The 333835-nt window shown below is 26.3% G+C and carries 327 protein-coding genes, 1 pseudogene, 4 riboswitches and 3 other annotated features (1 of these 335 cut by a window edge); of the genes and pseudogenes, 254 read left to right on the top strand and 74 right to left on the bottom strand.

All coding sequences use genetic code 11. The features are described 5' to 3' along the window. Positions 1 to 21: 21 nt before the first annotated feature. The 9 genes from BLP75_RS03205 to BLP75_RS03165 all read left to right on the top strand — a co-directional run bounded on the left by BLP75_RS03205 (position 22) and on the right by BLP75_RS03165 (position 7230). Positions 22 to 702, top strand: a complete 681-nt coding sequence (locus tag BLP75_RS03205) for an ABC transporter ATP-binding protein (protein WP_092722803.1) — start codon at positions 22 to 24, stop codon at positions 700 to 702. Continuing rightward, a complete protein-coding gene (locus BLP75_RS03200) occupies positions 702 to 3224 on the top strand; it encodes an ABC transporter permease (protein WP_092722801.1) in 2523 nt (840 codons plus the stop codon). The genes BLP75_RS03205 and BLP75_RS03200 overlap by 1 nt, the downstream gene beginning before the upstream one ends. A 345-nt stretch (positions 3225 to 3569) precedes the next feature. Then, positions 3570 to 4127, top strand: coding sequence for a GNAT family N-acetyltransferase (locus BLP75_RS03195; RefSeq protein ID WP_092722799.1), 558 nt, complete (start codon positions 3570 to 3572; stop codon positions 4125 to 4127). 256 nt (positions 4128 to 4383) lie between these two features. Continuing rightward, positions 4384 to 4728, top strand: a complete 345-nt coding sequence (locus BLP75_RS03190) for a hypothetical protein (protein ID WP_092722797.1) — start codon at positions 4384 to 4386, stop codon at positions 4726 to 4728. A gap of 33 nt (positions 4729 to 4761) precedes the next feature. Continuing rightward, positions 4762 to 4980 (top strand): hypothetical protein, encoded by a 219-nt coding sequence (locus BLP75_RS03185; protein ID WP_092722795.1) that lies wholly within the window; start codon positions 4762 to 4764, stop codon positions 4978 to 4980. Between the two features lie 47 nt (positions 4981 to 5027). Then, the gene (locus tag BLP75_RS03180; protein ID WP_092722793.1) at positions 5028 to 5318 is read left to right on the top strand and encodes a hypothetical protein; all 291 of its coding nucleotides are present in this window, start codon (positions 5028 to 5030) and stop codon (positions 5316 to 5318) included. A 123-nt stretch (positions 5319 to 5441) separates the two neighbouring features. After that, positions 5442 to 5747: a hypothetical protein gene (locus tag BLP75_RS03175; protein ID WP_092722791.1), complete on the top strand. Its 306-nt coding sequence runs from the start codon at positions 5442 to 5444 to the stop codon at positions 5745 to 5747. A gap of 69 nt (positions 5748 to 5816) precedes the next feature. Beyond that, the gene (locus tag BLP75_RS03170; RefSeq protein WP_092722789.1) at positions 5817 to 6812 is read left to right on the top strand and encodes a CPBP family intramembrane glutamic endopeptidase; all 996 of its coding nucleotides are present in this window, start codon (positions 5817 to 5819) and stop codon (positions 6810 to 6812) included. A gap of 121 nt (positions 6813 to 6933) precedes the next feature. Further along, a complete protein-coding gene (locus BLP75_RS03165) occupies positions 6934 to 7230 on the top strand; it encodes a hypothetical protein (RefSeq protein ID WP_092722787.1) in 297 nt (98 codons plus the stop codon). A 76-nt stretch (positions 7231 to 7306) separates the two neighbouring features. Here the strand turns inward: BLP75_RS03165 and BLP75_RS03160 are convergent, their stop codons facing one another. Next, positions 7307 to 8206, bottom strand: coding sequence for an AraC family transcriptional regulator (locus tag BLP75_RS03160; protein ID WP_242872369.1), 900 nt, complete (start codon positions 8204 to 8206; stop codon positions 7307 to 7309). A gap of 138 nt (positions 8207 to 8344) precedes the next feature. On the opposite strand from BLP75_RS03160, the gene BLP75_RS03155 reads away from it, so the two are divergent. The 5 genes from BLP75_RS03155 (at position 8345) to BLP75_RS03135 (ending at position 12358) form a co-directional block, all read left to right on the top strand. After that, positions 8345 to 9529: an MFS transporter gene (locus BLP75_RS03155; RefSeq protein WP_092722783.1), complete on the top strand. Its 1185-nt coding sequence runs from the start codon at positions 8345 to 8347 to the stop codon at positions 9527 to 9529. A gap of 154 nt (positions 9530 to 9683) precedes the next feature. Further along, positions 9684 to 10682, top strand: a complete 999-nt coding sequence (locus tag BLP75_RS03150; protein WP_092722781.1) for a CPBP family intramembrane glutamic endopeptidase — start codon at positions 9684 to 9686, stop codon at positions 10680 to 10682. 43 nt (positions 10683 to 10725) lie between these two features. Next, complete coding sequence (locus tag BLP75_RS03145) at positions 10726 to 10989, top strand: hypothetical protein (RefSeq protein ID WP_092722779.1); 264 nt, start codon at positions 10726 to 10728, stop codon at positions 10987 to 10989. A gap of 92 nt (positions 10990 to 11081) precedes the next feature. Then, positions 11082 to 11909: a hypothetical protein gene (locus BLP75_RS03140; RefSeq protein ID WP_092722777.1), complete on the top strand. Its 828-nt coding sequence runs from the start codon at positions 11082 to 11084 to the stop codon at positions 11907 to 11909. A 263-nt stretch (positions 11910 to 12172) separates the two neighbouring features. After that, complete coding sequence (locus BLP75_RS03135) at positions 12173 to 12358, top strand: hypothetical protein (RefSeq protein WP_092722775.1); 186 nt, start codon at positions 12173 to 12175, stop codon at positions 12356 to 12358. Positions 12359 to 12460: 102 nt separating this feature from the next. Here the strand turns inward: BLP75_RS03135 and BLP75_RS03130 are convergent, their stop codons facing one another. Then, positions 12461 to 13444 carry an SH3 domain-containing protein gene (locus tag BLP75_RS03130; RefSeq protein ID WP_092722773.1) on the bottom strand — a complete coding sequence of 328 codons (984 nt, stop codon included), beginning with the start codon at positions 13442 to 13444 and terminating at the stop codon, positions 12461 to 12463. Between the two features lie 225 nt (positions 13445 to 13669). Continuing rightward, positions 13670 to 15367, bottom strand: a complete 1698-nt coding sequence (locus tag BLP75_RS03125; RefSeq protein ID WP_170827924.1) for an ABC transporter ATP-binding protein — start codon at positions 15365 to 15367, stop codon at positions 13670 to 13672. Positions 15368 to 15647: 280 nt separating this feature from the next. Here BLP75_RS03125 and BLP75_RS03120 point away from each other — a divergent pair, with 280 nt between their 5' ends. Together BLP75_RS03120 and BLP75_RS03115 are read left to right on the top strand one after the other, a co-directional pair. Continuing rightward, a complete protein-coding gene (locus BLP75_RS03120) occupies positions 15648 to 15848 on the top strand; it encodes a hypothetical protein (protein WP_092722771.1) in 201 nt (66 codons plus the stop codon). A 113-nt stretch (positions 15849 to 15961) separates the two neighbouring features. Further along, positions 15962 to 16915, top strand: a complete 954-nt coding sequence (locus BLP75_RS03115) for a phosphoenolpyruvate carboxykinase (ATP) (RefSeq protein ID WP_092722769.1) — start codon at positions 15962 to 15964, stop codon at positions 16913 to 16915. Between the two features lie 39 nt (positions 16916 to 16954). Here BLP75_RS03115 and BLP75_RS03110 read toward each other — a convergent pair whose 3' ends face one another. Both BLP75_RS03110 and BLP75_RS03105 read right to left on the bottom strand, forming a co-directional pair. Continuing rightward, entirely contained in the window at positions 16955 to 17569 is a 615-nt protein-coding gene (locus tag BLP75_RS03110) for a DUF4397 domain-containing protein (RefSeq protein WP_092722767.1), read from the bottom strand. A gap of 155 nt (positions 17570 to 17724) precedes the next feature. Further along, entirely contained in the window at positions 17725 to 18258 is a 534-nt protein-coding gene (locus tag BLP75_RS03105; protein WP_092722765.1) for a hypothetical protein, read from the bottom strand. Positions 18259 to 18859: 601 nt separating this feature from the next. Between BLP75_RS03105 and BLP75_RS03100 the strand changes: the two genes are divergently transcribed. The 7 genes from BLP75_RS03100 to BLP75_RS03070 all read left to right on the top strand — a co-directional run bounded on the left by BLP75_RS03100 (position 18860) and on the right by BLP75_RS03070 (position 26385). Beyond that, positions 18860 to 19642, top strand: a complete 783-nt coding sequence (locus BLP75_RS03100) for a tyrosine-protein phosphatase (protein ID WP_092722763.1) — start codon at positions 18860 to 18862, stop codon at positions 19640 to 19642. 365 nt (positions 19643 to 20007) lie between these two features. Beyond that, the gene (locus BLP75_RS03095) at positions 20008 to 21279 is read left to right on the top strand and encodes a MerR family transcriptional regulator (RefSeq protein ID WP_092722762.1); all 1272 of its coding nucleotides are present in this window, start codon (positions 20008 to 20010) and stop codon (positions 21277 to 21279) included. A gap of 286 nt (positions 21280 to 21565) precedes the next feature. Then, positions 21566 to 22165 (top strand): hypothetical protein, encoded by a 600-nt coding sequence (locus BLP75_RS03090; protein WP_092722760.1) that lies wholly within the window; start codon positions 21566 to 21568, stop codon positions 22163 to 22165. Between the two features lie 344 nt (positions 22166 to 22509). Further along, a complete protein-coding gene (locus tag BLP75_RS03085) occupies positions 22510 to 23112 on the top strand; it encodes a response regulator transcription factor (protein ID WP_092722758.1) in 603 nt (200 codons plus the stop codon). A 153-nt stretch (positions 23113 to 23265) separates the two neighbouring features. Continuing rightward, a complete protein-coding gene (locus tag BLP75_RS03080) occupies positions 23266 to 23886 on the top strand; it encodes a response regulator transcription factor (RefSeq protein ID WP_092722756.1) in 621 nt (206 codons plus the stop codon). A 412-nt stretch (positions 23887 to 24298) separates the two neighbouring features. Continuing rightward, a riboswitch (cyclic di-GMP riboswitch) is annotated at positions 24299 to 24383 on the top strand. Positions 24384 to 24405: 22 nt separating this feature from the next. Next, the gene (locus BLP75_RS03075; RefSeq protein WP_092722754.1) at positions 24406 to 25011 is read left to right on the top strand and encodes a response regulator transcription factor; all 606 of its coding nucleotides are present in this window, start codon (positions 24406 to 24408) and stop codon (positions 25009 to 25011) included. Between the two features lie 660 nt (positions 25012 to 25671). After that, positions 25672 to 25756, top strand: a riboswitch (cyclic di-GMP riboswitch). A gap of 23 nt (positions 25757 to 25779) precedes the next feature. Further along, complete coding sequence (locus BLP75_RS03070) at positions 25780 to 26385, top strand: response regulator transcription factor (protein ID WP_092722752.1); 606 nt, start codon at positions 25780 to 25782, stop codon at positions 26383 to 26385. Positions 26386 to 26533: 148 nt separating this feature from the next. On the opposite strand, the gene BLP75_RS03065 is transcribed toward BLP75_RS03070, so the two are convergent. Continuing rightward, positions 26534 to 27247 carry a LytR/AlgR family response regulator transcription factor gene (locus BLP75_RS03065; RefSeq protein ID WP_170139072.1) on the bottom strand — a complete coding sequence of 238 codons (714 nt, stop codon included), beginning with the start codon at positions 27245 to 27247 and terminating at the stop codon, positions 26534 to 26536. Positions 27248 to 27501: 254 nt separating this feature from the next. Continuing rightward, a complete protein-coding gene (locus BLP75_RS03060; protein WP_092722748.1) occupies positions 27502 to 28830 on the bottom strand; it encodes a sensor histidine kinase in 1329 nt (442 codons plus the stop codon). A gap of 235 nt (positions 28831 to 29065) precedes the next feature. Between BLP75_RS03060 and BLP75_RS03055 the strand changes: the two genes are divergently transcribed. The 5 genes from BLP75_RS03055 to BLP75_RS03035 all read left to right on the top strand — a co-directional run bounded on the left by BLP75_RS03055 (position 29066) and on the right by BLP75_RS03035 (position 36836). Next, positions 29066 to 30919, top strand: coding sequence for a BglG family transcription antiterminator (locus BLP75_RS03055; protein WP_242872368.1), 1854 nt, complete (start codon positions 29066 to 29068; stop codon positions 30917 to 30919). A gap of 257 nt (positions 30920 to 31176) precedes the next feature. Continuing rightward, positions 31177 to 32097 carry a 1-phosphofructokinase gene (pfkB, locus tag BLP75_RS03050; protein WP_092722746.1) on the top strand — a complete coding sequence of 307 codons (921 nt, stop codon included), beginning with the start codon at positions 31177 to 31179 and terminating at the stop codon, positions 32095 to 32097. Positions 32098 to 32156: 59 nt separating this feature from the next. Further along, positions 32157 to 34058: a PTS fructose transporter subunit IIABC gene (locus BLP75_RS03045; protein ID WP_092722744.1), complete on the top strand. Its 1902-nt coding sequence runs from the start codon at positions 32157 to 32159 to the stop codon at positions 34056 to 34058. 672 nt (positions 34059 to 34730) lie between these two features. Further along, entirely contained in the window at positions 34731 to 36125 is a 1395-nt protein-coding gene (locus BLP75_RS03040; RefSeq protein WP_242872367.1) for a glycosyltransferase family 2 protein, read from the top strand. A gap of 204 nt (positions 36126 to 36329) precedes the next feature. Further along, positions 36330 to 36836 carry a DUF4829 domain-containing protein gene (locus BLP75_RS03035; RefSeq protein ID WP_092722740.1) on the top strand — a complete coding sequence of 169 codons (507 nt, stop codon included), beginning with the start codon at positions 36330 to 36332 and terminating at the stop codon, positions 36834 to 36836. Between the two features lie 127 nt (positions 36837 to 36963). Here the strand turns inward: BLP75_RS03035 and BLP75_RS03030 are convergent, their stop codons facing one another. After that, positions 36964 to 37485, bottom strand: coding sequence for a VanZ family protein (locus BLP75_RS03030; RefSeq protein ID WP_092722738.1), 522 nt, complete (start codon positions 37483 to 37485; stop codon positions 36964 to 36966). A gap of 263 nt (positions 37486 to 37748) precedes the next feature. Here BLP75_RS03030 and BLP75_RS03025 point away from each other — a divergent pair, with 263 nt between their 5' ends. The 9 genes from BLP75_RS03025 (at position 37749) to BLP75_RS02985 (ending at position 42886) form a co-directional block, all read left to right on the top strand. After that, positions 37749 to 38144, top strand: coding sequence for a hypothetical protein (locus tag BLP75_RS03025; protein WP_139149821.1), 396 nt, complete (start codon positions 37749 to 37751; stop codon positions 38142 to 38144). A 215-nt stretch (positions 38145 to 38359) separates the two neighbouring features. After that, positions 38360 to 38680 carry a hypothetical protein gene (locus tag BLP75_RS03020; RefSeq protein WP_092722735.1) on the top strand — a complete coding sequence of 107 codons (321 nt, stop codon included), beginning with the start codon at positions 38360 to 38362 and terminating at the stop codon, positions 38678 to 38680. Between the two features lie 213 nt (positions 38681 to 38893). After that, positions 38894 to 39115 (top strand): hypothetical protein, encoded by a 222-nt coding sequence (locus BLP75_RS03015; protein ID WP_092722733.1) that lies wholly within the window; start codon positions 38894 to 38896, stop codon positions 39113 to 39115. 62 nt (positions 39116 to 39177) lie between these two features. Next, entirely contained in the window at positions 39178 to 39477 is a 300-nt protein-coding gene (locus BLP75_RS03010) for a hypothetical protein (RefSeq protein ID WP_092722731.1), read from the top strand. A gap of 386 nt (positions 39478 to 39863) precedes the next feature. Next, positions 39864 to 40634 carry a helix-turn-helix domain-containing protein gene (locus tag BLP75_RS03005; RefSeq protein ID WP_092722729.1) on the top strand — a complete coding sequence of 257 codons (771 nt, stop codon included), beginning with the start codon at positions 39864 to 39866 and terminating at the stop codon, positions 40632 to 40634. Positions 40635 to 40872: 238 nt separating this feature from the next. After that, complete coding sequence (locus tag BLP75_RS03000) at positions 40873 to 41316, top strand: LytTR family DNA-binding domain-containing protein (protein WP_170139073.1); 444 nt, start codon at positions 40873 to 40875, stop codon at positions 41314 to 41316. Next, complete coding sequence (locus BLP75_RS02995) at positions 41310 to 41723, top strand: hypothetical protein (RefSeq protein ID WP_092722725.1); 414 nt, start codon at positions 41310 to 41312, stop codon at positions 41721 to 41723. Before BLP75_RS03000 ends, BLP75_RS02995 begins: the two co-directional genes overlap by 7 nt. Before the next feature lie 168 nt (positions 41724 to 41891). Beyond that, positions 41892 to 42452 (top strand): hypothetical protein, encoded by a 561-nt coding sequence (locus tag BLP75_RS02990; RefSeq protein ID WP_092722723.1) that lies wholly within the window; start codon positions 41892 to 41894, stop codon positions 42450 to 42452. 20 nt (positions 42453 to 42472) lie between these two features. Then, positions 42473 to 42886, top strand: coding sequence for a MarR family winged helix-turn-helix transcriptional regulator (locus tag BLP75_RS02985; RefSeq protein WP_092722721.1), 414 nt, complete (start codon positions 42473 to 42475; stop codon positions 42884 to 42886). A gap of 350 nt (positions 42887 to 43236) precedes the next feature. Here BLP75_RS02985 and BLP75_RS02980 read toward each other — a convergent pair whose 3' ends face one another. Then, entirely contained in the window at positions 43237 to 43944 is a 708-nt protein-coding gene (locus BLP75_RS02980) for an N-acetylmuramoyl-L-alanine amidase (RefSeq protein WP_092722719.1), read from the bottom strand. 182 nt (positions 43945 to 44126) lie between these two features. Here BLP75_RS02980 and BLP75_RS02975 point away from each other — a divergent pair, with 182 nt between their 5' ends. Then, positions 44127 to 44951 (top strand): GH25 family lysozyme, encoded by an 825-nt coding sequence (locus BLP75_RS02975; RefSeq protein ID WP_092722717.1) that lies wholly within the window; start codon positions 44127 to 44129, stop codon positions 44949 to 44951. A gap of 55 nt (positions 44952 to 45006) precedes the next feature. On the opposite strand, the gene BLP75_RS02970 is transcribed toward BLP75_RS02975, so the two are convergent. After that, positions 45007 to 45648 (bottom strand): DUF975 family protein, encoded by a 642-nt coding sequence (locus BLP75_RS02970; RefSeq protein WP_092722715.1) that lies wholly within the window; start codon positions 45646 to 45648, stop codon positions 45007 to 45009. Between the two features lie 479 nt (positions 45649 to 46127). Here BLP75_RS02970 and BLP75_RS02965 point away from each other — a divergent pair, with 479 nt between their 5' ends. Then, the gene (locus BLP75_RS02965) at positions 46128 to 48752 is read left to right on the top strand and encodes a cation-translocating P-type ATPase (RefSeq protein ID WP_092722713.1); all 2625 of its coding nucleotides are present in this window, start codon (positions 46128 to 46130) and stop codon (positions 48750 to 48752) included. A gap of 143 nt (positions 48753 to 48895) precedes the next feature. Here the strand turns inward: BLP75_RS02965 and BLP75_RS02960 are convergent, their stop codons facing one another. From BLP75_RS02960 to BLP75_RS02945, 4 genes are all read right to left on the bottom strand, one after another. Next, positions 48896 to 49699 (bottom strand): hypothetical protein, encoded by an 804-nt coding sequence (locus tag BLP75_RS02960; RefSeq protein WP_092722711.1) that lies wholly within the window; start codon positions 49697 to 49699, stop codon positions 48896 to 48898. Between the two features lie 246 nt (positions 49700 to 49945). Beyond that, complete coding sequence (locus tag BLP75_RS02955) at positions 49946 to 50545, bottom strand: hypothetical protein (protein WP_092722709.1); 600 nt, start codon at positions 50543 to 50545, stop codon at positions 49946 to 49948. A 358-nt stretch (positions 50546 to 50903) separates the two neighbouring features. Further along, entirely contained in the window at positions 50904 to 51245 is a 342-nt protein-coding gene (locus tag BLP75_RS02950) for a DUF3955 domain-containing protein (protein ID WP_092722707.1), read from the bottom strand. 281 nt (positions 51246 to 51526) lie between these two features. Next, on the bottom strand, positions 51527 to 52096 hold the full coding sequence (locus tag BLP75_RS02945; protein WP_092722705.1) for a manganese efflux pump MntP: 570 nt from the start codon (positions 52094 to 52096) through the stop codon (positions 51527 to 51529). 203 nt (positions 52097 to 52299) lie between these two features. Here BLP75_RS02945 and BLP75_RS02940 point away from each other — a divergent pair, with 203 nt between their 5' ends. The 12 genes from BLP75_RS02940 to BLP75_RS02880 all read left to right on the top strand — a co-directional run bounded on the left by BLP75_RS02940 (position 52300) and on the right by BLP75_RS02880 (position 64812). After that, a complete protein-coding gene (locus BLP75_RS02940; protein WP_092722703.1) occupies positions 52300 to 52938 on the top strand; it encodes a helix-turn-helix domain-containing protein in 639 nt (212 codons plus the stop codon). A 367-nt stretch (positions 52939 to 53305) separates the two neighbouring features. After that, positions 53306 to 53773: a HugZ family pyridoxamine 5'-phosphate oxidase gene (locus BLP75_RS02930; RefSeq protein ID WP_092722701.1), complete on the top strand. Its 468-nt coding sequence runs from the start codon at positions 53306 to 53308 to the stop codon at positions 53771 to 53773. A 214-nt stretch (positions 53774 to 53987) separates the two neighbouring features. Continuing rightward, on the top strand, positions 53988 to 54215 hold the full coding sequence (locus BLP75_RS02925) for a FeoA family protein (protein ID WP_092722699.1): 228 nt from the start codon (positions 53988 to 53990) through the stop codon (positions 54213 to 54215). Positions 54216 to 54226: 11 nt separating this feature from the next. Then, positions 54227 to 56128, top strand: a complete 1902-nt coding sequence (feoB, locus tag BLP75_RS02920; RefSeq protein ID WP_092722697.1) for a ferrous iron transport protein B — start codon at positions 54227 to 54229, stop codon at positions 56126 to 56128. A 37-nt stretch (positions 56129 to 56165) separates the two neighbouring features. Next, positions 56166 to 56492 (top strand): DUF2325 domain-containing protein, encoded by a 327-nt coding sequence (locus tag BLP75_RS02915; protein ID WP_092722695.1) that lies wholly within the window; start codon positions 56166 to 56168, stop codon positions 56490 to 56492. A gap of 279 nt (positions 56493 to 56771) precedes the next feature. Continuing rightward, positions 56772 to 57725 (top strand): ABC transporter permease, encoded by a 954-nt coding sequence (locus BLP75_RS02910; protein WP_092722693.1) that lies wholly within the window; start codon positions 56772 to 56774, stop codon positions 57723 to 57725. Then, positions 57715 to 58725, top strand: a complete 1011-nt coding sequence (locus BLP75_RS02905) for an iron chelate uptake ABC transporter family permease subunit (protein WP_092722691.1) — start codon at positions 57715 to 57717, stop codon at positions 58723 to 58725. Before BLP75_RS02910 ends, BLP75_RS02905 begins: the two co-directional genes overlap by 11 nt. After that, positions 58725 to 59480 (top strand): iron ABC transporter ATP-binding protein, encoded by a 756-nt coding sequence (locus tag BLP75_RS02900; protein ID WP_092722689.1) that lies wholly within the window; start codon positions 58725 to 58727, stop codon positions 59478 to 59480. Before BLP75_RS02905 ends, BLP75_RS02900 begins: the two co-directional genes overlap by 1 nt. A 91-nt stretch (positions 59481 to 59571) precedes the next feature. Next, complete coding sequence (locus tag BLP75_RS02895; protein WP_092722687.1) at positions 59572 to 60531, top strand: siderophore ABC transporter substrate-binding protein; 960 nt, start codon at positions 59572 to 59574, stop codon at positions 60529 to 60531. 345 nt (positions 60532 to 60876) lie between these two features. After that, positions 60877 to 62577, top strand: coding sequence for an ABC transporter ATP-binding protein (locus tag BLP75_RS02890; protein WP_092722685.1), 1701 nt, complete (start codon positions 60877 to 60879; stop codon positions 62575 to 62577). A 181-nt stretch (positions 62578 to 62758) separates the two neighbouring features. After that, entirely contained in the window at positions 62759 to 63187 is a 429-nt protein-coding gene (locus tag BLP75_RS02885) for an EamA family transporter (protein ID WP_092722683.1), read from the top strand. Positions 63188 to 63309: 122 nt separating this feature from the next. Further along, positions 63310 to 64812, top strand: a complete 1503-nt coding sequence (locus BLP75_RS02880) for an outer membrane protein assembly factor BamB family protein (RefSeq protein WP_092722681.1) — start codon at positions 63310 to 63312, stop codon at positions 64810 to 64812. Between the two features lie 55 nt (positions 64813 to 64867). Here BLP75_RS02880 and BLP75_RS02875 read toward each other — a convergent pair whose 3' ends face one another. After that, the gene (locus BLP75_RS02875) at positions 64868 to 65359 is read right to left on the bottom strand and encodes a YybS family protein (RefSeq protein WP_092722679.1); all 492 of its coding nucleotides are present in this window, start codon (positions 65357 to 65359) and stop codon (positions 64868 to 64870) included. A 219-nt stretch (positions 65360 to 65578) separates the two neighbouring features. Between BLP75_RS02875 and BLP75_RS02870 the strand changes: the two genes are divergently transcribed. Together BLP75_RS02870 and BLP75_RS02865 are read left to right on the top strand one after the other, a co-directional pair. Beyond that, positions 65579 to 66013: a DUF4829 domain-containing protein gene (locus BLP75_RS02870; protein WP_092722677.1), complete on the top strand. Its 435-nt coding sequence runs from the start codon at positions 65579 to 65581 to the stop codon at positions 66011 to 66013. 158 nt (positions 66014 to 66171) lie between these two features. Next, positions 66172 to 67134, top strand: coding sequence for an alpha/beta hydrolase (locus BLP75_RS02865; protein WP_092722675.1), 963 nt, complete (start codon positions 66172 to 66174; stop codon positions 67132 to 67134). A 73-nt stretch (positions 67135 to 67207) separates the two neighbouring features. On the opposite strand, the gene BLP75_RS02860 is transcribed toward BLP75_RS02865, so the two are convergent. Continuing rightward, positions 67208 to 68182, bottom strand: coding sequence for a tocopherol cyclase family protein (locus BLP75_RS02860; RefSeq protein ID WP_092722673.1), 975 nt, complete (start codon positions 68180 to 68182; stop codon positions 67208 to 67210). 268 nt (positions 68183 to 68450) lie between these two features. On the opposite strand from BLP75_RS02860, the gene BLP75_RS02855 reads away from it, so the two are divergent. After that, positions 68451 to 69974 carry an FAD-dependent oxidoreductase gene (locus BLP75_RS02855; RefSeq protein WP_092722671.1) on the top strand — a complete coding sequence of 508 codons (1524 nt, stop codon included), beginning with the start codon at positions 68451 to 68453 and terminating at the stop codon, positions 69972 to 69974. A 51-nt stretch (positions 69975 to 70025) separates the two neighbouring features. After that, positions 70026 to 70613 carry a DUF2238 domain-containing protein gene (locus BLP75_RS02850; RefSeq protein ID WP_092722669.1) on the top strand — a complete coding sequence of 196 codons (588 nt, stop codon included), beginning with the start codon at positions 70026 to 70028 and terminating at the stop codon, positions 70611 to 70613. A 102-nt stretch (positions 70614 to 70715) separates the two neighbouring features. Here BLP75_RS02850 and BLP75_RS02845 read toward each other — a convergent pair whose 3' ends face one another. After that, positions 70716 to 71963, bottom strand: coding sequence for an NAD(P)-dependent oxidoreductase (locus BLP75_RS02845; protein WP_092722667.1), 1248 nt, complete (start codon positions 71961 to 71963; stop codon positions 70716 to 70718). A gap of 468 nt (positions 71964 to 72431) precedes the next feature. On the opposite strand from BLP75_RS02845, the gene BLP75_RS02840 reads away from it, so the two are divergent. Continuing rightward, entirely contained in the window at positions 72432 to 73619 is a 1188-nt protein-coding gene (locus tag BLP75_RS02840; RefSeq protein WP_092722665.1) for a hypothetical protein, read from the top strand. 107 nt (positions 73620 to 73726) lie between these two features. Then, entirely contained in the window at positions 73727 to 74863 is a 1137-nt protein-coding gene (locus tag BLP75_RS02835; protein ID WP_092722663.1) for a peptidylprolyl isomerase, read from the top strand. A gap of 67 nt (positions 74864 to 74930) precedes the next feature. On the opposite strand, the gene BLP75_RS02830 is transcribed toward BLP75_RS02835, so the two are convergent. Next, positions 74931 to 76478 (bottom strand): nitrite/sulfite reductase, encoded by a 1548-nt coding sequence (locus tag BLP75_RS02830; protein WP_092722661.1) that lies wholly within the window; start codon positions 76476 to 76478, stop codon positions 74931 to 74933. Between the two features lie 557 nt (positions 76479 to 77035). Here BLP75_RS02830 and BLP75_RS02825 point away from each other — a divergent pair. From BLP75_RS02825 to eam, 3 genes are all read left to right on the top strand, one after another. Next, complete coding sequence (locus BLP75_RS02825; RefSeq protein WP_092722659.1) at positions 77036 to 78634, top strand: hypothetical protein; 1599 nt, start codon at positions 77036 to 77038, stop codon at positions 78632 to 78634. 61 nt (positions 78635 to 78695) lie between these two features. After that, a complete protein-coding gene (locus BLP75_RS02820; RefSeq protein ID WP_092722657.1) occupies positions 78696 to 78902 on the top strand; it encodes a hypothetical protein in 207 nt (68 codons plus the stop codon). A 429-nt stretch (positions 78903 to 79331) separates the two neighbouring features. Continuing rightward, positions 79332 to 80597: a glutamate 2,3-aminomutase gene (eam, locus tag BLP75_RS02815; RefSeq protein WP_092722656.1), complete on the top strand. Its 1266-nt coding sequence runs from the start codon at positions 79332 to 79334 to the stop codon at positions 80595 to 80597. Between the two features lie 53 nt (positions 80598 to 80650). Here the strand turns inward: eam and BLP75_RS02810 are convergent, their stop codons facing one another. From BLP75_RS02810 to BLP75_RS02800, 3 genes are all read right to left on the bottom strand, one after another. Further along, on the bottom strand, positions 80651 to 80830 hold the full coding sequence (locus tag BLP75_RS02810) for a hypothetical protein (protein WP_092722654.1): 180 nt from the start codon (positions 80828 to 80830) through the stop codon (positions 80651 to 80653). Positions 80831 to 80971: 141 nt separating this feature from the next. After that, positions 80972 to 81343: a hypothetical protein gene (locus tag BLP75_RS02805; RefSeq protein ID WP_092722652.1), complete on the bottom strand. Its 372-nt coding sequence runs from the start codon at positions 81341 to 81343 to the stop codon at positions 80972 to 80974. A gap of 218 nt (positions 81344 to 81561) precedes the next feature. Then, complete coding sequence (locus BLP75_RS02800; protein ID WP_092722650.1) at positions 81562 to 82662, bottom strand: AI-2E family transporter; 1101 nt, start codon at positions 82660 to 82662, stop codon at positions 81562 to 81564. Positions 82663 to 82900: 238 nt separating this feature from the next. Between BLP75_RS02800 and cspBA (BLP75_RS02795) the strand changes: the two genes are divergently transcribed. The 5 genes from cspBA (BLP75_RS02795) to BLP75_RS02775 all read left to right on the top strand — a co-directional run bounded on the left by cspBA (BLP75_RS02795) (position 82901) and on the right by BLP75_RS02775 (position 93340). Next, positions 82901 to 86233 carry a bifunctional germination protease/germinant receptor pseudoprotease CspBA gene (gene cspBA / locus BLP75_RS02795; RefSeq protein ID WP_092722648.1) on the top strand — a complete coding sequence of 1111 codons (3333 nt, stop codon included), beginning with the start codon at positions 82901 to 82903 and terminating at the stop codon, positions 86231 to 86233. 16 nt (positions 86234 to 86249) lie between these two features. After that, entirely contained in the window at positions 86250 to 87938 is a 1689-nt protein-coding gene (gene cspC / locus BLP75_RS02790) for a bile acid germinant receptor pseudoprotease CspC (RefSeq protein WP_092722647.1), read from the top strand. A gap of 6 nt (positions 87939 to 87944) precedes the next feature. Then, on the top strand, positions 87945 to 91382 hold the full coding sequence (gene cspBA / locus BLP75_RS18475; RefSeq protein ID WP_278335039.1) for a bifunctional germination protease/germinant receptor pseudoprotease CspBA: 3438 nt from the start codon (positions 87945 to 87947) through the stop codon (positions 91380 to 91382). Positions 91383 to 91398: 16 nt separating this feature from the next. After that, positions 91399 to 93084 (top strand): bile acid germinant receptor pseudoprotease CspC, encoded by a 1686-nt coding sequence (cspC, locus tag BLP75_RS02780; protein ID WP_092722643.1) that lies wholly within the window; start codon positions 91399 to 91401, stop codon positions 93082 to 93084. 61 nt (positions 93085 to 93145) lie between these two features. Continuing rightward, positions 93146 to 93340 (top strand): CDIF630_02480 family spore surface protein, encoded by a 195-nt coding sequence (locus BLP75_RS02775; protein ID WP_092722641.1) that lies wholly within the window; start codon positions 93146 to 93148, stop codon positions 93338 to 93340. A 68-nt stretch (positions 93341 to 93408) separates the two neighbouring features. Here BLP75_RS02775 and BLP75_RS02770 read toward each other — a convergent pair whose 3' ends face one another. After that, entirely contained in the window at positions 93409 to 94044 is a 636-nt protein-coding gene (locus BLP75_RS02770) for a DUF4397 domain-containing protein (protein ID WP_170139074.1), read from the bottom strand. 69 nt (positions 94045 to 94113) lie between these two features. Beyond that, the gene (locus BLP75_RS02765; RefSeq protein WP_092722638.1) at positions 94114 to 94509 is read right to left on the bottom strand and encodes a hypothetical protein; all 396 of its coding nucleotides are present in this window, start codon (positions 94507 to 94509) and stop codon (positions 94114 to 94116) included. 251 nt (positions 94510 to 94760) lie between these two features. On the opposite strand from BLP75_RS02765, the gene BLP75_RS02760 reads away from it, so the two are divergent. From BLP75_RS02760 to rbsD, 7 genes are all read left to right on the top strand, one after another. Next, complete coding sequence (locus tag BLP75_RS02760) at positions 94761 to 94940, top strand: hypothetical protein (protein WP_092722636.1); 180 nt, start codon at positions 94761 to 94763, stop codon at positions 94938 to 94940. Positions 94941 to 94990: 50 nt separating this feature from the next. Further along, positions 94991 to 95233, top strand: coding sequence for a DUF3885 domain-containing protein (locus tag BLP75_RS18595; protein ID WP_092722634.1), 243 nt, complete (start codon positions 94991 to 94993; stop codon positions 95231 to 95233). Between the two features lie 214 nt (positions 95234 to 95447). Continuing rightward, positions 95448 to 95688 (top strand) — a binding site (T-box leader). Positions 95689 to 95833: 145 nt separating this feature from the next. Then, positions 95834 to 97234: an asparagine--tRNA ligase gene (gene asnS, locus BLP75_RS02750; RefSeq protein ID WP_092722632.1), complete on the top strand. Its 1401-nt coding sequence runs from the start codon at positions 95834 to 95836 to the stop codon at positions 97232 to 97234. Between the two features lie 205 nt (positions 97235 to 97439). Then, positions 97440 to 98135 (top strand): response regulator transcription factor, encoded by a 696-nt coding sequence (locus BLP75_RS02745; RefSeq protein WP_092722630.1) that lies wholly within the window; start codon positions 97440 to 97442, stop codon positions 98133 to 98135. A 12-nt stretch (positions 98136 to 98147) separates the two neighbouring features. Continuing rightward, positions 98148 to 100151, top strand: a complete 2004-nt coding sequence (locus BLP75_RS02740) for a sensor histidine kinase (RefSeq protein WP_092722628.1) — start codon at positions 98148 to 98150, stop codon at positions 100149 to 100151. Positions 100152 to 100344: 193 nt separating this feature from the next. Then, positions 100345 to 101394, top strand: coding sequence for a LacI family DNA-binding transcriptional regulator (locus BLP75_RS02735; RefSeq protein WP_330385771.1), 1050 nt, complete (start codon positions 100345 to 100347; stop codon positions 101392 to 101394). Between the two features lie 290 nt (positions 101395 to 101684). Continuing rightward, positions 101685 to 102080 (top strand): D-ribose pyranase, encoded by a 396-nt coding sequence (gene rbsD / locus BLP75_RS02730; protein ID WP_092722624.1) that lies wholly within the window; start codon positions 101685 to 101687, stop codon positions 102078 to 102080. A 99-nt stretch (positions 102081 to 102179) separates the two neighbouring features. Here rbsD and BLP75_RS02725 read toward each other — a convergent pair whose 3' ends face one another. Continuing rightward, positions 102180 to 102845: a Bax inhibitor-1 family protein gene (locus BLP75_RS02725; protein WP_092722622.1), complete on the bottom strand. Its 666-nt coding sequence runs from the start codon at positions 102843 to 102845 to the stop codon at positions 102180 to 102182. A 181-nt stretch (positions 102846 to 103026) separates the two neighbouring features. Here BLP75_RS02725 and BLP75_RS02720 point away from each other — a divergent pair, with 181 nt between their 5' ends. The 5 genes from BLP75_RS02720 to BLP75_RS02700 all read left to right on the top strand — a co-directional run bounded on the left by BLP75_RS02720 (position 103027) and on the right by BLP75_RS02700 (position 109341). Beyond that, the gene (locus BLP75_RS02720; protein ID WP_092722620.1) at positions 103027 to 103941 is read left to right on the top strand and encodes a LysR family transcriptional regulator; all 915 of its coding nucleotides are present in this window, start codon (positions 103027 to 103029) and stop codon (positions 103939 to 103941) included. A gap of 117 nt (positions 103942 to 104058) precedes the next feature. Then, entirely contained in the window at positions 104059 to 105453 is a 1395-nt protein-coding gene (locus tag BLP75_RS02715) for an MATE family efflux transporter (RefSeq protein WP_092722618.1), read from the top strand. Between the two features lie 158 nt (positions 105454 to 105611). Continuing rightward, positions 105612 to 105822, top strand: a binding site (T-box leader). A gap of 156 nt (positions 105823 to 105978) precedes the next feature. Further along, a complete protein-coding gene (gene argH / locus BLP75_RS02710) occupies positions 105979 to 107295 on the top strand; it encodes an argininosuccinate lyase (RefSeq protein WP_092722616.1) in 1317 nt (438 codons plus the stop codon). Between the two features lie 187 nt (positions 107296 to 107482). Next, complete coding sequence (locus BLP75_RS02705) at positions 107483 to 108310, top strand: CPBP family intramembrane glutamic endopeptidase (RefSeq protein WP_092722614.1); 828 nt, start codon at positions 107483 to 107485, stop codon at positions 108308 to 108310. Between the two features lie 137 nt (positions 108311 to 108447). Continuing rightward, positions 108448 to 109341, top strand: a complete 894-nt coding sequence (locus BLP75_RS02700; protein ID WP_092722612.1) for an SPL family radical SAM protein — start codon at positions 108448 to 108450, stop codon at positions 109339 to 109341. 70 nt (positions 109342 to 109411) lie between these two features. Here BLP75_RS02700 and BLP75_RS02695 read toward each other — a convergent pair whose 3' ends face one another. Further along, the gene (locus BLP75_RS02695) at positions 109412 to 109864 is read right to left on the bottom strand and encodes a metal-dependent transcriptional regulator (protein ID WP_092722610.1); all 453 of its coding nucleotides are present in this window, start codon (positions 109862 to 109864) and stop codon (positions 109412 to 109414) included. A 184-nt stretch (positions 109865 to 110048) separates the two neighbouring features. Between BLP75_RS02695 and BLP75_RS02690 the strand changes: the two genes are divergently transcribed. Both BLP75_RS02690 and feoB (BLP75_RS02685) read left to right on the top strand, forming a co-directional pair. Further along, positions 110049 to 110276 carry a FeoA family protein gene (locus BLP75_RS02690; RefSeq protein ID WP_092722608.1) on the top strand — a complete coding sequence of 76 codons (228 nt, stop codon included), beginning with the start codon at positions 110049 to 110051 and terminating at the stop codon, positions 110274 to 110276. Positions 110277 to 110300: 24 nt separating this feature from the next. Further along, complete coding sequence (gene feoB, locus BLP75_RS02685) at positions 110301 to 112427, top strand: ferrous iron transport protein B (protein ID WP_092722606.1); 2127 nt, start codon at positions 110301 to 110303, stop codon at positions 112425 to 112427. A gap of 129 nt (positions 112428 to 112556) precedes the next feature. On the opposite strand, the gene BLP75_RS02680 is transcribed toward feoB (BLP75_RS02685), so the two are convergent. Further along, on the bottom strand, positions 112557 to 112976 hold the full coding sequence (locus BLP75_RS02680) for a hypothetical protein (RefSeq protein ID WP_092722604.1): 420 nt from the start codon (positions 112974 to 112976) through the stop codon (positions 112557 to 112559). Positions 112977 to 113275: 299 nt separating this feature from the next. Here BLP75_RS02680 and BLP75_RS02675 point away from each other — a divergent pair, with 299 nt between their 5' ends. Continuing rightward, positions 113276 to 115255 carry a sensor histidine kinase gene (locus BLP75_RS02675; protein WP_092722602.1) on the top strand — a complete coding sequence of 660 codons (1980 nt, stop codon included), beginning with the start codon at positions 113276 to 113278 and terminating at the stop codon, positions 115253 to 115255. Positions 115256 to 115316: 61 nt separating this feature from the next. On the opposite strand, the gene BLP75_RS02670 is transcribed toward BLP75_RS02675, so the two are convergent. Beyond that, positions 115317 to 116195, bottom strand: a complete 879-nt coding sequence (locus tag BLP75_RS02670) for a C39 family peptidase (RefSeq protein ID WP_242872366.1) — start codon at positions 116193 to 116195, stop codon at positions 115317 to 115319. Positions 116196 to 116370: 175 nt separating this feature from the next. Between BLP75_RS02670 and BLP75_RS02665 the strand changes: the two genes are divergently transcribed. The 3 genes from BLP75_RS02665 (at position 116371) to BLP75_RS02655 (ending at position 119138) form a co-directional block, all read left to right on the top strand. Continuing rightward, positions 116371 to 117798 carry a sensor histidine kinase gene (locus tag BLP75_RS02665; protein ID WP_092722600.1) on the top strand — a complete coding sequence of 476 codons (1428 nt, stop codon included), beginning with the start codon at positions 116371 to 116373 and terminating at the stop codon, positions 117796 to 117798. Then, positions 117788 to 118426: a hypothetical protein gene (locus tag BLP75_RS02660; protein ID WP_092722598.1), complete on the top strand. Its 639-nt coding sequence runs from the start codon at positions 117788 to 117790 to the stop codon at positions 118424 to 118426. The genes BLP75_RS02665 and BLP75_RS02660 overlap by 11 nt, the downstream gene beginning before the upstream one ends. 61 nt (positions 118427 to 118487) lie before the next feature. Further along, entirely contained in the window at positions 118488 to 119138 is a 651-nt protein-coding gene (locus BLP75_RS02655) for a response regulator transcription factor (protein ID WP_092722596.1), read from the top strand. 102 nt (positions 119139 to 119240) lie between these two features. Here the strand turns inward: BLP75_RS02655 and BLP75_RS02650 are convergent, their stop codons facing one another. Both BLP75_RS02650 and BLP75_RS02645 read right to left on the bottom strand, forming a co-directional pair. Next, complete coding sequence (locus BLP75_RS02650; protein WP_092722594.1) at positions 119241 to 119582, bottom strand: PqqD family protein; 342 nt, start codon at positions 119580 to 119582, stop codon at positions 119241 to 119243. Further along, positions 119575 to 121515 (bottom strand): OPT family oligopeptide transporter, encoded by a 1941-nt coding sequence (locus BLP75_RS02645; RefSeq protein ID WP_092722593.1) that lies wholly within the window; start codon positions 121513 to 121515, stop codon positions 119575 to 119577. The genes BLP75_RS02650 and BLP75_RS02645 overlap by 8 nt, the downstream gene beginning before the upstream one ends. A 310-nt stretch (positions 121516 to 121825) precedes the next feature. Between BLP75_RS02645 and BLP75_RS02640 the strand changes: the two genes are divergently transcribed. The 4 genes from BLP75_RS02640 to BLP75_RS02625 all read left to right on the top strand — a co-directional run bounded on the left by BLP75_RS02640 (position 121826) and on the right by BLP75_RS02625 (position 128013). Next, complete coding sequence (locus BLP75_RS02640) at positions 121826 to 122749, top strand: chemotaxis protein (RefSeq protein WP_092722591.1); 924 nt, start codon at positions 121826 to 121828, stop codon at positions 122747 to 122749. 276 nt (positions 122750 to 123025) lie between these two features. After that, entirely contained in the window at positions 123026 to 125089 is a 2064-nt protein-coding gene (locus BLP75_RS02635) for a methyl-accepting chemotaxis protein (RefSeq protein WP_092722589.1), read from the top strand. Between the two features lie 196 nt (positions 125090 to 125285). Continuing rightward, positions 125286 to 127178, top strand: coding sequence for a M20/M25/M40 family metallo-hydrolase (locus tag BLP75_RS02630; RefSeq protein WP_092722587.1), 1893 nt, complete (start codon positions 125286 to 125288; stop codon positions 127176 to 127178). Between the two features lie 214 nt (positions 127179 to 127392). Continuing rightward, a complete protein-coding gene (locus BLP75_RS02625) occupies positions 127393 to 128013 on the top strand; it encodes a hypothetical protein (RefSeq protein WP_092722585.1) in 621 nt (206 codons plus the stop codon). Positions 128014 to 128164: 151 nt separating this feature from the next. Here the strand turns inward: BLP75_RS02625 and BLP75_RS02620 are convergent, their stop codons facing one another. After that, positions 128165 to 130075 carry an ABC transporter permease gene (locus BLP75_RS02620; protein ID WP_092722583.1) on the bottom strand — a complete coding sequence of 637 codons (1911 nt, stop codon included), beginning with the start codon at positions 130073 to 130075 and terminating at the stop codon, positions 128165 to 128167. Beyond that, positions 130075 to 130821 (bottom strand): ABC transporter ATP-binding protein, encoded by a 747-nt coding sequence (locus BLP75_RS02615; protein WP_092722581.1) that lies wholly within the window; start codon positions 130819 to 130821, stop codon positions 130075 to 130077. Before BLP75_RS02615 ends, BLP75_RS02620 begins: the two co-directional genes overlap by 1 nt. 397 nt (positions 130822 to 131218) lie before the next feature. Here BLP75_RS02615 and BLP75_RS02610 point away from each other — a divergent pair, with 397 nt between their 5' ends. From BLP75_RS02610 to BLP75_RS02600, 3 genes are all read left to right on the top strand, one after another. After that, entirely contained in the window at positions 131219 to 132955 is a 1737-nt protein-coding gene (locus BLP75_RS02610; RefSeq protein ID WP_092722579.1) for a methyl-accepting chemotaxis protein, read from the top strand. A gap of 181 nt (positions 132956 to 133136) precedes the next feature. Continuing rightward, positions 133137 to 134003 (top strand): hypothetical protein, encoded by an 867-nt coding sequence (locus BLP75_RS02605; protein WP_092722578.1) that lies wholly within the window; start codon positions 133137 to 133139, stop codon positions 134001 to 134003. Positions 134004 to 134040: 37 nt separating this feature from the next. Continuing rightward, entirely contained in the window at positions 134041 to 134286 is a 246-nt protein-coding gene (locus BLP75_RS02600; RefSeq protein WP_092722576.1) for a hypothetical protein, read from the top strand. Between the two features lie 167 nt (positions 134287 to 134453). Here BLP75_RS02600 and BLP75_RS02595 read toward each other — a convergent pair whose 3' ends face one another. Together BLP75_RS02595 and BLP75_RS02590 are read right to left on the bottom strand one after the other, a co-directional pair. Further along, on the bottom strand, positions 134454 to 134945 hold the full coding sequence (locus BLP75_RS02595) for a DUF4179 domain-containing protein (protein ID WP_170139075.1): 492 nt from the start codon (positions 134943 to 134945) through the stop codon (positions 134454 to 134456). After that, positions 134938 to 135513 (bottom strand): sigma-70 family RNA polymerase sigma factor, encoded by a 576-nt coding sequence (locus BLP75_RS02590; protein WP_092722572.1) that lies wholly within the window; start codon positions 135511 to 135513, stop codon positions 134938 to 134940. Before BLP75_RS02590 ends, BLP75_RS02595 begins: the two co-directional genes overlap by 8 nt. A gap of 416 nt (positions 135514 to 135929) precedes the next feature. Here BLP75_RS02590 and BLP75_RS02585 point away from each other — a divergent pair, with 416 nt between their 5' ends. The 11 genes from BLP75_RS02585 (at position 135930) to BLP75_RS02535 (ending at position 146034) form a co-directional block, all read left to right on the top strand. Continuing rightward, positions 135930 to 136739, top strand: a complete 810-nt coding sequence (locus BLP75_RS02585) for a CZB domain-containing protein (protein WP_170139076.1) — start codon at positions 135930 to 135932, stop codon at positions 136737 to 136739. 71 nt (positions 136740 to 136810) lie between these two features. After that, positions 136811 to 137320: a DNA topology modulation protein gene (locus BLP75_RS02580; RefSeq protein WP_092722568.1), complete on the top strand. Its 510-nt coding sequence runs from the start codon at positions 136811 to 136813 to the stop codon at positions 137318 to 137320. Positions 137321 to 137507: 187 nt separating this feature from the next. Further along, positions 137508 to 137831 carry a hypothetical protein gene (locus BLP75_RS02575; RefSeq protein ID WP_092722566.1) on the top strand — a complete coding sequence of 108 codons (324 nt, stop codon included), beginning with the start codon at positions 137508 to 137510 and terminating at the stop codon, positions 137829 to 137831. A 190-nt stretch (positions 137832 to 138021) separates the two neighbouring features. Beyond that, positions 138022 to 138891: a pentapeptide repeat-containing protein gene (locus tag BLP75_RS02570; RefSeq protein ID WP_092722564.1), complete on the top strand. Its 870-nt coding sequence runs from the start codon at positions 138022 to 138024 to the stop codon at positions 138889 to 138891. A 478-nt stretch (positions 138892 to 139369) separates the two neighbouring features. Continuing rightward, entirely contained in the window at positions 139370 to 140299 is a 930-nt protein-coding gene (locus tag BLP75_RS02565; RefSeq protein ID WP_092722562.1) for a 2-dehydropantoate 2-reductase, read from the top strand. A 437-nt stretch (positions 140300 to 140736) separates the two neighbouring features. Further along, on the top strand, positions 140737 to 141507 hold the full coding sequence (locus BLP75_RS02560) for a DeoR/GlpR family DNA-binding transcription regulator (RefSeq protein WP_092722560.1): 771 nt from the start codon (positions 140737 to 140739) through the stop codon (positions 141505 to 141507). Positions 141508 to 141600: 93 nt separating this feature from the next. After that, positions 141601 to 142311 (top strand): hypothetical protein, encoded by a 711-nt coding sequence (locus tag BLP75_RS02555; RefSeq protein WP_092722558.1) that lies wholly within the window; start codon positions 141601 to 141603, stop codon positions 142309 to 142311. Positions 142312 to 142613: 302 nt separating this feature from the next. Beyond that, entirely contained in the window at positions 142614 to 143309 is a 696-nt protein-coding gene (locus BLP75_RS02550; protein ID WP_092722556.1) for a response regulator transcription factor, read from the top strand. A gap of 102 nt (positions 143310 to 143411) precedes the next feature. Then, on the top strand, positions 143412 to 144332 hold the full coding sequence (locus tag BLP75_RS02545; protein ID WP_092722554.1) for an ATP-binding cassette domain-containing protein: 921 nt from the start codon (positions 143412 to 143414) through the stop codon (positions 144330 to 144332). Beyond that, complete coding sequence (locus BLP75_RS02540; RefSeq protein WP_092722552.1) at positions 144325 to 145104, top strand: ABC transporter permease; 780 nt, start codon at positions 144325 to 144327, stop codon at positions 145102 to 145104. Before BLP75_RS02545 ends, BLP75_RS02540 begins: the two co-directional genes overlap by 8 nt. Positions 145105 to 145125: 21 nt before the next feature. Next, complete coding sequence (locus BLP75_RS02535) at positions 145126 to 146034, top strand: sensor histidine kinase (RefSeq protein ID WP_092722550.1); 909 nt, start codon at positions 145126 to 145128, stop codon at positions 146032 to 146034. 306 nt (positions 146035 to 146340) lie between these two features. Here BLP75_RS02535 and BLP75_RS02530 read toward each other — a convergent pair whose 3' ends face one another. Continuing rightward, positions 146341 to 147222: a LysR family transcriptional regulator gene (locus BLP75_RS02530; protein WP_092722548.1), complete on the bottom strand. Its 882-nt coding sequence runs from the start codon at positions 147220 to 147222 to the stop codon at positions 146341 to 146343. Positions 147223 to 147466: 244 nt separating this feature from the next. Between BLP75_RS02530 and cooS the strand changes: the two genes are divergently transcribed. The 7 genes from cooS to BLP75_RS02495 all read left to right on the top strand — a co-directional run bounded on the left by cooS (position 147467) and on the right by BLP75_RS02495 (position 155822). Then, on the top strand, positions 147467 to 149380 hold the full coding sequence (gene cooS / locus BLP75_RS02525; RefSeq protein ID WP_092722546.1) for an anaerobic carbon-monoxide dehydrogenase catalytic subunit: 1914 nt from the start codon (positions 147467 to 147469) through the stop codon (positions 149378 to 149380). A 306-nt stretch (positions 149381 to 149686) separates the two neighbouring features. After that, positions 149687 to 150184 carry a CarD family transcriptional regulator gene (locus BLP75_RS02520; RefSeq protein WP_092722544.1) on the top strand — a complete coding sequence of 166 codons (498 nt, stop codon included), beginning with the start codon at positions 149687 to 149689 and terminating at the stop codon, positions 150182 to 150184. Between the two features lie 334 nt (positions 150185 to 150518). Continuing rightward, on the top strand, positions 150519 to 151457 hold the full coding sequence (locus BLP75_RS02515) for an iron-hydroxamate ABC transporter substrate-binding protein (protein ID WP_092722542.1): 939 nt from the start codon (positions 150519 to 150521) through the stop codon (positions 151455 to 151457). A 141-nt stretch (positions 151458 to 151598) separates the two neighbouring features. Continuing rightward, positions 151599 to 152612, top strand: coding sequence for a FecCD family ABC transporter permease (locus BLP75_RS02510; protein WP_092722540.1), 1014 nt, complete (start codon positions 151599 to 151601; stop codon positions 152610 to 152612). 3 nt (positions 152613 to 152615) lie between these two features. Continuing rightward, complete coding sequence (locus BLP75_RS02505) at positions 152616 to 153629, top strand: FecCD family ABC transporter permease (RefSeq protein WP_170139077.1); 1014 nt, start codon at positions 152616 to 152618, stop codon at positions 153627 to 153629. Positions 153630 to 153668: 39 nt separating this feature from the next. Next, complete coding sequence (locus tag BLP75_RS02500; protein WP_092722537.1) at positions 153669 to 154454, top strand: ABC transporter ATP-binding protein; 786 nt, start codon at positions 153669 to 153671, stop codon at positions 154452 to 154454. Between the two features lie 9 nt (positions 154455 to 154463). Next, entirely contained in the window at positions 154464 to 155822 is a 1359-nt protein-coding gene (locus tag BLP75_RS02495; RefSeq protein WP_092722535.1) for an MATE family efflux transporter, read from the top strand. Between the two features lie 88 nt (positions 155823 to 155910). Here BLP75_RS02495 and BLP75_RS02490 read toward each other — a convergent pair whose 3' ends face one another. Beyond that, the gene (locus BLP75_RS02490; RefSeq protein WP_092722533.1) at positions 155911 to 156831 is read right to left on the bottom strand and encodes a helix-turn-helix transcriptional regulator; all 921 of its coding nucleotides are present in this window, start codon (positions 156829 to 156831) and stop codon (positions 155911 to 155913) included. Between the two features lie 276 nt (positions 156832 to 157107). Between BLP75_RS02490 and modA the strand changes: the two genes are divergently transcribed. From modA to BLP75_RS02460, 6 genes are all read left to right on the top strand, one after another. Next, the gene (gene modA, locus BLP75_RS02485; protein ID WP_092722531.1) at positions 157108 to 157902 is read left to right on the top strand and encodes a molybdate ABC transporter substrate-binding protein; all 795 of its coding nucleotides are present in this window, start codon (positions 157108 to 157110) and stop codon (positions 157900 to 157902) included. Between the two features lie 130 nt (positions 157903 to 158032). Next, on the top strand, positions 158033 to 158716 hold the full coding sequence (modB, locus tag BLP75_RS02480; protein WP_092722529.1) for a molybdate ABC transporter permease subunit: 684 nt from the start codon (positions 158033 to 158035) through the stop codon (positions 158714 to 158716). Beyond that, positions 158717 to 159772, top strand: coding sequence for a sulfate/molybdate ABC transporter ATP-binding protein (locus BLP75_RS02475; protein WP_092722528.1), 1056 nt, complete (start codon positions 158717 to 158719; stop codon positions 159770 to 159772). Positions 159773 to 159984: 212 nt separating this feature from the next. Further along, a complete protein-coding gene (locus tag BLP75_RS02470) occupies positions 159985 to 160773 on the top strand; it encodes a threonine/serine exporter family protein (RefSeq protein WP_092722526.1) in 789 nt (262 codons plus the stop codon). Next, the gene (locus BLP75_RS02465; protein WP_092722524.1) at positions 160773 to 161240 is read left to right on the top strand and encodes a threonine/serine exporter family protein; all 468 of its coding nucleotides are present in this window, start codon (positions 160773 to 160775) and stop codon (positions 161238 to 161240) included. Before BLP75_RS02470 ends, BLP75_RS02465 begins: the two co-directional genes overlap by 1 nt. 122 nt (positions 161241 to 161362) lie before the next feature. Further along, a complete protein-coding gene (locus BLP75_RS02460) occupies positions 161363 to 161875 on the top strand; it encodes a superoxide dismutase family protein (protein ID WP_092722522.1) in 513 nt (170 codons plus the stop codon). Positions 161876 to 161950: 75 nt separating this feature from the next. Here the strand turns inward: BLP75_RS02460 and BLP75_RS02455 are convergent, their stop codons facing one another. Further along, positions 161951 to 162472, bottom strand: a complete 522-nt coding sequence (locus BLP75_RS02455; RefSeq protein ID WP_092722520.1) for a hypothetical protein — start codon at positions 162470 to 162472, stop codon at positions 161951 to 161953. A 241-nt stretch (positions 162473 to 162713) separates the two neighbouring features. Here BLP75_RS02455 and nrdE point away from each other — a divergent pair, with 241 nt between their 5' ends. Continuing rightward, a complete protein-coding gene (gene nrdE, locus BLP75_RS02450) occupies positions 162714 to 164813 on the top strand; it encodes a class 1b ribonucleoside-diphosphate reductase subunit alpha (protein ID WP_092722518.1) in 2100 nt (699 codons plus the stop codon). A 12-nt stretch (positions 164814 to 164825) separates the two neighbouring features. Further along, the gene (gene nrdF / locus BLP75_RS02445; RefSeq protein ID WP_092722516.1) at positions 164826 to 165797 is read left to right on the top strand and encodes a class 1b ribonucleoside-diphosphate reductase subunit beta; all 972 of its coding nucleotides are present in this window, start codon (positions 164826 to 164828) and stop codon (positions 165795 to 165797) included. 59 nt (positions 165798 to 165856) lie between these two features. Here the strand turns inward: nrdF and BLP75_RS02440 are convergent, their stop codons facing one another. Continuing rightward, positions 165857 to 166327, bottom strand: a complete 471-nt coding sequence (locus BLP75_RS02440) for a DMT family transporter (RefSeq protein ID WP_092722514.1) — start codon at positions 166325 to 166327, stop codon at positions 165857 to 165859. Between the two features lie 16 nt (positions 166328 to 166343). After that, positions 166344 to 166775 carry a DMT family transporter gene (locus BLP75_RS02435; protein ID WP_242872365.1) on the bottom strand — a complete coding sequence of 144 codons (432 nt, stop codon included), beginning with the start codon at positions 166773 to 166775 and terminating at the stop codon, positions 166344 to 166346. 123 nt (positions 166776 to 166898) lie between these two features. Here BLP75_RS02435 and BLP75_RS02430 point away from each other — a divergent pair, with 123 nt between their 5' ends. The 6 genes from BLP75_RS02430 to BLP75_RS02405 all read left to right on the top strand — a co-directional run bounded on the left by BLP75_RS02430 (position 166899) and on the right by BLP75_RS02405 (position 174583). Next, on the top strand, positions 166899 to 167612 hold the full coding sequence (locus BLP75_RS02430; protein ID WP_092722512.1) for a cyclic nucleotide-binding domain-containing protein: 714 nt from the start codon (positions 166899 to 166901) through the stop codon (positions 167610 to 167612). Between the two features lie 61 nt (positions 167613 to 167673). Further along, positions 167674 to 170457, top strand: a complete 2784-nt coding sequence (locus BLP75_RS02425; RefSeq protein ID WP_092722510.1) for a DEAD/DEAH box helicase — start codon at positions 167674 to 167676, stop codon at positions 170455 to 170457. Between the two features lie 147 nt (positions 170458 to 170604). Then, positions 170605 to 170714: riboswitch (SAM riboswitch) on the top strand. 89 nt (positions 170715 to 170803) lie between these two features. Then, a complete protein-coding gene (locus BLP75_RS02420) occupies positions 170804 to 171871 on the top strand; it encodes a methionine ABC transporter ATP-binding protein (RefSeq protein WP_092722509.1) in 1068 nt (355 codons plus the stop codon). After that, positions 171831 to 172511 (top strand): methionine ABC transporter permease, encoded by a 681-nt coding sequence (locus BLP75_RS02415; RefSeq protein ID WP_092722507.1) that lies wholly within the window; start codon positions 171831 to 171833, stop codon positions 172509 to 172511. The genes BLP75_RS02420 and BLP75_RS02415 overlap by 41 nt, the downstream gene beginning before the upstream one ends. A 21-nt stretch (positions 172512 to 172532) precedes the next feature. Further along, positions 172533 to 173345: a MetQ/NlpA family ABC transporter substrate-binding protein gene (locus tag BLP75_RS02410; RefSeq protein ID WP_092722505.1), complete on the top strand. Its 813-nt coding sequence runs from the start codon at positions 172533 to 172535 to the stop codon at positions 173343 to 173345. A gap of 32 nt (positions 173346 to 173377) precedes the next feature. Continuing rightward, positions 173378 to 174583 carry a M20 family metallopeptidase gene (locus tag BLP75_RS02405; RefSeq protein WP_092722503.1) on the top strand — a complete coding sequence of 402 codons (1206 nt, stop codon included), beginning with the start codon at positions 173378 to 173380 and terminating at the stop codon, positions 174581 to 174583. Between the two features lie 99 nt (positions 174584 to 174682). On the opposite strand, the gene BLP75_RS02400 is transcribed toward BLP75_RS02405, so the two are convergent. The 4 genes from BLP75_RS02400 to BLP75_RS18065 form a co-directional block, all read right to left on the bottom strand. Next, positions 174683 to 175069, bottom strand: coding sequence for a DUF1284 domain-containing protein (locus BLP75_RS02400; RefSeq protein ID WP_092722501.1), 387 nt, complete (start codon positions 175067 to 175069; stop codon positions 174683 to 174685). Then, on the bottom strand, positions 175069 to 175602 hold the full coding sequence (locus BLP75_RS02395; RefSeq protein WP_092722499.1) for a biotin transporter BioY: 534 nt from the start codon (positions 175600 to 175602) through the stop codon (positions 175069 to 175071). Before BLP75_RS02395 ends, BLP75_RS02400 begins: the two co-directional genes overlap by 1 nt. 212 nt (positions 175603 to 175814) lie before the next feature. After that, positions 175815 to 176306: a hypothetical protein gene (locus tag BLP75_RS02390; protein ID WP_092722497.1), complete on the bottom strand. Its 492-nt coding sequence runs from the start codon at positions 176304 to 176306 to the stop codon at positions 175815 to 175817. 306 nt (positions 176307 to 176612) lie between these two features. Further along, positions 176613 to 176762, bottom strand: coding sequence for a hypothetical protein (locus BLP75_RS18065; protein ID WP_170139078.1), 150 nt, complete (start codon positions 176760 to 176762; stop codon positions 176613 to 176615). A 527-nt stretch (positions 176763 to 177289) separates the two neighbouring features. On the opposite strand from BLP75_RS18065, the gene BLP75_RS02385 reads away from it, so the two are divergent. The 4 genes from BLP75_RS02385 to BLP75_RS02370 all read left to right on the top strand — a co-directional run bounded on the left by BLP75_RS02385 (position 177290) and on the right by BLP75_RS02370 (position 181301). Then, positions 177290 to 178015 (top strand): biosynthetic peptidoglycan transglycosylase, encoded by a 726-nt coding sequence (locus BLP75_RS02385; RefSeq protein ID WP_092722495.1) that lies wholly within the window; start codon positions 177290 to 177292, stop codon positions 178013 to 178015. Between the two features lie 144 nt (positions 178016 to 178159). After that, a complete protein-coding gene (locus BLP75_RS02380; RefSeq protein WP_092722493.1) occupies positions 178160 to 178606 on the top strand; it encodes a MarR family winged helix-turn-helix transcriptional regulator in 447 nt (148 codons plus the stop codon). Positions 178607 to 178608: 2 nt separating this feature from the next. Continuing rightward, positions 178609 to 179682: an FUSC family protein gene (locus BLP75_RS02375; RefSeq protein ID WP_092722491.1), complete on the top strand. Its 1074-nt coding sequence runs from the start codon at positions 178609 to 178611 to the stop codon at positions 179680 to 179682. A gap of 152 nt (positions 179683 to 179834) precedes the next feature. After that, a complete protein-coding gene (locus tag BLP75_RS02370) occupies positions 179835 to 181301 on the top strand; it encodes a protein adenylyltransferase SelO (RefSeq protein WP_092722489.1) in 1467 nt (488 codons plus the stop codon). 38 nt (positions 181302 to 181339) lie between these two features. Here the strand turns inward: BLP75_RS02370 and BLP75_RS02365 are convergent, their stop codons facing one another. The 3 genes from BLP75_RS02365 to BLP75_RS18335 all read right to left on the bottom strand — a co-directional run bounded on the left by BLP75_RS02365 (position 181340) and on the right by BLP75_RS18335 (position 184583). Then, a complete protein-coding gene (locus tag BLP75_RS02365; protein ID WP_092722487.1) occupies positions 181340 to 182191 on the bottom strand; it encodes a patatin-like phospholipase family protein in 852 nt (283 codons plus the stop codon). 84 nt (positions 182192 to 182275) lie between these two features. Continuing rightward, entirely contained in the window at positions 182276 to 183700 is a 1425-nt protein-coding gene (locus BLP75_RS02360; RefSeq protein ID WP_242872364.1) for an MDR family MFS transporter, read from the bottom strand. Continuing rightward, on the bottom strand, positions 183690 to 184583 hold the full coding sequence (locus tag BLP75_RS18335; RefSeq protein ID WP_092722485.1) for a TetR/AcrR family transcriptional regulator: 894 nt from the start codon (positions 184581 to 184583) through the stop codon (positions 183690 to 183692). The genes BLP75_RS02360 and BLP75_RS18335 overlap by 11 nt, the downstream gene beginning before the upstream one ends. A gap of 189 nt (positions 184584 to 184772) precedes the next feature. Between BLP75_RS18335 and BLP75_RS02350 the strand changes: the two genes are divergently transcribed. Beyond that, entirely contained in the window at positions 184773 to 186011 is a 1239-nt protein-coding gene (locus tag BLP75_RS02350; protein WP_092722483.1) for an MFS transporter, read from the top strand. 62 nt (positions 186012 to 186073) lie between these two features. Here BLP75_RS02350 and BLP75_RS02345 read toward each other — a convergent pair whose 3' ends face one another. From BLP75_RS02345 to BLP75_RS02335, 3 genes are all read right to left on the bottom strand, one after another. Further along, positions 186074 to 186349: a hypothetical protein gene (locus BLP75_RS02345; protein ID WP_092722481.1), complete on the bottom strand. Its 276-nt coding sequence runs from the start codon at positions 186347 to 186349 to the stop codon at positions 186074 to 186076. Positions 186350 to 186755: 406 nt separating this feature from the next. Then, entirely contained in the window at positions 186756 to 187169 is a 414-nt protein-coding gene (locus BLP75_RS02340; protein ID WP_092722479.1) for a hypothetical protein, read from the bottom strand. Between the two features lie 318 nt (positions 187170 to 187487). Continuing rightward, the gene (locus BLP75_RS02335; RefSeq protein WP_092722477.1) at positions 187488 to 188021 is read right to left on the bottom strand and encodes a DUF6143 family protein; all 534 of its coding nucleotides are present in this window, start codon (positions 188019 to 188021) and stop codon (positions 187488 to 187490) included. A 156-nt stretch (positions 188022 to 188177) separates the two neighbouring features. On the opposite strand from BLP75_RS02335, the gene BLP75_RS02330 reads away from it, so the two are divergent. The 3 genes from BLP75_RS02330 to BLP75_RS02320 all read left to right on the top strand — a co-directional run bounded on the left by BLP75_RS02330 (position 188178) and on the right by BLP75_RS02320 (position 191113). Then, a complete protein-coding gene (locus BLP75_RS02330) occupies positions 188178 to 188768 on the top strand; it encodes an ATP-dependent Clp protease proteolytic subunit (RefSeq protein WP_092722475.1) in 591 nt (196 codons plus the stop codon). Positions 188769 to 188918: 150 nt separating this feature from the next. Beyond that, complete coding sequence (locus BLP75_RS02325; protein ID WP_092722473.1) at positions 188919 to 189722, top strand: MerR family transcriptional regulator; 804 nt, start codon at positions 188919 to 188921, stop codon at positions 189720 to 189722. Positions 189723 to 189799: 77 nt separating this feature from the next. Continuing rightward, complete coding sequence (locus BLP75_RS02320) at positions 189800 to 191113, top strand: MATE family efflux transporter (protein WP_092722472.1); 1314 nt, start codon at positions 189800 to 189802, stop codon at positions 191111 to 191113. A gap of 119 nt (positions 191114 to 191232) precedes the next feature. Here the strand turns inward: BLP75_RS02320 and BLP75_RS02315 are convergent, their stop codons facing one another. Further along, positions 191233 to 191460 carry a hypothetical protein gene (locus tag BLP75_RS02315; protein WP_092722841.1) on the bottom strand — a complete coding sequence of 76 codons (228 nt, stop codon included), beginning with the start codon at positions 191458 to 191460 and terminating at the stop codon, positions 191233 to 191235. Positions 191461 to 191651: 191 nt separating this feature from the next. On the opposite strand from BLP75_RS02315, the gene BLP75_RS02310 reads away from it, so the two are divergent. From BLP75_RS02310 to BLP75_RS02225, 18 genes are all read left to right on the top strand, one after another. Then, positions 191652 to 192398: an ABC transporter ATP-binding protein gene (locus BLP75_RS02310; protein ID WP_092722470.1), complete on the top strand. Its 747-nt coding sequence runs from the start codon at positions 191652 to 191654 to the stop codon at positions 192396 to 192398. Between the two features lie 17 nt (positions 192399 to 192415). Beyond that, positions 192416 to 193264, top strand: coding sequence for a hypothetical protein (locus BLP75_RS02305; protein WP_092722469.1), 849 nt, complete (start codon positions 192416 to 192418; stop codon positions 193262 to 193264). 11 nt (positions 193265 to 193275) lie between these two features. Next, entirely contained in the window at positions 193276 to 194043 is a 768-nt protein-coding gene (locus BLP75_RS02300) for an ABC transporter permease (protein WP_092722467.1), read from the top strand. 15 nt (positions 194044 to 194058) lie between these two features. After that, positions 194059 to 194754, top strand: coding sequence for a response regulator transcription factor (locus BLP75_RS02295; protein WP_092722464.1), 696 nt, complete (start codon positions 194059 to 194061; stop codon positions 194752 to 194754). After that, a complete protein-coding gene (locus BLP75_RS02290; RefSeq protein ID WP_092722462.1) occupies positions 194724 to 196181 on the top strand; it encodes a sensor histidine kinase in 1458 nt (485 codons plus the stop codon). The genes BLP75_RS02295 and BLP75_RS02290 overlap by 31 nt, the downstream gene beginning before the upstream one ends. 93 nt (positions 196182 to 196274) lie before the next feature. Continuing rightward, positions 196275 to 196850 (top strand): GNAT family N-acetyltransferase, encoded by a 576-nt coding sequence (locus tag BLP75_RS02285; protein WP_092722460.1) that lies wholly within the window; start codon positions 196275 to 196277, stop codon positions 196848 to 196850. A gap of 339 nt (positions 196851 to 197189) precedes the next feature. Next, complete coding sequence (locus tag BLP75_RS02280; protein ID WP_092722458.1) at positions 197190 to 198455, top strand: hypothetical protein; 1266 nt, start codon at positions 197190 to 197192, stop codon at positions 198453 to 198455. Positions 198456 to 198601: 146 nt separating this feature from the next. Continuing rightward, a complete protein-coding gene (locus tag BLP75_RS02275) occupies positions 198602 to 200662 on the top strand; it encodes a methyl-accepting chemotaxis protein (protein WP_092722456.1) in 2061 nt (686 codons plus the stop codon). 312 nt (positions 200663 to 200974) lie between these two features. Next, the gene (locus BLP75_RS02270) at positions 200975 to 202045 is read left to right on the top strand and encodes a TlpA disulfide reductase family protein (protein WP_092722454.1); all 1071 of its coding nucleotides are present in this window, start codon (positions 200975 to 200977) and stop codon (positions 202043 to 202045) included. Between the two features lies 1 nt (position 202046). Continuing rightward, positions 202047 to 202184, top strand: coding sequence for a CD1871A family CXXC motif-containing protein (locus BLP75_RS18060; RefSeq protein ID WP_092722452.1), 138 nt, complete (start codon positions 202047 to 202049; stop codon positions 202182 to 202184). Continuing rightward, positions 202177 to 203010: a 4Fe-4S binding protein gene (locus BLP75_RS02260; RefSeq protein ID WP_092722450.1), complete on the top strand. Its 834-nt coding sequence runs from the start codon at positions 202177 to 202179 to the stop codon at positions 203008 to 203010. The genes BLP75_RS18060 and BLP75_RS02260 overlap by 8 nt, the downstream gene beginning before the upstream one ends. A gap of 148 nt (positions 203011 to 203158) precedes the next feature. Beyond that, positions 203159 to 203695 carry a ribosome hibernation-promoting factor, HPF/YfiA family gene (hpf, locus tag BLP75_RS02255; protein WP_092722448.1) on the top strand — a complete coding sequence of 179 codons (537 nt, stop codon included), beginning with the start codon at positions 203159 to 203161 and terminating at the stop codon, positions 203693 to 203695. 107 nt (positions 203696 to 203802) lie between these two features. Then, positions 203803 to 205563 carry a hypothetical protein gene (locus BLP75_RS02250; protein WP_242872363.1) on the top strand — a complete coding sequence of 587 codons (1761 nt, stop codon included), beginning with the start codon at positions 203803 to 203805 and terminating at the stop codon, positions 205561 to 205563. 362 nt (positions 205564 to 205925) lie between these two features. After that, positions 205926 to 207254, top strand: a complete 1329-nt coding sequence (locus BLP75_RS02245; protein ID WP_092722446.1) for a hemolysin family protein — start codon at positions 205926 to 205928, stop codon at positions 207252 to 207254. 30 nt (positions 207255 to 207284) lie between these two features. Beyond that, positions 207285 to 208418: an AI-2E family transporter gene (locus BLP75_RS02240; protein ID WP_092722444.1), complete on the top strand. Its 1134-nt coding sequence runs from the start codon at positions 207285 to 207287 to the stop codon at positions 208416 to 208418. A 203-nt stretch (positions 208419 to 208621) separates the two neighbouring features. Beyond that, a complete protein-coding gene (locus BLP75_RS02235; protein ID WP_092722442.1) occupies positions 208622 to 209110 on the top strand; it encodes an RNA polymerase sigma factor in 489 nt (162 codons plus the stop codon). Continuing rightward, positions 209097 to 209867, top strand: a complete 771-nt coding sequence (locus tag BLP75_RS02230; protein ID WP_092722440.1) for a hypothetical protein — start codon at positions 209097 to 209099, stop codon at positions 209865 to 209867. The genes BLP75_RS02235 and BLP75_RS02230 overlap by 14 nt, the downstream gene beginning before the upstream one ends. A gap of 215 nt (positions 209868 to 210082) precedes the next feature. Then, entirely contained in the window at positions 210083 to 210667 is a 585-nt protein-coding gene (locus BLP75_RS02225) for a hypothetical protein (RefSeq protein ID WP_092722438.1), read from the top strand. Positions 210668 to 210688: 21 nt separating this feature from the next. Here the strand turns inward: BLP75_RS02225 and BLP75_RS02220 are convergent, their stop codons facing one another. Both BLP75_RS02220 and BLP75_RS02215 read right to left on the bottom strand, forming a co-directional pair. Beyond that, positions 210689 to 212593: a sensor histidine kinase gene (locus tag BLP75_RS02220; protein WP_092722436.1), complete on the bottom strand. Its 1905-nt coding sequence runs from the start codon at positions 212591 to 212593 to the stop codon at positions 210689 to 210691. A 226-nt stretch (positions 212594 to 212819) separates the two neighbouring features. After that, the gene (locus tag BLP75_RS02215) at positions 212820 to 214652 is read right to left on the bottom strand and encodes a sensor histidine kinase (protein ID WP_092722434.1); all 1833 of its coding nucleotides are present in this window, start codon (positions 214650 to 214652) and stop codon (positions 212820 to 212822) included. 593 nt (positions 214653 to 215245) lie between these two features. Between BLP75_RS02215 and BLP75_RS02210 the strand changes: the two genes are divergently transcribed. The 24 genes from BLP75_RS02210 (at position 215246) to BLP75_RS02095 (ending at position 237206) form a co-directional block, all read left to right on the top strand. Next, positions 215246 to 215578, top strand: a complete 333-nt coding sequence (locus BLP75_RS02210; RefSeq protein ID WP_092722432.1) for a PadR family transcriptional regulator — start codon at positions 215246 to 215248, stop codon at positions 215576 to 215578. A gap of 2 nt (positions 215579 to 215580) precedes the next feature. Then, on the top strand, positions 215581 to 216228 hold the full coding sequence (locus tag BLP75_RS02205; protein ID WP_092722430.1) for a DUF2812 domain-containing protein: 648 nt from the start codon (positions 215581 to 215583) through the stop codon (positions 216226 to 216228). 146 nt (positions 216229 to 216374) lie between these two features. Then, positions 216375 to 216620 (top strand): hypothetical protein, encoded by a 246-nt coding sequence (locus BLP75_RS02200; RefSeq protein ID WP_092722428.1) that lies wholly within the window; start codon positions 216375 to 216377, stop codon positions 216618 to 216620. A gap of 337 nt (positions 216621 to 216957) precedes the next feature. After that, positions 216958 to 218871 (top strand): GGDEF domain-containing protein, encoded by a 1914-nt coding sequence (locus BLP75_RS02195; protein ID WP_092722427.1) that lies wholly within the window; start codon positions 216958 to 216960, stop codon positions 218869 to 218871. 223 nt (positions 218872 to 219094) lie between these two features. Beyond that, complete coding sequence (locus BLP75_RS02190; protein ID WP_092722425.1) at positions 219095 to 219280, top strand: hypothetical protein; 186 nt, start codon at positions 219095 to 219097, stop codon at positions 219278 to 219280. A gap of 71 nt (positions 219281 to 219351) precedes the next feature. Then, positions 219352 to 219651: a rhodanese-like domain-containing protein gene (locus BLP75_RS02185; protein WP_092722423.1), complete on the top strand. Its 300-nt coding sequence runs from the start codon at positions 219352 to 219354 to the stop codon at positions 219649 to 219651. A gap of 83 nt (positions 219652 to 219734) precedes the next feature. Further along, positions 219735 to 221099 carry a zinc ribbon domain-containing protein gene (locus BLP75_RS02180; RefSeq protein ID WP_092722421.1) on the top strand — a complete coding sequence of 455 codons (1365 nt, stop codon included), beginning with the start codon at positions 219735 to 219737 and terminating at the stop codon, positions 221097 to 221099. 31 nt (positions 221100 to 221130) lie between these two features. Next, entirely contained in the window at positions 221131 to 221616 is a 486-nt protein-coding gene (locus BLP75_RS02175) for a zinc ribbon domain-containing protein (RefSeq protein WP_092722419.1), read from the top strand. A gap of 309 nt (positions 221617 to 221925) precedes the next feature. After that, the gene (locus BLP75_RS02170) at positions 221926 to 222615 is read left to right on the top strand and encodes a Crp/Fnr family transcriptional regulator (RefSeq protein ID WP_092722417.1); all 690 of its coding nucleotides are present in this window, start codon (positions 221926 to 221928) and stop codon (positions 222613 to 222615) included. Between the two features lie 36 nt (positions 222616 to 222651). Then, positions 222652 to 223098: a GNAT family N-acetyltransferase gene (locus tag BLP75_RS02165; RefSeq protein WP_092722415.1), complete on the top strand. Its 447-nt coding sequence runs from the start codon at positions 222652 to 222654 to the stop codon at positions 223096 to 223098. Between the two features lie 225 nt (positions 223099 to 223323). Then, positions 223324 to 224334, top strand: coding sequence for an anaerobic sulfite reductase subunit AsrA (gene asrA, locus BLP75_RS02160; protein ID WP_092722413.1), 1011 nt, complete (start codon positions 223324 to 223326; stop codon positions 224332 to 224334). Beyond that, positions 224334 to 225125 carry an anaerobic sulfite reductase subunit AsrB gene (gene asrB / locus BLP75_RS02155; protein WP_092722411.1) on the top strand — a complete coding sequence of 264 codons (792 nt, stop codon included), beginning with the start codon at positions 224334 to 224336 and terminating at the stop codon, positions 225123 to 225125. Before asrA ends, asrB begins: the two co-directional genes overlap by 1 nt. Positions 225126 to 225137: 12 nt before the next feature. Then, positions 225138 to 226100: a sulfite reductase subunit C gene (asrC, locus tag BLP75_RS02150; RefSeq protein WP_092722409.1), complete on the top strand. Its 963-nt coding sequence runs from the start codon at positions 225138 to 225140 to the stop codon at positions 226098 to 226100. Between the two features lie 116 nt (positions 226101 to 226216). Further along, positions 226217 to 226990 (top strand): formate/nitrite transporter family protein, encoded by a 774-nt coding sequence (locus BLP75_RS02145; RefSeq protein ID WP_092722407.1) that lies wholly within the window; start codon positions 226217 to 226219, stop codon positions 226988 to 226990. Positions 226991 to 227175: 185 nt separating this feature from the next. Next, entirely contained in the window at positions 227176 to 228159 is a 984-nt protein-coding gene (lplA, locus tag BLP75_RS02140) for a lipoate--protein ligase (RefSeq protein ID WP_092722405.1), read from the top strand. A gap of 163 nt (positions 228160 to 228322) precedes the next feature. Beyond that, a complete protein-coding gene (locus BLP75_RS02135) occupies positions 228323 to 229177 on the top strand; it encodes a 4Fe-4S binding protein (protein ID WP_092722403.1) in 855 nt (284 codons plus the stop codon). A gap of 22 nt (positions 229178 to 229199) precedes the next feature. Then, positions 229200 to 229811: an FMN-binding protein gene (locus BLP75_RS02130; protein WP_092722401.1), complete on the top strand. Its 612-nt coding sequence runs from the start codon at positions 229200 to 229202 to the stop codon at positions 229809 to 229811. Positions 229812 to 229832: 21 nt separating this feature from the next. Continuing rightward, positions 229833 to 230792, top strand: a complete 960-nt coding sequence (locus BLP75_RS02125) for an FAD:protein FMN transferase (RefSeq protein ID WP_092722399.1) — start codon at positions 229833 to 229835, stop codon at positions 230790 to 230792. 163 nt (positions 230793 to 230955) lie between these two features. Then, entirely contained in the window at positions 230956 to 231645 is a 690-nt protein-coding gene (locus BLP75_RS02120) for a response regulator transcription factor (RefSeq protein WP_092722397.1), read from the top strand. Between the two features lie 3 nt (positions 231646 to 231648). Then, positions 231649 to 233106: a HAMP domain-containing sensor histidine kinase gene (locus BLP75_RS02115; RefSeq protein WP_092722395.1), complete on the top strand. Its 1458-nt coding sequence runs from the start codon at positions 231649 to 231651 to the stop codon at positions 233104 to 233106. Positions 233107 to 233308: 202 nt separating this feature from the next. Next, positions 233309 to 233998 carry a polyphosphate polymerase domain-containing protein gene (locus BLP75_RS02110; RefSeq protein WP_092722393.1) on the top strand — a complete coding sequence of 230 codons (690 nt, stop codon included), beginning with the start codon at positions 233309 to 233311 and terminating at the stop codon, positions 233996 to 233998. Between the two features lie 63 nt (positions 233999 to 234061). Then, entirely contained in the window at positions 234062 to 234736 is a 675-nt protein-coding gene (locus BLP75_RS02105) for a DUF4956 domain-containing protein (protein ID WP_092722391.1), read from the top strand. A gap of 16 nt (positions 234737 to 234752) precedes the next feature. After that, the gene (locus tag BLP75_RS02100; RefSeq protein ID WP_092722389.1) at positions 234753 to 236612 is read left to right on the top strand and encodes a CotH kinase family protein; all 1860 of its coding nucleotides are present in this window, start codon (positions 234753 to 234755) and stop codon (positions 236610 to 236612) included. A gap of 33 nt (positions 236613 to 236645) precedes the next feature. Next, complete coding sequence (locus BLP75_RS02095; RefSeq protein ID WP_092722387.1) at positions 236646 to 237206, top strand: nucleotidyltransferase family protein; 561 nt, start codon at positions 236646 to 236648, stop codon at positions 237204 to 237206. A 59-nt stretch (positions 237207 to 237265) separates the two neighbouring features. Here BLP75_RS02095 and BLP75_RS02090 read toward each other — a convergent pair whose 3' ends face one another. Beyond that, positions 237266 to 239053: a NosD domain-containing protein gene (locus BLP75_RS02090; RefSeq protein WP_092722385.1), complete on the bottom strand. Its 1788-nt coding sequence runs from the start codon at positions 239051 to 239053 to the stop codon at positions 237266 to 237268. A 183-nt stretch (positions 239054 to 239236) separates the two neighbouring features. Between BLP75_RS02090 and BLP75_RS02085 the strand changes: the two genes are divergently transcribed. From BLP75_RS02085 to BLP75_RS02060, 6 genes are all read left to right on the top strand, one after another. After that, positions 239237 to 239428, top strand: a complete 192-nt coding sequence (locus BLP75_RS02085) for a hypothetical protein (RefSeq protein WP_092722383.1) — start codon at positions 239237 to 239239, stop codon at positions 239426 to 239428. A 309-nt stretch (positions 239429 to 239737) separates the two neighbouring features. Beyond that, a complete protein-coding gene (gene codB / locus BLP75_RS02080) occupies positions 239738 to 241012 on the top strand; it encodes a cytosine permease (RefSeq protein ID WP_092722381.1) in 1275 nt (424 codons plus the stop codon). Between the two features lie 20 nt (positions 241013 to 241032). Then, positions 241033 to 242295 (top strand): cytosine deaminase, encoded by a 1263-nt coding sequence (locus tag BLP75_RS02075; RefSeq protein ID WP_092722379.1) that lies wholly within the window; start codon positions 241033 to 241035, stop codon positions 242293 to 242295. 198 nt (positions 242296 to 242493) lie between these two features. Then, on the top strand, positions 242494 to 243240 hold the full coding sequence (locus tag BLP75_RS02070; RefSeq protein WP_092722377.1) for a nitroreductase family protein: 747 nt from the start codon (positions 242494 to 242496) through the stop codon (positions 243238 to 243240). Positions 243241 to 243597: 357 nt separating this feature from the next. Continuing rightward, positions 243598 to 245487, top strand: coding sequence for an FUSC family protein (locus BLP75_RS02065; protein WP_092722375.1), 1890 nt, complete (start codon positions 243598 to 243600; stop codon positions 245485 to 245487). A gap of 89 nt (positions 245488 to 245576) precedes the next feature. Next, positions 245577 to 246428, top strand: a complete 852-nt coding sequence (locus BLP75_RS02060) for an alpha/beta hydrolase (protein ID WP_170139080.1) — start codon at positions 245577 to 245579, stop codon at positions 246426 to 246428. Positions 246429 to 246481: 53 nt separating this feature from the next. On the opposite strand, the gene BLP75_RS02055 is transcribed toward BLP75_RS02060, so the two are convergent. Further along, the gene (locus BLP75_RS02055) at positions 246482 to 248065 is read right to left on the bottom strand and encodes an oligosaccharide flippase family protein (protein ID WP_092722373.1); all 1584 of its coding nucleotides are present in this window, start codon (positions 248063 to 248065) and stop codon (positions 246482 to 246484) included. A 158-nt stretch (positions 248066 to 248223) separates the two neighbouring features. On the opposite strand from BLP75_RS02055, the gene uvsE reads away from it, so the two are divergent. Together uvsE and BLP75_RS02045 are read left to right on the top strand one after the other, a co-directional pair. Further along, positions 248224 to 249180: a UV DNA damage repair endonuclease UvsE gene (gene uvsE, locus BLP75_RS02050; protein ID WP_092722371.1), complete on the top strand. Its 957-nt coding sequence runs from the start codon at positions 248224 to 248226 to the stop codon at positions 249178 to 249180. Positions 249181 to 249188: 8 nt separating this feature from the next. Next, on the top strand, positions 249189 to 250928 hold the full coding sequence (locus BLP75_RS02045; RefSeq protein WP_170827923.1) for an FUSC family protein: 1740 nt from the start codon (positions 249189 to 249191) through the stop codon (positions 250926 to 250928). A gap of 34 nt (positions 250929 to 250962) precedes the next feature. On the opposite strand, the gene BLP75_RS02040 is transcribed toward BLP75_RS02045, so the two are convergent. Further along, on the bottom strand, positions 250963 to 251511 hold the full coding sequence (locus BLP75_RS02040) for a TetR/AcrR family transcriptional regulator (RefSeq protein WP_092722367.1): 549 nt from the start codon (positions 251509 to 251511) through the stop codon (positions 250963 to 250965). Between the two features lie 333 nt (positions 251512 to 251844). After that, positions 251845 to 252054: a binding site (T-box leader), on the top strand. A gap of 207 nt (positions 252055 to 252261) precedes the next feature. Between BLP75_RS02040 and BLP75_RS02035 the strand changes: the two genes are divergently transcribed. The 7 genes from BLP75_RS02035 to BLP75_RS02005 all read left to right on the top strand — a co-directional run bounded on the left by BLP75_RS02035 (position 252262) and on the right by BLP75_RS02005 (position 257996). After that, entirely contained in the window at positions 252262 to 253071 is an 810-nt protein-coding gene (locus BLP75_RS02035) for a transporter substrate-binding domain-containing protein (protein ID WP_170139082.1), read from the top strand. 20 nt (positions 253072 to 253091) lie between these two features. Next, complete coding sequence (locus tag BLP75_RS02030; RefSeq protein ID WP_092722363.1) at positions 253092 to 253814, top strand: amino acid ABC transporter permease; 723 nt, start codon at positions 253092 to 253094, stop codon at positions 253812 to 253814. Positions 253815 to 253823: 9 nt separating this feature from the next. Next, entirely contained in the window at positions 253824 to 254546 is a 723-nt protein-coding gene (locus BLP75_RS02025) for an amino acid ABC transporter ATP-binding protein (RefSeq protein WP_092722361.1), read from the top strand. A 274-nt stretch (positions 254547 to 254820) separates the two neighbouring features. Then, positions 254821 to 255657, top strand: a complete 837-nt coding sequence (locus BLP75_RS02020; RefSeq protein ID WP_092722359.1) for a DegV family protein — start codon at positions 254821 to 254823, stop codon at positions 255655 to 255657. A gap of 205 nt (positions 255658 to 255862) precedes the next feature. Further along, a complete protein-coding gene (locus tag BLP75_RS02015; RefSeq protein ID WP_092722357.1) occupies positions 255863 to 256132 on the top strand; it encodes a hypothetical protein in 270 nt (89 codons plus the stop codon). A 39-nt stretch (positions 256133 to 256171) separates the two neighbouring features. Beyond that, positions 256172 to 256459, top strand: a complete 288-nt coding sequence (locus BLP75_RS02010; protein ID WP_092722355.1) for a hypothetical protein — start codon at positions 256172 to 256174, stop codon at positions 256457 to 256459. Positions 256460 to 256649: 190 nt separating this feature from the next. Further along, positions 256650 to 257996, top strand: a complete 1347-nt coding sequence (locus BLP75_RS02005) for an APC family permease (RefSeq protein ID WP_092722353.1) — start codon at positions 256650 to 256652, stop codon at positions 257994 to 257996. Between the two features lie 91 nt (positions 257997 to 258087). Here the strand turns inward: BLP75_RS02005 and BLP75_RS02000 are convergent, their stop codons facing one another. Next, positions 258088 to 258981: a LysR family transcriptional regulator gene (locus BLP75_RS02000; RefSeq protein ID WP_092722351.1), complete on the bottom strand. Its 894-nt coding sequence runs from the start codon at positions 258979 to 258981 to the stop codon at positions 258088 to 258090. A 214-nt stretch (positions 258982 to 259195) separates the two neighbouring features. Between BLP75_RS02000 and BLP75_RS01995 the strand changes: the two genes are divergently transcribed. Together BLP75_RS01995 and BLP75_RS01990 are read left to right on the top strand one after the other, a co-directional pair. Then, the gene (locus tag BLP75_RS01995; RefSeq protein WP_092722349.1) at positions 259196 to 260890 is read left to right on the top strand and encodes an FAD-dependent oxidoreductase; all 1695 of its coding nucleotides are present in this window, start codon (positions 259196 to 259198) and stop codon (positions 260888 to 260890) included. A 152-nt stretch (positions 260891 to 261042) separates the two neighbouring features. After that, positions 261043 to 262305: a YeeE/YedE family protein gene (locus BLP75_RS01990; protein WP_092722347.1), complete on the top strand. Its 1263-nt coding sequence runs from the start codon at positions 261043 to 261045 to the stop codon at positions 262303 to 262305. 94 nt (positions 262306 to 262399) lie between these two features. Here the strand turns inward: BLP75_RS01990 and BLP75_RS01985 are convergent, their stop codons facing one another. Further along, positions 262400 to 262930 carry a GNAT family N-acetyltransferase gene (locus tag BLP75_RS01985; protein ID WP_092722345.1) on the bottom strand — a complete coding sequence of 177 codons (531 nt, stop codon included), beginning with the start codon at positions 262928 to 262930 and terminating at the stop codon, positions 262400 to 262402. Between the two features lie 223 nt (positions 262931 to 263153). Here BLP75_RS01985 and BLP75_RS01980 point away from each other — a divergent pair, with 223 nt between their 5' ends. Further along, positions 263154 to 263342, top strand: a complete 189-nt coding sequence (locus tag BLP75_RS01980) for a hypothetical protein (protein WP_092722343.1) — start codon at positions 263154 to 263156, stop codon at positions 263340 to 263342. A 57-nt stretch (positions 263343 to 263399) separates the two neighbouring features. On the opposite strand, the gene BLP75_RS01975 is transcribed toward BLP75_RS01980, so the two are convergent. Next, the gene (locus BLP75_RS01975; RefSeq protein WP_170139083.1) at positions 263400 to 264200 is read right to left on the bottom strand and encodes a class I SAM-dependent methyltransferase; all 801 of its coding nucleotides are present in this window, start codon (positions 264198 to 264200) and stop codon (positions 263400 to 263402) included. A gap of 206 nt (positions 264201 to 264406) precedes the next feature. Here BLP75_RS01975 and BLP75_RS01970 point away from each other — a divergent pair, with 206 nt between their 5' ends. The 5 genes from BLP75_RS01970 (at position 264407) to BLP75_RS01950 (ending at position 269417) form a co-directional block, all read left to right on the top strand. Continuing rightward, a complete protein-coding gene (locus tag BLP75_RS01970) occupies positions 264407 to 265426 on the top strand; it encodes a hypothetical protein (protein WP_092722339.1) in 1020 nt (339 codons plus the stop codon). A gap of 85 nt (positions 265427 to 265511) precedes the next feature. Further along, positions 265512 to 266399, top strand: a complete 888-nt coding sequence (locus BLP75_RS01965; protein ID WP_092722337.1) for an ABC transporter ATP-binding protein — start codon at positions 265512 to 265514, stop codon at positions 266397 to 266399. A 2-nt stretch (positions 266400 to 266401) separates the two neighbouring features. Continuing rightward, a complete protein-coding gene (locus tag BLP75_RS01960) occupies positions 266402 to 267163 on the top strand; it encodes a hypothetical protein (protein WP_092722335.1) in 762 nt (253 codons plus the stop codon). A 110-nt stretch (positions 267164 to 267273) separates the two neighbouring features. Further along, the gene (locus BLP75_RS01955; RefSeq protein WP_092722333.1) at positions 267274 to 267999 is read left to right on the top strand and encodes a response regulator transcription factor; all 726 of its coding nucleotides are present in this window, start codon (positions 267274 to 267276) and stop codon (positions 267997 to 267999) included. 2 nt (positions 268000 to 268001) lie between these two features. Further along, complete coding sequence (locus BLP75_RS01950; RefSeq protein WP_207645416.1) at positions 268002 to 269417, top strand: HAMP domain-containing sensor histidine kinase; 1416 nt, start codon at positions 268002 to 268004, stop codon at positions 269415 to 269417. A 152-nt stretch (positions 269418 to 269569) separates the two neighbouring features. Here the strand turns inward: BLP75_RS01950 and BLP75_RS01945 are convergent, their stop codons facing one another. Then, positions 269570 to 269857, bottom strand: coding sequence for a hypothetical protein (locus tag BLP75_RS01945; RefSeq protein WP_092722331.1), 288 nt, complete (start codon positions 269855 to 269857; stop codon positions 269570 to 269572). Positions 269858 to 270091: 234 nt separating this feature from the next. Between BLP75_RS01945 and BLP75_RS01940 the strand changes: the two genes are divergently transcribed. Then, on the top strand, positions 270092 to 270577 hold the full coding sequence (locus BLP75_RS01940; RefSeq protein WP_207645415.1) for a hypothetical protein: 486 nt from the start codon (positions 270092 to 270094) through the stop codon (positions 270575 to 270577). 121 nt (positions 270578 to 270698) lie between these two features. Here the strand turns inward: BLP75_RS01940 and BLP75_RS01935 are convergent, their stop codons facing one another. Next, the gene (locus BLP75_RS01935) at positions 270699 to 271508 is read right to left on the bottom strand and encodes a TraX family protein (RefSeq protein WP_092722329.1); all 810 of its coding nucleotides are present in this window, start codon (positions 271506 to 271508) and stop codon (positions 270699 to 270701) included. Positions 271509 to 271745: 237 nt separating this feature from the next. Here BLP75_RS01935 and BLP75_RS01930 point away from each other — a divergent pair, with 237 nt between their 5' ends. From BLP75_RS01930 to BLP75_RS01825, 22 genes are all read left to right on the top strand, one after another. Next, on the top strand, positions 271746 to 272048 hold the full coding sequence (locus tag BLP75_RS01930) for a DUF898 family protein (protein WP_092722327.1): 303 nt from the start codon (positions 271746 to 271748) through the stop codon (positions 272046 to 272048). 336 nt (positions 272049 to 272384) lie between these two features. Further along, a complete protein-coding gene (locus tag BLP75_RS01925; protein WP_092722325.1) occupies positions 272385 to 274052 on the top strand; it encodes a potassium/proton antiporter in 1668 nt (555 codons plus the stop codon). A gap of 206 nt (positions 274053 to 274258) precedes the next feature. Next, entirely contained in the window at positions 274259 to 276244 is a 1986-nt protein-coding gene (locus BLP75_RS01920) for a tetratricopeptide repeat-containing diguanylate cyclase (RefSeq protein ID WP_170139084.1), read from the top strand. 367 nt (positions 276245 to 276611) lie between these two features. Further along, a complete protein-coding gene (locus tag BLP75_RS01915; RefSeq protein WP_092722322.1) occupies positions 276612 to 277940 on the top strand; it encodes a tyrosine-protein kinase domain-containing protein in 1329 nt (442 codons plus the stop codon). A gap of 22 nt (positions 277941 to 277962) precedes the next feature. Continuing rightward, entirely contained in the window at positions 277963 to 279444 is a 1482-nt protein-coding gene (locus tag BLP75_RS01910) for a polysaccharide biosynthesis protein (protein WP_242872362.1), read from the top strand. Then, positions 279422 to 280009: a sugar transferase gene (locus BLP75_RS01905; RefSeq protein ID WP_092722318.1), complete on the top strand. Its 588-nt coding sequence runs from the start codon at positions 279422 to 279424 to the stop codon at positions 280007 to 280009. The genes BLP75_RS01910 and BLP75_RS01905 overlap by 23 nt, the downstream gene beginning before the upstream one ends. A 9-nt stretch (positions 280010 to 280018) precedes the next feature. Further along, positions 280019 to 280654: an acetyltransferase gene (locus BLP75_RS01900; protein WP_092722316.1), complete on the top strand. Its 636-nt coding sequence runs from the start codon at positions 280019 to 280021 to the stop codon at positions 280652 to 280654. Between the two features lie 25 nt (positions 280655 to 280679). Further along, the gene (locus BLP75_RS01895) at positions 280680 to 281813 is read left to right on the top strand and encodes a DegT/DnrJ/EryC1/StrS family aminotransferase (RefSeq protein WP_092722314.1); all 1134 of its coding nucleotides are present in this window, start codon (positions 280680 to 280682) and stop codon (positions 281811 to 281813) included. 12 nt (positions 281814 to 281825) lie between these two features. Further along, complete coding sequence (locus tag BLP75_RS01890; RefSeq protein ID WP_092722312.1) at positions 281826 to 283031, top strand: glycosyltransferase family 4 protein; 1206 nt, start codon at positions 281826 to 281828, stop codon at positions 283029 to 283031. Between the two features lies 1 nt (position 283032). Continuing rightward, a complete protein-coding gene (locus BLP75_RS01885) occupies positions 283033 to 284337 on the top strand; it encodes a nucleotide sugar dehydrogenase (protein WP_092722310.1) in 1305 nt (434 codons plus the stop codon). Between the two features lie 2 nt (positions 284338 to 284339). Further along, a complete protein-coding gene (locus tag BLP75_RS01880; protein WP_092722308.1) occupies positions 284340 to 285545 on the top strand; it encodes an O-antigen ligase family protein in 1206 nt (401 codons plus the stop codon). Beyond that, a complete protein-coding gene (gene murJ / locus BLP75_RS01875) occupies positions 285538 to 287079 on the top strand; it encodes a murein biosynthesis integral membrane protein MurJ (RefSeq protein ID WP_092722833.1) in 1542 nt (513 codons plus the stop codon). Before BLP75_RS01880 ends, murJ begins: the two co-directional genes overlap by 8 nt. Positions 287080 to 287095: 16 nt before the next feature. Then, positions 287096 to 287650, top strand: a complete 555-nt coding sequence (locus BLP75_RS01870) for a hypothetical protein (RefSeq protein WP_092722306.1) — start codon at positions 287096 to 287098, stop codon at positions 287648 to 287650. 192 nt (positions 287651 to 287842) lie between these two features. Then, positions 287843 to 288577: a response regulator transcription factor gene (locus BLP75_RS01865; protein ID WP_330385769.1), complete on the top strand. Its 735-nt coding sequence runs from the start codon at positions 287843 to 287845 to the stop codon at positions 288575 to 288577. Then, positions 288555 to 289796 carry a sensor histidine kinase gene (locus BLP75_RS01860; RefSeq protein ID WP_242872361.1) on the top strand — a complete coding sequence of 414 codons (1242 nt, stop codon included), beginning with the start codon at positions 288555 to 288557 and terminating at the stop codon, positions 289794 to 289796. The genes BLP75_RS01865 and BLP75_RS01860 overlap by 23 nt, the downstream gene beginning before the upstream one ends. A gap of 132 nt (positions 289797 to 289928) precedes the next feature. After that, on the top strand, positions 289929 to 290606 hold the full coding sequence (locus BLP75_RS01855; RefSeq protein ID WP_092722304.1) for an ABC transporter ATP-binding protein: 678 nt from the start codon (positions 289929 to 289931) through the stop codon (positions 290604 to 290606). Next, positions 290607 to 293216 (top strand): ABC transporter permease, encoded by a 2610-nt coding sequence (locus BLP75_RS01850; RefSeq protein ID WP_092722302.1) that lies wholly within the window; start codon positions 290607 to 290609, stop codon positions 293214 to 293216. 246 nt (positions 293217 to 293462) lie between these two features. Beyond that, entirely contained in the window at positions 293463 to 294128 is a 666-nt protein-coding gene (locus BLP75_RS01845) for a response regulator transcription factor (protein WP_092722300.1), read from the top strand. Positions 294129 to 294135: 7 nt separating this feature from the next. Further along, positions 294136 to 295338, top strand: coding sequence for a sensor histidine kinase (locus BLP75_RS01840; protein WP_092722298.1), 1203 nt, complete (start codon positions 294136 to 294138; stop codon positions 295336 to 295338). A 116-nt stretch (positions 295339 to 295454) separates the two neighbouring features. After that, the gene (locus tag BLP75_RS01835) at positions 295455 to 296135 is read left to right on the top strand and encodes an ABC transporter ATP-binding protein (RefSeq protein ID WP_092722296.1); all 681 of its coding nucleotides are present in this window, start codon (positions 295455 to 295457) and stop codon (positions 296133 to 296135) included. Beyond that, positions 296135 to 298768, top strand: a complete 2634-nt coding sequence (locus BLP75_RS01830; RefSeq protein ID WP_092722294.1) for an ABC transporter permease — start codon at positions 296135 to 296137, stop codon at positions 298766 to 298768. Before BLP75_RS01835 ends, BLP75_RS01830 begins: the two co-directional genes overlap by 1 nt. Positions 298769 to 299018: 250 nt before the next feature. Beyond that, the gene (locus tag BLP75_RS01825) at positions 299019 to 299711 is read left to right on the top strand and encodes a CPBP family glutamic-type intramembrane protease (protein ID WP_092722292.1); all 693 of its coding nucleotides are present in this window, start codon (positions 299019 to 299021) and stop codon (positions 299709 to 299711) included. 205 nt (positions 299712 to 299916) lie between these two features. Here the strand turns inward: BLP75_RS01825 and BLP75_RS01820 are convergent, their stop codons facing one another. From BLP75_RS01820 to BLP75_RS01805, 5 genes and pseudogenes are all read right to left on the bottom strand, one after another. Continuing rightward, complete coding sequence (locus tag BLP75_RS01820; RefSeq protein WP_170139085.1) at positions 299917 to 300348, bottom strand: GNAT family N-acetyltransferase; 432 nt, start codon at positions 300346 to 300348, stop codon at positions 299917 to 299919. A 144-nt stretch (positions 300349 to 300492) separates the two neighbouring features. After that, a pseudogene (locus BLP75_RS17970) lies at positions 300493 to 300649 on the bottom strand (IS1595 family transposase); the annotation flags it as partial. Positions 300650 to 300880: 231 nt separating this feature from the next. Next, on the bottom strand, positions 300881 to 301360 hold the full coding sequence (locus tag BLP75_RS01815) for a hypothetical protein (protein ID WP_092722288.1): 480 nt from the start codon (positions 301358 to 301360) through the stop codon (positions 300881 to 300883). Positions 301361 to 301536: 176 nt separating this feature from the next. Next, positions 301537 to 302307: a class I SAM-dependent methyltransferase gene (locus BLP75_RS01810; protein ID WP_170827922.1), complete on the bottom strand. Its 771-nt coding sequence runs from the start codon at positions 302305 to 302307 to the stop codon at positions 301537 to 301539. A 4-nt stretch (positions 302308 to 302311) separates the two neighbouring features. Next, complete coding sequence (locus BLP75_RS01805; protein ID WP_092722284.1) at positions 302312 to 302884, bottom strand: TetR/AcrR family transcriptional regulator; 573 nt, start codon at positions 302882 to 302884, stop codon at positions 302312 to 302314. 208 nt (positions 302885 to 303092) lie between these two features. On the opposite strand from BLP75_RS01805, the gene BLP75_RS01800 reads away from it, so the two are divergent. The 8 genes from BLP75_RS01800 (at position 303093) to BLP75_RS01765 (ending at position 308015) form a co-directional block, all read left to right on the top strand. Beyond that, positions 303093 to 303518 (top strand): hypothetical protein, encoded by a 426-nt coding sequence (locus BLP75_RS01800; protein ID WP_092722282.1) that lies wholly within the window; start codon positions 303093 to 303095, stop codon positions 303516 to 303518. 64 nt (positions 303519 to 303582) lie between these two features. Then, a complete protein-coding gene (gene catA, locus BLP75_RS01795) occupies positions 303583 to 304206 on the top strand; it encodes a type A chloramphenicol O-acetyltransferase (protein ID WP_092722280.1) in 624 nt (207 codons plus the stop codon). A gap of 173 nt (positions 304207 to 304379) precedes the next feature. After that, positions 304380 to 305147, top strand: coding sequence for a CPBP family intramembrane glutamic endopeptidase (locus tag BLP75_RS01790; protein ID WP_092722278.1), 768 nt, complete (start codon positions 304380 to 304382; stop codon positions 305145 to 305147). 300 nt (positions 305148 to 305447) lie between these two features. Next, complete coding sequence (locus tag BLP75_RS01785; protein ID WP_092722276.1) at positions 305448 to 305771, top strand: PadR family transcriptional regulator; 324 nt, start codon at positions 305448 to 305450, stop codon at positions 305769 to 305771. Continuing rightward, on the top strand, positions 305771 to 306118 hold the full coding sequence (locus BLP75_RS01780) for a DUF1048 domain-containing protein (RefSeq protein WP_092722274.1): 348 nt from the start codon (positions 305771 to 305773) through the stop codon (positions 306116 to 306118). The genes BLP75_RS01785 and BLP75_RS01780 overlap by 1 nt, the downstream gene beginning before the upstream one ends. Positions 306119 to 306127: 9 nt before the next feature. After that, on the top strand, positions 306128 to 306481 hold the full coding sequence (locus tag BLP75_RS01775) for a DUF1048 domain-containing protein (RefSeq protein ID WP_092722272.1): 354 nt from the start codon (positions 306128 to 306130) through the stop codon (positions 306479 to 306481). A gap of 254 nt (positions 306482 to 306735) precedes the next feature. After that, a complete protein-coding gene (locus tag BLP75_RS01770) occupies positions 306736 to 307467 on the top strand; it encodes a CPBP family glutamic-type intramembrane protease (RefSeq protein ID WP_092722270.1) in 732 nt (243 codons plus the stop codon). Between the two features lie 125 nt (positions 307468 to 307592). Then, a complete protein-coding gene (locus BLP75_RS01765; RefSeq protein WP_092722268.1) occupies positions 307593 to 308015 on the top strand; it encodes a VOC family protein in 423 nt (140 codons plus the stop codon). Between the two features lie 33 nt (positions 308016 to 308048). Here BLP75_RS01765 and BLP75_RS01760 read toward each other — a convergent pair whose 3' ends face one another. Then, positions 308049 to 308540, bottom strand: coding sequence for a hypothetical protein (locus BLP75_RS01760; RefSeq protein WP_092722266.1), 492 nt, complete (start codon positions 308538 to 308540; stop codon positions 308049 to 308051). 24 nt (positions 308541 to 308564) lie between these two features. Further along, the gene (locus tag BLP75_RS01755) at positions 308565 to 308900 is read right to left on the bottom strand and encodes a helix-turn-helix domain-containing protein (RefSeq protein WP_092722264.1); all 336 of its coding nucleotides are present in this window, start codon (positions 308898 to 308900) and stop codon (positions 308565 to 308567) included. 250 nt (positions 308901 to 309150) lie between these two features. On the opposite strand from BLP75_RS01755, the gene BLP75_RS01750 reads away from it, so the two are divergent. Genes BLP75_RS01750 through BLP75_RS01735 form a run of 4 tightly spaced genes read left to right on the top strand, consistent with a single transcriptional unit; the run spans position 309151 to position 312195 of the window. Beyond that, complete coding sequence (locus BLP75_RS01750; protein WP_092722262.1) at positions 309151 to 309342, top strand: helix-turn-helix transcriptional regulator; 192 nt, start codon at positions 309151 to 309153, stop codon at positions 309340 to 309342. Positions 309343 to 309358: 16 nt separating this feature from the next. After that, positions 309359 to 310549 carry a YqaJ viral recombinase family nuclease gene (locus BLP75_RS01745; protein WP_242872360.1) on the top strand — a complete coding sequence of 397 codons (1191 nt, stop codon included), beginning with the start codon at positions 309359 to 309361 and terminating at the stop codon, positions 310547 to 310549. 37 nt (positions 310550 to 310586) lie between these two features. Then, positions 310587 to 311513 carry a DnaD domain protein gene (locus BLP75_RS01740; RefSeq protein ID WP_092722260.1) on the top strand — a complete coding sequence of 309 codons (927 nt, stop codon included), beginning with the start codon at positions 310587 to 310589 and terminating at the stop codon, positions 311511 to 311513. Beyond that, positions 311494 to 312195 (top strand): ATP-binding protein, encoded by a 702-nt coding sequence (locus BLP75_RS01735; protein ID WP_242872359.1) that lies wholly within the window; start codon positions 311494 to 311496, stop codon positions 312193 to 312195. The genes BLP75_RS01740 and BLP75_RS01735 overlap by 20 nt, the downstream gene beginning before the upstream one ends. Positions 312196 to 312291: 96 nt before the next feature. Here BLP75_RS01735 and BLP75_RS01730 read toward each other — a convergent pair whose 3' ends face one another. Further along, positions 312292 to 313281, bottom strand: a complete 990-nt coding sequence (locus BLP75_RS01730) for a serine hydrolase domain-containing protein (protein WP_092722256.1) — start codon at positions 313279 to 313281, stop codon at positions 312292 to 312294. Positions 313282 to 313538: 257 nt separating this feature from the next. On the opposite strand from BLP75_RS01730, the gene BLP75_RS01725 reads away from it, so the two are divergent. The 6 genes from BLP75_RS01725 (at position 313539) to BLP75_RS01700 (ending at position 317356) form a co-directional block, all read left to right on the top strand. Further along, positions 313539 to 314165 carry a GyrI-like domain-containing protein gene (locus BLP75_RS01725; RefSeq protein ID WP_092722254.1) on the top strand — a complete coding sequence of 209 codons (627 nt, stop codon included), beginning with the start codon at positions 313539 to 313541 and terminating at the stop codon, positions 314163 to 314165. Positions 314166 to 314288: 123 nt separating this feature from the next. Then, positions 314289 to 315179 (top strand): AraC family transcriptional regulator, encoded by an 891-nt coding sequence (locus BLP75_RS01720; protein ID WP_092722252.1) that lies wholly within the window; start codon positions 314289 to 314291, stop codon positions 315177 to 315179. A 275-nt stretch (positions 315180 to 315454) separates the two neighbouring features. Beyond that, a complete protein-coding gene (locus tag BLP75_RS01715; RefSeq protein ID WP_092722250.1) occupies positions 315455 to 315727 on the top strand; it encodes a CD3324 family protein in 273 nt (90 codons plus the stop codon). Between the two features lie 108 nt (positions 315728 to 315835). Beyond that, entirely contained in the window at positions 315836 to 316282 is a 447-nt protein-coding gene (locus BLP75_RS01710; protein ID WP_092722248.1) for a GNAT family N-acetyltransferase, read from the top strand. A gap of 126 nt (positions 316283 to 316408) precedes the next feature. After that, the gene (locus BLP75_RS01705; protein ID WP_139149817.1) at positions 316409 to 316822 is read left to right on the top strand and encodes a hypothetical protein; all 414 of its coding nucleotides are present in this window, start codon (positions 316409 to 316411) and stop codon (positions 316820 to 316822) included. A gap of 240 nt (positions 316823 to 317062) precedes the next feature. Beyond that, complete coding sequence (locus BLP75_RS01700; protein WP_092722244.1) at positions 317063 to 317356, top strand: nucleotidyltransferase domain-containing protein; 294 nt, start codon at positions 317063 to 317065, stop codon at positions 317354 to 317356. Between the two features lie 92 nt (positions 317357 to 317448). Here the strand turns inward: BLP75_RS01700 and BLP75_RS01695 are convergent, their stop codons facing one another. The 3 genes from BLP75_RS01695 to BLP75_RS01685 all read right to left on the bottom strand — a co-directional run bounded on the left by BLP75_RS01695 (position 317449) and on the right by BLP75_RS01685 (position 318157). Beyond that, the gene (locus BLP75_RS01695; RefSeq protein WP_092722242.1) at positions 317449 to 317595 is read right to left on the bottom strand and encodes a YvrJ family protein; all 147 of its coding nucleotides are present in this window, start codon (positions 317593 to 317595) and stop codon (positions 317449 to 317451) included. A gap of 14 nt (positions 317596 to 317609) precedes the next feature. Further along, a complete protein-coding gene (locus tag BLP75_RS01690) occupies positions 317610 to 317837 on the bottom strand; it encodes a DUF2922 domain-containing protein (protein ID WP_092722241.1) in 228 nt (75 codons plus the stop codon). A gap of 98 nt (positions 317838 to 317935) precedes the next feature. After that, positions 317936 to 318157 (bottom strand): DUF1659 domain-containing protein, encoded by a 222-nt coding sequence (locus tag BLP75_RS01685; RefSeq protein ID WP_092722239.1) that lies wholly within the window; start codon positions 318155 to 318157, stop codon positions 317936 to 317938. Positions 318158 to 318366: 209 nt separating this feature from the next. Between BLP75_RS01685 and BLP75_RS18055 the strand changes: the two genes are divergently transcribed. The 3 genes from BLP75_RS18055 (at position 318367) to BLP75_RS01675 (ending at position 319901) form a co-directional block, all read left to right on the top strand. Next, a complete protein-coding gene (locus BLP75_RS18055; protein WP_170827921.1) occupies positions 318367 to 318507 on the top strand; it encodes a glycine zipper domain-containing protein in 141 nt (46 codons plus the stop codon). A gap of 134 nt (positions 318508 to 318641) precedes the next feature. Then, positions 318642 to 319316 (top strand): flavodoxin family protein, encoded by a 675-nt coding sequence (locus BLP75_RS01680; RefSeq protein WP_092722237.1) that lies wholly within the window; start codon positions 318642 to 318644, stop codon positions 319314 to 319316. A 90-nt stretch (positions 319317 to 319406) separates the two neighbouring features. Next, a complete protein-coding gene (locus BLP75_RS01675) occupies positions 319407 to 319901 on the top strand; it encodes a GNAT family N-acetyltransferase (protein ID WP_092722235.1) in 495 nt (164 codons plus the stop codon). Between the two features lie 80 nt (positions 319902 to 319981). On the opposite strand, the gene BLP75_RS01670 is transcribed toward BLP75_RS01675, so the two are convergent. Continuing rightward, a complete protein-coding gene (locus BLP75_RS01670) occupies positions 319982 to 320314 on the bottom strand; it encodes a hypothetical protein (RefSeq protein WP_092722234.1) in 333 nt (110 codons plus the stop codon). A gap of 389 nt (positions 320315 to 320703) precedes the next feature. Between BLP75_RS01670 and BLP75_RS01665 the strand changes: the two genes are divergently transcribed. From BLP75_RS01665 to BLP75_RS01625, 9 genes are all read left to right on the top strand, one after another. Beyond that, entirely contained in the window at positions 320704 to 321342 is a 639-nt protein-coding gene (locus BLP75_RS01665; RefSeq protein ID WP_092722232.1) for a hypothetical protein, read from the top strand. A gap of 225 nt (positions 321343 to 321567) precedes the next feature. Continuing rightward, positions 321568 to 321948, top strand: a complete 381-nt coding sequence (locus BLP75_RS01660; RefSeq protein ID WP_092722230.1) for a hypothetical protein — start codon at positions 321568 to 321570, stop codon at positions 321946 to 321948. 125 nt (positions 321949 to 322073) lie between these two features. Next, on the top strand, positions 322074 to 322520 hold the full coding sequence (locus BLP75_RS01655) for a hypothetical protein (RefSeq protein ID WP_092722228.1): 447 nt from the start codon (positions 322074 to 322076) through the stop codon (positions 322518 to 322520). A gap of 293 nt (positions 322521 to 322813) precedes the next feature. Continuing rightward, positions 322814 to 323527, top strand: a complete 714-nt coding sequence (locus tag BLP75_RS01650) for an alpha/beta hydrolase (RefSeq protein WP_092722226.1) — start codon at positions 322814 to 322816, stop codon at positions 323525 to 323527. A gap of 187 nt (positions 323528 to 323714) precedes the next feature. Next, a complete protein-coding gene (locus tag BLP75_RS01645; protein WP_092722224.1) occupies positions 323715 to 323975 on the top strand; it encodes an autorepressor SdpR family transcription factor in 261 nt (86 codons plus the stop codon). A 9-nt stretch (positions 323976 to 323984) separates the two neighbouring features. Next, the gene (locus tag BLP75_RS01640) at positions 323985 to 324494 is read left to right on the top strand and encodes a hypothetical protein (protein ID WP_092722222.1); all 510 of its coding nucleotides are present in this window, start codon (positions 323985 to 323987) and stop codon (positions 324492 to 324494) included. Between the two features lie 133 nt (positions 324495 to 324627). Next, entirely contained in the window at positions 324628 to 325032 is a 405-nt protein-coding gene (locus BLP75_RS01635) for a DUF3997 domain-containing protein (RefSeq protein ID WP_092722221.1), read from the top strand. Positions 325033 to 325337: 305 nt separating this feature from the next. Beyond that, positions 325338 to 325841: a gluzincin family metallopeptidase gene (locus BLP75_RS01630; RefSeq protein ID WP_092722219.1), complete on the top strand. Its 504-nt coding sequence runs from the start codon at positions 325338 to 325340 to the stop codon at positions 325839 to 325841. Between the two features lie 164 nt (positions 325842 to 326005). Beyond that, complete coding sequence (locus BLP75_RS01625; protein ID WP_092722217.1) at positions 326006 to 326581, top strand: hypothetical protein; 576 nt, start codon at positions 326006 to 326008, stop codon at positions 326579 to 326581. Between the two features lie 122 nt (positions 326582 to 326703). Here the strand turns inward: BLP75_RS01625 and lexA are convergent, their stop codons facing one another. After that, positions 326704 to 327288, bottom strand: a complete 585-nt coding sequence (gene lexA / locus BLP75_RS01620; RefSeq protein WP_092722215.1) for a transcriptional repressor LexA — start codon at positions 327286 to 327288, stop codon at positions 326704 to 326706. A 503-nt stretch (positions 327289 to 327791) separates the two neighbouring features. Between lexA and BLP75_RS01615 the strand changes: the two genes are divergently transcribed. The 3 genes from BLP75_RS01615 to BLP75_RS01605 all read left to right on the top strand — a co-directional run bounded on the left by BLP75_RS01615 (position 327792) and on the right by BLP75_RS01605 (position 329179). Further along, positions 327792 to 328052 carry a Mor transcription activator family protein gene (locus tag BLP75_RS01615; protein ID WP_092722213.1) on the top strand — a complete coding sequence of 87 codons (261 nt, stop codon included), beginning with the start codon at positions 327792 to 327794 and terminating at the stop codon, positions 328050 to 328052. 99 nt (positions 328053 to 328151) lie between these two features. Next, on the top strand, positions 328152 to 328403 hold the full coding sequence (locus BLP75_RS01610; RefSeq protein WP_092722211.1) for a hypothetical protein: 252 nt from the start codon (positions 328152 to 328154) through the stop codon (positions 328401 to 328403). Positions 328404 to 328600: 197 nt separating this feature from the next. Beyond that, complete coding sequence (locus tag BLP75_RS01605) at positions 328601 to 329179, top strand: hypothetical protein (protein WP_092722209.1); 579 nt, start codon at positions 328601 to 328603, stop codon at positions 329177 to 329179. 88 nt (positions 329180 to 329267) lie between these two features. Here the strand turns inward: BLP75_RS01605 and BLP75_RS01600 are convergent, their stop codons facing one another. Beyond that, a complete protein-coding gene (locus BLP75_RS01600; RefSeq protein WP_092722207.1) occupies positions 329268 to 330161 on the bottom strand; it encodes a DUF975 family protein in 894 nt (297 codons plus the stop codon). Positions 330162 to 330401: 240 nt separating this feature from the next. Further along, the gene (locus BLP75_RS01595) at positions 330402 to 331622 is read right to left on the bottom strand and encodes a cation:proton antiporter domain-containing protein (RefSeq protein ID WP_092722205.1); all 1221 of its coding nucleotides are present in this window, start codon (positions 331620 to 331622) and stop codon (positions 330402 to 330404) included. 50 nt (positions 331623 to 331672) lie between these two features. Next, positions 331673 to 331733: riboswitch (Fluoride riboswitch) on the bottom strand. Positions 331734 to 331955: 222 nt separating this feature from the next. On the opposite strand from BLP75_RS01595, the gene BLP75_RS01590 reads away from it, so the two are divergent. From BLP75_RS01590 to BLP75_RS01580, 3 genes are all read left to right on the top strand, one after another. Next, a complete protein-coding gene (locus tag BLP75_RS01590) occupies positions 331956 to 332411 on the top strand; it encodes a LytTR family DNA-binding domain-containing protein (protein ID WP_092722203.1) in 456 nt (151 codons plus the stop codon). Between the two features lies 1 nt (position 332412). Next, positions 332413 to 333123, top strand: a complete 711-nt coding sequence (locus BLP75_RS01585) for a LiaF transmembrane domain-containing protein (RefSeq protein ID WP_092722201.1) — start codon at positions 332413 to 332415, stop codon at positions 333121 to 333123. A gap of 262 nt (positions 333124 to 333385) precedes the next feature. Next, positions 333386 to 333835, top strand: partial view of a DUF975 family protein gene (locus BLP75_RS01580; RefSeq protein ID WP_242872358.1) — the 5' portion only. Its footprint extends 177 nt past the window's final position; only the first 450 of its 627 coding nucleotides appear in the window; it begins with the start codon at positions 333386 to 333388; its stop codon lies beyond the right edge, outside the window.

The following is a 333835-nucleotide window of genomic DNA, read 5'->3' as shown; positions in this document are numbered from 1 at the left end:
GATAATTTTTAGGAGGGGAATATGAGTATAGTAAAAGTTAATGATTTAAAAAAATACTATGGGAAAGATGAAAGTTTAGTTAAGGCTTTAGATGGAGTAACATTTGAAGTAAATAAAGGAGAATTTGTTTGTATTGTAGGAACATCAGGAAGTGGAAAAAGTACTTTACTTCATATGATAGGTGGTCTTGATAGACCAACAAAAGGAAATGTAGCTATAAATAATAGTGATATATTTAAATTAAATGATGAGGAGCTTACAATATTTAGAAGAAGAGAAATAGGATTTGTATTTCAACAATTTAATTTAATTCCTATTTTAAATGTTTATGAAAATATAGTATTACCAATAGAACTTGATGGTAACAAAATAGATGAAGAGTATGTAAATACTGTTATAACATCATTAGGGTTAGAAAGCAAGGTCAATAATTTGACTAATAACTTATCAGGAGGACAACAACAAAGAGTAGCAATAGCAAGAGCTTTAGCTACTAAACCATCAATAATACTAGCTGATGAACCTACTGGTAACTTAGATAGCAAGACTAGTCAAGACGTTATGGGTCTGTTAAAAACTATGAGTCAAAAATTCAATCAAACTATTATAATGATAACTCACAATCAAGAGATTTCACAAATGGCAGATAGAGTTATAAGGATAGAAGACGGGAAGATTTTATCTAAGGTGGTGAGTGAATAATGATTCGAACTAATAATAAGGAAGTTATTAATAGGTTATCAAAAAATAGCTTTAAATACAATAAAGGAAGAAACAAGTTTGCAATAGTATCTATAATACTTACAACATTACTTTTTACAGCATTTTTTACTATACAAATGAGTATGATAAAATCAACACAATATGAAACTATGCGTATGGTAGGAGGTACATTTCATGGTGGTTTTAAGGATTTAAATACAAAAGAGTATGAAAAAATTAAAGATAACAAACTGATTAAGGAAAAATATGTATCTATATTTGTAAATTTAGCACAAAATAAAGAGCTTGCAAAAAGGCAAACAGAAATAAAGTATGCTGATAAAAACTATATAGAGAATGGTTTTGCAAAGCCATTTAAAGGTAATATTCCTAAAAGTAAAAATGAAATATTAGTAGATACATTAACATTAGATGCTTTAGGGATTCCTAAAGACATAAATCAAAAGATAAATCTGAAATATTTTATAAATGATAAAGAATATAATACAGAATTTAAAGTAAGTGGCATATATGAAGGCGATAAAGTTTCAATGGCGAGTGTATTATATGTATCAAAGGACTTTGTAGAAGAAGAGCTTAAAGGAATAGACCAAGAAAAAATTAAAAAAAGTGGTGAAGGAACAGGGCTTATAGATTTAGAAGTTAAATTTTCCAATTCTTTATTTATAGAAAAAAAATTACAAAAAGTTTTAATTGAAAGCGGATTAAATACAAAACAAATAAATACTGGTGTAAACTGGGCATATACAAGTGTAAGGATGGAAGAAGATACGGGTTCACTTTGGGGAGCTATAGGATTTTTAGCTATTATAATGTTTGCTGGTTATTTAATTATATATAATGTTTTTTATATATCTATAGTAAAAGATATAAAGTTTTATGGACTGTTAAAAACTATTGGAACTACTAAAAAACAAATAAACAAAATCATCATAAAACAAGCTTTAAAAATGTGTATGATAGGTATACCTGTAGGAATAGCTTTAGGTTACTTTATAGGTGTAATATTAACGCCACTTTTAGTAAGACAAACAACTATAGTAAATACTGAAATTTCTGCAAGTCCAATTATATTTATAGGATCTATATTATTTTCATTAATAACCGTATTAGTTAGTATATATAAACCATCTAAAATAGCATCTAAAGTATCACCAATAGAAGCATTAAGATATAGTGGAGTACGTGAAAAAACTAGAAGAAAAGTTAAAAAAACAAATAGTGGAGCAAAAATTAGAAATATGGCTTTATCTAATGTATTTAAGAATAAAAGCAAGTCATTTATAGTTATAGCATCATTATCATTAAGTATCATACTTTTAAATTGCGTATACACTGTAATATATGGGCTTGATATTGATAAGTATTTAGTTAATTTAATAGGTACAGACTTTACAGTAGGAGATACAAGCTTTTATAGATGGGAGTATGGGCTAGGTAATTATTCTGATGCATTCACTGAGGATATTTGTAAAGAAATTGAAAATTTAGAAGGCGTTCATAGTGTTGATAAAATATATCATAAAGGTATTCAGTTACCATTAATTGATGAAATGAAAAAAAATATTGAACGTAAAAAATCTTCTGTAGAGCAAGATTATCAAAAATATATTAATGAAGCATTAAAAAATAAAAAAATTCCAACAGAGTGCTATGGAATAGATGAAGGTATATTACCATTTATAGAAAAATATTTAACTAAAGGAAAAATAGATATAGAAAAGTTCAAAACTGGTAATTATATCATATTGGATGAAAATTGGTATATGGGTAGATTATTAGATGTTGGAAGTAAAGTTACTATACCTTTTGAAAATGGACAAAGCAAAGAATATGAGGTTATGGCAACTGTTCAAGTTATTCCTTTATATTTACGAACAGGATATGTAGGTATAGAAGGTAGTGATATGTATTTACCAATAAGTGAATTTAAAAATATCGTAAATAACAAATCTGTAATGACTGCTATGTTTAATGTTGACCAAAGTCAAATAAATAATGTGAAAAATTATTTAGATAATAAAATAAAAACAAATCCAACATTAGATTATAAAATGAAATTAACATATATAAATGAGTTTGAAGACATGGCAAATACATATAAAATAGTAGGATATGGGCTTAGTTTTGTATTAGGGTTGATAGGGATTTTAAACTTTAATAATGTAATGATGACAAATATTATAAGCAGAAAAAGAGAGTTTGCAATACTAAAAAGTATTGGTATGAGTGAAAATCAACTTAAGAAATTAATAAAATTAGAAGGATTGTATTATGCTTTATTAACAATTTTTATAGTTGTTGTAATTGGGTTACCTCTTACTAAAAAATTAGTGACTTTAGTAGCTGGAGGTATGATGATGTTTAGTTATAAATTTACAATGTTACCTATAATAGTATCATCTCCTATATTAATTATTATATCTATAATTGTACCTACAATTTGTATTAAATATACAGAGAAAGATAGCATAGTAGAAGCATTAAGGGAAAATGAATAAACAAAAATGAAGATATCAAACTAAAAACTAGGACGATAATACTTTTACATAAAATAACCAAAAGAGAAGAAGTAGATAGATTTGAGTAAGAATAAATCTATCTACTTTTTTTATGCAATGTATGAAGTCGTTAGCGCCAGGAGCAAAGCGACTTTTAAGCAACGGACGTAATCGTTGGCGCCAGAAGCGAAGCGACTTTTAAGCAATGGACGAAGTCGTTGGCGATAGAAAGTGTAGCGCCCACGCAGTGGCTTAAGCGAAGCAACTTTTTTATTTTTTTAAAGGATAAATAGATGGTTTGTCAAATTATAAGGAAAGATAATTAATATAAAAAGGTGGGATAACATGAACCATAAGGGAACAGCGGTACTAGAAACGCAAAATTTAATTTTAAGAAAATTTGTACCAGCAGATGCAAAGGCTATGTATGAAAATTGGGCAAATGATTCAGATGTTACGGAATTTTTAACTTGGAAACCACATGAAAGTGTAGAAGTTACTAAAGATATTTTAAATAACTGGATAGATGAATATAAAAATGATGATTTTTATCAATGGGCTATTACACTAAAATCAAATGGGGATGAGCCTATTGGAAGTATAAGTATAGTACATAAAGATGAAGCTATAAATTTGGTTCATGTTGGATATTGTATAGGTAAAAAATGGTGGAAACGAGGGGTTACGTCAGAAGCATTAGGTGCTTTGATTAAATTTTTTATGGAGGAAGTTGGAGTAAATCGTATTGAAGCAAGACACGATCCACTTAATCCTAATTCAGGTAAAGTAATGCTAAAATGTGGAATGAAATATGAAGGAACTATGAGACAAGCGGATAGAAATAACAAAGGTATTTGTGATTATTCTATGTATAGTATACTTGCATCAGATTATAAAAATTAAAGATATAAGATAGTTTATAACTTAGGAGCTTAGGCTCCTTTTTTTAAGCAACGGACAGAGTCGTTGGCGCCATGAAGCGAAGCGAAATTTTAAGCAACGGACAAAGAGTCGTTGGCGATATGAGTGAAGCGAAATTTTGATTGAATAGTTATTGGGGGGCTTAAAGTGACCATTCATGCACAAATTATTGAAAATTAATTTATGAAAACCTATATTAGTGTATATAGAAGTCTAAAATTCAAATGGAGGAAATGACATGTTTTTAGATATTTTAAATTTAGGTCTTATAATTTGTGGTGGAGTCACTATTTATTTTACTTATGAAATGAGTAAAACAAAAAAAATTCCGAAGAAAATAAATGAAAGCAGAATAAAAGACAAAGAGTCTTTTATAAAAAAACAAGTAAGACTAAGTTATATAGTAGCAATAACCCTTATATTACAAGGGGGAGTATTTTTAGTAAATAAATATTATGGGTTACCTGATGTGCTAAATAGCATGGCGTCAATTGTAGTATTGATATCATTAATGACTTGTTCTATAAAATCATTATTTAATAGTATTCCTAAATATAGTGATACAAATGAGAATGATTTATAAGAGAATTTAAAAATATTAATTGGAGGCGATTTCGTGAAAGATTCTAAATCTATAAATTTAATAACATTTATTTTAACTTATATATTAGCTCGATTTATAGGTAAAGTAACTGGTTTTAATTATAATTTATCAAGTGGTATAAATATTAATTTATTGTATGATCTGTTGATATGGGGTGCATTGTATTTTTCATTTGATTGGATTTTAAATAAATACTTTGCTAAAAAAAATAATAGCTCTAACAATGGCTAGGAATTTAAATATACTATGGCTAAATAGTGTAGAAGGGATGAATTAATATGAGTATTAATATTAAAAGATGCTTGTTTTCAATAGCATTAATTTGTGCAAGTATGGTTAGTTTTTTAACTAAATCTAAAATAGGATTTCAACTTTCAATTGCTATAATTGGAGTTCCTCTAACGTTTTTGTTTTTAGTTAGATTAGTGTTGCCTGAGATTAAATTATTAGATGAAAAGTCTAATGAGTATAACGCATTGTCAGAAATAGAGAAGTTTGGCTCAGTAGTGAACTTAGTGTTAATAGGCATTTGGGTAATTACTGAAGTTTATTGTTTAATGTTAATTTAAACATAATAGTATTGAACAAAATGCAACATAAGATTTGTATTTTATTTATATTGAAGATTGAAATAGAGCGTAAAGACATTAAGAGAGGACGATTAATAATGAATATATCAAGGAGTAGAAGGCATGCTAACAATTAGTAGGGACAATGTATATAGAGACAAATTAAGAAGTTATAAAATTATGATAGATGGAAATTGCTATGATGAGATTAAGTGTGGAGAGATAAAAAATATAAACCTTGATCCAGGGAATCATACAATATATCTAAAAATAGATTGGTGCAGGAGCAATAAAATAGACTTTACTATTTCAGAGAATGAAACGGTAGAATTTGAGTGTGGTAACTCGATGAATGAATGTAGGTTTATAGTTCCGATTATTTATATAACATTTCTTAAAAATAAGTATTTATGGATAAGAAAAAAATAAACTAAGATTGTTGATATAAGTGCATATTTTATTGAGTATGTAACTAAGTGATTTATAGGGGGGAGTTTTATGTCTACCGATATTAAAACTATAAAACAAGAGATAAGATATTTCTTATTAATAAATTTTGGACTTATTGCTTTTATATCTATTTTTCTATTTATATCAGCAACAAAGCCAAATAGTAGTAAGCTTATACATAATTTTAGTGTAATGTTTATGTATATTCCAGCATTTTCGGTAATTGTTGTATTAAAAAAAATTTCAAAATGTGAGTTTACTCCAAATGTAGAGCAATTTTTAAGTGTCTTTTATACATTTACATTAGTGAGAATAGTCACATCAATAGTATACACATTTGTACTTAAGAGTACTTTTATATCATCTTTAATCGATACATTTATATCTTTGTATCTAGTGCTACTAGTTTTATCTAAGGGGTCAGAATTTGAAGTACTTAATTTAAGTCTAGCTAAGAATTTTAAAAAGATTATATTTGTAGTACTAATATTTTTTTTATTAAATATTGGTAGAAGTTATGTTGGATCTATATTAGAAGGATCAAGTACTGCAGATATGAATATTGATTTTTTAGAATCAATATGGGCTTTTATTATACAGTTTTGTTTTGGATTTAATTTATTTTTTGGAGAAGAATTTGGATGGAGATATTTTCTTCAGCCAAAACTTCAAAAGCTTTATGGAAAAAGGTGTGGAGTATTAATCTTAGGATTTATATGGGGAATTTGGCATTTACCACTTTGCTTTACTTTGTATAATCCCCAAACACCAGTTTATGGTGTAATTCATCAAGTTGCATTTTGTATGCTATTGGGTATATTTTTTGGATATGCTTATATGAAGACTGAAAATGTTTGGGCTCCAATATTAATACATTTGGCAAATAACGGGATTATAATGCTTGGTGAGAGCTTTGAGTCTGCAATCACAATAGATGGAATTTTAATTGGTTTCGCAGTTAATGCCATATTCTTCTTGCCATTTTTATTTACTAAAGAATATAAATCTAACAATGTTGAGGAAAGTCCAACAGATGTAGGGTGAATAACACCAAAACACCCAAGTTTATAAATTTTATATTCAAGTTATTAAAATACTATTTTTAAAATACTAGAGCTTATAGTTGAGACATTTAATTAAATTAAATCATTTAGGAGGACTATTTATGAAAAATTGTACTGAATGTAATTATGAATTTACGTTTTCAGATAGATTAAGGGAAGCGATTAGTTTTAAACCAAGATTAAAGTGTAAAAAATGCAATTCTGTTTATAAGCAACAATATACTATATATAAGGTAATATATAGTAGTGTAATTATTTTTATAAGCCTTATGATTTTTGATAATATATTTTTAAATAATCATATTTTAAATTATACTTTGTATATTTTAATTACAGTTCCAATATTAATAATATTTGATTTACTACCTCACAAATTTCAAAAATATGAAAAATTATAGTATAGAGCTAAAAAGTATGTATATTTTTATTACTTTTTAGCTTTTTATTATAAAAAATCTATGTACATATAATTTATCAATTCTTTTTCCTATACTCAGATGGAGTACAACCTATATTTTTACTAAATATCTCAGTAAAATAACTAGAGCTATTAAAGCCACATTTAAGTGCAATTTCAGTAATTGAATAACTAGGATTATTAAGTAACTCAATACTTTTCTCTAGACGATACTGGGTTAGATAAGAAATTGGAGACTTATTCAAAAGTGATTGGAAAATTTTGCAGCAATTACTTCTACATATATTTCCAGCTAATGCAATATCACTAAGAGTAATTTTACTTTGATAATTTTGCTGAATATATCCAGTCATATTGTGCATAGTCTCAAGATTTTTATCAATATTATCTTTTTTATACACTTGGTCATTTATTACATTATGATATAGAACATGACATATAGAATATAAAATACTCATAACTTGTAACTCAAATCCGTCCCTTTCCTCATTACAAAGGTCATATATATCAACTAACATATCTATAAAATTTTTTTGCCAGATAACAGATGAATCAAATATAAAAATCGGATGAGATGTATCAGTATATACTGGCATGAGATATGATTTTCTTATTAGATCGATACCTGAAAAAAGAGACAGTGGTAATAAAATACAAATAAAAGTACAGTCAGACCTATCTGAAGAATAACCATAATGCATGTGTTTAGAATTTATAAATATAGCTTGATTTTCTTTTACTTCATAACTGTTTCCATTTACTGAAAAATTCATTTTACCTTTTTTTACTATGATAAACTCAAAATCTTCGTGCCAATGGTTCACAGCAGCCATATTAGGATAGCTTGATAGTAAATTTTCTTTTGCTACAATGGTAAAATTACTGAAGGTATAAGTAATATTTTCTAAATTATTATCTAATAATTCCATTTTTATCATTAAATCACCTCGATACATAATATACGATTGTTATAAAAAAACATTCAATTCTTATATTATATAGTATTATGATGGAATATTATTATATAATGTTAGGAAAGTTAATGGGAAATTTTTAGACGAATTTAAATTTAAATAACAAAAGGGAGAGACGAAATGTTGAAATTATTATTAATTATTATTTATCTAGCATTTATTAGTTTAGGATTACCAGATGCTATATTAGGTTCTGCTTGGCCTATGATTCATCAAGATTTAGATGTTTCAATATCATCAGCAGGAATAGCTACTATGATTGTAGCTGGGGGAACTATAATTTCAAGCTTTTTTAGTTCTAAATTAATAAGTAGATTTGGAACAGGTAAGGTGACAGCTTTTAGTGTTTCATTAACAGCTGCTGGCTTATTAGGTATATATTTTTCGCCAAGTTTTATATGGATTTGTTTACTAGGTATACCATTAGGATTAGGAGCAGGAGCGGTAGATTCTGCGCTTAACAACTTTGTAGCAATTCATTATGAGGCAAAACATATGAATTGGCTTCACTGTTTTTGGGGAATTGGTGCAACATCAGGTCCGTTTATTATGTCTTTATATTTACTTAAAGAAAATGGATGGAGAATGGGATATGCAACTATAGGGATCATTCAAGCTGTCTTAGCTATAAGTTTATTCATTTCATTACCTTTATGGAAAAAATTTGAAGTTAAAGATAGTGAAGATGAAAATAATTGTAGTGATGTAAAAGTTTCGATGCTATTAAAATTACCAGGAGCTAAACCTGCGCTAATATCATTTTTCTGTTACTGTTCAGTAGAATTGACAGCTGGATTATGGGTTAGTTCATATTTAGTTGTAAAAACTGGGTTATCAGCAGAATTAGCAGCTAAATGGGTATCTTTATATTATTTAGGTATTACAGTAGGAAGATTTTTAGCTGGATTTTTAGCTATGAAATTAAACAACAAACAAATGATTAGAATAGGGCAAATCATAGCTATCAGTGGAGTAATATTACTAGCTATTCCCTTACCAAACAACATGCAGTTAGCAGGGATAATATTAATTGGGCTAGGATGTGCGCCTATATATCCTGCAATGCTTCATGAAACTCCAAATAGATTTGGAAAAGAATTATCTCAGGGAATCATGGGAATTCAAATGGCTACAGCTTATGTAGGTAGCACTTTCGTACCACCTTTATTTGGTATGTTATCTAAGTTTAGCGGATTTGGTATATTGCCTGTTTTTTTATTAATACTTTTAATATTAATGGTAGTTACTTCTGAACGAGTAAGTAAAGTATGCAGTGATAATAAAAATATAAAAGTAGAGTGTTGATATTAATGTAGATTTATCTATTTGGGTCTGAAAAATGACTATTCAAGTCAAACATATTGAAAAAGATCTATTAAATATATACCATAAAGATAAAGTGCATTAGAGTAGATAATGCATTGATTATTTAACTTAATAATTTATGGGGGGGAGTTTTATGTCTACAGATATTAAGGATATAAAGCAAGAGATAAAATATTTCTTGTTAGTAAATTTTGGACTTATTGCTTTTATATCGATTTTTTTATTTATATCATCATCAAAGCCAGAAGGCAGTGTGTTTATAACAAATTTTGGTGGAGTATTTATGTATATTCCTGCATTTTCAGTAATTGTTGTTTTGAAAAAAGTTTCTAATTACGAGTTTAATCCAAAGGTAGAGAAGTTTTTTAAGTTTTTTGCTATAGCTACTATAGTAAGGATAATTGTAGCAATATTAGATGTACTTGTATTTAAAAATATTATTACTTCATCAGTGGTAGATGCATGCGTGTCTTTATACCTTTTAGGAGTTGTTTTATTTAATGCATCTGAATTTGAGTCAATTAATTTATCATTAAATAAAAATCTAAAAAAAGTTTTAATTGTAGTAGCGATATTTTTGGCAATACTTATTACTAAAATAGTTATTACTGCTATATTAGACGAATCAAGTACCATAAATCTAAAAGGTGCTATTTTAACAGTAATAATGTCGCTTGTTATGAACTTCTTCTTAGGATTTAATTTGTTTTTTGGAGAAGAATTTGGATGGAGATATTTCCTTCAGCCAAGACTTCAAAAGCTTTATGGCAAAAAATCTGGAGTGTTAATTTTAGGATTTATATGGGGGATTTGGCACTTACCGCTTTGTTTTACTTTGTATAGTCCCAAAACACCTATTTTTTGCGTAATCCTTCATGTAACATATTGCATGTTATTAGGAGTATTTTTAGGATATGCATATATGAAAACTGAAAATATTTGGTGTCCAATATTAATACATTTAGCAAATAATAGTATTATTGTAATACTTGCAGGTGGATATGAATCTGTAATTACACCAGGAGATCTTTTAATGAACATTGTGCTTAATGGTATATTCTTTTTACCATTTTTATTTGCCAAAGAATACAAATCTAAGGCTATTGAAGAACAATCAAATTTAGACTTGTAGTATATATAATATAATTTTGACGTTAAATATGAAGGGAATAGACATGCAAAATCTTATAGAAAAATTTATAAAAGACTACAGAGAGAATTTAATGGATATAGTAATTATAACAAGTGGGATGTTTATTATATTAAAGATGACAAATATTTATAAGACCTTAGCATCTATATTTCTAATTCATACAATTAATTATCTCATAGATTTATATGGTTCATGCAAGAATAAAGATAATAAAAATATATCTAAATATGCAATGCAATCAATTATAACATTAGTTTCTGCAATATATATTTACACTAATTATTAGTATGCACTCATCAACTTTTTAATATTTATTTTGAAATTTTTATTGCATATATATTATTTTCTGTTAAAGTATATAAAAAAGGAGATGAGCATATGAAGAAAATATTGTTTGTAACAGACTTGTATTATAATGCCAATGGAAGAAGGTATTATGAGGAAGATTTATTTATAACTTCAAAACTAAGAGATGAGTTTAAACTAGTTATATGCAATCCAAAAGATATGGACTCATTTAATGATGAATTTGATTTAACTATATTTAGAAATGCTGGACCGGTAGCTAATTTTCCAGATGAATATAATAAATTTAGAAATAAAATAAAAGCTAATAATCTTAAAACATATAATTCTTTTGATGGAAAAGGGGATATGAACGGAAAAGATTATTTACTTGAATTAACTAATTTAAATTATCCAGTAATAAAAACTATAGATAGAATAGATAATTTTGATAAATTACCTAATGTTGATAAATATGTTATAAAACCTAAAGATGGAGCAGATTCAATCGGAATGGAAATCATATCTAAGGATGAAGTTTATAAGAAAGTTTCTAAAGAAGATAGAAATACACTTATCCAACCAGCTATAAACTTTGAATATGAAGTCTCTTTTTATTTTATAGATAAAGACTTCCAATATGCTCTTTACGCTCCTGATAAATCTAAGAGATGGGAACTTAAGGAGTATAAGGCAACTAAAGAAGATTTAGAATTTGCTAATAAATTTATAGAGTGGAATAATATAGACCATGGAATTCAAAGAATAGATGCTTGTAGAGATGAAAATGGAGAACTTTTACTAGTTGAGTTAGAGGATTTAAATCCGTACCTTTCAGTTCTTGAGTTATCATCTGATGTACAAGATAAGTTTATAAAGTCATTGGTTAAATCAGTGAATAGAGTGTTAGAAGAGAAGTAGTTTTGTTTGAATATTAAATTTGAATAGTCAAATTTATATAAATAAAGAGAGTGATACATATAATTGTATCACTCTCTTTATTTAGTTTTTGAGCAGTTATATATTGTAATTGTAAATAACACTAATTATTCTGATTTAAAACACTATGTAGTATTAAAATTATGCTAAGGTGTAATTTTATTGAGAAAATTTTGAAAATATAATATATATATAATATTTGCTGTTCTATTAAGATTTATATAAATTAAAAAGGGGGGAAACTTATGAAAATATGGGAACAACCTAAGATTATCAGTTTGGGGTTAAAAGAAACTTATGGAAAAGGTAATGGAAATGGAAATGGTGAGTACAAAGATCCTAATAATAAACCATCTCAGCATCCTACTTGGGAATGGTGTGGATTTCATGGTCAATGGCATCCAAAAAATCACTCTATTAATGAAAGTTAACAAATTAATATGTAAATAGTTGTATGATTCAATAAAAACAAAAAAAGATTAAGTAACAAACTACTTAATCTTTTTACTTATATTTAAATTTATCAATTACAATTAAATTAAATAAGAGCCAGCAACATATCCGTAACTATTATTAAACTTAATTCTAACCCAACCAGAATTTAAGTTATATAAAACCTCTACTTTTTCACCTTTTCTTAACTTTCCTATAATATTTTCAGAACTAGATGGACCACTTCTAACATTTAGTACATCTGTATTACATTTCATAAATGATGAATTTGATGGAGTAGTAGTTTCAGACTTAGAAAGATATTGTGTACTTACATACGCATATCCGCCATTGAAGCTGATTTTAGACCATCCATTACTTAAATTAGATACAACGTTTACCTTGTCTTTATACTTCAAACTACCTACAATAGGATCGTTTGGAGTAGGACCTTTTCTTATATTCAAAGAAGTTACATTACATTGCATTGTAGCATTAACATTATTACTTCCACTATTATTGTTATTATTATTGTTGTTGTTATTTCCGCTGTTATTATTACCGTTATTATTATCTTTTACATCTTTTAAGTATTGAGAGCTAACATATCCATATCCACTGCCATACTTTATTCTACTCCATCCATTAGATGTAGTGTATGCTACATAAACTCTATCTGTTTTATATACTTTTCCAATTATGGAATCAGAAGTAGAAGGACCTTTTCTTACGTTCAAACTAGCAGTGCTACATTCCATAAGCTTAAAAGAATTATTATTATTTTGATTATTATCCTGAGGTGGCTTATTAGTAGCAGTTATGTTTTTTAAGTAATTAGAAGATACATATCCAACTGTGTTATTATACTTTATTAATGTCCAGCTTCCAGATTTTTCAACTATATTTACAGTTGTACCTTTTTTTAACGTTGATATTACTGGATAACTTGTACCAGGACCTGTTCTAAAATTAAGATTCTGTAAAGTTTCTGCTTGAGCCGACTGAGCGCTTACAGCTGCAATACTAGTCAAAGTAAGTGCAAGTGCCCCTAAAGACCCCATTGATAATTTTTTTTTCATCTTCATTATAAATCCCCCACGTTAAATTTTAGTCATATACATTTATTTAGTTACTATCAATTTCATTATAGTAATTATTATTATCTTGATTTTTAGTTAATGAATTTTACAGATATATAAAATAAAATCCATTTCATGGAAATAAATAGTTATATGATAGATTTTAAGTTTTTTTGACGAATTATAAAATTACTCTTGGGAGTAGTATTACTGGGCACTTGTGATAAGTAGTTATGCTAGACTAATTTCTAATTTAGGGATATCATTACGATCTTCCTCTATTAGATATCCATTATCTAATCTCAATATTCTATCACATATAGATAAAGCCTTAGGTCTATGTGTAATGATAATGCACGTAGGTTTGTGCTCTAAATTTTTAATTGATTCTAAGACACTAACTTCTGTTTTTTCGTCTAAAGCAGAGGTAGCTTCATCTAATATAAGTATAGGTTTAGTTCTTAAAAATGCTCTAGCAATAGCAATTCTTTGAGCTTGACCTTCTGATAATCCAAGACCTTTTTCTCCTATTTTAGTATCAAATCCTTCATCTAATTTATTTATAAAATCAAGTGAACAAGACAGCTCACATGCTTTTAAAATATCCTCATAAGTTGCATCTTTATTTCCATATAATAAGTTCTCTGTTATTGTTCCAGAGAATAAAGTATTTCCTTGAGGTATATAAGATATTAAATTACGATGATCTTTTGATAGTAATTCTTTAAAATTATTATTTTTTAAGTAAATATCACCATTTTCAGGATGTATTAATGATAACAATAGTCTAATTAAAGTAGTTTTTCCTTGTCCAGAAGGTCCTACTATAGCTATTGTTTCACCAGGATTTATAGTACATGAAATGTTTTTTAATATATTAACATCTTCTTTATAGCCAAAAGATACATTATCAAGTTTTATAACTGGCTTATTGCTTATTAACACATTCATGTTATTAGTTCCTTTTTCTAAGGCTAATGATTCAATCTCCATAAGTCTTTCAGTTGCAGCTAATGAGGAAATTATAGGAGAATAGCATCCCATTAAGCTAGATAAAGGGTATTCTATTTTATTAAATAATTGAAGTAGAGCAGTCATAGTACCAAATGTTATAGCTCCTTTAACTAAGCTTAATGCCCCCCAACAAAATACCACGAAGTAAGCAGCAGAAGATCCTATAGAGAAAAGCATACCAGTTAAAGAAGTAAACAAGCTTTGTTTTAACGATAATTTTAGTTTTTGATTTTGTATTCTATCTAAATTATTAATTGTTTTTTTCTCATTACAAAATGTTTTTACAATCATAAGGTTTTGAAGTGATTCTTGAACAAATGAAGTATATTCAATGTTTTTATCTTGTATGTCTTTATAGAACTTTTTTAGTCTTCTTGAACATAGCTTATTTATTAATCCTATAATAGGCAAAATCACAATTGTAAATATTGCTAAATTAGGTTCTATTTTTAATAAAGTAAAAAAAGAAATACCAAGCATTATAATAGAGGTAATTATAGATGGAATAGTACCACATATAAAATTGTTAATAGTTGAAGTATCACTAGTTATTCTAGTCATTAATCCAGCACTGTGGAATTTTGAAAGCTCCATCCATTCGCTATAAGCAAGGTGACTAAAATATTCTTTTTGAAGTTCATTTAATATTTTATTAGATGAATAAGTAGATAAAAATGATCTAAGTGTACTTAATAATATAGATGAAAGCATAATAGATCCCATTATAACAAGCCACTTAATCACAGAGTCTAGATTTTTATTTATAGCAGAATCTATTAATGACTTTGAAATCATAGCATTGTATACACTTATAGCAGACAATATAGAACCTATAATAGTTGCAACTGTAAGCGTTACAATACCAGGTTTACTTTTTTTATAAATCCATTTCAATTTATTTATTGTTTCTTTCATTTTAAAATATCCCCCAATTAATATTAAAAGCTTAATTAACAAATAGATTATAAGTGTTTAGAAATTACAAATCTATAAAATGAATTAAGAATAACTACTTTGGGTCTAAAGATAATTCTTAGGTATTATATACGTGTATTAATAAAATTAATACTTATGTATATATATAAAATAACATACAAGAGTTATTCTATATTACTGTAATAAGAAATATAATTTTATATAAAAGGTAAAAAAATGTAGATAAATAAAAAAAACTATTAGAGGGGGTATATAAAATATGAACAAGAAAAATTGGATAAAGCCAAATATTTTAGTGCTAGGAATACAAAGCACAAAAGAACATAAACATACACGTTCAAGTTGGAGTTGTAGTTGTAATAATAAATATGATTCAATAGATAGTGTATTTGATCATTTAAAAGAATTTTGGAAAGATAAGCCAAATGGGACAGAACATTGGACTAGACAGGATTCCTAAAATAGTAAAACTTTTAATTATTAACTGTAAAATTATACAAAAGTATAATTAAAATATGACTATAGAAATGATATTATTAAAAAATAATGAATTTATATAGTCAGGAGAAAAATATGTGTGTAAAAGATAAAAAATATTTTTATAATGTTTATGGTTTAAATTTAGAATCAGAAATAATGATACCGGAATTAACAATATTAGATCTAATTTATAAAGATAACATAGATGTTAAAATTATTTTTGGTTTTATGAATGAAAATATAAAGCAAAAAATAGATAAAAAAGAAATAGCTGGTTACAATAGTGATGAAGTGTGGTTTCATATAAACAACGTAGGTACATATTTAATTCAAAATGGTGACACTGTAACAATTGAGCTTTGTGAAAATCCAGATTTAAACATATTAAAAGTATACATATTAGGAAGTGTTTTAGGAATTATTCTATTACAAAGAAACACGGTTGCAATACATGGTGGATCTATAGTTATAAATAATAAAGGATGTATATTTACAGGGGATAAAGGAGCAGGCAAATCTACTTTAACCACTGCTTTAAGACAAAGAGGGTATGATTTTGTATCTGATGATGTTGGAGCTATAGAATTAAGTGATATACCTATGATAAATCCTGGATTTGGATATCAAAAATTGTGCGAAGATGCAATGACAAAGCTAGGATATGATTCATCTAAATTTACTCCATTTAGAAGTGATATGAATATAAAGTATATAGTTCCAGCACTTGATAATTTTGTAAAAGAAAAAGTGCCTTTCCAAGCGTTATTTGAAATAGAGCAGGGGGATACACAAAAAGTAGAAGTAGTAGAAGTAACGGGTAATGAAAAATTACAAAAGATAATAAAAAATATATTTAGAATAGAAGTGCTTATGTACTCGGGGGGAGTTCCAGCAGATTACTTTAAAAAGTGCATAGAGATTGCAAAATATATAAAGTTTTATAAGATAACAAGACCTAAGAATCAATTCACAATAAATGAGCAAATAGAAATTATAGAAAATATTATTTATCAAAGATCAGATAAAATATTGAAGAAATTAGGATAAAAAAAGAGTTAGCTAAATACACAGCTAACTCTTTTTTTATTATCTACACACAGTAGTATTTCCATCAACACTTTGAATAACATTCAAGTCAGATGCATTTCCAACTACATATAAAGTATAAATTCTATTTGGTTTTAAAGTAACCTTTAAAGGTAACACTACTGTACCATCACTATTTAAGGCAATTTTAATACTATATTGTCCAGGTGACACACCTTGATACATACTACCTTCTCTAAACTCAATATCCTCAAAAGCTTTTTTATCATTAAATAAAACATCTACAGCTGGAGCATTTGGAGATAGATGGACTACTCTGAAAAAACTATACATGTCAAATGGTTGTTGAGATATAGAATCCTCAATAACTATTAGAGATAAATCATCTAAGTTTCCTGTAGCAGCTACAGTATATATATCACTATCATCAATTTCTAAAACTTGACTTATAACAGGATTTTCTTTTGTACCAGTAGCATATATATCTATGTTATATTCACCTTTTTCTAGAGGCACATATTGAGTGATATCCATGAATTTAAGATTTTTAAATGTAAGATTATCATCAACATATATGTCTACAGGTGGAGCCTCAGGTGCCGCGTGAAATACTCTCACTAAAGAGCCGTTTTTAGGCATTTCCATACAATCCATATTTCTTATCCCCCCTTAATTCAAATAGGTATATTAACCTATACCATACTTATACCTTATATATTATGCGGTTGTAATTTTAAAGGTTACACCAAAAATTTACATAGCATTCATATAGAACGCCACTTAATTTGTTGCTAAAAAAAGTACCTAAATTATTTTAGGTACTTTACTGCTAGGTTTATAAGATCAGTTTTACTTATATCATTATCATATTTACTAAGCATATCGTTAACTAGATTATACTTATCTATTAAACTTCCATCTTTAAAACTATTCAAAATCTCATCTTTATGTTCCTCAAGATACTTTAAATCTTCGTCACTAAGATTTATATAATTATCAGAAGCAACCTTATCTAAATCTTTACCAACTTCCTTAACATCAAACTTTTTAGTATCACCATTCAAAGAAACAACTGCATTATAGTCATTAGAAGAAACTAAAATACTATAATCATTATCCGACTTTTTAGTTTTATCACTAACAGCATTATTAGTAGGGTTATTTTTCTTAACATCATCTAACTTAATACCATCATTAACCTTTGGTTTGTCAGCTTTAGTTGTTTCTTTTATATCAGTATTATTAGAAATCAAATCCTTAGCAGAAAACTTCATATCATTAAACATACTTATCCCTAGAAACAATACACCGGCAATAGCTATAAATTTAATAAATTTAAACATATTAATACTCCTTTTAAATAATAATATTTAATTTATAGCCAAGTATTTAGAAAGTATACATATAAATAGATTATAAATAATAACTACTACTTTAGTATACCGATAGAGTATTACACATAAGGTGTATAAGGGTAGTACTAAAACTATCGTCATAGTCAATATTAAAATCTACACAGAACAAATAAAATAGTATACATAATTGATAAGTTAATTAGTATTATCATTTCTGATTTTACTATCAAGTAAAAAACATCTTTAACAGTTAGTACACATCGTTTGTAAGATCGACAGTGTTTACATAATTGATTAAAGCAAAACAAAATTATACAGATAAAGAAAGCTACAGCGATTAATATTGTTATTAATCCTGTCAAATATACAAATGTATTTAATATTAAACGGATTAGTTTTATACAAAATGAAAACAGCATCATTATTACACATAACATTAATATCACAAAGGCTATAGGTGGTATTAAGTCATCTTTTTTATTCATAACATCCTCCTTAAAGTATTTTAAAGGTTTTATTTATACATATGGATGAATTAATGTGAATAGAAGTAATTATGAAAGAAAAGTTATTAGGAGGAATTTTATAAATGATAGATATACATTGCCATATATTACCTGGTATAGACGATGGAGCAAAAGATATGCAAGAAGCTTTAAAGATGGCAAGGATTGCTCAAAGTGAAGGAATAAAAACTATAATAAATACTTCTCATTATCATCCAGATTTTGACCATGAATCAATAGAAACAGTTTCAAAAGAAGCAGAAAATTTTAACAAAATGTTAAAGGAAAATAATATAGATTTAGAAGTGCTAACAGGTAGAGAGCTTTATTATAGTGATGACTTACTAGATCAGATAGCAAAGAGTAAGACATATACTTTAAATGGGAGTAAGTATGTTTTAATTGAATTTTCCCATGTGAAGTTTCCTAAAAAACTTTGTGATATAATATATGAATTTAAGTTAAAAGGATATAAGCCAATACTTGCTCACGTAGAGAGGTATCAAGAAGTTCAAGAAAATCCAGGTATAATATATGATGCTATACAAGAAGGAGCTCTTGTACAAGTAAATGCTTCTAGTATGGTTCATAAGTCATTAGGTTCTCTAAATAGTACTTGTGAGACACTTATGAGACAAAATATGGTTCATTTTGTAGGTACAGATGCACACGGAGCAGAAAATAGAAGACCATTAATGAAAGATGCATATCAGCATGTATGTAATAAATATAAGCCAGCTACAGCTAATAAATTATTTATAGAAAATCCTAAAAGTGTTATAGATGATGAAGATATAGATACAAGCAAAGCAATTGATCCATCTGAAAAGAAAAGTTTTTTATCTAAAATATTTAAAAATTTTTAAATAAAGTTCCTAATTAGTTACTTATACTAGTTTAGGAACTTTTTTATATACTAAGGTGTTATAAATTATCTAGTTTGTAGATAAGTTATAATACAAATGAATAGGTTTGAGCAACGTACATATTTTTTATGTTGTTAGGACATGAAGTGAAAGAATTTTATGTTTAAATAAATTATGATATATAATAATTTACGATAAATTTTAAAAAGTAATAAAAAATATTTGATATTCCAATGGTTTTAGCTATCTATTGATTTAAATATAGAAAAATTATAAAATACGTTAAAGGAAAATATTGACATTATAGTTACTGTAAGGTGTTAAATAGAGATATATTATAGCTAAAATACAAGGGAGAGTAAATTATGAAAATTAAAGATGCAGAGTTGCTTACAGGTTTGTCAGCAAATACAATTCGTTTTTATGAAAATGAAGGATTAATATCTGTAAAAAGAAATTCAAATTCATATAGAGTTTATGATGAGAATAATATTGAAGAATTAAAGTACATTAAAAATCTGAGGAAATTAGGACTTTCAATTTCTACAATAAAAGAACTTAACAACAAAAAAATTTCCCTAAAAAAAGTACTTGAAGACAGAATAAGGGAAATAGAAGAAGAAGAAATCACTTTTGAAAGCAAAAAAGATATTATCCGGGAAATATTACAGGATATAAATAAAAATGTAGATATTAATCTAAATAAATATTCAGAGGAGCTAGAGTATATTGAAACAGAGGAATATACAGAACTTATAACAGAGATAAATAAGTTTAGCCAGCGTTCATTATCATTTCAATTACTAATTACTTTAATATGGTCGAGCCCATTTATAACATTTTATACGAGTATTAGTGAAGAAAACTATGAGTCAATCGGATTAAAAAGTATGTTGTGTATAATAGCAACAGTAATACTTACTTTAAGTTGGAGGAAATATCTAAGTCAAAATGATAAAAAATTTGGTGGAACAATTAGCTTTATAGTAGGTATAATGTTAGTTTTAATCTTAACATTAGTTATATATGTATTTATAGGTAAGTTACAAGCACTTATATTTGTGCCTGATGATTACATAATGTATATGTATAAAGCTCCTTATAGTTATATATCTTTATTTTTTGAGGTAGAGATATTTATATTACTTATAACATTTTTATATACACGTATAAAAAATGTAGAATGGCAGTGGGCAACATATGTATTTGATTTTATGAAAAATAACTTTATTAAGTTTATAGTATTAAATTTAGTTTTATTATATATGGGCATTACGGGTATTACTGTAGTAACTAAAACTCAGATTATTGATTACAGTTTTTATAATCCTTTTGGCACTGAATATACATATAATGATATTAATAAAGTTAGTGCAGGATTTATAGGAAAACAACGTAAGTTATTTGGTGGTCAACCAGGAGATTTTTATTATATAGTTACATTAAATGATAATAAAAAAATAAACTTCTATCAAGCAAATAGCGCTTATGAAGATACATACTTAGAGCTTGAGGTATTTGATAAGTTAATTGTTGATAATACTAAATCTAAAAAAGTATCATCAAAAGAAAATTACAAGCTATGTTATTTTGATAAAAGGTATGTAGATAGATTTTTAAGAATAATTGAATATTAATAAAACACTAGATATTTTAAATCTAGTGTTTTATTTTGTTTGAGCAAAGTAAATTTTTTACGCCATATAGATACTAATTTCTAAGTATTATTGCGTTATTTTAAGACACACACTTAAAAAATAAAACAGTAATCAACACTATAATCATATATATTTTTTTTTAATAAACTAAAATGTAAATTTAAAATGAATGACAGGGAAATATTTATAAAGGTTTAGATATTTATTTAAGAGAATATAGTGAATATAAATTTTATATTAAAAACATTAAAAAGGAGAAACTATTATGATTAAGCAGGAAAAAAAGATTATTATAGGTGGTGTTATTACGGCTGCTTTAGTGTCTTCGGGGCTTACGATGAGTCAGATGGAAGAGGTTGTAGCGGATAACGGAAACTATAAAAGCCAACCGGAAATAACAATAGAAAAAGAAGTTAAAACAGCTGAAGTTGTTAAAGCTGAAAGTGATATAAAACTCGATGAAAAAGTAAAAATACAGGATGAAAAGCAAGAGCATATAAATTCAGATATAAATAATAAAAATAATAAGGTACAACATGATTATAAACCAACCATAAAACCACAAAATAAACCAAGCTATACAAAGCCTGACAATGACTCAAATAATAATTCAAATAGCAATGCTAAACCAGAAACACCACAACCTCCAGAAACACCAGATGTACAACCACCAGCTGAAGAAGAAATACCGGACAAGCCAAGTGTTGAACCTCCAACAGATGATTTACAAAAACCAGAAACACCACAACCTCCAGAAACACCAGATGTACAACCACCATCACAAGAAGGAAACACATCTGAAAATAATCAAACAACAGAAACTATATTACCTGTAGCACCAGAATTAGATAGTGATTCGATTTAATAGGAAAAAAATGACAAAATTAAATAAAATGCAAAAAACTTCAATTAGATTCATAAAATTAAAAATATAAAAATATTTTAAAAAATATTTAAAAATAATGTTTTCTTACTTAAAATTAATTACTAAAGTTAAAAAAAGAAGCTATTTTTATCAAATAGTTTCTTTTTTTAAGTAGAAAAATGAAAAAATGATAAAAAAATGTAAAAAAAAGGGGAACGAAAAAACCATTTTAGAATTAAATGTTGTGATAAAATACGTAATGAATAATATAGATTAAATCGAGTTATTCAAAACTACTTTTCTAAATAAATAAAAATTTAAAGTTTTGGAAAAGGAGGCAATTTATGAGGATATTAGTAGTGTCAGAATCATTTATGACTAGGGAGTCTTTAGGAACTTTATTTGAACAATATTCAACGATTAGGGAAGTAATAGCTATCAAATCTCTTAGCAAGATAGATAAACGTGAATTATTAAATTTTAGCTTTATATTTATTGAAGTTGTGGATAAAAATAAGGATGAGCTAGACACTATAAGCTTATTAAAAAGAGTATCACCAAATATAAAAGTTATGATACTAGATCGGACTAAAAGTAATCAAATACTTGAAATGGCTATAAAATATAAAATAGAAGGTTATTTACTTTATGTAATAGATAAAGAAGAATTTAAATACCATTTTGAAAAGATAAAAAATGGTAAAAGAGTATATGAATCAGAAGCTATAGAGAAAATAATCTACAATGATATAAAGAGTATAGATATTTTAAGTAAAAGAGAAAGACAAGTGTTAGATGAACTTGCTAAGGGGTTAAATAACAAAGAAATTGGAGAAAAACTGTACATAGCTGAATGTACAGTAAAAAAGCATGTAAGCAATATTTTACAAAAATTAGAATTGAAAAATAGGCAAGAAGCTATAATATACAACCAAAAACTTAGTTAAATTATACTAAAAGGTAGTAATAGATATAAACTTAATAACTCCATAGGGTAATATATATAGTCAACTTAGTTAATATATTTTTATTTGCAATTTAGTTAGAATATAAAGGAATGAGCAATCTGATAGATGATGATATAAATTAGGGGGTAAAATATGAAAGTATTAATTATATCAGAGTCCTTTATAGTTAGAGATTCTTTAAGCAATTTATTTAAAGAAATATTTGATAATGTTTATATAGAATCTGCTTCAAATAAAAATGAGTTTGAAACTAAGGACTTAAGTAATTTTAATTTTATATTCATAGATGCTACTATAAGAGATACAGAAATAGTAAATATAGTAGAAAACATAAGAAGAATATCTCAAGATGCAAAAATGATGGTTATGGATGTTAGAAAAAATAAGAATTTATTTTTAGAGTTAGTTAAGCTTGGCGTAGATGGATATATATTAAATATTTTAGACAAAGAAGAGTTTATATATATTGTGAAAAGAATCATGATGGGCAAAAAATTTTATGATTCAGAGTTATTACAAGAAAGTATAGAAAATCAAGTTGATACTACTAATGTAAAGTTAACTCAAAGAGAGTTTAGTGTATTAACTTACGTCTGTAAGGGGTTTAGCAATAAAGAAATAGCAAAAGCTTTAGCTGTAACAGATTATACAATAAAGAAACATGTAAGTAGTATTTTGCATAAATTACATTTAAAAAATAGACAAGATATAATAATTTATGCAAGAGATAACAATTTAGTACAAAGTAATTAAGTAATAACAAAGAACTTTCAATGAATAATTGAAGGTTTTTTTATTTACATAAAATTTATCTTTTAATATATATAAATAATTAGTGGATAATAGCGATATTAATTAAAGTAAAAATACAAAAAAATAAAATTATATTTATTAAAGTGTAAAATTATCATTAAAATTAAAAATAAAATTATATATTATAAAAAAATATAAAAACGATAAAAAACAGAAAGGAATCGAACTTTAGGATAACAAAAAGAAAGATGTAGATATAAGGTGGTTGAATTCTACTTTAGTATACCTAAAATTACTTACAATTTATGATTACGAATAACTAACAAATAAGTATACTATATAGTGTAGAAGTTAGTAATTGGAATAATATTAAAATAAATAACAAGAATTATAATTTAAACAAAAGAATAAAGAAGTATTTAGAAGTGTAGAAGTATACCTTGTATTTGGGCACTTAGAGGTATACGGAGCTAGTAGTGCAACCGGCTAAATAACTTGATATATCTAGTAGGGGGTAATATGCAAGTTATTGTAATTTCAGAATCATTAATAATAAGAAGAGGAATCGTACAAATTTTATCAGGAGAAAAGTATATAAGTAGTATAAAAGAAAGTCATTTATATACAGACATATATAAAGAAGATTATGACTTAATACTTATAGACCTAAATAAGAATAATAAACAGTACCTATATGACCTAGAACATTTAAAGAAAACTACAAATACAAAAGTTATGGTGCTAGATTTTTATGAAGATAGAACACTATTTTCAAAATGTATGAAGTCTGGTATAGATGGGTATATATTAGCTAATATAGACTCAGAAGACATTGGATATGCAGTTAAACAATTATATAGAGGCAAAAAATACTATGATGCAGAACTTATAGAAAATTATATATTCAAAGGTGAAAATGAAGATATAGAAGAATTAACTAAAAGGGAGCAAGAGGTATTAATATATATAGCAAAAGGAAAAACAAATATAGAAATATCAAAAGAACTATACATAACAGAGCATACTGTTAAAAAACACACTAGCAATATATTTGCTAAACTTAACTTAAAAGATAGAATGCAAGCAGCATTATATGCTTATAACAAAGGGCTTGTTGAATTTTAAATAATATATATAAAAGCTAGTTTAAATTATAAATTTAAACTAGCTTTTTTACGTTCAAGCATATTAGAATACTTTAAATTTATAGATAATCTACATATTTAAATTGATCGAATTTTTAGTGAAAATTTCTTATTGGATATGAGGGACATGGACTTTATACTATTATTAAAATGTTTACACCATAAAATGACGTTTTATAGAATTTTAGATTTATTTTTGTAAAATATATAATATATTTAATATATAGATATATAAATAAATTATTTAATATAATAGACATAAGTTATACTTTTACATTATTATTTAAATTTTTAATTAAACAGTTTTTAATACACATAAATATATAAAATCAAATCAAATATAAAAAACATGTCTAGATATACATAAAGATATGTTTTTTGTCGACCTAAAATAAGTTAGCTAATAGTAGAAGTAAATAAAAAAAATTGAGACATTGTATATACAAATTTATAAAAAATTATACATTTTCAAACTATATTTAATGAAGATAAATGTCGTTATATATACAAAAAAGTAAGAAAGAGTATACTTTGGTAGTAGACATAATACTGCTGTATACTGATTACGAATAGCCAGACTAGGAGGTATAATAAGTATATAAGTTAGTTTATAGGAGTAGTTAAATATAAGAGAGAAGGGTAAGTATTTAGAGGCTAAGAAGTATATCTTGTATTTGGGCACTTAGAGGTATACTGAGCCAGTAGTGCAACCGGCTAAATAACTTTAGTATTTGTTAGGGGGAAAAATATGAGAGTTATTATAATATCTGAATCTTTAATCATAAGAAGAGGTATAGTAGAGATTATATCATGTGAATCATGTGTAGCTAGCATAAAAGAAAGTCATTTATACACAGACATATATAAAGATAATTATGACTTAATAATAGTAGACTTAAATAAAAATAATAAAAAATATTTATATGAGTTAGAAAAAGTAAAAAACGACTGCAATTCAAAAATTATGGTGCTAGATTTTTATGAAGATAGAACGTTATTTGCAAAGTGTATGAAAATAGGTATAGACGGATACATATTAGCAAACATTGATTCAGAAGACATTGGATATGCAGTTAAGCAACTAGACAAGGGCAAAAAATACTATGATGCGGATTTAATCGAAAATTATATATCTCATGGAGATACAGAAACTATATCTGAATTAACAAAGAGGGAGCAAGAAATATTAATTTGTATAGCAAAAGGAAAAACAAATATAGAAATATCAAAAGAATTATATATAACAGAACACACTGTTAAAAAGCATACAAGCAATATATTTGCTAAATTAAATTTAAAGGACAGAATGCAAGCAGCTTTATACGCTTACGATAAAGGAATTGTAGGATTTTAGTAGTAAGCATAGAAAAGTCAATAAAAACAGCGCCATTATATAGGCGCTATTTTTATATCTATACTTTTTAATGACATAAAAAAATGTAGGCACTATTGCCAAAGTAATTTATAGTGTCTACAAGTCTATATGCCATTAAAAAATATACTTAACTTCTAGTAATTTTAAATAAATAGTCAATATATTTTTGTTTAAAGATAAGTTTTTTATCTTGGCTGATAGGAATTTTTGTATTATTTTTTAATAAAAAATCATTTTCTAAAATCTCTTCTATATGTTTCATATTGATCATATAGCTTTTATGACATCTTAAAAATACATTGCTGTCAATCAATGTTTCAAGTTTAGATAAAGACATATATGTTTTTATCACACCTTCAGTTGTATGGATTAAACAATACTTATTAAATACTTCAATAAATATAATATTTTTTTGAGGAATTTTTATCATAAGTCTATTTGATAAAACTTGAATGACCTTAAATGAATCTGAAAAAAAATTAACGCATCTATCAAGTGAATTTTCGAATACATCAAAATCAATTGGCTTTAGCAAATAATCAATAGCATGGACTGAATAAGCATCAAGTGCATAGTTTGGACTAATTGTAGTAAAAATTATTAAACAATCACCATCTATTTCTCTTATTTTCTTTGCAACATCAATTCCAAGTGATTTATCTATATAAATATCTAAAAAAACAATTTTAAAGTAACCTTTTTTTAAATCCTTAAATAAACTTTCTTCACATTCATATTGCATAATTTCCACATTTAAAGCATTTAGCAAGCTGTATTTATTAATAAGATTAGTCAAATGTTTTATATCATCTTTACAATCATCGCATATTGCAATACGCAAATTAAACACCCCTCGCTAGATTTATATATAAAATTATAGCACAAAACATCATTTGTTTAGAATCTCAAGAGAGGCAAAATTACGATATTAAAGGGGGTTTTACGTAATAAATAGATAACATAATAAAAAATATTTGATAAATACTAAATCTTTCTTTTTTAGAAACGAACCAAGTCGTTGGCAACATGAAGTGTAGCGCCAACTCAGTGATTTAAGAAAAGTAAAATTTTTACTATACTAATAATATTAAACTATTAAATTTTATTTTGATATATTATTATAGATACTTCAAATTTATTGTTATCATAATTAAATTTTATAATTCCATTATACTTTTTTATAATTTGTAAAACCGAAGAAATACCTATACCTTCATACTTGAAATCACGTTTAGATGATAAAAATATATCATTTTTTTTCTTTAATATTCCGTTATAACTATTATCGATAGTTATAATAATCATATTACAATGAGTTTTAGTATTTAAATTTATAAATTTATTTCCATTTAAATTAAGGCAAGCTTCTATAGCATTCTCTATACAATTTCCAAATATAATGCACAAGTCAGAATCAAGTATATTTATATTATTAGGCAGATCCACACAAATATTCATATCTATGTTGTGTTTATTCGAGATATTAATATAATGATTCAAAAGGCAGTTAATAGCAAAATTTTTACAAAAATCTGTATTAAATTTATAACATAAATTATGTTCATAGTCACTTATATATTTTTTTAATTCATTATATTTTTCATTTTCAATACAATTTTTCATAATAGCAATGTGATGCTTTAAGTCGTGTCTAAGTACTTTTGTTTCACAAATATAATTGCTAAGTTTTTCATACTGATCTTTTTGTAAATCAAGTTGGTTTTTTATGTATAAAGAATTTCTTTCCAATGTTAAATTAGAATTAACTTTTTTTATAAATTGAAACTGAATATAGTATAAAATAAAAAATTCTATAAATAAAAATATTTGTATAGGTAAATAAAATAATGAAAATCTAGATTCCATATCTATGTAAGCTATTGCTAGAAACTTAACAACGAAAAATCCAAGCTGAGATAAAACAACAAGCTTCCATATTTTAATATTATTTATCTCTAGAGCTGGAATAACTATATTATCTAAGAAAATTCTTATGGGTATAATTGTTATTAAAAACAGTGATAATTCCAACAATGTAACAAATATATAATATTTTATAGAGAAAAATTCCATATATTTTGAGACAGTTAAAGATGATACCCAGTATAAAATTCCTGCATATTGTAATTGAAATACATATACAAGACAACTTTTATAAAAGCTATCATTAACTAGTAAATAAAATATATAAAAATAAAATATGTTAAAACATAGATTTAAAAATTCAGCAATTGATAAATTAATAAAGTCGTTATACCATAAGTGAGATAGTAAAATTTTAAATCCAATAAACACAACATACATAAAAATATATAACCTAGTAGCTGGTATTTTAAGTTTATGCCTAAATGTATGGTGTGTAATAAAAGCAAATACCAAAAAACTAACACTCATACAAGCTAAAAATACAATAAAAAGTTCCATGTTGATGCTCCTAAAATCGCTATAAATATTTAAACATAAATAAATAATATCACAAAATAAAAAAATAAGGTGAAAATATAGTCTATAATAAAAGCATAACCTAAAAAAATATATATATTAAAAAAACTATATTAGATATTTAAATAAATAAAAAATTATGTATAATATATTATTGTAAAAGGTAAGGAATAACTTGCAATAAATGGGAAATAAATGGGATTGGGTGATGAGAATAATGATAAATATAACTTCAAGGCAATTAAATATTATAAAAACGTTATTAAGTAGTAATGAGGCTATGAGTAGTATTGCGCTAAGTCAAGCTATAGGATGTTCAACGAAAACAATACAAAGTGAAATAAAATATATAAACAAAGTTATCAAAAAAGGGAAAATAGTATCAACAAGGGGCATAGGATACAAGATAGAAGGTAGCTTAGAAGAAATAGATTTAAATGAAGATATATATAATGATATAGATAGAGTTGGATACATAATAAAAGAATTATTAAATTTAAAAAATGAAGAAGCTGTAAAACTTGAAGACTTAGCAGATTCAATGTATGTAAGTGTATCAACTGTAAAAAATGATTTAAAAGAAGTAAAAGAGATTTTAAATGATTATAATATAAAAGTAGCAACAAAGCACAAGCAAGGAATACTGGTTTTAGGAAGAGAAAAAGATATAGTAGCTTGTATATCTGATTTATGTATTAAAAAAGAAAATGATTTAAGTATAAATGACTTTTTAAAGCCAAGCATAAAAAATGATATATTCTCAATAAAAAAGATGATATTAGATATATTAAATGATGAAAAAATGATACTGACAGATATAGAGTTTAAAAATATATTAAACTTTATATTAATATCACTAAGTAGAAATATAGATGAAATATATGAAAAAGGATCTAAATCAAATATCATATATGAAAAAATAAAAACAATATCATCAAAAGATAAAATTTTACGATCGGAAAGAGAATACATAAAAAAATATATATTAGATTATAAAAACAGAAGAAATAGTATATTAAAAGATAATGAACACAAAGAACTTATTTTAAAATCCATAAAAGAATTTACTCAAAACTTAAAAAAGGCAACATCAATAGATATAATAGAAGATAAAATATTTGAAGAATGTTTATATAATCATATAAATAATTTATATAAAAGAACTAAATTAGGTATAAACCAAAATTTAATAGGATTAAATGATATAAAAATAAAATATCCATTTGCTTTTGAGTTAGCTAAAATAGCTAAGAAAACTATAGAAAAAAATCTAGATATAAACATAAGCGAAGAAGAAATATCAAATATAGCACTCCATGTAGGTGGTGCAATAGAAAGAGCATCTCACAGCAAAGAAAAAAGAGTTTTAAAAACCATAATAGTATGTACTTCTGGTATAGGAACATCAATGCTTATAAAATCTAAATTAGAAAATGTGTTTAAGGATAATTTACAAATAGTAAAGATAATACCATCTTATTTAGTAGAGTATATAAATGCTATAGAGGTAGATTTTGTAATATCAACAGTACCACTTCAATTGGAAAATATACCTGTAATAAATATATCTGCAATGCTTACAGATAAGGAAGTAAAAATGATTGAAAAATATATAGAAACAGGTAACATATATATAGATTTACAAATAGATAGTTTATTAGAACCTGATTTATTTTTTATAGACTTAGATTTAAAAACTAAGGAAGACGTAATAAATTATATGGCAGATAAACTTATAGAGTATAAATATATAGATAATGATACAAAACATTCTTATTTAGAAAGAGAAGAAATAGCAACAACTGAAATAGGAAACATGGTGGCTATACCTCATGGGGCTAATGGAGTAATATATGAAAGTAAAATTGCTATTGGAATACTTAAAAATCCAATAGATTGGGAAATGGGACAAGTTAGATTAGTAATAATGTTAGCTATTGATAAAGATATAACCCTTGACTATGAAGAGCTATTTTTAAGCATTTATAAAAGGATAGATTCTATAGCAAAGGTAATAAATATATGTGAAAATAAGAGCTTTGAAAAGTTCTCAAATATGTTTAAACGATAAATTTCTCTTTTAATTAAGAGAAATTTTTTGACTTTCAGGGAAAAAGATTTCCAGGTATTATAGACATAAGCCATACAAAAACAAAAAATAAATCGAATAAAAAAGTCGCTTCGCTCCTGTCGCCAACGACTTCGTCCGTTGTTCAAAATGAGCTTTGCTTAAGCCAATATATGTGCTCTGCACTCAAAGAGAAAGTGATTTTAGCAGTTGTTTAAAGTAAACGTTATACATAATAAAATAAAGTCGAGGTGAAATCTATGATATATACAGTAACATTAAACCCTTCTATAGACTATGTAGTTAAATTAAATAATTTATCTACAGGCGATATAAATAGAAGTAGTGAAGAGTATGTTTACCCAGGTGGCAAGGGTATAAATGTATCATTAATATTAAAAGAGCTAGGATACAAAAGCAATGCTCTAGGATTTATAAGTGGATTTACAGGACAATATATAGAAAGCATTTTAAATGAAAGAGGATTAAATTCAGATTTTATAAAACTAGAAAATGGATTTACAAGAATAAATGTAAAGATAAAATCGAATGAAGAAACTGAAATAAATGGACAAGGTCCTCATATATCAAGTGAAAAGTTAGACAAGTTATATGAAAAGATAGAAAGCTTAAATGAAGATGATATATTAGTTTTAGCTGGAAGTATACCTTCAACACTTGATGAAAAACTTTATGAAAATATAATGGCAAGAATTGAAAATAAAGGAATAAAAGTTGTAGTTGATGCAACTAAAAACTTACTTTTAAATGTTTTAAAATATAAACCATTTTTAATAAAGCCAAATAATATCGAATTAGAGGAAATGTTTAACGTAAAACTTGAAACGACAGAAGATATAGTTTTATATGCTAACAAATTAAAAGAAATGGGAGCTAAAAATGTTTTAGTATCTATGGGAAAAGATGGAGGACTTTTAGTGACAGAAGACAATAAAGTTTTAAAAAGCTCTGTTGCAAAAGGAGAAGTAAAAAACTCAGTAGGTGCAGGAGATTCTATGGTTGGTGGATTTATAGCAGGTTATTTAAAAAATAAAAGCTATGAAGAAGCTTTAAAACTAGGGGCAGCAAGCGGAAGTGCAACGGCATTTTCATATGATTTAGCAACTAGCGATTTTATAAATGAATTATTAGAACAAATAAATATAGAGTATATAAATTAATAGAAATTTTATAATATGAAGACACTATAACCTTAAATATCAAGAAAGGAATTGATAACATGAGAATAACAGACTTAATAAATAAAAAATCTGTAAGTCTAGACTTATATGCAGATAATAAAATGAAAGCTATTGAGAAACTTGTAGATTTAGTTAATAATAGTGGAAACTTAAACAATAAAGAAGAATATAAAAGTGCAATAATAGATCGTGAAAATATGAGTACAACAGGAATAGGAGAGGGAGTAGCTATTCCTCATGCTAAAACAAAAGCTGTTGATAACCCGTGTTTAGCAGCTGCAATTTGTAAAGAAGGTATAGATTATGAATCATTTGATGGAAGCTTATCTCACTTATTCTTTATGATAGCTGCGCCAGATGGAGCAAATGATACACATTTAGAGGTATTATCTAGATTATCTACTATACTTATGGATGAAGAATTTAGAAATGATTTAATAAATGCTATATCAGTAGAAGAGTTTATAGACTTAATAGATAAAAAGGAAAGTGAAAAATTCCCAGAATCTAAACCAAAACCTAAAGTACAAGCTAAAAAATCTGGAGAAACAAAATATCCTAAAGTATTAGCAGTAACAGCTTGTCCAACAGGAATAGCTCATACTTTTATGGCAGCAGAAAGTTTAAATAAGACGGGTAAGAAAAAAGGAGTTTCTATAAAAGTTGAAACAAATGGTTCATCAGGAGCTAAAGACATATTAACGAAGGAAGAAATAGAACACGCTGAGTGTATAATAGTTGCAGCTGATAAAAATGTTGATATGGCTAGATTTAACGGAAAAAAAGTTATAATAACTAAAGTTGCAAATGGAATACACAAAGCAGATGAATTAATAGAAAGAGCATCAAAAGGGGATGCTCCAATATACAATCACTCAGGAGATAGTGCTACTCAAGAAAATAATGATGATGAAACTGCTCTTAGAAAAGTATACAAACACTTAATGAATGGGGTTTCAAATATGTTACCATTCGTTGTAAGTGGTGGTATATTAATAGCATTGGCATTCTTATTTGATAATTATGCAATAGATCCTAAAAACTTTGGTTCAAATACTCCTTTAGCAGCATTCTTTAAAGGAATAGGAGATTATGCATTTGGATTTATGTTACCAGTCCTTGCAGGATACATTGCATACTCAATTGCTGATAGACCAGCTATGGTAGTAGGTTTTGTAGGTGGTATACTTGCTAAAGAAGGTGGAGCAGGATTCTTAGGAGCTTTACTTGCAGGTTTCATAGCAGGATATTTAGTATTAGGGCTTAAGAAGTTCTTTAGCTTCTTACCACAATCACTTGATGGTATAAAGCCAGTATTATTATTCCCTCTATTTGGTACTTTACTAATAGGTGTAATAATGACATTTGTAGTTATACCTCCAGTAAAAGGTATAAATGATGGTATGGTAGCATTCTTAAATGGTCTTGGTGGAAGCTCAAAGGTAGTTTTAGGATTAGTATTAGGTGCCATGATGGCAATAGATATGGGTGGTCCTATCAATAAAGCAGCATATGTATTTGGTGTGGCATCACTTGATGCAGGTCAATTTGAAATAATGGCTGCAGTAATGGCAGGAGGTATGGTTCCTCCACTTGCAATAGCTTTAGCTACAACATTCTTTAAAAATAGATTTACAAAAGAACAACAAGAATCAGGTAAAGTTAACTATGTAATGGGAGCATCATTTATAACAGAAGGTGCAATACCATTTGCAGCAGCAGACCCTCTTAAAGTAATACCAGCATGTGTAGTAGGTTCTGCTACAGCAGGTGCATTAAGTATGGTATTTGGATCAGCACTTCGTGCTCCACACGGTGGAATATTTGTTATACCAGTTGTATCAAATCCTTTAGGATATATAGCAGCAATAGTTATAGGTTCTGTAGTTGGTATGGTTCTATTATCAATATTAAAGAAACCTTTAGATAAACAAGCATAATGAAAAGCTGTCTCATAATTGAGACAGCTTTTTTTATTCTTAACAGACTAAGTCGTTGGGCACAGGAGTGAAGCGACTTTTTTATACTAAGGTATTAATATTCATCCAATTCAAAATCAGCATCCACACTAAAACTATCTCTATTCATAAATCCACCAAAAGATATAGTAATACCTGATACCCGTGAAACTAGATTTTTATTCATTATAATTTTATAATTATCAACTACAAATTCTTCATCATTTTCTCTTAACTCATCCAGAGTTATTGCTATACTAGCATCACATCACAAAGAAGCAGGTCTTGTATATAATCTTATATATTTACCTTTATTGTCTTGACTGCCAATAAGTTTATCAAGTTCAGCTTTAGCACTGTTAGTTATTTTAATATTCATTGTGTCATCTCCTTGCTATAAAGTTAAATTACTCTATATTTTGTCCTCTATAGTAATTTTTATTATAATCTAAAAAAGTGAAATTTTATGTGATTAAGTTACACAATTTTAATAGATAAGCTTAAGCTAATTAACTTATATTAAGGTTGTTTAGATAATACAGAACCACCTAAAATCAATGGTTAAACCAGTAAATTCCATGTAAAAAATTAACTGACAAAAATAGATTTACTATTAGAACTTAATATATTATACTTATAAATCAAAGTCGGTATATGTCGAATTACGACGAAGAAATCAAGAAAGGACTTGATATGGAAAAAGTTGATTATAAGTACTATGACAATATAAAAAAAAGTAAATCAAATATTTATATAACAACTACGCAAAAGTTTATTCTTAGTTTAATTCTTAGTTGTGTGTGGATGATTTTTTCTTATAATATATCTAAACCTTGGATTCATGATTTATCAGAAATTGTTGGACCAGTATGGTCCTTTATAATAATTAGTGGTGTTGCATATGTACCGGGATTTATGAATGCATTTTTAGTAGTTAGTTTATTACTAGATAAGCAACCCATTAGAAAAATTAGTAATCCATATGAAAGTGTTACTTTATTAATAGCTGCTTATAATGAAGAAGCTGGTATTTATGATACACTGAGATATGTAAATGAACAAAGATATAATGGCAAGATAAATATTGTTGTTATTGATAATAATTCTTCTGATGAAACAGCCTCAGAAGTCGAAAGAGCTAAAAAAGATTTTGATACAAATATTACTTTGCTAAAAGAAACTAAACCTGGAAAATTTAATGCACTTAATAAAGGTCTTAAATACGTAAAAACTAAATATGTAATAACTCTTGATGCTGACACTATAATTCATAAAGATGCAATAAATAATTTAGTATCTAGGATGGTATCATCACCAGATGATGTATGTGCAGTAGCTGGATCTATGTTAGTTAGAAATAGTAGAGATAACATTTTAGCTAAAATGCAAGAGTGGGATTATTTTCTTAGTATCGCATCTATAAAAAGAATGCAAGGATTATACCAAGGGACTTTAGTGGCTCAAGGGGCCTTTTCAATCTATAAGACTGATATCGTTAGAAATCTTGGAGGATGGGCAGATGCAATCGGAGAAGATATTATATTAACATGGAAAATACTATCTCAAAATAAAAGAGTATACTTCGAGCCAAAAGCTATTGCTTTTACCGATGTCCCTACAAAATTATCTCATTTTGCAAAGCAGAGATCAAGATGGGCTAGAGGTATGATTGAAGGTATTAGAGAAGTTAAGCCATGGCAACAGCCTAAGGTATTCTTTAAATTTTTAACGGGCATAGATTTATTAATTCCTTATATGGATTTTAGTTATACTTTTTTCTGGATTCCAGGATTAATACTAGCTGTATTTTTTCATAAGTATTATATAGTTGGTCCAATGATGATTTTTGTATTACCTTTGACACTAGTTAGTTTTTATATTTTATACAGATACCAAGCGTATAATGTTTTTAAAGACATGAATTTAAAAGTAAGAAAAAATATTTTAGGATTAACATTATTTTTATTAACTTATCAAATGATAATGTCACCAGTATCTCTTTATGGTTATATGCAAGAGATGCTAGGATTAAAAAGAGTATGGAAATAAAAAATCAATAAAACGTTATAATTTATATTTTTATATAAAAAAGGAGCAAATATTTAAAATATTTTATTTGTCTCCTTTTTTCTTTTTAATTATAGTAAAATAACATTTTAATCCGTATTCTACCTATCTTAGTCTGATTCTATTGAAACTTCATCAAAATATAGTAAGATAAACTTGCAATGCTACAAACTTAGGAGAGTACGAATGAAAAAAAGAAATTTAATAATTAGTTTAATATGTATAATATGTGCAATATTTTTAATGAAAGATAGTTATAAGCATAGAAAAATTATTTCAGAATGGAATAAATATGAACTTAGTGAAGATTGGAACAAAGATGCTAAAGAGGTTATGAAAGTTTATATAAATGCTATGAATGCAAAAGATATAGATATTATGAAAGAATGTATTTTTACTTGTGAAAATTATGACCATGTATATATTGGTTTTTCCATTCCTTCAAAAGATATATTAAATAGTATTAAATATATAGAATACATAGACTCAGAAGAAGCTACTTTTAGACCAGTTGAAGGTAAATTGAAAAATGGAAAGAGTATATTGTTTAAAGAAGGAAAGGCTTTAGACGTTACGTATGATGTTAAATATAGAATAGAAAATCAACCTGAAAAATCAGGTATAAATGATTTTCGATACACTCTAGTTAAGAATAAAGAAGGAAGATATAAAATAATAGAAGCAGGATATTAATAGATTATATAAAAATTCTTTGCGATTAAGATATTTAGTGGGATATACACTTAATAGTGGCAACGACTTCGTTTGTTAATCAAAATGCTCTTAAATTATATTGATATAATTTAAGAGCATTTTGATTTTATAAGTTTACTATAATTAAAAATGATAAAAATACAACAATTAATATAGTTATAATTAACGCAATTATGTTAAGTACTTTGTTCATTTTTTGATTTGATTTAAATAATTTGCTAATTAAAAAGTAAATTACAATACCTATGATCCCACCTAATGTATTGCCTATAAAATCTGTTATATCAGATGCGCCTATAGCGAATATATATTGCAATACTTCATATATTAAACTAACTGAAGCGATAGGTAATATTTTTTTTAAAAGACTCCATTTATTATTTATCATACATATGTAAATTCCAAAAGGAATAAATACTATCACATTATAAATTATTTCTTTCATATCAATTTTACCGTTAACAATCATAGATCCGTTAAATGGTATTAAGTTAAAACTTCTTAATCCCACTAAATTATGAAGTGAAAATTGCATTTTAAATAATATAATCCATGTTAGTACTAAAAAATACACTGTAAATAACCCAATAGTAAGTTTTTTTTGATTACTATTCTTTTCTTTTATCATGCTAAAACCTCCCCTGACAAAGCATTTCCCTAAATGATTATAAACCTAATTAATTTATTTTACAAATTAAAATAAAAACAATGATGTAAATTAAATATTATATAGATGTAATTAAATAATTTAAAGTATCTAATTTGCAATAAAAAATAATCTACATAATAGATAATTTTATATTTGCTATATAAAGTATTTATCTTATAAAAAAACAAATACTATTAATATAAATTTTATAGGAGGTTTTTATGTATAAGAAAATATTATGTATGGCAACAGCTTTTATGTTGTGCACTAATATAGCGTTTGCTAATCCTAAACAAAGTATAAATGATGTTGAGACAATTTCTAATTCATTAAATACAATCTATTTAGCTGTATTACAAGGTAAAGATATTAATAGTATTAAAAAAGATATAACGTTTATACAATCTGAATTAAACAGAGAAAGAGATGAAATATTACATGAAATTCCTAATTATGAAAGCAAAGAAAAGCAGAAATCAATCTATTTTTCATTACTTTCAGTTTTAAACCATTATCAAATTTCAATATTAGAATTAGAGGATTATCATAAAACTAATAATCATCAGTCATTGATTAGCGCTATATCAGAACTGAATAACGGAAATTTAATGCTGGGTACAATTAAATCCAAACTTTAAAGAAGCACTTACTAATAAAGTAAGTGCTTTTTATTTTTAGGATATACTTAGAATAATAAAAATAAATTAAATCTATAGAGCTATGATAATTAAGGTGAATAATTTATTATAAAATAATTAATTAATGGTATAATGTTATATAATAACATTATTTATATAAATAAGTTTTATAATTTATTTTGAATTAATATATAACTGAAAGGAAAAATATTATTATGGATTATGGTTTATTGAATATAGGAAGTCTTATACTTGGCGTAATTGCATTTGTACTTCCTGTTATTAATCTTATAAGATACAATACTTCTAATAACCAATATTGGTTTGTTTTTACCTTAATGAGTATAATTTCTTGCATGCTTTCACTTTTTATGCAGGTTTTTTATATGAATCATCTTATAAATATTAAAGATTGGACAGCTATTATGGATACGATAAATGTGGTAGCATTTGCATCAGCATTGCTTCTTGTAGCTACAATTGTACTTAATGGTGTTACATTATTTGCATATATAGGAAATAGAAAAAAGAAATAAATATATATAAATATCTCTATGATATAAAGATAGAAAAGTAGTAATTTTAAAATTACTACTTTTTTTATTATTTAACTATTCGGGTACAAAATTTAGCTATTGGCGCACAATATATTGATAATTTTTTATAGCTATTTTAAATTAATATATATAAATTGAGTACGAAAAATCTATACAACAAGTATTCTACAATATATATGGCAGTTATTTTATGTGTTTTTCACACCAATAGGAGCATTAAGATTTATAGCACTATTAAGATATGGGTATCTTAATAGTGCTATAAATCTTAAAGTGGACTATTCATCATGTAGAGATCCTATCGATAAGACAGGAAATCAAATAGTTTATACTATTTTTAATTACCCAGTCGAAGAAAGAACGCAAACACCATTAGATAGTTGGATTATATCAAGATATGGAATATTTTATTGAAGTGAATATTATACAGTTTAAAAAATATTATAGTGAATTTAATTCTTAGGAGGAATAACAATATGTTTGATATTTATAATATAGGAAGTCTAATATTAACATTAAGCATTTTATATTTAAGTGCAAATAAATATCATAGACTACTTAAACTAGAACGACTTGAAAATGCAGGTGCATCACCTGAAGAATATAATGCATATGATAAGCGATTAAGGCTAGAATGTATATTACTTATCGTCATAATGGGAACGGCTACTATTTTAAGTCAATTTACAAATGCTTTAACGGTTGCAGTATTTATGATTATACTAGGTATTATACTTAAAATAATTATTAATAAATGCTGCCCCATACCAAAATAAATATATTAACTATCTTCACAATTGTTTTATAATTATAATAGTTTCTGTAGAGTTTTTTAATTCATTTTAATATATGTAATATAAATTAGATTAGGATATTTTATTTAGATATTTAATCAATATTAGTTTACTATTAAATTATCATAAAAAATCATGCTATATATAGCATGATTTTTTATGATGATTTAATTGATATATATTTATTAGGTAAGTATCAGCTTATAAATTAAATAAAAAAATGTATTTTTATAATAAATAATATATGTAAAAACCTTGGCATTAAGCCAATGCTACAAATTGTATCATTATATATTTGTGTATGATACGATAATTAGCTAGCAATTAAAAGTATTTTTTATCATACTAAATTTGAAAGGAGAAGTTATATGAAGATAGGATCAAAATTAAAACAAGCTAGATTGAAATCAGAATTAACGCAAGAAAAGGTATCAAATATATTAAATGTTTCTAGGTCAACTATATCTAGTTGGGAGGTCGGTAGGAGTTACCCTGACTTAGAAAGTCTAGTATTGCTTAGTGATTTGTATAATATTTCCCTTGATAGTTTACTAAGAGAGGACTCGGATATGATAAAAAAACTTTCCCTTGATTCAAGGATAATAAATAAAATTAATAAATTTATTTATTATTTACCTATAATAAGCTTTATTGTTCTTTTAAGTTCCATTTTTTATATAAATATAGGAAATAGTACTTATAATAAATTATGTGAACAGATGTATGAAGAAATGAAAGTTTTATCATTAAAATATGATATGACAAAAGTAAGTAACTATAAAAATGAGTTAGAGAACATACTTAATAAAAATGAATTTAAATCAATTAAAGCAATAGAAATCTATGTAGCGGATATGAAAACAGGCAATAAAAATTTAGAGACAGATAAAAATAAATTTAAATTGTTATATGAAACAGTTGATCCTAAAAGTAAAGAGGGAATAGCGTTGTTGAAAAATTCTCTCGGAATACTTTCGACTGATACTTTGGATAAAGATGGAAATATAGTTCATTACCAACCTTATTCAAAAAATTATAATATATACAGAGTAGAGGGATTAGCTTTAATTTCTGGAACTTTAGGATTTATATCTCTGTTAATTAGTATTATTATTAAGTTTAAAAATAGTAAAAAATAAATAATATATTTTATTTTTTACAACGGTACATATTTTGAATTTATATAAATAAGTCCTAATACTTATAGTTAGGACTTTTTATTATAAACCAATATATATTTTATTTAGGAAAGCTATCTAAAATTATAAAAGTAACCTTTAAAATGTAAAATAGTTATTAAAAAGTGCAACAAAACAATAAAAGCTAGAAAATTAAATCTTGAAATAGTATATTAAACATATGAAAGGGGGAAAGGGGATGAAAATTAATATTTTACTAGATAAACTTATAAATAAAGAAGATTTAATAATTCAAACAAATCCTATAAACAGTGAAGTTGCTGAAAGTTTAAAAAAGCATTTAGAAAATGGATTAAAAATAACTGTTATTAATGCAACTAATGATAGAAAAATACAAGTAAATATAAATTCTATTTTAGCTTTTCAATCAGAAGGTCATATGTGCTGTGTAAAAATGAAGTCTGGAGAATTATACTTAATTAATAAGCGCCTAAAGGAATTAGAGAATTTAGATGAAAAATATTTTGTGAAAATAAATAACACAACTATTGTTAATATAAACGAAATTAAAGAATTTTCATCGGCGTCAAATGCAAGATTAGAAGTCTTTTTAAGTGATAAATCATCTTATTTTGTAAATAGGCACTATGTAAAAATAATAAAGGAGAGATTAGCATGTTAAAACAATTTAGATTATCTTTTTTTCAAACTTTTTCAATAACTTTTATATGGATTTTAACTTTAATATCAATTTTTTTTAAAAACGACACGTTAACAGTTTTATATATTTGGAATTTAGTAGCTATAAGCTTAATTTTTTCGATGATTTTTGGAGTTATGTATCCAGCATTATGGAATTTTTCCTCAATGAAAGCTAGCAGTAAAATATTGATTTCTTCAGCAATAAATTTAGTGGCAGGGCTTAGTTCAGTCTGGCTATTTTCACCTTATATGTTTGAAATCATTAGACCGTGGATTGTATTAATGGCTATAGCTACAGTATTAGGTCATATAATAGGTTTTTATTTTTATTCGAACTGGGATAATCAAAAAAATTCTGATGATTTAAATAATCTTCTAAGAAAGTAAAGTCTATAAATTTTATCATGAAATTATTCTAAGGAATTTTTATATTTAAACATTATTATAATAAGCCATATACTTTAAGGATAAAATATAAATATTATTTAAATTAATTGACACTATCAATCATTTTGGATATAATTGATAGTGTCAATTAATGAAGGAGTGAATTTTATGAATAAATTAAAAATATTTATAAATGAGTTATGTGGAACTTTTACTAATGAAGAGCAAATAAAACAAGAATTACAATCAGGAAATCAAGTACATCCTAGAGCTAAGCATATAAATGGTATTTGCAATGAAAAAATAACTAACTTACCTAATAATTTTGAAGGCTATTTTGTTATAGAAGAAAGTTATTATGAACAAGGTAATTTTAAAAATATACTTCCACATTTATTTTTATTTACACTTAACGAAAATGATGATGTAGTATTAACTTCATATGAAATTCCAAACAATATATCAAAAGAAGATTTTAGAAATGATAATGAAAATTTAACTATGAATTATAATGAACTTAAAGTTTCATCTAAGTTTAATCCTATGGTATATAAAGAAAATAATGGTGTGTATGAAGGGGAAAGTGTAAGTCATTTTACAGAAGTAACAGAATTTACCTTAAAAGAAAAGATAGAAAGTGGTAAAATGTATGTAAGTGAAGTTTTTAGAAAAAATGGTAAAATAACTTTTGGGTTTATTGATCCTATAATTTATCAAAAAACAAATTAAGCAAGAAAAGAGGAACAGGATTGGCATATAAAATATTAGGTAAATACTTATCAGATTTAAACAGAGACTTTATAAAACACATTGATATAAAATTACAAGAATATCAATTAACTCTTAATATGTGGCGTTGTATGATGTCTATACAAAAAAATAAAGAATGTAATTTAAAGGATATAGCTGAGCTATTAGGAGTAGACAGAGCTATCATAACTAGAAATATAAAAAAACTTGAAAGTTTAAATTATATTTCTAAAGAAAAAGCAAGTAATGATAATAGATTTTTTGATTTATGTGTTACAGAAGAAGGACTATCTATTCTTAATTCGATAAATGAATATCAATATAAATGGTATGAAAAAGTAACTAAAGATTTTAATAAACAAGAGTCAGAAGATTTAATTAATTTACTACAAAAACTTTGTAATAATATTTAGTAAAAAAATGTAATAAAATGACGTACGAAAAAAGGGTTAAAATGATTAAAAATGATTGATATAAATGAAATGTGATGATAAACTAAGAAATGTAAATGTATATATTATATGATAACTAAGTCATAAATGAGTAAGATTATGGGAAATCTCATAATCTATTTTTTTATGTATTTTTGTTAATATAAGCAAACTTTATAATTATGACTACTGGATTCACAGTTATTTCAAACTATATAATATAAAAACTGTATCTTAGCTTTATATTATATTCTAAGATACAGCCAATAACTAAAATATATATTTTTATTTATAAATACAACAATAGATTATTTTTTATTAATATCAACTAATTAATTAGCTCCTTTTTGATAAACTGCTATAAAAGCATCATCAAATCCAAGTTTTTTAAGCTCTTCTAATCTTTCTTCAGCATAAACTTTACTATTAAAAGAACCACAAACTACTCTGTAAAAAGTATCACTATTAACAACTGGAGGTTTAGTTTCAGGAAGACCAGGATTAGGTTTATATTCAACACCTAGATATTCACATATTCCCTTAGCGATACCAAGTGCTAAATCATCTTGTCTTTGAGTAAGAATCTTAGAATCTTCAGTATTATCAATAAAAGCCATTTCAATTAAACAAGCTCTCATATTACTATTTCTTAAAACATAAAAACTAGCAGTTTTAAGACCTCTATTTAAGGTATAAGCCTTAGTATTTAAAACTTGAGAATGAACCTTACTAGCTAAATTAGAAGTATTTGATTGATAAGAATAAGTTTCTATACCTTTAGCAATTCCATCAAAAGCGTTACAGTGTATGGAAATAAAACAGTCAGCCTTCCAATTATTTGCCATTGTAGTTCTATCATTAAGAGATAAAAATACATCATTATCCCTACTTAACTTAACTTCAAGGCCTTGTTTTTTTAGTAAAGACTCGACTTTTTTAGCAACTTGCAAATTTATATTTTTTTCAAGTAGATTATTAATTCCAACAGCACCACTATCACTACCACCATGTCCTGGATCTATAAAGACTTTTTTGCTCATATTAACACCTCATTTTAAATTTTAAATCAATACATTTTAATCAATAGTTAGAATATTAAAAAAATAATCTATTTTAATATATTGTGTAAATGATAAGTTTGTTACAAAAAGTTCAAAAATGTAACAAATTGTAGATAAAATTCATAATATAACTTGAAACTCTTCAAAGGAAGGATGATAATATGCAAAGTAGAAGTAGTGGCAATATGAAAGGCATAGATGTAAGTCATTGGGATGGTGAAATAAATTATAATACTGTAAAAGACCAAGGAATAAAAGTAGTTTATATAAAAGCAACTCAAGGTGAAACTTCAGTTGATACTTATTTTAAATCAAATGCAGTAAAAGCTAAGGAAGCTGGATTATTAGTTGGTTTTTATCATTTCTTAAATCCTAGTACAGAAGAGTCAGCTAAAAAACAAGCAGCTCACTTTGTGGAAACTATAAAACCATATCACTGCGACTGTAGGCTAGCATTAGATATGGAAGTTAATAAAGGTCTTAGTGCATCTACCATAACGAATCTTAGCAAAATATTTTTAGAAGAAGTAAAAAGACTTAGTGGGTTAGATGTTGTTATATATTCATATACAAGTTTTATAAAGGAAAATCTACAAAAAAGTTTAAATGTATATCCTTTATGGGTAGCACATTATGGAGTAAATACTCCTGGTAGCAATGGAGTATGGGATAGTTGGGTAGGATTCCAGTATTCAGAAAAAGGTCATGTTAGAGGTATCGGTACAGAATGTGATTTAAATGAATTTACACAAGGGATATTATTACCAATAAAAAAAGAACCAGTTAAACAACCTACAATTACTCCAGTACCAGCTCATAAGCCACAGTCAGATAAACAAAATCATGTAACGTATACAGTTAAAAAAGGAGATACACTTGATAAAATAGCAACTAAATATAATACTACAATAACCAATTTGGTAAAGCTTAATAATATAAAAAATCCAAATTTAATATTTGTAGGTCAAGTCATAAAGATAAAGTAAATTAAAAGAGTGAGTGAAGAAGTTTAATTAAACTTTTTCACTCACTTATTTATAATTATCTTAAATGAAATTGATCTCTTATTTCTAAGTAATAGTTAGCATATACTGTTTGTAAATATGGTCCAATGTATAAAAATCCTAGACCTAACGTTATAAATCCTAATAAAATCCATGGTATGAAAGTTATATATAACCATAAAGTTTTTAATAAATTACCCTTCATGTATAAGAAGCTATATTTCATAGAATTAAATATTTTGTAATCCATATCTAATATTAAATAAAGTGAGAATGATAAGTAAACTCCAATGAAAAATATAGCTGCATATATTAATACGCTACAAATTAAAATTAATACTATATTATCTTTAGCTATAATTGCACTTACAAATAATAATACAGTAGTGACTCCAAATATTAATATAGTATTTAAAAATGAAACTCCAAAAGCTCTTAAAAGCTTATTTCCTGGTATGTTTATATCCTTAACTTCATTGAATTTAGCTATATTTAAGTATAAATTAGTGCTGTATATTGAAACAACAACTAATAATAATCCAGCTATAAAACTTCCATTTTCAGTTGCATTAGCTATACCACTAAGTACTAGTGTAATGACAGTAAATAAAACTGGTAATTTCCAATTACTCTTAAATTGATTTTTTGATAAACTTTTAATTTCTGAAAAACTCTTCATAAATCCTCCCTATGTTATGTCTAGATAAAATTGAATTTAGTATATCATATAATAAATTTTATTTCAAAATATTTCGAAAATGAAATTATTTGATATACAAAATCTAAAATTTGGAATGTATTTTTTAATATATAATAAATTTTAGAAAATATCAATGAATTGTTAAGAATATGTAAAATAAATAAAATATAGTTGCAAAATATAACTCATGTGCGTATAATTGAAATATAAATTAAATAAGAATCCCTTGAAGGGGAGTAGCTTTCACTTACATATTAGTGATAATCAATCGTCATTCTCGGACTTTAAAATCCCGGTTGATTAGCAAGCAATAAACTTGTTAGCAAGACCTTCGAAGCAAACTATTAAAATTTGCTTTGGAGGTCTTTTTTATTTTATAAATCACATAGGGAAATAGTAGTTTTACAACGGCCGTTTAAACACCACGACTCCCATTAAATTTAAAATGGAGGTATATTATGTTTTACAAAAAAAGCATAGAAGAAGCAATAAGTAATCTAGGTAGTAATTTATCTGGAATATCGAAACAAGAAGCTAGTGAAAGATTAGAAAAGTACGGATACAATGAATTACAAGAAAAAGAAAAGACACCAACTTGGAAATTGTTCGTAGATAGTTTTAAGGATCCATTAGTAATAATCTTATTAATAGCTGCATTAGTTCAAGTATTTTTAGGTGAAGTTGTTGAATCATCAATAATATTTGCAGTATTAATATTAAACTCTATACTTGGAGTAGTTCAAACAAAGAAAGCAGAAGGTTCACTTGCTAGTTTAAAGCAATTATCTGTACCAAACGCAAAGGTAATTAGGAATAATACAAAACTTACAATACCATCAAGAGAATTAGTTCCAGGAGATATCGTAATTTTGGAAGCTGGGGATTATGTACCAGCAGATGGTAGAATAATAGAAGCTCAAACTTTAAAAGTTGTAGAAGGTATGCTTACAGGAGAATCAGAACCAGTATTAAAGCATGAAAATGTTATAGGTGAAGAGTGTGCTTTAGGTGATCAAAAGAATATGGTATTTAGCGGTTCTATGGTAGTTTATGGTAGAGCAACTTATTTAGTAACTGGATGTGGTATGAATACTGAAGTTGGTAAAATAGCTAACTTATTAGATAACGCAGAAAATAAAGAAACACCACTTCAACAAAAGCTTGATGTATTTGGTAAAAAGTTAGGTGTAGGTATCGTAGCATTAGCAGCTGTAATATTTGCAGTTCAAGTATTTAGAGGTGACAATGTAGTTGATTCATTTATGTTTGCAATAGCAATAGCAGTTGCAGCAATACCAGAAGCATTATCATCAATAGTTACAATAGTTTTAGCAGTTGGAACAAACACTATGGCTAAAAAACAAGCTATAATAAGAAAATTACCAGCAGTTGAAACATTAGGTTCTACAAGTGTTATATGTACAGATAAGACAGGTACACTTACACAAAATAAAATGACAGTAGTTAAGACTTATATGTATGGTGTTAAAGAAGCTAGCCTAGTAGATAATACAAGCGGTAGTGAAGCAGCAATAACTAGACATAATTCTTATCAAGAAGAAATGTTAACTTTAGCATCTGTACTTTGTAATGACTCAGATATAACTAAAGAAGGTGTAGAAATAGGTGACCCTACAGAAGTAGCACTTATAAACTACGCAACTAAAAATGATTTAAGTTACAAAGAAATAAGATTAAATAATGATAGATTAGCAGAATTACCATTTGATAGTGATAGAAAACTTATGTCAACTGTAAACAAAGTAGATAATGATGTATTTATGTTTACAAAAGGTGCTCCAGATGTAATATTTAGCAGATGTAAATATGCACTTGAAGATGGAGAATTAGTTGAAATAAATAACGACATAATAAGTGAATACAGAAAAATAAATGAAGAATTTTCAAATAAAGCACTAAGAGTTTTAGCATTTGCAAGTAAAAATGTTAAAAGTGAAACATTTGCACCAACATTAGATGATGAAGACGATTTAACATTAGTAGGTCTTATGGCAATGATAGACCCACCAAGAGATGAAGTTTATGAAGCTGTTAAAAATGCTAAAAAATCAGGTATAAAAACAGTTATGATAACAGGAGACCACAAAACAACAGCAGCAGCTATAGCTAAAGACATTGGAATAATGGTAGATGGCGATTTAGCTTTAACTGGTCAAGAATTAGATGCATTAACTGATGATCAGTTAGATAAAGATTTAGATCATATATCAGTTTATGCAAGAGTTTCACCAGAAAATAAAATAAGAATAGTAAAAGCATGGCAAAGAAAAGGTAAAGTATGTGCTATGACAGGAGATGGAGTAAATGATGCTCCAGCATTAAAACAAGCAGATATAGGTATAGGTATGGGAAGTGGTACAGAAGTTGCTAAAGATGCATCAGCTATGGTACTTCTTGATGATAACTTTGCTACAATAGTAAAAGCAGTAGAAGTTGGTAGAACAGTTTATGACAACATTAAAAAGTCTATAACTTATTTATTCTCAGGTAACTTAGGTGGAATAATTGCTATACTATTTGCAGTATTTGCAGATTGGGCAAATCCATTTACAACATTACAATTACTATTTATAAACTTAGTTACAGATTCACTTCCTGCAATAGCATTAGGACTTGAAAAACCTGAAAAAACTGTAATGAAAAATCCTCCAAGAGATCCTAAAGAAGGTATACTTGCAGGTGGTACTTTAAGAAGTGTATTAGTAAGAGGTAGTATAATAGGTATAGTTACTATAGTTGCTCAATATGTAGGTAACAAATACTCACCAGAATTAGGAACAGCAATGGCATTCTCTACACTTACTTTATCTAGAATAATACAAACATTTGCAGCTAGATCTAACAGTGAAACAGTATTCAAACTTGGATTTACAAGTAATAAATATGCTTTAGGTGCAGTAGTTATATGTTTAGGTATGTTTAGTTTAACATTATTACCATTTATGAGAGAAGTATTTGCTATACCAGAGTACTTTAGTTTACAAAACTTAGGAACATGTTTTGCATTAGCAGTAGTTGCTAGTTTAACAATGGAAGGTAGCAAACTTATAAAGAAAAATTAATAATAAATTATAATAAGGGTAGATAGATTTGCTTAGATGCAAATTTATCTACTTTTTTATGTCTATAAAAATTATATATTAACTATGGCCATTATAATTCCACGATTTAAAGGAGTATCAATATTGATACTCCTTTATTGTAGCTAATTTTTAATTAGATCATTCATTAACTCTAAATCAGATTTTATATTTTCTTTTTCACTATTACTTAAATTATATTCTTTTAATTTTGATTCAAATCGTCCTTTTATAGATTTAAGATTCACTAAAAAATAGTTTTTGTGAAATTTGATATCAGCTAGTTTATTGTTATATTTTTTATCCTTAATATTGTTAAATTTATTCAATAGGATAGATTCTTTTTCTAGTGATATTGATTTACCTGTATAATCGCTATAGCTAGAATGAATTAAATCAAATATAATGTATTTATCTAAATCGGTATATTCATATATTTTTTCAAAATTATTAAGTAAAATATCTGGATCAAAACATTGCTTTTCTTTATTTTTTTTAGTCCACAAATTATTAATTGTAAGAAATTCATTTAACTGATAATTCATGTTAGTTTGATATATAAATTCTCCGCATGGATTAATACCATAATCAAGAGAATCTACGTACTTAATTAATTTGATTTGTTTTATCAGATTATCTTTTTCAGGCATATTAGTATAAAAGCAGTTTACAAATCCGACTAATTGATAATTTTCATTTCCTAAAATTTCTTTTTTTTGTTGCTCATAATCACTTTTTGGTAATCCTTTTAATTCAGCATCAATTAATTTATTTCTTAAATTAATTAAGTCACTGGCATTCATATTTTTATATTCTTTAGTTTCATATTCCCATGTATGATTATATTTATCTTTACTATTGAAAGAGTTACATCCAACAAATATTAATAAAATTGAAATGCTCATAAGTGTAATAATTATTTTTTTCATAAATCACTCCTTATAAAAATTATATTTTAACTTTTCACGTATGATTTGCTGTTTCTTCTATATTTAGATTACAATAGTTATAAAAAATATAAATAGATTTGGAGTGAATAGTAGTTTTTCTGACCCGAGTGGCAATTTTTATGAATTTAAACTCTCTAATTGCATTATAAGTACTATACTTATCTTCATTTGCATTTACTAATAACAAAAAAACTAGAGTCATATTTGACACTAGTTTCTAAATTTTTATTCCATATATTTATAATCAAGTCTAAACATACCTATAACATTATTTTCGAATAACCAAAACTCTAAGCTCCATTGTTTATCTTTGTCTACATAGCCTATAACATCTGCACCTTGTTCGACCCTTTTATAATAATTTTTTCCGTAAGATTTAATTATTTGATTTTTATTATCACCAACATGTATTCCTCTAAATGTTTTTATATTTTCATCATCTATAATAAATCTAATTATTTTACTATCATCCTTATTTGTTGCTATCTCAATACCATCTGTTAAATTATAATAATTATACTTAGAATTATCGTTATCAGGAGTAAGTGAGTTTTCATACTTATTTTTTATCTTATAATCATCAATTGAATCACCTAAATATATTCCTTCTATATTTTCTTTACTTAAATTAATTGATTTAGCAATGTAAAATTTAAACTCTTTATCTTCTCTCAGAAACAAGGATAAAAATATAAAAACAAAAAGTACTAGAATTGAGGCAATTATAATTGATGATACGTTAATAATAAATTTATTTCTAATTAACATTCCTAATGTTAGCCCTAACAAACATACTAAAAACACAAAGCTAATTATTATGCACAATTTTTATACCTCCTTACATAGATATATATTGCTAATTTATATATCCTAATTAATCTAAAATAACTTTATAGGAGGAGCAGAGCCAGCCTCAGGAAGAAGATACACAAGTATTGTTAATACAATTTCTATGATACTTATTAATAATAATAAAACTTTATAGCTACAGTTATTTTTTAGCAACGGACGAAGTCGTTGGCAACAGGAGCGAAGCGACTTTTTTATATTCACTAAAATTAATGATAAGCTCAAGATGTTAATTATTGAACATATAGCAAAAGATAAATATATATTTAACCGATTAGAGAATATAAAAAATGTAAACAGATAAAAAACTTGTAGTAATAAAATCATATTTTTATTAAGAAACTATGCTTTTACTTACCATAGACATCTCTTTCATATCTAAAGAATGAAGATACGAAAATGATAAAAATAAATAAGAAACTGATAGTAATATAATCGCTAGTGATACTCCAAATGCTATTTTATCTATCTTTGTTGGGTTGTGAAATAAAGCCCAAGTACTCATAATCAATGAAGCAATAAGTGAGATTGAAATTAATAAGAATCCAACTGGTATAAGACCAAACGGTTCTACTAATGTACCGTCAGGAGCTACCTCAGACCCAATAATGCTAAATGCAATAAAGCATATAACTCCTAATATAAATGGTGTAATTGTAAATAAATATTTTTTCATAGTTTTATCATCCTTTTTTTATTTTTTAGATTTAATTCTTAACTAGTTATTGAATTTATATTAAGAGTATAACAATTTGTTTATTGTTTTTCAATATATTTTTATTGAAAAATATAAAATATTTTACGTAATGCAATAAAAAATGTTTGCATAAGAAACGGTGGTTAAGTGTAACAATAAAAAATACTCCTTATGAGCACATTTATATTTATAAGTTGGGTGCGGCATAGGAGTATTTTACTTACTTGTTTATGATGACGTAGTATTCCAGGAGTTTTTTGTTAAAATAAACATTCATACAATCCTAAAAGAACTATAATTATACCCGAAACTAACCCTCCATATTTTCCGAATATGTTAGACAAATAGCTGTTGCCAATTGATAAGCCTAAAATAAGGCTTAAAATAGTAAAAACAAATGTACATAAAGTATTAAGAAAAATGCTGATTCCAGCAATACTTGCGGCAATACCAATACCGAGATTGTTAATAGTAAGGGCTAGAGAAAGGGTTATAGATTCTTTTAATGTTAAGTCATCAGATTTGTTATTATTATCTATATAGCTACTATCTGTGTAGTATTTATAATTTTTAAAATAATCAAATATCATATAAATTCCTATAAATATAAGCATAAGTGCGCCTATAAAGGCTGCTGAATCAGCAGAAATAAATTCAGATATTTTAAGCCCAAAGTACATTGAAATAAATGTTCCACCTGTAGTAATAAATGTAATTAAAGATAAAGATAAAAAACTAAGTTTTACTTTTTTTATACCATAGGAAATTGCTACTGTTAAAGTATCTAGATTGGCTGATATGGAAAGTAGAATTGCTGCTATTAAACTCATGTTGCTTCCTCCTAAATCTAAAATATAATGTCTTATAATTTTATAGTATAAATAAATCGAAAAAAGGTGATATATTTTCAAAAACAAGTTGAAATTTTTTCAACTATACATCAACTTATTTGAAATTAATTACCATAAGTATCAACATTTAATAAATAATTTAATACATTATATAAATAAGAATAAAAATAGGAAGTGTTTTTATGGATAAAAACAATATTAATAATTATTCTATAACGAAAATCAGAGAGGCAATGAAAGCAAATAATATTAATAATAATCAATTAAGTGAACTTACATGTCTAGATAAATCAACTATATCAAGAATTTTAAATAATAAGCAAAAAATAAATATTAGTCATTTGCAAAAAATTTCATCTGCATTACAAATACCTCTACAGGAATTAATGGAGTTAGAGGGGTATGCACTAGAATATAAACCTCATAATAGAAACATTGATTTTAATTCAAATTTTGATAATTTAGATGATATATTAGAAATTGCATCGTTTATTGATTGTGAAAGCTTAGAGGCAAATGTTGAAAAAGAGTTAAATAAATATGAGCAGTACCTTCAGACACAAGAAGGTAAAGATTTGTTAGAAGGCCGCTTTTTAAAGAAGATAGAATCTATCAATTTTACAGGGGCATTTATTGAAAAGTTAAAGGATTTATATGAAATTTATATAAAAAGAGAGCGCGATATAGCTGATTTAATATTAATCGGAAGCGCATTATTATACTTTATAGTTTCTACAGATATAATACCAGATTTTATATTTCCTATAGGATTTTTAGATGATATGATTGCTATAAAATTAGTATTGGGCAAATTAAAATAATACGTATAAAAAAACAAACATTTGAATTTAAAATGTTTGTTTTTTATTTTATTTAATTATTAAATGACTTAAATAAAACATTATTTCTATACTCTAAAGGTGTATCTCTATTTAGTTTTTTACTTCTTTCAACTCTCATCATATTTAAAAAGTTAGTAAAAGTATAGCTAGTTTCTTTTTTTAAAACAGAGCAAAAATAACTCTTATTAACATTTAATAGAAAGAAAGTTTTAATTATATGAAGGAAGTAAAAAATATTAAAACAAAATAGTGGACTTACACAACTAAGTTTAGAAAGTTACTAAGAGGGTATATATTAAAATACAGTTGATAAATAAAAATAAATAGACACTAAAGGAGATTAACTATGGAAAATTTATTAAAAAATCAAAAAAGTATAATAATAAGTTCTTTAAATAAAAACAATGAACCAGCAATAAGTTATGCACCTTTTGTTATAGATAATAATGAAATATATATATACATTAGTAAAGCAGCAGATCATTACTATAATTTACTAGAAAATAAAAAATGTGCAGTAATGGCAATAGAAGATGAAAAAGAATGTAAAACAATATTTGCAAGAGAAAGAGTATCTTTCAACTGTGAAGCTGAAAAAATTAATGATAATTTAGAAAAAGTATTCAAATTATTCGATGAAGTACATGGTAGTCAAATGATGATGGTACTTAGGACTATGGACTTTGATTTATTTAAACTTACTATAAAAGACGGAAGATTAGTTAAAGGATTTGGCAAAGCTTATGATATTGAAATAGAAAATAATGAATTTAAGTTAAACCAAGTTCAAGGAACAGGACATTCAAATAAGTAAAATTTTTATAAAAATAACCTTATTCGGCTTGATTTTTAGTTAATCGGCCAGTAAGGTTATTTTTTTATACTTGAATATAATACAAATGAATGAAAATAAATATCAATAAAAATAAAAAAGTAGTTGAAAATGATTATTGATAGTGTTACTATATATTTGTAGTGATAATTAATATCAATTAATAATAACTGTTAATATAAATGGGGGAAATGAAATGACTGTACATGATTTAAAGATTGGTCAGAAAGCTATTATAAAAGTAATTAATTCTGATGAAAAAATTAAAAAAAGATTATTAGCATTAGGGTGCGTAGAAGGAACAGAAATACAAGTAAAAAAGGTAGCACCACTAAGCGATCCGATAGTAGTATCATTTAGAGGATTTGATATGGCAATAAGAAAACATACGGCAAAAAAAATACAGGTAAAAACATTAATTTAAGGGGGAAAAAAATGATAAATGTAGCATTACTAGGAAATCCAAACGTAGGAAAAACTACAATATTTAACGCTATCACTGGTTTGAATCAATATGTTGGTAACTGGCCAGGTGTAACTATAGAAAAAAGAGAAGGGCATTTTGGAAATGATATAAAAATAACTGATTTACCAGGAATATATGCAATGGATACTTTCTCAAATGAAGAAAAAATATCTAAAAACTTCATAGAAAAAGAACAAGTAGATGTAATAGTAAATGTTGTTGATGCATCCAATATATCAAGAAACTTATATTTAACAACTCAATTAATGAAATATAAAAAACCTATGGTTGTATTATTAAATATGATTGATAGTGCAGAATCTAAAGGAATCAAAATAAACATAGATAAAATACAAAATGAATTAGGCTGTATAGTTATACCTATGGTAGCGAAAAGAGGCGTAGATTTAGAAAATTTAAAACACGCTATAAAAACAGCTTATAAAAAGCCAACTACATATAAAGTATATTCTGAAGTAGAAAAAGAAACTTATTCTCAAATAGATGATATTTTAAAAAGAAGTACAAATATAGTTAATAATAAAAAGAAGACAATAAGTGAAAAAATAGATGATATTGTTTTAAATCCAATCTTAGCATACCCGATATTTATAGGACTTTTATACACTTTATTTAAATTTACATTTGAATGGGTAGGTGGGCCACTACAAGAGCTTAGTGGTGGATGGATAGAAACTTATATTCAAAGTCCGGTAAGTAATATGTTAGCAAACTCAAGTGACTGGTTCCATTCATTAATAGTAGATGGAGTAATTGGTAGTATGGGTGGAACTTTACCATTTTTCCCATTAATATTTACTTTATTCTTAGGAATAACTCTATTTGAAGATAGTGGATATATGGCAAGAATAGCATTCTTAATGGATAAAGTAATGAGTAAAGTTGGATTATCAGGAAAAGCATTTATACCAATGATTTTAGGTGTAGGATGTTCTTCACCAGCAATAATGGCTACTAGAACATTAGAAAATGAGCAAGATAGAAAAATAACTGCATTAATTGCACCTCTTATGACGTGTGGAGCTAAATTACCTATATATGCAATGTTTGTATCTATATTCTTCCCTAACAATCAACCCATAGTTATAATGTCTTTATATTTATTAGGTATTGTAGTTGCAATATTTGTAGCATTATTCTTAAATAAAACTCAAAAAAATAAAGAGCATGATCCGTTTATAATGGAATTACCTAAATATTCACTACCAACAGTATCTTCTTTATTAAAAAATACATGGCAAAAATCAAAAGGTTTCTTAGTAAAAGTAGTTACAATAATGTTTGCTATGTCTGTTGTAATATGGGCATTATCATCATTTAACTTTAGTGGATTTACAAGTGAAATAGACAATAGCTTCTTAGCTTATGCAGGAAATATTGTAGCACCATTATTTGCTCCACTTGGATTTGGAGATTGGAGAGCTGGTGTTTCTATAATTACAGGTTTATCAGCTAAAGAAGTAGTTGTAGCAACAATGGAAGTGTTATATGGGGATTTAAACTCTGTATTACCTACTTTATTTACAGGATTAAGTGCATATGGATTCTTAGTGTTTAGTGCATTATACACTCCATGTATAGCAGCACTTGCAACAATGCAAAAAGAATATGGAACTAAAATGGCAATATCATCATTTGTATATCAATTTGTATTAGCATGGGCGGGAGCTTTTTATGTTTATCAAATAGGAAGCTTATTTACAGTAGGATTTAACGGTACAAATCTTATAAACTTAGCAATTGGTACAACAGTAATATTTATAATACTAAGAGTTTTATATTCTAAACTTAAAACATTAAGTTTTAATGGAAAAGTAGAAGAATATGAAACATTAAAAATGAGCGTTTAAACATAAGTGTATTAAATTTTAAGGAGAGGATAAAGGTATGAGTATATTAATATTAGGTGGACATGAAGGAATGGAGAGAGAATATAAGCTTATGAGTAAGGAAAAGGGGTATAGATCAAAAATTTATACGACTATGCCATCTAAGTTGAAAAAAAGAATAGGAAATCCAGATGCAATAGTACTTTTAATGTCAACTATATCTCATAATATGGTTGAAACAGCATTAAAAGATGCTAAGCGTAAAAATATTCCTATTATAAAAGTCCAAAATAGTAGTAAGCAAGCTTTTATAGATTGTTTAGAGCAAATAGATACTTGCAATAAAAACTGTAAAAATTGTAAATACAAAAATAATATACAATAATTTATTCTAAGAGCTATCTTAAAATACCTCATTATAAGGTATTTTAAGGTAACTCTATTTTTATAAAAAAAAATAAAAATACAATAAAACACTCATGTACACATAAAAAATATTTAAGTTAAAAACATTGAAAAAACAACAATAATATATATTTAAAATAATTATTTTATAAAATGATATTGACAATGATAATTTTTATCAATAAAATAAGAATAAAGTGTTTGAGAATAAATATCAATGGGTATTAATTATCATATAACAGATAACGTAGGAGGAATTATGAAAAAGAGGCACTTAATAATTTTATTGATATTATTATCATTAATCTCCGTATTTCTAGGAGTACATGATATTAAAATAACAGATATATTTAGGTTAAGTAATGATCAAATAAATGTTTTACTTATAAGCAGAATACCAAGACTTATAAGTATATTAGTTGCAGGTATGGGTATGAGTATATGTGGTCTTATAATGCAGCAGATAAGTAAAAATAAATTTGTATCACCAACAACAGGAGCAACAATAGATGCAGCTCAACTAGGATTAGTATTTGCAATGCTATTACTTCCTAAAGCTGGTATGGGAGGAAAAATGATAATTTCATTTATTTTTTCACTGATAGGAACATTTTTATTTATGAATATATTAAAAAGATTACAGTTTAAAAATGCAGTCTTTGTACCGCTAGTTGGAATCATGTTTGGTAATATAATTGGTTCAATGACTACATTCATAGCTTATAGGTACAACTTAATGCAAGATATATCAGCTTGGATGCAAGGTAACTTTGCTATGATACTTAAAGGAAATTATGAAATGTTGTACATAACAATACCACTAATAGTTATTGCATATTTATATGCAAATAAATTTACTATAGCAGGTATGGGAGAAGATTTTGCAACGAACTTAGGACTTAATTACAACAAAATAGTAAACATTGGATTAACTATAGTAGCAGTAGTAACAGCAAGTGTTGTTATAACTGTTGGAAGTATTCCATTTATAGGTTTAATAGTTCCTAATATAGTTTCTATGTATAAAGGAGACAACATAAAAGATAGTATATGGCATACAGGACTATTTGGAGCAATATTTGTTTTAAGTTGTGACATATTTTCAAGAATAATAATATATCCATATGAAATACCAATAGGTCTTACAGTAGGTGCTATCGGAAGTGCGATGTTTTTATACATGATATTAAGGAGGAAGTCATATGCAAGTTAGTTCTAGTAATAAATTACCTAGTAAAAGTAATTTATATATATATAAAGAAAACAAGCAAAAAAAAATACTTTACATATTATTAGCAATGATTGCAGTATTTTCAGCTTTGTTTTTAACATCAGGAGTAAATCCTAATCACTTTGACTACGCAATGAGTCAGAGAATACCAAAATTAGTAGCAATAATTTTAACAGGAGGATGTATAGCTTTTTCATCTATGATTTTTCAAACTATAACTAATAACAATATCTTAACACCAAGTGTATTAGGTCTAGATTCATTATATGTATTAGTTCAAACAATAATAGTATTTTTCGTAGGAGTTGAAAGTAATTTTGTAACTAATAAAAGTAGCAACTTTTTATTATCAGTAACAGTAATGGTTGTAGCAAGTTTTGTTCTTTATAAAAACTTATTTGAAAAAAGTAATAACAACATATTCTTTTTATTACTAGTAGGTATGATCTTTGGAACATTATTCAAAAGCATGTCAACATTTATGCAAGTAATAATAGATCCAAATGAATATGCAGCGCTTCAAAATAGTTTATATGCAAGTTTTGGAAATGTGAACACTAAAATTATAGTAATAGCATTTTTAATTATAATAGGTATGGTTCCATTTATTTATGATGATTTAAAGTATTTAGATGTTATAAGTTTAGGGAAAGATCATGCAATAAACTTAGGTGTAGATTATGATAGTGTTGTAAAAAAGATGATAGTAGTTGTATCAATTTTAGTATCAGTATCTACAGCATTAGTTGGTCCGATTACCTTCTTAGGATTGATTGTAGTAAATGTAACTAAGCAAATGTTAAATACTTATAAACATTCATATTTAGTAACTGCATCTGTATTAGTCAGTGTATTAACATTGGTAGGGGGACAATTTTTAGTAGAAAGAGTATTTGGTTTAAATACAACTTTAAGTGTAATTATAAACTTTATCGGTGGAATATACTTTATATACTTATTATTAAAGGAGAGCAAAGCATAATGATAGTGGTAAAAGACTTAATAAAAAAATATTCAAATAAAACTGTTGTAGATAATGTTTCTATAAATATAGAAAAAGGAAAGATAACTTCATTTATAGGTCCAAATGGAGCTGGTAAAAGTACTGCTTTATCAATGATAACTAGACTTATGAAAAAAGATGGAGGAAAGATAATAATAGATGGAAAAAATCTAGATGAATGGAATAACAAGGAACTATCTAAAAAGATAGCAATACTTAAACAATCTAATAATGTAAATTTAAAACTTACAATAAGAGAGTTAGTTAGCTTTGGAAGATTCCCGCATAGCCAAGGAAGACTTACTGATGAAGATAATAAGTATATTGATGAAGCTATTGAGTATATGAAACTTAAAAATATAGAAGATAAATACTTAGATGAACTAAGTGGAGGTCAAAGACAAAGGGCGTATATAGCAATGGTTATAGCTCAAAATACGGAATATGTATTTCTAGATGAACCGCTTAACAATCTAGATATGAAGCACTCAGTAGAAATGATGAAGGTACTTAGAAATTTATGTGATGAATTAGGAAAAACAGTTGTTTTAGTAATGCATGATATAAACTATACATCTTGTTATTCAGACTACATAGTAGCTCTTAAAGATGGTAAAATAGCTAGTTATGGAACTCGTGATGCAATAATAAATAAAGAAACTCTAGAATCGATTTATGAAATGGAGTTTAATATAACTGAAATAAACGGAGAAAAAATTTGTGTTTATTTCTAAAAAATTTTAAAAATGTATTGATAAAGATAATCAATACGAAGTAAGAGAATAAATCAATCAATAATATAAAAACAAGAGAGGATAAAATAAAATGAATAAAAAAGTAGCATTAATATCAGGATTAGCAATAGTTGGAATAATAGGAGGTATGTTAGTATTTTCAAATAAAGGGAAACAAGAAAGTAAGGAAAGTTCTAAGGAAGTTGTAAAAGTTGAGCATGCCTTAGGAAGTACAGAGGTTGCTGAAAATCCAGAAAAAATAGTAGTATTTGATTATGCAGCATTAGATGCAATGGAGACTTTAGATATAGATGGAGTTGTTGGAGTTGCTAAAGGTTCTTCTATACCTAAATATTTAAATAAATATGAAGGTGATGAATATGCAAATGTAGGTGGATTAAAAGAACCAGATTTAGAGAAAATAAATGAACTTGACCCAGATTTAATAATAATAAATGGAAGACAACATAGTTTTTATGATAAACTAAATCAAATAGCACCAACTATATCATTATCTAAAGAAGATGGAAAGTATATGGAAAGCTTTAGCCATAACATGGAAGTTTTAGGTGATATATTTAATAAAGAAGAAAAAGTAGATCAGGAGTTAGCTAAAATAGATAAAAAAATAGAGAAAATAAACAAACAAGTAACTGATAAAGGTTATAAAGCAACTACTTTAATGGTTAGTGATGGTACTTTAAGTGTATTTGGAGAAGATTCAAGATTTGGTTTAATATACAAAAACTTAGGATTTAAAAATACAGATGAAAATGTTAAAACAGCAGACCATGGGCAAGATGTTTCATTTGAATATGTAGCAAGCCAAGATTCTGATTATATGTTTGTGATAGACAAGTCAGTTATATCTAGCGATAAAGAGCAAAAGCCAGCAGCTGAAATTTTAAATAATGATTTAATAAATAATACAAAAGTAGCTAAAGAAAATAATATAGTTTACTTAGATACACATGCTTGGTATTTAAGTGATGGTGGATTTATATCTACAAACAACATGATAGATGAAATATCTAAAGCAATAAACAAATAATAGTGTAAAGTATTAAAGTTGTATGATATCTAAGATTTAGCTATCATACAACTTTAAATTTTTTACGCTTAAGGGAATTATAATATATCAAAAACTGTGGACAAGTTATGAAGCACAGGAATATCAACACCTCTGTGAAAGTAAAAAATGATATTTTTGAGCAACGGACGAAGTCGTTGGCGACATGAAGTGTAGCGCCCACGCAGTGGCTTGAGCGAAGCGAATTTTTTATATAAAATAAAAAGAGTATATTAAATATAAAAATTTAATAATATATAATTTAAGTAAAGTTAGTTTATATACGTGTCGAAAAGTGTATAAATATAAGAAAGAGGAGGTTTGAAAATGTTAAAAGAATTTATAAAATATTATAAGCCATATAAAAAGCTATTTGCACTAGACTTATTAGCAGCATTTACAGTGGCATTATGTGATTTAGTATATCCTATGATAACAAGAAATATAATGGACGATGTTGTTCCAAATAAAGATACAAGAATGCTTTTAGTATTTGCAGTAACTTTATTAGTAATATTTATTTTAAAAGCAGGTCTTAACTATTTTATGCAGTATTGGGGCCATGTGGTGGGTGTAAGAATGCAGGCAGATATGAGAAGCTATGTATTTACACATCTTCAAAAATTACCTAACTCATACTTTAATGACAATAAAAGTGGTGTCATAATGTCTAGAATTATAAATGACCTTATGGAGGTTTCAGAATTAGCGCATCATGGTCCAGAGGATTTATTTATATCATTAGTAATGTTAGTAGGGGCATTTTTCATATTAATAGGAATAAATGTAGAGCTTACTTTAATTGTATTTGCAATATTACCAATAATACTTTTATATGCTATAACGCAAAGAAAGAGGATGAATAAAGCATTTAAAGAAACTAGAGTAAGAACAGGTGATGTTAATGCAACTCTTGAAAATAGTATAGCGGGTATGAAAGTTACAAAATCATTTTGTACTCAAAAAGAAGAATTAGAGAAATTTAATGAAAGTAATAACATATTTAAACACGCAAGAGAAAGTGCATATAAAGTAATGGCTGAGTACTTCTCAGGAATGTTCTTACTTATAGATATTCTTGAATTAGTAGTTTTAATAATAGCAGGTTACTTTACTTACATGAATCGTATAACTTTAGGGGATTTTGCTGCATATTTACTTTATGTAAAAATGTTTATACAGCCAATTAGAAAATTAATAAACTTTACAGAACAATACCAAAATGGTATGACTGGATTTGAGAGATTCATAGAGATAATAAATGAAGAAACTGAAAAAGAATGTGAAAATCCAATCGAATTAAAAAACGTAGAAGGTAATATAGAAATAGAAAATGTTTCATTCAAATATGAAAATAACAATGAAGTTTTAAGTAACTTAAGTTTATCAGTAGAAGCTGGAAAAACTATAGCATTGGTTGGTCCGTCTGGTGGAGGAAAAACAACACTATGTAATCTTATACCAAGATTCTTTGATTTTGAAGAGGGAAGTATAAAGATAGATGGAATAGATGTTAAAGATGTAAGCTTAGACTCACTTAGAAAAAATATAGGTGTGGTAGCACAAGATGTATTCTTATTTACAGGAACTATAAGAGACAATATAGTAATAGGTAAGTCTGGTGCAAGTGAAGAAGAAATAATTGATGCCTGTAAAAAAGCTAAAATTCATGATTTCATACAAAGCTTACCAGAGGGTTACGACACTTATATAGGTGAAAGAGGAGTAAAATTATCAGGCGGACAAAAACAAAGAGTATCTATAGCTAGAATATTCTTAAAAAATCCTCCAATAATGATATTAGATGAAGCTACATCAGCACTTGATAATGTAACGGAATATGAAATACAAAAATCTCTTGAAGAATTAAGTAGTGATAGAACTAACTTAGTTGTGGCACATAGATTATCTACTATTAAAAATGCAGATGAGATAATAGTTTTAACAGATAATGGAATTGAAGAAAGAGGAACTCATGATGAGTTAATAAAAAAAGGTGGAGTATATAGTAAGCTTCATAGAAAATAGACGCTTATAAAATATTTACCTTATCTAATAAATACTTTGAAGATAGTTTTTATGGCAGTTAATGACTTTATTAGTGAGTTAAAATATTAAAGTTAATAAATAAGGATGTTTTTATAATTTAAGGTTATAAATTTTAAACATCCTTATTTTATGCTCAAATTAGAAATTAAGGAGAAATAAAATGAGTAATTGGTTGTTTTATGCTGTATTGGCAGCAATAAGTGCCAGTTTTGTAACTGTGTTTACAAAGCTTGGAATAAAAAATTTATCACCTTCAATGGCAACAACACTAAGAGCTATTATAATGGCTCTATTTCTTATGATAGTTTCATTTGTAAAAGGTGATTTAAATAATATATCTAGCGTTATAGAACATAAAAAAGATTTATTATTCTTAGTCTTTGCAGGAATATCAGGAGCATTGTCTTGGTTATTTTTAAATATTGCCTTAAAGACAGGCAAGACTTGGCAGGTTGCACCGATTGACAAGTTATCAGTAGTATTAACTGTAATAATTTCAGTTTTAATATTTAAAGAGCAAATAAGTACAAAGGGAATAGTTGGTGTAGTATTTATAGGGATGGGTACTATATTGGTTGCTCTTGCTTAGTGAAATTTAATTACTTTCTAAAAATCTAATACAGTTCTTTAGGTGGAACTATGTACAAAATTAAGACGTATATAAATAGTATGTAGGTTGTTAAGGAGGGGATTAAAATTAGTAAAAGAGCATTGTATAAACAGTTTAGAAAATATGAAGTAAATTTATCAAATAATAGTGTAAGCCCAAATTCAAATATAAGTTCAAATAACATAAGAAACTTAAAAGAAAAGTGGAAAATACAAACTAATTCGCCGATATCGAGTGACCCTATAGTTTATTTTGGGAAAGTGTATTTTACTGATTGGGAAGGAAATGCATATTGTGTAGACAAATCAACTGGAGATTTAATATGGAAAATAAATGTGTATTTACCTCCAACACCACAAACTTGTGAATTAGACAAAATATCAATTCCTAAATATATAAAGGAAAAGTATGAGCAAAATTTATCAGATATATGTATACCATATTTATGGGCTGGATTTGCAGGAACAGGAGTTATAGTGGGAAATGTATGGTATATAGCTAGTGTGGGCGGAAAGCAAGGACCACCTCTATTAAATGAAGCTCCAGGGAATTTGTATGCAATAGATATTACCAGCCATCGAGTTGTATGGGCTACGAAAATAACTGATTATAAGCTTGGAGGTGGATTAGCAAAACTAATTGTATATGATAACATTGTGTATGTAGGCATATGTGGATTAGATGAAGCTGTAGCTGGTATATATAAAGAGCTAAACTTAGAATTTAAGCCAGAAACTGTAGGAGGTGTAGTTGCATTTGATTGTATAACAGGGAAACAGATTTGGGAAACCAAAACAGTAGGTCTATTAGAAGGTGATAATTTAGATGCAAAAGGTGCTGGAGTTTGGGGTTCTTTTGGAATCTGTCCAATATGCAATATGATATATTTTGGAACAGGAAATAATTATGGAGAACCTTCAAGTAAAAGCTCTGATGCAATTATAGCTCTAGATTGTAAAACAGGAAAATTAATATGGCAAAATCAAGTTGTACAAGGGGATACATGGCTTCCTGGGGATGAGAAACATCCAGATGATGATTTTGGTTCAGGACCTCAAGTATTTGAGATAATGGATGAAAATAAAAAACCTATATATGTTGTAGGTATAGGTGGTAAAGATGGATATTATTATGTATTTAGAAGAAAAGATGGAAAATTGATATGGAGTACTAAGATATACACAGGCCAAGATTCAGGCTCCGGTATAAGAGGAAATGCGGCAGTAGGAAATGGATATGTATATGTCTGGAGCAATAATGGATGGGATGAAGATGATTTAACAGATGATCATGAATTTAGTTTAACTGTAGCGTGCTTAGATGCTAATACAGGAAATATAGTATGGAAACAAATTCAAAATAGCACTGGAGCTGTAGGCGCAGGAGTACTTTGTAATGATGTTTTTATAGTAGGAGATATGATGGGCAACCTAGTAGGATATAAAGGTGATACTGGAGAGATTATTTGGAAGAGTAAAGTAGAGAATGCATCTGTAGCATCAAGTATAATAGGAAATGATAATTGTATATATGTTGGAGTTGGAGTACCTAAAATTTATGGAGGTTTGCCTAATAAAGGTATATATGCTTATAGTATAGATTAATAAATAAAGTCATAAAAAAGTGCGTAGTGATATAAATCACTACGCACTTTTTGTGTTAATTTATAGAGCTTTCTACTCTTTTATAAATTAAGGAACATATGAAATTTAAAACAAAACAATAAATAAAACTAAATACCAAGATAAGACATTGAGATAATAAATTAAATGAATAAGCAAATCCAATTAAATTGATACCAATAATAAAAGTTACAACATTTATTGATAACAACAGTATTATCCCTGAAATTGTACAAATCAAATACTTATTATCTAGATGGTTGTTAAAAAATCCAAGCATAAATCCTAAAAGTCCGTTTGTAAATAAAAATATCAGATTTTCATGTGGGCTTATAAACGTTATTAGTATAAAAGCAACTATATAACTTAAAAAGCCTAAAGTAGAATGTTTTCTAGTTATTATATAAATTGGTATGGAACTAAAAATAGTTAAGATTATAAAAATTTCAGAAAAGAAAGTAGGTATACACTGAAATATAGAACTAATAACAGCCATCAATGCGCCTAAAGCTAAGTATTTAATTTTCATAATATACCTCCAAATAAAAGTTTTATTATATATTATGAAAAAAATGATTTAAGTGATAAATTAATATAATTAAAATACTCTTATAGTTACTATAAAAGTTTAAATTAAAATAATATTTATAGAGAAATACTTTTAAAATTAAATAATTTTTATATATAGGAAATATTTAGTATAATGTATAATAGCATAAGATAAAACCTAAAGGGGGTGAAGGTTAAGATGAAAAAAGCAGTATACTTTTTTATTATGATTTTAATGTTATTTTCTTTAGCTGGTTGTAGCTCATATCAAAGTGGAAATGATGCTAAAGTAACTATTGGAAAGTCTGAAAAGTTTAGTGAAGAAGAAATAAAGGATTCAGTAGAATGCACAAAAGAAAAATTTAAAAGCTTTAAAGGATGCACTCTTACTGATATATGGTATGATGAAGAAAAATCGAATAAGCTAACTCATAATTATTTACAAGAAGGTAATGGGGGTTATGAATCTGGTGCTACTGATGAAAATACAATTGTATTAATATCTAATTTTAAGGTAGGTAGCTCAGGAGGAGATGGTAGCTTAGAGCCTAACTCAACTTATACTGATTGGCAGTGGTATTTAGTTAGAGATAGTAAAAATGGAAAATGGAAAGTTGTAGGCTGGGGTTATTAATTTGTTATTTATAAAGCATGAAAAATCCTAAATTACAATAAACAATAAAAGAGCTGTAGATATTATAACACTGATACTTTAACATTACATTTGTATAGAAAAATTTCGAAAAATATTGTATACTGATATTAGTACCAGGTAATAAAAAGGAGAAATATATGACATCAAAAAAGAAAAAAGCACTTATAATAAGCACATCTATATTAGTTTTAGCATTTTTAATAATATCAGTTGTAGTCGGTTATTTAGTTTATGATGGTTCAGTAGGTTCTGAGCAAACAATAAAAAATGAAAATGTAATGGAAGTATTTTCAAATAGAGAAAATAAACCATTAGAAAAATTAAAAAAATATAAGCATGAAAATATAATGATAGATTCACCACAAAATGGATATAAAATTGAAACTATGTTTATAAAATCGAATAAAGAAACAGAGAATACTGTAATACTTGTTCATGGAATAGAAAGCTATTACTATGAATACTTAGAAAAAGCATTTGAATATCTAGAAAGAGGATATAATGTAGTATTATACAACCAAAGACACACAGGAAATACAGGTGGAGATGATTATACATTTGGATTGTATGAAAGATATGATTTAGATAACGTAGCAAAGTATGTTAAGCAAAAGTATCCTAATGGATTATTAGGGGCTCATGGTCACTCTATGGGAGCAGCAACAGTTGTTATGCATTCTAAAATAAATGAGAAAAATAAATATGTAGATTTTTATATAGCAGATTCTCCATATCATGAAATGTCAGATGCAATAAGATTAGGTATAGAAGATAAAAATATACCACTATTACCAGTAGGATATGCAAGAGCTATGGGAAATATTTATACTAAAGTTAAATCAGGATTTAGTTATGATGAAGTTAAACCATATGAAGCTGTTCAAAATATAACAGTTCCTATGTTTTTAATACATGGAAAAGAAGATAAGGTATGTTCACCTGAAAGTAGTAAAATAATATATGATAATATACCTCACAATAATAAAGAGTTATGGTTAGTAGATAATGTGCAACATGTTAATGCCTATGATAAAGTAGGAGATGAATATTTTGATAGAATAATAAACTTTATAAATAATAAAGTTGTAACAAATAAATAAACAATAAAAGTTGCTAAGATACACAATAGTATTTTAGCAACTTTTTATATTTAAGGAGACTATTATTATATTGTTAGTAAATTATATTTACTAATTCACCACCATATTCTATACCTGTGCTATATCCTAAATCTTTAAATAAAACCTTATTATTTTTAGTGTTTTCTAAGATAACATCAACTCTTCCATTTAGAGTTTCATTTACTAAAGGAATCATATCCCCATTTTTAGGACCCATACACAATACAAAGTCGCTTTTTTTAGTATAGGTTTTTAATGTTAATCTTAAATTACCTTTAGAAACTACAAGTTCAATATCTTTACCAATATATTTTAGCTCTAATTTACTTTTATTAATTGTAGTAAAGCTTAAAAAAGTTTTGCCAATAGTTAATCCTATTAAAAAGCCTCTAAAGTCTTTTACAGGAAAAGGTATAGTTGCAAGTGAACAAGTAATGCTTACATCTTTATTTCTAAAGCTATTGCTTTGAATCCATATCCATGACTTGGGAAAGCTTTTACCCCAATTTTTTTCGATATAGACTTTTCCACCGGTAAAATCGATTAATTTATTATCTATTTCTAATTGACCAACTATATCACCATTTAAGACGCATACCTGGCTATAGCATTCCATGAAGCTTAAATAATTATAAAATCCCATACTTCCAGGATTTATAAAAGAATCTTTCCATTTAACTATGTTTTTGAATTTTAATTCACCTTTTATAGATTTATTATCATACTTTAAATTTAAAATTATATTATCAAGAGCAAATACATTTGATTTTATACCTATTTTAAAATCATTGTTGTTAAATTTAAATTCATTTTTATTAAACCTTAGATAATTATATTTGATATTAAAGCCATCAACTATTTGAATAAAACTATGATGTTCATAAGGCGTTCTACCTAGAGATATGCCTGGAATAAAGGCAAATTTATATAAATTATTTTTATCAACTATTTTAAAATACCATCCTTCAAAAAAATCTTTATTTTTACTAAATCCATGATATAAGTCTGGTTTTTGGATTATATTCATAAAGCCCTCCAATATATTTTTAAATAAATTAATTCTATTATAAAAAAGTCGCTTCGCTCCTGTCGCCAACGACTTATTCTGTTGCTCAAAATATTTTTTATGCTCAAAACAAATGTATTGATATAACTTACTTTCATGATTTATCCACATAAAATGAAGCATCATGATAACCTTAAGCATAAAAAATAGCTTCTTTTTATAATAATTACTTATTTTAATGGGAAATATACTATATTATGGACAAATTAAAAAAATAAGGAGAATAAAAATGAATGAATCATATTGGATAGCAAGCTCTAAACATAATGAATTAAAAAGTTTAGATAAAGATATAAATGTAGATACATTAATAGTTGGAGGAGGTATAGTTGGGATTACAACGGCATATCTATTAGCTAAGCAAGGTATAAAAGTAACTCTTATAGATGCTAATAAAATAGGATATGGTTCCTCTGGTAGAAATACAGGAAAAGTAACATCTCAACACGGGATTATATATTCAAAAATAAGTCAAAAGTATGGAGATTATAAAGCAAAGCTATACTATGGAGGAAATGAAGAGGCTATTAATTTAATAGAAGATATAATAAATGAAAACAATATAAAGTGTAATTTTAAAAGAGTAGATGCTTATATATTAGCCCAAAATGAAAATTATTTAGAAGAATTAAAAGAAGAGTATGATACTTGTAAAAAATTAGGAATTGATTGTGAATACTATGAAACATTAGATTTGCCAATAGACTCTAAAGGTGCTATAAAATTCAAAAACCAAGGAGAATTTAATCCTAAAAAATACTTAGATTCATTATTAAAAAAATGTATAGAACTAGGTGTTAAAGTATATGAAAATACAGCGGGAGTTAATTTTAGAAAAGGTGATATATGTACTATAAAAACAAATCAAGAAAAGGTAATTTGTGCTAAAAATGTAGTAATAGCATCTCATGTTCCTTGGTATGATGGAAAAAACTTTTATTTTGCAAAAGAAAAAGGAGATAGATCTTATTTAATAGCTGCTAAACTAGAAAAAGATATTATGCCAGGAATATTCTTAGGAGTTGAAGATAAAGGTATAACACTTAGAACTTGTGAGGAAGATGGTAGAAAGTTATTAATATTTGGAGGCGGAGATCATAAGGTTGGTCAATGTAAAAATGAAGGAGAAATTTATGATAAGCTAAAAGAATATGCTAAAGAAAAATTTAATGTTAAAGATTTTAAATATCAATGGTCAGCTCAAGATTATATGAGTTATGATAATGTACCTTATATAGGCAATATAAATAAAAAAGAAAAAAATGTTTATGTTGCAACTGGTTTTTCAAAATGGGGGATGACAGGCGGAACATTATCCGCTATGATAATCAGTAAGCTTATAATAAAAAAAGAATCTAAATATGAAGATTTATTTAATCCATCTAGAAAAGGAAGTTATTTAACTACAGATTTTTACAAAGAAAATCTAAACATGACATTAAACTATATATCTGGAAAATTAAAATATGGTAGTGATCATTTTCCAATACAAGAAGGAACTAGTGAAATAGTTGTATTAGAGGACAATAAAAGATACGGAGCATACAGACATTTTGATGGAACATTATATATAGTAGACATAACTTGTCCACACTTAGGTTGTGAGCTTACATTTAATTCAGCTGAAAAAACTTGGGACTGTCCATGTCATGCATCTAGATATGATTACAAAGGAAATATCTTAGAAGGTCCTACTGTAAAGCCTTTAAAAAGATATGGAGAAGGAAAAAATCATATAAAAATAAATTTATAAAAAATTTATTATAGTAGGCTTAGAATAAACACAGAAAGTTGGGAGATTAATATGAGAAATAAAAATACAACAAAGTACGTAACTATTTTATTATTGATAATATATTTAGGGTCTATAGCTATTTTTGTAAAAGATAAAAATACTATGAATATATTAATAGCTTCTATTTGTACAGTAGGGACTATAATTTTATATTTTGTTCATAAAAAGTATACTAGATTAATTGATAATAATTTATATATAGTAAGTGCATTATTTGTAATGATATCGTCGCTATTAGGTTCATGCTATGGGTTTTATGATATAAATCATTATGATGACTTTTTACACTTATGGTCAGGTCTTATAACAGTCAGTATAGCATTTTCCATAATGACATTCTTTCATAGTGATAATGATCTTAAAAAGATAAATAAATATTTTATAATTATTTATGTTTTTATGTTTAGTATGGGAGTTGCTAGTTTATGGGAGATATCTGAATTTCTTATTGATAGATTTTTAGGTATGAATATGCAGGTTGGTGGATTAGTTGATACTATGATAGATATGATAGACGCATTAGTAGGAGCTATAATAATGTTACCATTTATATATAAAAAATTAAATTTAACTAATAAAAAGCTAACATTTAAATAAAAAAATCCTTTTAGAATATAATATTAAAATGTATCCTATAGAATAGACAATAAAAAAGTCTACTCTATAGGATTTTATTTATTTCAAAGTATATATAAATAACTAATTATTAGTGTCTATAAATTGTTGCAAGTACTTGTCCATTGAATCACAGACATTTTTAGCATCAACTACAGCTTGTATAACAGTTTTAGCACCATTTGTTACATCACCACAAGCATATACACCTTCTCTTGTAGTAAGACCAGCCTCATCTGTTAATAAAAGGCCACCTTTTTTTACGTCAAGACCTTTATTATTTATGACAATAGTATTTTTAGGACTTTGGCTAACTGCAATTAATATACTATCACATTCGAATAATTCTTTACTATCTTCAACTGTAACTAAAGACGTAGTACCATCTTCATTTTCTATTAATTTAGTATCTTCAAAAATTATACCATCATCTACTATTTCATAAGGAGCTTTAAATGTTTTAAATAAAACACCTTCTTCTTTAGCTTCAGAAATTTCATGTTTAGTAGCGGTCATATTTTCAAATCCTCTTCTATAGGCTACATAAACCTCATTAGCACCAAAATATTTAGCACTTCTAGCTGCATCCATAGCTACATTACCAGCACCTATTACAACAACTTTATTTCCTAGATCATATCTATTAGGGCTTCTTAAATAATCAATTGCATAATGAACATGGCCAAAAGTTTCCCCTTTTATATCTAATCTTCTTGGATTCCATACACCAGTACCTATAAATATAGATTTATAGCCGTCCTCAAATAATTTGCTTAAAGTAACAACTGGACCAATTAAAGCATTAAATTTAATTTTAACACCAAGCTCTTTTAATCTTTTTTCTAATAAACTAATATTAAATCTAGGTAATCTAAATGCAGGTATACCATATGTTAAAATACCACCGATTCTTTCATTTTTTTCAAATATAGTAACACTATAACCTCTAAGAGCTAAGTTTAGTGCTACTGTTATACCGGCAGGACCTGATCCAACTACAGCAACTTTAACTCCATTTTGCTTAGGTTTTTCTAGCTTAATATTTTCTAGATATTTAGTAGATATTTCGTATTCTATATCATGGAAACGAACAGGTTCTCCTTTTATACCCTTTATACAGTTACCCTTACATTGATTTTCGTGAGGACAAACTATTGCACATATAGCAGATAAAGGGTTATTTTCAAATAAAATTTTTCCTGCTTCTTCGTATTTACCTTCTTTATATAAACTTATTATTTGTGGAATAGGAGTGTCTATAGGACAATTTTTTTGACATCGAGCATTCTTACAAACAATACATTTATTAGCTTCAATTAAGTTATCAAACATAAACTACCACCTTTACGTCAAATTTTTATAATGATAAAAGTTATAAGTTACTATTTAAAAAATAATATTCTTAAAAATAGAATTACATCAAAATTATGTTTCAAAATTTTAGAATAAATTTTTGTTTAGCATATAGTAAATTATATTTATTTAATTATAACAAATAAATATAAAAAAATATAGATAGGTAATAGCACCAGGTGCTAAAAAATATAATGGATGCTATTCATTTAAAAATAGTATACCATTATTAAAATAAATAAAAAGTATAGTTTATTATTTGACAAAGAATAAGACTCTAACCGTATATTTTAAATAAATAAAAAGTAAATAAGTATATTTACAAAATAGTTTTAAATTAAAAATATGTAATCGGTTTACTAATACAGGAGATTTTAGTAATATAATAGAGGACATAATACTCAAAATCATTTTAAGATTGACTAGTTTTAGGGAGGAGAATGTATATTGATAAAGAATTTTTTTAATCGTGTAAAAAGTTTCGTAGAACAAAATAAAGATACGAAAGAATTAGCTAAAGAAAGTAAAAATGATGAAGTTATACTAAATCAAAAAGAAGGAACAGAGGAAAATAATAATAGTACTAAAAGTGATCTTATCAAAGATTCAGATGATAAAAATATTATACAAAATCAACAATCAGAAAATACACAAGATAAATTACAAAAAAATCATAATCATAATGATATAAATAATTTAGATATTATATTAAAAGCAGAGGATTATGCAAATGAAGAGTCAAATAAAGAATATGAGTATGAAGAAATAAATAATAATGTTTCAGAGGAATTATTAGTAAATAATACAAAAGAACAAAAAAATGATAATAAAATAACAGTTAGTCAAGATGTATCACAAAGTGAAATAGTAACTGAAGATATTGTTAAATGCAAACAAGAAATAAATGAAAGTGCAGATTGTAACGTTAATGATGAAATTGCAATAACTATTGAAAAAGAAGAAATAGATATAGATTCAACACAAAAAAATCAAGAAGTAGTAGAAGAATTTACTAAAGAAGATTTAGACTACATAAAAGATATAAAAATAAAGCGAGGAAAATCTATCAAAGTAATAGATGTATATACTAAAGAAGAACAGATTTTTAATACTTATAAAGAATGTAGTAAAAAATTAAAAATCCCAGCAGAGTATATACAAGAAAACTTAAAATATGGATTTACAGATTATTTTGGAGATGCAATAAAATATTTAGGTCAAGCTCTAAGCTTAGAGGAATTAGATTATATAAACTATTTAGATAGTAATAAAACACCTTCACAAATGCTTAAATATTTAAATAATAAAATATTTACAGCAAAAATATCTGAAGATCAAAGAGATGATATTTTATGTAGTGAAAAATTAGAGCCTGTTAAAATGCATTATACATTTGAATGTATCGATGAAGAATATGATGATTACTTTAGAAAATATAAGTCTATAATTAAAAGGGGAGGAAAAAAGAAGATAGAACTTGTAGACAAAAAAGGGGAAGTAATAGAAATATTCAAGTCTTTAGATGAATGCGCAGACTATATCAAAAAAGATAAAAGTCAAGTGGTTGAGATGCTTAAAAATAAAGATACTAAAGTTGGAAGATATGAAATAAGATATAGTTTAAGAAATATTTAAATTCATAGTAAATTCATAACACTTTCACTTAGCTTTCACACATTTAAAATAAATATAATGTAAAATTATTATAGTGTAATAATAAATAAAATATTAGGGAGGCATAAATGTCAGAAGATAAAAAATTAAATCCAGGTAATCAAGAAGATATACATGATTATACACAAGAGGTTGAAGAAAATAATGTAAATAATGATCAAGAGAATAATACAGAAGAAATAAACGAAGTAGAAAGCACTAAATCGAAAGAGTTAAAAAAAGATAATAAAAGTGCTAAAGCTATAGTTATAGGAGCAATAGTTGGGGTATTATGCTTAGGAGCAGGGTATACAGCAGGAAAAGATGCAGGAAGAAAACTACCAGCAACACATAAAAGCTATGGTAGTAAGGTAATAGCTACAGTTGGAGATACAAAAATAACAGAAAAAGAACTTAGTGGTAGAATGCAACCTTTATTTTATCTAAACGGAAAAACTGAGATGGCAAGTGACCAAGTAAAAGCTTATGAAGAAAGTATGATTGATTATATGACTACAACAGAGGTTTTATATTTAGAAGCTAAGAGTGAAAAAATAACAGCTACTAAAGAAGAAATTGACTCTGAATATACTAATTTAATGTCGAGTATAACACAACAATTCGGATTATCAGAAGAGGATTACTTAAAGCAATTTAAGCTTACTAAAGAAGATGTTAGAAAAGATGTAGAAAAAGAAGTTATAGCAATGAAGTACATGAAAAAAGCGTCAGACGTATCAGAAAAAGAAGCTAAAAATTACTATGATAAAAATAAGGACGAGTTCTTAAAAGTAAGAGCTTCGCACATATTAATACAAAATACAGATACAGATGGTAAAGAAGTAAGTGCAGCTCAAAAGAAAAAAAATAAAGAAAAAGCTGAGGAAATATTAAAGAAAGCTCAAAGTGGAGAAGATTTTGCTGAGTTAGCTAAAAACTATTCTCAAGATTCAAGTGCTGAAAATGGTGGAGATTTAGATTTCTTTGGAAAAGGACAAATGGTAGAGCCTTTTGAAAAAGCAGCATTTTCACTTAAAGTAGGAGAGGTTAGCAAAGATGTTATAGAAAGTCAATTTGGATATCATATAATCAAAAAGACTGATGAAAAACAAGAAGACTTTGATACTATAAAAAGTGATTTAATAACTAAATTATCTTATGAAAAACAAAATAATGTTGTAGATAACTTAGTAGAAAAATATAACGTTGATGTAAAAGATAGATAATACATAAAAAGAGTTATTCTTAGAATTAATTAAAAACTAAGATAACTCTTTTTTTATTTATATTAAATTATATTTTATATTTTTCTATTATTTTATTTAATTCTTTTGGATCTGAGTTAGCCCAATCATAAAAATCTTTTGGAGCTACTTCACATATTTTATAAAGAACTTCAGGTAATTCACTAGCTTTAAAGTCACCTAACGATTTGCCTAATTTAGTTTTTCCGATTTCAAAGCTACCGCCAACAGTAAGTTCAAATGCATCAGTTGATACACCGTCTACATTTTTCTTTTTACCGCATAAACCTATACTACCTACCTGATGTACTCCACATGAATTTGGACATCCAGATATATGAAGTTTAGGAGCTTTATTTAGAACTTCTTCATTGCTTTGAGATCTAAAGTAATCTATTATTTCATTTAGCATTTTTTGACTGTTTTGTATACCCATTTGACATATAGGAACACCTATACAAGATACACTTTGCTCTAAAAGTGAGTTGCAAGTCATAGTTTTGCTAACTTCAAGCATTCTTTTTGCTTCATTTCCATCTAAATTTAATATATATAGTCCTTCAGTCATTCCAAGTCTTATCATCGGATTCTTAACTTTATCTAATTCATTAAGTAAAATTTTTAAATCTTTAAGATATAATTGACCTCCTATTGGATGAATATAAACTGTATATAAGCCATCTTGTTTTTGAGGAATTAACCTCGGATCACATAAATCAATTGTACATCCTGGTTTAGAATAATCAATTGGATCAACATTAAGATCTAATCCACCTTTTTCTTTAACTTTAGCACAGTACTCTTTAAATTTTTGTAAAAATTCTTCTTCACCAAGTTTTTCTACCATATATCTAACTCTAGCTTTATTTTTATTTTCATAGTTTCCTTCAGCCATAAATAGCTCTATCATACCTTGAACACAATAAAGTGCATCTTCAGGTTTTATAACCTCATCAAGTTCTAAAGCTACCTTAGGGTTTTTACCTAAACCACCGCCTAAGAAAACTCTAAAGTATGGTTCATCATCCTTCACTGTTGCAACAAAACCTAAGTCTTGTATACTACAATGAGCTGCGTCAGTATAGCTACTAGAATAAGAAACTTTTAATTTTCTAGGTAAATGATATGTAGTAGAATTTTTTATAAAATATTTATCAGTAGCAATTGCGAAAGGTGTTACATCAAATGCTTCTTCAGAATCAACACCTGAAAGTGGGGATAATCCTACATTTCTAGGGAAGTTTCCACCCCCACCTCTAGTAAATATATCATTTTTTATTCCATCTTCCATAATGTCTACTATAGAATCTATAGAAAGATCATGAAGTTGTATTGCTTGTCTTGTTGTTAAGTGTATTTTTTCAAGTTTATGATTAAGTGCCATTTTATAAATTTTATTAAGTTGAGATTTAGATAAAACACCAGCAGAGACTCTAAGTCTTATCATAAATGATTTTAAATCTCTTTGAGCATAAACTCCGTATCCGCCAGAGAATCCTTTATATGTCATTTTATTTATTTCGCCGTTAAGTAATTTTAAAGATTGATCCTTGAAGTTAGGTAATTCACTTAATAATAATTCTTTAAATTTATCCATTTTTTCACCTCATTAAAGTTTTGCTATACTATTATATTATTTACAAGCAATTATAAAAATATAATATATACAGTACTAAATTTAAAAACTAAAAGATTAATATGTTTATCTTGATTTAAGTATAATACTTTCCATACAATTGGTAAAATTGATATAATAAATAATTATCATTAAATAAAATAATGATTTATGTTAAAATAAAAATGTTATTAATTGTAAATAATTGTTAGAAAATAAGATTAATTAATTATTAAGAATTTTATTAAAATAATTTTTATAGAAGTAAAATAGATGTTTTATTTTCATATTTATTTATATATAATAAAGCTAATGATTAGATTTTAAGGGTTTTGAGTATAATCTAAATGAAAAAATAAATATAAGTAACTTAGTATTTAATTATAAAATTAAAAGTAGATAGTATGAATATTTATAATGAAATTTAAAATATTTTTTATTAAAATGTCTAAAATTAAGCTAGTTAATTTGGAGGAGATTTATATAAAAATAATGAATTAATTAAAGGTAAAGCGAATAGTCATAAAGGATGTGATTAGATGAGATTTACGCCAGATAAAAAGCAAATTAAACTTTTTATAATAATATCTATACCAATACTAATCATAACTCAGTACTACCTTTTTAAATTTGGGATTTTACGTCCCATGGTTAGGGGGGTAGAGTTAAAGATTTCTAAAGGAGATTATGTTGAGGACATAGACCAATTTGTAATGAAACTAAATGAAGAAGTAACTTTATCTAGTGGAGATTATATTTATATACCGACATATGCAAAAAAACCTAATATTTGGTTTAATGTATTAGATAAAAAGGAAGTAATTAAAATAAAAGAAGGTAATACGTTAGTAGCGCTTAAAGAGGGAACTTCTTCAGTTGCTATAATGAAAAACTCAAGAGCCTTAAGAAAAGTAAATATAAAGGTTGTAGACCCTAAAGTACAAAAATTATTAGTAGAGCCTGAAAATAACCTGGTATATGTAGGAGATAAGTCTAAGATAAATACAGTTATAGATGTTGATTATAATAGATTTAAAGAAAAGGAAAAAGCAACTTACGAGAGTTCTGATGAGAATATTGTAAAAGTTAGTGGCAATAAACTAGAAGCTGTAGGTGTTGGAAGAGCGACTGTAACTGTAAAGGCGCAAGATAAAGAAGAAAAATTACGATATAATATACGCGCAAGAGTAGCAAAAATTGATATAGCAGACACTATAGAAATAGGAATAGGAGAAAATAAACAGTTAAATCCTAATATAATAACTAGCCCTAAGGGGTTAAAGCCACCTAAAATTGAATACCAATTGCTAGGTAGAAAGTTATCTGTAGAAAGAAGTATTGCTTTAGATGAAAGAAATGGAACAATACAAGGGATAAGACCTGGATCAGAAAAAGTTAAAATAACTTGTGACAATAAAGAGAAAATAGTTACTGTAAAAGTAACTGATAAAATTTCATCAGACAATAAGATTAAGAATTTAAGATATAGTCATCAAATAGTAGGTAATAAATTACAAATATTCTTAGAGTGGGATTATTTAGAGGGTATATTTGATTATGATGTATATCTAAAGAATAATTCATTAGGAGAAAGTAATTACAAGGTAGTAAAAAATGTAAAAATAAAAGAAGATGACATTAAAATAAATAAAAAGGTATCAACAACTATAGAAGTAGATTTAGTAGATGGAGATCTTCCAGATATTAATATATATGTCGTTGGTAAATCTAAAGATTTTACAACAGGACCAAGTAATATAGTAAGTATTAAACCTCAGCAAAATGATATACAAAATTTATCAGTTAAAAACTTATCTGTTTATGTAGACAAAGAAAATAATGTTGCAAGATTTACTTGGGATGATATAGGTATTGAAGGAGCACAATATAGTATATTTGTAAAAAATAACTTATCAGGTAATAGCGGATATGAGTTACTTGAAGGAAATATTGGATCAAATGAGTATACTATGAATCTTACTGGATCAAGTGCGGATTTAGAATTCTATGTAAGAGCTAATAAGGATGATAAATACTCAGGAAAAAGTAATATTGTTAATATAAAATTTGATTCAAATGAAGATAATTCTGGAGGCGAAGAAGAAAATAAACCTGATGAAGACACTCCAATAGAGTAATAAAGTAATATATATACACATATAAGTATATATATACAAGTATTTTAGGGGAGATGTTATATTGAGAAGACGACATGAGAAAATAAACAGAGCATGTAAAGACTTAGCCGAAGAAGCTTATAAGGCATATACAGGAAAGAAAGATTACAAAAGAGCTTTGGAAATCTACACAGTACTTTCAACGTATACGTGTATACCTAAAGATATATCTAATTTCTCTAAAAACATGATGGCTAGATTAAGCAAGAAAATAGAAGAAAATACCTAAGATTAAGAAAGAGTATATATGTTATTTAACATATATACTCTTTTTACATACTAATGTATTATAAATTATTTGGTTTGTGGATAAGCTATAATATTAACTCATAGACTTGAGCAACAAATTTGTTTTTTAGCTAATTGTTTACAGAAGCTAAGCGACTTTTTTATTTTATCAAATATTAAAATAAATGATAAAATATTTGTTTAAAAAAATTTATTAATTATCTAACATTAAGAAAATAAGAGTAAAAAAAGTATATAACCATTGAAAAATGACAGTTTATATGGTATGATATATTTTAATATAAAATGAATTTGCAAGATTGTATTCAGTAACGAATAAATATATTCTAAATTTAGAATATATTTCAATAAAAATACTGCATAAGGAGAGGGGGAAATACTAAGAAAAGCCTTAGTATAAAAGTGACTTATGAACAAGCAAAAAGAAATATCATTACAAAGGGCACAAGAGCTTAAATCGAGAATTGAAGATTATACTAAAATAAAGTCGTCGATTTCAAAAGGAATAGAAAAACAAGACGAAATTAATAAAAGAAAACAGCATATATTAAATGTACTAGAAGGAACAGAGAAAGATTGGAATAACTACAAATGGCAGCTATCAAATAGAATAACAGATGTAGATACATTGTCTAAAATACTTAATTTAACAGACAAAGAGATAGAACAAATAAGAAAAGTACAAAATCAATTTAGGTGGGCAATATCACCATATTATTTAAGCCTAATTGATCCAGATGACTCATATGATCCAATTAAGCTAATGTCAATACCATCATATATAGAATTAGATGATTCAATCGAAGATTTAGATCCAATGGGAGAAGAATTTACAAATCCAGCAGGAAGTATTACAAGAAGATATCCAGATAGATTAATAATAAATGTTACAAATGAATGTGCTATGTACTGTAGACATTGCCAAAGAAGAAGAAATATCGGACAAGAAGACTGCCATAGAACAAAAAAAGTTATACAAGAGTCAATCGATTATGTAAGAAACAACGAGGAAATAAGAGATGTACTTGTAACTGGAGGAGATCCATTAACATTAAATGATGAAATGTTAGAGTGGATAATTAGTGAACTAAGAAGTATAAAACATGTTGATTATATAAGATTAGGTAGTAGAACTTTAGTTACAATGCCTCAAAGAATAACAGATGAATTCTGTGAGATGATTAAAAAGTATCATCCTATATATATAAATACACATTTTAATCATCCAATGGAAGTAACGGAAGAAACTAAAAAAGCTTGTGAAAAACTAGCAAACAATGGAGTTCCATTAGGAAACCAAGCTGTTCTTTTAAATGGTGTAAATAATGATAAATATGTTATGAGATGCTTAAATCATGAACTATTAAAAATAAGGGTAAGACCATACTATATATTCCATAGTAAACATGTAAAAGGAACTACTCATTTTAATACATCAGTAGATGCAGGTCTTGAGATAATGGAATATCTAAGAGGTTATACATCAGGTATGGCAATACCGACGTATATAATAAATGCACCTAAAGGAAAAGGGAAAACTCCACTTTTACCACAATACTTAATATCTAAAGGTACAGACTATATAATGATAAGAACGTGGGAAGGCGAAGTTGTAAAAGTTGAAGACAAGCCAGCTGTAGATATAAAGCAAGCTATAGACAAGATTATAAAATAAATTAAAGGAATGACTTATAAATATTTATAAGTCATTCCTTTTCTATAAATAAATTATTTATTTAACAAATCAATTTGTTCTTTTAAGATTAGTTCATCAAGTTTTTGACTGACGAGAAGAACTTCTCGAGTTAATCCAAATTTTAAAAACATTTCCCCTAAATGATTTTGCAAGTCATATCTCTTAAGTGTATCCGAGTCAACGTCAATGGACCCAACGTCAGAATTGACCATAAATTTATTTCCCCCTTTTAACTTGATAAATATATAGGTCTAGTACTATAATTTAAAAAGGTTTAAATTAAAATACTTAGTATTTTTATACGGATAGACTATTATTATACTTTATACTTTTAAAAATAAATTAAGTTAAAATTAATTATTTTTAGTTTCTCCAACTAGTTCAAGGTATCCACTAGGATGGAAGAAGTAAATACTGCATGTATTTTTATCTACAAAGTATCCTATATCAGTATCAACATCAGGTAAGAAAACATATCCTTGAAGATTTTTTTCTTTTAGTGATTTAAATTGACTAGCATCGCCTTGATATATGTATTTTACTTTATTATTATATTCTAAAAGAAGTTTCTCAGCCTCTTCTTTAGTTAATTGTTTATGTGAGACAGATTTAGTATGCTTAGTTTTATTATGTTTGATTTGTGATGCAAATGCTGTCTGAGAAATTGGCATAGCTAAGCATGTACAAGTAAGTAGTAGTACTGGAAATATAAATTTTCTTTTCATAACACACATCCTTAATATTTATAGTAAGACACTAAATTTTCAACTAAAATATAACTATAAATTTAATAGTATCTAATCTTAAATATTTACAAAATAGCTAAAAATTATAACAATAAAATAATATTTTTATGGATAATGAAATTATGATCGATTTATAAATAGAAAAAAGTCTTCTAATTAAAGTACTATAATATAGAAGACTTTTATTACAATTAATATTAATCAATTTTGCAGTTCATATTTTTATGCCTAAACTCTATATATTCACCAAGATATATTTTTACAACACCCATTATAGGCACTGATAAAATCATACCTGGAATACCAAAGAATCCACCACCTACAGTTACTGCAAGTATCGTTAAAAATGGACTAAGCCCCAATTGTCCACCTACTATCTTAGGTTCAATTACAGCAACTTCTAATTGCTGAACTAAAAGTAGATAAACTAGAGAGAATAATGCGATTTTAGGATCATAAAATAAATTTATTATAACTACAGGTGTCATACCTATTACTGGACCAAAGTATGGTATTAAATTCATAATACCAATTAAAGTACCAAATAGTAGCGCATATTTAGATTTTAAGAAATAAAGACCAATAGCAGACAATAAACCGACAATAAATGAATCTAATATTTTTCCAGTAAAGTATTTACCTATATTAGTATTTAGTGTATTACCTACATCTAAAGTTAATTTTGCATACTTTTCGCCAAATGTTATATAAAGTACTTTTTTATAAAAATCAAAGAATTTTTCTTTTTCTAAAATTATATAAAAACAAATTATAAACGCTAAAACAAATTGAACAATAAATTTAGATATAGAGAATGTGGTATTAAATATCTGACCAATATATCCAATAAGGAAATTACCTATCTCAGGCATAGCAGACATTATTTTATCTCCTACTTCTTTTAAAGTTTTAGGATCAACATTTTTTAAACTGTTCCCTAGATCAATAAAGAAATATTGTGTTTTTTCTACATACAGTGGAAATTGGCTCACCATATCAGCAATACTACTTATTATTATAGGTGCTGTAAATAAAATAAATGAACCTATTAGTAAAATTAAAAAGCCATATGTAATAAGTAACGCAAAAATTCTTTTTATATTTAATTTATTTTCTAAAAAACTCACAATAGGATTAAATATATATGCTAATATAAATGCAATCACAAAAGGAGTTAAAAGAGATAAAAGCAACCCAAATATTCCAAAGAAGTATTCATAGCTATCTATAACTTTTATTAAAAGATATGATATAACAACTGTTATAACAACACTTAGATGAAATTTTTTATCCTTCAATATAACACATTCCTTTCAGTTTAGATTATCAATTAAAAATACTAAATTTAATCAATATATGTATTATACAATAAAAATATTAATATTTCCTATATATAATAAATATTTATTTAATAAAATACTTAAGAAAAAAATTTATTTATTAAAGTCCAAGCATAATTTTAGAAGATATAAATAAAATAAATATTTACAACATAAATTTAAAATATATGCATTGTATATTTTGTATATGGAGGAGATGATTAAAATAGATTATGAAGTTGTAGTCAAATATCATGGAGATATATTAATTTTAGAGTCAAAGCTAAATGTATCGGTAGAACTATTAGCGTGCAACTTTGCAATTATAACAGCCAAGTCTCAGGACGTTATAGGTGAATTATTAAATTACCCACAAGTTGAACATATAGAAACTCCTTTTTTATTAAATGAGCAAGACTTAGAAAGCTTTGCAAGTACAGGTATAACAAGTTTTAAACAAAGTACAAATTTAACAGGCAGTGGGGTTATACTTGGAATTATTGATTCAGGTATTGATTATAGATTACCTCAATTTAAAGATAAAGAAGGTAAATCAAAAATACTATATTATTGGGATCAGTGCATAGACGGAAATCCACCTGAAGGATTTAAAACTGGGACTTTATATAATAACAACGATATAAATGAATCTATTCAAGGAAAAAATATAATACCTATTTCACCAACTAATAAACATGGAACTCATATTGCAGGAATTAGTGCTGAAATTGCCCCAGATGCAAACTTAATAGTTGTAAGAGTAGGTACTAATAAAACGTGTTCAACTGCAAAAAGTACAGATTTTATGAGAGCTATAGAGTTTATATTAACTAAATCTAAAGGACTTAATATGCCCGTTGCATTAAATATAAGTTATGGAAGTGGCGAAGGGGCGCATATGGGAATGTCTTTATTTGAACAGTATATAAATCAAATGAGCTCTTATTGGAAAAACAATATTATTGTTGCAGCTGGAAACAATGCAGATAAAGGAAGACATAAAAGTATTGAAATTAAAGATAAAATGAGCAAAACAGAAGTAGAGTTTGTTGTAGGGAGAAATGAAAAAACATTAAATATAAATATATGGCCAGATTTTGCAGATAATTTTTATGTTTATTTGGTGAGTCCATCAAATCAAAGTACTAAACCTATTTCACTAACATCAGGAGTGATAAAAAATATTATAGATAACACTAAAATTAAAGGGTTTTATTTCTCAGTACCTCCAGATCAATTAGTAAGAAGACTTATAATACAATTAACTTCAGATGAGTATATAACATCAGGGGTATGGAAAATAGTATTTTCTCCTATTACTGTTATTACAGGTAATATAGATCTCTATATATCAGAAGTTGAAAGATTAAATACAGATACTAAATTTATATCACCCACAAAAAAATTAACTATAACTCTTCCAGGAAGCGCGAAACAAGTTTTTACAGTTGGAAGTTATAATACAAAAACAGATTTAGTTTCAGACTTTTCTGGTCAAGGAGACATAGAGAGATGTATGTTTAAACCGGACTTATTAGCTCCAGGGGAAGGTGTTTCGTTGTTAATGCCTGGCGGAGATGGGAAAGCTTTAAGTGGAACTAGTATATCAGCAGCTCATGCAACAGGTATCGTAGCACTATTATTTCAATGGGGAATAGTACAAAAAAATGATGAAACTTTATATGGACAAAAATTAAAAGCACTTCTTATTAGATCAGCGAGAAGGAAAAGTAACTTTAGATACCCAAGTAATTCATCAGGATATGGATATCTATATTTATCAGATATAAGCTTAAATTTAGTAATATCAATAAATAAAGAAGATTTAATGTATAGGAATAAAAAAAAAAATAAAAGAAAAAGGGAACCTAGATATGTAAGGCAATTATTAAAGGGAATAGAGCAACTTGAGGTTGGATTTAATTTAATACACGGTCCAGGGCTAGAAGAAGCTCTTAGCAAATTAGATGCAATATATAGATATTATAAAATATCTGATAACTTTGGGATTGTATTTACGAATCCATCTAAGCTTTGGTATATAGATGAAGTTTTAACACTAGGAAGTATAAAGAGGTCAGAGTACTTTGCAAGACTTGCAAAAATGAGTGAAGTAAGCCAAGGAACTTCAGGTGGAACAGTAGCGTTAGAAGATATAGGTGCAAATTATTTTAAAAATAACCCAAACGTATCTATAACTGGAAAAGGTGTATTTATAGCAATAATAGACTCAGGTATAGATTATTTACATGAAGATTTTATATATCCAGATAGAACTAGTAAAGTTGCATTTTTATGGGATCAAACTAAGGATGGAAATCCACCTAAAGGATTTGCAATTGGTACGGAATATACAAAAGAAGATATTAATAAAGCTATACAAAATAATGATGCAACATTATCTGTAGATGAAGAAGGTAGTGGAACCATGCTAAGTGGAATTTGTGCAGGGTTAGGAAATTTAAATAAGGAATATGCAGGTGTAGCTGAAGATGCAGAATTGATAGTTATAAAAATGAGGAAAATTGGTGGTTATTATAATAATGCTATGTTATATGCAGCTATAGAATATATAACACAAAAATCATTAGAACTAAAAACACCTGTTGTAATAAATATTTCATTAGGAACTAATAATATGGTTCAACTTAATTCAAGAGTAATAGAAGAAAGGACATTTTTTACAAGAGGAATATGTATTGTAGCAGCTACAGGAAATGAAGGAAATGCACAAACACATACATCTGGACAAATGAAATTTAAAGAGGATATAAATGAAATAGAAATAGAAGTAGCAGAGGATGAGCCATTATTAGAGATACAGGTCATAGTAAATAGACCTGACAAAATTAAAGTAGGCATAGTATCACCATCAAATGAAGAAAGTAGATTATTAGAAGTTTCAAATTACAATGAAATAACAGGTTTATTCGATTTAGAAGGAACTGAATATTTAATAACATATATATATCCAACCTTATACTCAGGGCAACAACAAGCTACTATTACATTGATTAATGTAACCAAAGGAATTTGGAAATTACGATTAGTAGGTCAATATATAACTAATGGAAGATATGAAGTATATTTACAAAACAGAGTCTTTTTAAAACCAGGAACAAAATTTAGAGATCCAGATCCAGGAAATACAATAAATTATCCTGCTGTATATGAAGATATAATTAGTATTGGAGCTTATGACACGAAAAATGATAATTTATGGCCTCAATCATCAAAAGGACCTACTGTAGAAGGATCTTTAAAGCCGGCTATAGTAGCACCTGGAGTTGATATTATAGCACCTTATCCAGGAAATAAATATGCAACTATAACAGGAACTGCTGTAGCTGCAGCATATACATCTGGTGCAGTAGCTCTTTATTTACAATATACATTAGTTGATAGGAGATATATGAATAGAGGATTTGTACAACAAATAAGAACATATCTAAGAGCAGGAGCTAAAAGAAGTGCAAATATAAGTTATCCAAATTACGGATATGGTTATGGACTATTAAATATAAAGGGTGTATTTGACCAGTTAAGGTAGTGAGGTGATTAAAAATATGGAAAGAGCTTATATTATAGTTTATCAAAGTAATATAGAAGAACTTGAAGCTACTTTAAAATCTAATGGAATAGAACGATATATAATTTTAAATAATCAAATAGCCAGTATTTATATACCATTAGCTTTTAGAGAAGAAAAGCTAAATACTATAGAGATAATATCTTGGTGGCAAAGGTCGAGCCCTATGAGTTCATTAATACAACTTAATGAAGGTGTAGAAGGCGGAGATTCAGTATCAGCAGCTTCAGGCATTGATTTTGTATATAACAACCCATATCTTAATATTACTGGCAAAAGAACCATAATCGCCATAATAGACTCAGGAATAGATTATCTACATCCAGATTTTATAACCAAAGATGGAACAAGTAAAATTTTAGCTATATGGGATCAAACTAAAGAAGGAACGCCACCAGATGGATGTTTATTTGGAGATATGATTACTAGAGAAGATATAAACAAGGCAATAACCGAAAATGACTCTTCTTTAACCGAAGATAATGTTGGTACAGGAACAATAGCAGCAGGGATAGCGTCAGGGAGGGGAGCTTTAAATTCAAATTACAGTGGAATAGCAGTAGACAGTGAACTTGTAGTTGTAAAGTTAAAAGAATATAAAAATAGATTTGATAATGGAAAAAGAAATTATCAATCAGCCGATTTTTTAGCAGCAATAAAATTTATTGAGGATATTTATAACTCTGAGGACAAAAAAAAGAATATAGTAATAAATATGACAGTAGGTAAAGGTTCAGTTTCTTCTGTAGAGGCATCTTTTTTAGATACATTTTCATATTTGAGAGATTCTGGTGTAATTGTAGTTGGAGGAGCTGGAAATGAAGCAAACACAGATATACATTATCATGGTGTTATGCAAAGCACTGATATTTATCAAGATATAGTTATTCAAGTTGGAAATCAGATTAATTTAGAATTATATATATATGTTACCGGACCTGATAAAGTTAGAGCGTTATTAATATCACCATCAGGAGAACTAAGTTATGAGATTGTTTATGCACCAGATAACTATGCGTATACAGGCAGATTTAATTTAGAAAATACATCATATGAAATGCAATTTGTATATCCTTGGATAGAAACAGGATCACAAAAGTTATTCATGGATCTTTATGATATAAAGCCAGGTGTATGGATTTTAAGGCTAAAACCAGAATTTATAATAAATGGAATTTATGATGTTTATCTTCCTAATAAAAATTTAATATCTGAAAGTACACGTTTCTTAGATCCTCAATCAACAGAAACTATAACGTCTTATGGAGTTATAGAAAATGTAATTACAGTAGGTACATTTAACAATAAAACAGATAGTATATGGATAGGGTCCTCAAAAGGGCCTGTTAATGGATGGAGAATAAAACCTGATATAGTAGCTCCAGGTGTTGATATAATAGCACCTTATATCAACCAAAGTTACAATAAGGCAACAGGAACAGGTGTTAGCAGCTCTATGGTAAGTGGGGTTTTAGCTATTTTAATGGATTATATAACTCAACAGAGTATATTTAGTAGAAGATCTATGTATACTCAAGTTTTAAAGACCTATTTAATGTTAGGGGCTACCAAGCCAGAAACTTATGTATTTCCTAATATAGTTCAAGGATTTGGAATATTGAATTTAAAACAAACTTTAAAAGCAATTTCAGAGATATTAGAATAATAACGTATTTTAAAATATAAAAAATATTATAAAAGAAAGGAGGAAGTAGAGATGGACTATGAAGTTGTAGTTAAATATAACGGAAATGTATTGAGATTAAAAGATGAACTTGGAGTATCTATAGAACTTTTAGGGTACAATTACGCAATAATAATTTCAGATACTGAAGAGAAGATAAACAGATTATTAGACTATGAAGAAATAGAATACGTAGAAAAACCATTTATACTAGAAACACAAGATACTCAGAGTTTTTCAGCTACTGGTATAACTAGGTTTAAACAAAGGTATAACTTAACAGGAAAAGGGACTATATTAGGAGTTATTGATTCGGGGATAGATTATACCTTGTCAGAATTTAGAGATAAAGATGGTAATTCAAAAATATTGTACTATTGGGATCAATCAATAGGAAACAATCCTCCACAAGGGTTCAAAGAAGGTACTTTATACACAAATGAAGATATAAATAAAGCTATAAAAGGAGAAATTAATATACCAATATCTCCAACAAGTAGCCATGGGACTCACGTAGCTGGTATTTGTAGTCAAATAGCCAATGATGCAAATTTAATAGTTGTAAGAGTTGGAAGAAGGCAAACAGATTCTTTTTCAAAAAGTACAGAATTTATGAGAGCTATTAAATTTATGCTGGATAAGGCGTTGGAATTAAAAATGCCAATATCTATAAATATAAGTTATGGAAGTAACGAAGGCTCTCATAAAGGGTTGTCATTATTTGAACAATATATAGATGAAATGGCTGGATTTTGGAAAAATAATATTTGTGTAGCAGCAGGAAACAATGGGGATAAGGGAGGGCATAAAAATATAAATATAAAAGGGTCAGATCGAACTGAAGCAGAATTTATAGTAGGCCCAAATGAAAAACTGCTAAATATTAATATATGGCCAGATTATATAGATGATTTTTATGTATATTTAGTAAGCCCATCAAATAAGCAAACACAATCAATATCTTTAAGCTCAGGAGAAGTAAAAAACATCATAGATCAAACTAGAATAAAGGGGTACTTTTATCCTATACCACCATACTCACTAATAAGAAGAATAACTATTCAGATGAGCTCGCTTGAATATATAAATCCAGGTATTTGGAAAATTGTATTTATACCAATAGATGTTGTGTCAGGCAATGTTAACATATATTTACCAACATCAGAAGGATTAAGCAGAGAAACTAGATTTGTTAGTCCGACTAAACGTGCTACTGTAACTGTTCCGGGAACAGCGAGTAAAGTTGTAACGGTAGGAAGTTTTAACTCTAGGACAGATAATGTATCTATATTTTCTGGAGAAGGAGATATAGAAAATGGAATTTATAAGCCTGATTTATTGGCACCAGGAGAGGATATTGTATCTGTTTTACCTGGAGGAAATACAGGTGCATTAACAGGAACCAGTATGGCAACGCCACATGTAACAGGATCAATAGCTCTTTTAATGGAGTGGGGAATAGTTAATAGAAATGATTTATATTTATATTCTCAAAAAATGAAAGCATTATTAACTAAACATGCACGACGTACCCCTGGAAATACATACCCAAACAATTCTATGGGATATGGTTTTTTGGACTTATCTCAAATAAGTCTGACAACAATACAAAATATGAATCAAGAAGAGTATTACAGATGTAAAAATATTAAAAAAAAAACAAAAAAACATAAAAAATCCACCAACTATAAAAGAACACCAGACCAAACTGTAGATCAATTAACTAATGAGGAAATTGAAAAACTGACGCCTTTTGATTTACAAAGTGTATCTAAATATGGCGTTTTAGGAGGAATAAATATAGTCCATAAACCTGAATTTGAAGAAGAATTTAAAAAATTAAATACTAAATATTATATGTATAAAATAAGTGATAATTTTTCTGTGATATTTATAACTGAATCAAATTTAGAAAATATAGAAAATGTAATGTCTTTAAAATCTGTAATTTCAATTGAGCCTTTTACAAGAATAGCGTTGCTTTCAAAAGTAGAGCAAGGCACAACACAATCAGTATCAGCACTAGAAGATATAGATGCAACTTTTTTTAAAAATAATCCAAATATAAATGTAAATGGAAAAGGTGTTATTATAGCTATCATAGACACTGGAATAGACTATTTACATGATGCATTTATATATCCTGATGGAACATCTAAAATTCTTTATTTATGGGATCAAACTAAAGAAGGCAATCCACCAAAAGGTTATTATATAGGAACAGAATATACAAATGATCAAATAAATGAAGCTATAAAAAACAAAGATTCTACTTTATCAATTGATGAAGAAGGCAGTGGAACAATGCTAAGTGGAATATGTGCAGGATTAAAAACTACTAATGAAGAGTATGCAGGAATAGCTGAAGAAGCTGAATTAATAGTTGTTAAATTAAACAAAATAGGGAATTATTACAATAATGCCACAAGTTTTGCAGCAGGGATGTATGTTTATCAAAAATCACAGGAATTAGGTATGCCATTAGTAATAAATGGATCTTTAGGGAGCAATGAACTAGTTGCTATAAATCAAAGGATATTAAGTAAAACTACATTTTTTACACCTGGGGTTTGTGAGGTTAGGGGAGCTGGAAATGAAGGCAATACACAAACACACACATCTGGAAAATTAAATTTTATTGGAGAAGAAAAGATAGTAGAGCTAGAATTATCAGAAGATGAAGAACGTATAGATATTCAACTATGGGTGGTTAGGCCTGACAAAATAAACGTAGGTATAATATCTCCAAGTGGGGAAGTTAGCAAAATACAACCTGTATCTAATTATAATCTAATTACTGGTAAATTTGACTTTGAGGCAACTAAATATATAATAAACTATGTTTATCCAACCGCATATTCAGGTCAGCAACAAACGAATATTACATTACTAAATGTTAAAAAAGGAATTTGGAAAATTAAATTAGTGGGTGAATATATAACAAACGGTGTATACCAGATATATTTACCAAATAGGGTATTTATAAAAAATGGAACTAAATTTAGAGAAATAGATCCACGATATACAATCAATTACCCAGCTACATTAGAAGATACTATAACAGTTGGGGCATATGATACTATAAATAATAGCTTATGGCCTGCATCTTCCAGGGGACCTATTATAAATGGAATGCTAAAGCCTGATGTAGTAGCACCAGGGGTTAAAATTATAGCTCCATATCCTGGTAATAAGTATGGAAATATAACTGGAACAGCAGTTGCAGCAGCTCAGGTATCAGGTGCCGTAGCTTTATTTATGCAATATATTTTAGATGATAATGATTATGAAGATAAAGCTTTTGTGCAAAAAATAAATACTTTTATTAAGGCAGGAGCTGTAAAAAATAAAAATATAGATTATCCGAATGAAAATTATGGATATGGTTTATTAAACATAAAAAATATGTTTGAGCAATTAAAATAGAGAGGTTGTTTATAAAATGAGCAAATCATATCTAGCAATTCCAAAAGGTAATATTTTGAAAATGGAACAAGATTTAAAGAAAGATGAATTAATTAAATATGTTATTTTAAATGATCAGTTAGCTACGTTATATGTATCAGACGATTTCGAGGAAAAAAATTTAAATAATATAAAATCTATTGCTTGGTGGCAAAGGTCTGCACCCATGAGTACATTGATTAAAATCACAAATAATGTAAAACAAGGTGAAAGTGTTACAATAGCAGCAGGAACAGATTATGTATATACTAATCCATATTTAACGATAAGCGGAAAAAAAAATATAATAGTAATAATTGATTCAGGTATAGACTACCTTCATCCAGATTTTATAAATGAAGACGGAACAAGTAAAATTATAGCAATTTGGGACCAAAATTTAGATACTGGAAAGCCTCCAGAGGGTATATTTTTTGGAACTGAGTTTAATAGAGAAGAAATAAATGAAGCTATAAAGAATAAAGACGGCAGTTTAACTACAGATACGATAGGAACAGGAACAATAGTAGCAGGAATATGCTGTGGTTATGGCAATAAAATTCCAGCGTATAAAGGTGTAGCAATAGATAGCGAGCTACTAGTAATTAAATTAAAAGAATACAAAGATACCTATTGTGAAGGGAAAATAAACTATCAACATGCGGATTTTTTAGCTGCAATAAAATATGCAATAGATATATGGAAAAAACAAGATAATCTAATGATTATAAATTTAACTGTTGGATTAAGATCTGCTGCAATAATGCTTGCTACATTTTTAGATTCATTCTCAGACTTAAAAAAATCTGGAATCATAGTAGTCGGAGGTGCTGGGAATGAAGGGAATACAGATATACACTATGAAGGAAATGCTAAAGGGATAAATGACAAACAAGATATTATAATACAAGTTGGAGAACAGATAAACTTAGATATAGTACTATGCACAACAGGACCTGATAAAATAGGAGCATCCTTAATATCTCCCTCAGGTGAATTAAGTTATGTTATTCAATATTCACCTGAATATTATTTGTATAGAGGAAGGTTTAATATAGAAGATACAAAATATGAAATGAGGTTTATATATCCGTGGTTAGAAACGGGTAATCAAGAATTAGTTATAAATTTAATTGATATAAAGCCAGGAATTTGGACCTTAAGGATATTACCAGAATATATAGTAAATGGAAATTATGATATATACTTGCCAAATAAAAATCTTATATCACCTGATACGAGATTTATAGATCCTAATTCAAGTTCAACTATAACGTTATGTGCAACTACAGAAAATATAATTACTATAGGATGTTATAATGATAAAACTGATAGTATATGGATAGGTTCATCTAAAGGTCCTGTAAAAAATAGAATGATAAAACCTGATATAGTTGCTCCAGGTGTAGATATAATTTCTACATATATAAATGGTACGTACAATACTGCAACTGGAACAGGAGTAAGCACATCTATAGTTTGCGGTGTTATATCATTACTTGTAGAGTATTTTAAAACACAAAGTTTTTATAGCAAAACATCTTTATTTACAGAAACTATAAAAACATATTTAATGTTGGGTGCAAGTAAAAAAGATATATATACATATCCAAATATTTCTGGAGGATATGGAAACTTGGATTTAAAACAAACTATAATACAAATTGCAAATAACCTTGAATAGGAAGTATTTTATGATTATTATTGGTTAAAAATAATACAAAAGAAAAAAAGAGGTGATTATTTTGCAAAGTAAAAAAGCTAAAGCATTAAGTGGTGCTAATAACAAAAGACTTACTAAACACAGACCAACTAATAATGCACAGACAGCTGCTTGGGCTGATATAGATAAGTTAAAGCCAGAAAGTAAAGTCTCAATACCATCTTTAAGTAATGTTGAAGAAGCTAAAGAGTGGGTTGATGATGGAAGTAGATTATAAACATTATTTCTAAATAAAAATACCTCAAAGTTAATATATAATACTTTGAGGTATTTTTATTTTCTTATTTAATCTCTAACAACTGTGTTTACAAATGCTGTACCATCTCTTGATTGAAATACTTGGAAGTTTGCAAAATTACCTAGTAAATATAAAGAATATACTCTATCTACATTTACTGCTATTTGGTTACTTCTAAGAAGTCTTCCTGATTTTTCAAGTACAATATCAAGAGTATATATATCGTAGGCAGGAACCTCTACATAATCTGTAACTTCTCTAAAATCTACATCTGGAAAAACTATTTTATCGTTCAAATAAATATTTAATTTAGGCAAGTTAGGTGATAGGTGAACTATCCTAACTTTAGATAAATCACTATTTTCAGATTCTTCTTTAGCTTCGTTAATAAGTAATAACTCTAAATCATCTTCATATCCTGTCATAGCAAGTGTGGACATCTTATCTCTTTGAACTTCTAAGCTTTCTCTAAGAATAGGATTTTCTCTAGTGCCTGTTTCAAATATAGTAACTTCGTAAGTTCCTTCTGGTACATATATATAAGGTGTAAACTGAGTAAATAATATTCTATTAAAAAATAAACTATTATTAAAATAAATATCTACAGGTTTACCTCTAGGAACAGCGTGTAAAAACCTAATTATTGAATAATTTTCATCATATACCCTTGAATCACTTTTCAAATTATTCTCCCCCTTAAATATTATAAGCTACATATTATAATATTTAAAAATATGTTTTTTTGATACTACTTATTCACATGGAATAGTAATGTATGATCCTGATTGAACTTGATAATCTTCAGATATAAGTCCTTCATTTTCTTTATAAACAACTTTCCTAAAATTTTCTATATCATCAATATTGTTATTGTAAAGTTTTATAATGTCATCTAAAGTTTCACCAGATGAAACTAAGTGTTTAATAAGATGTCTATCTTTCATAATGCTTGAATAAGCTTTTTCATATGGTATTTCAGCTATACTAGAAAATGCAGGAACATTTTCGACTAAGTAATCTACACTATTATCTAAACAAGTTATATAATTATAAAAACCATCTCTAAATATATTTTTAAATGAATCATCATTTTTAGTAGAAGGAGCTATAAATGATAAAATAATTAGAAAAATTAGAAGATATTTCATAAAATTCACCTCCTAATTATGAGTATTGATAAAATATTAAAAAATAATCAAAAGGTAATAATTTTTAATATCATATGTAGTCAAACTCAAGCATTAAATGAATACCTTAAATTAAACTTTTTTTAATTAACTTTAAAAAATTTAAAAAATAAAATAAAATCTTAAATTTTTTGTTTAAAAAATTAACTGAGGTGTATATATATTAATGTGAAAGACAACTTAGTTAAACAAAATTTAGGAGGTATTTAGTTATGATAAAAGTATGTTCAATGTGTTCTGGAATGAGTATAGATGATTTAAAAAATGCACTATTAGGAAAAGAAATAGAAGATATGTGCATAGGTGAATGTGGAAGTGAATTTGTAGGTTATGTAGAAGATGATTTAGTAACAGCATCTTCACAAGAAGACTTTATAGAACAAGTTAAATAATTAGAAAAGTAGCAAAATAAATATTTATTTTGCTACTTTTTTTATGTAAAATGTTATTTGTTAAGTTAAAAATAAATTATAAAGTAAAAGATATAGATTATAAAAAACTAATATTACATTTATGTGGTCACGAAGTAGGCCTTGATGTAAAAAGTATGAGCCACTATTTCATAATAAATAAAACTAAAAAAATATGTTATATTATGCTTGATGATAGACGTTTAGATTTAGCTTTTGAAAATGACATACAAAAAAAGAAATATAAAAGAAAATATAACAAAACATATAAATAAATATATTTAGTATAATGGCATTTTTAGTTTATTATATAATTATATAAAATTGTATTAGTAATATTTTATTTAAAAAAATTAAATAAAATATTAAAAAAATAAAAAATACATTTGAAAAATATAGGATAAAATAAGATAAAACTAAAAAAATAAAGCATTGACTTAAAAAATATAAGTTGGTATAATCTTCTTAAATAATCGAAATACTATTAATACAAAGACTATGAAGAGAAGAGTAGATATAAAAGGTAGTTTCAGCGAATTGAGGGTGGTGTAAGCTCAGTACGAAATTTATATTGAAGAACATCTCGGAGTCTCTAACCGAAATCAAATGAGAGTAGGCTTAGACGGTAGGTCCCGTTATAGACTGTAAGCAATGCTTAACTAAGAGGTCAAATTTATTTTTGGCAACTAGGGTGGTACCGCGAGAGAATAACAAGTCTTTCGTCCCTTTTTTATAGGGATGAAGGGCTTTTTTTATTATATAAAGCTACATCCTTATACATCAAAACTAATATTTAAGAGCTAAAAAGCACATTTATAAAATGGTGTATATAAAATAGTTCGAAAAATTACTTAAATTAATGAGGAGGAATTAAAATGCAACAAGAATTTTTAACTGTAAAAGAATTATACAGAAGCAAAGAAGAATACGTAGGAAAAACTGTAAAAGTAGCTGGATGGATAAGAACATCTAGAACATCTAAAAACTTCGGATTCATAGAATTAAATGACGGTAGTTTCTTTAAAAATATGCAAATAGTAATAGCTGAAGATAAATTAGAAAATTTCAAGGAAATAGGTAAATTACCAATAAGTTCATCAATATTAGTAGAAGGTGAATTAGTTTCAACAGAAGGTGCTAAGCAACCAGTTGAAATACATGCAACAAATGTAGTAGTAGAAGGTGAATCTGATAGTTCATATCCACTACAAAAGAAAAGACATACATTAGAGTACTTAAGAACAATAGCTCACTTAAGACCAAGAAGTAACACTTTCTCTGCAGTATTCAGAGTAAGAAGTTTAGCAGCATATGCTATACACAAGTTCTTCCAAGATAGAAACTTCGTATATGCACATTCTCCAATCATAACAGGAAGTGACTGTGAAGGTGCTGGAGAAATGTTTAGAATAACTACTATGGATTTACAAGATATCCCAACAACTGAAGAAGGAAAAATAGATTACTCTAAAGATTTCTTTGGAAAAGAAGCAAACTTAACAGTAAGTGGTCAATTAAATGCTGAAATAATGGCACTTGCATTTAGAAATGTTTATACATTTGGACCAACTTTCAGAGCTGAAAACTCATTCACACAAAGACATGCATCAGAGTTCTGGATGATAGAGCCTGAAATATGTTTTGCTGACTTAGAAGATAATATGGAGTTAGCTGAAGACATGATAAAATACGTAATAAGCTACGTAATGGAAAATGCTCCAGAAGAAATGGAATTCTTCAATAGCTTCATAGATAAAGGATTATTAGAAAGATTAAATAATGTAGTAAATTCTGAATTTACAAGACTTCCATATACAAAAGCTGTAGAAATGTTACAAGAATCAGGTCATGAGTTTGAATACCCAGTTAATTGGGGAGATGATCTTCAAACAGAGCATGAAAGATACTTAACAGAAGAAATATTCAAGGCTCCAGTATTCGTTACTGACTATCCAAAAGATATAAAAGCATTCTACATGAGAATGAATGAAGATGGAAAAACAGTTAGAGCTATGGACTTATTAGTTCCAGGAGTTGGAGAAATAGTTGGTGGTTCTCAAAGGGAAGAAAGAGAAGATAAATTACTTGAAAGAATAGAAGAAATGGGATTAAAAAAAGAAGATTACTGGTGGTACTTAGAGCTTAGAAAGTTTGGAACAGCTACTCACTCAGGATTCGGATTAGGATTTGAAAGAATCATAATGTACATGACAGGTATGTCAAACATTAGAGACGTAATACCATTCCCAAGAACTCCAAAGAATGCAGAATTCTAATAAAGAATTTTAGATACAGACCACACCCTTTAAAGGGTGTGGTTTTTTGATTGTTTTAAAAATTATTGTATTTTGTAAGAAAATCTTAAGAATTAGGATAGGTTTTTCTTAAGATTTTATATTTAGTATATAAAAAGAAAGGTTAAGATAGAGAAAGGAGATGGTGTATAATAAAAACGACGATCAAAAGAAGTGAGGGGTTAATATGAAAAATGTACTTGTAGTAGATGATGATGTAGAAATAGTAGATTCTATAGAACTTTATTTAAGAAATGAAGGAATAAATATATTTAAGGCGTATGATGGAATGCAAGCTTTAGAAATTTTAGTAAGTAATGACATACATTTAATCTTGATGGATATTATGATGCCAAAACTTGATGGAATAAAAGCAACCATAAAAATTAGAGAAGAGAAAGAAATACCAATAATATTAGTATCAGCAAAAAGTGAGGATGTGGATAAAATAATAGGTTTAAACATAGGTGCAGATGATTATATAACAAAACCATTTAATCCTCTAGAACTTGTAGCTAGAGTTAAATCACATCTAAGAAGATATTTAAATTGGAGTAATTATAATGATTTAAATGACATATCAAATTTACAAAGTGGAGAGCTAGAATTAAATACAAAAACTAATGAAGTGTTTGTAGATGGAGAATGTGTAAAGTTAACACCTATAGAGTTTAAAATACTTAAACTATTAATGACTAATAAAGGGCAAGTATTTTCTATAGAACAAATTTATGAAAAAGTATGGAATGAAAATAGCTTTAATGCAGATAACATAGTAAGTGTTCATATTAGAAGGATAAGGGAAAAAATAGAAATAAATCCAAGAGAACCTAGATACTTAAAAGTTGTATGGGGAGTTGGATACAAGATAGAAAAGTTATAAAAGGGTGGTTGTATGAAAAAAATAGATAATAAATTTTTAAAATATATATTTTTAATAATAGCTTCTTTGGCTCTTGCGGTATTTTTTACTGGTGTACAAGAATTAAAACTAGGCAATGCATATCAAACAGTGAAGCCAGGAAATTTAATTAGAAATGATAAAAGCATTATATCTGATAATTTTTATGAATCAGCAAAATTTGAAAATGAATTTCTTCAAAATATAGTTATTACACTAACGGGATCTACGTCAGATAAATGGAGTAATGAAAATGATAAAAATGATGCAAAAGAAGTTCTTAAGGATGTAAATCAGATAAAGTTTTTTATTGAAAATAGAAAAAATAATGAGATTTATACTAACACAAAAAGTAAAAGTTCAGATGAATTTAAATCCAAGGAAAGTGGATATTGTAATATAGATATTAATTTTTCAAACGGAGAAGGATTGTATATTAGAAATATAAATAATGCTATAAAACAGGCTAAATTTGATACAAATAGATTTAATGGATTATGGGATGATGATAATTTAAGTATAAATATGATATATCCTAAAGAGCCTAGTGAATATAGTAAAGATAAATATTTCTATGAAGGCGATTTATTAAATTTTTATAATGACTTTAAATATAATATAAATATAGTAAATGATTTAATTACAACGTCAATAGTCTCAGGAGCAATTGGACTATTAGCACTAATCTTATATTCAATAAATAAGTCAAAATTATTTAAAAAACAATATTTAAAACTTAGTAAAATACCAATAGAAATATATATAGGATTTATATATATAGCTGGATATTATTCATCAATGTATTTTAGCTATATACCTTCAATAACTATAAAATTTGCATTCATACTTTTGGTGCTGATGTTTATTAGCTATGTTAATACTTTTAATGAGAAAAAAAATATATTAAAGAATAGTCTAATAGCTAAATTATATAGTTATACAAAAAAGTTAGGCATAAATATTAAAAAAAATATAAAGAAAATACCATTAATATCAAGACTTATTATAATTGGGATTAGTTCAATTGTAGTTATAAGCTTTGTTATGCTTATACTATATACAAATTGGTATTGGCAAAATTCGAAGTTAACTCTTGTTATTTGTATTTTAGTCCCAAGTTGTTTAATAAGTTTTATAGTTTTGTATTTTATAAAACAAATAATATATATTAATGAAATAATAGAAGGCGCTGATAAAATAAAAAATGGTGAAGTTAACCATAAAATTGAAATAAAAGGAAACAACAATTTTACTGTATTAGCTGAAAATATAAACAACATAAGTCAAGGCTTAGATAATGCTATAGAGGCAAAAGTTAAAAGTGAAAGAATGAAAAGTGAACTTATAACAAATGTAAGTCATGATTTAAAAACTCCTTTAACTGCTATTATTAACTATATAGGGTTAATAAAAAAAGAAGAGAATATACAACCAGATTATTTAAAAGATTATGTTAATATATTAGATAAAAAATCAAAGCGATTAAAATTACTAATAGATGATTTGTTTGAAGCAAGTAAGGCTAGTAGCGGGAATATAAGTTTTAATATAGAAAAACTAGATATAAATCAACTTCTAAAGCAAAGTATAGGAGAAAATGAAGAGAAGCTCACAAAATCAAATTTAGATATAAAGTTAAAACTACCAGAAGAAAAAGTCTATATAAACTGTGATGGTAAGAGAATGTATAGGGTTTTTGAAAATTTATTAAGTAATATTTCAAAATATTCATTAGAAAATACAAGAGTTTATATTGAAACAAAAGTAGTAGATGATAATGTGTATATATATATGAAAAATATAGCATCATATGAATTGAATTTTGAAGCGGATGAGATCTCTGAGCGATTTAAACGAGGAGACTTATCTAGAAATACAGAAGGTAGTGGATTAGGTCTAGCCATAGCAAAAGACCTTGTAGAACTTCAGCAAGGGGAATTTAATATAGAAATAGAAGCAGATCTTTTCAAAGTAGAATTAATATTTAAAAAGTCGTAAAAGTTAATCTTAAATAAAAAAACTATCATTAATGATAGTTTTTTTATTTAGCTAAAACTTAACTAAACATATAAAATAAAACAGCGAAAAGTCAATCAAATTACATATAATTAAACTGAAAAAAACATGTAAAAAACATGTAAAAATACTTGTTAAAGATATATAAATATTATAAAATGAAGCTAGGAAAACGATACTTGAAAAGCGGGAAGATCTAAATATAAAAATTGAAAAGAGGGAAAAAATGAATCTTAAAATTAAAGATATAGCTAAAAAATCTGGTGTTTCAATTGCAACTGTATCTAGATACTTAAATAATTCTGGTTATGTAAAGTCAGAAACAAAAGAACTAATAAAAAAAGCAATAAAAGAATTAAAAAGTGAAGAGGGTAACTTATATGCAAAAAATATAGCATTGATTTTACCAGATTTATCAGACTTGTTTTTTGTAGATATATTAAAGGGCATAAATGAAGAGGCAATAGAAAATGGATATAATTTAATTTCTTTTGATAGCAATGAAAATATAGATAGAGAATTTCAGATAATAGATTCATTATCTAATTTTGACATAGGGGGAGTGATAATTACGCCTTGTTCAAGTAGTTTAAAAAATAGTAAAAAATATTCTGAAAGATTAAAAAGTCTAAATATTCCTGTAGTAATTGTAGATAGAGATTTGATTTATAGCAATTTTGATGGAGTATTTATAGATGATAAAAAAGGAGCTTTTGATGGAGTAGATATGCTAATTAATGCAGGTCATAAAGATATTGCAATAATAACAGGACCTTTACATAATAAACCTAGTATTGAAAGACTAGAGGGATATAAAGAGGTTTTAACTTTAAATAATATAGTAATAAAAGATGAGTATATTCATGAGGGGGATTTTCATGTTGACTCAGGGTATACACAAACAATAAATATATTGAAAAATAATAAAAATGTAACTGCTATATTTGTTAGTAACAATATGATGATGCTAGGTTGCATAAATGCATTAAATGAAAATAATATAAAAATTGGAGAAGATATATCTCTTGTAGGATTTGATGACTTAGAATTTTTAAATTATGTAGGAATGGAAATAAGTGTAGTCGCAAGACCAACAGCACAAATGGGGCAAATTGCATTTGATTTAATTCAAAAAAAAATAAATGAGTATGAACTATATTCTACTCAAAATATAGTACTAAAGCCATATTTAATAAAACGAGGATCAGAAAAAATTAAAAAATAATCATATTTTAGATAAATATGCTTATATAAAGAATAAAAAATAGTATTAAAATTAATATATAAAGTTATTTAATAAAAATATATATTATAAAAGAATCAATAGTATTAAAGTGGTAGTGAAATTAAATTAAGTTTTTTAGCAATAAAAATTTATATTAGAATAAATATGTGTAAATTATATGTAAAAAATATGTAAATAAATATTGATTATTATGTAAAAATGCTATATTATAAAAATAAGAAAACGATATTTTAAACGAATTATAAATTTCAATTTTTAGGAGGCAACAAATGAAAAAATCAGTATTAATAAACAGCGAAATATCATCAGTTATAGCAAAAATGGGACATACAGACATGTTAACAATATGTGATAGCGGTCTTCCAATACCAAAGAATGTAGAAAGAATAGATCTAGCATTAAAACATGGAATACCAACATTTTTAGATACATTAGACACGGTACTTGAAGAATTACAAGTAGAAGAAATAGTAATAGCTACTGAAATAGAATCAGTAAGTAATGAAATGTACAAAGAGATAGAAAGAAGATTTAAAAATGTAAAAATAACTAAAGTAGCTCATGAAGATTTTAAAGTTATGACTAAAGAATCTATGGCGATAGTTAGAACGGGAGAATTTACTCCGTATGCAAACATAATATTAAAATCAGGTGTAGTGTTTTAATTAGCAAATTACAGATATATTAAATTATAAAAAGGTATGAAAATAATTTTTCATACCTTTTTATATTTAATATAGAATCATCAATCTATTTAATTTATATTATTTTACAAACTCTCTTACTAGTCTTAATAAATCTAAAAGTAAATTTACAAAGTCTAGATAAAGATTTAAAACATGTATAGACAAATCATCTTTATCTACTATGTTTCCTTGTTCTATGTCATACTTTAATAAACTAATATCATATAAAATATATCCAGCAAATATTGATATACCTAATATACTTACAAAAATATTGAATATTTTAAAATTAAAGAAAATATTGAATATAAGTAATACCAATAATGCTAATAAACCAGGAAATAAAATTTTTCCAAGACCTAAGTAATGTCCAGCTTCTTTTTTTAAAGATATAAATGATAAAGCTGCAAACATTACAATTACTCCTATAAGTATATTTATAACAATAATAGAGCCTAAATCACCTATATACATTTGTAGTATAGGATACATTGCAATACCATCAATGAATGTAAAAATATAAACAAAATTCATTGAAAATCTAGTCGGTATGGCATTTTTTTTGGAGAAAATAGCCATAATTACTAAGAATAATAATAGAAATATTATAAGAAAGTTAGCTAAATAAGCAACACTTTCAGGTAAAAACATTTGACCAAGTATAAAACCTATAAACATGAATAGCACTGAAATTGCTAAATATTTAAAGACATCTGATATAGGATTCACTATTTTTTTATCCATCTGAATCTCTCCCTTGAAACTAAAATTTGAAATCATTATATCATAAATATATTGCTAAAAATTTACAAAGTTGTCATACATATTTAAAATATGTAAAAAATAAATAATAAATTAATTTAAAAAAATATAAAATTAATGATATATTAAAATAAAAAAATAATGTAAGAAAAGAGGTGTTTATTTGCAGATTAATCAGCTAAAGTACTTAATTGAAGTAGCAGAAACTGGATCTATAAATAAAGCTGCACAAAATTTATTTGTATCTCAACCGAATTTAAGCAACGCTATAGTAAAATTAGAAAATGAATTTAATATAAAAATTTTTAATAGAACAAATAGAGGTGTGGAATTAACAAAAGAGGGTAAAGAGTTTTTAAATCATGCAAAATATATTGTCAACCAGGTAGAGAATATAGAAAATATGTATTCAAATTTATCTAAAGAAAAAAAATTTATACTAGATGTTTCTTGTGCTAAATCTTTTGACGTATCAGATGTATTAATTAAAATTTACAGTGAAATAAATAGCAAAAATATAAAAATTGCATTGAAAGAAACACATAGAGAAAATGTAGTTCAAGATGTTGCAAATATGGATTCTGAGATTGGGATTATAATAGTATCTAATCTTCAAGAAAAGCTATGGAACAATATACTAGAAATACATAAATTAGAATTTAATGAAATTTCTAAAGATAAAATGCATATATATGTTGGTGAAAAAAATCCTTTATACAATAATGAAATTATATATCCGCATGAATTAAAGGATATGGTGTGTATTTATTTAGCAGAGGAGCCAATATCAGTACTTTCATATAATGTTGAAATAAATACGATTCCTTACTTTAATAAAAAAAAGGCAATATACTTAAATGACAAAGAAACGATAGCCAATTTTATATTAGGAACAGATGTATATACATTTGCATCTGTATGGAATAGTATTGATAAAACAAAAGGTATAAGAGCTATACCGCTTGTTGACACCAATGTAGAATTTAAAATTGGATGGATTAAAAGAAAAAGAGAAGAATTATCAGACGAAGCTAGACTATTTATAGAACTTATAACTAAGAAATTAAATCAAAAATAGACTTTGTATTTAGTTATAAGTTTTAGTTATAACCAGCAATAGAATATATATATTAACGATAAACTCCTTATTTTGATAAGATGATAATATAAAATAAGAAATTGGGAGTGATTTAAATTGGATTTAAATAAAGATAAGGTCGGAATTATGGAATCTGATGATATAGGAAAAGTAATTTGGAAATTTGCAATACCAGCTATAATATCATGTTTAATAAGTGCAATTTATAATATTGTAGATACTGCATTTGTAGGATTTTTAAATGATACATTAGCAATGGGTGCAGTATCTGTTATATTTCCACTTTTTATATTGATAAATGCAATAGGACAAATGATAGGAGTAGGAGCCTCTTCATATATTGCTAGATTATTAGGTTCAAAAGATAAAAAAAGTGCAGATAAAGTAGCATCAACTGCTATTATATCTGCAGTTGTAGTAGGAGCTATATTTACAGTATTAACATTAGTATTTTTAGAGCCATTATTAAGGTTATTAGGTGCAACTAACAGTATAATGCCTTATGCATTAGAATATGCTAAGCCTATTGCAATAGGAGCAAGTTTACCTATATTAATTCCAACTATGGCTAACATAATAAGAGCAGAAGGGAATATAAAGGTAAGTGCCAATGTAGTAGCAATAGGTGCAATAATAAATATAATCTTAGACCCGATATTAATGTTTAGCTTTGACATGGGTGTAGCGGGTGCATCTTTAGCAACTGTAATTAGCCAGTTAATATCAGTAATTATATTATTTATATATTTTATAAGTAAAAAAGGATACTTAGATGTTAGTATATCTAATTTTAAATTATCAAAAGATATATACTATCAAATAATATCAGTGGGATTTTCAACATTTTTAACACAAGGTCTTATAAGTATATCTATGGGACTTTTAAATATAGCAGCTAAACCATATGGAGAAGCGTTGATAGCAGCTCTTGGAATTTCTTTGAAATTATCGTCATTAGTTATATTTGTAGTAATTGGATATAATCAAGGATTTCAACCAATTGCAAGTTATAACTACGGAGCAGGAAACTATTCTAAGTTAAGAGAGGCTATAAAAATTTCTATAAAAAGAACTACAATATTTGCTACACTAGCAACTATTGCACTAATGATATTTGCGCCATATGCAATAAACTTATTTAGTAATGACCCTGAAGTTATAGATATTGGAGTAAAGACTTTAAGAACTACTACTTTTATGTATCCTTTATTGGGATTTACACAATTATATGCAGCATTATACCAATCATTGGGTATGCCAAAAGAAGCTTTGATAGTAGGTACATCTAGACAAGGATTATTCTTCGTTCCATTAGTCTTTATATTACCTGGCATTATAGGAATGAATGGGGTATTGTTAACTCAGCCGATAGCTGATTTATTAACAGTAATGGTTACAGCAATATTTGCATATAAGACAAATAGAATTTTAAAAAATAAAGAACATGATAATGAAAAAAGATTTACTATTAATGAGTTATCAGAGGTATAAAAATAAAAATCTACAGCTTAAATTCAAGCTGTAGATTTTTATTTTGAATTTATGTATAAATTTAAATATTCTAATCAATAATATAAATCATAGTAAAAAAGAAAAAAGTATTGACTATTTACAGGCATATAATTACAATATGTATTAATTAAATACAAATAAATTTGATGAAGAAGAAAGTAAATATAAACTAGGTTTCAGCGAGCTAGAGTTGGTGTGAGTCTAGTAACACTATTTATATTGAAGAGAGCTTTGGAGAAGAATACTTGAAAATAAGTATGGTATTAGGAAAATCTCGCCTTAAGAGAATAGAGTGGATAAGTTAAACTTATTAATAAGAGTGGTAACGCGGAATACTTCGTCTCTTGGTTTTATAACCAAGAGACTTTTTTATGCTTAAGCTAATTTTTTATTTAAATTATTAAGTTAATTTATCAATAAGAGTGGTAACACGGATAAAATTCGTCTCTTGGTTATTTATGCCAAGGGATTTTTTAATATAAAAATTTAAAAGAGGTGGTTAATATGAAACTATGGGGTGGACGTTTTAGAAAAGAAGAAAACAAGCTAATGGAGGAATTTAATAAATCTTTTGACTATGATAATGTATTATACAAAAAAGATATCCAAGGTAGTATAGCACATGTTTATATGCAAATTCATTGTAATTTGCTAACTGAAGAAGAAGGAATAGCTATAATTAATGGATTAAATAAAATTTATGAAGACATAGAAAATGGAAACTTAAAGCTAGAAGGAAATTATGAAGATATACATAGCTTTATCGAAATTAATTTAATACAAAATATAGGGGAAGTGGGTAAAAAGCTTCATACAGCACGTAGTAGAAATGACCAAGTCGCAACTGATATGAGATTATATGCAAAAGAAATTACAATAAATATAATTGAGTTAATAAAAAACTTTAAAAATACAATTAAAGAAGTTGCATATAAAAATGATTGTATAATGCCTGGATATACTCATTTACAAAGAGCTCAGGTTGTAACTTTTAAACATCATTTAATGGCTTATTATAGTATGTTTGATAGAGATGAAAAGAGATTAAAAAATGCACTAGAAATATTGGATGAATCGCCTCTTGGTTGTGGTGCATTAGCAGGCACTACTCATAATATTGATAGAAATATAACCAAAGAAAAATTAGGGTTTAAAAGAGTTGTAGAAAATTATATTGATGGAGTAAGTGACAGGGACTATTTACTTGAATTAATGAGTAGTTTTTCTATAATAATGATGCACTTGAGTAGACTAAGTGAAGAGCTTATACTATGGAGTAGCCAGGAATTTAAATTTGTTGAAATTGATGACTTATATACAACAGGTAGTAGTATAATGCCACAAAAGAAAAATCCAGATGGAGCAGAATTAATAAGAGGAAAAACAGGTAGAGTATACGGAAATTTATTTGGGCTTTTAACTGTTATGAAGGGATTACCTCTTGCTTACAATAAGGATATGCAAGAAGATAAAGAAGGATTCTTTGACAGTGCAAATACTATAAGTATGTGTATTTCTATAATGGAAAAAATGATTGCCACTATAAAAATAAATGATGAAAATATGAAAAAAGCAGTAAAACATGGATTCTTAAATGCAACTGAAGTGGCAGATTATTTAGTAAAAGAAGGTGTTGTATTTAGAGATGCCCATGGAATTGTTGGAAGCATTGTAATTTATTGTGAAGATAACAATAAATCAATAGAGGATTTATCAATAGAAGAACTTTTAAAGTTTTCAGATGTGTTTAAAAAAGATATTTATGAATTTATAGATTATGAAAATATATTAAACAAGGGAATAAAAAATAATTTACTATAATAAATTATTTTTTATATACCATTTATACCTTTTAAATACCTATTCATGTAAAAATTATTGAAAAAATAAAACCATAGTGCTATATTTACAGCATTAAATCATTAAGATTTTAAGAATAAATAAAAGGGTAATTTTTATAAATACTTTATTATTGAAGTAAGTATTATAGGGTTAGAAGGAGTAAAAAATGAAAAGATATTTAAAAGCAATAGGTGTAGTTTTAGGACTTATTATTTTATGGCAACTAGCAATAGGTGTATCAAGTATTGGTTATGCATTTATATATGGCATTTATCAAAGTTCCCAAACTGGAAAAGTTGTCAGTGAAGTTTTTATGCAGGAACATATTAAGGATAATTTGTATACAATTGTATTAATTGGAGAAGTACTATTACTAATTGCGTTAATTCCAATAATTAAAGAAAAGTTAATTAAAAGAGGCAGTTTTAAAAGTATAAATTCTAATACTATAACTAATATGTTTATTTTAGGAATTGGAATGGATGGAATAGTAGCATTATCAGGGATGATTTTATCTACTATATTTCCTAGTTATTTAGAAGTTAGCAAAACAATTTCAAATGCAACAGGATCATATTTACAATTATTTAGTATAGTAATATGTGCTCCTATATTTGAAGAAATATTTTTTAGAGGATTTATGTTAGGATATTTAAAGAAAAACTTTAATATTGTTGGAGCTATTATAGTTCAAGCGGTAGTATTTGGTATAATGCATGGAAATATAGTTCAAGGTATATATGCATCTATATTGGGTATAGCGTTGGCTATAGTATATCTTCACTATGAATCTCTTTTTGCATGTATTATAGTACATATAGTAACTAATTTCTTTGGATCAGTAGTAAATGGATTTCTAGTTTCAAAAATTAATAGTGAAGTTACAATTATAACTATATTTGTAATTATAGCGATAGTATGTATTTATATACCAGGAACTAAAATGTATAAAGAGCATAAATCTAAAGTTAATGAAAAAATTAGTATTGAGTAAAAATTATAAATTAAAAATAAAAGGGTCTTAATTTTAAAATTAAGACTCTTTTATTTTATTATGATAAAATAAATTTATATTTAATAGAACGTTGTATAAGATAAAATTTATAATAATTAAAAAGGGATGAAGAAGCTATGCAATATATAAAGGTAAAAACAATTGTATCTCAAGCTAAGAATAATGACAATTGGTTTGGAATTAACTATAACATGAATATATATCAAGGTTGTTGTCATGGGTGTATATATTGTGACTCTAGAAGTAATTGCTATCAAATTATAGATTTTGATAGAGTTAGAGCAAAAGAAAACTCTACGGAAATAATAAAAAATGAACTTAGGAGTAAAAGAAATAAAGGTGTAATAGGAACTGGGGCAATGAGTGATCCATATAATCCGTTTGAAAGAAAACTAATGCTTACAAGAAAAGCTTTAGAAGAGATAGATAGTAATAGATTTGGAGTAGCAATAGCAACCAAGAGTGATTTAGTTGTAAGAGATATAGATATATTAAAAAGAATACAATCTCATTCACCAACTTTAATAAAAATGACTATAACAACTTATGATGATAATCTTTGCAAAAAAATAGAACCAAGTGTATGTGAAAGTTCTAGACGATTTGAAGCTATAAGAAAATTATCTGATAATGGTATATATGTAGGTGTATTATTAATGCCAATATTGCCATTTATAAACGATAGTGAAGAAAATATAAAAAATATAATAAAAAAAGCTTATGAAAGTAATGCAAAGTTTGTTTTTTCTTATGGATTAGGTGTTACACTTAGGCAAAATCAAAGGCAATATTATTTTGATCAGTTAAATAAATTATTTCCAGGAAATAACCTTCCTCAAAGATATATAAATACATATAAAGAATCATATATAAATCCTGCAAGTAACAATAAAAAGCTATGGCGAGTTTTTAAAGAGGAATGTGAAAAATACAATTTACTATATAAGATGGAAGACATTATAAAAGATTATAAGACTAACTATGAAAAAACTCAAATAAGTTGGTTTTAATTTAAAAATAGCATATGTATTTCTATAATTTAAATAATATTAAAAATATATACATATGCTATTTTAAATATTATTTAAGTGGACTGTAGTTGTTATATTTATTTAAAATTTCATTGTTTTCATTAAAAAAATTAACTAACTTTATAATGTTTTTTAAAGTTTCATTACTTATTGTATGTTCTATTTTTTCTGTTTCTTCATGTAAATTATTATTCACACCAATTATTTTCAAAAACTCTTCAATAGCATTATGTCTTAGTAAAAGTGTTTTTCCAATAAATTCACCTCTAGAAGTTAATTTTAATTTTCCGTAGTTTTCATGAATTAATAATTCTTTGGTTTGTAATCTTTTAACCATATTGCTTGCAGATGGTGTTTTTACATTTAAAGATTTAGCTAGCCTTGCAACTTTTATATCATTATCTTCAAGGTACAATCTATAAATCATTTCAATATAATCCTCTTCACTAGGTGTTAATTCATGCTCTTTTATATATTCATTAAATGTGTAATATTGATTCATTTAAATCCTCCATAAAAATTTTAATAGTTTAATACATAAAAATATTTATATAAAAAATAAAAATAAATTTATAAATTTTAAAATATATTTATTCTCTGTGTAACAAATATATGCAGACAAACATATGATTTATTATAAAAAGTTAGTTTAGGCTAACTTTAAATATCATCAAGGAGGAATTGGCATGGAGAAATTAGTTAATGTGAAAACTGGAACCACTGTAAAAGTAGAAGAACTTCTATCAAATGGATATATTAGAGAAAGAATGTTAGCTTTAGGGCTTACTAAAGGAGCGAAAATTGATGTTATAAGACGAGGTCCTAAAGATAATTTAACTATATATAATATTAGAGGCACTATGATAGCTTTAAGAAAAGAAGAAGGTGAAAAAATAATAGTTTCATATATTTAAGGTTAAAAATAGGGGGAGATTGTAATGGGATTAACACATGATTCAACAAAGATAAAAGCAATGAAAGACATATTTGATATAGAGAGAAAAGAGAATCAGTATGTTTTAGCACTTTGTGGGAATCCAAATACAGGGAAGAGTACTGTATTTAACACTTTAACAGGACTTAAGCAGCATACTGGAAATTGGCCAGGAAAAACTGTTTGTAGTGCTAGGGGGGACTTTAATTACAATAAAAAAAATTATGCATTAATAGACTTACCAGGTACTTATTCTTTGTTTGCAGCATCTCAAGAAGAAATAGTTGCTAGAGATTTTGTCTGTTTTGGTAAACCAGATGCGGTTATAGTAGTTGCAGATGCTACTTCACTGGAGAGAAATCTTAACTTAGTTTTTCAAGTAATGGAACTTACAGATAATGTTATACTATGCATTAACTTAATTGATGAGGCTAAAAAGAAAGGAATATTTATAGATAAAGATACACTACAGGATGAACTAGGAATACCGGTAGTATTGACTGCTGCTAGAAATAATATTGGGATTGATACTCTTTTAAATACATTAGATATTGTTATGGACAATAGATACTCATATAATAACAAAACAATAATATATAATGAAGATATAGAAAGAAATTTAAAAATAATAGAATCTGATTTAAAGCTTGCAATCCCTTATATTAAATCAAGATGGTTAGGGCTTAGATTAATAGATGGAGATAATAGTATATATGATTCAATGGATTCATATATAGATGGGGATTATAGAAAGTCCATAGATGAAATAAAATCAAAGCTTCCTGAAAACATAAATAAACTTTCAATGAGAGATGAAATTAGTAATATAAATTATCAGTATGCAAAAGAAATGTATGATTTATGTGTACACATAAAAGATAAAAATAAATTTAAGCGAGATGAAAAAATAGATAAAGTAATTACTTCTAAAGTTTTTGGATTACCGTTAATGCTTTTATGTTTAGGTGTAGTGTTATGGATAACTATTCAAGGTGCTAATTATCCGTCACAAATATTATCTAGTGCTTTGTTTTCAATAGAGCCACATATATATAATGCATTGCAAGTTTTACATGCACCTGTTTGGTTAAATGAAATGCTAACTTATGGAATGTATAGATGCTTAGCTTGGGTTGTGGCTGTAATGCTTCCACCAATGGCTATATTTTTCCCTTTATTTACCCTTATGGAGGACTTTGGATATCTTCCTAGAGTTGCTTTTAATTTAGATCATTTATTTAAAAAAGCATGTTGTCATGGTAAACAATGTCTTACTATGTGTATGGGATTTGGTTGCAATGCAGCAGGTGTTATAGGGTGTAGAATTATAGATTCTCCTAGAGAAAGATTAGTTGCTATTCTTACAAATAATTTTGTACCATGCAATGGAAGGTTTCCAACATTAATAGCTGTAGCAACTATATTTTTTACATCAACTATAAGTTCAACTTTTTCAGCAAATATTATAACATCTCTTTGTATAACATTAGTTATAATACTTGGAGTAATTGTTACTTTACTTGTATCTTATATGCTATCTAAAACTTTATTAAAAGGAGTTCCTTCTACATTTACTTTAGAATTACCACCATATAGAACACCTAAATTTGGTAGGGTACTATATACTTCCATAATAGATAGAACTATGTTTGTACTTGGAAGAGCTATTACGGTTGCTGCACCTGCAGGAATTATAACTTGGATATTTGCAAATGTATATATAGGAGATATAAGTGTATTAGCATATGTAGCAGGAGTGCTTGATCCTATCGCAAAATGTATTGGACTTGATGGATTTATATTAATGGCGTTTATATTAGGATTCCCTGCAAATGAAATAGTAATTCCGATATTATTAATGTCTTACCTAGCCACTGGATCTATGATAGAACTTGATAACTTTGTAGAGCTTGGTCAAGTTTTAAGAGATAATGGATGGACTTATCTAACAGCACTTAATGTTATGTTATTTAGTTTACTTCATTGGCCTTGCACAACTACCTTACTTACCATTAGAAAGGAAACAGGAAGTGCTAAATGGACATTTGTAGGGTTTATATTGCCGACTACAATTGCATTTATAGTATGTTTTTTAACAACGACTATATTTAGATTTTTAGGATTAGCTTAAAATAAACCTAGCTTTGTAAATTGCAAAGCTAGGTTTATTTTTTTTACTAAATATTATAAAATTTACTTTACAATTACATAGACAAGTTATATTAAACAAACGATAGACTAAAATATACAATAATATAATTTATAAATCATATTTAATTAATTGAATAATTTCGCTGTAGATATCCTTAGAATTTATTAGGTGATAGCTACATTTTTTAGCACTAAATAACTTTTCAGAATTTCCTATATGTAAAATTGGAATTGAGTGATTTGCATAATTGATTATATCTATAAGATATATATATGAGTTAATAGATCTATCAAAGTGTTTTATTAACTTAAAGTGTTTTAGTTTATTATAAATTTGTTTTTTTACTTTATAATTTTCAATTTCAACAGGAGTACTAAATGATTTTACATCTTTATTAATACCTATTTTAAAAAAACTTATATTGGTATCTTTATTTTCTCTTTGGCTAAATTGAGTAAAAGAATATGTTAAGAAGCTTAATAATATTAATAATAATATTATTAAAGTATATTTTGTAGTTTTTTTCATAAAACCCCCCTTTATTGCTTATTTAATTATAACATAGAGATCTTTAGACAAAATTTACAATAAATTTAAAAGTTTAGAATTTATTGTAAATTTTATTGTTGTAAAAAAAAAGCAAATGATATTATTATGAATAAATAAGTTATTAAATTAATTAAATTTTAGAGATAAATAATAAATAGGGGTATAAAAGAATAATATACATTTATTGGTAACAATATAGTAAACTTATGTTTACATCTTTAGTGCTATAATAAATGTAAACTTATGTTACTATATGTAACAAATAGGGGGAATATATTGTGATAAGAGTTTTAAGTAATAAGCATTTAATAGAAAAAGAAAAAAAAATGCTAAGATATATAATAGTAGTAGTGTTGCTAATATCTACCCTTTTAATTGGAAAAATATTTTGTGGTAAGTCCACTAATTTACCACATTTACAATCTACATTACATTTTATTAGATTTTTCAATACTATTTTAGCATCTTTAGCTTTTGGTAGTTGTATAATGGCGTACAATAGATTAAAACAAGATAGTATATTTATTATTTCATTAATGTATTTAGGTTTAGCAGTTGGAATAGGGCTGGGTCATATTGATTATTTTAGTTTTTATGATACAGAGTTTTATATTTCAAGTTATATTACGTTATCAACTTCATTGCTTAGAGTTTCTATAATTATACTTACAATTTCACCAAATAATAAGTTTAGAAATGTTATAATGAATAATAAAAAAGAATCTATAGCATTTGTAATAATCTACTCAATTATATTTGGATTTTTAGAAAATCTATTGAATTCTAATAGTTTAAATGAAACAAGTACTTTTTTCATAGGATATAATATATTTTTAGTTACTATTTATATAGCAAGCTCTATAAAGTTGTTTATTAAAGGAATAAAGAAAGGGGAATATGTATTTGTAGTATTGGGTTCTAGTTTATTTATGCTAGCATTAAAAGCAGTGTACGCTATATATGGAATTAATATAGTATCGTTTTATGTAAAGTTAACATCAGTGTCTATAACATATATAAGTTCATTAATAGTGATAGCAGGAGTATTCTGTGAGTTATATATATACATATTTAAAACTAAATTATTAAACGAAAATTTAAGTGTTTTTTATAATTTAGTTGATAATAATAAGCATAGTTTTATGTTTATATGTGATGAAAATTTAAATATAAAGTATGCTAACCAAAAAATAAAAGAATATTACTTTAATTCAAAAGATGTTGATATTAAAAGTATTGACCTAAATTTGAAGCAAAAATTAAGATATATTGATGAAAGTTATAATATATTAAATTTATTAAATGAAAATGGAACTTGGAGAGGAATAATAAAAGATGTATTTGGGTATAAAACTATAGATTGTACAGTACAGCGTATTAATGTACTTGAGGATAAAAGTGATATAGTTGTTAGCTATATGGATATTTCAGATGAAATAAGTACAGAGTTGGAATTAGAAAAACTAAAAGTTTATGATAAAGAAAAAAGACAGTTTATATATAATCTATCTCATGAGCTTAGAACTCCATTAAATATATTTTACTCAATAGTTCAGCTATTAGATAAAGTCAGCTTGAGAGATGATAGAGAATTTAAAGAATCATATCAAAAATATCAAAAATCTTTGAGATTAAACTGTAAAAGAATGTTGAGATTAATAAATAATGTAATCGATGTATTAAAAATTGATGCTCAAATACTAAAAGCTAAATTTGGAAATTATGATATAGTATCTATTATTGAAAATGTTACTTTAGAGGTTGTAAAATATGCATCACTTAAATCAATAAACATTGAATTTGATACCAATGAAGAAGAAAATATCATAAAATGCGATCCTAAACTTATAGAAAGGGTATTGTTAAATTTACTATCAAATGCGATAAAATTTTCAACGGAAAATAAGAATATTTATGTAAATTTAATCTCAAAAGAAGATAAGATATATATAAGAGTAAAAGATGAAGGTATAGGTATATCAGATAGTGTAAAAAAACTTATATTTGAAAAATTTGTTCAGGTAGATAAGTCTTTAACTCGTATGAATGAAGGCATTGGAGTAGGACTTAGCATAAGCAAATCTATAATAGATTTACATCATGGTCAAATAAATGTATTTAGTAATTTAAATATGGGTAGTACATTTGAAATTGTACTTCCTAATGAAGCACTAGAAAATCAGTATACCAAATTTTATGATATAGATAAATCAAGTATAGAACTTGAACTATCTGATATTTATGAAATATTAAGTTAGACTAATACAACCACTTCTAAAATCTAGATTTTAGAAGTGGTTTTGACGTACATTTAAGCTTTTATAGTAAACTTATTTTCCATAAATTTTTAGTTTCCTTTAAAAATACATTAACATCCCATTTTTTATTAGAATTAATTTTACTATTAGGATCATTAATTTGTATTTTACCATCAGATGTTAAACCAGTGAGTACAAGAAAATGACCTGTTGTAGTGAATGTCCCAGGTTTAACTGTTAAAATTATAGGATTTTTATCTTTTAGTGTTGATATTATAGCAGACTTTGTTAGAGGAAGTTCTTCGCTTTTTAAACCGAAGTATTTAACTCCTTTAGAAATAAGATTCCAACTAGAACCAATACCTTTAATGTAAAAATCATTAGCATAAGCATAATCAGCAACCACTTTAGGGTTTATAGTAGTATTTCCCGTAAGTCCAACAGCTACCATAGCCAAAGAAGTAGGTGCACATCCATTTATAGCTAAATAATTATCTCCATATTTTTCATATCCCCATCTTTCATCCCATTGTGAAAATAAAGGGATATTACCTGGTGTATAATCAAACTCTATAGATATAGAATTATTTTTTGTAGATGATAAATATTTATTATAATTAGCTACAAAGTCAATTGATTCAGTATTTTTACTTGCTAACTCTAGTAGTTCTTTAGGATATTTATCTATATTATTTAAAATTAAATTAATTTTTTTATTATTATTTGATTTATCAACAAGATCTTTAATGACAGGGTCTGTTGAATTTAGTAAATTTTGATTTGTTAACGCAAGAGTTTCGACCTCTGGTTCTTTCGTTTTAGCATTTATAAAAATCGTTTTAAAGAAAACAACAAAGATTAAAAGAAGTATCATTAATGCAAATAATATATTTTTCTTTAAGTCTTTATTGCTTCTACGTTTATTTCTGACAAAATTCATTTTAAAACCATCCTTTTAGATTATTTCTGACAAATAATATTATAAAAATAAGATGATTAATAATTGTTACATAGATGTATCAAAGTTGTAAAATATTATAATTAAGGTATGTTTATAATATACTAAAAAATAAATAATATGGTATTATAAATATCAGTTGAAAGTTGGTGATACTGTGAAAATATGGAAAAAAATATTCCTTTATTCAATAATATTATTTATTATACTATTTAACGGAGCAGGTGTAGTAATAATAGAGAATATATATAATAGAAATTTAGAAAATACAATAGTTTCCTATATAAATGAATATAAAAGTATTAGAAATTCAATATATTTAAATGCTGATTTATTATCTAGACATTCACCTGATATACTGTTGAGTGTCATAAAAAATTATATATATGGAGATATTTCAGGAGTTAAAAATATAGAAATCTTTGATAAAAAAAATAACATTATATTAAACGCTAAAAATTTAGGAATAACTTCTTATAGAGAAGAAGTACAAAAGGCAAGCATAAAGGAATGTAAGTTTATAATTAGAGAGATAGAGGGTAAAAGATTATTATTTATTGGATCAACGTTTAAAGTAGATTCTGAAACATATAAACTTATAATAACAAAAGACATAAACTTTATAAGTGAAGAAAGAAGTAAAAATTATGAATTATTTATATTATTGAGCCTAGTAGTTACAGTTCTCTTAGCTATAGGAATGTATATTATATCTAAGAATATTACTAATCCTATAATTGACTTAATAAATGTATCAAATAGTATAACTAAAGGTGATTATAGTAAAAGAGCAAAAGAATATAATAATGATGAAATTGGAATATTATCTAAAAACTTTAATAGAATGATGAAAGAAATAGAAGATAAGATAAAAGAGTTAAATATTATAAATGAGCAAAAACAGAGATTTATAGATAATTTAACCCATGAAATGAAAACGCCTATTACATCTATAATAGGATACTCAGATTTATTGTTAAAAGGAAATATAAGTGAGGAAATAAGATTAAAATCTTTAGATTATATAAACTCTCAAGGCAGACGACTAGAAAATTTAAGTACATCTCTTATAAAGTTAATAATGATTAGAAATAAACAAGTTGAAAATCAAAAAGAGTTAAGTTTTATTAAGGATATAACCATAGATGCTATTAAGTCAATCGAGTATAAACTAAAGAATAAATCAATGAATATAGTAGTAGATGTAGAAAATTCAAAAGTATATGGAGATAAGCAACTTACAATATTATTGATTACAAATATTTTAGACAATTCAATAAAAGCATCAGAGTATAAATCAAAAATAATCATAAGAGGTGAAGCTTTTAATAGTAGTAGATATAAGCTAAAAATAGTAGATGAAGGTTTTGGAATTTCAAAAGAGGATTTAGATAAAGTAATAGAACCGTTTTATATGGTAGATAAATCAAGGGCTAAAGTAAGTAAGAATTTAGGGTTAGGTCTTGCTATATGTCAAGAAATTTGTATATCTAATAACATAGAATTTTATATAGAAAGTGAGTTAAGTAAAGGAACAACAGTTACGTTAATACTAAATATGGAGAATACGAAAGATGAAAATTAATTTTAAAATAGTTGGATTAATATCGATATTATTAATATTTTTAATCTTTATAACTAATATTCATTTTGAAAAATATAATAATAATGTATTGTATTCAGAAAAATTTGCGTTGAAAGAAAGAACAAAAGAATTGCAAAATGTAAACTATATAACCAGAGAAGAAGCAATTTCAAGAGGTTTAGATGTATTAAAAGATGGGTTTGGTATAAACTTGAATAGAGATCAAATATCAGAGAATATAGAATTATATGAATCGGAAGAAGGATATGAATGGAACATAATGTGGACTGAAAATGATAATAACCAAAAATATTATTGTAATATACTAGCTGATAATGGAGACATAAAATTCATAGTGGTGGAAGATTCTAATTTCAAAGAAATATATAAAAAAAATTATGAAGTAATAAATATAAGTAAAGCAAAAGATATAATAACGCCCTTATTAAAATCACTAAATTTAAATATAGAGAATATGAAAGTTTACTTAAATTATAGTGACAATTATAGTAACAAATATGGTACAGTATTAATGGTTAGCGATAAAATGGATAATTCATATTTCTATGAAGTAAATATAAATTATAAAGATGAAAAAATAATATATTTTAAAAAGTTGAAAATCTAAACTATATAGAAATTCAAAAGTAATATATTTTAAATATCAAAGATAAATACTGGAGGAAGTAATGAAAATATTAGTAGTAGAAGATGATTTAGCAATAAGAGATTTGATTGATATAAATTTAACTATATCTGGATATGATGTTTTGGTTGCTCAAGATGGAGAAGAAGGTAAAAATATATTTGATAAAGAAAATATAGATGCAGTTCTTTTAGATGTAATGTTACCTAAAATAGATGGGTTTGAGCTTATTGAACATATAAAGAAAAAAGATGTACCTGTTATATTTATTACAGCAAAAAGTTCGGTATCAGATAGAGTAAAAGGATTAAAATTAGGGGCTGATGATTATATAGTAAAACCGTTTGAAAGTATTGAGTTATTAGCTCGAATCGAAGCAGTAGCTAGAAGATATAATAAAAGTGAAAATATAATAAAAGTAAATAATATAGAGATAGATTTAGATAGAAGAATAGTAAAATTAGATGGAGAGATAATAGAATTAACTCTAAAAGAGTTTGAGCTATTAGCATTATTTGTAAAAAATAAAAATATAGCATTATCTAGAGAACAAATATTAGATAAGGTATGGGGATTTGATTATATAGGAGAAACTAGAACAATTGATATACATGTACAGAGACTAAGAGAAAAGTTAAAGCTTAAAAGTAATATAAAAACTATATTTAAAGTTGGATATAGATTCGAATATTAATGTGTATATAAAAGATGGAGACAAAATAAAATTTGAGAAAAAATCATTTTTATAACATATAAAAAGTGGATATCTATTTAGATATCCACTTTTATTTATTATTTAATTTATCCTATCAATGTAATTACAATTGATTTCTATATGATTTAAAAACAGTAATAATCTTTCATAAAGAGGATGAGACTCTTCACCATATTTAAGTTCTAGTTTTGAACCTATTTCCTCAACTGTTTTCTCTCCATCAATTTGTAAGAATACAAAGCTACCATACTTATCAAGTTCAGTTCTTTTATACATAGGTATTTTAAATTTTAATTTTCTAAAAAATCTTTGTATAAAATGATCTTGTTTTTCTAACACAGTTACAATTTGATTTTCATTAACTTCAAATTTAATTTCATTTGAAACCTTAAAGATCAAATTTAACACATCATCATTAGTCATTTTCTTTTACCTTAGAGTTCATAATAGGAATGATTGTAAGGATTACTAAAGCCACAAGTAAAACTACTGCCATTCCATTACCAGCAGCAAATCCACTTGGAGTATTTCCTCCAACAACACCTGTAACTTGGCATATTATTCCTATAAGTCCTAATATAGAACCACCAGCAACAAGACCTGAAGATAAACTTATACCATTTGCAACTTTAACTTCTTTTTCTTTATCACTTTTAGCACTTCTTTCAACTAAAACTCTTATTAATGCACCAACTAATATTATAGAAGTTGTTGCTATTGGTAAATAGAATCCTATTGCAACAGTCATTATAGGTAAGTTTAGGAAATATAAAACAAGACCCATAAATATACCAACTAAAATCATAACCCATGGTAAATCACCAGACATTATACCAGAAGTAAGTGTAGACATTAAGTTAGCTTGAGGTAGTGCAAATGGTGGATTATCACCAGTTATCTTAAGTTGTTCAGAAAGAACTAACATAGTACCAACAACTACTACAACACCAACGATACTAGCTAAAGTAAAGTAACGTTGCATTTCGTTTTTGTTACCACCTATTATGTATGTAACTTTTTGAGATTGGCAGTATCCTCCAGCTATTGCTATAGCAACAACTATGAAAGAACCAAATAAAAGTAATGATTTATTATGAGCTTGATCTTTCCATCCCATTATAACGAATACTAATGTAACTATAACTAAAGAAGCTATAGTCATACCAGAAACAGGAAGGTTAGATGTACCTATAGTACCAGTTAAACGTCCTGCAACTATAACAAATAATAAAGATAATAAAAGTGACAATACAGCACCTACTATAGCCATAGTTATATTACCAGATATTATAAATGCAGCTATAAATCCTATAATAGCTCCACCTAATAATATCATCATTTGCATAGATGAACCTTCTCCACCAGTACCTTTAGCCTTAGTAGTTTCCTTAACAGAAGCTATTATTGTTGGTATAAGTTTTATAGCACCTATTATACCACCGAATAACATCATACCAGCGCCTATATATTTAACATAACTACTAGATATTGCCTGAACAGTCATTTCATTTATTTGCATAGAAGGGTTATTCCATACCATAACACCATCTTTTGCCATATCAGTAAAGTACCCTATTAAAGGAGCTATACCAAAACTTGATAATATAGAACCTGCAAACATTGTTAAAGCAACTTCAAGACCAACTATAAAACCTATTCCTAAAAGTAATGGGTTAACTTCCATATCAAATTTCCACTTATACCCTTTACTTCCTATAAAGCTCATTACATTATTAGTTAAATTTAAGAATGAGCTAGTTATAACAGTTATAATTCCACCTATTCCAAAACCTATTCCCATGTACTTTATAGAGTCTCCACCAGTATCAGAAGCAACTAAAGTTTCCGATATAGCCATTGACTCAGGATAAACAAGTTTACCATGTTCTTCAACAATTAAGTAATTATAAACAAGCGATGCTGCACCAATACCAAATAGAACACCACCAACACCAACTAGTAACCCTTCTAAAAATGTGAAATCGCTACCAATTAAGATAACAGAAGGTAATACGAATATTAAACCACTAGCAACAGATTCCCCACCACTTGACATACCTTGAATTAAGTTTTTGCCAAGGATACCTTTTTGCTTTGCAAAAGCGGCAACAAACGCAGAACCTATAATTGCACCAGGAATACCTGCAGCAACAGTAAGACCAGCTTTCATACCAGAGTATGCAGTAGATGCTGCAAAAACAGATGCTAACACAAGACCTATTATGAGTACAGCAGCATTTCCACCTGTTTTAGATTTGTCTGTTATGTAAGGTACATAGTCTTTTCCAGATACTCCACCATAAGCACCTTTAGGTAATTTTTTGTTGTTGATAGCTGCGCTATCCTTATTGCTCATACTAATGCCCCCTTTTTATTTAGTTAGTATAATTGTAGCATCATTTTATAGAACAAATTGTTAAAAATAGGTAAAATCGTTAGAAAAAATAATATAAGAAAATACAAATAAATTTATAAAATGCTAAAAATATGCTTAATAATATTAAATACAACAAAATTTGCTACAAATATGAAAATTAAATAAAAAAGAAAAATTTGATAAAAAATCAAATTTAATGTAAACAAGTATTATAGTTTTTGAACTTTCTGACGTATTATAAAAATATAGATTTTAAAATATTAAACTTAAATATTGTAGGAGGTTGATTATGGGATTTGCAGAAAGCACAAGTCAGACAAAGATACTTTTAGAATCAGGAACTAATGAACTTGAAATAATGGAGTTTATGATTGCAGGAGAGTCATTTGGTATAAATGTAGCAAAAGTTCGTGAGATACTTATGGCTCAAGATGTAAAGAAGATGCCAAATTCTCATCCAGTAGTTGAAGGGGTATTTAAACCTAGAGATGAAATAATTACTGTAATAGATTTAGCTAAGTACTTAAATATACCTAGAACAGGTGAAGGAACTCATGATATTTTTATAGTTACTCATTTTAACAAATTAAGCTTTGCATTTCATGTAGAAAATGTTGTTGGAATAGGTAGAGTTTCTTGGGAAGAAATCAGAAAGCCAGATAGAATAATATATGGTGGAGATGAAGGTGTTGCAACAGGTATTGCTCAATATAAGGATAGATTAGTAACTATATTAGACTTTGAAAAAATAATAGCAGAAATAAGTCCGGAGTCTAGCATTCAATATGATGAAATAGATATGTTAGGTAAACGCCAAGATTCTCATAAACCTGTATTAATAGTCGAAGATTCAATGTTACTTTCTAAGATGATAGTTGACTGTTTACATAGGGCAGGATATAAAAATACTATTAAAACGGATAATGGTCAAGAAGCGTGGAATTATCTATCAGAAGCTAAATCTAGTGGAGAACCAATCTTAAATCATGTTTCATGCATAGTTTCAGACATTGAAATGCCATTAATGGATGGGCATAGACTAACTAAGTTAGTTAAAGAAGATAGTGTATTAAAAGATATACCACTAATTCTATTCTCATCATTAATAAGTGAAGAAATATATATTAAAGGAAAAGAACTTGGTGCAGATGAGCAAATAACTAAGCCAGAGATAGCTAATCTTGTTAGTATAATAGACAGGTTAATTAGATAGATTTTTTATAATCTAGCTTAAAAATATTTTTACAAAAACGTATTGTATATTATCTTAAGCTAGATTTTTTATATAACAATTTATTATATATTTTACAGTAGTTTAATGACTTGAAATTAAAATGAAAAATATAATTTAATTAAAAAATAGTAGCATTTATAAAAAAAAATTTTATAATACGATAAATTTGAAATTATTTAAAATATAATAAGAAATATTTTTAGGATTTTATTTATTCAATTAAAAAATTATGTAAACAGAGGAGGTTGAATAGCAATGAAATTAAAATTCAAGCTAAAAGACAAAAACAATAAAAAAAGCATTAAAGCTCAACTTACTTTTATAATAGTTTCAATGGTAGTTATTTGCTGTACATTTTTAGGGATAATTACAAGTTTTCTAAATTATAAAACAGCAAATAATGTTTTAAGTAACACTATTATGGAAACGACACATCAAGCATCAGAAAATGTTTCATCTAAAATTAGAAATATTCAACATGCTGCAATTCAAACTGGTTGTATGAAAGAAATATCAGATCCTAAGGCAACTATTGAAGATAAGAAAAAAATTATAGAAAATCAAGTGAAGTTGTATGGATTTGAAAGAGGGAATATTTTAGATGCAAATGGAGTTAGTTATTTTGATAATAATGATTATTCAGATAGAGATTATTTTAAAGAATCTATATCTGGTAAAGAGTATATTAGTGAACCAACTATAAGTAAAGTTACAAGTAAAACTACATTTGTAGTTTCAGCACCAATTTGGGAAAATGGAGTATCTGGAAGTAAAATAGTTGGTGTAGTTTACTTCGTTCCAAATGAGAACTTTTTAAATGAAATAGTCGAAAATATTACTGTAAGTACTAATAGTTATACATATCTTATAAATAACAAAGGTACTACAATAGCAGATGAAGATCATAACCTAGTAGGACAAGAGAATGTAATAGAATTATCAAAAACAAATCCTGAATTTATACCATATGCAGAAGCGGATAAAAAACTTATTAATGGAGAAACTGGAAATATTCATTTCAATGCAGAAGGAAAAAGTTGGTTATTAGGATATATACCAGTAGAACATACAAATGGTTGGGGATTAGGTATAATGGTTCAAAAGAATGACTTCTTTGGTGAACTTTATGCATCAATAGGAATAACTATTACACTAGGAATAGTATTTATAGTGGCGGCCTTTATAATAGGAAGAAGATTTGCAAATATAATAGGTAATCCACTTAAAGAGTGCAGTGAAAGATTAGAAAAGCTAGCAGAAGGTGATTTACAATCAGATATTCCAGAAGTAAATGTTAACTATGAAATAGGGTTGGTTTCTGATGCTACCAACAAAATAGTGATGGATCTTAGGAATATGATAACTACATTGATATACTTACTGACTGAAATTAGTAATGGTAATTTAGATATAGATATAAATAATGAAGATACTAAAGAGCTGTTTGCAAAAGATTTTAATCCAATGTTAGTAGCTAGTAATAAAATAATAGAAAGCTTAAATGATACATTATCACAAATTCAGATGGCTGGAGAGCAAGTATCAATAGGTTCTGATCAGGTATCTGAAGGAGCACAAGTACTTTCTCAAGGAGCAACAGAACAAGCTAGTTCAGTTCAAGAGCTATCTGCAACTATAAATGAAGTTTCACAACATATAAATAAAACTGCTCAAAATGCGGATAGAGCTAAAGAAATATCTATAAAATCAAGTAGTGCAACAAGTTTAGGAAAAGCTAAGATGGAAGAAATGATAGTTGCTATGAATGAAATTAGTCAAACATCGAATGAAATAGGAAATATAATAAAAAATATAGATGATATAGCGTTCCAAACTAACATATTAGCACTTAATGCAGCAGTAGAAGCAGCACGCGCAGGATCTGCAGGTAAAGGATTTGCAGTGGTTGCAGATGAAGTTAGGAATTTAGCTGCTAAATCAGCAGAAAGTGCTAAAAATACAGCAGACCTAATAGAAAAAGCTCTTATTGCAATAGAAAATGGAACACAAATAGTATCAGAAACGGCGAAATCATTAGACGATGTTGTAGAAGGAGCACAGCAATCTGCTGAAGTTATACAAAAAATAGCAGATGCCAGTAGTGAACAAGCTGAACATATAAGCCAAGTAAATGTTGGAGTAGAGCAAATATCTGTAGTTGTACAAACAAATTCAGCGACAGCAGAAGAAAGTGCTGCAGCAAGTGAAGAGCTATCAAGTCAAGCTCAAATGTTAAAAGATCTTATATCAAAATTTAAATTAAAAGATATAAATAACGATTATGAAGCTAAAAATTTCTTTGGTGATCAAGAGTTTTAATATAATTTAAATTACAAAAAAGTTCTTATAAATATCAATATTTATAAGAACTTTTTTTGTAGAAAATTAGATTCAATTAAAGGAGATAAATCTAAAATGTAGAAAATAATATTTAATTGCTGCAACTTAAAATATCAATTAATGTAAATAGATTTTAAATTGCTATAATTAATAAAGTTTGAAAGGGAGAGGTATTATGAAGAAAAAAATATTTTCAATGCTAGTAACTTTCTTAATGACAATTAGTTTATCAATGTGCGATACAAAGGTATTCGCTCAAGAAAAAATAGAAGGATATGGAAAATATGCTTATGAAACATTAGAGTATATAGATAAAAACCTTCGAGAAAGAAAAGCAGGAACAAACAAAGAACTAAAAGCAGCTCAGTATATAAAAGGAAAGCTTGAAAATGCTGGATACAAGGTAGAGGAGCAGCCTTTTGAATTTACTAATAAAAAAGGTGAAAAATTTAAAAGTCAAAATATTATAGTAACAAAAAAAGGTGATTCTAATAAAGAAGTAATAGTTGGATCACATTATGATAGTGTTGGAACTGCTGGAGTTGATGATAATGGTTCTGGAACTGTTGTAAATTTAGAAACGGCTATAAGAATGAAAGATGTAAAGACACCTTATACAATTAAATTTGTATTTTTTGGAGCTGAAGAAGGTGGATTATTTGGATCTAAAGCTTATGTAGACAATATGACGCAAGATGAAAAAAATAATTTAGTATATATGATAAATATGGACTCTATATTAGCGGGAACTTACAGTTATATGTATAGTGGAAACTATAATGAGGAGACTAAAAAAGTTGAAAATGCATGGCCTGTATATCAAGCTATGAAAATAGCTAAAGATTTAAATTTAGAATTACACTTAAATGACACCAAGTTAAATATAGATTACCCATCTCCTTCTACAGGAAATTGGAGTGATCATGCTAATTTTAAAGAGTTTGCACCATATATATATTTTGAAGCTGCAAACTGGGAATTGCCAGATGACCCTCAAAAACCAGAGGAAGGATCTTCTGGAGCTTATGAAACTGAATCTGGAGAAGTAATGCATGTACCAGAAAGAGATGATTTAACATTCATTGAAAATGAATGGGGAGATCATGGTAAAAATACTATTAAAAAATATTGTACACTTTTACCAGAAATGTTGTTAAAACTAAAACCTACTATAGAAGAAACTAAACTAGTAGGAGATTCAAGATATTCAACAGCTGTAAAAGTAAGTGAGAGAGGTTTTAAGAGATCAGAAAATGTGGTGCTTGTAAATTCAAATGCTATAACAGATGCAATGAGCGCAACTCCTTTTGCAAAGTTGAAAAATGCTCCAATACTTTTAACACAAAGTAATAAATTAAATGAAGATACAAAAAAAGAGATAAGCCGACTAGATGCAAAAAATGTATACATAATAGGCGGAGAAGATGCAATTTCAAATGAAGTAATTTTACAGCTAAAAGCCATGAATATTAATATAGAAAGAATAAGTGGAAAAGATAGATATGAAACTTCATTAAAAATAGCTAATAAACTAGGTAAGACATCTGAAATAGCGGTTGTTAATGGAGAGCATGGGCTTGTAGATGCGGTAAGTATATCTCCTGTAGCAGCGAGTAAAAATATGGCAATAATACTTTCTTCACCAAGTAGTGGAATTACATTATTTAAAAAATTTATTGAGGAAAATGATATAAAAACTACTTATGTCATAGGAAATGAAAAATCAATTTCAAATGAAGTAACTGATAAACTTCCAGGGGTAAAAAGATTGGGAGGAGAGAACAGGAATGAGACAAATTCCGTTATACTAGAAACATTTTATGATGAAAATGTAAACAATATATTTGTTGCTAAAAATGGCATAAAGAATGAAGATGAATTGGTAGATGCATTAGCAGTTGGAGTTATAGCAGCAAAGGAAAACTCTCCTGTAGTTGTAGTTTCTGATAAGTTAAATTCTAAGCAAGAACAATTAATATCAAGTAAATTATTAAAAGAAATCACTAAAGTTGGTGGAAATGGAAACGAAAATGCATTTAATCAAATAGCTAATATTTTTAGAAAATAATTATTATATAAGGTAGTTAAGAGATTTTATATTTTTTAATTACCTTATTATTTTGTTTTATAGTTTAAAATAAATAAATTCTATATAGAAAATATTTTATAAAAAAATAATTTTGAAAATATATTATTTGGGATTTTAGACATTATTAGACAAAATTTTCCTATTTCTTATATTATAATAATCATGAAGTTATAATTTAAGGAGCAATTATGAAATGAAAAAAATATTAAATTTTCTAAAAATATCAATAATATGTTTATTATGCGTTCTTATAGGATTTGTAGTTAAATCTGGAGGAACTACAATTTCAAAATATATGTTCAATAGTCCAAACTTATCTAAAGAAGATGTTATAGTAAATTATATAAATGCATTATATAGTTTTGATGCAAATGTTGTTAAAAAATGTTTCAGTCCAGACTTAAATAATATTAATGAACTTCAGTACTTTAAAGCGAGAGGGAATTCCTTAGCAAGGGAGCTTATAGAATTGAATAGCAACTATGAGTATTATAAGAAAAATCCTCCTGGTGAACCTGGTGATGAAAAATATGAAGAGTTTATGAAAATGTCATCAATAATAGAGAGCGAAGGACTTATAAATTATGTTTTAGATGAAAAAATCACAAATTTAAAAGAACTTTATTCAAACAAAAAGCCAGATATAGATGTAGAAACTGAAACTACATCAAAATATGATGAAAAAAATAAACTTGATTTCCTAAAAGTTAGATTTAAATTAACAGATGATAATAAAGAAACCTATGTAGAAGATAGAGAAGTTGTAGTACAAAAAAAGGATGGAAAGTATTATATAGTAGATATATATATATAATTTATGTAGTATGTTGTAGCGAGGATATATATTAAGTTTAAAAATAGTTTAATAAACATTCAGGTTGCTATAATTACTAGGTAAATTAAAATAAAAGTTGAATTACACATCAAAGATTCCCTTTAGAAATTACTAAAGGGAATCTTTGAAATTAGTCAAGATATTCAGGTATTATCTTAGCGATTTCTTTAATATATTTATTTTTTAAAATTACAAAGTAGATAGAGTATATAACTAAAATTATACAAGATGTAGATAAACCTTTAAGACCTAAGCTAAATCCTTTAATCTTGCTAAACATTATAATACTTATAGTCGCGTTAAAAAATGCAACAAGGTATGGAATATAAAACATTGATGATATTTCTATAGTTAATATTTTTTTTAGCTCTTTATAAGAAAGCCCTAGCTTAGATAAATTTTTATATTTTTCTTTATCATAAATTAAATCAGTATAGAATCTAAAGTATAAGAAACTACAGCTTCCAATAAAAAATACAATAGACATAAATATACCCATAAAATTCATAGTATTAGTAATATCAATGGATACCTTATAGTAATAACGTAAATCAGTATAGGTTTCTTTTAAAATACCTTTTTCGAAATTATTTTTAGATGTATTCTTTATATGCTCATTAAAATTATATCCTTCTTCAATTGATTTTTCCCACCCGTTAAAGTTATATCCAAATGAAGTTACTTTTTCATACTCAGAATTATTTGAAAGCTTTTTAAATAAAAGGTCGCTTATTATATAAGTCTTATAACCAGCTGGAAATATTTTTCCACTTGCAAGTCCTACGACCTTTAAGTTGATTTTTCCTACTTGTAAAGTTTTCAATTCATTTAAAGACCTCATATAGCTTGAATCTGTATATCTAGGGACTATTACAACTTCATCATCAGTTAAACTGACACTATCTAGATTTAGTTTTTGACCAACTTGATTAAACTCAGATTGGCTAACTAAATATCCACCATTATCTTTAACTCTTAATGAATCAAAAGATGTTTTATCATAAATAAATCCATCATCACTCAGAGTTTTTTCTATAAGCTCTAAACGATCTTTTTCTTGTGGGTTACCCTCTGAAGATTGATAGTTTATAACAAATGGATAAGATGCTCTTTGCTCATCTAATTGTATAGAAACAAGAGATGACAATGTAGCTATTGAAACTAAAGTTATTGATAATAATGTAGTCATTAAGAATAATAGCCTAGAATTGTCTTTTATTTTATATACTAAATTGCTTATCCATAGTAAGTTAGTCCTATTCATATAAAAGTTTTTATGAGTTTTTATTTTTTTTAATATCCATACTAATGTTTGAGAGAAGAATAGATAAGTACCTAAAATTATACAAATTACTATAGCATAAGTAAGATTGCCTGAATTTATGTCTAGAAAAGGAACTACATAACCTATACCTAATAATATAACTGTTAAGATTGATAAAAGTATCGAAGTTTTAGGTTCATTCTTAGGCTTTTTACTTCCATTAAGCAATTCAATTATAGTTTTATTTTTTATAGTAATCATCACAAAAGGGATTGAGATTGTAAACAATAGTATAAATACTATTGTAGTTACTATTATTGACTTTATAGGAAAGTAAATATTTAAATTATTAATACTAAAAGCTTCACTGACTATTAATAAAAATGGTTTAGAAAAAATTAATCCTAATACTAGTGCACAGATTATAGACAATGCTCCTATAAATAGGCTTTCTAAAAAAACTAATTTCTTTAATTGTTTATCAGACATGCCCAAGATTAATAAAGTTCCGAATTCTCTAAATCTACTCTTAATAAAAGTTCCAAGAGAGTAAATTATAAATAACAATGAAAAAGCTGCTATAACGACGGATGTAATTAAAAGTGATGAACCCATAGCAGAATTTTTACTTATACCGGCACCTGTAATTAATGGATGAAATAAACAAACTGAAAATCCAAAAAATATCATTATAGATACAGTACAACTTAAAAAATATCCAAAATATGCATTGAAATTTCTTGATATATTATTGTAAGCAAGCTTTTTTAAGTCCACTATCTAGCACCTCCTATTTGAGATAGTACTAGTAATATCTCTTCATAAAATTCCTCTCTACTTTTATTTTTATATATTTCTCTAAATATCTCCCCATCTTTTATAAATATTATTCTATTACAAAAGCTTGCAGTATAAGGTTCATGTGTAACCATAAGTGTTGTTACTTTGTTTTCATTATTAATCTTTGTAAATAAATTCATTACATCATCAGTTGATTTAGAATCTAAATTTCCAGTAGGCTCATCAGCTAGTAAAATTGAGGGAGAATTTATTATACCTCTAGCTATAGCAGCTCTTTGAGCTTGTCCACCGGATATCTCAAAAGTTCTTTTATTTATTATATTTTCTATTCCAAGTTTTTTAGAAAGTATATTTAATTTTTCATCCATATCATTTACAGGTAGTCCTTCTAATGTTAAAGGAAGTACTATATTTTCTCCTATAGTTAATGTATCCAATAGATTAAAGTTTTGAAAAACGAATCCTAGCTCTTTTCTTCTAAAGCTAGATAAATGATCACCTTTTAAATTATGTGGTTGTTTGTCATTTAAGATTACTTGCCCGCTAGTAGGTTTATCTATTGTAGATATGACATTTAATAAAGTAGATTTACCACTACCACTAGGTCCCATTATAGCTACAAATTCTCCCTCTCTTATAGTTAAATTTATATTTTTTAGTACCTTGTATGAAACTTTACCCTCATAAGTTTTAGATAAATTAATTAATTTTAAAATTTCCATATATATTCACGTCCTTTTGTTAAATATTATGTGTATAGTATAGGAAAAATTTGAAATTTGTTGTATTGATATTGGTTACATTAATCTTACAAATTTGTAATATAAAAGATATTTATAAAAATTAGATAGGAGAGCTTATTTTTATGATTAATTTGATGATTAAATAAAATTTAATATATTTATCTAAATAAAAATTTATAAAACTTTGTTTAAAAATAGAAAATAATGGTAAATAAATAATGTTAGAAAAATTATCATTTTGATAGAATACTTTATATAAATTTACTAGATATTATAGCTATTTTATAAAAAATTAAAAATAAACTCCTTTATAAGGAGTAAAAGTAAGGGTAGATTAAACAAAAGTAAAATAAAGAAATAGTTAGGAGAAAGAGGCATGAAAAATTGGAACGTGGGGAAAAAATTAGGGTTAGCATTTTTAATTCTTATACTAATGTCAGTATTTGCAGGGGCTAATTCATTAGCAAATTTAAGAAAAGGAGTAAAAGCAAGTACTAACTTTTCGGAACAAGCAAATGAATTAACTGCGTTATCTATGCAAATAAAAAAAGATATAGTCTCTGTTGAAAAAAACATAGCTAAAGGTGCTATTTCAACAAATCCATCAGAATTAAAAAATGCTGTTAATAAGGATTTAGATAAAATGTATGAAAGAGTAAATATACTTAGAAATGATTTCAAAGATGAGAAAACAGTAAATCAGTTAGTAAATAATATAGAAAATTCTATAAATGAGCTTAAAAATCAAAGTATGGAAGTTTTTGCACTTATAGAATCAGGAAAAGTTAAAGAGGCATCTGAAATGATATCTAGCAATACTGGGCAGTATGCAACTGTAAGTAGTAAGTGCCTAAATGATACAGAAAAACTTTATAAATATACACAAGGACTTATAAAAAAAGAAAATACAGACTTAAAAGTCAAGGCAAAAAGAGCATGGGTAATATCTATTACAACAGGATTAGCTGTTATAGCAACTGGAATTGTTATGTGTATTTATATAGTAAAAATGCTAAAAAATCCAATTGAAGAATTAGAAAAGTGTGCAAATCAAATGTCAAATGGTGATTTTGATGTTAATATAGAATATTCATCAGAAGATGAGCTTGGGAAATTAGCAGATAGTATGAGATTAATGAGTGAAAAAGTAAATGCAATAATACATGACACTGTTAGAATTTTAGGTGAAGTAGCATCAGGTAACTTTGATGTAGAACCTGAAGCAGAATACATAGGTGTGTTTAAAAACATAGAAATATCTATAGAGAAAATTATTAATGAGTTAAGTGAAACAATGGCACAAATAAATCAATCATCACAAGAAGTACAATCTGCATCTGAGCAAGTTGCAAATGGATCGCAAATGTTATCTCAAGGAGCAACAGAACAAGCTAGTGCTATAGAAGAGCTGTCATCAACTATTATTGATATATCTGAAAAGATAAATAATACTGCGGAAAATGCTAAAAAAGCAAATGCATTAGCACTAAATGCAGGACGTCAAGTTAGAGATGGTAATGAACAAATGAAAGAAATGATAAATGCGATGAATGAAATATCATTTACATCAAGTGAAATAGGAAGAATAATAAAAACAATAGATGATATAGCATTCCAAACAAATATATTAGCACTTAACGCAGCAGTAGAAGCAGCAAGAGCTGGAAGTGCAGGTAAAGGATTTGCAGTAGTAGCAGATGAGGTGAGAAATTTAGCAGCAAAATCAGCTGAGGCTGCAAAAAATACATCAGATCTTATAGAAAATTCAATTAAAGCAGTTGAAAATGGAAATCTGATTTTAGAAAATACTGCACAATCACTAAATAAAATAGTTAAAACTGCTAATAGAACATCAGCTGTAGTTAATGAAATAACAAAGGCAAATGAAGAACAAGCAACAGCAATAGCTCAAGTAACATTAGGTGTTGAGCAAATTTCAGAAGTAGTTCAAACAAGTTCTCATACAGCGCAAGAAAGTGCAGCAAGTAGTGAAGAATTAAGTGGTCAAGCTCAAATGCTTAAATCACTTATGTCTCATTTTAAATTAAAAGGTGGAAATGAATCATTAGATAGTTTGAATTTTAAATATGATGAGCAAGAATTTTTTAATTAAATTAGTAAAATGAAAACCTCTTACTTAAAAATAAGTAAGGGGTTTTTTGCATAAAATAAAAGTCAAAAAAAATATTAAATTATATAGATATTAAAATATTTACATAACAAAAGCTTAAATTAGTGGTAATATATATTTGGACATACAACTATATTCACATTATAAATAGGGAGAATAAGATATGAAAAGAATAATTTTACTTGTGGCATCTATATCAATCATATTTTTAATTGGATGCTCAAGATCAAGGGCAGAAAAAATAGCATCTTTAAAGGATGCATATTTTAAAATTGTTGAAAAAAATTTAAAAAATGAAGAAATAGATAACAAATATTTGAAAGTATTGTTACAAGGTTATGAATATACAAAAGATAAAGCATTTAGAATGGATGAAGGAAATATAGATGGAAGTGATTATGTCCAACAACCATATGTATTTATTAATGGAGATGAAAAGCTAGTTCTTACACACTCCAATTTTAACAATAAAGAACAAATTCAACCTTTATATTCTATAAAGAAAAATAATAATGAAGTGACGATTTCTTATCAAGATAGTAAATCTGAATTAAACCATGAAAACAGTGCAAGTAAACATGATTTTATGTTTACTTTAATAAGTGATAATATAAAAATTCACCAACAGATTTCTAATAAATTACATAATGATAAAGAGAAATGGGATAAAATATATAACCAAATTTCTGCTAACATAGCTAAAAATAATAATATAGATATATTAGAGATTGATAGACTAATAGGTGGAAAATATTTTTCACAAGAATATCAAGAAAGTTTAAATTCAACTATAAATTTAAATATAAAAGAGTATATATTTGAAAATAATGATGAAACACTAATGGTTAAATATTTAAAAGATAAAAATAAAATTTTAGAGGTTTTTTATAATGATAAGGAAAGTGGTACAGTAAAAACAACTATGGACAAGAAATTACTGAATGAACAAGAAAAATTACATACAGGAATTATAACATATATTAATAATAAAGAATTTCAAAAAGAATTGTTTAATGATGTAATTAAATAAACTAAAATGTTGTAGATATAAAGGATGTGATCTTAGAATGTTTAATAATTGGAGCTTCAAAAAACATATATTGGCATCAGTAGTAATTTCTGCTTTTACGAGTGGAATATCATATTTAATTATCAAATCTAGAAATATGTTAACATCTGCTGGAATTATTGGAGGTAATGACCAAGTATATACATTATCTAGCATAGGAATAGATAGTATGTTATTTATATCAATAGCGACATTTATAATATCAATGATTGGGTATAGATTTGTAAAAAGGATGCTTGAGTAGCTAAATTAAAATTATTTAAAACAGGCTATCCAAAAGTATATATTTTGAGCTAGCCTTTATATGAGCTTAATTATTTATATTATAGAGCATTATTATATTTAGTTTCCAAGGTATACTTACTAATTCCAGCAAATTAGATTACTAATTATGCAGATATTTCATTATCATCAGTGGGAGTTACAAAATCTTTTAAAAATGAAATATTGATATTTGTCAGTAGTAGTTCCATTTTTTATTAATAAATTAGATTCTAGTTGGAGATTATGTTTGTAAAATACATTATTTGTTTGATGGAGAAGTTTATCATTAGATTTAATAGTATATGTAAAATAAATCTTATGTCCATCATAACTAATTTTATCAATAGTAATGCTAATATTTCCTACTGTTTCTTTTAAACTTACTCCTTGCCCATAATTTAAACAACTATCTTTAGAATTCAATGTTATATCTTGAATAAATTTGTGTAAATTTGTTGCTCTCTCAGCTAGAGAATAATTTAACTCACAAGCACAAACTCCTATTGATAAAATTATTAGAGCTATAAATCTTAAAAGTTTATTTTTCTTTTTAAATTTCAAATGATTAGCTTTTTTTATAGTTCTCCTTGTTTCTTCCTTTATATTTTTAGGAAGTTTTATATCATCAAACTTATTCATCATTTTCCTCCATTAAAATATCGTAGATTTTTTTCTTAGCTCTTCTTATATTTGTTTTTACCGTGTTTTTCTTAGTTCTTGTAATTTCTGAAATTTGCTGAATACTTAACCCATAAAAATATTGTAAGATTATCGGAGTTCTATATTTATCATCTAATAAGTCAATAGCGTCATATAGGTCTATTCTTTCTTCAATAGTTGAATATGAAAAATCGGCTATATTCTCATCAAGGTATTGTTCTTCAAATCTATTAGACTTTTTACTTTTTTCATAGACATTGTTTATTAATATTCTAGTTATCCAAGTCTTAAATGATCTATAATCTCTTAATTGAGATATATTCATATATGCCTTTAAAGCAGTTTCTTGGTATATGTCTAAGGCATCTTGTTCATTTTTCATATATAAAAATGCCATTTTATATAAATATGGTTCATAAATATCCATTAATTTTTCGAAAGAATCATCATTTCCACGTTGGGATTGCTTTATAAATACTTTTTCATAAGAATCTTCTTTTACTTCAGTAAATAGTGTTAATTTTTTTATAATAATACCTTTTGTCATTACAATCTCCTTAATATGTTAATATAAAAAACACAAAAAATGACTTTATTATGATGATAAAGTCATTACTATATTTACTATCAATAATTTGTTTAAATTAGATTTTTTATATTAAATTAATTTATCAATGTTACATTAGCACATTTATTTTTAGTTTAAAATGGATTGAGCGTGAATGGTAATTTTTTAGACCTGAATGGTTTTGTTTTTAGATTGATCTATTTTATAAAAATTTTTCATACAAAATAAAATTAGATTTTAGTGAAATTTATAGTAGTTTGTTTTCTAAATTATTTGGTATAATTTAGTAGAATAATTAATTTAAAAAGAATATATAATCAAAGGTACTAATGAATACTTATACTTTATATGATATTAATATGTATTCATATAGTTGTATGAAAGGAATTTTAATTATGATAAATGAAGAAGTATTGCCTCATGTTATATTTAGAGTAGCTAATAATTTATATGCAATTGACAGTAATGTTACAGTTACTTTAACTGAGCTTCCAAATGATATAACTCCTATACAAAAAAAGCAAGCGTGTGAATTGGGTATTATGAAATTAAGGAATGAAATAGTATCTATAATTAGTATGAGAAATTTATTTGGATGCAAGTCATCTAATGAGGAATATGAAGATTTTAAAGGGATGATAGATAATAGAAAGGATGATCATATTCGTTGGGTAAATGAATTAAAAAATTCGGTTAATGAAAATAGAAAATTTACATTAACAACAGACCCTCATCAATGTACATTTGGTAAGTGGTATGATAATTTCTCAACAGACATACAAAGTATTAATTTTCATATGAAAAAAATAGATTCACCACATACACTACTTCATGAAATCGCAATAGAAGTTGAAAAAGGAAAAAAAGAACAGAATGAAGAAGCTAGAAAAAAACATTTAGAAGAATTGCTTGAGAAGGCAGAGAAACAATACATGTCTAAAGTACTAGAATTATTAGATGATACTAAAAATATTTTTAAAGATCATTATCATGATATGGTTATTGTTATTATGAATAAAAATAAATTAATAGGTCTTGCAGTAGATGAAATTTTAACAGTAGATTATTTTATAGAAAACAAAACTTCAGAAACCAACTTTATGATTAATCGTCCAAAGTATATTTCTGCAATTGGATCAACAAAACGTATTGATGATCATGTATTTTTAATTGATGAAAAGCAATTATTTGAATTATATAAATAAATTTTAAATTTTAATATAATTTTAAATTTAAAATAAAATAGTGTAAGTTACAAATAAATAGGAGGTTTAATATGAAAATTGCTATACTTGGATATAGTGGAAGTGGAAAATCGACACTTGCAAAACAACTCTCAATATATTATGACATACCTGTTTTATTTCTAGATACAATAAATTTTTTACCTAATTGGATTGAACGAGATAAAGAAGAAGGGCGTAAAATAGTTAAACAATTTATGAAAAATACTTCATGGGTAATTGACGGAAACTATAGTGATTTTTTTCAAAGAGAAAGATTAGAACAAGCTGATAGAATAATATTTCTAAAATTTCCAAGAAGAATATGTATGTATAGAGCCTTTAATAGATATTTAAAATATAAAAATAAAACTCGTGAAGATATGGCAAATGGATGTATAGAAAAATTTGATTTAGAATTTATTTGGTGGATTCTTTATGGGGGAAGAACTATGAAAAAATTAAAAGATTATAAAAAAATAGAAAATAAATTTAAAGATAAGATAGTAGTTTTAAAAAATCCAGAAGAAGTAAATTCTTTTTTAAGTAAAATTATGGATTAATTATAATGAATAAAATATAAGAATTTGTTCATTATAATTACCCCTAAAAAATACCTTTTTAAATTTAGAATACTTGCAAAAGGTATATTAGTAATTGGCATAGAATGTATAGAATATAGATAATTTATAAATAATATTTATATAAAAAAATTTAAAGTTACATATATGTTAAAGGGGGGATTTCATAATGGATTTATTTTTCAGCATATTAATTTGGGGAGTAGTTTTAATAGTTTTAGGATTGATACAAATTGAAGCAAATAAAGCCTTAAAAGTAAAATTCTCGTTTAATATAAAATCTGCAGAAAAATTTATATCATATTTTAAATCAAATACATGGGCTAAAATCAATATAACTTATGGAGTAGGTTTATTTTTTACAAGTATAATAGGAATAGTATTTTATGATAATATAGGGTTATTAGTGGCCTTAATAATGATAGTAGAACTTAATTTTTATATTTTGCAGTCACTTATTGGAGCATATAAGTATAGTAGCAATATCAATTAAGTTTTGTATATAAAAAGGATAGATTTCTAAGATATAGAAGAAATTTATCCTTTTGTTTTTATGTAAAAAATTGTATCAATTTCAAAGTAGTAATATAATATAATCAGTTGAAATGAAAATCGTATTAATCTGCTATTATACAATGATTAATTTTTATTGGTTAAATTAAAAATATTAAGGGAGAAAACAGATGAGAAAAACTATTAGAGAGATAGATAATAATGAAATTTTAAAGACATTAAAAATTGACTGTGAAAAATGTTTTGGATTTTGCTGTGTTGCGCTGTATTTTTCTAAAACAGAGGGTTTTCCAAATGATAAAAAAGCAGGTACGCCTTGTGTTAATTTAAAAGCAGATTTTACTTGCTCAGATCATAAGAATCTTAGAAAAAAAGGGTTAAAAGGATGTACTGCATATGATTGTTTTGGAGCAGGGCAAAAAGTAGCACAATCAACATTTAATGGAAAAAATTGGAGGGAATTTAAGGGGTTACAAAATCAAATGTTTGAAGTATTTTTAGTTATGAGACAACTTCATGAAATGTTATGGTATTTAGGTGATGCATTAACATTTGTCTCAAATAAAAATATGAAAGATCAATTAAGTATTAGAATTCAAGAAATAGAGCAGCTTACAAAACTTGATGCAAATTCGATAATGAATATAGACATTGAAAAATATAGAACAAAAGTTAATTCTATTTTAAGAATGGCAAATGAAATTGCAAAAGATAAAATAGCAAAGTATAAAATAAATAATTCAAAAAATAAAAAGAATTTAAAGTTAGGGTATGATTTCATAGGTACTAATCTTACCGATACTAATTTAATAGGTGCAAATTTTGCAGGAGCATTACTTATAGCAGCAAATATGAAAAATACAGATTTAAAAGGGGCAAATTTAATAGGGGCAGACTTAAGAGATGCAGATATTAGAGGCGCTAATCTTGAAGATACTATATTTCTGACTCAATCTCAAATAAATACAGCTAAAGGTGATTATAAAACTAGATTGCCAAAATCATTAGCTAGGCCAGCATACTGGGAAAGTGAAAAATAAATTAAAGCATTTTTTATATAATATATCTATTATTGCAAGTAAATAAAAGTATATGATTTGACAACAGAACAATTACCTGGGAAATTAAAATAGATTTTTGAAATAAAAATGTAGATAAAAACACTTTTAATGTCAGTTTTGATGGGATTTGTTTAAACAAATTAATACAAGCGATTTTTTATAATAAAGTCATATTTTATGAAGTAGAAATTAAAAATTGTAATAGCTTATATCAATAAGGGTATAAAAAAATATATAATATTAATAAAAATATATCTTTAGTTAAAGTTAAATTTATCTAAAGGTATTTTTTATTAACTTGTGGATTTTTATTAATATTTGTAATTTTTATTAAAGTTATGATATAGTAACATTGCTTATTTAATTGCATACAAAAACAAATATGTAAATTTAATATTAAAAACTTAAACTTACTAAAGACATATTTATATTGACTAGAGAGGAGAGTTGGTAAGTAATGAAAATTTCAATTGTTGGAGCCGGAGCAATGGGTTCACGTTTTGGATATATGCTACATGAAGCAGGAAATGAAGTTATTTTAATTGATGCATGGCATGAACATGTAGAATCTATAAATAAAAAAGGTTTAATTACTAACGATAATGGATTAATAAAAAAGGTAAAAATACCAGCTGTTTTACCTGAAAGAGCGACAGAAATACCTGATTTAATTATTTTATTTACTAAATCAATGGGATTAGAGCCAATGCTAGAATCTATTAAAGGCATTTTAGGAAAAAATACAAAGGTTTTATGTTTATTAAATGGGTTAGGACATAATGAAACTATTGAAAAATATGTTGATAATAAAAATATTTTTATGGGTGTTACTTTATGGACGGCTTCTTTAAAGGGTCCAGGTCATGTTGAACTTTCTGGTGGAGGAAATTTAGAAATACAAAATATTGATCCTGAAATGAAAGAATGTGCAAAACAAGTTTGTGACATATTTAATGATGCAAGGCTTAATGCCATATATAGTGAAAATGTATTATTATCCATATGGCGTAAAGCATGTGTAAATGGAGCCATAAATAGTAGTTGTACGATTCTAGATTGCAACATAAAACAGTTTGGTAAATTAAAACAAGCTCCTAGAATAATTAGAAGCATAATAAAAGAATTTAGTGATGTTGCTAATAAATTTGGAGTTAAATTAGATGTTGAGGAAGTTGCAAGATTAGTAGAGAGCACTTATGATCCAAGTAAAGCTGGAGAGCATTATCCTTCAATGCACCAAGATTTAATTCAAAATGGACGTTACACGGAGATTGATTATATAAATGGATATATTTCTAAAAAAGGTAAAGAATTTAACATAGATACTTTATATAATGATTTAATAACTAATCTTATTCATGGAAAAGAAGAGTTAATCATTAGTTAAGTAATTAAATTAAATAATAATAAAAAGCTATTGGATGGTTTCCGATAGCTTTTCTAATAATTAACAGCTGTAAAGTAAAATATATAAAACATAACGCTAAGTATTATCTTATAACGCTGCATTATATATTTAATATTATATTATTATTATTACACAAAATCAATAAAAAATAATAAAAAACAATAAAAAACAATCTTTAAAATATAAAAAATGCTTATGAAAAATATAAAATAATAAAAAACAATAAAAAATTAAGCTTAATAGTTATATAAAATACATTATATGATATTATTTAAGAATATTAACAATAAACATTAGTTGTTAAAAAATTAAATTTATATTAATGTAGTTAGAAATATTCTAAATAACTTACAAAAACTTTACAATTTGATTTGTTTGATACAGTTAAAAGATAATTTAAGTATAAGGAGGGTATTATGTTTGTTGAGGAAAGACACGATAAAATAATTTCTAAATTAAATAAAAATGGAAAGGTAAAAGTTAAAGAGTTAAGTGATGAGTTCAATGTAACGGAGGATTGCATTAGGAAAGATTTGACAGCACTTGAGAAAAAAGGATTATTAAAGCGTACATATGGAGGTGCTGTTTTTCTTAGAACGAATGTCCATAATGTTCATTTAGATTCTAGAAAAAGTGTATATCTAGAAGAAAAGAAAAAAATAGCACAAAAAGCTATATCGCTTATAAAAGAGAATGATACTATTTTCTTAGGTTTATCTACTATAAATATAGAATTAGCAAAAATAATATTAGAAAAAAACTTATCTGTAACTGTAGTTACTAATATGATAGAAATTATGCAGTTATTTGCAACAAGTTGTAATATAAAGTTAATTTTTATAGGAGGAACATTTAATAAACATAAAGATGGATTTTTAGGTGCATTTTCTATAGATTTAATAAGTAGATTTAAATTTGATATTTCTTTTTTAGGAGTAGCAGGTATTGATGTATACGACAATAGTGTATCTACATGTGAAGTTGAAGATGGAATTACAAAGCAAGCTATATTAAAAGCAAGTAAGAGTTGTTATGTTTTAAGCGAAATTAATAAATTTAATAGAGATGGAAACTACACATTTGCAAGACTGGAAGATTTGACAGGATTAATTACAAGTGAAATAGCTGATATCAATATAATAGAAAAGCTAAAAGAGTGTGACTTAGAGTTGATTATTTCTAAATAAACATTTAGAGTAGAGAATTTATAGAAGAGATTAACTAGATCCTAATAAATGTCATATGTATATTATTAAGACATATTTTTAGGGAGAATAGATATGAATGATAAAAAAAAGCAGACTGTAGTTGAAATGAAAGAAGCGAATGTAACAGGTGAAAACTCTAATGACAAAGTAATATTATTAGGAACATATCCATATGAAGATAGTAATTATTTAGATAATATTGAGTTAGTATTAAATAGAGAAAATGATGAATCGATTAGTATAAAATTTCCATATAGTGGCTACAATATGCAACTTTTTATAGGGGATTTTACAGGAGATAAAAAATCTGAAATCATGGTAAGAGGTGGATATGGAGGTAGTGGAGGTTTTGAAATAGGAGTTATTTATACCTATGAAAATGGCAAACTAATAGAAATATTTAATCAGGAAAGTTTTGCTACTAACAATGCTTGTACGTCAAAGTTTAAAGATAATTATAAAGTTTCTGTAAATTGTGGAAAAAACAAATATTTAATAGACATATCTAAAAGACCTAAAGAATATTTAGATTCTATATATACACCTAATAAAACTGTAAATACATCAATAAATCCTTATGTAGATGCTCCAATAGGAATGTATCCGATAAAAGAAATCTATAATGAGTACTATGAACTTTTAATAGAACAAAGAATAGTTGGAACTGTAAATTTTGATACTATAGGAGTAATTGAAACAGTAATAGAGTTATTAAATTCAAAGCTAAACGTACTAAGTAAAGGTATTTTTTTATCAAATTATGATGAAAGAAAAAAACATTAGATTAGTATTATAATATGTACAGATTACTTAAATTTAGAAATAATACTTTAGGATCTTATTTAGTGAAGATAGAGTCTTTAGTAATTATAGATAGGCATTAAGCTAGAATTACTTTAAATATATAATATACTAAAAAATTATTAAAAGGATGCGCTTTGAGCATCCTTTTTACATGTATTATCATAAGCTAAAGTGTATAGTCAAATTTATTTATGCATAATATAACATATTTTTATCCACAAATTATAAACTATGTTATTATAAAAATGGAAAATAAATACATTTAAGTAAGGGGGAATATTGTGAATAGGGAACATATTTTAATAGTTGAAGATGACGTTGATATAAATAATCTACTAGCAAAAACTTTGAAAAAGCGTGAATATAAAGTGACTCAGGCTTTTTCAGGAAGTGAAGCAGGTTTACAATTATCCATATCAGAATTTGATATTATTTTACTGGATTTAATGTTACCTGGAATAACAGGAGAGGAATTAATAGCTAATGTAAGACAACAAAAACAAATACCAATAATTGTAATATCAGCAAAAACATCTCTTGAAGATAAAGTTAAAGTTTTAAATATAGGGGCAGATGATTATGTTACAAAGCCATTTGAATCTGAAGAAATTTTAGCGAGGGTGAATTCTCACATAAGAAGATACAAAAAATTTGGAGATAAGCAAAAAGAAAACAAAGTACATAAATTTAAAAACTTATCATTATATGAAGATGCAAGACAAGTTAAAGTTAATGGGCAAGAGATATATTTAACGGGACATGAATTTGATATATTGTGTATTTTACTTAAAAATCCAGATAAAGTATATTCAAGGGAATCATTATATGAACAGGTATGGAAAAATGGATATTATGGAGAAGATAACTCTGTAAATGTTCATGTGAGTAATATCAGAAAAAAAATTAAAAGTATAGAAAAAGATGAAGAGTATATAAAAACAGTTTGGGGAATTGGATTTAAATTAAATAATAAGTAAAAATCTTTAAACTTTCTTTAAACTTTCTTGAATCTTTATTAAAAATTTTTAGATATCATTGTTAGTATAAGGTTGATTAGAAGAAATAAGGAGGGTATAAAAATGAAGGAAGTTATAAAGACGTATAAATTATCAAAGTCATATAAAAATTGCAATGCATTGATAGATGTAAATATAAATGTAAATCAAGGGGATATATATGGATTAGTAGGAAATAATGGTGCAGGTAAAACTACGTTACTTAAAATATTGACTGGTCAGTCTCAACTAAGTAGGGGAAGTTTTGAATTATTTTCTAAATCCTCAGAAAAAGATTTAAATTTAGTTAGAAAAAGAACAGGTGTAATTATAGAAACACCAAGTTTTTATCCAAAACTTACAGTTTTTAAAAATATGGAGTATTATCGTTTGCAAAGAGGTATCCCAGGTAAAGAAAAGATAGATAAAGTACTTAAAGAAGTAGGATTATATGAGGCAAAAAAGAAAAAATTTGAAGATTTATCTTTAGGTATGAAGCAAAGATTAGGATTAGCTCTTGCAATGATGAATGAGCCAGATTTATTAATTCTTGATGAACCTATAAATGGATTAGATCCATCGGGAATTATTGAAATTAGAAATCTACTGTTAAAATTAAATAAAGAAAAAAACATTACTATTTTAATATCAAGTCATATATTAACTGAACTATCAAATATTGCAACTTGTTATGGTTTTTTAAATAAAGGTAGATTAGTTGAAGAGTTATCAGCTAAAGATCTTGAGAAAAAATGTCAAAGTTTTTTAGAGGTGAAAGTAACTAATTCAAAAAAATTAGCTGCACTTTTAGAGCAAAATTTAGGATATAAAGAATTTAAAGTTATATCTGAAGATGTAATACAGGTGTTTGATATTAATAGATCACCTGAGGAAATAAGTGAGCTTGCAATTTCTAATAAAATAGGCTTAATGGCATTAGATGAAAAATCTATAGATCTTGAAAGTTATTATATGTCTTTGATGGGGGTGGCTGAAAATGCTTAATTATATAAAAAGTGAGTTTTACAGAAATATAAATACAAAAGGAAATTATATATTTTTATTTGGATTTATGGCATTTGCATGTTTTTTAAATATAGTTTTAGGCACATTTGCAAATAACGATCCTAGTTTTAGATATGGAAGTACAGCTTTTTCATTCAGTAGTTTTTACACATGTATGACTCCTATAATCCTAATATGTTTAGTATTTGTTTCATTAATGTGTAGTCAAGAATTTAAACATAATACACTTAAAAATTCTATTTCTTATGGAATTTCAAGAAGTCAAATATATTTTAGTAAATTCTTCGTAGAAATTGTTATAGGCACAATAAATTTAGTATTGATTAGTGCATCATATATTATAAGTGCATATATTATGCTTGAAGATAGTGGTATTTTACATTTTAATTATTTAATTAGAGCTATAGTAGCATGTATTCCGTTATTTTTAGTTGGTGTTATTTTAGCACATTGTCTATATTTTATATTTGAAAATGAAATATCAGTATGGACTACCTGGATAATAATAATGATGGTAATACCTAAAATTTTATCAATGCTAGGAAAAAAAATTGTAGTATTTAATAAAATATCTAGTTGTATGCCAATTAATATTATGAGTACGTATACTTATCAGGAAGGCAGTGTAAGTGTACTTATGAGCTGGATGGATAAACAAGTATTTATAAAATGTTTTGTAGTAGGTATTATAGGAACTATAATATTTTATACACTAGGACTTGTATTATTTAAAAAAAGAGATATTAAATAGATTAAAAGGAGTGTGCAGACAATGGAATGGATTTTAATTATTTTGTTAATACCAAGCGTGTATTTTTCTGCACGCTTTTTCTTGCTTTCTAAAAATATTAATGATACAACAAAAAATCTTAATGAAATTTGTGCTAATATAGAAAGCAATCGAAAGCTATTATTCAAGCATCCTGATAAAAATTTTGAAAGATTACTAAGTGAAATAAATAAATATTTAGAAAAAGCTCAACTTGAGAAAATTAAATTTATAAGAAGAGAAGAAGAAATAAAAAGAGAAATAGAAAATATATCTCATGACTTAAGAACACCACTAACATCTATTAGAGGATATCTAGAGCTTGTGAATGATGAAAATGCTTCTGAAGAGGAAAAGAAAGAGTATATTTCAGTAGTAGAAAGAAGAGCTAAAGGTTTACAAAACTTAATTCAGGTTTTTTATGATTTATCTAGATTAGAAAATAAGGAATATAATCTTGATTTAGAAATGATAGATATTAATATGGTCCTTAGAGAGCAGGTACTGGTATATTATAACGATTTTGAAGCTAAGGGTATTAATGTTGATATAAGTTTAGAACAAAAACCTATATATCTTAAATTGGATAAAAATGCTATAGAAAGAGTATTTGCTAATTTAATTCAAAATGCTATTAAGTACGGTAAGAGTAGATTTAAAATATGTTTAGAGATAATAGGTAAAGAAGTTAATTTAGTTTTCGTTAATGATACCGATGATTTACAGAAAGAAGATGGCAAATTTTTATTTGATAGATTTTATATGAAAAATAGCTCAAGAAATAATCAAAGTTCAGGACTTGGACTTACTATAACAAAATTTTTAGTTGAGCTAATGGATGGCGAAATTGAACTAAGTATAAATGAAGGTTGGGTTGAATTTAAAATTAAATTTAAGACAGAAGACATATAAAAAATTAAATTAGATATGATAAAAAACACTTTAATTAATAATTAGTTAAAGTGTTTTTTGCTGAAAAATTTATATCCCTATTAGTTGTATATTTAACAACTAATAAGTGTTTTTCATATATGTTAGTATTTGTTACAATTAAAATATAAATATGAACCCCAACAAATCATATTTATAATACATACGGATTTCTATCCTTTTGTATGTAGCTTGCTTTTTATAGTAAAACACCTATTAGAATTGCCTATAATAATAGGAGTAAGAATTACTTAAACTTAAAGGCCTTTAGTTTAAAGTACTATAAAATTAAATTGTTTTAGTTTTTTCTAAAATATAATCAATAAATGCTTGCAAATTAGAAGCTATAATTTTATTCTTTTTAGTAATCATGTTTATATCCCAAGTAAATGTAGAATCTTTAAAAGGGATATAGCGTATTTTACAAGTTGGAGTATGAGCAAAATCAATACTAATTCCAATGCCTTCATCACGTTTACTTAAGTCATGAATAAGAATCATTTCATCGCTTTCTATATAAATATTAGGGTCAAACTTATTTTCTAGGCATTTAATTAAAAAATTATGACGTAACTTAGATTTATTGCTATTAATTATTATTTTTTCATCTTTCAAGTCCTCAAATTTCATTTCTTTTAAGTTACATAAATGATGATTTTTATTAACAATAGCATATAGATTTTCTGATTTTACAAATCGAGAATTAAATAAACTTTCATCAAAATGTGAAATAGCAAATCCTAAATCTACTTTATTATTTAAAACAGCCTCTTCACATTTAAAATCTGTATACTCTTTAATATTTAGCACTATATCTGGATATAGGATTTTAAATTCATTTATTATATCAAGAGATAAAGCATTCAAAACACCGAAAGAAACACCTATTTTTAAATGAACTTTATTTTCGTTAATCATACTTTTTATCCCTTTATCTAAAATATCGAATTGATAAACTATTGAAATAGCTTTATTTTGTAAATATTGTCCATATTTTGTTAACTCATTTCCACTTGAATTTCTATTAAACAATGGAACATTAAGTTCTTTTTCTAAGTTACCTATAGCTTTACTTAGTCCTTGTTGAGAAATATAAAGATTTTTAGATGCTTTAGAAAAACTACCATCTTTGCATATCTGCAAAAAATACTTGAGTGTCTTGATATCCACAATAATCCCCCTCTTGTTAAAAATATACCTATACTTGATATTATATCTCTATTTCTAGTATATAAAAACCAAATAAATCACTACTATTAGTTGTAAATTATACAACAAACCATTGTTATCCAAAATAAAGTAGATTTGATACAATTCAAAGTGAAGAACATATTATTAAATTATTAAAAATATATAGACAAAATTTAAACTGCATCATAGGTCATTAAATTAAAATATAAAGGGGAAATAGGATATGGATAAAAAACTAATGACTATTGATTTAAACAGTCAGATATTAATTGAAAAGGCTGAAAAAGATGGTGTAGAAACCATGTATGATAGAAAAAATGGATTTAAATCACAGTGTGGGTTTGGTCTTCAAGGAACTTGTTGTAGAATCTGTGGTATGGGGCCATGTAGAATTTCTCCAAAGACTCCAAGAGGACTTTGTGGTGCAGATGAGCATACTATAGTAGGTAGAAACTTTGCTAGAATGGTAGCTGGTGGAACTGCTGCTCACTCTGATCATGCTAGAGACATAGCCCATACATTGGCATTAAGTAGTAGAGATGGAAATTATAAAATAAGAGATGAAAAAAAATTAATAGAGCTTGCTATTGATTGGGGGGTAGAAACTGAATGTAGAGATATATATGATATAGCTCATGAAGTTGCTGAGATAGGATTAATGGAGTTTGGAAAGCCACATGGTGTATCAATATTTTTAAAAAATGCTCCAAAAGTTAGACAGGAAATATGGAAAACTATTGGGATAGAACCAAGAGCGATAGATAGAGAAATCGCTACAGTAATGCATTCTACTCATATAGGATGTAGCGCTGATATAGACAGTTTAATAAATTTATCTTTAAGAACATCTATGGCAGATGGATGGCAAGGATCTATGATAGGAACTAGATTTAGTGATATAATGTTTGGAACTCCAATGCCTACACAAACGGAAGCTAATCTTGGTGTTTTAGAGGAAAATAAAGTGAATATAATATTGCATGGACATGAACCAACATTATCTGAAATGATAGTCTTAGCAGCTGACGATCCTGAATTATTAGCACTGGCTAAAGAAATGGGCGCAGAAGGAATAAATTTATCAGGGATGTGCTGTACAGGCAATGAGATTACAATGAGACATGGAGTAAAAATAGCTGGAGATTTTCATCAACAAGAACTTGCATTAGTAACAGGTGCAGTAGAAGCTATGATAGTTGATGTTCAATGTATATTCCCAGCTCTAGCATACGTAGCAGACTGTTATCATACAAAATTCATAACAACATCTCCAAAGGCAAAGATAACAGGATCAACATATATGCAATTTAGTGAAGAAAATGCTTATAAAGACGCTAAAAAAATAGTCAAAGAAGCAGTGCTTAACTTTAAAAATAGAAAACCTGAAAAAGTGTTGATACCTGAATTTAAATCACCTGCAACAGTGGGATATAGTATAGATGCTATACTTTCTCAATTAGATAGGGTTGTAAATTTTAACGTAGACAAGACTGGTACTGTAAAACCATTAATAGATTGTTTAAAATCAGGGGTAATAAGAGGTGTAGCAGCAGTAGTTGGATGTAATAATGCTAAAAGTGTTACAAATAAAAATCATGTGACGATTATGAAGGAATTAATAAAAAATGATATATTAGTAGTTTCAACAGGTTGTGGAGCGCAAGCAGCAGCTAAGTTTGGTTTAATGGATAAAGGAGCAAAAAAATTGTGTGGTAAAGGTCTAGCTACAGTATGTGAGTTAGTAGATATACCACCTGTTCTTCATATGGGCTCTTGTGTTGATATAAGCCGTATAGTAGACATAGTTTCAGAATGTGCAAAATACTTGGATGTTGATATGTGTGATATACCTGCAGTAGGAATAGCTCCAGAGTGGATGTCTGAAAAAGCTGTTGCTATAGGTACTTATGTTGTAGCATCAGGAATAGATACTTATTTAGGTATAGCACCTCCTGTTACAGGATCTAAAAAAGCAGTTGAAATACTAACTAATGGTCTTAAAAAAGAAGTTGGGGCAGCATTTACGATAAATGAAAATCCTGATGAATTAGCAGCAATTATAATTGATGATATAGAGAAAAAACGTGATCATTTTGAAAAAATTATAACTGAAAAGATAAATTTGTCTCAGGTATAAGAATAAATAATAAATTAATTAAAAATATAATAAAAGTATAATAAATCTTTTACTTACATTTATGGCTTATAGTATGTTAAAATGATTATACAGCGAGTAGTTTTGATAACGTAAGCCCAGTTGTCAAAACTATTTTTTTATGCTTAAGAAAACTATGTTATTTCAATAAAAATTTAGTTATTATATATAAGATCAATATTGAAAAACATAGTTGGAAAAAATAACTTTAAATTAACATGTAGAGTAATTGCATATACTATTAATAAAGTGAAAAATTTAAAATTATAAAGGAGGGTGAACTTTTAAATGTTTAACGTAAATGATTATGTAATGTATGGTATGACTGGAGTATGTAAAATTATTGATATAACTAATGAAAAGTTTATAAATAATATGAAAAAAGAGTATTATGTATTAACTCCTGTATATTCAGAAAATACAACTATAAAAATTCCTGTAGATAATGTTAAAATCCCAATGAGAAGAGTGCTCTCTAAAGAAGAAGCTATCTCAATAATAAATGATATTCCTAATAATAATATTTTATGGGAAGAAGATGAAAAAATAAGAAAAGCACAATTTCAAGAGATGCTTAAAAGTGGAGATTGTAATGAACTAATAAAATTAATAAGATGTATTTATTTAAATAAAGAATACTTACAATCAATAGGTAAAAAGACTTATCAAGTAGACCTTGATTTTATGAAAGATGCTGAAAGACTATTAAATGAAGAATTTGCAATTAGCTTGAATATTTCTCCTGATGATGTTTATTCGTATATTACAAACAATATGCCAAAATAAATTATTAGAAAAAATTAAATACATTTTATAAATGTAAATAGCTAAAAAATTTAAATTAATAACTATTTTTAGTCAATATTAAATTTAATAATTAAAAAATAATCGAATAATAGTATCAATTATACATATCTTATGAATTTATAAAAAACAACACTTAAAAATTTTTAGTGTTGTTTTTTTATTTTAAAATTTATTTAAAGTATATTTTAAATATAGTAAATTTTAACAGAATAAATTTATTAAAAATTGTTGACTATGATAATATTAATGATATAATAATGATTATCAATAACAAGGAATAATGATTATAAAAATCGACCGGGAGGATAGACATATGAAAAAGTTAAAAACACTAGTGGCACTAGGATTAACAATAGCTACATTAGGAATAGTAACAGGTTGCTCAAATGGTGCTAGTGAAAACAATACAAAAGAAGAAACAAGAACAGTAGAATCTGTAAAAGGAAAGGTAGAGATACCAGCTGACCCAAAAAAAATAGTTGATATATCGGGGAGTAGTGAAGAGTTAGTTTTATTAGGTCATACACCTGTAGCTACTGCAAATGTAGATTCATACGAAACAAATAAGGTTCCATCATACATAGAAGATAAACTAGGAAATGCAAAAGTAGTTGGACATTCAATGATGGAAACTATGGATATAGAAGGAATTTTAGCTGCTGAACCAGATTTAATAATAATGGCACCAAGACAAGAAAAGATATATGATCAATTAAAAGAAATAGCTCCAGTAGTAATGTTAGAAGATAAATCAAATGATTGGGAAGCTAAATTTAAAGATGTTGCTACATTATTTGGACAAGAAGAACAAGCTCAAAAATGGTTAAATGATTATTATAAAAAAGCTCAAAAATTAGGAGAAGAAATAAAATCAGATAATGGAGAAAAAACTTATTTAACTGTATTAGCAAGTTCAGGTCAATTTATGGTATTTACTGAAGGTGGTATAGGAACTGTTTTAAAAGACGATATGAAGTTACCACAACCAAAGAATATGCCTAAGCAAGATAGTATAACTTTACCTACTGTAACTATGGAAGGATTAACAGAAATAGATGCAGACCATATAATTGTTATAGCTACAGAATCGGATAAGGCAGATTTAGAGAAAAGTACAGTGTGGAAAGAAATTAGAGCTGTAAAAGACGGGAATGCAACAATACTAGATGCAAGTCCATATTTTAGCCAAGCTTACAATCCAATAGGAAGAGAATTATTATTACAATCAATAAAAGATGAAGTTGTAAAATAATATTAAATTAAATAGTAGGGGATAAAAGTAATATTACTTTTTTCGCCTACTATTTAATTTTGATAATAATTAATATAAGAAAATAATTATCAAAATTAATTTTGGGTATATATAAAGAATACTTAAATTATAGGAGGCAAAATGAAGAAGTTTAATAAAAAATCTTTAGCTTATGCATTTATGTTAATCGGTATAATGCTACTTATACTTGGAATTGTTATTTCAGTTTCATTAGGAGCTAAAGATATAGATTTTTTTAATATAATACAAAGTTTATTTAAAGATAGCAATGATGTTAATACAAAGATAATAAGAGATGTAAGAATACCTAGGGCTATTGCAGCTGCACTTGTAGGTGGCTTTTTAGCAGTATCAGGAGCAATTATGCAAGGGATTACTAGAAATCCTATTGCAGAACCATCTGTAATGGGTATTACACAAGGTGCCACATTTATGATAGCTATAGCTTTTGTACTACAAAGGATATATCCAAATTTAGTTATAGGAAGTTTTAAGTTAATGATATTTGCTTTTTTAGGAGCTAGTATAAGTGGACTTTTAGTATATTTTATAAGTTCAAGGTCAGCAAGAAAGGTAGACCCTGTAAAGCTTGCTCTTGCAGGAACAGCATTAGGAACTTTACTTATATCTTTAGCAATGGGAATTAGTATGTATTTTAATTTATCTCAACAATTAAGCTTTTGGATATCAGGAGGCTTATTAAGTGCTAAGTGGGAAGGTGTAAAGTTATTATTTATAGTAGGTGGAATCTCGTTTATAGGAGCAATGATTATGGCACCTAAAATAACTATTTTAAGTTTAGGGGAAGAAGTTGCTATAGGTCTTGGACAAAAAACTAATGCAGTTAGATTTATAAGTATATTAATTGTAATATTTTTGACAGGAGCATCGGTTTCGGTAGCGGGGAATATAGTATTTGTAGGATTGATAGTACCTCAAATTACTAAAAGAGTAGTTGGAGCTGATTATAAATATATAATACCAAGTTCAATGATATTAGGTTCAGTTTTACTTGTTTACAGTGATATTTTAGCAAGAATGATTAATCCTCCTTATGAAACTCCAATTGGATCTTTAACTGCATTGTTAGGAGTTCCTGTGTTTATATACCTTGTTAGAAAGGACACAAAATAGATTATGAATATAAGAAAAAATAAGAAATTTGGAATTATTATAAGTATTTTACTGATAATGATAATTACTACATTTATAGCTAGTTTAAATATGGGGTCATTAGCAGTAGGACCTATAGATGTTATAAAAACTTTATTTGGTTTTGGATCTAAAAGCCATGAGATAGCTATATTTAAGTTAAGATTACCTAGAATAGTAATTGGAATACTTGTAGGATCAGCTCTTGCTATATCGGGGACTATTTTACAAGGTGTCACTAAAAATGACTTAGCAGATTCTGGTATACTTGGAATCAATTCAGGAGCGGCATTATTTGTTGTAGTATATATTTATATTATGAATGGTAATGTTTATGATGGAATAAGCAATATAACTATATTTACAATGCCAATAGTTGCATTGTGTGGAGCTATCTTTGGTGCATTTTTAATTTATATATTAGCTTGGAAAAATGGTATAAATTCATCTAGATTACTTTTAGTGGGAATAGGCATAAACATTGCATTTACATCAATACTAACTATATTCCAGCTAAGATTTACAACTCAAGAGTTTAATAGAGTAATGGCTTGGACAACAGGAAGCATATGGGGTGCTAGTTGGAAATATGTATTGGCTGTATTACCTTTTATATTAATATTCGGTGCACTTACATTATATAAATCTAGGTACTTAGATGTATTAAATCTAGGCGATGAAGTAGCAACTGGTTTAGGAATAGAAGTTGAAAAAGAAAGAAGAAAATTGATAATATATTCAGTAATTCTAGCAGGGGTGGCAACATCTGTTGCAGGAAGTATAGCATTTTTAGGATTAGTAGCACCCCATATTGCTAGAAAGTTAGTGGGACCAAAGCATAAAAAGTTAATACCTACAGCAGCGCTTGTAGGAACTTTAATTTTACTAGTAGGTGATACTATTTCTAGGAACTTAATAGCACCTATGGAAATTCCTGTAGGGATAGTAGTATCAGTAATAGGTGTTCCATATTTTATTTATCTAATGCTAGCAGAGTAAAAATATATAAATAGAACACTTAAGAAGAAGGAGAAAATTATGAATTGTATAAGTACTAAAAATTTAAATATTTCATATGGTAATTTAGATATAGTTAAAAATTTAAATTTAGAAATACCAAAAGGTAAAATAACTACCATAATAGGGTCTAATGGATGTGGAAAGTCTACTATATTAAAAACTATAGCGAGAATTATCCAGCCTAAAAGTGGAGAGATATATATAAATAATATAAATTTAAAAGATCAAAGTCCAAAAGAAATAGCTAAAAATATGGCGGTTTTACCACAAAGTCCTCAAGCACCTAGTGGTCTTACAGTAGAAGAGTTAATAGCTTATGGTAGATTTCCACACCAAAAGGGATTTGGAAAATTAAAAAAAGAAGATAATGATATAGTTACATGGGCATTAAAATCTACTAATATGAATGCGTTTAGAGATAGACCTATGGAAGCTTTATCCGGTGGCCAAAGACAAAGAGCATGGATTGCTATGGCTTTAGCTCAACAAACGGATATACTTATACTTGATGAACCTACAACGTATTTAGATTTAGCTCATCAGCTAGAAATATTGAAACTATTAGAAGAATTAAATAAAAAACAAGGAACGACTATAGTAATGGTAATACATGAGCTTAATAATGCTGCAAGATTTGCAGATCATATGATAGGTGTAAAAAAAGGTGAGGTTATATGTCAAGGCAGTGCAGATGATGTTATGACTAAGGAAAACTTAAAAGAACTTTTTAATATAGATGCTGAAATAGTAACAGATCCAAGAAATCAAAAGCCAGTATGCATAACTTACGATATGGTTGTATAGGAGTAATTTATGAAAAGTAAAGGTGACTTAAAAGAAGAAAAAATCAGTATATTATTACTAAAATACTCAATTCCAGCCATACTTGCGATGATGGTAACCTCTATGTACAATACTGTAGATAGAGCCTTTATAGGTTCTATAAAAGATGTAGGAGCACTTGCGATATCTGGACTTGGAGTAACAATGCCTCTTTTTACAATACTAGGTGCGTTTTGCGTAGGAATAGCCATAGGTGGAAGCACCAATATATCTATAAAGCTTGGTGAGGGTAATAAAGAAGATGCTGAGAAAATATTAGGAAGTACAGTTGCATTAGAGGTAAGTGTTGCGATTGTTATAATGCTAGTTGGAATGTTTTTTTTAGAGGATATACTTTATGTTTTTGGAGCAAGTAGTGAAACTATTAATTATGCGAAAGACTATATGAGTGTGATATTCTTTGGTTCTTGGTTTAATCTCCCGGGATTTGCGCTTAATAGTGCTATAAGAGCTGAAGGAAATCCTAAGCTTGCTGCTAACATGATGATAATAAGCTGCGTTTTAAATTTAGTACTAGATCCAATATTTATCTTTGTATTTAATATGGGAATAAAAGGTGCAGCCATAGGAACTATAATGTGTCAGTTATTAGTTTGCATCTGGTCGGTTTATTACTTTACTTTAGGAAAATCAAATTTAAAGCTTAAAGCGAAAAATATTAAGATAAAAAAGAAATTTTTTAAGGCGATTATATTAATTGCACTTACTCCATTTTTTATGGAACTTGCATCAGGTTTTATACATCTAGTGACTAATAGAGTATTAAAAACTTATGGTGGAGACTTGGCAATAGGTGCTATGACAACTATAACATCTATATATTTAATTTTTCTAATGCCTGTCTTTGGTATAAGCCAAGGTATGCAGACCATTATTGCATATAATTATGGTGCACAGGAGCATAATAGAGCGAAAAGTGCATTACTAATGTCTATGATTGCAGGATTAATTATACTAGGAATTGGATTTATTTTAATACAAACAATTCCACATAATTTAGTCGCTATATTTACTAATAACAGCGAACTTTCTAACATTGCTATTAATGGTATAAAAATTTATACAGTAATGCTTCCTTCTATAGGAATTTCTATTTTAGGAGCTGTGTATTTCCAATCTATTGGCAGTGCTAAAGTTTCAGTAGTATTAAGTTTACTAAGACAAGTTATAATTCTTATACCTGTTATTACTATACTTCCAAGACTTTATGGGTTAAATGGTGTTTGGGCATCTCAACCAATATCAGATTTACTTGCAATGGCTATAGTATGCATATTTTTAATTAATGAATTTAAGAAAGAAAAATACAAAAAAAAGGTACTATCATAAATTTATGATAGTACCTTTTTGTATAATGAAATCATGGTAATTTTATAAGTTTGGATAAGTAGCCTTACACTATTCAGATTATATATTGCTAACATTCAGCAATTATTTTGCCTGTATCTTTTAAATCATAACCTCCAATACCTTCTAACTCTGACTTAAAGTCATCAGATTTAAGTATATTTACAATTTCTTGATAAACAGGATTTGATAAGTCATCTTTTTTTATAACTAAATCGTAGCGTTCTTTTTGAAGAGGAATAAAGTCAATATTACTAACTTGCAGTGCAGCTTTTTCATTACCTAAGCCAACATCTGCTTTACCTCTAGATACTGAACTAGCAACGCTGAGATGAGATGATTCTTCATAATCATACCCTAATATATCTCTATGATAAATATTTAAAGATTTAAGTTTCTCATCTAATAAGATACGTGTACCAGACCCTTTTTCTCTATTAACCAAATGCACTTTATTATTTGTTAAATCATTCCAAGTATTTATATTTTTAGGGTTTCCTTTTTGTACATAAAAGCCTTGTTTTCTATATGCTAAGTTTATTAGAACACATGGTATGCCAGGTAATAGCTTTTTTACAAACGGAGTGTTGTAGCTGTCAGTTTCTCCATCCCATAAATGGCAGGATGATATAGAAACTTGATTGTTATATAAGCTAAATAATCCATTATAGCTACCAATGTGTGATCGTAATATTTTTACTGGTTTTATATTTTTTTCAATATAATTTCCTAATATATCTAAAAGAACATCTTGTCCACTTATAACAATATCTTGCTTAGTATTACTAGTGATATTAGTAATTGGGGAAGATATATTAGTATTTTTTTGAGAGTTTATATAATATTCAACATCTTTAATATCAACCCTAATTTTATTACCAACTTTATAGGCTGGTAATTCACCCCTTTTTATTAATTCATATACAGTATTTTTAGTTATTTTTAATAATTCAGCCACCTCAACAGATGTTAATGATGTTAGTGAACTCATAATAATATACCTCCTTTATAAATTATTTTATCATTTAAAATATATATATGTAAAAAAATATATTAAATAATTATTTTATACCTAGATATAAAAAACGATTGCGATTAAAAATTAAAGAATATATAATAAAAATAAACAAAACATTACAAAACATAACGAAACACAACAAAATGTATTTAAACTAATCTAATTTAAATCCCAAGTATAAGATATGACAAAAATAAAATCTAAATAAAAGTAGCAGTAAAGAATTAAAATAATATTGGAGGTAGGGGTATGAAAAAAATATTTATAATCTGGGGAGTAATAGTATCATTAACATTATCATTAGTAGGGTGTAGTAAGCCTAAAGCTGAATCAGAAAATAGTAAACAAACTTCTAAAGTAGAACTTAATATATCAGCTGCAGCAAGTTTAAAAGAAGCTATGGCTAAAATAGAAGAAGAGTATAGCAAAGATAATAAAAACGTAAAATTAGTAATAAATTATGGGTCTTCAGGTTCATTACAAAAACAAATAGAACAAGGTGCACCTTGTGATGTATTTATTTCAGCAGGCAAAAAACAAATGAATGCATTAGATGATGGAAATTTATTAGTAGAAGGTACATATAAAGATTTAGTTAAAAATGATTTAGTACTTATTACAAATAAAGATAGTAATATAAAAAATATAGATGACTTAAATACAAATAAAGTTAAGCATGTGGCTATAGGAGAACCAGATAGTGTCCCTGCAGGTAAATATGCAGATGAAGTATTAACTAATTTAAATATAAAGAGTTTAATTAATGATAAGTTAGTATTTGCAAAAGATGTAAAAGAAGTTTTAGCTTGGACTCAATCTAAAAATGCTGAAGTTGGATTTGTATATTATAGTGATGCATTAAATTCTAAAGATATAAAAATAATAGAAACAACAAAGGAAGATACACATAGCCCAATAATATATCCAATAGCAGTTATAAAAGATAGTAAAGAAGTTGATGAAGCTAAAAAGTTTGAGGAGTTTTTACTTAGTGATAAAGGACAAGATGTATTAAAAGATTTTGGATACAAAAATTCAAAATAGATAATAGATATTAAAATAACTCAAATAGTTTTAATGATGGATTTTATAATTAAGCTTAAAAATTATTAGTCACGATATAGTGAAAATTTGAAGTTTTAAATTAATATATAATATTTATGGAGGAGTTAATGTGAAGGTTGATTGGTCACCGTTGATAATATCTTTGAAAACAGCTTTTTTAGCAACATTTATAACGTTTGTTATAGGAATTATAGCATCTTATTTTATGTCAAACTATAAAGGAAAATATAAGGGCTTAATAGATGGCCTATTCACTTTGCCATTAGTTCTTCCTCCTACTGTTGTAGGATTTTTTCTTTTATTAGTAGTTGGCAAAAATGGAGTAGTAGGTAAGTTTCTATTACAATTTGATATAACCATCATATTTAGTTGGTGGGCTACAGTAATATCTGCAACAGTAGTGGCATTTCCTATGATGTATAGAACCTCAAGAGCAGCTTTTGAACAAATAGATGTTAATATGATAAGTGCTGCAAGAACATTAGGTCTTAGTGAGTGGAAAATATTTTATAAAATAGCTATTCCGTTAGCTTGGCCAGGGATTATAGCAGGTATTGTACTATCATTTGCTAGAGCACTTGGAGAATTTGGAGCAACATTAATGATAGCGGGAAACATTCCTGGAAGAACACAGACTATGCCTGTAGCAATATTTTTTGCGGTAGAAGGCGGAGATATGTCAAAAGCTATGATGTGGGTTTTAATCATAACAGTTATATCTATAGCGATGATTTTAATACTTAATTATTGGTCAGAGGTTCAGCAAAGAATTATAGGGAAAAGGTGGAAATAAATGAGTTTGTATATCGATATAGAAAAAAATTTATCATCATTTAATTTAAATGTAAAGCTAGAGTCAAAGGATCAAATATTGGGATTTTTAGGTGAATCAGGATCTGGAAAAAGTATGACATTAAAATGCATAGCAGGATTAGAAAAGCCTAATAAAGGAAAGATTATATTAAATGATAGAGTTTTATTTGATTCTGAAAAAAAAATAAATTTATCAACACAAGAACGAAATGTAGGATTTTTATTTCAAAATTATGCTTTATTTCCTCATATGACAGTAACTCAAAATATAGAATTATCACTATCATCTTTTAACAAAAAAGAAAGAAATAATATATCTAAAGACTATATAGAAAGACTTTGCTTAAATGGACTAGAAAAAAGGTATCCATGGCAATTGTCAGGCGGGCAACAACAAAGGGTTGCATTAGCCAGAGCTTTAGCTACGTCTCCTGATATATTGCTTTTAGATGAACCATTTTCTGCTCTAGACCATCATTTGAGAATTAATATGGAAAAAGAGTTAACAAATATATTAAAAGATTACAAAGGTGAGGTTATATTTGTAACTCATGATATAGATGAAGCATATAGAGTATGTGACGATATTGTTGTTTATAATAACGGTTTGGGGATTTCTAAAAGAAATAAAAATGAACTATTTGAAAGACCGAGTTCATTAGTTGAAGCTAAAATAACAGGGTGTAAAAATATTTCTAGAGCTAAAAAGATAGGAGTAAATACAGTTTATGCATTAGACTGGGGATGTAATTGTACACTTAATATACCTATAGAAGATGATATTGAGTATATAGGAATAAGAACACACAATATAGAAGTCATAACAGAAGAAAATATAAATTTATATAACGATAGAGATAATGTATTTGAATTTAAAATAAATCATAGTGTTGAAAATCCATTTAGTTATACATATTACATAGAAAATGATAATTATAGACAAATTCAAATTGAAACAGAAAAAAATGAATCTAAATTAAAAAAAGATCATTTAATATTAGTTAGATTTCCACAGCAGCATTTATTCTGTTTTTAGATAGCTGTAAAATTATAATAATATAATTAAAAATACTCATATCAATTTTGATATGAGTATTTTTTATATAGTAAAAGTTATAATGATTTCAATTTAGAAATAATTTAAATATATAACTTTTTATATTTTTAATAAAAATAAACTTTATACATTTAAGTTGAGATGATATAATTTATTTCTGACTAAAATAATAATTAAGTGAGGGGGAGCTTATGGAAGAAAAACATAACCATAAATATAAAAAAGATGTTTTGAGATTAGCTACATTTATAGGCCAATTAATGCTCACTAATGGAGCTGAAACTTTTAGAGTAGATGATACAGTAAAGCGAATTTGTAAATCAAGAGGATTTTATCATATAAATGTATTTATGGCGCCAAATACAATAATAGTATCAGATGATAGATTTGATGGATATACGTTTATGAAAGTAATAGAAAACAGATGTATAAATTTAAATAAGATTGATTTGTTAAATGATTTTTCAAGAAAATTTGTTAGTGAAATCGATATGTCAATTGATGATGCAATAGAAGAATTAAAAAACTTAGAGGAAGAACCACCTCATTCACAAATGGCTATAAATATATGGACGGCTATAGGTTCATCTAGTTTTGCGGTACTAGTTGGAGGGGATAATCTAATAACATTTATGCTTACTCTCATAACATCAGTAATGGCAATGATTATATATGATAAAGTTAAGAAAGTAAGTAATATACCAGTTTTTGCAACTATGGTTTCATCGTTAATAATAGGGTTTTGTGGTGTAGGTCTTGTAGAAATTGGAATATTAGAAACTCCTAAGATGTTAATTGTAGGTTCTATAATGCCACTTTTGCCAGGAGTACCATTTATAAAAGCTATAAGAGATTTAGTTTCTGGAGAACTAATGTCAGGAGTTGGACGAGCAATTGATGCAGGCATTATTGCAACTGGAATTGCAGTGGGTGTCGGTATGTCAATGAATATATATGTTAAATGGGGAGGAATGCTATAATGATTTGGATGCCGATGTATATACACATAATATTTTCATATCTAGCAGCAGTTGGTTTCGCAGTGTTTTTAAATTCTCCTAAAAAAACTTTATATGTGTCTGGAGCTGTGGGAATGACCTCATGGACTATATATATACTTTTAATGAGGATTAATTTTGATATGATTAGTTCTAACTTTATAGCAGCATCTGTTGCAGCACTAATTTGTGAAATACTAGCAAGGAAAATGAAAAAGCCTACTATATTATTTGTTGTTCCAGGAATAATAACTTTAATTCCAGGTCTTGGGTTATATAATTCAATGTATTATCTTATGGAAGGTGATTTTCATTTAGCACTTACAACAGGTACTAATGTTTTATTATCAAGTGGATCAATTGCCCTTGGGGTTATTGTTGTTTCTTCTTTATTTAGAACATATTATAAAAACTTGAGAGAAAAAGTAGAAGTTAGAAAGGCTTCATAATTTAATAAGTAATAAAAAAGAGTTTATTCTAAATGAATAAGCTTTTTTTATGCTTAATTTAACACTTTTAAAATATAAATCATAGAATATAATGTTATAAATTTACTATAAGGGAGGACGTTATGGATAAATCTTGTCCGAAGTATGATATTCAAAAAATATTTTCAGTATATAATCAATCTAAGCCAGATGCATATGCTCAAATAAAAGGTGGGCCTTTAGCTCCGTGTATAAAAGGAACAATATATCTATACCAGTTAGAGGAAGGAGTATATATAAAGGCATATATAACAGGGATTCCTAATATAAATAATGAATCTAGTTCGTTCCATGGATTCCATATTCACGAAGTAGGAGATTGCTCCGTTGGAGATGAAAAAAATCCATTTACAGGAGCAAAATCTCATTATAATCCTACTAATGTATCTCATCCTATGCATGCAGGGGACTTACCTCCAATATTATCTTCTGATGGAATAGGTATACTTTCTGTGTTTACTAATAGATTTACAGTAAATGAAGTTATAGGAAAATCTTTTATACTTCATGGAGGATATGATGATTTCACTTCGCAACCTGCAGGAAATGCAGGCGCTAGATGGGCTTGTGGAGTTATTGATTACTATAAAAAATAGAATATATAATTTTAACTTATTGATTAGATATAAAAAAATACTCATATTATATGAGTATTTTTTACGTTTAAATAATTATAGATTGTAGAATGTATTTACATAAGACATCATTTGATCTCCAAGGCTTAAATAATAGTATATATAAGTTAAATAGTCAGAATAAAAAAGCTTAGATGCATCCATATTATTATCTAAAAGTGCATTTAATAAGGATAGTTGTTGCTTTAAACTCATTTTATAAGTATCTAGCAATAATTTGATTTGTTCTGCAAATAGTAAATCCGATTCAGAGTTACTATATTGTTTTTTAAAGTTTGACATTGAATTTTCTAGTGTTGATAATTGAGTTAAGTAAAAATTTATTTGATTTTTTGTTTCAATTGCTTTATCTTTTGCAGTGACTGTATTTATATTAATAGTATTTATATTTGATCTAATTCTTTTAATTTCATTAAAATAACCAACTAATTCTTCTCTACCCTTTAAATTTTGAAGCATAGGAGGAACAGAAAATGATTGTTCTGCAAAAGCTATAGGTGGATTTTGTACAATAAATGAAATTAATAAAATAGATATTAGTACATATATTTTTTTCATTTTAGACTCCTTTTGTATTTTAAGAATAAGCTAGACATACATATTTTAACCCTTGTAAAATAAATTATTCAGTTATATACAAGGGTTTGATTATATGAACTTTTATGTTATAAAATTAAAAGTTTAAAAGCCCAAATATTTGTGTATATACAATATGTAGTGCTTAAAATGAAATCAATATCTATATATTGTGATTTTGTTTTAAAAAATAGATTATATATTTTGGATAAAGGTGATAAAGATGAACTGGGTAGAACTTAATAATCAAGTTATTATAAAAGATGATAAAGGCAAGTATCAATTAGAAAAGGACAAAGAAGCATTAGATGTATATATAAAAGAATATATATACCCTAAATTAAAGAAGTTTAGTAGCATAGAAGAAAAACTAGATTACTTAATAAATAAAGAATATTATTCTAAAGATGTAATAGATAAATATAATATTGACTTTATCAAGGGATTATATAAAACTATAGAAAAACACAATTTTAAATTTCAATCATATATGAGTGCAAATAAGTTTTATCAAAATTATGCCCTAAAAAGCAATGATGGTAAAGTAATATTGGAAAGTTATAATGATAAAGTGTTAATAGTATCTTTAGCACTGGGTAATGGTGATGAAAAAAGAGCTTTAAGTTTAGCTGATAAATTAGTAAAACAAGAATTTCAACCAGCAACACCAACATTTTTAAATGCAGGAAGAAAGAGAGCAGGAGAAATGGTGTCTTGTTTTTTACTATCAGTAGAAGATAGTACAGAAGGTATATCTTATGCAGTATCTTCAGCAAATCATTTATCTAAAATAGGCGGAGGAGTAGCATTAAATTTATCAAAACTTAGAGCTAAAGGTGAGTCTATAAAAGATATAGAGGGCGTTGCAGGCGGAGTTATAGGCGTTGCAAAGATGTTAGAACAATCTTTTAGTTACTTTAACCAAATGGGGGCAAGACAAGGTTCTGGTGCTGTGTATTTATCAGTTTTTCATCCTGATTTTGAAAGCTTTTTAGATACTAAAAAGATAAATGCGGATGAAAAAATTAGATTAGCTAGTTTATCTTTAGGAGCTATTATCCCTGATAAATTTATGGAACTTGCAGAAAAAAATGAAGAAGCTTATGCATTTTATCCTAACTCAGTATTTAAAAAATATAAAGTACATTTAGATGATATAAGGATGGATGACTGGTATGATAAATTATCACAAGATAATGATATAAAAAAGAAAACAATAAATCCAAGAAAAATGTTGACTAAAATAGCTCAAATGCAGCAAGAAAGTGGATATCCTTATGTATTGTTTATAGATACAGCTAACAGAGAGCATGTGTTAAAAGATGTTGGAAATATAAAAATGTCTAATTTATGTTGTGAAATTTTACAGTATCAAACCCCTTCACAAATAGAAGGATATGCCGGTGAAAATATTTGGGGTCAAGATATAAGTTGTAACTTAGGTTCATTAAACATAGCAAATGTTATGGACAATAAAGATATAGAAAATACAGTGGAAACAGCGATATATGCGTTATCATTTGTATCGGACAATACAGATATAAAACAAGTTCCAACTGTAAAGATAGGAAATGAAAAATCACATTCTATAGGTCTAGGTGCAATGAATTTACATGGATACCTAGTAAGAGAAGATATATTATATACAAGTGATGAAGCAATAGATTTTTGTAATGTATTTTTTGCAATGATTAGATATTATGCAATTAAGTCATCTATGAAAATATCAATAGAAAAAAATAAAACATTTGAAGGATTTGAAAAATCAGAGTATGCTAAGGGTAAAGACAGTGATGTATTATCAAAGTATTATACAAATTCTTATTTACCTAAGTATGATAAAGTAAAAAAATTATTTGAGGGAATATACATACCTACAAGAAAAGATTGGGCTAATTTATTAGATAAAGTAAAAGTAAATGGTATATATAATGCCTATTTGACAGCAATAGCACCAACTCAAAGTATTAGTTATGTGCAAAATGCAACATCAAGTATAATGCCTATTACAGATGTCGTTGAAGTAAGAACATATGGAGATTCGACTACTATTTATCCAATGCCATTTTTAACTAATGAAAATATGTTGTATTATCAATCAGCATATAGAATGGATATGAGAAAGGTTATAGATATAGTATCAACGGTTCAAGAACATATTGACCAAGGAATCTCTACAACATTATTTGTTACAGATGACAAAACGACTAGGGATATAGCTAAGTTATATATATATGGATATAAAAAGGGCGTTAAAAGTTTATATTACACAAGAACTAAAATGACTAGAGAAAATAATGAGTGTTTAGTATGTTCAGTATAGGAGGAAATATTCATGACATTTGTATTAAATAAAATACATAAGGCTGTTAACTGGAATAAAGAAGATGATAATTTTACACAAGCTTTCTGGGAACAAAATGTAAAGCAGTTTTGGTTACCAGAAGAAATATCTATTTCAAAAGATATATTTGTTTGGAATGAATTAAGTTTAAAAGAAAAAGAGCTATATAAAAAAGTATTAGCAGGATTAACATTATTAGATACAAAACAAGGTAATAATGGAATACCGTCTATGATGAGTTTAACTGATAATCTTCAAAGAAAAGCTGTTTTATCATTTATGGGAACAATGGAAGAAATTCATGCTAAAAGTTATTCATCTATATTTATGACTCTTCTTTCAAATAGTGAGATAGATGAGCTATTTAAATGGATTGAAACTGAGCCTACATTACAGAAAAAGGCTGAACTTATTTTAGCACAATATGAAAGTACTGAAGATGAAAAAAGCTTATATTTATCAATGATTACTAGTGTATTTTTAGAAAGTTTTCTATTTTATTCAGGATTTTTCTATCCTTTATACTTAGCGGGTCAAGGTAAAATGGTTGCTAGTGGTGAGATAATATCACTTATACTTAGAGATGAATCTCTACATGGTAAATATATAGGACTTTTAGCACAAGAGATATACAATAATTTTAATGATGAGGACAAATTAAAATTAAAGAATCGTATGTATACTATTTTAAATAATCTTATGGAAAATGAGATAGAATACACTAAATGTATATATAAAGAAAGTAAACTAGAAGGTGAAGTTATTAACTTTTTAAAATATAATGCTAATAGAGCTTTAGAAAATCTAGGATTTGAAGAATTTTATGAAGTAAATGATATAAATCCAATAGTTTTAAATGGATTAAGTACAGAAACTAAAAATCATGATTTCTTTTCAACTAAAGGTAATGGATATCAAAAAGGAATTTATGAAGAATTAGAAGATGAAGATTTTATAATTTAATTTAATATATAAAAATAAAGAATCATTTTTAGTGATTCTTTATTTTTATACTTGCAGCATTAAATATTATTATCTAAAATTTCTGTAGATTTTTCAGATTCCACCTTATCTATAAATAGATTATATCCAAGCCCTAAAATTACTAAAAATCCTCCAATTAATTGATAAGCTGATATTTGCCCGCTAAATAAATAATCTATAAAAATACCAGTAAATAATTGACCAATAAATAACAAAAGAGTTAAGTAAAAAGCAGATACTTTAGCAGATAAATATGAAGATAAAGTTACAACGAAAACTCCAACAATTCCTCCTGTATAAGTAAACCATGATGCAGTATAAGAATCTATACTAAACAACTTGAATGTTTCACCACTTATAATTAGTAAAAAAATCGAGCCTATTAATCCAAATACATAATTAAAAAAAGTACTTTGATACATACCTATCTTATCAGCTAAGACATAATTAATAACCCTGGCAGTAACAATTGTAACACCTGATAAAATAGCAATAATTATATAAAACATAATAACAACTCCCTTCTTATTTAATTGTCATTACACAGATACCAATAATGATAGCAGAAATACCTAATATCTTTTTTTTATTAAATTTGCTTATAGGTAAATTAAAAAATCCAAAGTGGTCTATAATTATAGATGTAATTAACTGTCCAAGTAAACAGACAGATACTGTTAGCGAAACTCCTAAGTTAGAAAAACTTATATTGCTAAATACAACAGTTAAAACTCCGATAAGCCCCCCTGAAAACATATATAATGGTATACCTTTAATATTTTCTAATTTAGATTTTTTAATTAAAAGGACTAAAATAATACCAATAAGACCTATGATATGAATTATTACACTAGAAGCATAATTTCCAGCAACTTCTCCCACTGATCCATTTAGGTATAGCATTATAGAAAGCAAAACTCCTGTAAATATAGATATAAAATAATTTATTTTTAACACCCCCTCATTATTTTCTTTTAATAATTAATAAATTACCATAAAAAATTAATAAAAAGAATGACATATGTCATGTGCACATATAAAATAAAAATTATATAGTAAAAAGTGAAAGGGGTTTAAAAAGTGGAAATAATAAATGATCAATTTCTTATAGAAAGTTATTATAATGAATTAAATATAAAAGAGATTTTTAGTGAAAATATGAAAAATGATATGAAAGTGTTTAAATTTGAAAGAAATGAGTATTTATGTACAGAGGATGAAGATATAAGTTATTTTGCAGTTTTAATAACAGGTAAAGCTAAAGTATTTAAAACATTACCAAACGGGAGAAGTTTATTACTAAGTTTTTATAAGCCTACTCAATTAATTGGGGATTTAGAATTAGTAAAAAATCAAGTTACAACTGGAACTATACAAGCGCTAAGTGATTGCTACTGCTTAGCTATACCAATGAATAAAGCAAGAAATGAGCTAACTAAAGATATGAAATTTTTGAAATTTATAAGTGAGAGTCTAGCACAGAAGCTTTCTGTAATAACTATGAATAGCTCTGTAAATTTACTTTACCCTTTAGAAAATAGACTAGCAAGCTATATAAATGAAACATCTTCTGTATTTAATAAAAAAAGTTCAAAATACTATATAGACTTTGGAGACAACTTAGTTAACTTAGCAGAACTATTGGGAAGTAGTTATAGACATTTACTAAGAACTTTTAATGGGCTATGTAAAAAAGGCGTTTTAGAAAAAGATAAGTATGGATACTCAATAATTGACAAAGAACTTTTAAAAGAGTTAGCAGGAGATTTATACCAAAACTCTAGGTTTTTATAAAAATAAACTAACTTCTTAAATTAGATAATGTGTTTTTAATGATATAATAGGATTTATTACAATGAAAACAGGTGAGACAATGAACTTTATAAATAAAGATTTTTTAAATTATTTTAAAAGTAAGCCAAAACAAGAAGTAAAGTTAGACGTGAGTTTAGAACTTATAGGAGAAGATAGCATAAAATGTGATTTTTACATAGGAATAGATAATATGTACAAATTAAAAAATCTTAGAGACTTTTCAAAAGCAAGGCTAAATGCTCAGGATATAATATATGGACCGGATTTTATGTACAATATATCAAATAATTATTTTGGATATGATGAAGAAAAAATAGTTGAGATGATAGAAGAATATGGAATAGGTCTTTCCTATACATCGTCGTTAAGAGAACAGCAATCAATGTATTTAAATGGAGGCTCAGTAAAAAGGCTAATAGAATATCTTGAGTATAAAGATTTTGAATTTAAATATAGAAATTTGTATTATACTCCAAGAATAATTAGAGGAGACTTACCTATAAGTATAAGCCTAGAAATGGATGATAATAAAGTTTTACTAAAAAGTGAGGGTAAGCTACCAGTTCCCATATCTCAAAGGGGAGATGTAGTATTTTATAAAGGCGATATATATTTATTAAGTGGAGAAAATGGAATATACTATAAAAAATTATATACAATATTAGAAAAATACAATGAAATATCTTTTAAATCAGAAGAAGTAAGTGAAGTTTTAACAAATGTAGTTCCAAAGCTTGAAAAGATAACTAATAATGTAATTATTGATGAAAATATAGAAGAGAATATAAGTGAAAAGTTATTAGTTAAGTATTACTTTGATTTAGAAGAAGAAAAAATAACTTGTGATATTAAGTTTGATTATGAAGGTGAAAATGAAGGTAAATTTATAGTTAAAAATGAGCAAAAAGAGGAAGAAGCAATATATAGACTTTATACATATTACTTTGAAAAAGATAATAATAAATATATATTTACAGGAAATGATGAGCAGTTATATGACTTCTTAACAGTTGAGATAAATAGACTTAAAAATATAGGAGAAGTGTATTACTCTGATAAGTTAAAAGCAAAAAAAATATATAGTTCAAGCTCTATAAGAATAGGATTAGGAGAAGAAATAAATCATTATTTAGAGTTTAGTTTTAAAATAGATGGAATTAATGAAAAAGAATATAAAAATATAATAAAGGCTTTCAAAGATAATAAAAGGTTTTATAAACTTGGAAATGGAAACTTTATAAATTTAGAAGAACAAGAAACTAAAGATACATTTAAATTGATGGAGAGTTTAGGTTTTACTAGTGATTTTAATCGTATGCAGATAAATACAAACAAGGCATTATATATTGAAAATTTAATGACTGATAAAAAATTACCTTATATAGAGGGGATAGAAAAAATAAGCGAAATTTCACGTAAGATAAAAAGCATTGATGAAGAAAAAATAGAAATTCCAAAACACTTAAACGCAACCCTTAGAGATTACCAAATAGATGGTCTAAACTGGTTTAAAACATTAGAAAAATGTGGATTTGGAGGGATACTAGCTGATGAAATGGGGCTAGGTAAAACATTACAAACTATAACATTTTTATTATCAGAAAATGATAAAAAAAGTTTAATAATAACTCCAACATCACTTGTATATAATTGGAAAAAAGAATTTGAAAAATTTGCTCCAAGCTTGAAAATTGCAGTAGCTCATGGTAGTAAAAAAGAAAGGGAAAAAATAGTAAGTAATATAGATTCTTATGATGTGATTTTAACTACATATGGATCTTTAAGAAATGATCTAGAAAAATATGAAGAAATAAATTTTGATTATTGTATAATAGATGAAGCTCAAAATATCAAAAATCCAACTGCAATAAGTACAGATGCTGTAAAATCTATAAATGCACATAGTAAATTTGCTCTTACTGGAACTCCAATAGAAAATAATTTATTGGAACTATGGTCTATATTTGATTTTATAATGCCAGGGTATTTGTATAGCCTAAGAAAATTTGATGCTATATTTATTAAAGATGAGAGCCAATTAGAAAATCTGAAAAAAATGATAAAACCGTTTATACTAAGAAGGACTAAAAAGCAAGTTATAAAAGAGCTTCCTGATAAGATAGAAAAAGAATTTTTAGTTGAATTGAATAGGGAGCAAAAAAAGGCATATGCAATATATGCGGATTATACAAAGAAAAAACTAGAAGAGCAAAATAATAAGATAACTGTATTTTCTTATTTAACAAAATTAAGGCAACTTTGCTTGGATCCAAGTATAGTAATTGATGATTATAGTGGGAAAAGTTCTAAAATAGAGGCTTGTTTAGAAATTATAAAAGATTATACACAAATAGAAAGCAAAGTTTTAGTTTTTTCTCAATTTACAACTGTCCTTAAAAATATAGGTGCGAAGTTAGATAAAAATAATATAAAATATGTATACTTAGATGGTCAAACTAAAGCTGAAGAAAGATTAAGATTAGTTGATGAATTTAATAAAAGTAAAGAAATTAATGTATTTTTAATATCTTTAAAAGCAGGAGGAACTGGGCTTAATTTAACTTCAGCAAACACTGTAATTCACTTTGATCCATGGTGGAATCCTGCAGTAGAAAATCAAGCAAGTGATAGAGCTCATAGATATGGTCAAAGAGAAGTTGTAGAAGTTATAAAACTTATAGCTAAGGGTACTATAGAGGAGAAAATTGTAAAACTTCAAGAAAATAAAAAAGAATTAATTGATGATATAATAAATAATGATTTATCGCAAGGAAATATTTTAAAAGGATTATCTGAAAAAGACATATTAGATTTATTTAAATAAATATGAATGTAAAAAATAATATATTAAAATATAAAATTGTATCTTTTTTATAAAAATTAAAAATTAGAAAAATTTAGAAAAGTTGTTGACAATATTATTAATTAACTATACAATTTGTTTTATAAAATTAATAAAAATTAAATAAAAACCTTATCAAGAGAGACTGAGGGAATGGCCCGATGATGTCTCAGCAACCTACCAAAGTTTGGTGTGGTGCTAATTCCAACAGAATTTTTATAAATTCTGAAAGATGAGGGGAAGTATATTAATATATAAACGTTAAAATCTTCTTCTCATCTTGAGAGGAAGATTTTTTACGTATAAGGAAACAAGGGGGGGGCTAAATTTGATATCACTTAAAAACATAAGTAAAACTTACACATCAGAAAATATTAAGGTAGAAGCACTAAAAAATATAAGCATTGAAATTGAAGAAGGTGAAATTTGTGGAGTTATTGGGTTTAGTGGTGCTGGAAAAAGTACATTAGTGCGCTGTATTAATCTATTAGAGGATCCGACATCAGGAAAAGTTTTTGTAGATAATCAAGAGCTAACATCATTAAAATCAAAGGAACTAAGAAACGCTAGAAAAAATATTGGTATGATTTTTCAGCACTTTAATTTAATGAAGTCAAAAACTGTTTTTAAAAATATAGCATATCCATTAAAAGATAGTGGGTTAAGTAAAGACCAAATTAAAACAAGAGTGTATGAACTTTTAGAATTAGTAGGATTAAGTGATAAAGCAAGTAGTTACCCGAATCATCTGAGTGGAGGCCAAAAGCAAAGAGTTGCAATCGCGAGGGCATTAGCTAATAACCCCAAGGTACTATTATGTGATGAAGCTACATCAGCACTTGACCCACAAACTACACAGTCAATACTAAAATTATTAAAAGATATCAATAAAAAGCTTGGATTAACGATAGTTATAATTACACATGAGATGAATGTAGTAAAAGAAATTTGTGATAAGGTTGCAGTAATGGACAATGGTTATATCGTAGAGCAAAATGATTTAATTCATATTTTTACTAGACCGAAAACAAAAGTAACAAAGCACTTTATATCAACTGTATTTCAAGAAAATAAAATATATGAACTATTAGAAAAAGATTACTTTTTAAAAGAAATTGATGAAGATGAGCTATTAGCAAAAATAGTATTCGTAGGTCAGAACACAGGTCAGGCATTTATTTCTAAAATATCAAGACAGTTTAAGATTGATGCAAGTATCCTATTTGGAAATATAGAGATAGTTCAAGCAACACCTATAGGATATTTAGTAGTTAAGTTAAGTGGTCAAATTGAAAATATTTTAAATGTAGAAAAGTATCTTAAAGAAAATAATATAGAGTTGGAGGTAATAAGACATGGAAAGTGCAATAACAAACCTACTACCAAATGTAGTTAATTTATATCCTGAAATGATAAATGCTTTATTTGAAACTATATATATGGTATTTATATCTGGGATAATATCGACCTTAATAGGATTCCCAATAGGAGTAACTCTTGTAGTTACTAGGAAAGGCTCAATATTAGAAAATGCAGTTATAAATAATGTTATAGGTAAAATAATAAATATTTTTAGATCGATACCATTTATTATTTTATTAGCAGCAATAATGCCTATAACTAAATTTATAGTTGGAACAACTATAGGTACAGAAGGAGCATTGGTACCATTAGTATTTGGTTCTACTCCATTTGTAGCAAGGCAAATAGAAACCGTATTATTAGATGTTGATAAGGGAGTAATAGAAGCTGCTCAATCTATGGGATCTAGCCCTCTTGAAATCATATATAGAGTGATGCTTCCTGAGGGACTAGGTGGAATAATATATGCAATTACAATTACAACAGTAAGTTTAATTGGCCTATCAGCAATGGCAGGAACTGTTGGAGGTGGGGGACTTGGTGACTTTGCAATAAGATATGGTTATCAATATTTCCAAACCGATGTAATGATAGTTACAGTTATAATATTGCTTATTTTAGTTAATATAGTTCAAAGCATTGGAGATTTGTTACTTAGAAAATTAAATAATTAAGACTATAAAAGGAGGTTTATTATGAAAAAATTATTATCAGTATTTTTAACATTAATATTATCTGTAAGTACCCTAGTAGGATGTAATAATACATCAAATAATGATACAAAAACTGTAAAATTAGGTGTAACGGGTGAAGAACATGAAATCTGGGATTTAGTAAAAGAAAAGTTAGCAAAGGAGGATATTAATTTAGAAATAATTAGTTTTTCTGATTATATAAAGCCCAATATAGCACTTGATGAAGGGGAAATAGATATAAATGCATTTCAGCATCATGCATATTTAGATAACTTTATCAATGAGAGAAATTTAAAATTAGTGTCAATTGGAGATACTGTATTTGCACCAATGGCTATATATCCGGGAAAATTAAAATCACTTGAAGAACTAAAAGCAGGTTCAAAAATAGCAGTTCCAAATGATGCTACAAATCTAGGAAGAGCATTGATACTTCTTCAAAATGCAGAATTAATAAAATTAAAAGATAATGTAGGTCTTTTACCAACAATTAAAGATATAGCAGACAATCCTAAAAATCTAGAAATATTAGAATTAACAGCGACACAAATTCCAAGATCTTTACAAGATGTAGATGTAGCAGTAATAAATAGTGGAGTAGCGGTAGATGCAAAATTATCCCCTACAAAAGATTCACTATTTATAGAAGATTCAAATCTAGAAACTTCAAAGCCATATATAAATTTAATAGCCACTAAAGAAGAAAATAAAAATAATGAAATCTACAAAAAGGTAGTAAAAGCATATCAATCAGAAGAAGTAAAAAAGGCTATTAATAAAAGATATAAAGGAGAGTCTATACCTGCATTCTAGGTGCTAAAAATATATAACAGTGAGGGGATATCATGAAAAATTTAAATATAGATAAAATAAAAAAAAACATATTATTTGAAATAGAAAATCAAAAACAAGAATATATAAAAATAAGCCATAAGATACACGAAAAACCTGAAGTTGGAAATAATGAATATTTTGCATGTGAAACATTAACAACTTTATTAAAAGAAAATGGATTCGATGTAGAGGTTAATATTGCGGGACATGAGACTGGATTTATAGCAAAAAATAAATCGAGATTTAGGAAAGGACCAGTAATAGGTTTTTTAGCAGAATATGATGCGCTACCATCCTTAGGTCATGCATGTGGACATAATATAATAGGAGTAGCTAGTTGTGCAGCAGCAATAGCATTATCGACTCAACTGGATAATGTAGGTGGGGAAGTTAGAGTATATGGGTGTCCAGCTGAAGAAGGTGGTGAAAATGGAAGTGCCAAAGGCAGTTTTGTAAAAGGTAATTTATTTAAAGAGGTGGATGCATGTTTAATGATACATCCATCAAATGAAAATTCAGTTACAGGAACTAGCTTAGCAGTAGATCCCGTTGAGTTTGAATTTATAGGAAAATCAGCTCATGCAGCTGGTTGTCCACAAAAAGGAATTAATGCATTAGATGGAGTTATACAACTTTTTAATGGGATAAATGCATTAAGACAGCATTTAACTGATGATGTTAGAATACATGGAATCATAACTCATGGAGGTGACGCACCTAATATAGTTCCAGACTATTCCAAAGCCAGATTCTATATAAGAGCTAAAACTAGAAAAACACTAAATGAAGTAACTAAAAAGGTAGAAAATATAGCAAAAGGAGCTGCATTGGCAACAGGATCAAAAGTTAATATTAATTTTTTTCAAAATGAAGTAGATAACTTTTATGTAAATGATAAGTTTAATGAGTTGTTTGCAGAGGTTATGAATGAATTAGGGGAAGAGATAAATACTATAAAAAATGAAGGATTTGGATCCACTGATGCTGGAAACGTAAGTCATGTTGTTCCCACATTACATCCTCATATAAAAATAGGGCCAAAAACATTAGTAGGACACACACATGAATTTTGCGAAGCTGCTTGTTCTAAAGATGGTGATAAAGCTTTAATAGTAGGATCGAAAGCCCTTTCACTAACGGCACTTAATCTTTTTATAAATGAAGAAAAGCTTAATGAGATAAAAAATGAGTTTGATAAAAATATAAATCTAAAATAAATAAAGCCATATTGAAATTTTCAATATGGCTTAAAAAATTACATCTTAAGCAACTTATGAAGTTATTGGCTAAATGAGCAAAGTAATTTTTTATTAAATTTATTTACAGCACATACTTTTTTTACAACTACTGATTGAATACCAATTACAATTTCCACAGATATCATCCATAATTTCTTCAGTAATATTTTCTTTTATAAAATTTACAATTTCATTGTAATTATATACTTTTTCTTCTAGATTAAAATACTTAACCATTTTATCATCAATAGACTTCACTTTATTATTTGTATTACATAAATTAGCTCCTAGCATGTTAGGACAGCTACTACAAATATCATCAGTTGAAAATACTAGTTCAATTAAAATGTTTTTATCACATCTCAAAGCTCTAGTTATATAATCCATATTTTTAATAAAATCATCATTATAGCCTTTACCGCTGTAACCTTGAGTACACATCAGATGATGAGGTCTTAATTTCATTAGTTTAACACTCCTTGCATAGATCTATTTTCTTTAAGTTTTATACCAATAATAGTGGCTAAAAATGCTTTTACTATTCCTGTGAAAATAAATGGTGCAACACATGCAATAAAAGCACTCATAATTGTTGTTTTCATAATAAATGCAAATAGCATAGTACCGATAGTATAGTTTACAATAGATCCTAATATCATAGCTACAAATATCATAAATTTATTATTACTTCTCTCACATATAAAGCCTATTAAAAAGGCCATTATAGGAAATGATAATATAAAGCCTCCTGTAGGTCCTAGTACTATTTGGATTCCACCTGAAAATTGTGCAAATACAGGTAATCCAACAGCCCCAAGTAATGTATATATAATAAGTGAAATAAAGCCTTTTTTACTTCCTAGTAATATTCCAGCTAATGAAACTGCTAAGGTTTGCATTGTAAGTGGAACTCCGCCAGGGAATGGTATAGATATTTGTGCAAGAACTGCTGTTATAGCAGCAAATAATGAACATATTACTAAGTCCTTAGTTTTCATATGTATCCCCCTTAATATTTTATAAATTATATATGTAAACTAAATGAACAATAATAGTTTACATATATAATTTAATATATTTTGTATGTAAAAGTCAAGTTAATTAAAAAATAGATAATAAAATTAGGACAGAAATAAAAAAATACATATTATATAATATGTATTTTTATGTAAAATGAAATTATTATTACTTTTAAGAGAAGTATTAATGTTTATTTAATTTGAGATTTTGTCCAAAGAAGAGTTTCGTCACCTTTAGCTTTACTAAAATAATATTGTTCTAACAATTTACTTTGTGTAGATTCACAATCGGAAGTTAAAAAACCTGTTAAAAATGATAAAGACATACTATAGTAATTTAAGGTATTTAAAAGTGCTAGAGATATAGGATTTTTTTCTACATTACCACTCTCAGTTTGGTGGTATTGAGAAAGTTCTTTTCGAAGACTTTTTATCTGACTTTTTATATAAGAAGCATCTTTTAAAAGAGGTGCTTTGTCTTTTTTGCCCATGACAGCCTTAAGAGAATTTGAATCAAGAATATAGAGCTGATCACTTATAGATTCTAGTTGATTTATATAGTTATTTTCTACATTTTCTAGGTGATTTATAGAATTATTAGCATAAATTTTAATAATACCATCAAAATTTATGTTAATAGAAATGATGCTTAACATAAGAAATAACACTAGTAATTTTTTCATTATATACACCTCATAACAAGATTTTATAAGATTATTATTACATAAAAAAATATAATTATTCATTAAGCTAAAATCAGATTTTAATTATAAAAATAGAAAAACATAAGATATATACTGATATAATTGGATTGATTATTATTTTAAATTTTAACAAATGTATTTTATAAATTTAGATTGAAAATAAAAATGCACACAAAAACTAATAATCTAATATGATTATTTTATTTATTAAAATATTGAGTATTTAAAATTATATAAAATTAAGTTACTAAGAAAAAATTCTAGTAAATAAAATTACAAAAAATATTAATTTTTAGCCATTAAAACCTTAAAACCTAATAATACTAAGCCTAATAAAAGGACAACAGTAGTATAACTATCAGCTAAAATATAAAATAAAATAAGTAATGCCATAAAGTTTAATAATAATACCATTAAATTTTTAATTGCTTGCAAATTTATCACCTCTTAATATATTAAAACAAATTTTTTATAAAACACAACAATATAATATTAATATAGATATTAAAAAAATGCTATACATTTAGAAATATAATTTATTAAAAAGATAAAAGTTGAAAAATATAATTTTTATAAAGAATTTGAAAAGTACTATTTATAAAAACAACACAATTAATGATATGTAATTAATGCAATTATGTTCACCTATATTATTAATAATATTTATAAAATTTATGCTAATTTAATTTATAGAAATAAAACTTTATTATGTCAAAAAGTAGTTTTTGTACAGAAGACAAAATACTAAAATCTATATGTAAGAAAGTTAATAATTTAAAGTACTCATTTATGGGTATTTTTTTATGAAATAAAACAGCAATAAATTAATTTTACAAACTTACTTAAGTTACAAAAAAGTAAGGTTAATTTAAGGTATATGAAAGGACTTTAAATAAAGATATATGTATAATGGTAGTATAATAAATAATTATTTCTGAAATAAGACAAGAGGAGGGTACTACATGAAAAAGATATATAAATATTTAATAGCTTTTATGATAATTACAATTATATTAGTAAGTATCCCAACAAGTAAGGTATTAATAGATGGATATAGAAGATATAAAGAAGTAATAAATGAGGTAAGTTTACAAGATAAAGTTGATCAAATACAGAAAAACGACAATTATGTAAGCATTGAAAATATAGATGAAGATTTTTTAACTGGCATAGTTTCAGTTGAAGATCATAGATTTTATAACCATAAAGGGCTAGATTTTATAGGAATAGTTAGAGCGACTATTAATAATATAAAAGAAGGTAAGATAGTTCAAGGAGGTAGCACTATAACACAACAATTAGCTAAAAATATATACTTAAATGGAAATAAAAACTTTTCAAGAAAAGTAACTGAATTATTTTTAGCTAAAGACATAGAAAGACTTTTTTCAAAAGATGAAATATTAGAAATTTATGTAAACATAATAAATTATGGAAATGGATACACGGGAATAAAAGAAGCAAGTAAGGGATACTTTGATGTAAATACAAACAATTTAAGCTTTGAAGAAGCATCTATGCTAGCTGGATTGCCTCAATGTCCAGAAGGATATAATCCTAAAAAACATTATGAAAGATCAATAAAAAGACAACAGCAAGTTATCGCTGCAATAGATAAATATGGAGAAAGAAATCTTTTAAATCAAGACTATCTTTTAGCCGTAGGTTATGACTTACATGCAGCTTAAACACCTATATTATATAGGTGTTTTTTTATGTCATTTGACAAAAAATAGAAATTAAATTAAAATTTAGTTAACAAAGTCAACTAAAATAATATATATTATTATAAGCATTATATTTTAAATTGATTTAGAAAAGAGGTAAAATTAGTGGAAAATATAGATTGGGTTTATATGGTTGAAAAAATGCAAGATATAAGATTATTTAGTAGATTGCTTATACGCAGATCTAGTAAACAATATGAAATGCCATCTCAACATTTAGAGCTATTGTCTCAATTAGCAGTTAGTAAAGAAAATATGACACCAATGAGTCTTAGTAAATCTATGGGGTTAAACAAAACTATTATAAGTAGAATTATAGATACATTAAATAAAAGTGGCTATTTAATAAAAACTAGAGATGAAGATGATAAGCGAAGTTATTTTGTTTCTATTACTGAATTAGGAAGAGAACAAATAGATGATATTTATAAACATTATTTAGGACCTATTTATGATTTAAGAAGAAAATTAGGAGATAAGGAATTTTATGAATTAATATCTCTTATAGAAAAAGCAAATACCAAAATATTAGAGGGAGAAAGGGAGAGATAATTATGAGTTTTTATCAGGCGATGCAGCTAGGTGCATGTAATTTAAAACCTTTAATTAAAGAAAGTGAGGATAAATATTTAAAAAGAAAATATATAACAGCTCTTATAGTTAAGGATTTTTTATGTCTTTTATTTTGTATGGTAATAGTAACACTCTTTAGCAAAGCATTTGGAGAAGAAAATAGTATTGTAGGGGTAGTTACAGTCCTTTCATTACTAACCTTTAGGTTCTCAAATTTAGACTTTGATGTAAAACAATCTGCATTTACTATTTTAGGTATATTTGGGATATGTATAATAAGCCCTTATATGGCTACTATAGCCAATCCGATACTAGGTAGTATAATAAATTTTGTATCAATAATGGCAATAGTTGTATTATCATGTCATAATGTCGTTTTAGCTAATCAATCCACATTTGTTTTATCATATTTATTATTGTATGGATATGAAGTTAATAGTATAAATGGATATATAAATCGTGTTATAGGGTTAATTATAGGAGGTATTATAGTATCTTTAATTTTTTACCTTAAACAAAAAAATATTAAATTTGAAAATAAAATCTTAGATATTATGAAAGATGTAAGCTTAAAAAATGAGCGAACTAAATGGCAATTAAAGATAACACTTGGAATATGTTCAGCTATTTTAATTGGAGAGCTTATGCATTTACCACGTACAATGTGGATTGGATTTTCATGCATGTCAATACTACAGCCAAGCCAAGACAAGTTTGAATTTAGATATAAAAAAAGACCTCCATTTTTAGTTATAGGATGTTTAATATTTGGTATATTATACTTAGTTTTGCCAAAAGAGTTAAGGGGATATACAGGCATAATTGGAGGGTTGATGGTTGGATTATCGGGAACATATCAATGGCAAACTGTGTTTAATTGTTTTGGTGCATTAACAGCTGCAGTTCCTGTACTTGGGTTAGTAGGTGCAATAATATTTAGGATTTTTAATAATGCTTTTGGAGCTGTATATAGTAAATTGTTTAATAAGGTATTTGATATTGTTGATAGCAAGATATTTGTTGGAAATACTATGGATGAAGCTATGGAAGGTTAAAATATTATATAATACAAAATTTGTTTTAGAAGCTTACACTACTAGTCGTAAGCTTCTTTTCTATGGTTAATGGCATTATACTAATTTGAAATTCAAAAAATGGGTATATTAAGTTAATAACAAATATTTATATAATTTTATAAGGAGATAAGATGCTTAATAAAAATAGTAATATAGGTTGGAATTTCGATAATAGCTATGATAAATTATCACCAATATTTTTTAGCAAAATAGATATAAATCCAGTATTATCCCCTAAATTAGTTATACTTAATGAGGCCTTAGTAAAATCATTAGGATTAAATAGTGATGGATTAAGAACTGATCTAGGTATAGAAATACTTTCAGGAAATAAAGTTTTAGAGGCTGGGGCTTATATTGCTCAAGCTTATGCAGGGCATCAGTTTGGACATTTTACAATGTTAGGGGATGGAAGAGCATTATTAATAGGAGAACAAATAACACCTTCAGGGCAAAAATATGATATTCAACTTAAAGGTTCAGGTAAAACTCCATACTCTAGAGGTGGAGATGGAAGAGCCGCACTTGGACCAATGATTAGAGAGTATATAATAAGTGAAGCGATGCACAGTTTAGATATACCTACTACTCGTAGTCTAGCTGTGATTAAAACTGGAGAAAATATAATAAGAGAAAATAAAAAAGATGGAGCTATACTAGTACGTACAGCTTCAAGTCATATTAGATTTGGAACTTTCCAATATATAGCGGCATTTGGAAATGATGAACAACTTAAGGAATTAGCAGATTACAGCATAAAAAGACATTTTCCGAATATAGAGGATAATAAAGATAAGTATATAAATTTCTTAAGAGAAGTAATAAATAAACATGCAATTTTAGTATCAAAATGGCAATCTGTTGGATTTATACATGGAGTTATGAATACAGATAATATGACAATTAGTGGAGAAACAATTGATTATGGGCCATGCGCATTTATGGATACATATAACCCAAATACAGTATTTAGTTCAATTGATACGAATGGTCGTTATTCATATAAAAATCAGCCTATTATGGCTCAATGGAACTTATGCAGATTTGGAGAAACATTATTACCATTACTAAAAGAAAATAGAGATGAAGCTATAGAAATAGCACAAAATGCTATAACAGAATTTTTAGAAATATATTATTTAAATTGGATGAAAATTATGAGAAGTAAGCTTGGAATGCTTAATGAAGAAGCACAAGATAAAGCTATTATTGAGGATTTACTTAGTATGATGGAAAAATACAATGAGGATTATACGAATACATTTAGAGAACTTACATTTAATAATTTTAAAAATAAAGGCATGTTTGGTAGCAAAGAGTTTGAACATTGGTATAAAGTATGGAAAGATAGGTTAGATAGACAAGAGGAGTCAAAAGAATCGATACAAAATCTAATGAAAAAATCTAATCCATATGTAATACCTAGAAATTATAGAGTAGAGGAAGCTATAGAAAAAGCAGAAAGTGGAGATTATGATTTTATGAAAAAACTTCTTAATGTTATAAGTAATCCATATGAATATTCTATAGATAAAAAAGATTACTCGAATCCACCAGAACCATCTAAGTATCCATACAGAACTTTTTGTGGAACATAAAAAATAAAAGTCACTATTTATTTAGTGACTTTTATTTTTTAATTTTTATCTATAAACTCTATGATTTGATTACACATTTGTTTTGCATCATTATATCCTTCTTCGTATAGTGCTGTAAGTTTTGCTACATTTTTTTCAACTTGACTAACACTAACGGGATTTTTAGGTCTTATAACAAGAGCATTTCCATCCTTAGATAATTTATTGACTAATTTAAGACTATCATTATAATTAATATGTCTATTTTCAACAGCGCTAATAAGGTTAGGATAATCTCTATATTTTCTTTTTAACAGAGAAGTAAATCTTTGTCTACTTTTTGAATAGGTAATATCTCTAGTCAATACAACAATATTTTTTTCATAGCCTTGATTTATAGCATATTGTATAGGTATAGAATCGGAAACACCACCATCAAGTAATTTATAGTTGTTTATCTCAACTATATTTGCAAACATAGGTATAGAACAAGATGCTTGCATATAAATAATATCTTTCTTTAAATCTTTTAACTCAAAATATTCTGGTTTTCCAGTTTCACAATTAGTAGAAACAGCAATAAATTTAGTATTAGATTTATTAAAAGCATCATAATCATAAAGATTTAATTGATTAGGAATAGTATTAAACATAAAATCCATTCCGAATATAGATCCTGTTTTTATAAGGTTGTTAAAGCTTAAGTAATTTTTATCATGTATGTAATCAATAGTGGCATGATAAGCTCTTTTATATTGTTTAGAAAGATAAGATGATGCATGGCAGCTTCCTGCAGACACACCGATTACTATATCTACTTCTATATCTTTTTCTATAAAAAAATCTAATACACCTGCAGTATAGATTCCTCTCATACCGCCACCTTCTAATATTAATCCGATTTTACTCATAACTTTCCTTTCGTAATCTAAATTTATATAGTTAAATTATTTGTTTTTTATTAAAATTATTATATGTCAATGAATTTATATTGTCTAGTTTTCAAGTGCAAAAGTTATACTTTCTTCTTCTTGAGAATCTTTATTTTTATCTTTAACATATATTATAGACACTATTAAACCTACAAACAGCAATAATGAAGATGATTTAAATGCAACATTTATACCTTTTATATTAGCTAATACTTCAGAAGTATTTAAACAATTTTTAGAAACTGTAGTCATTATAGCTATGAATAAAGAAGAACCAATAGCACCGGAAACTTGTCTAAGAGTTGAACCAATAGCACTTCCATCTGCTATTTCTGAATTGTTAAGAGAATTAAGCCCCCAAGTTGTAATTGGCATTAGTAAAAGTGTAATTCCAATCATTCTAATAGAATACATAACAGTAAGCATAACAATTGATGTTGTTTCACTTAAGTTAGAAAATGAGAATGTGCTTATACCTAGGCAGAAAAATCCTAATATAGATAAAATTCTTGCACCATATTTATCAAGTATTTTACCAGATATAGGGCTTAATATAGACATGAGTATTGAACCAGGAAGCATCATTAACCCAGGTATCATAGCTGACATACCTCTTGAAGATTGAATATACAATGATAAAATCATTGTTGCAGATGCAAAGGATACATATATAATCATTAATAATATAACCGATATTACAAATTGTTTAGATTTAAAAACATTAAGATTAAGCAACGGATCATTAACTTTAAATTGTCTTATGGTAAATAATATAAGAGATATTAGTCCTAAAATTATTGGTAAATAGGTGATGTAGTTAGATATACCATAAGTACCTAAATTAGATACCCCTATTAATAATCCACCAAACCCAAGAGTTGAAAGTATTAGAGAGATTACTTCTAGTTTAGATTTTTTTATCTCAGTTATATCTCTAAGTACTATAAATGCTAAAATCATATCTAATACTGCTATAAATGCTAGTATGTAAAATAAAACTCTCCAACCAAAATTATCAATAATATATCCTGCGGCAGTAGGCCCTACTGCAGGAGCAACACCAACTACAAAACCATATAATCCCATAGCAGCCCCTCTTTCTTCTTTAGGGTATAAATTTATCATTGATACTTGAACTAATTGCATTATTATTCCAGCACCCATTGCTTGGAATACTCTAGATGCAACAAGCATTTGAAAATTATTTGTAAATATTGAAATTAAACATCCAGTAAAGAATAATAACATAGAACTGATATATAATTTTTTTGCAGAAAAATTGCTGATTAAGTATGCTGTTGCTGGTATCATTACACCTAAAACAAGCATATATATCGAAGTTAACCATTGAGCTGAGTCTGCTGTTATATGAAAATCATTCATTATACTTGGTAATGCTGAGTTTAGAACAGTTTGAGTAAGACCTGTTAGAAAAGATCCTAATAACAACACTGAAACTATTAAATTTCTTAATTTTTTATTGTCCACCTTTTATGTCATCTCCTAATTTAGATAATAGTCTACTTAATTTATTAGTATGTTTTTGCAAGAATAGTTGTTTTTCTAGATAAGCAATCATTGCATCCATTATAAGTGAATCGTAGTTGCCTAAATTAAACTCTTCCTCTATTTTATTTATTGCATCATATAATTTTTCATTTTCACCATTAGATGAAATTAATTCTTTTATAGAGCTTATAACATGTATAGAAGTATTTTTTAATACATTTTCATAATTGTTTTCTCCGATTTCATCAATTGTATAAAATATACTTTCGCTTATGATACTTTTGTTAGTTTTAAGGTAATTTATATTAATATCTATTTGTCTAATGATAAATTCAAATATATATTCGATACTTAGATGCCTTTTATTCATCCTCATAACTAAATAAAACTCATGAACTAAACTATCAATTATAAATATTAAGTCACCAATAAATACATTTATTTCTTCTCCATATATTAAAACTAAAGAAGATTTATAAGAATTTAATATGCTAGACTTTATTTTATTTTTTACTTCGATTAAATTATCACCTTTAGTTTTTGAAAAAATCTCTAATAAATTTGGATCAAAAGAAGAATTATATTTTAAATAATCTAATACAAGTTGAATTTTTTCCTTTAGTGCCTCATGAGGAGTTTTTGTATCATCTGCATCTAGCAATATAGCTGTAGTAGCAAATTTTTCACTTGAATAAATTATTGTTTCCCAAATTAAATCTTCTTTAGTGGGAAAAAATTTATAAAATGTTGATTTAGACATTTTACATTCTTTTACTATGTAGTCTATAGATGTATTTTTTATACCGTGAATGTTAAAACAATCTTGCGCGATTTTTATAATGTTTTCTTTTTTATTTTTCATAAATCACCTCTTAATTAAAATGAGTACTTATAAGTACTATATAAAACTTTAAAGTACTAAAACACTTAAAAAGTATAACTACTTTTTTATTATTTGTCAAATACAATACAAGATAATTTTTTATGTATTTAAAATTTAAACTTTTAGGCAGAGAAGTGATACTATATAAGTGGGGGAGGGATTATTAGAATGTCTAAATTTAAAAATATAAATAAAAACATATACTTATTTTTTGCAATAAACTTACTTGCATCATTTGCAATGGGGATTTTTAATATGTTTGTGGGAATCTACTTGAAAGAAATAGGATATGAAGAAAATATAGTCGGAACGATACTTTCACTAAATGTATTTGCTATGGCTATAGCATCAATACCAAGTGCGTATTTAATAGAGAAAATAGGTAGAAAAAGAAGCTTTAAATTAGGATTTATATCAATAGCTATAGGTAGTGTTTTTTTAGTATTATTTAAAAATATATTTTTAATCGGATTAATGGCAATAATAAATGGATTTGGAATGAGTGTAAAAAATACAGCAGAGGGAATGTATATAACTGAAAATACAAAAGAGGAAGAAAGAATATCTATATTTAGTATAAATTTTATCGTATCAAATATAGGTATGATGAGTGCATCATTTATTGGAGGTATACTATCAACATATATGAGTAAATACTTCACATCACAACAATCTATAACATATATATTTATCATATCAGCAATATTATCAATACTAGCATTTATACCAATTTATTTTATGAAAGAACCGAAGAATTTACAGTCTAGAAATTTTAAACAATGTTTACAAGGATATAATCATGTTATATCAGATAGGAAAGTTCTATACTTTATGATGTACTATCTTGTAATAGGTATTGGAGCAGGTATGGTAGTACCATTTTTTAGCGTTTATTTAAAATATTCTATGAATATATCAGATAGTATAGTTGGAAGTATTCTTTCAATATCTCAATTTGGATGTATATTAGGTGGAAGTTTAATTCCTTTTATGTCAAATAAATTTGGGAAATCTAATTCGGTAATAATATGTCAATTAATATCTATACCATTTTTATTATCTATAGCATTTCCTCAGGGAATTATACTAATTGCAATATCGTTTTTTATGAGAAATGGTCTTATGAATATGGCTACTCCTTTAACTCAAAATTTATCTATGGAGTTAGTTGATAAAAAGGATAGGACGAATTTGAGCAGTATGATATCTTTATGTTCTAATATAAGTAGAGCGATAGGAATTTCCATAGGTGGGGTTATGATGGAGAAAATTTCTTATAATTCACCATACTATTTAACTGTAATTTTATATATAATTGGAGTAGTTATATTTGCTAATTTGTACAAAAAGGAATCTAAGTTAGTTAGACAAAAAAAATACAAAGAAGAACATGCATTTAGACATTAAATGTACTAAAAAAGGTAGCAATTTAATTATTGCTACCTTTTGTTATATTAAAATTATGATTATTAAGCTTTATCATATTCATATAAATAAACCCATTTAAAGCCGAAGCTTTGAACAAAATAAATAGGAAGAATAGGAATATCAATCATTTTAGGTTGCTCTAATATACCTAAATATTTAATATCATCTATTAGTACTACAGGCTCCATTCCCTCATGAATAATATATAATTCCTTATTTGTACTATCACAGTATTTTATTAGCTCATTAGTAAATTCTTTAGGCGTAGTAATTGGATTCTCTGGTTCAAACCTAAATGTATATTTTTGAAGCTTCATTATTATCCCCCTCCATAAAGCTAAAAATTAAGTTTGTAAATACTGCTGGATAAATCCAACGATAAATTAATTACCAGCAGTATTTACAACACAATTAGTGTAGTAAGTTAAAAACATAATAGAAATTATGTTTAAAATAACTTTAGCATTAATAATATAAATTAACAACATATTATGCATGAACGGTCGATTTTAGGGCCTGAATGGATTATATAAAGATAAATAAATAACAAAAAATAATTTAAATTAAAAAAGATTGTAAAATAATAAGTAAAATATATTATAAATTTGGATAAACATTAGAAAATTTATTTAAAATCAGGATATTTGAAATGAAAAATATATATAACAGTAAATAGACACCGTACCTCTGAATATAGAAGTTTTACGGTGTTTTATTATAGGCTTATAATGATGAAAACCAAGTTACATAAAATATAGCTATTATAATTGAAAGTGCGTTCCAAATGGCAGAACATAAGTCTTTATTTAATACTCCTAAAAAAATACCATAAGAAAGTATTAATATAATAATATAAGTAATAAATTTAAAAAATTTAATTATAAATTTATCTTTTTTATTGTAAAGAAAAGTAATAAAATTTAAATATTTATTATTACTTTTCTTTGCAAATAAACCTGCTATAAGATGCAAAAGAATATTACATAAACAAATTGTAAAAAATGCAGGAATAAAAAGATTTAATGAAGCTGATTTACAATATAGACTTTGAGGAACACTTATAGCACTTAAGAAAGACAGGTATAAAGCTATAATGCATACTGGAATCATAGCAAACCAAGCTATATTTTTTTTCATTGTATATCCCCCTGAAAATTTATTATTTATAATTATTTTATTTTATATTTATTTAAATGTTAATAAATTTTTTTATATATATTAATATATAATTTTACATTTTTAGCAACGGACGAAGTCATTGGCTACAGGAGTTAAGCGAATTTTTTATTAATATTCTTTAAAAATATAGATTTAAAATAATAATTTTAACCTACATTTATTTATGTAGAAAGAGCATGTACGATTATTGACAATAATCTTATATAATAAGGAATATAATTACCACTAGCATATTGTATCTCAATAAGCTAGTGGTTTTAGTTTATTTAAATAAAATTAGTATCTGCAAATTTTTTCTTCCCACCAACCAAATGCAATGATAATACTGTCAAAATTAACTGGTAAAAAATCACCAATATAAATTACTATAGATTCACCAGGAGGTATAATAATCTGTCCACCGTCAATTACTTCTGTTGTGTTAGGAGATATAATTCTACTAAATATAGAAACACCATTTTTAGGTCCTGTATCTGCTGTATCTGAATATTTAATTTTTCCTTTAGGAATAGGTTCTGGTGAAATAGACTGATTAGTACAACTAACTGATTTACTGATTAAAGCTTTATGAAGATTAGACTTTAAATAAAATTGAGCAGGGAGATTTGAACTTGAAACGTTTGTTATAGTCATTGCATTAACATAAATATTAACATTAGAATTGATTGGATTATATAGAGAAGCTAAAACATGCTGACCTTTATCCATTAAAACAGGTGTTTGACCTATAAAGTAATTACCTTGTTTCGATTGGTATAATGGATATTCTATAGAAACTTCGCTTTTATAGTCTTTACAATAGCATGGCATAATAATCACCTTTAAAATAAGATTAGGAAAAAATATTCCTAATTATATAGTATTCAAATTAAATTCTAGATGTTAAAAGTATTTAAATATTTATTAAAAATATTGTGATATACTTATTAATAAGAAGTTTTTAATACAGATATAAGGGGGAAGAAAATGTATACTTTAGGGGAAAATAAAGAAAAATACAAAGATAAATCAAATGTGGTAGTAGAAAAATTATTACAGTCAAGATCAATAATTATTTCAGGGGAAATAAATCAAGAATTAGCTGAAAAAGTAGCTACACAATTACTTATACTTCAAGAGATGAGTGATGAGCCTATAAAATTATTTATAAATAGTCAAGGTGGTCATGTTGAAGCAGGTGATACTATACATGATATGATTAAATTTATAAAACCACGTGTTATAGTTATAGGAACTGGATGGGTTGCAAGTGCAGGTATAACAATATATCTTGCAGCTAATAAAGAGGATAGATATTCACTACCTAATACTAGATATATGATACACCAACCACTAGGGGGATGTAGAGGTCAAGCAACAGATATACATATAGAAGCTAAGGAGATAGTAAGGGTTCGTAAAAGAATTAATACTATAATCAGTAAAGCAACAAATCAGCCTTTAGAAAAAGTTGAAAAAGATACAGATAGAAACTATTGGCTAAACTCTGAAGAAGCTGTTGAATATGGAATAGTAAATAAAGTTATAACTAGCTATAACGAATTACCTAGTTTATAAAAATAATTAAGTAAATGTTTAAATGATAGGTATAGAATTATTGTGTTTTATAATACAATAATCCTATACCTATTTACGTATATGGTATTTTTAATTTTGCTATATTGTGTATTAAAATAATGAGAGTATAATTTTACAAAGGAGATATATATGAGTACATACTTTACCATAGGAGAGATATCTAAGTTTTTTAATATACCAATAAAAACACTTAGGTATTATGATGAGATAGATTTATTAAAACCAGCGCGTATAAACAAAGATAACAAATATAGATATTATAGTGTTGAACAATTTATAAAAATTGATTTAATAAAGCACTTTAAAGCAACGGGTATGTCACTAGAGGTAATAAAGAGCATACTTAATTCAGATTGTTCAATAGAGTTAGTTTTAGAAAATATAAAATTACAATCAAAAAAGTTAGAACATAAGATAAATGAGCTAACAAATGTTAAAAATTATTTAGATAATTTAGAGAAAAATATATCTCAAAATATTGAATATGGGTTAGATGAAATTTTTATAAAATACAATGATGAGAGAATATATATGAATTATGATGTAGTATCAACTAATTTAGAAGAGTTAGATATAAATTTAAGAGATGTAATACTAGATTTAGAAAAAAATAATAAAGAAGCTTATTCTCAAACGGGAGCAACTATTTCTTATGATATATTAAAAAATGAAAAGAAAGTATTATACAAAGGATTTAAGGCTTTTTGTAATGATAATAAGAATGTAAATATACTTCCAAAAGGTGATTATATAACATTAATATTTGAAGGAAGTTTAATAGACAGTGTAAATCATTATAAAAAAATATTAGATTTCATAGAAGAAAATAATATAGAAGTTCAAGGGGATTTTAATGAAGTATGGATTATGCCTAAAATCGATGAAAACTTAAAAGAAAAAAGTTTAGTTAAAATAGAAATACTAAAAAAGTAAAAAAGTATTGACTCTCCAGTAACTGTATAGTTTAGTATTGTAACATAAAGACATCTAATTGGTTAGGAGGGATAAAAATGCTTAAACAATTTTTAGGATATGCAATTCCATCAGCATTAGCAATGTGTATAGCATCATTAAATACTATAATAGATGGAGTATTTTTAGGTAATGGAATAGGTAATCAGGCATTAGGTGCTGTAAATATAGTAATGCCTATAACTATTGTGTTTTTTGGACTTGCGACAATGGTTTCTGTTGGAGGTGGAGCTTTAATATCAAAACACTTTGGAGCAAATGAAGATGAAAGAGGAGTAAGTGTATTTAGACAAGTAACGTATATGTTGATTATAATGAGTATTTGTTTAAGTGCGATATGTATAATTTTTTCTAGCAAAATAGTTAAGATAATGGGGGCAACAGAAACATTACAACCATTGTCGGCAGAGTATTTGAGTTACTATGCGGCATTTTGCTTACCAAGTTTGTTAGGCATTGCATTTAATAGTTTTCTTAGAAATGATGGCAAACCTAAACTAGCAATGGTATCAACAATATGTGGAACTATATGTAACATAATTTTAAATTATATATTTATATTTATGATGGGATTAGGAATAAAAAGTGCAGCTATAGCAACTGGTTTCGGTCAAATAGTAACATTATTAATTGCATTACCTCATTTTATATTAAAAAAGGGTAAATTAAGTTTTGGAAATCAAAAACTTGAGTTAGATACAGTTAAAGAAGTGTTTAAAATTGGGGTACCATCATTTTTTGCAGAGGCAGCATTTTCAGTTATAATATTTGTCCATAATTTAGTTTTAGTGAATACTATAGGAGAAGCTGGAATCTCTACTTACGCTATAATAAACTATATAACAACAAACATATATTTAATACTTTTAGGTATAACTTTAGGTGCACAGCCTCTTATAAGCTATAATTTTGGTGCTCAAAATAGTAAAGCGATGATAGAAGTTTATAAGCTTTCTAATAAAACTTCCTTTATAATTGGAGCTTTATTTGCAATGATATGCTTTATATTTGGTAAAAATATAATAGGAATTTTTACTACAGATAAAGATTTAATAGAGATGGCTTATATAGCTGTTAATATAAATAACTTAGCGTACTTATTTATAGGATGTAATTTAACTACAACAATGTATTATCAAGCAATAGAAATGCCTAAATACTCAAATATCATTTGTGCAATGAGATCTATTTTAGTTTTACCAATTGTTTTAATAGTTATGGCAAAGTTATTTGGAGCAAATGGCATATGGATAAGTATGGCTATTTCAGAGTTAATAATTATAACAATAACTTATAAAGCATTTAAAGTTGATAAATGCACTCAAATGTCTTTATCTAATATGACAGTTTAGTAAAGTACTAGTTGTAATATATTAAAAGATAAAATAATTGCATTGAATAAATTAAATAAGAAGATTAAAAAATACAAAAGCCTAGATAGGTATTATACCTTTCTAGGCTTTTATTTTAATTAAATTTCACAGAATGTATATCTCTCCATTCTAGGTAATTTTAATAAATAAACAATTGAACCATCACTAAAAACATCTTTTACATACTCTGGAAAATCAACAGGAATCCAACTTCTCAAGGATTTTTCTATATCATCAGTTTCAATTTCATTAGGGAAGTTGGAATCAAAAATATATACACCAGCACAAGGATTATAAATTTCTCTAAAAACTTCGTATTTTTTCATTTTTTTCTCCTTAATATTAACCTTATATAACTCATTAGACATAAGATTTAAATCCCCTCTATTGAATATTAAGATTTGCTATATATTAAATTCTATATAATTTTCAAGGTTTTTATTAAAACTTTATAAAATCTTTAAAATTAAAAACTACTATATCAGTATAAATCAAAACATATTTGGAGGTAGTTTAAATGAAGGAAACAGTATTAAGGGTTGATAATATATCAAAATCAATAAAAAGAAAAAATATAATAAAAAATATAAATTTTGAAATTAAAGAAGGGGATATCTGCGGATTTGTAGGGCCTAATGGTGCTGGTAAAACTACATTGATAAGAATTATAACAGGACTAATAAAACCAACTAAAGGTGCAATTTATATAAACAATTATGATGTGAATATAAAAAGAAAAGAAGCATTATTAAGTTTAGGGGCAATAGTTGAAGCACCAATATTTTTTGAGTATTTAACTGGAGAGCAAGCACTCTTAAATTTATCGTTACTAAATTTAGATTATACAAAAAAACAGAGGGAAGAAATAGTTAAAGAATCATTAAAAATAGTAGGACTTTATGAAAGAAGAAATGAAAAAATATCTACTTATTCATTAGGTATGAAACAAAGACTAGGAATAGCACAATCATTACTTAATAATCCTAAAATAATAATTTTAGATGAACCCGCAAATGGATTAGATCCAATGGGTATGATAGAGCTTAGAGAATTAATATTAAAGTTAAATAAAGATAAAAATATAACATTTTTTATATCTAGCCATTTATTAGATGAATTACAAAAAATATGTGACAAACTTGTAATTATAAAAGAAGGAAGCTTAATTTGGTATGGAGATACAAAAGATCTTATAGATGATAATAAATCAAATAACTTAGAAGAGATATTTGTAAATTTAATGAAAGAAAATAAAACAATATAAACTTAGGGAGTAATCTTATGGAAAATAATAAATTTTTTAAAAATTATAAAGGCTTATACATTAGCGAGCTGCAAAGGATATATTATAAAAAGTCTACACTAGCATGCTTTTTGTCAATTCCTATTTTACTAATTGCCTCAGTAAAATACTATTTATCAGTTAACAAAGTTGTATCAATATCTAATCCTATGTTTACAAGTTTTTATAACTTTCCAGTAGCGGCAATGCAAGAACAATTAATGCTAGGACTTAATTTAGTAGTTGTATTTCTTATAGTTTTATCTGTAACGCAGGAATTTAGAAATGGATCAATTAGAATGGTACTGATAAGAAGCTATAAACCAACACAAGTATTTCTAGCAAAGATAGTAACTATTATTAGTGCTATATTTATATATTTAGTTACTTATTTAGTTTTAAGTTATATAATTGGATATTTAACATTACCTAAAATAAATGAGATAGCAATATTTAACTGGGAGCCATTATTAACTGGTAATCAAGCATTTATATATACATTAAAATACTATTCATTTGCATTTTTAACGCTTTCAACAATGGCAATAGTAATATTTTTTATAGCTACTATAAGCAAGTCAACTATAATAGCCTCAGGGGTAAGTTTAGCAACATTATTATTATTTATTATTTATCCATTTATAATTCAAATTTTCTTTTTTGACAGCGAAAATTTGAAAATTTTACAGTTAATATCAATAACTCAAATTCAATATGAAGGAATAGCATTAAGTCTAGGTCAAAATAGCATACACCTAGGATTTAGTTTATTGGTTAGTTTAGCTTATATAACAGTATTCTTTATTGGTAATTATGTTATTTATAATAGATGTGATAATTTAATATAGGAGATGAAAAAATGAAAAATATAATTTTATGTGAATTAGATAGAATGTATAAAAGTAAAAAAAATAGATGGTTATTTATAGTATCAACGGTAGTTTTTATATTATTTGCCTTTTTTATAAGAACTTTTGATTTAGGATTTTATGATCCTAATACAACAGTATATTTAGATTCTTTAAATACAGCACCATTTATAATGAGAGAGTTTCATTTATATTTAGTATTTGTATTTTGTCCTATGATATTTATAGAAAGCTTTAATCATGAGTTTACAGTAGGAGCGTATAGAATGATTTTAGGTAGGGGATACAGTAAAAAAGAATATATTATAGCTAAATTAGTAAGTTATGCATTAATAACAGGATTATTTATGCTAATTATGTACATCATAGGCAATAGTTTTGGATTTGTTTTTATGAATAGAGTAGAATCAACACACTATTTTAATATAGATAGAAATTTTGGGATATTAGGTGCAATGATTTACAATTTGAAATATTATGCTCTAGAGTATTTAATAATGGTTGCAATTATGGCAATAAGCAGCATTGTGGGAATAATATCTAAAAATTCAATAGTAGCATATATTTTATCATTAGGATTATGCATAGGGGCAATGTATATAAATGATTTGTTTGTATTTTTCTTTTTAAGTTCTCAAACTATTTTTGATGTTTTATCTAATATGAATAATAACTTTATGATTATTTGTACTATAATTATACTATTAAGTAGCGGGGCATCAGTCTTTGTATTTGATAAAAAAGATTATTTAGATTAGTAAGAAAGGATAAAAATGGAAAAAATATTAATAATAGATGATGATTTAGAAATAATATCTTTACTAAAGGATATTTTCTCAGATGAAGGATATGTAGTTTATACTGCAAATAACTCAGAAAAGGCTTTAGAACTCATAAATAAAGCACCTAATATTATTTTACTAGATGTTATGATGCCTGGTAAGGATGGATTTGAGCTATGTAAAGAAATTAGAAGTATTGTAACATGTCCTATTATATTTATAACTGCTAAGGTTGAAGAAAATGATATTATAAATGGACTAGCTATAGGTGGAGATGATTATATAACAAAGCCATTTAGTATAAGAGAAATAAGAGCTAGAGTAAAGGCTCATTTGAGAAGAGATAAAAGAGATGTAGAAAAGGAAAATAACTTTTTATTGTTTAAAAATTTAAAAATAGATTTATGCACAAGAGAAGTGTTCTACTTTGAAAAGGAAGTAAGTCTAACTAAAAGGGAATTTGATATTATAGAGCTTTTAGCTTTAAATAAAGGTCAAGTTTTTTCTAAGGAGAGAATTTATGATAAGATTTGGGGGTATGGAGCAGAAGGTGATTGCAGCACCGTAGCAGAGCATGTGAAAAAACTAAGAGCCAAGTTCCATTGTATAAATGATAATTTTAATTATATTCTAACTGTATGGGGAGTGGGATATAAGTGGAATACAAAAGAAGAAGGGAACCATTAAGAATGCTAAAGAAATATTCTTTAAAAAAGCAGTTTATATTAACATTTTCCTTAGTTTTAGGTTGTAGTATTATTTCAGTTATATTAACAGCTTGTTTAGTGACTGGGATGCTTAATGGAAAAAGTATAAAAGCAGCTAATTATTATGAAAAAAAAATTTATGATATAGAAAAATATATAAATACTAAAAATGATAAATTATTAAACTTAGATTATGAAAAAGAGCTAAATAAAATAATACCAAGTGAAGGCATTAGATACAGAGTCGTAGGCTTAGAAAGTAATAAGAGTTATGGAAATCTAGATGAAGAATTATATAATCAAGTTGATATAGTTAATAAAATTAACACTTCTGATGTTGATAAAAAAAATAATGTAACTAAATATATTCCTATAGTGACTGAAAATTATCAACTAAAAGGCGCTGTAATTTTATCTTACAGACTAGCTGTTACATCAGATAGTATACCTCAAAGTTTAATTTCTTTAATTACATTTATATTATTGATATCTCCGTTTATATATATAGTATTTTTTTCTTATTTATTTGGAAAAATACTATCAAAAAATATAAATGATCCTTTAAGTAAATTAAAACATGCAACAGAAAACATAAAAGAAAATAATTTAGATTTTAATATAGAGTATCCTTACAACAATGAACTTGGAGAAGTTATATCATCATTTGAAGAAATGAAAAATGAGCTAAAAAATACTTTAAATAAGCAATGGAATATGGAAGAAGAAAGAAAAGAAATAATCTCAGGATTATCCCATGATTTAAGAAGTCCACTTACAATTATAAAAGGTAAAGTAGAAATGCTTTTAGAAGGTTCTTACAAAAACGAGGATAGATTAATTTCTTACCTAGATTCAATAAATAAATCAACAGATAGGTCTATTGAGCTTGTAAATGATTTAAATTTAATTAATAAGTTAGATAGTTCAGATTTTAATATAAATCCTACAAGCAATAATGTAATTAACTTTTTAAATCAGCAAATAACTAATTTTAAAGATATGGCAGAAAGCAAACAAATTAAGATAAAATTAATTACAGAAAATATACAGAAAGATCTAGAATACACCTTTGACAAAAACTCAATTATACGAGTTATGGATAATATTATAAGTAATGCTATAAGGCATACTGACTTACATGGTGAGATAAATATTAAAGTTACCTTATACAAAAGTAAGTTATATTTTAAAATAAGTGATAATGGAAATGGGTTTAGCAATGATGATTTAAAATTTGCTCTAAATAAGTTTTATAGAGGTGACAAATCAAGAAGTGCTAAATCTGGTAACTCAGGTCTTGGGCTTTATATATGCAAGGCTATAGTAGAAAAGCATAATGGTGAAATTAATATTTCAAATAATTCATTAGGAGGAGCTCAAGTTTCGTTTTACTTAAAATTCAATTAATTAAATATTTATTGACCTTTGCATTATACCAAGGATTAATATAGATGTATGGATTATTTATTGACAAATCTACTAGAAATTGGAGTGAGAGAAATGAATGTAATAAAATTATCGAATGAGTCATTATTAAATATTTATAAAGAAAAGTTAGTTCATGAGTTTCACGAAGAAGAAATAAAACCATACGAAACTATTAAAAGACTTGTAAAAGAAAATAAATATATTGGTTATGGATTATATGAAGGTGATGAATTAGCATCATATGCATTTTTCTGCAAATGTGAAAATGGAAAATATATATTATTAGATTATTATGTTGTAGATAAAAAATTTAGATCTAAAGGTTATGGTAGTAAATTTTTAAATATATTAAAGGAAAAAAATAAAAACTATAAAGGCATGATTGGAGAGATTGAAGATCCAGACTTTGCTGAAAATGATAAAGATCTTAACTATCGTCTTAAACGAATTAAATTCTATGAAAAAAATAACTCTCATCATACTAATATAAAAAGTTCTGTATTTGGGGCTAAGTATATTATAATGATTTTATCTGAAACTAATATTAAAGATGATGTTATAGAAAAAGAGTTAGATTGCATATACAAAGAAATATTAGGTGAAGAAAATACTAAGAATCATGTAGATATAGTCAATGTATTAAGATAGACTATATGATTAATAATTAAGTATTATAAAGGCAGTAAAGATTACTGTCTTTTTTTACGTTTAAGGATATTATGATACGTCAAAAACTGTGGATAACCTATAAATTATAGTAATATCAATATCTTTGTGAAAGTAAAAAATGACATTTTTGAGCAACGGACGAAGTCGTTGGCGACATGAGCGAAGCGGATTTTTTATGTAAAGGACTAAGCCGTTGTCTCAAATTTTAAAATAGTTAAACCATAAATATCCAAAAATCATTGTTAAAACATTTAAAAATATATAAAATAAGGATAGCTTAAAATTTTAATAACAATCACTTTAGGAGTAAATATAAAAATGGTAAATAATATAAATAATAACTCATATGGTAGAAATATTTATGGTCAAGGGGATGCCAACAATATAAATAAAAATCAAGAGTTACAAAATAGTAAAGTTGATGGAACTATCCAAAATCAGATACCAAATGAATCTCTAGAAAAAACTGAATCACTTCAAAATAAAGAAGTAGCACAATTTTTAAAAAAAATTCAAGAAGAAATATCAAAAGCCCAATTAATATCAATTAAAATTGTTAGAGGAGAAAAACCTACTAAAAATGAATTAAATTTTTTAAAGTCTAAATATCCAGATATGAAACAAATTGCAGAACAATCATTAAAAGAATGTAACAATTTAAAAGAAGCGATAAAATACTGTAAAACAGGTCAAGAAATAGAAAAAATAATATCAAAAGCATTAGATGACATAAGTAATATGATTAAAAATGGATCTTTATCCGAAGTACAAGCTAAAATAAAAACATCAGCATTAGATGAAGTTATAAAATATTCAAATAAAATTCAAAATGAATTTAAAAAAGCTGAGTCTATAGTAGTTAAATTAATAAAAGGTGAAAAGTTGAGTTCTGGTGAAGAAAATTTAATAAAGGAAAAATATCCAGAGTTAAATAAATTAGCAAAGGAATCATTAAAAGAATGTGATATATTAAAAGAAAAGCTTAAAGCTTGTGATACCCAAGATAAAAGGGATAAACTAATATCAAAAGAAGTAAGAAATATAGAAGAAAAAGGGAAATTAGGGTTAATTTCAAAAACAGAAGTCAAAATAAAAATGATTGCTATAAATGAGGCTGTTAGTTTTTCTAATAAGGAACAAAATAATTTGGAAAAAACTATTTTAATAGCTTCAAAAATAATAAAAGGAGAAAAATTAACAGGAAAAGAGAATCAATTTGTAAAAGATAATAACCTAGATTTAAAAAAGTTAATACAAGAATCTGTAGTAGAATATAAATATTTGAAAGAAGCTTTGAAAAACTGTAAAAGCGAAAATCAAAAGCAACAAGTAGTAAATAATGAAGTTAATAATATTGAGGATATGGCTAAAAGAGGAATTTTAGGAGAAATTAACGCAAGAATAAAAATGATGGTTATAGAAGAAATAAAAGAAGACGAGTATGAAAAAAGACAGAGTAATAAAGAAAAAAACTTATTATACTATTTAAATCCATTTATATATATAATAAATGGAAACGTAGCAGGAAAAATGGGTATTGCAATATTTATAATAGCAATAGTAGGTTTTCTTTATATTTTATAAAGAAGTTTTAGATAAAAAACATATTTATAAATTAAGATAATGCTACTATGATTTAATTTTTATAAATAGTTAAAAAATATTCAAGAAATTATCATTTATACCGAAAATAATAATTAAGAATTTCATTTAAATATTTGGAGGGGTAAATGAGGAAAATATCTGTAAAAATAGTATTTGCAATAGTTCTTTGTTGTATAGTAACATCAACGATAATAACTGCGATAACTAGTATCAATAGTAAAGAGTTAATAAAAAAAGAAGCAGAAAAAAGAGTTGAATTATATGCAAAAGATAGAGCTAATGTAATAAACCAAGTCTTAAACAAAACAGTAGACTATGTTGACACAATTGAAAATCTGGTATCTACGACATTAGATACAACAAAGCTAGACAAAGATGATGTGTATATTACACAATATGCAAACAATCTTGACTCATATATAGAGAAACTAGCAAAAGAGTATAAGGATGCCTTGGGAATAGCAATTATAATAAATCCTGAAATAACTAAAGAAGCTCATCAGTTAATTTATGAAAGAGAATCATTAGGTGGAGATTTAACAAAGAAAAACAAATTTACAAAAGATAACTTTAAAGATGATGCACCAGACATGCAGTGGTATTATAATCCGATAAGAGCTAAAGAAGGGATATGGAGTGATCCTCATAAAGATGCTCATTCATCAAGTATGAGAATGGCTTATACAAGACCTATCTATGTAGGAGATACTTTGGTTGGAGTAGTCGCAGTAGACTTATTCTTTGATCAATTTAAAGAAATGATAGAACAAGTTAAAGTATTTGAAGAAGGATATGCATTTTTACTTAATAAAGATATGAACTATATAGTCCATAAAGACTATAATGAAGGTGAATCACTTAAAGATACTCAAGGAATTAGTATAAATATAGGAAAAGAAGAAAGTGGGATTGTAAATCACAAAAATGGTGATGATGAAACGATACTAGGATATAGTAAATTAAAAAATGGAAATGTAATGACTATTGCAGTTAAAGAAAATGATATGCTTAAAGAACTTAACGATAGTTTATCAAAGAATATATACACAACAATTGGTATATGTATAGTAGTGGCTATAATAGCATTCATAATAGGTATAAGTATAAGCAAACCTATAAAATATATATCAAATATGATAAAAATGACATCAGATTTGGATTTACAAGATAATACACAGTTTGAAAAAATTAAAAAATGTAGAGATGAAGTAGGAATAATAGGCAAAGATGTAATTGATTTAAGAGATACATTACATACAACTATTTCTGAAATAAAAGTATGTTCAGATGAAACTGCAATAGAATCAAAAAATTTAGCAACAATAACTGAAAATATAAAAGAATCGTTTAGTAATATAAATAATACAATTGTAGAATTATCAGATGGTGCACAAAAACAAGCAACAGAAGCTCAACAAGGTGCTTATATGTTAAATAACTTAGCTAACAAAATCGAAAAAACAATTGAGACTACAGAAGAAATAAAAGTAAATTTAGACTGTGTAGTTCAAGACAATAATAATGGTAGTAGGGCTATAGAGGAATTAGGAAATAAGCTAGAAACTACAAATAATATAGGGAATGAAACCAACGAAAATATCAAAGTACTAGCTCAAAAATCGAAATTTATAGGTGAAATAGTAGATGCTATAAATGCTATCTCACGTCAAACAAACTTACTAGCATTAAATGCAGCAGTAGAAGCATCTAGAGCTGGAACTGCAGGTAAAGGATTTGCAGTTGTTGCAGATGAGATAAGAATGCTTTCACAAAAAACATCTGAATCAACTAGAAAAATAGAAAGTATAATGACTGAAATAAGTGATGGAATACTAAGTACAGAACAAAATGTAGTAGAGTCAAATAAAGCTATATTAGAAGCTAATGATGCAATGAAAATATCTATGGAAGCATTTAATAATATAACAAATTCATTTGAAAAAATGACTGAAAATGTATATGAATTATTAAAAAGTATAGAAGAAATAGATGAGTCTAAAAGCTCTGTAGTTGATTCTATACAAGGTATTAGTCAAATATGTGAAGAATCAGCATTAGCAACTAAACAAATATCAAGTTTAATACAAACACAAACAGCATCAGCTAATACAGTTGCAAATGCTGCAGATAAGTTAAATAAAATAACTGAAAATCTAGAACTTAATGTTAATAAGTTTAAATTATAAATAAAAAAGAGATTACTTCTAATTCCAGAGGTAATCTCTTTTTTTACGCAACGGACGAAATCGTTAGCGTTATGAGCGAAGTGAATTTTTTATAGCTTTAATAGGCTGATAAATATATAAGATATTAAGTGGTAAATTAAGGTTTATTTAAGGTTAAGTTTAGAATACGTTAAACTTTAAGATATAAAATAAATTTATAATAACAAAGTAAAATTATAATTTTAAATATTCATCTAACATATAAAAATTTAATTTAAATGAAATATTAGTAAAAACAAAAGAAAAATAGTTAAATATTAGGAGGAAATAATTATGAGAAAAAGAGTTTTAATAACAGGTTTTTTAATAGCAGCATTAAGTTTAAGTGCGTGTAGCAAAGGTGCAGAAAATAAAGATACAAATAATAATGGCAAAAATAAAACACAAACAGAGAAACAAGAAAATGAAGTTGTACTTGAGGATCTAGGAATAAAGATAAATCCATCTAAAGATTTTAATAAAAAAGAAAATATACAAATGCTAGTAATAGAAAATGAAAATGTATCATTTTCATTTATGAGTACAGAAGATAATAAAATGATTATGGAAAAAAGTAAGAATGCAAAGAAAGAAGATGCAGATCAAATAACAGACTTGTTTATTAAAAAATCTAGAAACTTAGGCTGTATAGCAAAGATTAAGGCAGGAGAAAGTGAAAAAGCTTTTAAAGATAGTCAGTATTCTATGTTTAACCACAAAGAGAAAGTAGGAGCATTAAATGGTTATGAATACTACTTATTGTATAGTTATAAATATGATGAAAATGACTTATCAGAAGCTGCAAAGGTAGAGTTAAAAGAAGCTGCAAATAGTATTAAAAATTTAAAAAATAATATAACAATATTTGATCCAGTTAAAAATCCAGTTGTAAAAAAAGAAGAGAAAGCTGAAAAGCAAAGCATGAAGGGAGTAATAAATTTCAATACTAAAACATTAGCAGGAAAAGATATAAATAGTTCTATATTTAAAGATCATAAGATTACTATGATAAATATATGGTCTACTAGTTGTGGGCCTTGTATAGATGAAATGCCAGAGTTACAAAAGCTACATGAGGAAGCTAAAAAAGAAAATGTAAATGTAATAGGCGTAGTTGCAGATACTCCTGATGAAGACAATGAATTATTAGCTAAAGACATAACTAAAAAGCAAGGTGCTAAATTTGATAATATAATTCCTGATGAGAAATTATCAAAATGGATACTAGATAATGTTAAAGCGGCACCAACAACTATATTTGTAGATAAAGATGGAAATATAATTGCAGATGCTTTAATAGGAGCTCAAAATAAAGATGCGTATATGAAAAATATAAAAGAAGTATTACAAAGTGTGGATAAATAAAATGAAAGAACGATTTGTAAAATATGGTGTATTGGTGTTAAGTATTGGATTTATAGTTGGTGGAGTTTATAGAAATGAAGTTAAGGTAGTTTTTAATAAAGCTATAAATATATGCTTGGAGTGTATAGGTATTGGATAAAAGAACTATATCTCAAACATTTGCAACTATACTTACCAATGCTAACTTAAGAGGTTTTTTAGATAGAAATATATATAAGGGAGAATCTAAGAAAATATGTGTTCCGGGACTGAATTGTTATTCATGTCCTGGAGCAGTTGGATCATGTCCTATAGGGGCCTTACAAGCTGTTATAGGAGGTATTAGACACAAATTTTCGTTTTATGTAATAGGTATTATGTCTTTATTTGGAGTTGTTTTTGGAAGATTCATATGTGGATGGCTTTGTCCATTTGGTTTTTTCCAAGACTTACTTTATAAAATAAAAAGTAAGAAAATAAAGGTAAACCCAAAAATCGATGGTAAACTTAAGTATTTAAAGTATATTATTTTAATAACTTTTGTAATACTCATGCCAATGTTTTTAACAAATCAATTTGGTATAGCAAAACCATATTTCTGCGAGTTTATATGCCCAGCAGGCACACTAGAAGGGGGAATACCATTAGTACTTTTAAATGAATCTTTAAGGCAAACTATAGGATTTTTATTTAATTGGAAACTATTATTGTTAATAGCATTAATAATAACATCTATATTTATATATAGACCATTTTGTAGATATATTTGTCCACTTGGAGCATTTTATTCTTTGTTTAATAAATTTAGTTTTTATCAATATAGTATAGATAAAAATAAATGTACAGGCTGTAAAATATGTAGTAAATCTTGTCATATGGATATAAAAATTTATGAAAATCCTAAAAGTTCAGATTGTATAAGATGTGGTAAATGTAAGAAATCTTGTCCTAGCGATGCTATAAAAAGTGGGTTTAAAATAATATAGTGAAATTTACCCCTTAATTACTATATTATCAGAAAATTCCATGAAAAAAAAGGCTTATATTTACAATTATTTACAGCTACAATAAAGGTACAAAGAAACACATAAATACATTAGCAAAAGAAATATTTCTTATTTGGAGGTAGTTATTATGAACATAACAATAGTTTCAAAAAATATAGAGATAACAGATACAATTAGAAATAAAGTTGAAAGCCAAATTGGTAAACTAGAAAAATATGTTAAGGATGACATAGATGTTAATGTAAAGCTAGATGTAAAGAAAAAGTCTCAAAAGATAGAAGTAACTATATACTTAAAAGAAGGTTATATAATCAGAGCTGAGGAATCTAAAGAAGATTTATATTCAGCAATAGACTTAGTATATGATAAGTTACATAGTCAAATAAGAAAGTATAAAACACAAGCATTAAAAAGAAAGCATAAAAATGAAAGTATTAAATTTGAAAATATAGAAGAATATGCAGCTTGTGATATAGATGAAGATGATAATAAAATAAAGAGAAGAAAAAAATTAAAAATAGATAAACCTATGACTCAAGAAGATGCAATAATTCAAATGGATTTATTAGGACATAATTTCTTTGTATTTAAAGATTTAGATACAAATGGAGTAAGCATCTTATATAAAAGACATGATGGATATGGGGTTATAGAACAATTATAATTTAATATTTAAACATAAACAATAAATGCCATATTCTAAATTTAGAATATGGCATTTATATTATAGAATAATAAATAGTATAAATAAATATGAATAGAGGAAAAGCTATGGAAAAAGAAAGAAGACGTATAATAATAGACTTTGAGGTTTTATCTAAAGCAGGTTTTTGGATGTGCGCTATGAAAGATTATAAAACTCAAAAAGAACATATTATAATAAATAATAGAGAAGAATTGTTAAGGGTATATAATAAAAATAAAGAGTCTGTGTGGATTGGGTACAATATTAGAGGCTATGATCAATGGATACTAAAAGCCATAATTGCAGATATAGATCCTTGTATAGTGTCACAAAAATTAATAGAACAAAAAATTTCTGGATGGAAAATAGATAGAAGGCTACATCAAATTCCGTTATATATATTTGAAATAAGCGATACATATAGAAGTTTAAAAGAATTAGAGTTATTTATGGGAGAAGATATAAGGGAAAGTAGCGTATCCTTTGAATTAGATAGATATCCAACAAATGAAGAAATAAAAGAGCTATCTTCTTATTGTATTCATGATGTTAGAATGACTTATAAGGTATTTGAACAAGTTTATTATAAATATGAAGCTCAATTAGGGCTTATAAAATATTTTAATCTAGACGAAAGTATGTTTAATAAAACAGAGGCTCAGCTAAGCGCATATATATTAGGAGCTAAAAAGCCTAACTATGAACGAGATGATGTTAAAGATTTTAAAATAGTAGAATCTATAAATCTTAGTAAATATAATCATATAAAACAATGGTATGAAAACTATAATAATAGAGATTTTAAAAACTATCTAAGGACTAATGTATATAATATAGAAACGGACTTTGGATGGGGAGGATTACATTCTGCTAGAAAAAAATATATGGGAGAAGATTTTATAGTAAACTCTGATGTAAGCTCTTTTTACCCATCTATAATGATTGAATATAATTTAATGAGTAGAAATGTAAAAGACCCATCTAAGTATAAAGAAATAAGAGATACAAGATTTAAATTTAAAAAAGAAAATAACCCTATTGAGAAATCTTTAAAGCTTGTTTTAAATAGTGCTTATGGAGCTTGTATGGATGTAAATAATGAACTTTATGATCCCAAGCAAGGTATATCTATATGTGTAAATGGGCAATTACTATTGCTTGATTTAATAGAAAAAGTAGAACTTGAATTTGGGGATAGAGCACAGTTTATACAAGGAAACACTGATGGTGTTATGTTTAAATTTAATTCTAAAGAAGATGTAGATATATATTTAGAAATTTGTAAACAGTGGTCAATTAGAACAAAAATGGAATTAGAACATGATTTTATAAAAAAAATTATTCAAAAAGATGTTAATAATTATGTATATATAAAAGAAAATGGCAGTGTAAAAAGTAAAGGTGCATATGTAAAAAAAATTAGTATGATAGATAATGATTTACCAATTGTAAACAAAGCAATAAAAGAAAATCTTATAAATAATATAGATGTAGAAACAACTATAAATAATGCTAATAAGCTTATAGATTTTCAAAAATGTGTAAAAATAACAGGAAAATATAGTCATGCAGTTTATGGAAAACAAAAAATAAATTTAAAAGTTCTTAGGGTTTTTGCAAGTTTAAATTCTAGCGATAATGCTATAATGAAGATAAAAGCAGACCAAAAAGTGGAGAAAATAAGTAATACACCAGATAGAGTATTTATAGACAATACAAATATTTTAGATAAAGAAGTTCCTAAAATGTTAGATAAGAGCTGGTATATATCGTTAGCTAAAGATAGAATTGATAGTTTTATAGAAGATAAATATACATTATTTGATTACTTTGACTTAATGAATTAAAAATAATAAAAAAGTCGCTTTGCTCCTGTCGCCAATTACTTCGTCAGTTGCTCAAAAAATTAGTTAAATCCCTGAGCTGCTGGTATGCTTTATGTTGAGCATACTTAGATGTATTAAAATAATATGTAAATGTTGCTAAAATATAAAATATATATTATAATCTTTTTTATAAAAATAAATCCCTTGAAGGGGAGTAGCTTTCACATATGTGATAATCAATCGTCATGACGGATTTTATCCCGGTTGATTAGCAAGATATAAAACTTGTTAGCAAGACCTTCAGAAATATACTCAAATTATGCGTATATATCTGAAGGTCTTTTTTATATATATAAAAAGAAGATAAAATCTAGGAGGAAAAAATGAATAATTTAGATTCAGACCCCGGGACCTTAATGTCCCAAATTATATTAATAGCGATACTTACTGCTATTAATGCATTTTTTGCATCAGCAGAAATGGCTATAGTTTCTGTTAATAAGCCAAAAATTAAAAAACTAAGTGAAGAAGGTAACAAAAAAGCTAGACTACTTGAAATGTTAATGGAGGAACCGAGTAATTTTTTATCAACAATTCAAATAGGTATTACGTTAGCCGGATTTTTCTCAAGTGCATCAGCTGCAACAGGAATATCTGAATATTTATCACAAATGCTTAAGCCTTTAAATATAATGTACTCAAATGAAATATCTATGATAATAGTAACTTTAGTACTTTCATATTTTACACTTGTATTTGGTGAGTTAGTTCCAAAAAGGATTGCTTTGAAAAAAGCTGAGAAAATAGCATTATTTTCGGTAAAGCCAATTTATGTTGTATCGAAAATAGCTAAGCCATTCATAAAATTTTTATCAATATCTACTTCATTTGTACTTAAAATAACTAAAAACAATGATGAAGATATTGAGGAAAAAGTATCAGAAGAAGAAATTAGAGCCTTAATATCTCAATCTCAAAAAGATGGATGTATTGAAAATGATGAAATACAAATGATTTATGGTGTATTTGAATTTAATGATAAAACTGTTAGAGAGATCATGACGCCAAGAAGTGATATGTTTGCAATAAATTTAGATGATGATAAAGATGATATTATAGAAGCTATATTAAATTCAAATTATTCAAGAATACCGGCATACAAAGAACGTGTAGATAACATTGTTGGGATTTTATATGTTAAAGATATATTACTTGAAGCAAAAAGAGTTGGATTTAATAATATAGATTTAGAAAAGATTTTACATGAGCCATATTTTATTTTGGAGACAAGACGAACTAATGAATTGTTTAAAATACTAAAAGCAAAAAAAGTCCATGTAGCAATATTATTTGATGAATACGGTGGAGTTTGTGGTATGGTAACAATGGAAGACTTGATAGAAGAAATTATGGGTGATATAGAAGACGAATATGATGAAGAAAAATCAATTATAAGTCAAATTGACGAAAATAATTTTATTATAAAGGGTTCCTTAACAGTAAATGAATTTAATCATAGATTTAATACTGACATAGAACCAGGAGAGTATGATACTTTAAATGGTTATTTACTTACTAGGTTGGGTAAGATTCCAGATGAAGGTGTAGAATTTAATTTAGAAGACATTACTTTTATTATAAATAAAGTTAATAATAGAAAAATTGAAGATATAAAGGTAAATATAAAAAGTAAATTCATAGCAAATGTATAAAAAATAATAAAAATAACAAAGGAGTAAGATATGGAAAAAATAAAAAATGAGATGCTAAAATCCATAAGATATATAATACCTATAGTACTTACATTTATAGGCATATTAATACTTAAGCATTTTTCTCAAATTGTAGGGTTTATAGGTAATAATATATCTACACTAAGTAGTGTATTAACACCATTTTTTATAGGGTTTATAATAGCATATATCCTTAATCAACCTATGAAAGAATTAGAAAGTAGATTTAAGCTAAAGAGAGGATTGTCTGTAGCTTTAATATATGGAGTTGTAGCATGTATTATAGTTTTTGCATGGCTGTTTATAGTTCCAGTTATACAGTCAAATATAAATGATTTATATTCATCAATTCCTCAAGGAATACAGCAAATTGAAAGTTTAATAAATGATATATCATCTGGATTAAAGTTCAGTATAGATAATCCAGAAGCAAAAACGCAGATAAATGAGTTTATTAAAAATGTATTAGTACCATTATCAACATCAACAGCAACAATAATTAGTGAAGTTGTAATAAATTTAATGAGTGTTGTAGTTTCATATACAGTAAATATATTCTTAGGTATAGTTATATCAATATATTTATTATTATCTAAAGAAAAAGCTATAGATATAGTAAATATAATATCTAAGAAATTGCTTAAAAATAACTATAACAAAATTAAGGAATTTGTTAATGTACTAGATAATAATATAGGTGTATATATAGTTGCAAAAGCTATAGATTCAACTATTTATGGTGTAATATGCACAATAATATTATACTTAGTGGGATCTAAATATGCACTATTCCTAGGAATAATAGCGGCTATAACAAATATGATTCCATTCTTTGGACCTATAATAGGAACTATAGTTGCAGTTATTATTAACTTATTCTTCTCATTTGAAAAGGCGTTAATAGTTTTAGTTGTTATGATAATTGTTCAGCAATTAGAAAGTGCAATACTTGAACCTTATTTTGTAGGAAAGCAGGTTGGTGTACCACCAATATTTACAATATTAGCTGTTACCCTTGCTGGAAAATATACAGGATTTATAGGTATACTTTTATCTGTACCCGTTACAGGAGTACTTTTAATGTATGCTAATAGATTTATAGAAAAAGAAAGAAATAAGTCAATAGAGGATAATGTGGCATAAAAAATAGAATTGATTAAAAAACAGGTTTATTATAACAATAAACCTGTTTTTTTATGCTATGATTGCTAATGTGTAGTTTGTAAAAAATTATATTAATAATATAATTTTTAAAAATAAAATGAACCTTTTTATTAGGATAAGTATCTAATTAGTGTAAAGCAAAGAAATAGCGCTATAATTTGCAAGGAAAGGTAGGAAAGTAATTGAATAAAAATACGTTTATAGAAAAAGTTCTTGAAGCTGAACGTACTTTATACAATGTATCTAAGTCTATATTGGTAAATGATCAAGACTGTGAAGATGCAGTTCAAAGTGCGATTTTAAAAGCTTATGATAAACTTTCTACATTGAAAGAAGAAAAATATTTCAAAACATGGTTAGTAAGAATATTAATAAATGAGTGTTATAAATTACAACGCAAAAATATTATAAAAGTATCTTATGAAGAGTGTTTTGAATTTATAAAAGAAGAGGAAAAAACTGATTATAGTGATTTATATATAGCTATTCAAAAACTTCCTCCTAGGATTCGTGTGACAATTGTTCTTTATTATGTAGAAGGGTATTCAATTGAAGAAATTAAAAAGATTTTAAAAATTCCATCAGGAACAGTAAAAAGTAGGTTGGCTAAAGGACGAAAGCTATTAAAAACTAAATTAGACTGTATGGAGGTACATTATGAACAATTTTAACTTTAAAAATGCCTTTCCAGATACACCACAAAGATTTAAAAATAGGGTAAGTATGACATTAAATAACTTACCAGATAAAGAGGAGAATGGTGAAATGGAAAATAAAATAAAAACTAGTAAAGTATCATTTAGAAAAAAAATAGTAGTTACTATAGCTACAGTTATGGTTTTGGGTACAACAACATTAGCAGCTGGAAAAGTGTTTTCAATATTATCAAGTTCAAGTAATATACCAACATACACTAAAATGCCTACTCAAGAAGTTATGAATAATGAGTTTGGATTTGCTCCTAAAACAATTGAGAAATTTGAAAATGGATATGAATTTAAATCAGGACATATTGTTAACAATGAAGGGCTTGACGAAAAAGGTAATACTCTATCAAAATCAAAGAACTTAGATTTTGTATATAAAAATGGAAAAGAAGATATTACTCTAAGTATGGAAGGTAAAATGATAGGTGAAAATTCAGAAGACATGAAAGTTGTTGATACATATAATGGCTTAGAACTATCTTATTTATCATATGCAAATAAATGTGTTCCACCAGATTATAAAATGACAGAACAAGATAAGAAAGATGAAGCTTCAGGGAAATATGTATTTAGTATTGGATCAGCTAAAGTAGAGGTAGATACTGTCCAATTTTTAAGCTGGGAGCAAGATGGTATATATTATTCTTTTCTAGCAACAAACTCTAAATTAACTAAAGATGATTTAGTAAAAATGGCTCATGAGGTTATAGATGTTAAATAAAATTTAATAGATTGTTGATTATGCTAGTCGTTATATTTATATAATGGCTAGCATAATTTATTTTAAAATTAATTAAATTTCTAATAGAAACCAATCAAAGAGAAAAATATATGATAATATATATATGTTAAAAGCTAATAGCAATTATAAAAAATTAAGAGCGTATTTAAATATATAAATAAACTAATAAACATGAAGTTCATTGGAGGGGTAGTATGAAATTTTTATTAAAATTAAATAAAAAAAACGTATCAGTTATAGCAATACTATGTATAGGTATAACTACAACAGGATGTACCATCGGGAAAATTACATCACTAGATGATTATAAGAAAAAAACAAATTTAGAGATAAATGACAAAGCACATGAACATGATGATAAATACATATATGATACATGTGATGGAAATGGGAATACAGATGCAAAAAAGACTAATATATCTTTGGAAATAGATAAGGAAAGTAAAGAAATAAAAGAATTGACATTGATAAGTGGATTGCATAAAGATGAATATAAAAAGTTTAAAGACGAATCTAAAATTGCACTAAAATATATAAATGCAATTGCACCTAAAGAATCTATTAAATCAGTAGAAAAGGTTTTAAAAGAATATGATGAATATATAGATTTTGAAATAAATGGAGTTAAAAATAGCAAGGATGAAAAAAAATATAGTAAGTATAGTCAAGAATTCTATGATGGAAAAGCAGAGTATACATATAAAGACAAAGAAAGTGGAGTAAGTGTGGAAGTTAAAGATGCATTCGGTATTTTAGAAATAAAGGCAAGTAAAAAATAGAAAAAATGGTTTTCAGATATATTAAAAATATATATCTGAAAACTCAACATTCATTCTATTTACTTTACTACAATCGTTAAGAGCGTTATAAGTACGAGTATTTGATTTTTTTTCTACTAAAACAGATGGAATACTAACTGTAAAAGTAGTTCCCTCATTAATTTTACTAGAAGCAGTAATTTTACCACCATGTATATCAACTAAAGATTTAACTAAGGAAAGTCCAATACCGCTACCTTCTTTATTATGAAGTTTTTTACTACTTAGTTGTTCAAATCTACCAAAAATACTTCCGATTTTATCTTCAGCAATACCAATCCCACTATCTTTAATACTTATATTAACGCATTCATCACAAGTTATATTAACTTCAATTTTTCCATTTTTGGAGTTGAATTTTATAGCATTAGAAAGTAAATTTAAAATAATCCGTTCCATCATATCTAAATCAAAAGCTACAATTTTTTCCTCAGTATCTGTATCAAATATCAAGTTCATATCATTTTGATTAACAAACTCGCAAACTGACATACAAATATTTTCAACAAAATTTATAATATCAAAATTTTGAGGTTTGTATTCTAAATATCCTGCATCAATCTTAGTACAGTCTATTAAATTGTTTACTAACTTTAAGAGCCTATATCCATTTTGTTCTATAATACCTAGATATCTGCAAACATATTCGAGTTCTTCACCAGCTAAAGAAGAAGATTTTAACTTTAAAAGCTGTAATGCGCTAAATATAACATTTAGAGGTGTTCTCAATTCATGGCTAATATTTGCAAAAAAGTCCATTCTCAAGCTCTCTAATTCCAAATTCATTTTTCTTTTTTTAGTAACATCACATATAATAACAATTCTTTTTATCATATTTCCACGCTCATCTTTTATAGGTGAACTTTTAACCCAAACCCATTTATCATCTTTTGAATTAATTGGTTTAACTCTTTTTACAAATTCAAATGTATCCTCAAAATCAATTGATAAGTCTTCTTCGGTAATATCATCAGGATGATAATAATCAAACCAGTCATTTGCATCCTTATAAAGCTTTTTAGGCTCTTGACCAAAAATTTTATAAAATGATGGACTTACATATAGAGCTTTTTCATTATCTGCTAAAATAAATACATCTTCAGAATATCTTGCAATATCAGTAAAATTTTCTTCGTTTTTTAGCAAGCTTTCTCTTAATTTAATATCATGTATCATTTCAATAGCCATGCCTATAGTGCCTATTACATTATTATTCACATCAAAACAAGGCCATTTTGTTATATCATAAACGGAAGAAGATTTTTTGTTTAATTCATGCAACCCTAGTATAGTTTCCTGGAAGTGGTAGATTTTTTTATCTTTCATGACATTATTATCTTGTATTTTGTATTTTTTAGCATATTTGATAGGCCAGATATCACAATCAGAATGTCCAATTATTTCACTATAAGGTTTTTTACACCTTTCTTCAAATTTTTTATTTACTTCCAAGTACTTGCCATCTTTATCTTTTATCCAGAATGAAAAAGGTGAGTTTTGTAATATTTTTGCAAAATTAATCTGATTGTTAAGAACCTCACTACATCGGATAAGGAATATATCATCATCACCACTATAATAAATTTCTGAATTTAAATATTTATCTAAATTAGAGCAGTAAGAAATAGAAATGGATTTTTTATTTTTTATAGCAAATTTAAAAGATTTGTTAAAATCAATCTCTTTGAAAGATTTTTGATCCATTAAATCACTTAAATAGCAGTTTTTTATATCATTTAATTTACTATTAATTAAATGGCTGAAAGATCTATTTCCATCAATTAAAATCGCATCTATATATTCATTATTATTATTTTTTATACACTTGAGTAAGAAATAAGCTAAAGGGCTATCTTCCACTACTTCTTTAAAAATTAAATTCTTCATAATACCCCCCTATGTAAATTTAACTATATAATCATTTTATGTCAAATTATATAGAAATTCAACCTATAGCGTAACTTAGACTTTTTAATTAATAAAAACCTAAAATTGATAAAATTAAAAAAACTTTTTAATTTAAAGCATATAGATTTTATTTAATTATTTACGAAATAAAATAAAATAAGAATGCAAAAAACTAAATTTTTAATAGTTTATGCATTCTTATTTATTAAAAATATATATCTGAAAATTCAACGTTCATTCTGTTAACTTTATTATCATCACTAACTGTGTTATTTAATTGAACTTGGTTCTCTACTATATTAACAGGTATACTAACAGTAAACGTAGTACCATTATTTATTTCACTAGAAGCAGTAATTTTACCATTATGTATATTGACTAAAGATTTTACCAGGGATAGACCAATACCGCTACCTTCTTTGTTGTGAACCTTTTTGTTATTTATTTGTTCAAATCTTCCAAAAACACTATCTAATTTATCTGTATCAATACCGATACCATTATCTTTAATAGTTATATTAACGTATTCATCACAACTTATAGAAACTTCTATTTTACCAGATGGAGAATTAAACTTTATAGCGTTAGATAGTAGATTTAATATAATTCTTTCCATCATATCTAAATCAAATCCGATAACCTTTTCTTCTATATCAGTATCAAATACTAAAGTCATGTTATGTTGGCTTATAAAGTCGGATACAGACATACAGATATCTTCTACAAAATTTATAATATCAAAGTTTTGAGGGGTATATTCAAGATACCCAGCATCAATTTTAGTGGTATCAATTAAATTATTAACTAATTTCAATAAACGATATCCGTTTTGCTCTATAATGTTCAAGTATTTATTAATAAAATCTAGTTCATTATCTATAAAGACATTAGATTTTAATTTTAAAAATTGTAAGGCACTAAATATAACATTTAATGGAGTTCTTAATTCGTGACTAATATTTGCAAAAAAATCTATTTTTAAGTTTTCTAATTCTTCTTCTTGATCTTTCTTTTTAGTTATATCACTAATTATGAATATGTTTTTTATAGTATTACCTCTCTCATCTCTTATTGGAAAACTTTTACCCCAAACCCATTTATTCAGGTTATTTTTAGTTTTTACTCTTTTTATAAATTCAACAGTATTATCAAGGCTCACATTAGTTTCTGAAGTAGAAATATCATCAGAATGGAAATATTCAGGCCAGTAGGAGATATCTTGATATAATTTATCTGGGCTTTGCTCAAAAACTTTCTCAAATGCAGGACTAATATATAAACATTTATTTTTGTCAGAAATAATAAACACTTCTTCCGAGTACTTGGTAATCTCTGTAAAATTAGCTTCGTTTTGCTTCAAATTTTCTCTAAGTTCTACTTTATCTATAATTTCAATTGCAATTCCAACAGTTCCAAGTACATTTCCTTGGGTGTCTACATAAGGCCATTTAGTTATATCATAAATTCTAGATTTTTCATAATCATGGTCTGATACACTTGTTATAAGACCTTGATAGTGGCAAATCTTTCTTGACTTCATAACTTCATAATCTTGCTTTTTATATACATTAAAATAATCTTGAATCCATAGGTCATAATCAGAACTTCCTATAATTTCATGATAAGGCTTATTACACTTTTTAGTGAATTTTTCATTTACATCAATATATCTTCCATCCCTGTCTTTTATCCAGACAATAAAAGGAGAGTTTTTAAAAATTGTTGAAAATTTTATATTATTATAATTTACCTCGGTTAGCTCTACTATGTAAATATCTTTTCCTGCTGGATATATCTCACAATTTAGGTGTTTATCTAAATTTGTTGAGTATAAAATAGAAGTGTTTTTATTTTTGCCGTTAAATTGGAAAAAATGTTTGAAGTCAATTCTATGAAAGTCTTCAGAAATCATTATTTGACTTAGAAATTTACCTTTTATTTTATCTAATTTGCCTTCTAATAGCAAATTGAATGATTTATTACCATCTAATAATTGTGCATCAGTATATTTATCATCTTCATTTTTTATGACCCTCAAAGAGAAATATGCTAAAGGGCTATTCTCTAAAATATCTATAAATACTGAAGTATTAATAAGTCCCCACCCCCAAAAAAAATTGTATATTTATAATTTTATTTGAAATTATTGGAAAATTCAACAATTTTAATGCAAAGATATGAAATAAATTGATTATATGAATTTTAGTTAAATTTTACTAGGACTTTAAATTGATATTATATATAATATCAATTTAATTAAATTATATAAAAATTATAAATAAAAAAAGCAGGAGTATATCCTGCTTTTTTATTGGAGAAATATGAAAATTTAAAAATAAATGATAATTAGTACTACTTTAAGGATGATACTTAGAGTATGTACAAAAATATAATAAATATACAAATAAATATAAAAAATTCGCTTTACTCATAGCGCTAATGACTCATCCGTTGCTTAAAATACATATCAAAAAAATTTTATATAAAAATAAAAAAATAAAGTAGAAAAATTCTTAATTATAAAATACTATATTGATATACGATATATCGCGACACGATATATCGTCATATGATATAGATATAAATATCTAATTAAAATAAAAATATATAAAAAGGAGGAGTGACTTAATAATGAAAGAGGATATTGTTAAAAAGTACTTACCAATGACTGAAGCAACTTATTACATTTTGCTGTGTATGGTTAAACCAATTCATGGATATAAGCTAATGCAAGATGTAGAGACATTAACTAATGGAACAGTTACATTAGGTCCAGGTACTTTATATGGAGCAACAAGTAAACTTGTAAAAGATGGTTTGATAAAGCAGGTAGAATCAAAAGAAGAAAGAAGGAAAAGTTATCAATTAACAGAATTAGGAAATGAAATTTTATTACTGGAGTATAATAGATTAAATTTATCTGTTGAAAATGGCAAAAAAATATTAGAAGGATTAGAGGTGTAATAATGAGTAAATATAAAAAAGTATTTAAGATGTTTGTTATAGGTGAAGAAGAAAAAGAATGTAAGTGGTTAGAGGAAATGTCTAAAAAAGGATACCATCTAGTTAATGTAAGATTTGCATGCCACTATACTTTTGAAAAATCAGATTCACAGGATTACTCATATATGATAGATATGATGGAAAATAATAGTCTAGATGAACAAGAGTACCTATCTATTTATGAAGATTATGGATTAGAATACGTTGATAAAAGTAAAGATTTTTATTATTTTAGATCTAAAGATAAAAATAATATGAAACACATAAAACATATAGAACAAGGTAGATATGCAGATAGGCTAAAGTCGCAATCAAAATTAGTGCTAATAATAGGACTTTCAAATATATTAATTGGATCTATGGCTATATGGAGCACTTTCTCAAAAGATGCTCTGCAACATACTAAACCAACATATATTAATTTAATTATAGGTATTGCAGGTGTATATATTTTCTATGCTAATAATAAAAAGATAAAAAGAATAGAAAGTGATTGTACAAAAGTATTATATAAAACAACACTGAAAGATTGGAGAGGATTCTATCCATTATTTATAATCTGCATATTTTTAATTTTAATATGTGGTATTTTAACTATATTTAATCTTTAAAAGAGTTATATTAGGTATTTAATATACTATTTAAGAATTCCTTAATTATAAATAAAGTTTAAAAACTTATTATTATTACTAAATGATATGTTTTATGATAACATATTAATTATAAATATAATAATGAAGTAGAGAGGTAATACATTATGGGAGTCAATAAAAAAACAGACTGGGTTCTTTATATAGAATATTTTATGCTGGTGATAATAGCAGTTGCAACGGTATCATCATTGTTTATAGGAGACAGTGGATATTTTATAAAAGGGATTTTAGGTTTGATTTTTATAGGGAGTTGTATCTTAAACAGGAAATTTCCTAATAAGTATAAAATCCTAGATATAGTATTTTTAATTTCTGGAATTGTAATTATAGGATTATGTTTCTTTAAATAATAAAAGTAGCTTATTAAGCTACTTTTATTTTATTTAATGATAAATTACATTTACAGTAATATATATTTTTTTTAGTATGGACATAAATTAACATGCTCATAATAATAAATATTCAATTAACCTTTACAAAAACAAGTGAAAATAATTTATAAAAAATGTATAAATTTGACGAAAAAACAATAAAAATGTAGACTAGATAATCAAATAATATTAAAATTGAAAATGACTAGATAAAATAACGTTATTTTATCTAGTCATTTTTAGCATTTAAATAAGTAATATTTAATTAATAAAGTTAAACTTAGGAATAAAGATAATGGATTAAAGGAGGATACTTGTGAGTAAGATACATGATATAAAAAAGTATATATTGATTACTACTATAATTGTACCTTTTTGTATATTGTTTGTAGTTGTAAATGATAGATTGAATCATAGCCAGATAAAAGATATAGGTGAAAATTTTTTAAGTGAGAAAATAAGCAAAGAAGAAACTGATAATTTGATAAAACAATTAAAAAAACAAAATAAGCAATCAGAAATATCTTTTATAGAAGGCGCTATTTTAAAAAAAGAAAATAAACTTAAAGAGGCTAAGATAAAATTTAATGAAGTACTAGAAAGTAAAAATATAAACTCTAGTTATTTAATGGAAGTATATACATATGTTTTTTTAGCTGAAATATCCCAGCAAGAGAAAGATTATGAGAATCTTAATAAATTTACGAAGAATGCATTTTATAATATAAATCCTAAATACTACGATGAAAATATAGACATAATAAAAAAAATAATAAAACTATTAAATACAACTCAATCATCTCGAAAAGTAGCGATAGATATATTAAATAAATTAATAAAAAGTAATAAAATTTCAAATGACTTTAGACTTTATGCTTTAGATAGATTAGGATTACTTTACTTTATGAACAATCAATATTCCAATTCTTCAGAAATTAATTTAAACTATATACTTTTAGCTAATGACATGGGAAAACAAAAAGAATATGCAAAAGCTATAGTAGATCTAGCAACAATATTTAAGCAACTAAAGGGAAATGAAACAGCTATAGTTGCTATACAAAAGGCTTTAGATGTAAAAATAGATGATAAAGTTGAAAGAGGCAAGTTTAAGCCTTATGCATATTTAAATTTAGCTGAAATTTATGTCTGTGTAAACAAATATGAAGATGCACTTAAATCTGTAAATGAAATTCAAAAATATAAGGGATATTACAATGAAGAGGATTATAGAGATTTTAAAATATTGGCAAATGTAATAAAAATAAGGTGCTATATAAATATTGATAAGAAAAAAGAAGCTGCAAAGCTAATTGAAGAAACTGAAAAACTTCTAAAAGAGGATAAAAGCTGGTATTTCATTGATAAAGAATTAGAATTTTCAATTGCAAAGGCACAATACTATAAGTCTATAGGATACTATGATAGTTCTATAAAGGAATACTTAAAAGCATTAGAATACAGTAAAAAAGAAGGAAATTATTATAAGGAAGTTATTATTATTGAAGAGCTTATAGATATATATAAAGCAATAGATGATAGTGAAAATTTTTATAAATATACATTACAGTTGATAGATTTAAAAGAATATATGGAAGGATTAAGATATGAAGATTACTCTAAATATATTATACAATCAACTACTGATAAGAAAAAATTACTAGATGAATATGAATTTAAAGTAAAAGCATATAAAATAGTATTTATAGTTAGTATAGCATTTAGTATTATTTACTATTTATTATACAAAAGGATAAAAAATATAAAAAAATTATCCCAAAGAGATGGATTAACCAATATTTATAATAGAAGGCAGTTTAATAAAGTATATAAAAAATTAATATATAGTAACAAAAAATTTTCCTGTATAATCCTAGATATTGATCATTTTAAGAGTATAAATGATATGCATGGTCATAAAACAGGAGATGAAGTTATTATAGGCGTATGCAATGAAATTAAAAAAAACTTAGACTCAGATTGTAGCTTTTATAGATATGGAGGTGAAGAGTTTGTGATAATTATTAAAAATAAAGAAAAAAAAGATGTTATAAGTTTAGCTGAAAAAGTTAGAATTAAAGTCCAAGATTTAACATGGAATCAAGGTATAAATGTAACTATAAGTTTAGGTATAGCATTTAAAATAGATAGTACAAATAATATAATTGAAATAGCAGATAAAAATTTATATAAAGCAAAAGAATCAGGAAGAAACAAAGTAGCATATTGATAAAAAGACATAAATTAAATAAAATTTAAAATAGAAAAAATTTTATTTAATAGAAATCTATAAATAGTATAAATAGCTATAATGGTTATAAAATATAATATAAAAAGAAAATTTTTATTAGTAATTTTTTTTAAAAAGACAATACCAAATTTTAATAAAAATAAGTTTAATATCAAATGATTTATGCTATAATTAAAAAATATAAAGACACTTAGGAGGGAATATGACAAAACTAATAGACACCATAATGATATTAATAGATATAGCATTGATTTTTTATTTCTTCAATTACGCAGTTTCAACAACTGATATGGCTACAAGATTAATAAGTTGTGCTGCAGTAACAATGGAAATATCTTTTATAATAAGACATTTTAAAATTATCAAAAAATCAAAGGAAGTACATTAAAGACACATAAAATTTGATTTTAAGTATGCTTGTAAGGGTATAAAATATAAAAAGCATACGAGGTGATTTTAATGAATTATATAAATATAAATAATGAAAAATTAAATAAATTAGTAAAAGAAAAAGATATATTATTACTAGATGTTAGAAGTAAAGATGAATATGAAGAAAAAAACATACAAAATTCAATAAATATTCAACTGCACGATTTATTATATAATATAGATGAGATTGAAAATTATAAAAATAAACCTGTAGTAGTATATTGTAGAAGTGGACATAGAAGTATAACTGCATGTAACTTACTTTCAATTGAAGGATTTACTAAGTTATATAATTTAGAAAAGGGAATAATAGACTACAAACTCTAGCATATGCTAGAGTTTTATAATATTGCAACTTATATAAGTCTTGTTAATCATGATTTATAAAATTAAATAAAATGGAGGAGACGATGGAAGAAAATTCAAAATATGAAAATTACAATAGTAAAACTGGATCCATAATAAAAAAATCCATAAATAAAAATTTTAGGTTAAAGAAAAATGTATATAATACATGTAGTAAATGTGAAAATGAAAATGAAGAAAAGGACAACTACTGTAGAATTTGTGGAAATAGCCTTAATAATATTGAAAAAATTAATATTAGAGAAGGAAAAAATAAAAATATTAAATCAATTTTAGAACAATTCAATTTAAGTAGTATCATAAAAACATCGATATCATCTATAGCTATACTATTTATAATGTCTATTATATTTAAAGCAATTGTAAGCATAGGGTTTGATGATTTAGGAAACTTTATAAATCCAATCCATATTATAATGGGATTAAATTTAGGATATTTAGATGTAAGTTCAAGTAATATGTTAGGTTCAGGTGCTATAACTGCACATTTAGGATTGCTATTATTCCTTTTAGGGCCAATAATCTCGTTACTTTTATCTAATATTTTATTTATGAAAAATAAAAATAAAAGTTCAAAAGATGTGTTTTTAAACTCATTGGGTGTTGGAGTGGTATATGGAATTATTGTGTTCATTTTAAGTATTTTAAGTAGAATGAGAATAAGCTTTAATGACATGATTCAATACGGTATGGCGGTTGAAGCTAGTTATAGACCAATAAGTGTATTTTTAAATGGATTTATAATAGCATTTTTAACAACTTATATATTAAACTTTAAGAAAAAATATAATAGTGAGAATATGCATTTAACTTTATTAAAAAAAGCATTAGTTATAATAGCTACAGGATACATTATAACATTTGTAGTATTAACTGGAATAACTATAAACGATAGAAGCTATTTATATGAATTTGGAATGTATAGCTACGTTGATCAGATAAGTATAGGGTTAATATTATCTCAATTAAGTGCTTATATGTGGGGATTTGCCAACTTTATTCCTGTGACAATATCTAATACATCAATATCTGCATTTAGTTTAGTGATATCTGATTTATTCTTAGATACAAAACTTATATTCGCAGTAATGATGGCATTAGGATCATTAATAATATTGTTAAATGGATGTAGTTTAAAGCGTAAATATAAAGATAGTAAAGTAAATGTAGTTTTAATGTTTAGTGTATATTATGCTATATTAATGGGAATTCTAGCGTTATTTAGTTCCGTGATAATAGGTGGAAATCTATCAGTATTTGAAATGAATAATTATCAAGGATCTATAGTACTTGGCATGCCAGTATTAGGGGCCGTTATAAGTTCCTTTATATATAGTTTTGCACTAACATCAATAGGTCATAAATTATATGTATTTGATGACAACAACATAGATGAAAATATATTATAAAATTATGTAAAAGATAAAATACGGAGGATTTATGAGTAACTTAAGAGAGAAATTTGATAAAAGATTTGCTAGAGTTCAAGATGGCATAGATAAGGGTAGAGAAAAAATTGAAATAGTAAAAGAAAAGTCTACCTTGAGTGACGAAATGGATGATTATCAATTAAAAAAGACTAATTTACTTTTAGAAATGGGTGAATTATTATACACAAAACTTAGAAATAACACTATTATAGATAATGATTTTGATGATTATAAAAATCAAATTATAGATATAGACAAAAATATATATGATATATCTATGAAAATAAAAGAAATAGAATCATTAAAAAATGATACTACATGCGAATGTGGAAGTGTTTTAAATCAAAATGCTAAGTTCTGTGGTGAATGTGGAAAAAAAATAGAGATAGAAGAGATACAAGTTAAATATATAATTTGCAATAACTGTGATAGTGAAGTGGATTTAGAGTCTAAGTATTGTAGTTGCTGTGGATTTAAATTAGATAATAATTTATAATCATATAAATAAAAATTAAATATAAAAAAATATAGGAAATATTATTTTTATAATGATATTTCCTATATTTTTTTACTCTTAAAGGAATTATGATAAATCAAAAATTGTAGATAAGTTATGAAGTATAGTAATATCAACACCTTTGTAAAAGTAAAAAATGACATTTTTGAGCAACGGACGAAGTCGTTGGCGACAGGAGCGAAGTGACTTTTTTATTAAGAAGTATATTTTATTTTTAAACATTTATATATTTTATGATATAATTACTAAAAATCAAAATATTAATGAAATTTAAATTAAGGTGAGTTAATGAAAAAAATTTTAGATTATGATATAGATAAGGTTCACATATTTAAAAATATAAAAGAGAGTACTAGAAAAGAACTTATAAAAAGAGGAAAAATAAAGGTAATAAATAAGAAAGATATATTATTTTATGAAAAAGAAAAAATAGAAAAAATATATTTTTTACTAGAAGGAAAAGTGTCAACTTTTAAAATGAGTGAAGGTGGAGAACGAAAAGTAATATTTATACTAAAGCAGGGTGAAATGATAAATGAGATAATATTAGATGAAGTTAAAACATCTACAGTTAGTTGTGAAGCCTTTGAAAAATCATTAGTATTAGAATATAATATTGAAGAGTTTATAGGCATAGTTGAAAATGATTTTGGATTATCAAAAAATATCTTTAACTATATGGAAAGAAGGACAAGAAGATTATATAGACAGCTTAAGAATTCTATATCTATAAAAATAGATAAAAAATTAGCTGCTAAATTATATAGAATTAGTAAAGAATTTGGAATTAAAAGTGGAAGCTGGACTCTTATAAATGTTAATATAAGTATAACTTATATTGCTGATATGTTAGGATGCAAAAGAGAAACATTATCACGAGCAATGAAAAATCTTCAAGATGAAGGATTAGTAAAATTAGAGGGTAAAAAAATATATGTAAAGGAAATGGAATTGTCTAATTACTTTAAAGGAAATTAGATAAGTTTAATATATTAAAAAGAGAGGGGACACATCATGAACTGGAAAATTAAATCATTTGAGGAACTAAAGAACAAAGAATTATATAAAATTTTAAACTTAAGAAGCGAGGTTTTCGTAGTAGAACAAGAATGCCCATTTAATGATTGTGATGGAAGTGATGAAAACTGCTATCATTTATACTTAGAAGAAAATGATGAAATACTAGCATATTTAAGAATTGTAGAAAAAGGAATATCATATGATGAAATATCAATAGGTAGAGTAGTAGTTTCAAAAGATGAGAGAGGTAGAGGTATTGCTAGAAAATTAATGTTAAAAGGTATTGAGTTTATTGAAAAAGAATTAAATGAGAATGAAATTAGAATTTCTGCTCAAGCATATCTAGTAGATTTCTATAAAAGCCTTGGATTTGAAGAAGTATCAGAAGTTTATCTTGAAGATAATATTCCTCATGTAGAAATGCTTTATAAAACTAAATAATTATTAGACTATACATAAATTTATAATAAACAAAAGAGCTATCTCTAAACAGAGATATGCTCTTATTTTTATGCTTAAGTATATTTACACGAAAAGTATGAAATTGGTTTGTATATTTTTTAACTAAATATAGATTATACCCATAAATTCGTGACATTAATCACAGAGATAAAATTGATAAAATGTTAACATTAAATTAATAAAAAATAAGAAAAGGTGGCTAGTATGAAAATAAAATTAAGTAAAGAAAACTTTAATGAAGGCTTAAAGAAACTAAGCAAAGATTATAAAATACTTGCACCAGTATCTCTTGGATATAAAGGAACTTATTCAGATACTGATGTTGTAAGGTATCAAGAAGTTAATTCTATTGAGGAAATGGAATTTAATAAAAAATCAGACTTTTCACCAAAGGAAGTTATTTTTCCTATAACTCAGATATTATTTTATTTTACTGAAAAAGAATTTAAGGAAAGTGACATAGATGATAAAAAGGTAATAATGTTTTTAAGAGCCTGTGATATAAATGCAATAAAAAGATTAGATCAGATATACTTATCAAATGGATTAGATGAAGATTATTATTATAAAAAACTTAGAGAAAAAGTAAAATTTGTTCTAGTTGGATGTAAGAAAAGTTTCAGAAATTGTTTTTGTGTAAGCATGGAATCTAACAAAACAGATAACTATTCAATGGGATTAAATATTAATGATGATGAAATTCAACTAGAAATAAAAGATGAAGATTTAAATGTTTTTAAAGGTGAAAACGATAACTTTGAAGTTGAATTTGTTAAAGAAAACTTATTTAATATAGAGTTACCAGATACACAAAAATTAAATTTAAAAGAATTAGCAAATGATGAAATGTGGAATGAATACAATGGTAGATGTATAGCATGTGGGCGATGTAATTTTGTATGTCCAACTTGTTCTTGCTATACAATGCAAGATGTTTATTACAAAGAAAATGAAAACGTTGGAGAAAGAAGAAGAGTTTGGGCAGGATGTCATGTAGATGGATTTACATCTATGGCGGGAGGTCATGAATTTAGATCTACTAAAGGTGAGCGTATGAGATTTAAAACTATGCACAAAGTATATGATTTTAAAAAGCGTTTTGGATATAACATGTGTGTAGGATGTGGTAGATGTGATGATGCTTGTCCTCAATATATATCATTTTCAAAATGTATAGAAAAAGTAAGTGAAATAGTTAATAAGGAGGAGAAATAATGAATCCATATATACCAACAGCAGCGAAAATAACAGACATATTTAAACATACAGATATAGAGTGGACATTTAGAGTTGAGGCAAACACTAAAGATGTTTTACCAGGAAAGTTTTATGAAATATCTATACCAAAATTTGGGGAAAGTCCAATATCTGTAAGTGGATATGGAAAAGATTATATAGATTTTACAATAAGAAGTGTAGGTAAAGTAACGAATGAGATATTTGATTATAATGTAGGTGATAATTTCTTTATAAGAGGATCTTATGGAAATGGATTTGATGTTAGTTTATATGAAGATAGAGAAGTAGTCGTAGTAGCAGGGGGAAGTGGTCTGGCACCTGTTCGAGGAATTATAGAGTATTTTTATGAAAATATAGATAAATGTAAAAGTTTTAAGCTAATAGCTGGATTTAGATCTCCTCAAGATATATTGTTTAAAGATGATTTAAAAAAGTGGAGTGAAAAATTAGATGTTATAGTTACAGTTGATAAAGCAGATGAAAATTACCAAGGAAATATTGGGCTTGTAACAAAATATATTCCAAATTTAAAAATTGAAAATATTAATAATACATCAGCTATAGTAGTAGGACCTCCTATGATGATGAAGTTCACAGTTGAAGAATTTTTAAAAAGAGATTTAGCAGAAAATAATGTATGGGTTTCTTATGAAAGAAAAATGTGTTGTGGTATAGGTAAATGTGGACATTGCAAGATGGATGATACTTATATTTGTATGGATGGTCCTGTATTTGACTATTCATACGCTAAAAATCTTATAGATTAGGAGGATAAATTTGTGATAAGAGATTTAAATACTAAAAAAGTAATGAAAAATGCTTATAGAATAACTAAAAATAAATATGAAACAGCTTTGAGAGTTAGAATACCAGGAGGATGTGTTGATCCTGAAAGTTTAATGATAGTTTCAAAAATTGCTAGTGAATATGGGAATGGACAAATACACATGACAACTAGACAAGGATTTGAAATACTTGGAATTAAAATGGAACATATGGAAGAAGTAAATAAGCTTGTGCAGCCAATAATTGATAAAATGAACATAAATCAAGAAGAAAAGGGCAAAGGATACCCATCTGCTGGAACTAGAAATATATCAGCATGTATAGGAAATAAAGTATGTCCAAAGGCACAATATAATACAACTGAATTTGCAAAAAAGATAGAAGATGCAGTTTTTCCAAATGATTTACATGTGAAAGTAGCTTTAACGGGATGTCCAAATGATTGTATAAAAGCTAGAAGTCATGATTTTGGAATAATAGGTATGACACTTCCTAAATATGATAAAGATAGATGTGTATCATGTGGAGCTTGTGTTAAAAAGTGTAAAAGTCTATCAACAGGAGCTCTTCATGCAGAAAATTATAGAGTTATAAGAGACCATAGTAAATGTATCGGATGTGGAGAATGTGTTTTAAATTGCCCAACAAATGCATGGACTAGAGATTCTAAAAAATACTATAGATTAGCTATAATGGGTAGAAGTGGTAAGAAAAATCCAAGACTTGCTGAAGATTTTTTAATTTGGGCAGATGAAAAAAATATTATAAAGATAATATTAAATACTTACAAATATGTAGAACATTATATAGACAGAAGTCTTCCTAAGGAACACATTGGATATATAGTAGACAGAACTGGATTTATGGAGTTTAAAAAGTGGGCACTAGAAGGCGTAAATTTTGATGATATAACTATAGTAAATCAAAATGTATACTGGAGTGGCATAAAGTATTAATTCACAAATTTATTGTGATAATTAAATTTAATTATCACAATAAATTTAAAATAATAATGATAGATTTTTATCTATATTTGTTAAAAAAATAATTTATACAAAGAGGGGAAATTATTATGCACAATGAAACGCTAGAAAAACTAACTAATGCAGCAAAAAATAAGGTTAACTTGTTAAATAAAAGTTTATTAAAGTATTTAACTTCATCAGCATTTGCAGGACTTTATGTAGGACTAGGAATTATATTAATATTTACAATAGGTGGGCTTTTAACTGCTGCAAACTCTCCTATGACAAAAATTCTAATGGGGATGTCATTTGCTATAGCACTTAGCTTAGTAGTATTTACAGGATCAGAGTTATTTACAGGTAATAATATGGTAATGACAGCAGGGACGTTAAATAAAGGAGTAAAATTAGGTGATACATGCAAGGTATGGATGTATAGTTATATAGGAAATTTAATAGGTTCTTTACTAGTAGCAATTTTATTTGTAGGTACTGGATTAATATCAAAAGGACCTGTCATGGAATTCTTTACTACAACTGCAGCTGCAAAAGCTAGTGTTGGTGCAACAGAGCTTTTCTTTAGAGGAATACTATGTAATATATTAGTTTGTGTAGCTATATTATGTTCATTTAAAACTAATAACGATGCTGCTAAATTAATAATAATATTTATGTGTTTATTTGCATTTATAACAAGTGGATTTGAACATAGTGTTGCTAATATGACTATATTTGGAGTTGCTTTATTTGCACCAACTATATCAAGTGTTACATTAGGAGGGGCTATATATAATTTAGCAATAGTTACCCTAGGTAATATGGTAGGAGGAGCTGTATTTATGGGGGCAGGAGCTTATATATTAGGACGTGAAGATAAATAGTAGATCTAAAATTAAATAGATCATTTTTATTTATAAAAATGATTAGATTAAAAAGAGAGCTTATAATTATAGGCTCTTTCTTAAATTTATTGTAGAAAATAAAGATAAAATAAAGGAAATGTTAAATAAATATCGAATATGGATATATAAATTAATAGACAGTTAAATTATCAAGGGGGAAAATGATGATATACGTAGAAAACCACTCACAAAATCCATATTTTAACTTTGCACTTGAATATTATCTTATGACAGAGAAAGACTTGAAAGATGATACTATATTTATGTTTTGGAGAACAAATCCAACTTTAATGGTAGGGAAGTTTCAAAATACAATAGAAGAAATAAATAATAAATATGTAGAAGAAAATAACATAAATGTTGTAAGACGTATAACAGGTGGAGGCACAATTTATACGGATATGAATGGATGGCAGTATACATTTATAACAAAGAACTACAATGGCAGTGGAATAGATTTTAAAACATTTACTCAGCCAATAATAGATGCACTTAAAGAACAAGGTGTAGAGGCAAGTTTTAATAGTAGGAATGATTTACTTATAGGAAATAAAAAGTTTTCAGGAAATGCACAATATATAAAAGATAATGTAAGACTTCATCATGGATCAATTCTATTTAATACAAATATAGAGGAAATGGTTAAAAGTATAACTGTTGCTGAAGATAAAATAATATCTAAGGGAATAAAGTCGGTAAGAGAGAGAGTAACAAATGTATCTGAACATCTAGAAAAGGATATAGATGCAATTAAGTTTAGAGATATAATGTTAAAAAGTTTATTAAAAAATGTTGATAATATATATAAATTAACAGAAGAAGATATACAAAGGGTAAATGAAATAGCAAAAGAAAAATTTGAAACATGGGAATGGAATTACGGAGCATCACCTAAATTTAATATAAGTAAGTGGAAAAGATTTGAAGGTGGAAAAGTATCATTTAATATGAATGTTAAAAAGGGTATTATTGAAGATTGCAGTATAAATGGAGACTTCTTTGGAGAAGGAAATATTGAAGATGTATCAAAAGCACTTTGCGGATGTAAATACAACAAAGAAGATATAAAAAAAGTTATAAGTAATATAGATATACCGAAATATTTCTTTAAAGTAAATAAAGATGAAATTATAGAATGTATAATTTAGATATAAAAAAGAGCTTAATAGAGCTCTTTTTTTACGTTTTTGATATTACTTTGCACCAAGTTTGCCACAAATATGCCCTTAATTTACGGAGATTTATAATACTTGAAATATATATAATTTATTTATATAAAGTACATTAAAAAGTAAATTAGGAGGATAGATAGTGAAAAAAATCTTAAAACATAATAAAAGATTATTAATTCAGATAACAGTTTTATTAGTGGTTATAGTATCGTCAATCAATCATTATTTAATTAGTATTAATAAATCAATACCATGGATATCAGAATCAATTTTTCATTACATATGCCCAACATGTGGTGTAACTAGTATTTATCAGTTTATAGCTTCGCCAACATTGTGGGTAGAAAAGATCAAAAGTATATTAGGCATAATTATAGGTGTTTCTATAATTTTGACGTTAATATTTGGACCAGTAATATGTGGATTTATATGTCCATTTGGAGCAATTCAAGATTTAACTGCAAGAGTAGGTAAAAAAATATTTAAGGATAAATATAACCATTTTATAAAAAAAGAACTTGATAATAAATTAAAGTTTACAAGATATCTAAGTTTAATTTTAGCAATAATACTAACTGCGACTTCAAGTGTTATGATATTAGAAGCTATAAATCCATACCATGCATTTTTAGGTATATTCAATAAAAAGCCTATAAGCTTAGTTGGGGTGTTTATACTATTTTTAGTTATTTTAATTTCATTATTTGTACAAAGACCTTGGTGTAAATATTTATGTCCATATGGTGCATTCTTAGGGATATTTAATAAGTTTAAGGTTTTTAGAGTAATTAGAGAGAAAGAAAGTTGCTTAAATTGTAAAAGGTGTGATAAAGAGTGCCCAATGGGAATTGAAATTCACGAATCTGAGGCGGTTAGAGATATAAGATGTATTTCGTGTTTAGATTGTTTAGATAAAAATATATGTCCAAAATCAAATACTATTGAATTTACATCTAAAGATATAGAATCTGAACAAGTAAATATTGAATATTAGATTTATATAAAGGAGAGAATTAATGAAAAATAGTAAAAATAAAATAATAGCGGCAACAGTAAGTGGAATAATAATTGGATCAATAGGGACTAGCTTTTTAGGTAACTTTCAAGTAGCTCAAGAAAATAATAGTGCAAGTTCCAATACATTTGAGAATAAAGAAACACCAAGTTCATTGATACCTGAAGGTATGAGTGAAGAAGAGTTTGAAGCAATGTTAAAAAATGGGGAAGGGAAAAATGGAAAGAGACCAGGTCATCATCATGAAGGTCAAGGATCATTAGAGACAGAAGATAGTGTTAATATATCGGGTCAATATAGTGATGGAACATATGAAGGTCAAGCATCTGCATATGGACCAAATCTTAAAGTTCAGGTTGTTATATCCAGCTCTAAAATTTCTGATATAAAAATAGTAAGTCATAATGAAACTCCAGGTTTTTATGAGAAAGCATTTGAAGAAGTACCTTCTCAAATAATAAAAAAACAAAGTACAGATGTAGATACTGTATCAGGTGCAACTTATAGTAGTGTAGGTATTATAAATGCTGTGAATAATGCACTGAAAGGTGCTGATTCATCACAAGAATCAACAAAAGATGTTAATTCTAATTTAGAAACCAATGTTCAATAAATTAAAAAAGGAGTATTACACATGCTAGATATTATGGAGCGTAAAGATTTTATTTTTAATACAAATGTAGAGCAAAAAATATATACAAGTAAATTATCAGATAGCCTGGTTTTGGATAAAGCGACTAATATGATGATAGATTTAGAAAAAAGGTTGAATTTTTATGATAGTAGTAGTGAGATTAGTCAAATTAATAAATACGCAGGGCATAAATTTGTAAAAGTATCATTTGAAACCTTTGAACTAATAAAACAGTCTATAAAATTTTCACAAAAAACGGATGGACTATTTGATATAAGCGTAGCTCCTTTAGTAAGTGCATGGAAAATAAATTCCAAAAACCCTAATATATTAAAAAAAGAAGAAGCTAAAAAAATAGCTTCTATAGTAAATTATAAGGATATACTATTAGATGATAACAATTTAAGTATAATGCTTAAACATGAAAATCAAAAAATTGACTTAGGTGCAATTGCCAAAGGATATATAGCTGATAAAATAATAAATTTATATAAAGAAAATAATATAACATCAGCAGTAATAAATATAGGTGGTAATGTAAAAGTATTGGGAAGAAAAGAAAATAAAAGCTTATGGAAGGTTGGAATTTATGAGCCTATAAAACATAGTCAAGATATAATTGGTGCGCTAGAGTTAGAAAATATGTCAGTTGTAACATCTGGAGATTATGAAAGAGCTTTCTTAAGTGAAGGTAAAGTTTATCATCATATACTAGACCCTCATACAGGTTATCCTGCTGATACCGATTTAAAAAGTATAACTATAGTTAGTAAGGAATCTATATTAGGGGATGCTTTTTCTACACCATTGTTTATGATGGGAAAATATATGGCTTGTGATTTTATGAAATTTAATAACCTTAGTGGAGTTATGATTTCAAAAGATGATGAAATCATAATAACTAAAGATTTATTACATAAGTTTAATTTGTTTTGTGATAAAAAAGTGTTATCATATTAAAACTTAATAAAGCTATTTATTAAACGGCTAACTAAGAATAAATCTATAAAATTAGATAATATCTTAGTTAGCCTAATTTGCTAAATATAAATATTATCATAGTGAAAATAATAAATTTAATTTAAAATAGATATAAGTAATAAAATTAATTTGGAGGTACGTTGTGTCAAAATTAATATATATAGCAGATGATGAAAATAATATAAGAAAATTAGTTAAGACATTTTTAGAAAATGATGGACATATAGTAAAAGATTTTGAAAATGGAGACTTGCTACTTAAAGAGTTTAATGAAAAAGAATGTGATTTGGTTATATTAGATATCATGATGCCTGGTTCTGATGGGTTTGAAATTTGTACTAGTATAAGAGAAAAAAGCACAGTACCTATAATAATGCTAACAGCTAGAGATAGCGATATTGACTATATAACAGGAATTACTTTAGGAAGTGATGATTATTTTACTAAGCCATTTAGTCCAATGGCACTTGTTATGAGGGTCAAAGCAATTTTTAGAAGGATAGATTTTGAAAAGATTCAAAATAATAAAAGTAAGCAAACGGTTTTAGAATTTGGAGATATAACTATAAATACAGACACAAAAACAGTAAGTAATTTAAATGAGATTATAGACCTTACTCCTAATGAGTATAATCTCCTAACATACTTATTTGAAAATAAAGAAAGAGCTGTATCTAGAGAAGAGTTATTAAATAAGATATGGGGATATGATAGTGAAATTGAAACTAGAGCTGCAGATGATACTGTTAAAAGGCTTCGTAAAAAAATCTCTGATACAAATATTTTAATAGAAACAGTATGGGGATTTGGATTTAGACTTAAGGAGAATTAATAAATGAAATATATTAAAAAAAAAATAAGTATAAAAAGTAGAATACTACGCAGTATACTTACATTATTAATTATTATATTTTTAGGAATTGTATTTTCATTTAATTTGTTAGTAAACACATACATACAAAAAAGCTCTAATACTGAATTAAAAAAAGCAACAAATTTAGTAGAGAATTTTGACAAAAGCTTGATTCCATTAAAATATCCAAAAGAAAAGCCCCTTCCAAGAGAATTTGAAATTCATGAACGTGAAGAAAATGAATTTCCTGAATTTATGAAAGGTGTTCAGGAAAAAGTAAGAATGGCAGAGATGCAATCAAATGCAGAGGCTATGGTAATTGATAAAAATTACAATTTAGTATTTCCAACTAGAGAAGAGGATTTTTTAAAGGACATCAATGAATATGAGTTTATATTAAAGCAAATAAAAAATGATAAAATTAGTCTAGAATATAATGAACCATTTAAAGTTTCAACAAAAAACAAAAAATACTATGCATCTATATTAAAAATAAAGAGTGTTGAAAGTATAGAAGATAATTACTTAGTTTTATTTATAGATATATCAGCAACATTAAATTTAGCAAATCAAATAAATACATTATTAATTTTAGTTATGATAATAGCAGGCATACTGGCTACTTTAACAGCTATAGTACTTTCAAATAAAATAGCCAGACCAATACAAAAGCTTTGTGGTTTTGCTAAAAATATAGGTAAAGGAAAATTTGATAAAAATGATTTTAATTTTGCTGATAAAGAACTAGATGAACTTTCTAAGATAATGAATAAAAGTGCTGAGTATTTAGATAAGTACGATAAAGAGCAAAAGATATTTTTTCAAAATGCATCTCACGAGCTTAGAACGCCTCTTATGTCTATAAAAGGATATGCAGAAGCTATAAAATATAACGTAATAGACAAAGATAGTGCAAGTGATGTTATATTAGAAGAAAGTAATAGGCTTAGTGATATGGTTGAAGAATTACTATACATATCAAAGATTGATAATATAACAAAAGATTATGAGTTAGTAGAGTGTGACATTAGAGAGCTTTTATCAAATTGCACACTAAAACAAAAAGCTAGAGCTTTAAATAAGGGAATTGAATTTAAATATGATTTTGATGAAGAAGAAGTATTGCTAAATTGTGATGAAAAAAGTATGTATAGGGCATTTTTAAATATCATAGAAAATGCTTTAAGGTATGCTAAAAGCCAGATAATAATAGGATGTAAAAAAACTAATGAAAGTATAGTGGTATATATAGAAGATGATGGTGACGGAATAAAAAATGAAGATTTAGATTATATATTTGATAGATTTTATAAAGGGAATAAAGGTAAACATGGAATAGGGTTATCTATAGTAAAATCTATTATTAAAAAGCACGATGGAGATATAAAAGCAGAAAATACAGATTTAGGAGCTAAATTTACTATAATTATAAAAAATTAAAAGGTACTTAAGTTAAAAGAGCAGTCACTTTAGACGTGCTCTTTTTTTTATTAACGGATGAAGTCATTGGCGCTATAAGCAAAGTGAAATTTTGATTTGAATTGCCACAAATGTGCCACAAAGATGCCACTGTTTTACGGAGATTTATAATATATAAAAATTATATACTGTTAATATAAATTGAATGAAAAGAGGTGAGAATATGAAACAAAAACTAAAGTATAGACATGAAATGAAACATAAAATTATGAATGCAGATATAGTAACTATAAAGTCTAGAATAGCGCCTATTATGAGCATAGATAAAAATGCATCTAATAGTGGCAAGTATCTAATAAGAAGTCTTTATTTTGATACACCAGAAGACAAGGCTTTATTAGATAAAATTAACGGTTTTTCAACTAGAGAAAAATTTAGAATAAGGTTATATAATAATGATACTTCTTTTATAAGATTAGAGAAAAAAATAAAGCATAACAATATGACTGCAAAGATAAGTGCTAGATTAAGTAAAGAAGAAGTAAAAAAAATAATAGAAAATGAAATTGAGTTTTTAAAAGAATCTAATGATAAGCTACTTCAAGAGTTTTATGTGAAGTTAAAATGTGATAGGTTAAGGCCAAAATCAATTGTTGACTATTATAGAGAAGCATACATTTATAATGCAGGAAACATAAGAGTAACAATAGACAGTGATATAAGAACAGCTGTTAATACTGTAGATATATTTGATACAAAGTCACAATGCATATCACTTTTAGAAAATAACACAAGTGTACTTGAAGTAAAGTATGATGAGTTTATTCCTGATTTTATATTAGACTTAGTACAGATTAATAAATGTAGTTCAACTGCAGTTTCTAAATACGCAATAAGTAGAGCTTATGTTTAAATTTAGGATAATAAAAGAGTGTATATTAAAATACACGATATATAGAAAGGTAGGAAATTTAATATGACATTTAATGATGTTTTTAAATCAAGTTTTGTGGACAAGGTATCTGGTTTTTCGGCTATTGACAGTATAATAGCTTTAGGTGCAGCATTTTTAGTAGGATTATTTATATATATGGTATATAAAAAGACATTTATGGGGGTTATGTACTCTAGACCATTTAATGTATCTTTAGTAGCGTTAACTATGCTTACTACTTTTGTGATATTAGCTGTAACTTCAAATGTAGTACTATCATTAGGTATGGTAGGGGCATTATCTATTGTACGTTTTAGAACGGCTATAAAAGATCCGATGGATTTAGTATTTTTATTCTGGGCAATAGCATCAGGGATAGTTTTAGGAGCAGGGCTTATTCCATTAGCAATATTTGCATCAATTGTTATGGGATTAATATTAGTATTCTTTGCAAATAAAACTGTACTAGATACTCCATATATATTAATGATAAATTGTAGTGATGAAAATAGTGAAGAAGTAGTAAATAAAAAGATCAAATCAACATTTTCAAAGTATCAAGTTAAATCAAAAAGTGTTATAGCAGATAGAGGGATAGAATTAGTATTTGAAGTTAGAATGAAAAATGGAGAAACTAAATTTGTAAATGAATTAAGTCAAATACAAGGTGTTACTAATTCGGTACTTGTAAGCTACAATGGTGACTATGCAGCATAGAGAGGAGTAATCTCTTATGAATAATAAAAAATTTATAGCAATTACTTTATCTATGTTGATTTTTTTAATAGGGATAGTATACATCTATAAGATTTCAGGTAGTGAAGGTGTAGACTTTTATAGCAATGAGTATGTTGAAAAATACTTTGATAGAGATAAAGTAATGGAAATTAATATAGAAATAGATGAAAATGAATTAGATGATATGTTTAAAAATGCTCAAAGTGAAGAGTTTAAATCTGCAAATATAACTATAAATGGAGACACATATAGAAGTGTAGCGATAAGGCCAAAGGGCAATTCAAGTCTTCGAGCTGTTGCATCGAGCAATAATGAAAATGAGGAAAAAAATACCGAAGAAGATAGTTCCTCAAAAAAAGGTGAAAATAGATTTAGTTTCAAAGTTAACTTTGATGAGTATGTAAGCGGGCAAACTATGGGTGGATTAACACAATTAAATCTTAATAATAATTATTCAGACCCTTCTTATATGAGAGAATTTATAGCATATAGTATATTTGAGGATATGGGGCTTAAAACACCTGAAATGGCTTATGCCAAAGTTTCAATAAATGGAAAATATCATGGATTATATCTTGCGGTTGAAAGTATACAAGAGCCATTTTTAGAAAATAACTTTGAAAGCATAACAGGAGATTTATATAAATCGACAGGTGCACAAGGTGGAGCTTTAAAGTATAATGGAGATGACTTTAAAAACTATTCATCAATGGTAGTAAAAAGTGATAGGAAAAGTGCTGATTATAGTAAATTTACAGATTTATTAAAAGCACTTGAAAGTGGTAATGAATTAGAAAAGTATTTAGATGTAGATTCAGCCCTTAAGTATATAGCATTAAATACAGCTCTCTTAAACTTAGATAGTTACCAAGGAAGCTTTGCTCATAACTATTACTTATATGAACAAAATGGGAAATTCACTGTAGTACCATGGGATTTAAATATGGCATTTGGTGGATTTAGTATGGGAAGAGGATCTAGTTCGGATACATTAATATCTATTGATGAACCTACTACCGGTAATATAGAAGATAGACCTCTTGTATCAACTCTATTGGCTAATGAAGAATATAAAGAAAAGTATCATGGGTACTTAAATGAAATTGTTGAAAAATATTTAGACTCAGATTACTTAGAAAATATGACGAATAAATTATATGGTTTAATATCAGAATACGTTAAAGACGATCCAACTGCATTTTATACTTTTGAAGAATTTGAAAAAAATATAAAATCTGAAATATCAGATAGCAGCGATAGTATGAACAAAGGAAACAGACCAGATAAAAATACTGATGTTAAAGGAAATATAAATAATTTAGAATCTAAAAATAGTAATATACAAAATGAAGATACTAAAAATAATGTAAAAATGGAAAATGGTCAAATGGGTAAAACTATACCAGGTATATTAGACTTAAGTAAAACAATGAGTCAAACAATAAAGGATCAGTTGAGTGGTAGTGTACCAACTGTAAAACAAAAAAATAATAATTCAGAAGCTAGTACTTCAGAAATGCCAAACATGCCAGAAGGGATGGATGGTCAAAACATGCCAGAAAGGATGGATATGCAAAATATTCCAGAGGGGATGGATAGACCAAACATGCCAGAAGGAATGAATGGTCAGAATATGCCGGATAAAATGGATAAGCCAAACATGCCAGAGGGGATAAATAGACCAAACATGCCAGATAAAATAGATGCAAAAGACAATCCGCCTAATATGAAAAATGAAAAAGGCATCCAAAATTCGAGCAAATATATAATCAGTGTATTAGCTATTGCTATAATATCCTTTGTAATTGTAGTACTATCATTATTTAAAAGAAGAAGAGTTATAAAAGTCAAATAATAAAATAATTAATTACATATTAGGAGGCTTTATATGAATACTGAAGTGATTAAAAAAATTGCAAAAGGTCTAAATGATATAAACTGTACTTGGGGAATAGGGGGTTCAGTTTTATTAAATAACTACAATTTAGTAGATAAGCCTAATGATATAGATATAGTAGTAAAAGCTAAGGATGCTAATAGCATTAAAAATTTTATGGATACTATTGGAGATGCGGTACATTTACCTTCAAAAGAGCCATTTAAAACAGAGGCCTTTTTTGGTTATATAGTTGATGGAGTGATGGTAGAATTTTTAGGGGATTTTAAAATTGATTTAGGAAATGGTAAACTTTATGAGTTTATATTAGATGAAAAGTCTATAACTGATTGCAAGCTAATTGACAATGTTAAAGTGAATTTTACATCTTTAGAGGATTGGTTAGTAGCATATATAGTAATGGGAGATCCTAAAAAAAGAGTTAACTTAATAGAAGAATATTTTATAAATAATAAAGTGAAAAATATCAATTTATTAGAACGAAATATTGATCAAAACTTAACTAAAGAGATAAAAACTAAAATAAAAAATTCAATTAGAAAGTTTAATTAAAATTAATACAATAAAAATAGATAGCATAATTTTTATAAAAATTACGCTATCTATTTTTATTAAGAATGAGAAATCTTAAGATTTTCATTTTTTAGCTTTATTAAATTTTCAAAAATATAATTGTTTAGATTTGAGCTTACTAATAAGTTATTATTATTATTATAAAATTTATTATAATTGACGGTATTATACTGATTATTAAAAGGTAATATATAAATTGATCTATAATTATTTTCAAAATAGTTATCAGATATTACATTAGATAAATTATATATTGATAGCAATAAAGAAGTTGACTTTATTTCTTTCATAAAATTATCTTTTATAATATTATAATGATTTGAATTTAATAAACAAATTCCTAAGCCAGTAATGTTTTCTAGTCTATTATATTGTACAGTATTAGATATATTATCTTCATTTAAAACTATTGCATGCCCGTCTAAATTTGATATAAAATTATTCAATACATTTATTCCGAAGTTAGATTTGTTTATAAAAATAGCACAATTGATTCCTAAAGTATTAAAATTCATTTCAATATTGTTGTTTATTATATTTATATTAGTATTTTCAAGACATATTATTATAGGGCTTATTATTAAGCTATAAAATATATTTTGATTTTCATAAGGAATTAATATATTTTTTAAAATAAATAATTGATTATTTTTTATTATAAGAGATCTATTTTGTTTATCTATATTAATAGATGATATAAGTACAGAAATATTATTTTCACTAAATAAAATTTTATTTTTTATAGTGTGACAAGTATTAGAATAAATTCTATTTTTATAATTATTTTTCATAAAAATATTGTTTATAAGTACATTTTGTTTTTCAGAGCCTAAAATATTAAATTCATTATCTGAAATAGCTATAAGGTTATTATAAATTTCAATTTGACTATGATCTGAAAATATAGCTATTCCATAAAACCTTATATCTATATTAGAGGATCCTTTTAACTCATAGTTATTATTTTTTATTATTATTTTGTTATTTGAAATTTCATTAAGAATATTAAAATTATTTTCAAAATAAATTCCTATAAAATATAATTTATTATTATCCTCAGATTTTTTTATTATGGAGTTGGTATGAAGGATTAAATTTTCGGAGATTATATTATATCCATTTCCATAAAAGAGTCTTATTCCAAAATTCATAGAAAACAATATATTATTTTTAAAGGTATTTTTATATATCTTATTTAAATTATTATCTTTGTATAGGGTTATACCTTCAATGCAATTATTATAAATATTTGTAATTATGTTTGTATTTATATTACTTTTATATAATAAGTTTGCAATTATATTTTCAAAAAAACTATTACAGTTTATACATGTATTATTGCATCCTACCAATGTTATACCATGGTATATATTAAAAAAACTATTATTAGAAATAGTTAAATTTTCACTTTCTAAACAGAGTATACCTAGCTTAGAGTTTGTAAAGTTACAGTTTTTTATTGTTATGTTCTTATTAGATTTTTCAAGTTCTATGCATGTAGTATTAGATGAAAAATCAATAGAATCGATAACAATATTTTGTAAGTTTTCATAAACAAAAATAAAACTTTTTATAAATTCACTCTGAATTGAATGATTATTTCCTAGTAATTGTAAATTACTTATAGTTATTACCAAGACTTTATCTTTTAATGAAGAGGTTAGTGTTGCAACTCTATTTAATTTATCAAACTTTCCTATTGGTTTACTAAAACCATCTTCGGTTAGATAGATTATATTGTCTTTAGATGCATCAGCAAGCTTGGGTCTAAAAGAATATGAATTTATATTGGATTTAAGATTAGAGAGTGAGTGTATATCCTTCATTATAAACCTCCGTATAAGATAGTAGCAATGATAAGTGCATCAATATATAATATGATATTTTATGCTAAGAGGTTACTAAAAATATTGATAGTATGATTAATAAGGTATAGATAATTTATTTGAAAATAACAAGGATATAACTAGTTAGTAGAGAATATATTTTAATAAATTTAAAGATGGGAGATGGGCAGCATAACTAAATTATTAATATTTATATTAGTAGTAATAACAATATTAGATTCAATAAAAGATTTTAGTAGTAAAACTCCAAAAAGCAATTATAAATATTTAAAATGTGATACTAAGGATAAAAAAGAGATAGTTGATGATTATAAAATTGAGATATTTGATGATGATTTTAGAGTAGAGAGATGAGTTTAAAATAATAAAGTATTAATTAAAAATAAAAAATTGAGAAAAGTTAGAATTGTATTTACAAATTACGACAAAAATGATACTATGAGATTAACAAAATAAAAGTACCTTTAATCCAGTTCAGAGAAGCTGGCAAGGTTTTCGGAAGAAAATTATAAAAATATATAGATTGATAGTTTAAATTAAATTTTAAATCTAACTAATTTAAAAAATTAATTTAAACATTAATCTATAACTAACGAAACCTCTTGCTAAGCCAAGAGGTTTTTTATTTTTATAGGTACTTGTAAATATGAGGAGAACATAATTATGAGTAAAAAACAACATCAAGATCAAGATTATTCATTAGAAGCAATACCAAGTAGTGCAAAGAAGGGCTTTATACCTATGTTAGTAGTCATGCTAGGATTTACATTTTTCTCAGCTAGTATGCTAGCTGGAGGAACTCTAGGTACTAGTCTAAGTATAGGTAAGTTTGTAAGTTCTGTGTTTATAGGAAATTTAATACTATGTGTATATACAGGATTATTAGCATATATAGCAGGTGATACAGGATTATCAACACATCTACTTGCTAGGTATTCATTTGGAGAAAAGGGTTCATACTTAGTATCATTTTTAGTATCAGCAACTCAAGTAGGTTGGTTTGGTGTAGGTGTTGCAATGTTTGCGATACCAGTTTCAAAGGTAACGGGGATAGATGTAAGAATATTAGTTTTAGTATCAGGACTTTTAATGACAGCTACAGCATTCTTTGGAATGAAATCACTTACAATACTAAGTATGGTAGCTGTTCCATCAATAGCAATACTTGGAAGTGCATCAGTTACAATGGCAATAGGTGATGTAGGTGGAATTGCAGGACTTTTAAATATAGAACCAACAGGAACTATGACTATGAGTGCAGCATTATCATTATGTGTAGGAACGTTCATAAGTGGTGGAACTTTAACACCAGACTTTACAAGGTTTTCTAAAAATAAAAAAGTAGCAGTGAGTACAACAGTAATAGCATTTTTAGTAGGTAATTCATTAATGTTACTATTTGGAGCAGTTGGGGCTATGGTTACAGGACAAGCTGATATTGCTGAGGTTATGTTTATGCAAGGTCTTATAATACCTGCAATAGTAATATTAGGATTAAATATTTGGACAACTAATGATAATGCTTTATACGGATCAGGACTTGGATTTTCAAATATAACTAAAAAGCCTAAAAGTATGATGGTTATAATGAATGGGATAATAGGAACAATACTGGCATTATTTTTATATAACAACTTTATGGGATGGCTAAACTTATTAAATTCATTCATACCAGCAACAGGTGCTGTTATAATCGCTGATTATTTTATAGTAAATAAACGTAGCTATAAGCAATTTAGCTCAATGAAGTTTGAAAAAATAAATATAAATGCCATAATAGCGTGGGGGTTAGGTGTATTAGGAGCATTTTTATTACCTGGAATAACTCCATTAAACTCAGTATTAATATCGATAGTATCATATAGCGTTATGAATAAAATAAATAATAAAAAATCTAAATCAATATTTAGTGATCAAGAATTAAAAAATGCAGCGTAATAAATTTTAGGAGGAAGCTTATGTTAATAAAAAATGCAAAATTGAGAAATCAAAACAACTTAGTAGATATATTAATAGAAGATGGAAAAATAACTAAAATAGAAGAAAATATAAATATAGATTGTAAAGATATTATAGATGCAAAGGGATATTTAGTACTACCTCCATTTATAGAGCCACATGTTCATTTAGATACAGCATTAACTGCAGGAGATCCAAGATGGAATGAAAGTGGTACTTTATTTGAAGGAATAGAATGTTGGTCAGAGAGAAAAGAATCTTTAAGTATAGAGGATGTAAAAACTAGAGCTAAAAAAGCTATAACTTGGCAAATTGCTAATGGAATACAGTTTATAAGAACTCATGTTGATACAACAGATCCCAATTTAACAGCTGTAAAAGCTTTAATTGAGCTAAGAGAAGAGTTAAAAGAATATGTAACTATACAAATAGTTGCATTTCCACAAGAAGGGATAATGTCATATCCTAATGGTCTTGAGCTACTTGAAGAAGCTTTAAAATTAGGTGCAGATGTCATTGGAGCAATACCTCACTTTGAATTTACTAGAGAATATGGAGTAGAGTCTATAGAAAAAATGTTTGAACTTGCTAAAAAATATGATGTATTAGTTGATGTTCACTGTGATGAAATAGATGATGAACAATCAAGATTTATAGAAGTATTAGCGACAAAAGCATTAGAATATAATATGGTAGAGAAAGTAACTGCAAGTCATACAACAGCAATGCATTCATACAATGGAGCATATGCATATAAACTATTTAGATTACTTAAAATGAGCGGTATAAACTTTGTGGCAAATCCACTAGTTAATATACATCTTCAAGGTAGATTTGATACTTATCCAAAAAGAAGAGGGATAACTAGAGTTAAGGAAATGCTAGAGTCTAATATAAATGTATGTTTTGGGCATGATGATATATTTGACCCATGGTATCCTCTTGGCACAGGAAATATGTTACAAGTTCTTCATATGGGACTTCACATTTGCCAAATGATGGGATATAGTCAAATAAACGATTCAGTAGATTTAATAACAAATAATAGTGCAAGAACATTAAATATACAGGACAAGTATGGCATAGAAGTAGGTAAACCTGGAAACTTAATAATCTTACCAGCTGAAAATGGATATGATGCAGTAAGAAGACAGGTGCCAGTATACTATTCTATAAGAGAAGGTAAAGTGATAGCTAACACTAAACTAAGTGAAACTAGTGTAAACTTAGGAAAAGTTCAAATTATAGATTTTAAAAAGTAAAAAGTTAAGAAAAGTGCTATAACAATAAATTTATTGTTATAGCACTTTTTACGTAAATGACGAAGTCGTTGGTGTTATGAGTAAAGTAAATTTTTATTTTTATAAAAAGTAGTTTAAATATAAAGTATTATAAAAATAAGGATAATTAATTAAAAATAGAATACTCTTTATAATAATAAAATATAAGGGGGATTTGTAATGAATGAAGTTATAAATACTATAAATAGTAGAGTTTCCTTAAGAAGATATGATAGTTGTGAAATAAGTAATGATGATTTAGAAAAAATAATAGAAAGTGCTATAAAAGCTCCTACTGCTGGAAATATGATGATGTACTCTATTTTAAAGATAACAGATGAAAAAATAAAAGAAACTTTAAGTGAGACATGTGACAATCAACCATTTATAAAAAATGCTAAAGTTATATTAATATTTTTAGCAGATCTACAAAAATGGTATGACTACTTTGAAGTTTGTGAAGTTGAAAATATAAAAGCTCCAGGTATGAATGATTTTATGTTAGGTATAGATGATGCTATTATAGCATGTCAAAATGCAGTAGTTGCAGCTGAAAGTTTAGGAATAGGAAGTTGCTATATAGGAGATATAATGGAGAATTATGAAAAACACAAGGAGCTTTTAAATTTACCAGATTACACATTTCCAGCTGCGATGATAACATTAGGATATTATCCAAAAGATATGAACAAAATTTATAGAGAACGATTTGATAAACAGTATGTTGTATTTGAAAATACATATAAAAAATTAGATGAAGATGAATTAAAAAACATGTTTAAACATAAAGAAGAAGATATGCCAAAGACTAACCCTTATGGAGCTAAAAACTTCGGCGAGCTTATATATAACAGAAAAACAAATGCAGATTTTTCCTTTGAAATGGATAGGTCTATAAAGGAATGGATAAAACAATTTACTAAATAGCTAAAAATATTAACATTTTTAATAAATTAACAATAGTATAAAAAGGGTGCATGCACTCTTTTTTTTACGTACAAGTAAATTTATACTTGATGAAAATATGAATAAATATTGAAAAAAATGCAAAATCATTCAAAACTTAAATACATTTAAAAAATATAAAAAATATATTGAAATGAACAATGTTTGATAGCGTATTATATGAAATGGAAATTGTAATATATATTTAATGTGAGGGAATTTACTTTATGTATATATATTATAAAAAAGTTCGTGTGGTTACGTATTAATGAAAATTTGAATAAAATTGAAAATATGATAATATTAATATATTAAACATCATGTGAGGAGGAGACAATTATGAAAAAATTGATAATGTCAAAGACTTTAATATTTTTATTCGTATTTTCATTTATAAATGTATTTATTAAGTTTTTCGGAGGATCAAATACACTTATAGGAGTAACTGTTGTTACAGCAATGTTAATGTTTTTAGAGAGAGACTTAACTATAGAGCCAATAAAAAATACATTTAAGCTATTAGGAATTAATGTATTTCTTGGTGTTTTATCCTTTTTAGCAGTACAAAATATAGGATTGGGTGTAGTGGCAAACTTTACTGCATTATTCGTAGTAGGTTACTTATTTACTTATGACTTAAAAAGACCTATGTATATAGCATTTGGTTTACAATATTTATTCATGGTAGGATCTCCAGTTTCAGCTAATGAATTTCCTGTAAGATTGTTATCGTTAGCGTTTGGTGCACTATGCATTATGATACCTCAGTTTTTAGTAAATAAAAATAAGTTAGAAAAAAGTAGTAAAAAAATATTTATTTCAACAAGTGAAGATATATTAACTAAAATTAGAAATATCAAAGAAAATAAAAATATCGAAGAGATTAATTTAAAAATCGAAAATAACATAAATTCTTTAAAAAAGATGTTATATGATAATAGAAAAGATGAATTTTATCTTAATGATAGTGCTATAGATATATTAAATATGGGATTATCATTAGAAAGAATAAGTTTGATATTAGATAATTATTATGATAAAAAAATGAACAACAATGCTTCAGATCTAAATAATAAAAATCAAGAAATATGTTTGGATATTATGGAATCTGAAATTAAAAAATTAAAATTGTATATAGAAAAAGAAGAGTTAATAGAATATGATATAAATTTAGATGAAATAGAAGACATAAATTTATGTGAATTTTACATTGTATTAAATAATATACATGATTATTTTGATGAATACAAAAAACGTAAAAATACAAAAAGTGAAAAATTATATACAGGAAACCTACAAATACCATCTAATTTTAAGATATCAAATATTCATATGAGAGGTTTATCTAAAGAATCTATTAGATTCTCATATGCAATAAAAGTTGCTTTGGCAGGTGCTATTTCTGGTTTTATAATGGATTATTTTAATCTATCTGAAGGTAGATGGATTATGTTTACTATATTTTCTGTTATTCAACCATACTCTGAAAATTGTATTATAAAATCTAAAAAGAGAATACAAGGTACATTAGTTGGTGGAACAATGATATTTATATTATTCTCAATAATAAAAGATCCAAGTGCAAGAGGAATAATTATAGTCTTAGCAGGATATTTAGGAAGTTATACTACTGATTATAGAGATTCTATGATATTTAATACCATGTCAGCTATAGGCTCTGCCGCTATGATTGGAAGTGTTTCTATATTATTTATAAATAGAATTTTATTTGTATTATTAGGTATAGCAATAGGTCTTGTAGTAAATAAATTTATACTTCCATATGATATTAAAAAAGGATATAAATATTTAGTTGATATGTATGAACGTGTAAACTTAGAAATGATTGAAGAAATAAATTTATGTATAAAAAGCAAGCATAACAATTATAAAATGAAAAACTTATTATTAGTTCCTGGATTAATAGAAGATAGAATGAGCTTAATGGGAATTAATGATAAAGAGCAAAAACATTTTATTAAAGAGCAAAAACATCTAACAAGTAGTATATATAATCTGTATGTAAATATAGCTACAAATAAGATAAAAGATAATGATTTTAATGAAATGTTAAAAGAAAGTAATTGTATATCTGAGTGTGAAGAGGTAAAGGATGTAATTATTGATAGTATTAAAAACACTGAAGATATAGGTACTAAAGTAGCATGCAAAAACTTGCTTCAAATATTAAATAGTCTAAATAATAAAGAACAAAAAATAACTGTTTAAAAGTTAAGAATTTGAAATATTTACTTTAGTGAAAATTTACCTCAGATATGATAAACTATAATAGTATTTAAATGTCGTGGAGGTAGAATATGAGTGAAGAGATAGAGGCAAGAGATAAAAGGGTGGATGATACGTTTAGTATAACTATGGAACTTCAAAGACCTTTATTTGAAGATGAAGTAGAAGAAACTATAAAAACAGAAGATAAGAAAATTAATATAAAAAAAATCGTTAAAATATTTGGGATAGGTATTATCGTTTTATTAATAGGGTTTTTTATATGGGCAAACAAGACATACTCACCAGATGAGACAGCTAAACTGGCTATGACAAGTACACAAAAAGTAGAAGTTAAAGTAGATAACTATATATCCTTTACACCAAAAAATAAAAAAGCAACAAAAGGGTTTATATTTTATCCAGGTGCAAAGGTAGAACCTGAAAGTTATGCTCCTATTTGTAGGGCTATAGCAGAGCAAGGATATGAAGTAGCTATATTAGATGTACCTTTTAACATAGCATTACTTGGGCAAAATAAGGCTGAAAAAGTTATGAAGGACTATCCTGAAATTACTAACTGGGCAGTTGGAGGCCATTCTTTAGGAGGGGTTGCAGCATCTAACTTTGCAAGCAAAAATAATGCAGTTGATGGTGTGATACTTTTAGCATCATATCCTATGAATGATCATTTAAAGCAAATGAATAAATATGTTTTATCTGTTTGGGGAAGTAAAGATGGAGTAGTTAATTTTAAAGAACTTATAAAAGCTAAAGAAAAATTACCTAAGGATACTCAATACGTTGAAATAGAAGGAGCTAACCATTCTCAATTTGGAGATTATGGTCTACAAAAAGGTGACCATGAAGCTTTAATAAGTAGTGATAAACAAATGGAAAGAACTTACAAAAACATAGTTAAATTTTTAGATAGTTTACAATAAATTAATATAAAAGAGCTTTAGATAAGAATCTAAAGCTCTTTTTGTATGTATTTTTAAAATCTTTTTGTAATTCCCAAGTCTGTAATTTTCTCAGATTTAACGTCATTTTTAAATGCATCTAAAAACCACATAATATCTTTCTTTTTTATACAGCCTATAATAAATAATAAACTTAAGTAAAATACGACAACTAAAATTATTTGAAAAACTATCATGTTAGTTATATTAAACATATCAAAAGTCAATTTAATAGCATAGCTAGATATAGTTACACAAAGTGCAGGTTTTAAAACCCAATCTCCTAATAAAAAATCAAGTTTAGTAACTTTTAAAAGTCTATTTATACTAAGCATTGAATTTAATAAAGTTCCTGTAAATAAAACTATAATAAATCCAACAATACCTTTTTTGGGTATTAAAAAACATATTAAAAAAATTCTTACTGCCATGTCGATTAGATTATATCTTAAAGTACTCATTTGCTGGTCTAGTGCATTTAAGCTACCATCTACAACTCTATCTAAATACATAAAAGGAATAAGTGGTGCTAGTATTCTCATCATAAAACCAACCTCAAGATCATTGTATATATGAAGTCCTAATTCAGTTGAAAAGATCATAAACAATCCTGATGCAAATATTGCAATTAGTAATGTAAATTTAAATACTTTTGCAATAATATTATTTACTCTTTTAGTTTGATTAAGTGCTTTAGCTTCTGAAATTTCAGGGATAATTAAAGTTGAAAATGAAGCTAAAAATATTGATGGAAAATAAAGTATAGGTAAAACCATACCTTTAATCATACCAAATATTGATAACGACATTGATGTAGAAGAACCGAATTTTCTTAAAGCATCTGGAATAAGTATATCTTCTACAGTCTTTAATCCTGTTTGAATATAAGCACTGCAAGCTATAGGAAATGCTATCTTAGAAATACCCCATAAAGAGCAATCAGCATTTCTATTATATCCATATTTTTTTAAATGTCTTTTATCAAATATATATAATATGTAACAAACTACTGCCGATGCGCTAAGAGCTAAAGTAATACCAACTGATATTAATGCACAAGTATAATCTAGGCCTTTTGGTAGATAGATACCTAAGAATGAAGCTATAATTATCATTAATGTAGATACTTCAATTATATCAGTAGATATACTTTTTATAACCTTTCTCATTCCATAGAAATACCCATGAAAACATGCCCCCATACCTACAAAAGGTAAGCTGCAAGATAATATTTTTAATGGTCTGATAGCCCTAGGATCTTGAATCCAAGATAGAGCTATATATTCTGCACCATTATATAATAATAGTGATGTTAAAGTAGAGAAAAATAAACTATAAATAAAAGCTTTTTTCATTATGTTTTTAATATTGTTCATATTTCCTCGACCAAGTTCTTCTGCAATTAATCTAGTTGTAGTGACTCTGATACCTGAAATAGCTAGAGTAGATGTCATTATATGAATACTCATAATAAGCTGATATAGACCCATACCTTCTGCACCAATTTTATTTGATAAATAGACTCTAAATGATGTATTTACAAAACCTAATGTAACTGTTGTGAAAGTTAAAATTAATGCGTTTATTATCAATTTTCTTCTTTTTAAAGTATTTTTCATAATTTTATCTCCCAAAAATCAAAGTTCAACTTAAAAATAAGCATGTTCATATATATGAGAAGTTTGGACGAAATATTATATAAAAATAATAATTAAAGAATAGTAAACAAGAAGACTTGAAAAACTAATTGTATATTGAAAATATTAAGGAGACAACTATGAGAGTAAGACTAGGATATGTAGCAATTGCATTAAATTTAGAAAAGGTAACTTCATCTAGCACATTAACATTTGCTAGGTACTCAAAGCTTAAAGAAGAAGAAAAACTTAAGAAATTAAAAGATGTAACATATTCAAATATAGAAGCATTAGAGCAAATTTTAAATTATAATATAAAAAATAATATTCATTTTTATAGAATTACATCAAATTTAATACCATTAGCAACTCATCCAGAAGTACTTTGGGATTATAGAAAATATTTTAAAGGTGACTTTGAATATATAGGAAAAATTATAAAAGATAGTAATATGAGAGTAGATACTCATCCAGATCAGTTTAATGTTATAAATAGTGATAGAGATAGTGTAGTTGAAAATACAATAAGAACATTAAATTCTCAGGTGGATTTGTTTGAAGATATAAACTATGATAATGGCAAATTAGTAATACATATTGGAGGAGCTAAAGGAGGAAAAGAAGAAGCTACAAAAAGGTTTATAGCAAATTTAAAAAAGTTTCCTTATAGAATAAGTTCAAGACTTATACTTGAAAATGATGATAAAACTTATACAGCTAAAGAAGTCCTTGATATATGTAAAAAATTAAATTTGCCAATGGTACTTGATGTACATCATCATGATTGTAATAATAATGGTGAAGATTTAGGAAGTTTATTAAAAGATATATTTAAAACATGGGAAAATGAAAATTTACCCCCTAAAGTACATTTTTCAAGTCCAAGAGAATTTGAAAATGATAGAAAGCATTCTGATTATATAGATGCTGATAAATTTATAAAATTTCTAGATTTAGCTAAAAAAACTATAGACAAAGACTTTGACGTTATGATAGAAGCAAAACAAAAAGATATAGCTTTAAACAAATTAATGAATGATTTAAAGAATAAAAGAAAAGATTTTAAATGTATAGATGAAAGTACTATAGAACTATAATGGATTTTATGGATAAACAAAAGGCTAAACAATCATTAATGAAAGCTTTATTTATAGTTAGTATGCAAATCATATATGTCAAATTATTTGGGTACAAAAATATTTTAGTAGGGATGATAATGGGAATGGGAACCGTATCGTTTCTTATGAGAGATTTAACAGGAAATTTAGTATACAGAGGTATAACTTTTTTAATTTTAAATATAATACTGGGTATATTTTCATTTTTATCTCCTATAAATATGTGGATAGGGTTTTTTATAAATTTTTTAACTATATTTTTAACTACGTATGTATATATGAACGATTTTAGAAGCCCTACATCTTATATATTTTTAATGTCTTATATATTTATGTGGGCAATTCCTGTAAGTTTGAAAGAATTGCCAGCTAGGTTAGTAGCACTAAACTTTAGCATAGTTCCTATAATACTAGCACAACTTATTTTTAATAAACACAGATTTGAAAATGATTCTAAAAAAATAATAGAAGAAATTATAATTGATATAAATAAGCAAATAGATGATATAACAAATAATACATTTGAAATAAGTGAAAACTTAAAAATAAATAAGAAGATAAGAAACTTATTAGTTTTGATAAGTGAAAAAAGTAGTAACAAGTTTCAAAATTCTAAATATGAAATGAAACAGTTTAATATAGCTGTATATTTAGATAGAATAAATTTAATAATTGGTCATGTTGCTAAAAATAAAAAAGATAAAAAATTTAAAGATGAATATTTATCAGATATAAAAGTTCAAATAAATAATATTAGTTTGTATAATGAAGACTATTCATATATAGAGACTATAAATAAAAATATTGATGAATTTATAAAAAAATATGAAAGTATAAGTGATAAACCTATATTTATATCAGATAGTATACATCTATTAAAGGTATTAAAAATTAATATAAATAATAAAGAAGAATGTAAAGAAAGAAATATTTATAAAATTTATAAGACTGTAAATGTAGCACATAAATTTGAACTTATAATAAGTATGAAAGAAAACTTCAACTTAAACTCTTTAAAAATGATTTATTCATTAAAGTTAGCATTATCAATATCTTTAGCTATGTTTTTAATTCAATTTTTAAATATACCTTATGGAAGGTGGATAGTTATAACTATATATGTAATTATGCAACCATATGAAGAAGATACAGTTATAAAAGCTAAGAAAAGATTAAAAGGAACTTTTATAGGTGTTATTTTATTTTTTAGTATATTTAGTTTAATCCATGATACAATTCCAAAGATGATAGTATTGTTTATTGCATTTTTTTATTATTTTTATTTTAAAGAGTACGATAAAAAGGTCATGTGTATGACTACTATATCTTTAAGTTCTGTTTCTTTAGTTCATTATATAAATATAATATCTATAGGAAGATTAATGTTTATAGCTATTGGAGTTGGATTTGGTCTATTAATTAATAAATATTTTTTACCATATAATATAACCGATTCAATAGAAGAACTTAAATTAAAGTACAAAAATAATGAGAGAAAAATTCAAAAGGAATTAGATAAAGTTTTGAAAGGAAAAGGTAATTTAGATAAACTTATAAAATTAACACTAGAAGAAAGTCAGATAGAAAATAAATTAATAGCTAACAATAGTCGTGCAAAAGATGAAGAGTTAGAAAAAATAATATATAAACACAGTATTATGATGAGTGATGCTAGGTTTTTATTGCTTAGATTTTATCATGAAAAATATATATTGGATAATGTTTAATAAAAAAATTCGCTTCTTGATATGAAGCGAATTTTTATGTTAATCGAGTAACTAAAAATTTAGCTACATTTTCAAATGGAATTTTTTCAGCTTTTAAAAGACCTTGTACAACTAATCCATCAACTATTGCAACGAGTAAAAATGATAGAGCTTCAGCATCTTCTGTGCTAGTTTTTAATATCTCAGATCTTAGTGTTTCTCTCCACTCAATATACTTAACTTTAATCTGTTCTTTTAACTTATCGTTTCCAGTTATAGCCTCACAAAGAACATACATATGTATACGTCCTCTACCTTCTATGGCAGCTATTTTTTCTAATATAATACTAATCATTTGGTCTTTAGAACTATCAGCATCAATTCCTTTTACGCAATTTAAAACTGAATCGGTTATATCCTCTAGGTGCATATTTGCAATATCAGATATCAAGTCATCCTTAGATGAATAGTGATAATAAAGAGTTCCTTTACTTATATCAACAGCTTTTGCAATATCTGCTAAGCTTGTATTTTTTATTCCGTTTTTAGTCATTAACTTAGTAGCAGCTAACAAGATGTTTTCCTTCATGTTGTTTGGCTTCATAAAATCCACCCCTTTAGTAGAATGTAAAATTGTTAAAATTTTAAACTCAATTTTTCATAATATTATATCATATCTATTTAAATCTGAGAACAGAGATATAAAGCTTAAGATTATATAATGAATTAATTTGATTATTAAAATGATGTTTTTGAGAAATGTATGAATTCGTTGGAGACAGGAGCGAATCGACTTTTTTATTAGTATGAATTCATTGGTATAACTATATTTAAGTTACTTATATATAGTTATAATATAATTAAAATTAAAATATATACGAAAAATGTATTGACAATTAATGAAAATCAAATATAATTATATATAAATCTTAATAAAATAAATTCTATGAAAAAGAGAGTAGCAGTAGATGGAGTTTCAGCGAGCTAGGGTTGGTGTGAGCCTAGTAATGAAATTTAATGTGAAGAGAGCTTTGGAGAAGGTTGCTTGAAATAGTAGTATGGTAACCGGTGAGCCTGCCTTAAGGGATAGAGTGGATAAGTTTACTTATCAATAAGAGTGGTAACGCGGATATAATTCGTCTCTTGGTTTTTATAACCAAGGGACTTTTTTAATATAATAAATTATATTCAGTATCATTAATATTGTTTTACTTATCAATAAGAGTGGTACCACGGATAGTTTCGTCTCTTAGCATTTAGCTAAGGGACTTTTTTTGCGGGAATCTTAGCTTTTCATGGAATAGTATTAAATATGAATTATCAATTACTAATAATTATCAAATGGAGGTATAATATGAAAAAATTAAAAAAATCAATAATAACAATGGTTGTAGGAGTTTTAACTTTAGGAATGGTAGGATGTTCATCTTCAAATAAGGGTGATAATCAATTGGAAGGTATTAAAGAAAAAGGAGTTTTAACAATAGGTACTAGTGCGGATTATCCACCATATGAATTTCATAAAGAAATAAATGGAAAAGATAATATTGTGGGATTTGAGATGATGATAGCAAAAGAAATTGCTGATGAATTAGGTGTTAAATTAGAAATTAAAGATATGAAATTTGATGGACTATTAGGAGCGTTAAAAGCTGGAAATGTTGATATGGTTGTAGCGGGCATGAGTCCAACAGAGGAAAGAAAAAAAGCTGTTAACTTTACAGATGTTTACTACAATGGAGAACATACAATTTTAATCAAAGAAAAGAATAAATCTAAATATAAAAATATAAATGATTTAAAAAGTGCTAAAATAGGTGTTCAAAAAGCTAGTTTACAAGAAACTATGGCAAAAGATGTTATTCAAGCAACGGATATAAAATCTTTAAATAAAATATCAGATGTAATATTAGAACTTCAAAATAATAATGTAGATGCAGTTGTAGTAAGTAAAGAAGCTGTAGATGGTTATTTAAAACAATACCCTGAAATTGTAAATTCAAATATTGATTTAGGGGAACAAAAAGAAGAGGGGTCTGCTATAGCTATAAATAAAAGTGATGATATGTCTTTAATAGATTCAGTAAATAAAACACTAAATGAATTAAAATCAAAAAATAAAATAGATGAGTTCGTTAAAGAAGCTACAGAATTAGCTCAATAACATTTAAGGAGGATAATAGTATGGATTTTACATTTTTAAGTAAGTATTCACAATTTTTTATAGACGGAACAAAGATAACTATAGGAATATCATTATGTACATTAGTTTTAGGTTTTTTAGCAGGGACAATAATATGCCTTGCTAGAATATCTAAGAATAAAATAGTAAGTTTTTTAGCCACAGCATATATTGAATTTTTAAGAGGAACACCATTATTAGTTCAAATATATATAATATATTTTGGATTCCCAACTATAGGATTAAAATTTCCTGATATAGGACCTATACCATCTGAATATATATCTGCAATAATAGCATTATCTATAAACTCTAGTGCATACATAGCAGAAATACTTAGATCTGGAATACAGGCTATAGATAAAGGGCAAATGGAAGCGAGTCGTTCATTAGGTTTAGATTACTCTATGAGTATGAGACTTGTAATAATACCACAAGCTTTAAAAAATGTATTACCATCTTTAGCTAATGAATTTATAGTATTAGTAAAAGAATCATCTATAGTATCTGTTATAGGAATTCAAGATTTAATGTATAGTGCTGATATAGTAAAGGGTAATACTTATTTGGCATTTGAACCATTATTAGTAGCTGCAATGATATACTTTATACTTACATTTACATTGTCTAAACTAGTCGGTAGATTTGAATTTAAATTAGAAAACGTGAATGAAAGAAGTCAACGTTCGTTTAAAAATAAGTTTGGACTTAGTAAGGCTTTATAGGAGGATAATATGATTAAAATCAATAATATAAAAAAGAAATATGGTAAAAATGAAGTCTTAAAAGGTATAGATTTAAATATAAAAAAAGGTGAGATAGTTGCTATACTAGGCCCGAGTGGCTCTGGAAAAAGTACATTATTAAGATGTATAAATCTTTTGGAAGAGCCTAATGATGGAGAAATTATTTTTAATAATCAAAATATATTAGATAAAAAATGTGATATAAATCAGGTAAGACAAAATATAGGAATGGTTTTTCAAAACTTTAACTTATTTCCAAATATGACGATTTTAGAAAATATAATATTAGCACCAATTAAAGTAAAAAACATAGACAAAGAAAAAGCTATAGATGATGCATTAGTGTTACTAGATAGAGTTGGTCTTTTAGAAAAACAAAATGCATATCCAGCTCAACTATCAGGAGGGCAAAAACAAAGAATTGCCATAGCTAGAGCATTAGCTATGAAACCGGATGTTATGTTATTTGATGAACCAACATCAGCGCTAGATCCTGAAATGGTAAAAGAAGTTTTAGATGTTATGAAAGAGCTTGCAAATGAAGGAATGACAATGGCTGTTGTTACTCATGAAATAGGATTTGCAAAGGAAGTTGCTAACAAAGTTATTTTTATGGATGAAGGATATGTATTAGAAGAAGGAAGCCCACAAATTATATTTAACAATCCTAAAAATGTAAGAACAAAGCAATTTTTAGATAAAGTTTTATAAACTTAATAAGCATTATTTATATTAAGCCGCCTTTTATAATAAGGTGGCTTAAAAAATGATACATTAATTAAGTAATAAATAGCTTGAGATAAGAAGTACAGATGTTATGAAGTGGTTTAAATTAAGGGGAATTTTTTAATAATTGTTGACTTTTAAAGTAAGTAAATATAAAATAAAAATATAGTCGGTCGGTTAACCGACAAAGTAAATTGGAAATTAACTTAACTTTAGTTTAGTGATAGATAAATAATTTTAAAAAGTGAGGGTTATATTGATGAGTAAAATAAAAATAATAACAGACAGTTCTTGTGATTTAAATAAAGATATAATAGAAAAATATAATATAGGAGTAGTAAGCCTTAATGTATCTTTTGGAGAAGAAACTTATATAGATGGCCAAATGGATAATAATGTGTTTTATGAAAGAATGGCAAATTCAAAAGAACTTCCAAAGACATCTTGCCCATCACCTGAAAAATTTTTTAAGGCTTATGAATGTGAAGAAGACGAAATATTAGTGATAACAATATCATCAAAGCTGTCTGCTACATATTCAACTGCAGTATTAGCTAAAAATATGTATCTAGAGGAAAATAATAAGACAATAGAAGTTATAGATAGTGAAACTGGTTCAGTGGGACATGGTCTTTTAGTAGTAAAAGCAGCACAACTAGCAAATGAAGGTAAAACTTTAAATGAAATAGTTGAAGAAATAGAAAAGTTAAAAAATGATATAGTTTTTTATGGTTCACTTGAAACTTTAGAAAATGCTATTAAAGGTGGTAGAATAAACCCGCTAGCTGGTAAACTTATAAATGCCTTAAACTTTAAGGTAATAATACAAGTAGTAGATGGAATAGTTAAGCCAGTAGATAAAGCTAGAGGTGATAATAATTCTATAAAAAAAGTTGTGGATAGCGTATCAAAAAGAGTTTGTGAAAAAAACAAAAGAGTTCTTGCAATAGGTCATTCTAACTGTTTAGATAAGGCATTAAAAGTTAAAGATATGATGATTAAAGAAAACTCATTTGAAGATATAACTATAAGTGAAGTTGGATCAGTCATGGGAACATATACATCAAAAGGAGCAATACTTATAAGTATATTATAAGATAAATATGATAGATAAAATAAGCTTAATCTTTGATTAAGCTTATTTTTTACGTTAATCTATTGAGGACAAAATTGATACTATTCAAGGTATATATATAGAAAAATAAATAAATTAGTGGTAATATTTGTATGCATACCTTGTATGTTTTGTTATAATTAATAAGATTTCTTATAAACTAAGATAGTATCAAGGGAGGGGTTAAATGAATTTTTTTGAAGTTATAGCTATAGGTTTAATGATATCAATTATATCGTATATAATTGAGGTTAAATCAAGTATAGATATACTCAATAAAAAATTAGATAAAATTTCAGAAAAAGTTGGAATATCTAATGAATTAGATGCAGATTTAAAAAATGAGTTAATTGATTTGATATCAAAAGGAAAGAAAATAAAAGCTATAAAAAAATACAGATATAATACAGGAGCAAAGTTAAAAGAAGCTAAAGATTATATAGAGTCTTTAGAATGATATACTACACTAGATATTAATTAGTGGGGAGGGGTTAACTTGGAGGATACTTTAAATAATAGTAGGCTATTAAGTATGATTATAATAATACTACAAATTTCATATATATTATCATTTTTATTGCTGATTTATAGAGATGATATATATGGTAAATTTGTTATTTGTACATTAATTAACACAGTTTCTTTGTTGCTTAGTATGTATAACTTAAAAGTTAAAAGTAAGAAAAGATTAATACTATTATTTATAACTATGTTTGAAATAGTATTTACAATATATATATATATGATTCCAGAAGCAGGAGTTCCTGCATTAATTACATTATAAACAAACATGGATAAAGAGATTAGAAATTTGCTAGACTCTTTATCTGTAAATAGTATATTTTAATTATTAAATTTTTAATGAAATTATTCTATATAAATAATTATTATGTAGAATAAGTAATATTTATATCTCTTTAAAGTTTAGATATAGTAATATATAAATATGACAAAAAAATAACAAAGGAGTAACCATGAATAAAAAATTATCAACTATTGAAGTTTTTGCAATCATTCTTGGTGCAATAATTGGATGGGGAGCATTTATGCTGCCGGGATCTAAATTTTTAAAAAGTGCAGGAATAGTTAATACATTTTTAGGTCTGTTACTAGGAACAATTTGTATCATAGTGATTGAGCGAAGTTATCATATGATGATGCAAACTAGCTGTGAAGAAGGTGGTGAGTTTTCATATGTATATACTAAACTAGGAAAAAATCATGGATTTGTTGTAGGATGGTTTTTATCTTTAGCATACTTAACGATGATTCCATTAAATGCTAGTGCATTTCCTCTTGTTATAAACAAAATATTTAATGGAGTTTTAGAATTTGGATATTTATATACTATAGCTGGATACAATGTTTATATTGGTGAAATTTTAGTATCTTTCATAATAATCTTACTTTTTATGGTAATAAATATGAAAGGAATAAAAGAAACTGGTAGAGTTCAAACATATATTATATTTTTACTTATAATATGTGTTATAAGTGTATTTTATGGAATGATAAAAAATGCAGGTGTTATAAGCATTTCAAGAAATTACATATTAAATTATAAATTTAGTTTAAAAGAAATACTTCAAGTTTTTGCAATAACTCCATTTTTATTTGTAGGATTTGATGCCATACCTCAGCTTGCAACAAATTTGGGATTTGGTAATAAAAAGGCATCAATGCTAGCAATAGTGTCTCTTTTTATCGGAACGCTTATTTATAATTTACTGAATATAGCAACAGGTCTTGCTTATAGTCCACAACAAGCAAGTAGCTTAGATTGGGCCCTAGGTAGTGCAGTAATGAACTATATCGGAAAATTTGGATTTTTATTATTAATAATAGCTTTAGGTGCTGCTGTTTCAAGTGGTATAAATGGATTTATGGTATGTAGTAGTAAACTAATTGCAGCTATGGGAAGAAAAGGTGTTTTATCTTATAAATTTAGTGAAATTAATAAAAATGGTGAACTAGGAAATAGCATTTTATTTGTTAGTATAATAAGCGCTGTTTTAGTTATGTTCGGAAGAGAAGTTATAATATGGATAGTTGATATGTCTTCTTTAGGAGCTTCAATTGCATATTTTTACGTATGTTTAGTAACATTTATGAATCAAACTAAATTTAGTAAAAAAGTTATATCATTTTTAGGTATATGTGTTAGTTCATTATTTATTATATTACTTTTATCACCATTTTCACCTGCTAAATTATCAACTGAGTCACTAATAGCTTTAATTAGTTGGTCTTTTATAGGAATAGTATTTTGGTATAAACACAAAGAAAAAGAAACTTTGATTAAAAAAGTGCAGGTTCGTTAAAGAGCCTGCACTTTTTACGTATTAAGTAACGGACGAAGTCGTACCCCATGAAAGTTTAACGCACCAAAGTAGCTTAAGTGAAACGAATTTCTTAATAACAAAAACATCTATGACCAGATGTTATAAAATCTATAAATGATTTTTCAAAGCTTTTAAGGTTATAGTCAGTTCTATAAACAAGAGAATAACTGCATTGCATAGATAGGTCTTTTATAAATATTTTTTTTAAATACTTATCATGTAATTCATGTTTTACTACTAATTCTGGCAAAAATGCATAGCTTTCATTATGCATTAATGTTCTTTTTATTGCTTCATCAGAATTTAATGAAAATAATATATTTAAATCATTAAATTCTAAGCCATGAGCTTTTAAATCCATAGAGATTGAATCGTTAATTATTGAACCAGACTCTCTTGTTACAAGAGGGAGATCTTTTAATTCATCAATTGAAATGTTTGAAGTAGAAACGTTATAATCACAAACTAGAACAATATTATTTTTAATTATAGGCACTTCTGTCATGTCTGATATAGGACTTATTGACTGAACAATACCTATATTAATTTCTCTATCTCTTAGTTTTTTTAATACTTGGCAAGATGTCATACTTAAAATATTAATATCGATGTCATCATGTATTTGTTTAAAAGTATAAGCGCTACAAGGCAAAGCATAATCAGCTAAACTAGAGCATGCACCAATAGTTAAGTGTTTTTTTAGACCTTCTAATTCTTTGAGTTCTTTTTTCATATTTTCTTCTATGGCTATAATTGATTTTGCATAGTTAAAAACTATTTCTCCCTCTGGTGTAAGTGAGACACCTTTATTGCTACGTTTTAAAAGCGTTTTTCCGATACTACTTTCAAGTGATTGTAATTGAAAACTAAGTCCAGGTTGGCTGAGGTGTAACTTTTTTGCAGCTACTGATATACTATTACATTTTGCAGTAATATATAGAGCTTTTAGATAATTTATGTCCATTGTAACCTCCAAGTTAATAAATGTAGTTTACTTTATAGATACAGTTTAACGTATAACCAAAGTATTAACAATGCTTTTAGATTTTGTTAAATATAAGATAAATTTATTGTACTATAAAATATCCTTATTTTACGCGAAGTACAATGAATGTTAAAATATAAACATAAATGTTAAAACATAGACAAAGTATGGGAGATATATTAGGAGGATAAAAATGAGTAAAAAAATATTAATAGTAGGTGGAGTTGCTGGGGGTGCATCAGCAGCAGCAAGAATAAGAAGATTAGATGAATCAGCTAATATAATAGTATTTGAAAAAGGACCACATGTATCTTTTTCAAATTGCTGTTTACCGTATCACTTAAGTGGTCAAATTGAAAATCATGAAGAACTTGTTCTTATGACACCAGATAAGTTTTTTAATCAATATAATATAAATACACGTATTTATAATGAAGTATTATCAATAGATAGAGAAAATAAAAGCATTAAAGTTAAAAATGTTGTAACAGGAAAAACTTATGAAGAAGGTTATGATAAGCTTATTTTATCGCCAGGGGCAAACGCTATAGTACCTCCAATAGAAGGAATAGAAGATGCAAAAACATTTGTTGTAAAAAATGTTGTGGATATTGCCAAGCTAAATCAATTTATAACTTCAAAAAATGCAACAAATGTATCTGTAGTTGGTGCAGGATTTATAGGGATGGAAGTTGCTGAAAACCTAAAAGAAGCAGGGTACAATGTAACTTTAATAGAAGCTGCTAACCAAGTAATGAGAACTTTTGATGAGGATATGGTTCAAATACTTCATAAAGAATTATTTGACCAAGGTATAAACTTAATATTAGGAGATAAAGTAACTAAATTCAATAATAGTGATATAGTTTTAGAATCAGGTAAAATAGTGCAATCAGATGCAGTTGTAATGGCCATTGGAGTAAAACCAGAAGTTACGTTAGCAAAAGAGTGTGGTCTTGAAATTGGTGAAACGGGTGCTCTTAAAGTTGATTCAAATTATAGAACTATAGATAAAGATATTTATGCAGTAGGAGATGCAATAGAAGTAACAAATGCTATTTCAAGAAAAATTCAACACCTTCCATTAGCAGGACCTGCTCAAAAACAAGCAAGAGCAGTAGCTGATCATATATATGGTTTACCAGTTAAAAATACTGGATATATAGGTTCTTCTTGTATAAAGGTATTTGATTACAATGCAGCTTGTACAGGATTAACAGAAGCACAATGTAAAAATCTTGGAATAAATTATGATAGTGTATATGTAATACCTCAAGATAAAGTTGGATTAATGCCAGATAATAATCACCTTCATTTTAAATTAATATTTGAAGTTCCAACAGGAAAAGTATTAGGGGCTCAGTCAATAGGTAAAGGAAATGTAGATAAACGTGTAGATATAGTTGCAACATTAATTAAAATGGGTGGAGATATAGATGATTTAAGAGATTTAGAACTTTGTTATGCGCCACCATTTGGTACAGCTAAAGATGCAGTAAATCATGCAGCACTTGTAGCACTTAATATTATGAACAATACTTTCAAACAAGTTCATGTAAGTGATGTCCGTAAATTGGTTGAAGAAAATGCATACATAATAGATGCAAGAGAAAAAAATGAATATGAAGAAGGGCATATAATAAATGCTGTAAATATACCTCTTAGTGAAATAAGAAATAGAATAGATGAAATACCTACTGATAAGCCAGTATACATTCATTGTCGTAGTGCTCAAAGAAGTTACAACGCATCAGTTTTATTAGGACACTTAGGGTTTGAAAATATCTACAACATATCAGGAAGTTTCTTAGGAATATGCTTCTATGAATACTTCAGAGATAAATCAGAAAATAGAAAGCCTATAGTTACAAATTATAACTTCAAATAAAATAATTTAAATATATAAGTTCTAGTTTGATTTTCATATAGCGGTATCTTTTTTAAGTGATATATCAACTATTAAGAAGCTAGCTGATAAGTTGAATTTTAAATTAGAACTTATATAAATTTATATATATAAATATAATGGAGGGAATTATCGTGAAAAAAAATACAGAATATACTATTGGATTTGTATTACTTTTTGCAATTCTAATAATCGGAAAAATAAACCTTAGTAGCTCGATTCTATTTTTTAGATTAATTGCAGGGTTAGGATTAGGGTATGCTCTTACAAGATCGTTCTTTGGATTTGCAGGTAGTGTAAATAGAAGTTATAGAGCGGGATCTACAAAATTAATGAGAACATTAATGATGTTATTTGTAGGAACTGCAATAGTAAGTGCATGTTTCTTTATAGGTCAAGATGTTACTCAATATGATTTATGGGTTAACCCTATTAATTTAGGACTTATATTAGGTGGAATAATATTTGGTACTGGAATGGCATTTTCTAGTTGTTGTGCATCAGGGGTACTTACAGATGTAGTAACAGGTATGCCTCGTGCATTAATAACGCTTGTATTCTTTGGAATGGGTGTATATGTAGGATTCCCACTTCAAAGTTCAATTCCTTGGGTAAGCAATACATTAATATCAACTGAAACATTTGCAAATGGGGTATTTTTACCAGATTTATTCAAATGGGATGGATTAGAAGGTTATTTAGGAGCATCAATATTAACTATTATTTTTGCTTGTATAGTGGTTTGGATAGCTAAAATATATGAAGATAAAAGAAAAGCAAGAAACACGTATAGCGGAGTAGATACAGAAATTATTCAAGATGAAATTTATAAAGATGAAGAAACATTTAAGTTAATTAGTCAAAGCACTTATGAAAAATTATTTGTAAAACCATGGACATTAAAAATGGGAGCAGTTGTTATAGGCGCAATATTTATACTTTTAATGGGGATAACTAAAGCCGGATGGGGAGCTTCAACTCCTTATGGATTCTGGTTTGGTAAGTTACTTATATTATTTGGTATATCTCCTGAAAGTGTAGCTGCTTTTGCAGGTAAGCCAGTTGATATGTTTACAATGCCATTTTTCGAAAATCAAGTAAATGTACAAAATATAGGTATAATATTAGGCACACTTGTGGCATTACTTTTATCAGGAAGCTTTGTTAAGACTTTTAAAGAAGGCTTATCTATAAGTTTTAAAGAAGGATTAATATATGTTGTTGGTGGTTTTTTAATGGGATTTGGGACAAGACTATCAAATGGATGTAATGTTGGAGCACTTTATACACCGATAGCTAACTTCTCTTTATCTGGATGGATATTCTTAGTATTCTTAGTTTTAGGTGGAGTTTTAGGAAATATAATTTATAAGAAACTAATGACGTCTAGATCTTAGAAAAATTTAAAATATATATAAATAAAAAGGCTATGTTTAATAGCCTTTTTTTGGCAACGGAAGAAGTCGTTGGCGCCATGAAGTGTAGCGAATTTTATACTAAAAATGCATCTGAATAAATAACAACTCCATTAACATTATCTAAAGCATTTTCAACAAGTTCTAATGCCATAAATGAACTATCAGGTACTTCAAATGGTGCAGATATACGGTATTTACTAGCTTTTTCGAATCCAAACTTAGGATAATATTTATCATGTCCTAATACTATTACAGATTTAAATCCAATATCTTTTGCTATTTGTAAGCTTTCATTTATAAGTTTATTTCCTATACCTTTATTTTGATACTCAGGAAGAACTGATACTGGAGCTAATGCTAAAGATTCAGTTTGTGTATTTTCATCTTTTATATTTATTTTAGTAAGCATTATATGACCTATTATTTTGTCATTATTTTTAGCTACTAAAGAAAGCTCTGGTATAAATTCTTTAGATTTTCTTAATCTATTTACTAATATATGTTCAGTGTGATCTGTGTGCTCAGCATTTTTAAATGCTTCTTCAACAACTCTTTCAACTTCATTATAATCTTTAATTTCTTCTTTATGTATAGTTAAATTCATTATTTAGTCTCCTTACTTTTTAAATTATAAATACAATTATATCATTAAAATGTAAAAAATTTATTGTATAGATTAATTATAATTAAATGGTATTTATATTATTATTACCTTATAATACTTAAATTAATATTAATTACTAACTATAAAAATATGTATTTTGTAAAAAATATATATGAAAGTACATTAACTAATTTAGATAATTATATAAAAGGAGACATTTATAATGAGAAAAGGACTAATACCAGTGGCATTAGGAACTATAGTAACTACAACAGGGATACTTTTAGACTCTAAACAAAGTAAATGTAATTTATGTGAAAGAAATGATTACACTAGTTTAGTTGGTACATTTTTAGTTGGATTAGGAGTGGCACATATACTTCTTGGTGGCATAGATATAGCTAGAGACTAAATTACAAAAAAGTAGCAATAAATAAATTATTGCTACTTTTTTTACAATCTATAAAAACTATCTAACTATAAAGTGAATGTGTTCTGTGGAATTTCTATACTCATCCAGCTCACAGGTGTGTTTGCACAAGTCAACTAAATTGTTATAGCATTTTTTATCTTCATTGTGCATTTTAATTACGTCACTATGAATTCCAGAAGCAAATCCTTCCGCTCCAAAATATGTTATTATTTCAAGACCACATTTCTCAATTTCTTTTTTAGCTCCAAATGGTGTAGCAACGTATGTTTCTGTAAAAGAGTCATCTTTACTCCAAGCATTATCAACTAACAATTTTGAGAAATTTTCAATATTAGCATATTCAAAACTACACTCATGTATAGATGATTTTATAATACCTAATCCATTTAAATATGCAATCATAGCAAATCCATTATCTTTTAAAATTCTTTTTATATTTTTTAGTACATCTAATCTTAAGGAATCATCCGTTATATGATACATTGGTCCCATTAATAAAACTACATCAAATGAATTATCATCAAATTTACTTAAATCTGTACAATCACCACAGATATATTCATCAGCTTTCAGATTAATGTCTTCTATATTACTTTTAGCAAGTTTTAATTGCTCCTTTGAAATATCATACAATGTTACATTATACCCTTTTTTTAATAATTCTATTGAATATCTACCTGGACCGCATCCTAAGTCTAAGACCTTTCCAGTATTTTTAAAATATTTATCAATCATATGTAATGTAGTTTGAAACTCAATATTGTTATATGGATTTGAAAGTCTGTTTAATTCTAATAAAACGTTTTCATTGTAGTACTTCTTTACAACATCCCTCATAGTTATCACCCTCATATTATACTTTTTTATAATTGTAGTACTAATACATCTTTTTAGCAATTCTATTCATAAAAAAAATTATTTATGTTTAATTTAATTATTAACAATTAATAAAAAGTATTTAAGGTTTATTTAAGGTTAAGTTTATAAACAGTTAAACTTGAGATTATATACTTGATTCATGATAAAGCGAAAGGAGAAATAAAATGCTTACATGGGAAATTAAAAAAATTATAAAAGAAAAAACGAGTATTATAGCATTAGTATTATTAGCAGTTATGTTTTTACAAATAAGTTTTATTAAACCAATGCTAGAAACGCAAAATGAATATTTTGATGAAAGTAAAAAAGAGTACTTTATAGATAAAAGAGATAAAGAGGTTATAGCTAATGAAAAGCTACAAAATAAGGTTGAACAAATTAATGAAATAATTAAGTCTATACCATCTGATGGACAAACAAAGGCGTTAAGCAAAATGTCAAACGAGAAAATTAAGCTAGATGATGGTAGTAAGTATGAAAATGTAGATTTTTATAAAGTATTTTCTTATAGAGTTGATTTTGGTCTATCTATAATGATTATGATAATAATTTTAGTCATGATTTGTTCTAATTTATATGTGGATGAGCAAATATCAAATGTATCAACTATAATGCTGTCATCAAAAAATAAGAATAAAGCATTAAATTCAAAACTATTAATAGCAGTATTTTTACCTGTTATATTATACGGAGTATACATTTTAGGAACAGGGATAATAACTTATATTCAATACGGGAAACCACTTAATGGAAGCCTACAAGCATATAGAATATCTGATATAGCACTATTAATAAAACCATTAACAATTAATCAATATGTTATAAATCAAATGGTAACATCAGTATTTATGCTAATGGGTATATCTCTAGCTAGTTTACTTAGTTCATTTATAAGCGATAATTCAGTAAAATCAATAGGATTATCAGTTGGATTTATAGCATTAGGAAAAATATTAACTATGTTTAAGTTTTTACCAACAAAGATTTTACAACTATTAGGTATAAGTAACTATGTAGATGTAATTATGGGAATGGGTAAGATAAGTGGGTTTTACAATGGAAGTATAAATATAATGTCAAAATCATTAGACTTGTCAAATGTATGCTTAGCAGTATATGCATTAATAGTAGTAATTGGAGTGTTAGCAAATATTTATTGTATTAAAAAAGTTTTAACTAAGTAGATTATAAATTTACACATTTAGTTAAAAAATATTGATTTAAATTAGTGAAATTTAATTTATATAAAAATAACAGGAGGAATTAATAATGAACGTATTAGAATTAAAAAATGTAACTAAAACATATAAGCATAAAAATGCTAATGAAAATATAAATTTAACTTTAGAAAGTGGTGTTTATGGACTTTTAGGACCCAATGGTGCTGGTAAGTCTACTTTAATGAAACAAATGGCTACTATAACAAGCCCAACATCTGGCAAAATATTATATAACAATAAGGATGTTTTAAGCTTAGATGAAGAATACAGAGCAGTAGTAGGTTATTTACCACAAGACTTTGATGCATACAAAAACTTTAAAGCAAAAGAATTTTTAATGTATATGGCAGCTTTAAAAGGAATGGATAAAAAAGAAAGCAAAAAAAGAGTAGATGAATTATTAGAATTAGTAGGACTATCTCAAGTTTCAAATAAGTTAGTATCTAAATTCTCTGGTGGTATGAAAAGAAGAGTAGGAATAGCTCAAGCTCTTTTAAATAATCCTAAAATATTAATACTAGATGAGCCTACAGCAGGTCTTGATCCACAAGAAAGAACTAGATTTAGAAATCTTTTATCTCAAATAGGTAAAGATACTATAGTTATACTTTCAACTCACATAATATCTGATATAGAGTCTGTAGCAAAAGAAACTATAATGATAAAAGATGGGAAGGTATTACTTCAAGGAACTCATAAACAAATACTTGAAGATATGAATGGTAAAGTATATACAGTAACAACAACTGATGAAAGTGTTATAAATGAAATACAAAATAAATTTAAAGTGGTTAGCATAAACCGTGGAATAGATAATACAAGTATAAGATTTATAAGTGAAACTAAGCCAAGTTATGAAAATATGGAAGCTACTAATCCTAGATTTGAAGATGTTTATATGTTCTACTTCGAACTAGAAGATGCAAGGGAGGTATAATTATGTTTTCAGTTGTAAAATGGGAAATTAAAAAAAGCTTTAAGCCAGGAGTATTTGTACTTTGGGCTTTGGGATTATTTTTAGGATATATATCACTATATGTTGGAAATGGTGTTAATGATGCTTATGCAGATTTATTTTCTAAATATTATGGAATTGCTCCAATAATGGGACTTGCAATGTTTTCTATGTTTGCAGGAAGCTTTGTACTAGAATACAATTCAGGTATGGATTCTCTTATAAAAGCGAGTAAAAATGGTAAGAAACAATTAGTAATATCAAAGTTTATAGCTAACGGGATATCTGCAAGTATAGTTAACTTATCTATATATTTAGTAATGATAATAAAAGTAGCTAGTAAATATAAAGCAGAAGGATTAAATTTACCACTTAAAAGTTTATGGTATTTTGGAAATAGTGGTTCGAATATAACAGTACTTCAAATGATATTAATAGTAGCATTAACTGTAATAGTAGGTTCATTTATATTTGCAGCACTAGGATTATTCTTATCATCAATAAGTAAAAGCGCATTTGTACCTTTTGTATTTGGTGGTTTAATAATGGGGATACCTTATATATTATCAGGATGGGTTCCTAATGCAAAAATATTTACAAATTCACCACTATGGGGTATGTATAGTGGACAACTTATAAGATATGATGCATCTATAAGTGCATGGATTGTATTTGCAGTAGTAGCAACAGCTGGAATAGGTATATTATACAATTTAACTAAAAATACATTCTTAAAAGAAAAGTAATATAAAATAAAAAATGAAGCTATTTCAAATATACTAAATTGTTAAATTTATGTATTTTGAAATAGCTATTTTTGGTATACTAAAGTATAAATAAACATCAGGAGGGTAATATGAATATAAAAGATAGTAAAATACTTATAGTAGATGATGAGATTGAAATATTAAATTTATTAAAAATAGCACTTAAAAAAGAAGGATTTGACAATATATATGAAGCTCAAACTGGGAAAGATGCAATAGAAAAATTTGAACAACATAGTCCGGATTTAGCAATATTAGATGTTATGCTTCCTGACATGGAAGGTTATGATATATGTAAACATATAAGAAAAACATCTAATATACCAGTATTATTTTTATCAGCTAAGGGTGAGGAATTAGATAGAATTATGGGACTTGCAATAGGAGCTGATGATTATATAACAAAGCCATTTAGTTTAAAAGAAGTATCTCTTAGAGTGAAAATTCAACTAAAAAGAAACTCTATAATAAGTGAAATGTCAAAAGAAGTTGAAGAAATAAAAGAGAAAAAATTATCATTTGGACCATTTGAAATAGATGAAGATAAAATAGAAGTTAAGAAAAATGGTGAAGCTATAGATTTAAAACCAAAAGAATATAAAATGTTTTTATATATGATGAAACATAAAAATCAAATAATAAGCAAAGAAAAATTCTGTGATGAAGTTTGGGGAGAAGACTTTTTTGGATTTGACAATACTATAATGGTACACATAAGAAGACTTAGAGAGAAAATAGAAGACAACCCTTCAAAGCCAAGATATATAGTAAATGTAAAAGGATTAGGATACAAACTTACAGATAAGGAAAACTAGATATGAATATGAAATGGAAATTAACTTTAAGGTATGTGTTAAGTATAGCTTTTGTAGCTATATTTGTAGTAATACTTAATATGGTAGCGCTTATTTCTTTGACATTTTATAGTGCAAGTCAAAATCAAGATAAAGATATAGCTCGTAATGGAGCAGGGTATTATGTAAGAAATTTTGAACATTATATCAAAGTAGATGAAAATAATAATTTAATAGTTAATGAAGATGGAATAAAATCTTTAGATAAAAATAGATTATGGATCCAAATATTAGATGAGGATGGCAAAGAAGTGTATAGCTATAAAAAACCTGAGGATGTCAATGCTAAACACACTCCTATTGAGCTTATAAATGGATATAAGTATAGTAGTGGGTTTGGAGGAAGTTCTGATATATTAGCAGGAGAAAAAAAGTTGAAAAATGAAGGTTATACATATTTAATTGGATTTCCTATGGACTATATAACTAAATATATATTTATAATGGAAAATGATAAATTAGTAAAATATATAAAAACATCTATAAATGCAATGATAATAATAGATTTTTTAATAGCTGTCATATTTGGATATATATTTAGTAAAGGGCTTACAAGACCAGTTAAAAAAATTATAACTGGTGTAGATGATTTAGCTGATGGAAATTATGATGTATATTACAAAGAAAAAGGAGTATATAGTAAAGTATTTGGAAAATTAAATAGTCTATCAGATACACTTAAATCTAATGAAATAGAAAGAACAAAAACAGAAAAAATGAGAGAAGATTGGATTGCTAATATTTCTCATGATATAAAAACACCTCTATCATCAATAAAAGGATATGCTGAAGTTTTAAGTGATGATTATGAATTTACAAATGAGGAAATATCTGAATTTGCAGATATAATAAATTCAAAAGCTGATTATATAAAAGAATTAGTAGATGATTTAAACCTAACTATGAAGTTGAAAAATAGTAATTCTATAATAAATAAAGAAGAAGTAAATTTAAATAGTTTAGTGAAAAATTCTGTAATAGATATATTTAATGACCCTAGATATTCTGAGAGGGATATCGAATTTGTAGATAGTGAAAAAGTAATAAAGAAAAACTTAGACAAGACATTAATAAAAAGAGTGATAAATAACCTTATATACAATGCTCTTGTTCATAATGATGAAAATGTAAGTATAATTGTTAGCGTTTTTGAAGATGAAAAAGCACATATAATAATAAAAGACAATGGAAAAGGTATAAATGAAGATGAGTTAAAATATATCTTTGAAAGATACTATAGAGGAACCAATACTGGGGAAGCTCATAAAGGATCAGGTCTTGGGATGGCAATAGCTAAAGAAATAATAGTAGCACATGGTGGAGACATACAGATAAGAAGTGAGGTTTCAAAAGGAACTGAAATAGAGATAATTTTATAACTTTAACTGAGTAGGATCTAAACTTTATGGTGCCAATGGATTTTTGCCTTAATTAAAATTATAGGAGTATAAGTTAACTGACTTATACTCCTATAATTTTTTTAGAAACATCGTCGTTTAGACACAGCAACAATGTAGTATTTTAAGTAAATTTAATTTTTATACTTTAAAAAACCATTTAAAAACTTTAATGCAAATATTAATGGAACAGCTACAGATAAAATAAATCCATATAATTTAAACATAGAATTAGCCACTATAATATTTAAAATCCCTGAAATAATAAACCATAATCCACATTTTGTCACAATATCAATGGCAAAATCACTATTTAGATAATTCATAAATAAATTACTGCTTTTATCATTAGAAATTTTATTTTTTAAATATCCTATAGATTTAATTACTACTATTCCTAATACAATTAAGAAAATATTCATTATGTTCTCCTACAAGTTGTTATATTTTATGTAATATGATTTTTACATAAATAAATCTTTGTTAAAATTTGTAAAACTCTGTATATATTTTACTATTAGTATTAATAGCAGTCAATTGTAGAATAATTTTTAGATGAGATTGTATATGTTTTAACAATATCTACTTATAAAGAATAATAGCAATTATTAAGTAGATACTAAATTTAATAACAATATATTTTCTAGGAGGTAAAAATGAAAAAAGTCTTTATAGCAACTATTTGTTTTTTACTGCTTTTTACAAATATATCTTTTGCAAATACAATCAATATATCAGATTCTGTTAAAGATATTGATATGGTTAGTAATAGAATGTATATAATTATTAAACAAATAACGGGAGATGATCCTCTGGATGTAGATGAACTTAATCGTGATATAAAGTTTTGTGAATCTATATTAAGTACACGAGGAAAAAAATTATCTGATATATATTCGAAAAATCCAACGGTTGAGGTTTCAAGAAATTGTGCGGCTTTATTGTATACAATATCTTTATATGAAATAGGTTTGACTAGCATAAGGATGTACATAAGGGATGACAGTAAAGCGGAGTATTTTATTGAAGCGTGTGCAAGTTATCAGGAAGGAAGGGCTTCTTTAAATGTTTTTAAACATAAATATAGAAACTATCCAACTACACAATCTAAACCTAAAAAAGAAAAATTTTTATGTCATTAAAATTTTTAGTGCTATTAATAAAATAGTCTAGATATGATAAAAAATTATGATAACAATATAAAAAAGTGTAGAAAAATTTGCTTTTTACAAATAAATCTACACTCTTTTATTTTATGCTAAATTATTTTGCTAAATACCATCCTATTATATATAGTATATAAATATGAGCTGGATAGAATATATAGAAGAAATTCTTATAACCCTTACCTTTTTCACCATTGTAAGCTAATATAAATAGTGATGAGAATATCATCATCCATTGGAAGTTTGATAATAAGTTAGAAACTGTTATAGCATCTCCACTAGATACAAATGATATTACACCAACTAAACATAATGATAATGCACATAATACTTTAGAGTTTCTTAAATAATAAAATGCGATTATTAATCCAACAAATAAAAACCCACCTTCACATATCATTACATTTGGAAGTACAGTTAACATCACAGGTCCAAGTAATACTGCACCAGGTGATAATATAATAAATGTACTTATAAAAGGCACTATTAAACATATGATATCTAAAATAACTTTTTTAATGTTTTTTACTTTTATATTTGCTATTAATTCATCTATAAAGTATATAAACCAACATCCTACAAATATAGTAAAGAATATATTATTCATTAAAGCCATATCAGATGGGAACTGTCTTTGTATAAAGAAACTTCCGATTCCCATTAAGTTTGAAGCTATATATAATCTAAATAAGTGCTTTTTTCTATTTTTAGTATAAAACATACCTTGAGCTGCTAAAAATAAAAATATTGGTGCAACTAATCTTCCTAAATAAGTAAACCACATAGGAATTTCATATGGTGTAATTGAAAAACACTGGTGTATATGGTCAAGTACCATAAGAAATGCTCCTATTAATTTAATTTGTGTACCATTCAATCCTTTTTTTATAGAATTTAAATTTTCCAAATAATCATCTCCTCTTCAATTTGTTTACTAGCTTATTATACAATCTTTAAAAATTTAAATCTTTAAACTAATCTTATATAAAACTTAAATAAACCTTAAATAAAATTAGGATAATTAAATTTAGCCTAAAATTTGTTTGTTAAGGATTATTTAAGATTAAGTTAAGTTGTAGTTTATATACTTTAAAAAAGTTTAGCCGTATAATAACAATATAAACAACACAAGGAGGTAAACAAAATGAGATCAAGATTTGAAGGTAGTTTATTAGGACTTATAGGAGTAAATATATTAGCGTGGTTAATAACATTTGTTACATTAGGAATAGCTACACCATGGGCTATGTGTATAAAGTATAGATGGGAAGCTGAAAACACAGTAATAGAAGGAAAAAGATTAAACTTTATAGGTAGTGGATCTAGTTTATTTATGCATTATATTAAATGGTGGGTATTAACAATAATAACTTTTGGTATATATGGACTTTGGTTATATATAAAACTATTACAATGGAAAACAGAAAATACTGTATTTGAAAATTAATAAAAAGCCATACTAAAAATGAAGTAAGTAGTCATTTTTAGTATGGCTTTTGTTTTTTTGAGCAACGGACGAAGTCGTTGGCGACAGTAGCGAAGCGACTTTTTTATAAAAAATATACATTAATGGAATAAATATTTATAAATTAAAATATAAAATATTTGTAAATAATAATAGGGGGTGAAAATAATGTTAGAAATCAAAAAGGTTAGAAATAATTATATTTAAATTCTAAATATTTTTTTATTAAATTTTTGTTAAATTGTATGAAAAATTCTGAAAATCATGTATAATGAAATTAAGACGGTTAGATTATTCATTTAAAAGAGGAGGTATTTTATGATAAACTTAATGATAATTAGTGCATTAGTCTTATTGGTTTGTATAACCTCAAGTAAAATATTCTACAAATTTGGTGTTCCTATATTATTAGTATTCATAATACTAGGAATGTTATTTGGTTCAGATGGAGTTGTAGGAATATATTTTGATAACTATGAATTGACAAAGGAAATATGTGCCATTGCTTTAGTATTTATAATGTTTTATGGAGGATATGGTACTAACTGGAATATGGCAAAACCAGTAGCTATACCATCTATATTATTGTCTACAGTAGGGGTAGTTATAACAGCAGGGTTAACTGGGTTATTTTGTATATTAGTTTTTAATACAAGTGTTTTAGAAGGATTACTTATCGGGTCTATAGTAGCATCAACGGATGCTGCATCAGTTTTCGCAATATTGCGTTCTCAAAAACTAAATCTAAAAGGATCTATTGCATCAATATTAGAAATAGAAAGTGGTAGTAATGACCCCTTTGCATATATGATGACAATAATTATCCTAGGTCTTATGGGAAATATTGATTCTAGTAGTATATTACCTATGTTATTAACTCAAGTACTAGTAGGAATAATTAGTGCAGTTATATTAGCAAAATTAACTGTATATTTACTAAGAAATGTAAACTTTGAAATAGAAGGATTTTATCCAATATTTGTGACGGCGATTGCGATACTTTCATATTCTTTAAGTGAATACTTAGGCGGAAATGGATACTTAAGTGTTTATATAGCTGGTATAATGATAGGAAATAGCAAAATTCCTCATAAGAAAAGTATATTCCAGTTCTTTGATGGTATATCATGGATAATGCAGATAATGTTATTCTTCTTATTAGGATTATTAGCATTCCCATCTCAAATACCTGGAGTAATGGTAAAAGGTATACTTATATCAATATTTATGATAGTAATAGCAAGACCTATTGCTACGTTTAGTATATTAAGCTGGTTTAAAATACCAGTAAAGCAACAGATATTTATATCTTGGGTAGGATTAAGAGGAGCTGCATCTATAGTATTTGCTATATTTGCTGTAACTTATGGAGTGCCAATAGAAAATGACATATTCCATATAATATTCTTTATAGCACTATTCTCTGTAGCAGTGCAGGGAACTCTTTTACCAGCTATGGCAAGAAAGTTAGATTTAATTGATGACAACTCATCAATATTAAAAACATTTAATGACTATACAGAAGATAAAAGTACAAAGCTAATAGAAGTTTCAGTTACTGATGATTGTCGTTTGGTAAACAAATCTATAATGGATGCTGATATACCAGAAGATATTCTTATAGTAATGATAAAAAGAAATGGAGATGTACTAGTACCAAATGGTTCAACAGTAATGTTACTAGGAGATGTTCTTGTTATAACTGGAAATAATTTTGATATTTTAGATAATTATTTTGATCATAAGGTCAATAAATATCAAGAAGGAAAGAGTACAAAGTTAATGGAAATTTCAATACCATTAGATAGCAAGATAGCTAATAAGTCTATAAAAGATATCGACATACCAAAAGATATTCTTATAGTAATGATAAAAAGAAAAGGAAACATAATAATACCAAATGGATCAACTGTAATACGTCCAGAGGATGTATTGGTCATAACTGGTAATAATTTAGATGAACTAGATAATTTAAGTGGAATATAATATTATATAAATATTAAGTAGGCTGCTCAAAATAAGTAAATTTATTTGAGCAGTTTATTTTTATGCGTAATAACAATTTTATTAATCAAATTGTAAATTTAGAAGTTAAACTTAAAAGGTTGACCTTAACAAATAAAAAAGTAAAAGAATTATGATTTATGCCGATAAATATATTAAGTAGGTTAATTATTAGAATGGAGATAAAATTGAAAAAAATAAACAATTTAAAAAAAGTAATAATATTATTTATAGTGCTATTAATATTATTTTTTTGTTTTTTTATTAATAATAAAGATAACATTAAATCTTCAACATTAAATAAAGATTATATATTAAATGAAATAGAATCAAAAGATCAAGATGTTAATATAAAAAAAGATAGAATCATTGAGATCAAAAATTATTTGGGTACAACTAAAAAAGATAGCAGTTACTATTTTATAAATGGATATATAAGTTATATAGAAAAAGATTACAAAAATGCAATTACAAATTTTGAAAAAACAAAGGAACTAATAAAGAAAAAGGACTCAAGTTTTCTTAAAATATATACTTATATCTTTGAAAATGAATGTTATCTAAAAGAAAATAATTATAAATATTTGGTTGAAAATAGTAAAGCAGCATTTAAATATATAAGTTTAAGTAAAAAATATAAAAATGATAAAGATACAATGTGGAGAACTATAAGGACATTAACTAAAAATAATGAAACTACTGAAAAAAGTATAGATGTATTAAATAATTATATGGAAAATACAAAAGGTTTAAACTATAATACAGAAGTTGGTATAGTAAGCCATTTAGCGTATTTACATAGATTAAATTTTAAATATACTCAATCAACATATAATTATATAAAAGCTTTAGATATTATAAAAAACAATAGAAAACATATTAAGGATGCTGAGTTTTATGAATGTGTAATAATAAGTAATATAGGGGATTTAAGTTATATTTTAAATGACTTAAAAAATGCTATAAAATGTTATGATAAAGCTGTAAATATAAAAATTAAAGATAAGAAAAATAATGCCATGGCAAAATCAATAGTTTATATAAATCAAATGACAGTATATATAGATTTGGGCGATTATGATAAAGCTATTGAAATATCTAAAAGTATTAATGAATTAATAGGTTTTTTAAAAAAAGATGTTAAAGATGATATTGAAATGCTTTTATACCAAAACCTAGCTTCAGCCTATACATATAAAAAAGATTTAAATAAGGCAGAAATGCTTTTAAATAAATCTAAAAAAATATTACAATATGATGAAGTTGAGTATATAAAAAATAAAGAACTGATGCTAAAAATAGCATATGCAGAATTTTATGAAGAACAAGGAAATCATGATGAAGCTATACAAATATATGAAGAAATTTTAAAGAATCCTTTAAAAAATGATGTGAATATAGAGGTTCAAATATATGATGAAATATCAAATATATATCTAGAGAAAGATGATACACAAAATTATATTAAATATACTAAATTAGCGACTATTAAAAAAGATGATTTTGAAAATCAGCTAAAAGAAGAGTATATGAGATATGCAAGTAAATTATATGAAAGTGATACATTAAGAGAAGAACAAGATAAAAATATACACAATATAATATTTTTGCTAGTAAGTATAATATTATTAATATTAATATTAATATCAAGAGTAAATACAATTATTACACTAAAAAAATCTAATTTTACAGATGGAATGACTAATTTATATAATAGAAAATATCTAGATTATTATATGAATAAAAATAAAAAAAAGATAATCAATAAAAATATATCAGTGATTTTAACTGATATAGACTATTTTAAAAAATATAATGATAATTATGGTCATATAAAAGGTGATGAAGTAATAAAAGAAGTAGCCAGTTCAATAATAGAAAATATTAAAAATTATGGTATTGCAATTAGATATGGCGGAGAAGAAATAGTAATAATTCTTCCTAAAGCTAATATAGACGAAGCTAAAATTATAGCAAATAAAATACAATCAAGTATAAATGAAAAGAATATAGATCATAAATATTCTAACGTATCAGATAAGTTAACCATAAGTATGGGGATTTATAATAAAGTTTATTTATACAATGATAATATATATTCTATTATAGATAGTGCAGATAAAGCTTTATATAAAGCAAAAAGTAATGGTAAAAATAAATATGAAATATATTAATAAATTATACTTTTATATTATTAAATTTATAGTACTAAAACGTTTTAACTTAAATATTAAAAACTGAGAAAAAAGTAAAAAATTACACTTTAAGCAAAAAAGGAAGTAGCTAATGGAAAGTATAGCGCCTTAAGAGTAGCTTAAGTGAATATAATTTTTTATTTTTTTCTTTTTTTGTTAACATAATAAAAATATATTATATATTTTAAAAATTATTCATAAAAATTACAAAAAATGACAAAATGTAACAAAAAAAGTGAAAGTATATATAATATAAATAGACCAATAAATATTTAATTAAGTACAGTAAAGCTATAGAAAATAAATATTATTTATAGTCTAAAATATTTGATAAGGAGGTTCATAAATGGAAGAAATAATAAATTTAAGACAATGCTTTCAAATAATAAAAAAAAATATCTCATTAATAATTATAATAACTTGCATAACTATGTTTACAAGTGCAGGTTTGAGCTTCTTTGTAATTGACCCTGTATATGAAGCGAATACAACGTTAATTGTAAACAAAGTAAAAGAAGTAAACACACAAGATATAACAAATGATGACGTATTAGCGAATCAAAAACTAGCATTGACTTATGGTGAAATTATAAAATCTAGAACCGTATTAGATAAAGTAATTAAGAATTTAAATATAGACACAGATGTTAAAAAATTATCTAATGATATAAGAGTAACAACGCTTACAGATACTCAGATTATAAATGTATCAGTTAGAGAAGATAATCCAAAATTGGCTAATAATATAGCTAATGAAATCGCAAGTGTATTTACAAGTGAATTATCAAGAATAATGAAAACAAATAATGTAGAGATAATAGATAAAAGTACTATACCAGATAAACCAGTTAAGCCTAATAAAATTATGAATACAATGATAGGAGCTATAATTGGTTTGATATTAGGATTAATTGTAACATTTGTACGTGAATATATAGATACAAAAGTAAAATCATCAAAAGATGTAGAAGAGAAGTTAAACTTACAAATTATAGGCAATATACCTAATGAGAATAATTTAGATTCTAAAAATATGAAATCTATTTTAGATGAAAACTATAAAAATATAAGAACAAATATTGAATTTTCAAATGTAGATAAAAACATAAAATCAATAGTTATAACTAGCAGCCAAAAAAATGAAGGAAAAACAACGATAGTATCTTCTTTGGGATCTAGTTTTGCACAGTTAGATAAGAAGATATTAATAATAGATTGTGATTTTAGAAACCCATCCATACACAAGGTATTTGATATATCTAATAAACAGGGAATAGCAGATGTATTATTAAATAAAGTTAATTTAAAAGATTGTGTTCATGAAATAAGTTCAGAAAATCTTAATGTCTTAACATGCGGTAGCATACCTTCAAACCCATCCGAATTATTAAGTTCTCACAAAATGCAAAAATTATTAGAAGAATTAAAAAATGAATATGATTATATATTTATAGACTCCCCACCTATTGGAAGAGTTACAGATGCTGGAGTAATATCAAATTATGTTGATTCAACTATAATTGTAATAGCTGAAAATGAAGTTAATATAGACGATGTAAAAGTAGCTAAAAAGAAATTACAACAAGTTAATGCTAATATATTAGGTTCAATATTTAATAAATCAAGCTTATACAAAAGTGAATGTTATTATGGATATTACTATGAAAATGAATAATGCTATAAGGAGTAGATGTTTAATGGAAACAAATATAAGTAATCAAAAAAAATCAAGAGTACTTATAATTGGAGCAGGAAGTGCTGGAGAGTTAGTAATAAATGAGATTTGTAAAAATTTAAAATCAGAAAAGATAGTTGTAGGAATTGTAGATGATGACAGTGATAAAGTAGGAAAAGTGATAAATAATATCCCGATAATAGGAACTACAAAAGATATAAAATATATAGTTGAAAAGTACAGTATAGATGAAATAATATTTTCAATTGCAGATATATCAAAAAAGCGAAAACATGAAATACTATCAATTTGTGATAGCGCTAGGTGTGGCAATAGTGAGTGTAGTATTAAAGTTATACCAGGAATATTTGAAATAATAAATGGGGCAGTAGATATAAAAGAGATAAAAGATGTAAAAATAGAAGATTTACTATTTAGAGAAACTATAGACTTAGACTTAAATAAAATAGGTGAATACTTAAATGAAAAAGTAGTCTTAGTTACAGGTGGAGGAGGAAGTATAGGTAGTGAACTTTGTAGACAAATTTCAACTTTTAATCCTAAGCTACTTATAATACTTGATAATTATGAAAATAATGCATATGATATTCAACAAGAATTAATAAGAAAATATGCAGATAAATTAAATGTAGAAACAATAGTAGCATCTATAAGAGAAGAAGAACGAATTAAAAAAATATTTGAAAAATACCATCCAGATATTGTGTTTCATGCAGCGGCTCATAAACATGTTCCTTTGATGGAAGATAGTCCTAGTGAAGCTATAAAAAATAATATATTTGGAACACTTAATGTAGCAAACCTTTCTAAACAGTACAATGTTGAAAAATTTGTACTCATATCTACAGATAAAGCAGTCAATCCAACAAGTATTATGGGAGCAACAAAAAGGGCTGCTGAAATAATAATCCAAACTCTAAATGAAGATAGTAACACTAAATTTGTAGCTGTACGTTTTGGAAATGTACTAGGTAGCAATGGTAGTGTAATACCACTTTTTAAAAAGCAAATACAAGAAGGTGGACCAGTAACTATAACTCACAAAGATATAATTAGATATTTTATGACTATAACTGAAGCAGTGCAATTAGTTATACAAGCAGGCTCAATTGCCAAAGGTGGAGAAATATTCATACTTGATATGGGTCAACCTGTAAAAATAGATGAACTTGCAAAAAATTTAATAAAGTTAAGTGGATTTGAGCCAGGTGTTGATATAGAGATAGAATATATAGGACTTAGACCTGGTGAAAAACTTTATGAAGAGTTATTAATGGATGAAGAAAAAATATTAAGCACAGAAAATAGAAAAATTTATATAGCAAATCCAATAGCTATAGATAAAGAAAAATTAACAAATAACTTAATAATGTTAAAATACGCTGTAGAGAAAGAAGAAAATGACATTTTAGAACATATAATAAAAAAAATAGTTACTAATTTTGTTAGGGAGGCAGAAGATGAAAGCTCAACTAATAATTAAAAAGATTTTCGATATTATATCAAGTGCTTTAGGCATAGTAATTTTATCTCCATTATTTTTAATTGTATCAATACTAATAAAATTAGATTCACCTGGCAAAGTATTATTCATTCAAGATAGATTAGGAAAAGATGGTAAGGTATTTAAAATATATAAGTTTAGAACTATGTGTGATAATGCTATAAACATTGGAAATGGATTATTTACAGATGAAGCAGATAGTAGAATAACAAAAATTGGATCATTTCTTAGAAAAACTAGCATAGATGAATTACCTCAATTATTTAATATTTTAAAAGGAGATATGAGTTTAGTTGGACCAAGACCACCTGTGCCTAATTTTCCTTATAAATATGATGAGTATTCAGAGGTGCAAAAAATAAGATTTGAAATGCTTCCAGGGATAACAGGATGGGCTCAAGTTGTGGGACGAAATAGTATAGACTGGGATGAAAGGATAACCCTAGATATAGACTATGTAAAAAACTATAGCTTTTTATGGGATATAAAAATCATAATATTAACATTAGCTAAAGTAGTTAAGAGAGAAGACATCTATAAATAGGAGACTAATATGATAGATATAATTGTTATTGGAGCAGGCGGTCATGCCTCTGTAATTATTGATTGTATAGAACTTATGATAAAACAAGGTGAGAATATACAAATAAAAGGTATTTTAGATGATAGAAAAGATAAAAGTGAGTTTATGGGATATAAGGTGCTTGATAAAATAGGTAATATTTATTTATATAATGATGAAAATACAAAGTTTGTAATAGCTATAGGAGACAACAAGCTAAGAATGAATATAGCTAATAAATTTAAAAATATTAATTATTATACAATTATTCATCCGAGTAGTATTATTGGAAAAAATGTTCACATTGGCTATGGAAGTATGGTTATGGCTAATGCTGTAATAAACTCAAACACTATAATAGGTAATCATGTGATTATCAATAGTGGTGCTATTATAGAACATGACAATATAATAAATGATTTTGTTCATATATCTCCATCAGCAACTTTATGTGGAGGTGTAAAAATAGGATATATGACTCATGTAGGTGCATCAGCTACTATCATACCTTCAATAAAGATAGGCAGTGAAAGTATTGTAGGAGCAGGATCAGTAGTTACAAAAAATATAAAGTCTAGGACTGTTAATGTAGGTGTACCTTCAAAACCTATAAAAGATATATTGTAGTTAAAATAATTTTGAGGTGATATAAATGAAAGACAGAATATACCTTTCATCTCCACATATGGGTGGAAATGAAATTAAGTATATAAATGAAGCCTTTGAAGAAAATTGGATAGCTCCATTAGGTCCAAATGTTAGTAACTTTGAAAAAGAAATATGTAAATATACAAATGCATCATATGCAACAGCTTTAGCAAGTGGAACTAGTGCAATACATCTTGCATTAAAATCTCTTGGTGTTAAAAGTAAAGATTTAGTATTTTGTTCATCCTTAACATTTTCAGCAACAGCAAATCCTATAACATATCTTGGTGCTACTCCTGTATTTATAGATAGTGATTATGAATCGTGGAATATGAGTCACATAGCACTTCAAAAGGCATTTGATTATTTCCTAGAAAATGATAAAAAACCAAAAGCTGTAGTAATAGTAAATCTATACGGACAAAGTGCAGATTATGATAAATTAAAAAAAATATGTGATAAATATGAAGTTCCAATTATAGAAGATGCAGCAGAATCATTAGGTGCAACATACAAAGGAAAATATAGTGGAACTGTAGGTGATATAGGGATATATTCCTTTAATGGAAATAAAATAATAACCACATCAGGTGGTGGAATGCTAGTATCTAATATAGAAAAATACACAAAAAAAGCTTTATTTTGGGCTACTCAATCAAGAGAAAATGAAAGACACTATGAACATAAAGAAATAGGATACAACTATAGAATGAGTAATATTTGTGCAGGAATAGGAAGAGGTCAGTTAGAGGTTATTGAAGATAGAATATCTAAGAAAAAACAAATATATGAGTTATACAAAGAAGGATTTAAAGATATAAAAGAAATACAAATGATGAATATATGTGATTATGGAAGATCAAACTATTGGCTATCAGTCATGACTATAGATAAAAACTCAAAAGTAAAACCAATCGATATAATACTAGCACTAGAAAAAGAAAATATAGAGTCTAGACCTGTATGGAAACCAATGCATATGCAGCCTATATTTAAAGATTATAAATTTTTCTCTACATTAGAAAATCAAAGTGTATCAGAAGATTTATTTAATCAAGGCGTGTGTTTACCATCAGATACTAAAAACTCATTAAGTGATTTTAAATACATTATAGATATAATTAAAAAATTATTTTAAAGAGGAATCAAAATGAAAATTATATATCTTCATCAATATTTTAAAAGTAATAAATCATCAGGTTCAACTAGATCATATGAGTTTTCAAAAGCTTTAGCAAACAAAGGTAATGAAGTAAACATAATAACAGGAAGCCAAATAGATGAATACGACCTAGGTGAAAATATAAAAATATATTCTACTAAAACACAGTATTCAAACAATATGAATTTTACTAGAAGGATAATGGCTTTTATAGACTATATATTAAAATCAATATTAATAGGAATAAAAATAAAAGATGTAGATGTAATATTTGCAACATCAACACCATTAACCATAGGAATACCTGGATATATATTATCAAAATTTAAAAAAGCAAAGCTAATATTTGAAGTAAGAGATGTGTGGCCAGATATACCTATTGAATTAGGATTTATTAAAAATAAACTAGTTATAAAACTACTAAAAAAATTAGAACTATTCATATATAAAAACTCAGATCAAATAATAACTCTATCACCTGGAATGTACAATAACCTTTTGAATAAAGGAATTAGTGAATCTAAATTATCAGTCATACCAAATATATCAAACATACCTTTATATGACTCAGTAAAAGAAGATAAAAACTTAATCAAAAAAAATCTAGGAATAGAAAATAAATTTGTATGTATACACCCTGGGACTATGGGATTTGTAAATGGGTTAGATAATATATTAGATGTAGCTAAGAAAATCTACGAGATAGATAAAAACATAGTTTTTATTTTAGTAGGAGAAGGCAAGGAAAAAAACAAGTTAATAGAGAAAAAGGAAAATGAAAAAATAGAAAATGTATTTATACTAGATCCTATGCCAAAGCAAGATGTAGTCAACTTAATAAAATCATCAGATATAGGAATTATGAGTGTAATAAACTACAAGATATTAGAAGACAATAGTGCAAATAAATTTTTCGATTTTTTAGCAGCAGGTTTGCCTATAATGATAAATTATAAAGGCTGGCAAGGAAATGAATTAAATGATTATAATTGCGGATACTCATGTGAATATACTAATCCATCAGATATGGCATTAAAAATAATTGAGTTAAAAAACAATGAAGAATTATTTAATGAAATGAAAATCAATTCTAAAAAATTAGCCAATCAAAAGTATTCACTAGAAGTTAGCTTAGAGAAGTTATATGAAGTGTTTAATAAAGTATCTATTAAAAAAGAAAGGAAGATGAGATAACATGAATCTATATGAATCTATAAAATCAAATAAAGAAAAAATTTCAGTTATAGGTCTTGGGTATGTAGGAATACCATTAGCTGTAGAATTTTCTAAACATTGTGATGTCATAGGATTTGATATAAATAAAGAAAAAATAAATCAATATCTAAATGGAATAGATCCAACACAAGAAGTTGGGGATGAAAATTTAAAAGATTGTAAAGTACTTTTCACATCAGATGAAGAAAATCTTAAAAAAGCAAAGTTTCATATTGTGGCAGTTCCAACGCCTATAAATCAAGATAAAACACCAAACCTAAAGCCTATTATAGGAGCTAGTGAAGTAGTAGCTAGAAACTTAACAAAAGGATCAATAGTAGTTTATGAATCTACAGTATATCCAGGTACAACAGAGGAAATATGTGTACCTATACTTGAAAAAATATCAGGACTTAAATATAAAAGAGATTTTAAAATAGGATACTCTCCAGAAAGAATTAACCCAGGTGATAAGGTAAATAGACTAACTTCTATAGTTAAAATAGTATCTGGATGTGATGAAGAGACTTTGGATACAGTAGCAAAAGTATATGAAATGATAATACAAGTAGGTGTGTATAGAGCTGAAAGTATAAAGGTTGCAGAAGCTGCTAAAGTTATTGAAAATTCTCAAAGAGATATTAATATAGCTTTTATGAACGAGCTTGCTATGGTATTTGATAAAATGAATATAGACACAGTAGAAGTGCTTAAAGCCGCACGAACAAAATGGAACTTCTTAAATTTTAAACCTGGTCTTGTAGGAGGTCACTGTATAGGCGTTGATCCATATTATTTTATATATAAAGCACAAGAGTTAGGATACCATTCTCAAATAATATTGTCAGGAAGACAAATAAATGATGAAATGGGTAAATACATTGGACAAAACACTATAAAAAAACTTGTATTAGCAGATAAAAAAGTAAAAGGTGCTAAGGTAGGTATAATGGGTATTACTTTTAAAGAGAATTGTCCAGACATAAGAAATACTAAAGTTATAGATATAATAAATGAATTAAGAGAATATGGTGTAGATGTTTTGGTATATGATCCAATTGCCAACAAAGATGACGTTAAGTCAGAATACAATATAGATCTTGTATCATATGAAAACCTACAAAAATTAGATGCTGTATTAATAGCAGTAGAGCATGAAGAATTTAAAAAATTAGATATAAAAGATATTAAAAATATGCAAAACAAGAAAAATCCAATAATTATAGATATAAAAGGTATATTTGACAAAGATAAAATAACAGGCTGCATGTATTATAGGTTATAGGTATGAATATAAAAAGAGATAGTCTGATAAATGAAGATAATATATATATGGAAAATGCAAAATTTTTAATAATCTTTATGTATATTAAATTTTTAATATATCCATTAAAATTTGCTGTAAACTCAGATTCTTTTATAAATGCTATATCAGGAATGGTAACAGTAGCAATAGGATTGTATCTTCTTAATATAAATAAATTTAAAATTAGCAATAAATTTATAATCTTTATATTAAGTATATTGTTATTATTTATGCTTAATATATTTTTAGTAGATTATAAATCTATAGTAACCACCGAGATGTTAAATTTTATAATATACAATATTATAATAATTTATATAATTTCTCAGGGAATAAATTTTAAGCATTCACTTAATATATGGTACAAAATAGCCATATATACAACCATAGTATCGCCAATTTATATGATTATGGTTAGTAATAAAATGAGTAGTTATATGTTTTATGGAATATATATGAGTTACTCGTTTTGTATAATACTACTTTACTATATAAAAACTAATAAGAAAATAAACCTACCTTTACTAATGTATATATTAGTTTCAACTATGATATATGGAAATCGATCAGCAGTACTTACGATGATAATGTCTATAATAATTTTCAATTTATTATTCCAAGAAAAGTATACAAAAAAAGTGATTTTTATAATCTTAATTTCGTTATTAAGTATATTTGCAGTAATCTATCAAGACCAATTAATATCAGAAACTATAAGATTCCTTACTCAACTAGATTTAAAAACTTATTCTATAAATAAATATCTACTACAACTTAATAAGGGACTTGGTAGTGTTTTGTCAGGAAGAGATTTTTTATATAATGATGGACTAAGAATGATTAGTGAATCAAAAGGACTGCCACTTGGTATAGGATACTTTGAAAATGCCACAGGAATTAGGTATCCACATAACTTTTTTATAGATTTTTTTATAGTATTTGGTATATATGGAGGAATAATATTACTTTCATCTATATTAATATCTAGTATAAAAACATTTATAAACTTTGATAAATATGGTAAGCAATTTATGATTTTAATATTTATAGTATCAAGTGTAAGACTTATGTTTAGCTCTACATTTATAGTTGAGAGAAACTTTTGGATAATAATATCATTACTGGTATTTGCATATCAAAATATAAGGATAAACAAGATAAAGGACAGTGATGAAAAATATGAATAAAGTAGCTAAGTCAGCCATATACCTTATGATTGCAACTATATTATCAAAAATTTTAGGATTTGCAAGGGAATTAGTATTAAGCTCTTCTTATGGAGCTAGTGCATATAGTGATGCATATATAACAGCAGTAAACATACCAGTTGTTATATTTAGTGCTGTTGGTATGGCTCTAGCTACTACTGTAATACCACTATATTATGAAAAACAAAAAATAGGTGGTAGTGAAAAAGGAATAGAGTTTATTAATAATATTATGAATATAGTATTAATTATTAGTAGCATACTAGCCATACTAGGCTTTATATTTGCAAGGCAACTAGTAGGTATAGTAGCTATAGGATTTGAAGGCGAAACCCTAGACCTAGCTATAAAGTTCACTAGAATATTGATATTTGGGATAATATTTGTAGGTATAAGCAACATAATAACATCTTACTTACAAACTCAAAATCAATTTGCAGTACCTGGATTGATAGGAGTTCCATTTAATATAATAGTAATCATATCTATAATATTGAGTGTAAAAATCAATATATATATACTGCCAATAGGAACTTTAATAGGGATAATAAGTCAGTTTTTATTTCAGTATCCATTTGCTAAAAAATTAGGATACAAGTACAAATATTATATAAATATTAAAGATGAATATATTAAAAAAATGATGTGGTTAGTATGCCCAGTATTTATAGGCGTATCAGTAAATCAAATCAATGCTATAGTCGATAGATGTATAGCATCAACTCTTATGGAGGGCACTATATCTGCTCTAAATTATGCAAATCGTTTAAATGGATTTGTTATAGGATTATTTATAGCATCTATAGGTGCTGTTATATATCCTATGTTATCTAAATTATCAAATGAAAAAAATCAAAACAAGTTTATAAAATCAGTATCTCAAAGTATCAATAGTGTAATATTGCTAGTTATTCCAGTATCAGTAGGTGCAATGGTGCTGTCATATCCAATAGTAAAACTGTTATTTGAAAGAGGTCAATTTAGCCCACAGGCAACAGCTATGACAGCATCAGCCTTAGTATTTTTCTCAATAGGAATGGTAGCATTTGGTCTAAGAGATATTTTAGGCAAAGTATTTTATTCACTTCAAGATACAAAAACCCCAATGATAAATGGTGCAATATCTATGATACTAAATATTATATTAAGCTTAATATTAGTAAAATTTATGGGTCACAATGGATTAGCATTTGCGACTAGTTTATCTAGTATATTGTGCATAATACTTTTATTTGTTAGTTTGAAAAAGAAAATAGGCTACTTTGGACAAGACAATATAATAAAAACTTCATTGAAATCACTAGGAAGTGCTATATTAATGGGAATTGTTACTTTCTATTCATATAACCAATTGTCATACATTATGGGAAGTAGTACTGTTGGTCAAATTATATCACTAGGAAGTGCAGTATTTATAGGCGCATTAGTGTATTTGATATTAATTGTTTTATTAAAAATAGATGAGGTAGAAATTATAAAATCGAAGTTAAAAAAAGTTATTGAATCTAAATGATATGGAGGATGCAAATATGAAAAAGACTTTAAAATCATTTATACTTTCAATTTTATTAGTATTTACTTTCGGAAGTAATAGCTTTGCTATGTGTGATAGAGGAAATGATTTAATCGAAGATAATATAAATAAAATAGAAATAAACAAAGAGTATAAAGAAGGATTGTTAAATTATATTAGACATCAAAGAATAACTAGAAGTGAATATAATCAAATAGTTTCATATGTAGAACAAGCAAAATTAATCGTAGGTAATGAGAAAAATTTATACAAACTTTCTAGTGAGGATAAGCAGAGATTAGAAGAATTAGTTATTAAATCTTTAGATGTAATAGATCTTAAAGCTACTTTTGTAAAAAATGAAAAAGGCGAGACTAATTTGATTGCAAAGGATAAACACGGTAATGTGATTATTGATGTTACAAGTATGGATTTAAAGGATATAGTTACTAATTTTAATGTTGATATAGATTTAAAATTTATAGAAAAAGAATTCCCAACAGAGTTAGCAGTATTAGGCGCTGTGTGTATTTTATCTATTATAATTTTATTCTTCTTAACAAAGGAGTAAGTAATTAAAATTAATATATTTTTAGCTGTACAGAAATTAATATTTTTGTACAGCTTTTTTGATTTTATTATAGAAGTGCATCACTAAAAACAAATATAATACAAACTTCGACATTAATTTTAAATAAAATAATATATGATAATAGTTGTATGAAAACTTAGCTGGGATTAAGCAACTAAGAGGTAGTTATAGTTGATTAAAATAAATATGAAATTGGGTGAGAAAATGATAAATGTACTTATGATAGAAGATGATAGTGCGATATCTTTTGCAGTAAAGTATGCACTAGAGAAAGAAGGATTTAACATTGATATATGCAATGATTTAGAGAAAAGTAGAAACAGTATTAAGGATAAAAAGTATAATATAATTCTTTTAGATGTAATGTTACCAGATGGAAATGGTTATGATTTTTGCAGAGAAATTAGAAAAGTTCAAGACACTCCTATAATATTTTTAAGTGCTTGTGATGAAGAAGTGAATGTAGTTATGGGACTAGATATTGGAGGGGATGATTATATAACCAAACCTTTTAGAGTTAGAGAACTTATCTCTAGGATAAATGCAGTACTTAGAAGAAAAGGTGGTAGCAATGAAAATAAAAAAGTAATTAAATTTAAAGATTTAACTATAAATACTTTAGAAGCTAGAGTTTACAAAGGTGAAGAGGAAATTTTGTTAACATCTGTTGAGTACAAGCTATTATTAATATTAATTAAAAATAATAATGTGGTATTAAGTAGAACTAAAATACTAGAAAAATTATGGGACGTTACTTGTGATTTTGTAAATGATAATACCCTTACAGTTTATATAAAAAGGCTTAGAGAAAAAATAGAAGATGATTCAAGCCACCCAAAATACATACTTACAGTAAGGGGATTAGGATATAAGTGGAACGGAAGTGAAAATAGTGTTTCTATCTAATGTTGAAATAAAAAGTTTTATAAAAAATTACACTATATTATTTATGATCACTGTAATGCTTTGTGTAGGAGTTAGCTTTATAAGTGTAAACATAATAAAAGATAAGGTAGTAGAAAATAATCAAGCTATAATAGGATCTATACTTTCAAAGCATCCCAACTTAGAAAGTAATATAGTAGGAATCATAACTCAAGGAAAATTAAAAGATGATATAAGTTTAGGTAAAGAAATACTAAAAAAATATAGCTATGATAAAAATATAAGATTAAATAATGAGCCAATTATAAGAGATAGTATAAAGAAAGTATTTAGTATAAATTTATTATCTATATTTGTGCTATTTATTTTTATTTTAATGTTAGTTATGCACTATTTTAAGATTATATACATTGATATAAAAGACATGACTGACTATGTATACCATAGTTCAGAAGGCAAAAAATTTGAAATGAAAAATAAAAATCAGGAAGGTCAAATAGGACTTCTTAAAACGGAACTTCTAAAAATGACTAATATACTTAAAGAAAAAGTAGAGCTCTTAAGTAAAGAAAAGATATTTTTAAATGATACTATCTCTGATATTTCACACCAGTTAAAAACACCTATGACATCACTTATGATACTTAATGATTTAATGTATGATGATATAGCAAAAGAAACTAAAATAGAGTTTTTAGAAAAGATAAAATCTCAATTAAATAGAATGGAATGGTTGATAAAGAGCATGCTAAAGCTTTCAAAAGTAGAAGCGAAAGTAATAAATTTTAAAAATGAAAAAATAAATGTTTTAGAACTCATAAAAATGTCTATTCAACCAAGTTTAATTCCAATAGAACTTAAAAATATAGATGTCAGCATAAATGGTGATAGTGAAGCTATATTTTTAGGAGATATGAATTGGTCTATAGAAGCTTTAGTCAATATAATTAAAAATTGTGTAGAACATACTTTTTCTAATGGAAGTTTAGATATTAGTTATGAAGAAAATTCTTTATACACAGAAATTGTAATAAAAGATAGTGGAGAAGGTATAGATAAAAAGGATTTACCTCATATATTTAAAAGATTTTATAAAGGAAAAAGTAGTTCAAAAGAAGATAGCGTAGGCATTGGACTAGCTATGGCAAAGTCTATAATTGAAGAACAAAATGGTGATATTTATGTCAAAAGTGAAAAAAACAAAGGAACTCAGTTTAATATAATATTCCATAAAATCTAAGTGACTAATTTGTAATATTTAATTCACTTTAAAGTAATTTTATATCTTTAAAATTAAGTTAAGAAATTAAAAGTAACATAAATATGATGAACTAAATAAGGTGAAATTTACAAAATGAGGAGTAAAGGTTATATGGAAATTTTAAAAGTTGAAAATTTAACAAAGAGTTATGGCACAGGTGAAGCAAAAGTAGATGCCTTAAAAAATATTAATTTATCAATAAATAAAGGGGAATTTGTTGCAATAGTAGGACCTAGTGGAAGTGGTAAAAGTACGCTACTTCATTTATTAGGCGGAGTTGATAAGCCAACTAGTGGAAATGTATTTATAAATGATGTAGATATATACAACTTAAAAGAAAAAGACTTATCTATATTTAGAAGAAGAAATATAGGCATTATATATCAATTTTATAATTTGATACCAGTACTTAGCGTAAAGGAAAATATATTATTACCAGCAGAACTTGACAATAGAAAAATAGAAAAAGCATATTTGAATGATTTATTAAAAACTTTAGGATTAAAAGAAAGAGAAAATCACCTTCCAAATGAATTAAGTGGAGGACAACAGCAAAGAACTTCTATAGGAAGATCGCTTATAAATAGACCAGCAATAGTTTTAGCAGATGAACCAACAGGAAATTTAGATAGTAAAAATTCTAAAGAAGTGATTGAACTTTTAAAGTTATCAGTGAAAAAATACAATCAAACTTTAATAATGATAACCCATGACAATAATATTGCCTTACAAGCAGATAGAGTGATATCCATAGAAGATGGAATGATTACAGCTAATGAGGTGATATAAATGAATTTATATTACAGCTTAACTTTAAGATATTTAAAACAAAATAAGAAAAGAACAATAGTTACAATAATAGGAATAATATTATCTACATCTTTGATTTGTGGAATAGGTAATATGGTTGAAAGTGCTATAGATTATCAGACTAGAGAAGTAATAGCGGATATGGGAGATTATCATGCTATGTTTCATAATATGAAAAAAGATAATGTAGATATTATAAGAAATAGTGCAGGTTTATCTAAAAGCTTTATATATAATAGTTTAGGATATTCAAAGTTAAACACTAAAAAGAAAAACTTAGTTGAAGTAAAAGAATATGACAAAAATGCTTTTGAAAGTTATGAAGCAAAACTAAAAGAAGGTAGATTTCCAACAAATAATAAGGAAATAGTGATAAGTGAAAGTGCTATTCCTTTAATTAATAAAAAAGTAGGAGATAATATAACACTAGACATTGGAAAAAGGCTATCTGCAGGTGGACAAAGTCTAGAAAGTCCAGCATTATTTGAATATGAAATTATAGTAAAGAAAAAAACAAGAGATTTTAAAATAGTTGGTATTATGAATAAATCTAGATGGGATATAGGAAATGATGTTGTAAGAGCAATTACATACTTAGATTTAAATAATAAATCTAAAAATGATAGATTAAATGTAGGTGTATCAGCCAATAATCCCAAAGAAATTTATAAAATATCAGAATCTATAGCAAAGAACTTAGGACTAAAAAAGGAAGAATTTGACAGTAACAACTTAGATGAAAAGGAAAATCATAATGGTGTAAATTATAAAAATCTATCATTTAATGAACCTTTACTAAGATTAAAAGGTGCAAGTGCTTATGCAAATATTGATAAAACAATAAGTATAGCAATATTTATTATAGTAGCATTAGTTGTAATATGCACAATGGCTACAGTATATAATTCATTTAGTATATCAACAAGTGAGAGAAGGAAACAATTTGGAGTATTAAATTCTATAGGTGCTACTAAAAATCAAGTCATGAAATTAGTATTTATAGAAGCTATTATAGTGAGTTTGATAGGAATACCAGTGGGGTTAATAATAGGTACTTTTGCTATTGATTTAGTATTAAAATTAATACAAGTATCATTTAATAATTCACAAATTGGAAACCTGAATTTAAGGTTAGTTTATAATCCATATATGATAGTATTAAGTGCATTAATTGTACTATTTACAATATTTATATCAGCAATATTTCCAGCTATTAAATCAGCTAAAACATCACCACTTGAATGTATAAGAAACAGTAGTAATTTAAAATTAGGAAAAGTAAAAAACTCTAAATTAATTAAATTATTATTTAAAACAGAAGGTGTTCTTGCATATAAAAATTTAAGAAGAAACAAAAAGAAATTTAGAATAACTTTATTCTCTTTAATTATTAGTGTAGTTATATTTATATCATTTAGTGGATTTTTAGCTTTATTTGAAAAAGCAAATGAAGTAAATACAGGTAGGATGACTTATGATATAAGAGTTTGGAAAAGTGGTATACAAGAAAATAATAATATAATAGAAGATTTAAATAAAATAAATGGAATAAAGAGAACTATTGCTACTAATGACTATGGGGTAGGTATAAATGTTAATGAAAATGATATAAATAAAAAATATAAAAAGGTTATAGATGACTTTTTTTCTAAAAAGAGTAAAAATAATAAAGTTATATATGACTTTAATATGGAACGAAATACTTTCCAATTTATATCAGATAAAGAGATAAACACAATAAAATTAAAAGATGGAAGTTTTAATAAAGAAACAGCTATAAAAGAAAATGGGATAATACTTAGAAATAAAAGTCGTTATGTAGAGCCTGGTAAATATTATGATATTTCATTAACTAATTATAAAGTTGGAGATATAATAGATGCATATACTATGCAGCGTGATAAAAATGATAAAGAAATAATAGAGCCTATAAAATTAAAAGTTTTAGCTACTACTGATGATTTACCTATAGGAAGTAAATATTCTAATTATATGGGAATAGATTTTATAACTTATAATGAGGTAGGTAAAAACTTAGGCTATGAAATAAGTGATTCAAATATATACATATACTCTGATAAAAAAGAAAATACAAGAAAAGCAGTAAAAGAAATAGGTAAAAAATATGGATATGATGTACGTGATGAAGTGGAAGAGGCATTAAGAATTGAAACATCTATTACTGTAATAAAAATATTTGTATATGGATTTATATTTATTATAACTTTAGTAAGTGTGATAAATATAGTAAATACAACAAGTACAAATATAAATCTAAGAAAAAGAGAATTTGCAATAATTAAATCTATAGGTACAACGCCTAGTGGATTTAATAGGATAATATATTTTGAAAGTTTGTTATATGGCGTTTTAGCATTAATGTATGGAATTCCTATAGCAATTGGAATAGATGTAATTATGAATAAAACTATTGGAAATGCTGTAGAATTAGGCATGATACTTCCATGGAAGGCAGTTTTAGTATGTGTTTTAGGCATATTTGTTGTTACATTTATTGCATCGTATATACCTATGAAAAAGTTAAACAAAGAAAGTATAATAGAAAATATTAGGCAAGATAGTATATAGGAATAAACATAAAAAAATGGGTAAGGTGTGTAGTTATTTAAATTACAACCTATACCCATTTTATTTTTATGTAATGGACGAAATCGTTGGCGCTATGAGTGAAGTGAAATTTTTAGGTATAAGAAAATTAAGGCTAAATTATTTACTAAAAACAAATATAATACAAACTTCGACATTAATTTTAAATAAAATAATATATTATAATAATTGCCAGTTGAACTTGATAATAAAAAAGGAGATAGATAGATGTTTAATATTTTGATAATTGAAGATGACGATACAATTGCTTTTGGAGTTAAATCATTTTTATCGAAAAGCAACTATAACGTTATTCATGGTGAAAATTTAAAAAGAGGAAAAGAACTTTTTAAACCAGATATAGATTTAATATTACTAGACTTAAATCTACCTGATGGATCAGGATTTGAGTTTTGTCGTTATGTAAAAGAAATTAAAGATATCCCTATTATTTTTCTTACTATCAATGATGAAGACAGCAATATGATAAAAGGATTAGATATGGGGGGAGATGACTATATTACAAAACCCTTTAAATTAAGTGTTTTACAATCTCGTATTAGTGCAGTGTTGCGTAGAACAGTAAAGCAGCAAATCCAAGAAGATATTTTATGCTGCAAAAACATTAAAGTAATAAAGTCTCAATCAAGAGTGTATAAAAACAACCAAGAAGTAGAATTAACAGTTGGTGAGTATAACTTATTATTACAATTGCTAGAAAATAAAAATAGAACTTTAACAAGATCTACACTTTTGGAAAATTTATGGGATGTTAATGGAGAATTTGTAAACAACAACACACTATCAGTAGCAATAAAGCGTCTTAGAGAAAAGTTAGAAGATGCTTCTTTTATTAAAACTGTAAGAGGTATCGGCTATAGGTTGGAGGATTAAATTTTATATGAATAAAAAAAGTATGAGGATATGGATAGCTACAAGTTTTATATATATAACAATTTTTTGTGTTGTATGTGGTGCTTTTATTTACAAACAATCAGAAAAACTGTTTTATGAAAAAGCTGCACAACTTATAGCAGTTGGGGCTAATGCTAATGATGATATTGAACAAGATTTAGTATCAGCACTAAAAAATAAAAATGAAATAGATATAAATAATGGGAAGAAAATATTAAATCAATATGGTTACATAGAAAGCTCAAACTTTATTTTCAACACTAATCAAGGATTTAGCAATGTACTAAAGGTGATTTTAATACTAATAGTAGCAATATTTTCTTATTTTGCAGTATCTCTAGTAGTTTCAAATATCATAAAGAAAAAGCGTATAGATAGTCTAGCAAAATATCTCTATGATATAAACGAAGGCGATTATACAATGCAGATTAAAAGCAAAGAAGATGAGTTTTCAATTTTAGAAGATGAGTTATATAAAACTGTTATGATGCTTAGAGAAAGTAGAGAAAAAGAAAGAGTAGAAAAAGAAAATCTATGCAATAACCTTGCAGATATCTCCCACCAACTTAAAACTCCAATTACTTCTATGGCATTGATGATTGAATTATTAGAATCTAGCAATATTGAAGGAGATGAAGCTTTATATATTGGAAGTATTTCAGCACAGATAGAGCGTCTAAATTATTTAGTATCATCATTGTTGATACTTTCAAAAATAGATGCAGATTCAATTCAATTAGAATATAAGCCTATTAATGTCTATGAATTGATATGTGTAGCTGTTGAACCTCTCTGCTTAATGATAGAAAAAAAGAAACAACAACTTTTTATTAAAGATAATAGTGATATATTTTTTAATGGTGATTTTCATTGGACGAGTGAAGCAATTCTTAACATAGTAAAAAATTGCTACGAACATACACCAGATTGTGGAGTAATCTCTATAGATTACAAACAAGATCCTTTATGCACACAAATAATAATTGAAGATAATGGCAAAGGATTTGATAAAAAGGATATTCCACATTTATTTACTAGGTTTTATAAGGGCGCTAACTCATCTAAAAATAGTGTAGGAATTGGACTTGCTCTTTCAATGTCCATAATTAAGAAACAAAATGGTGAAATTATTGCTTTAAATAAGGAAACAGGAGGAGCAAAATTTATAATAAAGTTTTATAGAAATTAATTAACTATGTCACTAAGATGTAAGATAGAAAAAGTAAAATGAAGTTAATCAAAGAAATACATAGTAAAATCATAAACTCTTTGAAATATGAACTAATAAATAAAGGGGAGAATATCTTGGAAATACTAAGAACTGAAAATCTTACAAAATCCTATGGAATGGGAGATACAAAGGTCACTGCACTTAATAATTTGAATTTGAGCATAAACAAAGGACAATTTGTTTCAATAATTGGAGCAAGTGGTTCAGGTAAATCTACACTACTACATATGTTAGGAGGCGTGGATAAACCTACAAGTGGAAAAATATATATTGAGGACACTGATATTTCATCAATGAATGAAACTGAACTAGCTTTATTTCGTAGAAGAAAAGTAGGTCTAATATATCAGTTTTTCAATCTTATACCTACATTAAATGTTGAGAAAAATATATTATTACCAATGCTTTTAGACGGCAGAAAGCCTAAAAAAGAAGAGTTTGATAAGATTGTAAAAATGCTTGGTTTAAGCGAAAGGCTTAATTATTTACCAAACCAGCTTTCAGGAGGTCAGCAGCAAAGAGTTGCTATAGCTCGTTCATTAATTTATAGACCATCTATTATCTTAGCAGATGAACCTACTGGAAACCTTGATAGAAAAAACTCTGAAAGTATTCTTGAGATGTTAAAAATTTCAAATAAGGAGTACAATCAAACTATTTTAATAATTACTCATGACGAAAAAATTGCATTATCAGCAGATAGGATGATTAGAATCGATGATGGTGAAATTGTGTCAGATGAGGTGATTAAATGATGAACATAATGAATGAATATACATATAACCATTTGAAAAAAAATAAGCGACATACAATTTCTATAATCGTTGCTATTACAATTGCTTCAGCACTTTTATGTTCACTATGTATATTTTTACATACTTTATGGGAGTCAAAAGTAAGTGAGGCAATTGAAAATGGAGGATACTGGCATGGTGAATTATTTGAATCTATACCAGGTGATAAATTAAAATATGTAACAAAAAATCCAGAAGTTGAAGCTACTATGATTAAAGGTCAGTGGATTACTGCTAAGCTTTCTGATACTAAACGTTCGTATCTATTAATGAGAGATGCAGATGAAAATTTTTGGTCAGACATGAGCTTAAAAAACACACTTACAAAAGGTAGACTTCCTAAAAAATCTGGAGAAATTGTTGTATCTAAATTATTTTTCTTGGATAATCCTTCGTACAAAATTGGTGATAAATTGACTATTCCAATAGGTAATCGTATGTTAGGTAATAAAAAAATTAAAACTCAAGATAATAAACGATCAGGTGAGACTTTCAAGGAAATAGAAACTAAGGATTATACCATAGTTGGAGAACTAGATGTTTCTGGGAGTTCTGCATATCCTGGATATATTGCAATGGGATATTTAAACCATTCACAAATAAAGCCTAAAGACGAACTTACGGTTTATATGAGATTTGAGAAACCTCGTAAAATTTATAATACATTACCTAAAATAGCTAAATCTACGGGACTGAAACAAGATGAATATGGAAAATATAATGTTCTTTATAATACATCTTTATTAGGCTTATATGGAATTAACGATAAAAATAATACAAATATTGAAGCTTTAGTAATACTAGCAACAGTAATAATAATGACTTTATTAGTTATGGCAGCATTTATCCTAATTATATATAATGCATTTTCTTTATCCGCAAATAGCAGGATTAAGCAACTAGGAGTATTAAAAAGTTTAGGTGCAACTCCAAAACAAATTAAGCACTCTGTACTCTATGAAGGGTTTTTATTATGGCTTATTCAATTGCCAATAGGAATTATGATAGGATATCTATTTAGTCATATAGTTGTTTTTAAAGTTAATGAAATTCTTAGTGCTACAGAGAATTTTAGAAAGATAGATATTACATTCTCATGGGTAGTAGTTGCTTTTGCTATTATTATATCGTTGATTACTGTTTTAATATCGGCATATATACCAGCAAGAAAAGTAGCAAAAGTATCAGCTATTGTTGGAATACGTCAAAATAATAATAATATAAAACTTAAAAAACAAAAATCTCACCCAATAATAAATAAAATATTTGGAATAGAAGGTGAGCTGGCAAAAGTACAATTTACAGCTAATAAAAGAAGTTTACGAACTGCTGTGTTGTCTATTTCAATGTGTTTTACATTAACCGTTGGGTACATTAGCATTATATCTATATTGAATTTAGCTGAGTCTAAGAATGACCAAATGACTAAATATGATATGACGGTTAATCTAAATGTTCTTGATGAACCAAGTGATGATATGATAAATAAAATTATTTCACTACCTAAAGTTAAGGATAGTGTAGTTAGAAGACAAGTACGTACTTCAACTTATGTAACAAAAAAACAAGAATCAGATGTTTTTTCTAAGTCTGGAGGATTTGATGAAGTAAGTTTTAAACATAATGTACTGAAGGAAAATGGAAAATATAGAATTATAACAAATTTAGTTGGATTAAGTGATGAATCATTTAAAAAATACTGTAAAGAAATTGGTATTGATCCTGATAAATTTTATCAAGATTGTGCAGTTACAGGTATATTATTAGATAGCACATACCATACACCAAATGGTTCAAAAGCTGTACAAAAAATACCACTATTAAATGTAAAAGAAGGCGATGAATTAGTTTTACATGAAAAAGTAGAAAATGATATGAATACAAATTATAAATTTGATACTCAAGTAGGAGCTGTTACAGAAGTTTCTCCAAGTGATTTAAAAATGGGTGGATATAGTATAGCATTTATAGTCCCTATGAAAACTTACCAGCAAACAGTTAGTAAGTTTATGCCAGAACGTATGCTTGAATACAGCGTTATGGGAATTGATTTATTAGTAGGGGATAAAGCTAGCCCAAGTGTAAAAAAAGAGCTAAATAAGATTTGTGAATCTTATCTTGGATCTGATGATTTTAGTATATGGAGCCTGTTGGAAGAAATGAATCATGACGCACTAGTTCAAAAATCAATATCTATTAGTATTTTTGCTATAGCATTAATGATTGGTTTGATTGGTATATTTAATGCCTTTTCTACCATTTCAAATAATCTTAGATTACGCAAACGAGAATTTGCTGTACTTAGATCAGTAGGATTAACGCCAAATGGATTAAATAAAATACTGATTTTAGAAGGATTATTCTTTGCTGCAACACCGATTATTATTAGCATACCAATAGTATTATTTATTTGTTGGGTGATGCTAAGATTAACACTAATTACATGGGCTGAGTTTATATCTGTTTTCCCAGCAGGAGTAATTTTAATGTATACAATGATTTTAATTGCATCTATTTTCTTATCGTATTATTTTTCTTCAACATGTGTTAAAAAAAGTAATGTAGTAGAATCAATTAAAAATGAAATAGTATAATAATAAATATAATGGATAAAGTGTGTATTTACTTAGAATACACACTTTATCCATTTTTTTAAAAGAAAGAAGTAGTTTATGATATAAAGTGTAGCACCTACGTAGTAGATTAAGCTAAGTGAATTTTTATGATGTATTATCTATAGTATTTAAAGTTAAGAAAGAAGAAACAATATAGAAAGGTTCTAGAAATATTAGTGATTTAAAATAAAATAAAACAACATAAAAAATTGAAAAAGAGGTGTAATTTATGAATGAAATCATAACAAACTACAAAATCAAAGCACTACCAGTATTACTATCAGTTTTATTGCTGTTAATTACATTTAAAATTGATATATTACCTCAAACTAGCTCATTAATACTTGTATTTAAAATCATAGCAGTTCCCACACTAGCTGTTATTAGTTTATTTGTTACATTTGGAAAAGAAGGAGTAGCTGATATATTTTCAAAACCTAAAAAGCCTTTTAAAAACACAATTATATGGTACCTAATATCATTTATAGCTAGTATGGCTTCAGGTATTTTATTAAGTCAAGTGTTTAAAATTGCATTAAAAGGAAACCCTGGACATGAACATTTAATTCAGACATTTATATCACTACCTTTTGTTTTATTATTTGAAGAAATAATAAGTTTCTTTGTACTTTTAGTTATAGCGAATTTAATTTTCAAAAAAACTAATAAATTATTTTTATCACAAACAATAGGTGTTATATTAAGTTGTATATTTTTTGGATTACTACACTATTCTACTTATTTTAATGGTGATATGATTCATACACTTCTTCATATTATTTTAATTCAAGGTGTAGTAAGAGTATTCTTTAATATAGCAGGATTAAAATCAAATAGTATAATTGTACCATGGATTATCCATGTATTATTTGATTTTACAACTTTTGGATTAGGAACGGTTTTAATGTTTTCACTTATATAAATTTTGATATAAAGAACAGCTATGTAGCCAAGCGAATATAGTTGATTTTCTTTATTTATTTTTTAGTCTGTATTCTAATATAGTGTTGATATTAGAAATAGTTTTACTAACAAAAAAGTATGGGTATATCAATCGATTTACTCCTACTTTTTTTGTTAGTATTATTCATTTATAATACTGTATAATCTTTACAAGTATATACTACTTATTCTAGGTTTTTAAACATCCAATAATAACTACTTTCAGGTGGATAGTCTTCCAATATACCAGCTATTCTGTAACCATATTTTTGATAAAATGCTTTAGCTTGAAATTCAAAAGTAAAAAGTTGAGATTTTCTACACCCATTTTGAATAGCTATATTTTCAACTTTTTTTAATAGTTCATTGCCTATTCCATTGTTTCTAAAATTTTCATCCACCCACAGATATTCTATGTTTAGCCATCCCCAATAAGCCTCGGCTATTATACCTCCAATACATTTACCATTATCTTCAGCAATAAAGTTCAATACTTTTATTTCTCCCTCTTTTCTATATGCTTTGTGGTGCGGTGAATTACTATCATTATACTCTCTAAGTTTCATATGTATAAAGTTTGAGAAATCTTTACTATCAATATTTTTTATATTAACCATAGCACCTCCATAAAATTGATTAGCTGTATATAGCATCACAATCGATATAAATAGTTACTTGTATAAAATGATGTTTAATTTACATTATATAACAGTTGCGTGCTTATTTTTATTATAGCATTCTCCTTATAAATTTATTACAAGTTATATAAACAGTGGTGTTATTAATTTGAAATCCTTTATATTAGTGTAAGAATATACTACATTACTTTGTACAATAAAATTCCTAGTTTTAATAGAGTCGCTACTAGCTTAAGATATACTTACTTGCAATACCATTAAATCTGCCCATCCATTTTTTATTATAATAAAAATAGGGTATGCATACCGTATTTAAAAAATTTTCGAGTCTGAAATCAACTTGAAAAAAATCTAAGAGAAGAATAAGAATAAACATAAGAACAAGAATAAGAATAAACATAAGAACAAGAATAAGAATAAGAATAAAAATAAACATAAACATAAACATAAAAACAAAATGGGTAAGGTGTGTAATATTATTTAAAATACAACCTATACCCATTTTTAAAATTTATTTAAAATATTTACCATATGGTTTAAAGTATTTTAATTCTTCTATTACTTCATCTAAAGGATTTTCACTTTTTTCAATATCATCATCAATAAATTTTGATAAATAATTAAATACAAAGTCTCCAATTCCATCTATTGTAAAACTAGATAACATATCTTTATCTGTACTTTCTAAGATAATAATTATTAGGTTTCCAGTGCTTATTTGATATTCATAAGACGAGTACTCTATATCATCATAAATTTTATTAAAATGATCTATAGTTATTTGTATTTCTGCTTTTTCTTTTTCACTTAATAGTGACTGAATAAAATTGGAATCAATTATTTTATATACTCTTGAGTTGTCATTTAACTGAATTGTAGAGTGATTTTCACTTAAATTTAGAAATTCTTCTCTAGTAATCTCGTGTGCCTTAAATTCATCACATAAGTATTTTGAAATATCGTTTATTTTATATTTATTTTTTATAGTCATTGCTAACCCCTCCCTTATATTTATATAATACTATTATTATAGTTAAAGTTCACTTATAATCATTGGATTTTAAAAATATTCATACTCTCTAAGTTATGATATAATAATTAGCAATAATTGTATATCTAATTAGTAATAAAGATAAGGGGAGTTTAAACATAGTTTTTTCTCTATGTTTACTTTCTTCCAGAGATTATTACAGCATTTCCTAATACCTTTTTATTTAATAGAATTTTAGGTAAATCAATTATATTTTCGAGCTTCTCAATTTTAATACTTGAAATACCAAGTGAATTAATAGTATGGAAAAACTCATCATTTTTACCAAATACATTTTCATCAAGAAATAAATCTAAGAATATAAACTCTCCGTTTTTTTTAATAACTCTCAAGGATTCTTTAAATACTTTTACCTTATCATTTTCATCTTTTACTTCATGAAAAGTTAAACAGCTTACTGCTACATCAAATTCATTATCATCAAATGGTAAATTAGATGCACTTGCTTTTATAAAAGAAATTTGATCTGACACGCCTTCACATTTTGCATTTTCCTCACATATGTTTTTTGAGTACTCCCAATCATTGCCCCAATAATCAATTCCTATGAGAGATGCTTTTGGCAATGATTTAGCTATCTTAGTTATAAGTGAAGCACTACCAACACCTATATCTAGTACTTTGACATTACCTGTATAACTGATTTTACTTACAATCAAATTATGTATTTTATATTGAAAATTACCACCTATATCTGAAAATTGATAGTAACAATATGTTACTATTATTGAAGTATATAAAAATGGTAAAGATAAAATTCCTGCCAATACTCTTATAAATATATTAACTGGTGAAAGTGCAATTAGTATTAAAAATAAAGAAATTACTGAAAGAGTAATTATTTTATTTATTCTTATCCAAGTTTTATAAACTGTTTTTTTATTCATAATTCTACCCCCTTAATATATCTACAATCCATTCAGCTTCTGGGCATGGATACTCTGGATTTTTAGCCATCTGTTCTGCTATTCCACTAATTGCACTCCAAAATGCAATAGCTAATGCATGTGGATTGCCATCTCTAATTGATCCATTTTCTTGCCCTTTTTTTATAAGCTGTGAAGTAGGGGTATATATATCAAAGTCTTTGATCATATTTTTCACACTCTCAGGTGCTGACTCATTGTAGTATGCTTGATTCATTAGTACAAAATATTTTGAGAAAGTAGGTTTACATTTTATAAAATCTAAAAGTTGATTTGTTGTAACCTCAAAAAAAGTTAGAGGATCTATTTCACTATCATTCATAATACTCATAGAATCGGATAACCCTTTTTTTATAAGTTCCTCATATAGTTTTTCTTTTGATTCAAAATAATGAAATAAAAGTCCAGTACTCATACCTACTTGTTTTGCAATATCTACTATTTTTGTTGCTGCATAGCCCCTTCGAATAAATAAATCTAGACCTGCTTCAAGAATTTCATTTCTACGTTTCTTTTTCTGTTCTTCTCTCGTTATCAATTTATTGTGTCTCCTTTTTAATCTTTTATTTAAATATAAATATATTGAATAAATATTCAATGAAATTATATTCAATATATTATCATATGCAATTTTAAAGTTCAATAAAACCTTCACTTCAATTTGATGTGAGTTGAAGTGGATACTTATGATATAATTCAATTAACAATATTTGTATTTAATTAATAATAAAGTTAAGGAGATTTTTATGGTAGCTGACAAGAAAGTAGATAAGTACCAAAGGATAGTAGTCTTAGGACTTTTAATAATATTAGCAATACCTGCTATTATATTAAGTACAGCAGATATTTCTCCTCATAAATTAATTGTGAAAGACGATACAGTAAAAGTAGGAGTAGATTCATTTAAAGTAGCAGACATTAAAAGTGTTAAACTTGTAGATGAAATTAATAATATTCACAGAATAAAAGGGACAGGTACCCTAACTTACATAAGGGGAGTATGCAAAATAGACGGGGATAATCGAGATGCTAGTGTGTATATTTATAAAAATAAAAGTCCATATATAAAAATTGAACTAGAAGATGGATTACTTGTTTATAACGATAAAAATAGTAGTGATACTGAAAAAACATATGAAAAACTATGTGAAATAGTAGATTCTAACAAATAACGATAAATATAAAAAATTAGACAGTATTAATATATAAATATGAATTTGAAAGGAAATTATAAATATGAATTTTAATATTATTAACAAAGAAGAGTGGCATAGAAAAGAATATTTTGATCATTATTTTAATGAAATTCCATGTACGTATAGTATGACTGTTAAATTGGATATTACAAAAATTAAAAATTCAGACAGAAAGTTATATCCAACAATGTTATATTTTATTACCAAGGTAGTTAATAGACACAGTGAATTTAGAACCGCGATTGATATTAATGGAAATTTAGGCGTTTTTGATGAAATGCTGCCTTGTTATACAGTATTTAATAAAGAGAGTGAAACATTTTCTAATATATGGACTCAATACTGTGACAGCTATGATGAATTTTGCAAATTATATGAAAAAGATATAGAAATGTTTGGTTCTGTAAAAAAGATGATAGCAAAACCAGATATACCTGAAAATAATTTTCCAGTGTCAATGATACCTTGGACTACGTTTGATGGATTTAATTTAAACTTACAAAAAGGGTATCAATACTTACTTCCAATTTTTACTATGGGGAAATATTATGAAGAGAATAGTAGGTATATCTTGCCATTAGCAATACAAGTTCATCACGCAGTATGTGATGGATTCCATGTAAGTCGTTTTGTAAATGAATTGCAAGAATTAGTAGAAGCCTAAATATAGGGAAGGTAGATAAGTGTGAAAAAAAGTGTATTTGGAAATTTTATTCCTATAATCACTATGTTAGTAGTAGTTATATTAGGATGTATTTTTGGATTAAAGGGAGAATAAATATAAAAAGGGAACAATTAACGTTTTATAAATTCTAAGTTTATAAGGGGGAGTTTGAAATGGGAATAAGGGAAAATGTTAAACGATATAAACCGGCATTAATTGGAATTATATACATGATATATTTTTATATTTTTGTTACCATTACATATAAAAATAATTGGTTAATATCATTAAAAGATATAACACTTTCAAATGTAGGAAAAATAGTTATTGTCGATTTTTTTAGTATGCTAATATTTGCATTAGCTATAATTATAGTTTATCGTAATAAGTTATTTGAACTTGGAATTAAAAAATCTAAACTTAGCATAATATTGTTGGCAATCTATATTTTAGCTTTTATTTTAAATAGAGACTATACGGTAAGGGGAATATATAAAGCATTTTTTTACTTATTTATAGTTGCATTGCCTGAAGAAGTTATACATAGAGGATACATATACAATAGTTTGAAAAAACATAATAAGATAAGTGCAATAATTATAAGCGGAGCATTATTTGGAATAATGCACTCAATATTACCTAGTATTATATCAGAATCTGGTTTATTAATTCTGCTTAAGAATATGCTTAATGAATTAGGTGGAGGTATATTAAGTGGAGTTATATTTATTTTATATTTAGAAAAGAGTGGCAGTATATTTGTTCCAATACTAATACATGCTTTATTAGATTATAATTATTCTATATTAGGACTAGTAGTTGCGATAGCTGTTTTAGTATATCTATTTATTACAGATAAAAGAAATAAAGAAGAATCTAAAGAAACTAATAAACACTTATTTAAAGAAAAAAATTTATTTGAAGATAATTCACAAAACTAATATATTGTAAAATAGAAACAAAGTAATGTATGCTATTTTAGATTACTTTGTGAACAATTTTAATAGAATACGAATTAACTATAAAATGACTGATACTATTTGATATAGAGTATCAGTCATTTTTATTATTTATATCTTATAAATAAATGATTTAACATAGATTTTTAAATTTCATTGGTAAGAATAAATGTAAAAAAGATATATATATATAAAGATTGACACCCTTACTACTAAGTGATACTATATAGTGGTAGTAAGTAATACTGAATACCAGTAATACTAGATAGTGAGGTAAATAATATGGAAAATATAACAGAAATGTTAAAGGGAGTATTGGAAGGCTGTGTTCTTGAAATAATCAGTCATGAAGAAACATATGGATACGAAATTACTAGAAGACTAAATAAGCTTGGATTTTCAGATGTTGTAGATGGAACTGTTTATACAATATTGGTAAGGCTTGAAAAAAATAAATTTGTAGAAACTACAAAAAAGAAATCTGATGTAGGACCACCACGAAAGTTTTTTACACTAAATGATGCAGGACGTGAGGAATTAAATAAGTTTTGGGAAAAATGGCAATTTGTTTCAACAAAAATTAATGAATTGAAGGAGATGAAGTAATGACATTTTGGGATAAAATAACAGGTAATGATATGAAAAAGGAATTCAAAAGCTTTGAAGCTAGAGCAAAAGAGTTACCAGCAGATTATCAAGAAGCATGGGAAAAAATTAAGGAAAATCTTTGGAATCATTCTGATTTTACTGGTCGTAACTTAATGCCAATTATGGATAGTGCTCTTTATATTCTTGAAGAAACAGCTTCAGATGGTCAGAGTGTACAAAGTGCTTTAGGTGAAGATATTAAAGGTTTTTGCTCAGCTCTAGTTGGTGAAGAGGGTTCAAATACTTTCCGTGATAAGTGGCGTAAACAACTAAACAATAATATAGCAAAAAAATTAGGTAAATAGGAGGATACAATGGGAATACAAGATATAATCAAAGGTAAAAAAGAATGGAGAGCACATGTAGCACGTGTAAAAGCACTTCCAAAAGATTATCAAATTGTTTATAAGGAAATTCAAAAATATCTTTTTAAGGTAGGCCCTGTTGAGCTAACTGAAGGTATAGATTTACTTTCGGGAATTGTTGATTTCTTTGAAGAAGGTGTATCCTTAGGTAAAGATGTATTAGAAGTAACTGGAAATGATGTAGCAGCTTTCTGTGACGAGTTAATCAAAGATTCAAAAACCTATGCAGATATTTATCAGGAATCTGTTAATAAAGAAGTTAATGAGGCAATAAAAAAGTCTACTGATAAAACAAGAGAATAACTAAATAGAGAGGTTAGAATGCGCAAATGTGAATGGTTATTATGTGTGATTTGCATCAATAAAAAAGAGCCATTTTATAAGACGCAGAGCCGACAACGTGGGGTTATATATCACAGTTGTCGGCTATTTTTTATAAGTAAATAAGTATATCTAAGATAACTAAATCAAGATAATTATATTTTATTGAATCAGTTATGATACAATAATTAGTGTACAGCATATTAGGATCATTAATATTTTTTAGGAGGAGTGATATGAAAAAAGATACTATAAAGTTGTTTTTACTTCTAACTTCATTTATTACTTTATGGTTTTTATCTGCCATGCTAAATATGGTATTTTTATGGTTTATCATAATAAATTTAATTGCTATTTACATAATTTACAGTTATAAAAGTTTCAATAAGTTTGATATTACAATGGGAATTGTATTTGGAATTTTATGTATTCCATCAAGCCCTATTATGGGATTTTCTGTAGTTTTACCATATATAGCTTCTATGATGATTTTTAAAAATAGTAGCAATAAAATTTATTTATTTAAAAATACCAAAAACAATAATATTTTAATTACACTAATATTGATTTTCGGAATTGGTGGAATTTTAGGGTTTATCAATGCCTTTTTAGCAAAGAATTCTATACCAATTAATGTATCTTTTAAAATTAAGTGGTTTTTGGATGCTCTAAGAGCAGGTGTGTTTGAAGAGATATTTTTTAGATTATTTTTCTTTGCACTATGTGTTCATTTAGTTAAGAATCAACAGCTTTCAAAACTTCAAAATATTTTATGCTATACAATTATGGTTGTACCACATGTTCTTATCCACTTCAATTTGCAAAATTTCAGTATTTCAAATATGATTATGCTTTCTATTTTGTTTGGTATCCCTTTTGCTTTAATGCAAAGAAAGTTTAATCTAGTATCTGCTATGGGTTCACATGCTTTTGTTGATTTTATAAGATTTTGTGTATTTGGAGTATAAATACTACTGATAATACAGGTATTAGTATATTGTTCATATGATATAATAGGATTAGTAGTTTTGATAATTCTTTTAGTAGATATATTTACTACTAGTTACTTAGAATGCATAGAGGAGGAAATTTTATGATTCAATCAATTGTACATATTGCTTTAGTAGTAAAAGACTATGATGAAGCCATTGATTTTTACACAAATAAACTTCATTTTGAATTAATAGAAGATACATATCAGCCAGAGCAAGATAAAAGATGGGTAGTGGTATCTCCACCAGGTTCAAATGGAACAGCAATACTGCTTGCAAGAGCATCTAAACCAGAACAAGAGGATTTTATAGGAAATCAAGCAGGTGGAAGAGTTTTTCTTTTCCTAGGAACTGATGATTTCTGGCGTGATTATAATGAAATGAAAAATATAGGAATCGAATTTGTTAGAGAAGCTAAAGAACAGGATTATGGAACTGTTGCTGTATTTAAGGATTTATACGGGAACTTATGGGATTTAATAGAGTTTAATGAAAATCATCCAATGTTCAAGAGAGTCAAATAATTAATATAAAAAGAAAATGGGGCAAGGTATGTATTAATTAAAGTACAACCTAGACCCATTTTCTATATATAACGTATGACCACATTTAGAAGTTATAAAATCTTTTTCTAAACTTAAAAATTTTATTTTATGCAAAAGCATCACATGAGGAACATCTAACATTTCACTAAGTTCATATAAATCAGTAGAACACAGCGCACATTTAACTAAATCATCATCATCAATAAGGAAATTGCACGCCCATCTACAAGCCTTAATTTCAACACTATTTAAGCACAATCTATTGCTATAATGAAGCAATCTAATAGCGTGATTTCCAGTAGTAGTATAAAAATGTCCAACTTCCTCAGACAGTACCTCCATAGACTTTAACCTATTACTTAATAAACTTTTGTCTAATAATATAACAGGATAAGTATCTATATCTTTTACATAAAGACCAAGTACACTTGAACTAAAAGTGACATACTCAATTTTTATATTTTCTTTTTCGCATAACTTGAATAATTCTTCTAACTTATCCATAATCCCCAAAATCCCCCTGAAAAACTAATCCTTTTTGTACTTATGTCTTATATAATTTAAAATAGACTCCAATTCCTCATAAGCTTCCTCTGGTAAATCTTCACCAAAATTCACTCTATGAGTAGCAATAGTTGTATCACTGCTATCTAATCTTTTTTCATTATCATCAATTTCTAACAAGTAATCTGTAGTAACATTAAAAAACTTTGCAATAAGTCTAAGCTTATCAAAATCAGGACACTTGTCTTTTGTTTCATATCCTGCAATAGCAGTTCTTCCAACACCAATATAATCAGCCAGTTGCTGCTGAGTTACATTACGTTTTGTTCTAAGCTCTTTTAATCTCAAACCAAATGACATAAAATCACCACCTATTTAAATTTAAAATACACACAATTTATATAATTTAAAAAATATACTATTTAATTTAAAGAAAATAATTTTTGAAAAATTATCTTCATAATTACATTTTACTATAAAACGTGTCATCTAGTAAACATTTAGCAATAAAAATAACAAATTTTGTAAAAAATGCTTGATTTAGTTACCATACGACACTATACTGTAATTATGAAACGTCACTAAAAGACACATAAAAGGGGGATATGTTATGAGGAGTAACCTTATACAAAAAAGGAAAAAGAAAAAAATGACTCAACAAGAAGTAGCAGACAAAGTGTCTATATGTAGAACTCATTACAATAGGATTGAAAGTGGGGATAGAAATCCATCTCATATGGTTGCAGTAAAAATTAAAAATGTACTTGATTGTAATTATGAAGATATATTTAAAATGAATTAAATAACAGGGGGAAAAAATGAACCAAATAACTATAACACTACAAAATAATAATGAATACTTAGCAAAAATTGAATTATGTAAGATACTAAAAACAATAACAAATGAAAATGTTACAGTAGATAACGTAGAAAATATAATAGTCACAGATTGTAACATTAAAACTAATAAATCAAAAGATAAAAAATTAAAATCAAAAAAATTAAAACCTAGAAAGTACTTAGATGCAAATGTAATTTATGAAACAAAAGATATGAGTAAAAATGATTGGCTAAAAGCTAGGAAAGAAGGTATAGGAGGTAGTGATGCAGCTAGTATAGTTGGAGCAAATCCTTATAAAAGTGCTATAACTATTTACTTAGATAAAATAGATAATGATATCAAAGAAAGTAGTTTAAATAATAACTATGAAAGCAATAATATTTTAACTTCACCGTCATATAAAAATCATGATGAGTCTAAAAATTACAAAATGGAATTAGGTAACAAATTAGAAAACTTTGTAGCACGTGAATTTACATCAAAAACAGGAAAAAAAGTTAGAAGTGTAAATGGGGGACTAAGAAATGATAAATATCCATTTGCCATAGCTAATATAGACAAAGCAGTAATTGGAGAAAAAGCATTTTTAGAATGTGTAGTTACAAATAGTTTTGTAAAAAAAGAATGGATAAAAGAAGTACCACTACAATATAAAATTCAATGCTATCACTATATGGCAGTAAGTGGGGCAACTCACGCCTATGTAGCAGCACTTATAGGAAATGAAGAATTAATAATTCATAAAATAGATAGAGATGAAAATATTATAAAAGACCTTATGAAAGTAGAAGAAAGCTTTTGGAATGACTGCATAATAGGAGATAAAATACCTATGCCAGATGGAAGCTGTGATTATTCTAATTACTTAAACAATAAATACAAATACAGCAAAGAAGATACCTTAATATTATTTGAGAAAGAAAGTATTTTAAATAGATATGATGAGCTACATAAAGATATAAAAAAATATGAAAAAGAGAAAAAGGCTATAGAACAATATTTAAAAGATCAAATACAAGAATATGAAATAGCTTATGTAGGAGATAGAAAAATAACTTGGAAAAATCAAAGTAAAACTACAATAGATACAACACTACTTAAAAAAGAACAACCAGAAATAGCAGCAAAATATATGAAAGTTACAAATACTAGAGTGTTTAGAATTTAATAATAAAATTATATAAAATGAATTTATGGGGGATAATATGGCAATTTATAGAAATATTCAAATAGATTATTGGCAAGACGGATTTATACTAGATTTAACACCAGAGGAAAAGTATTTTTACATTTACTTACTAACAAATAGCAAAACAAGTCAATGTGGTATATACGAATTACCAAAGAGAATAATAGAAACCGAAACTGGGTATAACAGAGAAAGTGTAGAAAAGCTTTTAGAGAGATTTGAAAGTTACGGAAAGATAGTATATAGCAATGAAACTAAAGAAATATATGTGAAAAACTGGCTAAGACATAATAAAATAAATAGCCCAAAGGTTAAAAAATGTATAGAAAATGAATTGTCAAAAATAAAGAATAAATCATTCATAAACTTATTTTTACAACAATGTAAAGCTGAAAATTACATAATAAACATAGACGAACTAACAACAAATGATGAAGATAATTTAAATGATACACAAATTCAAGTTATAGAAAAAAATATAAAAAAACAAACAGGAAAAGGATTAGCGACAAAAAAAGCAAATATAAATAATAAAGGAAACTATAATGAAGAAATAGATAAATATAAAATTTTATATGAACAAAATATAGGAATTATAAATAACCTAATAGAGACGTGGTTATATGAATTATACAAAGAAATAGACTATGAATTATTTAAACATGCCATAGAGATAGCAACAAATAAAGGCAAGATGAATAAAGCCTATATAAGTGGCATAATTAAAAAATGGAGAGAAAATAATATAAAAAATATAAATGATTTAAATAACTATGAATATAAAATAAAAAATAGAGGGGGAAAAAATGGAGAATATAAACACAAGCATTCAAAATCTAAATATGCCCAATCACTTGAAGATGAGGATGAAGGACTTTATCAAAAACCAACAAAAGAACAACTACAAGCAGCCAGAAGAGAATTTGAAGAACTTACAAAATGAAAATATACAATATAAATGCTCTAAATGTAGAGATATGACATTTATTATAAAAGACAATGAAGCATATCCTTGTGAATGTAGAGAAATGAGAGAAGCACAAGCAATACTTGAAAAAAGCGGTATAAGTAAAGAATTTAGAAATAAAACCTTTGATAATTTTGATTACTCACATAGTATGCAGACTATAGATGCATATAAAAAAGCAAAACAATATGTTAAAGATTTTGAAAATATATTAGATACTAGACATAATTCTATTATGTTTATGGGGCAAGTAGGGTCCGGGAAAACTCATTTATCATTAGCTATAGCCAATAAACTTATGGACAATCAAATTGGTGTTGTATATATGGGGTATAGAGATGTTTTAACAAGTATTAAGCAAAATGTTATGGATGACGTTTACTATCATAAAATTATGAATAGATATAAAAATGCCAAAGTGCTTTTAATAGATGATTTGTTTAAAGGAAACATTACAAACAGTGATATAAATATTGTTTTTGAACTTATAAATCATAGGTATTTTAATAATTTGCCTATAATTGTTAGTACAGAAAAGTCTTTTGAGGAACTTTTAGATATTGATGAAGCTATCGGTAGCAGATTGATTGAAATGAGCAAAGACTATTTGGTAACTATAAAAGGAAAGAAATTAAATTATAGAATATATTCAAAATAAAAGGCTATGTTAAGTTACTTAGTGCTAATTTCAGCATGCAAATAACCCCACCTTAATATTTTAAATATATTAAGGTGGGGTTATTTATCTAATTTATTACAACAACTCATTTAAGATATCCTTATGTAGTTTCCATACATTAGAACCAAAATTACTTATTAGTATAATACATGTATTTCTCTGTCTATCAAAAGATGTTATAAAACTAACTCCTGGATCACATCCTTGTAAATACGGAGTAAATATATCATCTGATCCCTTTTTTAACCAAATTCCATAACCATAACATTGCTCATTTACTTGTGGTGATAGCATTTTGGATAACATTTTATCTGAAAGTATTTTTCCATTTAATAGATTCTCCCAAAACATATCAATATCTGAAACAGTCGTAAATACACCTCCTGCTCCAGTACCTTTTACATCTATGCTATAAATATTACTATAGAATTCTTTTCTTTCAGAATCATAAATATATCCAGTAGCACAATTTGATGGTAGCCTATCAAGTTCATAATATCCTGTATTTAACATATTACAAGGTTTAAATATAATATCATCTAGGTACTTATCGAAAGGAATATTTAAAATGTTTTCAATAATAAGACCTAAAACTACATATCCAGTATTATTATATTGAAATTTCTCTCCCCTTGGATACATCATTGGCTTATCTATAAAAAGTGGTAATATATCTATAGAATTTCTTATTTTATAGTTAGGATAATCCTTCCATAGTTCATCATAATCTTTCATAACAGATTCATCAAAATAATCTGGAATTCCAGAAGTATGATTTAATAATTGGTGGATTGTAATTTTAGGATCGATCTCTTTTAGATCTATATCTAAAAGATCACCTATACAATCATCAAAAGCAAGTTTTCCATCTTCTATTAATTTTAGAATTGCAACTGCAACAAAAACTTTTCCTCCTGAAGCTATAGCAAATTTTGTGTCAATTTCATTATCTACATTATATGAAATATTTGCTAATCCAAGTGCTTTTTCTAAAATTATATTTTCACATTTTTTTATACGTATTACTCCACTAAAATCTTTATTTATTAAATCGTTTATATTCAATTGAATTTCACCTTCCTCGAGTTTAATATTATAAATCAAATCTCTAAAATGCTACTTATTTATATGATGTCAAAAGCATATTTAGTCCTAATTTTTTATATGTAAATATGCTTTGAAATATTTAAATTATAAGGGGGAAGTGGAAGTACTAGATAATATGTACTTAATACTGCTATTCTTCCTTATATATATGTGGTATTGTTATTTATATTATATATTACAGAGATAGCAATCCTAGTAACTAAGGAGGAATAATTATGAAATATGAGTGGAGAAAAAAAGAAAAGGAATATTATATACCAAAAGAAAAACCACAGTTAGTAGAAATACCAGAGTTTAAGTATTTCACATTAAAAGGGCAAGGTAACCCAAATACAGAAGCCTTCAAAGAATGTATAGGCGTATTATACTCGTTGTCTTATGCAATTAGGATGATGCCTAAAAATGGAATAACTCCAGATGGATATTTTGAATATACAGTATATCCTTTAGAAGGAATATGGGATTTAACAGAAGAAGGTAGATTAGAAGAAACTTTAAACAAAGACGAACTTGTTTATAAATTAATGATTAGACAACCTGATTTTGTAACAGAAGAAGTTGTAAAAACAGCTATGGAAATAGTTAAAAAGAAGAAACCCCATCCATTATTAGAAAAAGTAGAGTTTGAATCAATCAAAGAAGGTCTTTGTGTTCAAATGCTTCATGTAGGACCATATGACGATGAGCCAAGAACTTTCTCAGTTATGAAAGAGTTTTGTGTTGAAAATAATCTAGAAATAAAGACTTTAGCTCATAAAGAAATTTATCTTTCAGATTTTAGAAAAACGGAAGCTTCTAAATTAAAAACAGTTCTTAGATATTTGGTAAACCCTCAATTATAAATATAAGCGTCCGGTAAAATATCTGTTTTAATACACCTCTAAAAACATAGCAATTTAGGAACAATAGAACTTCAATTTAGTTGATATACTTTAATTATCAAGTGATTAAGGTAGGTGATATAGTTGAATTATAGCGAGTTAATAGCAAAATCCATTGAGTTTATTGAAGAAAATATAAAAAGTGAATTAACTCCAGAATTAATTGCAAGTGAATATGGATATTCTACTTTTCATTTTTGTAGAATATTCAATATGTGCCAAGGTATAACTTTAATGGAATATGTAAAGAAAAGAAGATTATCCTTGTCAGCTACAAAACTATTTGATGGAAATAGAATTATAGATATAGCATTGGAGTATGGATTTGATACACATAATGGATTTTCTAAAGCATTTAAAAAAGAGTATGGATTTAGCCCAACGCAATATATAAAACGTATGGAAGGCTACTATTGTAATAAAGAATCAATCTATAAAATTGGAGGTTATATTATGAATCCTGTTATTGTAAATAAACCTGCATTTAAAGTTGCAGGATATGGTATAAAAACAAATATTTCTAATGGGAATTTTACTAAGGATATTGCTTCATTTTGGAGTAATTATAATGGTGAAAATTTAGAAAGTAAAATGTATAAAATTTTAAAACCAGAAAGACATGGTGAAGTTGGTGTATGTATACCGTCTAATGGTGAAAATGGAGAGGCTATATATCTTCTGGGGGTAGTAGTTAATGACTTTGAATGTGTTACAGAAGATATGATTACAATAGATATTCCAGAAGCAACATATGCAGTATTTACAACTCCACCAGTAGATACAAGTAATGATGAAGATCAAGAAGATTTTGCCAAAATAATAAAGGAAACTTGGAAATATATATTTGAAGAGTGGTTTAAAGATAGTGAATATATATTTGATGAAGATAAAATAGATTTTGAATTTTATGATGAAAGATGCCACGGTAGAAAAGATACTGTTATGGATATTTATGTTCCTGTACTTGAAAGATAGATATACAATTTTACCCAGCTATATATTATTTAGATGCATAATTAATGCAAATTATAGCTTTATTAAGCTTATTTTTAGAATTTAATCTATGATATAATAATATAAATATGCAAGAAGGTAGGTGTCATTATGTTTTGTAAAATTAGATTAATTAATTTAGCTCCAAGCAAAAGCTGCAATAATATCAAAGCATAGTTTGTAAGGAGCAATAAAATAGATGTTTTGTGCAGTTTTTGATTAAATATTTGCTCTAATAATAAATAGGAGAAATACTTATGAAATATAAAAAAGCACAAAATATATTACCTAAAGAGGTTTTAGATTTAGTACAAAACTACATTGATGGTGATTATATATACATTCCAAAGAAAAATAACAACAAAAAATCTTGGGGTGAAGTAAGTGGAATAAAAGCTGAATTAAGAATAAGAAATTTTGAAATATATAATAAGTACTTGCAAGGAACATCAATTAAACAATTGTCTATAGATTATTTTTTATCTGAAAGTAGTATTAGAAGAATATTATATGCCTATAAAAATAAATAAAATATATTTAATTTATTATAATTACTACAGAAATGTTCTTAATAAACTTTTTAAATTATATTTAACGTATAATATTAAGTGACATACTTACTTAGGAGGAATTGTTAAATGATAAAAATAGAGAATTTAAATAGTATTAATGATAAGGATATAGATGAAATATTAGATACATGGGAATCATCAGTAAGAGCTACACATGATTTTTTAAGTGAAGAGGATATCATCTCAATAAAGCCTCAAGTTGTAGAAGGTGCTAAATATGTTAGCAAACTTTTATGTGTAAGAGATAAACAAGGCATTATAAAAGCTTTTATGGGAATACATGATTTTAAAATCGAAATGTTATTTGTAAGTAACGAAAGTAGAGGAAATGGAATTGGCAAAAGACTTGTAGATTATGCAATAGAAGTTTTAGGTGTAAAGTATGTAGATGTAAATGAGCAAAATCCACAAGCAGTAGGATTTTATAAACACATGGGATTTAAAATTATACAAAGATCTGAGTTTGATGAACAAGGTAATCCATTCCCTATATTGCATATGAAATTAAAATAAGAATACAAGTTATAAAATTATTAAATAAATAGAAATAGAGTAATAATATTGAAAATTATTACTCTATTTTTATACACATGTTAATTGTACTGTATGTATTAGCTGAAAACATAAACCTTTCCAGCATTGATATTTACAAAAGGAGAAGTTATTATTAACATAGGAGATTCTGATTTAAATAAGACAATAAAACTAAATAGATTGGGAATCAATCTAAATGGATACAAGTCTTTACTAGATGTATGTTATGGTTATGTAAATTGGACACCAATAGATAGCACATCAATATATAATAGAATTAAGTTGATTTTGATGACTTTAGGAGGTCCATTAACAACTCTATTAATTTCAATCTCGCTATATATTTATCTAATAAATTCAAGCTTACCATATGTTTTAATGTTATCATTTAATGGATTGTTTTTATTTAGTGCATTTGAATTTTTAATAACTATTTTACCTATAAAGTATTCTTACAGACCTTACGCTGGTTGTACAAGTGATGGTTATAAAATATTACAACATTTAAAAAATAAGTAATTAAATTAGATCAATAGCATCATGTTTTAATATTTGAAAAACATATATTTTTATGATTATACTTAACAAGCAAAATGAGTTAATTAATTATAATATTTATAATAATTTAAATATAAAATTAAATGCACATATTACAAAATTTTATAAAAAGTGTATAATAGTAAGTATATTAAAATTAATAGTTTTAAATCAATAATTAAAGAATATAAAAATAAAATACAAGTTAAATAAGGTGATTTAATGATAGATGAAAAGTTAAAACTAGAGCTACAAAAAATATTTAAAAAATATGAAGAAATAGAAAAAGTATTATTATTTGGGTCAAGAGCAAGAAAAGATAATAGCTATAATTCGGATGTTGACATTTGCTTATTTGGAGAAAAAATAACCCATTTAATACAAGCTAAGGTAAGTATGGACATAGAAGAAATAAACACCCCTTTAAGCTTTGACATACTAAATTTCAACGAGTTAGTAAAAAAAGAGCTTATAGATAATATACTAAATGAAGGGATATTGATATACAATGGCTAAAAAACTAGATGAAAGAAAACAAGATTTTATAGAATATTAAATTAATTTATGTTTTTATAATATATGTAAAACAAGGTAGGAGTTATCCTACCTTATTTTATATTTAATATATTTTTAGATAATTCATTGATACTATCTGTTAAATTAGCTAGTTTTCCTTCTATTCTAACTAATAAATACATAGAAAGAGCTATTGGAAAACCCATATTAGTTATGAGTGTTTGTAAATTACCATCCATAATCATCCCTTAGATTATAATCCTAAATCATAATCAGTAGTTCCAGTTTCTACTACTTTAGCATCAACGCATGAAACCAAATCATCACCATTTGCTGTAAATATATTTTTAGCTAATATGTTTTCCATAGCAGTTTTTATTTCACTTTCATTTAAATCTTCTCTAGGATTATCAACTGATATAGCAACTTTTTTTCCTAGTATTGTTTTAAAGTTCATAACTAATTTCTTTTTTATTTCCATAATAAATACCCCCATTTTTTAATTAAAGTAAATTTTATCCAACTACACATCATTTAGGTATATAGTTGGTGTAAAGCATAGTGTTATTAAGATTACTTTTATGCTGATAGTGTTGTGTTGTCTATCTTTGCTACTTCTAATAATGTGTAGCTTTGTAGAGTTGATAATATTTCTCCTACTGCATAAACCTCATCATTTGATGCTGATGACTTTAAGTTTGAGTAAGTTTTTGTTTTTACCTTTGCTTTTCCTGTTAATTCATCTGTTCCTATTTGGAATTTTAGTTTTAATCCTGATGGATTTTTTGTAGCTATTGCCATGTTTGTACCTCCTTAAGTTTTATTTGTTTCTTGAGATAAGTATAGTAAGTTTATAAGATATGTTATATTAAAATTCTTTAGGAAATAATTTTATAGATTGGATAATTAGTGAATATTATAATAAAAATAAATTCACAATTGTTATATAATGTTAAGGAACGTAACATTTGATATTACATAGACAAATAGGAATTTATAAGGGGAAAGATATGAAAAATAAAAATATAAGTTATGTAGGGCTAGGGCTATGCTTAGGTGTTTCTTTTGGTTTAGTGTTTGATAATTTAGCTATTGGAATAGGTATTGGTTTGGCTCTTGGAGCAGGATTAGATAGTGGAAAAAATAAATAAAAGTAAATTTTATATCAATAAATTATTACATGTTAAATTAATATAAATATATTTATTAAAATTATAAGAAGAAATCATCTGATAAAATAAGTAAATTAATAGTAAATATTTATAAGGGAGGAGTGAAAAAGATTATGAAAATTGCAGTTATTCATGGGCAAGCACATAAAAAGAACACATTTAAGGTAACGCAACTTTTACTACAAAAACTAAACTGCTCAGAAGATAATATTGTTGAGATTAATGTTAATAAAGTTTCTCCTTGCTGTGGTTGTGCTCAATGTATTATGAAAGGTGAATCTTTTTGCCCTCACTATGAACAAATATCTTCTATAATTAAGACGATTGATGAATCTGACGTTATTATTTTAGATTCACCAAACTATTGTATGGGAATGACAGGACAATTGAAATCATTTTGTGATCACCTAGCTTACAGATGGATGAGTCACCGCCCAGTAGATATGCGTTCAAAAATTGGGGTAGCAATATCAACAACTGCAGGCACAGGTGCATCAAAAACCACCAAACAAATTACAGAACAAATGATATGGTGGTCTGTGGGAAGAGTTTATCAGATTGCATTTACAATAGGTTCATTTTCGATAGAAGAAGCAAGTAAAGGAAAGCTACAAAAACTAGATAAAAATATAAATAAAATAGCAAAAAACATAAATAAAAGAGTTGGCAATAGTAAGCCTTGTTTTAAAACAAGATTTTATTTTAAAATGATGGCGATAATGCAAAATAGGATGCCTTGGAATCAAGTTGAAACAGATTATTGGAAGAGTCAAGGTTGGATAAAATAATTATCTGAAGCAACGTAACTTTTGATATTACATATACAAATAGAAATTTAGTAATTAGAATCAGATAAAGAAATTAAGAGGAGATAACAAATGAACATTCGCATTGCAACAAATGAAGATTGTAGAAGTTTAGCCATATTAAAAAGAAGGGTATGGGAAACTACTTATAGAGGAATTTATCCTGATGAAAAATTAGATAAATATGATATCGATTTAAATGAAAATAAATTTAAGGATATGATAAAACAGCAATCACAAAAGTTAATTGTTGTTTTAAATGATTCTGAGATTATTGGATATATGAGTTATGGTAAAATTCTAAGAGCCTTTGATGAACATACTCATGATATAGGTTTGTTGTATTTAGCAAAAGAGTATCAAGGGAAAGGGATAGGGTTAGATTTATTTCAATTCGCAAAAAATGAATTAAAAAATCAAGGAGTAACAGCGTTTATTGTTTCATGTAATAAGTATAATTTATCAGCACAACAGTTTTATAAAAAAATGGGAGGACAGATAATTAAAGTTGATGAAGACAATGAGGATAAATCAATTCCTCAAGTCAAATTCCAATTTATAAATTAAATTTTATATTAATAAATTGATTAAAATATAAAAATTAACCATTTAATATATTATGAATCAAGGTGTAGGAGCATGTGCTCCTATTTTTTTATACACGTATCAATCCTACTGTATGCCTCTGATGGAAACATAAAGCCTCTAATAGCTATGCGGTCATTTATACTTTCTCCCTTAATAGACCATATTCTGAATAAAAAGTCTTCGTTTTTAATCTTACCTATTTGCGTATCTAGCTTTAAGTCCACTGAATTATCTAATGATTCACATTTATATTGTTTATTTTCTAATGTTAATATTGTACCATCAGAGCTCCATGTGTAAGTATCAAGGTTTAAATACTTTACATAGAAAAATACATTAATTGATACAATTACTAGTAATATTATAGACATTATTTTAAAAATTTTTTTCATTTTGATTCCTTCCCAGATATTATATCTTCCTAATAGTAAATGTACTCTTATTTATAAATATTTTACCATTAATGATTATTAATGAGAATACACTCTTAATTCGTAATTAGTTGTGGTAGTTTTTATCACTTCGAATCAACGAGACTATTCTATAATTGGAAAATAATTCAATATTATGTATAATATAATCCAAGTTCATAATTATTATATAATGTTAAGTAACGTAATTTTGATATTAAGTAGACAAATAGGAATTGATATGGAGGGATGCCATATTTTAAGATTGGATTTGGAGAATATATAAAATAGATAAATTCTATTTTTTAATGAATAGATTAAATATAATAATAGATAGTATAATCTAAATTAATAGGAAAGTGAGTGAGATAGTGATAAGTTTTTTAGAACAAATAAGAACTCCTAAAAATGATTTGACTGCTTCAAAAAAAATAATTAATACAATTCTAATTTTTATTTTGGGAATTAGTCTTGGAATTTTTTCAAAATGGCTAGACAATATGATGGTAGATAATAATATTTGGTGGCAATATGTTTTAGAAATGCTTGATTTGAGGAATATATTTTCAATGATAGGAGTGTGGATTTTAATAGCAGTATCTATATCTGTTTTTAGTAGTACACCGTTACGGGCAAGTATCAATGTATTTTTATTCTTTTTAGGAATGAATATTAGTTATCATATGTATACCGTTGTTTTTGCAGGATTTAATCCTATGAGCTATATGATGATATGGTACACAATAATGTTACTATCTCCTTTTATGGCGTTTATTTGTTGGTATGCTAAAGGTTGTGGAACTCTATCATTTATAATTAATATAGCTGTAATTGCGGTAATGATATTATGTTCTTTCAGTTTAGGAATGTGGTATTTCTATTTTACAAGTGCAATTAATACCATATTTTTCATAATTACATTAATTGTTTTATATGATACACCAAAGAAAAGTATATGTAGTTTAATAAGTGCCATAGTTTTAGCATATTTATTAAGATTTTTTATATAGTGACGATAACTGTGCATTTAAATTTTGTGCATTAAAGTAATATCAACTTATTTGTTAAAATGAAGAGCTGCAAAAGAGTATATTTATAGAGTGGATAATTAGTAAGTATTATAATAAAAACAAGTTCAAAATTACTATATAATGTGAAATAAAAATATGTATGATACTATTTACTTAGTTAATTATACAGAGAATATTATTTGTTATGAGTTTGGGGGATACACTATGGATGTTATTGTTATTGTTATTGTTTTGCTTTTAATAAGTAGCACTTTTTCAGATGATTTATTAAAAAAGACACTTAAACCAAATGAAGAACTTTTAGATGAAATTAAAGATTTAGAGTTTTCAAGAAAAAATCTTATATCAAACATAATAATTGCTATTGCAATTACGATATCTTTAGATATAAATATATATTTAATCTTATTAACAATTATGGTAGCTTTAACATCTGAATGGATTAGAGGTAAATATACTCTGAAATATTTAAATGATAAGATCGAAAATGAAAGTACTAAAAAATATATATTTGTTAATATTATTCTTCAGCATGTATATGGGATATTATTAATTATGTATTTAATTTTTTTCAAATTTAAATAGTTTAACACAGCCAAATAAAAAGATTATTCAGTTGTATAATCAAAGTGCATAATTGTTATCAAATGTTAAGTAACCTAACATTTTGTATTACATAGATAAATATGAATTTATGGAGGAGATATATTATGAAGAAGTTAAAAATTGAAATTTATGAACCTTATTTTTTTATATTTTTTGGTTTATTTCATATGCATAGAATATGGGCAATCTTAGATAGAGAAAGTTATGCTAGTTTTTGGATTAATATAATGAATAAAAAAGGATTGTTTTATTATACTTTAATGGGTATACTAGCTACTCTTTGTATATCAGGAATTATAACCTTCATTAAAAATATTCATCATAACTACTGGTGGAGATGGATATATATATTTGGTGGTAGTTATGTATTATTTGATCTATTTGCTATTGTAACTGGATTAGATTTTTGGAAGCAACTACTTCTTGCAATGTTTAACACTGAAGCAGGCTATTGGAATATATTATGGACACCATTTATAATTTTAGGGTGTGCTACATTTATATTAGGTGTAACACTTTTAAAAAAGAGAAGAATTATAAATTTCAATTAGTTAAGGAGATTTAATAGATAATATTAATATAATGCGAACTGAAAAATCCATTTGATTATATAATCAAATGGATTTTTTTATTCATACATACTATATATACTACGTTAAGATTAAGTTTTTTTAATATTTATAATACGGTAGAAAAGTAAAAGTAAATGAATATGTGCTATATTATACTTAGTATTAAAAAATACAGTTTACTAAATATTTAGAAAGGAGGTTTTATTTATGAGAATATATGAAAAGCAAAAAGAATTATGGAGGATAAAACTTCTATAATACAGGAGGATATGATGATAAAAGAGTATTTTAAAATAGAAGAAATACCTGCAATTTTATGGGGAGAAAGTTCAGAAAACATATTTATAACAGTACATGGAAATATGTCAAACAAAGAAGATGATGTTATAGTTATATTGGCAGAGCAAGCTGTAAAATTAGGATATCAAGTGATTAGTTTTGATTTACCTGAGCATGGTGAACGAGATAAAGAAGGAACACCGTGTAAAGTACAGAATTGTGTAAGAGAGCTTGCCTTAGTTATGAGTTATGCAAAACAGCATTGGAACAATATTAGTTTGTTTGCATGTAGTATGGGAGCATATTTTAGTTTACTAGCATATAAAGATGAACCTATAAATAAAACACTGTTTCTTTCACCAGTTGTGAATATGGAAAGAATTATAACAAACATGATGAAATGGTTTAATATAGATGAAGAAGAATTAAAAAATCAGAAAACAATACAAACACCTATAGGACAAAAACTATATTGGGACTATTATTGTTATGTAAAAGATAATCCAATTGAAATATGGCATAATCCAACAAACATATTATATGGATCAAAAGATGATTTATGTGAAACAGAGTTTGTATTTGACTTTGCAGAAAAATTTAAGTGCAATATTGCTGTAATGGATGAAGGAGAACACTATTTTCATACAAAAGAACAATTAAAGTTTTTTGAAAAATGGCTATCAAATAATATATGTAAACTTATATAATTTATAAAAAGTAGGTATCATATATAAAGCAGATATATATACCTGTTAAATAGATTATCAGAATAAATCCACTATTTTATAAATGATTTATAAAAATAGTGGATTTATTTTGCATTAATGTATATACTATAAATATAAATATTTAACTAATTAGTTAAATATTTATATTTATAGCAAGGAGGACACTATGGTAAAAGTATTTAAAGCATTAAGTGATGAAACTAGGAGAGAAATTTTAAGATTACTTAATGAAAAAGATATGAATGCAGGAGAGATAGCCAGTCATTTTAATATGTCTAAACCGGCAATATCTAAGCATTTGGATATTTTAAAAGAAGCAGAGCTTATTAGCTCAGAAAAAAGGGGACAATTTTTAATTTATTCTATAAATTTATCAGTTCTTCAAGAAGTACTTGGAAATTTTTTAGATATTTTTAAAAAAGCATAGGAGGGTATTATGGAAAGTGTAGGTTTAATATTACTTGTAACATTATCAATTATAAATTGTATAAATGCACCAAAAACTTTAGGGCTTTCAAAAGATAATCCTAAGGTTAAAACTGCTCGAAAGCTACAAATAATATTTTTAATATTTGCTATAGGTAGTTTTATAATTCTATCAATAGGTCTAGATGATATATTTTCTTCTGGAGTTAATGATAAAATATTAGTTATAATAAATGCTACTATAATTATGTATTTTGGAAACTCATTACCTAAATTACAAATTTATAAAAATATATGTGCAAGTAATACTTGGGCAATGGGGGATGAGAAAATTTGGAAAAATACGAGTAAAGGTTTTGCATATTTATCGTTTTTTATTGGAATTTCAATGATTATATTGAGTTTTTACTTTGATGCTAATAATGTTAAAACAGTATGTAATTTTATTTGGTTTGCATTACCTTCATTATATTTATTGCTTTATTATAGTAATAAATTTAGAGTTACTAATATTAAATAAATAGTTATAAATATAATGAAAATATGTTGATTATACAATAGATACAGATAAGGTAAGTTTTATATTGACAGTAAAAATTTCAGTATCAATTTATATAAAACAGTAAAAATTTATAAATCAAGGATGACATAAAATGAAAAAAATTAGACTTATTTTAAGTATCACTTTATTAATGATAGGAATGGTTGGTTGTGCTGGTGCTGAAGACTATGAAATAGAATTAATAAATGGATTTAAAGTAATAAGAACATCAGCAGAACGTGTACACATTGGATCCCCTGAATACAGTTATGATAAAGTATTAATACCTCTTCTTACTTACGAAGAAGAAGGTGAATATGTAACAAAAGTAGGTCATGACAATGATAGATACATAATTGCAAAAACAAACTTAGATAATTATTATCTATTAGATACAAAAGTACCAATAGTGCGTGGACCATTTACAGAAGAAAAGTTTAGAGAAGCAAAGAAAAATGAAAAAATATCTGACAGTGTTACTCTAAAAGATTTAGATGAATATGAAAAGATAAGATAAGGTCAACATCTTATTGTTACATTAAAAATTTCTGATACAATTGAATAAAAAGGAGTTGGGGAGCTATTAAAACGATTAATAATATTCAGTACAATAGTGTAGAGAATGAAAATGTAGTTGTATTTTATAACAATGATGTATTTGCTAAAGAAACTTTAGAAAACGCTAAAATATGTATAAATAAATTATATAAACAATTTTTAGTAGAAGAAGATATATTTAAAAATAAAATTAATATATATCTAGCACCAAATAGAAATGAATTTGAATATCTTATCCTAAATATCTTAAAGATCAATATAAAAATGCCCACAAGTAAAGGGAGAATTGCACAGCCTCAAAGAACTGATTTAATTCTTCTATGCCCATCAGCATACGAAACTGATTCAATATATAAATATGACTATAAAGAGTACAAAAGACTTTTAATACATGAGATGGTTCATATGTTTCATGAGCATTTAAGTGTAGATATGGAGAATATAGCGAGATGGTTTAGTGAAGGTCTAGCTGTATATTTATCAGAGCAATATAAGTATGAAGATGAATTTAATAAACCTGTAATTGATGGAATAGCAAGTAACAAAATACCTAAAATTTCAGATATAATTGATGATGTTATGCTTTCTTATGATTGGGGATGGACTCTTGTTAAGTATATAAATGATACTTATGGATTTGATACAGTACTTAATATAATGAGAAACTGCGGAAGTAGTGATGTTATAGGTTTTATAAAAGAAGACAAAGTTAATTTTGAAGAAAAATGGAGACTGTGGTTGTTTAATTTAAGTATTAAATCTAAATAACTGCGTAAATGGTCATATTTCAGGCTTGAATGGTAAAATTTGAAAAGTATATACATGATATAATTAAATATAGTAAGTATTAACAAAAATTTAAAATAATTACAATAAAAAAACTATCTTGAAATAGTTAAATAAAATATTGCATATTATGCAGGAGGAAAGTAATGTTAGCAATTGATTTAATGATGATAGGCTTGCTTATATTTAGTGTTATCTTATTAACTGGAGCAAAAATAATGATTAAAAATAGATATATTAAAACAATAATAATTTTACCAGCAGTATATGCTCCATTTTCAAACCTTATAGAAGGATATATATTAGGAGAGTCCAGTATAACCCCTATAATAATATATAGCATAATAATGCTATTAATATTTTGGTGGGGATATAAAAGTAATAAGCACATATATTCAATTCACAATGTAAAACAAAAAAATGTAATAAACATTATTGAGAATTACTTAGATGCAAAGAACATAAAATATGAAACCACGGAGCCTAAAATATATTTGACCGACCTTTGTAAAACTATACATATTGATAGTCTTACAGAAATAAATTTAGATTGTAGAGATATAAAGGATCTAGATTTTTATAATGAATTAGTAGAAGATGTAAGACTTAAAATTAAAGAAATAAAGGGAAGACGCATTTCTTTAGAGGGACTATTTTATCTAGCTGGCTTTGGAATTATGTATTGGATTAGAGGAAGCTTTTTAGTTGGTTTTATAAAATAGTATATTAAAAAACATATATAAAAGAAAAAATAACTGTATCTTATAGCTAACTTTTAAAGTTGCTAAGATACAGTTATTTTTATATTTCGTTATAGTTAAGATAATAAAGCTTACTTATAAAATTAATTAACACCTCTAAAACTACCGACAACAATTCCAGCAACTTTAACATTTTTATAATCAACCATGATAAAATCACCACTTCCATCATCACTAGAAAGTTTTACTGAATTATCTTCATAGGAATATCTCTTAATAGTGCAGTATTCATTATTAACAATAGCCAACACTACTTTACCGTCTAAATTACATACATTACTATCGATTATAATTGCATCATTATCAAAGATACCAGCATTAGCCATGCTGTCACCACGATTTATATATACAGAAAAGTTTCTTTGACTTAAAGTTTCCAGCACAGGAAGAGCATTAATCTTATTTAAGTTGATTAAAGAAGAATCAAAATCATTAAAAGTAAAATCATTATCTTTGCTTAAAACACTCATAGCTCTTGGCCTAGTAGGGTCTCTTTTAATAAACTCGAATTCTTCAAGTGTCTTTAAATGAGAATGAACAGTTGAAGTTGATTTCACTCCTACAGACTTACAAATTTCTCTGACACTTGGTGCATACCCTTTAGTCTTTATTTCAGATTTAATAAAATCTAATATCAGACCTTGTTTTTTAGTTAATTGATAATACATAAATCCCACCCCTTAAACATTTATTCTTAAAATATAAAAAATATACAAATAATTCCTTTTATAGTGTAACATAAAATTTCATTAAAATAAATACAAATAAAACTTATGTTCTTGAAAAAGAATACTGAACATAGAAATTTAAATAAAAAAATAAAAAGTGTTTGATTAATTTATCGAACTTATATACAATTTAATTGAAACAAAATGGTTGAAGATGGACAATGTAGGAGGTTAAACAAAGCAAAACTAAAAATTTAGAAAAGGTAAATTAATATTAATGCTAGCTAAAGGAATAGAAAATAAGTACGATAATAATGATATAGAGACATATAATTCAATATGATTTAAAAATATATACTAGATAGCTTGAGCATTAACATAGCTATAAACTATAAAGAAATAAGAATCTTATAATGTTGAAAAAAGAAAAAATGACACAATAAAAAAACTGCTAGTTAAGTGATAAAATATACTTAATAAATATTTTATCAAGGAGCAAAAGTATGTTAGAAGAATTAACGTATGAACAACTACCAGATTCATTAAAAGATATAGCAGATGCAATAGGGCTAAAACCCCTAAAAAATTTAATAAAGCTAGCTGGTGGAAGCACTATATACATACCTAACGAAAAAAACTTAATAAAGCCAGTTAGAGACAAAATAATAAGAAGCTCTTTTAATGGAGATTATAAAAGTTTATCAAGACAATTTAATATGACTGAAGTTCAAATAAGAAATATCATAAAATCTAGTACTAGATAAATATAACAATCAATTTTAGATACTCGTAGATGAATTGGCAAGATTCTTGTTTAATAAGCTTTGTAAAATAGTAGATTGTTAATAGGGGAGGCGCGTTTAGTGTTAAAAAAAATATGGAACGTAATTCAGTATATCATATTAATAATAGTAATTATAGCTACAGCAAAGGCAATATATTTACGTAGTTTACTACATATATTAGGGGGAGCTATATTTGTTCTATTTTGGATAACAATGATACTAGAAAATAAATCACCAAAGAAAAATAAAGTTATATCAGGAATATACTATATAACAAGCGCCATAATACTATTTGTAAATATAATTGCAATAGTGTATTTCTATATTTAGAATATATATTTAATTTCAAACAGTTATTTTGATTAAATATTATTATTATAAATAAATTTATGTGTATTTTCATATAGATAATAAAATTAAAATACAATCATCTGTAACTTTTTATTAATTGAAAAAGCAATCAACACTAATATATACTATGAGTAGTTACTAGTATTGGGAAATATAGTAAATATCAGGGGGTATATATGAAGAAACTAATAACTTTAGCTATATTGTTAATAACATTGACCATCACAGGATGCACTCAAACCAAGGAATTTAAAATAGAATACAATAGCTTATCTAAAGAGCAAGAAGAAATAATAAATTTAACAGGTAACAGAATTTTTAGATACAACTTAGAAAATTTACCTAATGACAAAAATTATCAATTAAATTTAGTATATGAAGTTTATAAAGACGGTAAAAAAGTAAAAGAAGAGCAGATACTGAGTTCATGGTATGAACCTACAAAGGAAAAATTAGAAGACACTACTGTAGCTATAAATATGCAAGATAATAAAATAAGATGCCAAGAGGGTGGTGCAGCAGCAAGCCTTAATATAAAAGAAGATATATCACAATTATCATACCATTACTATAATGGTGGTAAAAAAATAAACTTTGGAGATGATATATATTTATTTCATGGGGTAAAAGGAGATAAGGGGATTTTATATTCAGATTTAGGCTTATTATCTGATAAAGATTTGAATGAGAATATTAAAGAGAACGAATTGAATGTATTTGTAAAACTACAATGTAAAGAAGTATCAGACAAATAAATTAGATATTTTAAATTATAAAAGATTAAATAAAGGATAGTAGATATAGTTTTATTAATACAAACTTATCTACTATCCTTGTTTTTACTTATAAAACAGTTTTAAAACCTGGTAATTCATTTACATCTGTAAATCCATTTTGTATTGCCTCTTCACGAAGCGTAGCATATAGTTCAGCATATGTAGATTCTCTATAAGGATTTACATAAAAAATACCTACTAAACCAAATGTGATACTTGATAAAATATCCCACCCAATAAAAGATAAATCTAGAACAAAAGTCTCCAATATTTGGCCATCCATCATGTATTTACTAAGTTCAAATGCACGTTTTCTATCAATATCAGGATTTTCTGAAAGTATATATTCAATCATAAAATATTGATAATGCTTTATAATGCCAGGTATAATAAGCAATAGTGTCCATAACAATGTAAATAAATCTACAAAGAAGATCGTTATGGCAGGTTTTATAAACTTAGAGTTTTTAAATAAAAAGAATATATCCCCTACTTTACGTTCATCTTCTCTAATTCCCATAAAGAAGTTGTTTTTACCTATTATTATAGGGTTAAATATAAGTACCTTAAGGACAACACCTATAAGAGCGATACATATTGAAATTACTACTATTATTGCCATTGAAATACCTGAAAATAAATTGTATATAGAATTAAATATAAATTCAAAGAAATTTTCTATAACTCCTCCAATTGAATATTTTTCAGTAAATTCGGAGACACTGTGAGTTTTATTTTCTAAATTAAACTCTTCATCAAATGCATCATTTTCATATATGTCACCAGAATCTTGCGATTGATTATAAGTAACGGAATTCTCAACACGATTACTTGTTGAGTTATATCCACCATCAAATATTGCACCTAATAAGTATACTATGATACATACTATAACAGATTGTTTGTATAGCCTCTTAAAATTAATTTTTGCTTTTTCTTTTAATTCTGCTCTAGTCCACATAAAATCACCCCTTATTCTTAAAGTATTCCTAATATATAGGTATTATTAATAGTCATTATATTATACATGTTATTCTAACTTTTTTCCAATTTATAGAAATTAAAATAGTGTAAAGTTATAAAATATTAAGCCACTGGATTGGCTACATAAAGTGTAGCACCAACACAGTGGCTTAAGTGAAGCGACTTTTTATTATAGTAGATTTGTATGAATAACCATTCTTGAATTTTTAAACGTATTTTATACTAATTCATATTCTGATACAGACTCATCTACATTTAAAAGTATATCACTAGTCAATCTAATACCAATAGCTCCTATAGGTGCAGTTATTAATACACTAAGAATTGCAATTGCCTGCATTATCTCTCCACCAGCAACTCCCATTTGAAGAGGGATAGATGCTTTTGCTGATTGAACAGTTGCTTTTGGTAGATATGCTATTACACAAAACAGTCTTTCTTTAGCACTTAAATTAGTTCCAATTAAAGCTATTAAAACTCCTATAGATCTAATAGTTAGAGAGATAGATAAAATTAAAACTCCAATAGAAATGTATTCTCCTACTAATGTTGGATTTATAGCCATACCAACAAATGAGAATAAATATAATTTTCCATATTTCCACAGACCATTCATTTTATCTAAGATAAATTTTGCACTATCTTGCATATAATTTCTTATGAAAAATCCATATATCATAACTGCTAATAATGAATTAAAATACTCTGTATGAGTAGTTTTTTCAAATTGTCTCATAAGCAAAGCAATAATGAACACAAACACAACCTTTACATAATCCTTATTTATATTTTTTAAACAAAATTTACTTATCTTAAATAATATAAAAGCTACTACTACACTTGATAAAATCGCAATAGGTATTGAGATAAGTTGAGAAGCTATTGAAATAGATTCTCCATTTACCCCTTGTAAATAAATTCCTAAAAATGTTGTAAATAATGTAATAGCAATAGTATCATCTGCACTTGCACCTACTAATAGCATTTGTGGAATTGCTTTATCTTGACCTACATTTCTATTTATCAATGATATCATAGATGGAATTAATACAGCAGGACTTACAGCTGCTATTATAAATCCAAGTATTGCACCTTGAATAAAAGTAAATCCTAAAAACTTCATTGCTAAAAATGCTATTGTAAACCCTTCAAGAGTAGCTGGCACTGCACTAAGTAATACAGCAGGTCTACCAATTTGTTTTATTTGAGATAAACTTATACCAAGTCCTCCTATAAATAATACAATAACTAAAGCAGTATCCTTTATAATAGAAGAAATTTCTAGGGTTTCTTGTGGTATTAGGTTTAGATATGATGGACCTATAAACATACCTAGTAACATCATTCCAATTAATGATGGTAATTTTAACTTTTCAACAATTACTCCACTATAATTGGCTAAAACTCCAATAATTAATAAACTTAAAACAATAATCATACACTATACCTCCCTTGTCTTAGCAAAAAAATAGACTCCTACCCTTAAATTTAAGAGTAGGAGTCATTAGCGTCTAAGCATTTAATGGCGAACTCCATCGCCTATTCTTTTTACATATTTTAGATTATATAATAAATATCAAAATAAATAAAGATATATTTTAACATTTATTATATACAGTTAATAATTGAATCTTAAATGGTATCTATAGGTTTAAACTTTTCAGGATAAAGTTAAAAACTTACCTCTTAGTGCTACTAACTAACCACTTACCTAAACTTAGTTTACATAAAAAATTAAATGTATATAATTGATAATGTGGAGAGTGAAGCTATGAAAATAAGAATTGAAGTGGACGATAAAATTGAGGAAAATGAAATTACAATTAGATGTAGTGAATTAGATGATGAAGTTCAAAAAATACAAAAAGCTCTTACTCATATATTATCACAAAAGATTCAAATGACTTTTTATAAGGATAATACAGAGTATTACATAACAATAGATGAAATTTTGTTTTTTGAAACAGAAGAAAATTGTATTAGTGCCCATACAACAAAAGATGTGTATCAAGTAAAATACAAGCTATATGAATTAGAAGAGATTTTACCATCATATTTTACACGGATTTCTAAATCTACAATTTTAAATATAAATCACATCTACTCAATAACTAGAAATTTAACAGCATCAAGTATAGTTGAATTTCAACATACTCATAAAACAGTATATGTATCACGACATTATTACAAACCATTAAAAAATAAGTTATTAGAAAAGAGGAGATAGTATGAAAAAAGATAAAGTTTTTTTTGGTATAACCCTTATAGTAGGCGCTATTGTTTTGATTATAAATAATTTGGGATATTTGCCAGGGGTAAATGCTTTTAGCTTAATATTTACGGCATTATTAGCAGGAGTTATGATTAAAAATTTATTTAGAATGCACTTTGCAGGAACATTGTTTCCTTTAGCAATTATTTTAATAATTTATGATGAACAACTAGGTATAACATCTATAACACCATGGACTGTATTAATTGCAGCAGGACTTATAAGTTTTGGACTTTCAATGATTTTTAATAAACCATCAAAATGGGGATACAATATAAACTATAATAGTTACGATAAAGAATCTTATGAATTTAAAACTATTGATATAGAAGATGAAAGTCATATAAAGCTTGATACTTCATTTGCAAGCAGTATTAAATATATAAATACTGACAAGTTTGAAAGTGCTGATATTAGATGTAGATTTGCAGGAATGAAAATATATTTTGATAATGCTACTCTTTATAATGGAAAAGGTGTGGTTAGGTTAGATTCTTCTTTTTCAGGAGTAGAGCTTTATATACCTAAGACTTGGACAGTTGAGGATAAAATTAATACATCTTTTGGAGGTATTGATGAAAAAAATAGAAATCAATCAGATGGCCAAAATACCCTTACTTTAGTAGGAAATGTTAGTTTCTCAGGTGTAGAAATACTTTATATATAAATAATCAAAAGGAGCAGTCTCGATATTGAGATATGCTTTTTTTATTATTTAAGATAATAATTATATTAAATACTATATAAAAATAAAGTATTAATCAATAAAAATGTAAAGTTAAGGATATCATAAGTATATAATAGATAAAATTAAAAAATATATTTAAAATTCAATTTATATTATAAAATTAAATTGAATAATGATTAAAAAAGATATATACTAATAAATAGTTTCAAAAAAATGGCAGTTAAGAAAGGAAGATAAAATCGTGACAAGAGCAGTCTTAAAAAGCAATGCAAAACAACAACTAAAAGGAAAATGGGGATTAGCTATAATTGTTTGTATAATATATACATTTATAACACAAGCATCCACTGCATCTACAAGTTCAAGTTTAGTTCAAGAAACAGATAAAATAGTTATAACTTTAAACATAGTAGGTTGGCTATTGTATGGACCAATAACAGCAGGACTTGCAAAATTTACACTTAACCTAGCTAGGGATAAAGAAAGTGCTAAATTTAGTGATTTGTTTTCACAGTTTAAATTATTTTTCAAATTATTATTAATGACAATAGTAATTAATTTAGCAGTAGTTTTAGGTACTATGCTACTGATAGTTCCTGGTATTATACTAGCTTTAATGTTTTCGCAATCATATTATATATTAGTTGAAAATCCAGAATTATCATTTGTAGAATGTTTATCAAGAAGTGCA

Source organism: Romboutsia lituseburensis DSM 797, assembly GCF_900103615.1.
Lineage (GTDB): Bacteria > Bacillota > Clostridia > Peptostreptococcales > Peptostreptococcaceae > Romboutsia_F > Romboutsia_F lituseburensis.
The sequence above is the reverse complement of the archived record's forward strand: the minus strand, read 5'-3'. Positions and strand labels throughout refer to the sequence as shown.

What these genes read in the sequence shown, in the direction of transcription:
- BLP75_RS03205 (WP_092722803.1), top strand. Translation starts at nt 22, where the DNA reads ATGAGTATAGTAAAAGTTAATGATTTAAAAAAATACTATGGGAAAGAT.
- BLP75_RS03200 (WP_092722801.1), top strand. Translation starts at nt 702, where the DNA reads ATGATTCGAACTAATAATAAGGAAGTTATTAATAGGTTATCAAAAAAT.
- BLP75_RS03195 (WP_092722799.1), top strand. Translation starts at nt 3,570, where the DNA reads ATGAACCATAAGGGAACAGCGGTACTAGAAACGCAAAATTTAATTTTA.
- BLP75_RS03190 (WP_092722797.1), top strand. Translation starts at nt 4,384, where the DNA reads ATGTTTTTAGATATTTTAAATTTAGGTCTTATAATTTGTGGTGGAGTC.
- BLP75_RS03180 (WP_092722793.1), top strand. Translation starts at nt 5,028, where the DNA reads ATGAGTATTAATATTAAAAGATGCTTGTTTTCAATAGCATTAATTTGT.
- BLP75_RS03175 (WP_092722791.1), top strand. Translation starts at nt 5,442, where the DNA reads ATGCTAACAATTAGTAGGGACAATGTATATAGAGACAAATTAAGAAGT.
- BLP75_RS03170 (WP_092722789.1), top strand. Translation starts at nt 5,817, where the DNA reads ATGTCTACCGATATTAAAACTATAAAACAAGAGATAAGATATTTCTTA.
- BLP75_RS03165 (WP_092722787.1), top strand. Translation starts at nt 6,934, where the DNA reads ATGAAAAATTGTACTGAATGTAATTATGAATTTACGTTTTCAGATAGA.
- BLP75_RS03160 (WP_242872369.1), bottom strand. Translation starts at nt 8,206, where the DNA reads ATGTATCGAGGTGATTTAATGATAAAAATGGAATTATTAGATAATAAT.
- BLP75_RS03155 (WP_092722783.1), top strand. Translation starts at nt 8,345, where the DNA reads ATGTTGAAATTATTATTAATTATTATTTATCTAGCATTTATTAGTTTA.
- BLP75_RS03150 (WP_092722781.1), top strand. Translation starts at nt 9,684, where the DNA reads ATGTCTACAGATATTAAGGATATAAAGCAAGAGATAAAATATTTCTTG.
- BLP75_RS03145 (WP_092722779.1), top strand. Translation starts at nt 10,726, where the DNA reads ATGCAAAATCTTATAGAAAAATTTATAAAAGACTACAGAGAGAATTTA.
- BLP75_RS03140 (WP_092722777.1), top strand. Translation starts at nt 11,082, where the DNA reads ATGAAGAAAATATTGTTTGTAACAGACTTGTATTATAATGCCAATGGA.
- BLP75_RS03135 (WP_092722775.1), top strand. Translation starts at nt 12,173, where the DNA reads ATGAAAATATGGGAACAACCTAAGATTATCAGTTTGGGGTTAAAAGAA.
- BLP75_RS03130 (WP_092722773.1), bottom strand. Translation starts at nt 13,444, where the DNA reads ATGAAGATGAAAAAAAAATTATCAATGGGGTCTTTAGGGGCACTTGCA.
- BLP75_RS03125 (WP_170827924.1), bottom strand. Translation starts at nt 15,367, where the DNA reads ATGAAAGAAACAATAAATAAATTGAAATGGATTTATAAAAAAAGTAAA.
- BLP75_RS03120 (WP_092722771.1), top strand. Translation starts at nt 15,648, where the DNA reads ATGAACAAGAAAAATTGGATAAAGCCAAATATTTTAGTGCTAGGAATA.
- BLP75_RS03115 (WP_092722769.1), top strand. Translation starts at nt 15,962, where the DNA reads ATGTGTGTAAAAGATAAAAAATATTTTTATAATGTTTATGGTTTAAAT.
- BLP75_RS03110 (WP_092722767.1), bottom strand. Translation starts at nt 17,569, where the DNA reads ATGGATTGTATGGAAATGCCTAAAAACGGCTCTTTAGTGAGAGTATTT.
- BLP75_RS03105 (WP_092722765.1), bottom strand. Translation starts at nt 18,258, where the DNA reads ATGTTTAAATTTATTAAATTTATAGCTATTGCCGGTGTATTGTTTCTA.
- BLP75_RS03100 (WP_092722763.1), top strand. Translation starts at nt 18,860, where the DNA reads ATGATAGATATACATTGCCATATATTACCTGGTATAGACGATGGAGCA.
- BLP75_RS03095 (WP_092722762.1), top strand. Translation starts at nt 20,008, where the DNA reads ATGAAAATTAAAGATGCAGAGTTGCTTACAGGTTTGTCAGCAAATACA.
- BLP75_RS03090 (WP_092722760.1), top strand. Translation starts at nt 21,566, where the DNA reads ATGATTAAGCAGGAAAAAAAGATTATTATAGGTGGTGTTATTACGGCT.
- BLP75_RS03085 (WP_092722758.1), top strand. Translation starts at nt 22,510, where the DNA reads ATGAGGATATTAGTAGTGTCAGAATCATTTATGACTAGGGAGTCTTTA.
- BLP75_RS03080 (WP_092722756.1), top strand. Translation starts at nt 23,266, where the DNA reads ATGAAAGTATTAATTATATCAGAGTCCTTTATAGTTAGAGATTCTTTA.
- BLP75_RS03075 (WP_092722754.1), top strand. Translation starts at nt 24,406, where the DNA reads ATGCAAGTTATTGTAATTTCAGAATCATTAATAATAAGAAGAGGAATC.
- BLP75_RS03070 (WP_092722752.1), top strand. Translation starts at nt 25,780, where the DNA reads ATGAGAGTTATTATAATATCTGAATCTTTAATCATAAGAAGAGGTATA.
- BLP75_RS03060 (WP_092722748.1), bottom strand. Translation starts at nt 28,830, where the DNA reads ATGGAACTTTTTATTGTATTTTTAGCTTGTATGAGTGTTAGTTTTTTG.
- BLP75_RS03055 (WP_242872368.1), top strand. Translation starts at nt 29,066, where the DNA reads ATGATAAATATAACTTCAAGGCAATTAAATATTATAAAAACGTTATTA.
- pfkB (WP_092722746.1), top strand. Translation starts at nt 31,177, where the DNA reads ATGATATATACAGTAACATTAAACCCTTCTATAGACTATGTAGTTAAA.
- BLP75_RS03045 (WP_092722744.1), top strand. Translation starts at nt 32,157, where the DNA reads ATGAGAATAACAGACTTAATAAATAAAAAATCTGTAAGTCTAGACTTA.
- BLP75_RS03040 (WP_242872367.1), top strand. Translation starts at nt 34,731, where the DNA reads ATGTCGAATTACGACGAAGAAATCAAGAAAGGACTTGATATGGAAAAA.
- BLP75_RS03035 (WP_092722740.1), top strand. Translation starts at nt 36,330, where the DNA reads ATGAAAAAAAGAAATTTAATAATTAGTTTAATATGTATAATATGTGCA.
- BLP75_RS03030 (WP_092722738.1), bottom strand. Translation starts at nt 37,485, where the DNA reads ATGATAAAAGAAAAGAATAGTAATCAAAAAAAACTTACTATTGGGTTA.
- BLP75_RS03025 (WP_139149821.1), top strand. Translation starts at nt 37,749, where the DNA reads ATGGCAACAGCTTTTATGTTGTGCACTAATATAGCGTTTGCTAATCCT.
- BLP75_RS03020 (WP_092722735.1), top strand. Translation starts at nt 38,360, where the DNA reads ATGGATTATGGTTTATTGAATATAGGAAGTCTTATACTTGGCGTAATT.
- BLP75_RS03010 (WP_092722731.1), top strand. Translation starts at nt 39,178, where the DNA reads ATGTTTGATATTTATAATATAGGAAGTCTAATATTAACATTAAGCATT.
- BLP75_RS03005 (WP_092722729.1), top strand. Translation starts at nt 39,864, where the DNA reads ATGAAGATAGGATCAAAATTAAAACAAGCTAGATTGAAATCAGAATTA.
- BLP75_RS03000 (WP_170139073.1), top strand. Translation starts at nt 40,873, where the DNA reads ATGAAAATTAATATTTTACTAGATAAACTTATAAATAAAGAAGATTTA.
- BLP75_RS02995 (WP_092722725.1), top strand. Translation starts at nt 41,310, where the DNA reads ATGTTAAAACAATTTAGATTATCTTTTTTTCAAACTTTTTCAATAACT.
- BLP75_RS02990 (WP_092722723.1), top strand. Translation starts at nt 41,892, where the DNA reads ATGAATAAATTAAAAATATTTATAAATGAGTTATGTGGAACTTTTACT.
- BLP75_RS02980 (WP_092722719.1), bottom strand. Translation starts at nt 43,944, where the DNA reads ATGAGCAAAAAAGTCTTTATAGATCCAGGACATGGTGGTAGTGATAGT.
- BLP75_RS02975 (WP_092722717.1), top strand. Translation starts at nt 44,127, where the DNA reads ATGCAAAGTAGAAGTAGTGGCAATATGAAAGGCATAGATGTAAGTCAT.
- BLP75_RS02970 (WP_092722715.1), bottom strand. Translation starts at nt 45,648, where the DNA reads ATGAAGAGTTTTTCAGAAATTAAAAGTTTATCAAAAAATCAATTTAAG.
- BLP75_RS02965 (WP_092722713.1), top strand. Translation starts at nt 46,128, where the DNA reads ATGTTTTACAAAAAAAGCATAGAAGAAGCAATAAGTAATCTAGGTAGT.
- BLP75_RS02960 (WP_092722711.1), bottom strand. Translation starts at nt 49,699, where the DNA reads ATGAAAAAAATAATTATTACACTTATGAGCATTTCAATTTTATTAATA.
- BLP75_RS02950 (WP_092722707.1), bottom strand. Translation starts at nt 51,245, where the DNA reads ATGAAAAAATATTTATTTACAATTACACCATTTATATTAGGAGTTATA.
- BLP75_RS02945 (WP_092722705.1), bottom strand. Translation starts at nt 52,096, where the DNA reads ATGAGTTTAATAGCAGCAATTCTACTTTCCATATCAGCCAATCTAGAT.
- BLP75_RS02940 (WP_092722703.1), top strand. Translation starts at nt 52,300, where the DNA reads ATGGATAAAAACAATATTAATAATTATTCTATAACGAAAATCAGAGAG.
- BLP75_RS02930 (WP_092722701.1), top strand. Translation starts at nt 53,306, where the DNA reads ATGGAAAATTTATTAAAAAATCAAAAAAGTATAATAATAAGTTCTTTA.
- BLP75_RS02925 (WP_092722699.1), top strand. Translation starts at nt 53,988, where the DNA reads ATGACTGTACATGATTTAAAGATTGGTCAGAAAGCTATTATAAAAGTA.
- feoB (WP_092722697.1), top strand. Translation starts at nt 54,227, where the DNA reads ATGATAAATGTAGCATTACTAGGAAATCCAAACGTAGGAAAAACTACA.
- BLP75_RS02915 (WP_092722695.1), top strand. Translation starts at nt 56,166, where the DNA reads ATGAGTATATTAATATTAGGTGGACATGAAGGAATGGAGAGAGAATAT.
- BLP75_RS02910 (WP_092722693.1), top strand. Translation starts at nt 56,772, where the DNA reads ATGAAAAAGAGGCACTTAATAATTTTATTGATATTATTATCATTAATC.
- BLP75_RS02905 (WP_092722691.1), top strand. Translation starts at nt 57,715, where the DNA reads ATGCAAGTTAGTTCTAGTAATAAATTACCTAGTAAAAGTAATTTATAT.
- BLP75_RS02900 (WP_092722689.1), top strand. Translation starts at nt 58,725, where the DNA reads ATGATAGTGGTAAAAGACTTAATAAAAAAATATTCAAATAAAACTGTT.
- BLP75_RS02895 (WP_092722687.1), top strand. Translation starts at nt 59,572, where the DNA reads ATGAATAAAAAAGTAGCATTAATATCAGGATTAGCAATAGTTGGAATA.
- BLP75_RS02890 (WP_092722685.1), top strand. Translation starts at nt 60,877, where the DNA reads ATGTTAAAAGAATTTATAAAATATTATAAGCCATATAAAAAGCTATTT.
- BLP75_RS02885 (WP_092722683.1), top strand. Translation starts at nt 62,759, where the DNA reads ATGAGTAATTGGTTGTTTTATGCTGTATTGGCAGCAATAAGTGCCAGT.
- BLP75_RS02875 (WP_092722679.1), bottom strand. Translation starts at nt 65,359, where the DNA reads ATGAAAATTAAATACTTAGCTTTAGGCGCATTGATGGCTGTTATTAGT.
- BLP75_RS02870 (WP_092722677.1), top strand. Translation starts at nt 65,579, where the DNA reads ATGAAAAAAGCAGTATACTTTTTTATTATGATTTTAATGTTATTTTCT.
- BLP75_RS02865 (WP_092722675.1), top strand. Translation starts at nt 66,172, where the DNA reads ATGACATCAAAAAAGAAAAAAGCACTTATAATAAGCACATCTATATTA.
- BLP75_RS02860 (WP_092722673.1), bottom strand. Translation starts at nt 68,182, where the DNA reads ATGAATATAATCCAAAAACCAGACTTATATCATGGATTTAGTAAAAAT.
- BLP75_RS02855 (WP_092722671.1), top strand. Translation starts at nt 68,451, where the DNA reads ATGAATGAATCATATTGGATAGCAAGCTCTAAACATAATGAATTAAAA.
- BLP75_RS02850 (WP_092722669.1), top strand. Translation starts at nt 70,026, where the DNA reads ATGAGAAATAAAAATACAACAAAGTACGTAACTATTTTATTATTGATA.
- BLP75_RS02845 (WP_092722667.1), bottom strand. Translation starts at nt 71,963, where the DNA reads ATGTTTGATAACTTAATTGAAGCTAATAAATGTATTGTTTGTAAGAAT.
- BLP75_RS02835 (WP_092722663.1), top strand. Translation starts at nt 73,727, where the DNA reads ATGTCAGAAGATAAAAAATTAAATCCAGGTAATCAAGAAGATATACAT.
- BLP75_RS02830 (WP_092722661.1), bottom strand. Translation starts at nt 76,478, where the DNA reads ATGGATAAATTTAAAGAATTATTATTAAGTGAATTACCTAACTTCAAG.
- BLP75_RS02825 (WP_092722659.1), top strand. Translation starts at nt 77,036, where the DNA reads ATGAGATTTACGCCAGATAAAAAGCAAATTAAACTTTTTATAATAATA.
- eam (WP_092722656.1), top strand. Translation starts at nt 79,332, where the DNA reads ATGAACAAGCAAAAAGAAATATCATTACAAAGGGCACAAGAGCTTAAA.
- BLP75_RS02810 (WP_092722654.1), bottom strand. Translation starts at nt 80,830, where the DNA reads ATGGTCAATTCTGACGTTGGGTCCATTGACGTTGACTCGGATACACTT.
- BLP75_RS02805 (WP_092722652.1), bottom strand. Translation starts at nt 81,343, where the DNA reads ATGAAAAGAAAATTTATATTTCCAGTACTACTACTTACTTGTACATGC.
- cspBA (WP_092722648.1), top strand. Translation starts at nt 82,901, where the DNA reads ATGATTAAAATAGATTATGAAGTTGTAGTCAAATATCATGGAGATATA.
- cspC (WP_092722647.1), top strand. Translation starts at nt 86,250, where the DNA reads ATGGAAAGAGCTTATATTATAGTTTATCAAAGTAATATAGAAGAACTT.
- cspC (WP_092722643.1), top strand. Translation starts at nt 91,399, where the DNA reads ATGAGCAAATCATATCTAGCAATTCCAAAAGGTAATATTTTGAAAATG.
- BLP75_RS02765 (WP_092722638.1), bottom strand. Translation starts at nt 94,509, where the DNA reads ATGAAATATCTTCTAATTTTTCTAATTATTTTATCATTTATAGCTCCT.
- BLP75_RS02760 (WP_092722636.1), top strand. Translation starts at nt 94,761, where the DNA reads ATGATAAAAGTATGTTCAATGTGTTCTGGAATGAGTATAGATGATTTA.
- BLP75_RS18595 (WP_092722634.1), top strand. Translation starts at nt 94,991, where the DNA reads ATGTTATTTGTTAAGTTAAAAATAAATTATAAAGTAAAAGATATAGAT.
- asnS (WP_092722632.1), top strand. Translation starts at nt 95,834, where the DNA reads ATGCAACAAGAATTTTTAACTGTAAAAGAATTATACAGAAGCAAAGAA.
- BLP75_RS02745 (WP_092722630.1), top strand. Translation starts at nt 97,440, where the DNA reads ATGAAAAATGTACTTGTAGTAGATGATGATGTAGAAATAGTAGATTCT.
- BLP75_RS02740 (WP_092722628.1), top strand. Translation starts at nt 98,148, where the DNA reads ATGAAAAAAATAGATAATAAATTTTTAAAATATATATTTTTAATAATA.
- rbsD (WP_092722624.1), top strand. Translation starts at nt 101,685, where the DNA reads ATGAAAAAATCAGTATTAATAAACAGCGAAATATCATCAGTTATAGCA.
- BLP75_RS02725 (WP_092722622.1), bottom strand. Translation starts at nt 102,845, where the DNA reads ATGGATAAAAAAATAGTGAATCCTATATCAGATGTCTTTAAATATTTA.
- argH (WP_092722616.1), top strand. Translation starts at nt 105,979, where the DNA reads ATGAAACTATGGGGTGGACGTTTTAGAAAAGAAGAAAACAAGCTAATG.
- BLP75_RS02705 (WP_092722614.1), top strand. Translation starts at nt 107,483, where the DNA reads ATGAAAAGATATTTAAAAGCAATAGGTGTAGTTTTAGGACTTATTATT.
- BLP75_RS02700 (WP_092722612.1), top strand. Translation starts at nt 108,448, where the DNA reads ATGCAATATATAAAGGTAAAAACAATTGTATCTCAAGCTAAGAATAAT.
- BLP75_RS02695 (WP_092722610.1), bottom strand. Translation starts at nt 109,864, where the DNA reads ATGAATCAATATTACACATTTAATGAATATATAAAAGAGCATGAATTA.
- BLP75_RS02690 (WP_092722608.1), top strand. Translation starts at nt 110,049, where the DNA reads ATGGAGAAATTAGTTAATGTGAAAACTGGAACCACTGTAAAAGTAGAA.
- feoB (WP_092722606.1), top strand. Translation starts at nt 110,301, where the DNA reads ATGGGATTAACACATGATTCAACAAAGATAAAAGCAATGAAAGACATA.
- BLP75_RS02680 (WP_092722604.1), bottom strand. Translation starts at nt 112,976, where the DNA reads ATGAAAAAAACTACAAAATATACTTTAATAATATTATTATTAATATTA.
- BLP75_RS02670 (WP_242872366.1), bottom strand. Translation starts at nt 116,195, where the DNA reads ATGAATTTTGTCAGAAATAAACGTAGAAGCAATAAAGACTTAAAGAAA.
- BLP75_RS02660 (WP_092722598.1), top strand. Translation starts at nt 117,788, where the DNA reads ATGAAAATTAATTTTAAAATAGTTGGATTAATATCGATATTATTAATA.
- BLP75_RS02655 (WP_092722596.1), top strand. Translation starts at nt 118,488, where the DNA reads ATGAAAATATTAGTAGTAGAAGATGATTTAGCAATAAGAGATTTGATT.
- BLP75_RS02650 (WP_092722594.1), bottom strand. Translation starts at nt 119,582, where the DNA reads ATGACTAATGATGATGTGTTAAATTTGATCTTTAAGGTTTCAAATGAA.
- BLP75_RS02645 (WP_092722593.1), bottom strand. Translation starts at nt 121,515, where the DNA reads ATGAGCAATAAGGATAGCGCAGCTATCAACAACAAAAAATTACCTAAA.
- BLP75_RS02640 (WP_092722591.1), top strand. Translation starts at nt 121,826, where the DNA reads ATGGGATTTGCAGAAAGCACAAGTCAGACAAAGATACTTTTAGAATCA.
- BLP75_RS02635 (WP_092722589.1), top strand. Translation starts at nt 123,026, where the DNA reads ATGAAATTAAAATTCAAGCTAAAAGACAAAAACAATAAAAAAAGCATT.
- BLP75_RS02630 (WP_092722587.1), top strand. Translation starts at nt 125,286, where the DNA reads ATGAAGAAAAAAATATTTTCAATGCTAGTAACTTTCTTAATGACAATT.
- BLP75_RS02625 (WP_092722585.1), top strand. Translation starts at nt 127,393, where the DNA reads ATGAAAAAAATATTAAATTTTCTAAAAATATCAATAATATGTTTATTA.
- BLP75_RS02615 (WP_092722581.1), bottom strand. Translation starts at nt 130,821, where the DNA reads ATGGAAATTTTAAAATTAATTAATTTATCTAAAACTTATGAGGGTAAA.
- BLP75_RS02610 (WP_092722579.1), top strand. Translation starts at nt 131,219, where the DNA reads ATGAAAAATTGGAACGTGGGGAAAAAATTAGGGTTAGCATTTTTAATT.
- BLP75_RS02605 (WP_092722578.1), top strand. Translation starts at nt 133,137, where the DNA reads ATGAAAAGAATAATTTTACTTGTGGCATCTATATCAATCATATTTTTA.
- BLP75_RS02600 (WP_092722576.1), top strand. Translation starts at nt 134,041, where the DNA reads ATGTTTAATAATTGGAGCTTCAAAAAACATATATTGGCATCAGTAGTA.
- BLP75_RS02595 (WP_170139075.1), bottom strand. Translation starts at nt 134,945, where the DNA reads ATGAATAAGTTTGATGATATAAAACTTCCTAAAAATATAAAGGAAGAA.
- BLP75_RS02590 (WP_092722572.1), bottom strand. Translation starts at nt 135,513, where the DNA reads ATGACAAAAGGTATTATTATAAAAAAATTAACACTATTTACTGAAGTA.
- BLP75_RS02585 (WP_170139076.1), top strand. Translation starts at nt 135,930, where the DNA reads ATGATAAATGAAGAAGTATTGCCTCATGTTATATTTAGAGTAGCTAAT.
- BLP75_RS02580 (WP_092722568.1), top strand. Translation starts at nt 136,811, where the DNA reads ATGAAAATTGCTATACTTGGATATAGTGGAAGTGGAAAATCGACACTT.
- BLP75_RS02575 (WP_092722566.1), top strand. Translation starts at nt 137,508, where the DNA reads ATGGATTTATTTTTCAGCATATTAATTTGGGGAGTAGTTTTAATAGTT.
- BLP75_RS02570 (WP_092722564.1), top strand. Translation starts at nt 138,022, where the DNA reads ATGAGAAAAACTATTAGAGAGATAGATAATAATGAAATTTTAAAGACA.
- BLP75_RS02565 (WP_092722562.1), top strand. Translation starts at nt 139,370, where the DNA reads ATGAAAATTTCAATTGTTGGAGCCGGAGCAATGGGTTCACGTTTTGGA.
- BLP75_RS02560 (WP_092722560.1), top strand. Translation starts at nt 140,737, where the DNA reads ATGTTTGTTGAGGAAAGACACGATAAAATAATTTCTAAATTAAATAAA.
- BLP75_RS02555 (WP_092722558.1), top strand. Translation starts at nt 141,601, where the DNA reads ATGAATGATAAAAAAAAGCAGACTGTAGTTGAAATGAAAGAAGCGAAT.
- BLP75_RS02545 (WP_092722554.1), top strand. Translation starts at nt 143,412, where the DNA reads ATGAAGGAAGTTATAAAGACGTATAAATTATCAAAGTCATATAAAAAT.
- BLP75_RS02540 (WP_092722552.1), top strand. Translation starts at nt 144,325, where the DNA reads ATGCTTAATTATATAAAAAGTGAGTTTTACAGAAATATAAATACAAAA.
- BLP75_RS02535 (WP_092722550.1), top strand. Translation starts at nt 145,126, where the DNA reads ATGGAATGGATTTTAATTATTTTGTTAATACCAAGCGTGTATTTTTCT.
- cooS (WP_092722546.1), top strand. Translation starts at nt 147,467, where the DNA reads ATGGATAAAAAACTAATGACTATTGATTTAAACAGTCAGATATTAATT.
- BLP75_RS02520 (WP_092722544.1), top strand. Translation starts at nt 149,687, where the DNA reads ATGTTTAACGTAAATGATTATGTAATGTATGGTATGACTGGAGTATGT.
- BLP75_RS02515 (WP_092722542.1), top strand. Translation starts at nt 150,519, where the DNA reads ATGAAAAAGTTAAAAACACTAGTGGCACTAGGATTAACAATAGCTACA.
- BLP75_RS02510 (WP_092722540.1), top strand. Translation starts at nt 151,599, where the DNA reads ATGAAGAAGTTTAATAAAAAATCTTTAGCTTATGCATTTATGTTAATC.
- BLP75_RS02505 (WP_170139077.1), top strand. Translation starts at nt 152,616, where the DNA reads ATGAATATAAGAAAAAATAAGAAATTTGGAATTATTATAAGTATTTTA.
- BLP75_RS02500 (WP_092722537.1), top strand. Translation starts at nt 153,669, where the DNA reads ATGAATTGTATAAGTACTAAAAATTTAAATATTTCATATGGTAATTTA.
- BLP75_RS02495 (WP_092722535.1), top strand. Translation starts at nt 154,464, where the DNA reads ATGAAAAGTAAAGGTGACTTAAAAGAAGAAAAAATCAGTATATTATTA.
- BLP75_RS02490 (WP_092722533.1), bottom strand. Translation starts at nt 156,831, where the DNA reads ATGAGTTCACTAACATCATTAACATCTGTTGAGGTGGCTGAATTATTA.
- modA (WP_092722531.1), top strand. Translation starts at nt 157,108, where the DNA reads ATGAAAAAAATATTTATAATCTGGGGAGTAATAGTATCATTAACATTA.
- BLP75_RS02475 (WP_092722528.1), top strand. Translation starts at nt 158,717, where the DNA reads ATGAGTTTGTATATCGATATAGAAAAAAATTTATCATCATTTAATTTA.
- BLP75_RS02470 (WP_092722526.1), top strand. Translation starts at nt 159,985, where the DNA reads ATGGAAGAAAAACATAACCATAAATATAAAAAAGATGTTTTGAGATTA.
- BLP75_RS02465 (WP_092722524.1), top strand. Translation starts at nt 160,773, where the DNA reads ATGATTTGGATGCCGATGTATATACACATAATATTTTCATATCTAGCA.
- BLP75_RS02460 (WP_092722522.1), top strand. Translation starts at nt 161,363, where the DNA reads ATGGATAAATCTTGTCCGAAGTATGATATTCAAAAAATATTTTCAGTA.
- BLP75_RS02455 (WP_092722520.1), bottom strand. Translation starts at nt 162,472, where the DNA reads ATGAAAAAAATATATGTACTAATATCTATTTTATTAATTTCATTTATT.
- nrdE (WP_092722518.1), top strand. Translation starts at nt 162,714, where the DNA reads ATGAACTGGGTAGAACTTAATAATCAAGTTATTATAAAAGATGATAAA.
- nrdF (WP_092722516.1), top strand. Translation starts at nt 164,826, where the DNA reads ATGACATTTGTATTAAATAAAATACATAAGGCTGTTAACTGGAATAAA.
- BLP75_RS02440 (WP_092722514.1), bottom strand. Translation starts at nt 166,327, where the DNA reads ATGTTTTATATAATTATTGCTATTTTATCAGGTGTTACAATTGTTACT.
- BLP75_RS02425 (WP_092722510.1), top strand. Translation starts at nt 167,674, where the DNA reads ATGAAAACAGGTGAGACAATGAACTTTATAAATAAAGATTTTTTAAAT.
- BLP75_RS02415 (WP_092722507.1), top strand. Translation starts at nt 171,831, where the DNA reads ATGGAAAGTGCAATAACAAACCTACTACCAAATGTAGTTAATTTATAT.
- BLP75_RS02410 (WP_092722505.1), top strand. Translation starts at nt 172,533, where the DNA reads ATGAAAAAATTATTATCAGTATTTTTAACATTAATATTATCTGTAAGT.
- BLP75_RS02405 (WP_092722503.1), top strand. Translation starts at nt 173,378, where the DNA reads ATGAAAAATTTAAATATAGATAAAATAAAAAAAAACATATTATTTGAA.
- BLP75_RS02400 (WP_092722501.1), bottom strand. Translation starts at nt 175,069, where the DNA reads ATGAAATTAAGACCTCATCATCTGATGTGTACTCAAGGTTACAGCGGT.
- BLP75_RS02395 (WP_092722499.1), bottom strand. Translation starts at nt 175,602, where the DNA reads ATGAAAACTAAGGACTTAGTAATATGTTCATTATTTGCTGCTATAACA.
- BLP75_RS02390 (WP_092722497.1), bottom strand. Translation starts at nt 176,306, where the DNA reads ATGAAAAAATTACTAGTGTTATTTCTTATGTTAAGCATCATTTCTATT.
- BLP75_RS02385 (WP_092722495.1), top strand. Translation starts at nt 177,290, where the DNA reads ATGAAAAAGATATATAAATATTTAATAGCTTTTATGATAATTACAATT.
- BLP75_RS02375 (WP_092722491.1), top strand. Translation starts at nt 178,609, where the DNA reads ATGAGTTTTTATCAGGCGATGCAGCTAGGTGCATGTAATTTAAAACCT.
- BLP75_RS02370 (WP_092722489.1), top strand. Translation starts at nt 179,835, where the DNA reads ATGCTTAATAAAAATAGTAATATAGGTTGGAATTTCGATAATAGCTAT.
- BLP75_RS02365 (WP_092722487.1), bottom strand. Translation starts at nt 182,191, where the DNA reads ATGAGTAAAATCGGATTAATATTAGAAGGTGGCGGTATGAGAGGAATC.
- BLP75_RS18335 (WP_092722485.1), bottom strand. Translation starts at nt 184,583, where the DNA reads ATGAAAAATAAAAAAGAAAACATTATAAAAATCGCGCAAGATTGTTTT.
- BLP75_RS02350 (WP_092722483.1), top strand. Translation starts at nt 184,773, where the DNA reads ATGTCTAAATTTAAAAATATAAATAAAAACATATACTTATTTTTTGCA.
- BLP75_RS02345 (WP_092722481.1), bottom strand. Translation starts at nt 186,349, where the DNA reads ATGAAGCTTCAAAAATATACATTTAGGTTTGAACCAGAGAATCCAATT.
- BLP75_RS02340 (WP_092722479.1), bottom strand. Translation starts at nt 187,169, where the DNA reads ATGAAAAAAAATATAGCTTGGTTTGCTATGATTCCAGTATGCATTATA.
- BLP75_RS02335 (WP_092722477.1), bottom strand. Translation starts at nt 188,021, where the DNA reads ATGCCATGCTATTGTAAAGACTATAAAAGCGAAGTTTCTATAGAATAT.
- BLP75_RS02330 (WP_092722475.1), top strand. Translation starts at nt 188,178, where the DNA reads ATGTATACTTTAGGGGAAAATAAAGAAAAATACAAAGATAAATCAAAT.
- BLP75_RS02325 (WP_092722473.1), top strand. Translation starts at nt 188,919, where the DNA reads ATGAGTACATACTTTACCATAGGAGAGATATCTAAGTTTTTTAATATA.
- BLP75_RS02320 (WP_092722472.1), top strand. Translation starts at nt 189,800, where the DNA reads ATGCTTAAACAATTTTTAGGATATGCAATTCCATCAGCATTAGCAATG.
- BLP75_RS02315 (WP_092722841.1), bottom strand. Translation starts at nt 191,460, where the DNA reads ATGAAAAAATACGAAGTTTTTAGAGAAATTTATAATCCTTGTGCTGGT.
- BLP75_RS02310 (WP_092722470.1), top strand. Translation starts at nt 191,652, where the DNA reads ATGAAGGAAACAGTATTAAGGGTTGATAATATATCAAAATCAATAAAA.
- BLP75_RS02305 (WP_092722469.1), top strand. Translation starts at nt 192,416, where the DNA reads ATGGAAAATAATAAATTTTTTAAAAATTATAAAGGCTTATACATTAGC.
- BLP75_RS02300 (WP_092722467.1), top strand. Translation starts at nt 193,276, where the DNA reads ATGAAAAATATAATTTTATGTGAATTAGATAGAATGTATAAAAGTAAA.
- BLP75_RS02295 (WP_092722464.1), top strand. Translation starts at nt 194,059, where the DNA reads ATGGAAAAAATATTAATAATAGATGATGATTTAGAAATAATATCTTTA.
- BLP75_RS02285 (WP_092722460.1), top strand. Translation starts at nt 196,275, where the DNA reads ATGAATGTAATAAAATTATCGAATGAGTCATTATTAAATATTTATAAA.
- BLP75_RS02280 (WP_092722458.1), top strand. Translation starts at nt 197,190, where the DNA reads ATGGTAAATAATATAAATAATAACTCATATGGTAGAAATATTTATGGT.
- BLP75_RS02275 (WP_092722456.1), top strand. Translation starts at nt 198,602, where the DNA reads ATGAGGAAAATATCTGTAAAAATAGTATTTGCAATAGTTCTTTGTTGT.
- BLP75_RS02270 (WP_092722454.1), top strand. Translation starts at nt 200,975, where the DNA reads ATGAGAAAAAGAGTTTTAATAACAGGTTTTTTAATAGCAGCATTAAGT.
- BLP75_RS18060 (WP_092722452.1), top strand. Translation starts at nt 202,047, where the DNA reads ATGAAAGAACGATTTGTAAAATATGGTGTATTGGTGTTAAGTATTGGA.
- hpf (WP_092722448.1), top strand. Translation starts at nt 203,159, where the DNA reads ATGAACATAACAATAGTTTCAAAAAATATAGAGATAACAGATACAATT.
- BLP75_RS02250 (WP_242872363.1), top strand. Translation starts at nt 203,803, where the DNA reads ATGGAAAAAGAAAGAAGACGTATAATAATAGACTTTGAGGTTTTATCT.
- BLP75_RS02245 (WP_092722446.1), top strand. Translation starts at nt 205,926, where the DNA reads ATGAATAATTTAGATTCAGACCCCGGGACCTTAATGTCCCAAATTATA.
- BLP75_RS02240 (WP_092722444.1), top strand. Translation starts at nt 207,285, where the DNA reads ATGGAAAAAATAAAAAATGAGATGCTAAAATCCATAAGATATATAATA.
- BLP75_RS02230 (WP_092722440.1), top strand. Translation starts at nt 209,097, where the DNA reads ATGAACAATTTTAACTTTAAAAATGCCTTTCCAGATACACCACAAAGA.
- BLP75_RS02225 (WP_092722438.1), top strand. Translation starts at nt 210,083, where the DNA reads ATGAAATTTTTATTAAAATTAAATAAAAAAAACGTATCAGTTATAGCA.
- BLP75_RS02220 (WP_092722436.1), bottom strand. Translation starts at nt 212,593, where the DNA reads ATGAAGAATTTAATTTTTAAAGAAGTAGTGGAAGATAGCCCTTTAGCT.
- BLP75_RS02210 (WP_092722432.1), top strand. Translation starts at nt 215,246, where the DNA reads ATGAAAGAGGATATTGTTAAAAAGTACTTACCAATGACTGAAGCAACT.
- BLP75_RS02205 (WP_092722430.1), top strand. Translation starts at nt 215,581, where the DNA reads ATGAGTAAATATAAAAAAGTATTTAAGATGTTTGTTATAGGTGAAGAA.
- BLP75_RS02200 (WP_092722428.1), top strand. Translation starts at nt 216,375, where the DNA reads ATGGGAGTCAATAAAAAAACAGACTGGGTTCTTTATATAGAATATTTT.
- BLP75_RS02190 (WP_092722425.1), top strand. Translation starts at nt 219,095, where the DNA reads ATGACAAAACTAATAGACACCATAATGATATTAATAGATATAGCATTG.
- BLP75_RS02185 (WP_092722423.1), top strand. Translation starts at nt 219,352, where the DNA reads ATGAATTATATAAATATAAATAATGAAAAATTAAATAAATTAGTAAAA.
- BLP75_RS02180 (WP_092722421.1), top strand. Translation starts at nt 219,735, where the DNA reads ATGGAAGAAAATTCAAAATATGAAAATTACAATAGTAAAACTGGATCC.
- BLP75_RS02175 (WP_092722419.1), top strand. Translation starts at nt 221,131, where the DNA reads ATGAGTAACTTAAGAGAGAAATTTGATAAAAGATTTGCTAGAGTTCAA.
- BLP75_RS02170 (WP_092722417.1), top strand. Translation starts at nt 221,926, where the DNA reads ATGAAAAAAATTTTAGATTATGATATAGATAAGGTTCACATATTTAAA.
- BLP75_RS02165 (WP_092722415.1), top strand. Translation starts at nt 222,652, where the DNA reads ATGAACTGGAAAATTAAATCATTTGAGGAACTAAAGAACAAAGAATTA.
- asrA (WP_092722413.1), top strand. Translation starts at nt 223,324, where the DNA reads ATGAAAATAAAATTAAGTAAAGAAAACTTTAATGAAGGCTTAAAGAAA.
- asrB (WP_092722411.1), top strand. Translation starts at nt 224,334, where the DNA reads ATGAATCCATATATACCAACAGCAGCGAAAATAACAGACATATTTAAA.
- BLP75_RS02145 (WP_092722407.1), top strand. Translation starts at nt 226,217, where the DNA reads ATGCACAATGAAACGCTAGAAAAACTAACTAATGCAGCAAAAAATAAG.
- lplA (WP_092722405.1), top strand. Translation starts at nt 227,176, where the DNA reads ATGATATACGTAGAAAACCACTCACAAAATCCATATTTTAACTTTGCA.
- BLP75_RS02130 (WP_092722401.1), top strand. Translation starts at nt 229,200, where the DNA reads ATGAAAAATAGTAAAAATAAAATAATAGCGGCAACAGTAAGTGGAATA.
- BLP75_RS02125 (WP_092722399.1), top strand. Translation starts at nt 229,833, where the DNA reads ATGCTAGATATTATGGAGCGTAAAGATTTTATTTTTAATACAAATGTA.
- BLP75_RS02115 (WP_092722395.1), top strand. Translation starts at nt 231,649, where the DNA reads ATGAAATATATTAAAAAAAAAATAAGTATAAAAAGTAGAATACTACGC.
- BLP75_RS02110 (WP_092722393.1), top strand. Translation starts at nt 233,309, where the DNA reads ATGAAACAAAAACTAAAGTATAGACATGAAATGAAACATAAAATTATG.
- BLP75_RS02105 (WP_092722391.1), top strand. Translation starts at nt 234,062, where the DNA reads ATGACATTTAATGATGTTTTTAAATCAAGTTTTGTGGACAAGGTATCT.
- BLP75_RS02100 (WP_092722389.1), top strand. Translation starts at nt 234,753, where the DNA reads ATGAATAATAAAAAATTTATAGCAATTACTTTATCTATGTTGATTTTT.
- BLP75_RS02095 (WP_092722387.1), top strand. Translation starts at nt 236,646, where the DNA reads ATGAATACTGAAGTGATTAAAAAAATTGCAAAAGGTCTAAATGATATA.
- BLP75_RS02090 (WP_092722385.1), bottom strand. Translation starts at nt 239,053, where the DNA reads ATGAAGGATATACACTCACTCTCTAATCTTAAATCCAATATAAATTCA.
- BLP75_RS02085 (WP_092722383.1), top strand. Translation starts at nt 239,237, where the DNA reads ATGGGCAGCATAACTAAATTATTAATATTTATATTAGTAGTAATAACA.
- codB (WP_092722381.1), top strand. Translation starts at nt 239,738, where the DNA reads ATGAGTAAAAAACAACATCAAGATCAAGATTATTCATTAGAAGCAATA.
- BLP75_RS02075 (WP_092722379.1), top strand. Translation starts at nt 241,033, where the DNA reads ATGTTAATAAAAAATGCAAAATTGAGAAATCAAAACAACTTAGTAGAT.
- BLP75_RS02070 (WP_092722377.1), top strand. Translation starts at nt 242,494, where the DNA reads ATGAATGAAGTTATAAATACTATAAATAGTAGAGTTTCCTTAAGAAGA.
- BLP75_RS02065 (WP_092722375.1), top strand. Translation starts at nt 243,598, where the DNA reads ATGAAAAAATTGATAATGTCAAAGACTTTAATATTTTTATTCGTATTT.
- BLP75_RS02060 (WP_170139080.1), top strand. Translation starts at nt 245,577, where the DNA reads ATGAGTGAAGAGATAGAGGCAAGAGATAAAAGGGTGGATGATACGTTT.
- BLP75_RS02055 (WP_092722373.1), bottom strand. Translation starts at nt 248,065, where the DNA reads ATGAAAAATACTTTAAAAAGAAGAAAATTGATAATAAACGCATTAATT.
- uvsE (WP_092722371.1), top strand. Translation starts at nt 248,224, where the DNA reads ATGAGAGTAAGACTAGGATATGTAGCAATTGCATTAAATTTAGAAAAG.
- BLP75_RS02045 (WP_170827923.1), top strand. Translation starts at nt 249,189, where the DNA reads ATGGATAAACAAAAGGCTAAACAATCATTAATGAAAGCTTTATTTATA.
- BLP75_RS02040 (WP_092722367.1), bottom strand. Translation starts at nt 251,511, where the DNA reads ATGAAGCCAAACAACATGAAGGAAAACATCTTGTTAGCTGCTACTAAG.
- BLP75_RS02035 (WP_170139082.1), top strand. Translation starts at nt 252,262, where the DNA reads ATGAAAAAATTAAAAAAATCAATAATAACAATGGTTGTAGGAGTTTTA.
- BLP75_RS02030 (WP_092722363.1), top strand. Translation starts at nt 253,092, where the DNA reads ATGGATTTTACATTTTTAAGTAAGTATTCACAATTTTTTATAGACGGA.
- BLP75_RS02025 (WP_092722361.1), top strand. Translation starts at nt 253,824, where the DNA reads ATGATTAAAATCAATAATATAAAAAAGAAATATGGTAAAAATGAAGTC.
- BLP75_RS02020 (WP_092722359.1), top strand. Translation starts at nt 254,821, where the DNA reads ATGAGTAAAATAAAAATAATAACAGACAGTTCTTGTGATTTAAATAAA.
- BLP75_RS02015 (WP_092722357.1), top strand. Translation starts at nt 255,863, where the DNA reads ATGAATTTTTTTGAAGTTATAGCTATAGGTTTAATGATATCAATTATA.
- BLP75_RS02005 (WP_092722353.1), top strand. Translation starts at nt 256,650, where the DNA reads ATGAATAAAAAATTATCAACTATTGAAGTTTTTGCAATCATTCTTGGT.
- BLP75_RS02000 (WP_092722351.1), bottom strand. Translation starts at nt 258,981, where the DNA reads ATGGACATAAATTATCTAAAAGCTCTATATATTACTGCAAAATGTAAT.
- BLP75_RS01995 (WP_092722349.1), top strand. Translation starts at nt 259,196, where the DNA reads ATGAGTAAAAAAATATTAATAGTAGGTGGAGTTGCTGGGGGTGCATCA.
- BLP75_RS01985 (WP_092722345.1), bottom strand. Translation starts at nt 262,930, where the DNA reads ATGAATTTAACTATACATAAAGAAGAAATTAAAGATTATAATGAAGTT.
- BLP75_RS01980 (WP_092722343.1), top strand. Translation starts at nt 263,154, where the DNA reads ATGAGAAAAGGACTAATACCAGTGGCATTAGGAACTATAGTAACTACA.
- BLP75_RS01975 (WP_170139083.1), bottom strand. Translation starts at nt 264,200, where the DNA reads ATGAGGGATGTTGTAAAGAAGTACTACAATGAAAACGTTTTATTAGAA.
- BLP75_RS01970 (WP_092722339.1), top strand. Translation starts at nt 264,407, where the DNA reads ATGCTTACATGGGAAATTAAAAAAATTATAAAAGAAAAAACGAGTATT.
- BLP75_RS01965 (WP_092722337.1), top strand. Translation starts at nt 265,512, where the DNA reads ATGAACGTATTAGAATTAAAAAATGTAACTAAAACATATAAGCATAAA.
- BLP75_RS01960 (WP_092722335.1), top strand. Translation starts at nt 266,402, where the DNA reads ATGTTTTCAGTTGTAAAATGGGAAATTAAAAAAAGCTTTAAGCCAGGA.
- BLP75_RS01955 (WP_092722333.1), top strand. Translation starts at nt 267,274, where the DNA reads ATGAATATAAAAGATAGTAAAATACTTATAGTAGATGATGAGATTGAA.
- BLP75_RS01950 (WP_207645416.1), top strand. Translation starts at nt 268,002, where the DNA reads ATGAATATGAAATGGAAATTAACTTTAAGGTATGTGTTAAGTATAGCT.
- BLP75_RS01945 (WP_092722331.1), bottom strand. Translation starts at nt 269,857, where the DNA reads ATGAATATTTTCTTAATTGTATTAGGAATAGTAGTAATTAAATCTATA.
- BLP75_RS01940 (WP_207645415.1), top strand. Translation starts at nt 270,092, where the DNA reads ATGAAAAAAGTCTTTATAGCAACTATTTGTTTTTTACTGCTTTTTACA.
- BLP75_RS01930 (WP_092722327.1), top strand. Translation starts at nt 271,746, where the DNA reads ATGAGATCAAGATTTGAAGGTAGTTTATTAGGACTTATAGGAGTAAAT.
- BLP75_RS01925 (WP_092722325.1), top strand. Translation starts at nt 272,385, where the DNA reads ATGATAAACTTAATGATAATTAGTGCATTAGTCTTATTGGTTTGTATA.
- BLP75_RS01915 (WP_092722322.1), top strand. Translation starts at nt 276,612, where the DNA reads ATGGAAGAAATAATAAATTTAAGACAATGCTTTCAAATAATAAAAAAA.
- BLP75_RS01910 (WP_242872362.1), top strand. Translation starts at nt 277,963, where the DNA reads ATGGAAACAAATATAAGTAATCAAAAAAAATCAAGAGTACTTATAATT.
- BLP75_RS01905 (WP_092722318.1), top strand. Translation starts at nt 279,422, where the DNA reads ATGAAAGCTCAACTAATAATTAAAAAGATTTTCGATATTATATCAAGT.
- BLP75_RS01900 (WP_092722316.1), top strand. Translation starts at nt 280,019, where the DNA reads ATGATAGATATAATTGTTATTGGAGCAGGCGGTCATGCCTCTGTAATT.
- BLP75_RS01895 (WP_092722314.1), top strand. Translation starts at nt 280,680, where the DNA reads ATGAAAGACAGAATATACCTTTCATCTCCACATATGGGTGGAAATGAA.
- BLP75_RS01890 (WP_092722312.1), top strand. Translation starts at nt 281,826, where the DNA reads ATGAAAATTATATATCTTCATCAATATTTTAAAAGTAATAAATCATCA.
- BLP75_RS01885 (WP_092722310.1), top strand. Translation starts at nt 283,033, where the DNA reads ATGAATCTATATGAATCTATAAAATCAAATAAAGAAAAAATTTCAGTT.
- BLP75_RS01880 (WP_092722308.1), top strand. Translation starts at nt 284,340, where the DNA reads ATGAATATAAAAAGAGATAGTCTGATAAATGAAGATAATATATATATG.
- murJ (WP_092722833.1), top strand. Translation starts at nt 285,538, where the DNA reads ATGAATAAAGTAGCTAAGTCAGCCATATACCTTATGATTGCAACTATA.
- BLP75_RS01870 (WP_092722306.1), top strand. Translation starts at nt 287,096, where the DNA reads ATGAAAAAGACTTTAAAATCATTTATACTTTCAATTTTATTAGTATTT.
- BLP75_RS01855 (WP_092722304.1), top strand. Translation starts at nt 289,929, where the DNA reads ATGGAAATTTTAAAAGTTGAAAATTTAACAAAGAGTTATGGCACAGGT.
- BLP75_RS01850 (WP_092722302.1), top strand. Translation starts at nt 290,607, where the DNA reads ATGAATTTATATTACAGCTTAACTTTAAGATATTTAAAACAAAATAAG.
- BLP75_RS01845 (WP_092722300.1), top strand. Translation starts at nt 293,463, where the DNA reads ATGTTTAATATTTTGATAATTGAAGATGACGATACAATTGCTTTTGGA.
- BLP75_RS01840 (WP_092722298.1), top strand. Translation starts at nt 294,136, where the DNA reads ATGAATAAAAAAAGTATGAGGATATGGATAGCTACAAGTTTTATATAT.
- BLP75_RS01830 (WP_092722294.1), top strand. Translation starts at nt 296,135, where the DNA reads ATGAACATAATGAATGAATATACATATAACCATTTGAAAAAAAATAAG.
- BLP75_RS01825 (WP_092722292.1), top strand. Translation starts at nt 299,019, where the DNA reads ATGAATGAAATCATAACAAACTACAAAATCAAAGCACTACCAGTATTA.
- BLP75_RS01820 (WP_170139085.1), bottom strand. Translation starts at nt 300,348, where the DNA reads ATGGTTAATATAAAAAATATTGATAGTAAAGATTTCTCAAACTTTATA.
- BLP75_RS01815 (WP_092722288.1), bottom strand. Translation starts at nt 301,360, where the DNA reads ATGACTATAAAAAATAAATATAAAATAAACGATATTTCAAAATACTTA.
- BLP75_RS01810 (WP_170827922.1), bottom strand. Translation starts at nt 302,307, where the DNA reads ATGAATAAAAAAACAGTTTATAAAACTTGGATAAGAATAAATAAAATA.
- BLP75_RS01800 (WP_092722282.1), top strand. Translation starts at nt 303,093, where the DNA reads ATGGTAGCTGACAAGAAAGTAGATAAGTACCAAAGGATAGTAGTCTTA.
- catA (WP_092722280.1), top strand. Translation starts at nt 303,583, where the DNA reads ATGAATTTTAATATTATTAACAAAGAAGAGTGGCATAGAAAAGAATAT.
- BLP75_RS01790 (WP_092722278.1), top strand. Translation starts at nt 304,380, where the DNA reads ATGGGAATAAGGGAAAATGTTAAACGATATAAACCGGCATTAATTGGA.
- BLP75_RS01785 (WP_092722276.1), top strand. Translation starts at nt 305,448, where the DNA reads ATGGAAAATATAACAGAAATGTTAAAGGGAGTATTGGAAGGCTGTGTT.
- BLP75_RS01780 (WP_092722274.1), top strand. Translation starts at nt 305,771, where the DNA reads ATGACATTTTGGGATAAAATAACAGGTAATGATATGAAAAAGGAATTC.
- BLP75_RS01775 (WP_092722272.1), top strand. Translation starts at nt 306,128, where the DNA reads ATGGGAATACAAGATATAATCAAAGGTAAAAAAGAATGGAGAGCACAT.
- BLP75_RS01770 (WP_092722270.1), top strand. Translation starts at nt 306,736, where the DNA reads ATGAAAAAAGATACTATAAAGTTGTTTTTACTTCTAACTTCATTTATT.
- BLP75_RS01765 (WP_092722268.1), top strand. Translation starts at nt 307,593, where the DNA reads ATGATTCAATCAATTGTACATATTGCTTTAGTAGTAAAAGACTATGAT.
- BLP75_RS01760 (WP_092722266.1), bottom strand. Translation starts at nt 308,540, where the DNA reads ATGGATAAGTTAGAAGAATTATTCAAGTTATGCGAAAAAGAAAATATA.
- BLP75_RS01755 (WP_092722264.1), bottom strand. Translation starts at nt 308,900, where the DNA reads ATGTCATTTGGTTTGAGATTAAAAGAGCTTAGAACAAAACGTAATGTA.
- BLP75_RS01750 (WP_092722262.1), top strand. Translation starts at nt 309,151, where the DNA reads ATGAGGAGTAACCTTATACAAAAAAGGAAAAAGAAAAAAATGACTCAA.
- BLP75_RS01745 (WP_242872360.1), top strand. Translation starts at nt 309,359, where the DNA reads ATGAACCAAATAACTATAACACTACAAAATAATAATGAATACTTAGCA.
- BLP75_RS01740 (WP_092722260.1), top strand. Translation starts at nt 310,587, where the DNA reads ATGGCAATTTATAGAAATATTCAAATAGATTATTGGCAAGACGGATTT.
- BLP75_RS01725 (WP_092722254.1), top strand. Translation starts at nt 313,539, where the DNA reads ATGAAATATGAGTGGAGAAAAAAAGAAAAGGAATATTATATACCAAAA.
- BLP75_RS01715 (WP_092722250.1), top strand. Translation starts at nt 315,455, where the DNA reads ATGAAATATAAAAAAGCACAAAATATATTACCTAAAGAGGTTTTAGAT.
- BLP75_RS01710 (WP_092722248.1), top strand. Translation starts at nt 315,836, where the DNA reads ATGATAAAAATAGAGAATTTAAATAGTATTAATGATAAGGATATAGAT.
- BLP75_RS01700 (WP_092722244.1), top strand. Translation starts at nt 317,063, where the DNA reads ATGATAGATGAAAAGTTAAAACTAGAGCTACAAAAAATATTTAAAAAA.
- BLP75_RS01695 (WP_092722242.1), bottom strand. Translation starts at nt 317,595, where the DNA reads ATGGATGGTAATTTACAAACACTCATAACTAATATGGGTTTTCCAATA.
- BLP75_RS01690 (WP_092722241.1), bottom strand. Translation starts at nt 317,837, where the DNA reads ATGGAAATAAAAAAGAAATTAGTTATGAACTTTAAAACAATACTAGGA.
- BLP75_RS01685 (WP_092722239.1), bottom strand. Translation starts at nt 318,157, where the DNA reads ATGGCAATAGCTACAAAAAATCCATCAGGATTAAAACTAAAATTCCAA.
- BLP75_RS18055 (WP_170827921.1), top strand. Translation starts at nt 318,367, where the DNA reads ATGAAAAATAAAAATATAAGTTATGTAGGGCTAGGGCTATGCTTAGGT.
- BLP75_RS01680 (WP_092722237.1), top strand. Translation starts at nt 318,642, where the DNA reads ATGAAAATTGCAGTTATTCATGGGCAAGCACATAAAAAGAACACATTT.
- BLP75_RS01675 (WP_092722235.1), top strand. Translation starts at nt 319,407, where the DNA reads ATGAACATTCGCATTGCAACAAATGAAGATTGTAGAAGTTTAGCCATA.
- BLP75_RS01670 (WP_092722234.1), bottom strand. Translation starts at nt 320,314, where the DNA reads ATGAAAAAAATTTTTAAAATAATGTCTATAATATTACTAGTAATTGTA.
- BLP75_RS01660 (WP_092722230.1), top strand. Translation starts at nt 321,568, where the DNA reads ATGGATGTTATTGTTATTGTTATTGTTTTGCTTTTAATAAGTAGCACT.
- BLP75_RS01655 (WP_092722228.1), top strand. Translation starts at nt 322,074, where the DNA reads ATGAAGAAGTTAAAAATTGAAATTTATGAACCTTATTTTTTTATATTT.
- BLP75_RS01650 (WP_092722226.1), top strand. Translation starts at nt 322,814, where the DNA reads ATGATAAAAGAGTATTTTAAAATAGAAGAAATACCTGCAATTTTATGG.
- BLP75_RS01645 (WP_092722224.1), top strand. Translation starts at nt 323,715, where the DNA reads ATGGTAAAAGTATTTAAAGCATTAAGTGATGAAACTAGGAGAGAAATT.
- BLP75_RS01640 (WP_092722222.1), top strand. Translation starts at nt 323,985, where the DNA reads ATGGAAAGTGTAGGTTTAATATTACTTGTAACATTATCAATTATAAAT.
- BLP75_RS01635 (WP_092722221.1), top strand. Translation starts at nt 324,628, where the DNA reads ATGAAAAAAATTAGACTTATTTTAAGTATCACTTTATTAATGATAGGA.
- BLP75_RS01630 (WP_092722219.1), top strand. Translation starts at nt 325,338, where the DNA reads ATGCCCACAAGTAAAGGGAGAATTGCACAGCCTCAAAGAACTGATTTA.
- BLP75_RS01625 (WP_092722217.1), top strand. Translation starts at nt 326,006, where the DNA reads ATGTTAGCAATTGATTTAATGATGATAGGCTTGCTTATATTTAGTGTT.
- lexA (WP_092722215.1), bottom strand. Translation starts at nt 327,288, where the DNA reads ATGTATTATCAATTAACTAAAAAACAAGGTCTGATATTAGATTTTATT.
- BLP75_RS01615 (WP_092722213.1), top strand. Translation starts at nt 327,792, where the DNA reads ATGTTAGAAGAATTAACGTATGAACAACTACCAGATTCATTAAAAGAT.
- BLP75_RS01605 (WP_092722209.1), top strand. Translation starts at nt 328,601, where the DNA reads ATGAAGAAACTAATAACTTTAGCTATATTGTTAATAACATTGACCATC.
- BLP75_RS01600 (WP_092722207.1), bottom strand. Translation starts at nt 330,161, where the DNA reads ATGTGGACTAGAGCAGAATTAAAAGAAAAAGCAAAAATTAATTTTAAG.
- BLP75_RS01595 (WP_092722205.1), bottom strand. Translation starts at nt 331,622, where the DNA reads ATGATTATTGTTTTAAGTTTATTAATTATTGGAGTTTTAGCCAATTAT.
- BLP75_RS01590 (WP_092722203.1), top strand. Translation starts at nt 331,956, where the DNA reads ATGAAAATAAGAATTGAAGTGGACGATAAAATTGAGGAAAATGAAATT.
- BLP75_RS01585 (WP_092722201.1), top strand. Translation starts at nt 332,413, where the DNA reads ATGAAAAAAGATAAAGTTTTTTTTGGTATAACCCTTATAGTAGGCGCT.